The following is a 455010-nucleotide window of genomic DNA, read 5'->3' as shown; positions in this document are numbered from 1 at the left end:
AGGACGATCACGCCGCCGACGAAAGCGCGCACGATGCGCTGCTCAAGCTGCTGCTCGACGAAGTGCCGGTGAAGAGCGCGGCGAAGCTCGCCGCGGCGTTGACGGGCGCGTCACGCAACGCGCTATACGCGCGGGCGCTCGCGCTGAAGGACGAAGAGGAAGGGTAAGGACTCGCCGCAAAAGCGAAAGGGCCGCAGCGAGGCGGCCCTTTCCGTATGCATTCGGTCGACTTTCGGCCGACGCGACGCGTTCGTCGCGATTACTTCGCCGCGTTCGACGCGAGCGTCTCGTCGCGGGCGACACGCGCCTCCGCCGGCGACAGGCCCTGGATCTTCACCCGCGCGGTGCCCGCGTGGACGAGGCCGATCACCTTCGCCGCCGCATACGACAGATCGAGAATCCGGCCGCGCGAGAACGGGCCGCGATCGTTGATCTTCACGACGACCGACTTGCCGTTCGCCTGGTTCGTCACGCGCACGTACGACGCGAGCGGCAGCGTCCGGTGCGCGGCCGTGAGTTCGTTCATGTTGAAGCGTTCGCCGTTCGCGGTGCGGCGGCCGTGGAAGCCCTTGCCGTACCACGACGCCCGGCCGGTCTGGCGGAAGTCGGAGACGTCGGCGGCGTCGATCGGCTTCGCGTCCGCGAGCGATGGGCGCGACGCATCCTGCGAGCCCGCGGCGGGCATCGAGGCGAGCGCCGTGTCGAAGTTCAGCGGTGCGCCCGCCGTTTCCTTGTTGTTGTTGGCCGCGCCCGAAGCGGCCGTGCGCAGCGCGTCCTTCGACGCAGCGCCTTTCGCCTGTTCGGCGGTCGGTGCGTTCGGCGGCACCGCGCAGCCTGTCAGCGCGAAAAATACAGCTAGAGTCCCGAGGTGCCTCGGTAATCGAAATCTCATCGACGTGTCGCCTGCTTGTACGGGCCGCTTTTTACCGATGCGACCCGGACGGACATGCACGCCCCATTCGCGCTCGCGCGCGGGCGGCCTGCATCTGGCGCGGCTCACGTTCTGCCGCAACCGGTCCTGATTAGCTTTCACGTCTGGCGCAACCTGTCCCCGGCAGCCTGACCAGACCCCACATGCCGCCAATCGAACATGGCTTCCACGTTCGTGCGCGTCGTAGACTCAAACGCGCAGGAACGGCGGCATAGGCCTCATCCGGCGTCGCGGCAGCAGGGCCGCGGCGGACGCGTTGCGCCCGGCCGGACAAGACGTGAGCACCGACGAATCGGTACTGGATGCACCGCCGGACATCCGGCGGGCTATTGCATTGACGGTGTCGGAAGAACCGAAAAAAACGGACTCCGAACACCCGCTGACGACGTGGTCTCCCACGTACACTGGGTCGCATTATACATAAACGAAAACGGTCACCTCAAAAACGGCGGGCCCGGACGATTGATTCTCTCTATGACCGAAACAATCGATATTGAGTCGCCGCGCGCGGCGGGCAATCCGCCCGGCCAGTACAATCAGGGCTTTTAGCCGCCGCTCGCGCCATGAAAGTCACGCTCATTCCGGTCACGCCGTTCCAGCAGAACTGCTCGCTGCTCGTCTGCGAGAAGACGGGACGCGCCGCCATCGTCGATCCCGGCGGCGATCTCGATCTGATCGAACAGGAAATCGCGCGGCAGAATGTCGAGGTCGAGAAGGTGCTGCTCACGCACGGCCACGTCGACCATTGCGCCGGGGCGAAGCGGCTCGCCGCGCATTACGGCGTGTCGATCGAGGGGCCGCAGGAAGAAGAACGCTTCTGGATCGAGAAGCTGCCGATGCAGAGCGAACGCTTCGGCTTTCCGGCCGCCGAGACGTTCGAGCCCGACCGCTGGCTCGACGACGGCGACACCGTCACGTTCGGCGGCGAAACGCTCGAGGTCTATCACTGCCCGGGCCATACGCCCGGCCATGTCGTGTTCTTCAGCCGCGCGCACCGGCTCGCGATCGTCGGCGACGTGCTGTTCGCCGGCTCGATCGGCCGCACCGATTTCCCGCGCGGCAATCACGCGGACCTGATTCGCTCGATCCGCGAAAAGCTCTGGCCGCTCGGCGACGACGTGACGTTCGTCCCCGGCCACGGCCCCGTGTCGACGTTCGGCGACGAGCGCCGAACGAATCCGTTCGTTGCAGACGGGGTGGCAGGATGAACGTTGCGACGACCGTCACGAGCCGAGAAATCTACGTCAGCACCGATGTCGAGGCGGACGGCCCGATCCCGGGCCCGCATTCGATGTTGAGCTTCGCGTCCGCCGCGTTCACCGAGGACAAGCAACTGATCGCGACGTTCTCCGCCAATCTCGAGCTGCTGCCGGGCGCGGCGCCGCATCCGGTGCAGGACGCGTGGTGGAAGACGCAGCCGGAAGCGTGGGCCGCATGCCGGCGCGATCTGCAGGCGCCGGAGGCGGCGCTCGTCGCGTACGCTGAATGGGTCGAGGCGCTGCCCGGCAAGCCGGTGTTCGTCGCGATGCCGGCGGGCTTCGATTTCACGTTCATGTTCTGGTACATGATGCGTTTCGCCGGACGCTGCCCGTTCTCGTGGTCGGCGCTCGACATCAAGACGCTCGCGTTCGCGCTGACGGGTCTGCCGTACCGCAAGGCGATCAAGCCGCGCTTCCCGAAGCACTGGTTCGACGACCATCCGCACACGCATATCGCGCTCGACGACGCGATCGAACAGGGCGCGCTCTTTTGCAACATGCTCGCCGACCTGCGCGCGATGCAGGCCGCGAAGGCGTCCGCGCCGCTGCTGGAAGAAGCAGACGAATCAGCACAAAATGCCGCTGACGGCCCGAGAAATTAGCGAATATCGCTCGTTTTAACCGCTTCGGATTGCCTTTCCTTCCACCCGCCTCTACCATTGCCAAATGTTGTAGCCGCTTTGGAGGCGCAGGTGACCCTCGATACCTTTTCGCAAAAAATCCTTCGCCTGTTGCAGCTCGACGCGCGCCGCTCCGTGCAGGAGATCTCCGATCAGGTCGGCCTCTCCAGCACGCCGTGCTGGCGCCGCATCAAGGACATGGAGCAGTCCGGCGTGATCCAGCGCTACACCGCCCTCCTCGATCGGGAGAAGCTCGGGCTCCATATCTGCGCGCTCGCGCATGTCCATCTGACCCGCCACAACGAGGGCGGCGTCGAGCAGTTCGAGCGGGAGATCGCGACCTGCCCCGAAGTGACCGAGTGCTACAGCACGACGGGCGAAGCCGATTACATCCTCAAGATCGTCGCGCCCGACATCAAGGCTTACGACGTCTTCCTGCACGAGCGGATCTTCAAGATTCCCGCCGTGTCGCAAGTGCGCACGAGCGTCGTGCTGCGCGAGATCAAGTTCGACACGCAGTTGCCGCTCTGACGCGCTTGGAGCACCGCGGGCGCTCCGGTGCGTGGGCGCTTCGCGCATACGTCGCGGCAAGCGGCGCGTGTCCGCGCGCCGCGCATCGTCCAGTCAGAGCGGCCGGCCGACCGTCGCCGCATCGCTCGACGCCAGCGCGCGCGAAATGCCGAGGCGCCGTGCGCCGAACCGGCGCTTCAATGCTTCGATGTCCAAACGAGCGGCCGGATCGCCGTCGGCCGCGCGCTCGCCGCCTGCGTGCGCGTCCTGCGCGAGCGTGATGTCGATTTCGAGCCCCGTGCTCAGATAGTGCAGGTTGATCGCGCTTGCCCGCAGCCCGGCCTTTGCGAGCGTCGCCTCGATTTGTCCCTCGATCTGGTCGCGAGGCGGCAGGTCGAGCACCATGCGGCGCGCGACATCATGCTCCGGATCGACGTGGATCAGCGCGTCGAGCACGCGCCGGTCGGTGAGCACGCGCGCCCGCGCGGCCTCCGCGATGTAGTGCCCCTCCGAGACGGACATCATCGGATCGACGAGGATGTGCGCGTCGACGAGCGCCGAGTCGCCCATCTTGCGGGTGCGCAGATCGTGCACGTCGCGCACGCCGGGCGTCGACACGATGAGCGCGCGGATCTCGGCGGACGCGTTCTCGTCGAGCGCACGGTCCGACAGATCCTGCAGCGCGTCCCAGCCGAAGGTCCAGCCCATCCGCGCGACCATGAAGCCGACGATCGCCGCGGCGATCGGATCGAGGACGCGCACGCCGGCGAGGCTGCCGATGATGCCGAGCGCGACGACGAGCGACGACGCGGCATCCGAACGCGCGTGCCACGCGTTCGCGACGAGCATCGCCGAGCGCACGCGCTGCGCCTCGCGCAGCATGTAGCGGAACAGCCCCTCCTTCGACAGCAGCACGACGACGGCGACCGCGAGCGCACTCGCATGGACGGGCGGAATGTCTTCGAGATGCACGAGCCGATCGCCGGCGCGCCACAGCATCCCGACGCCGACTGCGATCAGGATCGCGCCGAGAAAGAATGAAGCGACCGTTTCATAACGGCTATGGCCGTAATTGTGATCGGCGTCCGGTTTTGCGCCGCTGTGTCGATTCGCGAGCAGCACCACAAAATCGGAAACCAAATCCGACAAAGAGTGGACGCCATCCGCAATCAAAGCTTGGGAATGCGCAATTAGACCGACAGCCACCTGCAACGTCGCCAGAATCACGTTGAGCACGATGCTGACGAACGTGCTCTTGCGAGCGACCGCCTGCTTTTCCGAGGCCAGGTCGTCGTTTGAAAATGTAGACATGAAATATCGAATGCGGCGAAAGATACCGCAATTCTATCAAGCGAGTCTTGAAAGCGATCGGGTCCGGGCCAAAAAAACAAGCAAAATCAATCGCTTATGTAAACGCAACGCATTTTCATTTACAACTAAACATGACATTTATGTGACAAATGCCGGCCGCGGGCGCCGGTTTCCAAAACACAAAAGGCCACGCTCCCCGTCAAGGGGCGTGACCTTTTGTGTTTGGCAGGCAGGTTGCGCTCAGATTGCGAATTGCTCGCGATTCTTGCCGGCGATCCAGCGAGGAGGCTTCCCACGGCCCGACCAGGTCGCGCCGGATTCCGGATCGCGGTATTTCGCCGCGACGCCGGCGCGGGGACGACCCGCCTTTCCGACTTTGCCACGACCGAGACCGAGTTCTGCGAGCGTGAAACCGTAATCGGCGATCTTTTGCTTGACGTCGCTCAATACCTCCGCGTATTCGCGCGACTTGGCTTCTTCGATCTGCTTCTCCAGCTTCTCTCGCTGAGCGAGAAGGTCCTTGTAAGAAGACATAAATTCCCTTTTATCTGACCAAATGGTGCCGATCTTGGGCCGGCTTGCCATCTTAACTAACGATGCCTCGGATAATCGGATCAAAGGTTAGCACAAAAAAGAATTCAGCGAATACCGTATCGCAGAAAATAGATGTTGTATTTTGTGATTTGATTGTTCAATTTGACCAGCGTCCGCTTCATTTGCAATTATCGCTAGTCTTACAAGTGGATTGGCTGAATTCAGTACATATTTTAAGCTCGCAAATTGCGCAATTGATCCAGGCGATCAAATTAGAAGTTTTCATGAAACGAAAGGTTCCACGGATTCAAAGCGCGGCCGTCGCCTTATCTCGTTTAATACGCCCGCAATGTGCGCAATCGCTCATAATCCGCCCCGCTGCTTTACGTAAACGAAACGGCCGACGCCTCCCGCAGTGCCGCGGACAGCGCATCGGCGTCCATTTTCGGCACATCGAACGGCGTGCGCCGCCTCGATCCATTCAAACGCCAGTCCGCGCCGTAGCGGTCGACGCCGAGCAATTCGAGCCCGGCGCGCCGCTCTCGCGACGCATCGTATTCGTCCCATAGCGCGCGCTCGTCGTCGTACCCGACAGGCGCGAGCGGATCCAGCTCGGTCGCGTCGAGCCAGCCCATCCGCCCGAATCCGCCGATATAGCGGAGCCGCTCGCACGCGAGTGCCCAGAACGTGAAATCGCCGAGCGCGAGATAGCGTTCGCCGTCCGGGTGATAGCGCAGGTAGCGCGCGGCGACGTGCTCATCGGTGCCGACCGGCTCGAAGCGGCCGACGAGCGTTGCGCGTTCCGCCTCGAGCACGTTGTCCGATGCGCCCGCCGCGTTGCCCAGGCCGTCGACGACGAGAAATCCGGCGCGCGGATCGGCCGCGAGATTGCGCGTGTGCTCGGCGAGCCCGCTCACGAGCACGACCGGCCGGTGCTGCGCGTCGACCGCGTACGGCACGACGGTCGGATACGGATAGCCTTCGGGCGCGCGCGATTGCGTCGCGAGCGTGCCGAGCGCATTGCGGTGTAGAAGATGAAGCGGCAAAACGGCGGAAATGTTCACGTGCGTAATCCTTGCATGCGGAGGCGAAACGCTCGGGCCGGACCGGCGTCCGTACGGGCCGGGCGCGCCGAACGCGTCGGCGCGCCCGGCGGATGCGATCGGCGAGCCAACGGCGGCGGCGCACGCCAAGCATGCACTCGCCGGCGCATCGCGCGCAACCCGGCAAGCGCAAGCAAGACGCGACGCGCTCCGCTAGAATCGGCGCTGTTTTGTTAAGCGCCGCGTAAGCTTCGCACGCCGTTCTCACCCGATCTCACCCCGTCCCCCGCCGAGCCTCCCGTGTCCGACCCGTCGCCCGATCTCGCTTCGCCCGCCTCCATCCATCGCCGGCTTCCGGCATCCGCCCGCCAGCGCGCACGGGCGGCGACGATGGCGCTCTTCTTCGTCGCGGGCATGATGTATGCGTCGTGGGGCGTGCACGTGCCGACCGTGCGCGACAAGTTTGCGCTGTCGCCCGCGCTGCTGTCGTTCGCACTCCTCGCGGTCGCGATCGGCTCGATCGTCGCGATGACGACCAACGCACGCTGGATCGCGCGCGTCGGCTCCCGAACCGCGTGTCTGACAGGCGGCCTCGCGATGTCCGCATGCGGCGCGCTGATCCTCGTCGTGCCGTCCTACCCGCTGCTGCTCGCGGTGCTCGCGTTGTTCGGCTTCTCGATCGCGACGCTCGACGTCGCGATGAACGCCGAGGCGAGCGCGGTCGAATCGGCGTTCGGCAAGCCGATCATGTCGATGCTGCACGGGATGTTCAGCGTCGGCGGGATGGCGGGTGCCGCCGCGGGCGGCGCGCTGCTGTCGGCCGGCATGGCGAGCGCCGTGCATCTCGCGCTCGCCGCGTTCGCGAGCGCGCTCGTGCTCGTCGTCGCCTGCCCGGCCGTGCTGCCGCACGTGCCGCACGCCGACGCCGGCGCGCACGGCGGCCCGCGCGCGAACCGCTGGCGCTCGTCCGCGCTGTGGGCGCTCGGCGCAATCGCGCTCATCGCGCTGATCGCCGAAGGCGCGATGTACGACTGGGCGACTGTTTACATGCGCGACGTCGTGTCCGCGTCGCCGGCGTTCGCGAGCGCGGCGTACGCGGCGTTCTCGGGCGGCATGGCCGCCGCGCGTTTCGCGGGCGATGCGGTCCGCGCACGCTTCGGCGCGCCGCAACTCGTCTGCGCGAGCGCGACGCTCGCGTGCGTCGGCATGATCGGCGCGCTCGCGCTGCCGTACCCGCTCGTCGCGCTGGCGGGCTTCACGCTGATGGGCCTCGGCCTCGCCAACATGATGCCCGTGCTGTTCGCCGCCGCCGCGCGGGTCGAAGGCATCCACGCGGCCGAAGGGCTCGCGCACGTCGCGGGGCTCGCGTACTTCGGGCTGCTGTTCGGGCCGGTCGTGATCGGCGCGGTCGCGCAGGCGGCCAATCTTTCAGTCGGGCTGTCGATCGTCGCGCTGTGCGCGGCGCTCGTCGCGATCGTCGCGCCAAAAACGCTGAGCCGGCTGAAGATCTGATCCGGCGCGGGCAAGCCCGTCCGCAGCGCCGAGGCATTCGCCCGACCGCCCGCTCTGCTCGTCCTCTCTCTTTCTCTCAAAAAAAACGAGGCGCGCATGCCGTTCGGCATGCGCGCCCCGCCCCCTCCGTCGGCCGCGCAGACGGTTACATCTTGACTTCGTCCAGGAACGTCTTCTTGCCGTTCTTGTAGTCGTACAGCGAAATCACGCCGTGCTGCAGGTCGCCCTTCGAATCGAAGGTCGTCGTGCCGATCACGCCCGTGTAGTTCGTCTTCGGCATCACCGCGACGATCTTCGCCGGATCGGTCGAGTTCGCGCGCTTCATCGCGTCGACGATGATGTACACCGCGTCATACGTGAACGGCGCGTAGATCTGGATCGGCTGGCCGAAGCGCTTCTCGTACTTCGCCTTGAACGCCGCGCCGCCCGGCATCTTCTCGAGCGACGCGCCCGCTTCCGAGCACACGACGTTGTCGGTCGCATCGCCCGCCAGGTCCGACAGCTTTTCCGTGCAAACGCCGTCGCCCGCGAGAATCTTCGCGCGCAGGCCGAGCTGCTTCGCCTGCTTCGCGAACGGGCCGCCCGTCGCGTCCATGCCGCCGTACATCACGGCGTCCGGATTCTCACCCTTGATCTTCGTCAGGATCGCGCGGAAGTCGACCGCCTTGTCGTTCGTCGCGTCATGCGACACCACCTTCAGGCCGAGCGCCTTCGCCTTTTTCTCGAATTCGTTCGCGAGGCCCTGGCCGTACGCGGTCGAATCGTCGACGACGGCGACGCTCTTGATGCCCTTCGAGCGCGCGTAGTTGGCGAGCGCCGGGCCTTGCTGCGCGTCGGTCGCGACGACGCGGTAGGTCGTCTTGAAGCCTTGCTGCGTGTAAGCCGGATTCGTCGCCGACGGCGAGATCTGCACGATGCCCGCATCGCTGTAGATCTTCGAGGCCGGAATCGACGTGCCCGAGTTCAGGTGGCCGACGACTGCGGCGACCTTGTCGTCGACGAGCTTCTGCGCGACCTGCGTCGCGGTGCGCGGGTCGGCCGCGTCGTCTTGTGCATCGAGCTGGAGCGTGATCTTCTGGCCGCCGATCGTGAGACCCTTCGCATTGATCTCTTCGACCGCGAGACGCGCGCCGTTTTCGTTGTCCTTGCCGAGGTGGGCGATCCCGCCCGTCAACGGTGCGACGTGGCCGATCTTGACGACCTGGTCGGCAGCAGCGTTCGTGGCGGCTGCAGCCAACAGCATAGCTGCCGCACTGATCGGCAGCAGCTTTTGCATCTTGATATTCATGGAAGTCTCCAGTTTCAATCCAAAAAAACGCCTTCACCGACGCCCCGCACCGATCCTCGTGTTCGACAAAAAATCACTGGACGATTCGCCGGCTGCATTGGTTCATGCACTTGCACCAATCAAGCGCGCGATGCACCGCATGCGGGGCGGCCTTCACGTGCTTGCGCGCAAGTGTAGGTGATCAAATTAATAAGTGGGACGTTTTTAGAGAACTGGGACGACTACCGATGCCGCGCTTGCGGAAAACCTGGTCCGATCGGCCGCAAACCCGCTAAACGTAAGGGTTTCCGCCAATTCAGATGAAGAAACGAAAGGCGCAATTAATGATTGGGAAAGCGATTTCAATCATGTTTTCAATCAATGTCTTTCGATTGAAATAATTCGGTGAACAAAGCGTGTCGGGCAACGCGGCCGGCGCGTGTTTTTGTCGCGCCGGCCGACTCGTCAGTCGACCGAAATAGTGTGGCGCGAAAGCGTCGCGCGCCACTCCGAATCGAGCGCGTCGATCAGTTGCGCGGTCGTTTGTGCTGCATCGCGGTGCTTGCCGAGCGGCGCGCCCTGGCCGGACCACAGCGACAGATACTCGGCGTCGCCCGCGCGCGCGGCTGCTTGCCGCAGCTCTTGCGTCAGCGCGTTTTGCACCGGGTACGGCGCGACCGAATCGAGTCGCTCGGTCAGTTGCGTCATCAACGCGTTGCGGATGCCGCGTGCATGCCGGCCCGTGATCGCGCGCGTGACGGCCGTCGACGTGTCGTCGCTCGTGAGCAGGCGCGCCTTCCAGCACGCGGGGATCGCGCTTTCCGCGCATGCGAGGAACGCGGTGCCGAGCTGCGCCGCCTGCGCGCCGAGCGCGAGCGCGGCGGCGATTCCGCGTCCGTCCATGATGCCGCCCGCCGCGAGCACCGGCAGGCCGGTCGCGTCGACGAGCTGCGGCACGAGCGCCATCGTGCCGACGAGCGCGTCTTCGGCCGAGCCGATGAACGTGCCGCGATGGCCGCCCGCTTCCGCACCCTGTGCGCAGATCGCGTCGGCGCCGGCCGACTGCCACGCGAGGCCTTCGGCGACGTGCGTCGCGGTGCCGATCACGTACGTGCCCGCCGCCTGCAGCCGCGCGACGTCTTCCTTGTCGAGCACGCCGAACGTGAAGCTCGCGACCGGCACGCGCGCGTCGACGAGCGCATCGAGCTGCGCGCGAAAATCGGGCGCGTAGCGCGCGGGCGGCGCGCCGGGCGGCAGTCCGAACTGCGCGCGCAGCGGGTCGATCGCGGCGAGCGCGCGACGCACGGTCGCGTCGTCCGGATGCGCGTCGGGCAGCACGAACAGATTCACGGCGAACGGACGGCTCGTCGCCGCGCGCACCGCGTCGATCTCGGCGGCGAGCCTGTCGGGCGCGAACGACGCGCCGCCCAGGCTGCCGAGCGCGCCGGCGTTGGACGCGGCCGCGACGAGCGCGGGCGTCGTCGCGCCGACCATCGGCGCCTGCACGAGCGGCAGACGCAAGTCGAAGCGGACGGCGAACGGAGTCGGGGCAATGCGGGAAGTCATGGCGAATCCTCGAATGAATGCAGGGATGCGGATGCGGTCACGCGGGAGACCGGCGGGATCGATGCAACGACTGTACCCGCGCGCGACGGCGCTGAAAAATGAATAATCCAGATCGATCCGATCGCGCGGCGAGAAGGCTCGCGCGAGCGCCCCGGGGCTCGCGCGAACGCCTCGGGCGCGGGCGTTGCGCGGGCATGGCGCGTCACTGCATCGACGGAGGTTTGATGGCACACTGGGCCCCGCTTTTACATTCACCGTCAGGACCGTCACCGGTCCTGCTTTGCCAGGAGATCAGCATGGCTTCGCAATGGATCGACATCCCCGCAGGCAACGACACGTTCGGCGGCTATCTCGCGCTGCCCAAGCGCGGCAAGGGCCCGGCCGTCGTCATCATTCAGGAGATCTTCGGCGTCAACAGCCATATCCGCTCGGTCGCCGACCAGTACGCGGCCGACGGCTACGTCGCGCTCGCGCCCGACGTGTTCTGGCGCACGCAGCCGCGCATCGAGCTCGGCTACGAGGGCGCGGACCGCGAGAAGGGCATCGAGCTGCTGCAGAAGACCGACGTCGCGCTGGCGGTCGCCGACATCGGCGCGGCCGCCGCGGCGCTGCGTGCGCGTCCCGAGGTCGAGGGCAAGCTCGCCGCGATCGGCTATTGCTTCGGCGGGCGCCTCGCGTATCTCGCCGCCGCGCAGCGGCACGTCGACGTCGCGGTCGCGTATTACGGCGGCGGCATCCAGAATCACGTCGACGTCGCGGCGAAGATCGCGCAGCCGATCCTCTTTCACTACGCGGGCCACGACCAGTCGATCCCGCTCGACGCGGTCGACAACGTGAAGGCCGCGTTCGCCGGCCGCGCAAACGCCGAGTTCCACCTGTACCCGGACGCGCAGCACGGCTTCAACTGCTCGGATCGCGCGACGTACGACCAGCGCGCGGCGGCGCTCGCGCACGGCCGCACGCTGACGTTCCTCGCCGAACACCTGTAAGCTGCGTGCAATCGCCGCGCCGGCGCGCCACGCGCGCGCGGGCGCGCCGCTTCACCCGCTCCGAATTCCGAATCGCCGCTCGTCACCACGGGAGATGACCGTGCAGTCCGACTATCTGTCTCACGACGCAATCGGTCTCGCGCAGCTCGTCGCACGGCGCGAAGCCAGCGCGCGCGAGTTGCTCGACGCCGCGATCGGCCGCGCGGAAGCGCTCAATCCGGCGCTCAACGCGATCGTGCTGAACGACTACGCGGCCGCGCGCGACCGCGCGACGAATGGCGCGCTCGACGGGCCGCTCGCCGGCGTGCCGTATCTCGTCAAGGATCTCGGCTCCGCGGTGGGCGGGCTGCCGCTGTCGCTCGGCAGCCGCCACTATCGCCACTACGTGCCGGCCGAAGATTCGCCGCTCGTCGCCCGGACGAAGGCGGCCGGGCTCAACATCTTCGGCAAGACCAACACGTCCGAACTTGGGCAGATGCCGTACACCGAGCCCGCGCTGTTCGGTGCGTGCCGCAACCCGTGGAATCTCGATCACACGCCGGGCGGCTCGAGCGGCGGCTCGGCGGCGGCCGTGGCCGCGGGCATCGTGCCGCTCGCGCACGCGTCCGACGGCGGCGGCTCGATCCGGATTCCCGCGTCGTGCTGCGGCCTGTTCGGCTTCAAGCCGTCGCGCGATCCGGCGCTCGCGCCGTGGCCCGTGCCGGGCGAGATCGTCGTCGAGCATGCGGTCTCGCGCAGCGTGCGCGACAGCGCGCTCCTCCTCGACATCACCACGGGACGGGCCGCGCCGGGCAGGCTCGATGCCGCCGGCGCGCCCGACACGTATCTCGGCGCGCTCGACGCGCCGCCGCCCGCGCTCAAGATCGGCTACGTAACGGACCCGATGCTCGCGCCGGCGCTGTCCGCCGACGTGCTCGACGCGCTCGACGGCGCCGCGTCGCTCGCCGCATCGCTCGGGCATAACGTCGAGCCGATGTCGCTCAATCTCGACTTCGCGCAGATCAACGAGGTGTTCCTGACGATCTGGGCGACGATCGCCGGCGAACTCGTGCTCGGCGCGGAAAAAATCACCGGACGCAAGCCCGCGCGCGCCGAATTCGAGCCCGCGACCTGGGCGATGGCGCAGGTCGGCCGCCGGCTCGCGCGCGAGCGGCTGCCGCACATGCTCGAGCTGCAGCGGCAGATCACCGCGCGCGTCGCGGGCCTCGTGTCGCGCTACGACGTGATCCTGTGCGCGACGCTCGCCGCGCCGCCGATCAAGATCGGCGAGATGCAGCCGACGCCGTTCGAGACGCGGCAGATGGAGATGCTCGGCGTGCTGCCGGTGAAGCCGCTGCTCAAGCGGATGCTCGCGGAGGCGTCGCAGAAGGCGTTCGCGTGGGCGGGCTGCACCGAACTCTTCAATCTGACCGGGCAGCCGGCGATGTCGGTGCCGCTGCATTGGACGCCGCGCGGGCTGCCGGTCGGCGTCCAGTTCGTCGCGCGCCACGGCGACGACGCCCGGCTCTTCAAGCTCGCGCGGCAGCTCGAGCTCGCGCGCCCGTGGTTCGACAAGCGGCCGCCGCTCGCGCGCGCGCAGGCATGAACGGCGTGCGGTCGCGCGGCGGCGCTTCGTTGCGCGTCGCGCCTGTCGATCGAACGCGGAAATTCGGGCAAAAAAAGAGGCGAAACCGGAAGGTTTCGCCTCGTCGTACTCGCTGACGCGCCGCCTGCGCGCCTGCCTCAGAGACCCAGCCGCTCGCAGACGATCTTCGTCGCCGCCGCGCCGTTCAGCGTGTAGAAGTGCAGGCCGGGCACGCCTGCGTCGATCAGCCGCCGGCAAAGACCCGTGACGACGTCCGCGCCGAACGCGCGGATCGAGTCCTTGTCGTCGCCGAAGCTCTCGAGCCGGCGCGCGACCCAGCGCGGCACTTCGGCGCCGCACATCTCGGAAAAGCGCATGAGCTGCGAGAAGTTCGTGATCGGCATGATGCCGGGCACGATCGGCACGTCGACGCCGAGCTTCGCCGCGTCCTCGACGAAGCGGAAGTACGCGTCCGCGTTGTAGAAGTACTGCGTGATCGCGGCGTTCGCGCCCGCCTTCACCTTGCGCGCGAAGTTCTCGAGATCGGCCTTCGGCGAGCGGGCCTGCGGGTGGTACTCCGGATACGCGGCGACTTCGATCCGGAACCAGTCGCCGTGCTCGGCGCGGATGAAGCTGACGAGCTCGGACGCATAGCGCAGCTCGCCCACCTCGCCCATGCCGGACGGCAAATCGCCGCGCAGCGCGACGATGTGGCGGATGCCGTGCGAGCGGTACTGGTCGAGAATCGCGCGCAGGCTGTCCTTCGACGAACCGATGCACGACAGGTGCGGCGCGGCTTCGAGCCCCGCTTTCTGCATGTCGAGCACGGTGTCGAGCGTGCCTTGCTGCGTCGAGCCGCCCGCGCCGAACGTGACGGACACGAATTTCGGCTTGAGCGGCGCGAGCTGCGCGCGCGTCGCGCGCAGCTTGTCGACGCCTTCCACCGTCTTCGGCGGAAAGAATTCAAAGGAAAGTTCGATCGGGTTCATGATTCAGGGATCACCCCGTCAGCCGATGTTGCGCTGACCGAAGATCAGGGCGGACAGCAGCCACGACACGATGCTGTACAGGATCGAACCGAAGAACGCGGACCAGAATCCCGACACTTCGAAGCCCTTCAGCAGCGACGACGCGAGCCAGAAGCACAGCGCGTTCACGACGAGGATGAAGAGGCCGAGCGTGACGATCGTCACGGGCAGCGTGAGCAGGATCAGGATCGGCCGGATCACCGCGTTGATGAGGCCCAGCACGACCGCCACGATGAGCGCCGTGCCGAAGCTCTTGATGTGGATCGACGGCACGAGGTACGTGATGATCAAGAGCGCGAGCGCGTTGATGATCCAGGTCAGGATGACGGTCATGTGAAGCTCCTTCTGCGGTTGACGATCCGGCCGAGCGCGGCCGCCCCGGAAGATGAGAACGCGCGGCGCGTCGGGCGGCGCACTTCGCCCGCCGACGCGCCGCGCGCGGCGGACGTCAGGCGGGCGGCCGCCCGGCGTCCGCGCGCCGGGTACGGATCAAGATATCAGTAACGATAGTGATCCGGCTTGAACGGGCCCGCCTTCGGCACGCCGATGTACGACGCCTGATCGTCGGACAGCTCGGAGAGCTGCGCGCCGATGCGCGCGAGGTGCAGGCGCGCGACCTTCTCGTCGAGATGCTTCGGCAGCACGTACACCTTGTTCTCGTACTGATCGCCGCGCACGAACAGCTCGATCTGCGCGAGCGTCTGGTTCGCGAACGAATTCGACATCACGAACGACGGGTGGCCGGTCGCGCAGCCGAGGTTCACGAGGCGGCCTTCTGCCAGCAGGATCACGCGCTTGCCGTCCGGGAAGATGATGTGGTCGACCTGCGGCTTGATGTTCTCCCACTGGTACTGGCGGGTCGACGCGACGTCGATTTCCGAGTCGAAGTGGCCGATGTTGCAGACGATCGCGTTGTGGCGCATCGCCTTCATGTGATCGTGGCCGATCACGTGGTAGTTGCCGGTCGCGGTCACGAAGATATCGGCCTTGTCGGCCGCGTATTCCATCGTCACGACGCGGTAGCCTTCCATCGCCGCCTGCAGCGCGCAGATCGGATCGATTTCGGTGATCCACACGGTCGCGCCGAGGCCGCGCAGCGATTGCGCGCAGCCCTTGCCCACGTCGCCGTAGCCCGCGACGACCGCGACCTTGCCCGCGATCATCACGTCGGTCGCGCGCTTGATGCCGTCGACGAGCGACTCGCGGCAGCCGTACAGGTTGTCGAACTTCGACTTCGTCACCGAATCGTTCACGTTGAACGCCGGGAACGGCAGGCGGCCGTCCTTTTCCATCTGATACAGGCGGTGCACGCCCGTCGTCGTCTCTTCGGTCACGCCCTTGATGTGCGACAGGCGCTTCGAGTACCAGTTGCCGTCGACTTCGAGGTGGCGCGCGATCGCCTTGAAGAGCGCGACTTCTTCCTCGTTGGTCGGCTTCGCGATCACCGAGCGGTCCTGCTCGGCCTTCGAGCCGAGGATGAGGAGCAGCGTCGCATCGCCGCCGTCGTCGAGGATCATGTTCGCGAACTCGCCGTTCGGCCATTCGAAGATGCGGTGCGTGAACTCCCAGTATTCGTCGAGCGACTCGCCCTTGAACGCGAACACCGGCGTGCCGGCTTCGACGATCGCGGCCGCCGCGTGATCCTGCGTCGAGAAGATGTTGCACGACGCCCAGCGGACATCGGCGCCGAGCGCCTTCAGCGTCTCGATCAGCACGCCCGTCTGGATCGTCATGTGCAGCGAACCGGCGATGCGCGCGCCCTTGAGCGGCTGCTGCGCCTTGTATTCGTCGCGGATCTGCACGAGGCCGGGCATCTCGGTCTCGGCGATGTTCAGCTCCTTGCGGCCCCAGCCGGCAAGCGCGATATCGGCGACGACGTAATCTTGCGAGGAATTGGAATCGATGACAGCGGCGTTCATCACGCCCTCCTTTCTAAAAAAGTTCTAGAAAATTGTGACGTGAGCGCCGTTCAAATAAGCGGCCGGCATCGGCGAGAACGATCGCCGCTACGCGACGATACTGCGCCGACACACCGCTTGGTTGACCATTTCCGAGCCTGGCGGGCGGGGCCCGTCGCAACGCTCCTCGGAAACGAGGTGGGATTGTAGCAAATCGAGACGAAATTTTCCTAGCGGGCGGGCCGGCCGCTCGCGCGCGGCATTTCGTCCGGCTTCGTCAGCGCGTTTTCCCGTTTCGCGCCCGATCGTCGCGCGAACGGCTCAGCTCTCCGTGCCGACCCACGCCTGCTCGCGCAGCTTCGCGCGCAGGCGCGCGACCGCCTGGCTGTGCAGCTGGCACACGCGCGACTCGCTCACCTCGAGCACCGCGCCGATCTCGCGCAGGTTCAGGCCGCGCTCGTAGTACAGCGACATCAGCAGCTTCTCGCGCTCGGGCAGGTGCTCGATCGCGTCGACGAGCGCGCTGCGCAGATGATCGTCGAGCAGCGCGGACAGCGGATCGGCATGGTCGGCGCGGTAGCGGTCGAGGAACGGCTCGTCGTCGGCCGAGCGGTCGAAATCCTCGTAATAGACGAGCTGGCTGCCGTGCAGATCCTGCAGCATCGACTGGTATTCGCCGAGCGGCATCTGCAGATGCGCGGCGACTTCCGTTTCGTTCGCCGAGCGGCCGAGCCGCTGCTCGACCTGGTGAACCGCGTGCTCGACCTCACGCGAGGTCTTGCGCAGGCTGCGCGGCAGCCAGTCGTTGCTGCGCAGCTCGTCGAGCATCGCGCCGCGGATCCGCTGCGTCGCGTAGGTCTCGAACTGCGCGCCCTGGTCTTCCTTGTAGCGGCTCGCCGCGTCGAGCAGGCCGATCATGCCGGCCTGGATCAGGTCGTCGAGGTCCACGCTCGCCGGCATCTTCGCGACGAGCTGCAGGCCGAGACGACGCACGAGCGGCGCGTATTGCGTCAGCACTTCGTCCTGGGAAATCTTGCCTTGAGCGTTATACATCATGCCCTCTCTTCGTCGTGGCGTTCAGGCGGCATGAGCCGCACCCCGTTCAAACGCCGAACTTCCCGTCCGGACCCGGCCGACGCCCGGACCCGGGCGCATCGGCCAATACAGCAGATCGGCGGCGATCTGCCGGTAATCGCGCGCCGCCGCCGCCGACGGAAACGCGTCCACCACCGTGTGCGCGAGCCCGCGCGCGCGTTCGATCAACTGATCGGCGGCGACGCACCCGGCGTCCGACAGCGACACCCGCAGATAGCGGCTCGCGACGCCGGCGAGGTTCTCGTATGCGGCCCTCGCGTCGGCGGCGCTCTGCACGTGATTCGTCAGCACGCGGAACTGCGCGAGCGCATGCGCGTAATGCAGCCGCTTCATGCACGCGTACGCCTCGGTGATCGCCGACGCCGACACGCGCGTGACGACGAGCACGTCGTGCGCGTCGCGCGCGAGCGCCGACAGCGCGCCGTTCGCGTCGAGCTGCGCGTCGATCAGCACGATGTCCGCCGCGCCGTCGCCGAGCGTCGCGAGCTGCGTCTCGCTGTAGCCGCCGCGCGCGAGCCGCGACGCCTCGCATATCGCGAATCCGAGCTCGTGCCGCACCGGCTCGCCGTCGCGCAGCCACGAGCCGCACAGCGTCGCCGAGATCGAGCGGACGTTCGCGCGCTCGTCGACGACGAGCACGTCCTTGCCGAGCGCGGTCAGCGCCGCGGCGAGATTGGCGACCGTCGACGTGCAGCCGACGCCCGACGGTCCGCCCGTCACCGCGACGACGCGCGACGCGCGTCCGGCGAGCAGGCGCCGCAATCCTTCAGCCTGGTCGGTAATGCGCTTATCCAAAGCGGACCTCGTGCAGTTCGTTGCCGGCGCGCGCGCTCAACGCGGACAGCATCGCCGGAAGATCGTCGTCGTGCGGCACGAACGGCGAATCCTCGCGCGGCGCGCAGAACGCGCTCTTCAGCAGGAATTTCTTCGTCGCGACGTACAGGTTCTCGGGCACCTTCTGGCCGGTCGACACGTAGTGCACCGGCAGCTTGTAGCGGATCACCGTGTCGAGCACGCCGCCCAGGTTGCTCGCCTCGTCGAGCTTCGTCAGGATGCAGCCGGCGAGATCCGGCAGAGCCGCTTCAGGCTGGCCGGCCGCGCTGCGGTACGCCTGCACGACTTCGTTCAGCGTGTCGCCGTGGCTCGTCGCGTTCAGCAGCAGCAGGCGCTGCACCGGCGTGTCCGCGCCGTACAGCATCGCGATCTGGTCGGACACCATGCGGTCGCGCTGGCTCATGCCGATCGTGTCGATCAGCACCATGTGCTTGTTGCGCAGCTCGGCGAGCGCGAGCTGCAGATCGCCGCCGTCCTTCACCGCGTGCACCGGCACGCCGAGGATCTTGCCGAAGATGCGCAGTTGCTCGTGGCCGCCGATCCGGTAGCTGTCCGTCGTCAAGAGCGCGACCTTGCTCGCGCCGAAGCGCATCACGCAGCGCGCCGCGAGCTTCGCGGTCGTCGTCGTCTTGCCGACGCCCGTCGGCCCCATCAGCGCGAACACGCCGCCGCGCTCCATCAGCGCGTCCTCGCTGTCGAGCACGGGCAGGTTCGCCGCGAGCACCGTGTGCGCCCAGTCGGCCGCCGCGTCGAGCGTGTCGTAGCCGACGCCTTCCGGCAGGTTGTCGACGACCATCCGCACGAGCTGCGCGGAAAAGCCCGCAGCGAACAGGTATTTCGTCAGCGCGCCGTGCACCGGATTGCGGCGCTGGCGCTCGTTCCACATCAGGCCCGCGAACTGCTCTTCCATCAGCTCGCGCAGCGAGCCGAGCTCCTGCATCACCGTGTCGTTGACGATGCGCTCGATGCGCGCCTTCACCGCGTCCGCGACGACGGTCGCCGCGTCCTCGGGCAGGCGCAGCGCCGCGGGCCTCGACGTCGTCGCATCGTCGGCCGGCAGCCGGCGCGCGGTGTTGCGCACGATGTCGCGCGCCCATTCGGGCGGCTCGTCGGCGGCCGCGCGCTCGCGCGGCGCGTGCTGCGCGGCCGTTGCCGCGCGCGGACGCGCGACGAGCTCCTCGTGCTGCTTCGTCAGCCGCTTCGCATGCTCGACGAGCCACGGCGCGGGTTCGGACGGCGCAGCGGCCGGCTGCGCGACGGCGGACGGCGCATCGTCGTCGGCCGCCGCATCGACGCTCGCGCCGAACACCGACGAGAACACGTCGGGGATGCCGCCCGCCGCGTACGGATTCGCGGCGGCGCGCGACGCCGACGCGCCCGCCGAAGGAACGATGACCGATGCGGCGGGCGACGCGAACGACGGCGCCGAAGACGGATGGTGCGCCGGCTGGCGGAGCGCTTGCGGCTGGGCCGCGCCGTGCGCGGCTTCGGCGGCCGCGCGCCGCGTCGAGATTTCGACGAGCTCGGCGGCGGGCAGCGCGACGATCTCGACACGGCCGTCGTCGAGCGTCCGGTTGGACAGCACCGCCGCGTCGGCGCCCATCGCTTCGCGCACGAGGCGCAGCGCGTCGCGGCTCGTCGGACCAATGAATTTGCGAATGTTCAAGCGGTACCCCCGATGACGTTAACGACCTTGATCGTGCGCGTGTCCGGCACTTCGGCGTAGGACAGCACTTTCAATTGCGGCAGGCTGCGCCGCAGGAAGCGCGCGAGCATCGCGCGCAGCGCGTGCTGGACGAGCAGCACGGGCGGCAGCCCCATGTTCTGTTGACGCAGCATCGCGTCTTGCGTGCCGATGAGCAGCGTGTGCGCGAGGCCCGGCTCGAGGCCCGGATTCGCGCCGGTGGCGAGCGCCTGCGACAGCACGCGCTCGAGATTCGCGTCGAGCCCCATCACCTGCATCTCGCCCGCGCCCGGATACCACTGCTGGGTGATCGCGCGGCCGAGCGCGAGACGCACGGCGGCCGTGAGCTCGTACGGATCGGTGATGCGGCCCGCCTGCTCGGACACGGCCTCGACGATCGTGCGCATGTCGCGGATCGGCACGCCTTCGTCGAGCAGGTTCTGCAGCACCTTCTGCAGCGTCGTGAGCGAGACCGTCTTCGGCACGAGGTCCTCGACGAGCGACGGCGCATCCTTGCCGGTCCGCTCGATGAGCGCCTGCACTTCCTGGCGGCCGAGCAGCTCGGCCGCGTGCTGGACGACGAGGTGGTTGAGGTGCGTCGCGACGACCGTGCTCGCGTCGACGACCGTATAGCCGTACACCTGCGCCTGCTCGCGCAGCGACATGTCGATCCAGACGGCGGGCAGCCCGAACGCCGGATCCTGCGTCGGCGCGCCGGGCAGCGCGGCCGTCACCTGGCCCGGATTGATCGCGAGCCACTGGCCCGGATACGCTTCGCCGACGCCGACCTCGACGCCCTTCAGCGCGATCCGGTAAGCGTTCGGACGCAGCTCGAGGTTGTCGCGGATATGGATGACGGGCGGCAGGAAGCCGATTTCCTGCGCGAACTTCTTGCGGATGCTCTTGATCCGCTTGAGCAGCTCGCCGTCGGTGTTCTTGTCGACGAGCGGAATCAGCCGATAGCCGACTTCGAGGCCGAGCGGATCGATGAGCGTGACATCTTCCCACGTCGCTTCGTGGCTGTCGGCCGGCAGCGCCGCCGGCGGCGCGATCTCGGCGACCATGCCCGCCGCTTTCTTCGCGGCTTCGCGCTTCGTCAGCGTGCGCGACAGCCAGATCGCGCCGGCGCCGAGCAGCAGGAACGCGAAGTGCGGCATGTTCGGGATGAGGCCCATCAGCACGATGATCGAGCCCGTGATCATCAGGACGCGCGGGTTCGTGAAGAGCTGCGTCGTGAGCTGCGTGCCGATGTCCTCGTCGGTCGCGACGCGCGACACGATCACGCCCGCCGCGGTCGAGATCACGAGCGACGGGATCTGCGCGACGAGGCCGTCGCCGATCGTGAGCAGCGTGTAGTTCTTGCCCGCCGCGGCGAAGCTCATGTCGTGCTGGAGCATCCCGACGATCAGGCCGCCGATCACGTTGATCGCCATGATGATGAGGCCCGCGATCGCGTCGCCGCGCACGAACTTCGACGCGCCGTCCATCGACCCGTAGAACTCCGCTTCCTGCGCGACCGCCTGGCGGCGCTTCTTCGCCTGCTCTTCGTTGATGAGGCCGGCGTTCAGGTCGGCGTCGATCGCCATCTGCTTGCCGGGCATCGCGTCGAGCGTGAAGCGCGCGGACACTTCGGCGATCCGGCCCGCGCCCTTCGTGATCACCATGAAGTTGATGATCATCAGGATCACGAACACGACGATGCCGACCGCGAAGTTGCCGCCGACGAGGAAGTGGCCGAACGCCTCGATCACCTGGCCGGCCGCGTCGGGGCCCGTGTGGCCTTCGAGCAGCACGACGCGCGTCGACGCGACGTTCAGCGACAGGCGCAAGAGCGTCGAGAACAGCAGCACGCTCGGGAACGCGGCGAAGTCGAGCGGCTTCATCGTGTACATGCTGACGAGCAGCACCATCACCGACAGCGCGATGTTGAACGTGAAGAACAGATCGAGCAGCAGCGGCGGCAGCGGCAGGATCATCATCCCGAGAATCATGCAGATGAGGATCGGGCCCGCGAGCGCGCGCAGGTTCGTGCCCGCCAGGAGCTGCGAGCGCTTGCCGAGGAAACCGGCCGGCATGTTCATGCGGCACCTCCGGCGGCGCGGCCGAGCGCGTCTTCGGCTTCTTCCTGCTCGTCTTCGGGCGCGACGTGCGCGCCCTTGTCGAGCTCGGCGGGCACCTCGAGATCGACGGGCGTCTCGGGCGCGATTCCGCCTTCGGCGCGGAAGCGCTTCAGCTGATACACCCACGCGAGCACTTCGGCGACGGCCGAATACAGCGTGCCCGGAATCTCGCGTTCGAGATCGACATTGTGATAGAGCGCGCGAGCGAGCGGCGGCGCTTCGAGGAGCGGCACGTGGTGCTCGGCCGCGAGCGCGCGGATCCGCCCGGCGACGAGGTTCACGCCCTTCGCGACGACCTTCGGCGCGCGCATCTCGCCGTCCGTGTACTTGAGCGCGACCGCGAAGTGCGTCGGGTTCGTGACGACGACGTCGGCCGTCGGCACGTTCGCCATCATCCGGCGGCGCGCCATCGCGCGCTGCTGCTGGCGGATCCGGCCCTTCACGTGCGGATCGCCTTCGTTCTCGCGGTGTTCGCGCTTCACTTCTTCCTTCGTCATGCGCAGCTTCTTGTTGTACTGCCAGAGTTGATACGGCACGTCGAGGCCCGCGACGACGAGCATTCCCGCGACCGTCATCCCGCAGCACACGGCGACGAGATGCAGCGCGTCGGCGAGCGCCGCGTGGAGCGGCTGCGTCGCGAGGCCGAGCAATTCGTCCTTGCTGCGCCAGATCGCGGCGCCGCCGATGCCGCCGACGACGAGCGTCTTCGCGATCGACATCCCGAGCTGGATCGGCCCCTGAATCGAGAAAATGCGGCCGAGGCCCGTGATCGGATTCAGGCGCTCGAACTTCAGCTCGAACGTCTTCGTCGACACGAGCCAGCCGCCGAGCGCCATCGGCGCGGCGAGCGCGGCGACGCCCGTCAGCGCGAGCAAGGGCGCGAGCGCATAGAGACCTTCCAGGCTCAGGCTGCCCGCGTGCGACAGCATCCGGTGGGTGTCGAACGCGGTGGCGCGGTCGAACGAGAACGCCGCGTGCAGCATCGTGCGCAGATGCTCGCTGATCGGGCCGGACAGGAGCCACGCGCCGTAGAAGCCCGCCGACAGCAGCGCGAACGAAGCCAGCTCGCGCGAGCGCGCGACCTGCCCCTCCTCGCGCGCCTTCTCGCGGCGCTTGGGAGTCGCGGCTTCTGTCCGTTCGAGATCGCTGTCCTCTGCCACGAGGGCCTCCGTGTGGGCGCGGCGGGATGCCGCTTTCCAGTGACACCGATTATTCCCGCGGCGGTCAACGGGCGATCGGTCGAGGAAAGCGGGGAAACGGGGGTATTTCTCGGAATCGGTCGCGGGGTCGAAGGGCGGGCGGTGAGCGGGTTTTGGGGGCGGGATCGACGGCGGGCGGCGGGCAGCCCTGGCAACCAACGTCCTCATGCTTGCCGCGCGCCGCCGGAACGCGCGCCCGCCGGAAAACGCCGACGCGGTGTCGAAGGGCACGTTTGCGGCGAGCCCGGCCGCGCGGCTCCTAAGCTCGGGCGCCGCGCGCCCGCACGCCGCTCATCGCAACGCGCGCGACGCGAGCGCGTCGGCCGCGAAGACGCCCGGCAGCATCGACGTCGTCACGCCGAAGCCCGGATATGTCGTCTGGCCGGCGAGATACAGCCCGTCGATCGGCGTCACGTGCGGAAACTGCTGATCCGGCCGCACGGCGGGCGACAGCCCGTAAAGCGCGCCTTCGTACAGGCCGAGCCGCTCCGCATGATCCTTCGGGCTCGTCACGCGCAGCGTCGCGATGTCGAGCCGGTGCCGGCGCGCGAGCGCATCGATCCAGGGCTGCGCGGCCGCCGTCTTCGCGGCGTCGGTCCACGCGTCGAGCGGCGTGCGCGCGTCGACGGCCGCGAACATCTCGACGATGCTGCCGCCCGGCGGCGCGAGCCCGGGCAGCGTGACCGTCGGCACCGTGTAGTTGAACCAGCGCACGCCGTCCGGCTGCGGCGACAGCATGGCCCGCTGGTCGCCCGCGCTCGGCAGATGGTTCACCGAATACGCGACGGGCTCGATCCGGTTGCGCAGCCCGAGCTGGATGCCGAGCGCGCGATGCGACAAAGGCGCGCGGGCGACGCGGCGCAGCATCGCGCGCGGCGCGTCGGCGGCCTCGACGAGACGCGCGAACGTCGCCATTCCACTCGCGGTCGACACGACTGCGTCCGCGTCGATCTGCTCGCCCGACGCGAGCGTGAGCCCGCGCACGCGGCCGCCCGCGACGCGAATCCGCGCGACCGCCGCTCCCGTGCGGACCTGTCCGCCGTGCGCGGCGAACGCGTCGGCGAGCGCGCGCGGAATCGCGCCCATCCCGCCTTCGGGCAAATACAGGCCGTCGTCGAGGAGCGCGATCAGCCCGACGATCTGCGCGACGGGCGTGCACTCGGCGGGCAGCCCCGTGTACAGCGTGACGGCGGCGAGCGCCGCGCGCGCGTCCGGATCGGAGAAATCGCGCGCGAGCTCGGCCGCGAGCGTGCCGCGCAGCTTCGGCAGATGACGCCAGGTCTTCGCGAGGAAATGCGGCAGCGACAGCGGTCGGATCAGCAGATCGTCGACGAAGATCCGCAGCAGCGGCCGCCACTTGTCGACGCAGCGCGCGATCTCCGCCTGCAGCACCGCGCTGCGCTCGGCGCCTTGCGCGCCGTCGACGAACGCCGCGCCGCGCGCGCCGAGCGTCACGCGCGTGCCGTCCGGCAGCCACGACGCCTGGGGCACCGCGATCGGCAGCAGCGGCACGCGCGCCGCGCGATCGAGCCCGAGCCGCGCGAACGCGTGATCGAGCAGGCGCGGCAGTGCGACGAACAGCGCGCCGTCGTTGAAGCGAAAGCCGTCGACGTCGGTCGTCGACGCGCATCCGCCCACCACATCGCGCGCCTCGTAAAGCCGCACGTCGCAGCCCCGGCGCGCGAGCTCGACGCCCGCCGCGAGGCCCGCCACGCCGCCGCCGACGATCGCGACGCGCGTCACACCGATTGGCTTCATGCCGTGTCTCCGCTGCGGAGAAGCCCGTATTGTCGTCGAAAGGCGGGGAAAGCGAACGATGGACGGCAGGGAAACGGCAGGCGGGCGCTTAGCCGGCTGCGGCCCGCTGCAGCGCCGCGAGGTCGATCTTCTTCATCTGCATCAGCGCCTGCATCGTGCGCGACGCCTTCGCCGGATCGGCGCCCGTCAGCAGCTCCGGCAGTTGCGCGGGCACGATCTGCCACGACAGCCCGAAGCGGTCCTTGAGCCAGCCGCACTGCTGCGCGCTCTCGTCGCCGCCTTCGGACAACCGGCGCCAGTAGTAGTCGATCTCGTCCTGCGTCGCGCAGTTGACGACGAACGACACGGCCGGATTGAACTGGAACGCGGGGCCGCCGTTCAGCGCGACGAAGTTCTGGCCGTCGAGCTCGAAGGCGACCGTCATCACGGTGCCCTCGCCCTGCCCGGACGCCTGCGCGCCCTCCCTGCCGTAGCGGGCGACGCGCGTGATCTTCGCGTCGTCGAACACCGATACGTAGAACGTCGCGGCCTCCTCGGCGTTGCCGTTGAACCACAGGAAGGGGGTGATGCGCTGCACACGTGCCGTCATGACGTCTCTCCTCGTGAGTCTTCCTCTGCGGAACAACCTGACGATGATAGGCGCTCGCGGCGCGTGCGGCCGCGCATCTTCCGTAGTTCTCCAAGCAAAAGGGCGCGATTTCTCGCGCCCTTTGTCGTCAGCGTGCGGCGCGCCGGAGCCGGAGCCCCCGGATGCCGGCGCGCGCCGCCCGTCGCGTCAGAACGCGATATACGGCGCCGGCCCGCCGCTGCCGCTCTGGTCCATCCCGAAGTACAGCGTCTTGCCGAAGAAGTGCGGCAAGCCGAAGTCGAGCACCCGCGTGTTGCCGAACGGGCCGCCCAGGTTCGGCACCGCGGACTTGTACGACGAGAACAGCGAGTTCGCGTTGGCGATCGAGATCGACGCCGACGCCTGCGCGCCGTTCAGGCCGACGACGGTGGCCGTCGTCGTCTGCGTGCTCGACGGGCAGTAGAACGACGAGTTGTTGCTGCAGACGGGCAGCGTGACGGCCGTGCTGCCGCCCGTGTCGAAGAAGTACGCGTTCGAGCCGGTGTCGAAGAACGCCGTGCTGATCGTGCGGCCGAGCAGCGTGCCCGTCAGGTCGCCCGCCGTCGTCGACGTGAGCTTGGTCGCGCCCGCCGGCAGCGCGTTGTTCGCCTGCGTATTGATGCCGAACGTCAGTGTGCCGGTCGCACTGCCGCCCGACGGCGGATTCATCGCGACGACCACGCCGTTGTTGTCGGCCGGAAAGCGCGGCACCGGATTCGCGACCTGCTGCGCGAGCGGCACCGTCGTGACCTGGCAGCTCGAGTTGCCGTTCGGGCACGCGTAGTAATTGCTGTAGAGCGTCGACGTCACGCAATTCGCGCCGCAGTCGTAGGGCGCGGGCCCGATCCCGAGGATGCCGTTCGCGCCTAGGTCGGCGGCCGTGTTCGACGGCGAATTGCCGTTCGAGCAAGACGTCGGCACGCCGGACGTGCCGAGATCGCCGATGATCTGGACCGGCAGCGAGCCCGCCTGCTCGCCGGCGATCTTCACGTCGGCGGTGCGCACGGTGCCCCACGTGTAGCTCGTCACGAACTTGCCGCACTCGACGAGCGCACCGCCGCTCACGCTCGACACGGGCAGGCTGCCGAGCACGTTCGACGCCGCGGTGTTGACGATCCGCAGCCCGTACGACGCGGTGTCGACGAGCACGTTGTCGATCGTCTGGCACGTCGACGTGCCGGGCGCGCAGATCGTCACGCTGACGGTCGGCATGTTGACGACGGTCGCGACGCCCGTGCTGACGGTGATCGCCGCCTGGTTCGACGCGAGCGGCGTGCCGGACGAGCCGCCGTCGCCTCCGCCGCCGCAGGCGGCGACGAGTGCGACCGTGGCCGCGGCGAGGCTCAGCGCGCCGAGCCAGCGAGTCAGAGTGTATTGGAAGCGCAAGATCTGTCCCCTCCCGTCGCGATCACTGGATGTCGTTGGTGGAGAAGCCGGCAGGCAGCGCCTGCGGCAGCCACGCCTGACCGGAGTACGAGCCCATGTGGCCGCCCGTGTGGACGACGAGCCCGCTCGTGTCGATCGCGGCCGGTGCGCGCGGCCCGCGTGCGGCGTGGGACGCCTTCACGCCCGCCTCGTATTGCGGGAAATAGCTGCCGAGCAGATCGGTGAGATCGGGCGCGACGGGGCCCTGCCACGACAACGCGAACACGGTGCCCGCCGTCGAGACGTACTCGCGCACCACGGTGCCCGAACCGAGCGTGGTTTCGCGCACGGTGTAGCCGACGGCGGCCGTCGATACGCCGCCCGCCGCATGGATGCTGCGCTGCATCGACCGTACCGTCGCGGCGGTGTCCGCTGCGGGCGGGGTCATCGGCGCGCCGCCGAGGCCCGCGTGGACGGGCGCGGCAAGCCACGCGCACATGAAGCCGGCCGCCGTCGCGGCGATCCGGCGAAATCGACTCGATCTCACTCCATTCCTCCTCGAATTCAGGCCCTGCACCTCGGGCGGCGTGACGTCTGCCGACTCGCACGCCGCTCATTATCGACAATCGAAAGCAAAAAGAAAGCTCTCGAGAGCCTGCAAATCAGGAGCGTAGTATGCCTGTCTCTTATGTCAAAAACCTATCGGCATTAATCTCGAAGATTTCTTAAATATTGCAAAACAATTTGACTCAAAAGCCGAGGCTCGCCAACAGATCGTCGACTTGCGCCTGATCCTGCACAACGTCCGCCTTTCCTTCCGGGTTGATTTGCGGCCCATTCAGCAGCGATTCCGGCGTGATCGCGCCGCCCGCCTGCTCGGCGGCGAGCGCGGCGGCCGTCGCGGCGAACTGCTCGCGCCGCTCGGGCGCGATGTTCTCGACCAGCACGGTCAGCAGCTGCTGCTCGATCAGGTAGACCATGTCCATGATCTTCTTGATCACCTGGCCCGTCAGATCCTGGAAGTCCTGCGCGAGCATGATCTCGAGCAGTTGCGCGTTGGTCGCGCCCGTCGCCTCCGGCAGCGCGCGCAGGAACGCGCGCGTGTCGTCCATCAGGCCGCGCACTTCCGCGCGCTCGATCGGCGACTCGTACCACTTCGCCCAGCGCGCGTCGAGCGCCGCGGCCTCTTCCTGCAGGCGCACCTGCACGGGCTTCGCGATCTCGATCGCGGTCAGCACGCGCTCGGCCGCCTGCTCGGTCATCGCGACGACATAGCGCAGCCGATCGCGTGCATCCGGCACGGCTTCCGCCGCCTTCTCGACGTGCTTGTCGAGCCCCAGCTCGCGCATCGAGTCGCGCAGCGTGCGCGTCAGCTGGCCGATGCGCGCGAGAATACGGTCGCTCGCCAGATCGGCGGCGTCGGCAAGGCGGTCGTCGGCGCTCGCGCCGGCAAGCGCCGCATTGATCGGCTCGTTCACGTCAGCTCCCCGCTTTCGCCATCTTTTCCAGAATCTTGTTGAGCTTCTCGTCGAGGGTCGCCGCCGTGAACGGCTTCACGACATAGCCGCTCGCGCCCGCCTGCGCGGCCGCGATGATGTTCTCCTTCTTCGACTCGGCCGTCACCATCAGCACGGGCAGATGCGTGAGCGACGCGTCCGCGCGGATCTCCTTCAGCATCGCGAGGCCGTCGAGGTTCGGCATGTTCCAGTCGGAGATCACGAAGTCGTAGCCGCCGCCGCGCAGCCGCGCAAGCCCGGCGAGCCCGTCCTCCGCCTCGTCGACGTTCGAATAGCCCAGCTCTTTCAACAAGTTGCGGACGATCCGACGCATCGTCGGAAAATCGTCCACCACCAGAATCTTCATGCTCTTGTCCATCGTCTGTTCCTTTCCTGATTCGTGTCCTGTAACGGTGGCGCCTAGGGTTACACGCGCTGCACGCGGTCGCCCATCGACGCAAGGCGCGCCATGATACGGCGACTCATGTCGGAAAGGGGCGCGACGTCGTCGACGCCGCCCATCGCGATCGCCTCGCGCGGCATCCCGAACACGACGCAGCTCGCCTCGTCCTGGGCGAACGTATACGCGCCCGCCTTTTTCATTTCAAGCAGCCCGGCCGCGCCGTCGCGGCCCATCCCGGTCAGGATCACGCCGAGCGCGTTCTTGCCCGCGTGCTGCGCGGCCGAGCGGAACAGCACGTCGACCGACGGGCGATGGCGGTTGACGGGCGGATCGTCCGACAGATGCGCGATGTAGTTCGCACCGCTTCGCGCGAGCAGCAGGTGCGCGTGGCCGGGCGCGATGTACGCGTGGCCCGGCAGCACGCGCTCGCCGTGCTCCGCCTCCTTCACCGAGATCCGGCACAGCCCGTTCAGGCGCTGCGCGAACGAGCGCGTGAAGCCGGGCGGCATGTGCTGCGCGATCAGGACGGCGGGCGCGTCGGGCGGCAGCGGCGTCAGCACCTCGCGGATCGCCTCGGTGCCGCCCGTCGACGCACCGACGATGATCAGCTTCTCGGTACTGACGAGCGGATTGTTGATGAGCGGCGCGGCGGCGCTAGCCTGACCGTGCGCCGCGGCGGCAGCGGCCGAATGCGGCTGCGGATTCTGCCGCACGCGCGCGCGCGACGCGGCGCGCACCTTGTCGGCCAGCTTTTCCGAATAGTCGAGCATCCCGTCGCGAATCCCGACGCGCGGCTTCGTGACGAAGTCGACCGCGCCGAGCTCGAGCGCGCGCAGCGTGATTTCCGAGCCGCGCTCGGTCAGCGACGACACCATCACGACCGGCATCGGCCGCAGGCGCATCAGCTTCTCGAGGAAGTCGAGGCCGTCCATCCGCGGCATTTCGACGTCGAGCGTCAGCACGTCCGGGTTGTGCTGCTTGATCAGCTCGCGCGCGACGAGCGGATCGGGCGCGGTCGCGCACACTTCCATGTCGGGCTGGCTGTTGATGATTTCGGTCATCAGGCTGCGGATCAGCGCCGAATCGTCGACGCACAGCACTTTGATTTTCTTCTGCACAGCGTTCAAGCCTCCTGCTTTCTTGTGACGGGCTGCGACGCGGCCCGCGTACCGAACAATTCGATGCGGGGCTTCGCATCCGCCTTGGGCGCGGGCGTCCCGAACAGCTCGACGCGCGGGCGCGGACGGGCGGCGCGCTCGCCGCTCGCCTCGCGCGCGAGCGCGGCTTCCCGCTCCGCGACGTCGGGCGCCTGCACGCGCAGCTTCTTCACCATTGCCTGCCCCGTGTACGGCATGAACGCGACCTTGCGCGGATGCACGCCCTGCAGATCCTCCGCGGTGATGCGGATGCGTTCGAGCGCGAGATAGCGGCGCACGAAATCGGCGTTGCGATCGCCGATGTTGATCGTCGTCATCCCGGCGAGCACGGCCGCGCCGCCGAACACCTTCGCTTCGAAGCGCTCGCGGCGGCCGCCCGCCTTGATGAGCTCGTTGATCAGCACTTCCATCGCGTACGCGCCGTAGCGCATCGATTCGGACGCGGCGGCGGACGGATCCGCGCCGTCGTCCGGCAGCATGAAGTGATTCATCCCGCCGATCCGCGCGATCGGATCGTGCAGGCACGCGGCGACGCACGAGCCGAGCACGGTGACGAGCACCATGTCCTCGCGCGTCGTGTAGAACTCGTTTGGCAGCAGCTTCACGCCGCGGCGGTGGAAGTGCGCGTCGAAATAATGATTGGTCGCGATCGGCAGCCCGCTCATCGGAGTTCCTCCTCGGCCGCGGCCGCGCCGACGCGCGAGCGCACGCGCGGCGCGGCGGAATGCCCGTCGCGCGTCAGCTCGTAGACCGTCTGCCCGCGCAGATGGAACGCCTGCGTCACGTACGTGAAGTTCTCCGAATGGCCGGCGAACAGCAGGCCGCCCGGCTTCATCAGCGGCTCGAAGCGCGCGAGCACCTGCGACTGCGTCGGCTTGTCGAAGTAGATCATCACGTTGCGGCAGAAGATCGCGTCGAACGGCTTCGTGAGGCCGTAGTCGGCGTCCGTCAGGTTGAGCTGCGCGAAGCGGATCATCGCGCGCAGCTCGGGGCGCACCTTCACGCGGCCCGCCTGCGCGCCCGTGCCTTTCAGGAAGAAGCGCTTGAGCCGCTCGGGCGACAGGTGCTTCACCTGCTCGAACGCGTAGACGCCCGCTTCCGCCTTCGCGAGCACCTGCGTGTCGAGGTCGGTCGCGAGCACGGTCGCCGAGCGCGCGGCCGAATCGCCGAGCGCCTCGACGAGCGTCATCGCGATCGAATACGGCTCTTCGCCCGTCGACGCCGCCGAGCACCACACCGACACCGGCTGCTCGCGGCGCTTGACGAATTCGGCGAGGATCGGGAAGTGATGCGACTCGCGGAAGAACGCGGTCAGGTTCGTCGTCAGCGAGTTCGTGAACGCTTCCCATTCGGCCGGGTCGTTCTCGCGCTCGAGCAGCTCGAGATAGTCGCAGAAACGGTTGAGCCCGCGCGCGCGCAGGCGCCGCGCAAGGCGGCTGTACGCCATGTCGCGCTTGTGCTCGGACAGCGAGATGCCCGCGCGCTGATGGATCAGCGCGCGGATCTTCGTGAAATCGGCGGACGTGAATTCGAAGTCCCGCGCAGCGTCGCCCGACCGTTCCTGCGGTTCGAGTGCGTCGAGACGAGAGGCGGCGCGGGCGGGCATCATCGCTTAAAAGGTTTCCCAGTCGTCGTCGGAGGACGCTGAGGCGACCGCGGGCTTCGACTCGCCCGACAGCACCGGGCGCTTGAGCGCGAAGGAGGACGCGGAAGCGGCGGCGGCTTGCGGCGCGGCGGCCGCGCCGGCCTTGCTTGGCGACGGACGCGCGGCTGCGCCCGGCTTCGCGAGCTTCGGCGCGTAGGCGGAAGACGCGGTGGAGGCGGCGGACTTCGGCGCGCCGGCGGGCGTCTTCGCGGGCTGCGACGCGGCGGCATGGGCAACGTGCGCGCCGTGTGCCTCGCGGGTGCCGTGTGCGGCAGCCGGCGCCGCGGCGGCCGAAGCCGAAGCCGACGACGATCCGGCCACGCTGGCAGCGGGCGCGCGCGACGTGGTCGCAGCGGCCGACGGCTTGCTCGGCGACGCCGCGTTCGCGTGCGCCTTCGCCCCCGGCGCGTCCGCCGCGGCCGGCGTCGCGGCGGACGCGATCCCGCCTTCGACGCGCCAGACCGACACGACCTGCTTCATCTGCCGCGTCTGCTCTTCGAGCGATGCGGCGGCGGCCGCCGCCTCTTCGACGAGCGCCGCGTTCTGCTGCGTGACGGCGTCCATCTGGCTGACCGCGCGATTCACCTGGACGATGCCAGTCGACTGCTCTTCGGACGCCGCGCTGATCTCGCCCATGATGTCGGTCACGCGGCGCACCGCCTGAACGATCTCGGCCATCGTCGTGCCCGCGCGCTCGACGAGCGCGGAGCCGCTTTGCACCTTGTGCGCGGAATCGCCGATCAACTGCTTGATTTCCTTCGCGGCCGTCGCGCTGCGCTGCGCGAGCGAGCGCACCTCGCCCGCGACGACCGCGAAGCCGCGGCCCTGCTCGCCCGCGCGCGCCGCCTCGACGGCCGCGTTCAGCGCGAGGATGTTGGTCTGGAATGCGATGCCTTCGATCGTGCCGATGATGTCGGCGACCTTCGTCGAACTCGCCGCGATGTCCTGCATCGTCCTGACGACCTGGCCGACGACCTCACCGCCCTGCGTCGCGATGTCGGACGCGTTGACCGCGAGCTGGCTCGCCTGCCGCGCGTTTTCCGCGTTCTGGCGCACCGTGCCCGTGAGCTGCTCCATGCTCGACGCGGTTTCCTGCAGCGACGCCGCCTGCGATTCGGTGCGCGCCGACAGGTCGGCGTTGCCGCTCGAGATCTCGCGCGCGCCGGCGTCGACCGCCACCGCGCCGCGATGCACGGCCTTCACCATGTCGGCGACGGCCGCCTGCATCCGGCCGATGCCCTGGAACAGCCGGCCGATCTCGTTCCTGCCCGCGACCTGCGACGCTTGCGTGAGGTCGCCCGCCGAGATCCGCTCGAACTGCGCGATCGCGATGTTGAGCGGCTGCACGATGAGCCCGCGCAGCGCGAAACGGATGCCGATCACCATCAGGAACGCCACGACGATGCCCGCCGCAATCAGCGCGATCATCAGCGAGATGCGCGTCTGCGTCGCGTCGAAGCGCGATTCCGCACGCTTCGAATACGCGGCGACCACCGCGGACGCCGCGCTGTCGTACGCGACGAACATCGGGCTGATCTTCGTATCGGCGATCGCATGATACGCGGCGAGGTCGCCCGCATGCGCGGCCGCGAATTCCGGTTCGACGCCTTCCTTCGTCAGCGTCGCGTAGCGCGCGGCGAGCTCGTCCGCGAGCGCCTGGTCGATGCCTTCCTTCGACGCCGCGAGATACGCCTGCCAGTTCTGCGTCGACTTCGCGTACAGCTCCTGCGCGCGCGACAGCACCTTCTGCGCCTCCTCGGCGTTGCCGGCCTCGGACAGCGTCTTGAAACGGTCGAGCGCGACGCGCGAGCGCAGCAGGTACGACGACGTGTCGTCGAGCGTGTGGATCGTCGGCAGGTCGCCGTGCGCGATCGCGTCGAGCGAGCGGCTCGCGTGATTCAGCGCGTACAGCCCGAGCCCGCCGACCAGCGCGGCGACGAGCACCAGCATTAGTCCGACGGCCGTCAGCGTCGTGCGGATCGACCAGTTGTGCAGCATCGTCAGCTCCCCCGTAGTTCCGTTGCGTGCGTCGCGTGCGACAGCGCGGCGCGCCCGTTCACGCGCCGAGCGTCTCGATCAGCGCCATCTCCTTGCTCGTCATCAGCTTCTCGATGTCCATCAGGATCAGCATCCGGCCGTCGACCGTGCCGAGGCCCGTCAGGTACTCGGTCGTCAGCACGCCGCCGAACTCCGGCGCCGGCATGATCTGCTCGGTCGACAGCGTGAGCACGTCGGACACGCCGTCGACGACCATCCCGACGACGCGGTGCGCGACGTTCAGGATGATCACGACCGTCTGATGGTCGTAGTCGACACGGCCGAGATGGAACTTGATCCGCATGTCGACGATCGGCACGATGATTCCGCGCAGGTTGATCACGCCCTTGATGAACTCGGGCGCGTTCGCGATCCGCGTGACGCTGTCGTAGCCGCGGATTTCCTGCACCTTGAGAATATCGATGCCGTATTCCTCGTCGCCGAGCGTGAAGACGAGAAACTCCTGGCCCGCCGCGTCGCCCTGCTCGGCATCGCGGCGGTTGGCCGCGTTCGCGGCGGCCGAATTGTTCGTTTGGACTTCGGACACATTAGCCCCCAGGTCGATGGATGACGTAAGTTAGGACACGGCGAGCGCGGCGCTCGCATGCGCACCGTGCGCGCCGTGCGTCGAGCGGGTCTCGCGATTGAGCGCCGCGACGTCGACGATCAGCGCGACGCTGCCGTCGCCGAGAATCGTCGCGGCGGAAATGCCGTACACCTTGCGGTAGTTCGTCTCGAGGTTCTTGACGACCACCTGCTGCTGGCCCACCAGCTCGTCGATCAGCATCGCGAAGCGGCGGCCTTCCGTCTGCATGATCGTGACGATGCCCTGCGTCGGATCGGTGCGCGCGTCGTCGACCGAGAACACCTCGTGCAGCGCGACGAGCGGCAGATATTCGCCGCGCACGCGCACGACGCGCTCGCCGTTGCCGATCGTGTAGATGTCTTCGGCCGACGGCTGCAGCGACTCCATCACGAAGTTGAGCGGCAGGATGAAGATCTCGCTGCCGACCTTCACCGACATCCCGTCGAGAATGGCGAGCGTGAGCGGCAGCACGATCCGCGTCGTCGTGCCACGGCCGGCCTGCGACGAGATCTCGACGTGCCCGCCCATCGACTGGATGTTGCGCTTGACGACGTCCATCCCGACGCCGCGGCCGGACACGTCGGTCACGACCTCGGCCGTCGAGAAGCCCGGCGCGAAGATGAGGTTCCACACCTCGTCGTCGCTGATGTTCTCGGAGATCTGCATCCCCTGCTTCGCCGCCTTCGCGAGGATCCTGTCGCGGTTCAGGCCCGCGCCGTCGTCGCTGACTTCGATCACGATGTTGCCGCCGTGATGCGCGGCCGACAGCACGAGCTGGCCGACCGCGTCCTTGCCCGCCGCGCGGCGCGCCTCGACGGTTTCGATCCCGTGGTCGAGGCTGTTGCGCACGAGGTGGGTGAGCGGATCGATGATCCGCTCGATGAGGCTCTTGTCGAGCTCGGTCGCCTGGCCGAACGTGACGAGCTCGACCTGCTTGCCGAGCTTGCCCGCGAGGTCGCGCACGAGCCGCGGGAAGCGGCTGAACACGTAATCCATCGGCATCATCCGGATCGACATCACGGCTTCCTGCAGGTCGCGCGCGTTGCGCTCGAGCTGCGCCATGCCGTTGTACAGGCGGTCGTGCAGCGCCGGATCGAACGCGCTCGTCGTCTCCGCGAGCATCGCCTGCGTGATCACGAGCTCGCCGACGAGATTGATCAGCTGATCGACCTTCTCGACGCCCACGCGGATCGAGCTGCCCTCCGCGCTCGCGGCGGCGGCCGGACGCGGCTTGCGATCGTCGTGATGCTGCGCGGCGGCTTGCGCCGCGCTTTGTGCGGCGGGTGCCACGGCCGCCGGCGCGGCGGCGGCCGCGCTCGGCGCGGCGGGTTGCGCGGCCGGCTTCGGTTCGGCGACGGGCGCCGCCGCCGCTCGGGCCGCGGCCGGTTCCGCCGCCGCTTCGGCGGGCTCGGGCTCGCGTTCGGCTTCGCTGGGCTGCGACGCCGCCTGCGTCGCGGCGGCCGCCTCGGACTGCGCTTCTCCGGCGCCCGGCGCGGTGCCGCGACCGATCGCGATCTGGCTTTCGTCGATCACGAAGCAGCACACGGCAATGATGTCGTCCGACGACACGTCGGTCTCGAGCCACAGCGTGAGCGCGTCGCCCGCCTTCGCGCGGCCGACGATCTGCCCGAGATTGCCGAGCTCCTCAGTCAGCAGTTCCTGGTCCTTGTCGCCGACGCCCGTCAGCGTGATCTGCAGATGCGGGCCGTCGCCGCCTGCGGCGTCAGGCGCGCCGGGCGCCGGATGCGCGGCCTCGACCGCCTGCTCGACGACGTGCTCGGGCACACCGAAGAGGCCGGCCGTCGGCGCGGCGGGCGCGGCCGGTTGAGCCGCAGCCGCCGGCGCGGCAGGCGCTGCCTGCGCGCCGCTCGCCGACGCCTTCAGCCGTTCGAGCTTCGTGCAGATCGCAGCGGCCGAGGCCGCGTCGGGCTCGGCGCTCGCACGGTAGTCGGCGAGCTGGTCGGACAGCACGTCCTTCGTCTCGAGGAACGCGTCGACCATCTCCTTCGTCAGCGTCAGTTCGTGGTTGCGCGCGCGGTCGAGCAGCGATTCGAGGATGTGCGTCGTCTCCGTGAGCGCCGTGAAGCCGAACGTCGCGGCGCCGCCCTTGATCGAATGCGCGGCGCGGAAGATCGCGGCCAGATCCTCGGGATCGGGCGAGGCGACGTCCAGGTTCAGCAGGAGCTGCTCCATCTGCGCGAGCAGCTCGTCGGCTTCGTCGAAGAACGTCTGATAGAACTGTGTGATATCGAGAGTCATGCCGGTTCACCGCATAAAAACGTCGTGTTCATCACGAAAGGCTCGACGACGCAAGCGCCGCGACGAGCTCGAGCAGCGCGTCCGGGTCGAGCGGCTTTTCGATCCAGCCGGTCGCGCCTGCGGCGCGCGCCGCGTCCTTGAACGCATCGCCGTTCTCGGTCGTGAGGACGAGAATCGGCGTCGCCTCGTAAGCGGGCTGCCCGCGCAGCGCCGCGATCACTTCGAGGCCGTTCTTCTTCGGCATGTAGTGATCGGTCAGCACCAGGTCGAACGTCGCGGCCAACGCGACGTCGAGCCCGGCCTCGCCGTCCGAGGCGACGGTCACGTCGTAGCCCGCTTCGCCGAGCGTCGCGTGCAGCAGCGTGCGCATCGTGGCGGAGTCGTCGATGGCGAGAATGGTTCGGATCATGTCGTGTCTCGAATGCGTGTCTCGAAAGCGTCAGGGTTTCTGCACGGCGGGGCCCGAGGCGCCCGGCAAAGCGGGCGCGGCGGCCGCACCGGGCGGCGTGATCTGCTGCGCGAGGTGTCCCGAGCCGGCCGCGTCGGACGACAGCGTCGTCGTCGTCGCGTCGTCGCGCATCAGCGCGAGCTCCGACTTGCGGTTCAGCACGATGATGCTGATCCGGCGGTTCTCCGGATCGAGCGGGTCCGCCTTGTTCAGGTTCTGCGTCGACGCGAGGCCGAGCACGCGCAGCACCTTCGCCTCGTCCATGCCACCCGCGATCAGCTCGCGGCGTGACGCGTTCGCCCGATCGGCGGACAACTCCCAGTTGCTGTAGCCCTTCTCGCCGCCCGCGTACGGCACGGCGTCGGTATGGCCCTGGACGACGATGCGGTTCGGCACGTCGTTGAGCGTCTTGCCGATCTCGCGCAGGATGTCGCGCATGTACGGCTCGACGGCGTCGCTCGACATCGCGAACATCGGACGCTTCTGCGTATCGACGATCTCGATGCGCAGCCCCATCAGTGTCGAATCGATGCGGATCTGCTGCCTGAACTGGCGCAGCGTCGGGTTCGCCTCGATCGCCGCCATCAGCTTCACCTGCAGGTCGTGCAGCCGCGCCTGCTCGCGGCGCTCGAGCGAGCCTTGCGCCTGCGCGAGCGCTTCGTCCTCGCTCTTCTTCACGATGCGGTCGGCGAGACTGGTGGAGCCGTCGGTGCGGCGCGTCGCGCCGGCTTCGATGCTCGAAATGTCGCGGCCGCCGCCCTTGACGATGCTCGAATCGTCGGCGCTGCGGTCACCGCTGCCGAAGATCGCGGCCTTGAGCGGCGTGTTGAAGTACTCGGCGATCCCCTTCAGCTGCACGGGCGTCACGGCGGAGAGCAGCCACATCAACAGGAAGAACGCCATCATCGCGGTCATGAAGTCCGCGTACGCGAGCTTCCATGCACCGCCGTGGTGCCCCTTCTTCTGCTGGTTCACCCGCTTGACGATGATCGCCTGATCCTTGCCTTTGCTCATGTCGGGGCCCTCGCGCTCACTTCGCCTTCACGCGGCGCACGTGCTCTTCGAGCTCGGTGAACGACGGACGCTCGGTCGAGAACAGCACCTTGCGGCCGAACTCGACCGCGATCGCGGGCGCGTAGCCGTTCAGGCTCGCGAGGATCGTCACCTTGATGCACTGGAACATCTTGGTCGACTCGGCGACGCGCTGCTCCGCGAGGCTCGACAGCGGGCCGATCAGGCCGTACGACAGCAGAATGCCGAGGAACGTGCCGACGAGCGCCTGCGCGATCATCGCGCCCAGCACCGCGGGCGGCTTGTCGGCGGACGCCATCGTGTGAACGACGCCCATCACGGCGGCGACGATCCCGAACGCCGGCATCGCGTCGCCGACGCGCATCAGCGCGTGCGCGGGACCTTCGCCTTCCGCATGGTGCGTCTCGATCTCCTCGTCCATCAGGCTTTCGATCTCGAACGCGTTCATGTTGCCGCCCACCATCAAGCGCAGGTAGTCGGTCAGGAATTCGACGATGTGCTTGTCGGCGAGGATCTTCGGATACTGGGTGAAGATCGGGCTCTTCTCGGGGTCGTCGATGTCCGCCTCGAGCGTGAGCGTGCCTTCCTTGCGCGCCTTCGCGAGCAACACGTACAGGAGCGCCATCAGCTCCATGTAGATGTCCTTGTTGTACTTCGAGCCCTTGAACAGCGAGGGCAGCACGCGCAGCGTCGCCTTGATCGTCTTGATGCCGTTGCCGAGGATGAACGCGCCGACGCCCGCGCCGACGATCATCAAGATCTCGACCGGCTGAACGAGCGCGCCCAGGTGCCCGCCCGCCAGCGCGTAGCCGCCGAACACGGACAACAACGTCACGAGAGTTCCCACGAAAATCAGCACTGCCTGTCCCTCACGAATGAGCGGCCGGGAGGCCGCCGTTAAGTGGTTTACGGCAGTCGGAACGAAAACTTTGAGAACCGCCCGGCGGAGGCCTGCCGGTGTAAACCAGCAAACGGGGAAAACGGCACGCCGCCCGAGGGACGGGCGGCGCGGTTCGACGGCCGGAGCGAACGCTCGTTCGCCTGCGGCTTACGTGGCTTGCGACTTACGCGGCGATGGCGGCCCGGTCGGCCAGCGCGGCGGCCTTGCGGGTCTTGCCCGCGCGCGACGGCGGCTGGCAAAGCCCGCACACGTAGCCGTGGTGCGGATCGTGCGCGTGCGCGACAAAGTGTCCGCCGCAGCGGGTGCACGGCGTCATCTGAAGCATGCCGGAATCGAAGAAGCGCACGAGCGTCCAGGCGCGCGTGAGGCTCAGCACCGCTTCGTCGTCCGACAGGCCGACGTGCTCGAGGTACAGCCGGTATGCCTTGACGATCGCCTGGATCGACTCGCAGCCGCCGTGCTCGCGCATGAAACGGTAGATGTTATAGAACAGCGAAGAATGAATGTTCGGCTGCCACGTCATGAACCAGTCGGTCGAGAACGGCAGCATCCCCTTCGGCGGCGACGCGCCCTTCAGCTCCTTGTAGAGCTTGATCAGGCGATCGCGCGACAGGTTCGTCTCGGCTTCGAGCAATTGCAGCCGCGCGCCCAGCTCGATCAGTTCGATCGCCAGGGTGATCTCCTTGACCTCGATCACTACGCTCTTGGACGCCATCGTCGCTCTCCGCCATTTCCGTTAATCAAACAATCAAGCTGCTAATTTCAGTCTATGAGCCAATGCGCCCGAACGGGAGGCGCGGCTTCCCTCAACGGAAGCTCTCGACCGGCTGACCGGCCATCAGGATCGCCGAGTGCGCGTGCGCGACGGCGGAGCTGCGGCCTTTGTCGGCGAGCGACGACAGGAGCGAGTGATCGTCGAAACGGAAACGGCAGAGCATCTGGTTCGAGGCGGCAAGCTTGACCGTCTGGGCAAGCGTCAGGTTCACGAGCACGTCGGCGAGTTCCTCCGAAATCCCCATGCGGAACATGCCCATGGCCTTGTCCTCGCGCAGCAGTCGTTGCGCGAGCAGCAGGTAAGACAGGTTGACTTCGTTGATCTCGGCGAGCATTTCGCTGGATGCGCTCATGATTCGATTCCCCCGTAAGAAATCTTTGGCCAATCGGTAATGCCAATGAAAACGTTTGCTCGATCTACCCAGTGAGGCCGGGCAATCGGCTTGTTTATATTCTTACGGGCATTTTGGCCAATCAGCGGGGACACCGCTATCAGTGAAGGGGAATGCGCTTTGCCGGAATTGTCTGTAAACCGTGTAGGAATTTTTCTGACATGGCGCGGGGTGGCCGGCGGAACGCCTGTCTGGCCGAAAGTCGCGCCAGTCAAGGCAGGGGAAACACCATCTTCAGGCGCGGCAGCGGCGAAGCGGCGCAATCCGCTCGAATGGGCGGGCGACTTTCGCATTCCATTTCTGCCACATGCTAGCCATTCGGCCAGGCGATTTCTAGGGTTTTTGCGTATTTCATCCTGTAACAAGGGTTAAGCGTTTGAAAAATCGCTCGATGCCGCGCGGACGATCCCGATAATGAATCGGAACGCCCGGTCCGGCGACATTCGCCGCGCACCGCCCTTGCTTGCCCCCGGGCAGGCGCCCGCCGCTCATCGGGAGCGTCGCTCGCGACATCTGTCGACGAGTTCCGCCCTCATCGCAACGGAGATCGCTCATGCGCATTGCCCAAATCGCCCCGCTCTACGAAGCCGTTCCGCCCAAACTCTACGGGGGCACCGAGCGGGTCGTGTCCTATCTGACCGAGGCGCTCGTCGAAATGGGGCACGACGTCACGCTGTTCGCAAGCGGCGATTCCGTCACGTCGGCGCGCCTCGAGGCCGCCTGGCCGCGCGCGCTGCGGCTCGATCCGTCGATCCGCGATTCGATGGCGCCCCATATGCGCCTTCTCGAGCAGGTCGCGCGCGTCGCACATACGTTCGACGTCCTGCATTTCCACCTCGACTACCTGCCGTTCCCGCTGCTGTCGCGCCTCGACGCGCCGTTCGTCACGACGCTGCACGGCCGCCTCGACCTGCCGGAGCTGCAGCCCGTGTTCGACGCGTTCCCGAACGCGCCCGTCGTGTCGATCTCGGACTCGCAGCGCACGCCGCTGCCGCAGGCCGGCTGGGCGGGGACCGTCTACCACGGGCTGCCCGCCACGCTGCTCGCGCCGCAAACCGGCCGCAAGCCCGAATATCTCGCGTTCCTCGGCCGCATCTGCCCCGAAAAGCGCGTCGACACGGCGATCCGGATCGCGGCGCAAAGCGGCCTGCCGCTCAAGATTGCGGCGAAGGTCGACAAGGTCGACGAGGATTATTTCAAGGCCGAAATCGAGCCGCTCCTCGATTCCGCGCATGTCGAGTTCATCGGCGAGATCAACGAGGCGCAGAAGCCGGCGTTCCTGTCGGGCGCAAAGGCGCTGCTGTTCCCGATCGACTGGCCGGAGCCGTTCGGCCTCGTGATGATCGAGGCGATGGCGTGCGGCACGCCCGTCGTCGCGTTCAACCGCGGCTCCGTGCCGGAAGTGATCGACGACGGCGTGACGGGCTTCATCGTCGAGGACGTGCAAGGCGCGGTGGGCGCGCTGCACCGGATCGACGAATTGTCACGCGATGCAATCCGCGCGCAATTCGAGCAACGTTTCAGCTCGCACGCAATGGCGCGGCGCTATATCGATATCTATGAAACGCTGCGCGAGGCAGCCAAGCAACCACAATGGCGACGCGCGGCGGCGGGTTAACCCTTTAGCCGGCGCCATTGTAAAAATGACGCGCCCATTACACTCCGCAGAGAAGAAAGCCGCATCGGTAAATGCGGCTTTCTTTTTGCCAAGCGCTCAATAATCAGCCGATCAAAAACCGCTCGCGGTTTTTGCCGACGATCCAATGCGGGGGTTTCCCGCGCCCGCTCCACGTGCTGCCGGATTTCGGATCGCGGTATTTGGGCGGCAACGGCCCCTTCTTCGGCGGACGACCGCGCCGCGCGCGTTCGGCGAATCCCAGATCCTGCGCCGTCAGGCCATACTCGGCGATCTTGCCTTGCAGCTCGGCGATCACGGCCGCGACTTCCTGATGACGCACCTCGTCCGCCTGAGCCTGCAGCTCGGCGATCTGCGCCTTGATCTTCGCGTATTGAGACATTTCGACTCCCTATATCATGATCCGCCTGGCATTTCTCAGCCTAGACACAAAGGATCTATTGCGCAATCGGAATTGCTACGAAATCCGCCAAATTCATTTCGTCTGATAAATTTTAAAACTCAATTGCAATACTCCTGCAATGCGGCCTTATTCTAATAAAAACAATGATCGGCCAATCTCAATTTGACAATCGTTGACCCTTCACAATCCGTCAGATTTCCTATAATCCAGACGGCATTCGTGGATGCGTCCCCGCTTTTGGCGGCGCGATCCGTTTTCGATTTACATGACCAGGAACCACTCCAATGAAATTACCTCAGCGTCTCGCAGCAGAAGTGTTCGGCACGTTCTGGCTCGTTCTGGGCGGCTGTGGCAGCGCCGTGCTGGCGGCCGCTTATCCGGGCCTCGGAATCGGCTTTGCCGGCGTCGCATTGGCCTTCGGCCTGACGGTCCTGACGATGGCGTTCGCAATCGGCCACGTCTCCGGATGTCACCTGAATCCGGCTGTGAGCGTCGGTCTGACTGTGGCGGGACGCTTCCCGGCCCGCGATCTCGTGCCGTACGTCGTCGCGCAGGTCGTCGGCGCCACGCTCGGCGCGTTCGTGCTGTATCTGATCGCCACCGGCAAGCCGGGCTTCGACGTCGTCGGCAGCGGCTTCGCGACGAACGGCTATGACGCGCGCTCGCCCGGCCATTACTCGCTCGCGGCCGCGTTCATCTGCGAAGTCGTCCTGACGGGCTTCTTCCTGTTCGTGATCCTCGGCTCGACCGACAAGCGCGCGCCGGCCGGCTTCGCGCCGATCGCGATCGGCCTGTGCCTTACGCTGATCCACCTGATCTCGATCCCGGTGACGAACACGTCGGTGAACCCGGCGCGCTCGACGGGGCCGGCGCTCTTCGTCGGCGGCGAGGCGATCGGCCAGCTGTGGCTGTTCTGGGTGGCGCCCATCATCGGCGCGGCGATCGCCGGCGTCGTGTACCCGCTCGTCGCGGGCCGCGACGAAAGCTGACGCCGGCGCGGCCGGATTCGCGCCGGCCGCCCGCACCTCGCGTCACGGAGCGACACGACAGAGGAATACGATCATCGCTCCTCGCCGCCCTGCGGCGACGGAGAAACCAGAACGGGCGCCGCGGCGCCCGTTTTTTTCATCGACGGCGGCTTGCCGTGCGCGTCAGTGCGTCGCGGGATCCCCGAGCGCGAACAGCGCGCGCAGATGGCGTGCGACGCCCGCCTCGAAATTGTTGCCGATTCGCGGCACCTTCGGCAGACGCGTGACGAGATCGGGATTCGCGTTGTTCATCATGAACGGATGCCCTGCCGTCTCGAGCAGATCGATGTCGTTCATGTTGTCGCCGAACGCGACGCAATGCGCGGAATCGACGCCGAGCCGCTCGAGCACGACGCGCAGCGCGCGCCCCTTCGACACGTTCGCCGTCATCACCTCGAGGCAATCGGGCAGCGAGTACGTGACGTACAGCGCGTTGCCGAACTGGCGCGCGAGGTTGTCCGAAACGACGGCCAGATCCTCCGGCTCGCCGATATAGAGCACCTTCGCGATGTCCGCGCCGTCGTGCGACAGCATATCGACGACGTCGTAGTGAAATCCGGAATCCTGATGGAATGCGAGCAGGTGCGGCGCGTCGCGGTCGATCAGCCAGCCGTCGTTCGTGAAGAGATTGACGATCACGCGGCCGTGCGTGCCGACGAGCTCGGGCCGCACCAATTTCCGCACCGTGTCGGCGGGCACGTCCTGCGCGTGAATCCGCGTATCGTCGGGCGCATGCACCCGCGCGCCGTTCGACGTGATCAGGTACGGCCGAATGCCGAGCACGTCGCGAATGCCCGCGACGTCCGCATAGTGGCGTCCCGTCGCGATCACGAAGCGCACCCCGTCGTCCGCGAGCCGCCGTACCGTGTCGATCGTGTACGGATCGAGCTGGTGGTCGCTGTTAAGCAGGGTTCCGTCGAGATCTGTGGCGATGACTTTGTACATGGCGGACGCCGGAGGAGGCGGGTGACGCAGAGGGAAGCGGACATTCTATCGTCGGATGGAAAACGCCGCTCGCGGATGTCCGCTCACGCTCGTCGCACTCATTGCCGCGCCGTGAGCCCGAGCGTTGCCGCTTCCCGTGCGGCAAGCCGCAGCGCGCCGTGCGCGGAATCGGCTTGCGGCGCGACGAGCCGCGCACGGTGGGGCTCCGGCACCGCGCTCGCGAGCGCGTCGGCGAGCCCGCCGCACAACGCGACGGGCAGCGCCGCCGCTGGATCGAGCGCATCGATCATCTTGCCGATCTCGACGCCCGCCTGCTCGATCCATCGCGCGGCGGCCGGGTGGTCGCGATGCGCGAGCACGATCGGCGCAAGGCGCGCGTACGCCGTCTGATTCGCTTCGCACGACCAAACGACGAGCGCGTCGCGGTCGGACACGCCGATATGCGCGACGAGCGCCTGCGCGAACGCGTCGAGCGGAGCGCGGCCGTCGAGCGCCTGCTGCGCATACGACAGCGCGCGCAGGCCGAGCCATGCGCCGCTCGCCTCGTCGCCGGACGGAAAGCCGTACCCGCCCGCGATCCGGCAGGCTCCCGTCTCGTCGAGCGCGGCGGCGATGCTGCCGGTGCCGAGCGCGACGACGACGCCCGGCGCGCCGCCGTGCGCGCCGACGACCGTCGTATATGCGTCGCTTTCGACGGCGAGCGCGGCAAGCGGCGCGCTCGCGCGAAATGCGCTCAGCCACTCGCGATGGTTCACGCCGGCCAGGCCGCAGCCGAGCACGCAGCGCCGCCAGTCGAACGCGACGCCGGCGCGCGCGCAAGCGTCCGTGCAGGCCGCCTCGATCGAGCGCCACGCGCCGTCGATGCCGAGCGCGAGCCCCGACGGCCCGCCGCCGCCTTGCGCGAGCTCGCGCCCCTGCGCGTCGGCGAGCACCGCGCGGGTGCCCGTGCCGCCGCCGTCGATGCCGATCAGAAAAATGTCATTGCCCATTGCCGCTTCAGTCCAGATGATTCGTCGAAGTGTCACTGATGCAAGAGCTTAACCGCAACGGCCGGCCGCGCCCATCGACCGAACGGCCAGGTTGCACGCGCTCGCCGATCCGTTATGCTGGCGCGACCAGATCGACGGAACATGCGAGAGATGCCGAGACAGGAACGCTGCAATTGGGTAAAGACCGAAGCGGACGCTCACTATCACGATACCGAATGGGGCGTGCCGTCGCACGACGACCGGCACTTGTTCGAAATGCTCGTGCTCGAGGGCGCGCAGGCGGGCTTGTCGTGGTCGACGATCTTGAACAAGCGCGCCGGCTATCGCGCGGCATTTGCCGACTTCGACGTCGACAAGGTCGCCCGTTTCACGCCGAAGCGGATCGACGAGCTGGTGCTCGATGCGCGCATCGTGCGCAACCGCGCGAAGATCGAGGCGGCCGTCGCGAACGCGCGCGCAGTCCAGCAGATTCGCGCGGAGCACGGCTCGCTCGCCGCGTTCCTGTGGTCGTTCGTCGACGGCGCTCCGCTGCAGAACGCATGGGCGTCGTATCGCGACGCGCCGGCGTCGACCGAGCGCTCGGACGCGCTCAGCAAGGCGCTCAAGCGCTACGGCTGCAAATTCGTCGGCTCGACGATCTGCTATGCGCTGATGCAGGCGACGGGCATGGTCAACGACCACGAGAAGAACTGTCCGTGCCATGCGCGCTGCGCGGCGCTCGGCAAGAAGGCGGGGAAAAGGAAATCGGCGGCATGACGCTCGGGCGTTCGGCCGCGCATGTCAGCGGCGATCGCATCCGAACTGCGGGGCGTCGGTTCGCGGGCCGGGCGCAACGCCGAAGCAGTGGATCGTCGAGCCGCCTTCGATTGCACTCGGCGAAGCGGGCGTGATTCCGAAGGCAGGGGCGTGGCGGGCGTCGATCGACAACTTGATAAGCCGGCGTTACTTGGAATTCCAGTACGCTCGGACTATGTGAAGCCAGGCGATTCGCGTACGGTGAGCGTCACCGAGAAGATCGATTTCCGATGCGGCGAGCACGCACCGCGCTCGGCTGAGCCGTGCGGCGCGCGTGTGCTCAGCCGCTTGCGCTCGCCGCCCGCCCTGCCCGGCCGCTTGCCCGCGCGACCCAAACAAAACGGCGGTGCGGCTTCTCGCGAAGCGGCACCGCCGTCGAGGCGAAGCGGATGAAGCTCAGTGGAGCTTCTTCGGCAGCATCTGGCTGCGCAGGCGCTTGTGCAGACGCTTCACCGCAGCAGCCTTCTTGCGCTTGCGCACGGCAGTCGGCTTTTCGTACGACTGGCGCTCACGCAGCTCGGCGATCAGGCCATTTTTTTCGATAGCGCGGCGGAAGCGGCGAATCGCCACTTCGAACGGCTCATTTTCTTTCAAAAGAATCGTCGTCATGTCGTTCCTAATTTGCTTGATACGGTCAAAAACGTAGCGGCCAAGCGCCACGCACCGGCCTTCCGGGCGTTTCCACGAACGGGCGAAACGAGCGGGTAACGGCCTCGGAGGCCGGAAAAGAGAGGCGGAATGCACCGCGAAACGCTCGGCAACCAACACCAGGCGCCGCGTTTGACTGCCAGCAGACATGCCCTACGCGTACACGTAAACGGCAAAGGCGTGACAGAAATCTCAATTCAGCCCGCCATCATAACAGGTAAACGTCGGTTGGACCAGTAGTTTACTGTTCTTTCGATCGAAAACCGGTGCAAGCGCCGTTGCGCGCGTCGCGAACGGCACCGGGCCGTGCACGCGATTGCTGCACCTGCAACGTTTGCTCACCGAACGATCTGAGCAAAAAAATCGGGCCGAATCTCGTCGCGTCCCTCAAGTTTTTTTGGCGTGCGCCGAAATCCAGCACAAGGCGGCCGGCAAAGAACGAGTGCTTCCGCCCCCGCCAATAGTGGCATTGATGGGCTTCTCGGCTCAATTAGGAGATTTTCATGCTCGGAATCAACAGCAACATCAACTCGTTGGTCGCTCAGCAGAACCTCAACGGCTCGCAAAGCGCCCTGTCGCAAGCGATCACCCGTCTGTCGTCGGGCAAGCGCATCAACAGCGCGGCCGACGACGCAGCAGGTCTCGCTATCGCGACCCGGATGCAAACGCAGATCAACGGCCTGAACCAGGGCGTGTCGAACGCGAACGACGGCGTGTCGATCCTGCAAACGGCGTCGAGCGGCCTGACCTCGCTGACGAACAGCCTGCAGCGTATCCGCCAGCTCGCGGTGCAAGCCTCGAACGGCCCGCTGAGCGCGAGCGACGCATCGGCGCTGCAACAGGAAGTCTCGCAGCAGATCGCTGAAGTGAACCGTATCGCTTCGCAGACGAACTACAACGGCAAGAACATCCTCGACGGCTCGGCTGGCACGCTGAGCTTCCAGGTCGGTGCGAACGTTGGCCAGACGGTCAGCGTCAACCTGACGCAAAGCATGTCGGCCGCGATGATCGGCGGCGGCATGGTCCAGTCCGGCCAGACGCTCGGCACGCTCAAGGTCGCCGTCGATGCGAGCGGCGCGGCGTGGGTGGCGGGGACGAGCACCGGTCAAGAAACGACGCAGATCAACGTCCTGTCGGACGGCAAGGGCGGCTTCACGTTCACCGACCAGAACAACCAGGCGTTGGCTGCGGCGGCCGTCACTGCGCTGTTCGGCGCAACGACCGCCGGCACGGGCACCGCGGCCGCGCCGGCATTCCAAACCCTGACGGTTAACGCTGCTGCAACCAGCTCGCTGAGCGCGTCGGATCAGGCGGCCGCGACGACGATGGAAGCGCAGATCAACGCGGTCAACAAGCCGCAGACGGTCTCGAACCTGGACGTCAGCACGCAGACGGGTGCCTACCAGGCGATGGTGTCGATCGACAACGCGCTCGCGACGGTGAACAACCTGCAGGCAACGCTCGGCGCGGCCCAGAACCGCTTCACCGCGATCGCGACGACGCAGCAAGCCGGCTCGAACAACCTGGCGCAAGCGCAATCGCAAATCCAGAGCGCGGACTTCGCTCAGGAAACCGCGAACCTGTCGCGCGCGCAAGTGCTGCAGCAAGCCGGCATCTCGGTGCTCGCGCAAGCGAACTCGCTGCCGCAGCAAGTGCTGAAGCTCCTGCAATAACGTGTACCGAACGACGGGCCGCGCCGTCTGGCGGCCCGCCTTTGTGCGGCGGCGCAACACCCTCGTGGCCGCCGCACGTTTTTGTTTTCTGACTCTACCGAATCTCGCGAATTTCGCGCGCCGTTTCCGGCGACGAAGGGAGCTACCCGATGTCCACGCCCGTCACCAGCACTACGACTACGACGCAGCAGCAAACCAATGCGGCGCTTCAGCAGGCGGCGCAGTCGATCATCAGCGGCTCGACGGGTAACTCGTCGATGGACGTCAACTCGCTCGTGACCGCGCTCGTCAACGCGAAAACGGCGGGCCAGACCGCCGCGCTGTCGACGTCGGTCGCCACCGACCAGACGACGCTTTCCGCGCTCGGCACGCTGAAGGCCGCGCTCACCGCGCTGCAAGCCGGGATTGGCTCGCTCAGCGACGGCACGTTGACCCAGAAATTCACCGCCACGGCGACGGGCAGCGGCCTCACGGCGACGACGGCCGCCGGTGCGGTGGCCGGCAGCTATTCGGTTACCGTCACGCAAATCGCCACATCGCAGACGCTGTCTTCCGGCGCATTCAATGCGACGCAGCAGCTCGGCACCGGCACGCTGACGCTGTCGGTCGGCGGCAAATCGACATCGATTTCGATCGACTCGACGAACAACACGCTGTCCGGCATCGCGGCCGCGATCAACTCCGCATCGAACAACCCCGGCGTGACAGCGACGATCGTCACGGGCACCGACGGCGCGCACCTCGTGCTGCGCTCGGCGACGACGGGCGCCGCGAACACGATCAACGTCGGCGTGAGCAACCTGTCCGGCGACAACGGGCTGTCGAGCCTCAACGTGACGTCGACGGCGAGCACGACGGGCGGCCAGTCGACGATCCAGTCCGGCGGCACGATCGCATGGACGCAAAGCACGTCCGCGCAGGACGCCGAGTTCACGGTGGGCGGCATCGCCGCGTCGAGCGCGAACAACGCGGTGACGGGCGCGATCGCCGGCGTCACGCTGAACCTGACGCAGGCCGCCGTCGGCACGACGCAAACCCTCAACGTCACGACCGACACGACCGCGCAGGCGACCGCGGTCACGAACGTCGTCAACCTGTACAACACGGTCGTCACGACGATGGCGTCGCTGTCGTCGCTATCGGGCGCGGGCACCAGTTCGCAAAGCGCCGGGCCGCTCCTCGGCGACTCGACGCTCAACATGATCCGCAACTCGCTCGCACGGGTCGTCGGCGCGGGCGTCACGACGGGCGGCTCGACCGTGTCGCTCGCGTCGATCGGCATCACGTTCGCCGACGGCTCGTCTTCGTCGCAGACAGACGGCACGCTGACCGTCGACACCACGAAGCTCAATGCGGCGCTGCAAAACAGTCCGTCGACCGTCGCCGCGCTGTTCAATTCGACGAACGGCGTCGGCGCGGAGTTGAACAACACGATCCAGGGCTACGTGCAGACGGGCGGCGTCTTCGATACCCGCTCGAACGCGCTGAACCAGGATCTGAAGAGCCTCGCGCAGCAGCAGACGCAGCTCGCGTCGTACGCGTCGCAGCTGACGTCGCAGTACAACGCCCAGTTCACCGCGCTCAACACGCTGATGGCGCAGATGAACACCAATTCGAACTACCTGACGCAACTGTTCGGCGGCGCCAACAGCTCGGGCACGCTGGCGACCAACAAGTAACGAATCGAGCACGATGGAGAAGCCGAAAATGGATCAGAGGTCGTTGGTCGAACACGTGCTGTCGATCACCCGCGAAATCGATCACGCGGTGCAGATGGCCGACTGGACCGAGGCCGCGCGCCTCACCGAAGAGCGCTCGCCGTACCTGATGTCGATCTCGGCCGAGCAGACGCCCGCGTCGCTCGCGCTCGTGCGCCAGATCCAGGCGATCGACGCCGCGCTCCTCGCGAACGCAAAGACGGCGCAGGCCGAGCTGCAGGTCGAATACCGCACCGCGATGGACCGGTTGAGCAAGGCCGGCGCCTATCAGGCGGCCGCGCAGTTCTGATCTGACGAATTCCCCCCACACAACAACAAATCACGCGTTTCGGCGCGTGCTCGTTCACCTCACGGCCCGCCGCAAGGCGGGTATTTTTTCGCCTGTTGCGCGCACACGCGATTGGTCAACTCGGCGGGCAATTCCCATCTCGGGATCGCGCCGGGCGGTTCGATCATGCCGTCAGGGCGCGCTCACTTCGCCGAGATCGTGTCCGTCATGCCAGAACCCTCGCTCGAGTCGCACCCTCCGGGCAGCAGATGCAGGCCGACATCGCGCTCGTGCTGCGCAGCGCGTGCAAATCGCACGACGGCCAATTCGAGCGACGAATCGGCCCTCGACGCACAGCCGATGCATGCTGATTTCCGCCACAACTTCACGGTGTTGAGTAGCGATCCGACGATCACTCATGGCGCACCTGGCTTCGCGCTGCATCAAAGTGGCCAGTTGGCGACACGCTCGAACGCATCGTCACGCTACTGCCCGACGGCGCTCACTGACACGTGCCGCTCGCCGGCATGAGGCACCGCCACGATCCGACTTTCGGAGGCCGAAGCACATTGCCGCGACGCGATCACGCGCAGGCACGAACGACGTGCAAGCTTGGCCCGTCTCCGGCCGCGTGCTCATCGCACGCGGCCGCGCGCCGCGCAGACCGCCCAGGCCAACTTCACCCACTCAAAATTCAATAGTGGCGAATTTCATCGACCAGCACCTCAATATTTCGCCGGTGAGACCGATGCATAAGTTTAGTTAGCGGTTTGGATCAACAAGGTTGCCTGCCCCGTATTATCGGCACAAGCGTTGTCATTGACATACGCGACAAATCCAGAAGTATTCCCAGGAACATCTACAACAGTCGGCTCGGTAATGGTGGTTCCCCATCTACTGGTTCCAAATCCGCCTTGCAGCATCACGGAATTGATCAGGCAGCCATTCGCCAACACGCCGCCTGAACAGCTCATATTGTTTGAAGCAATCGAAATGACATATCTTCCCGGTGCAAGCTGGAACGTCGCCGGAACGCCATCGGAGACAGTGCCGAAAGCACTGGAAAGACAATTGCGCTTCGCGTCGATCATAATGGAGGTCGACGCCTCACTAACGAAAGGAACGATTGCAGAAAGCACTCCAGCAATGATTTTTGTACGCATAAATTAAATCCCCTCGTGAAGTCTGGTGAATAATTAAAAATTATGGGCCGAGACCCACACGCGATATTGGCGGGAAAAAATGGCATTTACCCGCGCCATGCGCCCGGAGATGCCACGCAAACGTGGCGTTTCATTGGTCACCGGAAAATCGATTATATTGCAAGCATATCGTAATAACCCTGATTTCCTTGCCATTCTCGGCAACGAACACCTGTCGGACAGATTTATCCTCCGCAACGGCGGTTAGTCGTAGCACGCGACGTTCACGCTGAACGGTAGCGACAAAGCAATCTTCGGTTGGTTTGCGGCCACCGGTTGTCATGGCGCGACGTCGCATATCACGCGTTATCCTCGGCAAATCCAGCGCGCTGCGCGCTGTCGTGCGACTGGTCCGGTGCGCGGTAATCGCCCACATTCCACGTATCGACGATCGGCGCCTGCGCGAATGCGCTTGCGATGCGCCACATTGCCAACGTGACAACGACGGCGAATTGCAGCAATTTCCTCTTCGTCGTTTCGGGATGATGCGAATAAATGGAGCCGCCCATTGCGAATGCAGGACGGTTGCAAGCAATATCGACAGACGGAAAGAAAACTGGCGGGCGTCAACCCGTCCGGCCGAGTCGGGTTCGAACATTGCGCCGACACTACGCGCCCCGATTAGGCGTGCAGGGTTCGGGCAGCCATTTCCGAGGAGTCGGCAAGCAAGCCGCGGCAGGCGGTAATCGACGCCAGGCCAGCCAAAGACGTCTCATGTACCGGGGAAACCCGCCACGCCTTTCCCGGCGCATGGTCGCGTCAATCGATTGACAGCCGCCCGCCGCCGGGGATCACTGACGCCTTTCACCCGCGAAAACGCGAAAGGATGCCCCCATGTCCGTCGAAACCTGGCTCGCATTTTCCGGCGCGAGCATCGTGCTCCTGATGATCCCCGGCCCGACGATCCTGCTCGTGATCGGCGATTCGCTCGCGAATCGCAATCGTTCGTCGTGGAGCACCGTCGCGGGCGTCGCGGCCGGCGACACCACCGCGATGACGATCTCGCTCGCCGGCGCGGGCGCGCTGCTGGCGATGTCGGCGGCCGCGTTCACGGCGCTCAAGCTCGTCGGCGGCGGTTATCTGATCTATCTCGGCATCCGGTCGATCCTGCACGCGCGTCGCATCGGCGCGATGGAAGTGAACGTCGAGCGCCGCTCGGCGAAGCGCCGATTCCTGTCCGCGTGGGCCGTCACCGCGCTGAACCCGAAGAGCATCGTGTTTTTCGTCGCATTCGTTCCGCAGTTCATTTCGCCGCACGAGACGTTCGCGCAGCAGTGCGCGGTTTTGCTGCCGACCTTCGTCTGTCTCGCGACGGTCAACGCCGCCTGCTATGCGCGCATCGCGCGTTTCGCTGCCGCGCGCCTGACGGGCGCCGCAGCGCAGCGCCGCTTCGGCTATGGCGGCGGCGCCGCGCTGATCGGTGCGGGTGCGCTGACGCTCGGGATGTCGCAGAGCTGATCTCGCGCGCGCGCCGGCGGCCGCGCAGGCAATGCCGGCTGCGCGTTCGGGGCGAACACGTGAGCGCTCCCGGAACGCTGGCGCACGTTCGAAGCGGCGCACGAACGCCCCCGAAAGCGGTCCCCTCCGCGATGCCGGCCGCACCTTCGAAGCCGGCTCGCAAGCACGCCCGACAATCGGGCGTGCCGCCCGCTACGGCATCTCGGCCGAGCGTCAGCCGAGATCGAGCGCCGCGGTGAGATCCCCGGGCGGCTGCGCGCCGCGCGCCGCGAACGCACGTTCGCGCGCGGCGACGCCGTCGAGCGGCGCGAGCCCGTGCACGCGCGAGATGAAGCGCAGGATCGAGTTCGTGTCGTACAACGTATGATCGACGTAGCCCTTCTTCGCGAACGGCGAGATCACCATCGCCGGAATCCGCGAGCCCGGCCCCCACCGGTCGCCCTTCGGCGGCGACACCGGGTCCCACCAGCCGCCGTTCTCGTCGACCGTCAGGATCACGACCGTGTGCGGCCATTGCGGGCCGCGCATGATGTGGTCGATCACGTTGGCGATGTGACGGTCGCCCGACTCGACGTCCGCATAGCCTGCATGCATGTTCAGGTTGCCCTGTGGCTTGTAGAACGTGACGGTCGGCAGGCGGCCCGCGTCGATGTCGGCGATCAGATGGTTCGTCGACGCATCGTCGCCGAGGCCCGCGTCGCGCAAGTGCCGACGGCGCGCCTCCGTGCCCGGCGCGAAGTTCTTGAAGTAGTTGAACGGCTGGTGGTGATACTGGAAATCCGGCACCGAACCCGTGTCGCGATGCTCGAGCGCGAATTGCCACGCGCCGCCGTACCATGCCCAGTCGATACCCTTCTCCGACAGCCGGTCGCCGATCGTCGCGTAGTGCTGCGGCGGCAGCACGCGCGGATTCGACGGATCCGCGTACGCCTGATTGCCGTCGACGGGCGGCCGCACGCTGCTCGGCTGATACGGCGGCGCCATCGTGTTCACCGCGTAGCCGTCCGGCGTGAAAAGGCCGTCGTTCTCGAACTTCGGCGGGCCGTCGAGCGCCGACGCGGGCGAATCCGCCGCGAGCTTCAGGCGCGCGCCGGTCGGATCGTCGCCTTCGACGGCCGATACCAGATGCTTCGCCGGACTCTTCTGCACGTCCGGATAGAGCGGCGCCTGCGCGGAGATCAGGAAGATGTGGTTCAGCCACGAGCCGCCGAACGCGGCCATGAAGAAGTTGTCGCAGAGCGTGTATTGCCGTGCGAGATTCCAGAGCCGCAGCGTTTCGGCCGAATTGCGGTAATGGCCCATCACGAGTCCGCCCGAGTCGGCCCATGCGGCGAACTGGTCGTTGCGGCCCGCGTTGATCTGCATCTGGTTCTGATAGAAGCGATGCCACAGGTCGCGCGTGATGACACCGTTCGGCAGCGGCTTGCCTTGCGCGTCGGGAATCACGAACGGCGCGTTGGGCAGCCCCGTGATGTCGCGCTCGCCGATCATGTAGCGCTTGCCGCCCACTTCCTGCGCCTGCGGCACGAGGCCGCCCCAGATTCGCGGCAGCGTCGGCAGCGGCGTCTTGCCGTCGCGATCGAGCTGCACGTAGCGCTCGGGCGGCACCGCGCCGAGCGGCTGCTGCACGCCGGGAAAATCGCCGAACAGGTTCGCGAAGCTGCGATTCTCCGCATAGATCACGACGATGTTACGCACTTCCTTGCGCAACGCCGCATCGAGCCGCAGATCGTCGGCCGTGCGCGGCGCGCTCGGCGTGGTCGTCTCGCAGCCGGCGAGCGCGACGCTCGCGCCCAGCGCGGCGATGCCGCCCAATACGCGGCGGCGGTCGGGGTCTTCGGGAAGGTCGGTCGACGGGGAATTCTTGTCAGTCACTTCTGCTCCTCGATCTTCTGGTTGGTCGTACGGTCCGTCGCGCGCGTCGGCGCGCGGGACCGGCAGCGTCGCATCGCTGCTGCCGCAGTCGGACGTATTTCGTGCGCGCGCGGCCGTTCGACGCCGCAGCCGGCGCGATGCGCGCCGCCGATCCGATCCGCAACGCGCATTCGAACCGCCAGGACATCTGCAAAAAGGCCGAAACGATCTGGTCGCACATTGTCACAAAAACGTCACATTCGCGACTATAGCGCGCCGAACGCACTAAACCTTGCTTAATCGATGCATGAACGATGAAAAATGAAACATTCGTGCGCAAGTTCACCGCGCAGGGAGACCTTGTCGCGGGCGCGATCGTGACGCGAACGCGGCGACCGAATCCGGCATCGTGTCTGCGCGTCTGCGCGCCTGCCGCACGAGCGGCGTGGCCGAGCGCGTCGCAATCGGGGCGCAAGTGCCGCAATGCGCCGGCAACGTCCCTCAAAAAAAACGGCCCGGCCACCCCAGGCCGAGCCGTTTCCTCACCGATCGACGCCGACGCTCAATCAGTGCCGTACTTCGGCGAATGCGGGCCGTACAGCAATCCGTTCGGCTGGCCGGCCGCCAGCATCCGGTTGCTCGTGAGCCCCGCGACGTCGACCGCGTCGTCGCTCAGCGTGTGCGCGATCTGCTTGACGGCCGCCTGCGCGAGCGTGGCGATCAGGCCGAGACCGCTGACATCCATGCTGGAGCCGAGCTCCTTGCCGGTCGCGCGCCCGGTGCCCTGCCACAGCAGGTCGCCCGTGCGCAGGTCGACGAGCTTCGCGGACGCCGACACGACCGTCGTGCTGTCGAGCACCGTGTAGATCGAGCCGTACTGCGTGACCGTCGTGTACAGCGCCGCGTCCGCGCCGAAGATCTCGCGCAGCTTCGCGGGCGACACGCTCTGGATGTCGGCGGCGTTCGTCAGGCCGTTCTGCTTGAACGTCTCCTCCATCACGGCGACGGGCACGACGTAGTAGCCCGCTTCGGCGACGGGCAGCGTCATCCTCGACAGCAGGCCGTACGTCGCCTTCACGTCCGACGTGTCGTTCTGCGGCGGCAGCAGCAGGATCGCGCGCGGCTGGCTCTTCTTGAACGCGGTGTAGTCGACGTGCTTCGCCGGCGCGGCGCACGCGGCGAGCAGCACGAGCACGGACGCGGCCGACAGGAGTCTTGCGGAAATGAACTTGAACATGGCAGCCCTTATTGTTGTTGTGCTTGCGTTTGAGTTTGAGTTTGAGTTTGCGTCTGCGCCGGCGGTTTCGGTTGCGGCGCCGCGGATTTCTTCTTCAGCAGGAAATCCATGAACGGCGACGATTCGGGAAACGACGCCTTCTCGGCCTGGAATGCCTGCTCGGCCTGCTGTTCCTTGCCGACGCTCGCGTACAGCATCCCCAGATGCGCTTCGAATCCGGGCGGCGGACGGTTGCCCTTCGCGCGGATCTGCTGCAGCGCTTTCTCGAGCGCGTCGATCTGGTCTTCGGGGCTCTTTTGTCCCTTGAAGTATTCGTAGACTTGCGGCTGATAGCCGTCCCATTGATAGAGCGGCTTCGGCTGATTCGCCGCGCAGCCCGTGAGCAGCGCGCCCGCTGCCGCGATCGGCAGCCAGGCCCCCGTCTTGAAGGTCTTCTTCGTTGTTGTCATTGTCGAGTGAGTCGATGGATGAATGGTTCGGCGCGCGCCGCGCCGTGCGCTTACTTGCCGGACGCGAGCGCGCCCGCGTCGACCTGCTCGACGAGGTGATTGACCGCTTCCTGGATCGCGAGATCGAGCACCTTGCCGTTCAGCGTCGAGTCGTAGCCGGCGGTGCCGCCGAAGCCGATGATCTCGCGGTTCGACAGGCTGTATTCGCCCGCGCCCTGGCTTGACAGCACGACTTCCGACGTCGTCGTGTCGACGATGTTCAGGTTCACCTTCGCGTACGCGATCTGGCTCTTGCCGCGGCCGAGAATGCCGAACAGCTGCTGATCGCCGACTTCCTTGCGGCCGAACTCGGTCACATCGCCCGTCACGACGTAATTCGCGCCTTTCACCTTCTGCGTTTTCTTCATGAAGGCGGCTTCCTGCTTGATTTCGTCGAGATTCTCGCGATCGAGCACGTTGAAGCGGCGGCTCTGCTGCAGCTCCGTGACGAGAATCGTCTTCGCCTGGCCGCCCAGACGATCGATGCCGTCGGTGAAGATGCCGCGCATGTAGCTCGAACGGTTATCGAACTTGCCGACCGCGATCTCGATCGGCTTGCCGGCAAACGGCTTTTGCGCGCTGGCCGACGCGGGCACGGGCAGCGTGCGCGACGCTTCGGTCGCGCAGCCGCTCAGCGAGACGACGGCCGATGCCGCGAGCAACGCCAGAACTGTCTTCGAAGTTTTCAAACGATGGACCCTCCTTGGAGATCGCTAAAAATGCCGTGTCGGCGATCCGGGGCCGATCGGTCGGCCCGGCTCGCCGCACTCCGCGTGCGCGAACCGATGGGCGCGCGTGCGCGTCCCGGATGCGTCGCCTGCGGCGGCGTCCGTGAAGGCGCGCGCGACGAGCGCGCACGCCGGACGGCGTCGCGTTGCGCGAACGAGCCGCAACGCGACGCCGAATGTCAGATGCAGGATCGAATGGGAAGCGCGAATAGTCGGAATTCGCGCGCGGCAGCCGGCGTGCTCGGCCGCGCATCGGCACGCCCGCGCATGCGCGCAGCGCGACGCGGCGCACGGCCAAACGGTGTCGAGCCCGCGCGCAGGCCGGATACGATCGCGGCGCGACGCGCCATCGACGATCGGCCGCGCGCCGGACCGCGCATCGGCCGCGACGCGGCGCGCGCCGATGCGTTGCGGCGCACCGGTCCGTTCGCCGCGCACGCCGCCGGCTCGACCGTGTTCACCGCCCCCCGATGCCTGGATGAAGCCAGGCGCCAAATCTCGTTGTGTGCTGCCACTGAGCTCTCACGACATGCAATTGTTCTCATAGTACGCAACGATAACGGCAACCGTGCACGGACGACAACAAAAAAGTGCCGAATGTCGAGCGACCGCAACATTGCACGCATGGCGTGCCGCGCATCGACGCACCGGAATACCGGGGCATTTCTCGATTTCGATTGCCATACCGAGTTTGACATGCCGATGAAGCGTGCCAATTCGAATTCGATGGCTTCCAAGCCGACCGGCACGATGACGGCGCGCGCGATTGATTTCGCCACACGGCCGATATAAGGTGGCACGGCAATTCCGTCAGCTCGCATTCGACGGCAGCAATTGCGACGATCGCCGCCGATTCGATTATTTCCGCATACGCATCGATTCGACGCGTTCACCCGAATTCCTTCAACCCATTCACCGCCAGAGACTTTATCGATATGCCTTTCGTCACTATCGATGGCCAGCCGCTTCACTATCAGATCAGGGGCACGGGCGCGCCCGTGCTGCTCGGACACAGCTACCTGTGGGATTCGTCGATGTGGGAGCCGCAGCTCGAGGCGCTCTCGAAATCGTATCGAGTCATCGCGCCGGACCTGTGGGGACACGGCCAGTCCGGCGCCCTGCCCGCCGGCACAAGCAACCTCGACGATCTCGCGTCGCAAATGTGCGCGCTCCTCGATCACCTCGGCATCGAGACCTGCTCGATCGTCGGGCTGTCGGTGGGCGGCATGTGGGCGGTCCCGCTCGCGCATCGCGCGCCGCAGCGGATCGACCGGCTCGTGCTGATGGACACCTACGTCGGCGAGGAGCCGGACGCGACGCGCAACAAGTATTTCCAGATGCTCGCGGCCATCGACGCACAAGGCGCGATTCCCGAGCCGCTGCTCGACGCGATCGTGCCGATCTTCTTCCGCCCCGGCATCGATCTCGCGAGCGAGTTGCCAGCGGGCTTCCGGCGCGCGCTGCAGGCGTTCACGACGGACTCGTTGCGCGACTCGGTGATTCCGCTCGGCAAGATCACGTTCGGCCGCGGCGATGCGCGCTCGAAACTGAGCGCGCTGCCGGCGGACCGGACCCTCGTGATGTGCGGCGCGAACGATGTCGCGCGGCCGCCCGACGAGACCGACGAGATGGCGACGCGCATCGGCTGCGAGAAAGTGTTCGTGCCGAATGCCGGACATATCTCGAATCTCGAGAATCCGGAGTTCGTCACGCGGACGCTGCTCGATTGGCTCGGGCGCGACGGCCGTCGGGCGTGACGAGCCGGACGCCGCACGGGACGCGGCGTGCGACGAATTCGAAGTGCGGCGGCTCGGCGCTACGTCGTGGCGTCCTTGCCGACTTGCTTCGACGAAGCATCGCTTAACGAGTCCCCGTTCCCGTGCCGCGTCGCGCCGCGTGCGACGGCGCCGACGCGAAACCGGACGCGGTACAGGCCGGCAACCTGCCGCAGCCGGCGCTTGCCCGGCCGGCCGCACATGATGCACGCGCCGATGCCGAATGGCGCGACGACATCGATGCGAAGCGCCGCCGTGCCGAATCGAATCAGGCGACCCTGAACTGCCCGACCGCTTCGGCAAGCTCCACCGCCTGCGTCTGCAGCGCCGAAGCCGCGGCGGCCGACTGCTCGACGAGCGCCGCATTCTGCTGGACCATCTCGTCGAGCTGCGCGACCGCGCGGTTCACTTCCTGGATGCCGCGCGTCTGCTCGTCGGCGGCGTTCGAGATCTCGCGCATGATCGTCGTCACGTTCGAGACCGTGCCGACGATGTCGCTCATCGTCTGCCCCGCCTCCTGAACCAGCGTCGCTCCCGTCGACACGCTCGTGACGCTCGAAGCGATCAGCGCCTTGATCTCCTTCGCCGCCTGCGCGCTGCGCTGCGCGAGCGTGCGCACCTCGCCCGCGACGACCGCGAAGCCGCGCCCTTCCTCGCCCGCCCGCGCCGCCTCGACAGCCGCATTCAGCGCGAGGATGTTGGTCTGGAACGCGATGCCGTCGATCACGCCGATGATGTCGCTGATCTTGCCGGATGCACCTTCGATCTCGTGCATCGTCGACACGACGTCGGAGACGACCGTGCCGCCGCGCGACGCGACGGACGCCGCGTTCGTCGCGATGTCGTTGGCCTGGCGCGCGGCGCCCGCCGATTGCGTGACCGTCGACGTGATCTCCTCGATCGACGCGGCCGTCTCCTGAAGGCTCGCCGCGGCCGATTCGGTGCGGCGCGACAGATCGTGGTTGCCCGATGCGATTTCGCTCGCCGCATGGCGCACCGATTCGCTCGCATCGCGAATCACGCGCATCACGTCGTGCAGCTTGCCGACGAACGCATTGAACGAGCGCGCGATCTGCGCGACTTCGTCGCGGCCCGTGTCGGGCAGACGCTGCGTCAGGTCGCCCGTGCCGGAGCCGATCGACTCCATCGCGTCGCGAACGCGCGCGAGCCCCTTGAACGCGACGCCCGTGACGGCGCTCACGATCACCGCCGCGACGGCGACGAGCGCGACGAGCGTGCCGATCGACACGAGCAGCAGCGAATGCATGCCGGCCATCGCGTCGGACTTGTCGAGCGCGACGACGGTCAGCCAGTCGGTGCCCGGCACGGCGCGCGCGCGCATCAGCTTCGCGGCGCCCGCGACGTGCGCTTCGACCGGCGCGGCGTTGTCGTCGGCCGACGACGCGGCGAGCGCGTCGATGCTCAGATCGTCCGCGAGATCGGTGACGGGCTTGAGCGTGAGCTTCGGATCGGAATGCGCGACGATGTGGCCGCCGCGGTCGACGAGCATCCCGAAGCTCTCGGGCGTCGGATGGATCGCCTTCACGTTCGCGATCACGCTGTCCATCGCGACGTCGCCGGACACGACGCCCTTCAGTGCGCCGTCCCTCAGGATCGGCGCGGCGAACGCGACGACGAGCTTGCCCGTCCCGACATCGACGTAAGGCGGCGTGACGATGGGCTTGCCCGCCTGCACGGCCTGCTTGTACCACGGGCGGCCGGTCGGATCGTAGTCGGGCGGAATGCCGGTCGGGTCGGAGAACTTCGCGGTCTTGTCCGCGTAGCCGACGTAGACGTTGGTGAACCCGCCCGCGGCGGCGATCTGCTTGAGCGCCGGAATCGGATCGGGCGCGAGGGTTGCGTCTTCGACCGACACGATCATCTGCGTCTTCGACGCGACCCAGTCGGCGATGCCCGCCTCGTGGCCGGTCAGCACCGCGCTGAGGTTCTGGCTGATGGACTCGCGGTTGTAGCGATTGGCGACGAAGTAGTTGAGCGCCGTGTTGATGACGAGCGAGCCGATGACGATGGCAAGGCACGCGACGAGGATGCGGGACCGGATCGAGGAGAGCATGGAGGCGACGTGGGGTGTAGGGCGAACTTATTGGTTAACGGCTGCAGAAACGTTCGACTTAACCCGCAGAAGACGAGGAGCCAGGGTTTTTGCTCTAGGGTTTACACCGTGTGCGCTCGTGTTTTTGTCCGATGTACCGCCATTTCTCCAACGACTTTGAAAGGGCGCGAGTCGATCAGAAAGATTGGCGATGAAACGTGAATCGAGGGCTCGCAACTGAATGGCTGCTGTTCGAGCGGCGCGCCATCTCGATTCCGTTGCTCCCGGAGCAAAGGAGCGGCGAACGATGCAATGCTGGCAACGCAGTCGCCGGCTCGACGCCGAGGCGAAAACAGGCGCCCGCGAAGGCGGCTGCGCATGCAGCGGCACATGACCGCACGGCGCGCCCGCATGCGGCTCGAGCGCCGCATGGAGTCCCATGCGGCGCTCCCTCGTTTGCCGTTGTCACTGCTTCTGCTGCTCGTCCTCCGCATGCAAAAGCTGCTTCTTGAATTTGCCTACGGTAGCGTGATCATGGCCGTAACTCACCACGCGATAGACGGCGCGCGCAACGTTGCCGCCGCCCACGTTACAGATGATCGTGCCGTTCGCGCTCTTCAGACCCGGCGCATGCTGGCCGATCCAATCGTGATTCTCGATGGTCGTTTCGATACGGCAATCGTCGGGAATGTTTATCCCGATCTTCGACAAGAAGGCGCGCGGGTGGGACAGATATTCGAGATATTCGTCGGGCGTGCATTCCCAAAAATGGACATGGAATGGCTCGTCACGAATGATCTCGGAGCGCGCTGATAGGTCCACGATTTTTGTCGGCATCTTGGTCTCCTGATGCGGCGTCGATGCGCCGGCTTTCCATTAATGGACGAAACCGCAAACAACTCGAAAAGGCCGCCGCAGACGAATTCGCCCGCGGCGCTCTCGCGTCCCGTAAACGTCGTTCAACGGAACGTTTGCAACCGATCTACAGCGAGCACTGCAGATGCAATCACCACGCATGGCCATCGACGATCGCGCGGTCAGCCCACCGGCGGCGTCAGCGGAATCGACATCTCATGCCTGAACAGATTCCCCGGATCGACCGCCTGCTTCGTCGCGACGAGCGACGCCGCCTTGTCGCCGTAGTAAAGCTCGAGCCATCGGGGATCGATTCGCGCCGGGTCCTTCTCGAGATACTTCATGTCGATGTCCGGATAGTTGATGTAGCAGCCCTCGTAGCGGCCGCTGGCATCGCCGTAGGGCTTGCCGCCCTGATCCGCATGCACGGCGTTGAACAGATCGTGCAGCCATTCGACATGGAATGCGTCGTCGCCGGGATTCGTCCAGTAGGTCTGATACTGGGACTTCAATAACGAACGCCGCTGATAGACCGACGTCGGGTTCGTGCTTTCGTCGTTCGTGTTCACGCAGCCCCCGTACGAATCGATCTGCACCAGCGTTTGGTTCAGACGCGGATCGTCTCGGGTATTCAGATAGGTCCACAGCGCGTCGATCTCGGTGTCGCCGAAATTGCCGATCTGGTACGCCGACTTGTACTTGCCGCGCTGATTCGCGCCCGATTGGTTGATCATCTGCGTCAGATACAGCCAGTCCATCTTCAACGCGTTTTGAGTGGCGTGCGTCAGCCGCTGCCCGGCGAGCGGATGCCCGAGCGTCGGAAGATTCGGCGCGACGAATCGATCCCAGATGACCGGCATCTGGCCGGCCGCCGCATTCATCGTGTCGACGAAATCGATGAAGGGCGCATCCGCCGCACCGCCGACCGTCCCGTCTTTTCCCGTGTATTGGATCGCGAGCACGATCGGCCCGGACGAGCGGTGCTGCAGCTTCAGGAGCGTGAACAATCCGCCGTTCGCGAGCGCCGGATCGCGGGCGTCCCAATCGGCGTCGTTGCGGCTGAACCAATCCCAGTAAGCCTGGATGAAATGGCCGAAGCTCGCCTTCGTGAAATGCGACCAGGGATACGCGAGCGTCAGCCAGTAGGCGTCGCGCGGCGCATCGGGCAGCGCCTTGAAGTAGTAATTCAGGATGATGCCGAAGTTGCCGCCGCCGCCGCCGCGGCACGCGATGAAAAGCGCCCGGTCCGTCGCATCGGCGCTGCCGAGATGCGCATGCTTCGCCTCGAGCGCGGCGCCGCCCGGCGCGGGCGTCAGGATGTCGACGCCGGCCAGCCAGTCGACCGTCAGGCCGTGCATGCGCGACAGCAGACCATATCCGCCGCCGACGATATGACCGCCCGCCCCCACCGAATAGCACGAGCCGCCGGGGAGCGTCTTGCCCGACGTCTTGTACAGACCGACATAGCCGTCCCAGTTCTGGCTGCCCGCGGCCAGCCGAAACTGGTAGCGCGCCAAGCCGGCGCCATCGAACGCCGACGTCAACTGCCCGCGCGGATCGAAATCGAAACCCGACATCAGGCCGAGATCGACGATGGCGAGCGGCCGCCCATCGTCGCTCGGCAACCGGTTCGCGACGAAGCCCTCGTAGCAATGCCCACCGCTGCGCACGGTGATCCGGCAGCCCTTCGCGAGCGCATCGCGCGACGCCGCGATCACATCGTCGGCCGTGCGGCACACGTAGATCGCCGCGGCGCCTGCGTTGGCCGTCGGCGGCCAGCGCAGGTTGAACCCCTTCTGAAGGGTCGAATAGCGGGGATCGGCGCTGTCGACGAGCACATAGGCCATATGAATCTCCGGCGATCGTATCGGGTGCATCCATGTCGAGCGAACCACGGCCGTGCGGCTCGCGCCACGAGCGCACGATCGTCTCGGCGATCGAAGGACGAGACGGCCAACGGATGGGCTCGGATCCGATGGCCGCGATTCTCTTCGCACGGTCAACCGTAACCGGTCACGGAAATGGCGGACCGGCTCACGCGAAATTGAGGTCGATCACCTGATAGAACGCGTTGGCGGTATCGGCGACGTCCCACGCTGCGAGCAGCACGTGATAGCCGGTGCGATTCGGCAGATTGAGTTCGTGAATCGTGTCGCCCTTGGGGATCAGTTCCCGGTCTGCGTTCGGCCCCCAATACGGCTGATACGTGTTCAGGTAGATCTTGAGCGGCTCGGATTCGAACTGCGCGCGTGCGAGCCGCGCACCGGCATCCCATCCTGGTTTGGTGATCCAGTAGGTCCAGCGCCGCGTCTTGTGCGGCATCGAATACGACCACGTGATTTGCAGCGATTGGCCGGACCGCACCGCGTGCTTCTGCCAATGCGCAACGGAATCGGGCTCGTTGAGCTGCGCCCGGGCGTCCGCGGTGCGTCCGCCGCTCGCGATTTCGCCATCGCGCGGCGGTACGCCGTTGGCGACGTCGTCCGGCGCGTCCGGATCTTTCAATCCGCCTTGGGTTGCGGGAAAGAACTTGCCGCCCTCCAGCTCGTTGACCTGTCCGATATCGAGCTTGCCTGCTTCGTAGAGGAACACGGCGCGCGACTTGGGCGTGATGACGCGACCGTGCTTCGGTGAATTTGCGGCGGGATTTGTTTCGCCTTTCAAACCGGTAGTGCTCATGTCGCCTCCTTTGCTGCAAACATGCCGGACATCGGCAAAGCCAACGTTTGGAAGCTATTCGCGATACCAATGGAATTTATGCTAGGACCTTAATTCGAGATGTTCCAATTAATTTTCATAAATACCTTGCAGTTTGTATTTTTCATTAAGTCAATAGGGCGAGGCACCGTTCTCAAATCGATCAATAATAAAATTATTGGCACGTCAATTCGACATTCGAGATTCAGCACGCTCGAAGGACGTCGAGGAAATCAATCGATCGGGAAGCGGCGTGCCACCGGATGCGTGCTTCGCGGCGAGTGAGTGCTGACTGTGAGAAGCAACGTCAGTCAGGCCGGGAATTCGGGCGCATGTTCATCGTGTACGCGATGCAGAGGCACGACGGCACCGATCGAAGTGAAACAGAAATTCGAACGACTATGGGACGAGACAAATACGGCTGCCGTTCAATACTTGGGAAAACAGGAATCAGCCCCGTATATTGCATTTCTGAAACGAATGCGCGACGTGTGCGAAGAAGTCCGAAAGGCGCACAAACGCACATCGACGACCAATCCCCCAACTGACTGCAATTCCTATCGTCTCGGGCGCGCCGGCCGCCTCTTGGGTAACGTTGCCGCGCACCAGGAATGCGTGCGATCTCAATCACCCTCGCCTCCATAGCGATGACGAATCGCCAACCTGACCTATGATTTTCACGGGGGAGCGAGCGACGAACAGTGACAGGGCTGGATCCCGGGAGACGCGCGCGCCCATGCCAAGACTGTCGCCCGCACACTGGGAGCGCGATCATGCATCGGCTTGCTGTCGTATCCATCGTATTGCTTCTCGCACTCGCGGATGTGGCCGGCGCGGCCTGGCGCGCAGAGTCCGGTTTCGCTCACGACATCGGCAGCGACCACTTCGCTGCGGGCAGCAGCGTCGAGATCGAGCAGCCGGTTGCCGGCGATGCGATTGCCGCAGGCGAGGCGGTCACGCTTGCATCGAACGTAGCCGGCGACGTCGTTCTCGCAGGCCGCGATCTGCTGATCGACGGCAACGCTGGCGAGAACCTTTACGCTGCGGGCAGCGAGTTGGTCGTGAATGCCGCCGTCGGCCGGAACGCGCGCATTGCCGGCCGCAGGGTCGATATCAGCCGGCGCGCGCAGATCTCCGGCAACGCCAGCATCGCCGGAGGGCGAGTCAACGTGATCGGCGACATCAAGGGCTACCTCCAGGCAACAGGCGGCCGCATATATATCAACGGCGCGATCGGCGGCGACGTGGAAGCGAGTGGACGCGAAGTGACGCTCGGTCCGAATGCGCGCGTGACCGGCGCGCTGCGCTACCGCAGTCCAAATCCTATCGAACAAGATCCACGCGCCGTCGTCAGTGGAGGCATTGAGCGGCTGACAACGCACCGGCCTGCCGCGCCTGAACACACCGTGCTTCGGGTCGGGCGCTGGATCTGGACGATCGGCCTGATGGTCCTTGCCGCGCTGCTCGTTGCCATCATGCCCGGCTTTTGGCTGCGTGTGTCCGAAAGGGTCAGGCAGCGCTTCCTGCTGAGTCTGCTGCTGGCATTCGTCGTGACTGTTTGCGTTCCCGTTGCTGTGATTGTGCTGCTTGTCACCGGAATCGGGGCGCCGCTGGGCATATTGGCCGCCCTTGCTTACCCTGCGCTGCTGCTCATCGGCTACGTGAGCGCGGGTATCGCGCTCGGCGATGCGACCCTGCGCCGCGTCCAGCCGACCGACGCGGCATTCAAACGATGGCGCATCGCATTCGCGGCGCTGGCAACGCTAGCGCTTTCGCTCGTCGGATGGATTCCGTGGATTGGCGGCTTCATCGCCGTCGTCGCGTTGCTCGCCGGCGTAGGCGCACTCGTCTTTGAGGGATGGACCGTAGCTTCCGGCCGCAAGCCGGGCTAGGCTCGAACGCGCCGGCCAACTGTTCAGTCCGGTCAACGCCAACGCAACCGTCTGGCCATGGGCGGCGATGTAATCGAAAAAAGCGGCGTGCTCGTCACGTGCGAGGGCATGCCATTCGACGATCGAGCTTTCACTTCGGTTCGGGCGGGCCGCCTGTGCAAGGCGGCCCATTTCGTCGCTATTTCCTGCTGCATCCGAGCACGCGGAATATCTGGGCTCGGAACATCGAGCGATGCACGCTTCTGCTCCAGGCTCCAGCGATCGTAAGCAGCCGCTTCCGGCTCATCCGAAGCACTCGCTGGCACGATCTCTGCAGCGCATGTGGAGGAGCTCTGGCATGTGTAGTGCGGTGCGGTACGCCGTTGCAAGTGCTCAAGGAACTCGGCGGATGGGAAACGTTGGAGATGGTGCAGCGGTATGCGCACCTGTGGGCTGATCACCTCGCGCGGTAGGTGCAGCCGCATCTGCAAACGGCTCAGGTGATCGAGCTACCGACTGCAGTGTCAGCGGATGGCAGAAACGCCGCTGGTCGCCGCCGGCTGACTGTAATTTCACTGTAGTGGGGGAAAACGACCTAGGGAGGAAATCGCTGGAAGCCTTATCTGGGACGTGTCAGGAATTTCGTGTGCTGAGGCCGGTTAAAAATCTCAGCTGATGGCGGAGGTGAATCGCTCGCCGAACAGAATGGCGAACTGATTGACTGCTTGCCGCCAGGTGATAGGCGGCATCTTCCAATCCTTTTCGATGTTGCGCAAGGCCAGATACAGCAGTTTGCTGGCGGCTTCGTCGCTCGGGAAGTGGCCGCGGTTCTTGACGATCTTGCGCAACTGCATGTGCATGCTCCCGATAGCGTTTGTCGTATATACGATTCGACGCACCTCGGGCGGATAGGCGAAGAAGGGGATTACCTGTTCCCATTGGCGCTGCCACATGGCCGCGACGGTAGGGAATTTGCGCCCCCACTCGCTTTGCGCAAAGGCGTCGAGCGCCGCTGCCGCCGCCTCGGCCGTGGCGGCCTGATAGATCGGCTTGATCGCGGCAGCCAGCGGCTTGCGATCCTTCCAGCTCGCCAGATTCAGCGAATTGCGGATCAGATGCACGATGCAGGTCTGGATTTGGGCGGCCGGATAGACCGCCTCGATCGCTTCGGGGAAGCCGCGCAACCCATCGACCACCGCGATCAGGATGTCGTGCAAGCCGCGGTTCTTCAGCTCGTTGAAGACCTTCAGCCAGAACTTGGCGCCTTCGGTTTGCTCGATCCACAAACCCAGTACTTCCTTGCGGCCGTCGGCGCGGATGCCCAGCGCCAGATAGACCGCCTTGTTCTTGACCGTGCCTTCGTCGCGGATCTTCAGCCGCAGCGCGTCAAAGTACACGATCGGATACATGGCCTCGAGCGGCCGCTGCTGCCACTGTTCGACGTCGGCCAGCACCTCGTCGGTGACCGTCGAAATCAGGTCGGGCGAGACTTGCAACCCGTACAGTTCCAGCAGATGGCCCTGAATCTCGCGAACGCTCATGCCGCGCGCATACATGCTGATCACGTGGTCGTCGAAGCCTGGCAGCCGGCGTTGGTACTTGCCGACCAACTGCGGCTCGAACGTCGCCTGTCGATCGCGCGGAATATCCAGCTTCAGTTCGCCGTTGGGCGTCAGGACCGTCTTGGGGCTGGTGCCGTTGCGGTGGTTACCGGCCCTGCCTTGCTCGGTCTCGGCTTCCAGATGGTGGCTCAACTCGGCCGCGAGCATGCGCTCGGCCAGTTGCTTCTTGAGCTGGCCGGCCAGCCCCGATTCGCCCAGGATCGACTCGGCATCCTTGCCCTGAACCTGGGCAAGCAACTGATCGATCAGCTCATCGGGAAACAGCTTCGGTGCCTTCGGGTTCTTGCTCTTCTTGGTCACAGTTGCATCGGTCATAGGACGTTAGTTCCGTTATCGTCTCATGACCTCAGCACACTAAAAATCTGACAGGCTCCTTATCTGGCTTGGCGCGCCCGGCTGGGATCGAACCAGCAACCCCTGCCTTCGGAGAGCAGTACTCACGTGACCTAGCGTACTGGCTAAAGCGCGCCGTCTCATTCCTTCGACATCTCACCATCCCCCTTAAACGGGCCGCGTGACGCATCGCCCTCCGTCATAAAGTTGGCGAGCCTCGCAGAAATAGCAGCCACGTCGCGCAACTGGCATTCCCAAATTGTCAGCACCAACCATCCGAGGCTGTACAGCTCTGTTAGATGTTTCGAATCTCGTTGGCGGTTGCGCTCAATTTTGCGGCACCAGTAGTCGGCATTTGCCACCGGTATGCGGTTACCACGCGGGCAGTTATGGCCGTGCCAGAAGCAACCGTGTATGAAGATCGCTTTGCGACGGCCAATAAAAGCAATGTCGGGCTTACCCGGTAGGTCGGGGCGATGCAATCGATAACCAGGAAAGCCCAAGCTGCGAAGCAACCGACGCACCGCCAATTCTGGCTGAGTGTCACGGGAACGTACGGCCCGCATGATGCGGCTCCGTTGCTCCGGCGCTTCTTTCATTGCCGAAATTCTATCTTCAAACTCGGATCCGTTTCGACTTCTTCGATAATCTCGTTGTATCGAGTCACCACATCGCCGACCGCCACACGACGCCCTTCTGCAGCGAACTTGCCCAGCTCGTAGAGATTAAGAGCAACAAACTGTTCAACTTCGAATACGTCGATGCGCTCGCCCAAACCGGCATTCTCGGCCAATACCTCGGCAGCCGCCAGACCGCGAGCTGTCGTGACAATGATTGGTCGGTGGCCATCATTGATATTGTCACGACAACGGCCAATAACAGCTTCGCCCGGGGCAGTGGTTACATGAATAGCCACGTCCCCGATAAAGAAATCCCCAGCGCGCCCTGATTGCGCGTCGGATGTCGAAAAGCTGTTGTGCTCAAAGTTTCCAGTACCCATTGCGCAATCAAGCTTCGCACCAACCAAGTGCTGCAACACCGCGCCGGCATACTGCATTCCCGGCGTGTTGCGTTGCCGATCCTCGGCCTGAATGATCACATCTCGCACCAACGTCCGAAGACTGCGCGAAGCATCGAGCCGAATCTTGAATGGCTTAGCCGCGAAGAATTCATGAACGCGTGCAATCCAAAATAATTCAACTGCATCGAGATCCACGTCGCCCTCGGTTGCCTGAGCATTTAGGAAAGCGACGTATTCGCGCATGTTGCCAATGCTGCCACGGCTTGTACGACCTCCCTCAGCAGCCAAAACACGATCGATGCCATGGCGATTGAGCACCGCCTGCACTGGGCCCTTGCCCAATCCAAGCACTTGGCCACCGGCGTCAGTCAACAAGTTGTCTGGGTCGAGAGGCAACCCCATTTTCCTAGCATGTTGGGTGATAACCAAAGCTACGCAGAGCGGGCCTTTTCCTCCGAATTTCCGTCCCTTGCTGAAGGTACGTAAAGCTTCTTGCAGATCAGCCATTACGCGGCCTTCCTCTCAATCGCCAAGGTTGCAGACAACAAAGGTTCCAGAATGTGTTCCGCCAAAAACCGAACAACCGGTACAACTACACCATCACCGGCCAGATGATAGGCATCGTTGTAATTTGCAGGCAAAAGATAGGTATCAGGCAATCCCATTAGGCGGGCAGCTTCACGAGGCGACAAGAGGCGCGAACGAACGCTCTCGCCGTCGATCACCATGATAGTTTGGCGGCTAGAGCCGCCGGTAGGCGTACGCAGGCAACCGGCCACGTCATCAAAGCGGATTTCGGCCCTTTGCGTCTTTTGCCCCTTGGGACCATCCGCACGAGTGCGTCTATAAATTGTACCAACCATACGGCGTCTGGCCTTTTTGGCCACCTCAACTTTTGCTCGATTGAGTGGATTCATCAGCTCAAGCAGTCTTTCGGTTTCTCCGGCCGTATGCCAAGTAACTCCGTGCGGCTCATCCTCCACCAAGTCAGCGAAGATCGACGTGCGCACCGGCGGCGCCGGTACGTTCCACCATACCCACGAGCTTTGAGAGCGCTTCGACAATTTGCCGTACGCTTCAACCAGTGCGGGGGGATGCCACTCTCCATCCGGACCACCAGCAATCAAATTGCGAGGTACCGGAAAAGACTTGCGCACTCCAATGACGAACAGTCGCGGTCGAGATTGCGGCAAGAAATGAATCGCGTTCATCACAACGGCACCAAATCGATAACCACCGTTGGACAAAGCAGCACTAATAGCGGCGAAATCCTTGCCGTCGTGCGAGCTAAGGGCACCGCATACGTTTTCGAGCACGACCATGCGTGGCGCACGATCCTCTTCACCCAAGGCCTTCACGAGTTTCCAGAACGGCCTGAAAGTGCCGGAGCGATCACCCTTGAGGCCAGCACCGGCACCGGCTAGAGAAAGATCTTGGCAGGGAAAAGAAGCCCAGGCGAGATCAACATGACCCGGCAAATCCGCTGTACTCAGTGCCGCCACATCGTCCGAATTTAAATGATCGTCACCCCAGTTCGCAGCATAGCTGATCGCTTTCTTGGAATCGAAATCATTGGCAAATTGACACTCCCAGTCGGAACCTAGGCCGGCGCGCGCCATACCCCCGCCTGCAAAAAATTCATAGAAGCTATACATCGGTTCCCTCCGCATTCGCCGAGCGCAAGGCAGCGCTATGACGTGCCAATTTTTCAGTCACGGCTTCTGTAATCCATGTGTTGCGCGAAACGTTGCCGGCCCGGCGCGAGCACTCGACATCAATGGCCTCTAGCACCTCGGGGGCGAGGCGCAAATTGATACGCTCAAGCGCGATAGGGTCTCTGCGGGCGGCTTTCATAGGCGCCATTGTGGCGCCACTTTGGCACAAGACCAAGGAAATTGTTGTAAATGTGGCATCGGGCCGAGGTTACGCGACTGTGTACGCCCGCACATGCAGGAACCCGCCGCTGTTCAGAATGGCAATAGCTTATGGACGGCCGCTCATCCCTGGTCCTGCGACAGATGCGCACACCGTTCCGTGACCGTGATCGACGCCGTTTTCCGCCATCTGCAACAAGGCCGTACGGACTTCGACCAACCCGGACTCAAATGTGCCGAAAAGCGCCACCTGCGCGAGTGGCGACAAGTTAGCAAATGCGGAGACGACATCTTCAATCGCCAGCAGGCCCGCCAGCGCGCTCAGGCGCTCCACGCTGATCATTGCGACGTCGAGTGGACTGGAAAAGGACTTATGCATCAGCCCTCCCGCTCCTCGTGGCAATAGCTGCCAAAAGGCGCAGCGCGTCTCCGCACGTATCGAGGGCAGCTCGATCCGACGGCGCAACTGCGGCGGCACGTATAGCCGCGCGGATAATCTCAAGGGGGGATTGCGAAGGCTCAGGATGAGCGACAACTTCTTGCATGTTGCGGGCTCCTTGTGCGGGTATGGTGACCCGGGCCCCAACGCCAAATGGGGTGGCCGGGCACAAGACAAGGTTGGCGTACCGGAGCACAAGGAACCGGCGAGCCCGAGGGCTCCCCCGTCAAGGCCCGACCATAAGCGGCACATGACGTGCAGGCGAAAAAATACCGCCTTTCGGCGGTCGCCCGCCTTGTGCATTTCCAGACGCCAATCCGGGTGCCTGTTGTTTCAGGCACAGTGAAATGATAATCACGAACCCACAGTGGATCAAGCAAATGTGAGCCGTGCAGGCTCGCGCCAGCTATCGTGATGAGTGAGGGAGTCTCGGCGTATCGAGGACCGCCGCTTTCGCGGCCAACAGTTCGTCGCTGGAAACATCGAACCGCCGAAGCCACGCATTGCTGCTCGTCCTCGAGTTGAAAACCGGAGCGTCGCCGTTCACAGTTCCACGTTGAAGAATGGAGACGGTATCAGGGATAAGGCGGTGAAGCGCCGCATTCAGCACGACGTACGCGGGCGGCGGACCGATTGGCTTGTCGCCGCCTGAATTCACGCCCGCAGCAGGCAAAACTCCAGCTCGTATGAGCAAGCCCTCCGAGCAGGGCGTCAGCCGATACCAATCCATCGGCAACTCGGATTTCAGCGCGCTCACGCCGCCAACACGATCGACCATCGAAGCGCTGATCAGCGTCAGCCAGTCGACAGTCTTGATGTTGTCGATCAGGCTTCGGACCTCAGTTGCAAAAGGATCGCCCACGTCGAGGCCCGGACCGAGTCGATTCGACATGAAATACTCGCTGCTCTCGTTCTCTTCGCGCGCCGTAGGCGGCAAATTCACCGCGTAACCAGCATGTCCGTGAATCGCGTTGAGATGCCGGGCGAATTCTGCAAACAGCCTCGGCAGAAGATCGGGATCAGCCTTGGCGACAGGTACGGGCAATGAGAAAGACAGCACGTCGAGCCCTCTCGTCCCCAGCGCCGCTTGCCACTTCTCAAGACAGAACGCATCGAATCCGTACATGCCCGCTTCGCGCGTGCTATCTCCACTTGTGAACGCGAACGTGAACGGTTGATCTTCGCTTAGCCTCGCTCCCAGCGTCGCCAACGTAGAAGCCTTGGCGATCGATACCGCACGCTTTCCCTCCTGAAAAAACCAGAGCAAAGCGCCGCTTGTCACCTCGTTATACTGGTCGAAACACGCCGCAATTTCGCGACGAACTTCGCTTGAATATCCCCCCCTGAAATACAGCACTCCGCGCACCGCCAGCGCGGCGCCAACGCCTTTGTGTGGATAGCGCGGCTCGAATGCCGCAAAGGGCAACGTACCGGCGCGCTTGGGGTCAGCAACCCATGCTTGAATCTCGTCGTCGTTCATCATCAAGGCACAAATACAGGAGGAGGTACCGGAGGTGGCGGAGGGCTATTCAAATACGCGTCGAGGCCGGCCCCAAAGGAAGATTCACCTGATGTCGAGACCGCCGACCTTTCTGACGGTTGTTCCGTCTTGCCTCGGTCACAACCACACTCGTCAGGGCCAATCACCGACACCTTCGCGGAATCGCCGGCAATTTGCACATACGCGTCGCGCTGGGATCGTGTCAGCGTATCGCCGGGGAATTTTATCTCCACAACGGACTTCAGATTGTCTTGCGTGGGCGGCGACGACGGATCGTTGACGATGACGACGTCCGGGCGGCGTATGTTGCCTACTCCCGGCGTGTAGCCGCCCAGGCCGCCCGGCCAGTACTTTTGAATCCACCCCGGCAGGTAGTCGTGCGTCTTCGTGACGATCCCGGAATCCATGATCGGGGCAGGCGGATCGCGCGACATGTCGTAGTTCACTTCGGCCTTGTATGGGCTCCGGTGATCGCTGATCGCGTCCGCCGCTTTGAGCCGGCCGCTAACGCACTGCTGCTTCAACTGCTGACCGCTGGCGCCGATACTTGACATCGAATTGCATCGGCAAATGACCGCACAGAGCGCTTGCCGATCTTCGGAATCAAGCCCGTTGCGCCGCAGTCGCACGATGTTCGTCCTACCGTCGCCCGTACCGGTCGATCCGGTCCCCGTTCCCTTCGCGTAGTCCGTCATGCCGGCTTCGATCCGCTGTAGTCGAACGTCAGAGATGCCGATCCATTGCTTTCCATCCAATCGGTATAGCCGCTCTCGTCGGTTCGACCGGAAACGATCTGTCCACCGCTACCAGTTACCGTGTATGGATAATTTGGGATTGGCTGACCGGTTTCGTCGTCGACCGCTTGAAACCGTCCACGATGCAAGCCGCCTCGGATCGAGCCGACGGGCAACGGTATAGCACCACCACTAACAGCGGGCGTATCGGCACCTGAGGAGGCACCCGCTGTCGGCATAACAGTGGCAGTACCTTGGGACGCGATGAGAGTGGCGCCGCATGCCGTTTTGTCGCCATCCGTCGCCACCGGACGTTCCCCAAGCGCCATATTCCGCTGTTTCACGCGGACAATCGGGAAGATCCCACCACAACGCGGACACGACACCATGTCGCCAAGCAAGGCAATTGCTTTTCCATGGACGATGAATGTCGACGTACAGGCGAGCACCCGTCCTCCGTGCGTCGTCGTATCGCCCTCTCGGACAAACGCGAACCCCATCTGGGAACCCCAACGAGAAAATCTCGCAGGGAATGTAACACGGAGAAGAAAAATGAAACCATCCTGCCAATTTTGACAGGTTTCCAGGTATTTCTCGCGCCATCATGGAGTGCGACGAGATGTGTCACCTTCGGAGGGCAGAGCCTGGGCGGCTCGCTGCTGCTTCGAGTCAAAGAAGCTTGGACATTTGTTGCCCGCAACGCATTCGGACTCGTGGGAACCAGACTCAGGATCCTCACTTTTTGCCCGGCCAGATGCCAGTTATTTTCAGGCCGATCCATCCCACGAGCAATGCGATAAGCCACTCCCCAATCTTCTGTAGTACCGGGTTCTTGCCAAGCCGGTCATACTTCTCCGAGCGATCAAACCGCCCTTCGTGCGCAACCCACGCGCTGCCATCGACCAGTATTTCAAGCGAATCGGGTATCAACCTCAGTTCTTTCGCGAACAAGTACTGTTGTTTCGACGAGCAGAAAACGCCCCTCGGATCACTAAGACGCAACCAGACGTGCTTCGGCTCCGCGCCGCAGGCATAAGTGGTGTAATCCGTCCCCTCAAGCGGCTTCACGCCGATGTCACGCACCGCGAGCCCTAGCGACGCGTCATGCTCACCAAGATACAGAAGAGAGTGAGGCTGATTAGACGGAAACACAAACCGGATCGTCGCGCCTTCGGGTACATCGAACGATACGGGCAGTGCGCCCGGCAGAGGCAGTTGAACGCCATTGGCCCATTCGAGGCTCTTCGTGTCGGTAGTGGCCAACATATCAGCGCCCCCCGACACCACTGCAAGCTTAACCCGCAGTGTCAGACGCTGTGCCGTGAGGCTGAGCACCGCGTTCGAGCGCTCGTCGAGCAACGTGAAATGAATTTCAGGGTCCTGCCGAATGGAAGTGACTTCAACGTCGATCGTCGTGTGCCCCGTCAGATCCGGGCTAGTGGATCGCCAAGTGATCGGCAGTTCGTTGTCTGGCGGGTGCAACTCAAGCGCCTCCAACGACTGCTTACTCTCGGAATCGAGTCGTGCCTTGTCGAAATGCACATCGATACCCTCATGATTCACGCCATCGACGGTGATCAGCGCGCCAGGGGCGATCGGTGTCGCGACCACTTCCTCATCCTGACGGGACGTCCATGTCGTCATGTCCATCTTTTTTGCATAGGGCCGGCTAGTCGCGTACTCAACAGCCGCCACGACTAACAACACGAGACCGATGGCAGCAGCCGCGCTCGCGATTCTTTGCAGAAGTGTTCGCGGCCGCTTGCGCGACCGGCGCGTAGTGCCCGGCCGGGTAGTCATGGCCGCGTGATGGTCACAAAGTCACTGGAGATCGCGCCCGCCCAACTGGCATCGTCTTCCCGATTATCCCACGCGCGTACCTGCAACCGGTGAATGCCAAGCGAAAGTTGCTTGTTGTCGTCGAGACCGTTCCAATGTCCCTGGTGAGGGCCCTGCATGAGGTCCGGTACCGAGAGTGAACGGATCGGCGTTGCGTGTATGTGGCCGTCACCCGATGAGCGGTCGAATTTAAGAAACGTGACCGTCGCACGGTTGAAGAGTGACTTGGTGGCGAATGAATAGTCTATCTGATGGGTACGGCCGTTCGGTTGCGACGGCCTGACATGCAGCTCGGTCACGCTTATCGATCCGACCGCCCGCGGTCCCGCTCCGATACCGTAGACCTCGAGCGGAGACGGTCTGTCCGACGAACCAGAGGCTGCGTGGCTACGCGACGGACAGGATGGGGTCACAGACACCACGCGGTAGCGGGCCGGCCACGGACGCTCCGGTGGGCCGGGCGGGAAGTCCAGCCGCACCAGATGGCGCCCTTGGCGACCGTCTGAATCGATCACTACCGGGGAAGCCACCTGCTCTCCGATGGATACCAGAACATACGTGCAGGAGCCGGGCGCGGGAACGAAGTCGATCACAAGGGGCCACCCCCCCTTGACTAGCGCTTTGACTTCAAACTGATCTGTTGACCATGACTGAGGAAACTGTGGTCCATCCGCCAATAGCGCCTTCAGGTCACCCGGGGCGGTCTCTGGTGTATTACCGGCAATGGGTGTACGAGGTTCGTCGGCCGATCCCTGTGATGCTGGACGGCCGAACAGATGGAACAGGAAATCTAATGGAATCGTGACGCTCATGCCACCACCCTCGGCGGGTTGGCCCCCACGTTGAGGTGACGTAGATTCTCCCCTTCCCTCAGCGGGTGGGCTGCCACCTTGAGGTGACGGAAATTCGCCATTCTGAGCGCAGACAGACCCACCGGCCAAGAATGTGAATGCGCACAAGCCGCATGCCAGTGCGTGGTGAAGCCGGCTACATGGGACGCGATGACCTCTCGTGACAGGCTCCTCGTGGAGGGGCCGCGTGAGTCGGGAGAACGGTCCCATCACACCGAACGCGTTGGTCCCGGCAACCCCGATTTAACGTCCTATATCTCCGTGGCAACCTGCCATGCGCCCGAACAACTGATAGCGGGAAGCCAGCAAGACACTGACCAGTCTAGGGCATCGCACTGTCAAAAGCCAAAAATAGATGAATACATTTTGCCAATTGGCGTTAGCTCCAGCTCGCTCCTTCGGAGGGCAGTACCAGGCCACGTTGGTACGCACGCTCCTTCAAAAGACCCTGGCCCTCGCATTGCAACTCGTGAGCGGCACCTCTCTGCGCTCGCGAGCCAACGGATTGAAACTTGACCCGCTCACCGCCGGATAACGCCCCGCTTCCCTCGACGAACTTTCGCAGCCCTTCTAGCGCGGCCGTCCGTCGACATAGCATGACCGCCATGCCACGCACGACGCGCATTCGACCGTTCAGACTCCCGAACCACGAGTAGATCGCTCCGCAAAGCCCTGCCGCTATGCAAGTGCCATACAGAGCGTGGCAGCTATCAAGCAATCATTTCCGCAGCAGGAGCGCTAGCTGCCTCCCGCAAATAGGACGGAAGCCCTTCGACAAACGTCAATGCCTTTTTGTAAAGGTCGTATATCTCATTCATCGTTTTTTCCAATTGGAATGTGGCGTAATCTTGATGAACAAGTTTATTTCTTTCCCCGCCCACCTCCAGGAAAGCAGCTATCGACTCCTTTAGCTCATCGGACGCACCAATGCGAACTTTCATCGCATCCTTGAATCCAGGCCCGAATAATCCGAAAAATTGATTGGCATTCGATTGCTTCCAATCAAACCACGTATGGTACTGCCTTTCAACAGCCTTGTTTTTGACAAACTGCCCCACAAGCGGACACCCACCAGATTGCTCGTGAACAAAAGCAAGCACACAAACACATATTTGCTGCTCGAAGTAACTAGCCGAGCCGAGCAATAATGCTTTTCTAAAGTGGTCTGCAGCCGCGCTTATAAGGGAGATATCTCCTGCGGCATTCACCGTCTTCATGACCTCGGCAGCCTCAGCAAACATTCGATCTACAGCCGTTTGAGCCGTCATATCGATTCTCCTAAAGCACGCCGACGATAGCCTTTGCCCGCTCCAATCGCTTCTTGACGTTTTTCGCATCGGTCGTACTTTTTTGCAGTGCGCCGGCAAATTCGCCGTCCCCCTCAAGCTCTATAAGCTTCCCCGCATCAATATCCCGTTTGATATCCCTACGTTCGTGCAAGGCTTCTTCGCAAGCCCCAGCAAATACAGACTCGTACAGGGCAACGTTGAATCGTCCATTCTTCTTATTCATGAAGGCATCCCCGGGCAAGTTAGCACACGCCCTCAAGAATCCATCAAACAAATTCAGAAGATACTTATTATCATCAGCGCTCTTAAATTTTGCCTTTCTGGAGAATTGATTCAGAAATTTAACCATCGAAGGCGCATAATTCTCCCCATCGACCAAAAGAGCAAATCCTCTCAATAGGATTTCCACGTCTTTCATGTGCAGGTCCGGCACTTCATTCCCAAGCAATCTCCTCCATGCCGGAAGCTGATTTATCTTGTACAACATATCATAGAACGGAGAGTGATACATACTCATCCGGATTTCTTGTGCTTGCAAATTTACGCCACCAGTATTAAGGCGATTAAACACCTCATACATGGACGAATCATCATCCGACGGCGAGTTTTGCTTGATGATAATATTCCGAATCGTTCGCAAATCGAACTGCGTCTTATAGGCACCTAGGGTTGCGTAAGCGAGCCCCTTAAACTGATTAGGCCGACCAGGCAACACCTCCGGAAGCTTCAGACGAAAGTTTTCGAAATATTCGTCGTCGTGAATAACCTCATCCGGAATTGAACCCTTTTCATCAAAAATCGCCCGCAATGCGGTGCGCTTGTCCTTTTTGGGGAATCGCTGCTTTACAAAATAGTAAATTGACATCAGCCGCTGCTGCCCGTCGATCACCAAGAATTTATTTTTCTCAGCCTCATACAGAAACACTTGAGGAACAGGCAACCCAAGAATTAGCGACTCGATTAGCTTTGATGCTCGCCCAATATCCCAAACATAATTTCTCTGAAATCCAGGGATCTTAACAGCACCCGATTCCAAGAAATTATAAATGGTCAATACATTAAAATCGTTTGGCGCAGCAGTGATATCATACTCGCCAATTTGAACATCATTTCCCTCATCATTTTCCGCATAGTCATCAAACCATGCATTTGAATTATTCTCCATGAATCCCTCCTCGCAAATATCTGACAAGCCGCCTTTTTGCCGGCGACATCACCCCCTCGGGGCGCCCCATTTACTGCCAAGCTTCTCAATATATGCTGCCTTACATCGCGTCGCACGCTTGAACGCTTATCTCTCGCTTAGTTCATTGATAAATATCCTACAGCCTTTCGAACACGAGCACATCAATTAGACAAAGGAGATCACCAGCCTCTTTCCACACGCAGCAGCATACTTGCGCAGCGTCGAAAATGACGGCGAGTGCTTTTCGCTCGACAATGATGCTTCAAGTCGCGATACAGCCGATGCGGTCGTTCCCATTCGTGCAGCAACCTGCGCCTGAGTCAAACCAGCTTCATGCCTCGCAACCAGAATAGCGCGAAGCGCATTGTATTCATCCTCCAGCTGGTCATATTCCTTTCTAACACCACGCTTTGCCAGCAGGCGCTTTGTATCATCCGCCGTGTGGGGGACTGGAGTGAATCCCTCAGCGCGAGCGCGCTTCGTTGCTATCTTAGCCATTCCGTACCTCGCTCAAACGTGCCCGGGCGGTCCGCAGTTCATTCTGCGGCGTCTCTTGTGTCTTCTTCACAAACGAATGCAACACAACGACGTGCCGCCCTACATGCATGCAGTAGAACCTCGCCCAATGCCCTCTCTGCCTCTGGGGCGCAATTCAAACAATCCGCCCCCCATTGCCCTCGAATGCGGCATGCGTAGGTCCGCGCCAAACTCCTGTACCAGATCCAACAATCGCAGGTAATCAGCCAGAACCCCGGTCGGCAAGGCGAAGACGTCGCGCTTGACGCGCTCGTTGTAATAAACAACAGTCCAATTTTGTTTCATGTTAGCAATTTTGCTATGTTTCTGCAATTCTGCCCGCCGTCTCAAAGCGGCAGCAGCTTCTGCACTGCAGCGCGCCCCTGATCAGGCGACAAGTGGGCATAGCGCTCCGTGACCGTGATGGAAGAGTGCCCCAACAGGTCCTTGACGACGTATAGCGAAACGCCTTCCATGACGAGCCACGACGCAAAGGTGTGCCGTAGATCATGGATGCGGAAGTTCTCAATTCCGGCACGGGCGCATGCGGCGACGAATCCCTTTTGAAGGGTGCTAATCCGTCTCCCCGAACCCGACGCAAACACCCAGTCAGAGTCAGCGCAATTCCGCGACACCCAATCGCGCTGATCCCTCAGTGCTGATACAGCACCGCTGTTCAGCGGCACCAATCGACGCTTGCCGTTCTTCGTGTGCTCGCAATCGAGTCGAAGGTGCGAGTGCTCGAAATCAACACGTTGCCACTTGAGCGCGAGCAGCTCGTTCTTCCGACAACCCGTGCTCAACGCGAGTCGGACAAAATTCGATAGATGCGGCTGCCGTGCGGTTGCTCCAGCAGCGAGAATCAGCGACGACGCTTCGCTTCTAGATATCCAGCGGACACGCGACTCACCACCATCAAGGCCAAGGCTTTGCACCGGATTTGGCAATTCCGGACGGTCGTGCTCAGTCCGCACGAAATTGATGGCCGCTGACAATAGCTTGAGCTCACGCTTTACGGTTGACTCCCGGACACCATCAGCGAGCCGCGCAGACACATACCGTCGAACATCTCCCCGTTTCAACATTCGCAAGTCCCGGCCGCTGAAGTGCGGTTTGAGCCGTTGCAACGAATATTGATCCCGCTCCGGGCTACGGTGCCTCTTCTCCGACATGTAAATTCCGATTATTTCCTCAAAGACCATTCCAAACGCCTCTGCGCTATTGATCTAGTGAATATCGTAACCAGTCTTGCTCATTAATGCGATATTAAAATCCTCCTAGGCTCGACATTTTTAGAATTAATTTTCACGTGTCGATAACCAGAAAACCCCTAACTCTTGCCTCCAAAATGCCTGACACCGATCCAATGTCGCACCCGCTCGCAATGCCGCATGAAATGCAGTCTTCAACGCCTCTGCAGGATCATTCGCCGTGATGTGATCGATCGGCATGACTTCCGGGACGACCACGCCGCGGCTCGTCCAGTACCGCTTTTCGTTCAGCGCGTGCTCCGCGAAATCCTTGGTGATGTACTTCGCTAGGTAGGCCGCAAGCTTGTGCCGCAATCCCTTCTCCTTGAACGGGTTTCGGACGTTGATTTGGCCATTCCCGACGCCTACGATGCTTTGCCAGATCGAGCGCAGCACTCGATAGTTCTGACGGCCCTTGACCGCCACGTGGAGATGCCACGCGCCCCTCTTCTGGCGCTCGGGCGTCGCCACGTACTGGAACGTCGACAGCTTCGCGAGACGCCGACGCAGCGCATCGAAATCGCGCTTGAGGCGACCTTTGTCCTGCATGTTCTCGCGGTACGTCAACGTGATCATTCGGTCCGCTCCAATCGCTTTACAGCGGAGCCGCACCTGTTGCTTGGCGCGTTTCGCGGCGTCCATCAGGTTCGATTCGCTGTTCTCCGACTCGCCGCGCTTCGCTTTGGGCATCGCATTCAACGACAGCGCGCCCATGTACCGATCGAACCGCGTCGCCGTCACTTCGACCTGACCGTCGCCAAAATTCCGGCCACGGATTACCCACTCTCTACGGAACGGCGAGAAGTCGCCTATACTTGCGTCGTGCATTGCAACTTGTCCTTGTAATGCGCTGTTGCAGCAAGCCCTGACCGTTGCCGCGTTCAGGGCTTTTCTTTTTTCCGAACTGCCTTTCCGTCCTTGCTCCGCCTCGCTCGATGCCAGCGTCGGTGTCCCGTATCCGTTAAGTGTCCCTGATACAAGTTTAGGGGCCGCGCTGCGCGCGGCCCGCCCGGCGCGCTCTGCTGCGCTGGGCGAGCCGCCCGCAGCTAGCCCCCGCGCCCTCGCCTCCACTCCGCGCGCCGGTAACGCATGTATCGCGGCAAGCTTGCAAAGAGATGGTCGAGCCCGCCGCACTGCCTCCGCTCACCGTCCGCGCGAATACCCGCTACTCGGTCCGGCGGGCCGCGCTGAGCCGCGCGACAACGGCCCGGACTCCGCATTACCGCTGTCGCGCTACGTCGCACCGATCGCGGCCGGACACTCCTAACGCTGGACGCCGCCCGTCGTACCGCACTGACTTACAATCTCGCTCACTAAAACGACCGAGGGACCAAACAATGGGCATCTACGATCGCGACTGGTATCGCGAGGAATACAAAAAGAAAGAACACCTGTTGGAGCAGGGCTATACGCCACACCGCACAGCCGCCTCAGCCTCTCCGCCAGTCCCACCCCGCCCTAACACTCCCGCCCCCACACACATGCCTTCGTGGATCAAAATCGCGGTGATAGCGCTGGGGGCCGGGGTAGTCTCATACCTTGTCGTATCGGTAATCCTCGACCACATCTAAACAGCCGTCCCGATCAGATCCGCTGCACCTGCAGAACCAACAGAACCTCCGTGCGCTGCTTCGAGCTCGATCGACCATCAAGAAAGCTCGGCAGCCACGCATAGCCGCTGCGCGCCGTCGCATTGCGGTCCTGAATCAAGCCGCCCAATACGATGACCTCGCCATCCTTCATCCGCGTCACCGTCTGTAGCTGTCGCGTGTTCTTCGTCGGCGACGTATCGACGCCCGTCTTCGTCGCGACGAAATCGGAGATTTCCTCATGCACCTTGACCTCGATCACCTCGCGCATCACGATCGGCTCAACATCGAAGATCAAGCCCGCGTCCTGATAGGTGATCGACTGAACGGGTGTACCGTTCGACCCTTGGTAGCTCACGCTCGATTGCGTCGGCACCTGTTGCCCGACGTTCAGGCGCACGCGCTCGCCCGACACGATCCGCACGTGCGGCGAGCTGACGACCTTGAAACGCGAGTCGGCGTTCAGCGCGGATATCGCCGCGTCGACGCCCGGCCCCGTGAAGCGAACCGCACTCGTATCCGACGACGTGTCACCGCTCGACACGCGAAGCTGACCACTCAACATCCGAACCGCGATGCTCCACGCCGTGTTGGTCGAATCGGTATTCGCCACTTCGTACACCCAACCACGCACCACGACTTCGCTCGGCGCGGTGTCGAGCTCGGGCACGACCTTGCGCAGCAGCGCGACTTCATCGTGTGAGCCAACGATCACGAGATCATCGCCGCGCGCCTGCACGCCCATTTCGATCGGCATCGCGGGCGCATCGTTAGCCGGACTGGTGGACTCACCCGGCACCTGTACCGCGCCGGCCGGCTGCATCGGCATACTGACGGGGGCCGTCAACGGCATCGAGCGCGTCCCGATCATCGGCTCGATGAGCGCACGCAGGTAATCGACCCGACGATAGCGCGGCTTGTACACGAACACATCCTGATCGACCTTTTCGCGCGCCGCGCCGGGCTTCTTCGTCACGTAGTCAACGCCGTTCTTCGTCACGACCTGAAAGCCGAGCGACTCGAGGAAATCGCCCATGACCGTGCGCACGTCGCGATTCCGATCGTCCAGGCGGAACGACACGAGCCGCGCGTCGCTCAACACGTCCGGGCCGAGCACGTAGGGCGTGTGCATCGCCTCCTGATAGATCAGGTCGACAATCTGCGCCACCGTCACGAAACGCAGATCAAACGACGTGCCCGCGACGTGCTTCAACGGCGTCAGAGCAGGCATGGAAGCCGGCGCCGGCGCGGCGGCCGTCAAGCTCGCATCAACCGGCAGCGTCGGCAATGGCGGCACCGCGCCAACCGCCGCCATCGAATACACCACCGCCGCCCCGATCAGTACCCCGTATCGCTTCATTGCATACCCCCGCCTTGTTCTGTTTTTCCGGCTTGCGCGCCGGTCCAAGCACCAACGGTCCTACCGTCGATTTCGCCCGTCAGCAGCATCCCCGCGCCGCTGAACCCTTCCAACGACACAGGCCGCAATCTGCCGTCCGCCGCGACGAGCACCACGTAACCCGCCCCGTCCGTCACGTAGCGCCCCGCAATGCGCCAGTCCACCGACCTAGCCACACTCGGCGCACGCGTGACCTTGGCCTCTTGCGATGGCGCGGCGGCTGCTTCGGGCGTCGATTCCGACATGCCGGGCGTCACCCCGAAGCCATCACGCGCGCTGAAAAAGAACTTCACCGAGCAGTAGATCAACACGCCCAACGCGATCGGCACGACGAACAGCGCTTTGGGCACGACCGCCTGTTTCTTCGTGTGAACTTCGGCGCTCGTGTAGAGCTTGAACACCTCGCGCGGATAAGCCCATTGCCGCTTCACCGCGTCCTTCAGGCTGCTCGGGTTGTGGCAGTGGTCCCACTCGTAGAGCATCGCGCGCTTCAAGCCGAACAGGTTGCGCACGTGGATATGACGCCCGACCAGATCGCGAACCGTCTTGCTGATCCGCTGCGGATGCTGCGTGATGAGGATGAAGTCGACGCCCTTGTGACGATGCACGTGCAGCTGCTCAACATCGGGCGTCGGCTTTTGGCTGACCGTCGTCGGCGGGTAGATGCGTTGCGCCTCATCGATCACGATCAAGTCGTGCGCTTCGGCATTGATGTGCCACTGGCGCAACCACGCCTCATCTATCTCGACGTGCTCGATCGCCAAATCGCGAATGCCGTCGACCAGCACGCGGCGTCCCTTCGCGATCTTCGTCAGCAACCAGACCGCATGCAGCGTCTTGCCGCTCCCCGGAACCCCTGTAATCAACGTGATCATTTGCCGAATACCATTTTGGTTGTGGACGTGAGCATGTAGAACGACACACGCGCCGAGAGCCCGCCGAGCACGTACGCGATGCCGTCGCCCACACCACCGAGCGCGAGCACGTTCGCGATATCGGAACTCAACCCACCGACGCTCGCCGTCATCCACTGCACGACCTGAGCGAATGCCAGATCGATGCCCGTCACCGTCACGAAGCCGATGCCGAGCGCGACCAGTACGCGCGTGACGATCGGCCCGACCAACGACACCAACAAGCTCGCCCAGCTCATGCCATCAACCCCGTGACGAAGATCAGGCCGGCCGCAAGCTCGCACAGCAGCAACACCAACGGGCGAAGCTTCAAGGCAAACTCGCACAGCGGCTCATAGCTGAAGGAAAGCTCGCCGCCGAACACGACGACGCGCATCGGCTCCGGGCAAACGCCCTTGGTCAACCCGATCGAGAGGGGCGACAGCGAAATGTGCTTCGTGTCGCTTTTCACGGCCACGTCGGACGCGCTACCGAGGGGCGCACACGCGGACGCATCGGGATGCATCGCGCACAGATCGTCGCGCGACGGCCGACCAGTTCCCGGGTTGTTCCCCGGCGCGGGAGTCGGCACCGGGACAGGTTGCGGCAGCGGCTGCGGGATCGGTTGCGGCACGGGCTCCGGAACCGGACTCGGCACCGGTTCGGGGACCGGTACGGGCACAGGACCCGGCACGGGAACCGGCACAGGTTGCGGAACCGGACTCGGCGCAGGCTCGGGCACCGGATGCGGTACGGGCTGTGGCAGAGGAACCGGCACAGGCTGCGGCACCGGTTGAGGCACTGGACGCGGCACCGGCACGGGTTGCGGTTGAGGCTGCGGCTCGGGCACCGGGCGCGGCTGCGGATTCGGCCCCGGCACCGGAGCGGGTACGGGGCGCGGCTCCGGTTCCGCTTCGGATGCCGGACGCGGGGGGGCCGGCGCGGGCTTCGGCACGGGAATCGGGATCGGCCGCGGCGGCACGAACGGACTGATGAGAACATCCTTGCCTTTCGGCGCGGCAGATGAGAAGAGATCGGCGAAGGTCGGCACTTGCCCCGGGTTCTCTTTCGCCCATTCCGCGATGTCGTACTCCGTCACCCGCCGATATGGAAGGCCCTCATAGCCGGATTGCGACGACGCGCTCTTCCACGTCGCATTCACGAGATTGGTAATCGTTGAAGTCGGTAGCGGCGTTGCCGCGACCTTCGGCGGGATGCGCGGCCAGAGCTTCGACAGATCGTCGGCCACGATCGGCACAACGGCGGACTTGTAGCTGAAGAACGAATCCTTCCCGCGCTTCACGACTTGACGATACGTCGTCTTGCCGTCACTGCCCTTCACGGCTTCCGTTCGCGTCTCCACATAATGCAACGCGATCGGCTGACCGGGAATGTTGTTCTCTGGCGCGAAATACAGCGAACGCGAATTGACCGTCGTATCCTTGCCGCCGGTACAACCGAAACTCAGGCCGCAGTGCCCGAGAAAAAAGTACAAGTACCACTCAAACTGCTGCGCCTGTTCCAGCGTGCTAGGCAGGATATCGAACGGCCCCCGGCTTGCGTAGAAGTTCGCCGTTCCGGGGCCCGGCGAAAACGGATAGCCGATACAGAACGCGTTATTCGATGCGCACGAGCTGTTGCGATAGACCGGGATTCCCGCGCGCGCTGCCCACATCTCCGGCGCCAGCATCTTTTCATTGGTCGGATCGATCGCAATCGCGGGCGGCTGCATCGGCTGATAGTTGTCTCCAGCACTGGCGGGCAACGCGCCTGCATCAAGCGACACTTGTTCGCCGCTCCAAAGAAATGTCGCGTCGCCCAATTGGAGGGCCGAGCCCACGGCGAGAATGCCCATGCCCGCCAGAATCGTCAGCCACACCGGCGCACCCGCGAACGCGAGCGCAGCAGCGGCCCCGGTCCCGACGACATTCAACATGGTTGAAGCCTGCCCCATGCCTGCCAACGTCGCCGCGATGCGAGGATCGGAGGCAGCGATGCCGCGTGCGACTGCGAGACGCGTCAGGATCGCGGCTTGGGCGCGATTGATGACGAAGGATTCGATGGGCGCGAGCGCTGCCTGTGCATGCGCCTGCTGATTGCACACCATCGCGAACGCGGCGAGCAGCGCCAGCCAGACGCCTCGAATTCTCTTTCGCATGCTCATGCCATCAAGACGATTGCAGCGCCGTAGATCGTGGCGACCGTCACGGCAAACTCGACGCAGTACCAAAGCATGACTAGCTCTCCGAAGCAGATTCGAGAAAGCGACGCAACGCACGCAACCCGTACGCGATCGCCAACACAAGCAACATGGCCGCTCCTACTTTCAGGCCCGCAGCCGCCCCGCCGTGCATCGGCACCTCACCCGCCGCGCTGCCATTCACGAGCGTCAGGTGCGCCACCTGTTGCACGCCCGCCGAGCCATCCGACAACGTGCAAGGCGTCCGCCCGGCGCTTGTCGGCGAGCTGGCCGCGCTGCCGCACACGATGACGTCGATCCCTTGCGCCGCGTGCGCGCCGAATGCGATGCCAAGAAACGAAGCAACCACCGACCGTTTCATTGCTCTTCACCTAAGAAAAAGCCCCCGGCGTGCGCGCACATACCGGGGGCCCATGAGTTCACGCGATCAGCGACCGAGGAAGCTCTTCACCGCGCGGTAGCCGAACATCGCGGCCGAGATAGCGAGCACAGCGCCGCCGACGAGCGCGAGGTTCGGGCCGATACCGTTAATCGAACTGACGACGGGGGCGACGTCCATCGTCACCGGACCGTCCGCCGCGAATGCACCCATGCTTGCCGTAGCGAGCGCCGCAACTGCAACCAGCTTCTTCATTTGATTTTTCCTCTCAGGTTCAGGCCCGGTAGTAGAGAACCGTTCGTGCGGGCCAGCCTCGAACGATTCGGATTCCTTGATGGATTACGACGATGCAGCCGCAGCCTTGGCGGTCGGTCGACCAAACGGCACCAGCGACACAATGCGGGGTTCGAGCTTGCCTTCCATCGACTGTTGAAGCGCAAACTCCGCGAGATAGTCGCCGGTCGGGGAATCTTTCAGCGCGGCCGGCAAATTGATCGTGCCGACGAGGATTTGCTTACCCTCGCTACTCTCTTGCTCCAGCACGCATTGCGCCGTGTGAATTTCCCACGGCTGGCCGGTACGCTTCGAAATGCCCCCGCGCTGGATCACTTGCAGGATGGTCAACTTTTGCTTGCTCATGAAAACTCCTTGTTAGGACTGCTATTCGTAATGAGTAGAGCCGTTCCGGCTCCGGCTACATACGCGACGTACGCGCAAATTTAAAAAGGTGGACGCTATGTCAGCCGTCCACAAAGCGCCGCGCTATCCGAGGGTGAGAAGTGCGCGCGGCGCACGGGGAACTGCAAACTCTCCAAACCTACGAGTACGCGATTTACACGCGCTCGATTCAGCCACTACAGAAACCGACTCAGACCACTCGAAACTGCCTCGACCTCGACCGGGACCAACGTACAAAGGTCTGGTTTGCGGCCCACCCGTAACAACTTGACGCGTGCTTTTTCGCGCGCACCGTCGGCGCTGCGGGCACTCACATCGATGACGGCCACGCGGTTGTGGCCGCACTGCGTGTACGCATGGACTCGATATTTCGGCACTGCGCAACCTCCGTTTGTTCGCTGCTGAAAGGCGATTGCCATCGAGCTATGGTGACCGCCTTATCAACTATTCATAGCTTCGAAATGATGCACGCAACAATCGCCCGGATCGTCGTTGGCGACGCTGGACTAGATATCGAGGAAGGCCACAACGACATTGCGCAAGCCTGGAACTTCCTAGATTCACAAATCCCGCAGCACGAGAGCGATGTCGCAATAGCAATCGTCCGTGACGACGGCACAGTGTTTGGCGCCGTTTGGAATCTCGGTGACTTCCACTGCTTCGCAGGAACCAAGGACCACCTTCGCACACACCTCCGAAGCCTCCGCTTCTACAGCGGCTACTAATACAACTGGACTCCCTCAGCTAAGAGAGGCGCGCAAGTGGTGGAATCGTGCACTCGCATGACGCAAATGCTCCCGTCCACCAGATCGCGCCAGAAGGCTCGAGCCGCGCGATAGTTAATGCGGCCGGCGACTGCAATATGCAGATTCAATTGGCCGCTTTGCTGACGCCTGAGCCACGCCGCCGACGCGAGTCCCTGTCGCTCCAGCTCGCAGCGAAACGCAAAACAGTCGCACTCAGCGCGCGTCTTGTCCGTCACCCGTTGGCGATATGCCAGCGTCACCAATCGGTCGAATTTCAGGTCCGTCACTTCCTACCCCCCCCGCTCGTTAGTAGTTGATTGATAGAGCCCCGCGCTCAATAGGCAATCGATGTGGTAAAAAACCGCCCCATACGATTACAAGAACTACGGGCCAAATGAACTCCGAACAACTCGCTTACGACCTACTCAACAACATCACGCAAACTTGGGCCGCGCTATCGATCGAGGCTCGACTCCTGATCACCATCGCGCTTGTTGCCGTCTTCGTTGCTTCTCGATCCGTTCGCCGAAGGGCCGACCTACGCAAGCGAAAAGACCTCGATCCGATCAAACGGGCGATATACAACCCCAAGCAATTCCGCCGCCCTCGCTGACCCATAAATGGGGCCAGATTTTTCCTTTTCCCATAGCCTGCTAGACTGCGGACGTTACCCAAACGGTAAATTACCGTTTTGGAAATCATAATTACCAGATTGGAAAATTGCAAGGGGTTCGTATGAATATTTCTGGCCTCATCGAGCTCGCCAAGGAAGCCGCAGGTTCTTACGGTGAGCTCGCAGAGCGGATCGGCCGCCCGGCGAGCCGCGTAAGTGATTGGAAAGTGGGACGTCGCAAGCCCGATGCGGCCGACATCATGCTGCTCGCCGAAGCGGCAGGCCTGCCCGCATTCGAAACGCTGGCGGAAATCGAAATGGAACTCGACGCGGAGCGCGCGTCAGTATGGCAACGTGCCTTGGGGAATTTGCGTGCGGCGGGCGTAGCGGCGACTGTGGCGCTGGGCGCTACCGCCGTGATGAGCTTGACGTCGAAACCGGCTGATGCGGCTGAGAAAGCCCAAGAAAACAAAGACTTGGCGCGCCCGGCTGGGATCGAACCAGCAACCCCTGCCTTCGGAGGGCAGTACTCTATCCATTGAGCTACGGGCGCTTACGGATGCGATGCGGCCCTAGATAGCCGCAACGCGTAGCAAGACGACAAGGATACCTTGTTTCCGCTGGACCGTCCACCGCGGCTCCGCATCCATCCCACCGCCCTCCCGCATCGCCCTCCGCGCGCGTCGCCCGCCCCTCCGGCGTGCGGGTAAACACGCGCCGGGCGATCGCTCGCCGTCATGTAAACGTTCCGTCTATAATCGTCCGAGCTTCACCCTACAGCCGTTCATTGCCGTACCGCTCACAATTCCTAATCATGGAGACGAGGCAAGCATGAGCGAAGCACCCCACGGAGCCCCCATCAAAACCCCCGGGCAACTCATCGCAGTTGTCATCGCCTCATTCGCGATCCCGATCGCAGTCATCGTCCTGTTCGCCACCTACGCCAATCACGCGTTCCGCACGGGCGCCGGCACCGACGGCCTGTCCGACGAAGCCGTCGCGAAGCGCATTGCGCCCATCGCACAAGTCGACGTGAAAGACGCGAACGCGCCGCGGGTTTATAAGACGGGCGAGGAAGTCTACAAAGCCGTCTGCGTAACCTGCCACGGCACCGGCGCAGCCGGCGCGCCGAAGTTCGGCGACGCCGCCGCCTGGGCGCCGCGCATCGCCGCCGGCTACGACGAGGTGCTGCATATCGCGCTGACCGGCAAGGGCGCGATGCCCCCGCGCGGCGGCACGAACCCCGACGACTACAGCGACTACGAGGTCGCGCGCGCGGTCGTCTACATGGCCAATCAGGCCGGCGCGAAGTTCGCCGAGCCCGCGCAGCCCGCCGCGAATGCGGCGCCGGCCTCCGGGGCGGCCGCAGCGTCTGCGCCGGGCGCCTCCGATGCGACGGCCGCCAACGCGCAAGCCGCCGCCGCGATGGCCGCAATCGCCGCGTTGCCGAAACCGGGCGAGGCGCCCGCGGCCGGCGCGAGCGCGGAAAGCTCGGCGTCGGCCGGCAAGGCGCTGTACGAATCGACGTGCCAGGCATGCCACGCAACGGGCGTGCTGAACGCACCCAAGTTCGGCAACAAGGCCGACTGGGCGCCGCGCCTGAAGGACTCGATGGATACCGTCTACAACTTCGCGCTGCACGGCAAGGGCGCCATGCCGCCCAAAGGCGGCTCGAACGCGTCGGACGCCGACGTGAAGGCGGCCGTCGACTACATGGTCAACGCCGCGAAGTAAGCGCCGGCGCGCCAGGACGCGCGACAGACAACCCCGCGATCCGTGGTCTTCCGCGGCGCGGGGTTTTTCTCGATGGGGTCCGCCGGCGCGCACCGCAGGCCGCGCGCGCAAGAATCGACGCGGATCGTTCTTCCGGGCGGCTCGCCCCAACCGGGCTTGAGAAGTCGCGCCCCGACCTGCGCGGCCCGACCTGTTTCCGTCCGCAGTTCCCCGCCAGACGAGCCCTATGCAAGATCGCGCCAGAGCCGTGGCCGGCACGTGCAGGCCGCGCCGAGCTGCGTGATGCGATCGCCGAAGGCAACCGTCGCGAAGCGTCCGCGATGCCGCCAACCTCCGCGATATCGTTCGCGCATCGCGTCGCGGCTCGCAAGCCCCGCCATTGCGCGATTGCCTCCTCATCAACCAGACACCCCGCGTCGCGTCGCAGCGCGAACGCGGCGTTCCGCATAACCGCCCGAAACCCCCGCCGCGCGCACCGCTCACTTCTGCAGCAACGCCTTCAAGCTCGCAAGCCGGTCCTTCGGCGTCATCGGCGCTTCTTCGGGCGTCGGCGGCGGCGCTTCGTCGAGCCCCATCTCGGCGATGAAGCGCGACTGCTCGCAGACGATCGTCTCCCGCGCACGCTTGCGCTTCTTGCACCAGTTCAGGTGCAGGCTGCGCTGCGCGCGCGTGATCGCAACGTACATCAGCCGGCGTTCTTCTTCGATCCGCTCGTCGTCGATCGGGCCGTCGTCGCTGCCGCCGCTGTGCGGCATGATCCCTTCCTCGACGCCGACGAGGAACACGTGCGGATACTCGAGCCCCTTCGACGCGTGCACGGTCGACAGCCGCACCGCGTCCGGATCCTCTTCCTTGCCTTCGAGCATCGACATCAGCGCAACCGTCTGGATCAGGCCGAGCAGGTTCTTGCCGGTGTCGGCGAGGCCGTCCGCGTTGTGGAAGCCTTCCGCCTCGCCGTCGACTGCCTCCGCCGCCTCCGGCTTCGTCCCCTTGCGCTTCAGCCATTCGAGGAATTCGAGCACGTTCTGCCACTTCGTCTGCGCCTGCCGTTCGTCGTATGCGTCGTACAGGTACGCTTCGTAGTGGATCGCTTCCATCATGTCGTCGAGGACGACGGTCGCAGGCTCCTTGTCCGCGCGGTCGGTCAGGCGCTGGATGAAGTCGCAGAAGATCCGCAGCGGCTCGATCTGTCGCGCGGACAGCCGCGCCTCGATCCCGCCCATGTAGACCGCCTCGAACAGCGACACCTTCGCCTGCCCCGCGAACGCGCCGAGCGCCTCGAGCGTCGTGTTGCCGATTCCGCGGCGCGGCGTCGTGACCGCGCGGATGAACGCGGGATCGTCGTCGGCGTTCGCGATCAGGCGCAGGTACGCGCACAGGTCCTTGATCTCCGCCTTGTCGAAGAACGACTGGCCGCCCGACAGCACGTACGGAATCCGCTCGCGCCGCAGCACCTGCTCGAAGATCCGCGCCTGGAAGTTGCCGCGGTAGAGGATCGCGTAGTCGCGGAACTGCGTGCGCCGCTCGAACTTGTGCGCGGAGAGGCGAAACACGACCGATTCGGCCTCGTGCTCCTCGTCGTTGCACGGCGTGACGGTGATCGAATCGCCCATCCCGTGTTCGGACCACAGCTTCTTCTCGAACAGTTTCGGGTTGTTCGCGATCACGTTGTTCGCGGCGGTCAGGATCCGCACCGTCGACCGGTAGTTCTGCTCGAGCTTGATCACGTGCAGCTTCGGGAAGTCCTTGCCGAGCTGCGCGAGATTCTCGAGCGTCGCGCCGCGCCAGCCGTAGATCGCCTGGTCGTCGTCGCCGACCGCGGTGAACGCCGCGCGCGGGCCCGCGAGCAGCTTCAGCAGCTCGTACTGGCACGCATTGGTGTCCTGGTATTCGTCGATCAGCAGATAGCGCAGCTTGTTCTGCCAGCGGTCGCGGACCGGCTCATTGCGCGCGAACAGCTCGGCGGGCAAGCGAATCAGGTCGTCGAAATCGACCGCCTGATACGCATGCAGCGTCGCGACGTAATTGCGATAGACGAGCGCCGCCTGGTGCTCGTCCTCGTTGGCCGCGATCGTCATCGCCTCCTCGGGCATGATGAGGCCGTTCTTCCACAGCGAGATGATCGTCTGGATCTTGCGGATCAGGCCCTTGTCGGTCGTGCCGATCTGCTCCTGGATCATCCCGAAGCAGTCGTCCGAATCCATGATCGAGAACTGCGGTTTCAGGCCGACGTGCTCCGCCTCCTGACGCAGGATCTGCACACCGAGCGAGTGGAACGTGCAGACCGTCAACTGGTTGACGGGCACCTTGCGGCCTTCCTTGCCGGGCGTCGTGAGCGTCTTGCCCTCGAGGAGCTTGCCGACGCGCTCGCGCATTTCGGCGGCGGCCTTGTTCGTGAACGTGACGGCGGCGATGTGGCGCGGTTCGAAGCCCTTTGCTTCGATCAGGTGCGCGATCTTCTGCGTGATGACGCGGGTCTTGCCGCTGCCCGCGCCGGCGAGCACGAGGCAGGGACCGTCGAGATAGCGCACCGCTTCGCTTTGAGCGGGATTCAGGCCTGCGGACATGATGGCGGATGGTGTTGCGGTTGACGGCGGCGAAGCCGGAAGGCGCCGCGAGCGGAGCGCGCAGCCGACGCGCGGAGGCGGCGCCGGTCCCGGCAAATGGCTCGCGGGACGCGCATGTTAACACGGCGGCGGCCGGCGATTCTTTCGCGAATGTGAAACGACGGCTGCGATAGCCGTTCGGACGGTGTGCACCCGGCGTTCGCGCGACGGGGATGCCGGCCGATGACGGGCGTTGCGCGTCACTCGCTATCATGGGCGCACGCCACCGACCTCGACATGATCACGGAAACTGCATGGGATACCACTTCGCCACCGCCGCGCTCGGCCCGCTGCTGCTCGCGCAGGGCCGCCATGTCCGGCGCGTGACGCCGCGCCTCGCCGAAGCCGACGGCCCGCGCAGCGGCATCGACGGCGCCGGGCCGCCGTTGCGCCTCCTCGTGCTCGGCGATTCGGCCGCCGCGGGCGTCGGCGTCGCGACGCAGTCCGACGCGCTCGTCGGTCAGTTGGTGCGCGTCCTCGCGCCGTTCCATCGCGTCAAGTGGAAGCTGCTCGCGCGCACCGGCGCGACGACGCAGGATCTGCTCGACTGGCTCGCCGCCGAGCCGGCCGCGCGCTTCGACGCGGTCGTCACGTCGCTCGGCGTCAACGACGTGACGGACGGCGTGTCGCCCGGGCGCTGGCGCGACACGCAAGCGGCGCTCGTCGAGCTGCTGACGACGCGCTTCGGCGCGGCGCACGTGATCCTGTCGGCGGTCCCGCCGATGCACCATTTTCCGGCGCTGCCGCAGCCGCTCAGGTGGTATCTCGGGCTGCGCGCGCGGCGCCTCAACACGACACTGTCGCGCTGGGCCGCCGGGCAGCGCGCGTGCGAATTCCTGCGGGTCGAAATGCCGCTCACGCGCGATGCGATGGCATCGGACGGCTTTCATCCGGGCGCGCGGGCCTGCGCGCTGTGGGCCGAGCAGGCTGCCGCCGCGATCAGGCGGCGGTTCGGGAGCTGACGCGAACGCACGGCGACGGCCGATGGAGGCATTGCGGAGGACGCGCTTCTTGCTTCGACGCGCATTGGCAATCGCCGGTCGACGGAAGGCAAACGCGCGGCTTATCGATGTGCAGGCCGGCCGTTTCGCAGCGCGCCCGTCGCCGAACGGCGTCCGGAATCGGGTCATGTCGAAGCGGACGGGCGATGTTCCGTGCGACTTCGGCCCTCGCGAGCATCGACCGGGCATCGAAAGACCGTTGGACAGGCATCGAATCCCGTCGCTTCGGCAATCCGCCTTCCGCGCGGCGGCACCGCCGAAGCGTCGCACCCGCCGCGCCGGTCGCCCGGCTTACGCGCGCCCTGTCCGTTCGGCCAACGTCGCCGGCAAACCGTTCCGCCCCCATTCGTCATGCCACAATAGTCATCCGTCGCCGTGCGGCGTCCAAGCCGCAGCGCCCCCGTTCCGCAAGCAGACAGGATCGTTCATGTCGTCAACGCTCAAGATTGGTTTGATGGGTTTCGGTTTCGCAGGCGCGACGTTCCACGCGCCCGTCATCGCGCACAGTGGCCGCACGCAGGTCGCCGCGATCGCCACCGGCCACCCGGAACGCGCGAACGCCGCGTATCCGGACGCCGCCGTCGTGCCGGATCTCGACGCGCTCGTCGCGCTCGAGGACGTCGAGTGCGTCGTGATCGCGACGCCGAACGACACCCATTTCGAGCTGGCGAAGCGCGCGCTCGAAGCGGGCAAGCACGTGGTCGTCGACAAGCCGGTCACGCTGACGGCCGCCGACGCGCTCACGCTCGCCCGTCTCGCCGCCGCACACGGCCGCGTGTTCGCTCCGTTCCACAACCGTCGCTGGGATGGCGATTTCCTGACCGTGCGTCAGCTCGTCGAAAGCGGCGAGCTCGGCCGCATCACCTATTTCGAATCGCACTTCGACCGCTTCCGCCCGCACGTGCGAACGCGCTGGCGCGAGGAAGCGTCACGCGGCGGCGGGCTGCTGTTCGATCTCGGACCGCATCTGATCGACCAGGCGCTCGCGCTGTTCGGCACGCCGGATACGGTGAGCGCGACGGTCAAGACGCGCCGCGACGGCGGCGACGCGCCCGACTTCGTCCATCTGCAGCTCGGCTATCCGGACAAGGACGTCATCCTGCACGCGAGCGCGCTCGCGGCAATCGAACCCGCACGCTTCACCGTGCTCGGCACGCAAGCCGGCTATCAGAAGCACGGGCTCGACACGCAGGAAGATCAACTGAAGGCGGGCCTCACGCCCGACGACGTCGAGTTCGGCGGCGGCAACCCGCCCGGCGTGCTGCGCGGGCTCGACGGCGAGCTCGAGATCGAGCGTCCGGTGCCGACGCTCGACGGCCAGTACGCGGAGTTCTATCGCGCGCTCGCCGCGTCGATCCACGACGGCGCGCCGTTCCCAGTCGCGGCGCAGGACGCCGTCGACGTGATGACGATCATCGAGCTCGCCGCGCGCAGCGAACGCGAAGGCCGGCGACTGCCGTTCGTGCGCGAAGCGGCCTGACTGGCGCGCGACACGCCGCCGGCGCGATCGGGCGCCTGCGGCTTGCCTGATCTTCAAGCATCAACAAACCGTTACAAACAATTCGGGAACGAACGTCATCTTGACGAGGGTCTGAGCCGTTCGTCTAATTGCCTGTCCGGCATCGACAATCAGGAGAATGCAATGCAACGGTTGATCCGCGCGGCGGCATGCTGCGTCCTCGTCTCGTCGCTCGCGGCATGCGTGGTCACGCCGCCGCGCCCCGCGCCGGCCCCGGCGCCCCGCCCCAATCCGCAGGTGGTCGGCTACGAGCGGATGCAGCAGATCCAGGGCCGCATCGACAACCTGAACCGCCGCATCGACGCGCGCGTGAACGCCGGCTACTATCCGCCGCCGCAAGGCGCCGCGCTGCATCGCCGGCTCGACGTGATCCGCCAGGAATCGACCGACATGTCGGCCCAGCACGGCGGCGGCCTGTCCGCCGACGAACAGCGCGTGCTGAATCAGGAACTCGACACGGCCGCTCGCGCGATCGGCGAGTGAGCGTTCCCAGCGGCCCGTTGGCCGCTCGGCCGCTTGGCCGATAACGCTTCGAGACGCGGCTTCGGCGACTTTCGCCCGGGCCGCGCATTCCCGGGTCGGCACTTCACGGTCTCGACCCCGGCCCGCTCACCGCTCACCGCTCACCGCTCACCGCTCACCGCTCACCGCTCACCGCTCACCGCTCACCGCTCACCGCTCACCGCTCACCGCTCACCGCTCACCGCTCACCGCTCACCGCTCACCGCTCACCGCTCACCGCCCACCGCCCACCGCTCACCGCTCACCGGCGAACACCCCGCGCCGACGGCGTCCCGCATACCACCGCCGCTTGTCTTCAAGCGACAGCTATTTGCCCAAATTGACAACCCATCCGCGCTCGCGTACATTCGCCCGCACGCGTCGGGAGAGCGTGCGGCCGTCGTTCGTTGATCGAAAGGCAAGCCGCGCCGCCGAAGGGGCACACCCGCAAACTCTCAGGCAAAAGGACCGGCCGCGTCGAAGAATCCGTCTGACCACGACATGCGTCGGACGCCGTTTTTCGCACTCTGGAGAGCGGCAGTAGCTGCGTGCACGCAACGCGTCGCACGGGCAGGCTGCCCACCGAAGGGGCGCGCGCGAACCGGATCGAGTCCGTCGCGCAATCTCTCAGGTATCGAGGACAGAGGGGCATGCACGCATCGCAGGCGGCTTCACGCGCCGGCGGTTCGCCGAGTCTGCCGTTTTGTTTTCGCGCCCGGGCCGAAGCCCGGCCGCCTTGCCTGGGACCCCGATGACCGTTCTCAAAATCACCCCGCTTCACGCTGCGCATCGCGCCCTCAATGCCCGCATGGTCGACTTCGGCGGCTGGGACATGCCTGTCAACTACGGCTCGCAGATCGACGAGCATCAGGCCGTGCGCACCGACGCCGGGATGTTCGACGTGTCGCACATGTGCGTCGTCGATTTCACGGGCCCGCGCGTGCGCGCCTTCTTCGAGCACGCGCTCGCGAACAACGTCGCGAAGCTGCAGACGCCCGGCAAGGCGCTCTACTCGTGCCTGCTGAACCCGCAGGGCGGCGTCATCGACGATCTGATCGTCTACTACTTCACCGAGGATTTCTTCCGCGTCGTCGTCAACGCCGGCACCGCCGACAAGGACGTCGCGTGGTTCAACCAGCTCAACGAGCAAGGCGGCTTCGGCCTTTCGATCGCGCCGCGCCGCGACTTCGCGATCGTCGCCGCCCAGGGGCCGAACGCGCGTGCGAAGGTGTGGGACACGATCCCCGCCGCGCGCTCCGCGACGAGCGAGCTCAAGCCGTTCAACGCCGCGCAGGTCGCGGGCACGCCGTTCGGCGACCTCACCGTCGCGCGCACCGGCTACACCGGCGAGGACGGCTTCGAGATCATCGTCCCGGCGACGCGCGTCGAAGCGCTGTGGAACGCGCTCGCCGAGCACGGCGTGCGCCCGTGCGGACTCGGCGCGCGCGACACGCTGCGCCTCGAAGCCGGCATGAACCTGTACGGCCAGGACATGGACGAGACGGTGTCGCCGCTCGACGCCGGTCTCGCGTGGACGGTCGATCTCGCCGCGCCGCGCGCGTTCGTCGGCCGCGACGCGCTGGAGCGCGACGGCTCGCGCGCCGCGTTCGTCGGCCTGATCCTGCAGAAGGAAAACGGCAAGGCGGGCGGCGTGCTGCGCGCGCACCAGAAGGTCGTGACGCCGGCGGGCGAAGGCGAGATCACGAGCGGCACGTTCTCTCCGACGATGCAGGAATCGATCGCGTTCGCGCGCGTGCCGAAGGACGTCGCCGTCGGCGACACGGTGCACGTGCAGATCCGCGACAAGAATCTTCCCGCACGCGTGGTAAAACTGCCGTTCGTGCGCAACGGCAAGGTGCTCGCGGTCTGACGCGGAGCAACCGGCGCGCCCGCGCGCGAAACCAGACTCAATTTAAACGCTTGAACGCATTCAATCTCAGGAGCATCCGATGAGCAACGTCCCGGCCGATCTGAAATACACGGAAGAACACGAGTGGGTCCGCACCGAAGCGGACGGCACGCTGACGGTCGGCATCACCGACCACGCGCAGGAAACGCTCGGCGACATTGTCTTCCTCGAACTGCCCGAAGTCGGCAAGACCGTGAAGGCGGGCGACGCCATCGGCGTCGTCGAGTCGGTGAAGGCGGCGTCCGACATCTACACGCCGGTGTCGGGCGAAGTGGTCGAAGTGAACTCGGCGATCGTCGACACGCCCGACGAGGTCAACGGCGACGCGTACGCGAGCTGGCTCTTCAAGATCAAGCTCGAAGCGGGCGCGTCGACCGACAAGCTGATCGACGCAGCCGCCTACGAGAAGCTGGTCGGCTAACCCACCCACTCACGAACCGCGCGGCGCGCGCCGGCAGCACGGGCCGCCGCGCCGCGTGGGACCGGGGTAAGCGCTTAAAGCGCTAATTTTGGTCGACCGCAAAGCATGGGATCGGAGTAAGCGCTAAAGCGCTAACTTTGGTCGACCGCAAAGCATGGGACCAGAGTAAGCGCTAAAGCGCTAACTCTGGTCGACACAGGAATGCTATGAAGCTCGAACACCCGGATCATCTGATGAAGCGCACGCCCCTCTCGCTCGCGGCGCTCGAAACGCACGACGCGTTCGCCGAGCGCCACATCGGCCCCGACGACGCCAGCCAGCACGCAATGCTCGACACGCTCGGCTTCGCGTCGCGCGCCGCGCTGATCGACGCCGTGATTCCCGCGTCGATCCGCCGCGGCGACGCACTGCCGCTCGGCCCGTTCGCACAGCCGAAGAGCGAGGCGGAAGCGCTCGCCGCGCTACGCGAGCTCGCGGACAAGAACCAGGTGTTCCGCTCGTACATCGGCCAGGGCTACTACGACACGCACACGCCCGCCGTCATCCTGCGCAACGTGCTCGAAAACCCCGCGTGGTACACCGCGTACACGCCGTACCAGCCTGAAATCTCGCAGGGCCGCCTCGAGGCGCTCCTGAACTTCCAGCAAATGGTCGCGGACCTGACGGGCCTCGCCATCTCGAACGCGTCGCTGCTCGACGAGGCGACAGCCGCGGCCGAGGCGATGACGCTCCTGCAGCGCATCGGCAAACCGAAGTCGAACGTGTTCTACGTCGCCGACGACGTGCTGCCGCAAACGCTCGAAGTAATCAAGACACGCGCGAAGCCGGTCGGCATCGAAGTGAAGACGGGTCCCGCCGCCGACGCCGCGAGCGCGAACGCGTTCGGCGTGCTGCTCCAGTATCCGGGCGCGAACGGCGACGTGCGCGACTACCGCGCGCTCGCCGACGCGATCCACGCGGCGGGCGGCCACATCGTCGCCGCGGCCGACATCCTCGCGCTCACCGTGCTCGCGCCGCCCGGCGAATGGGGCGCGGACGTCGCGGTCGGCAACACGCAGCGCTTCGGCGTGCCGATGGGCTTCGGCGGCCCGCACGCAGCGTACATGGCGGTGCGCGACGAATTCAAGCGGCAGATGCCGGGCCGTCTCGTCGGCGTGACCGTCGACGCTCAGGGCAAGCCCGCGCTGCGCCTCGCGCTGCAGACCCGCGAACAGCACATCCGCCGCGAAAAGGCGACGTCGAACGTCTGCACCGCGCAGGCGCTCCTCGCGATCATGGCGAGCATGTACGCGGTCTATCACGGCCCGCACGGCCTGAAGACGATCGCGCTGCGCGTGAACCGCGTCGCGGCGCTCCTCGCGTCGGGCGTCGAGCAGCTCGGCTACGCGCTCGTCAACGACACGTTCTTCGACACGCTGACGATCGACACCGGCGCGCGCACCGCGCAAGTCCACGAACTCGCGAAAAGCAAGCGCATCAACCTGCGCCGCGTGAGCGACACGCAAGTCGGCGTGTCGGTCGACGAAACGACGACGCGCGCCGATCTCGCCGACCTGCTCGCGATCTTCGCGCAGGCGGCGGGCGCGACGGCGCCCGGCGTCGACACGCTCGACGCCGCGCTGCCCGGCGTGCCCGCGCTGCCGGCCGGCCTCGAACGCACGAGCGCGTACCTGACGCACCACGTGTTCAACCGCCACCATTCGGAAACGGAAATGCTGCGCTACCTGCGCAGCCTGTCGGACAAGGATCTCGCGCTCGACCGCTCGATGATCCCGCTCGGCTCGTGCACGATGAAGCTCAATGCGACGTCGGAGATGCTGCCCGTCACGTGGCCCGAGTTCGGCCAGATCCACCCGTTCGCGCCCGCCGACCAGACGGTCGGCTACCGCGAGATGATCGACCAGCTCGAGCAGATGCTCGTCGCGGCGACGGGCTACGCGGCCGTGTCGCTGCAGCCGAACGCCGGCTCGCAGGGCGAGTACGCGGGCCTCTTGACCATCCACGCATATCACGAATCGCGCGGCGAAAGCCACCGCGACATCTGCCTGATCCCGGCGTCCGCGCACGGCACGAACCCGGCGTCCGCGCACATGGCGGGCATGAAGGTCGTCGTCGTCGCGTGCGACGCGCAGGGCAACGTCGACATCGCCGATCTGAAGGCGAAGGCCGACGCGCATTCGAACGACCTCGCGGCGATCATGATCACCTACCCGTCGACGCACGGCGTGTTCGAGCAGAACGTCCGCGAGATCTGCGAGATCGTGCACGCGCACGGCGGCCAGGTGTACGTCGACGGCGCGAACATGAACGCGATGGTCGGCCTGACCGCGCCCGGCCAGTTCGGCGGCGACGTGTCGCACCTGAACCTGCACAAGACCTTCTGCATCCCGCACGGCGGCGGCGGCCCGGGCGTCGGCCCGGTCGCGGTCGGCGCGCACCTCGCGAAGTTCCTGCCGAACCAGCGCTCGACGGGCTATGCGCGCGGAGACGACGGCATCGGCGCGGTGTCGGCGGCGCCTTACGGCTCGGCGTCGATCCTGCCGATCTCCTGGATGTACATCGCGATGATGGGCGCGAGGAACCTGACCGCCGCGACGGAAACCGCGATCCTCAACGCGAACTACATCGCGAAGCGTCTCGCGCCGCACTACCCGGTGCTGTATTCGGGCCCGGGCGGGCTCGTCGCGCACGAATGCATTCTCGACCTGCGTCCGATCAAGGACGCGAGCGGCATCAGCGTCGACGACGTCGCGAAACGCCTGATGGACTACGGCTTCCACGCGCCGACGATGAGCTTCCCGGTGCCGGGCACGCTGATGGTCGAGCCGACCGAATCGGAATCGCAGGAGGAGCTCGACCGCTTCATCGCCGCGATGGTCGCGATCCGCGAGGAAATCCGCGCGGTCGAGGAAGGCCGCGCCGATCGCGAGGACAACCCGCTGCGCCACGCGCCGCACACGGCGGCCGTCGTCACCGCGAACGACTGGCCGCACGCGTACTCGCGCGAGCAGGCCGCGTTCCCGGTCGCATCGCTCGTCGCGAACAAGTACTGGCCGCCCGTCGGCCGCGCGGACAACGCATATGGCGACCGCAATCTGTTCTGCTCCTGCGTGCCGATCTCGGAATACGCATGACGCGCCGGCGCGGCCCGCGCGCCGCGCCGCCTTCCTTTCACCGGCGACGCGCCGTCCGCAATACGCCGTTGCGGACGGCGCGCGCGTTCGCATTCGCCCGCAAGTCCGGCTAACATCTCACACCGCGATCCAGCCATTAAAGGAGTTCTGCATGGTGCGTCAGACGTTTCCGGGCCGCGCGCAGGCGATGCGCCGGCGCTTGCGCGCGCTCGCGCCGGCGCTTCTCGCCGCCGCGTTGACGGCGGCCGGCCCCGCGCGGGCGGCGATGAATTTCTGTGCCGCGCCCGCGCTGCAGAGCAGCGAGACGACGCACGCCGAACCGGGCGTGCAGGCGCTCATCAAGAGCGTCGACGCGCATCTGAACGACGAGCCGAAGGCGTTGCCGCGCGTGCACACCGAAGGCACGCTGCCGCACGAAGGCATCTACGACCAGAGCGCCGAGGCGCTCAACGACATGGAACTGATGCGCAACGCGGCGCTCGCGTGGCGCGTGACGAATCAGAGCCGTTATCTGGCGCTCGTCGACCGCTTCCTGTCGGCGTGGGCGAACACTTACCGTCCGAGCTTCAATCCGATCGACGAGACGCGCTTCGAGAGCCTGATCCTCGCGTACGACATGACGGCGAGCGTGCTGCCCGTGAAGACGCGCAACGCGACGGCCGCGTTCATCGCGTCGCTCGGCAACGGCTACGTGCAGCAGATCGACGCGCAGAAGCGCCCGCTCAAGGGCACGTGGCGCAACAACTGGCAAAGCCACCGGATCAAGCTGATCGCGCTCGCCGCGTTCACGCTCGGCGATCGCAAGATGATGAACGCCGCGCAGCGGCTCTTCGTCGAGCATCTCGCCGACAACGTCGAGCCGGACGGCACGACGTACGATTTTCTCGAGCGCGACGCGCTGCACTACGCGGTCTACGATCTGCAGCCGCTCGTGACGGCGGCGCTCGCCGCGCGGCGCTTCAACCGCAACTGGCTGCGCGAGCGCGCGTCGAACGGCGCGACGCTCGCCGCCGCGCTCGACTGGCTCGTGCCGTATGCGCGCGGCGAGAAGACGCACGAGGAGTTCGTCCACTCGCCAGTGCCGTTCGACGCAAAGCGCCGCGAGGCGGGCCTGCCCGGCTATTCGGGCATGTGGGAGCCGAAGAACGCGACCGAGCTGTTCCACCTCGCCGCGCGCCTCGACGGCCGCTACGCGAGCGTCGCCCAACAACTCTCGCCGATGCCGCCCGCATGGCTGGCCGCGTGCCTGCCGCTGCCGGCGCGGTGATCCCCCAATACTTCTAGCAATTCAGGAAACGAAATGGCAGTCAGCGTGTTCGATCTTTTCAAAATCGGTATCGGCCCGTCGAGTTCGCATACGGTCGGTCCGATGCGGGCCGCGCTGATGTTCGCGCAGGGGCTCGAACGCGACGATTTGCTCGCCGCGACCGCGAGCGTGAAGGTCGAGCTGTACGGCTCGCTCGGCGCGACGGGCAAGGGCCACGGCACCGACCGCGGCGTGATGCTCGGCCTGATGGGCGACGCGCCCGACACCGTCGAGCCGTCGGCGATCGCCGCGCGGCTCGACGCGGTGCGCGACTCGAAGACGCTCGCGCTGCTCGGCATGCATCCGGTGCCGTTCGTGCCGAAGGAGCACATCGCGTTCTACCGGCAGGCGCTGCCCGAGCATCCGAACGCGATGAAGCTGCGCGCGACCGACGCGAACGGCGCGGTGCTGCGCGAGGCGACGTATCTGTCGGTGGGCGGCGGCTTCGTGGTCACCGCGGGCGCGCCGAACACGAAGGTGCTCGCCGCCGTCGAGCAGATGGCGCATCCGTTCCGCACGAGCGCCGAGCTGCTCGCGCTCACCGAATCGACCGGCAAGTCGGTCGCGCAGCTGATGTGGGAAAACGAGCGCGCGTGGCACACCGAGGAGGAAACGCGCGCGGGCCTCCTGAAGATCTGGGACGTGATGCAGTCGTGCGTCGCGCGGGGCTGCGGAATCGGCAACCCGGACGCCGACGGCAACCTGCCCGGCCCGTTCCAGGTCAAGCGCCGCGCGCCGCAGCTCTACCGGACGCTCACGGGCAACCCGGAGCAGGCGCTGCGCGATCCGCTGTCGATGATCGACTGGATCAACCTGTACGCGATCGCGGTCAATGAAGAGAACGCGGCGGGCGGACGTGTCGTCACCGCGCCGACCAACGGCGCGGCGGGCATCATCCCGGCCGTCCTCCATTACTACACGCGCTTCACGCCGGGGGCGAACGAGCAAGGCGTGATGGACTTCCTGATGACGGCGGCGGCGATCGGCATCCTGTACAAGCTCAACGCGTCGATCTCGGGCGCCGAAGTCGGCTGCCAGGGCGAAGTCGGCGTCGCATGCTCGATGGCGGCGGGCGCGCTCGCGGCGGTGCTGGGCGGCACGCCGCAGCAGGTCGAGAACGCAGCCGAGATCGGCATGGAGCACAATCTCGGCCTCACCTGCGATCCGGTCGGCGGGATGGTGCAGATCCCGTGCATCGAGCGCAACGCGATGGCGTCGGTGAAGGCCGTCAACGCCGCGCGGATGGCGCTGCGCGGCGACGGCACGCACTACGTGTCGCTCGATTCCGTCATCAAGACGATGCGCGAAACCGGCGCCGACATGAAAACGAAGTACAAGGAGACGTCGCGCGGCGGGCTGGCGGTGAATATCGTCGAGTGCTGAGGCGGGGGCGCGGCGCGGGAATGCGCCGTGCCGCTCGCTGCGTCGCCCGCCCCGCGCGGCGGCGCGTCGCGCGAACGCCGCCGCGGTGCAGCACGGCTTCGCGCCTTCCGTCGCCCCTTCATCCGGCGTAAGCTGTACGTCCCGCCACGAAGGGAGCCCGTCTTATATGTCGATTTCCCCGGACCTCGGGCAGCGCGCCACAACCGGCGCACGCCTGCTCGTCGACGCCCTGCTCGCGAATCACGTCGAGCGCGTGTTCTGTGTTCCCGGCGAGAGCTTTCTCGCCGTCCTCGATTCCCTCGCCGACGAAACCGAACGCATCCAGACCGTCGTCTGCCGCCACGAAGCCGCCGCCGCGAACATGGCGGAGGCGCTCGGCAAGCTGACCGGCCGGCCCGGAATCGCGCTCGTCACGCGCGGCCCCGGCGCGACGCACGCGTCGATCGGCGTGCACACCGCATTCCAGGATTCAACGCCGATGATCCTCTTCATCGGCCAGTGCGCGCGCGAGCATCTCGATCGCGAGGCGTTCCAGGAAATCGATTATCGGCGGATGTTCGGCCAGCTCGCGAAGTGGGTCGCGCAAATCGACGATCCGCGCCGCATCCCCGAATATCTGAGCCACGCGTTTCACGTCGCGATGTCGGGCCGGCCCGGCCCCGTCGTGCTCGCGCTTCCTGAGGACGTGCTGTCCGAGCCGTGCGCGCCGCAACCCGTCGCGCCCGCGGCGAAGCGCATCGCCGCCGCGCCGTCCGCCGCGCAGATGAGCGAGCTGCGCGAGCGGCTCGCGCGCGCCGAGCGGCCGCTCGTGATCGTGGGCGGCAGCGGCTGGACGCCGGAGGCGTGCGCGGATCTGCGCACGTTCGTCGAGCGCTGGCAGTTGCCGATCGCGTGCGCGTTCCGCTATCAGGACACGTTCGACAACGAGCATCCCCAATACGCGGGCGACGTCGGCCTCGGCGTGAATCCCGCGCTCGCGCGCCGCATCCAGGAAGCGGACCTGCTGTTCGCGCTCGGCCCGCGACTCGGCGAGGCGACGACGGGCGGCTATACGCTGATCGACATTCCGAAGCCGAAGCAAGTGCTCGTTCACGTGCATCAGGGCGCGGACGAGCTGGGGCGCGTCTATGCGGCGGATCTGCCGATCGCGTCCGGGATGCCCGAGATCGCCGCGCAGCTCGCCGCGCTCGAGCCGCCGGCATCGCCCGCGTGGGCGGGCAGCGCCGCCGACGCGCATCGCGCCTATCTCGACTGGCGCACGCCGCGGCCGATGCCGGGCGGCGTGCAGCTCGGCGACGTGATGCAGCAATTGCGCGAACGGCTGCCGCACGACGCAATCGTCACGAACGGCGCGGGCAATTACGCGGCGTGGCTGCATCGCCATTTCGCGTACCGGCATTTCCGTTCGCAGCTCGCGCCGACGAGCGGCGCGATGGGCTACGGCGTGCCGGCCGCGCTCGCCGCGAAGTCGCTGTATCCGCAGCGCACGGTCGTCGCGCTCGCGGGCGACGGCTGCTTCATGATGGCGGGCAACGAGCTCGCGACCGCGATCCAATACGGGCTCGCGATCATCGTACTCGTCGTGAACAACGGCCATTTCGGCACGATCCGCATGCATCAGGAGCGCAACTATCCTGGGCGCGTGCACGGCACGGGGCTGACGAACCCGGATTTCGCCGCGTACGCGCGTGCGTTCGGCGCGCACGGCGAGACAGTCGAGCGCACCGCCGATTTCCTGCCCGCGCTCGATCGCGCGCTCGCGAGCGAACTGCCCGCGCTGATCGAGATCCGCGTGCCGCAGGATGCCTGCACGCCCGCCGCGACGCTCGAGCAGGTGCGCGAGCAGGGCCTGCGTGCGCGTCGCGCCTGACGCGACGTCCTGCGCCGCACACCCGCGCCGATGATGACGCGCGCCGCAGCCACATTGTCGCCCGCCGACGCGCTCGCCTACCCCGGCACGCTGCTCGCGCCGGACGGGCGGCTCGTCGCGCCCTACGATCTCGAGCGCACGGCGGCCGACGCGCACGGCTACATCGGCGCGGCGGCCCGCCTCGGCCTGTTGCATGCGGCAAGCCGCTCGTTCACGCTCGATTACGCGACGTTGTCGACCGTTCACGTGATCAACGGGATGGGCGTCGCGCTCGGCGACTCGGTGATCGGCCTGACGGCGCTCGCGGCGATCGAGACGCTCCATCCGCACGTGCGCTTCGTGCTGTACCGGCCCGCGCATGCGCCCGCCTACGTCGATGCGCTGTACCGGCTCGCGGCCGGCGCGATCGCGCCGATCCGCACGCTGCCGTGGCCTGCCGCCGCGCTGCCGGCCGGCGACACGCGCATCGATCTCGGCAATCACCTGTACTGGCCCGCGTTCGCGACGCTGCCGATGATCGACTTCTTCCTCGCGGCGCTCGGCGTGCCGCCCGAATCGGTCGCCGCCGACGCGAAGCGCAATCATTGGCTCGCCCGGCTGACGCTGCCCGAGCCGCCGCGCGAATGGCGCGGACGGCGCTACGCGCTGTTCTGCCCGCAGGCGAGCACGCCGCTGCGCAGCATTCCGCCGGCACTGCGCGCGGCGCTCGTCGACCGGCTCGCGCAAACCTACCGGCTGCCCGTGCTCGGCTTCGAGCCGATCGATCATCCGGATTACGTCGACGTGAGCGGCCACTCCGGCGATACCGCGCAGTTCATCCGCTGGGTCAAGCACGCGAGCGTCGCGCTGTGCGCGGACACGTCGGCCGTGCACGTCGCGGCCGGGTTCGACGTGCCGACGCTCGCGTGCTTTTCCAGCATCGCGCCTGGTTTGCGGGTGCGCGACTATCCGTTCTGCACGGCGATCGCGCTCGACGTGCCGGAGACGCTGCACAATCGCCACAAAAGCGACGCGGCCGGCGATATCGCACTGGTCGAGGCTGCGTATCGGCGGATCGATTGGAATGCGACCGCATGGCCGCAGGCGCGGGAGTGAGCGCGGCGAAATCGTTGAGGACGTGGTGAGCCGTGAGCGGCGGTGAGCGGTGAGCGGTGAGCAACGAGCAGCGCGCGGACGCCGGTGCGCACGGTCGGGCGCGCTCGCGATGATAGTGCTCGCCGACTTTCCACAAGCGCCATGCGACCCGCTACAGCCGCGCTTCGTCGCGCAAGTTACGGCGGGCGATCCGCCGATATCTCACTCGCCCGATATCGGCAAGCAAGCCGCCGCATCATGCGACGCCGCGTCAAGCCGGACAAGCGCCGGCCGCCCCGCTCGCACCCGTCCCTTTTTCAGCAAGTGAGCGCGTCGCGCAACGTCTCGGACGGCCGCGCGCCGAACATCCGCCGATAGTCGGTCGCGAACTGGCTCAGATGCCAGAACCCCCACGCGGCCGCGACGTCCTGCACCGAATCCGCCGCGCGCCCGCGCAGGTCGCGCCGCACGCCGTTCAGCCGCAACGCACGCAGATAGGTCGCGGGCGCCATCCCGAGCACGTCCTGGAAGCAGTACTGCAGCGTGCGCCGGCTCACGTGCAACTGCTCGCACAGCTCGGGCACGCCGACGGGCCGCGAACGGTGCGCGAGCACGTAGTCGCGCGCGGCCGCGACGATCTTGCGCCGCCGCGACGCATGCTCGACGGTCGCGTCGGCGGCAGGCGACGCGCACAGGTCGAACAGCGCCGCGAGCACTTCCGCCTGCAAGTCATTGCGCGCGCAGTCGGACAGCGGCGCGCCCGCCGCGCTCATCGCGTCCGCGTCGTCGAGCCGCTGGGCGAGCAGCGCGCAAAGCCGCGTGAGCCGCGCCTCGCCGACGCGCACGACGGGCACGAGCGGCAGCCGCTCGTCGAGCCCGCAGCGCTCGACCTCCTCCGCGTAGCGGCGCAGCACCGCGCCGCGCACGACCAGCCCGTAGATCGAGAATTGCGCGGGCGTCAGCAGCTCGAATTCGACGTTGCCGGGCCGGAACGCGAGCGCATCGGCGGCGATCGGCCGCGCGTCGATGCGCGCCGCACCATCGCGCGCGACCGGAATGCCGAACCAGTACGCGTCCCCGCGCACCTCGCACGCCTGCCGCAGCGTGTGGCTCGTCGTCTCCCGAAACACCTTCATCGTGTCGAGCGGCAGCTCGGTCAGCGTGCCGACGAAGCGGCCCGCCGCGAGCTGGTCATAGGTCTGGCGCCAGCCGATCAGGTTGCGCGCCTGCTCGTCGGCGTCGTGCGCGACGCTGACGACGGCGCGCCCGGCCGTGCCGTCGCCGTCCGCGCTGCGTCCCGTGTCCTCCGCCGTCGTCTCGGCGCCGGTGTGCTCGTGATCCATCGCGCCCCCTTTTGCGTCGCTGAAGCTGAAACGATCCGTTCGATGACGCAATTCCCATGCCGAAGCGTAGCGTCGCCAAAATCGCCGGTCTCGTCTTCTCGCTGTACCGCGTTTGAACAATCCGCATGCGGCGGCTGTTCAACGACGGCGCAGTCGCGCGCGCCCGGCCGCGCCGCCCGCGCGCCGAGCCCCGCGCCGGAGCCCCGATGCACCGTCGCGCGGCCGGCTGGCACGGTTTTGGCGTAACGACAGGCGTCGCGCACGTCGCGCGACGCATCACCGATACCGACATGCGAGGAGCAACGATGAATCACGCGGACATGCAACATCTGAACATCGAATTTCCGTACCGCAAGCAATACGGGAATTTCATCGGCGGCGAATGGGTCGCCCCGGTCGGCGGCGAGTATTTCGACAACGTCTCGCCCGTGACCGGCCAGCCGTTCACCGCGATCCCTCGCTCGCGCGAAGCGGACGTCGAGCTCGCGCTCGACGCCGCGCACGCCGCGAAGGCCGGCTGGGCCGCGACGAGCGCGGGCGAGCGCGCGAACGCGCTGCTCAGGATCGCCGACCGGATGGAGGCGAACCTCACGCGCCTCGCGGTCGCCGAGACGATCGACAACGGCAAGCCGCTGCGCGAGACGACCGCGGCCGACGTGCCGCTCGCGATCGACCACTTCCGCTACTTCGCGGGCTGCATCCGCGCGCAGGAAGGCTCGATCGCCGACATCGGCGGCGACATGGTCGCCTATCACTTCCACGAGCCGCTCGGCGTCGTCGGCCAGATCATCCCGTGGAACTTCCCGCTGCTGATGGCCGCGTGGAAGCTCGCGCCCGCGATCGCGGCCGGCAACTGCGTCGTGCTGAAGCCGGCCGAGCAGACGCCCGCGTCGATCCTCGTGTTCGCCGAGCTGATCCAGGATCTGCTGCCGCCCGGCGTGCTGAACATCGTCAACGGCTTCGGGCTCGAGGCGGGCAAGCCGCTCGCGTCGAGCAAGCGGATCGCGAAGATCGCGTTCACGGGCGAGACGTCGACGGGCCGCCTCATCATGCAGTACGCCAGTGAAAACCTGATCCCCGTCACGCTCGAGCTCGGCGGCAAGAGCCCGAACATCTTCTTCGCCGACGTGATGGACCGCGACGACGGCTACTTCGACAAGGCGCTCGAAGGCTTCGCGATGTTCGCGCTCAACCAGGGCGAGGTCTGCACGTGCCCGTCGCGCGCGCTCGTCGAGGAGAGCATCTACGAGCGCTTCATGGAACGCGCGCTCAAGCGCGTCGAATCGATCAAGCAAGGCCACCCGCTCGACGCGCAGACGATGATCGGCGCGCAGGCGTCGTCCGAGCAGCTCGAAAAGATCCTGTCGTACATCGACATCGGCCGCAAGGAAGGCGCGCAGTGCCTGACGGGCGGCGAGCGCAACGTGCTCGGCGGCGAGCTGTCGGAAGGCTATTACGTGAAGCCGACCGTGTTCCGCGGCCACAACAAGATGCGCATCTTCCAGGAAGAGATCTTCGGGCCGGTGCTTGCGGTGACGACGTTCAAGTCCGAGGAGGAAGCGCTCGAGATCGCGAACGACACGCTGTACGGTCTGGGCGCGGGCGTCTGGACGCGCGACGGCAACCGCGCATACCGCGTCGGCCGCGGCATCCAGGCGGGCCGCGTGTGGACGAACTGCTATCACGCGTATCCGGCGCATGCGGCGTTCGGCGGCTACAAGCAGTCGGGGATCGGCCGCGAGACGCACAAGATGATGCTCGACCACTACCAGCAGACGAAGAACCTGCTCGTCAGCTACAGCGAAAAGCCGCTCGGGTTCTTCTGATCCCGCGCGCGGGCGGCGGCGCGCGCCGGTTGCGCGTCGCACGAACGGCTTGGCCCGGCCCGGCGGATTCGCGTCTCGATGCGGATCCGCCGGGCTCTTTTGCGACTGTGGCGCCGAATCGGCCGGTCAGGCAGTCGGGCGGCTCGCGCGTCGCCGCGTCACGTCGCGTCACGTCGCGTCGTCACGTCGTCGCGTCGTCGCGAGATCGCCCGTCGCGAGCCGCGCGGCGGCCTCGTGCACGGCGTTCGCCGCGGCGAACGGCGCGAACCGCATCTCGATCATCGTGCCGTGCCATCGGATCATCGGCAAGGACGGGTCGCTCACGGGCTACGGCGGCGGGATCGAGCGCAAGCGGTGGCTGCTCGAGCTCGAGCGACGGCATGCGAATGTGCCGATCGAGGCAGTCGAGGCGAGCGCGGCGGGTTGATGCGCATCGGCGTGCGTGCGCCGTTCGGGGCCGCGTGGGCACGAGCGCCGCGCATCGCGCACGGAGCACGTCGCGGATCGCTTGCCGCGCCGACACGCCGACACAGCCGCGCCGGCCGCCGCCTGCCACATGCCACGCCAAGCCGATTTCACCGCACCGCGGCCGAACTACTCCGCCGCGATCCGCTCCGGGTCCGCCGAAGACAACAACGCATCGCTGTCGTCCTTGAGCCCGACGCCAGTCAGCCCGAGCCGCCGCGCATGCGTCATCAGATAGTGCAGCTTGTGCGCGGCCGCGTCGTGCGGCAGCCCTTCGGGACGCACGTTCGAGATGCAGTTGCGCTGCGCGTCGTGGCAGCCGAGCTTCGGCGCGTACGTCAGATACACCCCGAGGCTGTCGGGCGAGCTCAAACCCGGCCGCTCGCCGATCAGCATCGCGACGAGGCGCGCGCCGAGCAGCTCGCCGATCTCGTCGCCGAGCGCGACGCGCGCCTGCCGCGCGACGACGACGGGCCCGATCCGCCAGCCGCCGAGCTTCGGCCGCACCGCGTTCAGGAGCGGCAGCGCCTGCTTCGCGGCCGCGAACGCCGACAGCCCGTCGGCGACGACGAACACGACGTCGGGCGCGGCGTCGAGCGCCGCGCCGTAGCCGGCGAGCAGCGCGCGGCCGTCGTCGGACAGCTTGCGGCCGAGGTCCGGCCGGCGCAGGTAATGCTGCCGATCCGGCGCGGCGCTCTCTACGCCGAGCGTCGGGAGTCCGGCCGCTTCGATCTCGCGCCGCAGCGCGTCGGCGTCGAGCGGCTGATGAACGGCATCGCGCGCCTGCGCGTGCGACAGGTTGAACGCAAGCAGCGGCGCGGTCGGCAGGCTGTTGCCCGCGCGTCCGAGCGCGATCCGCGCGTTCGTGAACGTCTTGAGCTGCCCCCACGGGTTCTTTTCGACCGCGTCGCTCATGCGGAAAGCCCCATCCAGTCGTTCGCGCCGGCGAGGAGCGGCACGCGCATCGACGCGGCGCGCAGCGCGCCGTGCGCATCGGCGATCTCCATCGTCTCCAGCCATTCCTCGAACTCGGGCGCGCGGCGCAGGCCGAGCACCTCGCGCACGTAGAGCTGATCGTGAAACGACGTGCTCTGGTAGTTGAGCATCACGTCGTCCGCGCCCGGAATGCCCATGATGAAGTTGATGCCCGCGGCGCCGAGCAGCGTCAGCAGGTTGTCCATGTCGTCCTGGTCGGCTTCCGCATGGTTCGTGTAGCAGATGTCGCAGCCCATCGGCACGCCGAGCAGCTTGCCGCAGAAGTGATCCTCGAGCCCCGCGCGAATGATCTGCTTGCCGTCGTACAGATATTCGGGACCGATGAAGCCGACCACCGTGTTGACGAGAAACGGCTCGAACGCGCGCGCGACCGCGTAGGCGCGCACCTCGCAGGTCTGCTGGTCCACGCCGTGATGCGCGTTCGCCGACAGCGCGCTGCCCTGGCCCGTCTCGAAGTACATCAGGTTGTTGCCGACCGTGCCGCGCTTGAGCGCCAGCGCCGCCTCGCGCGCTTCGGCGAGCAGCGCGAGCGAAATGCCGAAGCTCGCGTTCGCCTTCTCGGTGCCCGCGATCGACTGGAACACGAGATCGACGGGCGCGCCTTTCTCGATCGCCACGATCGTGTTGGTCACGTGCGTGAGCACGCACGACTGCGTCGGCACGCGGTAGCGCTCGCGAAACGCGTCGATCATCGCGAGCAGCTTCGTGATCGCGGCGAGGCTGTCGGTCGCCGGATTGATGCCGATCATCGCGTCGCCGCAGCCGTACATCAGGCCGTCGAGCATCGATGCGGCGATGCCTTTCACGTCGTCGGTCGGATGGTTCGGCTGCAGCCGCACCGACATCCGTCCCGGCAGCCCGACCGTGTTCCGGAAGCGCGTGACGACGCGGCGCTTTCTCGCGGCCGCGATCAGATCCTGGTTGCGCATCAGCTTCGACACCGCCGCGACCATCTCCGGCGTGAGTCCCGGCGCGATCCGCTCGAGCGCGGCCGAATCGGCGGCGCTCGACAGCAGCCAGTTGCGGAAATCGCCGACCGTCAGGTGCGAGATCTCGGCGAATGCGTCGCGCGAATGCGTGTCGACGACGAGGCGCGTGACCTCGTCGTCTTCGTAAGGGATCACCGCCTCGTTGAGGAATGCGGCGAGCGGCACGCTCGCGAGCGCCATCTTCGCCGCGACGCGCTCCTCCTCGGTCGCGGCCGCGACGCCCGCGAGCTGGTCGCCGGAACGCAAAGGGCTCGCCTTCGCGAGCAGCGTCTTCAGGTCCGCGAAGCGGTAGGTGCGCGAACCGATCGTCTCCGTATATCGCATCTGGACTCCTTGTCGTAACGGCCGCGCGCCGCCCTCCGGCGCGCGGCGCACGCCGTTCCTACTCCTCGAGCAGCGCGTCGGCGGGCGCGGCCGCGCGCTGCGAGCGCGTCGCGAGGAAGTAGCCATACCCGAGCGCGACGAACGCGACGAAGATCGACGCGACGAGCGCGTTGAAGTACACCATCGTGCCGAGGCACACGATCGCCGCGACGAGCGCGAACGCCGGGAAGAACGGATACAGCGGCGCGCGGAACGGGCGCTCCATCCGCGGCTGCACGCGGCGCAGCTTGAAGAGCGCGGCCATGCTGACGATGTACATCACGATAGCGCCGAATACGGACATCGTCACGATGTTCGCGGTGAGCGTCTGACCGCCGAACTGGATCAGCTCGTCGCTGTAGATCGCGACGATGCCGACCACGCCGCCCGCGAGGATCGCGCGATAAGGCGTCCTGAAGCGCGGATGCACCTTCGCGAGCCATTCGGGCAGATAGCCTTCGCGAGCGAGCGCGAAGATCTGGCGCGAATAGCCGAGGATGATCCCGTGGAACGACGCGACGAGGCCGAACAGGCCGAGCCACACGAGCATGTGCATCCAGCCGCTGTTCGCGCCGACGATGTACTTCATCGCCTGCGGCAGCGGGTCGTTGATGTTCGCGAGCTTGGTCCAGTCGCCCGCGCCGCCCGCGAACACCATCACGCCGATCGCGAGCGCGACGAGCGTCAGGATGCCGGCGACGTACGCGATCGGAATCGAGCGCTTAGGATTCTTCGCTTCCTCGGCCGCCATCGCGACGCCCTCGATCGCGAGGAAGAACCAGATCGCGAACGGAATCGCCGCGAACATCCCGTGGAACGAACCGACGCTGAAGTGATCGGCGCCGGACCAGCCGCCCTTCACGAAGTTGCTCCACGCGAAGCCCGGCGACACGACGCCCATGAACACGAGCAGCTCGAAGATCGCGAGCAGCGTGACGACGAGCTCGAACGTCGCGGCGATCTGCACGCCGACGATGTTGAGCGCCATGAACACGAGATACGCGCCCATCGCCGCGTGCTTCGGTTCGAGCCCCGGAAACTGCACGTGCAGGTACGCGCCGATCGCGAGCGCGATCGCGGGCGGCGCGAACACGAACTCGACGAGCGTCGCGACGCCCGCGAGATAGCCGCCCGCCGGGCCGAACGCGCGCCGCGCGTAAGCAAACGGGCCGCCCGCGTGCGGAATCGACGTCGTGAGCTCGGTGAAGCTGAAGATGAAGGTCGTGTACATCGCCGCGACGAACAGCGCGGTGATGACGAAGCCGAGCGTGCCCGCGCTCGCCCAGCCGTAGCTCCAGCCGAAGTATTCGCCGGAGATCACGAGGCCGACCGCGATGCCCCACAACTGCCACGTGCCGAGGGTTTGCTGCAGCACCGGCTGCGCTGCCTTGCCGCCCGCGCCGGGGCGGCCATTCGACTCTGTCTGCATGAATCTCTCCTCGAAGGCGGCGGAGCCCGGCGCCGAGATAGGCCCGCTCCGCCACTGAGAATCGATGCTAGTGAGTCATTAATCGACGTGTTATCGAAAATCGGCAAACGTCCGTGCTTTCATTTCTCGTACGGAAACATTTCCGGCGGCTGAAACAGGCACGTGCGAGGATCGATGCGCACGCGGGCGGAACGGCTTGCGGCGGCGCAACGAACGCCGCATGCGGCGCACGCGATCGGCGATATGCGTCGCATCGGACGCGCGCGTCTTCGCATCCCGGCATCCGCGCGCGCGGCTCGCCGAGCGTCCGCATCCGCCGCGCGACGCGACAGCGAACTTGTGTCGCCCGGCACACAGATCGTCACCGCGCCAGCCCCTACATTGTGTTCACGCAGTGAGCGTCCCGCGCTCAGCCTTCGGGCGACGCGCGGCCCACCCAAGATCGATCATTCCAATCATTCAGACCATGCGGGACTCCTATCTCAATACCGCTCGGGGCGCGGGCATCGTCCTCGTCGTGTACGGCCACGCGCTGCGCGGCCTGTTCGCCGCCGGCCTCGTGCCGGCCGGGTGGCCGAGCACCCTGCTCGCCGCGACCGACTACACGATCTACACGTTCCACATGCCGCTCTTCTTCCTGCTGTCGGGGCTGCACGTGCCGAAGTCGCTACAGCGCGCGGGCGACGGCTTCCTGCTCGCGAAGCTGCGCACGATCGCCTATCCGTACTTCGTCTGGTCGCTGCTGCAAGGCGCGGTGCAGCTCGCGCTGTCGTCGCGCGGGATGAATCACGCGTTCACGCCGAACGACCTGCTCGCGATCGGATGGCGGCCGTTCGGCCAGTTCTGGTTCCTGTACACGCTCTTCATCTGCATGCTGATCGCATGGGGATGGTCGATCGTCGCGCCCGGCATCCGCGCGCACGGCCGCGCGGCGCCGGGACGCGCGCACGCATCGCTCGCCGCGCTCGCGATCGGCGGGCTCGCGGTCGTCGCGCTCGCCGCCGGCTCGTCGACGCAATGGGGCATCGTGTCGATGACGCTCACGTACCTTCCGTTCTTCGTGCTCGGCATGCTGATCGGCGACAAGCTGCCCGCGCTCGTCGAACGCGCATCGAACGGACTCGCGCTCGCCGCCGTTGCCGTGACGTTCGCCGCGGCGGTTGCATTCGCGCATCGCTTCGGCGAACCGGACAGCGTCTCGGCCGTGCCCGCCGCGCTCGCGGGCTGCGCACTCGTGCTGCTCCTCGCGCATCGCGCGATGCGGCGCGGCGACGCCGCGCCCCGGCTCGCACCGCGTCCGACGTGGCTCGAGCACATCGGCTTCGCGTCGATGCCGATCTATCTCGCGCATATCCTCGCGACGGCCGCCACGCGCATCGCGCTCGTCAAACTCGGCGTCGTCGACGTCGGCGTGCAGCTCGCGCTCGGCACGCTCGCGGGCGTCGCCTGCCCGATGCTGCTCTATGGACTCGTGCTGCGTTCGGGAACGGCGCGGCTCGTCGGCTTCCCGCCGCTGCCGGCCGGTTATGCGGACGCGCGTGAGAAAGGCCGGATCGGCAGCGCGGACGCCGCTTGATCGTCGTCACGATCGTTAGAAACGCTAATCGATCCGCTCTCGCCGCGAATCCGGGACGAGACGCCGAAACGAACCGTCATCGCGTGCGCGCTCGATCTTCGGCATGACCGGCCACGCCGAGCAGCGCGTGAAACGCGACGCTGATCGAGGTCAGCACGCAGCCAAGCACGAACAGTGGACCGGCGACCGACGCGCCGTAACGATCGACGAGCTACGGCATCGCATCGATGAGTTGCGGCATCGGCGATCTGACGTATCCCGGCATGAAAGCGCTCGCGCTCGCGCGCGCGCCGGATCGCGCTGACGCCGCTGCCGCTGTCGGCAGAGCAAATCCCGGATCTCGGCCGGCTCGGCGCGCTCTGCGGAAAACGCCCGGTGCGCGCGGTCTACACGATGCCGACGCCGCACGATCCGCTCGGCTCCGTGATGTCCGCACCGAACCGCGCGCGTCTTGCCGAGCTCGCCGAGCGTCACGATCTGCTCGTCATCGAGGACGCCGCATGCGCTGCGTATCGCGCTCGGCTCGATTGCGCTCGAATCTCCCGAAAGCGCGTTGCGGAAGGTTCGAAGAGCGGCGATCGGGTGACGTTCGCGCGAGGTACGGCACGCGGGAACGGCGCCCGAAGCCGCTCCCGGCGCGTCTCCGCGGAAACCGCGCCGATGCACGGGCGATCGCCGCGCGACCGCCCGCGCATCATCCGCGCATCACTCCTGCTTGCCGCGCGGATTGAACCAGCGGTCGAGCAGCTTGCCCGCGGCTTCGCGGCCGCCAAGACCGAACGACAGCGCGACCGCGACCGCGATCGCGCCGAGCACGAGGCCGAACGCGAGCTGCACGATCTCGTTCGCAATGCCCATCGCGCGCAGTCCCATCGCGAACACGAGGCCGAGGATCGCGAACTGCGCGATGCGCGACAAGAGCCGGCTGTGCTCGTTGTCAGCCTGCTCGATCACGCGGCGCGCAAGGCCCGCGAGCCAGAAGCCGATCACGAGGATCACGCCGCCCATCAGCACGTGCCCGCCGAACTCGATGAACAGCGTGACGACGTCGCGCACCTGCGTGAAGCCGAGCCGGTTCGCGGCCTCGACCGTCGCGAACAGCATCGCGAAGAAGATCACGAGCCGGCCGGCGAGCACCGAAGGCTGCAGCATCCCGGTGAACACGCGCTCGACGCCCAGCACGGCGGGCAGGCCGTCGACGCCCGCGGCGACGAGCAGCTTCTGCACGAGCGCGCCGACGAAGCGCGCGACGTAGAACGTGACGAGCACGATCACGACGGCCGCGAAGATGTCGGGCACCGCGTTGAGGAACTGGCCGAGCAAGTCGGTCGCGGGCCGCGAGATCGCCTCGATCTTCAGCGCGTCGAGCGCGGAGATCAGCGTCGGCACGAACACGAAGATGAAGACGACCGTGCCGATGAGGCTCGAGATCTTCACGGGCGTCGGGCTCTCGACGCTTTGCGTGAGCCTGTCGGCGCCCGCCGCGACGAGCAGGTTCGTGACGAGCCCGCGCAGGATGCGCGCGACGAGCCAGCCGACGAAGCCGATCACGGCCGCGGCGAACACGTTCGGCACGATCGCGAGGATCTTGTCGATCATCCCCTGCACAGGCGACAGCAGCCCGTTCAGGTCGAACGCGGCGAGGATCGCCGGGATGAACATCAGGATCACGAGCCAGAACAGCACGTCGCCGAGGTACGAGCTCATCGGCCGCATTCCTGCCGTCTCCGACAGTTTGCTGTCGATCTTGCTCGCTTTCAGCGTCTTGTCGGCGAGGCTGCGCAGCAACGATGCGATCAGCCACGCGACGAGCGTGAGCGCCGCGCCGCCGAGCAGGTTCGGCAGATAGTTGATGATCTTCGTGACGAGCAGCGAGAACGGATTCGATACCGCGTAGAGGTTCAGCACGTTGAAGATGCCGACCGCGGTCACGAGCAGGATGAGCCAGAACAGGCCGCCCGCGATGATGCGCTCCACTTGCGCGCCCTGGCCAGTGCTTTCGGCGATCCGCGCATCGACCTTCAGCGCGCTCAGCAAGCGCCGCACGCCCGCCCGGACGATCACGGCGATCAGCCAGCCGACGACCAGGATGCCGAGCGCGCCCGCGATCTTGGGCAGATATACGCCGAGCGTGCTCTGCATCGACGTCAGGAAACTGGATGAATCCATATGTTCTCTCCCGAAAAGCGTGATGTTGCGTTGGACCTCGACGAACAACCTGCGGACTCCGAAGAAAACCTGACTCCGCAGCCGGCGACCTTACACGGGGAACGATGACGGCTTCAATCGTGCTTCACTGTACTCGAACTTTATTCTAAGGGATCGATCCTGCTAATAAAAATCGTGCTTCGAAATGGTGCGGCGACGCCAGGCGTGCGCGCGCGATGAAACGGTCGCGACAGTCCCGGCGCGAATCGCGCAATTCGTTGGCCTAATGAAGGCTTCGCGTGCACGAACGTTGCGTGTTGCGCGAAATGGTGCGGCAGGCGACGCGCATTCGTGTCGGCGAGCCGCAAGCATGAAACGGACCGGACGATTGATGGAAGAATGTGAACCGGCGTGCGCCGGCATGGGTTCACCTGTCGGGTAGCGCAAGCGCAAGACGCCGTTTGCTATGGCAGGCCCGGGATTTGCAGGGCGGGAAGACGGGTGCGGTTTGGGCACGCTGAACAATGACTGCCGCGGGCAAGTTCGGCCGTGTCGCGGCTGAGTCGGCGAATTCGCTTCGCCGCAGATGAGGCGGCGAGAAAACGGACGGGTTCGGACGCCCGCCGCGACGGCACTGCATCAAAACCACTGCATCAAACATATCGACGCTTGCTTGCGCGCCGAACGAACGAGTCGACTCGAATATATCGATTCGAATACGGCGCGTGAAATCTCGCGCACGCAATCGCGAGCTTGCTTGGCAGCGTTATCGGAATGCGTGCGCCCGCCCGCACTCCGCCGCCTCGCGTCACGCGCGCGCCTTCGAGACTGCCGTCCCGCATTGCGGGCAGAAGCGCGCGGATGCGTCGAGCCGCGCGCGACATCCGCCGCACGCGGCCGGCGCTTGCGATGCGCCGCACTGCGCGCAGAACTTCGCATCCGCTCCGTTGATCGCGCCGCACTTCGCGCATGCGGCGCTCTGCACGGGCCCGCCCGCTTCCCTTTGAGGCGGAACGCCGCCACGTTCTCGATCCCGGCCGTCGTCGCTCGGCGCATCCCGGCGGCCCCAACCGTGGCCGCCTTGGCCGCCGTGACTGTCGTAGCCGCCGCCGCGGCCATGCCCGCCGCCCGTCCCGCCGCCGTGATGGTCGCGACGGCCGCCGCTTCCATGATGCCCGCCGCCGACGATCCGCTTGAGCCAATCCATCATTGCCTCCGTTCACTGCCCGCGGCGCAGCAGCCGCAAGCCATTGCCGACGACGATCAAGCTCGCGCCCGCGTCGGCGAACACCGCCATCCACATCGTGCCCATCCCTGCGACCGTCAATCCGACGAACACCGCCTTCACGGCGAGCGCGAACGTGATGTTCTGCACGAGCACGCGATGCGTCGCGCGCGACAGCCGCACGAATGCCGGGATCTTCCGCAGGTCGTCGTCCATCAGCGCGACGTCGGCCGTCTCGATCGCCGTGTCGGTGCCCATCGCGCCCATCGCGAAGCCGATATCGGCGCGCGCGAGCGCGGGCGCGTCGTTGATCCCGTCGCCGACCATGCCGACCGCGCGGCCGCCTGTCGCGAGCTCGTCGACGGCGGCGAGCTTGTCCTGCGGCAACTGGTTGCCGCGCGCGTCGTCGATGCCGACCTGCTGCGCGATCGCCTGCGCGGTGTGCGGGTTGTCGCCCGTCAGCATCGCGGTCTTGATGCCGAGCGCGTGCAGCTCGGCGACCGCCGCGCGGCTCGTGTCCTTCACCGTGTCGGCGACCGCGAAGAGGCCGAGCACGCGCGTGCCGTCGATCAGCATGACGACCGTCTTGCCCTGCCGCTCGAGCTCGTCGAGGCGCGCTTCGAGCGCGGACGTGCAGCATTCGAGTTCTTCGACGAGGCGGTGGTTGCCGAGCCAGTACGGCGCGCCGTCGATCGCGCCGCGCACGCCGCGACCCGGAATCGCCTCGAAGTCGGCGACGTCGAGGAACGACGCATCCTTGCCGTTATCGTCGCCGACGCCGTGCGCGTCGCCTTCGGCCGCGCCGGCCGCCGCGACCGCCTGCGACACCGGATGGTCCGAGCGCGCGGCGAGGCTCGCGGCAAGCCGCCGCACACGGGCGACGTCGATGTCGGCCGCGCGCATCTCGAAGTCGGTCTGCACCGGCTTGCCGCGCGTGATCGTGCCCGTCTTGTCGAGCGCGAGCCACGCGAGCCGGCGGCCTTGCTCGAGGTACACGCCGCCCTTCACGAGGATGCCGCGCCGCGCGGCCGCCGCGAGACCGGACACGATCGTCACGGGCGTCGAGATCACGAGCGCGCACGGGCACGCGATCACGAGCAGCACGAGCGCGCGATAGATCCAGTCGCGCCATGCGCCGTCGAACGCGAGCGGAGGCGCGATCGCGACGACGAGCGCGATCGCGAACACGATTGGCGTGTAGATGCGCGCGAAGCTGTCGACGAAGCGCTGCGTCGGCGCCTTCGCGCCCTGCGCCTCCTCGACCGCGTGGATGATCCGCGCAAGCGTCGTGTTGCTCGCGACCGCCGTCACGCGATATTCGAACGAGCCGGCTTCGTTGATCGTGCCCGCGTACACCGGGTCGCCGTCGCCTTTCTCGACGGGCAGGCTCTCGCCCGTGATCGGCGCCTGGTTGACGGTCGAGCGGCCGGCGACGATCTCGCCGTCGAGACCGATCCGCTCGCCGGGCTTCACGCGCACGACCGCGCCGAGCGCGACCTGCGCGGCGTCGACCGTCTGCCACGAGCCGTCGGGCTGCCTGACCGTGGCGGTGTCGGGTGCGAGCCGCATCAGGCTCTGGATCGCGTTGCGCGCGCGATCGAGCGAGCGCGCCTCGATCAGCTCGGCGACGGTGAAGAGCACCATCACCATCGCGGCCTCGGGCCACTGGCCGATCGCCATCGCGCCCGTCACCGCGATGCTCATCAGCGCGTTGATGTTCAGGTTGCCGTTCGTGAGCGCGATCCAGCCCTTGCGGTACGTCCCGAGGCCGCAGGTCGCGACCGCGGCGAGCGCGAGCGCGGCGGCAAGCCATACGGGAAGCTGCAGCCACGTGACCGCCTCCGACGCGGCCGCCGCGACGCCCGCGATCGCGAGCGGCCACCACGGTCGCGGCGCTTCGGCCGGCATGGACGACGCGCCGCGGCCCGTCGCGCCGGTGTCCGCCTGCTCGGGCGTCATCCCGAGCGAGCGGATCGCGCCGACGATGCCCGCCTCCGCACCCGGCGCGTGCTCGACCGTCAGCATCCGCTGCATCAGGTTGAATTCGAGCGCCGCGACTTCGGCCATCCCGCCGAGCTTCTTGCGGATCAGCGTTTCTTCGGTCGGGCAGTCCATCTGCATGATCCGGAACGCGGAGCGCACGCGGCCGTCCGCGGCCTTCTGTGCGCCAGGCAGCGGCGCGAATGCAACGGGTGCGGGCGCGCAGCAAGCGGCGCCGGAGTGGGCGTGCGGATGATCGGCGGCGGCGTGCGAATCGTGGTCGTGGCCGTGGCCGTGGCCAATCGAACCGCGATCGTGGGACCGGGCTTCACGATCTGCACGCGCGTCGATAGCGTCGATATCGCCGCGCTGGCGGTCGTGCGAACAACAAGCGTCGGCGCGCGGCTGAGCGTGGCCATCGTCGCGACGCAGAACTTCACCGTTCGCTCGAGCGCCGGTATCCGCATTGCGCCGATCGTGCTGGTGATCGCGTTCGCAAGAACGAGCATTGCCATGCGCCTGGCCTTCGGCGTGATCGTGCCCGCAACCCTGGTGTCGAGCGCCGTCCTTTCGGTTCGGATCGGCCGCATCCGCCAGCTCGCGCTCGCGCGAACGCCCGTCCCGACCGTCCACGCGCGCCGCGGCGCCGTCAGGATCGCCGCGCTGCGCGCCGCGCCCGTGCGAATGCGAGCGCACGTCGACGCACGCCGGATCGCGCACATCGTCCGGACGCGCGGCGTCGCGATCGGATTCGGGCGTACGCGGCCGGTTTTCGGCCCGAGTGGCCTCGGTCATGGCAACCTCCTCTGTGACTGACGGTGTACAGTTAACACCTTGAAGTCACTACAAGGTCAACTCTTTTTGTAAGGAGATTCGAATGAAGATCGGCGAACTCGCGAAAGCGGCCCGGTGCACGCCCGAGACGATTCGTTTCTATGAAAAAGAGGGGCTGATGCCCGGCGCGGAACGGACCGACTCCAACTACCGCAATTACACCGACGCGCACGTCGAGCGGCTGCGTTTCATCCGCAATTGCCGCGCGCTCGACATGACGCACGACGAGATCCGCGCGCTGCTGCGCTTTACCGACGATCCGGCGGACCGCTGCGATTCCGTCAACGCGCTGCTCGACGCGCACATCGGCCACGTCAACACGCGCCTCGCCGAACTCGAGCATTTGCGCGCGCAGCTGATCGAATTGCGCGAGCAGTGCCAGGGCGAGCACGCGGTGGAGGACTGCGGGATCGTGCACGGGCTCGCGACGATGGAGACGCCGAACATGCCGGGCAAGCGCTCGCACGTCGGCTGACGCGCGGTGTCCGCCGATGTCCGAGCGGCGGGCCTTGCAGCGCTTGCGTTCATTTATGCCTAGTCATAACATTACTAGAAATTAATTAACTATTCATGCTATGGCTCGATATTCTCCGCTTGCACTCGTCGTGCTCGCCATGCTCACCGAAGCGCCGATGCATGCGTACCGAATCCAGCAGCTCGTGAAGCTGCGCGGCAAGGACGAGACCGTCAACGTCAGGCAGCGCAACAGCCTCTACCAGACGATCGAACGCCTGCAGCGCGACGCGCTGATCGCCGTGCGCGAGACCGAACGTGACGGCGCGTTTCCCGAGCGGACGGTCTACGAAATCACCGATACGGGCCGCGACACCGCACGCATGTGGCTGCGTGAGCAGCTCGCACGGCCGGCGCGCGAATTTCCGTCGTTTCCGGCTGCGCTGTCGGTGCTGCCGCTGCTGTCCGCCGATGACGCGCGCCGCCAGCTCGAAGCGCGTGCCGCCGCACTCGAGGCCGAGCTGGCCCGTCTCGACGAAACGCAAGACGCCGCGCTCGCGATGCGGATCCCGCGGCTCTTTCTGCTCGATGGCGAACTGATGCGGGTGACGCTCGAAGCCGAGCTCGACTGGGTGCGCAGCGTCGTCGAGCATCTGAAGGTCGGCGCGCTCACCTGGAGCGAGGCATGGCTGCGCGAGGTCGCCGCGCGATTCGCGCAGGCGGATTCGCCGGATTCGGAATGAACGGGCGGGGCGCCGTCGCGGGATTCGAGTGCGTCGCCTCTTTCCCTGGCGGATGGCGCCGTTTCACTGCCGGGGCGTCCGGCTTCCAGCAGCGATGCTACGCGGAATCGCGCCGTCCGCAACGACGTCCACGACACCACCCGAAACGACGACACCGCACCGCCTCCAGCCGAAAGCGCTCGCACGCCGCGCCTCCACCCGTCCAGCCGCGACTACAGCACCTTCCCGGGATTCAGGATCCCAAGCGGATCGAGCGCGTTTTTCATCGCCCGCATCACGCCGATCTCGGCAGCGCTCCGCGAGTACCCGAGATACGGCCGCTTGAGCACGCCGATCCCGTGCTCGGCCGAGATCGACCCGCCCATCGCCCGCACGATTTCGTAGACGACGCGCTCGACGCCGTCCGCGCCATGCGCGGGCAGATCGGCGAGCGACACGGCGACGTGCACGTTGCCGTCGCCGACATGCCCGAAGCACAGACACACCGCATGCGGCCAGCGCGCGCGCAGCGCGGCATCGCAGCGCTCGGCGAACGCGCCGAGTTCGGCGACGGGCAAGCTCACGTCGAAATTGAGCAGATGCGGCAGCGCGTCGATCGCGAGTCCTTCGCGCAGCGTCCACATGTCGCGCGTCTGCCGCTCGGATGCGGCGAGCGCCGCATCGGTCACGAGGCCCGCATCGAAGCGCGCGCCGAGACACCGCTCGAGCGCATCGCTCGCCGCGCATTCGATCAGGACGACGAAGTCGTCGCCCGCATCGAACGGCGGCGTGACGCCCGGCGTATGCGCGGCGACGTAGCGATAGAACGCCGGCCACATCGCCTCGAAGCTGACGACGCCCGGCAATGTCGCGCGCACGTCGCGCCAGAGCCGCACGAGCGCGTCGTAGTCGGGCACGCGGCAGAGCGCCGTCGGGCGCCGCGAGCGGCGGATGCAGCCGAAGCACCGCGCGCGTGATGACGCCGAGCGTGCCCTCGCTGCCGATGAAGAGCTGCTTCACGTCATAGCCGGCGTTGTTCTTCAGCATCCGGTTCAGCGACGTGACGACCGTCCCGTCCGCGAGCACCGCTTCGATGCCGAGCGTCTGCTCGCGCATCATCCCGAAGCGGATCGCGCGCGTGCCGCCCGCGTTGGCCGCGAGCATGCCGCCGATCTGGCACGAGCCGCGCGCGCCGAGATCGACGCCGAATGCGAAGCCGGCTGCTTCCGCCGCTTCCTGCACCGCTTGCAGCGTCGTGCCCGCGCGCACGGTCATCGTGCCGGCCGCCGCGTCGATTGCCTCGATCCCGGCGAAGCGCTCCATCGACAACACGACTTCACCGCCGAGCGCGACGCCGCCGAACGCGAGCCCAGTCAATCCGCCTTGCGGCACGACCGGTTGACGCAGCCGCGCGCAGAGCGCGAGCGCGCGCGACACGTCGTCGACGGAAATCGGCCGCACGAGCGCGCGCGGACGGGCGCCGGGCGGTTCGTTATACGCGGTGAAATAGCGCGGCTCGATCGCCGCCGAACACGTGACGAGCTCGTCGCCGAGCTCGGCGACGAGCACCGACTCGACCGCATGCGCGAGCGCGGCGGTCTCGGCGGCGGCGGCTCGCGCAGCAATTCCTGCTTCGCCCATCGCGTCGCCATCCGCGCCGGACGTCGCGCTGGCTCCCGACGCGCCCGATGCTCCGGCGATTCGAGATGCTTCGGATAACGGAATGGATCCGGCCGACTCGCTCACCGCGGCTCCATGGGCTGCGACATCCCCCTCGCCGCCTTCATCCGCAGCGGCCGCATCGCCCGCATCGTCCGCCGCGTCGCGCGTCGTCCGCTCGTTCATCGCACCACCCCTTCACTTCGTCGAAATGTCGATGTCGCCGAAATACTTCCGGCCTAGCGTCTTCACGGTGCCGTCCGCCTTCAGCTTGTCGATCGCGGCGTTCAGGCGCGTCTTCAGCGCATCGTCGCCCTTGCGCAGCCCGAACGCGATGCCGCTTCCCAGAATCTTGTCGTCGCGCACCGGCTGCCCGACGAATGCGAAGCCTTTCGCATCCGGCCGCGACAGGAATCCGCGCTGGCCCGCGGGCGCGAGCACGAGCGTGCCGTCGAGGCGGCCCGCCGTGAGGTCCGCGTACGCCTGGTTCTGGTCCTGATACGCGACGACCCGCACGCCCGCGCCCGCCCAATGCGCATTCGCATACGCTTCCTGGATCGAGCCCTGCAGCACGCCGATCCGCTTGCCCTTCAACGATTCCGGCGTCGGCAGGAGGCCGCTGTCCGCGCGCGCGATCAGTTGCGTCGGCACGCGGTAGATGACCGTCGTGAAGTCGATCGCCTGACGGCGCTGGTCCGTCGCATTCATCGCCGAGTTGATCGCGTCGAACTTGCGGCCCTGCAGCGCCGGAATCAGCCCGTCGAACGACGTCTCGATCCACTTGCACGAGAGCTTCGCCTCCTTGCAGACGGCGTTGCCGACGTCGATGTCGAAGCCTTGCAGCTCGCCCGTCGCCGCCTTCGATTCGAACGGCGGATATTGCGCTTCGAGACCGAAGCGCAGCGTTTGCGCAGCCTCGGCGCGCGCCGCGCCCGAGCCCGTGACGACGCCCAATGCGCATGCGAGCGCCAGGCAGATTTGCAGTCGTTTCATCGATGATTCTCCTTGAGGTCGGGGTCTTGTCCGGATCGGCGCGGCACGCGCGTCAGAGGCTGCACAGGCGGCGCGCGCCTTCGATCAGCGTCGCGTCGTCCTTCGAAAAGCTGAGGCGGATGCAGCCGGTGTTCGTGCCGTCCGCATAGAACGCGGACAGCGGAATCGTCGCGACGCGCGCGTCGCGGATCGCGCGCAGCACGAAATCGGCGTCGGATTCGTCGGAAAAATGCCGAAAGCGCGCGAGCATGAAGAACGAGCCTTCGCTCGGCAACAGCTCGAAACGCGAGCCGGCGAGCTCGCGCACGAGCAGATCGCGCTTGCGCTCGTAGAACGCGCCGAGCGCGAGATAGCTCGACGGCTCGGCGAGCGCTTCGGCGAACGCGTGCTGCATCGGCGTGTCTGCCGCGAACGTCATGAATTGATGGACCTTGCGCAGCTCGCGCGTGAGCTCGGCGGGCGCGAGGCAATAGCCGACGCGCCAGCCCGTCACGTGATACGACTTGCCGAACGACGACACGATCACGCTGCGCTCCGCGAGCGCGCGATGGCGCGCCATGCTGTGATGGCGCGCGCCGTCGAACACGACGTGCTCGTACACCTCGTCGGACAGCACCACGATGCCGGTGCCCGCGGTGAGCTGCGCGAGGCGCGCGATGTCGGCGCCGCCGAAGATCGTCGCGGTCGGGTTGTGCGGCGTGTTGACGATCAGCATCCGCGTGCGCGGCGTGATTTTGGCGGCCACTTCGTCCCAGCTCACGCGAAAGCCATCGGCCGACAGCTTGATCGCGACGGGCGTCGCGCCCTGCAGGCGGACGATCGGCGCGTAGCTGTCGAACGACGGCTCGAAGTAGATCACCTCGTCGCCAGGATGCACGAGCGCGCTGATCGTCGCGTAGAGCCCTTCGCTTGCGCTCGCGACGACCGTTATTTCGGATTCCGGATCGTAGCGCCCGCCGTACAGGCGCTCGGTCTTGACGGCGAGCGCCTCGCGCAGCGCGGCGACGCCCGCCATCGGCGCGTACTGGTTGTGTCCGTCGCGCATCGCGCGGGCGACGCGCTCGACGAGCGCCGGATCGGGCGCGAAGTTCGGCGCGCCCTGCGACAGATTCAGCGCCTGGTGTTCGACGGCGAGCTGGCCGATGACCGTGAAGATCGTCGTGCCGACGTCGGGCAGCTTCGAGCGGGGCGCGGCGGCGCTCTGCATGGGTCCTCCTTTCTCCTGGACTGGCGCGCCGGTCATCGCCGACGCGCGGGGCAACGACGCGGATTTGGCCTGAGCCAATTTCCCGCGGCAATCGAAAGTTCGTCATGGCAGGCATGAGGAAAACTCATGACTCGGGAGAACGGGCGACGTGAGACGGCGGAGGGCTATGTTGTCCGATGCGGGCTGGAGCGTTGGGAGAAGACTTCGGATGATCGATGCCGGTGATGCCGTGGTCGCTGTAATGCGCTCTATACAGCCGGCTGGTTCGGCGGTTCAGCGGTTCGCCGCCCGACGGGTCTGCCGATCACGCGTTCGACGCGTACGAAGCCCGCGGGAAGCTCATCGACGTCAATGAGAAAAGCGCTGCGACCGCATCGCAGCGCCCATCGACATCTCCGTCATCAGCGGCAAGACATCCGGCCCGGCTCAACCAGTAAGCGCGTCACCGCCGGCGCCGGCATCCGCCCCCGCCGCAAGATACGCGTCCACCGCCCGGTGCAGCTCGCCGCGCAACTGCGCGACGTCGATGCCCGCGCCCTGCGTCAGCAGCGATTGCGACACCCACCCGTAGCACAACGCATGCGCGACGCGCGCCGCCACGTCGAGCCGCGCGTTCGCCGGCGCATCGCTCGCCCCCGCGAACGCGTCGCGCCACAGCGCGACGTAGTCGTCGTAATGCCGGCGATACGCGTCGATCGGCGAAACCTTGCGCTCAAGCGTGAAGATCGCAGCCCACACGCGCGCGTCCTGCTCGACCACATCGACCTGCGCGTCGACGAGCGCAGCCGCGATCGCCCGGCAAGTCGCGCCGCGCCGCGCATCGACGACACCGCGCATCCGCGCCGCGAGCGCCTTCACGTAGTGGTGGATCGTGAGCGCCGCGAGGCTTTCCTTGTCGCCGAAATATTCGTAGAACGTGCCGATACTCACACCCGCAACCGCGGCGATCTCGCGGATCGTCGCCTTCGCGTAGCCGCGCTCGAGCCAAACCCGAACAAACCCCTGCTGCAGCGCCTCCGAGCTCGCGTGCGCGCGCCGCTGGCGCGGGCGGCGGCGCAAGGCCGGCTGCGGCTGCGCGATCGTCTTGTCGGGATGCGCGGAAACCTGAACATGTCGCGAAGTCATCTTTGCTAACCTGATCGAGCCGAACAACGACACGGAGACACCATCATGGCCTGGTCGACCCACGCGGTGAGCAACCAGTTCGACGAATTAATCGACTATAACCTCTTCGCGACCGACCCTGCGCTCGGCGAAGCGCTCGAACGCGCGGGCGCGTCGTGGGCCGCGCCGCGGCTCGACGCGTACGGCGCGCGGCTCGGCGCGCGCGACACCGCGCAGCGGGCCGAAGACGCGAACCGCCATGTCCCCGAGCTGAATGCGTTCGACCGCCGCGGCCGCCGGATCGACCGCGTCGATTTCCATCCGAGCTGGCATGCGCTCCTCGGTCTCTATCGCGGGCAGGGCCTGATCTCGCTCGCGTTCCGCGACGCGCGCGCGGGCCGCTGGGCGGCGAACGCGGCGGGCTTCTATCTGCACGGCCAGATCGAGGCGGGCACGCTGTGCCCGGCGACGATGACGCAAGCGGGCATTCCGGTCCTGCAGAAGGAGCCCGCGCTGTGGGCACAACTGAAAGACAAGCTCTACAGCGACGTCCACGATCCGCGCGACGTGCCGATCGACGCGAAGCAGTCGATCACGCTCGGCATGGGGATGACCGAAAAACAGGGCGGCTCGGACGTGCGCGCGAACACGACGGTCGCAGCGCCCGTCGGCGCGGGCGGCCGCGGCGGCGACTATCTGCTGCGCGGCCACAAGTGGTTCTTCTCCGCGCCGATGTGCGACGCGCACCTCGTCGTCGCGCGCACCGAGTCGGGCGGCCCGTCGTGCTTCTACGTGCCGCGCTGGCGACCGGACGGCACGAAGAACGCGGTGCTGATCCAGCGGCTGAAGAACAAGGTCGGCAACCGCAGCAACTCGAGCAGCGAGGTCGAGCTCGACGACGCATGGGGCGTGATGCTCGGCGAAGAAGGCCGCGGCATTCCGACGATCATCGAGATGGCGAACTACACGCGCCTGAACTGCGTGCTCGGCAGCGCGGCGATCCTGCGCCAGGGGCTCGTGCAGGCGATCGCGTATGCGCGACAGCGTCACGCGTTCGGCCGCGCGCTCGCCGAGCAGCCGCTGATGCGCGCGGTGCTCGCCGATCTCGCGCTCGAGAGCGAAGCGGCGCTCGCGCTCGCGATGCGGCTCGCGCAGGCGTTCGAGCGCCGCGAACCGGCGTGGACGCGCATCGTCACGCCGGCCGCGAAATTCTGGGTCTGCAAGCGAGCGGTCGAGGCGGCGGGCGAAGTGATGGAAGTGTTCGGCGGCAACGGCTACGTCGACGACGGCCCGATCGCGCGGCTCTTCCGCGAGGCGCCCGTCAATTCGATCTGGGAAGGCTCCGGCAACGTGATGTGCCTCGACGTGATGCGCGCGATCTCGCGCGAGCCGGACGCGGCGCACGCGCTCGTCGACGAACTGCACGCGCTCGGCGGCCGCGATGCGCGGATTCGTGCGGAGCTCGACGCGCTGCGCGCGCTGCTCGGCACGCCGCCCGATGCGCGCGAAGCGCTCGGCCGCGTGCTCGCGCAGCGCATCGCGCTCGTCGCGCAGGCGTGCCTGCTGCTCGACGCGGCGCCCGCCGCCGTCAGCGACGGCTTTATCACGACGCGCTTTGGCGAGCCGGTGTGGGGCCGCGTGACGGGCGCGCTCGATTCGCGCCGCGTCGACGTCGCCGCGCTGCTGCAACGCGCGTACGCCGCGTGACCGAGCGCGGCGCGCCTTTCCGCGCCACGTCCGCCGCAAGCAAGGAATCCGAAGCGATGAACCTGATTGCCGCCCTCGACCGCGCCGCGCGCGCAACGCCCGACAAGCCGTTCCTGCGCTACGACGGCGCGACGATCACGTATTCGCAGATGGATCGTCGCTCGCGGCGCGCGGCCGACGTGCTCGCCGCGCTCGGCGTCGCGCCGGGCGAGCGCGTCGCCGCGATGTGCTTCAACACGCCGGCGTTCTTCGACCTGCTGCTCGGCGCGTGGCGCATCGGCGCGGTCGTCGTGCCGATCAACCACAAGCTGCAGGCGCCGGAAGTCGACGCCATCCTCGGCCACAGCGCGAGCCGCGTCGTGCTGTTCGACGCCGCGCTCGCGCCCGTGCTCGCGAAGGTCGGCCACGGCGCGCATCGTCTCATGACCGAAGGCGATGCGGGCGGCGCCGCGTCGTTCGAGCGCCTCGTCGCCGACGCGAGCGGCATCGCGTCCGGCACGCCCGACGACGCGGCGCTCGCCGAGATCCTCTACACGTCGGGCACGACGGGACGCCCGAAGGGCTGCCTGCACAGCCACCGGACAGTCACGCTCGCCGCCTTGACGAGCGCGCTCGCGCTGTCGATGACCGAGCGCGAGCGCACGCTGATGGCGATGCCGATCTGGCACGCGTCGCCGCTCAACAACTGGTTCGGCGGGACGCTCTATGTGGGCGGCACCGTCGTGCTGATGCGCGACTATCATCCGCTGCACTTCCTGCAGACGGTCGAGGCCGAGCAGGCGACGCTGTATTTCGGCGCGCCGGTGTCGTACACGCTGCCGCTCGATACGATTGTCGACTTCGCGTCGTTCGATCTCACCAGCGTGCGCGCATGGCTGTACGGCGGCGGGCCGATCGGCGCGGACGTCGCGCGCCGGCTGATGCGCGCGTACCGCAGCGAGGCGTTCTATCAGGTGTACGGGATGACCGAGACGGGCCCGGCCGGCACCGTGCTCCATCCGTTCGAGCAGACCGTCAAGGCGGGCTCGATCGGCCGGCAGGGCACGCCGGGCGTCGACGTGCGGGTCGTGACCGCATCGGGCGACGACGCGCGGCCGGGCGAGATCGGCGAAATCCGGCTGCGCGCGGACAGCATGATGCTCGGCTATCTCGACGATCCCGACGCGACGCGCGCGGCGTTCGTGGACGGCGGCTGGTATCGGAGCGGCGATGTCGCGCGCATCGACGACGACGGCTATCTGTTCGTCGTCGACCGGATCAAGGACATGATCGTGACGGGCGGCGAGAACGTCTATTCGAAGGAGGTCGAGGACGTGCTGACCGCGCATCCGGCCGTCGCGGAAGCCGCGGTGATCGGCCGCGCGCATCCGGAATGGGGGGAGACCGTGGTCGCGCACGTCGTGCTGCACGCAGCGAGCGGTGCGGATGATGCGGTCGATGCCGACGCGCTGCGCGCGTTCTGCGCGAAGCGGCTCGCCGCGTACAAGATCCCGCGCGAATACGTGTTCGCCGAACGTCTGCCGCGCACGCCGACGGGCAAGCTGCAGAAGCATTTGCTGCGCGCGCGCGGCGCATGACGCGGCGGCGGCGCGACGCTTCGACGCCCGCCCGGCCACAAGAATCCGGCCGCAAAAAAACGAAGCCCCGAACCTGCCTGCGCAGATCCGGGGCTCGTCGATACCGGGACGCGAAACGGACGCCGCCACGCGACGTCCGCGCCACGCGCGACGCTTACTTGCCGCCGATGCTCTTGAGCGGCTTCCACTCGCCCTTCTCGACCTTGTAGATCGTGATGCCGCCGTTGCGCAGGTCGCCCTTCGTGTCGTACGCGATGTGCGTCGACGTGACGCCCGCCATGTCGGTCTTCGACAGCAGCGGCAGGTACTTCGCCGGATCGGTCGAGTTCGCCTTCTTCATCGCGTTGAACATCGCCATCGCGCCATCGTACGCGTACGGCGAGTACGTCTGCACGTCTTCGCCGAAGCGCTTCTTGTACTTGTCCGCATACGACTTGCCGCCGGGCATTTCGCCGAGCGGCAGGCCGGCGAGCGAAGCGATCGAGCCTTCGGCCGCGTCGCCCGCGATCTTCAGGAACGTCGGCGTGTGCACCATCTCGCCGCCCATCAGCGGCGCCGCGACGCCGAGCGACTTCATCTGCTTCGCCATCGGCGCAGCCTGCGAATCCGCGCCGCCGTAGTAGACGAGATCCGGCTTCGACGCCTTCAGCTTCGTCAGGATCGCCTTGAAGTCGACGGCCTTGTCGTTCGTGAATTCACGGTCGACGATCGTCGCGCCCGCCGCCTTCGCCGCCTTCTCGAACTGGTCGGCGAGACCCTGGCCGTACGCGGTGCGGTCGTCGACGATCGCGATCTTCTTCATGCCGAGATCCTTCACCGCGAACGTGCCCGCGACCGAGCCCTGCTGCGTGTCGGACGTCATCATCCGGAAGGTCGTCTTGTAGCCCTGCTGCGTGTACTCGGGCGCCGTCGCCATCGCGATCTGCGGGATGCCCGCGTTCGCGTAGATGCGCGATGCCGGGATCGTCGTGCCCGAGTTGAAGTGGCCGAGCATGCCCTTGATGCCGTCGTCGACGAGCTTCTGCGCGACCGTCGTGCCGGTGCGCGGGTCGGCCTGATCGTCCTGCGTGTCGAGCACGAACTTCACCGGCTTGCCGCCGATCGTGGGCTTCGTCGCATTGAAGTCCTCGATCGCGAGCACGATGCCGTTCTGCATATCCTTGCCGTAGTGAGCCTGCGCGCCCGTCATCGGCGCCGCGAAGCCGATCTTGACGTCATCCGCGTGCGCCGTCCCCGCGAGCGACATGACCGCGACGAACGTCGCGCCTGCCAGCTTTTTCATCGTGTGTTGCATATCTTCTCCTAGTACCAGGGTAAATGGAGCGACTTCGGGTTCGCCTTGCCGCTTCCGTTTCTTGAGGCGAAGGGCAAGGATTGCTCAGCCAATCGTCATCAAATTCGCATTGCCGCCCGCCGCCGCGGTATTCACGCTCACCGAGCGCTCCGTCAGGAGCCGCTCGAGCGCGTAGTCTTCGTCGTCGCCGTTCTCGAACGCGCCCGCCGCGACGCCCTGCACCGATACGATCGGCCCCGGACGCTGCGCGACTTCCTTCACGAGCGCGAGCAGCTCGTCGCTGTCGCCTTCGAACAGCACCGCATCGAACGCCGCGTCCGCCTGCTTGCGCACGCTCGCGTGCGACTTCAGCGATGCCGGCAGCGCCGCCGCGAGCGCCTCGCCCGCCGCGCCCGCGAAGAGCGCGCGGTTGCCGGTCGCGAGCACGGCCGCGAACTGCGCGCGCGCGCCGCTCGGCGTCGCCGCGATGCACAGCACCGTGCCGCGCGCGCCGAGTGTATACGTATTGCGTTCGCCTGTCGGCCCTGCGAGCACCGCCGTCGCGCCGGCCAGCACGTGCGACAGATAGCCGTCGCAGCGCGCGGCGAGCGCCGGCTCGCGCTGCTCGAGCAGCCAGTCGCGCAGCGCGGTCAGCGCGGCGGAGGGATTATCGCGCGACTCGTCGTCCTGCGGCGCATCGACGACGAGCGACGCCTCGAGCGACTTCGGCAGACCGGCCGGGCGCGTCGCGAGGAGGCGCTGCAGGTAGAGCGCGCCGCCCGCCTTCGGCCCCGTGCCCGACAGCCCTTCGCCGCCGAACGGCTGCACGCCGACCACCGCGCCGATCACGTTGCGGTTCACGTAGATGTTGCCGACGTGCGCGCGGCCGATCACGTGCGCGATCGTCTCGTCGATCCGCGTGTGGATGCCGAGCGTCAAGCCGTAGCCCGTCGAGCGGATCTGCTCGAGCAGCTTGTCGAGGGCGCTTCGGCGATAGCGGACGACGTGCAGCACCGGGCCGAACACTTCGCGCTTCAGCTCGTCGACGCTGTTGATCTCGACGATCGTCGGCGGCACGAACGTGCCCTGCGCGCAGGCTTGCGGCATGTCGAGCTGCGTAACCGCGTGCCCCTTGTCCTTCATCGCCGCGACGTGCGCGTCGATCGTGCGCTTCGCATCGGCGTCGATCACCGGGCCGACGTCGGCCGACAGCCGGTCCGGATTGCCGAGCGCGAGCTCGCGCATCGCGCCCTTCAGCATCGTCAGCGTGCGATCGGCGACGTCGTCCTGCAGGCACAGCACGCGCAGCGCGGAGCAGCGCTGGCCGGCCGAGTCGAACGACGATTGCAGCACGTCGGCGACGACCTGCTCGGCGAGCGCCGACGAATCGACGATCATCGCGTTCTGGCCGCCCGTTTCGGCGATCAGCGGAATCGGCTTGCCGTCCGGATCGAGGCGCGACGACAGCGTCTTGTTGATGAGGCGCGCGACCTCGGTCGAGCCGGTGAACATCACCGCGCGCGTGCGGGAATCGGCGACGAGCGCCGCGCCGACCGTCTCGCCGTTGCCGGGCAGGAGCTGCACCGCGCCCGCCGGCACGCCGGCGTCGCGCAGCAGGCGCACCGCCTGTGCGGCGATGAGCGGCGTCTGCTCGGCCGGCTTCGCGAGCACCGTGTTGCCGGCCGCGAGCGCGGCGGCCACCTGGCCCATGAAGATCGCGAGCGGGAAGTTCCACGGGCTGATGCAGACGACGGGACCGAGCGGACGGTGCGTGTCGTTCGAGAACTCGTCGCGGATCTGCGCCGAGTAGTAGCGCAGGAAGTCGACCGCTTCGCGGATTTCCGCGATCGCGTTCGGCAGCGACTTGCCCGCCTCGCGGACGATCAGGCCCATCAGCGTGTGCATCTGCGCTTCGAGCAGGTCGGCCGCGCGCGCGAGGCAGTCGGCGCGCGCGTCGACGGGCGTCGCCTGCCAGATCGGCGCGGCCGCGACCGCGTGCGCGAGCGCCGCGCTCACCTGCTCGGGCGTCGCCTCGCTGACCGTGCCGACGACGTCGCGCAGGTCGGCCGGATTGCGCACGTCGCGCGCGGGGGCGTTCACGAGCGCGTCGTCGGCGAGCATCGGCGCGGCGCGCCACGGATGATGCGCGCTCGCGAGCAGCGCCGACGACAGCGACGCGAGCCGATGCTCGTTCGACAGATCGAGGCCCATCGAATTGAGGCGCGCCGCGCCGTACAGCTCGCGCGGCAGCGGGATCTTCGCGTGCGGCGCGCCGAGCGGCACGACCTGCGCGGCTTCCTCGACCGGGTCGGCGACGAGCTCCTTCACCGACACCGACTTGTCGGCGATCCGGTTCACGAACGACGTGTTCGCGCCGTTCTCGAGCAGGCGGCGCACGAGGTACGCGAGCAGCGTCTCGTGCGTGCCGACGGGCGCGTACACGCGGCACGGGCGGTTCAGCTTGTCGCGGCCGGTGACTTCTTCATAGAGCGGCTCGCCCATTCCGTGCAGGCACTGGAATTCGTACTGGCCGGGATAGTAGTTCTGGCCGGCGAGGTGGTAGATCGCGGAGAGCGTATACGCGTTGTGCGTCGCGAACTGCGGATAGACGGCGTCCGGCGCGGCGAGCAGCTTCTTCGCGCACGCGAGGTACGACACGTCGGTGTAGATCTTGCGCGTATAGACCGGATAGCCTTCGAGGCCGTCCACTTGCGCGCGCTTGACCTCGGAATCCCAGTACGCGCCCTTCACGAGCCGCACCATCACGCGATGACGGCTGCGGCGCGCGAGGTCGATCAGATAGTCGATCACGAACGGGCAGCGCTTCTGATACGCCTGCACGACGAAGCCGATGCCGTTCCAGCCGGCGAGCTCCGAATCGAAGCACAGCGCCTCGAGCAGATCGAGCGACAGCTCGAGCCGGTCCGCTTCCTCGGCGTCGATGTTCAGACCGATGTCGTAGCGGCGCGCGAGCAGCGCGAGCGAGCGCACGCGCGGCAGCAGCTCGTTCATCGTGCGTTCCTGCTGCGAACGCGAGTAGCGCGCATGCAGCGCCGACAGCTTGATCGAGATGCCCGGGCCTTCGTAGATGCCGCGGCCGCCCGCCGCCTTGCCGATCGCGTGGATCGCCTGCTCGTACGACGCGTAGTAGCGCAGCGCGTCCTCTTCGGTCGTCGCCGCTTCGCCGAGCATGTCGTACGAGTAGCGGAAGCCGCGCGCTTCGAACTTGCGGCTGTTCGCGAGCGCTTCGGAAATCGTCTCGCCCGTCACGAACTGCTCGCCCATCAGGCGCATCGCCATGTCGACGCCCTTGCGGATCAGCGGCTCGCCGCCCTTGCCGATCAGGCGCGTCAACGCCGACGACAGGCCCGCTTCGCTGTTCGTCGTGACGAGCTTGCCCGTGATCATCAGGCCCCAGGTCGCCGCGTTGACGAAGAGCGACGGCGCATGGCCGACGTGCGAGCGCCAGTCGCCCTTGCTGATCTTGTCGCGGATCAGCGCGTCGCGGGTCGCGCGATCGGGAATGCGCAAGAGCGCTTCGGCGAGGCACATCAGCGCGACACCTTCCTGGCTCGACAGCGAGAATTCGTGGATCAGCCCTTCGACGCCGCCGCCCGAGCTCTTCTCGCGCAGCGCCTCGACGAGGCTCGCGGCCATCGACTGGACGTCCGACGCGAGGCTCGCGGGCAGCCGCGCCTCGCCGATCAGGAACGGCACGCATTCGGGCTCCGGGCGCCGGTACGCGGCCGTGATCGCCGCGCGCAGCACCGACTGCGGCTGCACGTTCTGCGCGAATTCGAGGAACGGGTGCGGCACGCCGTCTTCGTCGCCGTCGGCGTGGCCGTCGGACAGATCGGCGACGCCCGTGTGGCCGGACAGCTCCGGCGGCAGCTGACCATGCTCGATCCGCTCGAGATACGCGAAGATCGCCTGCTTGATCAGCCAGTGAGGAGTGCGCTCGAGCCGCGACGCCGCGTCCTTCAGACGCGAACGGAGCAGATCGTCGACTTTGACGCCCAGTGTGGTGCTTGCCATGATTTTCTTCTAGCGCCAGCCCAATGCCGGCCAAGGACTTTAAAAGATCGCAAAATCGTAAGACACCCAATAAAAAGGTGCAACCAGATCACACAACCGGTTGCACCCAGACAATTCTCTTTACTATCAATGCGTTATCGAAAAATACGAACCGCATGCACCAATTTGATCGATCGGTATTTTCCCTGATCCTGTCAATTTTGACGGCTCGATTTTCGGAACAATCTGACGTGATATTTAATTTGCGCCCGCCGCCCGCGGACGCGAAGGAGAAACTAGATGGACGGATGGGTAGTGATCGGCATCGTGCTCGCGGCCTGGATCGCGGGCGCGATCGTATTCGTACACCGCGCGTCGGCGGTGTTCTTCCAGGCGCTAGGCCGCGCGCACGACGCCGAGGCATGCGAGCGCGACGCGCCGCTCGCCGCGCTGCGCGAAGCGCACGAATGACGCGTCAGATGTCGAGCGGATCGACTTCGACGCTCCAGCGCAGCACGCCCTTCAGCTCGCGCAACAGCGGCTGCCACGCGCGCAGCGTGTGCTGAAGCACCGCGCGCGACGCGCTCTCGATCAGCAGTTGCGCCCGATGGACGTTCGCAACCTTGACGATCGTCATCGGCACGGCGTCGTAGACCGTCACGCGATCCGCGCCCGGCAGCGTCGAAAACGCGTCGGCCGCCTGCTGCAGGAACGCGAGCGCCGCGTCGAGCGTGCGCCCTTCGGCGCGTAGCAGCGCCTGATAGACGAACGGCGGCAGATGCGCGTCGCGCCGCTCGCCGAGCGTCGAACTCGCAAAACCGACGTAATCCTGCCGCGCGAGCGCGTGATACAGCGCGTGGCGCGGATAGCGGGTCTGAATCAGCACCTCGCCCGGCAGCCCCGCGCGCCCCGCGCGGCCGCTCACCTGCATCAGCTGCGCGAACAGCCGCTCGCTCGCGCGGAAATCATGCGAAAAGAGCGCGGTATCGGCGTTCAGCACGCCGACCAGCGTCACTCGCTGGAAGTCGTGCCCCTTCGCGATCATCTGCGTGCCGACGAGGATGTCGACCTCACCCGCGTGCACGTCCGAAAAGAGCGCCTGCGCGCTGCCCTTGCGGCGTGTGCTGTCGGCGTCGATGCGCAGGATCCGCGCGCCGGGCACCGCGTGCGCGAGCGTCTCCTCGACGCGCTGCGTGCCGCGGCCGAGCGGCGCGATGTCGACATTCCCGCATTCCGGGCACGACCGCGGAATGCGCGCCTCCCACCCGCAGTGATGGCAGCGCACCGCGTGCTCGGGCTTGTGCATCACGACATACGCGCTGCAGCGCGGACAGCCGGCGACCCAGCCGCATGCGTCGCACGCGAGCGCGGGCGCGTAGCCGCGCCGGTTCAGGAACACGAGGCTCTGCTCGCCGCGCTCGAGCCGCGCCTTCAGCGCGGCGACGAGCGGCCCCGACAGCCCGCCCATCGACGCGCGGCCGCGCCGCCGCTCCTCTTCGAGATCGACGAGCCGCACCGACGGCAGCACGGCGTCGGCGACCGCGCGCTTCGACAGCGTGAGCCGCTTGTAGCGGCCCTGCTCGGCCTGCCACCAGGTCTCGAGCGACGGGGTGGCCGAGCCGAGCACGACCGGAATCGCGAGCTGCTTCGCGCGCCAGACGGCGAGATCGCGCGCCGAATAGCGCAACCCTTCCTGCTGCTTGTAAGCCGGTTCATGCTCCTCGTCGACGACGATCATCGCGAGCGACGGCAGCGACGCGAGCGCCGCGAGCCGCGTGCCGAGCACGATCCGCGCGCGGCCGGTGTGCGCGGCGAGCCAGTGGCGCGCGCGCTCGCCTTCGGCGAGACCGCTATGCAGCGTGACGATCGCATCGGCGGGCAGCGTCGCCGCGAAGCGCGCGCGAAAAGCCGCCTCGAACTGCGGCGTCAGGTTGATTTCGGGCACGAGGACGAGCGCCTGGGCGTCAGGCCGCCGCTCGAGCAGCGCGGCGAGCGTCCGCAGATAGACCTCGGTCTTGCCGCTGCCCGTCACGCCGTGGAGCAGGAACGGCGCGAAGCCGTCCGCCGACGTGATCGCGTCGAGCGCTTCGGCCTGCTGGTCGGTCAGTTGCGGCGGCGTCGCAACCGCGCGCCGGTCGGCGGCGCGCGCCGGGTTATCCACAAGCTGCGCGTCGGCGTCCGTGATCGCGATTTCGTCGCACGCGGCCCAGCCCTGCGCCTGCCACTCGTCGAGCACCGCGACGGCCTTCGGATGCAGCGCGCGTACCTCCGCGAGCGACAGCACGGGCGCGTCGGCGAGCGCCTGCGCAAGCCGGCGCAGCGCTGCCCCGCGCGCGGGCAGCGCGTCCGGCAGCGCGGCGCGCCCGGCGTCGAGCAGCCGGTAGCGCAACTCGGGCGCGAGGAGGCGTCCCCAGCGCGGCACGTCGCGCAGCGCCTGCGGCAGCGCGGGCAGCGCGACTTCGCCGAGCCCGCGCTGATAGTAGTCGGCTGCGAACGCGACGAGGTCGAGCCAGTGCCGCGACAGCGGCGGCAGCTCCGCGCACACGGCGTCGACCGCCTTCAGCCGGTCGGCGGGCACGTCCGTGTGAGCGGTCACTTCGCATACGAGCCCGACCGCGCTGCGCCGGCCGAACGGCACCTGCACGAGCATCCCCGGCACGGCGGGGACGTCGGCGCGATAGCGGTAATCGAACAGCGTCGCCAGCGGATGGTCGAGCGCGACGCGCACGAACGCGTCAGTCATCGATGCGGCGCCGCCGAACGCCGGAATGCCCGACAGACCAGGCATCCGCGACGCCCGCGAAGTTAAAGTAAAACGTCACTTTCGGCGCTAAGTTTTGGATTCTCATTAAGAATCGCGGCGCGTTTGCCGATCCTGTGGATAACTTTGTTGAGAACTCGCCCTCGATGACCGCGAAAAGGCGCTGCCTACGGCCATCCACTGCTTTTTCCGGATCGGACGGCCCAGCCGCGAAGCCTTATCCCGCAAGGCTGCTATCCAATTCTCGACGCCATAGCGCAGCCTATTCGCCGATATAGCCCTCTACCGCGCTGCAACGTGGAAAATGTGCATAAGTCAAGTCTTGACAAGCATAAGAACGCCATCGGACGGGCGCTTGCGCCCTGTTTAGTCGTGATTGCGCAAAATCGTCGCCTCGCGACGCAGCATCGCGACGCTTGCGATCACGACTCCGCCCCGCTACGGATCGCGCGGCTATGGCGATGCACTTCGTCGACGAGTTCCGCGACGTGCTCGGGCGGCGTGAACTGCGAAATCCCGTGGCCGAGGTTGAATACGTGCCCCGGATGGTTGCCGTAGCTGTCGAGCACCGCGCGCGCTTCGGCGCGGATCGTCTCGGGCGGAGCGAAGAGGATCGTCGGATCGAGGTTGCCCTGCAGCGCGACGCGCCCCGCCACGCGCTCGCGCGCGCGGCCGAGGTTGACCGTCCAGTCGAGCCCGACCGCATCGACGCCCGTCGCCGCGATGTCCTCGAGCCAGAGCCCGCCGCCCTTCGTGAACGCGATCGCCGGCACGCGCGCGCCGTCGTGCTCGCGCTTCAGCTGCGAGACGACGCGCCGGATGTAGTCGAGCGAGAAGCGCTGGTACGCGCCGTCGGCGAGCGCGCCGCCCCACGTGTCGAAGATCATCACGGCCTGCGCGCCCGCTTCGATCTGCGCGTTCAGATAAGCGGCCACCGCCTGCGCGTTGACGTCGAGGATCCGGTGCATCAGATCGGGCCGCGCGTACGCCATCGACTTCACCGTGCGGAAATCGTCCGAGCCGCCGCCTTCGACCATGTAGCACGCGAGCGTCCACGGGCTGCCCGAGAAGCCGATCAGCGGCACGCGCTGGCGGCCCTGGCCGTCGGTGAGCGCGCGGCGGATCTCGCGCACCGCGTCGGTCACGTAGCCGAGCGTCGCGCCGATGTCCGGCACCGCGAGCTTCGCGACGTCGGCCTCGGTGCGCACCGGATGCGCGAACTTCGGCCCTTCGCCCGCCGCGAAATCGAGGCCGAGCCCCATCGCGTCTGGGATCGTCAGGATGTCGGAGAACAGGATCGCGGCGTCGAGCGGGTAGCGCTCGAGCGGCTGCAGCGTGACTTCGGTCGCGTAGTCGGGGTTCTTCGCGAGCCCGAGGAAGCTGCCCGCGCGCGCGCGCGTCGCGTTGTACTCGGGCAGGTAGCGGCCCGCCTGGCGCATCAGCCAGATCGGCGTGTAGTCGGTCGGCTCGCGCAAGAGCGCGCGCAGGAAGGTATCGTTGATGAGAGTCTGGGCCACGATGAATGCGACGAAGCGAAACGCAAAGGGGCATTCTACCGGACGCGGCGCCGCGCTTAGCGTTCGCGGCCATATGACGCTCGCCGCCGCTCCGTTATGATCCAGCGTTCGGACCGGCTACACGTATGTATCGAGGAGACACGATGAAGAAGACGTTGCTCGCGCTCGCCTGCTGGGCGGGCTTCGCCCATGCGCAGACCGTGCCGCAACCCGCCGCGCCCGCATCGCGGCTCGACGACGTGCTCGCGCGCGGCACGCTGCGCGTCTGCACGACGGGCGACTACAGGCCGTACACATATCGCCGTGAAGACGGCGCATTCGAAGGAATCGACATCGACATGGCGGCGTCGCTCGCGAAGTCGCTCGGCGTGAAGGCGGAGTTCGTGAAGACCACATGGCCGACGCTCACGAACGACTTCGTCGCGAAATGCGACGTCGCTGTGGGCGGCATCTCGACGACGCTCGAGCGGCAGAAGCGCGCGTTCTTCACGCAGCCGTACGTGACCGACGGCAAGACGCCGATCGCGCGCTGCGCGGACGTCGAGCGCTACCAGACGATCGCGCAGATCGACCAGCCGCAGACGCGCGTGATCGTGAATCCGGGCGGCACGAACGAGCGCTTTGCGAAGCAGCATTTCACGCACGCGCGGATCACCGTTTTTCCGGACAACGTCACGATCTTCAAGCAGATCCTCGCGGGCAACGCCGACGTGATGGTCACGGACGCGTCGGAGACGCTGTTGCAGCAAAAACTGAATCCGGGCCTGTGCTCGGTGCATCCGGACAAGCCGTTCCAGTTCGGCGAGAAGGCGTACATGGTGCCGCGCGGCGACGTCGTGTTCCAGCAGTACGTCGATCAGTGGCTGCACCTCGCGCGCGCGACGGGCGAGCTTCAGGCGATCTCGGACAAGTGGCTCAAGTGACGGCGGCGCGATGAGCGCGCTCGGCGGCGCTAACCGATCAGCCGCCGATGCTCGATCTTCACGCACCGATCGACGACGACGTCGAGGCCCGCCGCGCGCGCCTTCGCAGCGGCGGCGTCATGCACGACGCCGAGCTGCAGCCAGACCGAACGCGCGCGGATCTCGATCGCCGCATCGACGACAGGCGGCACGTCCGCCGACTTGCGGAACACGTCGACCATGCCGATCTCGGCGCCTTCGGCCGCGAGCGCCACGCGCGCGTCGTCAAGCGATGCATGAACGGTCTCGCCGAGCACCTTCGTGCCGGCGAGCAGCGGATTGACGGGTACGATCCGATAGCCGTTCCGCTGCATGTGTGCAGCGACTTCATGACTCGGTCGATGAGGTTTATCCGAAAGACCGACTACCGCGATCACCCGATCGCGTTTCAAAATCTTTCTCAGGGCTGCGTCAGTCGAAATCGCTGTCATCTCGATGCATGTTTGATTGGCCCCCGAAAGCTCGACCGCTTCAGCCTAGCACATCGTAAAAGGGGCCTGGCAGGCCTCGAAGAGTGCCATTTTTCGATGCGGTAAAAATGACTTCCCCACCCCTTTCAGAACAGTAAAAAATCCCGCAAAGCCTTATCCGGCGGGGGTTACAACCTGAAACACTTTGTTACCGCGACGGTGGGGTAATTCGCCCAAAATGCCTCTCACGGTTTCAACACGGATGCGGTCTCGTGTGCAGCGTGTGAGCGGACACAAGCACAAACGAACGAGCCCGTCGGTCTCGTACCGAATCCCTTCCCAGGGGCATCCTTGTTGGAGTCGTTGTCGGCCCACGCCGATGCGTTCCATCTTTGGTCTCCTCGCGCTAACCCCGTAGCGTGTGGTTTTTAGCGGGCTCATCAGCCCGCTTTTTTTCGTCCATCGAAAACGTGCACGGCGCTTCACGCCGTCTTCTGCACGCTCAATCCCAGTTCGTCGATCATCCGTTCGCGCATCACGAACTTCTGCACCTTGCCCGTCACCGTCATCGGCAGTTCGTCGACGAAGCGCACGTAGCGCGGCACCTTGTAGTGCGCGATCTGGCCGCGGCAGAACTCGCGCAGTTCGTCTTCCGTCATCGTCTCGCCCGCGCGCAGCACGATCCACGCGCACACTTCTTCGCCGTACTTCGAATCGGGGACGCCGAACACCTGCACGCTCTGAATCTTCGGATGCCGAAACAAGAACTCTTCGATCTCGCGCGGATAGACGTTCTCGCCGCCGCGGATCAGCATGTCCTTCAGGCGTCCGACGATGTTGCAGAAGCCTTCTTCGTCGAGCGTCGCGAGATCGCCCGTGCGCATCCAGCCGTCGACGACCGCTTCGCGCGTCCTCGCCTCGTCGTCCCAGTAGCCGAGCATCACCGAATAGCCGCGCGTGCACAGTTCGCCCGTCTCGCCGACAGGCACGATCGCGCCCGTCGCGTCGACGATCTTCGCTTCCAGATGCGGCTGGATGCGGCCGACCGTCGTCGTGCGCTTCTCGAGCGAATCGGTCGTCGAGCTCTGGAACGACACGGGGCTCGTCTCCGTCATTCCGTACGCGATCGTCACCTCGGACATGTGCATCTTCGAGACGACGCGCTTCATCGTCTCGATCGGGCACGGCGAGCCCGCCATGATGCCCGTGCGCAGCGTGGAGAGATCGAAGCGGTCGAAGTCGGGATGGTCGAGCTCGGCGATGAACATCGTCGGCACGCCCTGCAGCGCGGTGCAGCGCTCGTCGGAAACCGCCGCGAGCGTCGCGCCCGGCTCGAACGCCGCGCCGGGAAACACCATCTTCGCGCCGACCGACATGCACGCGAGCACCGACAGCACCATCCCGAAGCAGTGATAGAGCGGCACCGGAATGCACATCGCGTCGGCTTCGGTGAGCCGCATCACGCTCGCGATCGAGCGCGCGTTGTTGACGACGTTGCGATGCGTGAGCGTTGCGCCCTTCGGGCTGCCCGTCGTGCCGCTCGTGAACTGGATGTTGATCGGATCGCGGCAGTCGAGCGTCGCGCCGATCGCATCGAGCCGGGCGGGATCGAGCGCCGCGCGGCCGCGCGCAAGCATGTCGGCGAAGCTCAGCATGCCCGCCGGCGCGACGTCGCTCATCGTCACGACCGTGCGCAGGCTCGGCACGCGCGCCGCGTGCAGCTCGCCGCTCGCGTGCGTCGCGAGCTCGGGCGCGATCTCGACGATCATCTCGGTATAGGCGGACGTCTTGAAACGCTCCGCCGCGATCAGCAGCCTGCAGCCGACCTTGTTCAGTGCGTATTCGAGCTCGGCGAGCCGGTAGGCGGGATTGACGTTGACGAGCACCGCGCCGATGCGCGCGGTCGCGAATTGCGTGAGCAGCCATTCGGCGCGATTCGGCGACCAGATGCCGACCCGATCGCCCCGTTCAATGCCGAGCCCGATCAGCGCGGCCGCGAGCACGTCGACTTCGTGCGCGAACGCCCGCCACGTCCAGCGGATGCCCTGCTCGCGGAACACGACCGCGGGCCGCTCGGGAAAGCGCGCGACCGTGTCGAGCAGAAACTGCCCGATCGTCGCTTCGCTCAATGGGACCTCGGTCGAGCCGCGCACGTACGATAGCCCGTCCTGCGGCGCGATCAGCGCGCCGACACCTGAATCTGCTGCCATGGGAGTGTCTCCGCCAATAGAACGTTTTGGGAACGTTTAGTCGTTTTGGACGTATTTCTGTAAATTATTCTGCCATCCGCTTACGACACTCTGACATCAAGTGTTACCCGCAAAGCGCAGGACGCTCCCAAACGAAAAAGCAGCCCGAAGGCTGCCTTTTCGATGCAAAAGCGCGAATCGAACGCGCGCGACGATGCGCGCGAACGCTTCAGTGCTTGCCGCGGATCTTCGCGAGACGCTGGATCGCTTCGAGCTGCGCCATCGCGGTCGCGAGTTCCGACTGCGCCTTCGCGAGATCGAGGTCCGACTTCGCGTTCTGCAGCGTTTCCTCTGCGCGCTTCTTCGCCTCTTCGGCCTTCGCCGAATCGAGATCCTTGCCGCGAATCGCGGTGTCGGCGAGCACCGTCACGGCGCCCGGCTGCACTTCGAGAATGCCGCCCGCGACGAACACGAACTCCTCGTCGCCGCTTTCGGCCTCGATGCGCACCGCACCCGGCCGAATCCGCGTGATGAGCGGCGTGTGACCCGGCAGGATGCCCAGCTCACCCGCTTCGCCCGGCAGCGCGACGAACTTCGCCTGGCCCGAAAAGATCTGCTCTTCCGCGCTGACGACGTCTACTTTGATGGTTGCCATATCGACTCCTGTCGACGGGGGTCAGCGCTTTAGCGCTGACCCCCGTCCCATGCCGCGGTTGGCCAGAGTCAGCGCTTCAGTGCTTGCTCTGGCCCCGCGGCGGTCGACCGGAATGAGCGCTTCAGCGCTCACTCCGGTCCCATGCAAGGCACGGTTGAGCGTATTACGTGGGCGCCCGTCCGCGACACGCTGCCGAAACGGCAGTCATCGCGAACGCACGGGCGCCCGCTGCGTTACACCCGACCTTTACTGGATCTTCTTGGCCTTCTCGAAGGCTTCGTCGATCGTGCCGACCATGTAGAACGCCTGTTCCGGCAGGTGGTCGCACTCGCCGTCGACGATCATCTTGAAGCCGCGGATCGTTTCCTTGAGCGGCACGTACTTGCCCGGCGAGCCCGTGAACACTTCGGCGACGTGGAACGGCTGCGACAGGAAACGCTGGATCTTACGCGCACGGGCGACCGACAGCTTGTCTTCCGGCGACAGTTCGTCCATGCCCAGAATCGCGATGATGTCGCGCAGTTCCTTGTAGCGCTGCAGCGTCTGCTGAACGCGGCGCGTGATCGAGTAGTGCTCTTCGCCGATCACGTTCGGGTCGATCTGGCGCGACGTCGAGTCGAGCGGGTCCACCGCGGGGTAGATACCGAGCGAAGCGATGTCACGCGACAGCACGACCGTCGCGTCCAGGTGGCCGAAGGTCGTGGCGGGCGACGGGTCGGTCAAGTCGTCCGCAGGGACGTACACGGCCTGAACCGACGTGATCGAGCCCGTCTTCGTCGACGTGATGCGCTCCTGCAGCTTGCCCATTTCTTCAGCCAGCGTCGGCTGATAGCCCACCGCCGACGGCATACGGCCGAGCAGTGCGGACACTTCGGTGCCGGCCAGCGTGAAACGGTAGATGTTGTCGACGAAGAACAGCACGTCGAGGCCTTCGTCACGGAAGTGCTCGGCCATCGTGAGGCCCGTCAGCGCGACGCGCAGGCGGTTGCCCGGCGGCTCGTTCATCTGGCCGTACACCAGCGCGACCTTGTCGAGAACGTTCGAGTCCTTCATTTCATGATAGAAGTCGTTCCCTTCGCGGGTACGCTCGCCCACACCGGCGAACACGGAGTAACCGCCGTGCTCCTTCGCGATGTTGTTGATCAGTTCCATCATGTTCACGGTCTTGCCGACGCCTGCACCGCCGAACAGACCGACCTTGCCGCCCTTCGCGAACGGGCAGATCAGGTCGATGACCTTGATGCCCGTTTCGAGCAGTTCGGTCGACGGCGACAGTTCGTCGAACGCCGGCGCCTTCTGGTGGATCGAGCGCGTGTGCTCGCTTTCGATCGGGCCCGCCTCGTCGATCGGACGGCCGAGCACGTCCATGATGCGGCCGAGGGTCGGCTTGCCGACCGGCACCGAGATCGGCTTGTTCGTGTTCTTCACCACGAGGCCGCGGCGCAGGCCGTCGGATGCGCCCAGACAGATGGTGCGGACCACGCCGTCGCCCAGTTGCTGCTGGACTTCGAGCGTCAGTTCCGAGCCATCGAGAATGAGCGCGTCGTAAATCTTCGGCATGCTGTCGCGCGGGAATTCCACGTCGATAACGGCGCCGATGCACTGTACGATCTTGCCTTCTACCAAAGCAGTAGTACTCATCGCATTTCCTTTAGATACCTGATTCTTTACTCGCGCAAAGGCGCAGTTTCGAGCCGCCCGGACAGGGTCGCCCGGATAAGGGGCGCCCGAGCAAGGAGCGTCTCGGCTCGCGCGCCCGCTTAAACAGCGGCGGCGCCGCCGACGATCTCCGACAATTCCTTCGTGATCGCTGCCTGACGACTCTTGTTGTACGACAGTTGGAGCTCGCTGATCACCGTCTTCGCGTTATCCGAAGCGGCCTTCATCGCGACCATCCGCGCCGATTGCTCCGACGCCATGTTTTCCGCGACGGCCTGGTACACCAGCGCCTCGACGTAACGCACGAGCAGCTCGTCGACCACCGCCTGCGCATCCGGCTCGTAGATGTAATCCCACGACGTGGCGGGCATGCCGTCGTTGCTGTCGAAATGTTCGGTCGACAACGGCAGCAGCTGCTCGATCACCGCTTCCTGCTTCATCGTGTTGATGAAGCGCGTGTACGCGAGATAAACGGCCGACAGCTTACCTTCCGAATACAGATCGAGCTGCACCTTCACCGCGCCGATCAGCTTGTCGAGGTGCGGCGTGTCGCCGAGATGCACGACCTGCGAGATCACCTTCGCGCCGAAACGGTTCAGGAAGCCGAGGCCCTTGCTGCCGATCGCGGTGGCTTCGAGCTTCTGGCCCTTGTCGTCGAGCTCCTTGAACTTCTGAATCGACGCACGCAACACGTTCGTGTTCAGACCGCCGCACAGACCCTTGTCGGTCGTGACGAGGATGATGCCCGCGGTCTTCGCGCCGTCGTTCGCCACCATGAACGGGTGGCGGTACTCCGGGGTCGAGCGGCTCATGTGCGCGGCGATGGCGCGGACCTTGTCGGCATACGGGCGGGCAGCGCGCATGCGTTCCTGAGCGCGGCGCATCTTCGATGCCGCCACCATCTCCATCGCCTTCGTGATCTTGCGCGTGTTCTGCACGCTCTTGATCTTGCCGCGAATTTCCTTCATTCCAGCCATTGCTTGCTCCTTGACCGAAGCGGGGCGGGCGCTTTACGCGACCCGCACCACTTCAAGGTGTCCCTCGCGGATCAATAGGCACCCGACTTCTTGAAGTCCTTCAGAGCGGCGTGCAGCGCGCTCTCGTCGTCCTTCGACAAGTCTTTCGTGTCTTCGATACGCTTGATGAGGTCAGCGTGGCTCGTCTTCAGATATTCGCGCAGGCCTTTTTCGAACGGCAGGACGTCCTTGACCTCGAGGTCGTCGAGGTAGCCGTTGTTCGCCGCGAACAGCGACACGGCCAGCTCCCACACCTGCAGCGGCTGGTACTGCGGCTGCTTCAGCAGTTCCGTCACGCGACGGCCGCGCTCGAGCTGCTTGCGGGTCGCTTCATCGAGATCCGACGCGAACTGCGCGAACGCCGCCAGTTCACGGTACTGCGCGAGGTCGGTACGGATACCGCCGGAGAGCTTCTTCACGACCTTCGTCTGCGCGGCGCCGCCCACGCGCGACACCGACACGCCCGCGTTGATTGCCGGACGGATGCCCGCGTTGAACAGGTCGGTTTCCAGGAAGATCTGGCCGTCGGTGATCGAGATCACGTTCGTCGGAACGAACGCGGTCACGTCGCCCGCCTGCGTTTCGATGACGGGCAGCGCCGTCAGCGAGCCGCTCTTGCCCTTCACTTCGCCGTTCGTGAACTTCTCGACGTACTCTTCCGACACGCGAGCCGCACGCTCGAGCAGACGCGAGTGCAGATAGAACACGTCGCCCGGGTACGCTTCGCGGCCCGGCGGGCGGCGCAGCAGCAGCGAGATCTGGCGATACGCCCAAGCTTGCTTGGTCAAATCGTCATAGATGATGAGGGCGTCCTGGCCGCGATCGCGGAAGTATTCGCCCATCGTGCAGCCGGCGTACGGCGCGAGGTATTGCATCGCGGCCGATTCCGAAGCCGAAGCGGCGACGACGATCGTGTATTCGAGCGCGCCGGTTTCTTCGAGCTTGCGCACCACGTTCATGATCGACGAAGCCTTCTGGCCGATCGCGACGTAGATACAGATGAGATCCTTGCCCTTCTGGTTGATGATCGTGTCGATCGCCACCGCGGTCTTGCCGCACTGACGGTCGCCGATGATCAGCTCGCGCTGGCCGCGGCCGATCGGCACCATCGAGTCGATCGACTTGAGGCCCGTCTGCACCGGCTGCGACACCGACTTACGCCAGATCACGCCCGGGGCGATCTTTTCGATGGCGTCCGTCAGCTTCGCGTTGACCGGGCCCTTGCCGTCGATCGGATTGCCGAGCGCATCGACCACGCGGCCGACGAGTTCCGGACCGACCGGGACTTCGAGAATGCGGCCCGTCGTCTTGACGATGTCGCCTTCCGAGATGTGTTCGTATTCGCCGAGAATCACCGCGCCGACCGAGTCGCGCTCGAGGTTCAGCGCAAGACCGAACGTGTTGCCCGGGAATTCGAGCATTTCGCCCTGCATCACGTCGGACAAACCGTGGATGCGCACGATACCGTCGGTCACGGAGATCACGGTGCCCTGGTTGCGAACGTCCGCGCTCGCTTCAAGGCCCTGGATCCGGCTCTTGATCAGCTCGCTGATCTCAGAGGGATTGAGTTGCATTATTCGCTCCTGATATTCAATTCTGTTGCGTGCCGGCCGCGTAGGCGATCAGGCGGTCAGAGCCACCTGCATGCCGGCGAGCCGCGCGCGGACCGAGGTATCGAGCACTTCGTCGCCAACCGTCACGCGCACGCCGCCGATCAGCGACGCGTCGACTTCGATCGTCGGCTTCAGCTTGCGCTTGAACCTGCGCTCGAGGTTTTCGACGAGTTCGGCAAGCTGCGCGCCTTCCAGCGGGAACGCGCTGACGATCAGCGCATCCGCCGCGCCTTCGCGCGCATTCTTCAGCTCGTCGAACTGCGCGGAGATTTCCGGCAGCAGCGCGATACGGTGATTTTCGACCAGCATCCCCACGAAGTTCTTCGCTTCCGCGCTGGTCGCGAGCGGCGCCTTCACCGCGGCGAGCAGCAGCTCGCTGACTTGCGCGCGGCTCACCTTGGGGCTCGACGCGACGGACAGCACTTCGGGCAGGTGCGCAACCTGTGCCAGCTCTTGCACGAGCGTGGACCAGGCGGCGATGTCACCACCCTCGGCCACGCGGAACAGCGCTTCTGCGTAAGGGCGGGCGATGGTTGCAAGTTCGGCCATGATCAGAGCTCGGCTTTCAGTTGATTCAGCAGTTCGGCGTGGGCCGTATGATCGACTTCGCGCTTCAGGATCTGCTCGGCGCCCTTCACGGCCAGCGAGGCGACTTCGCCGCGCAGCGTTTCACGGGCCTTCACGATTTGCTGATCGGCATCCGCCTTCGCCTGAGCGATGATGCGGGCCGCTTCGGCCTGCGCGTTCGCCTTGATTTCCTCGGCGACCGCCTGCGCGCGCTTTTCGGCTTCGGCGATGCGCTGCTGGCCTTCGTTGCGGGCCTGCGCGAGTTCCTGGTCGACGCGCTTGTGCGCCGCTGCGAGTTCCGCCTGCCCCTTTTCCGCAGCCGAGAGGCCGTCGGCAATTTTCTTCGAGCGCTCGTCGAGGGCGTTGATCAACGGCGGCCACACGAACTTCATCGTGAACCACGCGAGGATCAGGAACACGACCATTTGCGCAAACAGGGTTGCGTTGAGATTCACGGTGTTTCCTTAATCTGCTATTCCGGAAAAATGAAACGACGAGGAGCGCACCGAAAAAAGCTTTCGAGTCGCGCTCACTTTCCGTTCCGCCCTGCGCCGGCAAGCCTGGCGCATTTGTATTTCCGAGGAACCCTTAGCCCGCGAGCTTCGACAGGAGCGGGTTCGCGAATGCAAACAGCATGGCCACACCCACGCCAATCAGGAACGCCGCATCGATCAGACCAGCCAGCAGGAACATCTTCGTTTGCAGCGGGTTGATCAGTTCCGGCTGACGTGCGCAAGCTTCGATGTACTTGCCGCCCATCAGGCCGATACCGATACAGGCGCCGATTGCACCCAGGCCGATGATGATACCGATACCGATAGCGGTCAGACCTTGGATGTTGGCGATGAAAGCTTGCATGATCACTCCTTTGAGAAAAGACTTGGAACTGGAATTTAAAAAACTAAAAACAAACTTGCTTGACTGTCCGGCACGCTTAGTGCGACTCGTGCGCCTGACCGAGATACACCAGCGTCAGCATCATGAAAATGAACGCTTGCAGCAGAACAATCAGGATGTGGAAGATCGCCCAGATACTGCCTGCGAGGACATGACCGATGAAGCCGAGCACCGTTGCGTCCGCGCCGAAGCCCCACATGCTGCCGAGGAGGGCGATCAGCAGGAACAGCAGCTCACCTGCGTACATGTTGCCGAACAGCCGCATGCCGAGCGACACGGTCTTCGCGACATATTCGACGATGTTCAACGCAAGGTTCGGAATCCACAGCAGCGGATGCGCACCGAACGGGGCCGACAGGAGCTCGTGCGCGAAACCGCCCGGGCCCTTGATCTTGAAGCTGTAGTAGATCATCAGCACGAACACGCCGAGCGCGATGCCGAGCGTGCCGTTCAGGTCGGCCGTCGGCACGATGCGATGATGCGAAATGACTTGCGACAGGCCCAGCCAGCCGATCACGCGGCCCGGCAGGTCGACGGGGAGGAAGTCGAGCGAGTTCATCAGCGCGACCCAGACGAACACGGTCAGCGCGAGCGGCGCGATAAAGGTGCGATTGCCGTGAACGACCGCCTTCGACTGGTCTTCGACCATTTCGACGATCATTTCGATCAGGCACTGGAAGCGCCCCGGCACGCCCGGCGTCGCCTTGCGCGCGGCCAGACGCAGGATGAGGATGGTGACGAGGCCGCAGACGATCGACCAGAACAGCGTGTCGAGATTCCAGACGTGGATGTCGAAGATCGACGTCTGATGCGCGGTGGAAAGGTTTTGCAAGTGGTGCGCAATGTACTCGGACGGATCCAGAGCACGCGTTCCTTCGCTAGCTGCCATAATCGTTGATGTCACCCAAATTGTCGAAAATCGGTATATCCGCTTCGCCGCAATAGTTCATTGCGGGAACGGGCCAACGCGTGAACGGTCGAATCCACGCGCGGCACTTAATGCCTTATCGCCAGGCGAGCGCAATCCAGTACGTCTTCAGCACCAGCAGATACGTGACGAGCAGCGGCACCCAATGCGCGTCGGGGTACCCCCACGCGACTGCAACGAACATTGCAATCGTCGCGCCCATCTTGAGTACTTCGCCGATCACCCAGCCCATCACGGTATCCGCGCCTTTTTGCCTCAGACGCGCCGCGAACAACGCACTCGGCACCCAGCCGATCGCTCCGCCCAGAAACGCCGATTGAGCAGCGGCGCCCGGCGACTTGGAAAACAGCCACCACGCCAGTGTTGCAACCAGGGACAAGACCATTTGCGCCATCACCACCCGATAAGGCGTGACGCGCGATGGCCGGCTCACGCCAGGACCGAACAGCGCTTCCGCCTCGGCCCGCGTGAGCGGAGCGACATCAACTTCCTGCTGTTCGGCATCCCAGTCGTCCACGGCGGATTCGCGCCGCCCGACGGCTCCCGAAACGGTGCATTGCGCTCGCCGACCTTCGTGCCTTTTATCCGGCGCTCGATCCGCCATCGCAGCTATTTCCGCTAAATCCCTGTTCGGCCCTAAAGCTTTCCGAAAGCTTTCAGGGGTGCCTAACTAACAAATCCGGGCGATTGTAAGCGATAGTTGCAGGTGATTCAAGGCTTTAGACGCGACAAAAATCCGTATGAAACGGCGCTTCATGATGCGAAAAGTTCGTGAATTTTTGGCATCCGACGGCAGCTGTAAGGTGAATTTTTTTGATCGCTTGCGCGCCGTGAAACACCCCCTCCCCCGCCCTGATCCGGTGCGTCCGGATGCTCAAAAATAATGCAGCATGAGCGCGCCGAGCACGGCGCTCGCGACGCCGAACGGAATGCTCACGAGATGGAACGGCAGCCACATCCCGCGCGCGCGCGACAGCCGGATCGCAATCAGGTTGGCAAGCGAACCGATCGCGACGCCGAAGCCGCCGACGCTCACGCCGAACGCGAGCGCGCGCCAGTCTCGCGTGAACTCCGACAGCAGGATCACAGCGGGCACGTTGCTGATGCCTTGCGACAGCAGCGCGCCCGCCGCATACGCGCGCAGCGGCGTGTCGAGGCCGATGCCGGCGATCGTCCGCTGGACCGCGGGCAGCGCCGCCGCGCTGCGCAGCACGATGAACATCAGCACGAAGATCAGCAGCAGCAGCCAGTCGATCTTCAACACCGCGTCGCGCCGCACGATCAGAAAGATCGCCGCGACCGCGAGCAAGCCGACGAGCGCGTGATGCGCATCCGCGAGCAGCACGAAGCCCGCGAACATCGCGACGGTCGCGAACGCATGCGCGCGATCGACCGGCCGCTCGGTGCGATCCCTCGACAAGTCGAGCGGACGGCCGTCGAACGCGCACGCGGTCACGGCGAGCAGCAGCGCCATCAGCACGAGCGCGAGCGGCCCGAGCGCGATCACGAAACGGCCGAACGAGACGCCGCTCAATTGCCACAGAAACAGGTTTTGCGGATTGCCGAGCGGCGTCGCGATCGCCCCCGCGTTCACCGCCAGCGCGATAAAGATCACGAGGCGCCTGAACGGCAGCGGCGTCAGCTCCCGCAGCGACAACACGAGCGGGATCACGACGAAGAGCGCGACGTCGTTCGTGAGCCACACCGACAACGCCGCGGCGAACACGACGAGCAACGCGGCAAGCGCACGCTCCGAATGCACGCGGTGGACGATCCGATGCGCGAGCCACATCAGGAAGCCCGACAGCTCGAGCGCCTTCGTCAGCATCAACAGGCCGGCGAGCGTCGCGACCGTCTGCCAGTCGACGAGCCGCGCAAGCGCGGTCGCGGATTGCGGATGCGCGAGCTGCAGCGCGATCAGCGCCGCGATAAGGATGGACAGGACCGGCTCGTGCCGGATGAACGCGATGATGCGCGCCTGCGCACGGCCGTCGACCGAATTCGACACGTCTGCGTTACGCAGCAACGTTGCCGCGCAATCGCGCGAGGATGCCTTCGAGCGCGTCGAGGTCGCCGAAATCGATCGTCAGCTGGCCGCGCCCGCGGCGACCGACCTTGATCTTCACGTTCGACGCGAGCAAATCCGACAACTCTTCTTCGAGGCGCCGCGTGTCGCGGCCGCCGTCGTCCTTCGCACGCGCCTTCACCGCCGGTTCGGCCTTCGTCGTGTGGGTGACCAGCTTTTCCGTCTCACGCACCGACATCCGCTTGTTGACGACCTGATGCGCGAGCGTGATCTGTGTCGCGGCATCCACCGCGAGCAGCGCGCGCGCGTGGCCCATGTCGAGATCGCCCGCGAGCAGCATCGTCTGCACCGGCATCGCGAGGTTCAGAAGACGCAGCAGGTTCGACACCGCGCTGCGCGAGCGGCCGACCGATTCCGCCGCCTGCTCGTGCGTGAAGCTGAATTCGTCGAGCAGACGCTGGATGCCGTGCGCCTCTTCGAGCGGATTCAGATCCTCGCGCTGGATGTTCTCGATCAGCGCCATCGCGGCGGCGGCCTGGTCGGACACGTCCTTCACGAGAACCGGCACCTCGTCGAGGCCCGCGAGGCGCGCAGCGCGGAAACGCCGCTCGCCCGCGATGATCTCGTATTTGTCAGACGAAATCGGGCGCACGAGGATCGGCTGCATCACGCCCTGCGCGCGAATGCTCGCGGCGAGCTCCTGCAGGCTGCCCTCGTCCATTCGGGTACGCGGCTGATACTTGCCGGCCTGCAGCTTGCCGAGCGCGAGCACGTTCGGCGCGCCGTCGATCTTCACCGCTTCGGTGATGTCGGCGCTGCCGCCGAGCAGCGCTTCCAGACCGCGTCCCAAACCCTTTTTCTTCGCTACCGCATTCATGTTCTGTTCCCTCGATTCTCGTCTGGAAGGCCGGTTCAAAGCGCGCGCACCCGCTCGATCATTTCCGCACCGAACTGAATGTAGGCTTGCGCGCCGCGCGAGCCGCGATCGAACACCACGCCGGGAAGTCCGTAGCTGGGCGCTTCGGCGAGCCGCACGTTGCGTGGAATCACTACGTCGAACACCTTGTCGCCGAAGTGCGCCTTCAGCTGATCGGAAACCTGCTGCTGCAGCGTGATCCGCGGATCGAACATCACGCGCAGCAAGCCGATCACCTTCAGGTCGCGATTCAGGTTCGCGTGCACTTGCTTGATCGTGTTGACGAGGTCGGACAGCCCTTCGAGCGCGAAATATTCGCACTGCATCGGGATCACGACGCCGTGCGCCGCGCACAGACCGTTCAGCGTCAGCAGCGACAGCGCGGGCGGACAATCGATCAGCACGAAGTCATAGTCGTCCGCAACCATCGCGAGCGCGGTCTTCAGCTGGCGCTCGCGGTTCTCCACGCTCACCAGCTCGATTTCCGCGCCGGCGAGCTCGCGGTTCGCCGGCAGCACGTCGTACTTCACCGCTTCGGGACGCACGCGCGCGTCGGCAACCGTGACACCGTCGACCAGCACTTCGTAGACCGTCGACTCGCATTCGGCCTTGTCGATGCCGCTGCCCATCGTGGCATTGCCCTGCGGGTCCAGATCGATCAGCAGCACGCGTTGCCCCTGCGCCGCGAGGCTCGCGGCGAGATTGACCGTCGTCGTCGTCTTGCCGACGCCGCCCTTCTGGTTCGCCACGCAGAAGATCTTTGCCATCGTTGGTGTGTTCCTTCTCTTCAAATGGTCCGGGCGCCTCGCGGCACGCCGGTTAAATTGCTTCGTCGAGCTCGACTTCGATCAGATGCCGCTCCGCGTCGAGCGACGGAACCGTCAGACGGACCGTTTGCTTGACGCGCGCGCCGGCAGGCAAGCGATCGATTTCATCATCGGGACGCACGCCCTTCATCGCCCAGATCGAACCGCCCGGCGCGACGAGGTGCCGGGCAAGTGTAACGAAGTCCGCCAGATCCGCGAATGCCCGCGACACGATCACATCGAATTTCCCCGGGACATCGGCGCCGAGACGCAGCGTTTCGACGCGCCCCGTCACGACCGACAGATTGCCGAGCTTCAGCTCGGCCTTCGCCTGGGTCTGGAATGCGGATTTCTTGTGGACGATGTCGTTCAGCGTCACCTGCCATTCAGACAGCGTGATCGCGAGCACGATGCCCGGCAGACCGCCGCCGGAACCGACGTCCAGCGCAGTCGCAGCCGCTCCGCGCGCGCCGAGATGCGGAACGATCGACAACGAATCGAGGATGTGTTGAACCAGCATCTGTCGCGGATCGCGGATCGCGGTGAGGTTGTAGACCGCGTTCCATTTCGCGAGCAGCGCGACGTAATCGAGCAGCGCGCCATGCTGTGCATCGCTCAACGCAACGCCCAGCGCTTCCGCACCTTCCGACAGCAATGCTCCCAGCGTTTCCCGGCTGGCAATCGGGGCTTGACGACGTTGCGCCGTCATTGCTGCGCCGCGGCGTTGTTGGCCCCCGCGTCGGCATTCGAGGCGCCGTCGGCGCCCTTCCTCCGGCCGAGCCCGCGCTTTTTCAGGTGGACCATCAGCAGCGAGATCGCAGCGGGCGTCACACCCGAGATCCGCGACGCCTGCCCGATCGTTTCCGGACGGAATTGATTCAGCTTCTGACTTACTTCGAACGACAAACCGCGCACTTCCGTGTAGTCGATGCCATCGGGCAATCGCGTATTTTCGTTTGCACCGTTCCGTTCGATCTCGCCGGCCTGGCGCTCGATATAGCCCTGATACTTGATGCCGATCTCGATCTGCTCCTTGATCTGCGCGAGCAGGATCTCGTCGTCGGCCAGTGGTTCGGTCGGGCCGCATTCGCCGTTGCGCAGCTCGCACACGCCTTCGTAGCTGACGCCGGGACGGCGCAGCAGCTCCGCAAGACTATATTCGTGATCGATCGGCTTGCCGAGCAACGCGGTCGCCTCTTCGGCAGGCAGCGTCTTCGGCGTCACCCATGTCGTGCGCAGCCGTTCGGTTTCACGTGAAACAGCGTCGCGCTTCCGGTTGAACGCGCCCCAGCGGACGTCGTCGACGACGCCCAGTTCGCGCCCGATTTCGGTCAGACGCATGTCCGCGTTGTCTTCGCGCAGGCTCAGTCGATATTCGGCGCGGCTCGTGAACATCCGATACGGCTCGGACACACCACGCGTGACCAGATCGTCGACGAGTACGCCGAGATATGCCTGGTCGCGCCGCGGACACCACGCTTCTTTCTCCTGTGCATAGCGGCCTGCGTTGATGCCAGCCAGCAGTCCTTGCGCCGCTGCCTCTTCGTAGCCGGTCGTGCCATTGATCTGGCCCGCAAAAAACAGGCCGTTGATCGCCTTGGTTTCCAGCGACGACTTCAGCGCGCGCGGATCGAAATAGTCATACTCGATCGCATAGCCGGGGCGCAGGATGTGCGCCTGCTCGAGGCCGCGCATCGAGTGCACAAGTTCGAGCTGCACGTCGAACGGCAAGCTGGTCGAAATGCCGTTCGGATAGAACTCGTTGGTCGTCAGTCCTTCCGGCTCGAGGAAGATCTGGTGTGAATCCTTCGATGCGAAGCGGTGAATCTTGTCTTCGATCGACGGGCAATAACGGGGCCCGACGCCCTCGATGACGCCTGTATACATCGGCGAGCGATCCAGGCCGCCGCGAATGATGTCGTGTGTGCGCTCGTTCGTGTGCGTGACCCAGCACGGCAACTGTTGCGGGTGCTGCTCGGCTCGCCCGATGAACGAGAACACCGGGATCGGATCGAGATCGCCCGGCTGTTCTTCGAGCTTCGAGAAGTCGATCGTCCGGCCGTCGATACGCGGCGGCGTACCGGTCTTCAGTCGCCCTTGCGGCAGCTTCAGCTCCTTCAGGCGCGACGATAGGGACACCGCAGCCGGATCGCCAGCACGGCCGCCCGTATAGTTGTTGAGCCCGACGTGAATCTTGCCGTCCAGGAACGTGCCAGCCGTCAGCACAACCGCACGCGCCCGGAATCGAACGCCGACCTGCGTGACCGCACCGACCACCCGATCCCCTTCGACCATCAGGTCGTCGACCGCCTGCTGGAACAGCCACAGATTCGGCTGATTCTCCAGACGATGGCGAATCGCCTGCTTGTACAGCACGCGATCGGCCTGCGCACGCGTCGCGCGGACGGCCGGCCCCTTCGACGAATTCAGGATTCGGAACTGGATACCGCCTTCATCTGTAGCGGCCGCCATCGCACCGCCGAGCGCGTCGACTTCCTTGACCAGATGGCCCTTGCCGATGCCGCCGATCGACGGGTTACAGCTCATCTGCCCGAGGGTCTCGATGTTGTGCGTCAGCAGAAGCGTCTTCGCGCCCATGCGAGCGGAAGCCAACGCGGCCTCGGTGCCGGCGTGACCGCCGCCGACGACGATGACGTCAAATTCAGTGGGATAAAGCATTGCGGACTTCGCGCAGGACGACGCACGAACCTATCAGAGAAATGTATGGGCCGAATTATAGCGGGTTAGCATTTGACCCGAATCTCGTTCGAACGGCCGACCAATAAAAAACGGCGTGTTTCACGTGAAACACGCCGTCGGCCAGAGCACGCGAAACGGCCGCTAAACCGCCTTCTTCGCGAGCCCGAGATAGGTTTCGATCACCAGAGGATTCCGTGCGAGTTCGCCCGCCGGGCCGTCGAGGGCGATCTCACCGGTCTCGAGCACATAACCGTAATCGGAAATCTGCAGCGCCGCGCGCGCGTTCTGCTCGATCAGCAGCGTCGCCACGCCGGTTCCACGCAACGCGCTGATGATATGGAAAATCTCCTTCACGATCAGCGGCGCAAGCCCAAGGCTCGGCTCGTCGAGCATCAGCAGGTCCGGCTTGCCCATCAGCGCGCGCCCGACAGCGAGCATCTGCCGCTCGCCGCCCGACAGCGTCCCCGCCGCCTGCCCGCGCCGCTCCTTCAGCCTCGGAAACAGCGTGAAAACCGGCTCGAGCTGGTCGAGAAAATTCGGGTCGCCAGCCCTCTTCCGCCGGTACGCACCCAGCACGAGGTTATCCTCGACCGACATCGTACTGAACAGCTCCCGCTTTTCCGGAACGAGACACATGCCGCGTGATACGCGTTGCTCGACCGGCAACACGCCCACGTCGTCGCCGCGATAGCGAATCGTACCGGCCGCGTGGCCGTTCGTCGGCAATGCCCCCATCACCGCGTTGAGCAGCGTCGATTTGCCTGCACCGTTCGGGCCAATCACTGTGACGATCTGCCCCGCCTCGACCTTCAGCGCCGCGCGATGCAGCGCCTCGACCTTGCCGTAACGCACCGACAAATCCCGCACCTCGAGAACCGGCGTCGTCGACTGATCCATCATTCCACCCCGCCGAGGTAAGCTTCCAGCACCGCAGGATCCTTCTGCACATCCTGAGGCAGCCCTTCGGCAATCCGTGTGCCGAACTCCATCACGACCAGCCGATCGGTCAGGTTCATCACGAAATCCATGTCGTGTTCGACGAGCAGCACGCTCATTCCCTCTGCCTTCAACTTCCGCAACAACTCGGCCAACTGCTGTTTCTCCTGATAACGCAGGCCCGCTGCGGGCTCGTCGAGCAGTAACAGCGTCGGATCACTGCACAGCGCGCGGGCGATCTCGAGAATCCGCTGCTGGCCGAGCGCGAGGCTGCCGGCCTCGTCATACATGTGCGCCTCAAGCCCGACGCGCCGGATCTGCTTCGCTGCTTCGACCATCAGCCGCGCCTCCTCATTCGCATTCAGTCTGACGATGCTGCGCCAGATGCCGGCCGTGCCGCGCAAGTGCGCACCGATCGCGACGTTCTCCAGCACCGTCATTCCAGGCAGCAGCTTCACGTGCTGGAATGTGCGGCCAATGCCCCGTTTCACGATTTCACGTGAAACAAGTTCGTCGATCCGCTCGCCGCGGAACGTAATCGCACCGCTCGTCGGCCGCAGCACGCCCGTCACGAGGTTGAACGTCGTCGACTTGCCAGCGCCGTTCGGGCCGATCAAGCCGATGATTTGCCCTGCCAGCACGTCGAAGCTTACGTCGTTCACAGCGACGAGCCCGCCGAACTGCTTGCGCACGTTATCGACGACGAGCAGCGCTTCGCCGGCCTGCGGCCGGGCGCGCTGCGGCAGCGGCTCCGCGTGCTGCGGCGCCCGTGCGGCCGGCTCGCGCGGAAAGAGCCGCGCAACGAAGGGCCAGACGCCCTGCCGCGCATACTGCAGCAGCAGCACCATCAGCACGCCGAACACGATGATCTCGAAGTTGCCTTCGGCGCCGAGCAGCTTCGGCAGCAGTGTCTGCAGGTTGTCCTGCAACACGGTCACGATCACGGCGCCGAGCACCGCGCCCCATACGTGCGCGACGCCGCCGACCACCGCCATGAACAGGAACTCGATTCCGTGATTCAGCCCGAACGGCGTCGGATTCACCGCGCGCTGCAGATGCGCGTACAGAAAGCCCGAGATCGACGCGAGCACCGCCGCATAAACGAAGATCGCAACGCGCATCCACCCGGTGTTCACGCCCATCGCCTCGGCCATCACGCCGCCGCCGCGCAGCGCGCGGATCGCGCGCCCGGGCCGGCTATTAAGCAGATTCTGAACAGAGACGATCGCGGCGAGCACGACAACCCAGATCACGTAATAGAGGCTGCGGCCCGTGTCGAGCGTTTGGCCGAACACGGTGAGCGCGGGGATGCCGTTGATCCCATCGTACTTGCCGAGCCAATCGAGATTGCCGAACAGGAAGAACAGCGCGAGCCCCCATGCGATCGTCCCGAGCGGCAGGAAATGACCCGACAGACGCATCGTGACGGCGCCCAGCACGAGCGCGACGAGCGCCGTCAGCGCGATGCCCGCGATCAGTCCGAGCCACGGTGACGCGCCGTACGCCGTCGTCAGATACGCGGTCGCGTACGCGCCGATGCCGACGAATGCCGCCTGCCCGAAGCTCGTCATCCCGCCGATCCCGGTCAGCATCACGAGCCCGATCGCGACGATCGCATAGAGCCCGATGTAGTTCAGCAGCGTGATCCAGTACTCTGGCACGCGCACCGCGCCAGGCAGCGCCGGCAGCGCGAACAGCACGACGAGAAACAGCCAGAACGCCTTGTTGCGCAAGATCGCCTTCATCGCGTCACGCCTCCTCGTCTTCCGTTTGCGGCGCCGCAAGGCTGCGCCACAGCAGCACCGGCACGATCAGCGTGAAAACGATCACTTCCTTGTACGCGCTCGCCCAGAACGACGAATACGATTCGAGCACGCCGACGAGCAGCGAGCCCGCTGCCGCAAGCGGATAGCTGACGAGCCCGCCGATGATCGCGCCGACGAAGCCCTTCAGGCCGATCAGAAAGCCCGAGTCGTAGTAGATCGTCGTCAGCGGCCCGACGAGCACGCCCGACAGCGCGCCGAGCCCCGCCGCAAGCGTGAACGCGAGCCGCCCGGCCTCGGTCGTGCCGATGCCGACGAGCCGCGCGCCGAGACGGTTCACCGACGTCGCGCGCAGCGCCTTGCCGGACAGCGTGCGCTCGAAATACAGATAGAGCGCGGCAATCAGCACGAGCGCGGTACCGACCACCCAGCCGCTCTGCATCGAAACCGACAGGCTACCGAGCCCGAACGATGCGTCGGAGAACGCGGTGGTGCGCGAGCCTTCCGCGCCGAACATCACGAGCCCGAGTCCGACCAATGCGAAATGCACGGCGACCGACACGATCAGCAGCAGCAGCGTCGTGCCTTCGGCGATCGGCTGATACACGAGCCGATAGATGAACGGCCCGAGCGGCACGACGATTGCGAGCGTGAGCGCGATCTGAGCGATCATCGGCAGCGGCTGCGCGGCGACGCTTCTCGTCACCGCGTAGATCGCGAGCGGCAGCAGCACGTAGCGGCTCGCGAGCGTCGTCAGCGTGCGGGCGACCTGGTGACGGCGCGCGCGATACCGGATCAGTCCGCCCACTTCGAGCATGAAGCACGCGATGCCCGCGACGAACAGCAGCCAGCAGGTCGCCGGAAACTTCTGCGCTTGCAGCGCGGCAAGCGTCAGCGCGCCGTAGGTGACGAATTCGCCCTGTGGGATGAAGATCACGCGCGTGACGGAGAAGACGAGCACGAGCGCGAGCGACAGCAGCGCGTAGATTGCGCCCGTCGTGATGCCGTCCTGCGCGAGAATCGCCGCGATAGAGAAATCCATGTGGTCTCTTCGGTAGAGAATGCGTCGACGGAAAAAACGGAAATCCGGCCTGCACGACGGGCGCTGTCGCGAAGCGGCGCGACTCGCCGCCGTGCCGGACGACTTTCATCATCCGGCAAACGGGCGGGACGCGCCGCTCACCGATACCGGAGCGACATGAAACCAACGCGGCAGAACGCGATACGCCAAGCGAAGCTCACGAGCCCCCTCGCCGCTGCGCGTGCCGCCCGGCGTCTCCGCAGCACGCGCGATGCGCCCCGCGTCACGCTACGCCACGCCACGCCGCTGAGGCAACCGCAACTCAATCAGCCTGCAGCTTCCACTTGTCGCCGACGATCTGCACGATCACGCGAGCGCGCGCATCAAAGCCGTTGTGATCGGCGGGCGTCGTGTTGATCACGCCGTGCGACACCGGCAGATCCTTGACGTTCTCGAGCGCCGCGCGCAACGCCGCGCGGAACGCCGGCGTCCCGGGCTGCGCCTTCTTCAGCGCGTCGGGAATCGCGCGCTGAAGCATCAAGCCTGCATCCCACACGTGGCCGCCGAATGTCGACACCGCGCCCGCGCCGTACGCCTTCTCATACGCGGCCTTGTACGCGAGCGCCGGCTGCTTCGCCGGGTTCGAATCGGGCAGTTGGTCGGCGACGAGCACGGGCCCCGCCGGCAGCAGTTCGCCGTCGCAATCCTTGCCGCATACGCGCAGGAAATCGTTGTTCGCGACGCCGTGGGTCTGATAGACCTTGCCCGTATAGCCACGCTCCTTCAGCGTCTTCGCGGGCAGCGCAGCCGGCGTGCCCGCGCCCGCGATCAGCACCGCGTCCGGACGCGCGCCCAGCGTCTTCAGCACCTGGCCCGTCACCGACGCGTCGGTGCGGTTGTAGCGCTCGTTCGCGACGATCTTCAGCCCGTTCGCCGCCGCAGCCGCGCTGAATACGCCGTACCAGCCGTCGCCGTACGCGTCGGCGAAGCCGATGAAGCCGACCGTCTTCACGCCGTGCTTCGCCATGTAGCCGGCGAGCGCGTCGGCCATCAAGCGGTCGTTTTGCGGTGTCTTGAACACCCATGCGCGCTTCGCGTCCATCGGCGCGATGATGTGCGCGCTCGCGGCGAGCGAAATCGTCGGCGTCTTGCCTTGCGCGACGACGTCGATCATTGCGAGCGCATTCGGCGTGATCGACGAGCCGACGATCGCATCGACATGATCCTCGTCGATCAGCTTGCGTGTGTTCTGCACCGCGCGGCTCGTGTCCGACGCGTCATCGAGCACGATGTACTCGATGCGCTTGCCGCCGATCTCCTTCGGCAGCAGCGCGACCGTGTTCTTCTCGGGAATGCCGAGCGACGCCGCGGCGCCCGTCGCCGACACCGTGACGCCGATCTTCACCTGCGCCGACGCGAGCGTGGCGGTACATAAGCAGCCGGCCGCGAGCACGGCCTCGATCCATCGATTCATTTTCATTGTGTGTCTCCAAACGCTGCGCGAAACGCGATCGAGCGCGCCGCTGCGACACGGCGCGCCGATCGAACCTGCACGCCGCCGCGGCCGGTTTCACGTTCCACCGTGAATCGGCGCGGGGCGCGTTCTGTTGCGCTCCCTTGCGCGCGCACATCGCACGCGCCCTTCTGCTGCCACTGCGCAATCATCCGATGAATCCTGCCCGCCGCGCGCGGTCACAAAAAAAGCGCGGCCGATCGCACGCGCCTTGCGCCGCCCCGTCTGCTGCGCAATGCGCCGCGCTCAGTTCCGCGCGAGCTTCCGCGGATCGTCGGCGATCTCGACCATCACGCGCGCGCGCGTTCGTCGAGACCGGCGTGGCCGGCGGCGCTCATGTCGAACACGGCGGGCGCGCCGGCGTCATCCTTCGCGTTCTCGAGCGCCGTGCGCAGCGCGCTTCGAAACGCCGGCGTGCCGGGCTGGCCGCCCTTCTGCGCGATCGGAATCGCGCGCGGCAAATGCAGCGCCGCGTCCCACACGTGTCCGACGTACGTCGACACCGTGACGGCGCCGTATGCGTTCTCGTGCGCGCGCCTGTACGCGAGCGCGGATGGCTTGACGGGATTCGAATCGGGAAGCCGATCGGCAACGAGGATCGGGCCGCCAGGCGGATACGCGCCTTCGCAGCCCTTGCCACACACACGCAGGAAATCATTGTTCGCGACGCCATGCGTCTGATGGATCGCGCCCGTGTCGCCGCGCGCCTTCGGCGTCTTCTGCGGCAGCGCGGCCGGCGTGCCCGCGCCCACGATCAGCGCCGCATCGGGCCGCTTCAACCGCGCCTTCGGCATTAGCGCCGTCACCGACGTGTCGGCGCACGCGAAACGCCCGGCCGCAGCCTTGCCGAATTCCTCGAGCCGGATCTCGCCGCATGCGTCGCCGAAACCGATGAACGCGACCATCTTCACGCCACGCTTCGCCCCGTGTCCGGCGATCGCGCTCGCCATCAGGATGTCGTTCCGCGACGTCTTGAAGACCCATGCGCGCTTCGCATCGAGCGGCTCGACGATCGACGCGGCCGCCGCCATCGAGGTCATCGGCGTCTGCGCAGCGACGCCGGTCATCGCGAGCGCGTTCGGCACGACAGTCGAGCCGATCAGCGCGTCGACCCTGTCCCCGCTCGTGAGCTTGCGGGCGTTCTTCACAGCCTGCGTCGAATCGGTCGCATCGCCGAGAACGACGTAGCTCGCCTTCCGCTCGCCGATTGCCTTCGGCAGCAGCGCGATCGTGTTCTTTTCGGGGATGCCGAGCGACGCGGCAGGGCCGACGGCGGAGACGGTGACGCCGATCTCGACGTCCGCGAACGCGGGGCCCGCGACGGCCGCCCATGCGACTGCCGCGCCGAATCCCCAGAATCGCCACGCCTCTATCATCGAGTTCGTCTCCGTGTCTTGCGCTCGGCCAATCCCGACCGACGAGTCGGGGAACGGCGAGTGTAGCGGACGCGTTGCGCGCGCGGCAACCGGGTTAGCCCGCAGCGGCGGCCGCCGACCGGTGCATGCGAACGGTCAGGGACGGCAGCGGGATCGGCGGCATTCGGCGAAGACGATGTTTCGGGCCACCGCGAACGCGCAAATAAAAAGCGCTGTTGGAATGAATCCAACAGCGCTTTGGGTCGGGCACTCAGTGCCTCGAATGTCTCCTCGTTCTCCACCTGCAAATTCGTTTCGCGGTGCATCAGAACTGACACGAAGGTTAATGCAAGCCAGCACGGTGCGACAACCTAGCATTTACCCCTATGGTGCATCGCCGCACGAAATTGGGGCACGTCGCAGGCAGGCTGGGCCGGCGTTTGCCGCGCAAATTAGATCGGATTCCCAACGATCGTTGCGCACCGCACGATCGCTCAGGACGCCCTCAGCGGCCGCACCCGCGCGATCACCTCGCCGACGATTCCGCGCCGGAACGCGAGCACGCACGCGATGAAGATGAGGCCCGTGACGATCGTCGCGGATTCGCCGAGCGAGCGGAACCAGTCGATGCCCGTCGCCGACGCGAGCCAGCCGCCGATGTCGCCGAGCCGATCCTCGAGCGCGACGATCAGCGCCGCGCCGACGAGCGGGCCGAACAGCGTGCCCATGCCGCCCACGAGCGTCATCAGCACGACGAGGCCCGACATCGTCCAGTACGCGTCGCTCAGCGTCTCGAAGCCGAGCACGACGACCTTCAGCGCACCCGCGAGGCCAGCCAGCCCGGCCGACAGGATGAACGCGAGCAGCTTGAAGCGGTCGGTATCGTAGCCGAGCGACGTCGCGCGGGGCTCGTTCTCCTTGATCGCGACGAGCACCTGCCCGAACGGCGAATGCACGATGCGCACGATGAAGAAGCATGCGCACGCGATCACGACGAGCACGACGTAATAGAGCGCGAGATCCGACGACAGATCGACGAGCCCGAACAGTCGGCCGCGCGGCACGCCCTGCAGGCCGTCCTCGCCGTGCGTGAACGGCGCCTGCAGATAGATGAAGTACACCATCTGCGCGAACGCGAGCGTGATCATCGCGAAATAGATGCCCTGCCGCCGGATCGCGAACAACCCGACGACGAGGCCGAGCAAGGTCGCCGCCGCAGTGCCCGCGAGCACGCCGAGCTCGGGCGTCGTGCCGAGCGACTGCATCGCGTAGCCCGTCACGTAACCCGCGGTCGCGAGGAACATCGCATGGCCGAACGACAGCAGACCCGTGAAACCGATCAGCAGATTGAACGCGGCCGCGAAGAGCGCGAAGCACAGCACCTTCATCACGAACAGCGGATACGCGCCGACGAACGGCGCAACGAGCAGACCGATCAGCAGCAGCCCGTAGAGCGCTTTTCTCTGCATCATCTTTCCTTGCCGAATAAACCCGCCGGACGGATCAGCAGCACGATCGCCATGATCACGAAGACGACCGTCGCCGACGCTTCCGGATAGAACACCCGCGTCAAACCCTCGATCACGCCGAGCATCAGGCCCGTCAGGATCGAGCCGAGAATCGAGCCCATCCCGCCGATCACGACGACCGCGAACACGGTGATGATCATCGGCTGCCCCATCAGCGGCGACACCTGGATCACCGGCGCGGCGAGCACGCCGGCGAATGCGGCGAGCGCGACGCCGAAGCCGTAGGTCAGCGTGACCATCATCGGCACGTTGACGCCGAACGCCTCGACGAGCTTCGGGTTCTCGGTGCCCGCGCGCAGGTACGCGCCGAGCCGCGTCTTCTCGATCACGAACCACGTCGCCAGGCACACCGCGAGCGACGCGACGACAACCCACGCGCGATAGTTCGGCAGGAACATGAAGCCGAGATTCGTCGCGCCGGACAGGAGCTCGGGCACGTCGTACGGCTGTCCGGACGAGCCGTAGACCGCGCGGAACACGCCTTCGACGACGAGCGTGAGCCCGAACGTCAGCAGCAGGCCGTACAGGTGATCGAGCTCGTAGAGCCAGCGCAGCATCGAGCGTTCGATCAGGATGCCGAACAGCCCGACGATGACGGGCGCGAGCACGAGCATCGCCCAGTACGGCAGGCCGAGATACGTGAGCCCCATCCATGCGAGCATCGCGCCCAGCATGAAGAGCGCGCCGTGCGCGAAGTTGATCACGTTGAGCAGCCCGAAGATCACCGCGAGCCCGAGGCTCAGGATCGCGTAGAACGAGCCGTTGACGAGTCCGAGCAACAACTGGCTCAGCATCGCCGACATCGGAATGCCGAAGATGTCCATCGAATCTGCCGTCAGTCAGTCTGTCAGGTTGAAATCGTTGCGCATGCAACAAAATGGGCGCAACGGCCGCGTTGGAGCCGCCGTTGCGCGTGCGTTCGCCGCACGCCGAAACGCGCGCGGCGAACGCGCCGCATCACTTCCACAACGCGCAGCGCGTCTCCTGCTTCGTCGTGAACGCCTGCTCGCCCGGGATGGTCGCGACGACCTTGTAGTAGTCCCACGGCTCCTTCGACTCGGACGGCTTCTTCACTTCCATCAGATACATGTCGTGAATCATGCTGCCGTCCGCGCGGATGTAGCCCTTCGCGTAGAAGTCGTCGATCTTCATCTTCTTGAGCTGCGCCATCACCTTGTCGGAATCGGTCGAGCCCACCGCCTGCACCGCCTTCAGGTACGTCGTCACCGACGAATAATCAGCCGCCTGCAAGCTCGACGGCATCTTCTTCATCTTCGCGAAGTAGCGCTGCGCCCACTGCCGCGCCGCCTGATCGCGATTCCAATACCAGCTGTCCGTCAGCACGAGACCCTGCGTCGTCTCGAGGCCGAGCGCGTGGACGTCGTTGATGAACATCAGCAGCGCGGCGAGCTTCATCGTCTTCGTGACGCCGAACTCCTTCGCCGCCTTGATCGCGTTCACCGTATCGCCGCCCGCATTCGCGAGGCCGAGAATCTGCGCCTTCGACGACTGCGCCTGCAGCAGGAACGACGAGAAATCCGACGCCGACAGCGGATGCCGCACTTCGCCGAGCACCTTGCCGCCGTTCGCCTTCACGACGTCCGCGGTGTTCTTCTCGAGCGCCTTGCCGAACGCGTAGTCGGCGGTCAGGAAGAACCACGTCTTGCCGCCCTGCTTCACCACCGCCGAGCCCGTGCCTTTCGCGAGCGCCATCGTGTCGTACGCGTAGTGGACCGTGTACGGCGTGCACTGCTCGTTCGTCAGCGTATCCGCGCCCGCGCCGATGTTGATGTAGACCTTCTTCTTCTCGGCCGCGACCTGGTTCATCGACAGCGCCGTCGCCGAGTTCGTGCCGCCGACGAGCAGATCGAGCCCGCCGCGGTCCATCCATTCGCGCGCCTTCGACGCGGCGATGTCCGCCTTGTTCTGGTGATCGGCGTACACGACTTCGATCGGCTTGCCGTTGACCTTGCCGCCGAAATCGGCCACCGCCATCTTGATCGCCTCGAGGCCGCCCGGCCCGTCGATGTCCGCATAGAGGCCGGACATGTCGGTGATGAAGCCGATCTTCACGGTATCCGCGGCCTGCGCGGCGCCCACCGACCACGCGGCGGCGACGGCGAGACATGCGTGCGCGAGGGTCTTCAATTTCATTGACGTCTCCTGGTGTAGTGCGTTGTGGTTGTCAGGTTATGTACACATCGGGGGACCGGCAAAGCGGCGCGCTAGACGCCGAGCAGATCGTGCAGCACGGGCATCTTCCCCTCGAGCTCGGTCGCGCCGAAATGCTCGACGATGCGGCCGTGCTCCATCACGTAGAAGCGATCCGCGAGCGGCGCCGCGAAACGGAAATTCTGCTCGACCATCACGATCGTGTAGCCGCGCGCCTTCAGCGTGACGATCATCTTCGCGAGCGTCTGCACGATCACGGGCGCGAGGCCTTCGGAGATCTCGTCGAGCAGCAGCAGGTTCGCGCCCGTGCGCAGGATCCGCGCGACGGCGAGCATCTGCTGCTCGCCGCCCGACAGCCGCGTGCCCTGGCTGCTGCGGCGCGACGCGAGGTTCGGGAACATCTCGTAGATGTCGTCGAGCGACATCGCACTCCGGCGGTCGCCGAGCACGGGCGGCAGCAGCAGGTTCTCCTCGCACGACAGGCTCGAGAAGATTCCGCGCTCCTCCGGGCAATAGCCGACGCCGTAATGCGCGATCTTGTGCGTCGGCAGATCGATGGTCTCGTGGCCGGCGATCTTGATCGAGCCGCTGCGCCGGCCCGTGAGCCCCATGATCGCGCGCAGCGTCGTCGTGCGGCCCGCGCCGTTGCGGCCGAGCAGCGTGACGACCTCGCCTCGGTGCACGGTCAGATCGACGCCGTGCAGGATGTGCGATTCGCCGTACCACGCTTCGAGCCCCGCGAGCGCGAGCGCGGGCGTACCGCTTTCGACATTGTTCAACTCGCGCTCTTCCCGTTCGCTGTGATTCATGCGTGCGCCCCCGCGAGCGCCGCGTCGGCGCTGCCCATGTACGCCTCGACGACGAGCGGATTCTTCGACACCTCCGCGTACGTGCCTTCCGCGAGCACTTCGCCGCGCTGCAGGACGGTGATCGTGTCGGAGATGCCCGCGATCACGTTCATGTTGTGCTCGACCATCAGGATCGTGCGGCCGCTCGCAACCTTCTTGATGAGCGCCGTCACGCGATCGACGTCCTCGTGGCCCATCCCCTGCGTCGGCTCGTCGAGCAGCATCAGCTCCGGCTCCATCGCGAGCGTCGTCGCGATCTCGAGCGCGCGCTTGCGGCCGTACGCGAGCTCGACCGTCGGCACGTGCGCGAAATCGGTGAGGCCGACCTGCGTGAGCAGATCCATCGCGCGATCGTCGAGACGCTTCAGCGACCGCTCGCTGCGCCAGAAATGGAAAGCGGTGCCGAGCGAGCGCTGCAGGCCGATGCGCACGTTCTGCAACGCCGTCAGATGCGGAAACACCGCGGAAATCTGGAACGAACGAATCACGCCGCGCCGCGCGATCTGCGCGGGGCGCTCGTCGGTGATGTCGATGCCGTTGTAGACGATCTGACCCGCGGTCGGCTTCAGGAATTTAGTCAGGAGATTGAAGCAGGTGGTCTTGCCGGCGCCGTTCGGCCCGATCAGCGCATGGATCGAGCCGCGCCGCACGCGCAGGTTCACGCCGTTCACCGCGGTGAAGCCCTTGAATTCCTTCGTGAGTCCGCGTGTTTCGAGAATCGTGTCGCCGAGAATCATGTTCCCTTCCTACGAAGTGAGGCGAAGCGCTGGGAGATCTCGCGCAAGCGGCCACGATGCACAGCGGATGTGAGGCTGCCCCCGAGCTTTATGTCATTGCGTCGAGGCTGGTCTCCTCACGCAAGTCGCAGATTCAGACTGCGTGTCATTGTCGCGCCGTTGGTGCAGTGCATTCATCGGGATTTGCACTTATAGGGCGCGACGGCCATAAGCATTTTTTACATGCTTTTTTGTCGCGGCGATCAATGCGTTCGCGCACCGCCGCGCCGCCTGCCGGCTTGCGCGAAACCGTTTCCGACCTCACGCAAACCCTGATGACATGCCTATTTTTTTCTACGCGCGGCGAAAAGATCTTCGAAGAAAAAACGCGTTCCGGTACGAATCGAAACAAACGCCGCGATCGAGTACCTGCGAGATGCTTCGTTGCGCTTTTGGGTTAACCCTCAGCCGTTTTTTTATTTCGATTCTTTGCCGATTCTTTCAACGGATCGTGTCACTTTTACGTCGGCAGCACGGCTTCGACGCGCGCAGCCGCGCCGCGCTCCGACGCGCCGCGACGATCCGCGCGAATCATGTCGCTCGCGCGCTCGGCGATCATCAGCGTCGGCGAGTTCGTATTGCCCGACGTGATCGTCGGCATCACCGACGCGTCGACGACCCGCAGCCCCGTCACGCCGCGCACGCGCAGGCGGCTGTCGACGACCGCGTCCGGATCGTCCGCGCGCCCCATCTTGCACGTGCCGACCGGATGGAAGATGGTCGTGCCGACGGCGCCCGCCGCGGCGATCAATTCTTCTTCGCTCAGATACTGGGCACCCGGCAGGATTTCTTCAGGCGCATAGCGCGCGAGCGCGGATGCGGCGGCGATCCGGCGCGTCAGGCGCAGCGCGTTTGCCGCGACGTGGCGATCGTAATCGGTCGACAGATAGTTCGGCGCGATCGACGGCGCGTGCATCGGGTCCGGCGACCCCGCGTGAATGCTGCCGCGCGACGTCGGCCGCAGATGGCAGACCGACGCTGTGAACGCGTTGAAGCGATGCAGCGGCTCGCCGAAACGCTCGAGCGACAGCGGCTGCACGTGATATTCGAGATCGGGCCGCGCGAGCGCCGGATCGTTCGGGTCCGATTTCGCGAACGCGCCGAGCTGCGACGGCGCCATCGACATCGGCCCGCGCTGCATCAGCGCATATTGCGCGCCGATCATCAGCTTGCCCCACCAGTGCGCGGACAACGTATTCAGCGTGCGCACGCCGCGCACCCGAAACGCCATCCGCAACTGCAAGTGATCCTGAAGGTTTTCGCCGACGCCGCGCAAATCCGCGACGACGCCGATGCCGAGCGCCTGCAGCCGGCCGCCGTCACCGATACCGGACAGCTCGAGCAACTGCGGCGAATTCACGGCGCCCGACGCGAGCAGCACTTCGCCGCGCGCACGCGCGACGCAGGGCGCGCCGCCGCCGCGATACTCGACGCCCGCGCAGCGCTTGCCGTCGAACACGAGCCGCTCGGCCTGCGCGCCGGTGATCACGGTGAGGTTCGGCCGCGTCAGCGCGGGACGCAGGAACGCCTTCGATGCGTTCCAGCGAATCCCGCGCTTCTGATTGACCTCGAAATAACCGACGCCCGTGTTGTCGCCCCGGTTGAAATCGCCGGTCGACGGAATGCCCGTCTGCTGCGCGGCCTGCGCGAACGCGTCCAGGATCTCCCAGCGCAGCCGCTGCTTCTCGACGCGCCACATGCCGCCCGCGCCGTGCGCGTCGCTCGCGCCCGCGTGATGATCCTCGCTGCGCTTGAAGATCGGCAGCACCGCATCCCACGACCAGCCGTCGTCGCCCGTCGCGCGCGCCCAATCGTCGTAATCGCCGCGCTGGCCGCGCATGTAGATCATGCCGTTGATCGACGACGAGCCGCCCAGCACGCGCCCGCGCGGATACGACAGCGCGCGGCCGTTCAGCCCGGCTTCGGGCTCGGTCTTGTAGAGCCAGTCGGTGCGCGGATTGCCGATGCAATACAGATAGCCGACCGGGATGTGGATCCAGTGATAGTCGTCCTTGCCGCCGGCTTCGAGCAGCAGCACGGTCACGCCGGGATCCTCGGTGAGCCGGTTCGCGAGCACGCAGCCGGCCGTGCCGGCCCCGACGATCACATAATCGAATTCGCCTTCGAGCGTACGTTCGGTAGCCACCGTCTCTGTCTCCTCGATTCTGGTGCGGCGGTCTTGCGTGGACCGCCGTCGTGCGCCGCGGCGCAGGCCGCGCATCGGGCGCAGAGCGTCGATGCGCGCCGTTAAAGCATAGACCGCGCGGCCCCTGTTCGGGAGCCGCGCCGCGTCGTCAAAACACCGGTTGCGATCGCGTCACTTCGCGACGGGCATCGTGAACTCCGCGCCCTTCGCGATGCTGTCCGGCCAGCGCTGCATCACGCTCTTGTAGCGCGTGTAGAAGCGCACGCCCTCCTCGCCGTATGCGTGGTGATCGCCGAACAGCGAGCGCTTCCAGCCGCCGAACGAATGCCACGCCATCGGCACCGGAATCGGCACGTTGATGCCGACCATCCCGACCTGAATCTGCCGCGCGAACGCGCGCGCGATGCCGCCGTCGGACGTGAAGCACGACACGCCGTTCGCGAACTCGTGCGCGTTGACGAGTTCGACCGCGCTCGCGAAGTCCGGCACCCGCACGACGGCCAGCACCGGTCCGAAGATCTCCTCGCGGTAGATCGACATGTCGGTCGCGACGTCGTCGAACAGCGTGCCGCCGAGGAAGAAACCATTCTCGCAGCCTTCGACGACATGATTGCGCCCGTCGACGACGAGCTTCGCACCCGCGGCGACGCCCGCATCGATGTACGCGGACACCTTCGCGCGATGCGCGGCCGTCACAAGCGGCCCCATTTCGACGTCGCCTTCCATCCCGTTGCCGATCTTCAGTGTCTTCGCACGCTCGGCGAGCCGCTCGACGAGCGCGTCCGCGACGCCGCCCACGGCGACCGCGACGGAAATCGCCATGCAGCGCTCGCCGGCCGACCCGTACGCGGCGCCGACCAGCGCGTCGACCGCCTGATCGAGGTTCGCATCCGGCATCACGACGAGATGGTTCTTCGCGCCGCCCAGCGCCTGCACGCGCTTGCCGCGCCGCGCGGCTTCCGTGTGAATGTACTCGGCGATCGGCGTCGAGCCGACGAACGACAGCGCGGCGACGTCCGGATGCGCGATCAGCGCGTCGACGGCCGTCTTGTCGCCGTGCACGACGTTGAACACGCCGTCGGGCAGCCCCGCTTCCTTCAGCAGCGCGGCGAGCCGGATCGACGCCGAAGGATCGCGCTCCGACGGCTTCAGCACGAACGTATTGCCGCACGCGATCGCGACCGGGAACATCCAGCACGGCACCATCATCGGGAAGTTGAACGGCGTGATCCCGGCGACGACGCCGAGCGGCTGGCGCAGGTTCCAGTTGTCGATGCCGCCGCCGATCTGGTCGGTGAAGTCGGTTTTCAGCAGGTTCGGAATCCCGCACGCGAACTCGACGACTTCGATCCCCCGCATCACTTCGCCCTTCGCGTCGGAGAACACCTTGCCGTGCTCGCGGGTGATCAGCTCGGCGAGCTCGTCGTGATGGCGATCGAGCAGCTCCTTGAACTTGAACATCACGCGGGCGCGCTTGAGCGCAGACGTCTCGCTCCACGCGGGGAACGCCTCGGCCGCGGCCGCGACGGCCGCGTCGACTTCCGCGGCCGTCGCGAGCGGCACGCGCGCCGTCACCTTGCCGAGCGCCGGGTCGAACACGTCGCCGTAGCGGTCGCTCACGCCGTCGACCGCGCGGCCGCCGATGAAATGGGTCAGTGCGCGCACGCGCGAATCGTTCGAGTGGGTGTCGGTCATGTCGTCCTCCGTGTTTGCCGTTGCCGCTTTCCGCCTTGCGTGCCGCATGCGAATCGCGCGCTTCGGGGATGAAGCGTACCCGCGAGCCCCGTTCGCGATCCAATGAGTTATGCTCAATTGCGTTATAAGCCGCGCTAATATTGCTCGATGGACCTGACTCTGCTCCGCGCGTTCGCCGCGGTCGCGCGCGAGGGCAACCTCACGCGCGCGGCGACGCAACTGCATCTGACGCAGCCCGCCGTCAGCCTGCAGATCAAGAATCTGCAGGACCTGCTCGGCGTCGCGCTGTTCGTGCGCACGTCGCGCGGGCTCGCGCTCACGCGCGACGGCCAGGCGCTGCTGCCGCATGCGGAGCGCGCGCTCGACGCGGCGGCCGACGTGAAGCGCGCGGCCGCCGCGCTGCGGCACGAAGTGCGCGGACGGCTGCGGATCGGCACGATCCTCGATCCGGAATTCCTGCGGCTCGGCGGCTTCCTGAAGCGGCTCGTCGAGACCTATCCGCAGATCGAGACGGCGCTCCGGCACGGAATGTCCGGCTGGGTGCTCGACCAGGTCCGCGCGCGCGAGCTCGACGTCGGCTACTACATCGGCCGGCCGGAAGAGGACGATCCGCGCGACGCCGAGCGCTTCCACACGGTGACGCTCACGCAGTTCCGCTATCGCGTGCTCGCGCCCGCCGGCTGGAAGGAGCGCGTGCAGCGCGCACGGACGTGGCGCGAGCTCGCCGCGCTGCCGTGGATCTGGACGCCCGCCGCGTCCGCGCACCAGCGGCTCTTGTCGCGCCGCTTCGCCGACGCCGGCGTGCAGCCCGTCAAGGTCGCCGAAGTCGATCAGGAGACGTCGATGCTCGATCTCGTCAAATCGGGCGTCGGCTTGACGCTCGCGCGCGACTCGGTCGCGCTGAGGGAAGCGCATGCGCACGCGCTCACGATCGTCGAGCACGTCGCGGTGCCCGCCGAGCTCACGTTCGTCACGCTCGCCGAGCGGCGCGACGAGCCGGCGATCGCCGCCGCGCTGCGCCTCATCGACGAGCAATGGGCGATATGAGCGCCGCTGATGACGATCGACGCGACGGCTTCGATATCACGGGTTGGCGAATGACTCGCTGACGCCGCGTGCGACGGCACGACGCTCGCGCATGCGTGCCGGCTTCGAACCGCATGGCTGCGGCTCAATGCCGCACCGGCGACGGCCGCCGCGCTGCCCCGCCACGTCCGGGCCATGCCGCGTCGGCGCCCGCCCATCCCGGCACCGCTCGCACAGCGCAGACGCCCGCGGCGCAACCGTATCCGCCGCGCGCGGCTCGCTGTCTTCCGCGTCGCGTCAAAGCGGCTCGCGCCCCGATAGAATGGAAGCTGCTGGATGGTTCGTCCGGACCCGCAAACGCTCTTCACAGGAGGCCCGCATGGCCCGCAACATCGAGATCAAAGCCCGCGCACGCGAATTCGAACAACTGCGCGAACGGGCCGCCGAGCTGGCGACCGAGGCGCCTCTCTTCTACCGGCAGCAGGATTTCTTCTACGACGTGCCGCGCGGCCGCCTGAAGCTGCGCCGCTTCGAAGACGGCACGCCCGCCGAGCTGATCTTCTACCAGCGCGACGACCAGGACGGCCCGAAGGCGTCGTACTACACGCGCAGCCCGGTGACGAACCCGGACGCGATGCACGCGCTCCTCGCGACCGCGCTGACGACCCGCGGCATCGTGACGAAGGAGCGGCACGTCTATCTCGCGGGCCGCACGCGAATCCATCTCGACCGCGTCGACGGCCTCGGCGACTTCGTCGAACTCGAAGTCGTGCTCGCGCCGGACGACGACGAGGAAGGCGGCCACGCGGAAGCGCAAGCGGTATTCGAGAAGCTCGGCGTGCCGAGCGACGATCTCGTCGCGGTCGCGTACGTCGATCTGCTCAACGCGCAGGCCGAACCTGCCGCGTGAGATTCGTCGGCGCCGCGTGCCGGCCGCCGCCGGTGCCCGCTCGCCGGCCTCCCGCCCCTCGCGTCACGCAGCGGGCGTGCCGGACGCCAGATGGCCGAGCGGCAGCGGCCCGTTGCGCTTGAACGTCGTGAGCACGATGTTCGAGCGCACGCTGTCGACGCCCGGCACCCGCATCAGCTTCTTCATCACGAACGACGACAGCGCGTTCAGATCCGGCGCAACGATCCGCAGCAGATAATCGGCATCGCCGACCACCGCATGGCATTCGAGCACCTCGGGCAGCACGTCGATCTGCTGCTGGAACTGCTCGATGATCGAATCGCCGTGATGCTTGAGCTTCAGGCTCGTGAACGCGGTGACGCCGAGCCCGAGCCGTTCGGGCCGCAGCACGACGCGGTAGCCGTCGATCACGCCCGCCGCCTCGAGCCGCTGCAGCCGCCGGCCGATCTGCGACGGCGACAACGGCACCTCTTCGCCCAGTTGCTGGTGCGTCGCGCGGCCGAAGCGCTGCAGCACGTCGAGCAGCGCCAAATCGAAGTGATCGAGTTCCACCATGAAGATTCTCCGCGTAATTCTGCGTTGTGATGCGAGATTATCGCATTTATAACCGAATACTCGACGACTTTGCGCCCAATCCGCGTACCGCCCGCTCTACACTTGCATGCATCCCAACCGATGCGAAGCAAGCGTTCACCATGTCCACCGTCGTCACCGCGAAACTGAAGGAACAGTTCGACGCGGGCCTCGAAACCCGTGCCGATTTCACCATCGATCAACCGCTCGCCCGCTACGGCGAAGTCGACCACGCGGTGTGGAAGCAGCTCTATACGCGCCAGGCGTCGCTGCTGCGCGGCCGCGCGTGCGACGCGTTCGTCGGCGGCCTCGCGCGCATCGACTTGTCGCCCGAGCGCGTGCCGTCGTTCGCCGACGTGAACCGTCGGCTCGAGCCCGCGACCGGCTGGCGGATCGTCGCCGTGCCGGGCCTCGTGCCGGACGCCGTGTTCTTCGAGCATCTCGCGAACCGGCGGTTTCCGGTCACCTGGTGGATGCGTCGACCGGACCAGCTCGACTACCTGCAGGAGCCGGACTGCTTCCACGATCTGTTCGGCCACGTGCCGCTCCTGATCGATCCCGTCTTCGCCGACTACATGCACGCGTACGGTCGCGCGGCGCTTGCCGTCGCCGACGATCCGCGCGCGCTCGCGCTGCTCGCGCGCCTCTATTGGTATACGGTCGAATTCGGCCTGATCCGCGACGCGCGCCCAGAAAACGGGCTGCGGATCTACGGCGCGGGCATCGTGTCGAGCAAGGGCGAGACGCTCTACAGCCTCGAGAGCCCGGCGCCGAACCGGATCGGCTTCGATCTCGAGCGCGTGATGCGGACCCGTTACCGGATCGACACGTTCCAGAAGACCTACTTCGTGATCGACGATTTCGCACAGCTCTTTGCGCTCGCGCACGTCGACGCACGCGCACTCGCCGCCCGGCTCGCCGACGCGCCCGAGCACGCGGCGGGCGCGGTGCTCGACGGCGATCGCGTGCTCACGCGCGGCACGGGCGAAGGCTGGGCGATCGATGAAGACGCTTGACGAACAAATATGAAAGAATGGCCGATACGGCACTTCGCCGCGCGAAGGCGCGCGGCCGCGCCGCTATCGGACGAGGTATGAAAATGATTCACAAGCTCACATCGGAAGAACGCAAGACGCAACTCGAAAGCCTGCCTCACTGGACGGCCGTGCCGGGCCGCGACGCCATCCAGCGCAGTTTTCGCTTCGCCGATTTCAACGAAGCGTTCGGTTTCATGACGCGCGTCGCGATCAAGGCCCAGGAAGCGAATCACCATCCCGAGTGGTTCAACGTCTACAACCGCGTCGACATCACGCTGTCGACGCACGACGCCGACGGTCTCACCGAGCGCGACATCAAGCTCGCGCATTTCATCGAGGAAGTGGGCAAGCACGCAAAGGCTGCGTAATTACCCTGATGGAGATTCGAAATCGGATCGTCAACGTATCGCTTTCGGTAAGCGTTTTCTATGCTGAATGAAGCGAAAGCCTTCAGCTTTCCAAGCCGTTGTTAAGTCGAACGTAAGAGTCCCATGCGTTGCGTGCTTTAGGGTCCAATCCTTCCAGTTGCAGCGCACTTTGGCGCTGTACAATCAGCAACGCATACGGTTTGGAAAGCGCGCTAGCCTCTTCGCAGAGTTCGAGTTCGTCGCCGCTCGACGGCGAGCGGGCCCGCCAGAAATTGATCGCGGCTTCGAGTTCGTGGATCGAAATATCGGACATGATCGAGATGTTCGTTGCTGGCCGTCCTGCTTGTCGCCGGGCATGCGACGTTTTCGTGGAAACGGCGTCGTGCTGTCCCGCGTGCCTGAACCGCCAACCCATTGTACTTGAGCGAATCTCATGCGACTCCTTCTGATCGAAGACGACCGCCCCATCGCACGCGGCATTCAAAGCAGCCTCGAACAGGCGGGCTTCACAGTCGACATGGTTCACGACGGCATCTTTGCCGAGCAGGCGCTCGCGCAAAACCGCCACGAACTCGTGATCCTCGACCTCGGCCTGCCCGGCATCGACGGCATGACGCTGCTGTCGCGCTTCCGCCAGACCAACCGCCACACGCCCGTCATCGTGCTGACCGCGCGCGACGAGCTGAACGATCGCGTGCAGGGCCTCAACTCCGGCGCCGACGACTACATGCTGAAGCCGTTCGAGCCCGCCGAACTCGAAGCGCGGATCCGCGCGGTGATGCGTCGCAGCGGCCCGCACAGCGACATGCCGCGTCCGGAAGTGTCGCTCGGCGGCGTGCGCCTGTCGGGTGTCGATCGCCGCATCTTCAACGACGACAAGCCGCTCGAGCTGTCGCCGCGCGAATTCGCGGTGCTCGAGATGCTGCTGCTTCGCCACGGCCGCGTCGTCAGCAAGGCGCAGTTGCAGGATCACCTGACGCACTTCGGCGGCGATCTCGGCGACACCGCGATCGAAGTCTACGTGCACCGGGTCCGCAAGAAGCTCGAGCAGTGCCGTGTCGAGATCGTCACGGTGCGCGGCTTCGGCTACCTGTTGCAGGAAATCCGCCAGACCGCGAGCGTCTGACGGTCCGAAGCGGCGCGCTGCGGCCGCGCGCGCCGCGCGCGCCGCGCGCCTACCCGCGCCGCTTCGCGAAGCGGCGCTTATCCTATTCGTTCGCGCGATGTCCCTTGATCCGGCTGTGACCAGCCTGCGCCGCACGCTGCTGCGGCGCCTCGCCGCGCCGCTGTCGATGCTCGCGCTGATGAGCGGCCTCATTGCGTACTGGCTTGCGTGGCAATACACGCAGCACGTCGTCGACCGATCGCTCGCCGATCTCGCGTCGGCCATCTCGAAGCAGATCCAGATCGCGGGCCCCGATGCGCCGTTCACGGTGCCGCCGCTTGCTCAGGCGATGTTCTCCGATCCCACCGAACAGCTGATCTACCGGATCAGCGACGGCGAGCACGAGCTCGCCGGCGATCCGAAGCTGCCGCTGCAAGGCGCGAGCGTGCGCCGGATGCACGTCGCGTACGTGTTCGAGGCCGAATACGACAACCAGGCGGTGCGGGTCGCGCAGGTGCGCGTCGAGCAGACGGAAAGCGGCAATCCGATGATCGTCGAGGTCGCGCAGCCGGTGCGCTACCGCTACCGGATCGCGGCGGAATTCCTCGTCGCGATCATGATGCCGCTCCTCTTGCTGCTGCTCGCCGGCTGGGGGATCGTGTGGCGCGTCGTCAATCAGCAGCTCGGCCCGCTCACGCATCTCGCCGATTCGCTGAACCGGCAGACCCACACGTCGCTCGAGCCCGTCGACGAAACCGAAGTGCCGCTCGAGATCCGGCCGCTCACGAGTGCGATGAACGCGCTGCTCGGTCGCCTGAAGACCGCGCTCGACGCGCAGCGCAAGTTCATCGCCGACGCCGCGCACCAGCTGCGCACGCCGCTCACCGCGATCAAGCTGCACGCGGAGCAGGCGGCCATCGCGCGCGATCCGCAGCAGGCGCTGACCGCCGTGCGCGAGCTGCGCTCGGCGGCTGACCGCGCGGTGCGGCTGTCGAATCAGTTGCTGTCGCTCGCGCGCGCGGAGCCGGGCGAGCAGGCCGCTCGCTTCGTCGACGTCGACCTCGCCGGCCTCGCGTTCGAAACCGGCGCCGAATGGGTGCCGCGTGCGCTCGCCTCGCACGTCGATCTCGGCTTCCAACGCGGCGACGGCCGCGCCGAAGACGAGCCGCTCGTCGTGCGCGGCAATCCGGTGCTGCTGCGCGAGGTGATCGCGAATCTGCTCGACAACGCGCTGAAGTACGTCCCGCTCGCGCGGCCGCAAGGCGCGCGGATCACGATGGACGTGTCGCAGATCGCGCTCGACAACGGCATGGCGGCGGCCGAGATCGTCGTCGAGGACAACGGTTCCGGCGTGCCGGCGGGGCAGCAGGCGGACCTCTTCAAGCGCTTCTTCCGCGGCGACGCGCAAAGCGGCAGCGGCGTCGAGACGGGCGCGGGCCTCGGCCTCGCGATCGTTCACGACATCATCGCGATGCACGGCGGCACCGTGTCGTACGCGGATGCGCCCGAGGGCGGCTCGCGCTTCGTCGTGCGGGTACCGCTCGCCGACAAGCCGTCCGCGCCGGCGCCCCATTCGTCCGAATCGCCGGCCGCTTCGGTCTGACACGGTGGCGGCTCGTGCGCGGGCTTGTGTCCGCACGAGCCGCGCACGAGCGACGTGCGCGGGCGGGCGATACGGCTTGCCCATTTACGCCGCGTCCGCGCAGCGATCCGAGATTCTCGAATGACGACCGCTCAACGCGGCCCGATCGATGCCGCGCCGACCGATGTTCGCGCGCGACGTTGCGCTATGCGTTCACGAACGCCTCATCGACGACACGGCGCAAATGACGCGCGCCGACCCTGCGAAGGATCGCAGCCGCAGCCGATTAGTTGGGATTGGAAAGCATCGGGGCGGCCTTTTTCGATTCGTCCGCCCGCTCGAACCGGCGAAACCGCGGCGTGCGCGCGATGGCATCGCGCATCGCCGCGGCGGCGTCACTTCTTCTTTTTCTTGTCCTTGCCGCCCTTCTTCGCCTTCTTCTTTTTCTTGCCTTCGTCGTCTTCCGACGTCGCAAGCAGCGTGCCCCGGCACGTCGCCGCGCCGCAGCGGCACGCGTATTCGCGCTTGAGCTTCTTCGTCAGGCGCGCATCGATTACGAGGCCGTAGTCGTAGAAGAGCTCTTCCTGCTCGCCGATGTCGCGCAGCGCGTGGATGAACACGCGTCCGTCCACCTCCTCGGCTTCGCAATTCGGCGCGCACGAGTGATTGATCCAGCGTGCGCTGTTGCCGTCGATCTTGCCGTCGATCACGCCGCCCTCTTCGAGCGCGAAATAGAACGTGTGATTCGGATCGTCCGGGTCGTGCGGATGGCGGCGCAGCGCCTCTTTCCACGAGATCCGCTCGCCCTTGTATTCGACTACGCGCTCTCCCGCTTTGATCGGTACCGCGGCGAATACGCCCTTGCCGTGAACGCCCGAACGGCGCACCACGATCCTGCGTGAACTCATCGAACGAATCCTTTGAAGACGACTTGAAACTGAAACGAACGCGCTGCGCATCGCATGTTGCGCGCACCGCTTCGTCGATCGCGGCGCAAGCGGCATTGCATGCCGTGTGCCGGCCGAGTGCGAATCACCCGAATCCTACACGTTAGGGATTGCTTCGTTCAACATCGAACGGCCGCTCGATGCACGAAATCGCACGAAACCACGCGACGTCGATCGAATCGGCGACCGGTTCGGCGCGAGCGCCGATCGCCCGCCGCTCATCCGCCACGCGTCGCATATGCGACGCACACGCGCCGCTCAACGCTGACCGAACGACACGTCGCCGAACAGCGCCTTGTGCTCGCGCGGCTGCGAGCGCCAATACTGCGGCGGCGCACTGACCGTCGCGCCGAGCTTCGCGGCCGCGTGCCACGGCCAGCGCGGATCGTAGAGCATCGCGCGCGCCATCGCGACGAAATCCGCATCGCCCGCTTCGATCAAGCGATTCGCGTGCTCGGGATCGGAGATGAGGCCGACGGCGACCGTCGGCATGTCGACCGCGCGCTTGACCGCCTGCGCGAACGGCACCTGATAGCCGGGCGACAGCGGAATTTTCTGCAGCGGCGACACGCCGCCAGACGACACGTCGATCCAGTCGCAGCCGCGCCGCTTCAGCTCGTGCGCGAACGCGATCGTACCGTCGAGCTCCCAGCCGCCCGGCACCCAGTCGGTCGCGGACACCCGCACGCCGACCGGACGATCGTCCGGAAACGCCGCGCGCACCGCGTCGAATACTTCGAGCGGAAAGCGCATCCGGTTCTCGAGCGAGCCACCGTACGCGTCGGTGCGGCGATTCGCCAGCGGCGACAGGAATTGATGCAGCAGATAGCCGTGCGCCGCGTGGACTTCGAGCGCGTCGATGCGGAGACGCGCCGCCCGCTTCGACGATTCGACGAACGCCTGACGGATGCGCTCGAGCCCGGCCGCGTCGAGCGCGAGCGGCGACGGTTCGTTTTCCCGATGAGGGACCGCGGACGGCGCGGACGGCTGCCAGCCGCCCTTGTCGACCGGGATCAGTTGCCCGCCGTTCCACGGCACGTCGCTCGACGCCTTGCGGCCCGCGTGCGAAAGCTGCATCGCGACGCGAATCGGCGAATGCTTGCGGATCGCGGCGAGCACGGGTTCGAGCGCGGCTTCGGTCGCGTCGTCCCACAAGCCGAGGTCCCCGGACGAAATGCGGCCGTCGGGCTCGACCGCCGTCGCCTCGATACAGAGAAGTCCCGCGCCCGACAGCGCGAGATGGCCGAGATGGATCAGGTGCCATGCGCGCGCCTCGCCGTTTTCGGCGGAGTACTGGCACATCGGCGAAATCACGATGCGATTGGGAAGCGTCACGCCGCGCAGCGTGAACGGAGAAAACAACGCACTCATGGCAGCCGCTCTCGCGAAGGAAGTCGAGCGACCGAGGTTAGCACGCGGCGCACAGGCTTGCCGCGAGCGCGACGACTCACGCAATGAAGCGCAAATGGAAACGGCGCCGGGCTCGGCGACGAGCCTGGAACCGTTTTCGTTTCGGACGAACGCGGCCGAAGCCGACCGGCGCCGCTACAGCCCGACCGAATCGAGCCACTCGCCGAACATCTTGCGCGCGGCGCATTCGAGCGTCGGACCGAGCTGCGCGGTCTGCTCGCGCAATCGTTTCGCGTCGATCCCGGGCGTCGCCGCGATCTCGCCCGCATGGCCGATCAGCCAGGGCTCGAAGCGGTCCGCGCGAATCTCCGGATGGCATTGGAGCGCGAGCACGTGCGTGCCCCACGAGAAGGCCTGGTTGCGGCACACCGGCGTCGACGCGAGATGGATCGCGCCCGCAGGCAAGTCGAACGTGTCGCCGTGCCAGTGCATCATCGACGTGATCGCACCGTCGACGTGCCGCAGCGGCGACGCGCGCCCCGCCTCCGTCAGCGTGAGCGGCATCCAGCCGAGCTCCTTCGCCGCCGGATACACGCGCGCGCCGAGCGCACGCGCGATCAGCTGCGAGCCGAGGCAAACGCCGAGCGTCGGCAAGCCGGCTTCGATCCGCTTGCCGACGAGCGCCGCGAGCAGCGCCGTCGTCGGATACAGCTCGTCGTCGTACGCGCCGATCGGCCCGCCGAGCACGACGAGCAGCGACGGCGCAAGCGCGTCGAGCGCCTCGACGCGAGAACCGCCGACGTCGACATAGCGCACGCGCCGCCCGCGTTCGCCGAGCACCTGCTCGAAACTCCCGAGGTCCTCGAAATGCACGTGGCGAATCGCAACGGCTTCAGCGTTCATCGGCGCCTCCGGCTCGTCCGAGCCCCCGCTCGACGCGCATTACGCCTGCGCGAAGAGTTTCCAGGTCTTCTTCTGCGTCAGGGCGTCCGCTTCCTCGTGCACCGCGCAGTCGAGACGCAGGTCGCTGTCCGCCATCGTCAGGTCGAGCAACGAACAACGGTAGGTCGGCTTGCGCACCGCCTTGCCCGGCTGGAAGTGCTTGCACGTCACGCACATCCGGTGCGGCGGAATGTCGCCCTTGACCTGCAGCTCGCGCAGCGTCTTCAGCAGCGCGCGATACAGCACGCCCTGCTCGTCGCTGCCGAGCGTGCCGACCGCCTTCGACAGGAAGTCCGGCCACTGCAGCGCCTTCTTCGCCGCCGTGCGGCCGCGCGCGCTCAAGCGCACCGCGAGCGCGCGACCGTCGTCGAGCGCGCGACGCTTCTCGACGAGCCCCTTGTGCTCGAGCGTGCTCACCGCATCGCTCGTCGTTGCCGCGGTCAATTGCGTTTCGCGCGCAATCTCGCCCAGCCGCATCGGCCCCTTGCGTTGAAGCAGCAGCACGAGGATTTCACCCTGCGTCGGCGTCAACCCCGCGCCTTCCGCCCAATCCCATGCCTGGCTCCGCATAGCCGTGCTCAACCGCAACAGGCTGTGGGTCACTCGCCCCGCAGCCTGATTCCCGTAAACACCTTCGCTCATAGTCTTTTCGCTGTTGCCGGCCGTCTTTTGAAGGCGGCCGTTTGTGGGGAGATCAGGTCTCGATCTCTGTCTCAAAAGGGCGCACCCGGACGAGCGCGTCCGACATGTTCGCCGCGAGGCACACGCCGCGAACCTGCACGCGGTTTCAGCACCCCCGTCGGCGCCGACCACCGCGAAGCCGACATTCTAAGCGAGAGCGGAAAATCGTACAGCTAAGTTATCCCACCAAACCTGTGGATAACGACTGAATAAACACAGGAACGAACTGTGTGTCGTTTCTTGACAACCTGCCGCACAGGCTCGCCGAAAAATTTTCCGTCCCGAGCCGTCCGCCGAAATTCCTACTCGATTCGCGTCGTTGTCAATGTCACAGGTCTTTGACTTTGCGGCGAAATATCAAGTTATCCACAGAATCGGCGGGGGCTTGTTAACTACTACTACGTTTACATACGTATACGTTGGGGTAAACCTAAACCCGTTCTCGTCGGATGCGACGATTTGAAAAACTATTTTTCATTCCCGCCAGCGCAGACACTGCTGGCGCACAGTTTCGTTCAGCGATTTTTCCTGCTTGAAGATCGTCCGGAGCCACGACGCGTCGTTGACGCGCGCCTTCGCGAGCGCGCCGATCTCGTCGAGCGCCGCGCGCGAGCCGAGTGCTGCCGCATGCGGCGCAATGCGGTCGAGCGTGTCGAGGATGTCCTCGGCGATCGTCCGGCGCTCGCCCGTCTGCGGATTCACGCAGGTGCCCTCGAGTCCGAAGCGGCATGCCTCGAAACGGTTGAACGTGTAGACGAGGTAGTCGTCCTCCGACAGCTTGAGCGGTCGATCGATCAGCAGGTAGCGCGCGAGCGTCTGGATGTAGCACGCGATCGCGGCCGCGCGATCGACCGACAGCGGCGTGTCCATCACGCGCACTTCGATCGTTCCGTAGCCGGGTTTCGGACGGATGTCCCAGTAGAAGTCCTTCATGCTGTTGACGACGCCCGTGTTCACCATCTTCGTGAAGTACTCCTCGAAGCCGTTCCAGGTGAGCACGAACGGCGCGCGGCCCGACAGCGGGAACGCGAACACGGAATTGAGGCGTGCCGAATGAAAGCCGGTGTCGACGTTCTGCACGTACGGCGACGACGCCGACAGCGCGATGAAATGCGGGATGAAGCGCGACATCGAGTGCAGCAGGAACAGCGCGCTGTCGGCGTCCGGACAACCGATGTGCACGTGCTGGCCGAACACCGTGAACTGCTTCGCGAGATAGCCGTACAGCTCGGAGATGTACTGGAAGCGCGGCGCATCGAAAATCTGCCGCTCGCTCCATTGCTGGAACGCGTGCGTGCCGCCGCCGCAGAGACCGACGTTCAGCTGGTCGGCCGCGCTGACGAGCGTGTCGCGGATCGCGTGCAGTTCGCCCAACGCCTGATCGTGCGTCCTGCATATGCCGGTCGACAGCTCGATCATGCTTTCGGTGATCTCCGGCGTGATGTTGCCGGGAAATTTTGCATCCTTGATGAGCCGCATCAAATCGGACGACGCTTTCGTCAGATCGTAGTTGTGAGTATTGACGATCTGGATTTCGAGCTCGATGCCGAACGTGAACGGTTCGGAGTTGACGAAGGTTTCGAGTGCCATGGCGTGGTTCCGGATAACGGGGCGGGAAGCGTCGGACGCGCGGATCAACTGGCGTCGCGCCGTTCGCCGACGGCCGACAGGCTACGATAGACGATGAGCGGCCCGATCAACTGCAGCACGACGATCGAGCACATGATGACCGCGCGCAGGCGCGGATCGAAATTCGGGTAAAGCTGGTAGGTGTCGTCGACGAGCAGATACGCGAGCGCCGACATCGGCACGAGCGAGAAGCCGAGCGCGACGCCCTGCTTCACGCCGAGGCCGCTCGGCTTCGCGAACGCGAGCACGCCGACGAGCTTCGCGACGAAGCGCGTCGCAATCAGCGCGCCCGCGATGAGTCCACCCGCGACGATGTCCTGCGAGGCGAACGACGTGAGCGTCAGCACGAACAGAATCACGGTGAGCAGCCACCCGGCGGTGCCGAAATGCTCGGGCCACAACTGCGGGCGCGCTTCGAGATTCTTCACGATGATGCCGGCGAGCAGGAGCGTGAGCATCGTCGACAACTTGAGCACCTGCGCGACCGCGATCGCGAGCACGACGAGGCCGAACAGCGCGACGAACGAATGCTCGTCGCGCATCGTCGAGGCGACATGCCTGAACAGATAATTGCATGCGCGAGCGAACAGATACGCGACGATGAACGAGCCGGCGAGCAGATAGATCGGCTGCAGGATCGTCGCGAACACGTTGCCGTACGCTTCCTGATGCAGCCAGCTCGTGACGAGCTTCGTCAGCACGACCGCGTAGACGCTGTTCAGCGCCGACAACGTGATGAGCCGCTGCGACACCTGCCCTTCCGCGCGCAATTCCGTCTTCAACTGGATCACCATCGCGGGCGACGTCGAGATCGCGATCGCCGCGAGCACGAGCGCGATCATTCCCGGCACCTTGAGCAGCAGCAGCACCGCGAGCACGAGCACGAACGTGAGCGTCGCCTCGGCGAGACTCGACGCGATGAGCCACGGATTGCGGCGGATCCAGCGCAAGTCGAGCCGGCTGCCGAGCTCGAACAGCAGCAGACCGAGCGCGACGTTCACGAGGAGCCGCGACGTGTCGTCGGTGCTCGCGTCGATCACGCCGAAGCCGAACGAGCCGGCGATAAGCCCGATCACCGCATAGCCGGTGATCCGCGGCAGGCGCCACGCGCGATAGCAGAGCTCGCCGCAGAGACCCGCGGCAAAGAGTGCGAAGCCGGCCCAAAAAATCGCATCCGGGACGAGGGGCCAGTTGGGTAGAAACGAGAACGCTGACTTCATCGTGGTGACTTCTCCTTTGGAAGGCAACCTCCGGCGACGCGGATCGAGCGAGTCGAGCGAATGATGCGCGCTGGATGAGTGGTTGCCCCGTCGTTCGTTGTTCTGTACGACCAGTAGGACATGGGGTAAGCCCGCGTCGCCGAAAAGGGTGCGACGGTCAGTCGGGCTTGCGGCCGATCTGGGGTCGGCCTGGCGTGTGTGAATGGACAGCGCGATCTCAAATCCTCAGATTCGAATTCGAGCCGACCGTTCCGTTGATGCAAGCGTGGCGCAGCGCCGTGACATGCGTGAAGGAGACCGATTGTGCCACAGCTATTCCGGACCGGACCGAATTTGGGCAACGGGTTGGCCGATCGCCAGGGCTAGCCCGTTTACTTCGAGGTAAACCTGTATACATACATAGTAGAAGTTAACAAAGCAGCCGATTTTCTGTGGATAACCGGCGTTTACGCCGATGGATCATGGACTTGCGCGCCGCATAACCGGATGTACAGCCTGTTTGCCCGCACAGGGTTTCGATGAGCAATTTTTTCGACTCTGTGCGGCTGTGCGAAGTTGCCCCGTTTACGTCCACATCGATTGCACAGTGATTGCGCTAGGAATTCGCGCGGTTATCCACAGGGCCGGGTGGATAACCGCGCGGCGACTCTGTGTGCGGCGTCTGCGTCGGGTTCGAGAACGGAGCGGCGACGCGCAAGAAAGGAGGGGCGCCGTTGCCCAGATAGTGAGTCGGCCGAGCGAGTCAGTCGACGCGCCCGTGCCGCAGTGCGCGGACGAGGAAGCGGGCCGGGTCGATCGCTTCGGCCAGTTCGCGTTCGAGCGGCCACGGCTCCCCTTCGATCTGCGCGGCGATCAGCTCCGCGCCGAGCGCCGCCCAGACGAGCCCGCGCGAACCGTAGCCGAATGCGCCGTACAGGCTCGCCGCGCGCGGCACGTCGCGCAGCCTGGCGCCCGTCAGCGCCGCCGCATCGCGAGCGGCCGCCGCCTCGTCGCCGAGTTCGCCGACGAGCGGCAACCGGTCGCTCGCGACGCAGCGAAAGCCGACGCGGCCCGTCAGCGTGCTCGCGTCGAGCGAGGCCGCAGAAAATTCAGGCAGCAGCCGTTCGAGCCGGACGAGGTTTTCGCGATGGCCCGCTTCGCGCAGTGTCGTGCCCGTATCGTCCGGCTCGTAAGTCGCGCCCGTCAGCGTGACGCCGCCGGCAAGCGGCACGACGTAGCCGTCGCCGATCACGGGCACCGGCACGTCCGGCGCGCTGCCCGGTGGCAGCAGCGTGAGCTGGCCGCGCACGCGCTGCGTCGGCGCATGCCGCAGGCCGGCGATGCGCGCGGCATCGGCCGCGTTCGCGACGACGACGACGCTCGCCTGCGCAAGCGTCGCGCCCGATGCGTCGAGCGCGCGCCAGCGGCCGTCGTCGCCGCGCTCGAGCCGCGCGACTTCGACGCCGACGATGCGCGTGAGCTTTTCGCCGGCCGCCGCGCATTGCGCGGCCGCGAGCGCGGCAGGGCTGATCGAGCCGCCTTGCGGGAACAGCCATCCGCCGTATGCGACGTCCGTTCGCAACAGCGCTCGTGCTTCGTCGCGCGACAGCGTCGACGCGAGCTCGGCCGGCACGCCGAGCGCCTCGATGCTCTCGCGCATCCGCTCGAACTCGTCGTCCGATGTCGCGAGCTGCACGAGACCTTGCGTGCTGCGCGCAAACGCGTGGCCTGCGCGCTCGAGCGCGCGCCAGCGGTTCAGCGCGTGAAGGAAGCCGGCGCGCGACAGACGGGCCGCGAGATTGTCGTCGCGCGCGATCATCGGGTGGAACACGCCGGCGGGATTGCCGGATGCTTCGCTCGCGATCTCCGCGCGTCGCTCGATCAGCGTCACGTGCCAGCCGCGCGTGGCGAGCCGCTCGACGACGGCGCAGCCGGCGAGCCCTGCGCCGATCACGAGCGCATCGCGCGTCCCGACGGCGCGCGCGCGCGGCGGCTCATGGCGCCGCACGCGCCAGCGCGGCGCGAATTCACCGACGAGCATCGCGCGCTTGCCGGCGAAGCCTTCGATTTTCCGATGCGTGAAACCCGCTTCGTCGAGCGCACGCTTGACGGTGCCCGCGCTCGTGTAGGTCGCGAACGTCGCATGCTCGTCGGCGAGCTTCGCGAGCGACTTGAAGATCGCAGGCGACCACATGTCCGCGTTTTTCGACGGCGCGAAGCCGTCGAGATAGAACGCGTTTGCGCGCAGCACGAGATTCGGCAGCACGTCGAGCGCATCGCCGAACACGAGCGTGAGCGTCACGCGGCCGTCGTCGAATTCGAGACGGTGGACGCCCGGCGTCATCGCGGGCCATGCGTTCGCGAGTTCGTCGACGAGCGGCTCAATAGTTGTATATGCAACGATATGCGCGGCAGCGCGACGCAGATCGTCGCGCGCGAACGGGTGCTTTTCGACCGACACGAAGTGAAGCCGCTCGCCGTGCGACGGATCGGCGCGCCATGCAGCCCATGTCGCGAGAAAGTTGCAGCCGATGCCGAAACCCGTCTCGACGATCGTGAAAGTTCGCTTGTGCCGCCAGCGCCGTGGCAGGCCGTTGCCGCGGATGAACACGTGGTCGGCCTGGGCCAGCGCGCCTGCTGCGCTATGGTAGATGTCGCCGTAGAGGGGCGAGACGACGGTGCCGTCTTCGCGGAAGACGAGCGTCGCCGGAACGATTCGATCGGGCATGCGAAACAAAAAAGAAGGCGGCGAAATTGCGACGAACCGCCGCGCGAGCCCCGTCCCGCCTGGCGTTGGCAAAATCCAACGGAACGGTGCGTCAGCCTCGGACGAGCCGCGGCGAAGCCGGAACGCGCGGCTCGGAAACCGCGCGCGAGGCATCTAACTCGACAAAATTCGCTCGAAAATCTTTGAAACCCTTGTCGTTATTGGGTTTGCGCTGCGCTATCATAGCAAGCGCCGTATCGCGGAGCTGCCAGGAGGCAAACCCGGCGGTGCGTTGCGCGGCGCAATACATTGCGCCGTGCCGTCGCCACACACTATAGACGGCACGGTTCGCGCACGTATAATCGGCGCGTTCGCGCTGTTCGTGTCAACCTAACCTGGAAAGGAACCTTAATGAACAAACAGGAACTGATCGACGCCGTCGCCGCCCAGACGGGCGCCAGCAAGGCTCAAACCGGCGAAACGCTGGACACGCTCCTCGAAGTGATCAAGAAGTCTGTGTCGAAAGGCGACTCAGTTCAACTGATCGGCTTCGGTAGCTTCGGTTCGGGCAAGCGCGCAGCGCGCACGGGCCGCAACCCCAAGACGGGCGAGACCATCAAGATCCCGGCAGCCAAGACGGTCAAGTTCACGGCTGGCAAGGCGTTCAAGGACGCAGTGAACAAGCGCTGAGACGAGCTGTTCGCGAACGAAAAACCCGCTGGTGCCAGCGGGTTTTTTCTTTTCGGCGCGGCTTTTTCGCCACGCCGCATGGTCTTTTTCAATCTTTGACGATCAGTGCCGATGGACGATCTCGGCGTCGTCGCCGTGGTCGTTGTCGTGGTCATGGCCGTGCTCATGATCATGATCGTCGACGTCCCATGCCGGGAACGGATCCGCGTAGCTCGCCCAAGCGTGCTTGCCTTGCACGTACTCGGCGTCGGTGAGCAGGCACGCATCGAACTTCGCGCGCCACGCGGGCGCATCGAGCCCGACGCCGATCAGCACGAGCTCCTGCCGTCGGTCGCCGATCGACGTATCGGCGAGGTCGCCGTGCCAGTCGGCGACGATCTCTTCGTACAGCTCGTCGCCCTCTTGCGGCCATTCGGCGCGGTCCTGCGCCGCCCACCAGTGCCCGGCCGGACCGTGCCGGCACACCCCGCCCGCCTGCGACAGCGAGCCGGCGATGTCGTCGCGCGTCGCGAGCCAGAAGAACCCCTTGCTGCGCAGCACGCCCTTCCACTCTTCGTGCAGCAGCGCCCAGAGCCGCGCCGGATGAAACGGCCGGCGCGCGCGATAGACGAAGTGGCCGATCCCGTATTCGTCGGCTTCGCTGTGCACGTGCACATCGCCGTGGTCGTGGTCGGCGTCTTCGTCGTGGCGATGCTCGAGCGACGCGAGCCAGCCCGGCGCATTCGCGGCCGCGTCGAAATCGAAGAGCCCGGTGTCGATCACGTCGGCGAGCGGCACGTCGCCGAAGCGGCTGACGATCTGCCGCGCGCGCGGATTCAGATTCGCGAGGATGCGCTGCAGACGCGCGAGCGCGTCGGCATCGACGAGATCCGCCTTGTTGATGACGAGCACGTCGCAGAATTCGATCTGCTCGATCAGCAACTCGACGAGCGTGCGGTCGTCTTCTTCGGTTGCGGCGAGACCGCGCTCGGCGAGCGCGTCGTCGCGGCCGTAGTCGCGCAGGAAATTGAACGCGTCGACGACCGTGACCATCGTGTCGAGGCGCGCGACGTCGGCGAGCGTCGAGCCGTCGTCGTCGACGAACGTGAAGGTCTCGGCGATCGGCATCGGCTCGGCGATGCCGGTCGATTCGATCAGGATCGCGTCGAAGCGGTTTTCGGCAGCGAGGCGGCGGATCTCGACGAGCAGGTCGTCGCGCAGCGTGCAGCAGATGCAGCCGTTCGACATTTCGACGAGACGCTCCTCGACGTGCGACAACTCGGCCGCGTCGCGCACGAGCGTCGCGTCGACGTTGACGGCGGCGAGGTCGTTGACGATCACGGCGACCTTCAGGCCGGCGCGATTCGCGAGGATGTGATTGAGCAGCGTGGTCTTGCCGGCGCCGAGGAAGCCGGACAGCACGGTGACGGGCAACGGCTGGTTCATTGCGGTGCGCACCAACGAAAAAAGCGGGAAGCGAGCCGCCGCGCCCCGGAAAACGGGGCGGCACCGGCGTGCGGCCGGCGCGGACGAGCGGCGGGAAAGCCGCATTGTGCATCAAATATAGACAGACGGCCGTGCGCGACGGCGAGCCGGCGGCGATTTCATGATGCGTGCGGCGTGAACGGGACGGACGGAAGCGCTTGCACGCGGCGCGAGCGTCGGGTTCGCGCAAGCGCGGTCCGGCGGCGCATTCCCGCTCTATCTATATAGGCTCAGCGGCCGGGTTTGCTTCGCGATCGGTTCGGCTAGCGTTGCGCGCTCTGCGCATCCTGTGCGTCCGGCGCGGGCATCAGCTTCCATCGAACGAGAATATCGGCGATCTGCTTCGCGTACTTGTCGCGCAGCGACGGCGTCTCCGAATGGTAGGCGCCCACCGCCTGCCACGTGTTGCCGTACTTGTCCATCTTGCGGCGCAGATGCCACGCGGCGATATAGACGCTCTTGCACGGCTCCATCAGCGTGTTTTTCGTGATCCCGTAGCGGGACAGCGTCGGCAGATGGATCGAGTTGATCTGCATGAGGCCGTAATCGGTCGAGCCGTTCGCGTTCTTGTTGAGCGCCTCCGGACGATTGTGCGATTCCTGCCACGCGATCGCGCGCAGGATCAGCGGATTCACCTTCTGGTATTTTGCGGCCTCGTCGTAACAGTCGGCGCGTGCGGGCGCGCTGGCGGACCAGGCGCCGGCGGCGAACATCGCGACAATGACGAACCGCATCCTCATATGGAAGGAAATGAACCGGTGAATTGTTTTACGCTTCGCAGAAGGCCGGGAAAACCCGCACGCGCTTTTCGCGCGAAGCCGCTCCGGCCGCCCGTATCATACCTGCAACCGAACGGTTCGCAATGCAGGGAGGCCGTTCGGTTGGTTCGGACTACGGCGTTTGCCAAGCACGTTTATACCGCATTATCGTGCTGGTTCTTCGCGAGACTTCGCATGGGATAACTTACATGCGGCATACGCATTCGTTTTTTTTTATGGCGTATGTGAGACAGTTCTCAGTTCAATGTGATATTTCGGACATGAAAAACTGCTAATGTCTGCTTTTTTGACATCGATCTTACGTAATACCATCGGACACGGCCGCCGTCGGCATCGATCCATTACTCCATGACAAGAACTCGCTTTGCTTTGCGGCGCGTCGCAACGGCGCTCGTCGTCGCCGGAATCGTCGTCGCGCAGGCCGCTCACGCTCAGGTCACGCTCAATTTCGTCAATGCGGACATCGATCAGGTCGCGAAGGCGATCGGCGCCGCGACGGGCAAGACGATCATCGTCGACCCGCGCGTCAAGGGTCAGCTGAACCTCGTATCGGAACGCCCCGTGCCGGAAGATCAGGCGCTGAAGACGCTGCAGTCCGCGCTCCGGATGCAGGGTTTCGCGCTCGTCCAGGATCACGGCGTGCTGAAGGTCGTGCCGGAAGCCGACGCGAAGCTGCAGGGCGTGCCGACCTACATCGGCAACACGCCGCAGGCGCGCGGCGATCAGGTCGTCACGCAAGTGTTCGAGCTGCGCAACGAATCGGCCAACAACTTGCTCCCGGTGCTGCGTCCGCTGATCTCGCCGAACAACACGATCACCGCGTATCCGGCCAACAACACGATCGTCGTCACCGACTACGCGGACAACGTGCGCCGGATCGCGCGGATCATCTCGGGCGTCGACAGCGCGGCGGGTGCGCAGGTCGCCGTCGTGCCGCTCAGGAACGCGAACGCGATCGACATCGCCGCGCAGCTGACGAAGCTGCTCGATCCGGGCGCGATCGGCAACACCGACGCGACGCTCAAGGTCACCGTGCAGGCCGATCCGCGGACCAACGCGCTGCTTCTGCGCGCGTCGAACGCGCAGCGCCTCGCCGCGGCGAAGAAACTCGCGCAGCAGCTCGACGCGCCGAGCGGTGTGCCGGGCAACATGCACGTCGTGCCGTTGCGCAACGCCGATGCGGTGAAGCTCGCGAAGACGCTGCGCGGAATGCTCGGCAAGGGTGGCGGCGAAAGCGGCTCGTCGGCGAGCTCGAACGATGCGAATGCGTTCAATCAAGGCGGCTCGCAGAGCGGCTCGAACTTCTCGACGGGCACGTCGGGCACCCCGCCGCTGCCGTCGGGGCTGTCGTCGAGCTCGTCGGGCGGCACCGGCGGCACGATGGGCGGCGGCGGTCTCGGCACGGGCGGCCTCCTCGGCGGCGACAAGGACAAGAGCGACGAGAATCAGCCGGGCGGCATGATCCAGGCCGATGCGGCGACGAACTCGCTCATCATCACCGCGTCGGATCCCGTGTACCGGAACCTGCGCGCGGTGATCGACCAGCTCGACGCGCGGCGCGCGCAGGTGTACATCGAGGCGTTGGTCGTCGAGCTGAACTCGACGACCAACGCGAACCTCGGGATTCAATGGCAGGTTGCGAACAACGCGCTCTACGCAGGGACGAACCTGACGACGGGCGGCGTGGGCGGCGGCAACAGCATCACCAATCTGACGGCCGGCGCGACGAACCCGCTTAACGTAGTAGGTGCGCTCACGCCGGGGCTCAATATCGGTTGGCTGCGCAACATGTTCGGCATCCAGGGGCTCGGCGGGTTGCTGCAGTATTTCTCCGGCGTGAGCGACGCAAACGTGCTGTCGACGCCGAACCTCGTCACGCTCGACAACGAGGAAGCGAAGATCGTCGTCGGCCAGAACGTGCCGATTCCGACCGGCTCGTATTCGAACTTGACGAGCGGTAACACGAACAATGCGTTCAACACGTATGACCGGCGAGACGTCGGCCTGACGCTGCATGTGAAGCCGCAAATCACCGACGGCGGGATCCTGAAGCTGCAGCTGTATACGGAGGATTCGTCGGTCGTGAACGGCACGCTCACCTCCCAGACCGGCCCGACGTTCAACAAACGCTCGATCCAGTCGACCGTGCTGGCCGACAACGGCGAGATCATCGTGCTTGGCGGCCTGATGCAGGACAACTACCAAGTCGCGAACAACAAGGTGCCGCTCCTCGGCGACATTCCGTGGATCGGCCAGCTGTTCCGCTCGGAAGGCAAGACGCGTACGAAAACCAACCTGATGGTGTTCCTGCGCCCGGTCATCATCGGCGATCGCGAGACCGCGCAGGCGGTGACGTCCAACCGCTACGACTACATCCAGGGCGTGACGGGCGCGTACAAGTCGGACAACAACATCATCCGGGACAAGGACGACCCCGTCGTCCCGCCGATGCCGATCGGCCCGAGCCAGGGCGGCTCGCCGGCGATGAACCTGTTCGACATCGACAAGATGCGGCGTCAGCAGCTCGCCCCGCCCGCGCCCGCCAGCGCGCCCGCGGCGGCAGGCGAGAACGGCGCCGCGTCGCCGGGAGCCCATCCGTGACGCAGGCGCTCGCGCAAGGCGCTCAGGATCAGCCGGCCGCCGCCGCGCCGTCGCCGCTCGCCGCGCGCCTGTTGCCGTACGGGTTCGCGAAGACCGGCCAGATCCTGATCGCGCACCAGCATGCCGACACGCTCGAAGTGTGGATCAGCGAGCGCACGAACGCGGCCGCGCTGGCCGAAGTCGCGCGCAACTTCGGCGCGATCTCGGTGCGGCGCGTGTCGGCCGACGAGCTCGCGCAGGCGATCAACCAGGCCTACGCGCGCCAGGACGGCAGCGCCGCGCAGATCGTCGGCGAGGTCGAGGGCGAAGTCGACCTGTCGCGGCTGATGCAGGACATCCCCGAGGTCGAGGATCTGCTCGAATCCGAAGACGACGCGCCGATCATCCGGATGATCAACGCGCTCCTCACGCAAGCGGCGCGCGAGCAGGCGTCCGATATTCACATCGAGCCGTTCGAGAACGCGTCGGTCGTGCGCTTTCGCGTCGACGGCACGCTGCGCGACGTCGTGCGTCCGAAGAAGGCGCTGCACGGCGCGCTGATTTCGCGGATCAAGATCATGGCGCAGCTCGACATCGCCGAGAAGCGCCTGCCGCAGGACGGCCGCATCACGCTGCGCGTCGGCGGCCGGCCCGTCGACGTGCGGGTGTCGACGCTGCCGACCGGGCACGGCGAGCGCGCGGTGCTGCGTCTGCTCGAAAAGGACGCGCAGCGCCTGAATCTCGAGGCGCTCGGAATGGGCCGCGCGACGCTCGTGCAATTCGACAAGCTGATCTCGCGCCCGCACGGCATCGTGCTCGTCACGGGCCCGACCGGCTCGGGCAAGACGACGACGCTGTACGCGTCGATGTCGCGCCTCGAGACCGCGACGACCAACATCATGACGGTCGAGGATCCGATCGAATACGACCTGTCCGGCATCGGCCAGACGCAGGTGAACGAGCGGATCGGGATGACGTTCGCGCGCGCGCTGCGCTCGATCCTGCGGCAGGATCCGGACATCATCATGATCGGCGAAATCCGCGATCTCGAGACCGCGCAGATCGCGGTGCAGGCGTCGCTGACGGGCCACCTGGTGCTCGCGACGCTGCACACGAACGATGCCGCGTCGGCCGTCACGCGTCTGACCGACATGGGCGTCGAGCCGTATCTGCTCGCATCGTCGCTGCTCGGCGTGCTCGCGCAGCGGCTCGTGCGTCAGCTCTGTCCGGTATGCAAGGAAGAGCGGCACGAGGACGGCCGCACCCTCTGGCATCCGGTCGGCTGCGACAGGTGCGGGCATTCGGGCTACACCGGCCGGCGCGGCGTCTACGAGCTGCTGATCGTCGACGATCCGATCCGCTCGCTGATCCATCGCAACGCGGCGGACGCCGAGATCCTCGCGACCGGCCGCGCGAACGGAATGCACACGCTGCGCGACGACGCCGAGCGCTGGCTCGCGGCGGGCGCGACGTCGCTCGAGGAAGTGCTGCGCGTGACGGGAGGCGCATAGCGTCATGCCGGCCTTCCGTTTCGAAGCGATCGACTCAGCGGGGCGCGCGCAAAAGGGCGTCATCGAGGCCGACAGCGCGCGCAATGCGCGCGGCCACCTGCGCACGCAAGGACTCACGCCGCTCGTCGTCGAACCGGCGGCGAGCCGCAAGCGCGGCGAACGCAGCCAGCGCCTCGCGCTCGGCCGCAAGCTGTCGCAGCGCGAGCAGGCGATCCTGACGCGCCAGCTCGCGAGCCTGCTGATCGCCGGGCTGCCGCTCGACGAGGCGCTCTCGGTGCTCACCGAGCAGGCGGAGCGCGACTACATCCGCGAGCTGATGGCGGCGATCCGCGCCGAGGTGCTGGGCGGACACTCGCTCGCGGTCGCGCTCGCCGAGCATCCGCGCGATTTCCCGGAAATCTATCGCGCGCTCGTCGCGGCGGGCGAGCACACCGGCAAGCTCGGGATCGTGCTGTCGCGGCTCGCCGACTACATCGAGGAGCGCAATGCGCTCAAGCAGAAGATCGTGCTCGCGTTCACGTATCCGGCTATCGTCACGGTGATCGCGCTCGGCATCGTCACGTTCCTGTTGAGCTACGTGGTGCCGCAGGTCGTCAACGTGTTCGCGAGCACGAAACAGCAACTGCCGCTGTTGACGATCGTGATGATGGCGCTGTCCGATTTCGTTCGGCACTGGTGGTGGGCGATCCTGATCGGGATCGCGGTCGTCGTCTATCTGGTGAAGGCGACGCTGTCGCGCGACGGCCCGCGCCTCGCGTTCGACCGGTGGCTCTTGACCGCCCCGCTCGCGGGCAAGCTGGTGCGCGGCTACAACACGGTGCGCTTCGCGAGCACGCTCGCCATCCTGACCGCGGCGGGCGTGCCGATCCTGCGCGCGCTGCAGGCGGCGGGCGAGACGCTGTCGAACCGCGCGATGCGCGGCAACATCGAGGACGCGATCGTGCGCGTGCGCGAAGGCTCGGCGCTGTCGCGCGCGCTCAACAACGTGAAGACGTTTCCGCCCGTGCTCGTGCACCTGATCCGTTCGGGCGAGGCGACGGGCGACGTGACGACGATGCTCGACCGCGCGTCGGAAGGCGAATCGCGCGAGCTCGAGCGGCGCACGATGTTCCTGACGAGCCTGCTTGAGCCGCTGCTGATTCTCGCGATGGGCGGCATCGTGCTCGTGATCGTGCTCGCGGTGATGCTGCCGATCATCGAGCTCAACAACATGGTGCAGTGACGGAAGATCGGCGCGGCCCGCGGCGGCGGGCCGGCCGAGACGAAGCGGCGCGGCGCTTCTAGCGGACGTAGATCGCGGGAGACGGCGTGTTGGCGGGCAGGAAGATCTCGGAGCGCGCGCCGTTGCGCTCGACGACGATCGAGCGGTCGCGCACTTCGGCGAGCTTCGCGCCCTGCGCGATCTCGCTGCCGAGCGACACCGCGTGCGGTGCGTCGCCGCCGATGCCGACGATGGCCGCCGCGCCGCGCTGCAGCGCGAGGATGCCGAACAGGTGGATGTCCTGCACCGGATTGCGGGTCAGTTGCCCGCCGAAGAGCGCGGCGGCGTCCTCCGTGCGCACCGGCGTGCGGGCGGCGGCGGCAGGTAGCGGAGCCTGATGCGCGGACAGCGTGACGAACCAATAGGTGGTCGTCGCGCAGAGCACCGCGAAGAGGGTGAGGGAAAGGAGCCGGATCGATAGCGCGTTCATGCGCGTTATTGTACGGAGGAATATGAAATTTGCGTTGAGTGGAAGCCCGAAGCGAGTCGCGCCTTACAATGCGGCTTCACGCAGCGGACGCCGAGCGGCTCGCGCCGCGCGCGTCACTCACTCACCGCTCATTTTTTTGAAGAAGAGGTAGTCACTCATGCAAACGTGGATCACTCGCCGTTCTCAGGCAGCACGCCGTCAACGCGGCTTCACGCTGATCGAGATCATGGTCGTGGTGGCGATTCTCGGCATTCTCGCGGCGCTCATCGTGCCGAAGATCATGAGCCGTCCGGATGAAGCGCGCCGGATCGCGGCGAAGCAGGACATCGGCACGATCATGCAGGCGCTCAAGCTGTACCGCCTCGACAACGGCCGCTATCCGACCCAGGATCAGGGCCTGACCGCGCTGATCCAGAAGCCGTCCACCGATCCGATCCCGAACAACTGGAAGGACGGCGGCTATCTCGAGCGCCTGCCGAACGATCCGTGGGGCAACCCGTACAAGTACCTGAACCCGGGCGTGCACGGCGAGATCGACGTGTTCAGCTACGGCGCCGACGGCAAGGAAGGCGGCGAGAACAACGATTCCGACATCGGCTCGTGGCAATGAGCCGCTGACGCCACCCTCACGCGAGACGCACGCACTCTTCGATGTACGCACTGCCCGGCATGTCTTCCGTTTTCGGCACGCGGCGTCACGCGGGGGCTTCCCGCGGTCGATCCGTGGAGGCTTTCTTCGGGACGTCCTTAGAGGATTCCTTCGGGCATTCCACGGGGACTTCCTTCGGGCGCCCCGCAGGGACTTCCTTCGGGCGCCGTGCGCGGGGCTTCACGCTGCTCGAAATGCTCGTCGTGCTCGTGATCGCGGGCATCCTCGTGTCGGTCGCATCGTTGACGCTCAGGCGCAACCCGCGCACCGATCTGCGCGAGGAAGCACAGCGCGTCGCGCTGCTGTTCGAGACGGCGGGCGACGAGGCGCAGGTGCGCGCGCGCCCGATCGCGTGGCGCGCCACCGATCACGGCTTTCGCTTCGACATCCGGACAGGCGACGGCTGGCGTCCGCTGCGCGACGACGTACTGCGCGCGCGCAACTGGGACGGCGGCGTGACGGGCGCCGCGATCGACTATCCCGGCTCCGACACGCACACCGACGCCGTCGTGTTCGGCACCGAGAGCATCGACGTGCCGGTGCGCGTCACGCTCTATTCCGCGGTCGGCAGCGCGACGATCGTCGGCACCGGCAACGGCCGCTACGAGGTGCGCTGACGATGCGCGCCCACGCTCTCACCCGCTCGCTCGCGCGTTCGCGCGGCTTCACGATGATCGAGGTGCTCGTCGCGCTCGCGATCATCGCGGTCGCGCTCGCGGCGTCGATCCGCGCGGTCGGCTCGATGGCGACGGGCGCATCCGATCTTCACACGCGTCTCCTGGCCGGCTGGAGCGCGGACAACGCGCTCGCGCAGCTGCGCCTCGCGCACGCGTGGCCCGACATCGGCACGCAGACGTTCGACTGCTCGCAGGGCAATGTCGCGCTCACCTGCACGCAGCGCGTGAGCTCGACGCCGAATCCGGTGTTCCGGCGCGTCGAGATCGCGGTGTCGATGAACGGCCGCGCCGGCGTGCTCGCGCAGATGGTCACGGTGGTCGCGAATGAAACCAGCCGTTCGCTCTGAGCGCCGCGCGCCCCGAAGGCAGTCCCCTTGGGGGACGCGGCGCGCATCCCAAGGGCGCGCGCCTCGGGGCGTCCGCGGCTTCACGCTGATCGAAATGATGATCGCGATCACGATCCTCGCGGTGATCGCGATCCTGTCGTGGCGCGGGCTCGACCAGATCATCCGCGGCCGCGAGAAGGTGTCGGCCGCGATGGAGGACGAGCGCGTGTTCGCGCAGATGTTCGACCAGATGCGCATCGATGCGCGCCGCGCCGCGACCGACGACGAAGCGGGCCAGCCCGCGGTGCGCGTCGCGGGCGACACGCTGCAGATCGTGCGCGAGCTCGACGCGCCGGGCGCGGCGCCGCGTCTGCAGGTCGTGCGCTACCGGATCTCGAACGGCAGCGTCGTGCGCTATGCGTCGCCGCCGATCGGCGACGTCAACGCGTTGCGCGACGCGGTGCGCGGCGGCGACACCGAAGGCTGGAGCTCGGTGCGGCTGATGCGCGGCGTCGGCATGATCAACGCGCGTCTGTACGTGCCGAAGGTCGGCTGGACGACCAGCATGCCCGACGCCGACAACGCGCTCGAGCAGAACAACAACGCGCTCAAGGTGCCGATGCTCGGCAATGCGCCGCCGCCGCGCGCGGTGACGGGGCTCGAGGTCAGCATCGGCGCGACGTCGCTGCGCGTGCCGATCACGCGCATCTTTCTGATCGGGGAGTGACATGCGCGCGTCCGCCCTCCTCGCTCGTTTCGCTTCGCTTCGCCGCTCGCGTGCGCCGTTCGCGGCGCATGCGTCGTTCATGCCGCGCGCGCCACGCTTGCCGAGCCGCGACGGCGCCCGCGCAGGCGAGTGCGCCGGCGTCCGCCGCGAGCGCGGCGTCGCGATCATCAACGCGCTTCTGGTCGTCGCGCTGTCGGCGATCCTCGTGTCCGGGATGTTGTGGCGCCAGCAGGTGCAGGTGCGCCGGATCGAGAATCAGCGGCTGCTCGCGCAGGCCCAATGGGTCGCGCGCGGCGCGCTCGACTGGACCCGGATGGTGTTGCGCTCCGAAGGCGACACGGCGCCCGGCATCACGTATCTCGGCGGGATCTGGGCCGTGCCGATCGCGAAGACGAAGCTGTCGGATTTTCTCGGCCGCATCGGCGTGACCGACGCGGCCGAAGGCACGGATACCTATCTGTCCGGCTCGATCGAGGACGCGCAGGCGAAGTTCAACCTGCGCAACCTCGTGTCGTCGCCCGCGCCCGGCGCGCTGCAATTGAACGCGGCGCAGGTGCAGACGTTCCAGCGGCTGCTCGCGACGCTCGGGCTCGACCAGCAGCTCGCGAAGATCGTCGCGCGCCACGTGCGCGCGGGGCTCAAGCAGTCCGCGACGCGCTTCCAGGCGGCTACGCTGCCGGGCGCCGCGAGCGGCGTGCCCGTTCCGCTGCCGGACGGCGGCACCGAGAGCGGCGGCAACTTCACCGACGAGCCGGGCCTCGCGGGCGGCGAAGGCCGCGGGCCCGCGCCGCTGATGATGACGAGCGTCGATTCGCTGCTCGACGTCGAGGGCTTCACGCCGGAGATGGTCGAGCGGCTGCGCCCGTTCGTCACCGTGCTGCCGACGGTGACGCCCGTCAACATGAACACCGCGCCCGCGGAAGTGATTGCGGCGCTGATACCGGGGATGTCGGTGTCGTCCGCGCAGGCGCTCGTGTCGCGGCGCGAGACCGTGTTTTTCCGCAACGTCGGCGACGTGACGCTCGCGCTGCGTGGCGCCGGCGCGCCGAACGTGAACCTCGATTCGAGCCAGGTCGACGTCACGTCCAGCTATTTCATCGTGCATGGCCGGATCGAGCACGATCGTGCAGTCGTGGATCGCACGTCGCTCGTGTATCGTGATCCGACCACGCACACGACGCGCATCGTGCGCGTTCGCGATCAGCTATAACAACGCCATTCGGGAGAGGAGCTCTTGAGCACGTTGATTGTCCTATTGCCGCCGCGCGAGCCGGCCGTGCCGTTGCAGGAATGGCAATGGCCCGAGCTGCCGTTCGCGCTCGTCGACAAGAGCGGCCACACGCAGCGCGCGGGCCGCGCGTCGCTGTCGCTGCTGCCGCAGGCGGCGACGACGGTGCTCGTCGTCGCCGCGCGCGACCTGCTGATGCTCGCGCAGACCGTGCCGCCCCTGAAGGGGCCGAAACTGAAGCAGGCGCTGCCGAACATCATCGAGGATCAGTTGATTCAGGATCCGCAGGGCTGTCACATCGCGGTCGACCCGGCGGCGCTCGACGGCGGACGCCGCGTGCTCGCCGTGATCGACCGCGGGTGGTTCAAGTTCATCGTCGACGCGTTCACCGCGGCGGGGCACCGCCATCTGCGCGCGGTGCCCGTCACGCGCTGCCTGCCGCTGCCGGCGCGGCGCGAAGCGGCCGAGGTTGGGGCCGAAGCCGACGTCGCGCACGAGCTGCAAGCGGCGCACGAAGCGGCCGCCGGCGGGCCGGGCGACGGCCACGCGGCCGCCAAAGGCGCGGCGGCGGACGCCGTGAAGCCGCCCGAATCGATCGTCGCGGTCGCGCTCGGTCTTGCCGCGACGGCGAGCGCGCCGTCGCTCGCCGAGGAATCGACGGCGCTACCGCCGGAGACGGCCGCCGCGCCGCGCGTCGAGCTCGCGCTCGCCCGCGGCGCGCTCGGCGAGGGCTTTGCCGCGCCGGTGTCGACCGCGGTGATGACGCTCGAAGCGCTCGCGAACGGCACGCCGCTCGAGCTTTACGAGCTCGGCGAGCCGGGCGCCGAGCCGCAGCTCGCGTCGGTGCGGCCGCTCGACGACAAGCGTCTGCTGCCGGGCGCCGCAATCTGGCCGTTCGATGCGCTCGTGCGCCGCGCGCTCGACTCGCGCTTCGACCTCTGCCAGTTCGAATTCGAGTTCGCGCCGTGGCGCTTCGACCGCGCGACGCTCACGCGCCTGCGCGTGCCGCTTGCGCTCGCGGCGGCGTCGCTCGCGGTCGCGGTGATCGGGATGAACGCGCACTGGTGGAAGCTCGCGCGCGAACGCGACGCGCTGTCCGCGCAGATCACCGAGACGCTGCTGTCGGCGTTCCCGAAGACGACGACGGTGCTCGATCCGGCCGCGCAGATGACGCGCCAGCTCGACCGGCTGCGGATCGCGGCGGGCGAGCTGTCGCCGAACGATTTCCTGTCGCTCGCGAGCGGCGTCGCGCGCTCGCTCGGGCCGCTGCCGCCGAACGGCATCGCATCGCTCGATTATCACGATCGCCGGCTCGACGTCGGCTTCAAGCCCGAGATCAAGGTCGATCCGGACTTCGCCCAGCGCCTCGCGCGCAACGGCCTGTCGGGCGAGATCGACAGCAGCACGGGCAAGTGGACCATTCGGAGCCGGTCATGAAAACGGAGTTGAACGAAACGCTGACCCAGTTCTGGGAAAGCCGCACCGAACGCGAGAAGCTGCTGCTCGGCTGGGGCGGAGCGGTGCTCGTGGTCGTGATCGCGTATTCGGTGCTGTGGTCGCCCGCGCAGGAAGGCCGCGCGCAGATCCAGCGCCAGTTGCCGACGATGCGCCACGAGCTCGCGGAGATGACCGCGCAGGCGAACGAGGCGCGCTCGCTCGCCACCGCCGCGCAAGGCGTCGCGCCGACGGGCATCGCGCTGAAGGATGCGCTCACCGCGTCGCTGTCTGATCACGGGCTCGCCGCGGCGGCGCCGCAGATCGTCGGCGGCGGCGTGCAGATCCAGTTGAAGAACGCGTCGTTCCCCGCGTGGACGCAGTGGCTCGACGACGTGCGCCGCCAGTTGAAGGCGCAGGTCGTCGAAGCGCACGTGACCGCGCTGAAGGAAGACGGCCAGGTCGACCTGACGGCGGTGCTGCAGCCGGCGTCCGTCAAGTGAGCGACGTCGATGCCCGATATGGCCGACAAGGCGGAGCGCGGATGCCGATGACCTGGCCGATGCGCATGCGGCGCCTCGTGCCGTGGGCCGTCGTCGGCGGCCTCGCGATTTTCGTCACGCTCGTCGCGCTGCTGCCCGCGTCGTGGGTCACGCCGCGGTTCGCCCGGGCAACGGGCGGCCACGTCAATCTCGTCGATCCGGACGGCTCGCTCTGGCACGGCTCGGCAACGCTCCTCCTCGCGCCCGGCGCGGACCGCAGCGCGTCGACGCTGCTGCCGGGGCGCGTCGAATGGCACACGCAGTTCTGGCCGCTCTTCACGGGGCGCGTGCGCATGCGGCTGCGGCAGACCGATGCGATGCCCGACGCGGTCACGCTCGACGCGACGCTGCGCGGCGCGGTGCTGTCGTCGGGCTCGATGGCGGTGCCGGCGTCGCTGCTCGCGGGCCTCGGCACGCCGTTCAACACGCTCGATTTGCAAGGCAACGTGCGGATCGACTGGACCGACTGGCGGCTCTTCGGCAACGACGCGTTCGGCCAGCTGTCCGTGACGATCACCGACATGAGCTCGCGCGTGTCGCGCGTGAAGCCGCTCGGATCGTACCGCGCGGTGATCGAGGCGCGCGGCGCGACTTCGGCGCTCGACCTGTCGACGTTGAAGGGACCGCTGATGATGTCGGGGCAAGGGAATTTCGGCGCGACGGGCGCGTCGTTTCGCGGCACCGCGAGCGCCGCGCCCGAGCAGCGCGACAATCTCGCGGGTCTCTTGAATCTGCTCGGCCACCCGATCGGCGACGGCACGGTGTCGTTGATCTACGGCGACGCGGCGCGCTAAGCGCGCGGTTTCGGTTTTGCGTTGAATCGCGCTTCGTCACGGGCGCGGGCGACGCGGCGAAGCGAGCGGGTTGAGTCGGTTGATTCCGAGCGGCGCTCCGGCAACGCTTCGACGCTGCGGCCGATGTCGGGCGGCGGCGACGCGAGATCGGTTCGGCGGCGTCGGTTGTTTCGCGGGCGCGCCGACGGCAGCCGGCGCACCGGAGGCGAAGCGGCCGAGATCGTGCCGGCGAGCGCCGCGTACCGTCGGCGGCCGCCGTTTCGTTTTACGGTTGCGCGGCGGTCGTCGTCGAACCGACGGCCGAGCCGCCGCCGGCTGCGGCTTGCGCAGCGGCCGCCGTTGGCGGTTGCGCCGCCGCCGGCGCCGGCACGCCCGCAGGCGCGGACGCCGGCACCGGCGCGGGCGCTTGCACGCCGCCCGTCTCGCGCGCGATCTGCGCGACGTCCCAGCCCCCGCCCAGCGCCTTCACGAGCCCGACCGACGACACCATCCGCTGCCCGGAGATCGTCGAAAGCTTCTGCCGCGCGCTGAACGCGGTGGTCTGCGCGGTCAGCACGTTCAGATAGCCGACGGTGCCCGCCTTGTACTGATTGAGCGTGATGTCGAGCGCGTGCTGCGCGGATTCGACCGCCTGCCGCTGCACGCCGATTTCCTGCTCCAGAATCCGCTGCGACGCGAGATTGTCCTCGACGTCCTGGAACGCGGACAGCACGGCGGCCCGGTACGTGGCGACGTCCTGATCGTAGGTCGCGCGCGCGGCCTCCGTCTGCGCGGCGCGCAGGCCCGCGTCGAACAGCGTCGCGGCGAGCTGCGGGCCGACCGACCAGAAGCGCGCCGGCAGCGTGAAGAGCTGCGACCACACCGAGCTCTGGAAGCCGCCCGACGCCGATAGCGTGAGCGTCGGAAAGAACGCGGCGATCGCGACGCCGATCTGCTCGTTCGCGGCGGCCGCGCGCCGTTCGGCGGCGGCGACGTCGGGGCGCCGCTCGAGGATCGCCGACGGCACGTCGATCGGCATCGCGGGCGGCTCGGCCGTGAGCGGCATCGGCGACAGCGAGAACGTCGACGCGGGCTCGCCGACGAGCGTCGCGATCGCGTGCTCGTACTGCGCGCGCGCGATTCCGTTGTCGATCGCGGATGCCTGCGCCGATTGGAGCTGCGTCTGCGCCTGGATCACGTCCGAGCGCGCGGCGACGCCCTGCGCGTACTGATTCTGCGTCAACTGCAGCGATTTCTGATACGACGCGACGGTGTCGTCGAGGAGCTTTTGCGTCGCGTCGGCGGCGCGCAGCTGGAAATAGGTCTGTGCGAGCGTCGCTTGCGCGGACAGCCGCGCGTTCGCGAGATCGGCGGCGGCGGCCGCTTCGCTTGCCTTCTGGGCGCCGACCGTGCGGCTCACCTTGCCCCACAGGTCCGGCTCCCACGACGCGTCGAGGCCGACGCTATACGTATTGCCGATCGTGCGCGTCGTGCTGCGCGACGCCGAGCTGCTCGACGACAGCGCGCTCGACGCGCGCGATTCGCTCGCCGTCAGCCCGAGTGTCGGAAAGTACGACGCGCGCGCCTCGGCGACGAGCGCGCGCGCCTGCCGGTATGCGGCCGCGTACTGCGCGACGGTCTGGTTCGACGTGTTGAGCTTGTCGATCAGCGCATTCAGTTGCGGATCGTCGTAGATCGTCCACCACGGTCCGCGGTCCGCGCGGTCGGCCGGCTGCGCGATCTTCCAGCCGGGCGGCGCTTCCTTGTATGCGGCGGGGATCGCCGCGTCGGGACGGTGATAGTCGGGCCCGACCGCGCAGCCGGCGAGCAGCGCGGCGGCCGCAATGGCGACGGCGGCGCTCAGCGCGCGGCGCGCGCGCGGGTGTGGGACTTGCGACATGTTCTGGATTCCTGTCGAGGCGGCCGCCCGTGGGCCGGGCGAGCGGACGATGCGGCCGAAACGCCGAAGGCGTGGCCGAAATGGTAACTGACGGATGCGGGAATGCGCAGACGTTAGGGTAAAGCGCGGACGGGGCCGGATGTGTTACCGGCGCGGTGCGCCGGTTTACCGTGTGTTACGCGGCGGGGGCTCACGAGCAGCGGACGGGATCGCACTGCGGGGCGGCGAGGCATAGCTGTCGCGCCGAAGGCTCCTGAGCCGACGTGGGCCGGCCGCCGCCGTTGCGCGCGGCGCGGTGCCGCCGCTGATCGAACCATGCGAACCCGAGCGCCGCGAGCGAGCCGCCCGGCACGATCAGCAGCACCGCGTACAGCGCGATCTTCCAGCCGCGATGCGGACCGGAAAGCGTGTGGCGGGCGGTGTCGGACAGGTTGCGGCGCAGTGCGCCGGCGGCATGTTTCAGGAACGGCATGGGGGGAAATCCTCGGGACGCACGCCGAGCGAATGCGGCTGCGTGGGTAAAGCGGTCAGGCTCAGAACATCGTCTCTGGCGGCGCATGAAGCGCATAACTCATTGACTGAAATAATATTGACTATGCAATAAATATTCAAGATACTGGCGGCGTTTTTCCTGGAATGCACTGTTGCGGTTCGCACAATCGACCGGACAGCTTGACGATGAGCGGCCTTTACGACCCGGAGCACATCGAGCTCGAATCGAGCCTCGGCTATTACCTGACGAAGGCGCGGCAGGCGCTCGTCGAGCGGCTGGATCGCGCGCTCGGCCCGCTCGACCTGACCGCGCAGCAGATCGGCGTGATCCTGCTGCTCGCGCGCGGCTTTGCGCGCACGCCGTTCGAGCTGTCGCGCAAGATGTCGTACGACAGCGGCTCGATGACGCGGATGCTCGACCGGCTCGAAAAGAAGGGCTTCGTCGTGCGCGCGCGCAGCGAATCGGACCGCCGCGTGATCGAGCTCGCGCTGACCGAGCGCGGCGCGCATGCCGCGCAGGCGCTGCCGGGCCTGATCGCGACCGAGCTGAACGCGCAGCTCGAAGGCTTTTCGCCCGACGAGCTCGCGCTCCTGACGGACCTGCTGCGGCGCTTCATCGCGAACGCGCCGGGCGCGGCCGATGCCGCGTGCGCGGCGGCGTTGCGGCCGGACGACGAATGACCGGGAATGACATTGGGTAGCCATTGGATCGCGGCTCGCACGCCGCACATTTATCTGTCTGGGCAGAAGCTGACAGGTCACTTACTGCCGGTCGATGCCGCTGTACAAAAGGATGTCGGGGCAACTGTCGCCCCTTAGGAGAGACGCATGGCTGCGACGGCCCCCGCTTCCGCTTCCCCTTCCGCCGAACCGGCGCCGCTGTCGGGCGGCGTGCTTGCGCTGCTGACGGTCGGGCTCGCGCTCGGCACGTTCATGGAGGTGCTCGACACGTCGATCGCGAACGTCGCCGTGCCGACGATCTCCGGCAGCCTCGGCGTCGCGACGAGCGAAGGCACCTGGGTGATCTCGTCGTACTCGGTCGCGTCCGCGATCGCGGTGCCGCTGACCGGCTGGCTCGCGCGGCGGGTCGGCGAGGTCCGGCTCTTCACGCTGTCGGTGCTCGCGTTCACGATCGCGTCCGCGCTCTGCGGCCTCGCGGAGAACTTCGAATCGCTGATCGCGTTCCGGCTGCTGCAGGGCCTCGTGTCCGGCCCGATGGTGCCGCTGTCGCAGACGATCCTGATGCGCAGCTATCCGCCCGCGAAGCGCGGGCTCGCGCTCGGCCTATGGGCGATGACGGTGATCGTCGCGCCGATCTTCGGCCCGGTGATGGGCGGCTGGATCACCGACAACTACACGTGGCCGTGGATCTTCTACATCAACCTGCCGATCGGGATCTTCTCCGCCGCGTGCGCGTTCTTCCTGCTGCGCGGCCGCGAGACGAAGACGACCAAGCAGCGGATCGACGCGATCGGGCTCGCGCTGCTCGTGATCGGCGTGTCGTGCCTGCAGATGATGCTCGACCTCGGCAAGGACCGCGACTGGTTCAATTCCACGTTCATCACCGCACTCGCGCTGATCGCCGTCGTGTCGCTCGCGTTCATGCTCGTCTGGGAGTCGACCGAGAAGGAGCCGGTCGTCGATCTGTCGCTCTTCAAGGACCGCAATTTCGCGCTCGGCGCGATGATCATCTCGTTCGGCTTCATGGCGTTCTTCGGCTCGGTCGTGATCTTCCCGCTGTGGCTGCAGACCGTGATGGGCTACACGGCCGGCCTGGCCGGCCTCGCGACCGCGCCCGTCGGCTTCCTCGCGCTCGTGCTGTCGCCGCTCATCGGCCGCAACATGCAACGGCTCGACCTGCGGATGGTCGCGAGCTTCGCGTTCGTCGTGTTCGCCGTCGTGTCGATCTGGAATTCGACGTTCACGCTCGATGTGCCGTTCAACCACGTGATCCTGCCGCGGCTCGTGCAGGGGATCGGCGTCGCGTGCTTCTTCGTGCCGATGACGACGATCACGCTGTCGAGCATCCCCGACGAGCGGCTCGCGAGCGCGTCGGGGCTGTCGAATTTCCTGCGGACGCTGTCGGGCGCGATCGGCACCGCGGTCAGCTCGACGTTCTGGGAGAACGATGCGATCTATCACCACGCGCGCCTCGCGGAATCGGTGAACATCTATGCGCAGAGCACGGTCGACTACCAGGGCGCGCTCGCGCGGCTCGGCATCGCCGGCCAGGTATCGACCGCGCAGATCAACCAGATCGTCACGCAGCAGGGCTTCATGATGGCGACCAACGACTTCTTCTATATTTCGGCGCTCGCGTTCGTCGCGCTCGCGGCGCTCGTGTGGGTGACGAAGCCGAAGAAAGGCGTCGGGCCCGCGATGGGGCACTGAGCGGGCGGCCGCGCACGCCGCGCGGCGGACAGTTGCGGGCGGCGGGCGAGCGCGGTCGGAGCCGGACGCAGGGTATCGGCGGCGCGGCGTCCGCCCGCCGCTTCAGCGCGCGCGCAGGCTGCCGAACGCGAGATCGTCGCCCGGATCGACGGGGCCCGTCTCGCGCGCGACGTCGAGCCACGCGCGCGCCGCGTGCGACAGGTAGCCCTTCTTCAGCCAGCCGATCGCGACCGCCCACGTGATCTCCGGCTCGACGATCGGCCGGCACGTGAACTGCGTGGTGTCGAGCCGACGGCAATAAGGCTCGGGCAGCAGCGCGATGCCGACGCCCGCATGCACGAGCGCCGCCATGAAATCCCAGTGGCCGCTGCGGCTCACGATCTGCGGCGTGAAGCCGACCTTCCGGCATGCGTCGAGCACCGCGTCGTGCAGCGCGAGGCTTTCCGCGTAGAACACGAACGGCTCGTCGGAAAGGTCGGCGAGCGGCACGGTTTCGTCGTCGTCCCAGCGGGAGCCGTGGTGCGCGACGAGCCAAAGCGGCGCGCGCACCATCGGCAGCACGTCGAACACGGCCGGATCGACCGGCTCGAGCACGCCGCCCAGCTCCAGCTCGCCCGCGACGAGCGCCTCTTCGATCATCCGCGCACCCTGCTCGAACAGCTTCAGCTCGATCTTCGGATAGCGTTGCTTGAACGCGGCGATCGCCGGCGTGAACAGCGAGCCGCCGAGCGGCGGGATGCCGATCGTCAGCTCGCCGCGCCCGAGCGTGCCGAGATCGTTCAGCTCGGCCTGCAACTGCGCCTGCGCGGCGAGCACATCCTGGCCGCGCTGGTACACGATCCGGCCGGCATCCGTCAGCACCATCTGGCGACCGTCGCGCAGCAGGAGCGGCGAGCCGATTTCGTCCTCGAGCGACTTCACCATCTTGCTGATCGTCGGCTGCGTGACGTGCATCTGCTCGGCCGCGACGGTGAAGCTCTGCTGCCTGACCACCTCGACGAAATAACGCAACGCGCGCAGCTCCATCGGCGCCTCCTTCAGTGAGCGAGTCGGTGAAGATTCCTAAACGGAATGATTTTTATAGAACCAAGTCATTTTATTTATGATCGCGTGAATCCTATACTGCCTCCATTCGGTAAAGCAAGGCATTTCGGGACCATTCATGACCAAACTCTCGGCTACGGCTACGGCGGCGACCTATCCGGCAGCGCCGCGCGCGCGCGCCGGCCGCGCGGCCCGCATCGCGCTGCAGACCGCCGCGCTCGGCGCGCTGTGGGCGGCGATCGACTGGACGGTGCGGGCGCTCGGCGTGCCCGTGCCGTCCGGCGTGGTCGGCCTCGCGGTGCTGCTCGCGCTGCTGCTGTCGGGCCGCGTCGCGCCCGGCTGGGTGAAGGACGGCGCGAACTGGCTGCTGTCCGACATGCTGCTCTTCTTCATCCCGGCGACCGTCGCGGCGGTCCAGTACGGCGGGCTCTTCAAGGAGGACGGGTGGCGGCTCGCGCTCGTCGTCGTCGCCGGGACGACCTTCGTGATGCTCGCCGTCGCCGTCGCGGTCGACGTGGCGGCAGGCTTCGAGCGGCGCCTCGCGGTGATGCGCGTGCGCGCCGGCCGCCGCCGCGCGAGAGCCTGACACGGACGCCGCGCCCGTCTTTCTTCCATTTGTTTATGGCACCGGTTCCACCGAGAGCATCATGACGACGCCCGATCCTTCGCTCCTTTCCGCGCCCGCGAGCGCCGCGATTTCCGCCGGCTGCTTCGCGCTGACGATCGCGCTCTATTTCGCGTCGAAGCGTCTCTACGCGTACCGCAAGACGCTGTTCTTCTCGCCGCTCGTGCTCGTGCCGGCCGTCCTCGTCGCGTTCGTCGCGCTGACGGGCATCCCGTACGCGGTCTACTTCCGCGACACGCGCTGGCTGATGTGGCTGCTCGGCCCGGCGACGATCGCGTTCGCCGTGCCGATCTACGAATACCGCGCGCTGATGAAGCGTCACTGGTTCTCGCTGATGGTCGGCGTCGTGGTCGGGATCACGGTCGCGATCTGCGGGTCGCTGCTGCTGTCGAAGCTGCTGCACCTGTCGCCCGAACTGCAGCGCAGCCTCGTCACGCGCTCGGTGTCGACGCCGTTCGCGCTCGCCGTGTCCGACAAGATCCATGCGCCGCGCGACCTCACCGCGCTCTTCGTGATCGCGACCGGAATCTGCGGGATGCTCGTCGGCGAGTTCGTGCTCGCGCTCGTGCCGCTGCGCTCGCGGCTCGCGCGCGGCGCCCTCTTCGGCGCGGCCGCGCACGCGGTCGGCACGGCGAAGGCGCGCGAGATCGGCAGCGAGGAAGGCGTCGTGTCGAGCCTCACGATGATGATCGCGGGCGTCGCGATGGTGCTGATCGCGCCGCTGCTGACGCTGCTGCCGATCTGACTTGCCGGTCCGCGGTCCGGCCGGGCGCGCCCGCGACGCGCGCCGGGTCGTCCCGTCGTTCTGCCGTCGGTTTTCACGATGCGCGCCCGACGGGCGTCGAGCCACCCGATTCGTCCGGCCGCGCCGGCGGCCCGCCTCCAGTGCCGCTCCGCCCGCCGCTTCCGCGCTTCCAGCCCCGATGATGACACGCCCGCTCGCGGCTTCCGCCCGCCTCCGCCGTCCGCATCGCCCTGTCCCGCCCGCGCCCGTTCGACCCGATCGTGTCCCGTCCCGCCCGCCCGAGCGACGAACAAACGGCTGAGATAGCCGCAAATCCCCCTTCTATTCCGCCCATCGCGCCTGGCTCGGATGCCGAACAATGCAGGCTACCTAGAGTCTTCTCGCATGCACGCCATGGCTACCACGACCGCAAACCCGACCGTCGACAAACCGGCCCCGTCCGGCAAGCTCAAGCGCCTCGTCCTGATCCTGCTGATCGGGCTCGTCGCCGCCGCCGCCGCCGCGGGCGGCACGTATTTCGTGCTGGCGAAGGAAGGCGTGCGCGGCGCGGCGCCGAGCGCGCCCGCGCCGCTCGCGGTGCCCGTCTTCTTCGCGCTCGAGCCGCTCACCGTGAACCTGCAGTCGGACGACGGCATCCAGCACTACCTGCGCGTCGGTCTGTCGCTGAAGCTCACCGATGCGAAGGCGCAGGAATACCTGACCCAGCACATGCCGGAGCTGCGCAGCCGGATCCTGCTCGCGCTGTCGAACAAGCACCCCGAGCAGCTCGCGACGCTCGAAGGCAAGCGCGCGCTCGCCGACGAGCTGAAGACGCTGATCGAGCAGCCGACCCAGCCCGGCAATCGGAGCGCGCGCATCGACGACGTGCTGTTTACCGAGTTCGTCGTTCAATAACGCCGCCGGCAAAGGAACGAACGCGCATGGGCCACGAAGAATTCATGTCCCAGGAGGAGGTCGATGCACTCCTCAAGGGCGTCACGGGCGAAGACGACTCGGCCGACGAACCGGCCGAAGCGTCCGGCGTTCGCCCGTACAACATCGCGACGCAGGAGCGGATCGTCCGCGGCCGGATGCCCGGCCTCGAGATCATCAACGATCGTTTCGCGCGTCTGTTGCGGATCGGCATCTTCAACTTCATGCGGCGCACGGCGGAAATCTCCGTGAGCCAGGTGAAGGTGCAGAAGTACAGCGAGTTCACCCGCAACCTGCCGATCCCGACCAATCTGAACCTCGTGCACGTGAAGCCGCTGCGCGGCACGTCGCTGTTCGTGTTCGATCCGAACCTCGTGTTCTTCGTCGTCGACAACCTGTTCGGCGGCGACGGACGCTTCCACACGCGCGTCGAGGGCCGCGACTTCACGGCGACCGAGCAGCGGATCATCGGCAAGCTGCTCAACCTCGTGTTCGAGCACTACTCGGTCGCGTGGAAGAGCGTGCGGCCGCTGCAGTTCGAGTTCGTGCGCTCGGAGATGCACACGCAGTTCGCGAACGTCGCGACGCCGAACGAGATCGTGATCGTCACGCAGTTCTCGATCGAGTTCGGCCCGACGGGCGGCACGCTGCACATCTGCATGCCGTACTCGATGATCGAGCCGATCCGCGACGTGCTCAGCTCGCCGATCCAGGGCGAGGCGCTCGAGGTGGATCGCCGCTGGGTGCGCGTGCTGTCGCAGCAGGTGCAGTCGGCCGAGGTGGAATTGGTCGCGGATCTTGCCGAGATCCCGACGACGTTCGAGAAGATTCTCAACCTGCGCGCCGGCGACGTGCTGCCGCTCGACATCGCGGAGACGCTCACCGCGAAGGTCGACGGCGTGCCGGTGATGGAGTGCGGATACGGCATTTTCAATGGTCAGTACGCGTTGCGCGTGCAGAAGATGGTCAGCGCAAGCGACACGATGAAGGAAGGTGGATATGACTGAGTTGAATTCGACCCCCGAGACCGACGGCGTCGACGAACAGGCGTTCGCGGACGCCGCGATGAGCGCCGCCGCGGCCGGCAAGGCGTCCGCCGACGCGCCGCAGGAAGACGCCGGCATGGACGACTGGGCGGCCGCGCTCGCGGAGCAGAACCAGTTGCCGATCGAGCCGGGCGCGACAGGCGCAGGCGTGTTCCGGCCGCTGTCGAAGGCCGCGGCGGCGTCGACGCACAACGACATCGACCTGATTCTCGACATCCCGGTCAAGATGACGGTCGAGCTCGGCCGCACGAAGATCGCGATCCGCAACCTGCTGCAGCTCGCGCAGGGCTCGGTCGTCGAGCTCGACGGGCTCGCCGGCGAGCCGATGGACGTGCTCGTCAACGGCTGCCTGATCGCGCAGGGCGAAGTGGTCGTCGTCAACGACAAGTTCGGCATCCGGCTCACCGACATCATCACGCCGTCCGAACGCATCCGGAAGCTGAACCGATGAAACCGCGCGTCGCGCCGCTCGTTTCGACGCGCCGGCCGGCCGTGCGCGTCGCGCGCCCGCTCGCCGGGCTCGCCGCGTTCGCGAGCGGCGCGGCGGCGCTGCCCGCATCGGCCGCCGACATGAACGCGGTGAATCACGCGGCGTCGATCGCGTCGGGCGTCGTCGTCGGTTCGGCCGCGCCGTCGCTCGGCGTCGGCGCGGTGCTGCAGACGCTCGTCGGGCTCGCGATCGTGATCGGCCTCGTGTTCGGCTGCGCCTGGCTCGCGCGGCGCTTCGGCTTCCAGCCGTCTCGTCGCGGCGGCGCGCTGAAGGTCGTCGCGAGCGTCGCGGTCGGCGGCAAGGAAAGCGCGACCGTCGTCGAGATCGGCGATACGTGGCTCGTGCTCGGCGTCGCGCCCGGCAACGTGCGCCTGCTGCACACGCTGCCCGCCGGCTCGGCGGGGGTGATCGGCGCGCCCGGCGGCGTGTCCGCGGGCGGCGGGATGCCCGGCGCGCCGGACGGCACGCCGCGCTCCGGCGCGTTCGGCCAGTACCCCACGGGCACGTCCTTCGGGGCGCGCTTTCGCGACGCGATGCTCGGCGAAGCCGCGAAGCGCCTCAAGCGCGACGGCGGCAAGGATCGCTGAGATGTCGCGCCTTCGTTTCGTCGCGCCGCGCGCGCATTCCGCCGCGCGCGCCCACTCCGACCGTCGTTCGATGAAGACCATCCTGTTGCGCGGCGCCGTGCGCTGGCTGCCCGCGCTCGCCATCGGCCTCGCGCCGGCGCTCGCCTGCGCGCAGGCGGCCGGTTTGCCGGCATTGAACTCGGCGCCCGGCCCGAACGGCGGCACGACCTACTCGCTGAGCGTGCAGACGATGCTGCTGCTCACGATGCTGTCGTTCCTGCCGGCGATGCTGCTGATGATGACGAGCTTCACGCGGATCATCATCGTGCTGTCGCTGCTGCGGCAGGCGCTCGGCACCGCGTCGACGCCGCCGAACCAGGTGCTCGTCGGCCTCGCGCTGTTCCTCACGCTGTTCGTGATGTCGCCCGTGCTCGACAAGGCTTACGCCGACGCGTACAAGCCGTTTTCCGAAGGCACGCTGCAGATGGACCAGGCGGTCCAGCGCGGCACCGCGCCGTTCAAGGGGTTCATGCTGAAGCAGACGCGCGAGACCGATCTCGCGCTGTTCGCGAAGATCTCGAAGGCGGCGCCGATGCAGGGGCCGGAGGACGTGCCGCTGTCGCTCCTCGTGCCCGCGTTCGTCACGAGCGAGCTGAAGACGGGCTTCCAGATCGGCTTCACGATCTTCATCCCGTTCCTCATCATCGACATGGTCGTCGCGAGCGTGCTGATGTCGATGGGGATGATGATGGTGTCGCCCGCGACGGTGTCGCTGCCGTTCAAGCTGATGCTGTTCGTGCTCGTCGACGGCTGGCAGCTCCTGATCGGCTCGCTCGCGCAGAGCTTCACCTAGGAGAGGCGAGATGACCCCCGAAAACGTGATGACGCTCGCGCATCAGGCGATGTACATCGGCCTGTTGCTCGCCGCGCCCCTTCTGCTCGTCGCGCTCGCGGTCGGCCTCGTCGTGAGCCTGTTCCAGGCGGCGACGCAGATCAACGAGGCGACGCTGTCGTTCATCCCGAAGCTGCTCGCGGTTGCCGCGACGATGGTGATCGCCGGTCCGTGGATGCTGTCGACGATGACCGACTACCTGCGCGAGATCCTGCTGCGCGTCGCGACGCTCGGCGCGGGCTGATGCCGCCGAGCGCGGCGCTCTCGTCCGCTTTTTCCGCCCCGCCCCGCTTCCGCCATCGACCGATGTTCTCCGTCACCTACGCGCAACTGAACGGCTGGCTCACCGCGTTTCTGTGGCCGTTCGTGCGGATGCTCGCGCTCGTCGCGACCGCGCCGGTGACGGGCCACCGCGCGACGCCCGTGCGCGTGAAGATCGGGCTCGCGGGCTTCATGGCGCTCGTCGTCGCGCCGACGCTCGGACCGATGCCCGTCGTCACCGTGTTCTCCGCGCAGGGCGTGTGGATCATCGTCAATCAGTTCCTGATCGGCGCGGCGCTCGGCTTCACGATGCAGATCGTGTTCGCCGCGATCGAGGCGGCGGGCGACATCATCGGCCTGTCGATGGGGCTCGGCTTCGCGACCTTCTTCGATCCGCACGCGAGCGGCGCGACGCCCGTGATGGGCCGCTTCCTGAACGCGATCGCGATCCTCGCGTTTCTCGCGTTCGACGGGCATCTGCAGGTGTTCGCCGCGCTCGTCGATTCGTTCAGGCTCGTGCCGATCTCGGCCGGCCTGCTGCGCGCGCCCGGCTGGCAGACGATCGTTGCGTTCGGCGCGGCGATTTTCGAGATGGGGCTTCTGCTCGCGCTGCCCGTCGTCGCCGCGCTGTTGATCGCGAACCTCGCGCTCGGGATCCTGAACCGCGCCGCGCCGCAGATCGGGATCTTCCAGGTCGGCTTTCCGGTGACGATGCTGGTCGGCCTGCTGCTTGTCCAGTTGATGGCGCCGAACCTGGTTCCGTTCGTCGGGCGGCTCTTCGATACCGGCGTCGATCTCGTCGGGCGCGTCGCGGCCGGGTTGCATTGAGCGGTGCACGCGCGGCGGCGCTGGAGCGCGGCGCGCCGGTGAACACGCCGATACGAACGAAGCCTGCGGCGATGCGCCGTGCGGCCGGGCTGTCCAGCGGCGGTTGCCGGCCATCGGCCGCAGGCACCCGCTTTGCCTCCATCCCGGCCTTCCTCCCTGCCTTCGCCGACGGCACAGGCAACGGCGACGACGGCGTTCTGGCGCGCGCCCTCCGAAACTTCCGAACCTAGCCGCGCGGCGGCAGCGGCGCCTTCTTCGTCTTGCGCGCGCCGGACGCGGCCCTCAGGATACGGCGGAACTTCGGGCATTCCATGTGGCTCGGCGCGCTGCACGCGGCCGCGTGCCGCAAGCCGTCGCGCATCGAGATCAGCTTGCGGATCGTCCCGTCGAGCTCGTCCGCCTTCGCCGCGAGCATTTTCCGGTCGATGCTCGGCCGCCCTTGCGCGTCGAACATCGCTGCGATCTCGTCGAGCGAGAAGCCGGCGGCGCGCCCGAGCGCGATCAGCGCGAGCCGTTCGAGCACGCGGGCGTCGAACACCCGGCGCAGCCCTCGCCTGCCGGTCGATGCGATCAGCCCCTTTTCCTCGTAGAACCGCAGCGTCGACGCGGGCACGCCGGACTGTTGCGCGACCTCGGCGATATCCAGGTTTGCCACGCTCTTGACCTCAAGTCGACTTGAATTGGCACAGTGTAGCTCCGGCCTCTCGAAGGCAAGCACTGGAGAACGACGATGAACGTCACGCATCGGACCGACAACGGACAGGCGGCCCACTGGAACGGCCGCGCGGGTGCCGCGTGGGTCGACGCGCAGCAGGTGCTCGACCGGATGTTCGAGCCGTTCGCCGAGCTGCTCGTCGAGGCGGTGCGAGCCGGCGACGGGCGGCATGTGCTCGACGTCGGCTGCGGCGCAGGGGCGACGACGCTCGCCGTCGCGCGGCTCCTCGGCGAGCGGGGCCGCTGCGTCGGCGTCGACGTGTCGGAGCCGCTGATCGCCGCCGCGCGCGGCCGCGCCGAGCGCGAAGGCGCGCCGGCGCGCTTCGTTCGCGCGGACGCGCAGACCCATGCGTTCGCGCCGGCGAGCTTCGATACGATCATTTCGCGTTTCGGCGTGATGTTCTTCGAGAACGCCGTCGACGCATTCGCGAACCTGCTGCACGCCGCGACGCCCGGGGCTGCGCTCGCGTTCGTCGCATGGCGCAGCGCCGCGGAGAATCCATTCATGACGACGGCGGAACGCGCCGCCGCGCCGCTGCTGCCGAACCTGCCCGCCCGGCAGCCGGACGCGCCCGGCCAGTTCTTCTTCGGCGACGGGCGGCGGGTCCAGTCGATCCTCGCCGAAAGCGGCTGGTGCGGAATCGACGTGCGGCCGATCGACGTCGAGTGCACGCTGCCCGCACGGGAGCTGGCCGGCCATTTCAGCCGGCTCGGTCCGGTCGGCCAGATTCTTCCGGACCTCGACGAGCCGGCGCGCGCACGGGTCGTCGACGCGGTCCGCGCCGCTTTCGATCCATACGTGCGCGGCGCCGACGTGCGCTTCACGGCCGCGTGCTGGCTGGCCGGCGCCCGGGCGCCGGCAAAGTGATCCCAGCGCAAGGAGGCGGCCGGTGTCTGGCGCGCTCGCTTATCCGGTCTGCGCGCTGCTGATCGGCACGGGCGCGACGGCGGCAATGGACGTCTGGGCGCTCGTGCGCAAACGGTGCTTCGGCGTTCCGTCGCTCGACTACGGGCTCGTCGGCCGCTGGCTCGGCCATCTGGCGCGCGGACGCTTGCGCCACGCGCCGATCGCCGCGTCGCCGCGCGTGCCGGGCGAGCGCGCGATCGGCTGGCTCGCGCATTACCTGATCGGCGTCGCGTTCGCGGCGCTGCTGCTCGCGCTCTGGGGGCTCGGCTGGGCGTATCGTCCGACGCCCGGGCCCGCGCTTATCGTCGGCATCGGCAGCGTCGCGGCGCCGTTTCTCGTGATGCAGCCGGCGATGGGCGCCGGCATCGCGGCGAGCCGCACGCCGCGCCCGGCGGCCGCGCGCTTCCATAGCGTCGTCACGCACGCGATCTTCGGCATCGGCCTGTACGGCGCGGGCTGGGCGGCGAACCGGCTCGGCGCGCTTGCGATGCTGGGCTTGGGTTAGCGCGACCAGACAGCCCCCGCCCCGCCGGTCCCGGCCTTGCTGGAAAACCCCTAAAAGAAAGCCGCGCCCGCGAAAGGTTGCGGAAGGCTTCGTCTCCCTATACTCGTCTCGACGATGCAGCAAGCGTCGCCTCATACAGACAACATTGGAGACTCCCGATGCGCACCACTCTTCGCGCGCTCAGCTTGGCCGCGGTCGCGGCAGGCCTGTCCTTCGGCTTCGCTTCGCAGTCGGCCTTCGCCGACGACGGCGGCAAGATCACGATCATGGTGGGCGGCATCACGAAGCTCATCTACCTGCCCGCGCGCCTCACGCAGGAGCTCGGCTACTTCAAGGCCGAAGGGCTCGACGTCGACCTGCAGTCGCAGCCGGCCGGCGTCGACGCCGAGAACGAACTGCTCGCGGGCGCGGTGCAGGGCGTCGTCGGCTTCTATGATCACACGATCGACCTGCAGAGCAAGGGCAAGGACGTGAAGGCGATCGCGGTGCTCTGCCAGGTGCCGGGCGAGGTCGAGATGGTGTCGACGAAGGCGGCCGGATCGATCAAGTCGATGGCCGACGTGAAGGGCAAGACGCTCGGCGTGACGGGCCTCGGCTCGTCGACGAGCTTCCTCACGCAGTACCTCGCGCAGCAGCACGGGGTCGCGGCGAACCAGTACACGATGCTGCCCGTCGGCGCGGACGCGAGCTTCATCGCCGCGGTGAAGCAGGGCCGCATCGACGCGGGGATGACGACCGAGCCGACCGTGTCGGTGCTCGAGAAGAGCGGCGACGCGAAGGCGCTCGTCGACATGCGCACGCTCGACGGCACGCGCGCCGCGCTCGGCGGCACGTATCCGGCGGCGAGCCTGTACGTGCAGTCCGCATGGGCCGACACGCACAAGGCGGAGGCGACGAAGCTCGCGCATGCGTTCGCGCGCACGATGCAGTTCATCCACACGCACAGCGCGGAAGAAATCGCCGCGAAGATGCCCGCCGACTACCAGAAGGACAAGGCGCTCTACGCGAGCGCGCTGAAGGCGTCGCTGCCGATGTACACGCCCGACGGCAAGATGCCCGCCGACGGTCCGGCGACCGTGCTGAAGGTGCTGTCCGCGTTCAATCCTTCGGTGAAGGGCAAGCACATCGATCTGTCGAAGACTTATACGAACGAGTTCGTGAACGCGAAGTAAGCGATCCGAACGACAAGCAGCCAGTTTTGAACCAGGCTCACGAGGGCCGCCGGCGCCGCACGGAGGCGCCGGTTTCGATGCAGGACTTCAAGCGATGAATCAACATGTTTCGGCCAATGCACCCGCGATCGAGTTTCGCAACGTGTCGTGCCGCTTCATCTCGCCGGACGGCCGTGCAACCGTCGCGCTGCACGACTTCACGATGTCGGTCGCGCGCGGCGAATTCGTCGCGATCGTCGGCCCGACGGGCTGCGGCAAATCGACGACGCTCAACATGATCACGGGGCTCCTCAAGCCCGCGTCGGGCGAGGTCCGCGTGATGGGCAAGCCCGTCGACGGCATCGATCCCCGGATCGGCTTCGTGTTTCAGGCCGACGCGGTGTTCCCGTGGCGCACGGTGATCGACAACGTCGCGGCCGGCCCGATGTTTCGCGGCCGCTCGAAGGAATCCGCGTACGCGCAGGCGGAGGAATGGATCCGCCGCGTCGGGCTCGACAAATTCACGAAGCACTACCCGCACCAGTTGTCGGGCGGCATGAGAAAGCGCGTCGCGCTCGCGCAGACGTTCATCAACCAGCCGGAAATCCTGCTGATGGACGAGCCGTTCTCGGCGCTCGACATGCAGACGCGCACGCTGATGCAGGACGAGCTGCTGCAGCTCTGGTCGGCGAACAAGGGCTCGGTGGTGTTCGTCACGCACGATCTCGAAGAGGCGATCGCGCTCGCGGACCGTGTATTCGTGCTGACGTCGCGCCCGGCGACGCTCAAGCGCGTGTACGAGATCGACCTGCCGCGCCCGCGCGTCACGTCGGAAGTGCGCTACGAGCAGCGCTTCATCGAAATCTCGAAGGACATTTGGCACGATCTGCGCGAAGAAGTGCAGATCGGATAAACAGGAAAGGACTGGAGCATGACTGACATGACGCTTCCGACGCCGCTCGGCACCACCCCCACCACATCGCTCGAGGACGAAGAGCGCGCCGCGCAGCGCCGGCTGCGGCGGCGCCGGCACCTGATCGTCGGGCTGCGCATCGCGGTGCTCGTCGTCACGCTGGGCGGCTGGGAAATCGCCGCGCGGCTCAAGTGGATCGACCCGTTCTTCTTCTCGATGCCGTCGCTGATCGTCGCGCAGATCCAGGACTGGTTCGTCAACGGCACGTCGCAGGGCCCGCTGCTGCTGCAGGTCTGGGTGACGCTCGAGGAGACGATCGCCGGCTTCCTGATCGGCTCGGTCGCGGGCGTCTTCTGCGGAATCGTGCTCGGCCGCAACAAGCTGCTCGCCGACGTGTTCGGTCTTTACATCCAGATCGCGAACTCGATTCCGCGCGTCGTGCTCGGCTCGATATTCGTGATCGCGCTCGGCCTCGGGATGGCGTCGAAGATCGCGCTCGCGGTCGTGATGGTGTTCTTCGTCGTGTTCGGCAACGCGTTCCAGGGCGTGCGCGAAGCGGACCGCTATCTGATCGCGAACGCGCAGATCCTCGGCGCGTCGCGCCGGCAGATCACGACGTCCGTCGTGATTCCGTCCGCGCTCAGCTGGATTCTCGCGAGCCTGCACGTGAGCTTCGGCTTCGCGCTCGTCGGCGCGGTCGTCGGGGAATTTCTGGGTTCCAAGCAAGGCATCGGCCTGCTAATCTCGACCGCTCAGGGCGCGTTCAACGCGAGCGGCGTGTTTGCCGCGATGATCGTGCTCGCCGTCGTGGCGCTCGCTGCCGACTTCCTGCTGACGCGGCTCGAGAAGCGGCTCCTGAAGTGGCGGCCCGCCGCGTTCTGAAGACGATGCATCAGCGAAACGGCGCATCTTCGGTGCGCCGTTTCGTTTTTGGGCTGGAATGTGGGAGATAACGGCATGTCGCACAGCCTGCGCGGCCGACTGCTTTGGTGGCTGCTGCTGCCGCTTGCCGTATTCGTCGTGATTGCGGGGGCGATGTCGTACGACACCGCGCGCAAGACGGCCGACCTCGTGCAGGACGGCGCGCTCGTCGCGTCGGCGCGCGCGATCGCGGAGGACGTCGACTGGGAAAGCGGCGCGCTCGTCGCGAACGTGCCGCCCGCGGCGCTCGAATTGTTCGAATCGCCCGCGCAGGACCAGGTGTACTACAAGGTTCGTACGGGCGGCGGCCGGCTGCTCGCCGGCAGCCCCGATCTCGACGGCCCGCCCGCCGCGACCCGGCCCGGCGCGCAGCCGGTGCTGTTCGATACGACGCTCAACGGGCTCGCGATCCGCGCGGTCGCATACACGCGCGAGCTGTATAACGCGGGCGACACGGAGACGGTGACGGTCGTCGTCGGCAAGACGCAGACGTCGCGGCAGATGATGATCGCGGCGATCTGGCATCCGCAGCTCTGGCGGCTCGCGCTGATGCTCGCGCTCGCGATGGCGCTCGTCTATCTCGGCCTCACGTTCGAGCTGCGGCCGCTGATGAAGCTGAAGGACGACGTCGCGGACCGCGGGCCGATGGAGCTCGAGCCGATCCGCACCGAGCGGCTGCATTTCGAGCTGCGGCCGATCGTCGACGCGATCAATCAATGCGTCGCGCGGCTCAACCTGCATGCGGCGACGCAGCGCCGCTTCATCGCCGACGCCGCGCACCAGCTGCGCACGCCGATCGCGGTGATCGACACGCAGATCCAGTGCGCGCGGCAGCGCGAGAACGACGATGCGGCGCTCGCCGGACTGCTCGCGTCGATGCAGCGCAGCAGCCGCAAGATGGCGGAGGTCACCGACAAGCTGCTCTTGCTCGCGCACGCGGAAGCGGCGTCGTCCGCGCGCCTGAACGCGCGCGTCGAAATCGCGGCCGTCGTGTCCGGCGTGCTCGAAGAGGCGATCGTGCTGGCCGAGCGCCGCCGCATCGATCTCGGCGCGGAGCTCGACGACGACCTGCAGGTCGCGGGCAGCGAAAGCCTTTTGTCGGCGCTCCTGATGAATCTCGTCGACAACGCGGTGCGCTATACGCACGAAGGCGGCCGCGTGACGGTGAGCGCGCGGCGCGACGGCGATGAAGTCGCGCTCGAAGTCGTCGACGACGGCCCCGGCATTCCGGCCGAAGCGCGGCCGCACGTGTTCAAGCGCTTCTACCGGGTCGCGAAGGACGAGGAAGGTACGGGCCTCGGACTCGCGATCGTCGAAGAGATCGCGCAGTCGCACGGCGGCACGGTCGCGCTCGCGACGGGCCCCGGCAACCGCGGCGTCAAGATGACCGTGCGCCTGCCCGCCTATCGCAATTGAGAGAGTCTCGATGAAACTGCTGCTCGTGGAAGACAATGCGGAACTCGCGCACTGGATCGTCGATCTGCTGCGCGGCGAAGGCTTCGGCGTCGATTCGGCGCCGGACGGCGAGAGCGCGGACACGGTGCTGAAGGCGCAGCGCTACGACGCGCTGCTGCTCGACATGCGGCTGCCCGGCATGAGCGGCAAGGAGCTGCTCGCGCGGCTGCGCCGCCGCGGCGACAATGTGCCCGTGCTGATGCTGACTGCGCACGGCTCGGTCGACGACAAGGTCGATTGCTTCAGCGCGGGCGCCGACGATTACGTCGTGAAGCCGTTCGAGTCGCGCGAGCTCGTCGCGCGGATCCGTGCGCTGATCAGACGGCAATGCGGCGTTGGCGCGACGCAGCTCGCGTGCGGCGATCTCGTCTACCTGTTCGCGACGCGCGAGTTTCAATGCAGCGGCGTGCCGCTCGTGCTGCGCCGCCGCGAGCACGCGATCCTCGAGACGCTGATGCTGCAGCAGGGCAAGACAGTGTCGAAGGCGCGCCTCATGGACAGCGTGTACGGCCTCGACGACGAGCCGAGCGCCGATGCGATCGACATCTACATCCACCGGCTGCGCAAGCACTTGTCCGGCTCGGCCGCGCAGATCATCACGCTGCGCGGGCTCGGCTACATTCTTCGAACGAAGGACGCGGCCGAATAGGCCGCCGCTCGATTCGCCGCACGCCGTACGCTCGCGGCGCGCGCACCGGCTGTCCGCGCACAATTAGTTCGTCCTGCTTCGCGAATCGTCCGACGTTTGCCAGTGCCGCGTCGCGCGACGGCGCTCGTGCGCCTGACGCATCGGAACGACGAGCACCACCCCGTGTTTATCCCGAGATATCCGACTCTCGCGCGAAAGCGGCGCGAAGGATTGCGCCGACTACGATGACGTGGCCGTTCGATGCGCATCGCATCGCGTAGGCGCGGCCAACGCTGCGTAGTACGAAAGAATGGCGGTCAACACGATATCGGAGGGGACGATCTTGAAACGACAATACCTGGCACTTTCCATCGCGACGGCCGCCTGTGCGGCGCCGCAAGCGCACGCGCAGTCGAGCGTCCAGCTCTATGGGCTCATCGACTTGAGCGTGCCCACCTATCAGTCGCACGCGAACGCGAAGGGCGATCACGTGATCGGCATGGGGCTCGGCGGCGAGCCTTGGTTCAGCGGCAGCCGCTGGGGCTTGAAGGGTGCGGAGGACATCGGCGGCGGCACGAAGGTGATCTTCCGGCTCGAAAGCGAATACCGGATGGGCGACGGCCAGATGGAGGACCCGGGCCAGATCTTCGATCGCGATGCGTGGGTCGGCATCGAAAACGACACGATCGGCAAGTTTACCGCGGGCTTCCAGAACACGATCGCGCGCGACTCGTCGGCGATCTACGGCGACCCGTACGGTTCGGCGAAGCTGACGACGGAGGAAGGCGGCTGGACGAACGCGAACAACTTCAAGCAGATGATCTTCTACGCGGCGAGCGCAACGGGCACGCGCTACAACAACGGCCTCGCGTGGAAGAAGCTGTTCAGCAACGGCATCTTCGCGAGCGCGGGCTACGCGTTCAGCAATTCGACGAGCTTCGCGCAGGACTCGACCTATCAGGTCGCGCTCGGCTACAACGGCGGCCCATTCAACGTGTCGGGCTTCTTCAACCACGTGAACCACGCGGGCTACACGAACAAGTCGTTCTCGGTCGGCGGCAACTACACGTTCGACATCTTCCGCATGAACGCCGGCTACTTCCGCTACCTCGGCAATCAGGGCGCGCTCGGCCAGCGTCAGGACAACGCATGGACGGTGTCGTTCAAGGTCGCGCCGAAGGGCCCGCTCGACTACGAGCTCGGCTATCAGCAGATGCGCGTGCACAACGCCGCGTACAACAGCGACGGCGACATTCCGAACGCGAACCTCGGCAACTTCAGCCTGACGTCCGGCGTCGGCAACGGCTTCAAGGAGACGCTGTACGGATCGGTGTTCTATCACCTGTCGAAGCGCACCGAGCTTTATCTCGCCGGCGACTACATGCGGCTGCACGGCGGCTACACGGTTGCGTCGACGCACGGCGCAACCAATCAGCTCGAGCTGACGACCGGCATCCGCACGCGATTCTGATTCACCGCGTGGTACGGCCGGCCGCGACGCGGCCGTGTCGCGCGCCTGCGCTTCTCCCGTTCCGTTCGCTCGATCTCCAGCGAGACAATGCGGTATTCGACAGCCCGGCTCAACGCCGGGCTTTTTGTTTTCGATCCGCGGCACCCGCACCGGCAAAACCGCGCAAAGACGGCCGCCTTCCGAACCTGTGGTAAACATCTGCGTCGCCGAACGCGGCTCGATCCCCGGCGCCGATGCCGCGCCCCCCGCCCGGCGGCGCGCGCCGCTGCCCCGGCCGCAAGGCCTTGACCTGCGGCGAACGGATCGCTAGCGTTTCGCCTTTGCCGCGCCGCGCGGGCCCGGGAATCGGGCGCGCGCCGGCGCGAAGACATGCAATTGATGGGAAGGAAGATGCAAAAACTCGATGCGGCGAGCCCGGAAGCGCAATCCGCGGATCTCGTGTCCGCGAACGTCGAGCGCCTGAAGGCGCTCTTTCCGGACGTGGTGACCGAAGGACCGGACGGCGCGTCGGTGAACCTCGACGCGCTCGCGGCGCTCGTCGGCGCGCCGACCGTCGCCGACGCCGACGAGAAATACGGCCTCAACTGGCACGGCAAGCGCCGCGCGCGCCGGCTCGCGCTCACGCCGTCGACGGGCACGCTGCGCCCGTACCCGCGCGAAAGCGTCGACTGGGCGTCGACCCGCAACCTGATGATCGAGGGCGAGAACCTCGAGGTGCTGAAGCTGCTGCAGAAGAGCTACGCGGGGCGCGCGAAGCTCGTCTACATCGATCCGCCGTACAACACCGGCAAGGATTTCGTCTATCCGGACAATTTCACCGACAGCCTGCGCCACTATCTCGAGCTGACCGGCCAGACGACGGGCGGCAAGAAGGTCAGCAGCAACACCGACGCGAGCGGCCGCTTCCACACGGACTGGCTCAACATGATCTATCCGCGCCTGAAGCTCGCGCGCGACCTGCTCGCCGACGACGGGGTGATCGCCGTGCACATCGACGAGCACGAACAGCACGCGCTCGTGCTCGTGATGCGCGAGATCTTCGGCGAAGACAACGAGCTCGGCGTCGCGGTGTGGGACAAGCGCAATCCGAAGGGCGACGCGCGCGGGATCGCGTACCAGCACGAATCGATCGTGCTGTTCGCGCGCGACGCGGAGCTGCTGTTCGAGCGCGCGCCGCTCAAGCGCCCGAAGCGCAACGCGCAGCGGATGCTCGACGCGGCGCGCGGCGCGATCGCGGGTGCGTCGACGATCGCGGAGGCGAACGTCGCGTACCGGAGCTGGGTGAAGTCGCAGACGACGCTGTCGGGCGGCGAGGCGATGTACGACCGGATCTCGGCCGACGGCCGCGTCTACAGGCTCGTGTCGATGGCGTGGCCGAACAAGAAGAAGGCGCCCGACGACTACTTCGTGCCGCTCGTGCATCCGGTGACGGGCCGGCCGTGTCCCGTGCCCGAGCGCGGCTGGCGCAATCCGCCCGCGACGATGCAGGCGCTGCTCGACAAGGGGCTCGTCGAATTCGGCGCGGACGAGACGACGCAGCCGCAGCGGATCTACTTCCTCGACGAGAACATGTACGAGAACGTGCCGTCCGTCTTGCCGTTCGGCGGCTCGGACGACGCGCTCCTGAAATCGCTCGAGATTCCGTTCGATCAGCCGAAGCCCGTCGAATTCGCCGCGTCGATCATCGGCTGGTGCACGGACGGCAACGACCTGATCGTCGACTTCTTCGGCGGCTCGGGCACGACCGCGCACGCGGTGATGGCGCTCAACGCGGCCGACGGCGGCAACCGCCGCTACGCGCTCGTGCAGCTGCCCGAGCCGCTCGACGCCGACAGCAAGGACCAGAAGGCCGCCGCCGATTTCTGCGCGGCGCGGCGCAGGCCGCTCAATCTCGCCGAGCTGACGAAGGAGCGGCTGCGGCGCTCGGCGGCGAGGATCGCGGCCGAGCATCCGGGCGTGCGCGCCGATCTCGGCTTTCGCGTGTTCAAGCTCGATTCGACGAACGTCTCCGAGTGGGATCCGCGCGGCGACGACATCCAGCAGTCGCTGCTCGCGGCCGTCGAGCACATCAAGCCGAGCCGTTCCGACGAAGATCTGCTGTACGAACTGATGCTGAAGCTCGGCCTCGACCTGTGCGCGCCGATCGAAGCGCGGACGATCGCCGGCAAGGCGGTCTACGTGATCGACGGCGCGATCGTCGCGTGCTTCGACGCGCACATCGATCGCGCGGCGACCGACGCGCTGGGCGCTGGCATCGTCGAGCTGCTCGCCGCGTCGGCCGCGCACGCGCGCGACGTGACCTGCGTGTTCCGCGACAGCGGCTTCACCGACGACGTCGCAAAGGTGAACCTGTCGGCGATCCTCGAGCAGCACGGCGTGAAGCGCATCCGGAGCCTCTGATGCGCGCACGCCAGCCACACGCAGACAAGGAAGGTTGAGCATGCAGTTGCATTTCGAGTCGGATCTCGACTATCAGCTCGAAGCGATCGAGGCGGTATGCGATCTGTTTCGCGGCCAGGAGGCGTGCCGCGCCGAATTCAGCGTGACCGCGCAGGCCGCCCGGCGGCGCGCGACGCCGCAGATGTCGCTCGGGATGGCCGAGTCGGGGCTCGGCGTCGGCAATCGCCTGACGCTCGACGCCCACGCGTTCGCCGAGAACCTCGCGCGCGTGCAGGTGCGCAACGGCCTGCCGCCGTGCGGTGCGCCGAGCTCGAACGATTTCACCGTCGAGATGGAGACGGGCACGGGCAAGACGTATGTTTACCTGCGCACGATCTTCGAGCTGCATCGCCGCTTCGATTTCACGAAGTTCGTGATCGTCGTGCCGTCGGTCGCGATCAAGGAAGGCGTGTACAAGACGCTGCAGATCACCGAGCAGCACTTCAAGCGCCTGTACGCGGGCGTGCCGTTCGACTACTTCGTCTACGATTCGGCGAGGCTCGGCGAGGTGCGCAGCTTCGCGTCGAAATCGACCGTGCAGATCATGATCGTCACGGTCGCGGCGATCAACAAGAAGGACGTCAACAATCTCTATAAGGATAGCGAAAAGACGGGCGGCGAGAAGCCGATCGATCTGATTCGCGCGACGCATCCGATCGTGATCGTCGATGAGCCGCAGAGCGTCGACGGCGGGCTCGAAGGGCGCGGCAAGGAGGCGCTCGACGCGATGCGGCCGCTGTGCACGCTGCGCTACTCGGCGACCCACGCCGACAAATACCAGATGCTGTACCGGCTCGATGCGATCGACGCGTACGAGCGCAAGCTCGTCAAGCAGATCGAGATCGCGTCGGCGACCGTCGAGGACGCGCACAACAAGCCGTTCATGCGCGTGATGTCGATCGGCAGCCGGCGCGGCGCGATCACGGCGCGCGTCGAGCTCGATGTCGCGACGCCCGCCGGCGACGTCGAGCGGCAGACGCTCGCCGTCGCGGACGGCGACGATCTCGAGCGGGTCACGAAGCGCGCGGTCTATGCGAACTTCCGGATCGGCGAGATTCACGCGGCGCGCGGCGCCGAGTACCTCGAGCTGCGCTATCCGGGCGGCGACGCGTTCCTGTCGGTCGGCGACACGTACGGCGACGTCGATGTGCTCGCGATCCAGCGCGAGATGATCCGCCGCACGATCCGCGAGCATCTCGACAAGGAGCTGCGCTTGAAGCCGCTCGGCGTGAAGGTGCTGTCGCTTTTCTTCGTCGACGCGGTCGACAAGTATCGCAAGTACGACCGGCACGGCCACCCGTTCAAGGGCGACTACGCATTGCTGTTCGAGGAGGAATACCGTCGCGCGGCGAAGCTGCCCGCGTATCGCGCGCTGTTCGACGGCGTCGATCCCGAGGGCGCGGCCGAAGCCGTGCACGACGGCTACTTCTCGATCGACAAGAAAGGCGGCTGGACCGACACGAGCGACAAGAGCGCGGGCAGCCGCGAGAATGCGGAGCGCGCGTACGGCCTCATCATGAAGGACAAGGAGCGGCTGCTGTCGTTCGACACGCCGCTCAAGTTCATCTTCTCGCACTCGGCGCTGAAGGAAGGCTGGGACAACCCGAACGTGTTCCAGATCTGCACGCTGCGCGACATCCATAGCGAACGCGAGCGTCGCCAGACGATCGGCCGCGGGCTGCGTCTCGCCGTCGATCAGCGCGGCGAGCGCGTGCGCGGCTTCGATGTCAACACGCTGACGGTGATCGCCGGCGAGAGCTACGAGCAGTTCGCCGAAAACCTGCAGAAGGAAATCGAAGCCGATACGGGGATCCGCTTCGGCGTCGTCGAAACGCATCAGTTCGCGGCGCTGCCCGTGCCGGCCGCGGACGGCACCGTGCAGCCGCTCGGCGTCGAGCTGTCGACGGCGCTTTGGACGTACCTGAAGGACGCCGGCTATCTCGACGCGCGCGGCCGCGTGCAGGACACGCTGCGCGCGGCGCTCAAGCTGCGCGCGCTGCCGCTGCCCGCCGAATTCGACGCGCAGCGCGCGCTGATCGTCGACATGCTGCGCAAGCTCGCGGGCCGGCTCGACGTGCGCAACGCGGACGAGCGCCGGCACATCGCGCTGCGCCGCGACGCGCAAGGCAAGGCGGTGTATCTCGGCGACGCGTTCCGCGCGCTGTGGAACCGCATCAAATATCGGACCACGTATCGCGTGAACTTCGACAACGCACGCCTGATCGAGCGCTGCGTCGCCGCGCTGAAGGCGGCGCCCGATGTCGCGCACGCGCGGCTGCAGTGGCGCAAGGCCGATATCGCGATCGACGCGGCGGGCGTCGAGGCGACCGAGACCGCGGACGCCGGCACGATCGCGATCGACGAAGGCGAAGTCGATCTGCCGGATCTGCTGACCGAGCTGCAGGACCGCACGCAGCTCACGCGGCGCACGATCGCGATGGTGCTGATCGAAAGCGGCCGGCTCGACGAATTTCCGCGCAATCCGCAGCGCTTCATCGCGCTCGTCGCCGCGACGCTCGAGCGCTGCAAGCGCGATGCGCTCGTCGACGGCATCGAGTACACGCTGCTCGGCGAGCAGCACGTCCATGCGTTGTCGCTGTTCGAGGACGAGCCGCTCACCGGCTATCTGTCGAGCATGCGGCGCGACGCGACGAAATCGATCCACGAGGACGTGCCGTGCGATACGACGGCCGAGCGCGCATTCGCCGACGCGCTCGAGCAAGACGACGCGGTCAAGCTGTATGCGAAGCTGCCCGGCTGGTTCAGGATCCCGACGCCGCTCGGCAACTACAGCCCGGATTGGGCGGTGGTGATCGCCGAAAACGGCGGGCCGCGGCTCTATTTCGTCGTCGAGACGAAGAGCGGCCCCGCCGACGGCGATCTGCACGCCTACGAGCGGCGCAAGATCCAGTGCGGCGCCGCGCATTTCCGCGCGCTGGAAGCGGCCGTCGACGACCCGGCGCGCTACGTGCGCGCGCGCACCGTCGACGATCTGCCGACGGCCGCCGCAAACGCGCACGACGCGGCCTGAGCTTCGCCGCCGCGTTTCTTCGCTGCGCCGCCACATCGCCGTTCGTTTCCGGCGTGCGGCGCGCAGCGGTTTCCCGCTGCATCCGCGCACGCCATCCCTTTCCCTGCTGCGTTTGGCCGCGCGAGCCGGATTTCCCCAAGCGCGCGCTGCATCGCGCCAGGCCGCGCATTTCATTTCGCCGTCCGTAACGTCGGACGATGTCCGTGTGCATCGTCGAGCTAGTGTTTGTGCGCCGTCGGGAAAGATGCGCGCCGCACGCTGCTCCACACTCCGTGCCGGAGATCGACGACGACGCCTCGAGCGTCGCCGCGCATAACGACAACCCCAACGGAGACGACGATGAAGAAGTTTGCGGTAGCGGCGGCCGGCCTGGCCGTCGCGGCGGGCGCGCATGCGTCCGGCGGCGGCGTGACGCTGTTCGGCCTGATCGATGCTGGCGTGTCCTACGTGTCGAACGAAGGCGGCAAGCACAATCTGTATTTCGACGACGGCATCGCGGTGCCGAACCTGTGGGGGCTCAAGGGGACGGAGGATCTCGGCGGCGGTGCGAAGGCGATCTTCGAGCTGACGTCGCAATATGCGCTCGGCAACGGCGCCGCGCTGCCGACGCCGGGCTCGATGTTCTCGCGCACGGCGCTCGTCGGCTTGTGGAGCGAGCGGCTCGGCAGTGTGACGTTCGGCCAGCAATACGACTTCATGACCGATTCGCTGACGTTCGGCTCGTTCGACGGCGCGTTCCGCTACGGCGGCCTGTACAACTTCCGCCAGGGGCCGTTCTCGAAGCTCGGGATTCCCGACAATCCGACCGGCTCGTTCGATTTCGACCGGATGGCGGGCTCGAGCCGCGTGCCGAACTCGGTCAAGTACACGAGTGCGAACCTGAACGGTCTCGTGTTCGGCCTGATGTACGGCTTCGGCAATCAGGCGGGCGGCGGACTGTCGGCGAACAGCACGCTGAGCGCGGGCCTCAAGTACGAGACCGGCAACCTCGCGCTCGGCGCCGCGTACGTCGAGGTCAAGTATCCGCAGATGAACAACGGTCACGACGGCTTGCGCAACTTTGGGCTTGGCGCGCGCTACGCGCTGTCGGCGTTCGACCTGAACCTGCTGTACACGAACACGAAGAACACGCTGACGGGCGCGGCGATCGACGTGATCCAGGCGGGCGCGCGCTACGTCGGCGCGCCATGGACGATCGGCGCGAACTACGAATACATGAAGGGCAACGCGCAGCTCGACCGCAACTATGCGCACCAGGTCACGGCGGCCGTCCAGTACGCGCTGTCGAAGCGCACGTCCGCGTATGTCGAGACGGTGTACCAGTACGCGGGCGGCAGTGCCGGCGCGCACGCGTGGATCAACGGCGTGATGGGGCCCGATGCGCAATCGAGCTCGCGCTCGCAGTTCCTCGCGCGCATCGGGATGCTGACCCGCTTCTGAGCCCGGCGGCCGCGGCGCGATGCCGGCCGGCGAAACGCCGGACGCGCCGCGCGGACGGGCCGCCGGCCGCACGCGCGGCGCGATCGCGTGCGCATTCCTCAGACGGTCGCGCGTCCATCGACGCCTGCGCCGCGCTCGAGCCTTATGTGCGCCAGCGCACATAAGGCCGTCGCCATCGCCTCACAATCGACGCTTTTACAGTCGAATTCACGTTCCGGAGTAAACCGGATTCAGTTCGCCCCAAATATTTAATATGCTAAGTATATCCGGGTAACCGGATGCCCAGCCTGGGTCCGGCTAGACGTGTACTCGCAAGGAGCGCATGGTGAACGGCAGATTCTTCACGACGGCGGGTGAAACGCCCGCGTTCCGCGGCCGCGCTTGGGGCCGCGTCGTCACGCAGTATTTCGGCGGACTCGATGCGTGCTGCGACGACGGCGATGCGTTCGACGCGCAGCTCGGCCAGTACGAGATCGGCCCGATGCGGGTGTTCACGATCGCCGCGCCCGCGCACCGGATCGTGCGCCCGGTCGCGGCGCTGCACGATCACGGCTCCGACTACTTCAAGCTGATCCTGCAATTGAGCGGCGAGAGCGAGATCGAGCAGCGCGGCAAGGTGTTCCGGCTGCGCACGGGCGACTGGAGCCTGTACGATCCGCGCGTGCCGTACAGCATCGCGAACCTGACGCACGTCGAGCAGCTCGCGATCCAGATCCCGCGCAAGCAGCTCGGCGGCTTCGCGGTGCCCGACCTGCACACGTCCGACGCGCGCGAGTTCGAACTCAAGGGGTTGTTCTCGCTGCTGTCGTCGTTTCTCATGTCGTTATCCGAACAATTGCCGTCGCTGCCCGGCACGACGGGCACCGCGCTGTCGGAGACGATCCTCGGCCTCATCGTGTCGACGCTGACCGCGCAGCACGACGTGCAAGGTACGCACATGACACTGCCCGCCGTGCTGCGAATGCGCGTCAAGCAGTACATCCAGGGCCATCTCGCCGACGCCGACCTGTCGATCGACCGCATCGCGCGCGAGCTGCGCTGCTCGAAGCGCTACCTGCACCGGATCTTCGAAGAGGAAGGCGTGACGATCGACCGCTACATCTGGTCGAACCGGCTCGAGCGCTGCAAGGAGGCGCTCGACAATGCGCGCGCGGCGAAGCCTGCCATTTCCGAGATCGCGTTCAGTTGGGGATTCAGCAGCAGCGCGCATTTCTGCCGCAGCTTCAAGCAGCGCTACGGAATGACGCCGCGCGAGTTCGTGCGGCAACGCGCGTCGTCCTGAATCCGGGGCCGCGCCCGCGTTTCGGCATCGGGCGGCGCCCGGCGCTGCGGCGTCGCGCCGGGCGCCGCTTCGTTCGGAAACATCAAGCCGCGTTCGTGCCGCTTCCCTTCGACGCAAGATAGCTGCCGTGCAGAATCTCCGGGCGCTCGCGCAGCGTCCGCGCGCTGCCGGCGAACGCGACGCGTCCGCGTTCGAGCACGTATGCGTCGGTCGCGAGCGCGAGCGCGATCGTCGTGAACTGCTCGATCAGCAGCACCGCGACGCCCTGCTTCGCGATCTGCGCGACGGTCTGCGCGAGGCGCTTCGTCACGGTCGGCGCGAGGCCGAGCGACAGCTCGTCGATCAGCAGCGTGTGCGGCTCGCCGATCAGCGCTTGCGACACGCACACCATCTGCTTCTGTCCGCCCGACAGGTCGTTGCTGCGCGCATCGAGCTTCGGCTTCAGCTCCGGGAAGATCGCGAGCACGCGCTCGATCGCATCGTTCAGGCGCCGCGTCGGCAGGAACGCGCCCGCGGCGCGCAGGTTGTCGCGCACCGACAGATCGCCGAGCACGCGGTGCCCTTCCGGCACGACCGCGATGCCGCGACGACGCACCGCTTCGGGCCGCAGCGCGCGAAGCGGCGCGCCGTCGAGCAGCACGTCGCCCGACGTGGCGGGCAGCACGCCGGCGATGCTCATCACGAGCGTCGACTTGCCGGCGCCGTTCGCGCCGACGAGCGCCGTCACCCGGCCCGGCGCGACCGCGAGCGACACGCCGTGCAGCACGGGCTTGTTCGCGCGATGGACGACGAGGTCTTTCACTTCAAGCTGCATGATCGCCGGACTCCTTGCCGAATGGGATGCGGCGCGCGCCGCGTCGAGAGCGGGCGGCTGCGCGCGCCTGCGTGACGCGAATATCGAATGATGGAAATGGGCGCAGCAGAGCGATTGCGGAGTGGATGGCTCGCCGGAATCGGCCGACTGCGCGACGCGGCGCGGCGCGCTTCGTCGCTTCGCGCGATCGCGTGTCGCTCGGCGTCGCGGGATCGAAATGCGCGCCGCAAGCCGATAACGCCGTGCTCGCAATCGCGCAAGACGACGCAAGCGGCATCGGCCGGCCGCTTTGCCGCTCTGCATCAAGTCGCATGCCCGTCGACCTCCTTGCCGAGATACGCGCTGCGCACGAGCGGGTCGTCGAGCACCGCGCGCGTCGGCCCGAGCGCGAGCCGCTTGCCGAAGTCGAGCACGAGCGTCTGCTCGCACACGGCGTCGATCAGATCGACGTCGTGATCGATCAGCAGCACCTGCGCGCCCGTGAGCTCGGGAATGCGAACGATCACGTCGCGCAGCCGAGCCGCTTCCGCTTCGTTCAGGCCCGCGCCCGGCTCGTCGAGCAGCAGCAGACGCGGCTCGCCGACGAGCGCCTTGCCGAGCTCGAGCATCCGCCGCTGATAGAGGTTGAGCGCCGCGCCCGGCACGTGCGCGACGTCGTCGAGACCGACGAGCTCGAGCGCACGCACGGTGTCGTTGCGCGCGGCGAGCGCCGGTATCACGTGCTCGGCGAGCGCGAGCACGTTGTCGTGGACGCTCAGGTCTTCGACGATCTGTTCGGTCTGGAACGTACGCCGCACGCCTGCGCGCACGCGCTCGGTGACGGACAGCCCGAGCAGCGCGCGGCCGTCGAGCGCGACGCTGCCCGCGCGCGGCCGCAGAAAGCCGCTCAGCACGTTGAGCAGCGTCGTCTTGCCCGCGCCGTTCGGGCCGATCAGCCCGCACACGGGCGCGCCGAGCGTCGCGTCGAGCGCGTCGAGCACGCGCGTGCCGCCGAACTGGACGGTCAGGTTCGAGATTTCGATCATCGCGTGCCTCCGTCGCGCGCGCCGAACGCACGCGCGATGCGCGACGCGAGGCCGGCAAGCTGTCCGGCGATGCCGGCGGGCGTCGTGATCAGCGCGTGCAGGAGCGCGGCGCCGAAGAAGATCATCGCGAGATAGCCGTTCACGCCGAAGTCGGTCAGGAGCGCGGGCACCGCGCGCAGCAGCAGCCCGGTGATCAGTGCGCCGAACCAGTGATAGACGCCGCCGACGACCGACAGCGCGAACAGCAGCACCGATTCCGACGCGGCGAACGCGCGCCCGTCGAGCTGGCCGACGGTGCCCGCGAGCAGGCCGCCGGACAGCCCGGCGAGCAGTCCCGCGAGCCCGAACGCCCAGGTCTGATAGAGGACGACGTTCACGCCGGCCGCGAGCGCCGTCGTTTCGCCGCGCCGGATCAGCGCCCACGAGCGGCCCGCTTTCGAGCGGCGATGCAGCTCGATCAGCGCGAACGCGAGCGCGGCCCATGCGGCGACGTAGCGGAAATACGCGGCGTCGCTCTGGCCGACGAGCGGCCTCGCCATCATCTGGCGCGCGCCGGACGACAGATGGCCGGTGAAGCCGCCGCCGCCGTCCGGAAAGCCGATCGCGGACACGACGACCTGAAACCCGCCCGCCATCATCAGCGTGACGAGCGCGAGATAGAGGCCGCGCAGGCGCAGCGCGGGCAGCCCGGCGATCATCCCGATCGCGCTGCCGCCGACCGCGCCCGCGATCATGCACAGCTCGAACGGCACGCCGAGATGCGCGAGCCGCAGCGCGATCCAGCCGCCGACGCCGAGCAGCGCATGCTGCGACAGGCACACGAGCCCGAGCTGCCGGTACAGCAGCGCGACGCCCGCGGCGGCGATGCTGATCGTCAGCGCGGACGTCAGCGTCTTGATCCAATAGGCGTCGGCGATGGCGGGCACGACGAGCGCGATCGCGGCGAGCGTGCCGAGCGTCGCGACGAGCGGCAGGCGCGCGCCGAACGGACGAACCCGCGCGGCCGCATCGCGCGACGGCGCAGCAAAGGCGAGTGGCGTTTTCATGATTCGTTCGCGGCGTGGCCGATCGATTTGGAGCCGATGAAGAGCATCGCGACGAGCGCGATCAGGAACGGCGTCGCGCTGCGGTACTGCGCGAAGCCGGGCACGGTGATCGCGAGCGCCTCGGCGAGGCCGATCGCGATGCCGGCCGCAACCGTCGCGGGCAGCGACGCGAGGCGGCCGACGATCGCCGCGGCGAACGCCGGGATCACGAGGAACGTGAGCACCGCCGCCTGCAGGCGCACGAGGTTCGCGAGCAACAGGCCCGTGATGCCCGCGAACACGCCGGAGATCACCCACGCGGCGACGTCGACGCGCAGCACGCGAATGCCGAGCAGCCCGCTCAAGTGCCGGTTGTTCGACAGCGCGCGCATCTGGAGTCCCAGCCGCGTGCGTGCGAGCACGACGCCGATCGCGGCCATCATCGCGAACGCGAGCGCGAGGCCGACGATTCGCGTGTACGTGAAACGAACGTCGCCGAAGTCGAGCGCCTCGCTGTCGGTCGGCAGCACGAGGCGGCGCGGCGTGTCGCCCCAATACCACTCGCAGAAGCCGAGCAGGATCAGCGCGAAGCCGAGCGTCGCGACGCTGCGCACGACGCGATCGCGCGCGGCGAGACGCGGCGCGAGCACGAGGCCGTAGACGAGCGACGCCACGGTCGACGCGGCGATCGCCGCGGCCCAGGCGAGCGTCTGCGGATAGTCGGCGTCGAGGCACGCGGCCGCGACGTACGCGCCCAGCGCGCCCGTCGCGCCGAACGCGAAGTTCAGCACGCCCGATGCGCGATACAACACGACGAGGCCGACGCCCGACAGCGCGTAGACCGCGCCGACGCCGAGCCCGGAGATCAGATACGGAACGAAGTCGATCGCGTTCATGGCGTCAGTGCATCTTCTTTTCCGCCGCGCGGATGTCGGCGAGTTGCGGATCGTCGACCGCCTGGCACGCCGACACCGTTTTCCAGCCCGCGCCCGTCGATTGCGCCATCCGGCCCGCGTTGTTCGCGTTGTGCCGGTCGCCCGCGCCGACGTAGAACGGCCCGCACAGAATGTCGCTGCGGAAGTCCTTCACCTGGCGCAGCGCGGCCGTCACGTGCGCGCGATCGAGCTGGTTCGCGGGGAGCTTCAGCAGCGTGTCGGCCACGAGCCGCGCGGCGAGGTAGCCCGCCTGCGAGAACGTGTCGCGCGGGTCCTGCTTGTCGCCGTACTTGTTCATCACCGCGAGCCAGTTCTGGTTGTCGGGCGTCGGCGCGTCGAGCGGCTGGAATTCGAGATTCACGTCGAAGCCGCCTTTCCAGTACGGCCCGATCGCCTTCGGCACGCCGAGATCGTAGCCGGACGCCGCCGACACGAAATGAATCCGCCGGCCGAGGTTCTGCTGCTCGGCGGCCGACAGGATCGGCACCATCAGCCCCTTCGGCAGCCCGAGCAGGATCGCCTGCGGATTCTTCGACGCGGCCTGCAGCACGACCGACGTCGGATCGGCGGAATCGGGATCCATCACGATCGTGTCGACGGTCACGCCGTTCTGCTTGCCCCACAGCGCCGGCCCTTCGCACGACCACGCGCCGAGGCTCGGGATGTTCGGCGCGATGCAGACCATCCGCGTCGCCTTGTACTGCTGCTTCGCGTATAGCGCCGCTTCCGTCATCGACAGCCGCGGCCCCATGTTGAGGGGCACGTAGTTGCGTGCGAAATAGCATTCGCGCGGCACGCCGACGCCCGCGATCGCGATCACGTTTTCCTGTTCGTAGAACTTCGCGTTTGCCCCGCATTCGACGAAGCTCGCGTTGCCCGCGAGCGCGAGCACCTTGCGGTCGCGCACGAGCTTCGACGCGACCTGCGACGCCGTTTCCGGATTCCACTGGTCGTCTTCGACGAGGTACTGGACCGGCCGGCCGTTGATTCCGCCGTTCGCGTTCACGCATTTGAAATACGCGGCGGCCGCGCGCACCGACGAGCTGAAGTCGTCGGGGCCGGTCTTGCCGACGATCGCGCCGATCGGAATCGGCGCGCCGGTCGCGGGCTTGCCGTTCGAGAGCCCGCAGCTCTGCGCGAACGCGGCATGCTGCGCGAAGAGTCCCGCGGCGCCGATGCATGCGCCGGCGAGCGTGCGCTTCATGTTGGGGGAAAGCGGCTTCATCGTGTCTCCTGGTGTTGTCGTGGGGCGCGGCTCCGCGTACGGGCCGCGCCCTCGGGTACTGCGTTGGTGCTTCGGTGCTGCTCGGGTGTTGCTTCGGAACTGCGCCGGTGCTGCGCCGGTGCTGCGTGCCCGCCGTGCGCCGCGCGTCAGTGCGCGATGCAGACGGACTTGAGCTCGGTGAACTGCTCGAGCGCCGCGCGGCCGAGCTCGCGGCCGTAGCCCGATTGCTTGAAGCCGCCGAACGGCAGATTGTTGTCGAGCATGTTGTGCGTGTTGACCCAGACGATGCCCGCCTTCAGGCGCGGCACGACGCGATGCACGAGCGACAGGTTCTGCGACCACACGCTCGCCGCGAGCCCGAAGTCACTGTCGTTCGCGAGCCGCACCGCATCGTCGACGGTGTCGAACGGCGTGACCGTGACGACCGGGCCGAACACTTCTTCGCGCACGATCCGCATCGACGGCGTCGTATCGACGAACACCGTCGGCTTCACGAAATAGCCGCCGTCGAACGCGCGTGCGCCGCCCGTGACGAGCGTCGCGCCTTCCGTCTTCGCGGCGCCGATGTGACCGAGCACGCGCTCGAAGTGGCGCTTCGACACGAGCGGGCCGATCTGCGTGCGCGGATCGAAACCCGAGCCGATCTTCATCGATTCGGCGGCGGCCGCGATGCCGGCGACGACGCGTTCGAAGTGGCGCTTCTGCACGTACACGCGCGAGCCAGCGGTGCAGACCTGCCCCTGATTGAAGAAGATGCCTTGCGCGGCGCCGCGCGCGGCGACGTCGGGATCGGCGTCGTCGAAGATGATCAGCGGCGACTTGCCGCCGAGCTCGAGCGTGAAGCGCGCCATCCGATCGACGGCCGCGTGGCCGATCGCCTTGCCGACGCCGACCGAGCCCGTGAAGGTGATCTTGTCGACGCCCGGATGCGCGACGAGCGCGGCGCCCGCCTCGCCGCCGGTGCCCGTCACGATGTTCAGCACGCCGTCGGGCAGGCCCGCTTGCTGCGCGAGCTCGCCGAGACGCAACGCAGTGAGCGGCGTTTCCTCCGACGGCTTCAGCACGACCGTGCAGCCGCACGCGAGCGCGGTCGCGACCTTCCACAACGCGATCGCGAGCGGAAAATTCCACGGCACGATCGCGCCGACGACGCCCACCGCCTCGCGGCGCGTGTACGCGAAATACTCGGTGTCGGCGGGCACGGCGATCGACGTGTCGAGCGTCGAGCCTTCGATCTTCGTCGCCCAGCCGGCCATGTAGCGGACGTATTCGGCGCCGCCCAGCACGTCGATCGCGCGCGCGATGCCGACGAGCTTGCCGGTCTCGAGCGTCTCGAGCGCGGCGAGCTCGTCGGCGTGGCGCTCGATCAGTTCGGCGAGCTGATAAAGCAGCTTCTCGCGGTTCGCGGGGCGCATCCGCGGCCAGTCGCCCGAATCGAACGCGCGGCGGGCGGCGGCGACCGCCGCGTCGACGTCGCGCGCGTCGCTCGCGGCGACTTCGGCGATCGTCATCTCGGTCGCGGGATCGACGACGGGCAGATAGCGGCCCGAGCGCGGCTCGGCCGCGCGTCCGTCGATCCAGTTGCCAAACGCGCGGCGGGCGAGAAAGCCGGATTGGCGTTGATGCTGTGTCGAGAGATCGGCCAGGTTCATGAAGGTCTCGTGCGAAACGGAACGGTTGGATGAAGGGGCGAGCGCGCGCTCACGGCTGCATCGCCTGTGCGACGAGCAGCGTGTCGGTGAACTGCTCGAAGCGCACGATCTTGCCCGCTTCGACGCGCCACACGTGCGCGACGCGGCACTCGAACGACTTGCCGGTCCGCTTGCAGGTGCCCGAGTAGCGGCCGAGGCCGATCACGGTGTCGCCCGCGTCGTGCAGCGTGTCGAGCTCGAACGTGTAGCCGTCCCACTCTTCGCCGAGGCGCTGGAACACGTTGCGGACGATCTCGTCCGCGCTGCGGTAGGTGCCCGCGCACGGGAAGCCGGCCATCTCGGTCCATTCGATCGTCGGCGCGATGTCGGCCATCATCGCGGCGGGGTCGCGCCGGTCGGATGCCGCGTAGTGATCGGCGACGATTTGATAAGGGGTACGCATCGTGTATTCCTCAGACGGGTTGCGCATCGTCCGGATAGACGGTCTGCGACAGTTTGCGGATGAACGAGCCGGCGGGACGGTTCGCGATCGCTCCGTCGCCCGTTTCGCCGAGGAACTTGCCCGTCGAGCGGCCGGCCGCGAAGTTGAAGACGAACACCGACGCGACCGGAATCAGGAATTCGCGGAACGTAAACACGTAGAGATCGTCGGCGAACTTGTAGGTCGTCGCGAGATCGACGTCGCCGTGGCCGCGCTGCTCGCCGACGAGGCATTGCCAGCAGTAGCGCGTCGAGCTCAGGTATGTGTGCTCGTACGTATGGTTCGGGCTGTAGACGTTCAGCGTGCGCGCGCCGATCAGGTCGCGCGTCTCTGCTGGCGCGGCGCCCGATGCGCTCGCGTCGGCTTCGTCGCCCGCGAGCGTGCCGACCAGAAAATCCTGCGCGACGCGCGGCGCGGCGCCCGCCTCCTCGCGGCTGCGGATGCGCGACAGGATGCCGAGCACGCGCCGCGTCGCGATGTCGAACACGAGCGTCAGCGCTTCGGCCGGCCGGCTCTTGAACGTGATATCGACGAAGAACGTATCGGGCGCGACTTCGATCGCTTCGTACCAGTCGGTGTCGCTCGCGTCGCCGCGGCGCCATGCGAGCGCATGACCGTCGACGAAATTCGCCGCGAGCGCGCCGTCCGGCAGCTCGAACGTCAACGTGCGACCGACGAGCGCCTGCGTCGCGGGCAGCCGGTTCGTATCGATGCCGGCCGCGAAGTCTTCGTAGTTTTTCCAGTCCTGCGGTTTGTCGTTCATCGGAGAGTCCTCGGAAAGACGTGTTTTTGGAGCGGCCTCGCGCTCAGCGCGCGAATTCGATCGTCGGCAGATCGACGGCCGATGCGCCGCCGTCGACCAACAGCGACGTGCCCGTGATCATCGACGCATACGGCGAGGCCAGATACAGCACCGTGTCGGCGACTTCGTCGGGCTCCGCCGGGCGGCCGAGCGGCACGTCGCGCGTGACGAGCTGGTAAGCGTCCTCGCGCGTCGCGAGCCCGTGCGCGTCGCGCAGCGCATCCATCTGCTCGTCGGCCATCGCGGTGCGCACCCAGCCGGGACACACGGCGTTCACGCGCACGCCGGCGCGGCCGTAGTCGCGCGCGAGCGAGCGCGTGAGGCCGATCAGCGCGTGCTTCGTCGTCACGTAGCCGATGACGTTCGGGCCTGCGAAATGTCCGGCGAGCGACGACAGGATCACGATGTTGCCGCGCCGCTCGATCAGCTCGGGCAGCAGCTCGCGCGCGCAGACGAACGCGGTGTCGAGATTCACGCGCGTCGATTGCGCCCACGACGCGTCGTCAGTGTCGAGCGCGCTGCCGACGCCGTGGCCGCCCGCGTTCGCGACGAGCACGTCGACGCGTCCGAACGCGGCGCGTGCTTCGGCGATCGCGCGCTGCACGTCGTGCGCGTCGGCCGCGTCGCCCGCGACGGCGATCGCGGCGCCGCCGAGCGGTTTCGCCACCGCTTCGAGCGGCTCGCGGCGGCGGCCGAGCAGCACGACCTTGCCGCCCGCTTCGGCGAACTTGCGCGCGACGGCCGCGCCGATGCCGGTGCCGCCGCCCGTGATCAACGCAACCTTGTCGTTGAACGTATGCATTGCTGAGGTCTCCTTGAATTGAGCTTGAAGACGTGATGACGTGAAGACGCGACGATGTGAACGCGCGGCGCTCAGTGCGCGTCGCCTGCATGAAGCAGCGCGGCTTGCTGCCTGCCCGCTTCGGCGCGCGCATTCGGCGCGCCGGCCGGCGACAGCATGAATTCCGCGCAGCGCTCGGCGATCATGATCGTCGGCGCGTTCGTGTTGCCGGACACGAGCGACGGCATCACCGACGCATCGCAGATCCGCAGTCCGCTGACGCCGCGCACGCGCAGCCGCGAATCGACGACCGAAGCAGGATCGCCGCCCATCCGGCACGTGCCCGACGGGTGATAGACGGTCTTCGCATGCGAGCGCACGTACGCGTCGAGGTCGACGCGGCCGCCGTCGGTCAGCAGCATCTCGCCCGAGATCACCTTCGACATCGACGGCATCCGCATGATCTCGCGTGCGAGCGAGAGGCCGCGCACGAGCGTCGCGAAATCGTCCGGATGACTGAGGAAATTGCCGTCGAACAGGATCGGCGCGTGCGGATCGGCGCTGCGCAATCGCACCGTGCCGCGCGACTTCGGCCGCAGGAAGCACGGATTGATCGAGATTCCGTGTCCGGCGAGCGGCTCGCGACCGACGTCGCCGACGAGCACGGGCAGCACGTGGAACTGCACGTCGGGACGACCGCCGTTCGCGGTGTCGACGAAGCCGCCGCTTTCGACGACGTTCGACGTGAGGAGCCCCGTATGGAACAGCATGTACTGGAGCCCGTGGCGCAGCGCGTTGAGCCCGCGATCCTGGCCGGCGAGGCTGATCGGCTCGCGCGCGCGGCCGTACAGCGACACTTCGAGATGATCCTGGAAGTTGAGCCCGACGTCGGGCGCGTCGTGCACGACCGGGATGCCATGCCGCAGCAGTTGATCCGCCGGGCCGACGCCCGACAGCATCAGCAGCTTCGGGCTCGCGAGCGCGCCCGCGGTGAGCACGATCTCGGCGCGGGCGCGAACGAGCCGTTCTTCGCCGCCGCGCGTCTGGTAGCGCACGCCGACCGCGGCGCCGTTCTCGAACACGATGCGCGTGACGAACGCGTCGGTCTCGATCGTCAGCAGCGGATTGCGCTTGACCGCGGCGAGATACGTCGCGGCGGTGCTGCCGCGGCGGCCTTCGAACGTCGTCGTCTGATAGAAGCCGACGCCCGCCTGCGACGCGCCGTTGAAGTCGTCGTTGTACGGCAGCCCGAATTCCTGCGCGCCCTTGACGAACGCCTGGCTCAGCGGATGGCGAAAGCGCGTGTCGCTCACGTGAAGCGGCCCGTCGACGCCGTGCAGCGGCCCCGCGAGCCGCTGGTTGTGCTCGGCGCGCCGAAAGAACGGCAGCACGTCGTCCCAGCCCCAGCCGTCGCAGCCGGCGTCGCGCCAGCCGTCGTAATCGGCGGACGTGCCGCGGATGTAGACCATCGCGTTCACCGAGCTGCCGCCGCCGAGCGTGCGGCCCTGCGGCACGTACATCCGGCGGCCGGCCGCGTGCGTTTGCGGCTCCGTCTCGTAGACCCAGGTCCGCTTCGTGCCGATCACGCGCACGAAGGTCGCGGGCGTGCGGACGAAGAACGAATTGTCGGGAGGGCCGGCTTCGAACAGCAGCACGCGATGCCCGGCGCCGACGAGCCGGTTTGTGACGACGCAGCCGGCCGAGCCGGCGCCGATCACGATGTAGTCGAATTCCGTCGAGCCGCTGTGGTTTTCCACGGACATGTGTCGCTTCCCGTTGGGTCGAATGGATGGACAGGCTGCCACTATGCGGGAAATCGACCGGCGTGCGCGGGCTGTGCGCTGTGGATCAATTCAAACTGCGTTCTGAGGGGGCGGTGAGGGCAATGCGCGACATGGGCGGCGTTTCGGGCGCGACGCGCTCGCGTCCCTGCCGTGCGCGATCCGTCCCTCATCGTCGCGCTGCCGGGTCAGCTCACTGTGCATAAAACGGTACCTTGCATTAGATGATACTGGCTGCTATAGTCCGCCCATGTTCTGCGGCGGTCCGTACGACGGGCCTCCGCAGAACATAACATGGTACCTTGCAACGCACATTACGCCGGCAGAACGGAATGAAGACCCAGTTGAAGAAAGGCACGCTCGACATGTGCGTGCTCGCCGTGCTGGCGCGGCGGGACAGCTACGCGTACGAACTCGTGTCGACGCTCGCTGAAACGATGGAGATCAGCGAAGGCACGATCTACCCGTTGATGCGGCGCCTGCAGGCCGAGGCGTGGGTCACGACCTACCTCGTCGAATCGACGTCGGGGCCGCCGCGCAAGTACTACTCGATCACCGACGACGGGCGCGCGAGCCTGCGGCAGATGGAGGACGAGTGGCGAGGTTTCGTCGATGAAGTCAACGGCGTGCTGGCGCTGCACGGCACGCCAGCGGATGGAGAGGAACGGCAATGAAGCAGGACGCATTCATCCAGCGGTTGCGGCAGGAGCTCGACAGCCTGCCGAAGCGCGAAGTCGACGAGATCGTCGCCGACTACCGTGAATACATCGGCGACGCGCTCGCCGCCGGGCGCGCGGAGGAAGACGTGATCGCCGCGCTCGGCGAGCCGGCGAAGCTCGCGCGCGAGCTGAAGGCGCAGGCGAACTTCCGGCAATGGGAGGAGCGGCGCTCGTTCGGCAATCTGATGCGCGTCGTCGGCTCGATCGCGGGGCTCGGGCTGCTGCACGTGATCCTGCTCGTGCCGTTCCTGCTGTACATGCTCGTGCTGACGACGGGCTATGTGATCTTCGGCGCGCTGACCGTCGCGGGGCTCGTCACGCTCGTCGCGCTCGGCAGCCATTACGTGTTCGGCACGCCGGCCCCCGGCGCGCTGCCGTTCGGCATCGGCACGGGACAAGTCGATGTCGGCGGCGCGGCGGCCGGCAAGGGCGCGCAGGACGGCAAGCAGGCGCACAGCGGCAAGATCGCGCAAGACGCGAAGAGCGCGAGCGCCGCGTCCGCCGATGCGCTGAACGATGCGAAGGAACTGCGCGTCGAAGGCGAGCGCTACGTGCTCGATCTGCACGAAGGCAGCCGCGTGTCGATCGTCACGCGCAAGGGCGTGATCGACGCGCGCAAGCAGGACGGCAAGCTGTCGATCGACGCGACGGGCGACGGCGCGCGCGAGCTGCTCGCGACGGGCAAGAACGACACGCTCAGCATCGCGCGCGCCGACGTGATCGCACTCGATCTGAAGAGCGCAAGCGGCGATCAGATGACGGTCGCGAACGCGGGCGCGTCGGCGCCGGGCCTGAACGTTCCCGGCATCGCGGGCGGCAACGTGCAGATGACGCCGGACGGGCACGGAGGCGTGCATCTGTCGGTGACGAACGGCGAGAACTCGGTATCGATCGTCGGCGGGCGGATCACCGTCGACAACGGCAAGCAGCACGTCAGCGTCGCGGCGCCGACGGGGCTCGCGCTCGGCGGCATCGCGTTCGGTTACGGGCTCGCGATGCTGCCGATCGGAATCCTCGGGCTGCTCTTGTGCATCTGGCTGACCCGGATCACGTGGCGCGCGCTCGTGCGGTACGTGCGGCGACGGATCGATGCGGTGTCGGCGAAGCTCGAGCGGGAACGGGTGGGTTGAGGTTCGGCGATTCGGGCGATGGAAAAGACAAGGGCGTTCGGGTTTGTTTCGAACGCCCTTTTTGTCTGGTGAAGGAATCGTTGCCGGAGAGCTTCGGGCGGCTGTGAAAAAGTGCCGCTCGCCGGCATGCTCGCCGGCTGTGCGGTGACGAGCGTTCGGGCGTTCGAGGATTCCGGAGCGATCGGTGTCTCGCATAGACTCTCAGCGGCGGCGCCTCTTTTTTAGTGCTGCGGGACATGCGGACCTCTGTCTGTGTTTTGTATTTTTGTTTGTATACATCTGTAGTAATAGTCAATAAAGGCTGTGGCTTTCTGTGGATAAGCGCTAAGATGCCTTTCGCATCAGTACATTGTCGATCGGGCAACTTGCTGGACAGGCAATGAATTGCCGAGGGCAGTGAAGAACAACTTTTGCGGCGCACAGCTTGCGGGGTGATTTATCCCCAAATTGTCCACTGGTTATGGGCGGGTGTCCGTGCGGCACAAATAAATCAGCCGCCGAACCTTTTGAGCGGGTCGACGGCTGATTTCGAGGCGTCGCGATGCGCGCCCATCGCGCGGCAGTTCGATCGTCACGTATTCCGTCGGATGGTCCGGCGATGGGCAGGCGGGCACTTGGGCTGCGATGCGCCGGACACCATGATCCGCGCATCCATCAGAACTGCGCGGTAAGCTGGAATCCGACCGTCACGCGCGCCGTCGGAAAGCCCGAAGGCTTATAGACGGGCGTCCCTGCGAACAGGTCGTATGCGTACGCGCCGAACCGCGTCCCGACGCTCCCCTTCACGCCGATCACGGCGCCCGCCAGCTGCGTGCCCACCAGTGCGACGGGCTGCGGTCCCCACTCGCCGGAAATCGCCGCGCCGCCCTCTTCGAACGCCGGATTGTTTGCTTCGAGCTGGTCCGCGCCGACTGGCCGGGGCCGAAGTTGGGATTGCCGTTGATCATCCCGGCCTGCTGGGTCTGGACGATCGTCGGCGAGTTGTTCAGGATCGCGCCGTTCTTCTGGACATCGAACTGATTGTACGTATTGACCGATTCTGCGCGGACACGCGCAGCGGCATCGCGCCGAACAGCATGGCGGCGGCGAACGCTGCCGCGCGCGAGGCGAACAGCGTGACGTCTGCGTGTGCGGGCGCGCGGCCGGACGCCGCGGATTCTCCTCGATGCGATTTGCCGGTGGCGGATGCCGTTTCCTGAACGGCGACGACCATTCCCCGAAGCTTGGAGTAGACCAGACGATAGATTTTGTTATTCATCGTGACGCGTCGATTTTTTCTGACGCGTGAACGATATGTCGATCTTTAGTGTATGACTATCAACAATTGCAATACGTTGATTCCGGGCGACATATTGAACGACGGCGAAACAGTTGATAGAGGCGATAGTGGCGGCATTGCGCGCCGCGGAATTGCCGCATTATTTGGACTGAAAATGACTATCCCAGTAAGTATGACGGGCTTGGTCGTCGTCTAATCGGTAAATCAGGGGATTTTAAATTCAGATAACGGGATTTTTATGCCGCCAAAATGCGTGCGAATCGAAGCAAAGCGCAGGAGCGAAGTCCTCGCGGCGAACGCGCATCCCGAGCGGCGGCGCGCGGCCCGATGCCGATGACCGAAGCCGCGCTCAAGCCGCCGCCGTCTTCCCGCCGACGGTCTTCAGCACCTGCCAGTACGACGGCGGCTGCGCGACGCAGCCGCGCTCGCGCAGCATCCGGTGCATCCGCGGCAGGCGAAAGTACGGCACCGACGCCATCAGGTGATGCTCGACGTGGTAGTTCACGTGAATCGGCGCGACCGTCGCGCGCGCGAGCCAGCCGGCGTGCGTCGTGCGCGTGTTGCGCAGCGGGTCGTCGCTCGCTTCGAGGCACGCGTGCTCGGCCATCGAGCGGATGCGGATGAAAAGCGGAAACGGCGTCACGTACGACAGCGCCCATACGCCGTACAGCCAAGGATGGCCGCTCGCCCACAGCGCGCCGAACAGCGCGCCGTTCGTGATCAGCATGCCGGCCGCGGTGCGGAAGAATGCGAGCGGATAGTCCCACCCGCGCCGGCCCGTCTGCGGCAGGCGCTCGATGTCGTTCGTCACCGACCACTTGAGCACGCCCGCGTCCATCAGCACGCGGCCGATCACGAACTTGACGCCCGTCACGCCGGAGATGTCGCGCAGGCACTTGCGGACGAGCGACGCGCGCGTCGTCGGCAGGCCCGCGACGAGCGACAGATCGGGATCGAGGCTCGACGACGTCGTCGCGTGGTGCATCAGGTGGTACGGGCGGTACTTGTGCAGCTCGTTCCATACCGGGCGCGCGCACAGCCAGTCGACGAGCACGTCGTTCGCCCAGCGCGTGCGGAACAGCGTGCCGTGCGCGGCGTCGTGCTGGAGGATGCCGAGACAGAGCTGGCGTCCGGCGAGGATCGTCATGCCGGCCACGAGCGCGAGCGCGAAGGCCCACGGCGGGAAATGCGCGCGCGCATACGCAAGGCCCGCGAACGCGAGCGCGATCACCGCCCATGTCGAGCCGACCGCCCACGCGCCGCGCCAGTTCGAGCGCGCGGTCAGCACGCGGATCTCGTCGCGAGTGAAGAGGTCGCGGATGCGGATTCTTGCTGTCATGTCGATGTCTCCTCCGGCGTGTCCCGCTAGTGGTTCCGCTAATGCAATCGGCTGACGGCGGCGGCGCTCGGCGCGGCTGCCGCGGCCGGGCGCTCGCTGTCGAACAGCGCGCGCCAGATCCGGTGGCCCACGCCGACGTAGCGCCGCGCGCATTCGATGAACGCGGCGCGCGCGGCCGCATCGACGAACGGCTCCGGCAGCAGCGGATCGAACACGACCTGCCGGATCGCCTTGCCGCCGAGCAGGAACGCCTCGCGCGCGGCGACGTCGAGATCGAGTTCCGGTGCGCGCGCGAGCCAGTCCTCGAGTTGCGCGCCGAGCGTGCGGTACGTGTCCGACAGCGCTTCGCCGTCCCACAGCGCGCGGATGCGCGCTTCCTGCGCGGCGTCGAAGCCGCCCGCGACGAACACGGCCGCCGACGGCTCGACGCCGAGCTTCGTCAGCCGCCGGCGCACGGTATCGACGTTGCCTTCGACATTGTCCGGGCGCACGTACAGGCTCTTGTCCCATTCGCGGAAGCCGAGCATCTCGAGCGCGCGCTCGCGGCGCGCGAGGGCGGTGCGGTTGACGCGGCCGAGCGAGATGCACGACACCATCAGATACGCGCCGCTCCAGCGGCGCAGCCGCGTCTCCACGGTGCGCCACGCGGTCAGCTCCTCGGACAGCTCGACGGCCGACGGCCCGAGCCGGTAGCTGCCGCGCTCGGCGCCTTCGACGAGCGACTCGGCCGCGAGCCGCGCGAGCGCGACGCGCACGCTGTTTTCGGTGAGGCCGAACAGCCGGCACGCGATGATCGCCTCGCGCACCTGCAGGGGCTCGCCATCCTTGGCGACCAGCAAATCGAGGATCAGATGTTTCGCGGTGGGTTGCGTCATGGGGGGTGTTTCGCGGCCGGAAAACGAAAGGTGATTACATAGAATCTATTTATATTTCTTTTTTTGTAATATTTCAACCCGATCGAGCGGCGGATGGCGGGTGATGAAGGCGATCGGGCTGATGGCCGCGAGCGTTCCAGGAACTCGGGAGGAAACGGCGTCAGCCTTATGGGGCGGGGCAGAGCGCCCATGATGCGGTGTGGGACGGGCATCGTGACGAAGGGTTCGCGCGCCGCGCGGCTGCTGCGAACGGTGAGGTGACCGGAGGACGACGGTGAGAGCGGCGTCGCCCGCCATCCGCCACCCGTCACTCACCATCCGCCGCCTGCCCGCCGCCCGCCGCCCGCCGCCCGCAGCCCAACGCCGCCCGCCCGCCGTCCGCCCGCCGTCCGCCGGCGTCAAACGAAATCCGCTCCGCCCCCCGAACCCGTCCTCCCACCGCTCGCGGTATCTCCATCCGCCGCGTCCCGCCGGACATCCGGCCTCGCATCCGGCCAATGCCGATTCCGATACTGAATCGGGCTGCATCCTTGTCCCGCGAGAAACGCATGGCTCAACGCGCTCGCGCTCGCGAAGCCGCATTCGTCGGCGATGTGATCGAGCGTCATCCGGCTCGTGCGCAGCAGGAACGCGGCGAGCTCGACGCGCAGCACGGCGACGTAGCGCCGCAGCGTCAGCCCCGTGGCGGCGGCGAAGCGGCGCGACAGCGTGCGCTCGCTCATCGCCGCGCGCGCGGCGAGCTCGGCGAGCGTCGGCGGCTGCGCAAGCGCGCGCTCGACGATGTCCTGGATCGCGAGCACCGGCCCGTCGCCGTGCCGCTTGTATTGCGCGGCCCACACGGCCATGTGCTCGTACGACGGCAGAGCCTGCGTGAGCGCGACCTTGAGCAGCCGCTGCGACACGCCCGCGCCGAAGCAGTAGTCGATCACGTATGCGCACGCGTCGACGGCCGGATTGATCCCGCTCACCGTGATGAGCCGCCCGTCGACGACGAGCGGCTTCGACGGCGTGTAGCGCACCGCCGGAAAATGCCGCGCGAACAGCGTGCGCTCGCTCGGCAGCCCGGTCGCGCCGCGGCCGTCGAGAAGCCCGGCCTTCGCGAGAAGCGGCGCCGCGTTGAGCCCGACGACCAGCGCGCCGGCCGCGTAGCGCCGGCGCAGCCAGTCGATGAAGACGCGCTCGATCGCGTCGATCTGCTCGTCGGGCATGAACTGCGCGGGGACGATCACGACTTCGTGCGCATCGGCGTCGCGAAGCGCGGCCGTCGCCGGCACGTCGATTGCGCCGATCGTCTGCACCGGCCGGCCGTCGTGCGACAGGATCGCGATGTCGAACAGCCGGCTGTTCACGACGTCGAGGCTGCGCGCCTTCATCGTGCCGGCGAGCAGCAGCATTTCCTGCGTGAGGAACACGTAGCCGCCGAGGAGCCGCGGCGGCAGAAGGATCGCGACGCCCGGCCGGCCGGCGCCGCGTGGCTGCTTTTTCATATCAAGAAAATGGCGTTTCGGATCAACGCAGATTGTCCCGGACTTGCTCAAATACCGCAAACAGCAGGTCGCCGACGCCGGCCGCCATGCGATCACTCACTGGAGACGCCATGATTCCCCGCACCATCTTCGACGAAGAGCACGAGCAGTTCCGCGAGTCTGTCCGCCGTTTCATCGAATCCGAAGTGATGCCGCACCACGAGCGCTGGGAAGACCAGGGCTACGTGGATCGCGACGTGTGGCGCAAGGCCGGCGAGGCCGGCTACCACTGCGCGAGCATGCCCGAGGCGTACGGCGGCGCGGGCGCGGACATCCGCTACAGCGTCGTGCTGTTCGAGGAGATCGCGCGCGCGGGCGCGTCGGGGCTCGGCTTCGGGCTGCATTCGGAGATCGTCGCGCCGTACATCCTCCATTACGGCAGCGACGCGCTCAAGGAACACTACCTGCCGAAGCTCGCGAGCGCCGAGATGATCGGCGCGATCGCGATGACCGAGCCGGGCGCGGGCTCCGACCTGCAAGGCGTGCGGACCGCCGCCGTGCGCGACGGCGACCACTACGTGCTCAACGGCTCGAAGATCTTCATCACGAACGGCTGGCATGCGGATGTCGTGATCGTCGTCGCGCGCACGACGCCCGAAGGCGGCTCGAAGGGCACGAGCCTGTTCGTCGTCGATACGGAGATGGCGGGCTTCAGCAAGGGCAAGCGGCTGAAGAAGGTCGGCATGAAGGCGCAGGACACGTCCGAGCTGTTCTTCGACGGCGTGCGCGTGCCCGCCGGGAACCTGCTCGGCGAAGAGAACCGCGGCTTCGTCTACCTGATGCAGGAGCTGCCGTGGGAGCGGCTGCAGATCGCGATCAGCGCGATCGCGTCGGCCGAGGCGGCGCTTTCGTGGACGCTCGACTACACGCGCGACCGCCGCGCGTTCGGCAAGGCGGTGATCGATTTCCAGACGAGCCGGCACGCGCTCGCCGAGCTGAAGAGCGAGATCCAGGTCGGCCGCGTGTTCGTCGACAAGTGCATCGAGCTGCAGCTCGCGGGCAAGCTCGACGCGGCGACCGCGTCGATGGCGAAGTACTGGACGACCGAGCTGCAGTTCAAGGTGATCGACCGCTGCGTGCAGCTGCACGGCGGCTACGGCTACATGTGGGAGTACCCGATCGCGCGCGCGTGGGCCGATTCCCGCGTGCAGCAGATCTACGGCGGCACGAACGAAATCATGAAGGAGCTGATCGCGCGCACGCTGTGACGGCGCGGCCGTGACGCGTCGGCTCGCGGCCCGGCGCAGCCGCGCGTCATGGTGCGATCGGCGATCGGCGCGTCGTCATGCCGCTCGACGTGAGCGTGTCGGGCGGGCGGTCGACGCCGGTTCGGCGCTGCGCTGCGACGGGCGGCCGTTCAGCCGGCCTTTCGCGCGGCGCGCGAACCGGCCCCGATCAGTCCATGGTTGGTTTGCCGACGGGGCTGCCGATGGGTTCGCCGACGGGGCCGCTGGTCGGCCGCCCGGCTGAACGTCCCGACGGAAAAGCGCCGGCGAGCAACACCCGGCGAGCAACACCCGACAAGAACGCCCCGGCCGGCAGTGCGATCCGGCCGACTCGACCGCCGTCCCAGCCGGCTGTCCCCATCGACCCAAGGAACGATCCATGGAAGCCTACATCTTCGACGCCGTGCGCACGCCGCGCGGCAAAGGCAAGAAGGACGGCAGCCTGCACGGCGTCACGCCGCTGCGGCTTGCCGAAACCGCGCTGCGCGCGATCCGCGACCGCAACGGCCTCGACACGCGTCTCGTCGACGACGTCGTGCTCGGCTGCGTCGAGCCCGTCGGCGAGCAGGGCGCGTGCATCGGCCGCGTCGCGGTGCTCGCGGCCGGCTACGCGGAGACGGCCGCGGGCGTGCAGATCAACCGCTTCTGCGCATCGGGCCTCGAAGCGTGCAACATGGCCGCCGCGCAGGTGATGTCCGGCCAGTCGGACATGGCGATCGGCGGCGGCGTCGAAAGCATGTCGCGCGTGCCGATGGGCTCGAGCGGCGGCGCCTGGCCGGTCGATCCGGCGATCGCGATTCCGAGCTACTTCGTGCCGCAGGGCGTGTCGGCCGACACGATCGCGACGAAGTGGGGCTACAGCCGCACCGACGTCGACGCGTACGCGGTCGAGAGCCACCGGCGCGCGCACGCGGCGACGCAGGACGGCCGCTTCGCGCGCTCGATCGTGCCGGTGCGCGACGCGAACGGCCTCACGATCCTCGATCGCGACGAGACGATCCGCCCGCAGACGACGCTCGATACGCTCGCGACGCTCAAGCCGTCGTTCGCCGAGCTGGGCGAGCTGTACGGCTTCGACGCGGTGATCCGCCAGCGCTATCCGGAGCTCGAGCGGATCGAGCACGTGCATCACGCGGGCAACAGCTCGGGGATCGTCGACGGCGCGGCGGCCGTGCTGATCGGCACGCTGGAAGCGGGCAAGCGCGCGGGCCTCACGCCGCGCGCGCGGATCCGCTCGTTCGCGAGCATCGGCTCGGAGCCGTCGATCATGCTGACGGGACCGAGCTACGCGGCCGAGAAGGCGTTGAAGCGCGCCGGCATGCGCGCGGCCGACATCGATCTCTACGAGCTGAACGAGGCGTTCGCGTCGGTCGTGCTGCGCTTCATCGACGTGATGTCGATTTCGCACGACCGGATCAACGTGAACGGCGGCGCGATCGCGATGGGCCATCCGCTCGGCGCGACGGGCGCGATGATTCTCGGCACGCTGCTCGACGAGCTCGAGCGGCGCGGCGCGGGCACGGGCCTCGCGACGCTGTGCGTCGGCGCCGGCATGGGCACGGCGACCATCATCGAACGGATTTGACGGGGGACCACCATGATCGATTACACGCTCGATGACGACGGCATCGCGACCCTCACCTGGAACCTGCCGGAGCGCAGCCAGAACGTGCTGAACGGCGCAAGCTGCGAGGCGTTCTTCGCGGCGGCGGCGCGCGCGCTTCAGGATGCGGCGGTGAAGGGGATTCTCGTCACGTCGGCGAAGCCCGACTTCATCGCGGGCGGCGATCTCGAATGGCTGCAGGCGAGCCGCGACGCCGCGACGCTCTTCGACCGCACGTGCGAATTGCATCGCGCGCTGCGCGCGCTCGAAACGGGCGGCAAGCCGGTCGCGATCGCGATGCCGGGCTCGGCGCTCGGCGGCGGATTGGAGATCGCGCTCGCGGGCCATTATCGCGTCGCGGCCGACAACCCGAAGGCGCGCTTCGGGCTGCCCGAAGTGACGCTCGGCCTGTTGCCGGGCGGCGGCGGCACGCAGCGCCTGCCGCGCCTGATCGGCATTCAGGCGTCGCTGCCGCTCTTGCTCGAAGGCAAGCGGCTGAAGGCGGCCGACGCGCTGAAGGCGGGCATCGTGCACGCGGTCGTGCCGGCGGGCGAAGAGATCGCCGCCGCGCGCGCGTGGCTGCTCGACGCGAGCCGCCGCACCGCGACGCAGCCGTGGGATGCGAAGGGCTTCAAGATTCCGGGCGGCGCGGTGACGCACCCGGCCGTCCAGCAGGTGTTCATGGCGGCGAACGCGCTCGCGCGGCAGAAGACGTACGGCAACTATCCAGCCGTCGCGAGCATCCTGTCGTGCGTGTACGAAGGTCTGCTGACGGACCTCGACACGGGCCTGAAGACGGAAGCGCGCTACTTCGTGAAGGCGGTGCTGTCGCCGGAAGCGAAGGCGATGATCCGCACGCTGTTCTTCGGGATGAACGAGGCGAACAAGCTCGCCGCGCGGCCGGCCGGCGTGCCGACGCAGCGCTACCGGAAGATCGGCGTGCTCGGCGCGGGGATGATGGGCGCGGGCATCGCGTACGTGAGCGCGAAGGCGGGGCTCGACGTCGTGCTGATCGACACGAGCGACGAAGCGGCCGCGCGCGGCAAGGACTATTCGCGCAAGCTCGTCGACAAGCAGGTTCAGCGCGGCCGGCTCACGCAGGAGAAGGCCGACGCGCTCGTCGCGAAGATCACGCCGACGACCGACTTCGCGCGCCTCGACGGCGCGGAGCTCGTGATCGAAGCGGTGTTCGAGGATCGCGCGATCAAGGCCGACGTCACGCGCAAGAGCGAAGCGGTGCTCGCGCCGGACGCGCTCTTCGCGTCGAACACGTCGACGCTGCCGATCACGGGGTTGGCGCAGGCGAGCGCACGGCCGGCGAACTTCATCGGCCTGCATTTCTTCTCGCCCGTCGACAAGATGCCGCTCGTCGAAGTGATCGTCGGCCGCGACACGAGCGACGAGACGCTCGCGCGCGCGCTCGACTACGTGAAGACGGTCGGCATGACGCCGATCGTCGTCAACGACTCGCGCGGCTTCTACACGAGCCGCGTGTTCTCGACGTACGTGCTCGAGGGGCTTGCGATGCTCGCCGAGGGCGTCGCGCCCGCGCTGATCGAGAACGCCGGGCTGCTCGCCGGGATGCCGGTCGGGCCGCTCGCGTTGACCGACGAGGTGTCGAGCGAGCTGATCCACAAGATCACGAAGCAGACGCGCGCCGATCTCGGCGACGCGTACGTCGCGCGGCCCGGCGAGGACGTGGCCGCGCGGATGGTCGAGCTCGGGCGGCTCGGCCGGAAAGCGGGGCAAGGCTATTACGACTATCCTGCGAATGGCGGCAGGAAGGCGCTGTGGCCGGGGCTCACGGACGAGTTCCCGGTCGCGGCCGAGCAGCCGGACGTGAAGACGCTGATCGACCGGCTGGTGACGGTGCAGGCGGTCGAGACCGTGCGCTGCCTCGCGGAGCGCGTGCTGACGACGGCCCGCGACGCGGACGTCGGCGCGATTCTCGGCTGGGGCTTCCCGGCGTTTCGCGGCGGGCCGATCTCGCACATTCACGGCGTCGGGATGGACGCGTTCGTCGCGACGTGCGATCGTCTCGCGGCGCAGCACGGCGCGCGCTTCGCCGTGCCGGCGCTGCTGCGCGAGATGGCCGCCGAGCGGCGAACCTTCTACTGAGCCGGGCGTTTGGGGGCGCGTGGCGCGCCGGGCGTCACGCCGCGCGCGGAATCGCGTCGCGTGCGGCGTACTGCGTGACGGGTGAGGTTGCGTCGCATCGTGTCGTGTCGCGTCGTGTCGCACGCGTCGCGTTGCCGAACCGCGGCCGGCGCGGCGTCGCATCGCGATGCGACGCCGTATCGCGCCGAAAATATCGAACCTCACGGGAGCGGGCATGGGCCCTTTGCACGGAATCCGAATCGTCGAAATCGCTGGACTGGGCCCGGCGCCGTTCTGCGGAATGCTGCTCGCCGACATGGGCGCCGACGTGATCCTCGTCGAGCGAACGGCCGGCCGCGACGGCGATCCGCTCGATCTCGGCCGTCGCGCGATCTTCAATCGCGGCAAGCGCTCGCTCGCGCTCGATCTCAAGCAGCCGGCGGCGGTCGATGCGGTGCTGCGGCTCGTCGAGACCGCCGACGCGCTGATCGAAGGCATGCGCCCCGGCGTGATGGAGCGGCTCGGCCTCGGGCCCGACGCATGCGTCGGGCGCAATCCGAAGCTCGTGTACGGACGGATGACGGGCTGGGGCCAGGACGGGCCGCTCGCCGATGCGGCGGGACACGACATCAACTACATCGGCCTGTCCGGCGCGCTGTGGTACGCGGGGCAGCCGGGCGACGCGCCGCTGGCGCCGCCGACGCTCGTCGGCGATCTCGGCGGCGGCGCGCTGTATCTCGCGATGGGCGTGCTCGCGGGCATCCTGGATGCGCGCTCGCGCGGGAGGGGGCAGGTCGTCGACGCGGCGATCGTCGACGGCAGCGCGAATCTGATGAACCTGCTGCTGTCGATCCATGCGGCGGGTTTCCAGCCGATGGAGCGCGGCAAGGGCTTGCTCGACGGTCCGCACTGGTACGGCAGCTATCGCTGCGCGTGCGGCGGCTATGTCAGCGTCGGCGCGCTCGAGCCGCAGTTCTACGCGCTGCTTCTGGACAAGCTCGATCTGGCCGGCGACGACGAGTTCCGGAATCAATACGACGCGAGCCGCTGGCCGCGGCTGCGCGAGCGGCTCGCGGCGGTGTTCGCGAGCCGGCCGCGCGCGCATTGGATCGCGCTGATGGAAGGCACCGACGTGTGCTTCGCGCCGGTGCTGAGTCCGGTCGAAGCGAAGTCGCATCCGCACCTCGCGGCGCGCGGCGTCTACGCGGAGCGCGACGGCGTGCTGCAGGCGGCGCCTGCGCCGCGGTTTTCCGGTTCGCCGAATGCGCAGCCCGGCGCGGTGCCGCGGCGCGGCGGGGATAGCGCCGCGATTCTGCGCGAAGCGGGATTCGGGCAAGACGAGATCGCGGCGCTCGTCGCGAAGGCGTAGACGGGCGCGTATCGTATCGCCGGATCGGCGAATCATCGGACCAAGTTGGCGCTTGCGCTGCTCGTCGCCGTGCGGCGGCGTGTCGATGAACGGGGGGATGGCGCGCCGCGCGTCGGCGGCAGCGCGCGGTTGGCCCGGACGCCGCGGCGTGCTCGGGGCGACGGTTGCGTAACGGTCGCGAGACCGTCGGAAAGGAAACCTGCGACGCAGCGAGCGCCGTGCGCCGCAGTCCGATGTGGGGGACGCGCGCCGGCATGTTCTTTCGCACGGCGCGCGATCGATCGTCGCTGTCCCGTGCGGTTTCGCCGGCATCGAGTCGCGTCAGCCGGCAACCGACGCTATCGTCCGGATTCGCTCGTCAGCCGTCGCATGGCCGCCGCGACGAGACGATCGCAATCGCCGCCGCCGAATTCGAACACGTCGCGCTCGGCGAGATCGACTTCGCGGGCGAGCGCTTCGCGCAGCAGGCGCTTCGCGCGGAAATGACGGCTGCGCACCGTCGCCTCGGGAATGCCGAGGCAGCTCGCGGTTTCGTCGACGCTCAGCTCTTCGACCGAACGCAGCACGAACACGATCCGAAACGCGTACGGCAGCCGCTCGAGCTTCTGTTCGAGCATGCCGCGCAGCTCGGCGCGCGCCGCGGCCTGATACGACGGATCGGGATCGTGCGTGCTCATCGCGTCGATTTCGGATTCGGCATTCATATCGACTATCGGGGCGACGCGTTGGCGGCGCGCCTGCCGGCGCAGACGCACGAAGCATTCGTTGAGCACGAGCCGCGAGAGCCACGTGAGGAGCGTGGCGTCGCCGCGAAACTGGCCGATCGAGCGGTACGCCGACAAATAAGCTTCCTGCAGCGCATCTTCCGCATCCGCGTTGGAGCGCAGCGTCGCGCGCGCGACGCGAAAGAGGCACCGGTTGTAGCGGCGCATCAGAAGCTCGAATGCGGACCGTTCGCCTGCGGCGATGCGGCGAGCGAGCGATCGTTCGTCGTCCGCATCGTTTGGCGCGAACGCCATGGCGGATTTCGTCATCGTGAACGCCTCGTGTTATCGAGCCGCGTCGCCGGACGCCGCCTCACCGGACGATCAGCGTGGCCCGCATCGTCGGATGAAGCTGGCACTGATACGGATAATCGCCGCGCTTGCTGGCGACGTAGCGCCATCGCGCGCCCGGCGCGATGCTGCCCGAATCGAACGCGTCCGACGTCGCGCTCGCGGTATGCGGAACGAGATCCCGGTTCACCCATTCGACGCGGTCTCCGCGATGCACGGTCAACGTCTGCGGAATGAAGCGCATGCCCTCGATGACGACGACGTGCGTGCCGGCCGCTGCGGCGACGCTTGCCGTCGCCGCGAAACCCGCGCCCGCCAGCAGCGCGCATGCGAGCACGAATCCGCTCGTGGGCGCGCTGCGGCGCGGATGTGCCGATCCGGCACGCAGACACTCAGCCACCGCTCTTTCCCAGCGACGCCTGCAAGTGCTTCGCATGATCCAGATGCGCGACGAACACCGGCCGCGCCTTGACGAGCAGCGCCTTCAGCTCGTCGTTCTTCGCGTTCGGGATCAGCGTCTTGTCGAGCGCGTCCAGTACCGTTTCATGGTAGGCCACTTCGTGGGCGATGTACGCGCTGTCGAACGCCGCGCCGTGCAGCTTCTTCAGATTCGCGAGGTTCTCGTCGCCGCCTTGCTTGAGGCTGCGGCTCGTCGCGTTGTCTTCCGGCGCGACGTTCAGTTTGTGCAGCAGATCGGCGGCGGCCTGATTGACGCTGCCGTGATCGGCGACCATGCGTTGCGCGAACGCCTTCACGTCTTTCGACATGGATCGCGATTCGGCGAGCTTGCCGGCATCGATGTCGACCTGATTGGCCGTCGCGACGATCGCGGCGATCTGCGGATCGGTCGGCCCCGCGCCCTGCGCCCAGACGGCGCCGCTCGCGAGCGCCAGCGCGGCGAGCCATCGTCTCGTGATGATCTTCATACGAGTTCTCCCAAATGACGGACAGGCGGCGCGCAGAAACAAAACCGGATGCGACGATTGCTTCCGCGCGCCGTGAGGACATGGATGTCACGTGCTTTCGTCACGTTCCGGCGCGGGAAACGCGATCGTTGCGCCCCGCCGGGCGATGCCCACGGCGGGAGATTGCGCACGCGTCGTTTCGTTCGTTTGGCGCGCTAGTGCCGCAGCATTCCGCCGGATCGGCTCATGCCGCCGCCGTGCGATATCCCATGATGAAAGCCGCCGCCCATCGGCGGACCGATGTGGCTTGGCGTCATCGGATGAAAATGATGGAACCGGTGGAAGTGGTGGAAGCGGTCGACGAAGACGAATGACGTGCCGCCGACGACGAAGAACGGCGTGCTCCAGTACCACGGATCGGGATACGGGTACGCGGCGACGGGATACCACATCACGCTGCCGTCCTCGTTCTGGACGAGCTGCCATGTTCCGTCGCTTTGCAGGCACGCGCGTCCGACGACCTGCTGCATCGTGCCGTCGATTTCCGCTTGCCCGGTGATCGCTCGGCAGTCGGACGTGTCGAACGGCGCGGTCGAGCCGTCATAGGTTTGCGCGCATGCGGATACGGATAAACCTGCGCAAATCAGCGCGGCTCCGCAACGGATCAGCTTGTTCATGATAGGGCTCTGAATGGACACCCCGGAATGCCGACGCGCGGCGTGTCGGCCGGCGTCGTCCTGCCTGTCGTTATCGATGTTTGCGAGCGCATTTCGCGAAGCGTCGCTCCGCGCAAAGGGACGCTCGACAGGTAAACGAATCGGCGCGCCGGTCTATTCCACGATGCGGACAAGCGCGTTGGGTGAGCTCGGCCACGTGCCGGCGGACGAGCCGGATCGCGTCGATTCCGCGGTCTCGAGGCCGACGTGCCGCGCCGTCGGCCTCACGCGATGCGCGCCGTCATGATCGACCGACGCGCGGTGCGAATGGCACAGCGATGCAAGAAGTTTGTCCAATTGTCGCGGCAGTTGATCGTTTTCGGCATCTGCCCGACAATCCGGTTCGCTTGGCTGGTCGTAATAATTCGAATTCCATTCCACTCCGAGGAAACCATGCCTTATGTGTCGACCCACTACCTGAACAACCCGAACGCACCCGTCGGCAAATGGACGTGCGCGCCGACGTCCAACCTCGGGCCATTCGATACCGCGCCGTCGGGTCGCAACACGTCGGGCCGCGACCTGTGCGGCCAGTGCGTGTCGTACGTGAAGCGCGTATGCCCGGCGCTGCCCATGACCGTGCAATGGCGCAAGGGAGCGCAAGTCAAGGGCGGCACGTCGATCGTGCCGGGGACCGTGATCGCGACGTTCAACGCCGCGGGCAACTACGAGGGCCACGCGGCGATTTACGTGAGCCAGTCGGCGGCGGGCATCCTGGTCTACGACCAGTTCGTGACGCCGCCCAGCCCGCAACCGGTCAAGCAACGGCTGCTGCGCTGGGGCGCGCACGGCCGGTCGAACAATGGGGACAATTTCCATGTCGTGGAGTAAAGCGGCCGGCGTGTTGCTGGCGATGTCGTTCTACGGCTGCGCGAGCGCATCCGGCACGACGGCGGAAGTGTGCCCGGTGCGGGCGGAAAGCCCGCTGCGCTACGTCGACGTGTTCGACGGCGCGCCGAGCGAGATGGCGACGCTGGTTCCCGACGAGGGCGGCGAGCGCACAGGCAACTGGCAACTCGGGTACGTGTACGACGCCGGCCGTTACGTGACGGTCCGCTGCAAATACGCGGACGGCCGGACGACGGACGTCAAGCTCGCCGACCGGGTGAATCGCTGCGATTACCGGATCGACGGGCGGAAGACGTTGAAGCTGATGTGCAAATGATCGTCGCGTGATGCGCGGCGGCGGGCGGCGCGCTCGAGGCTTTTTTGCGTTCGATGCGCGCCGCGCCGATGAAGCTGCTTCGCAAGCGGCCTTCATGGCGCGCGCGATTCCCTCCTTTCCGTCCGACGCGCCGATTGGATTCGCCCGCCGGCCGACAACGCGGTGACGAACACGCGCGCCGCATTCGTGTTCGGGCTCGAACGGAACCCCGCTCGTTCGCCGCGCACCGTTCGTCAGATCTGCTCGTCGAGCGCATGCGTGACGGCCGCTTCGCCGACGCTGTCCGCCTGTCCCACCACCGCATAGTTGAAGCCGCGCACCGATCCGTAGCGCGCGAGCAGCTCGCCGTCGGCGCGCTTGCCGGCCGCGAGCAGACGATTTGCCGACTCGGGCGGCCGCACGTAGAAGCTCAGCGTGCGCCCGGCCGCATCCTCGTACAGCACCATCGCCGCGGTGCCGCGCTCGGTCGCGAACAGCCGGCCGCCGACGGGCGCAAAGCCCGCGCCGCTCAGATCCGGCAGCCGGACCGATGCGCCGACCTCGCGCGCGAGCCACGCCTGCAGCTCGCCCGGCTGCTTCTGCACGACGTCGACGCGCGCGCTGCGATCGACGACCATCAGCTTGTACGCCGCCACGGCGTCGCTCATCGGCGCGGCGGGGGAACTGTTCAAGCCGTGCGCCAGCCAGCCGCCCGTCGGGCGATCCGCTGCTAGCCGCGCGCTCGGCCGCGTATGCGGATTCGTATCTGCGCCGCACGAGTGAGGAAGCCGGGATTCCCGGCGCTGCGCGTCCGCTTTCGGAGAAACGATGATGAAGACTGCGTTCAGCCCGCTTGCGCGGCTGCTGCATTGGGTGATGGCGGCGATGATCGTTTCAATGTTTTTTATCGGCGCGGGGATGGTCGCGTCGGTGTCGGAGCGGCATGCGGTGTTGATCGCGATTCATAAGCCGCTCGGGATGGCGGTGCTGTTGATGGGCGATGCTGTCCGCGGGCGGGTATCCGGTGACGTTGGGCGGCGGCGTGCAATTGCCGTCGATCGCGCCCGCCGATCCGGTTTGGTTCGCTTGGCTGCGGCATGCGCATCGGTGGTTGGCTTATCTGTTCTTCGTGACGTTTTTGGTGCACTTCGCCGCCGCGCTTTATCACGGGTTGATTCGGCGGGATGGGGTGTTGAGGGCGATGGTGGGGAGGTGAATGCGGTGGTTGCCGTTCCGGGCTTCGCGGGCGGTCTTCAGTCTTGAAAATCGCCGATGGGCCTTTGTTTTCGCACACGCAGCTTGAGTGACCACGAAATCCGAGAACCAGATCTAGCTGAACCGAATAAGCAAAAAGGCTCCATTCGGAGCCTTTTTGCTTTATTTGTGTCAGTGATTCTTCAAGCACCCGCTGCAAACTTCGCTTTCTCGGTTACTCGACGACAACAACCTCAAACATCAATATTCCCCGCCCGCAACGCATTATTCTCGATAAACGCCCTACGCGGCTCGACCTCATCCCCCATGAGCGTGGTAAAGATCCCGTCCGCCGCAATCGCATCCTCGATCTGCACGCGCAGCAACCGCCGCACCGCCGGATCCATCGTCGTCTCCCACAGCTGCTCGGGATTCATTTCGCCGAGACCCTTATACCGTTGCTTCGACATATTCCGCTCGGCATCGGTCATCAGCCACTTCATCGCGTTCTTGAAGTCGGACACGTTCGAGCTGCGCTCCCCACGCTTGATCATCGCGCCTGCGCCGATCAGCCCCTTGAACGTATGCGCGGTATTCACGAGCTGCTGATAATCGGCCGTGAGCTGGAACTCCTCGTCGAGGACCGACACGCGCACGTTGCCGTGATGCGTGCGCTCGATGCGCAGCGACCGCACCTCGCGCACCGGATCGTAGGTCGGCACGACGCGCACTTCCGTCTTCGTCGCGTCATCGCTGAGCGCCGCGGCCAGGGCCTTCGCCGACGCCTCCGTCGACGCCTCGTTCGACAGGTCGATCGCCACGCCGTCCATGATCGCTTCGAGCGCGGCCGGATCGTACAGGCGGCTCAGCCGCTTGACGACGCCCTGCGCGAGCAGATACGAGCGCGCGAGCTCGCCGAGCGCGTCGCCCGAGATCGGCGTGCCGTTCTCGGTCGGCACGAGCTCCGAACCCTGCAGCGCGAGGCGCAGCATGTGCGCGTCCAGCTCGGTGTCGTCCTTCAGATAGCGCTCGTCGCGGCCCGCCTTCACCTTGTAGAGCGGCGGCTGCGCGATGTACACGTAGCCGCGCTCGATCATCTCCGGCATCTGCCGGTAGAAGAACGTGAGCAGGAGCGTGCGGATGTGCGCGCCGTCGACGTCCGCGTCGGTCATGATGATGATCCGGTGGTAGCGGAGCTTGTCGAGGTTGTAGTCGTCCTTGCCGATCCCGCAGCCGAGCGCGGTCACGAGCGTGACGATCTGCTCCGACGACAGCAGCTTGTCGTAGCGCGCCTTCTCGACGTTCAGCACCTTGCCGCGCAGCGGCAGGATCGCCTGGAACTTGCGGTCGCGGCCCTGCTTCGCCGAGCCGCCCGCCGAGTCGCCCTCGACGATGTAGATTTCCGACTTCGCCGGATCCTTCTCCTGGCAGTCCGCGAGCTTGCCTGGCAGGCCGACGCCGTCGAGCACGCCCTTGCGGCGCGTCATCTCGCGCGCCTTGCGCGCGGCGTCGCGCGCGCGCGCCGCTTCGACGATCTTGCCGCAGATGATCTTCGCGTCGCCCGGCGTTTCGAGCAGGAACTCCTCGAGCGCCTTCGCGACCACTTCTTCGACCGGCGCGCGCACTTCCGACGACACCAGCTTGTCCTTCGTCTGCGAGCTGAACTTCGGCTCGGGCACCTTCACCGACAGCACGCACGACAGGCCTTCGCGCATGTCGTCGCCGGAGGTTTCGATCTTCGCCTTCTTCGCGATCTCGTTGTCGATGATGTACTTGTTGATCACGCGCGTCATCGCCGCGCGCAGGCCCGTCAAGTGCGTGCCGCCGTCGCGCTGCGGAATGTTGTTCGTGAAGCACAGCACGTTTTCGTTGTAGCTGTCGTTCCACTGCATCGCCACTTCGACGCCGACGCCGTCCTTCTCGCCGTTGATGTGGAAGATCGTCGGGTGCAGCACGGTCTTCGTCTTGTTGATGTACTCGACGAAGCCCTTCACGCCGCCGACGAACGCGAAATCGTCTTCCTTGCCCGAGCGCAGGTCGGTGAGGCGGATGCGCACGCCGTTGTTCAGGAACGACAGCTCGCGGATGCGCTTCGCGAGGATGTCGTAGTGGTATTCGACGGTGCCGAAGATCGTCGGATCGGCCATGAAGTGCACTTCGGTGCCGCGGTTCTCGGTGTCGCCGACCACCTGCATCGGCGACACGTCGATGCCGTCGCGCGTTTCGATTGCGCGGTTCTGCGCGATGCCGCGATGGAACTCCATGAAGTGCTTCTTGCCGTCGCGGCGCACGGTGAGGCGCAGCCAGCTCGACAGCGCATTCACGCACGACACGCCGACGCCGTGCAGGCCGCCCGACACCTTGTAGCTGTTCTGGTCGAACTTGCCGCCCGCGTGCAGCTCGGTCATCACGATTTCGGCGGCGCTGCGCTTCGGCTCGTGCTTGTCGTTGAGCTTGACGTCGGTCGGGATGCCGCGGCCGTTGTCGGTCACGGAGATCGAGTTGTCCGCGTGAATGGTCACGTGGATGTCGTTGCAGTAGCCGGCGAGCGCTTCGTCGATCGAGTTGTCGAGCACCTCGAACACGAGGTGATGCAGACCGGTGCCGTCCGACGTGTCGCCGATGTACATCCCGGGACGCTTGCGCACCGCTTCCAGGCCCTCGAGGATCTGGATCGACGACGCGCCGTAGCTGTTTTCGGGCTGCGAATTGTGCTGTTCAGTCATGGGTTTCTTCCGGTTCTGCTGGGCTGCTCAGTTGGCGGCGGGGTGCTTCTGCCGAGAAAACCCGGGCCGCCTCGGGTTTTCTCGCCCCTTCCGGGGCCCGGCGTCGCGCGCCGGCGCTCGAGCGTCCGAATCGCCATAAAAACGCCAAAGGGGCGTGGCGCCCCTTGGTGTGTCCGGCGAGTCGGGCGCGTCAGATGCGCATCGGCATCACCACGTACTTGAATTCGTCGTTCTCGGGCACGGTGATGAGGGCGCTCGAGCTGGCGTCGCCGAGGCTCACCTGAACGGTGTCGACCTTCAGGTTCGCGAGCACGTCGAGCAGATACGTGACGTTGAAGCCGATGTCGACGGTGTCGCCCTGGTAGGCGATTTCCAGTTCTTCCTGCGCCTCTTCCTGGTCGGCGTTGGTCGACATGATCTTCAGCTGGCCGGGCGCGATGATGCAGCGCACGCCCTTGAACTTGTCGGACGTGAGGATCGCTGCGCGCTGCAGCGAGCGCTGCAGCTCTTCGCGGCCGATTTCGAACGAGTTCTTGTGCGCCTTCGGGATGACGCGCTGGAAGTCGGGGAACTTGCCCTCGACGAGCTTCGACACCAGCTCGACCTGACCGAACGTGAACTTTGCCTGGGTCTGCGCGATGTCGATCTTGACCGTGTCGTCGATGTCCTCGAGCAGGCGCTGCAGCTCGAGAATCGTCTTGCGCGGGACGATCACTTCCTGGCGCGGGAACGCGCCCTCGATCTTCATCGACGAGAACGCGAGGCGGTGGCCGTCGGTCGCGACGGCCATCAGGCTGTCGCCGTCGACGACGAGCAGCATCCCGTTCAGGTAGTAGCGGATGTCCTGCTGCGCCATCGCGAAGTACACCATGCCGAGCAGCTGGCGGAACGCTTTCTGCGGGACGGAGAGGCTCGCGCCGAAATCCTTCGCCTGCGCGACGGTCGGGAACTCGTCGGCCGCGAGCGTTTGCAGCGCGAAGCGGCTCTTGCCGGATTGGACCGTCAGGCGCTTGTCGGCGAGCGTCAGCGTGACCTGGCCGTCCGGCATTGCGCGCAGGATGTCGAGCAGCTTGCGGGCCGCGACGGTCGTCGCGACCTGGTCGCCGCCGACGCCGAAGTCGGCGCGCGTCGTGATCTGGAGCTCGAGGTCGGTCGACAGGAACGACACGTCCGGGCCGTTCTTCGTGATCAACAGATTGGCGAGGATCGGCAACGTGTGGCGGCGTTCGACGATACCGCTCACGGTTTGCAGCGGCCTAAGGAGGGTGTCTCGTTCGGTCTTGACCAGTTGCATAGAGTTCCTTCGTTCAAATAACGGCCTGCAAGCCTCGCAGCGCCACGCCGGGGGGCCGTCGGCCCGCCGCCGGCGAGGCGGTCAAACCAGTATTGTGCCTCAAAACCGAACCGCCCCTTTTAAATTGGGGCGCTTCCGCCATTCTCAAGCGCTCGCTTGCATCAGCCCTTGAGCGTCTGCTCGAGCACGTGCAGCTCGTGGTTGAGCTGCGCGTCCTTGCCCCGCTCGTCGGCGATCTTGCGCACCGCATGCAGCACGGTCGTGTGGTCGCGGCCGCCGAACAGCTCGCCGATTTCGGGCAGGCTCTTCTGCGTGAGCTCCTTCGCGAGGTACATCGCGATCTGCCGCGGCCGCGCGATGTTCGCGGGGCGCTTCTTCGAGTACATGTCGGCGACCTTGATGTTGTAGAAGTCGGCGACCGTCTTCTGGATGTTCTCGACCGAGATCTGCCGGTTCTGCACGGTGAGCAGATCCTTCAGCGCCTCCTTCGTCAGCTCGATCGTGATCTCGCGGCCGTGGAACTTCGAGTACGCGAGGATCTTGCGCAGCGCGCCCTCGAGCTCGCGCACGTTCGAGCGCAGATGCTTCGCGACGAAGAACGCGACGTCTTCCGACAGGCTCACGCCTTCCGACTGCGCCTTGCGCATCAGGATCGCGACGCGCATCTCGAGCTCGGGCGGCTCGATCGCGACGGTCAAGCCTGAATCGAAGCGCGAGATCAGGCGATCGTCGATGCCGGAGATCTCCTTCGGATACGTGTCGCTCGTGATGATCACCTGCGCCTTGTTCGCGACGAGGGCCTCGAATGCGTAGAAGAACTCTTCCTGCGTGCGCGACTTGCCCGAGAAGAACTGGATGTCGTCGATGAGGAGCAGGTCGAGCGAATGATAGTAGCGCTTGAAGTCGTCGAACGCCTTGCGCTGGTACGCCTTCACGACGTCCGACACGTACTGCTCCGCGTGGATGTAGCGGATGCGCGCGCCCGCCTTGTCGAGCAGGAGCTGGTTGCCGATCGCGTGGATCAGGTGGGTCTTGCCGAGGCCGACGCCGCCGTACAGGAACAGCGGGTTGTACGAGATGCCCGGGTTGTCGGCGACCTGGATCGCCGCCGCGCGCGCGAGCTGGTTCGCCTTGCCGGTCACGAAGTTGTCGAAGGTGAGCACGGGATTGAGCTTCGAGCGCTCGTACATCGAATCGGTTTCGCCGTTCGCGTTCGCCGCGCCCGGGCGCCACGTGCGGCGGCCGGCCGCCGCTTCGTGCGCGGTGAGGCTCGGCAAGTCGAGGTCGGCGGCGTCGTCGGCGTTCAGCGCGGCGGCGTTCGCCTGCGCGGCCTGCGCCGCGGCGACTGCCGCATTGATGGCGGGGGCGGCCGTGGCGCGGGCGTCGGCGGCGCCCGCCGTCGCGGTGGCGGGCGCGGCGGATGCGGGGCCCGCGGACGGCAGCGGCGCGCGTGGCGCGAGCGGCGCCGCGCCTGCGGCGGCGCGCTGGCCTGCCTTCGGATCGAGCACGAATTGCACTTCGATCGGCGCGTTCCAGAAATCGCGGGCCAGATCGGAGATCCGGCCCGAGAACTGGCTCTTGACCCAGTCGAGCTTGAAGCGGTTCGGGGCGGCGATCGACAGCGTGTTCGCAGCGGCATCGAAAGCGACCGGGGCCAAGGGTTTGATCCACGTCACGTACTGCTGGGGCGTTAATTCACGCTCCAATAGCGCGGAACAGTGTTGCCAGAAATCGTTCATCGAAGAGCTGTCGTTGTTTCGGTTGCACGTACGGCACGCGGCCGCCCTTGTCGCGGATGCGCAACAAGGCCCGGTGCGGCCGTGCGGACGTGCCTCGGACGCTTGCGCGACAAGGGTTTGAGCGCGAGCGCGGGCCGAGGCGGCGTGCGGGATTCTTGGAGATAAGGCGAGATTCTACCGCCAAACGCGGTGCGCGCGGGAGTTATCCACAGGGCCGAATCGTCGGTGGGGAGCGATCGCCACAGGGCGCGGAGCCGGGGATCGGCACCGCCGATGCGGCCCCGGCATGCCTCTAACGTATTGACCGCCAAGAGAAAAACGGTTTAAATAGCGGGTTCCGCGAAAACCAATCCTGTTATTTTCGGCGATTGCGTTCGCCCGGTTGCCTCGAAAGAGAGGGCACGCGGTCCCTGATTCCCGATATTCTCGAACAAGTGAGAGCGACATGAAACGTACCTACCAACCTTCCGTGACGCGCCGCAAGCGCACCCATGGCTTCCGCGTGCGCATGAAGACGGCCGGCGGCCGCAAGGTCATCAACGCCCGCCGCGCGAAGGGCCGCAAGCGTCTCGCCATCTAAGGGCGGGCCGCGCGCCATGTCCGCCGTCCGCAGCGATGCGGGCGAGGCAGCCGCTGTCCCGGGTTCGATTCCGTTGCAAGCGTCCGCCGCCTTCCCCAAAGCTGCGCGACTTCTGAAAACGGATGAATTTTCATCCGTTTTTCGTTTGCGCCCGTGGCGGCGCACCGCGCACTTCGTGGTCTACGGCAAGCCGACGGGGCGTGATGCGCGTCTTGGGCTCGTCATCGGCAAGAAGTACGCTCCGCGTGCGGTGACGCGGAATCTGGTCAAGCGGCTCGCCCGCGAAGCGTTTCGCACGCGTCGCGCCGAGTTCGCCGGCTGGGACATCCTGCTGCGCCTGCATGCGCGCTTCGACAAGAAGGCGATGCCGAGCGCGGCATCCGCGCCGCTCGCGGCGCTGTGCGCGGGCGAGATTCGCGAGCTGCTCGACCGGGCAGCCCGGGAGATCGCCCGTCGCAACGGGGCGAAGCCCGCGTCCGAGTGACGCGCCGACGCCCGTCGCAGACGGCGGCCAGCCGTCTGCCCGATTGGCTCGAACGCGGCGCACCGGCGCCGCCACTGCTATGCAAACGGTTTTGATCGCGTTGCTGCGCTTCTACAAGGTTGCCGTGAGCCCGCTGCTCGGCAGCCGTTGCCGTTTTTATCCCTCCTGTTCGGATTACGCGCGCGAGGCAATCCAGTATCATGGCGCCGCGCGCGGCACTTACCTTGCCGCCAGGCGCCTGTGCCGATGCCATCCGTTCTCCGCGGGCGGCATCGACCTCGTCCCGCCGCCCAACTCCGACGCACGCAACGCTTCTCACAAAGCTGAGGCGTCGTCCCATCGACTCTGAGACAACGCATGGATATCAAACGCACCGTCCTATGGGTGATCTTCTTCATGTCAGCGGTCATGCTGTTCGACAACTGGCAGCGGTCCCACGGACGCCCGTCGATGTTCTTCCCGAACGTCACGCAGACGAACACCGCGTCGAACGCGGCTAACGGCGCGTCGGGCGCAAGCGCGGCGGCGGCGAACGCGCTGCCGGCGGCCGCGACGGGCGCAGCCCCCGCGACGACCGCGCCCGCGGCGCAGGCGCAGCTCGTGCGCTTCTCGACCGACGTCTACGACGGCGAGATCGACACGCGCGGCGGCACGCTCGCGAAGCTGACGCTGAAGAAAGAGGGCGACGGCAAGCAGCCCGACCTGTTCGTCACGCTGTTCGACCACGCCGCGAACCACACGTACCTCGCGCGCACGGGCCTCCTCGGCGGCGACTTCCCGAACCACAACGACGTCTATGCGCAGGTCGCGGGTCCGACGTCGCTGTCGGGCGACCAGAACACGCTGAAGCTGTCGTTCGAATCGCCTGTGAAGGGCGGCGTGAAGGTCGTGAAGACGTACACGTTCACGCGCGGCAGCTACGTGATCGGCGTCGACACGAAGATCGACAACGTCGGCACGGCGCCCGTGACGCCGACCGTCTACATGGAGCTCGTGCGCGACAACACGCCCGTCGAGACGCCGCTCTTCTCGCACACGTTCCTCGGGCCGGCGGTCTACACCGACCAGAAGCACTTCCAGAAGATCAACTTCAGCGACGTCGACAAGAACAAGGCCGATTACGTCACGTCCGCCGACAACGGCTGGATCGCGATGGTTCAGCACTACTTCGCGTCCGCGTGGATTCCGCAGCAAGGCGCGAAGCGCGACATCTACGTCGAGAAGATCGATCCGACGCTTTACCGCGTCGGCGTCAAGCAGCCGGTCGCGGCGATCGCGCCGGGCCAGTCGGCCGACGTGTCCGCGCGCCTCTTCGCCGGTCCGGAAGAAGAGCGGATGCTCGAAGGCATTGCGCCGGGCCTCGAGCTCGTGAAGGACTACGGCTGGGTGACGATCATCGCGAAGCCGCTGTTCTGGCTGCTCGAGAAGATCCACGGCTTCGTCGGCAACTGGGGCTGGGCGATCGTCCTGCTCACGCTGCTGATCAAGGCGGTGTTCTTCCCGCTGTCGGCGGCGAGCTACAAGTCGATGGCGCGGATGAAGGAAATCACGCCGCGGATGCAGGCGCTGCGCGAGCGCTTCAAGAGCGATCCGCAGAAGATGAACGCGGCGCTGATGGAGCTCTACAAGACCGAGAAGGTGAATCCGTTCGGCGGCTGCCTGCCGGTGGTGATCCAGATCCCGGTGTTCATCTCGCTGTACTGGGTGCTGCTCGCATCGGTGGAAATGCGCGGCGCGCCGTGGGTTCTGTGGATTCACGACCTGTCGCAGCGCGATCCGTACTTCATCCTGCCGGTGCTGATGGCTGTCTCGATGTTCGTGCAGACGAAGCTCAATCCGACCCCGCCGGATCCGGTCCAGGCGAAGATGATGATGTTCATGCCGATCGCGTTCTCGGTGATGTTCTTCTTCTTCCCTGCCGGCCTCGTGCTGTACTACGTGGTGAACAACGTGCTGTCGATCGCGCAGCAGTACTACATCACGCGTACGCTCGGCGGCGCCGCGGCGAAGAAAAAGACGAGCTGACGCTCGGCTGTCTGAAAACGGGGCGACGCAGTTCGCCCCTTTTTTTCGAGCCGCGCCGAGCGGTCGTATTGTCGTGCATCGCTTCGACCGAGGATGCGAAAAAGCCGCCTGGTTGGTCAGGCGGCTTTTTCATTGAGGCCGGCGGCGCGCGATCAGCGCTTCGAGGTATCGCCGTAGAACTGTTCGATCAGTTCCTGCACCAGATAGCGGTGATGCGGCGACAGCGCCTCGATCTTCGACGCGAGCTCGATCGTCTCCTGCGTCGGCGGATATTTTTCGTCGCGCGGCAGCGGCTGCGGCGTCGTGCGCGCCGCGCTCGGCGGCGGACCGTAGTGCAGCCAATGCAGGTCGACCCGCAGCCACTCGGCAAGCGTGCGAAGCTTGTCAGGTGTCGGGATCGTGCGGCCCGTCAGCCATTTGTGCGCAGTTTGCGGAGAAACCGGATGCTCGCCGTGATGACGCAAATTGAAATGCAAAGCGAGTTCCGTCGCGCCGGTCACTTTTTCTGGGCTGCGCAACAAGGCGAATTTGAGACGTTCGGTGAACGCCGCTTTTTCTTCGAGTGTCGGCATGGCCAGATTGTGCAGTTCGACTGCTGCCAGGAAGACAACCAGTCGGGTTATGTTTAGCCCAACTGAGTGATCGTTTAACTGGTGGATGCCAGAGGTTGCGACCGGATGCGAGTGCGCTCATGCTTGCTGATTGGCGGTCGAGGTCGATTCGTCGATGCCTTGCCGGATATTTGTCGTACGAATTGATTAGCGCAACTAAGATAAACGGAAAATTGCGGAAAATGGCGGGTTGGAACGTGGTCTGCGCAATACTATTGCGCAGCCGGGCTACAATTCGGCATTCAAAGATATCTCCGGTTTTTTGGATTTCCATTTCATTTATTTCAGATTTATCGCCATGCTTGCCACTGATTCCGATCCGATCGTCGCCATTGCCACCGCGTCCGGCCGGGGTGGAATCGGCGTCGTGCGCATTTCGCTCGGACGCGCCGCGGAAGCGGCGGCGCTCGCGCTGAGCGACGCGCTGTGCGGCACGCGGCTTGCGCCGCGCCATGCGAGCTACGTGCCGTTTCTCGACGGCGCCGGCGAGCCGCTCGATCGCGGCATCGCGCTCTATTTCCCGGCGCCGCACTCGTACACCGGCGAGCACGTGCTCGAGCTGCAAGGCCATGGCGGCCCGATCGTGCTGCAACTCGTGCTGCAGCGCTGCCTCGACGCCGGGCGCGCGTACGGCTTGCGGCTCGCCGAGCCGGGCGAATTCACGCGCCGCGCGTTCTTGAACGACAAGCTCGACCTCGCGCAGGCCGAGGCCGTCGCCGATCTGATCGAGGCGAGCACCGAGGCCGCCGCTCGCTCGGCCGGCCGGTCGCTCGACGGCGCGTTCTCGCGCGACATCCACGCGCTCGTCGACGACGTGATCGCGCTGCGGATGCTCGTTGAGGCGACGCTCGACTTTCCGGAAGAGGAGATCGACTTTCTGGAGGCGGCGGATGCGCGCGGCAAGCTCGCGCACATCCGCGAGCGGCTCGCGCACGTGCTCGGCGACGCGCGGCAGGGGGCGCTGCTGCGCGAGGGGCTGTCGGTGGTGCTCGCGGGGCAGCCGAACGTCGGCAAGTCGTCGCTATTGAACGCGCTTGCGGGCGCGGAGCTCGCGATCGTGACGCCGATCGCCGGCACGACGCGCGACAAGGTCGCGCAGACGATCCAGGTCGAGGGCATTCCGCTGCACATCATCGACACGGCGGGGCTGCGCGAGACGGAGGACGAGGTCGAGAAGATCGGCATCGCGCGCACGTGGGGCGAAATCGAGCGGGCGGACGTCGTGCTGCATCTGCTCGATGCGCGCAGCAGGCTCGGCGCCGACGACCAGGCGATTGCCGCGCGTTTTCCGGCCGGGGTGCCGGTCGTGCGCGTGCTGAACAAGACGGATCTGACGGACGTGCCGGCGTCGGTGGCGCGTGGGGGCGGCGGAGAGGGCGGCGCGGAGGTGTGCGAAGTGCGGCTGTCGGCGAAGCGCGGCGACGGGATCGATCTGCTGCGCGGCGAGCTGCTGCGGATCGCCGGGTGGCAGGCGGGCGCGGAAAGCGTGTACCTCGCGCGCGAGCGGCATCTGATCGCGCTGCGCGCGGCGCAGGCGCATCTTGCGCGGGCGGCCGAGCATGCGGATCAGAATGCGCAGGCGCTGGATCTCTTCGCCGAGGAACTGCGGCTCGCGCAGGAGCAGCTCAATTCGATTACCGGGGAATTTACTTCTGATGATTTGTTGGGAGTGATCTTTAGTCGGTTTTGTATTGGGAAGTAGCCGGTCGACCGACGATTGCGCGGCAACACCGACGCAGGATCGGATCGCCGGCAGCCTTGTCCGGAGTCGATTCCGGCTGCGGCATATAGAGCGGCAGATTGGGCCCAGCGGTCCCGCATGTCCGTTCTTGGGCTGACCTGACGCAGGCGATGCCGATTCTCTCACTGCGCGCTCACGTCACCCGTCTGAGCGATCTTGGTCAAGACCTCTTTTTGGTGGGCGTACCACGAAACAAGACAGCGCTTGTCACGGCAATTCTTCTGACGGTAATTCCATTGCTTGCGCGTGCGATCGGCGAATGCGGCTTTGTCGGAAACCGCTTCTTTTGCTTGCTGATAGATGATCGCGAGCTCGCGATCGGACGCCGCGAGTTCAGGGTCATGGCAGATCAGATATTCAGGAATTGATCTGGCCTTCGAGCAATCGAAACTTGTTTGCTGTGGAATTGATTCCGTCGTCGAGTCTTGTGGTGTCGACTGAATCGAGGTCGTTGCCGGGTTATTGATGGATGGAACGGCAACTGGCCGAGGCATTGGTGCAGTCTGGCCATACGGTCTTAATTGGTCCGATAAGGCGTCTTCCAGCATTGCGCCTATCAGCGAATTCGGCGCGACACGAATCGTCTCGGTCTTTAGCACCATCGTGCCGGACATGATCTGCACTTTCGCAAAATTGCACGGTGCTTGGCATGTCACGCGCGTCGCATCATTTTCGTTGTCCGGATCAAGCATCAGCAATACGTACGTTCCATCCCGAAGACTGACATAACGCATCATGACGAGGGGCTTCGCTGCTTTTCCGCTTCGCACGTCATCCTCACTTAAGGCCGGCTCGTAGCCATATGTACCGTCTTGTTCCATCGCGTATTGATGAGAGGGCGGAGGAGGTTCGGGCGCGGCAACGGGCGCAGGGGGGCGGTGGGGAGGCGTTGTTGGAACTGCTCGCAGACGCTGGCTGCTGCGGGCTCGCCGAGGCAATGGACGCTTCCTGTTTGCTGTGAAGCTATTGCAAGCGCCAAGCGTCGCCACCAATAGGCACGGCAGCACCAAGATCCTTATCGTTCACACCCGTCGCATGTGCTAGTTCTCGTACTGCCGACAGCGCAATTGCTTTTTGATTCTAGTGCTGCGCATAGCATCGAGGGTGAGGAAAATGTGCATTGGAGGCGCGGTCAACCGAAATGAAACTCACTCAATAGTTAACAATCTTTCACATTCGTCGCCGGCCGATTCGACTTCTTCAAACACCGCCAAACCATCATGGAGTTTCCCCTAACTCCCGCCTTCTCCTCATACTGTCAAGCCTCTCCCGGCCGTTTTGAAACACAAGATGCAGAAGTTACGGCTGGTTGCAAAAGGATAAAAGACGGACACTGATTCGCTGCGTATCCTTCGCTCACCGAGACCATAGTTGGGGGGTGTCATGAAAACAATTTGGAAGATTCTCGGCCTGGCGGCCGCCGCGTCGATCTCGCTTGCCGGCTGCGGCGGCGGTGACGGCGGCGGCACGCAAACCGGCACGCTGCACGTCGCGATGACCGATGCGCCGTCGTGCGGCTTTGATCATATCTTTGTGACTGTCTCGAAGGTGCGCGTCAACATGAGTGCGCAAGCGGGCGACAACGACGCCGGCTGGACCGACGTCGCACTCGCGACGCCGCAGAAGGTCGACCTGCTGTCGCTGACCAACGGTGTGCTCGCCGATCTTGGCCAGAACGCGCTGCCGGCCGGCCAGTATCAGCAAGTGCGTCTCGTGCTTGCGCAGAACCAGGGCAACACGCTCGCGAACTCGGTCGTGCCGACGGGCGGCACCGAGCAACCGCTCGCAACGCCGAGCGCGACGCAAAGCGGCTACAAGATCATCACGCCGTTCACGGTTCAGCCGAACACGCTCGTCGATCTCGTTCTCGACTTCAACGCGTGCAAGTCGATCGTCCAGCGCGGCAACGGCACGTACGCGCTCAAGCCCGTCGTGACCGCGACGCCGACCGTCGTCAGCGGCGCGATCGACGGCTACGTCGCGCCGAACGAAGCCGGTGCGACGGTCTACGCCGAGCAGAACGGCCACGTGATCAAGGGCACCCTCGCCGACAGCAGCGGCCACTTCGTGCTGACGCCGCTCGTGCAGAGCTCGACGAACGGCAACTACGACGTCGTGATCGCGCAGAACAACGTGTCGACCGGGATCGTCCGTTCGGTGCCCGTCGTCGTGAACACGACGACGTCGGTGTCGACGTCGTCCGCGCCGATCGCGCTGCCTGCATCGACGATGAACGTCGTGAGCGGCACGGCCACGGCGAGCGCGGATGCGATCCTGCGTGCACTGCAGATGGTGAACTCGCTGCCTTATGAGATCGCGTCGGCGAACGCGAATCTCGATACCGGCGCCTACGCGCTGACGCTGCCGACCGCGGCGCCGGTCGTCGGCACGTACTCGGGTTCGCTGCCGGTCGTGATGGGCGCGGTGCCGACCGTCGCAGGCCAGTACACGATCGAAGCCGACGCGGCGAACGGCGCGACGCAGCAGCAGCCTGTGAACATCAGCACGGGCTCGGTCTCGAACGTCAATTTCGGGTTCTGATCGTCGGTAAAACGAACGGAAGGGGTGCGGCCCCTTCCGTTTCCACCATCAACGGGGAAATAACATGAAGAAAATCATCATCGCTTTGGCGGTTTCCGCAGGTGTCCTGAGCGGCTGCGCGGTCTACGTGCCGGATCAGCCGGGCGTCATCATGGCGCCGCAGGGCGGCCCGGGCAACGGCTTCTGCCCGCCCGGACAAGCGAAGAAAGGAAACTGCTGAGTCGCGCGATTTCGCAGACCAAGGGCGCCTTCGGGCGCCTTTTTTTGTATCGGACCGCGGCGCCCCGAACGATCTGCAGTGGTCCGAATCGGTTCGCCGTGCAACCGGTTCGGTTCGCGCACGGCGTGCGACGCCGCACAAGCAAACGCCGAACCTGGCTTGTCACCGGATTCGGCGTATCGAATGAAATCATGCGTGCGCGGCATCCGGAACTGCGCGCCGTGCGTTCTCCGTCGCCGCCGTGCCGATGCGCGGCGGATGTCTGCTCGGATGCGGCAAATCCACGCGGCCGCGGCGCGGACGGCTCGACGTCGTCAATGCCCTCGCCGCAGGATGCGCCACGGATGGCGCCAGTCGATATGCGGCGCGTGCTCGTCGCGCGGATGCTGCAGGCGGTGCTCCTGCCAGAGTTCGTCGGAGTACAACACCGCGACGATGAGAAGCGGCAGTACGAGAAAAACGCCCAGTATCACTTGCTCGATCACGATAGCCTCCCTCCCGGGGCGGGAACCCTCGATTCATTTTAGGCTCTGTACCAGGGCCCGCAGTCATTTTCCGTCGATGCATCCTTCGACGCACTCCGCGCTTGCCCGGGTGTCCATGCCGCCCGCACGCAGTTCTCCGAATGACTCAAGGACAACCACCACCATGCAAATTCAGAACGAACAACATACGCTCGCGCTGAGACCGCTCGAGCGTCAGGATCTCCGTTTCGTCCACGAACTGAACAACGACGCGAAGATCATGCGTTACTGGTTCGAAGAGCCGTACGAAACGTTTACGGAGCTGTCGCAGCTATACGATCAGCACGTGCACGACCAGCGCGAGCGCCGCTTCGTCGCGGCCGATCCGGACGGCGAACTCGTCGGTCTCGTCGAACTGATCGAGCTCGATTACATCCATCGTCGCGGCGAGTTCCAGATCATCATCGCGCCGAACCGGCAGGGACGCGGGTACGCGACGCGCGCGACCCGGCTCGCCGTCGAATACGCGTTCAAGGTGCTGAACCTGCGCAAGCTGTATTTGATCGTCGACAAATCGAATGCCGCGGCGATTCGGGTTTACGAGAAATGCGGTTTTCAGCACGAGGCCGAATTGATCGAAGAGTTTTTCGGCAACGGCCAATATCACAACGCATTGAGAATGTGCATTTTCCAGCGCGATTATTTCGTCGCCCAGCCGAATGCGGAATTGCACGGCCGCGAATAACGCCGGCCGTCGTGTACGCCTTAGCGCCAAGCCGCTCAGGGCATGGCGCGTATGACGACGGAACGAATGCCGGGTGCGAAAGCGCCTGGCATTTTTCTTGTATTCCGCAGATCAGAAAAATTGCGATGCGGCGGCGCGATATTTTTCGACGACTTTATGTGCGATGCACCAAATCGCGAATCGTCTTCTTTTGAATTATCCAACTCGTTCATCGTGGAAAACCGCGCGCGACTGAAAGGCATGTAGGGCAAGACTTTTGGGCATCCGAATAATCCGGAAAACGCATTCGTGTCGCAACCGGGCGCGGCGGCGTGCTCCACAAACGAAGCTGCGCGGCGGGTGCGGCAATTCGTCGCTATTGCGGTCGCACAACGAATGTGCTTGAGATCGCCTTCTCATCTTCTAGCATGAGAAGACGCGGGTCGACGCAAGCCTTTAAATACATAGCTAACCCGAGCTCATGACCCGAGCGAATGGGAGACACGACATGATGAAGCGAACCGGTCTTTTTCTGATGTTGACGAGCGGCATCGTTGCATTTTCAGTGGCGCAGGCGAGCGGCGACGCGCCGCTCAAGCCGCAGCAGGAAATCCAGCTTACCAAGAATGCCTGGGGATGCCTGTCGAAAGACAATCTGGATTCCGTACTGAATCATGAGCGCGACGGCCAGTCGCAGGCAAAGCAGCAGTATTTCGACGACTACCGCTGCCTGTCGGTGCCGGAGGGCCAGCGTTTCCGGATCGTCAGCGTCGACAACGGCGACGTGCAGTTCGTGAGCGCGGAGAACAGCGACCAGCAAGGTCTCTGGGCCGACTCGCGCTTCGTCAAGCAGTAACGCGGCCGCATTCGCTTCCGGCGCCGCACTCGGGCATGGCCCGCGTGCGGCGAGATCTCACGGCCCGGCGCGCGTCGGGCCGTGCTGCGTTTGCCGCCGCCGCCTTCGGTGCCGTCCGCGCATCGTCGCGCGGCCATCGCGCATTCGGTATCATCACGCCCCGACCCGAATCAACGGCCCGCATGGGCCCCGATGCTGAATGGCGCTCAAATCGACGATCTACAAGGCGGAGCTGCAAATCGCCGACATGGACCGGCACTACTATGCCGATCACTCGCTCACCGTCGCTCGCCATCCGTCCGAGACGGACGAGCGGATGATGGTGCGCATCGCCGCGTTCGCGCTGTTCGCGCACGAGCGGCTCGAGTTCTGCAAGGGGCTGTCGGACACCGACGAGCCCGATCTCTGGCAAAAGGACCTGACGGGCGCGATCGAGATCTGGATCGACATCGGCCAGCCCGACGAGCGACGCATCGCGAAAGCGAGCGGCCGCGCCAACCAGGTGAACGTGATCGCGTACGGCGGCCGCACGTCGGACATCTGGTGGCAGGGCGTGCGCGGCAAGGTCGAGCGGCTGCGCAATGTGCAGGTGACGTCGCTGGCCGACGGCGTCGCGGCCGCGCTGGGCGGCATCGCCGAGCGCACGATGCGTCTGCAGTGCACGATTCAGGACGGCGCGGCGTGGCTGTCGAGCGCGACGCACGATCCGGTCGCGATCGAGTGGACGGTGTTGAAGGCGCGAGAAGGCGCCTGAGCGGATGGAGAAGCGGTGAGCTGCGCGCGGGGCGGATTGTCGCGCATCAGCCGGAGCGAAGCCACGCTGTTCGGCTCTGGCACCGGTTCCTGATCCCGGCTTGCCGGGATGCGCCCCCGCGCTCAGGACGCGACAGCCTCCGGCGGCCCCTTGAGCTCGACCATGTTCCCTTCCGGATCGAACAGGTAGATCGACGGCCCGTAGCCGTCCGCGCCGTAGCGCCGCGCTTCGTCGCCCGGCCGTGCGCCGTGTGCGGCGAGATGCGCATGCAGCGCGGCCGCGTCGAACGGTTCGACGCGCAGGCACAGGTGGTCCATGTTCCGGCCCTTTCCCGGCGCCCCGCTGTCCGGCCGGTCGATCGACGCGCCGACCGCGAGCAGGTCGATCAGCGAGCGTCCGGCGCGCAGCTGGACGAGCCCCAAATCCCGCTGCTCCTTTTCGACGTGGCAGCCGAGCACGTCGCAATAGAAACGCGTTATCGCCGCCAGATCGGCGACACGCAGCACCACGTGATCGATCTCGTGGATGTGGAATTTCATCGGAGACGTCTCCTTCGGGGGAAGTCTTACCGAGTGTAGACGGTCCGTGCGACACGCGGACGGACGGTGCAAAATCGATGGACGAAAAAAAGCCCGTTCGCGTTCGAACGGGCTTAATCCATATCAGGAGGAGACATGGAGGAGACAGTTCCAACTATACACATCCGGATGGTGCGACGCAATATTCTTTGTGTAAAAAAACGTCAGGACGGCAATCTGTCGCATCCGCACCGCAACAAAATAGGGCCGACGCGGTGCTTGTGCGCGGTTGCGGCAATGGATCGGACGATTGTGTGACATCCGTGTGTCGGCGGTTCGAATGAGAGCGCAAGAATCAGCGCGTAGGCGGCCGAGTCGACGTCTACAGTGACAGGCATCCGTTCCGCCTTTGCGAGGTCATGATGAAGAAGCCAGCCTATTCGACCGACGACGCGCGCTGGGCCGCGCTCGTCGCGCGCGACGCCGATGCCGACGGCGCGTTCTGCTACGCGGTCAGCACGACGGGCGTGTTCTGCCGGCCGTCGTGCGCGTCGCGGCTGCCGAGGCGCGAAAACGTGTCGTTCTTCGCCGACACGGGCGCCGCGCGCTCGGCCGGTTATCGCCCGTGCAAGCGCTGCCAGCCCGAAGGGCTGCCGCGCGAGCTCGAAATCGTCAATCGCGCGTGCGCGGTGCTCGACGCACATCGTCAGGACCGCTTCACGCTCGCGCAGCTGAGCGACGCCGTCCACGTGAGCCCGTTCCACCTGCAGCGCCTCTTCAAGCGCGTCGTCGGCGTGTCGCCGCGCCAATACCAGGCCGCGCAGCGCGGCGCCGCGTTGCGCGACGCGCTGCAAAGCGGCGTCGCCGTCACGCGCGCGGCCGTCGACGCAGGCTTCAACTCGCCGTCGCGGCTCTACGAGTCGGTGCCGCGCGAGCTCGGCATGTCGCCGTCCGCGTTCCGCCGCAAAGGCGCCGGGCTGACGATCGAGTACGCGACCGCCGACACGCGGCTCGGCGTCGTGCTCGTCGCGGCGACGAGCAAGGGCATCTGCAAGATTGCGTTCGGCGACGCCGCAGCGGCGCTCGTCGACGAACTGAAGGCGGCGTTCGCGAACGCGGAGCTCGTCGAGTCGCCCGCGCGGATCGCGCCGTTCGTCGAGCAGGTCGACGCGTATCTGAACGGCACGCGCCGACGCTTCGAGCTGCCACTCGACCTTGCCGCGACCGAGTTCCAGCAACGCGTATGGAACGCATTGCGTCGGATTCCTTACGGCGAGACGCGCAGCTACACGCAGATCGCCGAGGCGCTCGGCGCGCCGCGCGCAGTTCGGGCGGTCGCGAGTGCGTGTGCGTCGAACCCGGTCGCGCTCGCGATTCCGTGTCACCGCGTCGTGCAAAAAGGCGGCTCGCTCGCCGGCTATCGATGGGGATTGCCGCGCAAGGCGGCGCTCCTCGACGCCGAAGCGCAACGCGCGGCGGGCGAGCCCGTCGCGCTCGCCGTGGACGACGCAGCTTGAGCGCCGCGTTCGAGTCGGCCGCCGCGCGGCCCGGCAGCGTCGTGCTCGAGCTGCCGTTCAAAACGCCATACGATTGGCCGCGCGTGCTGCGTTTCTTCGCGGGGCGCGCGATTCCGGGCGTCGAGGCGGTCGAGGGCGGCGCGTATCTGCGCACGATCGACCATCGCGGCGCGGCGGGCGCGTTGACGGTGCGCAAGCATCCGCGCAAGCGCTGCCTCGTCGCGCTCGTCGAGGGCGATGCGGCGCGGCGTCTGGACGACGCCTTCGCCGCGCGGCTCGCGACGATGCTCGATCTGAATGCCGATCCCGCGACGATCGGTGCGCATTTCGCGCGCGACGCCTGGCTCGCGCCGCTCGTCGACGCCGCGCCGGGCCTGCGCGTGCCGGGCGCGTGGTCGACCTTCGAGCTGATCGTGCGCGCGATCGTCGGCCAGCAGGTGAGCGTGAAAGCGGCGACGACGATCGTCGGGCGGCTCGTCGAGCGCGCGGGCGAGCAGCTCGCCGACCATCATCTGCAGCGCGCGACCGGCTGGCGTTTTCCCGAACCCGCCGCGCTCGCCGCATGCGACTTGTCGCGCATCGGGATGCCGGGCAAGCGCGTCGCCGCGCTGCAGGGCGTCGCGCGCGCGGTCGCTGCGGGCGACGTGCCGCTCGACGCGTACGCGACGGACCCGGCCGGCGTGCGCGCCGCACTGCTTGCGCTGCCGGGGATCGGCCCGTGGACCGTCGAATACGTCGCGATGCGTGCGTGGCGCGACGCCGATGCGTGGCCGGCGACCGATCTCGTGCTGATGCAGGCGATCGCCGCGCGCGATCCTGCGCTCGACCGTCCGGCGAGCCAGCGCCGCCGGACCGACGCGTGGCGTCCGTGGCGTGCGTACGCGGCGATGCATCTGTGGAACGAGATCGCCGACCGCGCCGGCGCGGCGCGAGGCGGGTAGGCGGCAGGTCGCGCACGGCCGGCGCGAATCGTCAGGCAGCGCCGGAGGGCAGGTCAAGCGAGCCTTTCGGCGAGATGTTAAAGTGCCCGCTACTGTCAAATCCCGCCAGGTGGTCCGCGCGCGTCGCGGGTTGCCGAGCCCGCACTTGCATCGATGCCGAACAACATGACTTCCCGCCAGACAGACTTGCTGCAGCAACGCCTTGCCGTGTTGAGCACGAGCCCGACGCGCGAGCAGCTGCCTGACGGCCTGCGCGGCATCGAGAAGGAAAGCCTGCGCGTGACGCGCGACGGCATGATCGCGTTCACGCCGCATCCGCGCGCGCTCGGGTCGGCGCTCACGCATCCGTCGCTCACGACCGACTACTCGGAAGCGCTGGTCGAGCTGATCACGCCCGCGGAGCGCGACGCCGCGACGACGCTCGAGCGGCTCGACGAGCTGCATCGCTACGTCTATGCGTCGATCGGCGACGAGATGCTGTGGACGGATTCGATGCCGGGCCTCTTGCCTGCCGACGACGAAATTCCGATCGCGGACTACGGCACGTCGAACATCGGACGCCTGAAGACCGTCTACCGGCGCGGCCTCGCGTATCGCTACGGCCGCACGATGCAGTGCATCGCGGGTATCCACTACAACTATTCGCTGAGCGAAGAAGTCTGGCGGCGGCTGCACGCGGAGGAAGGCTCGACCGCGAACATGGTCGACTACCAGTCCGAGCGCTATCTCGCGCAGATCCGCAATTTCCGCCGCACGAGCTGGCTGCTGATGTATCTGTTCGGTGCGTCGCCCGCGCTCGATCTTGGTTTCCTGCGCGGCCGCCCGCACAAGCTCGACGCGTTCGACGCCGCGACGCTGTATCGTCCGCACGCGACGAGCCTGCGGATGAGCGACCTCGGCTACTCGAACACGACTGCGCAGTCGGCGCTCGAGGCCGACTACAACACGCTGCAGGGCTATCTCGACGCGCTGTCGAAGGCGGTCAGCGAGCCGTATCCGCCGTACGAGGCGATCGGCACGCACCGCGACGGCGAGTGGATTCAGATCAACACGAACGTGCTGCAGATCGAGAACGAGTTCTACTCGACGATCCGGCCGAAACGCATCACGTACTCGGGTGAGCGGCCGCTGCACGCGCTCGCGTCACGCGGCGTCCAGTACATCGAGGTGCGCTGCCTCGACATCGATCCGTTCGAGCCGACGGGCATCGCGCTCGACACCGCGCGCTTCATCGATGCGTATCTGCTCGTCTGCGCGCTCGACGAGAGCGCGCCGCTCACGTGCGACGCGTATCGCGAGTCGAACGCGAACTTCGGCCGCGTGACGATGGAAGGGCGCAAGCCCGGGCTCGAGCTGACGCGCGACGGCGCGGCCGTGCCGATGCGCGCGTGGGCCGACGAGATCTTCGCGCAGATCGAAGCGGCGGGCCGCGTGCTCGACGAAATTCGCGGCGGCGACGCGCACGTGCGCGCGATCGCCGCGCAGCGCGCCAAGCTCGACGATCCGGAGCGCACGCCGTCCGCGCGCGTGCTGCGCGCGATGCGCGCGAACGGGCAGTCGTTCATCGAATTTGCGCGCGCGCAAAGCGAAGCGCATGCGGCTTACTTTCGCAGCCGTCCGCTCGACGAGACCGCGACGCGCGACGCGCAGGCGCTCGCCGAGCGCTCGCTCGTGGAGCAGACGGAGCTCGAAGGGAAGAACGCCGGGTCGTTCGACGCGTTCGTCGCCGCGTATCGCGCGTATACGTTGAATCGGTTCAGCGTCTGACCAAAGGCACGGCAAGCGGTGGTTACGGCTGCACGTCGAGGAAGTCGTGCGCGTTGCACGCCTCGGCGGTCACGCGCAGCGTCTGCAGCGCGCGCTTCTCGATACGGCGGATCTGCTCGCGCGACACGCCCGATTGCGCGGCGATCTGCTCGTAGCTCCACGGCTCGTCGCCGCCGATGCCGAAGCGCCGGCGCAGGATGTCGGCTTCCTGCGCGGACATCGTCTTCAGCAGCGACGCGACGACGTCGCGCATCTGCGCACCGGCCAGCGCGTCGAACAGGCTCGGCGTCGACGCATCCTCGACGAGGTCGCCGAATTCGGCCTGATCGTCGTCGCCGAGCGGCGTGTTCAGCGAACGCGGCTCGCGCGGCAGCTCCAGCACCGCGCGCAGACGCTCGGTCGACAGCTCGGTCGCTTCCGAGAGCTCCGCGAGCGACGCCCGCATGCCGCTGCGCTGCTTGATCCGGTCGGCGATCTTGCGCACGCGGCGCGCCTGGTCGCCGACGTGAACCGGCAGGCGGATCGTGCGCGCGCGGTCGGCGACCGCGCGCGAAATCGCCTGACGAATCCACCACGTCGCATACGTCGAGAACTTGAAGCCGCGCCGATATTCGAATTTCTGGATCGCGCGCAGCAGGCCGAGATTGCCTTCCTGCAGCAGATCGGCGAGATCGAGACCGCGCGACGCGTACTTGCGCGCGATCGACAGCACGAGCCGCAGGTTCGCTTCGGCCATCTTGCCGGTCGCGGCCGAGATGCGCGCCTCGCCTTCGGCAAACGCGTGCGCGGCGGCGCGCAGCGCGCTTGCGCTTCCCTTCGGCGGCGACGCCGGCGCGCGATGCATCGCGCGCCGCACCGCGTCGATCTCGATCGACGGCCAGCCGTAGGCGTCGAGGGCGGCGTATGCCTGCTTGCGCGCGCGGGCGAACGCGCGCACGCCCTCGTCGCCGCGGGCGCGTGCGCGCTGCAGCGCAGCGCGCGCACGTGCGAGCGCCGGGTCGTCCGGCAGCGACGCCAGATCGAGAAGATCGAGCGCATCGGCGAGCGCCTGCAGCACTTGCTGACGGCCGGCTTCGATTTCCGATGCGAGCGCGATTTCCTGCGCGTGATTCAGCAGCGGCACCGCGTGCATCCGGCGCACGAAGAGGGCGAGCGGATCCGTCGAGATCGTGGTGTCGACGGCGGCGTCGCCGCTTCGTTCGGACGAAGGCGAATCGACGTCGTCGTGCCAATCGGCGTCGACGTGCGCGGACCGCGCCGGCTTGTCGTCGAACGACGCGGGGCCGCCGCTTTCATCGGTTGCGTGATGGTCGAGGTGGTTGAGATCGCCGAGGTCGTGCTCGAGCGCGTCGGACGACGCGCCGTCGAACTCGTCGCGCACGTCGGCGTATGCCGCGTCGTCGTGGGCGCCGGCAAGTTCGAGCAATCGGTCGATGCCCTGTTCGTAGCGCACTTCGCGCCCTGAGACTTTCATGGCAAACGCGGATCGGGCCGCGGTACGTCGTGACGGAGCGTGTCCGTCGAGCCGGGCCCGTCGGCTTGCCGCGGACGCCCGTCCGCGCCGATGGGCCTTACAGGCGTGCATATGATGGCGGACCGCGCAATTTCAATGGCGAGCCGCGTTCGGCCACCCGCAAGACGCATGCCGGCGCGATCGAAACAGGTTCGGAAGCCTGATCAATTGCACGTCGGGCTGCGCCGTCGAGGAACGGACGGCGACGCTATTCGTACGATTCTCGGCGTATGCGCGCGGCGCCCGGTGCCGCGCTCTCGACGCTTGCCGCCGCACGCTCGCGCAAGCGGCCGTCGTCATCGTCGGCGCCGGGCTCGACGGGGATGTCGCCGGCCTCGGCGTCGGCGTCATCGCGTTCGTCGGCGAAGTCCGATTCGGCCTCGTGCGGCTCGGCGGTGTATGAACCCGCGATGCCGAAGCCGGGCGCGGCTTCGCGCAGCGTCGACGCGTACGCTTTCCAGCCGGTGTCGTTGCCCGCGAACAGGTGCTTGCGAACGGGCAGCGCGAGCGCGCCGTAGTCGAGCGGATCTTCGAGCAGCAGTTGCGGCCATAGGCAGAACGAGCGCAGCGCGCGGGCTTCGAACTCGCGCACGGTCATGTCCTGCACGACGTACTCGACGAGCGGCACGTCGGCGAGCATGCCGTTCGTCGCGAGCAGCGCTTCGATCGACAGGTTGTCGGGCTTCTGCTGTTCGAGCCGGCTCAGGATTTGCAGCACGCTGCCGAGATGCAGCAGTAGCGCGCGCCGTGCGTAAGCTTCTTCCATGACGATGTCTCCGGACGGATGGGCCCGCCGCACGCGCTGCGCGCGCCGGACGGGCCGCTCGCGATCGAGCGGCGGCGAGCGGGTGTGGCGCGGCGGGCCGTACGGGGTCCGAAACGCCGCTGCGTCGACACGCTCGTCGCGTCGCTCGCGGCATGCGATGCATACAAGCGTATCCAATCTGCACGCGGCTTGCAGATGCGGATTGACGCACGTCAACGGGCGAGTACGGGCGCGGGTTGCGGAGCGTCGAACGTGGCCGTGCGCGAGACGACCGCACGGATGCGGCGCTTGCCGTGCGTCGCGCGCCGATCGATGCCGCAGCGCCCTGTCGGCCCGCCCGCCGGACTGTCGCGATTCGGGCGCGTTGAGCCGCTCGAGTTTACGTTCCGGTCGGCCGATAACGCGGCGTCAAGAACGGCAAGGGGACACATCCACCTTGGCCAAGCCGACCGTTTTTCTCTTCGCCGTCGCCGCGGCGCTCGCGCTCGATGCGTGCGCGCCTTCGATACCGGTGCGCGATGCGCGGTTCACGCCGGTTTCCCGGCGGCCTCGGCTGTGCGGGTTCGAGCGGCATCGCCTGCCACGATCAAGCTGTCGACCGGCTTCGAGCGGACGATCGCAGAAGGCGCGACATGGCGCCGCGTCGGCGCGACGCCGCAGGGCGACGCGTATCGGCCGCTCGGCGCCGCGTTCGCGATCGAGGGAAGTCAGGTGCACGAGGCCTATCTGGTGGTTCGCGAGGGTGCGCTGGTCGAATTCTCCCGGCCGGGCGAATCCCGCTTCTCGCCATTGACGCCTTCTCGACCCGTCACAATCGAGAACACGCATGACTGATCTGCTTCGCAAGCTCGTCACCGGCGCGCTCGTCGCGTGCTTCGCATCCGGCTGCGCGACGGGCCCGCAATACAAGGATATTGCCGCGTCGCTGCCGGCGCTCAAGCAAAGCGGCGGACGCGTCTGCTTCTATCGCTCGAACTCGGTGCTCGGCGCCGGCGTGCAGCCTGCCATCAAGCCGAACGGAGACGAGGTCGGCGAGTCGCGGCCGGGCGGACTCTTCTTCGTCGATGGGCCCGCGGGTCGGTATGTCGTGTCGACGTCGACCGAAACGGAGAAGACGCTGTCGCTCAAGCTCGATTCGGGCGAGACGAAGTATGCGAAGACGAGCGTCGGCTTGGGGCTGCTCATCGGACGGATCATGCCGACGCTCGAATCCGAAGCGGACGCACAGAAGAGCCTCGAAGGGCTGCACTACACCGGCAAGTAAGCCAACGCGATGCGCTGATCGACGATCGGCGCATCGCGCTCAGACCGCCTTCGCGATTACCAACCCAGTTCGTCCGCCTGCTTCTCATACGTGCGCAGCTTGTCCAGCTGCTTGCTCGTCAGCACCGCCTCCATCTTCTTGCGCGCATCGAGCGACGAGTCGATCATCTTCTGTCGCAGCGAGCCGATCGCCTTCGACGTTTCGCCGATCGCCGCGTTGTCGCGCTTCGGCGCTTCGTACAGGTCGCGCAGCTTCGCCTGCTGGTCCATCATGTCGCCCATCAGCGCCCAGTGCGTCTTGCGCGTCTCGTCCTGGATGCGGTTGATCTTCGCGCGCTGCTCGCTCGTCAGATCGAGGCCGCTCGGCCAGCCGCCGAAGCCCATCATCATGCCCGGGCCGAAGCCGTGCATCATGCCGGGCCCCATTCCGGCGCCACCCATCATCCCGCGGCCGTAGCCGCCGCCCATCATGCCCGGGCCCATTCCGTCGCCCCAACGGCCGCAGGGCGCCTGCGTGTCCGATGCCGGTGCGGCCGACGCCGCCGGCATGCCGATCGACCAGAGTGCGGCCGTCAGCGCAACGACCACCAATCCCTTCGAGTATTGTTCGACCTTCATTGCGCTCTCCATGGCTTCGCATCGGTGAGCGCGCCGCGGGACCGGGCGCGCTTTGCTCATCGACTGTAGGGGGCGCGGGAAAAAGACCGTTGACCCTCGTCAACGGAGCACGAGATCGGTGCAAATCGTTTCGCCCAGCACGCGCGCGATGCGCGCCTCGCTGTCGGCGAGTTTCGCCTCGACTCGCTCGATGAGCCGGCGGAGCTTCGTCGAGCCGCGCCGGCTCGACGGATAGGCGGCGCAGATCCGGTCCTCGCCGAATGACGCGCTCTCGAAGCGCCATGCGGTGAGAAGCGGCACGAGCCGTCCCGCTTCGAGCGCATCGACGACGCTCCACTGCGGACACGGCAGCACGCCCGCGCCGTCGAGCGTCGCGGCGAGCGCGAGCGCGTAGTTGTCGGTGGCGAGCAGCCCTCTCGGTTCGATGCGCTCGCGCGTGCCGTCGCGATCGAACGTCCAGGTGTTGGCGAGCGTCGGGTGGCGGTAGATCACGCAATCGTGCTGCGCGAGATCGGCGGGCGCGACGGGCCGACCGCGTCGCGCAAGATAGTCAGGACTCGCGCACAACAGGCTGCGGTTCGATCCGATCGGCTTGACGATTTGGCTCGGTAGATCGTAGTTGCCCATTCTGAGCGCGAGGTCGAAGCCTTCGCCGACGATGTCGACGTAATGATCGGACAGCGACAGCTCGATCCGCACGCGCGGAAACGCCTGCGCAAACGGCGTGCAGAGCGGTGCGAGAATCGCGTATCCGAACGAGTGCGCGGCCGTGATGCGCAGCAGGCCGCGCGGCTCGTCGTCGTGCTCGGATAACTGCCGCGCGCCGTCCGCGAGCCGGCGCAGCACGTCGGTTGCGGTCGCGAGATAGAGCCGCCCGCCTTCCGTCAACACGAGCCGGCGTGTCGTACGCTCGAGCAGTTGTACGCCGAGTGTCGCTTCGAGTCCGGCGATCGCTTTCGTCACGGCCGACGGCGTTTTCGCGAGCTTGCGCGCTGCTTGGCTGAGGCTGCCTTCTTCGACCGCGCAGACGAAGGTCTCGAGCGCGGACAACAGATCGATTCGCCGCATTCTTTCCTCAAAGGCACAAGCGATGTGCGTAATAAGATCACGAATCGATTTTTTTCTCTACTTACGATCACAAGTGGAACGTTCGGCGGCGCGGCCGGCGAGCGGCCGCAATCCCGATCGGCGTCGTCAAAGGAGAGATCGATGAAGCGCATCGCGTGGATCGTCGTCGTGCTCGCATCGCTCGCGTGTCCCGCCGCGCACGCGGCGGACGGCAACGTGCTCAACATCTACAACTGGGCCGAGTATTTCGCGCCCGACACGATCGCCGGCTTCGAGAAGGCGACGGGCATCAAGGTGCGGCTCGACGTCTACGACAGCAACGAGGCACCGCAAACGAAGCTGACGACGGGCAACAGCGGCTACGATCTCGTGTTCCCGTCGAACGACTCTCTCGCGCGGCAGATTCAGGCGGGCCTTTATCAAAAGCTCGACAAATCGAAGCTGCCGAATCTGAAGAATCTCGATCCCGCGATCGTCGCGCGCGCGGCCGAAGCCGATCCAGGCAACCAGTACAGCGTGCCGTACATGCAAGGCACGTTCGGGCTCGGGCTGAACGTCGCGAAGGTGAAGCGGGCGCTCGGCGGCCCGCTGCCCGCGAACACGCTCGATCTGATCTTCAACCCCGCGTATGCGACGAAGCTCGAGGGCTGCGGGATCGCCTTCAACGATGCGGGCAGCGAAGTGTTTCCGCTCGCGCTGCGCTACATCGGCCGCGATCCGAATACGACCGATCCGCGCGACTACGAGGCGGCGCTCGAGATGATGAAGAAGATCCGGCCGACGATCCGCCAGTTCATCGCGACGCCCGTGATGAACGATCTCGCGACGGGCGACGTGTGCGCCGTCACCGGCTATTCGGGCGCGGTGCTCGTCGCGGCGCTGCGCGCAGCGGACGCGAAGAACGGCCAGCAGATCGTCTACAGCCTGCCCGCGGGCGGCGCGCCTTTCTGGTTCGACAGCATGGCGATTCCGAAGGGCGCCGCGCACGCGGACAATGCGCTGCGTTTCATCGATTACATCCTGCGGCCCGACGTCATCGCGAAGATCAGCAACAAGGTGATGTATCCGAATCCGAACCGCGCGGCGACGCCGCTCGTCGACAAGCGGCTCACGTCGAATCCGGCGATCTATCCGGATGCGGCGACGATGCGTACGCTATGGATAAAGCGGCCGATGCCCCCGCAGGCGATGCGCATGCAGACGCGCTACTGGACCCAGTTCAAGACCGGCCATTGATCGGCTTCATTTTGACGAGGAGACCGAAGTGATTTCCACCGGACTGCTGTTCGATCCCGCATTTCTCACGCATCGGCAAGGCGATCTCGTATACATCGTCCCGGACGGCGCGTTGAATTTCGGCGAGCATTTCGACAGTCCGCTGCGGCTCGCGTACACGAAGCAGCTGCTCGATGCGGTCGGCATGACCGAGCGCCTGACGCGTATCGCGTTCGCGAGCGCGACCGACGAGCAATTGCTGCGCGTGCATCGGCCCGAGTATCTGAGGCAGCTCGCCGAAGCCTGCGCGGTGGCGGGCGAGCAAGTGGTGCCGCTCGGCGAGGACGCGGCGGGCAGCGCGTCGACCGAGCGCGTCGCGCGGCTCGCGGCGGGGGCCGCGTGTGCGGCCGTCGATACGGTCATGACGGGACCGCTGCGGCAGGCATACGCGCTGATCCGGCCGTCGGGCCATCATGCGGGCGCCGATTTCGCGATGGGATACTGCTACTACAACAACGTCGCGATCGCTGCCCGGCATGCGCAGGCCGCGCACGGGATCGAACGCGTCGCGATCGTCGACTGGGACGTGCATCACGGCAACGGCACGCAGCAGGTGTTCTACGACGATCCGTCGGTACTGTTCGTCTCGTTGCACGAGGCGGAGAACTTTCCGGTCGACGGCGGCGAAGCGCGCGAGACGGGGGGCGGCGCGGGCGCCGGCTACAACGTGAACGTGCCGTTGCCGTCCGGTACGGGCGATGCCGGATACCAGCACGCATTCGACGAACTGGTACTGCCGCTCATCGACGCATTCGCGCCGCAGTTGATTCTCGTGTCGGCGGGGCAGGACGCGAACGCATTCGATCCGCTCGGCAGAATGCGCGTCCAGCGCGACGGGTTCCGGCAAATGGCGCGGGCGCTCAGGCAAGCGGCGGGCGGCGTGTGCGACGGACGCATCGCGATGCTGCAGGAAGGCGGCTACAGCCTGCCGTATCTGCCGATCGCGACACTCGGCGTGCTCGAAGGGCTCGTCGGCTGGGACGCGCCGTTCGACGATCCGCACCTGTTCGTCCAGCATCCGCTCGGCGATGGCGAACGCGAGGCGGTGATGGCCGCTCGCGCCGCGCAGGCGCCATACTGGCCGGCGCTTCGTCAAGCGCAAGGAGGTTGAGATGAGAACGGTGAGCGTGGCCGCAACGCAGATGGCATGCGACTGGAACGTCGAGGCGAACCTGTCGCGCGCCGAACACATGGTGTGCGACGCGGCTGCGCGCGGTGCGCAAATCGTGCTGCTGCAGGAGTTATTCGAGACGCCATATTTCTGCATCGACCAGAATCCTGCCCACTTCGCGCTCGCGAAGCCGTACGACGGTCATCCGTGGTTTTCGCGCTTTGCGGCGCTCGCACGTCGGGATCTGCTGGGGCCAATGGTTTCCGGAATGCGCTCGTGCGATGGCGCTGGCGGGAGCGGAGATGCTGTTCTATCCGACGGCGATCGGCAGCGAGCCGCACGATTCGTCGATCGATTCGCGCGCGCATTGGCAGAACACGCAGCGCGGACACGCGGCTGCGAACCTGATGCCGCTCGTCGCGAGCAACCGGATCGGCGTCGAGCGCGGCGAATCGGGCGAGATAACGTTTTACGGCAGCTCGTTCATCGCGGGCGCGGACGACGAGAAGATCGTCGAATGCGATCGCGACGGCCAGGTGATCGTGACCGCTGAATTCGTTCTCGATGCGCTCGCGTATCGACGGCGAAGCTGGGGCGTGTTTCGGGGTCGGCGGCCGACGTGTTAACGGGGATTGAGTGGAGAGACGGTGGATCGTGTGCGATGACGCAGTGCGCGCGCGATAACTGGCGCGTTGCCGAAGGCGATATGAAAAAAAGCACCGCGATCGCTCGCCGGTGCTTGATTTCCAACTGCAGAATTCTTTGGTGGGGCGTGAGTGACTCGAACACTCGACCTACGGATTAAGAGTCCGCTGCTCTACCAACTGAGCTAACGCCCCCCCCAACAGAAAAAAGATTATGCATGGCCTTTCGGATCTTGTCTAGCCCTTTTTGCATTTTTCTTGGAATATTCCCGCCAGGCCTGCGCTGCCATTCCGAACTCGCACGATCCGTCGCTTCTTGCGCGCTCCCGGTATGATGTCGCCCAAACCCTGTCGCGCGGCGGGCGCGCGGCTCTTTCTGGGCGTACGACGATGGACGAAAACACTGTCCGTGATTTGCTGGATCGGCTCCTTGCTCCGTGGGTCCGTTCCCTTTCCCTGACTCCCGTATCGGTTTCGGAGGAGGGCGTCACCCTCCGGTTGCCGTTCTCCGGCGAGCTTCGCCATTCGGGCGGCGTGATCTGCGGCCAGGTGTTCATGGCGGCCGCCGACACCGCGATGGTCGTCGCGATCTCCGCGGCGCTCGGCGAATTCCGGCCGATGACGACCGTCGCGCTCAATACTCACTTCATGCGCCCGGTCCGCAAGGGCGACGTGCTCGTCACCGCCCGCGTGCTGAGGATGGGCCGCAATCTCGTGTTCGGCGAAATCGAGCTGTTCGACGAGGACGGCAAGATGGCCGTTCACGCGACGTCGACCTACGCGCTCGTTTCCTGAGCGTCGGCGGCAGGCAGCGGCGAGGAGCGCATCCGATGTTCGATCAGGTCGTATTCGCGGGCGGCGGCAACCGGTGCTGGTGGCAGGCGGGATTCTGGGACGTCGTGCAGCCCGCGCTCGACGTGCGGCCGCGCGTGATCGCCGGCATCTCGGCGGGCGCGGCGACCGCATGCATGCTCTACACGCGCGATTCGCGCTGGGTGATGCGCTATTACGAAGAGACGCTCAAGCACAACCGGAAAAACGTCTACTGGGGCAATCTGCTGCGCGCCGGGCCGGTCTTCCCGCATTACCGGATCTACCGGCAGGCGCTCCTCGATATCTACGGCGAGCCGTTCGCGCAGCTCTCCGGCGCGCCCGAGATCCGTATCGGCGTGTCGCACGTGCCGCGCTGGCTCGGCGCGCGCAGCGCGGTCGCGGCGGGGCTCGTCGCGTACAACATCGAGAAATACGTGCGCAAGACGCTGCATCCGACGCTCGGACGCTCGCTCGGCTTTCGTCCGGAGTTCGTCCGCGCGCAGGATTGCGTGCATGTCGACGAGCTTGCCGACCTCGTCCTCCAATCGTCGTGCACGCCGCCGTTTACACCCGTCCTGCGCCGCAACGGCCGGCCGGTGCTCGACGGCGGGATGGTCGACAACGTGCCGGTCGGCGCGCTCGACGCGTCGCCGGGGCTCGTGCTCGTGATGGTGACGCGGCGCTATCCGCGCCCGCAGACGTTCGTCGTCGACCACGGCGGCCAGCGGCGGCTCTATGTGCAGCCGTCGAGCAAGGTGCCGATCTCGAGCTGGGACTATACGAGCCCGCACCAGATGCAGCATGCGTACGATCTCGGTCGGCGCGATGGTGAGCGCTTCCTCACTACTGCATCGGATCTCGTCGGCGAATTCGGCGCGATGCGCTGAAGCCGGAAGGTTCGGCGATTTGCCGTATCTCGGCCGTCAGATCATCGGAGCGCGGCAGTCGGCGCGCGCGAAGGCCGCGCGTCGCGCACCGGGCCTCCACGTGCCGGCGCTCAGCGGCGAATCCGTCCCTGATTGAGCGCTTCCGGATTCGCGACGCTCGACAGGTCGCCCGCGTCGAACGCGAGGATGTTCTTGAACGCGGCGCCGAAGTAGAGCTCATAGCTCTCGCGCTCGACGTAGCCGATATGCGGCGTGCAGATCACGTTTTCCATCCGCAGCAGGCTGTAGCCCTGCAGGATCGGCTCGCTCTCGTAGACATCGATCGCGACCATCCCCGGCCGGTTGCGCGCGAGCGCGGAGACGAGCGCGCTCTCGTCGAGCAGCTCCGCGCGGCTCGTATTGACGAAGAGCGACGTCGGCTTCATCCGCAGCAGGTCGTCGAGCTTGACGATGCCGCGCGTGTCGTCGTGCAGGCGCAGGTGCAGCGACAGCACGTCGGCCTGCTCGAAGAACGCTTCGCGGCTTTCGGCGGTCGCGAAGCCGTCGGCGCGCGCCGCTTCAAGCGAATGCTCGCGGCCCCAGACCATCACGTTCATCCCGAACGCCTTGCCGTAGCCGGCGACGAGCCGCCCGATCTTGCCGTAGCCCCAGATCCCGAGCGTCTGCCCGCGCAGCACCTGGCCGAGCCCGAAGTTCGGCGGCATCGCCGACGTCTTGAGGCCGGACTGCTGCCACGCGCCCTGCTTCAGGTTCGCGACGTACTGCGGGATGCGGCGCTGCGCGGCCATGATGAGCGCCCAGGTCAGTTCGGCGGGCGCGATCGGCGAGCCCGTGCCCTCGAGCACGGCGATGCCGCGTTCCGTGCACGCGTCGAGGTCGATGTGGGTCGACACGCGGCCCGTCTGGCTGATCATGCGCAGATGCGGGAGCTTGCCGAGCAGTTGCGAGGTGATGTGGGTGCGCTCGCGAATCAGCACGAGCGCTTCGACTTCCGCCAGGCGGCTCGCGAGCTGCCCTAGGCCGCGCACCGTATTGTTGAAGATCTTCACTTCATGGTCGGCGAGCATCTCGAAGCAGTTGAGCTTGCGGACGGCGTCCTGGTAGTCGTCGAGGATGGCAATTTTCATGGCGTGTTTCGGGATTCGCGCGGGATGAGCGATGTGAGGTGGTGGCCGTCGCGCGTCGTCGCGCGCCGGTCCGGCCCGGTTTGGGGGCCGTAATGATGCTATGACGGCACGGCAACAGGTGTATCTCTTTTTAACAGCTTGTTACGCGACGCGGCAAGCATCCATGCACGGGCAGAAATCGCGCTGTTTTGACCCCGCTTGATGTTGGCCGGGCGGCGATTTTGCCGTTTCTCAATTGGGCAATTTGTCGAGGTAGATTGCCCAATTATTTCTTTCTTAAGAACAATTGGTCTATCCGGCTAGGTAAGCTGAGCAAGTTCGGAGGTTTTTGTCGAGATTTCGCGGGAAGTTGAGCAACTCTGCATCTTTTTCGCTGTCGTAGGAAAATTACTCATTTGCTTCATATTTTTGAAGCGGTAACAGCGGTAGGAGTGGAGTATGGATCATTTGCAGTCGATGCGAGTGTTCGTCAAGGTCGCGGATCTCGGCAGTTTCGCCCGGGCAGCGAGTGCGATGGACATCTCGAACGCGGTCGCGACGCGGCACGTCGCCGACCTCGAAGGCCGGCTTGGCACCCGCCTTCTGAATCGCACCACCCGTAGTCTCTCGCTGACCGAATCCGGCCAAGTCTATCTGGAGCGGGCCCGCCAGATCCTCGACGAGCTCGAAGACGTCGAGCAGATGGTCGTCGCGCGCAACCACGAGCCGGTGGGCACGTTGCGGATCGTCGCGCCCGTCGTGTTCGGCCTGCACAACCTCGCGCCGGTGCTGCAGACGTATACGCAGCGCTTTCCGAAGGTCATTCCAGATCTGACCCTCGTCGATCGGCAGGTCGATCTCGTCGAGGAAGGATTCGACGTCGGCATCGTGATCACCCGGCAGATGCGCAGCGCGAGCATCGTCACGCGCCGGCTGACGACGGGCTGCATGGTGGTCTGCGCAACGCCGAGCTATCTGGAAAAGCACGGCATGCCGATGCATCCCGAGCACCTCGTCGAGCATCCGTGCCTGAGCCTGCCGTCCGAATACTGGGGCGACGAGCGCGTGTTCACCGGCCCGGACGGCGAGGTGCGCGTGCGGCCGTCGAATATCGTCGTCGCGAACAATACCGAAATGCTGCGCCAGTTCGCGATGCTCGGCATGGGCGTCGCGATCCTGCCGAGCTATCTGATCGGCAGCGACATCGCGCGCGGCAAGCTGGTGCGCCTGCTGAGCGAGTACCGGCTGCCGCAGGTCGAGATCAACATCGCGTATCCGAGCCGCCGTCATCTGCCGGCGAAGGTGCGCACGTTCATCGATCATCTCGTCGAGCATTTCAGCCAATCGCCCGATACGATGCTCGGCGAGCAATGGGCGACGCAGGGCACTCCGGGTCAGCCCGTCGATGCCTTGCCGGCCGACGCGCTCGCCGAGCGTCCGAGCGCCGATCCGGCGCTGTCGCCGCGTCTGCCGCGCGCGCCGCGCACCCGCACCGTCGTGCCGTCGCCGCTGTAACGCGCGGCATCGCGCGCTCCTTGTCCGGCACGTACGCCACCGCGCGCCGGATCCTCCTCCGCTAAAAGCAAAAGCGCGGGCTCTCGATGAGCCCGCGCTTTTGTTTGGATCGAAGCACTGCAGCGTTCGCGCCGGCCGGCAGCGCGACATGTCGCACGGCGCCGCGCCGGCCAACTGCGTATGCGGCCGGCCGGCTCGACGCGGATCACGAACCCGTCTTGCGGGCCGGCGTCTTGCGCGCGGCCGTCTTTCGAGCGGGCGCCGCCTTCTTCTCGGTCTTTGCCGTGCCGTCGGCCGCCGCGCCGTCGGCCGTGGCCGTCGACTTGGATGCGGTCTTCTTCGCCGCCGCGGGTCTCGGCTCTTTCTTCTCGAACTCGAAGCCGATCTTGCCGTCAGCCTGCTTGACTAGATACGCCTTGAAGTTGCGTCCGGTGCGCGACGACTTGAAGTTCGGCAGCAGATCGGTGCGGCCGTTCTCGAGGAGCTTCGCCATCTGCTCGCGGGTGATCTCCTGCTGGAGGATCACCTTGCCGGAGCGGAAGTCGCAGGTCTTTGGGTTCGCGACCGAATGCTCGCAGACGTAGCTCATCCCATGCTCGAACACGCGGCCCTTGCACTTCGGGCACGCGCCGACCGGCTCCTGCGCGGAGAAATCCGGCGCTTCGCCTTCTTCGCCGCCCTGCTCCTGGCCGAAGTCGAACTCGAGCTTGTAGTTCTTCGTCTCGTCGTCCAACGTGAGTTTGAGGATCGCGGAGAACGGCCGCCCCATCTTGCTGCGGAAGCCCGACAGCGGTCCGATCTCCTTCTTCTGCAGCAGTTCCTCGACTTCGGCGATCTCGAACTGCCGGCTGCCCGGAATCTTCGAAATCGAGAAGTCGCACTTCGTGCAGGCAAAGCGCCGGTAGTTCTCCTTCACCTGGCCGCCGCAATTCGGGCACGGCGTCTCGAGCGTCGCGTAGTCGCCCGGAATCGTGTCGGAGTCATACTCCTTTGCGCGCTTGACGATCGTCTGCGTCATCCGCGCGATTTCCTGCATGAACGCGTCACGCTGCAGGTTGCCGCGCTCCATCTGCGCAAGCTTGTGCTCCCACTCGCCCGTCAGCTCGGGCGCCGTCAGCTCCTTCACGCCGAGGCCGCGCAGCAGGGTCATCAACTGGAACGCCTTCGCGGTCGGAATCAGCTCGCGGCCCTCGCGCACGAGGTACTTCTCGCCGAGCAGGCCTTCGATGATCGCCGCGCGCGTCGCCGGCGTGCCGAGGCCCTTCGCGGCCATCGCTTCGCGCAGCTCGTCGTCCTCGACGAGCTTGCCCGCGCCTTCCATCGCCGAGAGCAGCGTCGCTTCCGAGTAGCGCGCGGGCGGCTTCGTCGTGAGGCCGTGCGCGGCGATCTTGTCGGTCTTGACCTTCTCCGCCTTCTGCACCGGCACGAGATTGGCGTCGGCGCCCTCGGCGTCGCGGCCGTACACCTGCAGCCAGCCCGGCTCGACGAGCACCTTGCCTTCCGTCTTGAAATGATGGCCGACCACTTCGGTGATCCGGGTCGTCACCTTGTACTCGGCGGCCGGGAAGAACACCGCGAGGAAGCGCTTGACGACGAGGTCGTAGAGCTTCTGCTCCGGCTCGGACAGCGACTTCGGCGCCTGCAGCGTCGGGATGATCGCGAAGTGGTCGCTGATCTTCGAGTTGTCGAAGATCCGCTTGTTCGGCTTCACCCAGTTCTTGTCGAGCACCTGCTTCGCGTGCGGCAGGTAGTTGTTGCTCTCCTTCAGCATCTCGAGCGTCGACTTCACCGTGTCGAGGTAGTCTTCCGGCAGCGCGCGCGCGTCGGTACGCGGATAGGTGAGCACCTTGTGCTTTTCGTACAGCGCCTGTGCGAGACCGAGCGTGTTCTTTGCCGAGAAGCCGAAGCGGCCGTTCGCCTCGCGTTGCAGGCTCGTCAGATCGAAGAGGAGCGGCGAGAGCTGCGTCGACGGCTTCGATTCTTCGGTGACGGTGCCGATCTGCTCGCGGCACGCGGCGACGATCGTCTCCGCAGCGGGCAGGCTCCAGAGGCGCGAGTCGCGCTTCTCGGGATCGAATTCGTCCTTCTTGAACTTGGGATCGAACCAGCGGCCTTCGTAGAAGCCGCCTGCGCAGACGAATTCCGCACGCACTTCCCAGTAATCGCGCGGTACGAAGCGGCGGATCTTCTCCTCGCGCTCGACGACGATCGACAGCGTGGGCGTCTGGACGCGGCCGACCGTCGTGAGGAAGAAGCCGCCGCCCTTGCTGTTGAACGCGGTCATTGCGCGCGTGCCGTTGATGCCGACGAGCCAGTCGGCTTCCGAGCGGCAGCGGGCGGCATCGGCGAGCGGCTGCATGTCCGAGTCGGTGCGCAGGTGCGCGAAGCCGTCGCGAATCGCGGCGGGCGTCATCGACTGCAGCCACAGGCGCTGGACGGGCTGCTTCGCCTTCGCGTGCTGAGCGATCAGGCGGAAGATCAGCTCGCCTTCGCGCCCCGCGTCGCATGCGTTGATCAGGCGATCGACGTCCTTGCGCTTCATCAGCTTCGTCAGCACCTTGAGGCGCGACTCGCTCTTCGCGATCGGATTCAGATCGAAATGAGGCGGGATGACGGGCAGGTGCGCAAAGCTCCATTTGCCGCGCTTGACCTCGTATTCCTCGGGCGCAGCGATTTCGAGCAGGTGGCCAACCGCCGACGACAGGACGTATTCGTCGTTTTCGTAGTATTCGTCATGCTTGGTAAAGCCGCCCAAAGCGCGCGCGATGTCGTTCGCGACAGAAGGCTTTTCCGCAATGATGAGTGCTTTCGACATGACAGTGTGTATTGGTAGACCGGGCGAGCCCGAGTGCGGGCCCTTTTACGACGGCTTTATAGCACACGGCGCCGAAACGACGGCCGGCGTGAGCAAAAAGCGGGTCATCATAAGTGGGGGCAAGGGCGGCGGCAAGCCCGTCGCGCGCCCTCTCGCGTAAACGAGCGATAAAGCTGCATTCCGCGGCCGATATTTCGGGGACGGATGGTTTTAGTCGAACAAATTGCGCAATTTCGGTGCATGCGGCGCGCCCGGCAGCGCGGTCAGGTCGGACAGCATTCGTTCGACGATTGCCGCGTGCGGCAGCACGGTGCCGAAGAAACGGACCGCGTTCGCGTCCTCGATCAAGAGCGTCGGGAAATTTTCGACGTCGAGGTCGTCGAGCCGATCGGCGTGCGTTTCGATGTCGATCCACGCGAAACAGGCATCGGGGTGCGCGTCGGCGAGCCGGTCGAACGCAATGCGGTATTCGCGGCAGGTGCCGCACCACTCGGCGCACAGGCAAGCGACGAGCAGCGTATCGGGATTCCGGAGGCGCTCGACGATCCGATCTTCGTCGGTGTCGAGGTTCAGCGCGGGCATTGGCGGTTTTCCTTGCATCGTACTTGCATCGTAAGGTGGCGGCGGCACGGGCAAAGGCCCAAGCGGACGCCTATTCGCCGGAATGTAGCACGGCGCCCGTCCCGTGCGCTTGAGCGGGCCCCTGCGCGCCGTCGATGCGGGTGTAGCGGCCGCCCGGCAATGCCGTGATGCGCCCGGCCAGTTCCAGCTGCAGCAGCAGCCGATGCAGCGCGTCGCTCGCGAGCGACGTGCGCTGTGCGAGCAGCTCGAGCGGCACCGGGCCATGGCCGATCGCGTCGAGCAGCCGGCGTGCGTCGGCGTCCAGGCCGGCGTCCGTCGAGGCGTCGGCGGGCGCGTTGCGGCTCGCGGCCGCCGGCCGGGCGCGATCGAGGCCGAATTCGTCGAGCACGTCGGCCGCAGTCTCGACGAGCTTCGCGCCGTCGCGAATCAGCGCATGGCAGCCTTGCGACAGCGGCGCGTGGATCGAGCCGGGAATCGCGAACACGTCGCGTCCCATGTCGTTCGCGAGCCGCGCGGTGATGAGCGAGCCGGAGCGCGGCGCAGCCTCGACGATCAGCACGCCGCCGGACAGCGCGGCGATCAGCCGGTTGCGCTGCGGGAAATGGGCGGCGCGCGCCGGCGTGCGGAGCGGCCATTCGGAGACGAGCGCGCCGCGCTCGGCGATCTCATGTGCGAGCGCGTGGTGGCAAGCCGGGTAGACGAGGTCCGCGCCGGTGCCGATCACGGCGACGGTGCTGCTCGCACCGTCGAGCCCGCCGCGGTGCGCGGCGCCGTCGATGCCGCGCGCGAGGCCGGACACGATCGCAAGGCCCGAATCCGACAGTTCGCGTGCGAAGCGCGTCGCGTCGGCGAGCCCCTGCGGGGTTGCGCCGCGGCTGCCGACGATCGCGACGGCCTGCGCATGAAGCAGCGCGACGCGCCCTTTTATATACAGCAGCGGCGGTGGATCATAGAGTTCGGCGAGCGCGCCCGGATACGCGGAATCGTGCCGGGTTACGAGCGCGTTGCCGGGTGCGTCGAGCCACGCGAGCGTTTCGTCGACGCGCCGCTCGAAATCGTCGGCGGACGGCGCGAGCACTGCGCGGGCGGCCGCGTCGCCGATCAGCGCCGCCAGTTCCGTATGCGACGCCCCGAAAAGCGCCTCGAGCGACGCGAACGCATTGAGGAGCGCGGCCCAGGCGCTGGCCGGCACGCCGGACGCGCCCGCAAGCCGCAGCCAGCCGGCGAGTTCGGCGCGCGTCAGCGACAGCGGCGACATGACGAAGCCCTCGAGAAGCGCGGCCTGCGAGCCGCGTGGTGCCGTGATAAAATTTTCATCATCCGAAATAGAACGAATGCCACGCGTGCAGGCCCGCGGCGATTGGCCGGTCATTGCGGCGCGCGGCGCATTCCGCGCGTCGTCGATACCATCTTGAGGCTGGCGCGCGCGTCGCGGCAGTCGGCCAAACGGCCGATGCGGGCGAGTCGTTCGTCTCTCAACACTGAACATCATGGCTTTGCTGAACATCCTTCATTACCCCGACAAACGGCTGCACAAGGTGGCCAAGCCGGTCGACAAGGTCGACGACCGCATCCGCAGGCTCGTCGCCGACATGGCCGAGACGATGTACGCCGCGCCCGGCATCGGTCTCGCGGCGACGCAGGTCGACGTGCACGAGCGCGTGATCGTGATCGACGTGTCCGAGGACAAGAACGAGTTGCGCGTCTTCATCAATCCGGAGATCGTCTGGACGGGCGACGGCAAGCAGGTCTACGAGGAAGGCTGCCTGTCGGTGCCCGGCGTCTACGACGAAGTCGAGCGTCCGGACCGCGTGCGCGTGCGCGCGCTCAACGAGCAAGGCGAGTCGTTCGAGATCGATTGTGAAGGGCTTCTCGCGGTGTGCGTCCAGCACGAGATGGATCACCTGATGGGCCGCGTGTTCGTCCAGTATCTGTCGTCGCTCAAGCAGAGCCGGATCAAGACGAAGATGAAGAAACTCGAACGCGCGATGTGACGCGCGCAGCCGCTTCCCGGTTCATTCGCACATGACACATTCACTGCGGGTCATTTTTGCCGGCACGCCGGAATTCGCCGCGGCGGCGCTCGCCGCGATCCATGAAGCCGGCTTTCCGGTGCCGCTCGTGCTGACGCAGCCCGATCGCCCGGCGGGGCGCGGGATGAAGTTGCAGGCGAGCGCCGTGAAGCGCTACGCGCTCGAGCACGGCATCGCGGTTGCGCAGCCGCCGTCGCTGCGCCGCACGGGCAAGTATCCGGCCGAGGCTGCCGCCGCGCTCGATCTGCTGCACGCGACGCCGCACGACGTGATGGTCGTCGCCGCATACGGCCTTTTGCTGCCGCAGGAAGTGCTCGACCTGCCGCGCCACGGCTGCATCAACATCCACGCATCGCTGCTGCCGCGCTGGCGCGGCGCCGCGCCGATCCACCGCGCGATCGAGGCGGGCGACGCGCAAACCGGCGTCACGCTGATGCAGATGGACGCCGGCCTCGACACGGGCGCGATGCTGCACGACGCGCGCGTCGCGATCGCACCCGACGACACGACGGCGACGCTGCACGACAAGCTCGCGGCGGCGGGCGCGCGCCTCATCGTCGACACGCTCGCCGAGCTCGAGCGCGAAGGTTCGCTCGTCGCGACGCCGCAGCCGGCCGACGGCGTCACCTATGCCGAGAAGATCGGCAAGCACGAGGCGGCGCTCGACTGGCACAAGCCGGCCGCCGTGCTCGCGCGGCAGGTGCGCGCGTTCGATCCGTTCCCGGGCGGCGCGGGGACGCTCGACGGCACGACGCTCAAGCTGTGGGCGGCGGAAGCGGTGGCGGCGCCCGGCGACGGCGCGCCCGGCACGATCGTCGATGCCGGCCCGGACGGCGTCGTGATCGCGTGCGGCGAAGGCGCGCTGCGCGTCACCCAGCTGCAGAAGCCGGGTGGCAAGCGGCTGCCTGCGCGCGAGTTTCTCGCGGGCGCGCCGCTTGCGGCCGGCCAGCGCTTCGCGCTACCCGACGCCGCATGATTTCGTCGCTTGCCTGCAGTTCATCGGAATCGCGCGCGCCGCGCAATCGGCCGAACGGCCAGGTCGCGCGGCGCAGGGCGCGCGCGTAGAATTCTCTGACGTCAGTATCGAGGGATCGGCATGTTCGGCATCACCCATCTTGGCTTGTTTGTCGCGGCGGTTTTCCTGTTGAACATCACGCCGGGGCCCGACACCGCGTATATCGTCGGCCGCAGCGTCGCACAAGGGCGCGGCGCGGGCCTCATGTCTGCGCTCGGCATCTCGGCCGGCTGCTGCGTGCACGTGTTCGCATGCGCGTTCGGCCTGACGGCGGTGCTCGCGGCGTCTGCCACTGCGTTCACGGTCATCAAGATCGTCGGCGCGGCCTATCTCGTCTACCTGGGCGTGCGTCTCGTCTTCGCGAAGCAGGAGCCTGCGGCCGAGCAGACCGCACGGCGCGGTGCGGACAAGTCGCTGCGCCAGCTTTTCATGCAAGGGTTCCTGACCAACGTGCTGAACCCGAAGGTGGTGCTCTTCTTCGTGTCGTTCTTCCCGCAGTTCGTGTCGGCGGACAGCAGCCACAAAGTGCTCGCGTTCCTGACGCTGGGCGTGGTGTTCCTCGCGATGAGCACCATGTGGTCGTGCGTCGTCGCTTGGGTCGCGGGCACCGTCACGCAGCGCTTCGCCGGCAAGCCTGGTGTGAAGAAATGGCTCGACCGCGGCGTCGGCAGCGCGTTCGTCGGGCTCGGCGTGAAGCTTGCGACATCGACGCGCTAAGGATTGAATTTTCTCGAAACGCTCTTATCTAACAAATCGCTTACAATTGTGCGCCGCCGTCGATGAGCGTGCGGCGCGGCCCCCGCAGACGGATAAGGAGTGGGAAACATGTTCAATTGGGTCAAAACGGCGATCCTGATGGCCGCGATCACGGCCCTGTTCGTCGTGATCGGCGGCATGATCGGCGGATCGCGCGGGATGACGATCGCGCTGCTGATCGCGCTCGGTATGAATTTCTTCTCGTATTGGTTCTCGGACAAGATGGTTCTGCGCATGTACAACGCGCAGGAAGTCGACGAGACCACGGCGCCGCAGTTCTATCGGATGGTGCGCGAGCTCGCGACGCGCGCGAACCTGCCGATGCCGCGCGTCTATCTGATCGACGAGGACCAGCCGAATGCGTTCGCGACCGGACGCAATCCGGAGCACGCGGCCGTCGCCGCGACGACGGGTATCCTGCGTGTGCTGTCCGAGCGCGAGATGCGCGGCGTGATGGCCCATGAGCTCGCGCACGTGAAGCATCGCGACATCCTGATCTCGACGATTTCCGCGACGATGGCGGGCGCGATCTCGGCGCTCGCGAACTTCGCGATGTTCTTCGGCGGGCGCGACGAGAATGGCCGTCCGGCCAACCCGATCGCGGGCATCGCAGTCGCGCTGCTCGCGCCGATCGCGGGCGCGCTGATCCAGATGGCGATCTCGCGTGCACGCGAGTTCGAGGCGGACCGCGGCGGTGCGCAGATTTCAGGCGATCCGCAAGCGCTCGCGTCGGCGCTCGACAAGATTCACCGCTACGCGTCGGGCATTCCGTTCCAGACGGCGGAGCAGCATCCGGCCACCGCGCAGATGATGATCATGAACCCGCTGTCGGGCGGCGGGCTGCAGAACCTGTTCTCGACGCACCCGGCCACCGAGGAACGGATCGCAAGGCTGATGGAAATGGCGCGCACCGGCCGCTTCGACTGACGAATCTTGTCGCAACGACGACGTGCTCGTAAGGGGGCGTCGCGACGGTAGCTGCTTCCGACGCGTTTCGGCGCGCCGGGCGAACCTCCGAACCCCGTACGCTTCACGCTGCGGGGTTCGCCGTTTGCGGCGGAGCGGCGGCGTTTTGGTTTGCAGATTCCGCGAGGAGCCGCTAGCGGGCTACCGCGAATCGCGTCGTCATCGCTTCGAATACTCCGAGCACGTCGAGCACATCGAGCACCGCCGTTGCCGGTACATCGAGATTCCGAAGTGCAAAGCGAAGAAACAGGTTGCCGCATGGCGCCCGCACCGTAAAAACTAAGCTCGCTACCGCTACCGCTACCGCTACCGCTACCGCTACCGCTACCGCCTTTCGCCGCCCGCCGCCCGCCGCCCGCCGCCCGCCGACGACCGAAAGAACGGCACAGCCTGATTCGTTCATCCCGAAAGGGCCCGCGCCCGCCCGCCGCCGACTCTCGAACCCGACCCGCCACGCATCGCCCGCCGCCCGACGCGCAATTCCACCGACCCAGCCCCGCCACCCGAACAGGAGAGCCGATCGCCCGGCGCGCTACAATATCCCGCTCACCGGCCGCGGGCCGGCCACCGGCACACCCCTACCACCGCCCGGCGCCACCGCGTGCCGCAGGCATTGCTGATCCGATGACCCAGACTCGCTCTTCCCGTTCACGCGCATCCGGCGCGCCCGCTCGCGCCACGCGCCTGTCGACGTTGCACCTCGTTCCCGATTCGCTCGGCTTCGCGCTCGACGCCGCCGCGCAAGCGGTCGATGCGGTCAACCGCGGCGCGGCGCTGCCCGCCGCGCTTGCAGCCGTCCAGGCGGCGCTGCCCGCGGGCACGCAACCGGGGCCGCGCGGCGCGATCCAGGATATTGCATATCGCGCGGTGCGCCGCCGCGGCACGGCCGACTGGCTGATCGCGCAATTCGTCGCCAAAGCGCCGCACGCGCACGTGCATGCGCTGCTCGTCTGCGCGTTCGCGCTTCTCGTCGACGACGACGAGCACGCCGCGTATGCGCCCTTCACCGTCGTCGACCAGGCGGTGACCGCTGTCGGCGCGCGCCGCGAGTGCTCGTTCGCGAAGGGGCTCGTCAACGCGGTGCTGCGTCGTTTCCTGCGCGAACGGGCCGCGTGGCTCGAGCGGCTGCAGTCCGATCGCCGTGCACGGTGGAACTACGAGACGTGGTGGATCGACGCGGTCGAGCGCGCGTGGCCCGACGCGTGGCAGCGCATGCTCGCCGCGGGCGACGCGCCCGGCCCGCTGACGCTGCGCGTGAACGCGCGCCGCATGGCGGCCGACGCATATCTCGACGTGCTGCGCGCCGAGCAGATCGACGCCGAAAAAATCGGCCGCCACGCGATACGGCTTGCGTCGCCGCTGCCGGTCGAGCGCATTCCGGGCTTCGTGGACGGCATCGTGTCGGTGCAGGATGCGGGCGCGCAGCTCGCGGCCGAATGGCTCGGCGCGCGCGACGGCATGCGCGTGCTCGACGCGTGCGCGGCGCCCGGCGGCAAGACGGGCCACATCCTCGAGCTTGCGGACGCCGAAGTCGTCGCGCTCGAAAGCGATCCGGCGCGCGCGCCGCGCATCGGCGAAAACCTCGCGAGGCTGTCGCTTGCGGCCGACGTGCGCATCGGCGACGCGGGCGATCCTGCGCAATGGCACGACGGACGCCCGTTCGACCGAATCCTCGCGGACGTGCCGTGCTCGGCGTCGGGCATCGTGCGTCGCCATCCGGACATCCGCTGGCTGCGTCGCGCGGCCGACATTCCCGCGCTCGTCGACGAGCAGCGCCGCATTCTCGCCGCGCTCTGGCCGCTCGTGAAACCAGGCGGCGAGCTGCTGTACGCGACCTGTTCGATCTTTCCGGAAGAGGGCGAGCTGCAGGCGCGCTGGTTTGGAGACGCCTATCAAGATGCGGTACGATTGGACGCGCCCGGGCAGTTGCTGCCGCAGGGCGCGTCAGGCGGGGCGCCGGCCGTCGGGGGATCGAGCGAGCCCGGCCGGCATGTCGATCACGACGGATTTTTCTACGCGCGCTTTCAGAAACGGTGACGATCAAACGCTTCTTTCCACTCCGGCTCGCGGCCGTGCTTTGGGTCGCGCTGACGCTGTGTCTCGCTGCCGTTCCTTTCGCACACGCCGATCCGGTCGCCGTGCAGCGCGCGTCGCTGCAGTCGGACGGCAGCGGCTGGAGCCTCGACGCGCGTTTCGATTTCGAGCTCAACAGCAGCCTGGAGGACGCGGTCAACAAAGGCGTGCCGCTTTATTTCACGACCGATTTCGAACTGAGCCGCGCGCGCTGGTATTGGTTCGACGAGCAGCCGGTGTCGGTGTCGCAGACGATCCGCCTGTCGTTCCAGCCGCTCACGCGCGAATACCGCGTGTCGACGGGCGGCTTGCAGCTCGGCTTTCCGTCGCTGAAGGAGGCGCTCGCGGTGGTCAAGCACGTGACGTCCTGGCACGTGATCGACAAGAGCCAGGTGCGCTCGGGCGAAACGTATACCGCGTCGGTGCGGATGCAGCTCGACACCGCGCTGATGCCGAAGCCGTTCCAGGTCGACGCGGTGAACAACCGCGACTGGAGTCTCGTTTCCGACTGGAAGCGCTTCACTTTCACGGTGGCCGAACGTGCTAAATAAAATGCGCGTCCGCCGCGCGACGAGCGGAAAGAGCCTCCTCATACGCGTGATCGTGTCGACCGTCGCGATCACGGCGCTTCTGCTGCTCGTGCTGCTCGCGGCCGCGAGCGCGAACACCGAGTTCTTCGATCGCTACTACTCGTGGCTCTACTCGGCGAACATCATCGTCGCGCTCGTGTTCCTGCTCGTCGTGCTCGGACTCGTCGGGATGATCGTCGCGCGCCTGCGCAAGGGCAAGTTCGGCACGCGGCTGCTCGCGAAGCTTGCGGTGTTCTTCACGCTCGTCGGCGTCGTGCCGGGCGGAATCATCTATATCGTGTCGTATCAGTTCGTGTCGCGCAGCATCGAGTCCTGGTTCGACGTGAACGTCGAGACGGCGCTCACCGCGGGCCTCAACCTCGGCCGCGGGATGCTCGACACGTCGCTCGCGGACTTGCAGACGAAGGCGCGCCTGATGTCCGAGCAGCTCGCGAGCGCCGACAGCAACACGAACGGCACGACGCTCACGCTGCTGCGCCTGCGCGACCAGTTCGGCGTGCAGGACGCGACGATCGTGGAGCCGGGCCGCGGCAACGGCGCGTCGCCCGACGTGCACATCGTCGCGCAGGCGTCGGGCAACTTCGCCGCGCTGATTCCGGACGACATGCCGACGCCGCTGATGCTGAGCCAGGCGCGCGAGCACGGCGGCTATGCGGCGATCGAGGGCGAAGTCGACGGCGATCCGCGTGCGCACGGATCGAAGGGCGCGCTGCGTCTGCGCGTCGTGCAGCGCATTCCCGATGCGACGACGACGCTGCTGCAGCCCGACGAGCGCTTCCTGCAGCTCACGCAGCCGGTGTCGCCGACGCTCGCGCGCAACGCCGACGCGGTGCAGCGCGCGTATCGCGAATATCAGGAGAAGTCGCTCGGCCGCAGCGGGCTGCGCAAGATGTACATCGGCACGCTGACGCTCGCCCTCTTCCTCGCGACGTTCATCGCGATGATGATCGCGCTCGCGCTCGGCAACCAGCTCGCGCGGCCGCTGTTCCTGCTCGCGCAGGGCACGAAGGAGGTCGCGGAAGGCGACTACACGCCGAAGCGCGAGATCAAGACGCGCGACGAGCTCGGCTTCCTCACGCAGTCGTTCAACGCGATGACGCGCCAGCTTTCGGAGGCGCGCCTCGCGGTCGAGAAGAACCGCGTCGCGCTCGAGCATTCGAAAACCTATCTCGAGAGCATTCTCGCGAACCTGACGGCGGGCGTGTTCGTGCTCGACCGCCAGTTCCGCCTGACGACCGCGAACCGCGGCGCCGAGCGGATCTTCCGGCAGCCGTTCAATTCGCTGATCGGCACGACGCTCGATCAGATCGGCGTCGTCGCGGAATTCGGCGCGATGGTGAGAAAGGCGTTCGCCGATCGCGAGGCGGCGGGCCGGGGCGGCGGCGAGGATCGCGGCCACTGGCAGCAGCAGTTCGCGGTCGAGGTGCCGGGCGAGGCCGATCCGCTGACGCTGCTCGTGCGCGGCACGCGGCTCGTGTCGACGGCGGCCGCGCCGGGCCAGCCCGACGATCCGCAGACGTCCGGCTACGTCGTCGTGTTCGACGACATCTCCGACGTGATCTCGGCGCAGCGCTCGGTCGCGTGGGGCGAAGTCGCGCGGCGGCTCGCGCACGAGATCAAGAATCCGCTCACGCCGATCCAGTTGTCGGCCGAGCGTCTGCAGATGAAGCTGTCCGACAAGCTCGCGCCGCCCGACGCCGAAGTGCTGAAGCGCGGCGCGACGACGATCGTCAATCAGGTGGCCGCGATGAAGCGGATGGTCGACGATTTCCGCGAATACGCGCGCACGCCGACCGCGGTGCTCGTCAACTTGCAGCTGAACGATCTGGTGAGCGAAGTATCGACGCTCTACGGCGTCGGCGAAGGCAAGAGCACGATCGTCGTCGAGCAGGCGCCGCTTCCGGTGATCCGCGGCGATGCGACGCAACTGCGTCAGGTGATCCACAATTTGCTGCAGAACGCGCAGGATTCGGTCGCCGACGTCGAGCATCCCCGTGTGTTGCTCGAAACCAAGACAGTAGAATATGGCGATCCCGACGCAGACGGCAAAACGCGCGTCGCGGTTCGGCTGACCGTCTCGGACAACGGTCCGGGTTTTCCGGCGCGCATCCTGACGCGCGCGTTCGAGCCTTACGTGACGACGAAGGCGAAGGGCACGGGGCTCGGCCTCGCGACGGTGAAGAAGATCGTCGACGAGCATGGCGCGCGGATCGATCTGCGCAATCGCATGCACGGCGACGTCGTGGAAGGCGCGCAGGTCTCGATCCTGTTCCTGCAACTCGCGGACGACGCGGCGGGCGCCGGGGGCGGAGCGAACGGCGGCACGGCACCCGCCAAGACAAGAGCAACTGTGCAGACAAAGGCAGCGTAAATGGCAACCATCCTGGTGGTAGATGATGAAATGGGCATCCGGGAATTGCTCTCGGAGATCCTCAGCGACGAAGGGCACGTCGTCGACGTCGCGGAGAACGCGCAAGCCGCGCGCGACTACCGGCTGCAACATGCGCCCGATCTCGTGCTGCTCGACATCTGGATGCCCGACACCGACGGCGTCACGTTGCTGAAGGAGTGGGCAAGCCAAGGACAACTGACGATGCCCGTCATCATGATGTCGGGGCACGCGACGATCGACACGGCCGTCGAGGCGACGAAGATCGGCGCGCTCGATTTCCTCGAGAAGCCGATCACGCTTCAGAAGCTGCTGAAGTCGGTCGAGCACGGCCTCGCGCGCGGCGCGGCGCCGCTGCCGGCGAACCCGGCGGCGAAGCAGGCGGCGGGGCCGTCGTCGGTCGCGTCGGCGGCCGCGTTGCCGACGTTCGGCGACGATTCGGACGCGGCGCTCGCGGGCCACACGACGGCTGCGATTCCGTTCGACATTCCGCTGCGCGAGGCGCGCGACGCGTTCGAGCGCGCGTACTTCGAGTATCACCTCGCGCGCGAGAACGGCAGCATGACACGCGTCGCGGAGAAGACGGGCCTCGAGCGCACGCACTTGTATCGGAAGCTGAAGCAGCTCGGCGTCGAGCTCGGCAAGAAGCCCGCCGAAGGCGCGGCATAAATTTTTACGCAAAGGGCTTGATCGCTGCCTGACGCATTGCTATAATCTTTTTTCTTCGTGGCCCGGTAGCTCAGTTGGTAGAGCAGCGGATTGAAAATCCGCGTGTCGGTGGTTCGATTCCGCCCCAGGCCACCAGCAGTATCCCACCCCAAGAATCGCCAGATTCTTGGGGTTTTTCGTTTGTGGAGCGGCATTTCCGGTCCTCGGCCGGTTTTGGGGCGGCGTGATAAAATCTCCGTCGACTCAAAGACTTAGAGGACTTGAGGATGCGTCCGGGGGCGCCGCAAGTCTTTTTTTGTTTCGGCGCTCGAGGACGGCACGAGCCCGTGCGCCGCTGCAGCGCGGCGCGATGAGCGACATAAGCGCCGCGCCGTTTCCGGGCGGGCGCGGCTGCCTATACTGGGTGGGCCGGCGCCGCCGGCGCGTGCCGGATCGCCGGCGCGCTCGCTCATCATTCACGGAGTATCAGGTGATTCGGACAGACGCTAAGGACGGCGCGCTCGTGTTGTTTTCAGGCGGGCAGGATTCGGCCACGTGTGTTGCCTGGGCGCTCGAGCGCTATCAGACCGTCGAGACGCTCGGCTTCGACTACGGCCAGCGCCATCGCGTCGAGCTCGAATGTCGCGACGGCGTGCGCGATGCGCTGAAGCAGCGTTTTCCGCAGTGGGAGAACAAGCTCGGCGACGATCACATGATCGATCTGTCGGTGCTCGGCGCGATCAGCGACACCGCGATGACGCGCGCGATCGAGATCGAGACGGCGTCGAACGGCTTGCCGAACACGTTCGTGCCGGGCCGCAACCTGCTGTTCATGACGATCGGCGCGGCGATCGCGTATCGGCGCGGGTTGCGCGTGCTCGTCGGCGGCATGTGCGAGACCGATTTCTCCGGCTATCCGGATTGCCGCGACGATACGATGAAGGCGCTGCAGGTCACGCTCAATCTCGGCATGGACACGCGCTTCGTGCTGGAAACGCCGCTGATGTGGCTCGACAAGGCCGACACGTGGCGGCTTGCCGAGCAGCTCGGCGGCAAGCCGCTCGTCGAGCTGATTCGCGTCGAGACGCACACGTGCTACGTCGGCGAGCGCTCGGAGCTGCACGATTGGGGCTTCGGCTGCGGCGAATGTCCGGCCTGCAAGCTGCGCAAGCGCGGCTACGAAGCGTATCAGCGCGGCGAAAGCGTGACGGAGGCGCCCGTCTGACACGCGACTCAGGGCGGCGCTCGCGTATGCCGCGAGCGGCAACAGAATTCATCGAGTAACGGAAGGCGAGCGGCGCAAGCCGGAACGAAGCAGCATGACGTACACGGTCAAGGAAATTTTCTATACGTTGCAGGGCGAGGGCGCGAACGCCGGGCGTCCGGCCGTGTTCTGCCGGTTCGCCGGCTGCAACCTGTGGTCGGGGCGCGAAGAGGATCGCGACGGCGCGGTGTGCCGCTTCTGCGACACCGACTTCGTCGGCGCCGACGGCGAGAACGGCGGCAAGTTCAAGGATGCCGAGTCGCTCGCGGCGCAGATCGCGTCGCTGTGGCCGGAAGGCGAAGCGCATCGCTTCGTCGTCTGCACGGGCGGCGAGCCGATGCTGCAGCTCGATCAGGCGCTCGTCGATGCGCTGCATGCGGCCGGCTTTACGATCGCGATCGAGACGAACGGGTCGCTGCCCGTGCTCGAATCGATCGACTGGGTCTGCGTGAGCCCGAAGGCCGATGCGCCGCTCGTCGTCACGAAGGGCAACGAACTGAAGGTGGTGGTGCCGCAGGACAACCAGCGCCTTGCCGATTATGCGAAGCTCGACTTCGAGCATTTCCTCGTGCAGCCGATGGACGGCCCGTCGCGTGACTTCAACACCAAGCTCGCGATCGATTGGTGCAAGCGCCATCCGAAGTGGCGGCTGTCGATGCAGACGCACAAGTACCTGAACATTCCTTGAGCCTTACGCTTCATTCATCGTGCTGATTACCCGAAAACTCGAATTCGACGCGGGCCACCGCATCCCCGATCACCGCAGCCAGTGCCGGAATCTGCACGGGCATCGCTATGTGCTCGAAATCACGCTGCGCGGCGATCTCGTCGATACCGAGGGCGCGCCCGACCGCGGGATGGTGATGGATTTCGCCGACGTGAAGGCGCTCGCGATGGAGCATCTCGTCAGCAAGTGGGATCACGCGTTCCTCGTCTATGCGCGCGACGAGGTCGTGCGCTCGTTCCTCGAGAAGATGGTCGACCACAAGACGGTCGTTCTCGACCGGATTCCGACCGTCGAGAATCTCGCGGCGATCGCGTTCGACATCCTCGCGAACGTCTACGACGCACATTACGGCGTCAATCTGCGCCTCGAGCGCGTGCGTCTCTACGAGACGCCGAACTGCTGGGCCGACGTCGAGCGCGGCCCGCGCGCCTGACGCGCGGCGGTACGCGGCGCGCGGCACGGGCGGCCTGCGTGCGTCGCGGTATGCGCTTCGGCGTGCGCGAGGCGGTCGCGCACCGGCGCTTTTTCTTCTCTCTCCTTGGTTCGATGCACTTGTCCGGTTTGCTCGGGGCGCTCGATTTCGTGTGGACGCGCAGTGGCGGTCCGATTCGGGCGAATTCGTTGAACCTGGCGGATCAGCGGATCGTCGCATTTGCCGATTTGCCGATTTGCCGATTTGCCGATTTGCCGATTTGCCGATTTGCCGATTTGCCGATTTGCCGATTTGCCGATTTGCCGATTTGCCGATTTGCCGATTTGCCGATTTGCCGATTTGCCGATTTGCCGATTTGCCGATTTGCCGATTTGCCGAGCACGGAGCTGCTGAGCCGCTGACTCATTGATCCTCGTACTGCTGTCGTTCTGGGCAATTGTCTGATCGACCAGCGGATCGTTCGATCTGTCGATGCGTTGGTCCGACAATTCGTCGAATCCCCCGAATCCCCGAATCGCACCAACCGGCTCGCGCCCCGCGATGCGCGGCTTCACCCCGCATCGGTATTTTCCGAGTCCGCGCGCCGGCTGCGATCACGGTATGATCGAATCGGCCGCCGCGACGAACGAGCCGCGCGCGTCCTTGCGGCTCGGCGCCCGCCCGGCAGCCGCCCGCCGCTCCTTCCGAATCGCAGTCCGCTCGTGCGCCGCACGACAGGAGGCCGCCGATGAGCACGCTCACCAATTCCCTGAAGGCGCGTCTGCGCGACGGCGACGAGCCGTTGTTCGGCCTGTGGCTCACGCTCGCGAGCGCGGCGGCGACCGAGGCGCTCGCGCATGCCGGCTTCGACTGGCTGTGCATCGACATGGAGCACGCGCCGAACGATAGCCACGACGTCGCCGCGCAGCTGCGCGCGCTCGCGGCCGCGCATTTGCCGAGCGAGCCCGTCGTGCGGGTGCCGGCGCGCGAGCCGTGGCTCGTCAAGCGGGCGCTCGACGCGGGCGCGCGCACGCTGATGTTCCCGAACGTCGAGACGGCCGACGACGCCGCGCACGCGGTGCGGCTCACCCGCTTTCAGTCGGCCGACGCGCCGGATGGGCTGCGCGGCGTCGCGGGCATCGTTCGCGCGGCCGCGTACGGGATGCGGCGCGACTATGTGCAGACCGCGAACGCGCAGATCGCGACGATCGTGCAGATCGAATCGGCGCGTGGAATCGACGAGGCCGAGCGGATCGCGGCGACGCCGGGCGTCGATTGCATGTTCGTCGGTCCGGCCGATCTATCGGCGAGCCTCGGGCATCTCGGCGATACCAGGCATCCGGACGTCGCGGCCGCGCTCGAGCACGTGCTCGCGGCAGGGCGGCGCGCCGGCGTGCCGGTCGGCATCTTCGCCGCCGACGCGGCCGGTGCGCGCCAGTATCTCGAAGCCGGGTTTCGCGTGATCGCGTTGTCGGCGGACGTCGTGTGGCTGCTGCGCGCGACGCGGCAGGCGCTGCAGGAGGTGCGGGGATGAACGGGAAGAGCCGCCGCGCGCTGTCGTCCGCGCGCGCGCGGCGCGCGCTGCGCGACGCGGCGATCGGCGCGCTGCTCGCGACGGCGCTCGGCGCGACGGCGGGCGGCGCGCTCGCGCAGGCGTCGGGCGCGCAGAAGCAGCCGAATCCGGAACGCGAGACCGAGTCGGCGATCGCCGACTACAACGCGGGCAATCTGCGCGCCGCGCTCGTGCAGTTTCACGACGCGGCGACGCGCGGCAACCGTCTCGCCGCGTTCGATTACGCGATGATGCTGATCACGGGCGAAGGCGTGACGGCGAACGTGCCGGAAGGGCTGCGCTGGCTGAAGCGCGCGGCCGACGCGGGCATGTCGCAGGCGCAATACGTGTATGGCCGGATGCTCGACGACGGCGAGTTCGTCGCGCGCGATCCGGCGGCGGCGCACGGCTGGTTCCTGAAGGCCGCGCGGCAAGGGCACGTGCAGGCCGAGCTCGCGCTTGCGAACCAGTTTCTCGACGGACGCGGCACGCCGCGCGACAACCGGCAGGCGTTCGCCTGGTACAAGCGCGCGGCCGACGCGGGCGAGCCGGTTTCGCAATACGTGACTGCGTCGTTCTACGAGCACGGCGGCGACGGCGTCGCTCGCAACCTCAACATCGCCCGCGCGTACTACGCGGCGGCCGCCGCGCAAGGCGACGATACGGCGGCGCTCAAGTACCGGGAACTGACGGCCGAACTGAAGGCGGGGGGACCGGGCGGGGCGTCGGCGCCGAAGGCGCCTGGTTCGTCGAACTGATCGAAGCGGCGAACTGTCGGACCGGCGAACCGGACGAATTGGCGAACCGCGAACCGCGAACCGCGAACCGCGAACCGCGAACCGCGAACCGCGAACCGCGAACCGGGCCCGCGCAAGGCTTGTCCGCCAGACACGACGCGCGACAACCGCGACCGACGCGTAGAACACATCGCGAGTCCGCACGTTCACCGCACCCGACACGCCGACACGCCGGCCCGAAATCGGCGATAAAAAAAGCGGCGCATCGCGCGCCGCTTCGATCAGCTCTTCATCAGCCGTTTCTGCCGCCCGACGCTCATGATGAGCCCGATGGCGATGCCGAGCGTCGTGAGCGCGGTGCCGCCGTAGCTCATGAACGGCAGCGGCACGCCGACGACGGGCAGCACGCCGCTCACCATCCCGATGTTGACGAACGCGTAGACGAAGAACGCGAGCGTCAGCGACCCCGCGAGCAGCCGCCCGAACAGCGTCGCGCCCTGCGCGGCGATGTAGAGCCCGCGCGCGATCAGCGCCATGTAGAGCGTGAGCAGCACGAGCCCGCCGACGAGCCCGAATTCCTCGGAGAACACCGCGAAGATGAAGTCGGTGTGCTTCTCCGGAATGAATTCGAGGTGGGCCTGCGTGCCCTTCAGATAACCTTTGCCGAGCGGGCCGCCGGAGCCGATCGCGATCACCGCCTGAATCGTGTGGAAGCCCTTGCCGAGCGGATCGGACGTCGGGTCGAGCAGCGTGCAGACGCGGTGCTTCTGGTAGTCGTGCATCAGCGGCCAGACGACTTCGGGCTGGCAGATGCGATCCTCGAACACGGCGATCGAGCCGACCGCGAGCACGCCGGCGACGAGCACCGGCACGATCAGCTTGTACGACAGCCCCGCGAGATAGATCACGAAGAGGCCCGCCGCGAACACGAGGACGGCGGTGCCGAGGTCCGGCTGCTTCGCGATCAGGCCGACGGGCACCATCAGGATGCCGAACGCAACGACGAAGTCGTACCAGCGCAGGCTGCTTTCGCGCCGCTGGTAGTACCACGCGAGCATCAGCGGCGTCGCGATCTTGAGGATCTCGGACGGCTGGATCACGACGCCGACGTTCAGCCAGCGCTTCGCCCCTTTCTTCGTCATCCCGAACAGCGCGACCGCGACGAGGAGCGCGACGCCGAACGAATAGAGCGGCACGGCGAAGCGCATCAGCGTCTGCGGCGAAATGTTCGCGATCACCCACATCAGCGCGAACGTCAGCATGATGTTGCGCAACTGGTCCTCGACGCGGCCGGGCATGTCGATGCTCGCGCTGTAGAGCGTGACGATGCCGACGCACAGCAGCAGGAACACGATGAGCGCGAGCGGTCGGTCGAAGCCCGCGAACATCTGCTTGATCTTGTCGAGCGAGGCGCGCTTGTCGAATTGCATGCCTGTCTCCGTTATTCGTCGATGCCGCCCCGCGCCGGCTTCTCGGCGGGGAGGGCGCGGTTGTCGTCCCGTGGGGACTTCCGTTGGTCGTCCCACAGGGACTTCCGTTGGTCGTCCCAAAGGGACTTCCGTTGGTCGTCCCAAAGGGACTTCCGTTGGTCGTCGCGCGGTGCGGCGGCGGTGATCGCCGCGTCGCTCGCCGGCGCGCGGCGCGGTTTGCGCGGCGGCGGGCGGCGGGCCGCAGGCGGCGCGCTCGCGGCGCTGCCGACCGTCGCGGGGGCGCTTGAAGCGCCGCCCGTTGCGCCCGGCGCGGCGCCGGCCGCATGGGTGGCAGCGCCGGTGGCTGCTGCGCCGGCGCCAGCATTTTCGTCGCTGGCCGCCGCCCCGCTTGCGCCCGACGCCGCCTCCGCCCCGCTCGCCGCCGCGGGCGGCGTCGGCTGAGGCAGCGCCTTGAACCCGGCCGCCACGCCGACGGGCTTCGTCGCGTCGCCGATCACGGGTGCGTTGACCGGCTCGGTCGCCGACGCGGCCGCCGCGACGGCTGCCGCTTCCGTCGCCGGATTCTTGCGGTCGAGCAGATAGAAATCGAGCACGCGCCGCGCGATCGGGCCCGCGGACCGCGCGCCCCAGCCGCCGTTCTCGACGATCAGCGCGATCGCGATCTGCGGATGGTCGGCGGGTGCGTATGCGATGAAGAGCGCGTGGTCGCGCAGATGCTCGGCGAGCAGGTGGCCGCGGTAGTTGCCGCCCTGCAGCGAGAACACCTGCGCGGTGCCGGTCTTGCCCGCCGCGAGGTACGGCGCGCCGCGGAACACCTTGAACGCGGTGCCGGACGGATTCTCGACGACGTTCTCCATCCCGCGCTTCACGACGTCGAGGTCGCTCTGCTTGAGCGGGATCGCGCCGCTTTCCTTCGGCACGGTCAGGTGCCGCTCGCGCGAAATCGGGTTCTCGACCTCTTTCACGAGGTGCGGCTTCATGACGACGCCGTCGTTCGCGAGCGTCGCGGTCGCGTGCGCGAGCTGCAGGATCGTGAACGAGTTGTAGCCCTGGCCGATTCCGAGGCTGATCGTCTCGCCGTCGAACCACTTCTGCTGCGCGGCCTTCTTGAATGTCTTCTTCTTCCATTCGGGCGACGGCAGCACGCCGCGCGCCTCGCCCTGGACGTCGATGCCCGTCAACTGGCCGAAGCCGAACGGCTTCATGAAGTTCGCGATCGCGGTCACGCCGAGGTCGCGAGCGAGCATGTAGAAATACGTGTCGTTCGACACCATGATCGCCTTGTTCATGTCGACCCAGCCCTGCCCTGAGCGCACGTCGTTGCGGAACGTGTGGCCGCCGAACGTGAAGTAGCCGGGATCCTGGAAGCCCCAGCCGGGCGAGCGCTTGCCGAGCGCCAGGCCCGCGAGCGCCATGAACGGCTTATACGTCGAGCCGGGCGGATAGGTGCCGTGCAGCGGGCGGTTCAGGAGCGGCTTGTCGGGCGAGTTGTTGAGCTCGTCCCAGGTTTGCTGGTCGATGCCGTCGACGAACGAATTCGGGTCGAAGCTCGGCGACGACACGAACGCGAGCACGTCGCCCGTCTTCGGCTCGATCGCGACGAGCGCGCCGCGCTTGCCGGCGAACGCCTGCTCGGCGACCTGCTGCAGCCCGATGTCGAGCGACAGCACGAGGTTGCTGCCGGGCGTCGCCTGCGTGCGCGACAGCGTGCGCACGGGCCGCCCGCCCGCCGTCACCTCGACTTCCTCGAAGCCCGTGATCCCGTGCAGCTCCGTTTCGTAGCTCTGCTCGACGCCGACCTTGCCGATATAGTCGGTGCCCTTGTAGTTGTTCGCGTCGCGGCGCGGATCGTAGGTTTCCGGATCGCTGTCGTTCTCGTCGCTCATCGCGTCGATGCGGTCCTGGTCGCGCTTCGAGATCCGGCCGATGTAGCCGATCACGTGCGCGGCCGTCGGGCCGAGCGGATATTGGCGGAACAGGCGCGCGCGCACGTCGACGCCCGGGAAGCGCCAGCGCTGCGCGGTGAAGCGCGCGACTTCGTCGTCGGTCAGGCGCGTGCGGATCGGCAGGCTCTCGAAGTTCTTCGAGTCCTCCTGCAGCTTCTTGAAGCGGCGGCGGTCGCGCGCGTCGATCTGCACGACTTCGGACAGCGCGTTGATCGTGTTTTCGAGCGAGTCAGTCAGCTTCGACGGCGTGATCTCGAGCGTGTACGCGGAGTAGTTCTTCGCGAGCACGACGCCGTTGCGGTCGGTGATGATCCCGCGGTTCGGGACGATCGGCGCGACCGAGATCCGGTTCTCCTCGGCCTGCAGCGCGTACTTGCCGTGCTGCCAGACCTGCAGGTAGAAGAACCGCGTGGCGAGCAGGCCGAAGCAGACGAACACGAACACGCCCGCCGCCGCGACGCGCAGGCGGAACTTCGAGAGCTGCTGTTGAGTGTCCTTGAATTCGGTCATGCGATTACGGATGAAGGGGCGCGCTTTCCGCCGCCGCGTGTCGCCGGCTCGGCCGGCCGGCGCCGGATGCGAGCGGGCGGGCGAGCGGTCGGAGGGCGTTCAACGCGAAAAATCCTGGCGGCGCGGCGCGTCAGATCGGCCGCGTGTCGTCCGGGTCGACCGGACGGCGCTGCGGCATCAGCAGCAGATGGCTCGCGATCGGCCACAGCGCCGCCTCGACGAAACCGTCGACGAGATAGCTCCAGCCCGGAAACGCGGCGCCCATCAGCAGCCGGATCACGAACGGCACGAGCTGCGCGAGCACGAGAAGCGGCGCGACGTAGAAGATCTGCACGCCGAGCGGCAGCCACAGCACGCGCCGGTGGATCGTGATCGCGCCGTACGCGAGCAGCGTGTACGCGAGCGCGTGCTCGCCGAGGAGGCCCGCGTCATGGACGTCCATCAGGATGCCGAGCATGAACGCGACGCCCATCCCGACCTTGCGCGGCTGATGGATGTTCCAGAACAGCACGACGAGCGCGACGAAATCGGGCACGCCGGGAATTCGTCCCCACGGCATCAGGTTCAGCAGGAACGCGGCCGCGAGGCTGAAGACGATGAAGTACGGATTGACCGGCTGCAGGATGTACTGAGGGCGGCTCATCGCTGCGCTCCTTGCGACGGCGCGGCCGCGGGTTTGAGCGGGGCGGCGGGCTGCGCCGCGCCGGCCGGGCGGTTCTGGGCGGGCGCGGGCGGTTGCGCGGCGGGCTTCGCGCCCTTGTCGGCGCCCTTGTCCGCCGCCTTCGCGTTCTTGTCCGCGCCCTTCACCGCCTTCTTGCCCTTCGCCGGCTTCGCGTCGCTCGCGGCGTCGTCGGTCGCGGGCCGCGGCGGGACATCGTTGCGGTAGTGCAGCACGAGCATCTCGCGCGCGCCGCGCACCGCTGCGACCGGCGCGCAGACGACGTGCGCGAACGCGGTGTCGGCGAGCTTGTCGACGCGTACGACCTTCGCGACCGGCAGCCCCGGCGGATAGACGCCGTCGAGGCCGCTCGTCACGAGCTCGTCGCCGACGAGCAGGTCGGCGCTCGTCGGCACGAAGCGCAGATCGAGCGCGTCGCCCTTCGGCGTGCCGTAGATCACGCTGCGCAGCCCGGTGCGCAGCACCTGGACCGGAATCGCGAGATCGCGATCGGTGACGAGCGTGACTTCCGACTGCAGCGGGAACACGCGCGTGACCTGGCCGATCACGCCGTCCTCGTTGACGACGGGCGCGCCGTCCTGGATGCCCGCCTGCGAGCCGTGGCCGATGATGATCTTCTGCGAGAACGGGTCGCCGGTGTCGTACTGGATCTCGACGGGCGTCGCCTGCGCGGCGATCTGCTGGCGCAGATCGAGCACCGCGCGCAGGTGCGCGTTGTCGGCGGCGAGCTGGCCCGCCTGGTTCGCCTGCAGCGACAGCGTCAGGTTGCGGTCGCGCAATTGCTGGTTTTCGTGGCGCAGCGACGCGCTCGACGTCGCGAGCTCGGTCGCGCCCATGAACAGGTCGCGCGGCACGAGCGCCGCGCGCTGCAGCGGATAGAGCACGGTGCCGAGGACGCCGCGGACGATTTCGAGCGTGTTGAAGCGCGCGTCCGAGACGAGGAGCGCGATCGCCAGGACGACGAAGAAGATCAGCCGCGCGAGCGCGGACGGACCTTGTTTGAAGAGGGGCGGCGGACTGTATTCCATGGTCGGCGCCGGGCGCGTGATCGATTTAGATGTTGCTCAGACGCGCGAACGGCGCGGCGGTTCGTTCTAAACGAGCGAGCCGGCCACGCCGCGCGAGCGACATACGGATGCCTAGACGATCACTCGTACGAGAAGATGCTGCCGAGCTTGTCCATCCGTTCGAGCGCCATCCCGGAGCCGCGCACGACGCAGGTGAGCGGGTCCTCGGCGACGAGCACGGGCAGGCCGGTTTCCTCGGCGAGCAGGCGATCGAGGTCGCGCAACAGCGCGCCGCCGCCCGTCAGCATCATCCCGCGCTCGGCGATGTCGGCGCCGAGTTCGGGCGGCGTCTGCTCGAGCGCGATCTTCACCGACGACACGATCTGGTTCAGCGGATCGGTGAGCGCTTCGAGGATTTCGTTGCTGGAGATCGTGAAGCTGCGCGGAATGCCTTCCGACAGGTTGCGGCCCTTGACTTCCATTTCCTTGACTTCCGAGCCCGGGAACGCGGAGCCGATTTCCTTCTTGATCGCCTCGGCCGTCTGTTCGCCGATCAGCATCCCGTAGTTGCGGCGGATGTAGTTGACGATCGCCTCGTCGAACTTGTCGCCGCCGACGCGCACCGAGCCCTTGTAAACGATGCCGCCGAGCGAGATCACGCCGACTTCCGTCGTGCCGCCGCCGATGTCGACGACCATCGAGCCCGTCGCTTCCGACACCGGCAGGCCCGCGCCGATCGCGGCCGCCATCGGCTCCTCGATCAGGTAGACCTGCGACGCGCCCGCGCCGTGGGCCGCTTCCTTGATCGCGCGGCGCTCGACCTGGGTCGAGCCGCACGGCACGCAGATGATGATGCGCGGCGACGGCGAGAACATCCGCGATTCATGCGCAGTCTTGATGAACTGCTTGATCATCTGCTCGGTGACCGTGAAGTCGGCGATCACGCCGTCTTTCATCGGACGGATCGCCTCGATGTTGCCGGGCACCTTGCCGAGCATCTGCTTCGCTTCCTTGCCGACTGCTTGAATCGTTTTCTTGCCGTTCGGGCCGCCTTCCTGGCGGATCGACACGACGGACGGCTCGTCGAGCACGATGCCCTTGCCGCGCATGTAGATCAGGGTGTTTGCGGTGCCGAGATCGATCGCGAGATCGTTGGAGAAATAGCTGCGCAAAAAACCGAACATTCAGAATCCTGTTTCGCTCTGGGGCCGGCCCCGTGCGGACATGGCGCGAAGGGCGGCAGCGGAAAAAATAACAGCCTCGGATCGGGCGGGAGCGGCCGCTCGGAAGCGCGAAGCTGCGAGTGAAATCTTCCGGGACCGGCGCGAAGCCCGCGCGGCTTCGTCAAAGCGGCGGCGGCGCGGCAAAGGCAGTCCGGGTCTGGGTCGAACGCGTAATGATACCTTATAATTTCGCAGTATTTGAACCGAAACGGGCTGTATTTTCGCCGCTTCGCCCCCGATTTTTGAGGGATCGATCGAGCCCTCCAACCCCCTGACGCAACGCAAGTTTCACGCTGCGCCAAGCCCTTGTTTTTCCGGTGACCGCATGGCTTTGACCCTGACCGATGTGAAACGCATCGCGCACCTGGCGCGGCTCGAAATGGCCGACGCCGACGCCGAGCATACGCTTACCCAGCTCAACGAATTCTTCGGCCTCGTCGAGCAGATGCAGGCCGTCGATACGACGGGCATCGCGCCGCTCGCGCACCCGATCGAGCAGATTCAGGCAGTCGCGCAGCGGCTGCGCGACGACGCCGTCACGGAACACGTGAGCCGCGACGAGAATCAGCGCCCGGCCCCGTCCGTCCAGGACGGCCTGTACCTCGTGCCGAAGGTGATCGAGTAAGCGTTCGATTCGGGCCGCGGCCGCGGCTGCGGTCGCAGCCGCCGGCCTCGCCGGCCCGTTTCGTCGCTTGTTCGCCCGGGCGCGCGCCGTTGCCGCGCGCGCCGAAGAATCCAGGAAACCCACGCAATGCACGCAAAAAGCCTGACCGAACTGCGCGCCGCGCTCGATGCCAAGGAATGCTCGGCCGTCGAGCTTGCGCAGCACTATTTGAAACGGATCGACACCGCGCGCGATCTGAACGCGTTCGTCCACGTCGACGCGGATCTCACGCTCGCGCAGGCGAAGGCCGCCGACGCCGCGCTCGCACAGGGCGTCGCCGGCCCGCTCGCCGGCCTGCCGGTCGCGCACAAGGACGTGTTCGTCACGCGCGGCTGGCGCTCGACCGCCGGCTCGAAGATGCTCGCGAACTACACGAGCCCGTTCGACGCGACCGTCGTCGCGCGCCTCGCGAAGGCGGGCATGGTCACGCTCGGCAAGACCAACATGGACGAGTTCGCGATGGGCTCGTCGAACGAGAACTCCGCGTTCGGCCCGGTGAAGAACCCGTGGGACACGAGCGCGGTGCCGGGCGGCAGCTCGGGCGGCAGCGCGGCCGCGGTCGCCGCGCGCCTCGCGCCCGCCGCGACGGGCACCGACACCGGCGGCTCGATCCGCCAGCCGGCGTCATTCGCCGGCGTGACGGGCATCAAGCCGACCTACGGCCGCGTGTCGCGCTACGGGATGATCGCGTTCGCGTCGTCGCTCGACCAGGGCGGCCCGATGGCGCAGTGCGCCGCTGACTGCGCGCTCCTGCTGAACGCGATGGCGGGCTTCGACGAGCGCGACTCGACGAGCCTCGAGCGCGCCGACGAAGACTACACGCGCCACCTCGGCAAGACGTGGTCGGCCGGCGCCGACGCGGGCAAGCCGCTCGCCGGCCTGCGCATCGGCCTGCCGAACGAATACTTCGGCGCGGGCCTTGCCGACGACGTGCGCGCCGCGATCGACGCCGCGCTCAAGCAGTACGAAGCGCTCGGCGCGACGCTCGTGCCGGTGTCGCTGCCGAAGACCGAGCTGTCGATTCCCGTCTATTACGTGATCGCGCCGGCGGAGGCGTCGTCGAATCTGTCGCGTTTCGACGGCGTGCGCTACGGCCATCGCGCGGCCGAGTACCGCGATCTGCTCGACATGTACAAGAAGTCGCGCGCCGAAGGCTTCGGTCCGGAAGTGAAGCGCCGGATCCTCGTCGGCACGTACGTGCTGTCGCACGGCTATTACGATGCGTATTACCTGCAGGCGCAGAAGATCCGCCGGATCATCGCGCAGGATTTCCAGGAGGCGTTCAAGCAGTGCGACGTGATCATGGGGCCGGCGTCGCCGAGCGTCGCATGGGACATCGGCGCGAAGGGCGACGATCCCGTCCAGATGTACCTCGCGGACATCTACACGCTGTCGGTGAGCCTGGCCGGCCTGCCCGGCATGAGCGTGCCGTGCGGCTTCGGCGCGGGCGCGAACGCGAAGCGCCCGGTCGGTCTGCAGATCATCGGCAACTATTTCGACGAAGCCCGGATGCTGCAGGTCGCCGACGCGTTCCAGCGCGCGACCGACTGGCACGAACAGAAACCGGCAGGAGTGCAAGCATGACCCAATGGGAAGTGGTGATCGGCCTCGAGACGCACGCGCAGTTGTCGACCGTCTCGAAGATTTTCTCGGGCGCGTCGACGCAGTTCGGCGCGGAACCGAACACGCAGGCCTGTCCGGTCGATTTGGCGCTGCCGGGCGTGCTGCCGGTGCTGAACCGCGGCGCGGTCGAGCGGGCGATCCGCTTCGGCCTCGCGATCGGCGCGACGGTGGCGCCGCGCAGCATCTTCGCGCGCAAGAATTATTTCTACCCGGATCTGCCGAAGGGCTATCAGATCAGCCAGTACGAGATCCCGGTCGTGCAGGGCGGCCGGATCACGATCCAGGTGCCCGCCAACGAGAAGGCCGGCAAGGAAGCGTATTCGAAGACGGTCAACCTGACGCGCGCGCACCTCGAAGAGGACGCCGGCAAGTCGCTGCACGAGGACTTCGCGGGGATGACGGGCATCGACCTGAACCGCGCGGGCACGCCGCTGCTCGAAATCGTCACGGAGCCGGAAATGCGCAGCGCGGCCGAGGCGGTCGCGTACGCGAAGGCGCTGCACGGCCTCGTCGTGTGGCTCGGCATCTGCGACGGCAACATGCAGGAAGGCTCGTTCCGCTGCGACGCGAACGTGTCGGTGCGTCCGGTCGGCCAGGAGAAGTTCGGCACGCGCGCCGAGATCAAGAACCTGAACTCGTTCCGCTTCCTCGAGGAAGCAATCAACTACGAGGTGCGTCGCCAGATCGAGCTGATCGAGGACGGCGGCGAAGTCGTGCAGGAAACGCGTCTGTACGATCCGGACAAGCGCGAGACGCGCTCGATGCGCAGCAAGGAAGACGCGCACGACTACCGCTACTTCCCCGATCCGGACCTGATGCCGCTCGTGATCGGCGCGGACTGGGTCGAGCGCGTGAAGGGCGAGATGCCCGAGCTGCCGGCCGCGATGCAGCAGCGCTTCGTCGAGCAGTACGGCGTGTCCGCGTACGACGCCGGCGTGCTGACGTCGAGCAAGGCGATGGCCGCGTACTTCGAGGCCGTCGTCGCGAAGGCCGGCGCGGCAGGCGCCGACGGCGCGAACGCGAAGATCGCCGCGAACTGGCTGATGGGCGACGTGTCGTCGCAGCTCAACCGCGACGGCATCGACATCGACGCGTGCCCGGTGTCCGCCGCGCAGCTCGCGCTCGTGCTGCGGCGGATCGCCGACGGCACGATCTCGAACAAGATCGCGAAGGAAATCTTCGTGACGATCTGGGACGAGAAGGCGGCCGACGAAGGCGCGGCCGACCGCATCATCGAAGCGAAGGGCCTGAAGCAGATCTCCGACACGGGCGCGCTCGAAGCGATCATCGACGAGGTGCTCGCCGCGAACGCGAAGTCGGTCGAGGAGTTCCGCGCGGGCAAGGAAAAGGCGTTCAACGCGCTCGTCGGCCAGGCGATGAAGGCGACGAAGGGCAAGGCGAATCCGCAGCAGGTCAACGAGCTCTTGAAGAAGAAGCTCGGCTGAGCGGACGCCGCCGGATTGAAGCCGTACCGATGCGAGCGGGCCGCCGCCGAACCGGCGTTCGGGGCGGCCCGCTCGCATTTCGCGAGGCGCAAGGGCCGCGCTTCGTGCAACACGAAAGGAGGTGTCGATGGCCAAGCAACCGTCGCTCGACGACTACCGCGTGCCGTATCACACGCGCGAAAAAGAAGCCGCCGCGTTCGCGCTCGATGCGTTCGAGCCGGCCGCGAAGCCGTTCTCCAGCGGAGCGAAGGAAACCGACCGCGAGCGGCTGTCCGCTGTCGCGTTGCAGCTCGACACGCTGCAGGAGCGTCTGCACACGCAGTCGCACAAGCGGATGCTGCTCGTGCTGCAAGGGATGGACACGAGCGGCAAGGACGGCACCGTGCGCGCGGTGTTCCACGAAGTCGACCCGCTCGGGCTGCGCACCGCGTCGTTCAAGGCGCCGACGCCCGCCGAGCTCGCGCACGACTTCCTCTGGCGCGTGCATGCGCAGGCGCCCGCCGCGGGCGAGCTGACGATCTTCAATCGCAGCCATTATGAGGATGTGCTCGTGCCCCGCGTCATGGGTACGATCGACAAGGCCGAGTGCGAGCGGCGCTACAAGCAGATTCGCCAGTTCGAGGAGATGCTCGCCGAATCCGGCACGCGGGTCGTCAAGTGCTTCCTGCACATCTCGAAGGACGAGCAGCGCGCGCGTCTGCAGGCGCGCATCGACGATCCGAACAAGCACTGGAAGTTCGACATATCGGATCTCGAAGCGCGCAAGCACTGGGACGCATATCAGGCCGCGTACCGCGACGCGCTCGCCGCGACGTCCGCCGAGCATGCGCCGTGGTACGTGATTCCGGCCGATTCGAAGACGCATCGCAACGTGATGATCGCCGAGCTGCTGCTGCGCGAGCTGACCGCGATGAAGCTCGAATATCCGCCCGCGAAGCCCGAACTCGTGGGCATCAAGATCCAATAAACCGCAACGAATTCACTGGACGGGACTCACCATGCTGCGTGTCATCACCGCGAATCTGAACGGCATCCGCTCGGCCGCGAAGAAGGGCTTTTTCGACTGGCTCGGCGAGCAGAACGCCGACTGCGTCTGCGTGCAGGAAATCAAGGTGTCGGCGGACGATCTGCCCGCCGAGTTCGTCGAGCCGCACGGCTTCAGGAGCTACTTCCACCATGCCGAGAAGAAGGGCTACAGCGGCGCGGGCCTCTACCTGCGCCGCGAGCCCGACGACGTGATCATCGGCTACGGCAGCAGCGAATTCGATTCGGAAGGCCGCTATGTCGAGGCGCGCTTCGGCAAGCTGTCGGTCGTGTCGGTGTACGTGCCGTCCGGATCGAGCGGCGACGAGCGCCAGCAGGCGAAGTACCGCTTCATGGACGAATTCATGCCGCATCTCGCCGAACTGAAGGCGAAGCGCGAGGTGATCCTGTGCGGCGACGTGAACATCGTCCACAAGGAAATCGACATCAAGAACTGGAAGAGCAACCAGAAGAACTCCGGCTGTCTGCCCGAAGAGCGCGCTTGGCTCACGAAGCTGTTCGACGATGTGGGCTACGTCGACGTGTTCCGCACGCTCGATGCGCGTCCCGAGCAGTACACGTGGTGGAGCAATCGCGGCCAGGCGTATGCGAAGAACGTCGGGTGGCGGATCGATTACCAGATCGCGACGCCGGGCATTGCCGGCACGGCAAAGCGCACGTCGATCTTCCGCGACATCAAGTTCAGCGACCACGCGCCGCTCACGGTCGATTACGACTACAAGTAACGCGGCGCGTCGCGGCGAATGCGCGGCGGCTCCGCATGGCCGGCCGTGCGGCCGCCGCGATTCGCGACGACGAAAAAAACGGGTCGCGTTTGCGGCCCGTTTCCGTTGCGCGGCTTGCTTGCGTCGCGGCGCCGCGCGAGCGGCGCGCGCATACATGGCGTGCGACCTGCGTGCGAAACGCGTGCCGACCCGCACGCCGCGTGCGCACCGAGCGCACCGAGCGCACCGTCACCCGCTATGCCGAGCGCTTCGGCGTGATCGACCCGATGTCGATCACGAAGCGGTACTTGACGTCGCTTTTCAGCATCCGCTCGTACGCCACGTTGATCTGCGACATCGGAATCACTTCGATATCCGACGTGATGCCGTGCCGCGCGCAGAAATCGAGCATCTCCTGCGTCTCGGCGATCCCGCCGATCAGCGAGCCCGCGAGGCGGCGGCGCTTGTAGATCAGGTTGAACACCTTCGGCGACGGATGATCGTGCTCCGGCGCGCCGACGAGCGTCATCGTGCCGTCGCGCTTCAGCAGGTTGATGAACGGATTCAGATCGTGCTGCGCGGCGACCGTGTTCAGGATGAAATCGAAGCTGTTCAGATGCGCTTGCATCTGCGCTTCGTCCTTCGAGATCACGACTTCGTGCGCGCCGAGCCGCTTGCCGTCGTCGATCTTCGCCGGCGACGTCGTGAACAGCACGACGTGCGCGCCCATCGCGCGCGCGAGCTTCACGCCCATGTGGCCCAAGCCGCCGAGGCCGACGATGCCGACCTTCTTGCCGGGCCCCGCGTCCCACTGGCGCAGCGGCGAATACGTCGTGACGCCCGCGCAGAGGAGCGGCGCCGCGCCCGCGGGATCGAGCGTGCCGGGCACGCGCAGCACGAACGCCTCGTCGACGACGATTTGCGTCGAGTAGCCGCCGAACGTGACGTCGCCCGTCGTGCGATCGCGGCCGTTGTAGGTGCCGACGAAACCGTTCTCGCAATACTGCTCGAGCCCTTCCGCGCAGCTCGGGCACGTGCGGCACGAATCGACGAGACAGCCGACGCCGACCAGCTCGCCCGCCTTGAAGCGCGTGACTTGCGAACCGACGGCCGTCACGCGGCCGACGATCTCATGCCCGGGCACGACCGGGTAAACCGTGTTCTTCCATTCGTTGCGGGCCTGGTGGAGATCGGAGTGGCAGACGCCGCAGTAGAGGATCTCGATCTGCACATCGAGATCGCGCAGCGCGCGGCGCTGGAATTCGAACGGCGCGAGCGGTGTCGTGGCGCTTGCCGCCGCGTAAGCGTAAGTCGTGCTCATGAAGGCTCCTGACTCGAAAAAGACGTGCGCCGTGCGCGGCTCGCGGAATGCGGCGGCGCAGCGGCACGGGAGCACATCGTAAGCACGCGGGCAGACGCGCGGAATACCTGAAGATCTTGAAGCTTTGCCTATTTCTCTTGAATTTCGAGCCGGGCGCGGCAAAAGATCTTTTCCGATGCTAGATTGCAAGCCTGATTCTCTTGCAGTCCGAAGGAAAGGAAGTCCGATGAGCTTCGATCCCCTTTTCCCCGACGGCGGCGCGCATCTGCAGCGCCGCATCATCGCGCTGTTCGACCGGCTCGCGCCGAACGAGGGCTACACGTATGCGGCGCTCGAAGGCGTGCGCTTCATCCGCGCGAACCGGCCGGTGCCGCGGATGCCGGTGCTGTACGAGCCGAGCATCGTCGTCGTGTGCCAGGGGCGCAAGCGCGGCTACCTCGGCGAACGGACCTTCGTCTACGACGCGCAGCAGTATCTCGTGCTGTCGGTGCCGCTGCCGTTCGAATGCGAGACCTTCGCGACGCCGGAAGAGCCGTTTCTCGCCATTTCGATCCGTGTCGATCTCGCGGTGATCGCCGAGCTCGCGATCCTGCTGGACGAGACGCACGGCGCGTCGGTCAGCGAGCCGCGCGGCATCTATTCGACGCCGCTCGACGCACCGCTCGCCGACGCGGTGCTGCGCCTCCTCGAAGCGCTCGCGTCGCCCGCCGACACGCGCGTGCTCGGGCCGGCGATCATGCGCGAGATCGGCTATCGCGTGCTGACGGGCGCGCAAGGCGATGCGATCCGCGCGGCGCTCGCGCAGCAGCATCACTTCGGGCGCGTCGCGAAGGCGCTGCGGCGAATCCACGCGGACTTGAGCGGCGAGCTCGACGTCGAGATGCTCGCGAGCGAAGCGGGGATGAGCCTCGCCGTGTTCCATGCGCAGTTCAAGAGCGTGACGGCGACGTCGCCGATGCAGTACGTGAAGGCGACGCGGCTCCATCACGCGCGGCTGATGATGGTGCAGGACGGGCTGAGCGCGGGCGCGGCGGCGGCGCGCGTCGGCTACGCGAGCGCGTCGCAGTTCAGCCGCGAGTTCAAGCGCCTGTTCGGGCGCAGCCCGAGCGACGAAGTGCGCTGGGTGCAGGCGGGCGGCCGGCAGCCGGTCGAGCTCGATACGGCGGAGTGACGGGCGAAGCGAACGCGTGAGCGAATGGGGTGGCCCGCGTGCTCCGGGCGGGCCGACTACGCACGCGGCAAGCGCAAATCGCCGAGCGAACCGCGGACCCGATGCAACGGGGCGCGGCGTGGTCGAGCCGGGGAAGCGCTCTGGCAAAGCACGGCGCCGAAGCTCGCCGTCGAAACGCCGGCGTTCAGCGATTCGCCGCGGCGGTGCCGCGCTGCTTCGCGCCGGCCGCGGCGCCCGCCCCGGCGACGTTCGCACGCGCATCGGCGTTCTTGTCGAGCGCCTTCTTGTAGAGCGGCATCAGGTCGGCGAGGCGCTTGCGCAGATCGTTGCGGCGTCGCGTGTCGTATGGATGCGCGTAGATGAAGCCGTTGTCCTTGTCGGCGCGGGTCGCGACCGCGAGCTTGTCCCACAGCGTGATCGCCGCGCGCGGATCGAAGCCCGCGCGCGAGGCGATGTCGCCGCCGATCACGTCGGCTTCGGTTTCGTCGGTCGGATCGTAGCGGACCGACGCGAAGCGCTCGACGACGCCGAGCGGCGCGGGCAGCGGCTCCGACAGCCCGAAGAGCGGCGGCAGCGGCGTCGCGCCCGTGCCGAGCGATGCGGCCTGCTGCTCGCCGAGGCTCGAGCGCGCATGCTCGCGCAGCGCGTGCGCGATCTCGTGCGCGAACAGCACGCCGAGTTCGTCGTCGGTGAGCCGCAGCCGGTCGAGAAGCCCGCTGTCGACGAGCACCTTGCCGCCCGGCAGGCAGAACGCGCGAATCGAGCGCGAGCGCAGCACCTCGATTTCCCAGTTCCAGCCCTTCACGCGGTCGCTCCACTTGACCGCATACGGCGCGAGCCGCGTGACGATCGTGCGCAGCCGCTTCACGCGCGGGTTGTTCGGCGGCAGCAGGCGATCGCGCTGCGCGGCGTCCTGCACGGTCTGCCGGTATTCGTTGTCGGTCAGCTGCTCGAGGAGCGGCGACGGAATCAGGCTGCGGAACACGATCGCGTTGCCGTAGCGCACCTGCTGGTCGCCGAGCCCGTACGACTGCGCATTGCCGGCCGCGGGCGCCGCGGCCGGAGCCGCGGGGGCCGCGGCGGACGGTGCGCTTGGCGTCGGCGGCGCGGAGGGGGGCGTACCGTTTTCGGCGACGAGCATCGGCTCGGCCATGCACAGCTCGAGCCCGCCCGCCGGACCCGCGACGCCGAGCGCGACGCCGCCCGCGAACGTGAGCGCGGCGCGGGCGGCGCGCAGCTTAGCCCGCACGGGCGGCCTCGTTGCCAGTCGTGCTGCCGTTCCACGGCGCGATCTTCAGCAGCATCAACATGCCGGGAATGCCGAGCGCCGCGCAGACGAGGAAGTAGTCGAACCAGCCGATCTGCGACACGATGAAGCCGCTCGACGCCGACGCGAGCGTGCGCGGCACCGACGCGAGGCTCGTGAAGAGCGCGAACTGCGTCGCGGTGTAGCGCGGGTCGGTCGTGCTCGCGATGTACGCGGTGAACGCGGCGAGCGTGAGGCCCGTCGAGAACGTCTCGAAGCCGTAGATGGCGGCCATCAGCACGGCATCGGGGCCCGCCTTCGCGAGCCACGCGAAGCCGAGCGTCGACACGATCTGCAGGACGCCGAAGATCCACAGCCCGCGCGCGATCCCGATCTTCACGAGCCACACGCCGCCGATGATGCCGCCCGCGAGGCTCGCCCAGAACGCGGTCGTCTTCGCGATCACGCCGATCTGCGTCTTGTTGAAGCCGAGGTCGAGGAAGAACGACGTCGACAGCGTCGTCGCCATCGTGTCGCCGAGCTTGTAGAGGAAGATGAAGCCGAGCACGAGCAGCGCGCCGCGCCAGCCGTCGCGGCCGATGAACTCGCGAAACGGCAAGACCACCGCTTCCGTCAGGCTCCTCGGCGGCACGCCGTGCACTTCCGGCTCGCGCACGACGAGCGTCATCACGATGCCGGGCAGCATGAACGCGGCGGTGAGCGCGAACACGACGTCCCACGGCAGATGGTCGGACAGGATCAGCGACAGCGAGCCGGGAATCAGCGCCGCGATCTTGTAGGCGTTCACGTGCACCGCGTTGCCGAGGCCCTGCTCCGTGTCGCGCAACAGTTCGCGGCGGTACGCGTCGATCACGATGTCGGCGCTCGCGCCGAAGAACGCGACGAGCGTCGTCAATGCGGCGACCGTCCAGATCGATTCGCGCGGCGACACGAAGCCGAGCGCCGCGATCGCGCACGCGACCAGCAACTGCGTGACGAGCATCCAGCCGCGCCGCCGCCCGGGCCGCCAGCCCGGCAGGCGCGGGATGAAGCGATCCATCAGCGGCGCCCACAGGAACTTCCATGTGTAGGGGAACTGAATCAGCGCGAAGAGGCCGATTTCCTTCAGGTTCACGCCTTCCGAGCGCAGCCAGGCTTGCACGAGGTAGACGAGCGTGAAGAGCGGCAGTCCCGACGTAAAGCCGAGAAAGACGCAAATCAGCATGTGTGTGTTCAGATAGGCGCGCCAGCCCGGGTGGTCCTCGTGGGCGTTGAGGGCGGGCGCGTCGTGTGGCGGTTTGGTCATCGAACGATACTAGGGTTGTCTCCGCTTGACGCGGTAGACCGCAAGACTACCACGCCAGTTCACTCCCCATCGAATCGGCTGTCCTTCGTGCAGCACCGCGCGATCGAGGATCTCGACGCCGACTTCCGGCGCGAGCGCCTCGAAATCCTCGATGGTCAGCACCCGCACGTTCGGCGTGTTGTGCCACTGATAAGGCAGCGATTTCGACACCGGCATGCGCCCGCGCAGCACCGACAGCCGGTGCGCCCAGTAGCCGAAGTTCGGGAACGACACGATGCATTCGCGGCTGACGCGCGCCGTCTCGCGCAGGATCGCGGCCGTCTGGTGAATCGTCTGCAGCGTCTGCGACAGGATCGCGAAATCGAAGCTGTGATCTTCGAAAAGGCGCAGACCGTCCTCGAGGTTCTGCTGGATCACGTTGATGCCGTTCTTCACGCTCGCGAGCACGCCGGCGTCGTTGATCTCCACGCCGTAGCCGGACACTTCGAGCTCTTCGGTCAACAGCGACAGCAGCGACCCGTCGCCGCAGCCGAGATCGAGCACCGTCGAGCGCGGCTCGACCCAGCGCGCGATCGCGCGAAAGTCCGCGCGCGCGGACAGCATGTTCAGCGCTTGTTGATTCATGCGCCCACCTCCTCGGCAATCCGTTCGTAATAGGCGCGCACCAGGTTGTGATAGCGCGCGTCGTCGAGCAGGAACGCGTCGTGCCCGTGCGGCGCATCGATCTCCCCGTACGACACCGAGCGCCGGTTGTCGAGCAGCGCCTTCACGATCTCGCGCGAGCGCACGGGCGCGAAGCGCCAGTCGGTCGCGAAGCTCACGACGAGGTACTTCGCCGTCGTATGCGCGAGCGCCGCCGTCAGGTTGCCGTCGAACGCCTTCGCCGGATCGAAGTAGTCGAGCGCGCGCGTGATGAGCAGGTAGGTGTTCGCGTCGAAGTAGTCGGCGAACTTGTCGCCCTGGTAGCGCAGGTACGACTCGACTTCGAATTCGACGTCGAAGTTGAAGTTGTACGCGTCGAGCGCGCCGTCCGCGCGGCGCAGCGCACGGCCGAATTTCTCGGCCATGTCGTCGTCGGACAAGTACGTGATGTGGCCGATCATCCGCGCGACGCGCAGGCCCCGCCGCGGCTTCACGCCGTGCGCGTAATAGTCGCCGCCGTGGAAATCTGGGTCCGACAGGATCGCCGAGCGCGCGACCTCGTTGAACGCGATGTTCTGCGCGGACAGCTTCGGCGTCGACGCGATGTCGATGCAGTGCGCGACCCGCTCCGGATACAGCAGGCTCCACGCGAGCGCCTGCATTCCGCCGAGGCTGCCGCCCATCACCGCGGCGAAGCGCTCGATGCCGAACGCGTCGGCGACGCGCGCCTGCGCGTGCACCCAGTCCTCGACCGTCACGACCGGAAAGCGCGCGCCGTATGGCGTGCCCGTCGCGGGATCGATGCTCATCGGCCCGGTCGAGCCGAAACACGAGCCGAGATTGTTCACGCCGATCACGAAGAAGCGGTTCGTGTCGAGCGGCTTGCCCGGCCCGACCATGTTGTCCCACCAGCCGGTGCTGCGCGGATCATCAGCATGGACGCCCGCGACGTGGTGCGACGCGTTGAGCGCATGGCAGACGAGCACCGCGTTCGAACGCGCGGCGTTGAGCTCGCCGTAGGTCTCGACGACGAGCTGATAGCTGCCGAGCACGCTGCCGCTTTGCAGGCGCAGCGGTTCGGCGAAATGCATGGTTTGTGGAGCGACGATTCCGATCGATTCCATTCGTTCCGCCTTATGACTGGGCGGCTAAATGGGGTTGTCGGGCGTGCGCGGGAAGCGGGGAGCCGGCTGACGACCTCTTTAGCCGCATTTGTAGTGAACCGCCGGGACGCAGCCCGGCCGGTTCGCGCGCCCGCAATCGAGTCAGCAAATCGGCGCGCTTTCCGAGCATCGCCGCAAGGCGGCGACGACAGCCGGGCAAGTATAACGGAAAAACTCCGGCATCGCGGCGATGCGCGGACGTAGGTTACGCGGTCGGGGCGGGTGTGATCGAGGCGCGGGCGGCGGGCGTCGATCGGGCTGCTGCGAGCCGGCGCCAGGGATGAGGCGCCGTCGCGGCGATGCACTGAAACATGTGCGGCCGGCGATCCGGCGCATGACGGAAAAACGTCGGCGTCGCGGCGATGCGCGGGTGCGGCTCATGGTCGGGGCGCGGGAGGGGGGACGTCGATCGAGCCGCAAGGAGCGGGCGGCGGAGATGGGGCGCCATTGCGGCGGCGCGTTGAAACATGTGCGGCCGGCGATCCGGCGTTGCATGCGGCGTGGCGACGGATGAGGCGGATCAGGCGCGGGAACGGGGCGGCGCGTCGCGGAGCAAGATCACGATGCGGGGAGCCGAGGAGTCGGGAACCGGAGGGGGCGTGTTAATCGGGGATTGCGAGCCAAGAGCCAAGAGCCAAGAGCCAAGAGCCAAGAGCCAAGAGCCAAGAGCCAAGCGCCAAGCGCCAAGCGCCAAGCGCCGCGCAGTCCACGCGGCCCACGCAGTACACGCAGTCCACGCGGCCCACGCGGCCCACGCGGCCCACGCGCCGACGCCCTTCGGGGCGCCGCGCCCCGTCACTGCAGGATCAGCCGCAACTGCGCGTCGGCGTGCTCGCCGGGCGCTTTCGTGAAGCCGCTCTTCGCGTAGCGGTGCCAGCGTCCGAGCACGTAGCTGACGACGAGGCTCGCGCGCAGTGCCGGATCGTAGTCGTCTGGCAGCGGCACGGGAGGCGGCGCGCCGGCGCCGTCGGCGCCCGCGTTGGCCTCGAGGAGCGCGACGCGCAGGCATTGCTTGATCGACGCCTCGATCCGCTCGAGCATCTGGTTGACGCGCTCGGCGAGGCGCTCGTGCTCGCCGACGAGCGCCTCGCCCGTCAGCACGCGCGTCATGCCGGGATTCTTCGCGGAGAAATTGAGCAGCATCAGCGCGATCGAGCGCGCCTGCAGCACGCCGTTCGGCTCGTTCGCGGCGATCTGGTTGACGAGCCCGAAGAACGTCCCCTCGATGAATTCGATGAGACCTTCGAACATCTGCGCCTTGCTCGCGAAATGCCGGTAGAGCGCGGCCTCCGAGACGTCGAGGCGTGCGGCGAGCGCCGCGGTCGTGATCTTCTCGCTTTTCGGCGATTCGAGCATCGACGCGAGCGTCTGCAGGATGTGCACGCGGCGCTCGCCCGGCTTCGGGCGAGTGCGGGCGCGGGAGGCGGCGTTGCGTTCGTCGTCCGCCGCTGCGGTTACTGCCGGATCCTGCGGGTGAGTCGGCTGCATTTTCGTCGCCCCGATCGAGTGCCCAATCGCAGCGATTTTAGCGAACCAATGCGACGATCGACATAGTGCGGCCGTCCGTAGCTTGGCAGATGACCGGGCAGGTGCCCCGTGATCCAGACGGTGCGGATGCCGAGCCGCTTGTAGCGCTTCAGGTGGCCGCGCGTGTCCTCGACGAGGATCGCGTCCGAAAGGCGCGCGTGCGCGGCCCGCATCGCCCGGCGCAGCATCGTCGCGTCGGGCTTCGCTCGCCACGCGCGGCGGTCGCGCATGTGCTCGATCGCGATCACGCGCTCGAACAGGCGCTCGATCTTCAACTCGCGCAGCACGGCGCGCGCGTACGTTTCGGGCGCGTTCGTCAGCACGATCTTGCGGCCGGGCAGCGCGGCGACGAGCCGCGCGAGCCCGCGCTCGGCGCGCACCATCGACGGCAGGTCGGCGAACGTGTGGACGACCTTCAGGAAATCGAGCGGATCGATCGGATGATGGCGTTCGAGGCCGAGGAGCGCCGCGCCGTAGCGACGCGTGTAGTGGGTGCGCAGGTGATCGGCTTGCGCGCGCTCGACTTTCAGCGTATCGACGATGTACTGCGTCATCGCCTGATTGATCGCCGGGAAGATCGCGTGCGACGCGTGGTGCAGCGTGTTGTCGAGGTCGAAGAGCCAGACGGGGCCGCCCGCGTGCGGGCGGGGGCGCCGCGCGCGCCGGCGTTCGGGCGTCTGCTTGCTCGCCGGCGGCAAGGCCGCGCGAGGCGGCGGACGGCGTGTGCTCAATGCGAGCGGATCATCGTGCCGAACGGCTGCTCGGTCAGGATCTCGAGCAGCACCGAGTGCTCGATCCGGCCGTCGACGATGTGCACCGACTTCACGCCGCTCTTCGCCGCGTCGAGCGCCGACGAGATCTTCGGCAACATGCCGCCCGAGATCGTGCCGTCTTCGAACAGCGCATCGATTTCGCGCGCGGACAAATCGGTCAGCAGATTGCCTTCCTTGTCCATCACGCCGGGGATGTTCGTCATCATCACGAGCTTCTCGGCGTTCAGCACGGTCGCGAGCTTGCCGGCGACGAGGTCCGCGTTGATGTTGTACGAGAGGCCGTCTTCGCCGAAGCCGATCGGCGAGATCACCGGGATGAACGCGTCGTCCTGCAGCGCCCTCACGACGGCCGGGTTGATCGCCTCGACCTCGCCGACCTGGCCGATGTCGACGTACTGGCCCGGGTTGTCGCGATCCGGCATCATCAGCTTGCGCGCGTGGATGAGGCCGCCGTCCTTGCCCGTCAGGCCGACTGCGTGGCCGCCGAAGTGGTTGATCAGCGTGACGATGTCCTGCTGCACCTCGCCGCCCAGCACCCATTCGACGACTTCCATCGTCTCTTCGTCGGTGACGCGCATCCCCTGGATGAACGTGCCCTGCTTGCCGATCTTCTTGAGCGCCTGGTCGATCTGCGGGCCGCCGCCGTGCACGATCACCGGATTGATGCCGACGAGCTTCAGCAGGATCACGTCGCGCGCGAAGCCTTGCTTGAGCCGTTCCTCCGTCATCGCGTTGCCGCCGTATTTGATGACCACGGTCTTGCCGTGGTAGCGGCGAATGTAAGGCAGCGCCTCCGCGAGAACTTCGGCTTTCAGTACGGGAGAGATCTGCGAGAGGTCGATCGGCTCGGACATGGCGGCGGCTCTGGTGCGAAACGTTGAAACAGGCCGAATTGTACAGGAGTGGCGCAGCGCAGCATCGGGTTTTTGGCCGTTCGGCCGATGCCGAAAGCGCGTGCGGCAACCCTGGGCCGCCGGCCAAAAAGTGGGGTTTTCCTGCGCAATCCGCATGCAATTTCCGCGCGCGGCGCTTATGCTTGGGACGTGGCAGCCCGGCTGCCGCCGCGAGGCGGTTGCCGAGCGGCCGCGTCGAGGCGGCGCGGTCGGCTGTCCCGGCCGGCGCCGACGCTTGCCCTTTCACCCTTTATTGCCCATTCCGGCTCGACCCGGCCTATCCGCGATGACCGTGCCCGCCGCTTCGTCCGGCCTGATCAGCAAGCGCTGCCCGCGCTGCAGCAGCGCATTCGACTGCGGCGCCCGCACGCGTCCGTTCACCTGCTGGTGCGCGGCGATGCCGAGCCTGCCGCCGGGCGCGCAGCCCGCGACGGGCGCGCGCTGCCTGTGTCCGGAGTGTCTCGCCGACGAGATCGCCCGGCGCATCGCCGCAAGCGAAGGGGGCGACCGCCCGGCGCGCGAAGACTAAGAAGGTAAACTGCGCGGATGCAACGAATCACCACCACCGGACGCGTCAACCTGAGCCATCTGTTCTGGTTGCGCAATCTCGCGATCATCGGGCAACTCGTTACGATCGCCGTCGTACAGACCTATTTCGGCGTCCATCTGCCGTTGCCGGCGATGCTGATGGTGATCGCGCTCGAAATCGTCTTCAACGCGCTCACATGGGTGCGCGTGCTGCGCGCGCGGCCCGAGACCAACTTCGAGCTGCTCGGCCAGCTGTGGGTCGACCTGGGCGCGCTGTCGGCGCTTCTCTTCCTGTCCGGCGGCACGACGAACCCGTTCGTGTCGCTTTATCTGCCGTCGCTCGCGATCGCGGCCGCGGTGCTGCCGTGGCACCTGATGATCTGGCTCGCGGCGTTCGCGGTCGCCTGCTATCTCGCGCTCGGCTTCGATTCGGTGCCGCTCAACCTGGATAATCCGGCGAATCTGTTCGATTATTTCCGTGCGGGCATGTGGGTGAACTTCATGGTGAGCGTCGGGCTCATCGCGTGGTTCGTCGCGCGGATGTCGAGCGCGCTGCGCCAGCGCGACGCGGCGCTCGGCGAGGCGCAGCAGGCTCTCCTGCGCGACGAGCGCGCGGTCGCGCTCGGCGTGCAGGCGGCCACGGTCGCGCACGAAATGGGCACGCCGCTGTCGACGATCGCGATGCTGACCGAGGAATTGCGCGACGCCGCCCGCACTGACGCGGGGCTCGCGCGCTACGATGCCGACCTGAAGGTGCTCGAGGAGCAGATGTCGCAGTGCACGTCGGCGCTCGCGCGCCTCAGAAGCCGCGCGTCGGAGCGGCCGAGCCGGCAGCCGGCCGCCGAATGGCTCGACACGTTCGTCGAGCATTGGCGGCTGCGCCATCCGCACGTGCTGTTCGAGCGGCGGGGGCCGCAGCCCGTGGGCGTCGCGCTCGACGATACGGTCGCGGTCGGCCAGATTCTGACCATCTTGCTCGACAATGCCGCGCGCGCGAGCCGCGATCGCGTTACGCTGATGGCAACGATCGCGCACGACGGCGCGCGCGACGAGATCGAGTTCGAAGTATGCGACAACGGGCCGGGCATCCCGGCCGCGTTGCGCGACACGCTCGGCGCGGCGCCGGTCGACAGCACGCAGGGCGGCCACGGGGTTGGCCTGTATCTGGCGTTCAGCGCGGCGGCGCGCTTGGGCGGCTCGATCGAGCTCGCCGACGCGCAGCCGCGGGGCACGCGGGCGATCCTGCGGCTGCCGGTTGCGCGCCAGGTCGCGGCCGAGATGGCGAACGGAAACGGATAGACAAGACGGAGTGATGCAAATGAGCGACAAGAATTTCCTCGTGATCGACGACAACGAAGTGTTTGCCGGCACGCTGGCGCGCGGGCTCGAGCGCCGCGGCTACGTGGTGCGGCAGGCGCACAACAAGGACGAGGCGCTCAGGCTCGCGGGCGCCGAGAAATTCCAGTTCATCACCGTCGATCTGCATCTCGGCGACGACTCGGGCCTGAGCCTCATCGCGCCGCTGTGCGATCTGCAGCCCGATGCGCGGATCCTCGTGCTGACGGGCTACGCGAGCATCGCGACCGCGGTGCAGGCGGTGAAGGACGGCGCGGACAACTACCTCGCGAAGCCGGCGAACGTCGAGTCGATCCTCGCCGCGCTGCAGACGAACGCGAGCGAAGTGCAGGCCGAGGAGGCACTCGAGAATCCGGTCGTGCTGTCGGTCGACCGGCTCGAATGGGAGCACATCCAGCGCGTGCTCGCGGAGAACAACAACAACATCTCGGCGACCGCGCGCGCGCTCAACATGCACCGCCGCACGCTGCAGCGCAAGCTCGCGAAGAAGCCGGTGCGGCAGTAAGCGGGCGGCGCGCGGCGCTCGCGGCGTGCTCCGTCGGTGTGTGGCGGCGGCCGGCGGTCATCCGGCGATCGCAGCAACCGCCGCGCAATCGATGCCGCGCATGGCGCGCAGCTTCGTGCGCGACGCGCCGAAACGAAAAAAAACGGGCGGCCCGCAAGGGACTGCCCGTTCTTTTCATACGGCAGCGGCGAAGTCGCTTCGCGTTACAGCACGTAGCGCGACAGATCCTCGTCCCTCGACACCTCGCCGAGCGCACGGTCGACGTACGCCGCGTCGATCGTCACTCTCTGGCCGGCGTGGTTGCCCGCCGCGAACGACACTTCCTCGAGCAGCTTCTCGATCACCGTGTAGAGACGCCGCGCGCCGATGTTCTCGGTCTTCTCGTTGACCGAGTACGCGATCTCGGCGAGCCGGCGGATGCCGTCGTCGGCGAACTCGAGCTGCACGTCCTCGGTCGCGAGGAGCGCCTGATACTGCTTGACGAGGCTCGCGTCGGTCGCGACGAGGATCGCCTCGAAATCCTCCACCGACAGCGAATCGAGCTCGACGCGGATCGGAAAGCGCCCTTGCAGCTCGGGAATCAGGTCGCTCGGCTTCGCGAGATGGAACGCGCCGCTCGCGATGAACAGGATGTGATCGGTCTTCACCATCCCGTACTTCGTGTTGATCGTCGTGCCTTCGACGAGCGGCAGCAGATCGCGCTGGACGCCCTGCCGCGACACCTCGCCGCCGCCGCCTTCGTGGTTGCGCGACGTGATCTTGTCGATCTCGTCGAGGAACACGATGCCGTTCTGCTCGACGTTCTGCACGGCCTTCGTCTTCACTTCCTCTTCGTTCAGCATCTTCGCCGCTTCCTCGTCGGTGAGCAGCTTCAGCGCTTCCTTGATCTTCACCTTGCGGCGCGTCTTCTTGCCGCCGCCCAGGTTCGAGAACATCGAGCGGATCTGCTCGGTCATCTCTTCCATCCCCGGCGGCGCCATGATGTCCATGCCGACCGTCGGCTGCTCGATGTCAAGCTCGACGTCCTTGTCGTCGAGCTGGCCTTCGCGCAGGCGCTTGCGGAACGTCTGGCGGGTCGCGTTGTTGTCGTCGTTCGCGTGCTCGGAGCCCGCGCCGAAGCCGACCGCGCGCGGCTGCGGCAGCAGGATGTCGAGGATGCGGTCTTCGGCCTGGTCGGTCGCCTTGCTGCGCACCTTGCGCATTTCCGCTTCGCGGGTCTGCTTGACCGAGATCTCGATCAGGTCGCGCACGATGCTGTCGACGTCGCGGCCGACGTAGCCGACTTCGGTGAACTTGGTCGCCTCGATCTTGATGAACGGCGCATCGGCGAGCTTCGCGAGGCGGCGCGCGATTTCGGTCTTGCCGACGCCCGTCGGCCCGATCATCAGGATGTTCTTCGGCGTGATTTCCGTGCGCAGCGGATCGGCGACCTGCTGGCGGCGCCAGCGGTTGCGCAGCGCGACCGCGACGGCCCGCTTCGCCTTGTCCTGGCCGATGATGTGCTTGTCGAGTTCCGAGACGATCTCGGCAGGGGTCATGGTGCTCATTGCTTCGTCCTTACTCGATGGTCTCGATGATCCGGTTGTGATTCGTGTAGATGCACATGTCGCCCGCGATCTCGAGCGCCTTCTCGACGATGTCGCGCGGGGACAGATCGGTGTTTTCCGCGAGCGCGCGCGCGGCGGCTTGTGCGTACGCGCCGCCCGAGCCGATCGCGCAGATCCCGCCTTCCGGGTCGAGCACGTCGCCGTTGCCGGTGATGACGAGCGTCGTGCTCGCATCGGCCGTGATCAGCATCGCTTCGAGACGGCGCAGCATCCGGTCCGTGCGCCAGTCCTTCGCGAGCTCGACGGCGGCGCGCGTCAGGTTGCCCTGGTGCTTTTCGAGCTTCGCCTCGAAGAGGTCGAGGAGCGAGAACGCGTCGGCCGTGCCGCCCGCGAAGCCGACGAGCACCTGGTTGTTGTAGATGCGGCGCACTTTGCGCGCACCGCCCTTCATCACGATATTGCCGAGCGTGACCTGGCCGTCGCCGCCGAGCGCGACCTTGTCGCCGCGCCGCACGGAGACGATCGTCGTGCCATGAAATTGCTCCATCTGTATTCCTCGAGAAAGACGGGGGATGCGGGGGCCCGCGGGGCGCCGCCGCGTGATGCGGCGCGCGGAAGCCGAGGCCTGGCGGCCGGCTCGACGCGCATTGTCTTCATTTTAGGGCGGGCGCCGCGATATCAAGAGCGGCGTGCGGCGGGCGTCGCCGCAAGGGGAAAGGACGCGGCGGCGGGAAAAGCAAAAGCGCGCGGGAGGCCGCGCGCTTTGTGCAAAGCGTGTCGGGCGCGGAAGGCGGGCCGCGCCGGGAAGGTCAGTCGCCGAACAGCTTCTGACGCAGCTCGCGGCGCTCCTGCGCCTCGAGCGACAGCGTGGCCGTCGGACGTGCGAGCAGACGCGGGATGCCGATCGGCTCGCCCGTCTCTTCGCACCAGCCGTATTCGCCCGAATCGATGCGGGCGAGCGACTGCTGGACCTTCTTGAGAAGCTTCCGCTCGCGGTCGCGCGTGCGCAGTTCGAGCGCGTGCTCTTCCTCGATCGTCGCGCGATCGGCGGGGTCCGGCACGATCACCGTTTCGCGCAGATTCTCGGTCGTCTGGCCCGCATTGCGGAGAATTTCCGCCTGCAATTGTTCGAGCCGATTTTTGAAGAAGGCGAGCTGATCCTCATTCATGTAATCCTTGTCGCTCATCTTCAGGATTTCGGCTTCGGTCAAGAGTTTCTTCGTCATCTGCTTGCTTCTTCAATGTGCGGCGAATCCATGGATATTGCCCGCACTTTGGGATTACCCGCAACAGCCCTTGCAATTGTTTGCTATTCGCTGCGGCGGGGCCGAAAGCCTCCGGATACCGGACCCATCTCGTTCAGTACTCCCTTGGGCGGACCGGATTGCGCGTGACCGGCGGGCGGCCATCCCCGGCGCTCTACCGCGCCGCCCAGGCTCCACGCAAGGATCGGGCCTGCCGTCGCCCTTCTCCAGCGGGCAGGTATTGTAACTGAATCGCAAGCCCTCGCCGTATCGGGTCGATCCCCTGCCGATCAAGCGGTATCCTGAAAATATAACCCGCAAATCAGGAAAAAGCGATGACGTCCGCATGTCGGTCCGCAGCCGGCGCGGCGGCCCTCCCGGCATGCGCGCGGCGGCGGCCGGCGGCTTGCTCGTGGCCGACGCGCGGACGTTCCGCTTGCGGCTGTGGTGACGCGCGGGCTTTGCGGCTGGCTCGGTCGTTCTGCGTTGCTGCGATTCGCCGGTCAAATGTCCGGCGGTCGTGCGGTCGTGCGGTCCGGCGGCTTGCTGCGCGCGGTCCGGCGGCTGTGCGCCATCGAGATCGGCATCGAGCGGCAAAGCCGCCGACACCGCGCCGGCTTCGCGCGCCAGGCCCGTCCGAATCGTACCGCGCCGGCCGCGTCGAGCGAGCCGGTGCGCGGATTCCGCGCCGCGCGCGCCTGCCGCCCGCTTACGCGAGGCAGGCGTCGAGGCCGTCGGTGATGAGGTCGCGCGGCAGGTCGACGCCGATGAACACCATCTTGTTGGTCTTCTTCTCGGCCGGCAGCCACTTCGCCGCGAGGTCGCTGCCCATCATCTGGTGCACGCCCTGGAACACGACCTTGCGGTCGACGCCCTTCATGTACAGCACGCCCTTGTAGCGCAGCATCCGCTCGCCGTAGATCTGCAGGATCCCGCCGAGGAAGTCCTCGAGCTTGTTCGGATCGAACGGGCGGTCGTTGCGGTAGACGAACGACTTGATCTTGTCGTCGTGATGCGCGTGGTGGTGATTATGATGGCCGTGCTCGTGATCATGCTCGCAATGGCCGTGATCATGGTCGCAATGCGCGTGATCGTGATCGTGGTGATGCGCGTGCTCGTGCTCGTCTTCGGCGAGGAAGTCCGGATCGATCTCGAGCTTCGCGTTCAGGTTGAAGCCGCGCAGGTCGAAGATCTCCTTGATGTCCGCGTCGCCGAAGTTCACGACCTTGATCGCCGCCTTCGGATTCATGTGCAGCAGGCGGTGCTTGAGATCCGAGACCGTCTCGTCGTCGACGAGGTCCGCCTTCGTGACGAACAGCCGATCGGCGAAGCCGACCTGGCGCTGCACGACCTCGTGCTCGTCGAGCTGCGCGTCGGCGTGCTTCGCGTCGACGAGCGTGATGACCGCGTCGAGCAGGAATTCGTCGGCGATCTCGCTATCGATGAAGAACGTCTGTGCGACGGGGCCCGGATTCGCGAGGCCCGTCGTCTCGATCACGACGCGGTCGAAATCGAACGTGCCGTCGCGCTTCTTCGCGGCGAGGTCGGCGAGCGCGCGCGCGAGATCGCCGCGGATCGTGCAGCAGATGCAGCCATTGCTCATCTGGATGATCTGCTCGTTCGATTCCTGGACGAGGATCTCGTTGTCGATGTTCTCCTCGCCGAATTCATTTTCGATCACGGCGATCTTCATGCCGTGCTGTTCGTTCAGGATGCGCTTGAGCAGCGTCGTCTTGCCGCTGCCGAGGAAGCCGGTGAGGATGGTGACGGGAATGGCCATGTCGTCGATCGCCTGTGGTTCGTGAAACGGGGTCAAAACTGCTGAAAAAACAGCGCGCCCGGCGAGACTTCCGGGCGCTCAATCATTCATTGAAACATATCTGTCAAGCCCCCGCTGCCGGCCGGACGGCCAGGGCGGCGGGGGCTCGCACTGCGCCGCCCGTTCAAATCGGGGCGATCACGCGATTTGCAACAGCAGCCCTTTCAGATATTCGCCTTCGGGGAACGCGGTCAGCAGCGGGTGGTCGACGCCCGCGCCGAGGCGCTTCAGGATCCGCGCGTCGACCTTCGCGTCGGCCGCCGCGCCCGCGACGATCTTCTGGAACAGGTCCATGTCGATCGCGCCGGAGCACGAGTACGTGAACAACAGGCCGCCCGGGCGCAGCAGCTTGAAACCGCTCAGGTTGATGTCCTTGTATGCGCGCGCGGCACGGTCGACGCTGTCGCGGGTCGGCGCGAATTTCGGCGGATCGAGCACGATGAGGTCGAAGCGCTCGCCTTCTTCGACGAGACGGCGCAGCGTCTTGAACGCGTCGGCGTCGAGCCACTCGGCGCGCGCCGCGTCGAAGCCGTTCGTCACGACGTTTTGCTGCGCGAGCGCGAGCGCGTCGCCCGACGAATCGATCGACACCACCCGCTTCGCGCCGCCTTTCAGCGCCGCGAGCGAGAAGCCGCCCGTGTAGCAGAAGCAGTTCAGCACGTCGCGATCGCGCGCGTACTGCGCGACGAGCGCGCGGTTGTCGCGCTGGTCGACGTAGAAGCCCGTCTTGTGGCCGTTTCGGACGTCGACGTGATACAGCACGCCGTTCTCGTTTGTGATCAGCGTGTCGGGCGGCGCGTCGCCGGCGAGCACGCCCGTCGTCTGTTCGAGGCCTTCCTTCTCGCGGATCGACACGTCCGAGCGCTCGTAGACGTTCGGGCAGCCGGTCGCGGCGACGAGCGCCGCGACGATTGCATCCTTCCACTGCTCGACGCCCGCCGCCATGAACTGGCAGACGAGCTGGCCGCGGCCTGCGCCGGCGGCGCCGTCGTTCGACGCGGCTCGTGCCGCCGCGCCGTCTTCGGCCGCGTGCGCCGCGGTGCCTCCCGCGGGGACTTGCGCCGCGATGTAGTAATCGACGATGAGCCCCGGCAGCCCGTCCGCCTCGCCGAACACGAGCCGCACCGCGCCCGTGCCCGAGATCATCGCGCTGCGATGCGCGATCGCGCGCTGCACGCGCCGCTTGAAGAACGCGTGATCGATCGGCTCGGCCTCGTCGAAGCTCCACGCGCGCAGCCGGATCTGCGAATGCGGGCTGTACGCCGCGCGCGCGAGGAAGCGCCCGTCGTGCGCGCGCACGATGACGGTCGCGCCGGGCGCGGGCTTGCCGTCGACGCGGTCGATCGCGTTCGCGTAGATCCACGGATGGCGGCGCAGCAGGGATTTGTCTTTCGACGGCTTGAGCGTAACGGTATGCATGTCGGGATCGAAAAAGCCGCGTCGGACGCGGCGGGATGTGATTCGGTGAGCGTGGGCGACGCGCGTCAGTCGCGTTTTTTGGCGCGCGGATGCGCGCTGTCGTAAATCTTCGCGAGATGCTGGAAGTCGAGCGACGTATAGACCTGCGTCGCCGAGATGCTCGCGTGGCCGAGCAGTTCCTGCACCGCGCGCAGGTCGCCGCTCGACTGCAGCACGTGCGTCGCGAACGAGTGGCGCAGCACGTGCGGATGGACGTTCGCCGGGATGCCCGCCGCGAGCGCCGCGCGCTTCACGCGCCCGCGCACGACGCCGGGCGACATCCGGTTGCCGCGCACCGACAGGAAGAGCGGATGCGGATCGTGCCTCACGAACTCGCCGCGCACCGCGAGCCATGCGTTGAGCGCGTCGATCGCCTTGCGGCCGACGGGCACCTTGCGCTCCTTGTCGCCCTTGCCGCGCACGGTGACTTCCGCTTCGGCGAGGTCGAGCCAGCCTTCGGAGCGATATTCGCCGATTTTCACGTACGCGACGTCGAGGCCGATCAGCTCGGCGAGCCGCAGCCCGGACGAATAGAACAGCTCGAGGATCGCATGGTCGCGCAGGCTTTCGGCGGTGCCGGACGCCGGCGCGTCCATCAGCGCGGCCGCGTCGTCGACGGACAGCGCCTTCGGCAGCATCTTCGCGCGCTTCGGCGCGCGGATCGTCGCTACCGGATTCGCGTTCATTTCGACGTGCTGCGCGAACCAGCGGTAGAACGCGCGCCATGCGGACAGCCGGTGCGAGATCGAACGCGCCGACAGGCCGCCCGCATGCGCGCGCGCGACCGCGCCGCGCACGTCGACGGCCGTCAGGCTTTCGAGCGGCCGGCCGTTCGCGAGCTTCTTCAGCTCGTCGAGCTCGTGCGCGTACGCGCGCAGCGTGTGGTCCGACAGTTTCCTGACGTGCCGCAGATTCGACAGGTAATCGGCGATCAGGTCGGCGGTCATGGCGCGGTCGGGCGGGCGGGTGGCGAGGCGCTATGCGCGGCCGTCAGTGCGGCAGCAGACGCGTGAGCGCCGCGCTCGCGAGCGCGCCGATCTGCGTGAGAAAATCGGTGCCCATCCCGTCGTGGAAGCGCCGCGGGTCCGGCGAGCCCAGCACGAGCAGGCCGAACGCGCCCGCGCCGTCGCCCGCTGCGGGCGCGCGCAGCGCGATCAGCGCGACCGACTCGGCGGCACCGCTCGCGGCGGGCGCTTCGCCGCCGTCGACGGCCGGCACGGGCGCGACGGGCGCGAGCCACTGCGCGGCCTCGAAGCCGGTATTCGCGCCGCAATAAGGGGTCGCAAGGCTGTTCGTGAAGAGGCGCACTTCCTCGCCGACGTTGCGCGCGAAATCGGCCTGCGCGTAGGTATCGGCGACATCCCAGAGCCTGAGCGCCGTCTGCGGCACGTCGAACACGTCGGCGAGGCCGCCCGCGATCGAGCGCGGCAGCGCGTACGGATCGCGCTCGGCGATCACGCGCGCGGTCCAGTGGTTGAACTTCGCGGCGAGCCCGTCGTTCTCGTGGCCGTAGCGCAGCAGCTCGGCGAGCCGGCGTTCGAGATGCTTGTTCTTGTCCCGCAGCATCTCCATCTGCCGCTCCTGCAGCGACACTGCGGCCTTGCCGTGCGGGTTCGCGAGCTTGATCGTCGCGAGCAGCTCCGCGTGCGTGGCGAAGAATTCGGGGTTGGCGAGCAGGTAGTCGGCGACTTCGCGATCGTTCATGGCGCTTCGTTCAACAGATGAAAAGTCAGGCAAAAGGTTGGACGGACAGGTCGATCACGCCTTCGAAAACGGTCGTCGCCGGGCCGGCCATCAGCAGCGGCGCGTTTTCGTCGCGCGCGCCGTCCCACGAAATCGTCAGCGTGCCGCCATGCGTATGGACCGTGACGGGCGAATCGAGTTGCCCGCGCCGGATGCCCGCCGCGACCGCCGCGCACGCGCCCGTGCCGCACGCGAGCGTCTCGCCCGCGCCGCGCTCGTAGACGCGCAGCTTCACCTCGCGGCGCGACACGCGTTGCATGAAGCCCGCGTTCACGCGCTGGGCAAAGCGCGGATGGCGCTCGATCGCGGGGCCGTCGACGAGCACCGGGAACGCCTCGGCGTCGTCGACGATCTGCACCGCGTGCGGATTGCCCATCGACACGACCGAGATCCAGCGCGTCGCGCCGTTCACGTCGAGCGGCCACAGCGTGTCGGCGCCTTCGCGGCGGCCTTCGAGGCCGCTCGCGTCGAACGGCACGCGCGCCGGCTCGAACACGGGCGCGCCCATGTCGACGACGACCTCGCCGTTGTCCTGCATCGTCAGCATGATCACGCCGTGCTTCACTTCGACGCGCACGCTCGCCTTGTCGGTGAGCCCGTTGTCGCGGACGAACTTGACGAAGCAGCGCGCGCCGTTGCCGCAGTGCTCGACCTCGCCGCCGTCGCAGTTGAAGATCCGGTACTTGAAATCGGCGCCTTCGACGGTCGGCTTTTCGACGAGCAAGAGCTGATCGGCGCCGATCCCGAAGTGGCGGTCGGCGAGCGCGCGCACCTGCGCGTCGGTGAGCGCGGGCAGCGCGCGGGTATAGCCGTCGAGCACGACGAAGTCGTTGCCCGCGCCGTGCATCTTGGTGAACGAGAGTTTCATGGGCGCTATTGTATGCCGCGGCGGCGAGGTCAATAGAAGCTCGGCTCGCCGGGCGGGCGCGTCTTGAAGCGCTTGTGCACCCAGTAGTACTGCTCGGGCATCAGCGGAATCTGCTCTTCGAGGAATGCGTTCATCCGGCGCGCGTCGAGATCGTCGTCGCCCGTCGGATAATTTTCCCAAGGTTTGAACACTTTCAGCCGATAACCCTTGTAATCGGGCAGCACTTCGCCGATGAACGGCACGACCTGCGCATGGCCCGTCTTCGCGAACCGGCCGACCGCGGTCAGCGTGCACGCGGGCACGCCGAAGAACGGCACGAACGTCGAGTTGCGCTGGCCGTAGTCCATGTCGGCGCCGAGCATCACCGGCTTGCGGTCGCGCAGCCAGCGCAGCACGGTGCGCGCGCTGTCGGCGCGGCTCGCCAGCTCCGCGCCGAAGCGGCTGCGGCCGGCCTTGGCCGCGGCCTCGATCTCCGGGTTCTTCATCGGCGTGTAGAGTGAGCCGCACGCGCGGCCGAGCGCGAGATTGATCGCCATCGAGCCGGCTTCGATGCCGACGAAATGGAAACCGAGCAGCAGCGTCGGCGGCATGTCGGGGTCGCTGAGATCGATCTCGCTGTCGATCGTGAACAGCTTGCGGTAGGTCTCTTCCGACGCGAACCATTGATAGCTGCGCTCGACGTAGCTGCGGATCGCGTGCCGGAAGTGCTGGCCGGCCACTTCCTCGCGGCGCGCGTCGCTCCAATCCGGGAAGCAAAGTTTCAAATTGATGTGTACGATGCGCTTTCGCCGGCTGGGGATCTGGTAGAGCAGCCAGCCAAGGCCGTCGCCGAAGCGCGCGGTCAAGCCGTAGGGCAGGACCGCGAGGAATTTGAGGAGCGCGACGGCGAGCTGCGTGCCGAGACGGCCTAGCATGCGAATCCTCCGTCGATCCGGACGGCCGGCGCGATGAGAACAGGGTTGAAGGACAGCGGAAGGAGCAACACGATCGACGCTCTGTGACAATTCGAGAAAGCCGCTATAATACGGGCTTCGCCGAGTTAACTGACAACTTGCGGGGCGAAGCCGGGGGCGCGAAAGCACCCACGGCGCAGGAAATCCGCTAAAGCGTCGCCACTTCGGGCCTCTGGAAGCTGGCTACGTGAACTTCAACCGTAACCACAACAGGAGCCTGAGAACGTGGCAAACGATTATCTCTTTACGTCCGAATCCGTTTCCGAAGGCCATCCGGACAAGGTCGCAGACCAGATCTCCGACGCGATCCTCGACGCAATCCTCGCGCAAGACAAGTATTCCCGTGTCGCAGCCGAAACGCTGTGCAACACCGGCCTCGTCGTGCTGGCCGGTGAAATCACGACGGCGGCGAACATCGACTACATCCAGATCGCCCGCGACACGATCAAGCGCATCGGCTACGACAACACCGATTACGGCATCGACTACCGCGGCTGCGCGGTGCTCGTCGCGTACGACAAGCAATCGCCGGACATCGCACAAGGCGTCGACCGCGCGCACGACAACAACCTCGATCAAGGCGCAGGCGACCAGGGCCTGATGTTCGGCTACGCATGCGACGAAACGCCCGAGCTGATGCCGCTGCCGATTCACCTGTCGCACCGCCTCGTCGAGCGCCAGGCGAACCTGCGCCGCGATGGCCGTCTGCCCTGGCTGCGTCCGGACGCGAAGTCGCAGGTGACGGTCCGCTACGTCGACGGCAAGCCGCATTCGATCGACACCGTCGTGCTGTCGACGCAGCACGCGCCGGACATCGAACTGCCCGCGCTGCGCGAAGCGGTGATCGAAGAGATCATCAAGCCGACGCTGCCCGCCGACCTGATCAAGGGCGACATCAAGTTCCTCGTGAACCCGACCGGCCGCTTCGTGATCGGCGGTCCGCAGGGCGACTGCGGGCTGACCGGCCGCAAGATCATCGTCGACACGTACGGCGGCGCGGCCCCGCACGGCGGCGGTGCGTTCTCGGGCAAGGATCCGTCGAAGGTCGATCGCTCGGCCGCTTACGCGGGCCGCTACGTCGCGAAGAACATCGTCGCCGCGGGCCTCGCGTCGCGCGCGCTGATCCAGGTGTCGTACGCGATCGGCGTCGCCGAGCCGACCTCGGTGATGGTCAACACGTTCGGCACGGGCCGCGTGTCCGACGAGACGATCACGAAGCTCGTTCGCGAGCATTTCGACCTGCGTCCGAAGGGCATCATCCAGATGCTCGACCTGCTGCGTCCGATCTACGAGAAGACCGCCGCCTACGGCCACTTCGGCCGCGAAGAGCCGGAATTCTCGTGGGAAGCCGCCGACAAGGCGCTCGTGCTCGCCGAAGCGGCTGGCGTCGAGCCGGCCGTGCAAGTCGCCTGACGCACGGTTCGCCGTAGCAAACAAAAACCCCGGTCTCGACCGGGGTTTTTTCATTTCGGCTTCGCTCGCGTCCTGCTTCGGCCTTGCCTGCGTTCGTCGCGGCATGCGGCTTGCGGGACGCGGCGAATTGCCGCGTGCTTCGCGCGTTCAGCGTGCGGCGAACACGAACCAGCCGGTGCTCGCTGCGAGACGGCGCGGCCGGTTGATCCGGCGCGGCGCGACGCTCGCGCGATGCAGCGACGGCGCGCGCAGCCGCAGCGCCGGCTTTTGCAGCAGCGAGCGCAGCGCGGTGCGGCGTGCCGCCGCATGCGCACTCATCAGCGACAGGAACGCCTGCAGCCACGCGCGCAGGCCGTCGAACCGCGGCTGGTGCTGGCGAGCGCGCTCGGCGAGCACGCTCGCTCGGGTGCTGTGGTGGCGCAACGCGCGCACGATCCGGTGCGGCGCCGACGGCGCGCACTTCGGGGTGCGGTGAAGACGGGAAGTCAGTCGGAAAGGCATGACGAAAATAATTCGCTCGTAGATTGCGCCCATTTCGGGGCGCGAATGTAAAAACGGCCGTTGTGCGGCACGGGTCGAACCCATCGTACCGAAAGCATCGGTGCGCCGCTGCCCGCGAAAACTAGCAGGTGCGTCGAGACTACAGGCGATTCGTGACGCCAGAAAGTCGCGCTAACCCTTGTGCGCAGGCGCGTGGCGCGCGGGCCTGCCGAACTTAGTGGCGTGCGCGACGCCGACAGTTCCTTTGCGTTACATCAAATTCGCCGCTGCGATCGCGCGCCGTTTTCCGCTTGGCGGCATCGTGGCCGAGCATGTCGCGCACGTCCGCTTTACAATCGATCGTTGATAAAAATTATGTCGAACATCCCATGTCTTCCTTGCACCCGGAGTTGATTCACACGCAGGTCCAGACGCTGCGTGAGCGCGGCTTCGTCGTCGCTCCGGGGCTCGTCGCGCCCGAACGGTGCGCGCAACTGAAGGCGATCGCCGAGCGGCAACTGCACGAAGCGGCGCAGCCGCTCGAATTCGAAGCCGATCTGCGCTATCCGGGCGCGCCCGAATCGCGGCACGCGCCGGGCGGCCATACGGTGCGGCGCCTGCTCGACGCGTACGCGCGCGACGAAGCGTTCGCCGAGCGCGCGACGGCGCCCGAGATCGCCGCGTGGATGCGCGCGTATTTCGGCGAGACGCCGGTGCTGTCGCGCGCGCATCACAACTGCATGATGACGAAGCATCCGGCATACGGCAGCCTGACCGGCTGGCATCGCGACGTGCGCTACTGGTCGTTCGAGCGTCCGGACCTCGTATCCGTGTGGCTCGCGCTCGGGCCGGAGACGAACGAGAACGGCGCGCTGTGGCTCGTGCCGGGTTCGCATGGCGCGGAATTCGGGCCGGAGAGTTTCGACGAAGCGAAGTTCTTCCGCAGCGACGTGCCGGCGAACCGGCAGTTGATCGATCAGGCGGTGTGTCCGGAGCTCGCCGCGGGCGACGTCGTGTTCTTCCACTGCAACACGCTGCATTCGGCGGGTCAGAACCGCACCGATCAGGTGAAGTTCTCGCTCGTGTTCACGTACCACGGCGACAGCAACCGGCCGGTTCCGGGATCCCGTTCGGCGTCGAAGCCGGAAGTGCGCTTCTAGTTCGCCGTTCGCGGCGGCGGGGAGCGGCGAGATTCGCGATGCGCCGCGTGTCGCGCGTTCGTCTCATGCGGGATCGGATGCGCTCGGCGTTGCACCGCGCGCAAGCAACTGATGATCGGACAATGACCGGGCGGCCGCATGCGGCCGCCCGTTTTTTCGTGTCGGGAGCAGTGCCGAAAGCGCGAGCGCGTCAGCGCTTGCCGCTCGGCATCGACAGGCCGATCAGCCCGACGAGCGTCGCGACGACGCCGCCCGCGATCAGCATGATCGTCTTCGTCGAAGGCGAGCCGGTGAAGAAGCGTGCGACGCCGTCGTTGATCGAATGGAACGACTGGCCGCCGAAATACAGCAGCAGAACGCCGCCGACGATGAGCGCAACGGAAATCGCTCGAGTCATGAAAATCCTCGCTGAAACGGATGATGAAGACGCCGCAGTGTAGGGGAGCGCCGCCGTCGCGTCCATCGCGGCAGCGCGTTGCTGCACGATTCGCGATCGTTGGCTAACATGGCCCGCTGAGGTTGGTCCGGACGGATCGCGTCCGGCCTCGTTCAACGTCCTGACGGGAATTCAGATGGCCTACGAAGCAGCTTCCGAGCGCTATGCGGACATGCAGTATCGCGTATGCGGCAAATCCGGGCTCAAACTGCCGGCGCTTTCGCTCGGCTTGTGGCACAACTTCGGCGACACGACGCCGATCTCGACGCAGCGCGAGATCCTGCGCACCGCATTCGATCTCGGCATCACCCATTTCGATCTCGCGAACAACTACGGGCCGCCGTACGGCAGCGCCGAAACGAACTTCGGCCGGCTGCTGCGCGAGGACTTCAAGCCGTATCGCGACGAGCTCCTGATTTCGACGAAGGCCGGCTGGGACATGTGGCCCGGTCCGTACGGCAGCGGCGGCGGCTCGCGCAAGTACGTGCTCGCGAGCCTCGATCAGAGCCTGCAGCGGATGGGGCTCGATTACGTCGACATCTTCTATTCGCACCGCTTCGACGCGCACACGCCGCTCGAGGAAACCGCGAGCGCGCTCGCCACGGCCGTGCAGCAGGGCAAGGCGCTCTACATCGGGATCTCGTCGTATTCGGCGGCGAAGACGCGCGAGATCGCGAAGCTGCTCGCCGAATACAAGGTGCCGCTCCTGATTCACCAGCCCGCGTACAACTTGCTCAATCGCTGGATCGAGCGCGAGCTGCTCGATGCGCTCGACGAGACGGGTTCCGGCTGCATCGCGTTCACGCCGCTCGCGCAAGGGCTATTGACGTCCAAGTACCTGAACGGCGTGCCGGCCGATGCGCGGATCAACAAGCCGGGCGGCGGATCGTTGAAGGACGATCACCTGAGCGCGCAGAACCTCGATCACGTGCGCAAGCTGAACGAGATCGCGCAGCGGCGCGGCCAGAGTCTCGCGCAGATGGCGCTCGCGTGGGTGCTGCGCGATCCGCGCGTGACGTCCGCGCTGATCGGCGCGAGCCGCGCGGAGCAGGTGCGCGAGAACGTCGCGGCGCTCCGGCAACTCGCGTTCAGCGACGACGAGATCGCCGAAATCGATCGCTACGCGACGGAAGGCGGGATCAACTTGTGGGAAAAGCCGTCCACCGATCAGGCGATCTGATCGGTAGTCATCCTGACGACGTGCCTGCCGCCCGCTTTCGGCGTGCCGAAGGCGGCGCAGGCGGATGTGCGTGGCGCGGCGTCGCGGCTAGATCAGCGCGGGGAGCCCTTCGACCAGCAGCACGGCGACGGCCATGCCGAGCATCGCGCCGAGCACGCGCAGCACGTTGTGACGGAATTCGGTCGCGCACGGGATCGCGCCGAGGAACAGCGCACCGGCGAGCGCCATCGGGATCAGCAGGATGAAGTCGCCGATCGTGAAATAAGTCGACATGCGTGTCTCCTTCTTATCTGGCCCGGTCGCGTGCGGGGCAGCCGGTTGCTTCGAGTATAGGTAACGGCCGGCGTTTTTTGGCTATCCGAAGCTTCGTGGCGCGACGAAAGTTCGCAGATTGCCGGGTTTATTGCGAACAATCAGACGGAACGCTTTCATTCTGTCTTTCTAATTGCTTTCCCGTGTTGCGGCGCAGTGAACAAGGCGCCCGCATGTTGCAGTGCGGGCGCCTCGTCTTCGGGCAGTTGTCATTCGCGCGCGGTGCGTCGGAACACGAGCGCGAGCCCCGCGAGAATCGCGATCATGCCGGCGATCTCGAGCGGCGCGAGACGATTGCCGAGCCACACAGCATCCATCAGCGCGGTGACGACCGGGACGAGATAGAAAAGGCTCGTCACGTCGACGAGGTCGCCCTGCTGCATCAGCCGATAGAACAGCAACTGCGCGAATACCGAGATCACGATGCCGAGCCACGCGAGCGGCAGCACGAACGACCAGCTCGCTTCGAACGAGATCGGCTCGAACGGCGCGACCAGCACGCACAGCCCGAGGCCGAGTGCGTTCTGCAGCGGCAGCACGTCGATCGGCGCCGCGCGCACGCGTTTTTGCAGCAGCGCGCCCCTCGTGATCGCGAGCAATGCGCCGAGCGCGCACGCGGCGCCCGACACCGGCGCGTCGCCGCCCGCGATGCTGCGGTAGACGACGAGGCTCAAGCCGATCAGCGCGAGCGCGAGTCCCGCGAGCCGCGCGCCCGATGCGCGGCGTTCGAGCACGACGAGCGTGAGGATCGGCTGCACGCCGAGGATCGTCGCGAGGATGCCGGGCGCGAGCCCGCGCTCGAGCGCGAGCAGATACAGGATCGAGTAGCCGCCCGTGAGCAGCAGCCCGGTCGCGACCGTCGTGCGGCGCGCGCCGGGCGGCGGCAGCCAGCGGCGTCGCGCGAGCGACAGCACGAGCAGCACGAGCGATGCGAGCGCGAAGCGCGCGATCAGGAAAGCGAATGCGGACGCATGCCGCAGGCCGAGTTCGGCGAAGATCGCTCCGCTGCTCCACAGCAGCACGAAGAGCGATGTCGCACCATGCGCGGCGAGCGCGGGTCTGACTGAAGCCATTTGAAATCCACCTGTCGATCGGATCGGAACGCTCCGATCGCACGCGCACGCGAACGCGCCGCGCACGGGCGTGCGGAACGATTCGGTCAGCGGCGAACGGAGAGCGAGAGAAGTTGCGCGGCGGTCAGCCGAGCAGCGCCGCCGGAGGAGGCGGCGCGCCGACGGGCGGCAAAGCGGCAGGCGGACGATGCGCGCACGCGCGCGGCAGCCGTGCGATTGACGGCTTCGATACGGCGCGGGCGGGCAACGAGGGTTTCATCGCGACGAGTGCGAATGGGAATGCAGGAGCGTCAAAGGTAACGCATCGATGCGTCGCCTGGCAATCGCTTCGACGGCGTCATGCCGTCAAGCGGCGCCGACGCGTTCGCGCGCGCGCAGCCACGCCGCCGCGACGACGCCCAGCACGAGCAATGCGCCGACGAGCGTCGCGACGCCCGGCCAGCCGAGCGTGCTCCAGAAGCGTCCGCCGAACGAGCCGACGACGCTCGAGCCGATGTAATACGCGAGCAGATAGAGCGCCGCGGCCTGGCCCTTGCCGTGCTGCGCGAGCCGGCCGACCCAGCCGCTCGCGACCGCGTGACCCGCGAAGAAGCCGAACGTCACGCATGCGATGCCCGCCGCGATCGCCGCGACGGGATGGAGCAGCGTCAGCGCGACGCCCGCGAGCATCACGACGAGGCTCGCGATCAGCACGCGCCCGCGGCCGAGCGTATCGGCGAGCCGCCCCGACAGCGGCGACGCGATGACGCCCGCCAGATAGACGACGAAGATCGCGCTGATCGTCGCCTGGCCCATCGAATACGGCGGCGCGAGCAGCCGATAGCCGATGTAGTTGTAGAGCGTGACGAAGCTGCCCATCAGCACGAACGCCATCAGGAACAGCACGGGCAGTTCGCGCCGTTTGCCGAGATGATGGGCGAGCGACGCGCGATGGTGCGCGAGGTTGAGGCCGCGGCGCGGCGTGAAATGCCGCGACGGCGGCAACAGCATGCGAAACGCGAGCATCGATGCGAGACCGAGCACGCCGATCACGCCGACCGCGATGCGCCACGAGAACAGATCGGTGAGAATGCCGGTGATCACGCGCCCCGCCATCCCGCCGATCGCGGTGCCGCCGACGTAGAGGCCCATCGCGAGTCCGAGCCCGTCCGGATGCACTTCTTCCGCGAGATACGCCATCGCGACCGCGGGCACGCCGCCGAGCGCGAGTCCCGTCAGCGCGCGCAGGATCAGCAACTGATGCCAATGCGGCGCGAACGCGGCGGCGAGCGTGAGGAGCGACGATGCGGTGAGCGATGCCGTCATCAGCTTGTGACGGCTCAGCGCTTCGGAGACGAAGCCCGCGACGAAGACCGCGGCGGCGAGCGCGGCGGTCGAGAACGACAGCGCGAGACTGCTCTGCGCGGGGCTCACGCCGAACGTGTTCGAGAACTCGGGCAAGAGCGGCTGCACGTAGTAGAGCAGCGAAAACGTCGCGTAGCCGGCGAACAGCAGCGCGACGCTCGCGTGCCAGTAACTGCGCGAGCCGCGTTCGAGATACCGCGCCGGCGAAGCGGACGGCGCGCGCTCGACGGCCGATGCCTCGGCCTGACGCGCGCGGGCGGCGGGCCGCGGCGCGCCGGATGATACAGTCACGCTGATTCTCCATGTGAAGCAAACCTCAACGATACGCCGGTTGCCTGTCCGGCGTCGTTTCGTCAGACGAGGCGTTGGCTTTTGGCCGCACTTCAGAATGAATCGCCGAATGGCGGCCGCGCGCGTCAGGGTATGATGGAGCGACGCGCTGCCTTGATAGCGGCGGCGTCGCGGCGGCGAAATCGAAGCATCCCGCGAATTGGCGGTACCTTTGTCGTCAGCTCGCGTTTTCGCGATTCCATGAACGGTGAACAATGGGATACGCGCAACCGTCGCCGCATGGATGCGCAATTCGGGTATTTCCGGCCGGGCAGCACGCGGCCGGCTTTGAAAGCGGGGAAACATCATGCATGTCGGTTCGATTGTCTGCACCACCCACATCGCCGTGCCGAAAGGCGCGCGCGGCATCGTCCAGCGCATTCTCGGGGACATGGCGATGGTGACCTGGTACGCGGGCGTGCCGGGCGAATCCAAGGAGCTCAATACCGAGCCGTTCTTTCTCGAGGATCTGATCGACACCGGCGAATCCGTGCTCCCCGCGGGCGCCGCGCTGCACTGACCGCTCGTCTTTCGGCTCCGCGCGCGGCACAATGCGGGGCATGAACGACGCCACTTCCGAATCCACCGCAGCCGGCGACGACGCCGGCCTGCCTTTTGCAGGCCTCACGCCGGAGCGCGTGCTCGACGCGCTCGACAGCGTGCTGATCCCCGCCGGTTCTCGCACCGACGGGCGCCTGCTCGCGCTCAACAGCTACGAAAACCGCGTCTATCAGGCGGGCATCGAAGACGGGCCGCCGATCGTCGCGAAGTTCTATCGTCCGCATCGCTGGCCGGACGACGCGATCCTCGAAGAGCATGCGTTCGTCGCCGAACTGGTGGCGCGCGAGATTCCGGCCGTGCCGGCGCTCGCGTTCGACGGCCGCACGCTGCACGCGTTCGAAGGCTTCCGCTTCGCGATCTTCGAGCGGCGGGGCGGTCGCGCGCCCGAGCTCGATCGTCGCGACACGCTCGAATGGCTCGGCCGTTTCATCGGTCGCATTCACGCGGTCGGCGCGACGAAGCCGTATGTCGCGCGGCCCACGCTCGATATCCATACGTTCGGCTACGAGCCGCGCGATTTCCTGCTGTCGCACGACTTCGTGCCGGACGATGTTCGGCCTGCTTACGAAGCGGCGGTGACGCTCGCACTGGAAGGCGTCGCGCAAGCGTACGAGCGCGCGGGCGACGTGCGGATGCTGCGCGCGCACGGCGACTGCCATCCGAGCAACGTGCTGTGGACCGACGCGGGCCCGCACTTCGTCGACTTCGACGACAGCCGGATGGCGCCCGCCGTGCAGGACTTGTGGCTGCTGCTGCCCGGCGACCGGCCGGACGCGACGTGCGCGCTCGCCGATCTGCTCTCCGGCTACGAGGACTTTTGCGAATTCGATCCGCGCGAGCTGCATCTGATCGAGGCGCTGCGCACGCTGCGGCTCATTCATTACGCGGCGTGGCTCGCGCGCCGCTGGGACGATCCCGCGTTTCCGGCCGCGTTTCCGTGGTTCAACACGCATCGCTATTGGGAAGCGCGCGTGCTCGAATTGCGCGAGCAGATCGGCGCGATGCAGGAAGGGCCGTTGTGGCCCGTGTGATCCCGTGTGACGTTCGCCGTGCCGGTCGGGCGCGGCTTGCGCTCGATCGACATCTTGGATGCGTGCGCGGCAGTCTGCGCGGCGGTCTTCGCGATCCCATGACGTCGGCTTCCCTGACGATCGATTGATCGCATCGCATCGCATCGCCTCGCCTCGCATCGCATCGCCTCGCATCGCATCGCCTCGCATCGCATCGCATCGCCTCGCACGCGACGACGCTCGCCCGGCGCGAGCGCCGTCGCTTCCCTTGCGGGCGTCGGCGGCGTTGACGCCCCGCTTCAACGGCCTCCGGTGAGCGACTTGCGCAGCACGTCCTTCAGCGCGGCGAACACCGGATTGTCGTTGTCCTTCCGATACGCGAGCATCAGCTCGACGGGCTTCGCCGGCGTCGTGCGCACCGGCCGATAGACGACCCCTTCGAAGTGCAGCATCGACGCCGCCGCCGGAATCAGCGCGGCGCCGATGCCCGCGCGCACCAGCGCCAGCATCGAATGGATCTGGCTCACGTATTCGACGATGTCGGGCAGCACCTCGGCGCGCTCGAACAACCCGCTCACCAGTTGGTGAAAATAGCGCGCCTCGTACGGCGAATACATCAGCAGCGGCCGGCCTTCGCAATCGCGCAGCGTCGGGCGCTTCGGCCATGCGTCGGCGGCGGCCTCCGGCAACGCGAGCACGAGCGCCTCCTGCACGCACGGCACCGATGCGAGCTCGCCGTGCTCGACAGGCGGGCGCAGCAGGCCGACGTCGATCAGCCGCGCGTCGAGCGCTTCCAGCTGCGCGCCGCTCACCATCTCCTTCAGCGTCAGCCGCACGTCGGGCGACGCGGCGCGCACCGCGCTCACGAGCGACGGCAGCAGGCCGTAGCCGACCGACGCGGTGAAGCCGATCGCGAGCGTGCCGGCCGCGCCCGTCGCGACGCGGCGCGCGCTCGCCGCCGCTTCTTCGGCGAGCCGCAGAATGCGGGCCGCGTCGGGCAGGAAGCTGCGCCCGGCCGCCGTCAGCTTCACCGAGCGGCTCGTGCGCCCGAGCAGCTCGGTGCCGATCTGGTGCTCGAGCAGGCGCACTTGCCTGGAGAGCGGCGGCTGCGTCATGTGCAGGCGCTCGGCCGCGCGTCCGAAGTGCAATTCCTCGGCGACCGCGACGAAGCAGCGAAGCTGGCTCAGTTCGAACATTGATTCAAAATAGGTATTGATTGAGTCATTCGTTATCTTGGACTTGAATCGTTCACGGTGCAAGAATCCGTTCACCATTTGTCACGCCGCACCGGCACGAACGCTCATGTCACGCTATCCGCCCACCGAATTCGCCCGCCAGATCGGCTCTGGCCTGCTGTCTTTTCCGGTCACGCACTTCAAGCCCGATCTGTCGTTCGACGAGGCCGCCTATCGCGCGAACCTCGGCTGGCTGTTCAGCCACGACGCCGCGGGCCTCTTCGCCGCGGGCGGCACGGGCGAGTTCTTCTCGCTGACGCCCGCCGAAGTCGACCGCGTCGTGCGCGCGGCGATCGCCGAGACCGGCAGCCGGCTGCCCGTGATCGCGCCGGCGGGCTACGGCACCGCGATGGCGATCGAATACTGCAAGGCCGCCGAAGCGGCCGGCGCCGACGGCATCCTGCTGTTTCCGCCGTACCTGACCGAAGCGTCGGCCGACGGCGTCGCCGCGCACGTCGAGCAGGTCTGCAAGGCGACGCGTCTCGGCGTGATCGTCTACAACCGCGCGAATCAGGTGCTCGACGAAAACGCGCTCGCGCGCCTGGCCGAGCGCTGTCCGAATCTCGTCGGCTTCAAGGACGGCGTCGGCGACATCGAGCTGATGACGCGCATCTACACGCGCCTCGGCGATCGCTTCACGTACGTCGGCGGCCTGCCGACCGCCGAGACGTTCGCGCTGCCGTACCTGACGCTCGGCGTGACGACGTACTCGTCGGCGATCTTCAACTTCGTGCCGCGCTTCGCGCTCGATTTCTACGCGGCCGTGCGCGCGCAGGATCACGCGAGGGTGTACGCGATGCTCGATCAGTTCGTTCTGCCGTACATCGCGCTGCGCAATCGCAAGCGCGGCTATGCGGTGTCGATCGTGAAGGCAGGCATGAAGGTGATCGGCCGCAGCGCGGGCCCCGTGCGCGCGCCGCTCACCGATCTGACGGGCGAGGAGATCGCCGAGCTGTCCGCGCTCGTTGCGCGCGTCGCCGACGTCGCCGAGGCGGAAGCATGTCTCTGAGCGGCGAGCTGATGCTGGGCGGCGAACGCGTCGCGCCCGGCGAGCGCACCGTGCGCGCGATCGATCCGGCGACCGGCGCGACGCTCGGGCCCGCGTTCGCGCTTGCGAGCCGCGCGGACGTCGCGCGTGCGTGCGAGCTGGCCGACGCCGCGTTCGACGCGTATCGCGATGCCGCGCCCGATGCGCGCGCCGCATTGCTCGACGCGATCGCGGCCGAGATCGAAGCGATCGGCGATGCGTTGATCGAACGCGCGATCGCCGAAACCGCGCTACCGCGCGCGCGACTCGAAGGCGAGCGTGCGCGCACCTGCAATCAGCTGCGCTTGTTCGCATCGGTCGTGCGCGCGGGCGACGCGGTCGGCGCGCGCATCGATCCGGCGCTGCCCGAGCGCAAGCCGCTGCCGCGCGCCGATCTGCGGATGCGGCGCATCGCGCTCGGACCCGTCGCGGTGTTCGGCGCGAGCAACTTCCCACTCGCGTTTTCGGTGGCGGGCGGCGATACCGCTTCCGCGCTCGCGGCGGGGTGTCCCGTCGTCGTGAAGGCGCACCCCGCACATCCGGGCACGTCCGAGCTCGTCGGCCGCGCGGTCGCGGCGGCGCTCGCGCGATGCGGGCTGCCGGCGGGCGTGTTCTCGCTCGTGCAAGCGGACAACGATGCCGCGGGCGCGCTCGTCGCCGATCCGCGCATTCAGGCGGTCGGCTTCACCGGCTCGCGCGCGGGCGGCCAGGCGCTGCTGCGCATCGTGCAATCGCGTGCGCGGCCGATTCCGATGTACGGCGAGCTGAGCGCGATCAATCCGGTATTCCTGCTGCCCGACGCGCTCGAGACGCGCGGCGGCGCGCTCGGCCGGCAATTCGTCGCGTCGCTGACGCTCGGCGCCGGGCAGTTCTGCACGAACCCGGGCTTGCTGCTCGCGATCGACGGGCCGGGCGTCGACGCGTTCGCGAACGCCGCAGCCGACGCGCTCGAAACGAGCGCCGCGCAGCCGATGCTGACGCCCGGCATCCACGCGGCATACGTGCGCGGCGTCGAGCGTCTGTCGAGCGCGGCCGATGTGCGTTGCATTGCGCGCGGCGACGCGAGCGACCTGCCGAATCGCGGACGCGCCGGTTTCTTCGAAACGGGTGCGCAGCACTTCATCGCGCAGAGCGCGCTGCACGACGAGATCTTCGGCGCGACGGCGCTGCTGGTGCGCTGCCGCGACGCGGCCGAGCTGCGCGCGGTCGCCGAAGCGCTCGACGGCCAACTGACCGCGACGCTGCATCTCGACGCCGGCGACGCGCCGCTCGCGCGCGCGCTGCTGCCGGTGCTCGAACGCAAGGCGGGCCGCATCGTCGCGAACGGCTGGCCGACGGGCGTCGAAGTGTGTGACGCGATGGTGCACGGCGGTCCGTGGCCGGCGACGACGGATGCGCGCGCGACGTCGGTCGGCACCGCGGCGATCGAGCGCTTCCTGCGGCCGGTCTGCTATCAGGACCTGCCCGCCGAGCTGCTGCCGCCGGCGCTGCGAGACGACAATCCGCTGCGGCTGCGCCGCCTCATCGACGGAAACTGGGTCTGACCGCGATATCCGGACAAGCCGGGCCGCACCGGGTCCGGCACTGAAACGACCGGCGCATAATGGACGCCGGCGGAAGGAGGAGACAATGGACATCAAAGCCCCCGCCGTGGGTGCGCGCAGCGTGCCGCGCGTCGAGCGCGTGAGCCGCGTGCGCTTCATGATTCTCGCGATGCTGTTCGTCGTGACGACGATCAACTACGCGGACCGCGCGACCATCTCGATCGCCGGCGCGGCGATGCAAAAGGATCTCGGCATCGATGCGGTGTCGCTCGGCTACATCTTCTCCGCATTCGGTTGGGCATACGTGATCGCGCAGATCCCGGGCGGCTGGCTGCTCGATCGTTTCGGATCCCGACGCGTTTATGCGGCGAGCATCCTGATGTGGTCGATCTTCACGCTCGCGCAAGGCGCGATCGGCTTCTTCTCCGGCATGGCCGCGATCGCGATCGTGTTCGCGCTGCGCTTTCTCGTCGGCATCGCGGAAGCGCCTTCGTTTCCGGCCAACAGCCGGATCGTCGCCGCGTGGTTTCCGGCGAACGAGCGCGGCACCGCATCGGCGATCTTCAATTCCGCGCAGTACGCGGCGACCGTGATCTTCGCGCCGCTGATGGCGTGGCTCGTGAACACGTTCGGCTGGCACTACGTGTTCGTCGTGATGGGCGTGATCGGCGTCGCGGCGGCATTCGCGTGGCGGCTTTTCGTACGCGATCCGAAGGATCATCCGCGCATCACGCGCGCGGAAATCGAGTACATCGAGAACGGCGGCGGCCTCGTCAACATGGACCGCGCGGGCGTCTCGAAAGCCGAAGGCCCCGATCTCGGCTACATCAAGCAGTTGCTGAAGAACCGGATGATGATGGGCGTCTACGTCGCGCAGTACTGCATCAACGCGCTCACGTACTTCTTCATCACCTGGTTCCCGGTGTATCTCGTGCAGGCGCGCGGGATGTCGATCCTGAAGGCGGGCTTCGTCGCGTCGGTGCCGGCCGTCTGCGGCTTCCTCGGCGGCATTCTCGGCGGGCTCATCTCCGATGCGCTGCTGCGTCGCGGCGCGTCGCTGTCGGTCGCGCGCAAGGTGCCGATCGTGCTCGGCATGCTGCTGTCGATCAGCATGGTGGTCTGCAACTACGTCGACACGCAGGCGATCGTCGTCGCGGTCATGGCGCTGTCGTTCTTCGGCAAGGGCATGGGCGCGCTCGGCTGGGCGGTCAATTCGGACACCGCACCGAAGCAGATCGCCGGCCTGTCCGGCGCGCTGATGAACACGTTCGGCAATCTGTCGAGCATCACGACGCCGATCGCGATCGGCTACATCGTCAACCGGACCGGCTCGTTCAACGGCGCGCTGGTCTACGTGGGGCTTCATGCGCTTGTCGCGTGCGTCTGCTACCTGTTCGTGGTGGGCGAGATCAGGCGCGTCGAACTGAAGCCGGCATCGTAAGCGGAACCATCGAGCATGACGTCGAATACGATCGAAGCCGTCACGCATGCGCGCACGCACACGCCGCGCGTCACGCGGATGCAGGTGATTCCAGTCGCGGGGCGCGACAGCATGCTGCTGAACCTGTGCGGCGCGCACGCGCCGTTCTTCACCAGAAACATCGTGATCCTGAACGACGACGCCGGTCATGTCGGCGTCGGCGAGGTGCCGGGCGGCGAAGGAATCCGCCGCGCGCTCGAGCGCGCGGCGCCGCTCGTCGTCGGCCAGCCGGTCGGGCGCACGAACGGCGTGCTCGCCGATATCCGTCGCTCGCTCGCGGGCGACGGTCCGGCCGCGCGCCAGTCGACCGTCCATCAGGTGAGCTCGGCGTCGGAGGCCGCGGTGCTGCGGCAGCCGCACGAGATCAATCTGCGGATGGACAACGTCGTGACCGCGGTGGAAGCCGCGCTTCTCGATCTGCTCGGCCAGTTCATCGGCGTGTCCGTCGCCGATTTGCTCGGCGCAGGCCGGCAGCGCGATGCGGTGCCGATGCTCGCGTATCTGTTCTACATCGGCGAGCGCCGCAAGACCGACCTGCCGTATCCGGAGGGCATCGACGGCGCCGACGACTGGCTGCGCGTGCGCCGCGAAGCCGCGACGACGCCCGCGCAGATCGCGCGCCTTGCCGAAGCCGCCGCCGATCGCTACGGCTTCGCCGACTTCAAGCTGAAGGGCGGCGTGATGGAAGGCGAGGACGAGATGCAGGCGGTCGCGGCGATCAAGGCGCGCTTTCCGCGCTCGCGCGTGACGCTCGATCCGAACGGCGCATGGTCGCTCGGCGAAGCGATCGCGTTGTGCAAGGGCCGGCGCGATCTGCCCGCGTATGCGGAAGATCCGTGCGGGCCGGAGGACGGCTATTCGGGCCGCGAGATCATGGCCGAATTCAAGCGCGCGACCGACATGCCGACGGCGACCAACATGATCGCGACCGATTGGCGGCAGCTCGGTCATGCGGCGTTGCTGCAGGCGGTCGACATTCCGCTCGCCGATCCGCATTTCTGGACGATGCAGGGCTCGGTGCGCGTCGCGCAGTTGTGCGACGAATGGGGGCTCACGTGGGGTTCGCATTCGAACAATCATTTCGACATTTCGCTCGCGATGTTCACGCACGTCGCGGCGGCGGCGCCCGGCGACATCACCGCGATCGACACCCACTGGATCTGGCAGGAGGCCGACGAGCGCCTGACGCGCGAGCCGCTGCGGATCGCGCGCGGGCGTGTCGCCGTGCCGGATCGGCCGGGACTCGGCGTCGAGCTCGACATGGATCGCGTGATGCAGGCCCACGCGCTGTACGAGACCCTCGGACCCGGCGCGCGCGACGACGCACGGGCGATGCAATACCTCGTTCCGGGCTGGACCTACGACCCGAAACGGCCGAGCCTGAGCGCCGCCGCCGCGCGCGCGGCCGGGCGCGGCGCATGAACGCTTCGATGGAGACACACGTGATTCAAACCGAATTGAGCCGTACGACGACGCCCGTCGTGTCCGACCTGCGCGTCGTGCCCGTGGCCGGACGCGACAGCATGCTGCTGAACCTGAGCGGCGCGCACGGTCCGTTCTTCACGCGCAACGTCGTGCTGATCCGCGACAGCGCGGGCAATACGGGCGTCGGCGAAGTGCCCGGCGGCGAGGCGATTCGCCGCACGCTCGACGATGCGCGCGCGCTCGTCGTCGGCCAGCCGATCGGCCGCTGGCAGGCCGTGCTGAACGCGGTGCGCGGACGCTTCGCCGATCGCGACGCGGGCGGCCGCGGCTTGCAGACGTTCGACCTGCGCGTCGCGATTCACGCGGTGACGGCGCTCGAAGCCGCGCTGCTCGATCTGCTCGGCCAGCATCTCGACGCGCCGGTCGCCGCGCTGCTCGGCGAAGGCCAGCAGCGCAGCCGCGTGCCGATGCTCGGCTACCTGTTCTACATCGGCGATCGCAACCGTACCGATCTCGATTACCGCAGTGAGACGGGCGCCGACGACGCATGGTTTCGTCTGCGCAACGAAGCGGCGCTCACGCCCGATGCGGTGGTGCGTCTCGCCGAAGCCGCGCACGCGCGCTACGGATTTCAGGACTTCAAACTGAAGGGCGGCGTGCTGTCGGGCGACGACGAAATCGCGGCGGTGACGGCGCTTGCGAAGCGCTTTCCGAACGCGCGCATCACGCTGGACCCGAACGGCGCGTGGTCGCTGCGGGAGGCGATCCGCCTCTGCCGCGGCAAGGACGATGTGCTCGCGTACGCGGAAGATCCGTGCGGCGCGGAGAACGGCTACTCGGGCCGCGAGATCATGGCCGAGTTTCGCCGCGCGACCGGCCTTCCCACGGCGACCAACATGATCGCGACCGACTGGCGTCAGCTCGGTCACGCGATCCGGCTCGGCTCGGTCGACATTCCGCTCGCCGATCCGCATTTCTGGACGATGCGAGGCTCGGTGCGCGTCGCGCAGTTGTGCGACGAATGGGGGCTCACGTGGGGCTCGCATTCGAACAGTCACTTCGACATTTCGCTCGCGATGTTCACGCACGTCGCGGCGGCGGCGCCCGGCGACATCACCGCGATCGACACGCACTGGATCTGGCAGGACGGCCAGCGCCTGACGCGCGAGCCGTTGCGCATCGAGGACGGTCACGTCGCCGTGCCGCAGCGCGGCGGGCTCGGCGTCGAGATCGACGAAGCGGCGCTCGAGGCCGCGCACCAGCTTTACCTGGAACACGGCCTGGGCAGCCGCGACGACGCGGTCGCGATGCAATACCTGGTGCCGAACTGGACGTTCGACAACAAGCGGCCTTGTCTCGTGCGTTGAGCGACGTCGACCATTCACGGAGCATTCGATGCTGGAATCCACATTGACCGGCGACACGCGCGCGCGATCGGACAACGCGCTGACGATCCGCGTGCACGACAGCGACAACGTCGCGATCGTCGTCAACGCGCGCGGCCTGCCCGCCGGCGCGACGCTCGCCGACGGCACCGTGCTCGTCGAAGGCGTGCCGCAGGGGCACAAGGTCGCGCTCGCCGATCTCGCCGAAGGCGACGCGGTGATCCGCTACGGCGAAGTGATCGGCTGCGCGGCGAAGCCGCTGCCGCGCGGCAGTTGGGTCAACGAGCACGCGGTGCGGCTGCCGTCGGCGCCCGCGCTCGCCGAGCTGCCGCTCGCGACGCGTCACGATCCGAAGCCGCCGAAGCTCGACGGCTACACGTTCGACGGCTATCGCAACGCGGACGGCACCGTCGGCACGAAGAACGTGCTCGGCATCATGACGAGCGTGCAGTGCGTCGCGGGCGTCACCGATTACGTGGTCGCGCGGATCAAGCGCGAGCTGCTGCCGCGCTATCCGAACGTCGACGATGTCGTCGCGCTGAACCACACGTACGGCTGCGGCGTCGCGATCAACGCGCCGGCCGCGATCGTGCCGATCCGCACGTTGCAGAATCTCGCGCTCAATCCGAACTTCGGCGGCGAGGTGATGGTGATCGGCCTCGGCTGCGAGAAGCTCGTGCCCGAGCGCCTCGTGCCGGAATCGCTCGCGCCCGGCGGGCGCATTCCGATCGAGGTCGCGGGCACGGCCGATTCGCCCGTGCTTCGTCTGCAGGACGAAGCGTTCGACGGCTTCGGCGGGATGGTCGACGCGATCATGGAGATGGCCGGCCGGCGTCTCGCGCAGTTGAACCGGCGCCGCCGCGAGCCGTGCCCGGCGTCCGATCTCGTCGTCGGCGTGCAGTGCGGCGGCAGCGACGCGTTCTCGGGCGTCACCGCGAATCCTGCCGTCGGCTTCGCGGCCGATCTGATCGTGCGCGCGGGCGGCACGGTGATGTTCTCCGAAGTGACCGAAGTGCGCGACGCGATTCACCTGCTGACGCCGCGCGCGATCGACGAGGACGTCGGCCGCGCGCTGCTGCGCGAGATGGCGTGGTACGACGATTACCTGAAGCGCGGCGAGACCGACCGCAGCGCGAACCCGTCGCCCGGCAACAAGACGGGCGGGCTCTCGAACGTCGTGGAAAAGGCATTGGGCTCGATCGTCAAATCGGGCACGAGCCCGATCGTCGACGTGCTCGGGCCCGGCGAGAAGATGCGGCGCAAGGGGCTGATCTTCGCGGCGACGCCCGCGAGCGATTTCGTCTGCGGCACGCTGCAGCTCGCGTCGGGCATCAACCTGCAGGTGTTCACGACGGGGCGCGGCACGCCGTATGGCCTCGCGATGGCGCCCGTCATCAAGGTGTCGACGCGCAAGGCGCTCTCCGAGCGCTGGCACGACCTGATCGATCTCGACGCGGGCCGCATCGCGACCGGCGAGGCGAGCATCGCCGACGTCGGCTGGGAGCTGTTCCGTCTGATTCTCGATGTCGCGAGCGGCCGCCGCCAGGTGTGCGCCGACGCGCTCGGCCTGCACAACGCGCTCGTTCTGTTCAATCCCGCGCCGGTGACCTGATCATGACCGACATCCTTCATTCGAACGACGACGCTTCGGCGGCAGGCGGCGATCCGCTCGACGGCGTCGCCGCGCACTGCGGCCGCATCCTGCTGACCGGTGCGGCCGGCAATCTCGGCCGCGTGCTGCGCGATCGGCTGCATCGCTACGCGGATGTCGTGCGCGTATCCGATATCGCGCCGCTCGACGGCGCGCGGCCCGGCGAGGAATGCGTGCGCTGCGATCTCGCCGACGCGGCGGCCGTCGACGCGCTTGTGCGCGGCGTCGACGTGATCGTGCATTTCGGCGGCGTGTCGGTCGAGCATCCGTTCGATACGGTGCTGCCCGCGAACATCGCGGGCACGTATCACGTGTACGAAGCGGCGCGCCGGCACCGCGTGCGCCGCGTCGTATTCGCGAGCTCGAATCACGTGACGGGTTTCTACGCGCAGGGCGAGCGCATCGATACGGCCGCGCCGCCGCGACCCGACGGCTACTACGGGTTGAGCAAGGCGTTCGGCGAGCAGCTCGCGCAGTTCTATCACGATCGCTACGGCATCCAAAGCGTGTGCATTCGCATCGGTTCGTCGTTTCCGGAGCCGAAGGATCGCCGCATGCTCGTCACGTGGCTCGGCTACGACGATCTCGAGCAGCTCGTGCGGCGCGCGATGTTCGTGCCGCGCGTCGGCTGCACGATCGTCTACGGGATGTCGGCGAATCGCGATGCATGGTGGGACAACGCGCGCGCCGCGCATCTCGGCTACCGGCCGACGCAGTCGAGCGAGCCGTGGCGCGAGCAGATCGAGCGCACGCAGGCGCCGCTGCCCGACGACGATCCGGCGCGCCGCCATCAAGGCGGCGCGTTCGTGACGGCCGGCCCGTTCGGAGACTGACGCCATGCGCGCGTCGACATCGGTCGAGCGGATCGGCGACATGCGCTGCGGCGTCGGCGAAAGCCCCGTGTGGCACGCGGGCGAGGCAGCGCTCTACTGGACCGACATCACGGGCCGCGCGCTGTGGCGTTGGGAATCCGAAACGAATCGCGCGCACGCGTGGGTGTTGCCCGAGATGGCGGGCTCGATCGCAATGATCGCCGACGGCGGGATCGCGCTTGCGATGCAGACGGGCGTCTATCGCGTGCCGCGTCCCGCGCCGGGCGCGCCGCTGCCCGAGCCCGTGCTGCTCGCGGGCGTCGCGCACGCGGCAGACGGCATGCGCTTCAACGACGGCCGCTGCGATCGGCAGGGACGTTTCTGGGCGGGCACGATGGCGTGTGACACGTCGCTTGCGCGCGCATCGGGCCGGCTCTATCGGCTCGATTCGAACGCGCGCGCGCTCGCCGCCGAGTGCGATGCGCTGATCGTGCCGAACGGGCTCGCGTTCAGCCCGGACGGCCGCACGATGTATCTGTCGGACTCGCATCCGACGCGCCGGATCGTCTGGGCGTTCGACTACGACGTCGATGCGGGACGCCCGCACGGGCGGCGCGTGTTCGTCGACATGAACGCGCACGCGGGCCGGCCCGACGGCGCGGCCGTCGACGAGGACGGCTGCTACTGGATCTGCGGCATCGATTCCGGATACGTGCATCGCTTCACGCCGGACGGCAGGCTCGATCGCAGCATCGCGGTGCCGGTCGCGAAGCCGTCGATGTGCGCGTTCGGCGGCGCGCGGTACGACACGCTGTTCGTCACGTCGATACGCACGGACGACGATCCGCTGTCGGGCGCGACGTTCGCGCTGGACCCCCGCGCATGCGGCTTGCCGGAGTCGGCGATGCGGCTCTGAGCGCGCCGCGCCGCATCGCATCGCGCTCGCACGCGAAGCATTCGCACCATTCGAAGGCACGCGACGACGGGCAACGACATACAACGACATGCGACAAAGGACGGAGACACCATGAACGTAAAGCGGATCGGCAACGTGCGCTGGTGGATGATCGGGCTCGTGACGCTGGGCCTCATCGTCAACTATCTCGCGCGCAACGCGCTCGCGACGGCGGCGCCCGAAGTCAACAAGCTGTTGAATATCTCGACGCAGCAATACGGCTTCATCGTCGCATCGTTCCAGGCGGCGTACATGGTGATGCAGCCGATCGCAGGCTATGCGCTCGACCTGCTCGGCACGAGGCTCGGCTTCGCGCTGTTCGCGCTGGCGTGGTCGCTCGTCTGCATGCTGCACGGCACGGCCGGCAACTGGATCGCGCTCGCCGCGTTCCGCGCGATGCTCGGCATCACCGAAGCCGCCGGCTTTCCGTCGGCGCTCAAGGCGACCTCCGAATGGTTCCCCGCGCACGAGCGCTCGATCGCGACCGGCTGGTTCAACATCGGCTCGTCGGTCGGCGCGCTCATCGCGCCGCCCCTCGTCGTCTGGTGCATGCTGCACGGCAGCTGGCGCATCGCGTTCGTCGTCGTCGGTGCGCTCGGGTTCGTGTGGAGCGCACTGTGGTTCGCGTTCTATCGGTCGCCCGCGCAGCAGCCGCGCCTCACCGCCGCCGAGCGCGACTACATCGTCGCCGGACAGGAAGCGCCGCGCGCGGGCGCGGCGAAGCCGTCGTGGGGCGCGATCGTGAAGAGCCGGCGCTTCTGGGGGCTCGCGATTCCGCGCTTCCTGTCCGAGCCCGCGTGGCAGACGTTCAACTTCTGGATTCCTCTGTATATGGCGACCGTGCGCCACATGAATCTGAAGGAGATCGCGATGTTCGCGTGGCTGCCGTTCCTCGCGGCCGACCTCGGCTGTCTGTTCGGCGGCTATCTCGCGCCGTGGTATCGGAAGCGCTTCGGCACGACGCTCATCGCATCGCGCAAGATGGTGATGGCAACGGGCGCGCTGTGCATGATCGGGCCGGCGTGCATCGGGCTCGCGACGAGCCCGTACACCGCGATCGCGCTCTTCTGCGTCGGCGGTTTCGCGCATCAGACGCTGTCGGGCGCGCTCTACACGCTCGCGTCGGACGTGTTCGGCCGGCACGAGGTCGCGACCGCGACGGGGCTCGCGGGCATGTCCGGCTATCTCGGCGCGACGCTCTTCTCGCTCGCGGTCGGCGCGCTCGTCGCGGTCGTCGGCTACGATCCGCTGTTCGTCGCGCTCGCCGCGTTCGACATCGTCGGCGCGGTCGTCGTCTGGACGTTGTTGCCCGATGCGCAGCCGCGCGCGCCTTCGAACGCCGCGCCGGAACATTCGCCGGCCGCATCGGGCGCGGGCGGTTGAACGACGCGCCGCGATTCGCAACCCGCAAGAGAAAAGGGCCGCACGCTGCGGCCCTTCGTTCGTCCGGCGTCAGCGGCGACGCATCAGAACTTCAGCATCATCTTGAGAATCGCCGCGAAGCGCTTGCCGTACGGCGGCGCGATCATGCTGCGCGTGTTGAGACGCGGCTGCGTGAGCACGGGCTTCATCTTCGAGAACGTGACGAAGCCGTCGTAGCCGTGGTACGCGCCCATGCCGCTCGCGCCGACGCCGCCGAACGGCAGCGTGCCGCACGCGATGTGCATCAGCGTGTCGTTGACCGTCACGCCGCCCGAGATCGTGTCGCGCATCACGCGCTCGACGGTCGCGCGGTCTTCGTCGAACAGATACAGCGCGAGCGGCCGCGGGCGCGCGTTCACGTAGGTGATCGCATCGTCGAGCGTGTCGTACGGGACGATCGGCAAGAGCGGCCCGAAGATCTCTTCCTGCATCAGCTGCGACGCGTCGGGCGCCTGCGTGACGAGGACGGGCGGCAGCCGGCGCAGCACGGGATCGGGCGCCGCGTCGGTGAGCGGATGGAGCTGCGCGCCCGCTTCCTGCGCTTCGCTCGCGAGCCGCTGCAGCCGCGTGAAGTGACGCTCGGAGACGATCGACGTGTAGTCCGGATTCGTCGACAGATTCGGATAGAGCTTCGCCATCCGCTCGCGCGCACGCGCGACGAACGCCGCTTCCCGGCCGCGCGGCACGAGCACGTAGTCGGGCGCGATGCAGGTCTGGCCCGCGTTCAGCGTCTTGCCGGTGATGATCGCGTCGACCGCCGCGTCGAAGCGTGCGCGCGGCCCGACGATCACGGGCGACTTGCCGCCGAGCTCGAGCGTGACGGGCGTCAGGTGTTCGGCGGCCGCGCGCATCACGTGGCGGCCGACGTTCGTCGAGCCGGTGAAGAGCAGATGATCGAACGGCAGCCCGCTGAACGCAGCGCCGATTTCTGCATCGCCGTTGACGACCGCGACGTGATCGCGCGCGAAGGTCTTCGCGATCAGTTCCTCGAACAGCTGCGACGTGCGCGGCGTCAGTTCGGACATCTTGATGATCGCGCGGTTGCCCGCGGCGAGCGCGCAGATGAGCGGCCCCGCGGCGAGCAGCACCGGGTAGTTCCACGGCACGACGATGCCGACGACGCCGAGCGGCTGCGGCATCACCTTCGCGCGCGCCGGGCGCATCCACTTGTTCATCGTCCGGCTCTTCGGCTTGATCCAGCGCTTGCCGTGCTTGAGCGCTTCGTCGATTTCCTCTTTCGCGAGCCAGACCTCGGACATCAGCACTTCTTCCTTCGCGCGATGGCCGAAGTCCGCGCTGATGGCGGCCGCGAGCGCGTCGCGGTTGTCCAGCAGCATCTTGCGCAGTGCGCGCAGGTGGTCGGCGCGCGTCGCCCACGACGGATACGGCGCGCGCAGATACGCGGCGCGCTGGTCGCGCAGCAGCGCGTCGAGGGTGGCTAAACCGGGCAGATCGTTCTTCATGGCGTCTCCAGTGCGATACGGGTGTGGCCGGCATTCAGGCCGGGAACGCCCGCTCGATGAGCGCGGCGTGATCGAAGGTGGCCGGCAGCGTTCCATAAACGCGTCCGGTTTCGCTGCTGGCGTCGCCGAAGCGCGTGGCGACGAACGCCTCGGCGACGGCGGGCGGCCCGTCGCGTAGCAGCAGCGAGGCCTGCGCGACGAGTGCGATGCGTTGCGCGATCCGGCGCGCGCATGCTTCGCGTTGCTCGGGTTCGAGGGACAGCAGGCGCGTCAATTCCGCGAGCGCGTCGGCGAGCGGCGCGCTGTGCTTCGCCGCATCCCGCCATTCGGCGAAGAGCGCGGCGGCCGCGTCGGGCTCGCGCTCGATCGCGCGCAGCACGTCGAGGCACATGACGTTGCCCGACCCTTCCCAGATCGAGTTGACGGGCGCTTCGCGATAGAAGCGCGCCATCGGCGCGGTTTCGACGTAGCCGTTGCCGCCCCATACTTCCATCGCTTCGCCGGTGAATTCGAGCGTGCGCTTGCAGACCCAGAACTTCGCGGCCGGCGTGACGATGCGGCGCCAGCCGCGCGCCTGCGGCGAGCGCGCCGCGGCATCCTCCTCGAACGCATGCGCGAGCCGCATGAAGAGCGCGGTCGCCGCTTCCGATTCGAGCGCCAGATCGGCGAGCACGTTGCGCATCAGCGGCTGATCGGCGAGCAGGCGGCCGAACGCGCTGCGATGCCGCGCATGATGGATCGCCTGCACGAGCGCCGCGCGCATCAGCGCCGCGCTGCCGATCACGCAATCGAGTCGCGTGTAGTTCGCCATCTCGATGATCGTCGGCACGCCGCGTCCTTCGTCGCCGATCATCACGCCGTACGCATTCAGGAATTCGACTTCGCTGCTCGCGTTCGAGCGGTTGCCGAGCTTGTCCTTCAGGCGCTGCACCTGCACCGCGTTCTTGCTGCCGTCCGGCGAAAAGCGCGGCACGTAGAAGCACGAGATGCCCGCGTGCCCGGCCGTGCGCGCGAGCACGAGATGCGCGTCGCACTGCGGCGCGGAGAAGAACCATTTGTGACCGACGAGCCGATACGCTTCGCCGCGACCGCCCGCGCCGAGCGGATACGCTTGCGTCTCGTTGCTGCGCACGTCGGAGCCGCCTTGCTTCTCGGTCATCCCCATGCCGACCATCATCGAGCGCTTTTCCGGCAGCGGCGCGTCGCGCGCGTCGTGCTCGCGCGAATAGAGCTTGCCGCGCAGCGTCTCAAAAAGGGCCGGTTCGCGCTGCAGCACCGGAATGCTCGCGAACGTCATCGTGAGCGGACAGAGCGACCCGGATTCGAGTTGCGCATGCAGGAAATACCCGGCGCAGCGCGCGACCATCGCGCCCGGCCGCGGGGCCGAAAACGGCAGCGCGTGCAGCCCTTCGCCGCGCAGCAGCGCGAGCAGCCGATGCCAGCTCGGATGGAATTCGAGTGCGTCGATGCGCTCGCCGCGCGGGCTGTGCGTCGACAGCTCGGGCGCATGCCGGTTGGCGAGATCGGCGAGCGCGAGCGCGTCGAGCGTCGTCAGCGCGGCGCCGTCGCGCGCGAGCGCCGTTTGATGCCAGCTCGCGTCGTACCGTTCGACGGCATCGACGAGCGCGGCATCTGTTTCAAACGCGTTATAGTCGTGAAGCGGCGGCGCCTGGTTCGTCACCCGGTGCGTCGCCGTCAGAAAGTCTTGCTGCATGCCTTTGTCTCCCATTTCGCGGGGCCCGGCTTCTGTTGGCCGCGTCCTCCGCGCGAGGCGAATCCGATCATCTTAAATTTAGTTCACGCCGCCGTTTAGAGGAATCGCTCTTGAGTCGGGATGTCCCGGCTCGTCTTGTGTTCCTAAAATGCGCGAACATGGCGAGCCAAGCCGGCTGTCTCGATCGCGATTCCAGCCGCCGTTGATACAAACAGGGAGACGTGACATGCAGTACGACTACATTATCGTCGGGGCCGGTTCCGGCGGCTCGAGCCTCGCGGGGCGCCTGGCCGACGCGTGCCCGGACGCGACGATCGCGCTGATCGAAGCGGGCGGTCACAACGAACGCAATCTGCTCGTCAACATGCCGGTGGGGATCGCGGCGCTCGTGCCGTTCAAGCTCGGCACGAACTACGGCTACGAAACGGTGCCGCAGCCGGGCCTCGGCGGACGCCGCGGCTATCAGCCTCGCGGCCGCGGGCTCGGCGGCTCGAGCGCGATCAACGCGATGATCTACACGCGCGGCCATCCGCACGATTACGACGAATGGGCGCAGCTCGGCTGCGCCGGCTGGGGATGGCGCGACGTGCTGCCGTACTTCCGCCGCGCGGAAGGCAACGAGCGCGGCGCGAACGAATGGCACGGCGCGGACGGTCCGCTCACGGTGTCCGATCTGCGCTTCCGTAATCCGTTCTCCGAACGATTCATCGCGGCCGCGCACGAAGCGGGCTATCCGCTCAACGACGACTTCAACGGCGAGAATCAGGAAGGCGTCGGCTTCTATCAGGTCACGCACCGCGACGGCGCGCGCTGCAGCGTCGCGCGCGCCTACGTGTACGGCCGCACGCGGCCGAACCTGCACGTGATCGTCGATGCGACGGTGCTGCGCGTCGTGTTCGACGGCAGGCGCGCGACGGGCGTCGAGCTCGCGCGCGGCGGACGCGTCGAGAAGCTCGGCGCGCGCGCGGAGGTGATCCTGTCGGCGGGCGCGTTCAATACGCCGCAACTGCTGATGTGCTCGGGCGTCGGCCCGGCCGCGCAGCTGCGCCGGCACGGCGTCGCGCTCGTGCACGATGCGCCCGACGTCGGCGAGAACCTGATCGATCACATCGACTTCATCATCAACAAGCGCGTGAATTCGTCCGAGCTCGTCGGCATCTGCTTGCGCGGCCTCGCGAAGATGACGCCCGCGCTGTTCAGCTATCTGGCGAAGCGCGAAGGGATGATGACGAGCAACGTCGCCGAGGCGGGCGGCTTCATCAAGAGCGAGCCCGGCCTCGATCGTCCCGATCTGCAACTGCACTTCTGCACGGCGCTCGTCGACGACCACAATCGCAACATGCACTGGGGCTTCGGCTATTCGCTGCACGTGTGCGCGCTGCGGCCGAAGAGCCGCGGCAACGTCGCGCTCGCGAGCAGCGACGCGCGCGTCGCACCGCTCATCGATCCGCGCTTCTTCAGCGACGAGCGCGATCTCGACCTGCTGATCCGCGGCGCGAAGGCGATGCGCAAGATCCTGTCCGCCGCGCCGCTCGCGTCGCAAGGCGGGCGCGAGCTGTACACCGATCCGAACGACACCGACGCGCAGCTGCGCGCCGCGATCGTCGAGCACGCGGACACGATCTATCACCCGGTCGGCACGTGCCGGATGGGCACCGACGCGCGCGCGGTCGTCGATCCGCAATTGCGCGTGAACGGGGTCGAGGGATTGCGGATCGTCGATGCGTCGGTGATGCCGACGCTGATCGGCGGCAACACGAATGCGCCGACCGTGATGATCGGCGAGCGCGCGGCGGAGTTCATCGTGGCCGCGCGCAAAGGGCAGGCCGCGCCCGCTCGCGAGCGGGTCGCGGCGACGCACGGCGGCTGACGCACGGCGGCTGACGCACGGCGGCTGATGCGCGCGGCCGTCAGGCGAACGTGTCGACCATCCCGACGCTGCGTCGCGTCGCGCCGCTGGAGGTTGTCGCCGAGACGTCGTCGAGCGCGGCGTCGGCCGTCGTCGCGCCGAACGCGCGTCGCGTCGCGGATCCGTCCGACGATTGTCGTTGCGGGGTCTGCTGCTGTTGCGCGGACGCGAAGCCGCCGTCGCTGACGCTCGCGCTGCCGAGCCCGAGTCCGCCGGCTTCCATCGCTTCGCGCAGCTTCGGCAGCGCGGCTTCGACCGCGTCGCGCACCTGCGCGTGCTGCGATACGAAGAGCGCGTGCGCATGGTTGTCCGCGACGCGCAGCACGACTTGCAGCGGCCCGAGATCGGGCGGATTCAGCGTGAGCTCCGCGCTCTGCTGATGCGCGTTCGACAGGAACACGACCTTTTGGCTCAGCGCGTCGGCCCAGTCCGGCGTGCCGACGGGCGGTGCGAGCGTCGGCGCGGCCGAAGCCGCCGCGGCGTTCGTGGCGAGCGCGGCCGGCGCCGCCTGTTGCAGCGCAGCCGGCGCGCTCGACGCGGCGAGCGTCGCGCGCGCGGAATCGGCGGCGTCCTGCAGTGCGGCGAGCGCGCCCGTCGCGTCCGGCTGAGCCGCATTCGCGGCGGCGTTCGCGATGGCGGCCGCGGGGTTCGCGCCCGATGCATCGGTGAGTGCGGTTTGCACGCCCGGAGCCTTCGCGCCGGCGAGCATCCTGTCGAATGCGGAGCCGTTCGCGGCGAGCGGCGCGTTGCCCTGGCTCGCCGGCGGTGCGGCGGGCGTCGTCGTCGCGCTCGTCTTGCCGGCGCTCGTGAGCTTGCTCAACGCGGCATTCAGCGCATCGCCGATCGGCTGCTGCGTGCCGGCGCGATCGGACGCAACGGCGCTGTCCTGAGCGGCGGCGCCCGCCGCGATCGTGGTCGACGGATGGGCGGCGTCGCCGCCCGTGCCCGCTTGCGCGGCGGCCGCATCGGCGGCCGTCTGCACCGCCTGCGCCGTCTGCGCGTCGGGCCGCGCCTGCAACTGCGCTTGCAGCGATGCGGCTGCGGCGAGCGCCGCCGCGTCGGCGGACGCCGATTGCGTCGCGGTTTCGTCGTCGTCCTCGTCATCCGGTTTGCCGGCGTCCTTCGCGTTGCCCGCGCTCGCCGTCGTCTGCGCGCTCGCGCCGGAGGCGGACGAATTCGCCGCGGCGTTCGTCGCATTGCCGGCGTTCTGCGCGTTCGTGTTCGCATTCGCAAGGGTCTGGCGCTGCGTCTGCACGCTCTGCCTGAGCGTTTGCGCGAACGGCGCGGCCGGCGACGCATCGCCTGACGACGCGCTCGACGCGCTCGACGCGCCTGACGCGTTCGCCGCGGAGCCGGCCGACGACTTGACCATCGTGCTCGCTGCGCCGAGCAGCATACCGATCAGGGGAAGAGGAGGCATGTCGGATCTCGTGTTCGGGTTCGATGGGCGCGGCGCTTACTTCGCCGCTTCCGCGCGCATGCGCAGCACTTTCGCCGCGTGCTCGTCGGCGTCGCGCTGCTCGCGCTTCGCGACGCGCTTCGCTTCCTGCTGCGCGCCGCGCGCCTGCAGGATCTCGTACGAGCCGAGCGTGCGCTTCTTCGCCTGCCACTCGGGGCGCGCCGCGTCGATGCGCGTCTCCGCGGCGGCGAGCACGCGCCGCTGCTGGTCGATCGCCGCGTCGAGCGTGTCGAGGAACGCCTGGAAGTTGCGCCAGTTGCCGGCGGGCATCCCCGATTGCGCGGATTCGGCGAAGCGCACGCGATATTCGTCGCGATAGCGCAAGAGCGCGTCGAGCTGCGTTTGCGCGTCGGTGCGCTCGCGCTGCGCGTGGCCGAGCTGCTTCGTCGCGGTGTCGAGGTCGTTCTGCGCGCGGTCGAGCAGGAGCTGCAGAGGAAAGGATTGGGCCATGGCGATCAGCCTTCTTCGATATCGAACAGCGCATCGAGCGCGGCGAGGCTCGGCGCGTACGGCGCGCATTCGCGAAAGCCTTGCTGCAGGAACGATTCGATGCGCGGGTAAAGCGCGATCGCGCGGTCGAGCTGCGCGTCGCGGCCGGGCGCGTACGCGCCGACCGCGATCAGATCGCGGTTGCGCTGGTAGCGCGACAGCATCTGCTTGAACTGGCGCACGCGGTCGAGGTGCGCGTCGTCGATCAGCGCGGTCATCGCGCGGCTGATCGACGCTTCGATGTCGATCGCCGGATAGTGGCCGGCTTCCGCGAGCGAGCGCGACAGCACGATGTGGCCGTCGAGGATCGCGCGCGCGGAATCGGCGATCGGGTCCTGCTGGTCGTCGCCTTCGGTGAGCACCGTGTAGAACGCGGTGATCGAGCCGCCGCCTTGCGGCCCGTTGCCGGTGCGCTCGACGAGCGCCGGCAGCTTCGCGAACACCGACGGCGGATAGCCCTTCGTCGCGGGCGGCTCGCCGATCGCGAGCGCGATCTCGCGCTGCGCCATCGCATAGCGCGTGAGCGAATCCATCAGGAGCAGCACGTGCTTGCCCTGGTCGCGGAAGTATTCGGCGAGCGACGTCGCGTACGCCGCGCCCTGCATCCGCAACAGCGGCGACACGTCGGCCGGCGCGGCGACGACGACCGAGCGCGCGAGCCCGTCCTCGCCGAGGATCTGCTCGATGAATTCCTTCACTTCGCGGCCCCGCTCGCCGATCAGGCCGATCACGATCACCTCGGCGCTCGTGTAGCGCGCCATCGTGCCGAGCAGCACCGACTTGCCGACGCCCGAGCCCGCGAAGAGTCCCATCCGCTGGCCGCGGCCGACGGTGAGGAGCGTGTTGATCGCGCGCACGCCGACGTCGAGCACGTGATGGATCGGCTCGCGTTCGAGCGGGTTGATCGACGGCGCGGCGAGCGGCGCGTCGACCTTCGACGCGAGCGGCCCGAGATTGTCGAGCGGGCGGCCCGACGCGTCGACGACGCGCCCGAGCATTTCCCAGCCGACGGGCAGCCGCTTCGCGCCCGCGAGCGGATCGGCGACGGGCGCGCTTTCGAGCGGCCACACGCGCGCGCCGGGCAGCACGCCCGCGACCGCGGTGGTCGGCATCAGGAACAGGCGGTCGCCCGCGAAGCCGACGACTTCGGCTTCCGCATACGGCAGCGCGCTGCCCGCAGGCAGCTCGATCGTGCATTCGGCGCCGACCGACAGGCGCAGCCCGATCGCTTCGAGCACGAGGCCCGCCGCGCGCGTGAGGCGTCCGCACGGACGCAGCGGCAGCGCGCGCGCGTTGCGCTCGCGCATGCCGTCGAGATGGGTGCGCCAGTGCGAGAGATGCGGATTCGCGAGCGCCGCGCGCGACGTCGCGGGGCTGGTCGCGAGCGGGCGGTGGTGATGAGGGTGCGCACCGGCGCCGATGTCGTGCGACGCCGCATCGACGTGCTCGGGGCCGCGCGACGCGAGCGCGAGCTCGCGTTCGAGCGCGTCGAGTTCGCCGCGGCCGAGCGCGCCGGATGCGTCGCTCACCATGCGCTCACCTTGCCGACCGCGGCCGCGACCCGCTCCCAGCGGGTGCTGAGCGTCGCGTCGATTTCGCCTGTCGATGCTTGCGCGCGGCAGCCGCCGCGCTCGATCGTCGCGTCGGTGCGCACGCTCCAGCCGAGCGTGTCGAGCTCGTCCTTCAGATACGCCTCGACGACGGGCAGATCCGCCGGATTCACGATCAGATGCGGCGCGCCGGCGAGCGCGGGCTCCGCGGCGAGCACCTCGCGCGCGGCCGCGATCAGCGCGGCCGGGTCGTACTGCACGTGCTGGCGCACGACCTGCTGGGCGATCTCGAGCGCGAGCGTCGCGATGTCTTCGGCGAGATCGCGCTCGATGCCCGTGAGCGCGTCGCGAAACGATGCGGCGAGCGCGGCGAGCTGCGCGCTTTGCGTGCGCGCCTCGGCCTGGCCGTCGTCGAAGCCTTTCGCGCGCCCTTGTTCATAGCCTGCCTGATAGCCGAGCGCCTGGCCCTCGACGTGGCCGGCGGCGAGCCCTTCCGCGTGCGCGGCGTCGCGCACCCGCTGCAGTTCGGCGGCGAGCGCGGCGGCCGCCGCGCCGCCGTCGTCGGGCGGCGGGGGCGGCGGCGGATCGAACGAAGCCATTTCCCACCGCTGGTACGCGGTGACGGGCTTGCCCGACGCGCTCGTGCGATCAGACATACGCGTCTTCCGCCTTGCCGCCGATCACGATCTGGCCGCTCTCGGCGAGGTTGCGCACGACCTGCAGGATCTTGCGCTGCTGCGTCTCGACTTCGGACACGCGCACCGGGCCGCGCGCGTCGAGATCCTCGGCGAGCAGCTCGGCCGCGCGCTGCGACATGTTCGACAGAAACTTCTGCCGCAGCGCGGGCGGCGCGCCCTTGAGCGCGACGATCAGCGCTTCCGACTCCACCTCCTTGAGCAAGAGCTGGATCGCGCGGTCCTCGAGCTCGAGCAGGTTCTCGAACACGAACATCTGGTCGATGATCTTCTGCGCGAGGTCCGGATCGTATTGCTTGACGTTCTCGAGCACCGCTTCTTCGTGCACGCTCGTCATGAAGTTCAGGATCTCGGCCGCGGTGCGGATGCCGCCCATCGGCGCGCGCTTCAGGTTGTCGCTGCCGGACAGCAGGCCCGTGAGCACGTCGTCGAGCTCGCGCAGCGCGGTCGGCTGGATGCCGTCGAGCGTCGCGATCCGCAGCAGCACGTCGTTGCGCAGCCGCTCGGTGAAGCACGACGCGATCTCGGACGCCTGGTCGCGGTCGAGGTGCACGAGGATCGTCGCGATGATCTGCGGATGCTCGTTCTTGATCAGCTCGGCGACGGCCGCCGAATCCATCCACTTGAGGCCTTCGATGCCGCTCGTGTCGCTGCCTTGCAGGATGCGGTCGATGAGGACGCCCGCCTTGTCTTCGCCGAGCGCCTTCGTCAGCACCGAGCGGATGTACTCGCTCGAATCGAGCGACAGCGCGGTGTGCTTTTCCGCTTCCACCACGAAGTCGTTCAGCACGCCCTCGACCTCTTCGCGCGTGACGTTCTTCAGCGCGGCCATCGCGGCGCCGATCTTCTGCACCTCGCGCGGCGCGAGGAATTTGAATACCTGCGCGGCCTCTTCCTCGCCGATCGACATCAGCAGGAGCGCGCTCTTGTTCAAGCCTTCAGCGTTCATCGGACACCCAGTTCTTGACGACGGTTGCGACGATCTTCGGATCCTGGCGCGCGATCGTGCGCGCGTAGTCGAGATTGCGTTCGTAGCGGTTCTTCTCGCTTTCGAAGGCGAGGAGGGCCGGGTGCTCGTCGTCCTCGTCGGCGAGCTGCTTCTTGTCGGGGCTCGGCAGGCCGTCGAGCGCGATCGCGTCGTTCGGGCCGTCGAGCGCCGGGACCGCGGCCGCCGCGGGCTCCGCCGGCGGCGGGAACGCGCGGCGCAGCGCCGGGCGCACGAACATGAAGTAGAGCGCGGCGGCCGCGGCGGCGACGCCCAGCCACTTCGCGATGTCCTTGCCGAGCTCGATCATGTCGGGCTGGCGCCACCACGGCAGGTCGGCGAACGGATCGGCGGCCGTCGAGAACGCGCTGTTGACGACGTTGACCGAATCGCCGCGCTTCTCGTCGTAGCCCATCGCGTCCTTCACGAGCTGCTGGATCTGCGCGAGCTTCTCCGCGGTGAGCGGCTGCATCGTCACGCGGCCCTTCGCGTCGGCGGCCGGCTGATAGTTGACGACGACCGCGACCGACAGCCGCTTGATCGTGCCCATCGACTGTTCGACGTGACGCACGGTCTTGTCGAGCTCGTAGTTCGTCGTCGAATCCTTGCGGTCGCTGACGGGCGTCGCCGCCGGGCCGGCCGGCTGGCCGTTGCTCGCGACGATCGGCGCGGACGCCGGCTGCGGCGGCGTGTTCGACAGCGCGCCCGGCACGCCCGACGCGCCGCTTTGCGCGAGCTCGGTCGCGGTGCTCGTCTGCTGGCTGCGGATCGCGGTCTGCTGCGGCGCGCCGTTCGGGCCGTAGCTCTCCGAGGTCTGCTCGATCTTCGAGAAATCGACGTCGGCGCTCACCTGCGAGCGCGCGTTGCCGGCGCCGAAGATCGGCGCGAGGATCGCGTCGATGCGCTTTTGCGTGTTGCGCTCGATCTGCTGCACGTACTTGAGCTGGCTCGCGTCGAGGCCGGACGCCGACGCGGTTTGCGTGAGCAGGTTGCCGTCCTGGTCGACGATCGTCACGTTCTTCGCGGGCATGTCGGGCACGCTCGACGACACCATCCGCGTGACGGCGAGCACCTGGCCTTCGTCGAGCACGCGGCCCGGATACAGATCGACGAGCACGGACGCCGACGGCGCCTCGCGGTCGCGCACGAACACCGACGGCTTCGGGATCGCGAGATGCACGCGCGCCGAGCGCACCGTGTTGATCGATTCGATCGTGCGCTGCAGCTCGCCTTCGAGCGCGCGCTGATAGTTGACCTGCTCGGCGAACTGGCTGATCCCGAATTTCTGGTTGTCCATCAGCTCGAAGCCGACCGAGCCGCCCTTCGGCAGCCCCATCGACGCGAGCTTGAGGCGCGTTTCGTGGACCTGGTTCGCGGGCACGAGGACCGCGCCGCCCGCGTCGGCGAACTTGTAGGGAACGTTTGCCTGCTGGAGCGCGGCGATGATCGCGCCGCCGTCGCGGTCCGACAGATTGCTGTAGAGCACGCGGTAGTCGGGCGCGCGGCTCCAGAGCACGAGCGCGACGATCGCGGCGATCGCGAGCGCCGCGCCGATCAGGAACGGCAGGCGCGGGTTCGTCTTCATCCGGGCGAGGCCGGGGATGCGCTCGGCGAAGCCGCCCAGGCCGAAATCCGCGCCGCCCGCCGCCGCGCCCGGCAGCGCGCCCGCCGCGGCCGCGGCTTGCGGCGACGCACCCGTCAGGCTCGAACGGGCGTCGGGATTGATCAGCGAGTTGGCCTGCGAGTCCATGCGTCGAGTATCTCCACTGCGGGCTGAGTGCCGGCTCGGCAGAGCAGGCGGACATTGACACGGTGCGATTATCCGCAACGCGGTCAAGCGCGATCGGGCGAATAGAGCGGGGTTTCGCCCGTACTTCTCCGGCTTTCGCCGTGGCGCGGCTGCTATGCTTTTTCGCAATCCGGCCCTCGCGACGCTCGCGGGAAGCCGGAGTTCCCCCCGCCGGGCCCGCGCGGCCCGGCTTCTTCTGCGGAGATCACATGGTTGCCCCCGTCAACGGAATCGCTTCGGCGCTGCAACAAATGCAGGCGATGGCCGCTCAGGCCGCGGGCGGAGCGGCGAGTCCGACGGCGGCGCTCGCCGGTTCCGGCGCGGCGACGGCCGGCTCGTTCGCGAGCGCGATGAAGGCGTCGCTCGACAAGATCAGCGGCGACCAGCAAAAGGCGCTCGGCGAGGCCCGGGCGTTCGAGCTCGGCGCGCAGAACGTGTCGCTGAACGACGTGATGGTCGACATGCAGAAAGCCAACATCGGCTTTCAGTTCGGACTCCAGGTGCGCAACAAGTTAGTGAGCGCCTACAACGAGATCATGCAGATGTCCGTCTGACGGACCTTGCTCCGCGTCATTTTTCTAAAGCTTTCGGGCTTCCTTACCGATAACGTCGGTACAAGGCCGCGCCGTGCCGTGCACGGAGCGGTGGTATCGGATCGAATGCACCAAAGAGGAGGAGCGCCATGTTTACCCCAGGCCACGCTGGAGCCAGCGCCTATGCGCGCGTCGGCGTCGAAACAGGGGTGATGGGCGCGTCTCCCCACCGGCTCATCGCAATGCTCTACCAAGGCGCGCGCCAGGCGATCGCGCACGCGCGGCTGCATCTGCAGCAAGGCAACGTCGCCGCGCGCGGCGAGGCGATCGGCAAGGCGATCCGCATCGTCGAGAGCGGCCTGCAGCAGTCGCTGAACCTCGACGCCGGCGGCGATGTCGCGTCCCGCCTCGACGCGCTCTACGCGTACATCTGCCGGCGTCTGCTGCAGGCGAACGTCGACGCGAGCGAAGCGATGCTGATCGAGGTCGACGGCCTTCTCGCGACGCTCGAGGACGCATGGACGGGCATCGGGCCCGAAGTCGCCAGGATGACCGCACAAGCAGGAACGGAACAGTCGCGATGAACCGGAAGGACGCATACTTTGCCCGCTACGAAGCGATCGCCGACGTGTCCGGACGGATGCTCGTCGCGGCCCGCGATGCGTCGTGGCATGCGCTGAGCGGGCTGCAGGACGAGTATCTGCGGCTCGTCGATGGGCTGAGGGAGGCCGAGCAGGGCGTCCTGCTCGACGACGCCGAGCGCACCCGCAAGTTCGAGCTGATCCGCCGCATCCTCGCCGATGACGCCGCGATCCGCGATCTCGCGAGTCCCGAGGTCGCGCGGCTGTCCGCGTTCATCCACGCGGGCCGCTCGACGCTGAAGGACTTGTACCGGGCGCGCGGCTGAAGGCGGGCGGGGCGCGCCGCCGCCTTCGCGCCGGCTTGCGCGGACGAACGGCGCGCGTTCGTTTCCGCGGATTGCCCGATTTTCATCCGGCGCGCGTCAGGATTCACGATGACCGGTATCGACACCGCTGCCGCCGCCATCCTGGCGAGCCGCATCGACAGCCTTCTCGACGCGATCCAGCCCTCGGCGGGCGGCGCGGCGGCGCCGCAGGTCGGCACGTCCGGCGCGCCGCCCGCCACCGCGCCGCCGCAGGGCGCGACAGGCGCACCGCCGCCCGCGTCCGCGCAGGCCGCGCTGTCCGAGGTCGGGCTCACGCTCGACGCGATTTCCCGCTACGGCGGCGGCGCGACGCCCGCCGTGATCGGCGCCGCGCCGCTGCTGCCCGCGCCGCCCGCTTCCGCCGCGCAGGCGGCGGCGCTGCTCGAGCCGTTGTTCCTGCCGCTCGATACCGGCGCCGGCAATGCCGCGCCGTCCGCTGCCGCGCAGACCGCCGCGCAGGCGCCACCTGCCGGGTCGCCCGCCGCCGCGCTGAGCGCCGCGCTCGCGCAGGCTGTCGGGGACAGCGGCCTCTTCTACGAATCCCATCTCGCTCAATGGCTCGCCGGCCAGCGCACGACGGCCGAGCTCGCACGCGAGCCGCAGGCGCGACTGGCGAGGGGCGGCCAGCCGGGCGCGCAGACCGCCCAGGCGGGCGATGCGCTCGACGACGCGCTTGCCGATCTGCTCGCCGCACGCCTGCCGCTGCCGCAAGGCGGCCGTGACGCGCCCGCGCAGGCGGCCGCGCGCGGTCCGGGGCAGGCCGCGGGCGATGCGGGCGAAGGCGCGGCGGCGGGCCGCGCACCGCCGAACGCGGCGGCGCTCGCGCGCTCCGTCGACGCGTACACGGCGCTCGCCGACGCGGACGGCAAGCCTGCCGCCGCGCCATCCGCGCAGACGGCCGGCGCGCGAGCCGGCCTGCCGCCTTCGGACGCCGACACGCCGGCATCGGTCGCGGCATCGCTGCATGCGGCGACGCTGCCGATCGTGCGTCAGCAGCTCGATCTGCTCGCGACCGATCAGTTTCGCTGGATCGGCGAGGCGTGGCCGGGCGCGCGGCTCGACTGGACGATCGAGCCGGACGAGCGGCACGGCCGCGAACGGCCCGCGCCCGACGCCGATTTTCCGGACGCGGGCGGCTGGCGCACGCGCCTCACGCTCGCGCTGCCGTCGCTCGGCACGATCGACGCGGAGCTCGTGCTGAACGGCGAGCAGCTCGCCGCGCGGCTGCGCGCGACCGAGGCGGGCGCGGCGCGGCTCGCACCGCACGGCGACGCGCTGCGCGCCCGCCTGCAGGCGCTCGGCCTGCAAGTGAGCGACCTGTCGATTCGCGCGATCGACGGCGTGCCGGACGGCTTCGGCACGACGGTTGCGCGGGCGGCGGCGGCGTCCGCGTACGCGCGTGCGGCCGCGGGCGGTGAAGCGGGGCAGATGGGTGCGGCGGGCTTGGCGGGGGCGGCCGGGACGGCAAGCGCCGAGCGTCGGGTGCCGCCTTCGTCGACCGAGGCCGACGACGACTGGGAGCTCACGCGATGAGCGGGCCGAAGCGCAAGAGCGCCGCGGTGCTCGCCTACGACGCGAAGGGCGGCGATGCCGCGCCGCGCGTCGTCGCGAAGGGCTACGGGCTCGTCGCCGAGCGGATCATCGAGCGGGCGCGCGACGCCGGGCTGTACGTGCATACCGCGCCCGAGATGGTGTCGCTGCTGATGCAGGTCGATCTCGACGCGCGGATTCCGCCGCAGCTGTACCAGGCGGTCGCGGAGTTGCTCGCATGGCTGTATGCGCTCGAGAGCGGCGCGGGCGTGGGCGATGGCGGCGGCGCGCAGCCGGTCTTTCCGCCGCTGCCGAAACGCTGAATGCGAGACGTCGCGGCGTCCCGCGGTGCGCCGCGGCTCGGTGCGACGAGGAATTGCGCGACGACGGAACGGCGCGACGGCCATGCCCGCCCCGACCGTCCAACCGTCCAACCGTCCAACCGTCCGCCCACAGCATTGAGTCCGCCGGCATTTTATGTAATGATATCCATTCTCATTTAATTAAAGCGGGCGGCACGCGACTCGGTTGCGCGCCGCCCGATGTTTTGTGCGAATGGAAGCCGAAGCGTGAACGCGCCCGAATCGATCGAAAAACACACCGGCGTCGTGGTGCCGTATCCGGGCGTGCCGAGGAAGCTCGGCGACGCCGAGCTGGCCGAACGCCGCCGCCGCTCACGGCGCGCGACGTTCATCAAGTGGCTGCGCAAGGTGCACGGCTGGGTCGGCTTGTGGGGCGCGGTGCTCGGCCTCCTGTTCGGCGTGACGGGCGTGCTGCTCAATCACCGCGCGCCGCCGCTCAAGATCTCGTCCGGCGAGCCGCAGGTCAGCCAGTTGCAGCTCGCGCTGCCGTCGCCCGCGCCCGCGACGCCCGTCGCGATGGCCGCTTGGGTCGGGCGCGAGCTCGCGTTCGACGGCCGGCTCGGCCGCATTCGGAAGGAGCCGGCGCAGCCCGTCGCATGGGGCGAGCGCCGCGTCACGCAGCCCGAGCACTGGCAGTTCGGCATCTTCGGCCCGCACGGCAACGTGCAGGTCGAGTACTGGATGGGGAACGGCTACGCGTCGGTGAAGCGCACCGACAACGCATTCCTCACGACGCTCAACAACTTGCACCGCGGCGTCGGAATGAATCTGTTCTGGGTGCTGCTGATGGATACGATCGCGGGTTCGATGGTTCTGCTGTCGCTGACGGGCGTGCTGCTCTGGACCGAGCTCAACAAGCGGCGCACGGTCGGTGTCGTGCTCGTCGTCGGCTCGGTCGCCGCGGCGCTCGCGGCGGGCTTGTCCTGACGGCCGATCGCGATGCGAGTTCCGGGGCGTCGCGTCGCGGCGTGCGGTGCGCTTCGTCGTCGATATCGAATCGGCGCGCATCGCACGGCACATCGAGTTCCGCGCGGGCCGTGCCTTCTTTCGCTGTCGAGTTGACTGCCGGATGAGCGGCCTTCCATCCGCGGCGCCGGAGCGTCGGCCGGAATATGCCGTTTCCCGCCTGTCTGCTTCTACGCACGCAAGCCGAGCCGACGAAAAAAAAGCCTGCCTGAGCGGGCAATTCCTCGATGCGGATGAGCGCTGACCGAATGGCCGGACAGTCGCGTGATCAAGCGGGCGACCGATCCATGATCGACCGGCGACCGGCGAACAACATACGGCGGCGAACAACGAGCCGAAAGACGAAGAGCGACGAAGCCGGCCAGTGATCGATGTGCGCCGTCGCCGCGCTAAATCCCACAGGCGGCATCGCTGCTAGCAGCCATCTCCCGCGCCGCTTTCGCCCCTTCGACCTGCAGGAGCGTCGGCAGCGACACACCGTTCTTCGCCGCCGTCACTTCGGCGAGAATCGACACCGCGATCTCCGGCGGCGTGCGGCTGCCGATGTAGATGCCCGCCGGGCCATGCAGCCGCGCGAGCTCCGCCGCGCTCAGATCGAACTCGCGCAGCCGCTCGCGCCGCGCCTGGCTGTTGCGCCGCGAGCCGAGCGCGCCGACGTAGAATGCCGGCGTCTTCAGCGCCTCCATCAGCGCGAGATCGTCGAGCTTCGGATCGTGCGTCAACGCGATCACCGCCGAGCGGCGGTCGAGCCGCATGTCGAGCACGGCGTCGTCGGGCATCGTCCGCACGAGCCGCGTGCCCGGCACGTCCCACGCGTCCGTGTACGCTTCGCGCGGATCGCAGACCGTCACCTGATAGTCGAGCCCGACCGCGATCTGGCACAGATAGCGCGACAGTTGCCCCGCTCCGATCACGAGCATCCGGTATCGCGGCCCGTGAATCGTCACGAGGCGCGCGCCGTCGAAGTAGAGCCCATCGGTCGCGATCGCGGGCGCGAGCGCCGCTTCGCCCGTCGCGAGATCGAGCGTGCGCGTCACGAGCCGGCCGCGCTCGACCGCGTCGCACAGCGCCGCGATGCCGCTTGTCGGCGCGAGCGGCTCGAGCACGAGCTCGATCGTGCCGCCGCAAGGCAGGCCGAAGCGATGCGCCTCTTCGGCCGTCACGCCGTACTTGACCGCCTCGGGCCGCGCCCAGCTCGCGACGCCCGACGCCTGCACGCGCGCGATCAGATCGTCCTCGATGCAGCCGCCCGACACCGAGCCGACGACGAGCCCGTCGTCGCGCACCGCGAGCATCGCGCCCTCCGGGCGCGGCGACGACCCCCAGGTCCGCACGACCGTCACGAGCAACGCGCGGCGGCCTTCGCCAAGCCAGCGCGCGCCCGTTCTCAGCACGTCGAGATCCATGCTTTCCATGATTGATCCGGTCCTTGCGACGTCCCGGCCGGCGGAAATGCCGGCCGCTCGATGGCGCGATTATGGCGCGTCCGATGAAAGCGTGCATGAGCGGTCGCGCGCGCAAAAAAAAACGCTCCCGGAAGTCGGGAGCGCTTGTCGCGCGCGTCGGCGAGCCGCCCGGGGCAGGCTCGCCGCGCGCGATACGCGGGAAACGCGTCAGTGCTGCTCGGCGCCGTGCGCGAGCTTCGAATGACGGCGCGAGTACGCGAAGTACACGAAGAGGCCGATCACGAGCCACGTCCCGAACGCAATCCACGTGACGGGCTGCAGGTTCAGCATCAGGAACAGGCACGCGGCGACCGCGAGGATCGGCACCACCGGCACGCCCGGGCAGCGGAACGCGCGCGGCAGATCCGGGTGCGTGCGGCGCAGCACGAGCACCGCGATCGACACCATCGAGAACGCGGCGAGCGTGCCGATGTTGATCAGCTCGGCGAGCACGTTGAGCGGGATCAGCGCGGCGATCAGGCCGAAGAACAGGCCGACGAGCCAGGTCGTCAGGAACGGCGTCGCGAAGCGCGGATGCACGCGCGACAGCGCGGCGGGCAGCAGGCCGTCGCGCGACATCGCGAAGATGATCCGGGTCTGGCCGTAGCTCATCACGAGAATCACGGTCAGCATGCCGACGACGGCGCCGAGGTCGATGAAGCCCGCGACCCACTTCTCGCCCGCGACTTGCAGCGCGTACGAGATCGGATGCGAGACGTTCGCGTACTGCGCCCACGGCACGATGCCCGTCGCGATGGCCGCGACCGCGACGTACAGGAACGCGCACACGCCGAGCGACGCGATGATGCCGATCGGCAGATCGCGCTTCGGATTCTTCACTTCCTCGGCCGCCGACGACACCGCGTCGAAGCCGATGAACGCGAAGAACATCACGGCCGCCGCGCCGAACACGCCGTTCCAGCCGTGCGGCATGAACGGCTTCCAGTTCGCGGGCGTCACGTGGAAGACGCCGACCGCGATCACGAGCAGCACGACCGCGACCTTGATGAACACCATGATGTTGTTCACGCGCGTCGACTCGCGGATGCCGATCGACAGCAGCGTCGTGATGATGATCATCACGAGGAACGCGGGCAGGTTGAAGTAGGTGACGACGCCCGGCAGCGCGCCCGGCGCGGCGGTGAGCGCCGCGGGCAGCGACACGCCGAAGCCCTGCAGCAGCGACTGCAGGTAGCCGGACCAGCCGACCGACACCGCGGACGCCGCGAGCCCGTATTCGAGCATCAGGTCCCAGCCGATGATCCACGCGACGAGCTCGCCGAGGGTCGCGTACGAATACGTGTAGATCGAGCCGGCGACGGGGATCGTCGATGCGAATTCGGCGTACGACAGCGCGGCGAGGCCGCATGCGATCGCCGCGACCACGAACGCCAGCATCAGCGCGGGGCCGGCCTGCACGGCGCCCGTGCCGGTCAGCACGAAGATGCCGGTGCCGATGATCGCGCCGATGCCGAGAAAGGTGAGGTCGACCGCGCCGAGCGCCTTCTTGAGGCCGGCCGCGTGCGCGCCGGCGATCATGCGGTCGACGTTTTTCTTGCGGAAAAGAGACATTGCGAAGGATTACCGGAAACGCGAGACGCGCCGGAAAGTGGAAAATCCGCCATTTTAGCGGATGTGGCGCGCTTGCCCGTGCCGGACGATGCGCAATCGCGCCGTGAGCCGCAAAAAATCGTCCAATGAAAACAACCGCTTGCGCGCGGCGCGGCGCTGCGCCGCGGGACGCGTCGGCCGTACGGGGAACGCGCGTCGCGCTACGCGCCGATTGCCGGGTTCATGTCGACGAGCCGGTTGCTCATCACGTAGAACGTGAGCTCCGCGTTGTTCGACAACTTCATCTTCTCGAGGAGCCGCGTGCGGTAGACGCTGACCGTCTTCACCGACAACGACAGCGCGTGCGCGATGTCGGTGAGCCGCTTGCCCGACGCGATCATGCAAAGCGTCTGGTACTCGCGGTCGGACAGCTTCTCGTGCGGCAGCGGCTCGTTCTCGAACGACACGTATTCGGCGAGCGCCTCGGCCATCGCCGGGCTCACGTACTTGCGGCCGGCGGCGACCTGGCTGATCGCCGACACCATCTGCGCGGCGTTGACGGTCTTCGACAGATAGCCGGCCGCGCCCGCCTTCAGCGCGCGCACCGCGAATTGATCCTCGCGGTACATCGAGAACATCAGCACCGGCGTGCCCGGCAGCTTGCGCTTCAGGCGCTTGAGCACCTCGATCCCGTTCATGTCGGGCAGCGAGATGTCGAGCAGGATCACGTCGAACGCGCTCCTGTCGGTGATCGCGAGCGCCTCGCTGCCGCACTCGGCCTCCATCACCTCGCGCGCGATGCCGCGGTCGATCAGCAGTTGACGGATGCCTTGGCGCACGATCGCATGGTCGTCGACGAGCAGGATCTGCAGACTCATCGCGCCTCCTTGCGCATCCTGCGCGCGGCGGCCGGCGTATGCGCGGGGGTGACGAGCGCGGCCCACGCGAAGCGCGCGCAAAGCGCCGTGCCCGTGCCGCTCGAACGCGGCGAAACGAGCTCGAGCGTGCCGCCGAGCGCTTCGCAGCGCGCGCGCATGCTGCCGAGCCCGTAGCCGTGGCGGCGCGTGGCCGGAATGCCCACGCCGTCGTCGGCGATGACGAGGGTCAGATGCGTGTCGTCGACGTCGATCCGCACGTCGGCGGCCGACGCGTGCGCATGCTTGGCAACATTTGCGAGCGCTTCCTGCGCGACGCGGAATACGGCGAGCGTGCCGTCGGCGGAAAGCTGCGTGACGCGCGCGTCGGCTGCGCAGACGAAGCTCGTGCGCAGGCCGGTGCGTGCGCCGTGCGCGCCGATCCATGCGGCGAGCGCGCCGACGAGCCCCGCTTCGAGCGCGGGCGTGCCGAGGCCGTCGATCAGGCGGCGGTTTGCTGCCGTCGCGGCGTCGAGCGCCTGCTGCGCGAGCGCGAGCGCGCGCCGGCATCCGTCGGGCACGTCGTCCGGCAGCCAGGTTTCGATGTTCGCAAGCGCGAAGCGTGCGGCGGTGAGGTCGGCGCCGAGGCCGTCGTGCAGCTCGCCCGCGAGATGGCGGCGCGCGGATTCGTCGGCGGCGACGAGTTCGGCGGACAGTTGCACGACGCGCGCGCCGAGCCGTTCGGCGGCAGGCGGGTGCATGGTAGGGCGGGAAACGAAAGGAATGCCTGCATCGGTCGCAAGGTCGCGCGACGACGAAGCTAGGGCGCCTGCACTCGACAGCGCAATAGACGGCGTATCCATGACTCTCCCTTTCTGTTCAGAAAGCTATTCAGACACCCACTGGAACGACTGCCGACCGCCGCGACCGGCACGGCCTGCCGGGGCGGAGTCAGCAATATGCTGCGGAAACACTATTTACATCTTGTAACATTTGGTCTGGCACTGTAACAGTGTGTGGGACCGTTTTCACGCGCCGCGCATGATATCGCAGAATTATATGCAAAGTCATACTGGACGGACGTTTTAAGGCGCTCGCCGCGACTCGGGATGTTCCCGACGTAGGACAAACACCGACAGACAACTTCAGCAACACAACGCGAACTTGTAACTATTTTGAGATACAAATATGACGTTTTGTAACCATGTTGCCAAGATCCGACACAAAAAAACCGGAGCGCCAGGCTCCGGTTTTTGATGTGGATTAAGAAACGGGGTCAGTCGACGAACGCGCGCTCGATCACATAGTGGCCGGGGGCGCTGTTCTTGCCTTCGACGAGGCCCGCCTTCTTCAGCAGTTCGACCGTGTCCTTCAGCATCGCGGTGCTGCCGCACAGCATCACGCGGTCGTGCTCGGGCGAGAACGGCGGGACGTCCAGATCCGTGAACAGCTTGCCGGACGAGATCAGGTCGGTGATCCGGCCTTCGTTCTCGAATTCCTCGCGCGTGACGGTCGGGTAGTAGACGAGCTTCTCGCGGATCACGTCGCCGAGGTACTCGTGGCCCGGCAGGTCGTGCTTGATGAAATCCATGTACGCGAGCTCGCCCTTCAGGCGGCACGTGTGCGTGAGGATCACCTTGTCGAAGCGCTCGTAGATGTCCGGATCGCGGATGATCGACATGAACGGCGCGAGGCCCGTGCCCGTCGACAGCAGCCACAGCGTCTTGCCGGGCAGCAGGTTGTCGGCGACGAGCGTGCCCGTCGGCTTCTTGCCGATCAGGACCGCATCGCCGACCTTCAGGTGTTGCAGCCGCGACGTCAGCGGGCCGTTCTGCACCTTGATGCTGAAGAACTCGAGGTGCTCTTCGTAGTTCGGGCTCACGATGCTGTATGCGCGCGTGAGCGGCTTGCCGTCGACTTCCAGGCCGACCATCGTGAATTCGCCGTTGTTGAAGCGCAGGGCCTGGTCGCGGGTGCAAGTGAAGCTGAACAGCGTGTCGGTCCAGTGGTGGACGGACAGGACGGTAGCGGTGTCGAATTTGCTCATGGATTCGGAAACGATGCGGAAACCGAGGGACGGCCCGATCCGCGGACCGGCCGATGGCGCACGTCATTCGCACGCCTACCCGATAAAACAGACGAGTGGGAAACGCCATATTTTACCGTGCCTTGGACGCGCGCGTGCTTGACCCCGGCAAACGCGAGGAAATCGCCGACAAACTTGGGTGCGCGTTGCGTCGATTCCGGCGGGCTTTTCGGGGCCGTTGCGCCCGGTGCGGCGTGCGTGCGCGCGTCAGTCGAGCCGCAGCCGCGCGACGTACGGCAGATGATCGGACAGCCACGCGGTTTCGTCGCCGGGCGCGCGCCATTCGATCGGCGTCATCCCGCGCACGAACATCTTGTCGAGCGCGAGCGCGGGCGAGAACGCGGGAAACGTGCGGCCCGACGCGCCGAGCAGCGTCGCGACTTCGGACAGGCCGATCTCGCCGAAGAGCGGGATCGAGTCGTTGCGCCAGTCGTTGAAGTCGCCCGCGAGGACGAGCGGCCCCGTGCTCGCGTGGCGCTCGATCCAGTGCGCGATCCAGCTCATCTGCCGCAGCCGCGCGGCGCGCGTGAGCGCGAGGTGCGCGCACAGCAGCGTGACGGGCGCGCCGCCCGCGAGCGTCGCGCGCGCGACGAGGAGGCCGCGACGCTCGAAGCGGTGCGCGGAAATGTCCCAGCGGCCGCCGAGATCGAGCGGATGCGGCGACAGGATCGCGTTGCCGTGCCGCCACGACGGCTTGAACACGTTCGGCCCGAGTGCGATCTGCCAGTCGAGCGCGCGCGCGATCTCGGTCGCCTGGCAGTGCCAGACGTCGTCGACGGGCTCCGCCATCGGCCTGCCGAAGCCGGACGCGAGCATCGGGCGCGGCATGCGCCGCGCCATCGCTTCCTGCAGGAAATAGACGTCCGCGTGCGTCGATTCGACCCAGCTGCGCATCGCGTCCCACGCGGTGAAGCCGAGCGGCGAGCGGCCCTTGTGCAGATTCCAGCTGACCGCCGTGATCTCGTTCTCGGCAGGCTGCGGCTCGGCGAGCGGCAGGGTCTCGGGCACGTGCATGGTCGGTCAGTCCTCGACGACGTGCGCGCGCACGCGGTAGACGAGTTGCGGGCCGCGGTCGGCCAAGGTCCAGTCGGTCCACTGCGCGGCGCGTGCGTTCAGGCCCGGATGGCTTGCGACGATTCGCCGCGGCGGGGACGCGCACGGCGCGCCGCCGGACGGCGCCGCGCCGTCGTCGGCGAGCGTTTCCTGCGCGTCGATCGCGAGCGCGACCGCGTCGCCTTCGACGTACAGCGGTGCGACCGTGATCGTGCGCGACAGTTCGGACGCGGGCGCGGCGGCCGCCGACGCGTTCGTCGCGGCGGCGCCGCAACCGGACGCGGGCGCGACGGGAAAGCTGTGCGTGTCCGAGCGGGCCTGGCCGACGGTGGTCTTCTGCTCGAACGTGTCGATCGTCTGGCCGTCGCGTACCACCTCGATCTCCCAATCGATCACGGGCTGCGGACCGCTCTGCGCGTGCGCGGAGAGCGCGGCGCCGACCAGCGCGCCCGCGACGCCGGCTTCGAGTACGAATTTTCCGGCGCGGGCGAACCGGGAGGCGGGACAGGCGGACATCTTACGCGTAAACGAATTCATCGAACTTCCGACCGCGCGGGTAATTGCTCGGTTCATCTTTCGCGCGCGGCGCCGTTATCGGGGACATCGACGAGGTGAGCGCGGCGCGCGGATTTTTCAAGCATCGGGCGGCGCGGCAAACGGGCGCGCCGCGGCGGCGGCGCGGCAGCCGGCGCGAGCGGCGAACGCATCGGCATGGCTCGTCGACGAGCGGCGCGATGCGCAACGGCTGCGGACCGCGCCACGGAATGGCGGCGGCGCGATGCGCGCACGCACGACGTGAATTCACGATCATACGCGCGGCGCGTGTCGCGTGCAGCATCGCGAGGATGTTAGCAGCAGACCCCGGCGGCTGCTCGCTTGCGCGGGATGTCGCGCTGGCTACACTGAAATCGTAGGGGTCTGAAGGACGGACGGCGGCAGCAAGGCGAGGTGTGCGATGACGACGGCGATGGTGAAGCAGGAACTGGCGGTGGCGTCGTTCAGTACGGTCTACGATCTGGATCGAATCGAGACGGCGCTGAACGATCTGAACGAAGGCGCAAGCGACGCGCTGCGCGCGACTTACGAAAAGATGCTGAAGACGGGCAACCTGCGCTTTTGCGTGAAGCCGACGCGGATGCCCGCGTTCGATTCGCTCGCGCAGGAATTGCCCAACTTCGCCGAGCCGCTCGACGACGTGCGCAAGCAAGTGGCGCTTTGCCTCGAAACCGACGACCGCCTCGAATTGATGCCGATCCTGCTGCTCGGCGAGCCGGGCATCGGCAAGACGCATTTCGCGAAGGCGCTCGCGAAGATGCTCGGGACCGCTTATCACTACGTGCCGATGAGCTCGCTGACGGCGGGCTGGGTGCTGTCGGGCGCGTCGTCGCAGTGGAAGAACGCGAAGCCGGGCAAGGTGTTCGACGCGCTCGTCAACGGCTGCTACTCGAATCCCGTGATCGCGATCGACGAGATCGACAAGGCGGGCAGCGATGCGCAATACGATCCGCTCGGCGCGCTGTACGCGCTGCTCGAGCACGACACCGCGTGCGCGTTCATCGACGAATTCGCCGAGGTGCCGATCGACGCGGGCAACGTGATCTGGATCGCGACCGCGAACGATGCAAGCGCGATTCCCGAGCCGATCATGAACCGGATGAACGTGTACGAGATCGAGCCGCCCGACGCGCCGGGCGCGCGCCGCATCGCGCAGACGATCTACGGCGAGATCCGCGACGCGCACGCGTGGGGGCGGCGTTTCCCCGACGCGCTCGGCGACGACGCGCTCGACGTGCTCGCCGCGATGCCGCCCCGCACGATGCGCCGCGTGCTGCTGCACGCATTCGGCGCGGCGCGGCTCGACGGGCGAGACGCGATCGCGCCGCGCGACATCCGCACCGACGAAAGCACCGGGCGCCGCCGGCCGATCGGCTTTTGACGGCCGGCAGGCGCACACGCGTCGCGCGACGTACAATCGTAGGTCCTGCTTTCGAAGCGTGAGCGACGCGAATGACGATGGAGCGGATTGACTGTGTGGTGATCGGCGCCGGCGTAGTGGGCCTTGCGATCGCGCGCGAGCTGGCCGCGCGCGGACGCGAGACGCTGATCCTGGAAGCGGCCGAGGCGATCGGCACGGGCTCGAGCTCGCGCAACAGCGAGGTGATCCACGCGGGGCTCTACTATCCGCGCGGATCGCTGAAGGCGTCGCTGTGCGTGCACGGGCGCGACCTGCTGTACGACTTCTGCGAGACGCACAACGTGCCGCATCGGCGCTGCGGCAAGCTCGTCGTCGCGACGTCGCCCGCGCAGGCGAAGCAGCTGAAGGCGATCGCCGCGCGCGCGGAGGAAAACGGCGTGCTCGATCTGCTGTCGCTGTCGCGCGACGAAGTGCAGGCGCTCGAGCCCGAGCTCGAGTGCATCGAGGCGCTGTTCTCGCCGAGCACGGGCATCGTCGACAGCCATCAGCTGATGCTCGCGCTCCTTGGCGACGCCGAGCGCGACGGCGCCGCGTGCGCGCTGCGCTCGCCTGTCGAATCGATCGACGCGGGGGGCGGCTGCTTCGTCGTGCGCGCCGGCGGCGATACGCCGACCGAGATCGAAGCCGCGTGCGTGATCAACAGCGCGGGGCTCGGCGCGCAGGCGCTCGCGAAGCGCATCCGCGGGCTCGATTCGCGCTGGGTGCCGCCGCTTTATCTCGCGCGCGGCAATTACTTCAGCCTGTCCGGGCGCGTGCCGTTCGCGCATCTCGTCTATCCGGTGCCGGATCGGGCCGGGCTCGGCGTGCATCTGACGCTCGATCTCGCCGGACAGGCGCGTTTCGGGCCCGACGTCGAATGGATCGACACGCTGCGCTACGACGTCGATCCGCGCCGCGCCGCCGCGTTCTACACGTCGATCCGCGCGTATTGGCCAGGATTGCCCGCCGACGCGCTGCAGCCGGCCTACGCGGGCATTCGCCCGAAGGTCGCGGGGCCCGGCGAGCCCACCGCCGATTTCGTGATCCAGGGCGTGGCGCAGCACGGCGTGCGCGGGCTCGTGAACCTGTTCGGCATCGAATCGCCCGGGCTCACCGCGGCGCTCGCGATCGCGCAGCGCGTCGGCGAAATGGCGGCGCGCACATGACCTCCGCAGGCGGCGTGCCGATTTCTTGTTTTCGATTTGCTTATCTTCGGAATTACCCGCGTCACATTTGGGCGCATGAGCGGTATGCTTGTGCGCTGCTGCCGCTAGAGCAGCGACAACCCACAATGTTGGAGCGAATTCCCATGAAAACGTCCCGCCGGAGTTTCCTGATCACGAGCGTCGGCGCCGTGTCGGCGCTCGCGCTCACGCGCGAAGCGTTCTCGGCCGATCTGCCGATGCTGTCCGAAACCGATCCGACCGCCGTCGCGCTCGGCTACAAGGCCGACGCCACCAAGGTCGACAAGGCGAAGTTCCCGAAGTACGCGGCAGGCGAAGCCTGTTCGGGCTGCATGCTGTATCAGGGCAAGAAGGGCTCGGCGTCGGGCCCGTGCGGCGCATTCCCCGGCAAGCAGGTGTCGGCGAAGGGCTGGTGCAGCGCGTTCACGAAAATGGCGTGACGCGTCTCGCGGCGTCTCGCGGCGCCGCGTCGCATCGCACCGAAGCGGAAAACGCCCGCCGTCCGACGACGGCGGGCGTTTTTTTATTGCTTGAAATCGATTCCGCCGCTTTCTACACTCGCTCCACGACCGTTGGCGCGGCGTCAGCCTGTTACGGCGACGCCGGCGCACGACGCACGACAACGGCACGACGAAAGCACGACGACAGCGAGGGGCGAGGATGGCATCGATAGCGGCTTCGACGAAAACGGCTGGACATGCGCTGAACCGGCGCTCGGTGGTGGCGGCCGTGATCGGCAACGCGCTCGAGTGGTACGACTTCATCGTGTTCAGTTTCATGACGGTCGTGATCGCCGAGTTGTTCTTTCCGACCAGCAGCGAATATTCGTCGCTGCTCCTGACGACCGCGACGTTCGGCGTCGCCTTCTTCATGCGGCCGATCGGCGGCATCGTGCTCGGCCTCTACGCGGATCGCGCGGGGCGCAAGGCGGCGCTGTCGCTCGTGATCCTGCTGATGACGCTCGGCATCTTCCTGATCGCGGTCGCGCCGCCCTATGCGGCGATCGGCGTCGGCGGGCCGCTGCTGATCGTGCTCGGACGTCTGCTGCAAGGCTTCTCCGCGGGCGGCGAGTTCGGCAGCGCGACCGCGCTCCTCATCGAAGCGGCGCCGTTCTCGCGGCGCGGGTTCTACGGGAGCTGGCAGATGGCGAGCCAGGCGGCGGCGCTTCTCATCGGCTCGCTCGTCGGCGCGGCGGTGACGCGCGGCCTGTCGACCGAGGCGCTGCATGCGTGGGGCTGGCGCGTGCCGTTCCTGCTCGGGCTCGTGATCGGGCCGGTCGGGTTCTATCTGCGCCGCCATCTCGCCGATTCCGAGGCGTTCCTGCACGCGCGCGATCACGCGCGGCGCGTGACGCTCGCCGAAGTGTTCGCGCAGCACGGGCGCGCGGTGACGTGCGGGCTCGGCTCGGTGATCGCGCTGACCGTCACCGTCTACGTGCTCATCAGCTATCTGCCGACGTTCGCCGTCAAGCAGCTGAAGCTGCCTTACGCGCAGTCGTTCTACGCGGTGATCATCGGCAATCTGCTGCTGACGGTGCTGTCGCCGCTCGCGGGCGCGTGGTCCGATCGGATCGGGCGCAAGGGATTGTCGCTGTGGGCGCTCGGGCTCACGCTCGTGCTGATCTATCCGCTCTTCATATGGCTCGACGCGTCGCCGAGCATCGCGCGGCTGATTCTCGTGCAGGCGATCCTGTCGGTGGCGCTCGCCGGCTACTACGGGCCGTTCGGCGCGATGATCGCCGAGCTCTTTCCGGCGAACGCGCGCTCGACGGGCCTGTCGCTCGCGTACAACGTCGCGGTGATGGCGTTCGGCGGCTTCGGCCCGTTCATCGTCACGTGGCTCATCAAGACGACGGGCTCGCCGCTTGCGCCGACCTATTACGTGATGGCCGGGCTCGCGCTGTCGTTCGTCGCGGTCGCGTTCGTGCCGGCGAGAAGCAACGATCTCGATTGACGACGGCCGGTCGCGGACCGGTCGCGCGGCCGACGCGCTGGACGCCGGCGCGAACGCGCGCCAATGGAGATCGCGCAATCCGTGCCCGTCACGTATCGAACCCGATCCATCGCCGAAGACCGTTACGAAAAAACGAAGATATAAGGGATAACGCTGATCGCGGCGAATCGCGCCGAATCGGCTCGACGGCGCACGCGCTGTGCGCGGCCGGGCAACGCATTTCACGATGGCGTGCGCATGACGAATGGATTTTTCTCCAGCTTGTTCCTCTTACGAAAGCTCAAGTAATATCCGCCTACGCCGGCCTAGGCCGGCCTTGAACCGGAGACCTGGAGGAAACATGGAACATAATCGTCTGTTGCGCGCACTGCGTGTTACCGCCATCGCGGGCGTTGCAGCGGCATCTTTCGGCGTCGCGGGCTCTGCATTCGCACAGATCCCGAACAAAACGCTCGTCTACTGCTCAGAAGGCAGCCCGGCGGGCTTCGATTCCGCGCAATTCACGACGGGCGTCGATTTCACCGCGTCGACATTCCCGATCTACAACCGCCTCGTCGAGTTCGAGCGCGGCGGCACGAAGGTCGAGCCCGGCCTCGCCGAGACATGGGACATCTCGCCCGACGGCAAGGTCTACACGTTCCATCTGCGCCACGGCGTCAAATTCCATACGACCGATTTCTTCAAGCCGACGCGCGAATTCGACGCGGACGACGTCGTGTTCACGTTCGAGCGGATGCTCGATGCGAACCAGCCGTTCCGCAAGGCGTATCCGGTGTCGTTCCCGTACTTCACCGACATGGGCCTCGACAAGCTGATCGTCAAGATCGAAAAGCTCGATCCGTATACGGTTCGTTTCACGCTGAAGGAGCCGAACGCGCCGTTCATCCAGAACCTCGCGATGGAGTATGCGTCGGTGCTGTCCGCCGAATACGCGGACCAGTTGATGAAGGCGGGCAAGGCGGCCGACATCAACCAGAAGCCGATCGGCACGGGCCCGTTCATCTTCCGCAGCTACACGAAGGACGCGACGATCCGATTCGACGGCAATCCTGATTATTGGAAGAAGGGCGCGGTGAAGATCTCGAAGCTGATCTTCTCGATCACGCCCGACCCGGGCGTGCGCGTGCAGAAGATCAAGCGCAACGAGTGCCAGGTGATGAGCTATCCGCGGCCCGCCGACATCGCGACGCTGAAGGCCGATTCGAACGTCGACATGCCGTCGCTGCCGGGCTTCAACCTCGGCTACCTCGCGTACAACGTGCAGCACAAGCCGGTCGACAAGCTCGAGGTGCGCCGGGCGCTCGACATGGCGATCAACAAGAAGGCGATTCTCGAATCCGTCTATCAGGGCGCGGGCCAGGCGGCGAGCGCGCCGATGCCGCCGACCCAATGGTCGTACGACAAGAACCTGAAGGCCGCGGCCTACGATCCGGCGAAGGCGAAGGCGCTGCTCGCGAAGGCGGGCTATCCGAACGGCTTCCCCATCACGCTGTGGGCGATGCCCGTGCAGCGCCCGTACAACCCGAACGCGAAGCTGATGGCCGAGATGATCCAGGCCGACTGGGCGAAGATCGGCGTGCAGGCGAAGATCGTCACGTATGAGTGGGGCGAGTACATCAAGCGCGCGCATTCGGGCGAGCACGACACGATGCTGATCGGCTGGAACGGCGACAACGGCGATCCCGACAACTGGCTCGGCACGCTGCTCGGCTGCGAGGCGGTCAAGGGCAACAACTTCTCCGAGTGGTGCCACAAACCGTTCGACGAGCTCGTTCAGAAGGGCCGCGTGACGACGTCGCTGGATGCCCGCACGAAGATATACATGCAGGCGCAGCAAATCTTCGCGCAGCAGCTGCCGTTTTCGCCGATCGCGAACTCGACCGTCTATCAGCCGGTGCGCAAGAACGTCGTCGACATGCGGATCGAGCCGCTCGGCTATGCGCGCTTCGACGGCGTCAGCGTGAAATAAGCGGCGTCGGTGCGCCGTTAGGCCGACTGCACGATAATCACCCGGCGACGGGGGGCCACGAGCTCCTCGTCGCCGGTCGCACATTTCCCACAAGAAAATATCGAGAAGCGTCATGTTCCGATTCGTCTTGCGCCGCGTGGGCATGGTGATCCCGACCTTCATCGGCATCACGGTGCTCGCGTTCGCGCTGATTCACCTGATACCGGGCGACCCCATCGAAGTGATGATGGGCGAGCGCGGCGTCGATCCCGCGATGCACGCGGAAGCGATGCATCGCCTGGGGCTCGACGAGCCGCTGCCCCTTCAGTACCTGCACTACGTCGGCCGTGCGCTGCACGGCGACCTGGGCATGTCGATCATCACCAACACGAGCGTGATGAGCGAGTTCCTCGCACGCTTTCCGGCGACGGTCGAGCTGTCGATCTGCGCGCTCCTGTTCGCGCTCGCCGTCGGGCTGCCGGCCGGCGTGTTCGCCGCGCTCAAGCGCGGCACGGTCGTCGATCACGGCGTGATGGGCACGGCGCTCACCGGCTATTCGATGCCGATCTTCTGGTGGGGGCTCATCCTCATCATGGTGTTCTCCGCGTATCTCGGCTGGACGCCCGTGTCGGGCCGCCTCGCGGTCGAATACGAGATTCCTCATACGACGGGCTTCATGCTGATCGACACGCTGCTCTCCGGCGAAGAAGGCGCGTTCGCGTCGGCGGTGAGCCATCTGATCCTGCCCGCGATCGTGCTCGGCACGATTCCGCTCGCGGTGATCGCGCGGATGACGCGCTCGTCGATGCTCGAAGTGCTGCGCGAAGACTACATCCGCACCGCGCGCGCGAAGGGGCTGTCGCCCGCGCGCGTCGTCGTCGTGCATGCGCTGCGCAACGCGTTGATCCCGGTCGTCACGGTGATCGGCCTTCAAGTGGGCACGCTGCTCGCGGGCGCCGTGCTCACCGAGACGCTGTTTTCGTGGCCGGGCGTCGGCAAGTGGCTGATCGACGCGATCGGCCGCCGCGACTATCCGGTCGTGCAAGGCGGCATCCTGCTGATCGCGACGCTCGTGATCGTCGTGAACCTGGTCGTCGATCTGCTGTACGGCGTGCTGAATCCGCGCATTCGCCATACGAGGTAATCGAACATGCATCCCCACACTCGCATTCATCCGCTGCTTGAGCGGTCAACTGCGGCGGCGGCATTCGGCCGCGCACGCGCGGTCACGCGGGAGGCGCAATGAGCGACATGCAAAACGCGATGCCGTCGCAAGCGGCGCCCGTCAGCGGCCGCGCGCTCGCGCTGCGCGAATTCTGGGCGAACTTCTCCCGCAATCGCGGCGCGGTCGGCGCGGGCGTCGTCGTGCTCGTGCTGGTCGTCGTCGCGCTGCTGGCGCCGGTTCTCGCGCCGCACAGCCCGATCGAGCAGTACCGTGATCACGTGAAGATTCCACCCGCGTGGCTCGCCGGCGGCAATTGGCAATTCGTGCTCGGCACCGACGAAGCGGGCCGCGACATCCTCTCGCGCCTGATGTACGGCGCGCGGATGTCGTTCTGGATCGGCTTCGTGTCGGTCGTGCTCGCGCTGATTCCGGGCGTCGTGCTCGGCCTCGTCGCCGCGTTCTTCCAGAAATGGGCCGACACGCCCGTGATGCGCGTGATGGACGTGCTGCTCGCGCTGCCGTCGCTGCTGCTCGCGGTCGCGGTCGTCGCGATCATCGGTCCCGGCTTGACCAACACGATGTTCGCGATCGCGATCGTCGCGCTGCCCGCGTACGTGCGTCTCACGCGCGCGTCGGCGCTCGGCGAGCTGCAGAAGGAGTACGTGACCGCGTCGCGCGTCGCGGGCGCGGGCACGCTGCGCCTGATGTTCTCGCAGGTGCTGCCGAACTGCACGGCGCCGTTGATCGTGCAGGCGACGCTCGGCTTCTCGTCTGCGATCCTCGACGCGGCCGCGCTCGGCTTCCTCGGCCTCGGCGTGCAGCCGCCGACGGCCGAGTGGGGCGCGATGCTCGCATCGGCGCGCGATTACATCGACAATGCGTGGTGGATCGTGACGATGCCCGGCCTGTCGATTCTGATCTCGGTGCTCGCGATCAACCTGCTCGGCGACGGGCTGCGCGACGCGCTTGATCCCAAACTCAAACGGATGGCCTGACATGAGCGACTTATTGACCATCCGCAATCTCGCGGTGAACTTCAACGGGCTGCCCGCGGTCGACAGGATCAACCTGTCCGTCGCGCGCGGCGAAGTGGTCGGCGTGGTGGGCGAATCCGGCTCGGGCAAGAGCGTGACGATGATGGCGTTGATGGGCTTGATCGACGCGCCCGGCATCGTCACCGCCGACGAAGTCACGTTCGACGGCGTCGATCTCCTGAAGGCGAGCCCGAAGGCGCGCCGCAGGATCATCGGCAAGGACATCGCGATGGTGTTCCAGGACGCGCTGACGAGCCTGAACCCGAGCTACACGGTCGGCTATCAGATCAAGGAGGTGCTGAAGCTGCACGAGGGCCTGCGCGGCGACGCGCTGAAGAAGCGCGCGCTCGAACTGCTCGACCAGGTCGGGATTCCCGATGCGAAGAACCGCATCGACACCTTTCCGCACCAGATGTCGGGCGGCATGAACCAGCGCGTGATGATCGCGATGGCGGTCGCGTGCAATCCGAAGCTCCTGATCGCCGACGAGCCGACGACCGCGCTCGACGTGACGATCCAGGCGCAGATCATGGATCTCCTCGTCGCGCTGCAGAAGGAGCGCGGGATGGCGCTCGTGCTGATCTCGCACGATCTCGCGGTCGTCTCGGAAGTCGCGCAGCGCGTCGCGGTGATGTACGCGGGCGAGATCATCGAGACGAACCGCGTGCCGGACATCTTCGCGTCGCCGCATCATCCGTACACCGAAGCGTTGCTCGCCGCGATCCCCGAGCACAATGCGGGGGCGAAGCGGCTCGCCGCCCTTCCCGGGATGGTGCCGGGCCGCGACGACCGGCCGAGCGGGTGCCTGTTCGCGCCGCGCTGCAAGTACGTCGTCGACGGCTGCACGAAGGCGCGCCCCGCGCTCGACGAGCTCGTGCCGGGCACCGGCATGCGCGCGCGCTGCATCAAGCCGCTCAACCTGCAAGCGACGCACACGGAAGGAGGCGCGCGATGAACGCAGTCTACGAAACGCGCGAGTCCGCCGCGCACGACGACATCGTGCTCGTCGCCGACAAGCTCGCGAAGCACTACACGGTCAGAAGAGGGATGTTCGGGCACGGCACCGTGAAGGCGCTGAACGGCGTGTCGTTCGAGTTGAAGCGGGGCAAGACGCTCGCCGTCGTCGGCGAGTCCGGCTGCGGCAAATCGACGCTCGCGCGCCAGTTGACGATGATCGAGCCGCCGACGTCCGGGCACCTGTCGATCGACGGCCGCGACGTCGCGGGCGCGGACCGCGAGACGATCGCCGCGCTGCGCCGCCGCGTGCAGATGGTGTTCCAGAATCCGTTCGCGTCGCTGAATCCGCGCAAGACGGTCGAGCAGACGCTCGCCGAGCCGCTCGCCATCAACACGCATCTGACGGCCGCCGAGCGCGCGCAGCGGATCGCGCAGATCATGCGCACGGTCGGCCTGCGGCCCGAGCACGCGAAGCGCTATCCGCACATGTTCTCGGGCGGGCAGCGCCAGCGCGTCGCGATCGCGCGCGCGATGATCCTCGATCCGCAGATCGTCGTCGCCGACGAGCCGGTGTCCGCGCTCGACGTGTCGATCCAGGCGCAGATCCTCAATCTCTTCATGGATCTGCAGGAGCAGTTCAGGACGAGCTACGTGTTCATCTCGCACAACCTCGCGGTCGTCGAGCACATCGCCGACGACGTGATGGTGATGTACTTCGGCAGCGTCGCGGAGCTCGGCGACAAGAAGACGATCTACGCGCGGCCGCGCCATCCGTACACGCGCGCGCTGATGTCGGCGACGCCCGCGATCTTCGAGGCGGATCGCAAGATCCAGATCAAGCTGCAGGGCGAGCTGCCGTCGCCGCTCAATCCGCCGTCCGGCTGCGCGTTCCATCAGCGCTGCCCTTACGCGGTCGAGCGGTGCCGCGCCGAGGAGCCGAAGCTGCGCGACGTCGACGGCCGGCTCGTCGCCTGCCATCGCGCCGAGGAGGTGGGGGAGGCGAATGCCTGAGGCAATGGCGGCGCGCGAAGCCGCGCGCCGCTTGCGTAACGGCGGCCGGCGCGCGGCGACGCACGCCGGCAGGCATCCACGGCGCTGGCGCGCGCGTGCGCTCGCGGGCGCCGTGCTCGCCGGCGCGTGCGCGACGGGCGGCATCGCGTGGCCGTCCGTCGGCGCGCTGGCGGCGGGCAGCGCCGCGACCGCGCCGCTGCCGCAGTCGCCGATCCCGTCGCCGAGCATGTCGCTGCCGGGCTTCCATGCGCCGCCGCCGTCGACGTCGAACGGCACCGTCGCGAGCGGCGCGGTGCGCACGCAGCCCGCGCGGATGCCGTTCTACGTCGCGACCAAAGGCAAGGTCACGATCTACGTGCTCGGCACGCTGCACGTCGGCGATCCCGCCGACTATCCGCCAAGCCAGCCGTTCCGCCGTCCGATCCTCGCGGCGCTCGCCGCATCGCCGACGCTCGCGCTCGAGCTGTCGCCGGACGATCTGCTCGAATCGCAGGACGACGTGTCGAAGTACGGCGTGTGCAACTACGCATGCCTGCCGCGCCTGCTGCCGTCGCCTCTTTGGCAGAAGCTCGCGAACCGGCTGCGCGGCAATCCGGCCGCGCTCGCCGGCATCCGCAACATGCGGCCGTGGCTCGCGTCGCTCGTCGTCGAGACGTACGATTCGCTGTCGGCCGGCCTGCAAACCGAATACGGCACCGAGGCGCAGCTGCAGAACGTGTTCCTGCGCAAAAAGGGCGGGAAGGTCGTCGGGCTCGAGACGCTCGCCGAGCAGATGCGCGCATTCACGGGGCTCACGCTCGCGCAGCAGCGCGAGATGCTCGCGCAGGACATGGTGCAGACGCCCGCGCAGAACGCGGCCGACGTGCGCGCGCTGCACCGCCTCTGGCGCATCGGCGACGCGGACGCGGTCGCCGCATGGGCGACCGCGAAGACGGAGCGGCTCGCGCGCGCGAAGCCGATCGCCGATTCGATCGACAACAAGATCGTCTACGAGCGCAACCGCCGCTTCGTCGCGCGGATGACGGCGATCGCCGCGCCGAACCGGCCGCTCTTCGTCGCGATCGGCGCGCTGCACCTGGGCGGCCCGAAGGGCGTGCTCGAACTGCTGCGGCAGCAGGGCTACCGCGTCGACGCCGGGTGATCGGGAACCCGAACGAATAGGGATTAACCCAGGTTTTGACCAAGGTTGACGGGTGAAATGCGTTCCGGCGATTGACACTCCGTTGGGCTAAATCTATTCTCCTTTCACCAAGTAGGAAAAAGAAAATGCGCTACGGGGAACGATAAAAACAGCGCGGGGGTAGCGTTGCTGGCACGCGTTCAGCGTGTCGGCAGCGGTTGTCTGCATGCACGACGGGGCCAACCACCACAACAAACCAACATGCAGGCACATACGCCTATTCAATCGACGTTCCGCCGTCCGGCCGGGGGAAGCAGAGGTCAATGCGGGCGGCGGCGGACGCATTTTTTACTTTGAGCGTCGAGCTTTCTTTTGCGACGCGCGCGGCGGCCGCCGGGCCGCTGCACGACGGATGCAGCCGGTGGCCGGCTGCGTGCCGAATCGATCGGCAGATCGAAGAAAAAGCGCCCTCGGGCGCTTTTTTCGTGGCCGCGCGGGAATGCGCCGCGCCCGTTCATCGAAACATCAGGACGTTCAGCAGGACGATGTTCGTCGCGAGCAGCGCGAGCGCGGTCGGGATCTGCGTCTTGATCACGCCGTTCTTGTCGGGCAGCTCCAGCAGCGCGGCGGGCACCATGTTGAAGTTCGCGGCCATCGGCGTCATCAGCGTGCCGCAGTAGCCGGAGAACATCCCGATCGCGACCATCACGGCCGGATCGCCGTGGAACACGTTGACGAGGATCGGCACGCCGACGCCGCCCGTCATCACCGGAAACGCGGCGAAGCCGTTGCCCATCACCATCGTGAAGAGCGCCATCCCGATGCAGTAAACGGCGACCGCGACGAACCGGTAGTCGAGGTTCACGTACGCCGTCGTCAGGTGCGCGACCGCCTTGCCGACGCCCGCGTCCGAGAACACGAGCCCGAGCATGCCGAGCATCTGCGGCAGCACGGCCGCCCACGACAGCGCGTCGACGAGGCGCCGCGCCTCCTGCAGCGACTGGCCGACCGAGTCGCGCGTGATCCGGCACGCGAAGCCGAGCGCGATCACGCAGCCGATGCCGAAGCCGATCAGCGTGACGTTCTTCGGATCGACGAGCGGCGCGCCGCCGACGTGCAGATGGCTCGCGGCGAGCGTGACCGCGACCGTCACGAACGGGATCGTGAGCGCGGGCACGAAGAGGCGGTTGCCGATGCGTGCGGCGCTCGCGCGGCGGGCTTCGTCGGACGGCAGCTTCGGCTTCGCCGCCGTCACGCCGCCGAACCCCGCGATCAGCGCCATCACGATCACGAGCGCGCCGACGAGCTCGACGGGCAGCTTTTCGCCGACGATGAAGACGAGCGCGTAGAGCAGCCAGAAGCCGCCAGCGGTGAAGCGGCGCGGATGCGCGCGGTCCGTGACGATCGTCGCGCCGACCGCGAGCAGCACGAGGCCGACGAGCCAGAACAGATAGTTGATCGTGAGCGTCATGCGCGGCCTCCCTGGTCGGCGGCGGCGGCATTCGCGGCGCGCGGAGCGGTCAGCGCTCGCAACTCGCGTTCGAGCCTGCGATCGAGGAGCCACAGCCGGAAGCCGTGGATCAGGAACGCGGACAGGGCGGTCGGAATGCCCCAGAGCGCGACGTGCATCGGTTCGACGACGATGCCCGCCTCCTTCAGGAACGTCACCATCAGCACGATCGCGCCGAATGCGACGAAGATGTCCTCGCCGAAGAAGAGGCCGACGTTGTCGGTCGCGGCCGCATACGCGCGCAGCCGGTGGCGGATCGCGTCGGGCAGCGGACCGAAGCGGTTCTCGGCCGCGCCTTCGGCCATCGGCGCGATCAGCGGCCGCACCATCTGCGGATGGCCGCCCAGGCCCGTCAGGCCGACGGCCGCCGTCAGCTCGCGCACGAGCAGGTAGATGATGAGGAGGCGTCCCGCCGTCGCGGCCTTGATGTTTGCGATCCATGCCTGCGCGCGCTCGCGCAGCCCGTGCCGTTCGAGGAGGCCGATCACGGCGAGCGGCAGCAGGATGATGAGCGGGATGTTGCGGGTCTTGAGGAAGCCCGTGCCGATCGCGGCGAGGATCCGCTCGGGCGGGAAGTGCGCGCTCGCGGCCGTCGCGATCGCCGCGGTCGCGACGATCAGCATCGGATTGAAGCGCAGCGCGAAGCCGGCGATGATCACGGCGACGCCAATCAGCGGCCATAGACTTACGGTGCCTTGCATGAACATTCTCCTGACATGGGTTGACGCGCGCCGTCTTCGGGCGGCGCGCGGCGGCTTGCGATCGGCGCGCGGCCGTCGCGCCGATGGGCCTTCGCGGCTCTGACGGCCGCTCGGGACTGCGGGGCGGGCGCGCCGCTGGTTGCGCGCGCCCGCCCGATCCAGGCGGCGGCGAAGGCTGTCGCGCGCGAGCGTGGGCGCGCGCCGGCCTTCGCCGCGTCGGCGAATCGTTCGTGCGGCGGGCGTGGCCCGCCGCATGCAAGGCGTAATGTGTGCCCGGCGCGTGGCGCGCGCCGGGCGGTTCTCATGCTTCGTGGCCGTCCATCGCGCGCCGCGCGGGCCGGCCGGGCGGTCGCACGCGCAAGCCGGGCGCGCGGCGCGCGTTGGCGCTGCCGCCGCCCGGACGACCCGGCATGTCGCGCGTGGCGCAATGCGCACGCGCGCGCGGCGTCGGCAAGCCGCTCGCGCCAGGCCGGGTCGCTGCGTCTACGAGCGCCGCCGGCTGCGCGTCCGGTCCTTACGCGCGTTCCCTCGCGTGCACCGCGCCGGGCGCTTGCACGTCGATGCCGGCGGCTTCGAGCGCCGCGCGGATCCGTTTGGCGAACGCGAGCGCGTGCGGCCCGTCGCCGTGCAGGCAGACCGTCTGTGCGTTGAGGGGCACCCATTCGCCCGTGACCGCGCGCACGCGCTGGCCGCGGACCATTTCGAGCGTGCGCGCGAGCATCTCGTCCTCGTCGTCGACGAGCGCGCCCGGCTGGCTGCGCGGCACGAGCGAGCCGTCCGCGCGATAGCCGCGGTCGGCGAACACTTCCTCGACGGCGGCGAGCCCCGCGTGACGCGCGGCGTCGACGAAGCCGCTCTTCGCGAGACCGAACACCGTGAGCGACGGATCGAAATCGTGGATCGCGGAGACGACCGCGTCGGCGATCTCGGGATCGCGCGCGGCCTGGTTGTACAGTGCGCCGTGCGGCTTCACGTGCACGATGCGCCCGCCTTCCGCCAGTGCGATCGCAGACAGCGCGCCCAGTTGATACAGCACGCCCGCGTAGATCTCGCCTGCAGGCAGGTCCATTTCCTTGCGGCCGAAGTTTTCCGGATCGTGAAAGCTCGGATGCGCGCCGATCGACACGCCCTTCTTCACCGCCCAGCGCACGCAGTCGCGCATCGCCTGGGCGCCGCCCGCGTGCCAGCCGCACGCGATGTTCGCCGACGTGACGAGGTCGAGAAGCGCCTCGTCCGAGCCGCACCCTTCGCCGAGGTCGGCGTTCAAATCGATTTCCATGATGTTTCTGCCCAAACGTTCGCGACCGGCCGCGCAACTGCACCCGGCCCTTCAATCATGCCGCCACTCCGCGCGCGGCGAGCGCACGCTGCAGCGCCTCCTCGCGCATCTCGATCGCGATGTCGATCTGCCGCAGGTACGCGCGCTCGGCGGCGAGCGCGTCGCGCGCGGCCGCCGCGGTCACGCGGATGAAGCGGATCGGCAGGTTCAGGCGCGCCTGCGCAAGCTTCCAGAGGTCCGCGCGGATCACCGCGCCGATCCGCGGATAGCCGCCCGTCGTCTGCGCGTCGTTCATCAGCACGATCGGCTGGCCGTTGCCCGGCACCTGGATCGTGCCCGGCAGCACCGCGTGCGACAGCATGTCGCCCGGTTCGGCGCGCTCGAGCTTCGCGCCCGAAAGCCGGTAGCCCATCCGGTTGCTGTTCGGCGTGACGACCCATTCCTCGTCCCAGAGCGTCTGCTGCGACGCCGGCGTGAAGCTCGCGTACTGCGGACCGGGCAGTACGCGCACGGGCATCGCCCAGGCGGCGTGCGTGTGCTTGTGGCGGCGCGGCTGCTCGTCGACGCGCGCGAACGCGCACCACGCGGGCGCCTTCACGCCGAACTCGGGCGCGTCGGGTCCGACGCACGCGGGCGCGCCGGCAGGCGGCGTGCCGACGGGCAGACGGTCGCCGTCGCGCAGCACGCGGCCGCCGAGGCCGCCGAAGCGCGACGCGAGATCGGTGCTGCGCGAGCCGAGCATCGGCAGCACGTCGATGCCGCCCGCGATGCACAGATAGCCGCGCATCCCGCGTTTCGCGACGGGCAGCGTGAGCGTCTGGCCGGCCGCGACGGGCATGCTCCACCACGAGTAGATCGGCGCGCCGTCGAGCGTCGCGCCGAACTCGGTGCCGGTGATCGCGATGCGCGTCGCGCGCGGGAAGCGGAACGACGCGGGGCCGAGCGTGATTTCGATCGCGGCGGCGTCGGGCCGGTTGCCGACGAGGCGATTGCCGACTTCGAGCGCGAGCGAGTCGAGCGCGCCGCTCTGCGCGACGCCGAGATGGCGATAGCCGCGGCGTCCGAGATCCTGGATCGTCGAAAGAGGGCCGGCGCGCAGCACTTCGATGCCGCCCGTGGCTTGGCGTGAAGTCATCCGGTATGCACCCCTGCGACGGTGAAGCGCACGCGGTCGCCCGGCTGCAGGAGCGTCGGCGGCGTGCGCGCGGGATCGAAGAGGGCGAGCGGCGTGCGGCCGATCAACTGCCAGCCGCCCGGCGCGGCGGCCGGATAGATGCCCGTCTGCTCGCCGCCGATGCCGACCGAGCCGGCCGGCACTTCCAGCCGCGGCGCGGCGCGGCGCGGCGTGTGCAGCGAGCCGTCGAGGCCGCCCATGTACGTGAAGCCCGGCTGGAAGCCGAGGAAGAACACGATGTAGGTGCCGCTCGAATGGCGCCGCACGACTTCGTCGCGCGTGAGCCCCGTGTGCTTCGCGACCGCGTCGAGATCGGGACCGAACGCGCCGCCGTACTCGACGGGGATCTCGACCTCGCGGGCGCTTTCGGCGACGTCGTCGGCGTCGCGCCACGCGGTCTTCATCAGCGGCGCGAGCGCGTCGGCCGTCGTTTCGAGCGGGTCGAACACGATTGTCAGATTATTCATCCCGGGCACGATGTCGACGACGTGCGGCCAGCCCGCCGCCGCGCTCGCGACCGCCCACACGCGGCGCTGGCATTCGAGCGTCGCGGGAGGAGGCGCCTCGCAGACGAGGGCGGTATCGCCAAGCGGGTAGATGCGTGGAGTGGTCATCGATGGCAGGCAAGCGACGTTAGGCCGGATGGAGAATACATTATCAATAAAATGTCGATAACTTATCGTCAAAAATATCTGGCGGACGCCGCGCAAACGATCTTGGCGTACACTTTCGCGCACCCTCGACTCACGTCCGCCGATTCGCCATGCAGCGTCATCCGACCAAGATCGTATCGTCCGAACATCTCGTTTCCGAGACAAGCGCGGAGCTGTCCGAGCTCGAATATGCGCTCATCATGGCGGGAAATGCGTTCAATCGGTGGATGGTCAGGTGCATGGCGGCCGCAGGGGCGAAGGACATGACGGCGGTCGAAGTGTCGCTGCTGCACCACGTGAGCCATCGGGACCGCAAGAAGAAGCTCGCCGACATTTGCTTCGTGCTCAACATCGAGGACACGCACGTCGCGACGTATGCACTCAAGAAGCTGGTAGCTAGAGGGTACGTAAAAAGCGAAAAGACAGGCAAGGAAGTGTTCTTTGACGCGACCGACGCGGGCCGCGCGCTCTGCCTCAAGTATCGCGACGTGCGCGAGCGCTGTCTGATCGAGACCCTGAAGGACAGCGGGCTCACGAACGAGCAGATCGGCGACGCCGCGCAGTTGCTGCGCCACGCGTCGGGGCTGTACGACACCGCGGCGCGCGCGGCGGCGTCGCTGTAGGCGGAACGGGCCCACGGGGGCGCGGGCTCGCCGGGCTTCGCGGTCCGAGGGCGATTGCGCGGCGCGTTGGTGCGTTGGTGCGTTCTTTCGCCCGCGATCGTTTGACGGAGGCCCACCGCGCGCCGCGCGCCGCGCGCCGCCCGCCGCCCGCCGCCCGCCGCCCGCCGCCCGCCGCCCGCCGTCGTCGCGCCGAGTCGCGCCGAGTCGCGAGCGGCTTCGGGAGCGCCGCTCGCGCGTCAGCCGTCCGACCGGTGGGTCTGCGTCTCGGTGACGATCCAGTCGAGCGGCAGATCGTGCGCTTCGCGCGGCAGCGCGTGCACGCCGCACGCGTCGTACGCGACGCCGACCGTCGCGGGCCGCGCGGCGCCGGGCCACGCGGCGAGCGTGCGGTCGTAGTAGCCGCCGCCGTAGCCGAGCCGGAAGCAGCCGTGATCGAAGCCGACGCACGGGATCAGCAGCAGGTCCGGCACGAGCCGCGCGCCCGCCGCGGGCTCCTGAATCCGGTGGCGGCCTTCGCGCATCGGCGCGTCCGGCGTCCATGCATGGAAATCGAGCGGCGTGCGCGGCTGGCCGATCACGGGCAGCGCCGCCTGCCGGCTTGCGTCTTCCGCGAGCCACGACGCGATCGTGTCGCGCGCGTCGAATTCGCCCGGCAGCGGCCAGTAGAAGCCGACCGTGCGCGGCGCGCAGTCCGCGAGGATCGCGAGCACGCGCCGCGCGAGCGCGTCGTGCGCGAGCGGCGAGCGATTCGCGTCGAGGCGGCGCTGCGCAAGCGTTTCGCGCAGCGTTTGCTTCGGATTCGGCGCCGGGGCGCGTGCTATGCTTTCGCTCACTAGAGTGCTCCGTTCACAACGATGTCAACCAGCCTTTTCCGAGTATATCGCGCGGTTGCGGCGTCCCTCGTCGCGGCCGTGCTGGCCGCGGGGACGGCAGCCTGCGCCGCGCAGACCGCCGACGACATGTCGTCGAACGACGACCAGGTCTTCGTCCAGCTGCGCGAAGCCGCGCGCAGGAACGATCCGGTGCGCGCCGCGCAACTCGCGTCGACGATCCCGAATTATCCTGCGCCGTCGTATCTCGAATACTTCCAGATCAAGCCGCAGCTGTTCGATTCGTCGGGCCACGCGCGGCTCGACGCGCCCGACGCGCCGGTGCTGTCGTTCCTGTCGCGCTACGACGGCCAGGCGATCGCCGACCGGATGCGCAACGACTACCTGCTCGTGCTCGGCGCGCGCCACGACTGGCGCAGCTTCGACGAGCAGTACAAGCGCTTCGTGCTCGACGACGACACGCAGGTCAAATGCTATTCGCTCGAATCGCGCGCGGCGCGCGGCGAGAACGTCGCGGACATGGCGCGCGAGCTGCTCGTCGAGCCGAAGGTGTACGGCGACGCGTGCGTCGATCTCATCACTGCGCTCGCGACGAACAAGCAGTTCTCGAGCGACGACGTGTGGGCGCAGGTGCGCCTCGCGTACGAGCAGAACTACACGACGCTCGGCGGCAAGATCGCCGACGCGCTCGGCCCGCGCCCGGTCGGCTTCGACCAGGCGACGAGCGCGCCGCCGCTCTTCCTCGCGCGCGGCGTCGGCGCCGACGCGACGTCGCGGCAGCTCGCGCTCCTCGCGATCACGCGGATGGCGCGCAACGATCCGGAGACGGCGGTGGGGCAGCTCACGTCGCTCGCATCGACGCTGTCGGCGACCGAGCAGGCGATCGGCTGGGGCGAGATCGGCTATCAGGCGGCGATCAAGCGCCTGCCGCAGGCGGCGTCGTGGTACCGGCGGTCGATGGACGCGCCGCTCACGAATCCCGCGTACGAATGGCGCGTGCGCGCGGCGCTCCTCGTGGGCGACTGGCCGATGGTGCGCCGCTCGATCGAGCAGATGCCCGCGCCGCTGCGCGACGACACGACGTGGATCTACTGGCGCGCCCGCGCGCTGAAGGCGAGCGGCGACACGCTGCAGGCGAACCAGGAATTCGAGCGGATCGCCGGGCAGTTCAACTTCTACGGGCAGCTCGCGGGCGAGGAGCTCGGCCAGAAGACGGTGATTCCGCCGCGCACGAAGGTGACGGACGCCGAGATCGACGCGATGAGCAAGGTGCCGGGCTTCGCGCTCGCGCAGCGTTTCTACGCGCTCAATCTGCGGCTCGAAGGCAATCGCGAATGGAACTGGCCGCTGCGCGGCATGACCGACCGGCAACTGCTCGCCGCGGCCGAGTACGGCAAGCGCGTCGACCTGCTCGACCGCACGGTCAACAGCGCCGACCGCACGACGGCCGAGCACGATTTCTCGCTGCGCTATCCGTCGCCGTACCGCGACATCGTCGAACGCTACGCGCGGACCAACGGGCTCGACATCGAATGGGCGTACGGGCTGATCCGCCAGGAGTCGCGCTTCATCACGAACGCGCGCTCGTCGGTGGGCGCGGGCGGCCTGATGCAACTGATGCCGGCGACCGCGCAGCTCGTCGCGAAGAAGCTCGGCCTCGGCACGGTCACGCGCGCGCAGATGCACGACATCGACACGAACGTGCAGCTCGGCACCTGGTATCTGTCCGACATCTATCAGAAGTTCGACGATTCGGCGGTGCTCGCGACGGCGGGCTACAACGCCGGGCCGGGCCGGCCGGCCCAGTGGCGGCAGGCGCTCGCGCGGCCCGTCGAGGGCGCGATCTTCGCGGAGACGATCCCGTTCAACGAGACGCGCGAATACGTGAAGAACGTGCTGTCGAACGAGACGTACTACGCGGCGCTCTTCGAGAAGAAGCCGCAGTCGCTGAAGGCTCGCCTGGGCTTCATCGCGCCGTAACGCGCATCGCGAACGTCCCGGAACGCAACGCACGCATTCCGGGCGTATTCGGGGTTTCGTGTGGGTTTCGCCGCCGCGCGTCGCGCGGCGGCGCGCTTTGGTGAGGCACGATCATGCAGGGCCAGACCATCGCCGTGCTCGGCGGCACGGGCTTCATCGGCAGCAGGCTCGTCAACGCGCTCGTCGGCGCGGGCGCGCACGTGCGGATCGCGGCGCGGCACCGCGAGCATGCGCGGCATCTCGCGATGCTGCCCGTCGAGATCGTCGAGCTTGCCGCATTCGACGTGCGCGAGCTCGCCCGCTTCGTCGCGGGCGCGCATGCGGCCGTCAATCTCGTCGGCGTGCTGCACGGCGGGCGCGGCACGCCGTACGGCGAAGGCTTCGAGCGGCTGCACGTCGCGCTCCCCGCGGCGCTCGCCGCCGCATGCATCGAAGCGCACGTGCCGCGTGTGCTCCACGTGAGCGCACTCGGCGCCGATCCGCACGCGCCCAGCATGTACCTGCGCTCGAAAGGCGACGGCGAGGCCGCGCTGCACGCGCAGGCCGCGGCGGGCGTGCTCGACGTCACGGTGTTCCGGCCGTCGATCGTGTTCGGTCCGGGCGACGCATTCCTCAACACGTTCGCGCGGCTCCAGCGGATCTTTCCGGTGGTGCCGCTCGCGATGCCCGATGCGCTGATGCAGCCGATCTACGTCGGCGACGTCGCGCAGGCGATCGCGAACGCGTGCGCGCGCGACGCGACGCGCGGCAAGACCTACGAGCTCGGCGGGCCGCGCACGTACCGGCTCGAGGAGCTCGTGCGCTACGCGGGCAGGCTCGTCGGCCGCAGCGCGCGGATCGTCCGGCTGCCCGACGCGCTCGCGCGGCTGCAGGCCTGCGTGTTCGAGATGCTGCCGGGCGAGCCGCTGATCACGCGCGACAATCTCGCGTCGCTGTCGGTGCCGAGCGTGATGACGGGGCCGATCGCACCCGAGCTCGGGATCACGCCCGCGAGCCTCGAAAGCATCGCGCCGACCTACATCGGCGATGCCGCGATGCGCTCGCGCTTTTCCGACTGGCGCGCGCGCCGGTAACCGCGCGGAACGTCCGCGGCCGCCGCGGGCCGACCGAACCGTCGACAACTACAGGATGAACCCATGAAACTCGTGATCGGAGACAAGAACTACTCGTCGTGGTCGATGCGCCCGTGGGTGCTGCTGAAGCACTTCGCGATCCCGTTCGACGAAGTGATGATCGGGCTGCGCCTCGACGACACGACGGCGCGCATCCGCGCGCATTCGCCGTCCGGCAAGGTGCCGTGCCTCGTCGACGACGACGGCGGCGCGGTCTGGGATTCGCTCGCGATCCTCGAGACGCTCGCCGAGCGCTTCCCGCAGCACGCGCTGTGGCCGCGCGATCCGGCCGCGCGGGCGACCGCGCGCAGCGTGTCGGCGGAGATGCATGCGGGCTTCGCCGCGCTGCGCGGCGAGATGCCGCTCAACGTGCGCGAGTCGCATCCGGGGCGGGGCGCGACGCCCGCCGCGCTCGCCGACGTCGCGCGCATCGACGAGCTGTGGCGCACGTGTCTCGCCGCGTCGGGCGGCCCGTTCCTGTTCGGCGAGTTTTCGATCGCCGACGCGATGTACGCGCCCGTCGTGCTGCGCTTTCGGACGTATGAGCCGCCGCTGTCGCCCGAAGCGGGCGCTTACGCCGCGCGCATCGCCGAACTGCCCGCCGTACGCGAATGGATCGACGGCGCGCGCCTCGAAACCCGCGTGATCGACGTGTACGGGCCGGCTCGATGAATGTCTACGCAGTGGGCGGCGCGATCCGCGACGAATTGCTCGGCCTGCCGGTGCGCGACCGCGACTACGTCGTCGTCGGCGCGACGCCCGAGCAGATGGCCGCGCAGGGCTTCAAGCCGGTCGGCAAGGATTTTCCGGTGTTCCTGCACCCGGACACGCACGAGGAGTACGCGCTCGCGCGCACCGAGCGCAAGACCGCGGCCGGCTATCACGGCTTCCAGTTCTACTACGCGCCCGACGTGACGCTCGAGCAGGATCTCGCGCGGCGCGACCTGACGGTCAACGCGATGGCGCGCGAAGTGAGCCCGGACGGCGCGCTCGTCGGGCCGGTCGTCGATCCGTTCGACGGGCAGGCGGATTTGCGGGCGAAGGTGTTCCGGCACGTCGGCGACGCGTTCGCCGAGGACCCGGTGCGGATTCTGCGCGTCGCGCGCTTCGCCGCGCGCTTCGCCGATTTCGCGGTCGCGCCGGAGACGGCCGTGCTGATGCGCAAGATGGTCGACGCGGGCGAGGTCGACGCGCTCGTGCCCGAGCGCGTATGGCAGGAGGTCGCGCGCGGGCTGATGGAGGGCAGGCCGTCGCGGATGTTCGCGGTGCTGCGCGAGTGCGGCGCGCTCGTGCGGATCCTGCCCGAGATCGATGCGCTGTTCGGCGTGCCGCAGCGCGCCGACTATCACCCGGAAGTCGATACTGGCGTGCACGTGATGATGGTGATCGATCACGCGGCGAAGCAGGGCTACTCGCTGCCCGTGCGCTTCGCGGCGCTCACGCACGATCTCGGCAAGGCGACGACGCCCGCCGACGTGCTGCCGCGCCACATCGGCCACGAGGGGCGCAGCGTCGAGCTGCTGAAGCCGTTGTGCGAGCGGCTGCGGGTGCCGAACGAGTGCCGCGATCTGGCGCTTGTCGTCGCGCGCGAGCACGGCAACCTGCATCGCGTGATGGAGATGGGCGCGGCCGCGCTCGTGCGCCTGTTCGAGCGCGCCGACGCGCTGCGCAAGCCGGCGCGCTTCGCCGAGGTGCTGCAGGCGAGCGAGGCCGATGCGCGCGGGCGCCTCGGCCTCGAGGCGACGCCTTATCCGCAGGCCGAGCGGCTGCGGCAGGCGCTCGTCGCCGCGCGCGCGGTCGACGCGGGGGCGATCGCGCAAGGGTTCGCGGGCGAGTCGGCGAAGATCAGGGATGCGGTGCACCAGGCGCGCGTGAGCGCAGTGGCGGAGGCGATTGGGGAAAGAAAATGAGCCGGTCGAATGGCATTGGCGGCGAGTCTGGCGGCGAGTCTGGCGGCGAGTCTGCCGATTTGGATCCAGTGCCGACCACACGGGAGCCTGGCTCGCCTTGCGTGTGGAAGGCAAAGACGCAAGGCATCGAAGTGTCGCCGGACTTCTTCGTATTTCGACCGACGCTGCGGGCGATCAACGTGCGTTTTCGGACACGATAGCCAGGTCCGGCTTGTTCAATTGATGATCGGCAATTCGCCGGAGCGCGCCGGCTGGAAGGCTGCAAGTCGGTCACGGCCGGGTTCAGGGACGGGCGTCGGCTGGCCATGCGGCTCCGGGCGCGGGAGGCCGCCGACACCGGTCCGTGGGGCGGGGAATATCGGTCGATCGCTGCGCTTCGCCGGCGGCTCCGGGAGCCGGTGATCCCGGCCGCCGCCTTCGCGCGGGACATCCTCAAGATCATTTACGGCCTGAAGGAAGGCGCTCGGCGGGGACGGCCAGCGTCGTCGAATCGCCGCGTTTGCAACCACGCGCGCACGTCAGGACGCGCGATCGCTTTGCGTTCGACAACGCAAGGCCGCGCTCGAGCCGATCCGGCACGCACTGCGCCACGTCATTGCTCGATGGATCGGTGCCCGGCACGATGGGGCCCGCGTGATGAACCAGTTCGCGCTGCGTTACTCCGGACGATTTGATTCCGGCATCCAAGCGTCAACCTGCCTCGCGCACGGAATCCCGGATATCCCTTCCCCTCTCGTGAACGACTTCTTTTCCGCATTCGGGTTCGTGGTGAATGGTTGTGTCATTCGCCGGGTTTCAGATCCGGACAATCGATGAAACCTCCGACCTTCAATTTTCCATTCCAGATTTCCCTATATCGCTTCTTTTCGAATTTGGCTTGATAAATCGGTCTTATCGCCGCTTTCACGATGTTATTGGATCGCGATCCTTTGATTTCTAAAACGAATACTACTATCGATTATTTCAACGTCTAAAATTCAAACTGGCCAGCCAAACCCGATTATCCAACGGGTAATGCTTAACCAGAACAACTATGACTGCCGACACGCTGAGGGGCGTAATTCCTGAATTTGTCGACGCCGAGACCGAACAGATCTTTCGCCGATGCCGCGTGTCGGAAACCGTGTATCAGGCGCGCGCTGCATTATGGGTGGCGGTCATTGCCGCGCTGTCTTTTGCGCTCAACGACATCACGCAGGCCGCACTTGAGCTCGGGTCAGTCATTCAGTTCGGCCTGCGCTTTGCGGCGGTCCTGTGGTCGGCATGGCTGCTGTTGCGGTTGCGTCGGCCGGTAGAGGCCACCACGCTCCAATGCTTGCTGTTGGCTTGGGCAATCGTAATCGACGTGCTGGCGATTGCCGAGGGTGTCGCGAGCCCGTCGAATTTGCTGGTCATGCAGACCGTGCTGTTCGGGATCGTGACTGTCCTGCCGCTGCGCTTCGTGCCGAGCGCCATCAATGGCGCAAGCTTTGCAGTCGGGCTCATCGCGATCCTGCGGTGGCGGTGCGCGGCGACATCGCCGCTGCTCTATCCGCTGTCGATTGCGATGGGTTTCGCGCTTGCCGTTGGCTTGCAACAGGTTTGGCGTGCGGAGCGGATGCGCCGGCAGGAATTCGCGCGTGTGCGCAGCGAGATCCGCCAACGCGAGAAACTGCGGCGTGCCAAGGAGGTGGCCGAAGCAGCCGACCAGGCCAAGACAAGGTTGTTGGCCGTAGTCAGTCATGAGGTACGCATACCGATGAATGGCGTGCTCGGCGTGCTGCAACTGCTGGAAGGTTCGCGACTGGATGCGATACAGCGCCGCCAGGTCGCGATTGCGCGAGATTGCGCCGAACATCTGACCGGCTTGCTCGACAGCATTATCGATTACGTGCGCCTCGGTGCCGTGGTTGATGAGCCGGTTCCGGCCGACTTCGATCCTCGGCAGCTGATTCAAAGCGTCGTCGAGTTGATGCGCACGCGTGCGCTGGCCCGGCAGACGACCATCGACGTTCTCGTCAATCGTGACGTGCCGGAAGCGTTGCACGCCGATGCCGGACGGTTGCGCCAGGTGCTGGTGAATCTGTTGAGCAATGCGGTCAAGTTTACCGAGCGAGGTCGCGTCGGCGTTTCGTTGACCATGCGGGGCAGCGCGGCGGACGAGTTGCAGCTGGAGATCACCGTCGAGGACACCGGGATAGGTATCCCGGAAAACATGCTGGCGCGGATCTTTGACGAATTTACTCAAGCCGACGAATCGATCGGACGACGCTTCGGCGGGGCAGGCTTGGGCTTGGCCGTGTGCCGGCGTGTCGTCGGCATGCTGGGCGGCACGATCACTGCGGCGAGCGAGCAGGGCATCGGTAGTCGGTTCCAGGTCGTGGTGCCGGTGGCCGCGGCGATTGTCGCGGCGCCGCGGGACATACCGGCGTCACCGCCGTCGCGACGCTTGAAGCTCCTCGTCGTCGACGACGACCCGATCAATCAGATCGTGATTTGCGGCCTCCTCGCTCAGGCGGGCCACGATGCCACGCCCGTGAGCAGCGGAGAGGCTGCGGTTGCGGAAACCGCTCGCGAGCATTTCGACGGCGTATTCGTGGACCTTCATATGCCGCGCGTGGACGGTATCGAGACTGCACGTCGCATACGCGCACAGAATGCGCGCGCTCAGGAGCGGGGGGAGATGCCGATTGTCGTGCTGACGGCGGATCTCCTTCGGGCGCAAAGCTCCGGCGTGACGGATGTCTTCACGTCGGTTCTGGCGAAGCCGATCCGGCGAGACGCGTTGCGCCGGGTACTCGAGACCGTGGGCGGCGCGGCTGTCGCGCGGGCCCGGCCTTCAGGCGAGATCGGGTCGACGGACGCAGCAGTGGATCTCGTTTGTCTGAGCGAGCATGCCGACGCGCTTGGCGTTGACGCGGTCGGCTGGCTCGTGCATCAGTTCCGGCATGCCGGGCGACGTTTGCTGAACGACCTCGGCGAAGCCGTCGCGGAGCAAAACGCAGATCGAATCAAAGCGCTTTCACACCGGCTGACGAGCTCGGCTGTGGCACTGGGGCTGGTGAGACTCGGGCGGTTCGCCGAGCGAGTGAAACAGGCGGCCGATCGGAGCGACGCATCGGAGCTTCCCGTTCTCCTCATCGCGCTCGACGTCGAATTCGAACACGCCTTCGAAGCATTGCGCAAAATCGCGCGCGACGCGCGGGGGGCGCGACGCAGTCGTCAACTGCCCCGATTCACGACGGCATCGAGCCGGTAGCCGATTCCGGCTACCGTGCCGATCGGGCAGCGCATTCCGCCGGCGTCGTCGGACATCTTGCGGCGCAGTCGCGCGATCAAGGTGTCCACGGTACGCGAGTCCGTCGCGCGCTCGCGCTTGCTGACCACTTCGAGCAGATACTCGCGCGTGAGCGTCGTGCCGCGAACCATCACGAGCGCGGCCAGCAGATCGAACTCGCGCGGGGTCAGGGGCAGCACGGCGCCGCCCGACAGCGCCAGCTCACGGCGCCGAAGGTCGATCAGCCAGCGGTCGAAAGTCAGCACCGTATCGACCGGAGCGATCTCGCGATACAGCCGCTGCCGGCGCAACAGGGCGCGCACGCGGGCGAGCAGCTCGCGCAGCCGGATCGGCTTGGTGATGTAGTCGTCGCCGGCGGTTTCCAGGCCGAGGACGCGATCGAGGTCGCCGTCGCGTTGCGTCACGAAGATGATGCCGGCGGTACTGTGCTCGCGCAGCTCGCGGGCAAGAGAGATGCCGTCGCCGTCGGGAAGGTTGATGTCCAGCAGCAGCACGTCGGCCGACGCGGCGCGCAGCGCCTGGCGCGCTTGCGCGACGTTGCCGCTGGTGAGGAGATCAAAGCCGGCGCCGCTCAGGTAGCGGGCCAGCATCGTGCGGGTAATGGGGTCGTCTTCGACGACGAGAATACGTCCCGGCGAAGCTTCCATGGTTTCTCCTTCGGGATAACCAATTCAGGCAATCGATTCGCGGATTGAAAAATTCAGCCCCGATTCCACCGTTGACGTCAGCCGACAAATTGCAGTCGCCATGTTACGCGGAGCGCAATCGAATGCGTGAAGTTCGCCGGCCGTCGTGCGGCCGTTTGCCGCGACGGCTCTATCGTTCCGTGACGCCGTGTCGTATGTGATGTGAACAACGATTGACAACGGCTCGCTTGTCTCATTCGATTCCACGCAGGCCCTGCATACTTCATGCACCTGCGATGGTTTGCGGTTGCGGCGCGCCGTCGTTGCGAAATGCCAATTCATGCGGGGGAGACGCCTGATGTGGACTGTTCCCGGATCCGACATCAAAAATGCAAGGCTGCCCGCCGATGTCGGGCAATCGATGAAACCCGGCATCCGCATCTCGATGCCGGAATGATCGAGTCGTCAACGTCCGAACGAGGCCAACGACGTGGAATCGCTGTTGCGAAGCGTCTATCGACCATATCGAACGCTTTCGGATCTGCTCGAATCGCTGGTGCGCGCATTCGTCCGGCAACTGGGCCTGGGGAGCGCGTCCTTGCGGCTGCGCGGCGTGGGCGTCCTTCAGTTGAATCGCAGCGGCGAACAGTTCGATCTCGCATGGCTCGAGGAAGCGAACGTCGACGCACATACTGCACCGGCCGCGCATTCGGCTCGATTCCCAGTGACATATGCGGGCGAGCAACTCGGCACGCTGCGGCTGAATGGACGGGGCGCCGCCGATCGATCGGACGCCTTCGCCGAGCGGGGAGCCGCCTTTGCATATCGCTGCGCGTTGCTGTGCAAGCGCTATGACGTGCAACGGTGGGCTCAGCAACGTCTGAGCCGCAGCTTGTTGCTCGTGGGCGTGTCCGAGCCGTTGCACCATGTCGAGGTTTTCGTCGAAAAGGCGTCGTACAGCACGTTGCCCGTGTTGCTCACCGGCGAGTTCGGCACCGAGAAAGCCCTGTTGGCGGCGGCGCTGCATTGTTGCGGGCCTCGGCGGGACGGGCCGTTCGTCGAAGTCAACTGCGCCGATCCCGCCGGCGAGCCGGCGCAATGGTTCAAACAGGCGGCGGGCGGCACCTTGTTCTTCAACGGCATCGACGAGCTTGCTCCCCGGCTTCAGAACCAGCTGCGGCAGCATCTGCACTCGCGGCTCGGGCAATGGCTGGTGGTGCCGGACGAGTGCGAGGTGCGCGTGGTCGCGTCGACGACGTCCGACTTGCGAAGATGCGTGGAAGAGGGGCGATTCTCGCAAGCCCTGCTGGCCGAACTGGATTTCCTGTCGGTGACGGTGCCGTCGCTTCGCCTGCGCCCGGACGACATCGCGCCGCTGATCGTCGCGGCGCTCGAACATCATGGCTATGTCGCGGAGCGCAAGTGCAGCGACGCGCTGCTCGAGATATGCCGGCTCTATGCGTGGCCGGAAAATCTGTATGAGCTGGAGCGCGTGATCGCGCGTCTCGCGGTCATGACGGGCGATGCCGCGATTGGCCGCGCGGATGTCGCGCTTCACGTGCCGTGGGTGATTTCGCAACCGCGCAGCGAGCGTGTCGGCGCGACGCGCGTCGCCGATCGAGACGACGAGACGTCACGGCGCACGATGGCGCCGGATGTCGCCACGTTGCGATCGTCGGCGATGCCGGCCCACTGGGCACGGTGTGCGATGACGCGCAACGGCGCGGAGCTGGCGCGATTGCATAAGGCGCTGCGCAGGGCGCTGCTTTATCTTGGTGAACATTACGCCAATCCGATTTCAATGGAGCAGTTGGCGCAGCACGCCCACGTGAGTCCGTCGCATTTGAGCTATCTGTTCCGTCACACGTTGAATGTCGCGTTCAAGCCGCTGCTCCAGCAAATTCGCATCGAGAAGGCGAAGGAAATGCTGATGCGCGACGACTGTCCGCGCGTGACCGAAGTCGCGCTGAGCGTTGGCTTCGGCGACTTGAGTCATTTCGAAAAAAGCTTCAGGCGCATCGTGGGGTTGAGTCCGCGCGAATTCAGGAGTTCGGTTGCGTGACGGGCCGCTGTCATCGCGATATGGACGGGGCGGACGGGTCTTTCAGGTTCGACGCGCTCAGGTCGATCTGTATCGTTCCCGGCATCAGCTCACAGTTTTGCAGGTGTTGCCACGCCATGGCGCTTGCATAGCCGCAACCGGCGGGCGTGACGGCGGGGAATGCGTCAAGGGCGCCTAAATACGGTTGCCGGTTCGTCGTCGGCACGTTCCATGCCCAGATGCGCAATTCGGGCGATGGGCTCAGACCGGCCATCAGCGTTGCCATCGAGGCGGCCAGATTGTGCGAGCAATAGATGCCGGGTTGATATCCGCTCTTCATGATCCCGATGGCCCACTCGCCGAGATAGGCCTGGGCATTGTTGTCGAGAGGGCTGCCGTCTTCCCAGTCGATGTATAGGTAGCAGTCGCGCGGGAAGCCTTCGGAACCTGCCAGTTGAGCGGCTTGTGAGCCGTCGGTGGCGCCTTGGGCTTTGGTCAGATTTTTCGATCCTGATTGCAGGCCTACATAAATGGGCAGCAGCCCCCAGCCTTGATCGATCAACGCCTGGCGGTTGCTCATCCAACTTTTGTCGGGATGGTTCGGCGTGGGAGCCAGATAGTAGCCGCACCAACTGAGGTTGCTGTTGGACTTCAGCCAGTCCAGTTGCAGTTGGCCGGGGAAGATTTTGGTGTCGAAGCCAGCATAGAACGACATGGTGTTGCTCCTTTTCGATGGCTCGCGGCGGCGAACCGTTCCGTAGACAGTTAGGATGCGGAAGGTGCGGACGGGTTTTCCAGCGTCGATGAGCTCAAGTCCACCTGCATCGTCCACAGCATCAACACGGCGTTGGTCTGGTATTGCCAGGCCGTCGCGGTCGAATAGTCGGAGCCGGCGGGGTCTTTGGCCGGAAAGTCGCTGACGGCGCCTGAATACAGATGTGGCTCGTCGGTCGGCGCCTTCGTCGCCCAGATGCGCGGCTTCGCCGCAGCTTTGTCCATCAGCGACGCGATGGACGAGGCCAAGGCAGTCGAGCAGTGGGCGCCCGGCATATAGCCATTCTTCTGCACGGTGTCGGCCCACGCGCTGAGATAGGTCTGGGCGTTACCGGGAAGGCTGCTGCTTTTCCAGTCGATGAACACGTAGGCGTTCCGTGGAAATCCTTCTTTACGCATCAGGTCGGCCGCTTGCTCGCCGTCCGTTTTACCTTGCTGTTCGGGATTCGAATTAGTCGGATCAGTCTGTTGGCTCTTATAGACGGGCAGCAGGCCCCAGCCTTGTTTGATCAGGTCTATGCGACGGCCTTTCCACTGGTCGGCGAGAGGGTAGCCGCACCAACTTAGGTTGGTGGCCTTCTTCAACCAGGCGAGCTGGTCTAGACCAGGGAACTCGTCGATGTCGAATCCTGCGTAGAAGGTCATGCCATTGCTCCTTTTTTGACGGCGCGCGGCCTCGCCAGGCGCTCGATCACACCACGGGAAGCAGCGTTTTCAGCGCCTCGTATTGCCGTGAGATTACGTTGCGGATCAGGTAGTCTTCGATCAGTGCCGCGGCGATCTTGCGTTGCGCGGCAATTTCCGGCAACGACGCAAAGTTCACGTAGGGGTTGACCGCGTCGCGCCGGAACGGCGCTTCGCCGGGAGTTGCGGTGGTAATGGACAGATAGGTGGTCGCCTTCCCCTCGTCGAACGCCACCATCGTCAGTTCGTGGGTGATGCCGGTAGCGCGCGGCACGCCGTAGGCCCGGTAGCGAACCGAATGCTCGGCCTCGGCGCTCTTGGGCCCGTCGAAATGCAGGCCGAACCGAGCCAGGAACAACGTGCCGAGCGCATCCACTTGCATCGGGGTTCGCACGCGAATCACGGCCGCCCTGAACACGCCCGACAGCCCGATTTGCCTCGGCGTCAGGTATTCGTTCTCCTCCAGGAAGCGGATCAGCACCAGATCGTCGCTATACGCCGCTTCGAGCGCGCCCTCGACGACGTCGGGCACGCCCTTGGCAACTTCATCGACGATTTCCCTTAGCTCGTTTCGCCCTCTGTCGAAGTCTTTCAGCCACGAGAGGCTAACGAGGCCATTCTCAGTGAAGCTGTGGTCTTGTTCCGCCGTTCTTTGGGCAATGCAGTCCATCAGGCTGCGCGCTAGCTTGAACGCGGCGTCCTTGTCTCTCAGAATGGCGTCTTTCAGATCGCCGCCGTATTTTTCGATGCACTGGGTGACGTTTTCCTTGTGCACAGGAGGGTTTGCGCCGATGTTCGCCACTCCGGCCATCTTGCTGAGTATGTGTCCGATTTGTTCTTGGTTGCCTATTTGTTCTTGGCCGCCTAGCATCCAGATTTGCTTGAAGCGCTTGAAGCGCCTTTCGAGCTTATCCGGATGACGCGAGCTGCCGTCCGCGATCTCGCACAGCATCGTGGCGATTTCGCGCAGGTGGTACATGATGTCCGGCAACGGCAGGAACACGAGGGTGCCGTCCTCATTGGGGCGATCCACTGCGACCGCCTGGTCGGTGACGGTGACCTGCCCCTGAGCCAGTTCCTCCCAGACTGCCACCGCCTCGATCGTGTCGCGCCGCGGCAGCGTGACGTCGATCAGCTCCATCAGAACCGGCTTGCGAATATCCCCCACGTTCCATTGATCCTGCGACTGGGGATTCAGTGTTGCGTGCCAAGTGTAGCCGAGCCGGTGCAGGATGAACGGCCGGATCGCGTCATTGAGCAGGATGCCTGGGATGCGTTCCGGGTGGTCGATGTCTGGCGCAGACACCCGGCGCCGGTCGTTGGTCCAGAGCCCCAGTCGCTGCTGGTCGAACACCTGCCGAAGCGACTGCGGGTCGTCATACTCGAGCGCATAGGCTGAGTAGTTCACTCCATTGAGATCGGCTCGCCGCGTCGTCCAGCGCGCGACCGTTCCGTCGGCAAAGTCTCCGGCCGCCAACGCGATATCTACGCCGGCCTGGATCATCGTGTCCGTCACCAATTCCTCCAGCAGGCCATAGATGATGGCTTGCAGCGGCACCGGCGCCCACGGATCGACAATGATCTGCGTATCCCAGTCCGACGTGCCGCCGCCGTTTTGCATCGCAGCTTCTCCGTGAGGGTCGAGTACGCATTCGAATGCATTGCCGCCCTTCATGTAGAACTTCACCAGTTCCCGACCCGGGGCAACGTGGTACTTCTCCTGTAGCGACCGGTTCAGTTCGGCGATGCGGGCATCGATCTCCTGCAGCGCCTCCAGGACCTGGCTGCGGATGGCTGGCGTCGCGATGCCGGCGGGCGTCGCCACATCGTTGATCTGCTTGGTCAGCCAGGCGCTCATCGCACGCCGTGCCGATCGCTGTTCGGGCGTTTCTTCCATACATGCTCCTGGACTAAGTTCCAATGACAGCGCTCGAACGATCTTGCCGCATCACGACGAATTCATCATCGGCAGTCCAAAAGACATCGGCTTCGTTCTGCGGCGGTTCGATCGCTACCTGGCGTGACGCGAAGCCGCCCGCCGCGAGCGGCCCTCTTTTGAAGCCGAGGATGTTCTTGCGCTACTCCGCCCGAGATGTTGAGGCCCCCGCCGCCGCAGCGGCCATCGCTTGCTCCGCCTGTCGCTGCGCCTCTTCGGCCGCACGGGGCCCGGCTTCTCCGGCTTGCCGCAAAGCCTGAGCCACGGCGGCTTCGCCGGCGGCCGCGCCGCTCAGCGCGGCCGCGAGCGCCTGCTCCGCCAGCGTCATCGCTTCGCGCGCGGCATGATCGCCATCGGCTGCGCCTGCGTGCGCCGTGCTGTTCAACGCGGCCCGCATCGCCTCGTCGCTGGCCGCGACCGCGTGATCGACGGCCTTTTGCGCCTGCATCTCGGCGATCTGCGAAATGGACTCGGGAAGATTCGGTGTCGACTCGTCGTTTTGGGGATTCATCGCTCGCCTCGCTTTTTCGACGCCGGAACCGCAACGGTGGAAACGACATCCGTCTTTCCGCCGGTGTGCAATGCGCGCAGCGATTCCAGCAGCGCCAGTTTGGCTTCCACGACCATCTGCTGAGCCTTCGCGCGCGCTTCCTTGCGCATGTCGGCGACGGCGGCGTGCGGGTTCGTGAATTCAGCCGGTACGTCGGCCGGCGTGATGGACGGCGCGACGCCGGAAGGGGCACGCACGCTCAGCCGCTCGGCCGCCGCTTGCGAGTCTTCCGGCCGTTCGGATGCGTTCGAAATCGGTATCTTGGGAATGCTCACGATACGTTCTCCTGTTCTGCGATTGCGGTTTCCGTCACGGCGGGCGCGAGCGCTGCCGGCGCGGTTGGTCTCGCGCCGAAGTCGTTCAGCGAAATCACGCCGTTGCCGCTCAACTGCAATTCAGCACGCAATTGAGCGGACTCGATGGGGAACAGACAGGTCGCGCCATCCTGGCCCATCGTGCCGCGGTCGGGCTGGTGGGCGGCCAGAAACGACTGTGCCGCGTGCATGAAGAGCTCGACGATGCGCTTGGCCGCTTCGCCGGTCTCGCCCTTGTAGGCGGTGTGCTGAACGATCTGCTGGGCGCCTTGCGACAGCCTCGCAAAGCCCACCATTCGGCCTTGAGCGAGCCAGTTGCGCACGGTCTGCGCGACGTCGGACGGACCCGCCAGGCCCTGCACCTGCGGACAGTCCAGTGCGCCGAAAAGAATCGGCAGCAGCGCTTCCGAGGCGTCCGTAGCCGCGGCTTCGCGCCGCTCGGGCGTGGCGGCGCTGCTGTTCAGTTGTTGCGCGTAGTCGAGATAGAAGCGGTAGAAGTCGCAGAATTCGAGCACGGTGCGCGCCTGCTTCAACGCGAACGATGCGGCCTCCTGCTGCAGCGGCTGTTGCCGTGCGCCCTGCGGCAGGTGCATCAGGTTCGTGACCGCCAGGCTGTCGTCGAAGCCGAGAGCCTGGAACAGTGGCGCCGACTTGACGCCCAACTGCGCGAGGAAGCTGACGCCCGCGGTCAGCTCGTCGCGGGTGACGAGACCGTGTTCCGAGAGGACCTTCGCCACTTGCGCGGCCACGACGGAAGAGCCGTCGCCGCTCTCGGCGCGCGCGAGGGTGTTCAAGTCGGCTAGGCTCAGCGTCATGAGCTTGACCGGGCTGATCGTCAGCCCGAGCTGCGGCAGCAGCGTGTAGCGCGACGCGTGCAGCCCTCGCTGGACCGTGGCGATCAGCTCCGTCTCGTCCGCGAAGTCGTAGCGCGCCGACGGCGCGGTGGCGGCCCAGACCAGCCACTCTATGCCGCCGTCGACGAACGCGAGCGCGAGCCGTCCGATGTCGGACAGCGCGTTGGGCAGCGGTATCAGCTTGCCGGCAACGGATACGGTCATGGCGATGCTCCTTGATCGGACTGCGGGGGCTTACGGGTTCGCTTCAGCCGGCCGGGAATCCCTTGAGCACGGTCGCGGCGGCCGAGCCGATCTTCGCGTAGTCGTCGGTTGCGGACTTCATCATCTCCTGCGCCTGGGTGAGCGCCGTCGCGTATTGCGGCTTGCCGGTGGCGAGGAGCTGCGCCATCGCCACGCCGGCCGCCGTCGTCGCGATCGTGGTGATGTTGCGCAACGCGTCGGTCGCGTCCTGCACCGCGAGCGCGGTCGATTGGGCGACCGACTGATAGGCCTTGCCCGCGCCGCTCGTCAACACCACCTGCGGACTCATCGTCGCGAGCTGGCTCTGGTTGATCACGTCGATGACTTGAGAGTTGACCTTCGAGGGATCCATGACATTTCCTTCGGTGGAGTGAGTGTGTCAGCAGGCAGCGCGAAATCCTTCAATTCTTGCCGCTCGGTCCGCCGTGGTTCGGCGTGTCGCTGCCCGGCTTCGACAGCGCGACCGTGACCGATTGCGCGAACTGGTCCAGCGCATACTCGGCGTCGCCCGCGTCCTTCACGGCCGTGTCGGCCGAGGCCTTCAGCTCGTCGAGGGCGGCCTTGGCTTCGCCGAAGGCCGTCTCGCTTTCCTTGACGGCGGCTTCCACGACGGAGGCCGGCGACATTGATTCGTCGGGCCCCGGCAGCGGATGCACTTCGGGCGGCGGTGGCGGCGCGGGCGGCGGAGGTGGAGGCGGCGCCGGGAACGGCACGGCGAGGATCTTCGCGCACGCAGCCGTCAGCGCGGCCGAATTGATCATGCCGGCGCTTTGCTGGCGATTCACCGCGTTGTGCATGGCCATGCCGAGCGTTTCCAGCAGGACGGCGTCGAGCATGCCGAACGCTTGTGACGGCGATTGGCCGGTGGTCAGCGTGACGACGTTGCTGACGGCGTCGACGATTTGACTGTTGACGGTGCTGTCATCGGTGCTCATGGCGATTAGCTTCCCTGTTGGCTTCCCTTTGCGATGATCAATGCGAGAACCTGGGTCGTGGCCGCGCCGGCGATGACCTGGCCTCGCTGCTGATTGGCGACGGCATTGCTCATCGCGATGCCGATGCTGTCGGCCATCGCGAGATAGGTCATGGCCATCGCGGCGGCGGCCGTTTGATCTACGGCGAGCTGTGGCATCGCGCGGGCCGGTGCTGCCGGGTACCCGATAGCCGATGCGCGCGACGCCCGCGTGCCCCAGTGCGTCGGCCGCGGGCGTCAGGCGCGGTTACCTCAGCCCGAGAATCTCCGCGGTGGCAGCGCCCGTGGTGCCCGTTTCCACCGTCAGCAGCGTGGACACGGCCTGCGTGGTGGATGCCTGCATCGTCACGTACGATTGCTGCTGATTGTTGGTGGCGTTGTGTGCGGCGTTCGACAGCGCCTGGCTCGTTGCCACATACAGGTTGCCCATCGCGACGGATGGCGCGTCGCCCAGCACCTTCGTGTTGACTTGCGCAACCGAGTCGGTGATCTGGCTGTTGACTGAAGTGGGAAATGCCATGATTCATGCTCCTTCATATATGGATGACAGGTGGAGGTCGGTGATCAACGCATGGGCTCTCAGCCGAGGATCTTCTTCGTCGCCATTGCCGTACTGCCGGTATCCAACGAGTACAGCAGCGCGACACCCATCGTGGTCGCAGCCTGTGCCGTGACGTACATCTGTTGTTGCGCCAGCGTCGCGTTGTGCGCTGCGTTGGCCAACGCCTGCGCCGTGGCCTGATACAGGTTGCCCATCGCAATGGACGGAGACACCCCCAGCACCTGGGTGTTCGCCTGCGTCACCGAATCGGTGATCTGGTTGTTGACGGCAGTGGGAAAGGCCATGTGCTCAACTCCTTGGGGTCAACTGTTTCCGGCAATCCTCAGGTGCCGAGGATCTTCGTGGTGGCTACCCCGGTCGTGGCCGTGTCGAGCGAATACAGCGTTGCGACGCCCATCGTGGTGGCGGCTTGCGCGGTGACGTAGCTCTGCTGTTGCGCATAGGTCGCGTTGTGCGCCGCGTTGGCCAAGGCTTGCGCCGTGGCCTGGTACAGGTTGCCCATCGCGATGGCCGGCGCGTCGCCCAATACCTTGGTATTGGCCTGCGTGACGGAATCGGTGATCTGGTCATTGACGCTGGTCGGAAAAGCCATGTCGGGCTCCTCAATGGTTTATGGGCTTCGGTTATCAGCTGCCGAGGCCGCGGACGCCGGTGCTCAGGATGTCCTTGGTCGCCACGCCGGTGGCGGCGGTGTCGAGCGAGTACAGCGTCGCGACGCCCATCGTGGTGGCGGCCTGGGTCGTGACGTAGCTTTGCTGCTGGGCGTTGGTGGCGTTGTGGGCGGTGTTGGCAAGCGCTTGCGCCGTGGCCTGATAGAGGTTGCCCATCGCGATCGCCGGCGCGTCGCCCAATACCTTGGTATTGGCCTGCGTGACGGAATCGGTGATCTGGTCATTGACGCTGGTCGGGAATGCCATGGTGGCTCCTGGATAAATGTGAGGCTGCCTTGCGGCGGGATGTTCTTCCGGTACGTACCCTGCGCTGCGTGGTAGGGCCGTGAAAACATCGTAGGAAAGCCATCGCGAGCGCGATTGGCGCAGCCGATGGAAAACACGGCGCCGAATCGCGACAACCGTTGTAATCAGCCAAAACCGACCGCCCATGCGGATCAGCGATTTCGCTGCATTGGTTTCCAGTGCCTTTTGCGGAATGAAACGCGGCATGCGGAAAAAACGCCGATTTGCGGTGGAATTTCCGATTGGATCCGGAGGGACAAAGAGCGCGACGCCGGACCGGTAAGCCGTCTTGAGTGTTTTCCTCGATTGCCGCCGAGAAGGACGCGCATACCGGCAAGGCAATGCGGCTTTGGCGAAAAGAAAGCGAGACAACGCGGCGATAAGCCGGACTTACGACTTGCGACGGGAAGAGGCGGTTTGCTGGCCAGGTTCGACGTGAACGCAGGGCCTGACCGAATGCTTGCTTGCGGGGCGCAAACGGACGACGAAGGAGCCGCTATGCCGCACAAACGCAAGGGGGAAGCGAGGGGGACCCGGAATGCGGACCCGGACCCGGAACGATCGGGCCAATGGCGCACGGGACGCGGGACCGGGCAGCTCATCCATGAGCAGCTTGCCGTGCTCGAGAAGGCGATCTTTGAGCGTCTTGGGCGGTGAGCCGATCCGCCACCTGGATGACGAGAAGGGCGAAACGAAGTCAGCGGGCGGCGCAAGCCGCCGGAACGGCGGCCGCCGCGAGTGGATCACGGTCGATTGCGACACGGCGCGCTTCCGAGCTCACGTCGATCATGAAACGCGCTCGGTGCATCCGGACAAGAGACCCTAGCGCGCGGCGGCCGCGACGCGGCCGTCCGGCCCGTAAAAGCCGTTGCGCTGCGGCGCGGCGCGCAGCACGGACAGCGTGCGTTCGTTGTAGTCCATCCGGATGCGGATCAGCATCCCGTTGATCGCGTTCGCGTGGCGCGCGCGTTCGGCCGATTGCTGCAGCAACTGCCAGCCGTTCGCGAGACGCACGTCGTTTTCGGCCGCGCGATCCATCCCCGTCTTGCCGGCCGGCAGGCCGAGCGACGCGAGCAGCGTGTCGCGCCGGCGTTCGAGGTGCGCGAGCTTCTCGATCAGCTCGGATTTCCTGTCGACGATGCCCGGCAGCGCCTCGAGCGGCGACGCCGTCGTCAGCGCCTTTTCCTCGTAGGCAAGCAGGGACGCGAACGCTTCGACCGTCGCGTGCTCGTCGTTGACCGTGGCCAGCAGTTCGTCTCTCATCTCGTTTGGCTCGACATGGCGGCGCGCGGACCGTCCGCGCGCCATGTTTCGCGTTCCTTCGCCCGGCCGCGAAGCCGGTTCAGCCGTTGCCCGATTGCGGCGGCTGCTTCAGCAGCTCGCGGGCGGTCTGCAGGATGCCGTCGGCGATCTTGCCCGTGTCGATCGACAGCGTGCCGTTCTTGATCGCGTCCCGAATCGCCTCGACCTGGGCGGTATCGATGTCGGCGCTGCCCGATGCGGCCAGGTTGCGCAGCGTCGACGACAGGCCGGACAGGCTCACGTTCGCGTCTCCGCCCGTCGGCGCGCCCGCGGCGCCGGCTGGCGCCTGGGCCGCGGCCGGCTGGCCGGCTTGCGTGCGAGCCGCGCCCGCACTGGCGTTCGACAGCGTGCGGGCGTTCGAAGTAGTGGTGGAATCGACTTTCACGATGGTGTTTCCTGTACGGGTTTGACCACGATAACGGCAAGGCCGGCCCGAACTTTAGCACCCGTTTTTCGGTAAATCCCTGAATCAACGAAAGTTTGCAATCTTAGAGGGGGATTTCGACCGTCGCGGCGTCCTTGACGATCGCCGTGACGATCTGGCCCGCCGCCATCCGCACCCGTACCTGCTGGCCGGGCGCCGCGTTGTTGAGCACGCTGCCCTCGGCCGAAATCGTGAATCCCTGCCCCGACGCGACGACCCGCACCGTCTGGCCGATCGACACCGACGCCGCGCTCTTCAGGAGATCCCGGCGCAGCGGCAGCCCGGCCGCGACCCGCGTGAGCGCGGTCGCGCCGACCGCCTCGGTCGGATCGGTGATCACGGCGAGCGGCAGCATCGTCAGGTCGCCGTCGCGCGCGACGAGGTCGGCGGCCGAGAGCGCCTCGCCGGGCGAGATCTGGCGCGCGGCGACGTAGTAGGTCGCCTGCACGGCGAGCTTCGCCTGCAGATAGATCGTCCACGGACGCTCGCCCGCGCAGCGCACGCCGACCGTCGTGCGGCCCCACAGGCGCGCGCCCGACGGCAGGAACGGCTCGAGCGTCGTGCACGCGGCGAGGCCGCGCGGGAACGCGGCCGCGACGGTGACGGTGGTCTTGCCGGGCAGGCCCGCCGCCTGCTGCTGCAGGAACGCGAGCGCCGCGCGGCGGATCGTTTCGCCGTCCTGCTGGCCGGCCGGGACCGGGGCGGCGGCGGTCGCGTTGGCGGAGGCGGCCGATGCGGCGACCGTCTGCGCGCCAGGTGCGTTCGCTGCGGGCGCGGCCGTGCGAATCGGCGCGGGACGGGCCGGCAGCGCGCGCGGCGCGGGCTCCGAGCGGAACGAGACGGGGATCACGCCGCCTTGCGCGGCGGCGGCTTGGGCGCGCTGGGCCTGCCACGGCTGGGCGGCCGACCGTGCGTTCGCGGGCCGGCCAGCGGGCGCGGCCGCGCCCTGCGCGACGACCGTCACGATCTGCTGCGCGTTGACCGGCGCGCGCGATGCGGCGCCCGCGCGGAATGCGGGATTGACGCCGGCAGCGGCGCTTGCGGGCGGATTGCTCCGGTTCGCTGCGCCGGGCGCGGTCGCGCCGGCCGGATTGCTCCATCGGGCGCTCGCCGACGCGGCGCTTGCGGGAAGGTTCGATCCGGCCGTCGTCGATGTGGGATTCGCTTCGCCGGTCCATCCGCTTCGCGGGGCGGCCGCATTCGCTGTCCGGTTCCATCCGGTTGCGGGCGACGCCGCAATCCGGCCGTTCGATGCGGCCGGACCCGGTTCGATCACGATCTGGCCGTTGCTCTGCTCGGCTGCCGTAGAGGCGTTGGCGGAATCGTTCGATCCGGCCTCCGACGGCGCGCCCGCTCGGCCGTTCCACGCGGCGGCCGCCTGCGCGGCGGCCTGAGCGTTCCAGCCGACCGCGCTTGCCGCATTGCCCGATCCGTTCCATCCTGCGGCGGCCGGCGCGCCCGCCCCCGCTGCATTGGCGCCGTGCGGGCTCGCCGCATTCGCCGCGTTCGCGTTCGCGAGCGCCATCTCCGCCGATTCGCCGCGGCCCGGAATCACGATCATCCCGCCGTCGCCCGCCTGCTGCGCGAGCGCGGCGCACATCCAGCCCGCCAGCGCGAGCGCCACGGCAAAGCGCGTGCGCGTCGCGCGGCTTGCGTCTGTCGTCATCGCGCCCTCCTCGAAACCGTTTGGTACGGAGTTGCATTCTAGGGATGGGCGTTCGCCGGCAAACCGCGAATAGAGGGGCCCTTTGCCGGTTATTCGCCCGATTGCCCGTTGCGTCGTCCGCCTACCATGCGTCCCATGGGAAAAAGCCTCTTTGGCCGTCCGTGGTCAGCCGCCCGCGGTTCGCGGTCGACCGCAGGCGGCGAAAGAGCGGCGCATCTTCAGACGGAGACTCGCAGATGCTGGACAAACTCGATGCCGAATTCGCATTCGGCCGCCAGGCGCTCGACGTGCGCACGTATCGGCAGGAACTGCTGTCGTCGAACATCGCGAACGCCGACACGCCCGGCTACCGCGCGCGCGACGTCGATTTCTCGTCGACGCTCGCCCGTGCGCTGAAGCAGGACGGCGCGCGCTCCGCCGGCAACGCGGCGCAGCTTCCGCTCGCGCAGCCGGCCGGCGTGACGAGCGGGATGTCGATGGCGACGACGTCGGGCTCGCACATGGCGGGCAACGTGAAGCTGATCCCGACGGGCGGCCCGAGCGACGACTACGGCCGCGCGCAGTACCGGATCCCGCAGCAGCCGGCGCTCGACGGCAACACCGTCGATCTCGACACCGAGCGCGTGCAGTTCGCCGACAACGCGGTGCACTACCAGGCCGGGATGACGGTGATGACGCAGCAGATCAAGACGATGATCGCCGCGATCACGTCGAATTCGAGTTCGTGACGCGCCGCTTCGGCGCGTTTCCCGCGTGCTGCGCGCGTCACGGGAAACGTTTGGATGAGCGCGCAACGCGATAAGGAGTACGCATGCCTTCGTTGATGAACATTTTCGACGTCGCGGGTTCCGCGATGTCGGCCCAGTCGCAGCGTCTGAACGTGACGGCATCGAACCTCGCGAACGCCGACAGCGTGACGGGTCCCGACGGCAAGCCCTACAAGGCGAAGCAGGTGGTGTTCGCGACCGCGCCGATGGGCCGCGCGCGCACCGCGTCGGGCCAGGGCGTCGGCGGCGTGCAGGTGACCAAGGTGATCGACGATCCGTCGCCGATGAAGACGGCCTACGACCCGTCGAACCCGGCCGCCGACCAGAACGGCTACGTGACGATGCCGAACGTCGATCCGGTGCAGGAGATGGTCAACATGATTTCCGCGTCGCGCTCGTATCAGGCGAACGTCGAGACGTTGAACACCGCGAAGCAGCTGATGCTGAAGACGCTGACGATCGGCAACTGACGCACCCTTTTCCATCGACCGAAACACGCATAGCAGAGGAAGGCGAACCGGTATGACATCCTCCTTCACGACCATCGGCGGCAGCGGCACGACCGTGAACACGCTGCCGTTCGACACGATGAGCGCGAACAGCTCGTCGTCGAGCACGACGGGCACGAGCACGACCGGCACGAGCACGACGAACGGCGCGACCGGCACCGGCAGCTCGAACGCGAACATCAACGTCGCGAGCTCGCTGTCGACCACGTCGGCGAGCGACCTGCAGACGACGTTCCTCAAGCTGCTCGTCACGCAGTTGCAGAACCAGGATCCGACGAGTCCCGTCGACAGCGCGCAGATGACGTCGCAGCTCGCGCAGATCAACACGGTGAGCGGCATCGCGCAGTTGAACACGTCGCTCACGTCGCTGTCGTCGCAGCTCACGGCCGGCCAGCAGACGCAGGCGGCGATGCTGATCGGCTCGAACGTGCTCGCGCCGGGCAACACCGTGCCCGTCAAGAGCGGCGCGGCGTCGCCGTTCGGCGTGCAGCTGACGAGCGCCGTGTCGAACCTGACGATCACCGTGAAGAACGCGTCGGGCGTCGTCGTCAACACGATCAACGCGGGCGCGCAGTCGGCGGGCACCGTGCCGTTCAACTGGACGCCGACCGACACGGCCGGCAACAAGCTGCCCGACGGCACCTACACGATCAGCGCGAGCTACACCGACACGTCCGGCAAGCAGTACGCGCCGACGACGCTGTCGTCCGCGCAGGTGCTGAGCGTCGTCAAGCAGGCCGACGGCACGCCGGGGCTCGTGCTGTCGAACGGATCGACGGTCGGCTTCAGCCAGGTCGCATCGATCTTCCCGAATACCACGATGAGCGCGTCGAACGGCAGCGCCTCGTCTTCCACCAACTGATCCAGCTTCTTCGCCACGGAGACCGAGATGGGCTATCAACAAGGTTTGAGCGGTTTGGCAGGCGCGTCGAGCGACCTCGACGTGATCGGCAACAACATCGCGAACGCGAACACGGTCGGCTTCAAGGGAAGCACCGCGCAGTTTGCCGACATGTACGCGAATTCGGTCGCGTCGGCCGTCAACAATCCGATCGGCATCGGCACGATGCTCGCGTCGGTGCAGCAGCAGTTCAGCCAGGGCACGATCACGTCGAGCACCTCGTCGCTGAACGTCGCGATCAACGGCAACGGCTTCTTCCAGATGTCGAACAACGGCGTCGTCACGTATTCGCGCGACGGCACGTTCCAGCGCGACAAGAACGGCTACATCGTCAACTCGCAGGGCCTGAACCTGATGGGCTACGCGGCCGACGCGAACGGCGTGATCAACAGCGCGGCGACCGTGCCGCTGCAGGCGCCGACGACCAACATCGCGCCGACCGCGACGAGCAAGATTACCGGCCAGTTCAACCTGAACTCGCAGGACGCGGTGCCCGCGACGACGCCGTTCAACTATTCGGATCCGACGAGCTACAACTACACGACGTCGGTGCAGGCGTTCGATTCGCTCGGCGGCTCGCAGAACGTCAACCTGTACTTCGTGAAGAGCTCGACGACGGGTCAGTGGGAAGCGTACGCGGGCCCGTCGGGCCAGACGCCGACCGATCTCGGCTCGGTCAAGTTCAACACGGCGGGCACGATCACGAGCACGTCGACGCCGGCCGGCGCGCCGACGACGAACGTCGGCCAGTTCTCGTTCTCGATTCCGACGACGACGGGCGCGGCGAACCCGCAGAACCTGACGCTCGACCTGACGGGCACGACGCAGTACGGCGGCAAGAACGGCATCAACAACCTCACGCAGAACGGCTTCGCGAGCGGCGTGCTGACGACGTTCTCGATCGGCGCGGACGGCAAGCTCACGGGCAACTACTCGAACGGCCAGACGTCGACGCTCGGCCAGATCGTGCTCGCGAACTTCAACAATCCGAACGGCCTCGTGAGCGTCGGCAACAACCAGTACGTCGAGACGGCCGCGTCGGGCGTGCCGCAGATCTCCGCGCCCGGCAGCACGAACCACGGCACGCTGCAGGGCAGCGCGCTCGAAAACTCGAACGTCGACCTGACGAGCCAGCTCGTGAAGCTGATCACCGCGCAGCGCAACTACCAGGCGAACGCGCAGACGATCAAGACGCAGCAGACCGTCGACCAGACGCTCATCAACCTGTAAGCGGCCTTCGCGGATAACAGCCAGCCATGGACCGACTGATCTATACGGCGATGACGGGCGCGACGCAGTCGCTCGAGCAGCAGTCCGTCGTCGCGAACAATCTCGCGAACACGTCGACGACGGGGTTCCGCGCGCAGCTCGCGACGTTCCGCGCGGTGCCGATGAACTTCGACGACGGCAGCGGCAACGTCGATCCGTCGACGACGCGCACCTACACGCTGTCGTCGACGCCCGTCGCGGACTTCACGCCGGGCCCGATCGAGCGGACCGGCAACCCGCTCGACGTCGCGGTCCAGGGGCCGGGCTGGCTGTCCGTGATGCTGCCGGACGGCACCGAGGCGTACACGCGCGCGGGCAACCTGCACGTCGACCAGAACGGGCAGCTCGTGACCGCGAACAACCTGCCCGTCGTCGGCAACGGCGGCCCGCTCGCGGTGCCGCCGAACGCGCAGCTGACGATCGGCCAGGACGGCACCGTGTCGGCGCTGATGCCGGGCGATCCGCCGACCGCCGTCGCGATGATCGATCAACTGAAGCTCGTGAATCCCGATCCCGCTGCGATGAAGCGCGGCGACGACGGCCTGTTCCGCACCGCGGACGGTAATCCCGCCGATGCCGATCCGGCCGTGCGGGTCGTGCCGAATTCGCTCGAAGGCAGCAACGTCAATCCGGTGGCGGCGATGGTGTCGATGATCGACAACGCGCGCGCGTTCGAATTGCAGACGAAGCTGATCCAGTCCGCCGACCAGAACGAGCAGGCGGCGAACCAGCTGCTCAATTTCAGCTAAGCGCGGCAAGCGCCAGACAAGGAGTCAACACGTGAACCGTTCCCTCTACATCGCCGCGACCGGCATGAATGCGCAGCAGTCGCAGATGGACGTGATCTCGAACAACCTCGCGAACGTGAGCACCAATGGCTTCAAGGGCTCGCGCGCGGTGTTCGAGGATCTGCTGTACCAGACCGTGCGCCAGCCGGGCGCGAATTCGACGCAGCAGACCGAGCTGCCGTCGGGCCTGCAGCTCGGCACGGGCGTCCAGCAGGTCGCGACCGAGCGCCTCTACACGCAGGGCGCGCTGCAGCAGACCGGCAACTCGAAGGACGTCGCGATCAACGGCCAGGGCTTCTTCCAGGTGCTGATGCCGGACGGCACGAACGCCTACACGCGCGACGGCTCGTTCCAGACCAATGCGCAGGGCCAGCTCGTCACGTCGAGCGGCTATCAGGTGATTCCGGCGATCACGATCCCGCAGAACGCAACGTCGCTCACGATCGGCAGCGACGGCGTCGTGTCGGTCACGCAGCCGGGCTCGAACAACGCGGTGCAGATCGGCGCGCTCCAGGTCGCGACGTTCATCAACCCCGCCGGCCTCGACGCGAAGGGCGAGAACCTGTTCGCGGAGACGACGTCGTCGGGCCAGCCGAACGTGTCGCAGCCCGGCCTGAACGGCGCGGGCACGCTCAAGCAGGGCTACGTCGAGGCGTCGAACGTGAACGTCGTCCAGGAGCTCGTCAACATGATCCAGACGCAGCGCGCGTACGAAATCAACAGCAAGGCCGTGACGACGTCCGACCAGATGCTGCAGACCGTCACGCAGATGTCGCGCTAACCGGCCCCAGGTCAGACGCCATGAAGCAGGTTCGTTTCTCCCCGCAACCGGCGCGCCGCGCGCGCATCGCGGCGGCGCTCGCCGCGGCCGCGCTCGCGCTGGCCGGCTGCGCGCAGCTGCCGCGCGAGCCGATCACGCAGCAGCCGATGTCGGTGATGCCGCCGATGCCGCCCGCGATGCAGGCGCCCGGCTCGATCTACAACCCGGGCTATGCGGGCCGGCCGCTCTTCGAGGATCAGCGGCCGCGCAACATCGGCGACATCCTGACGATCGTGATCGCGGAGAACATCAACGCGACGAAGTCGTCGGGCGCGAACACGAACCGGCAGGGCAACACGAGCTTCGACGTGCCGACGGCGGGCTTTCTCGGCGGCCTCTTCAACAAGGCGAACCTGTCCGCGCAGGGCGCGAACAAGTTCGCGGCCACGGGCGGCGCGAGCGCGGCGAACACGTTCAACGGCACGATCACCGTGACGGTGACGAACGTGCTGCCGAACGGCAACCTCGTCGTGAGCGGCGAGAAGCAGATGCTGATCAACCAGGGCAACGAATTCGTGCGCTTCTCGGGCATCGTCAATCCGAACACGATCTCGGGCCAGAACTCGGTCTATTCGACGCAGGTCGCGGACGCGAGGATCGAATACTCGGCGAAGGGCTACATCAACGAAGCCGAGACGATGGGCTGGCTGCAGCGCTTCTTCCTCAATATCGCGCCGTGGTGAAGACGATGCGTACCTTGCTCGCGCGCGTCGTGCGCGTTCTCCGTTCGAATTGCCGCGCGGCCGCGTGCTGCGCGCTCGCGGCCGCCTGCGCGTTCGTGCTCGCGCCCGTCGCCGCGCACGCGGAGCGCCTGAAGGAGCTCGCGCAGATCCAGGGCGTGCGCGACAACCCGCTGATCGGCTACGGCCTCGTCGTCGGCCTCGACGGCACCGGCGACCAGACGATGCAGACGCCGTTCACCACGCAGACGCTCGCGAACATGCTCGCGAACCTCGGCATCTCGATCAACAACGGCTCGGCGAACGGCGGCTCGTCGGCGATGACGAACATGCAGCTGAAGAACGTCGCCGCGGTGATGGTGACGGCGACGCTGCCGCCGTTCGCGCGGCCGGGCGAGGCGATCGACGTGACGGTGTCGTCGCTCGGCAACGCGAAGAGCCTGCGCGGCGGCACGCTGCTCCTCACGCCGTTGAAGGGCGCGGACGGCCAGGTCTACGCGCTCGCGCAGGGCAACATGGCGGTGGGCGGCGCGGGCGCGAGCGCGAACGGCAGCCGCGTGCAGGTGAACCAGCTCGCGGCCGGGCGGATCGCCGGCGGCGCGATCGTCGAGCGTTCGGTGCCGAACGCGATCGCGCAGATGAACGGCGTGCTGCAGCTGCAATTGAACGACATGGATTACGGCACCGCGCAGCGGATCGTGTCCGCGGTGAATTCGAGCTTCGGCGCGGGCACCGCGACGGCGCTCGACGGCCGCACGATCCAGCTCACGGCGCCCGCCGACTCGGCGCAGCAGGTCGCGTTCATGGCGCGGCTGCAGAATCTGGAAGTGAGCCCCGACAAGGCGGCGGCGAAGGTGATCCTGAACGCGCGCACGGGCTCGATCGTGATGAACCAGATGGTGACGCTGCAGAACTGCGCGGTCGCGCACGGCAATCTGTCGGTCGTCGTCAACACGCAGCCCGTCGTGTCGCAGCCGGGGCCGTTCTCGAACGGGCAGACGGTGGTCGCGCAGCAGTCGCAGATTCAGTTGAAGCAGGACAACGGCGCGCTGCGCATGGTGACGGCGGGCGCGAACCTCGCCGAAGTGGTGAAGGCGCTCAACTCGCTCGGCGCGACGCCCGCGGATCTGATGTCGATCCTGCAGGCGATGAAGGCGGCAGGCGCGCTACGCGCGGATCTGGAGATCATCTAAGTGACGACTTTCACGAAAGCGAACGATCTGTCGCAGCGCTTCGCGCTCGACGTTCAAGGGTTCGACGCGCTGCGCTCGCAAGCCGCGGCGGCGACGCCGCGCGAAGGCGTGAAGATGGTCGCGGGCCAGTTCGACGCGATGTTCACGCAGATGATGCTGAAGAGCATGCGCGACGCGACGCCGTCGAACAGCCCCTTCGATTCGAGCTCGTCGAAGATGTACACGTCGATGCTCGACCAGCAGCTCGCGCAGCAGATGTCGGCGAAGGGCATCGGCGTCGCCGACGCGCTGGCGAAGCAGTTGATGCGCAACGCGAACGTGGCGCCCGATGCGCAGGGCGAGGGCGGCATCGCGGCGATGAACGCGCTCGCGAAGGCGTATGCGAACTCGAACGCGTCGGCCGGCAACGGCGCGCTGGCGGGCACGCGCGGCTATTCGGCGGCGAGCGCGCTGACGCCGCCGCTCAAGGGCAACGGCGGCTCCGCGAACGCGGACGCATTCGTCGAGAAGATGGCGGGCGCCGCGCAGGCGGCGAGCGCGGCGACGGGCATTCCGGCGCGCTTCATCGTCGGCCAGGCGGCGCTCGAATCCGGCTGGGGCAAGCGCGAGATCCGCGGCGCGAACGGCGAATCGAGCTACAACGTGTTCGGCATCAAGGCGTCGAAGGGCTGGACCGGGCGCACGGTGTCGGCCGTCACGACCGAATACGCGAACGGCAAGCCGCACCGCGTCGTCGCGCAGTTCCGCGCATACGACTCGTACGAGCACGCGATGACCGACTATGCGAACCTGCTGAAGAACAACCCGCGCTACGCGGGCGTGCTGAATGCGGGCCACAGCGCGGAAGGCTTCGCGCACGGGATGCAGAAGGCCGGCTACGCGACCGATCCGCACTATGCGAAGAAGCTGATTTCGATCATGCAGCAGATCGGCTGACCCGAACCGAGCAACCGTTCGGTACATTTCGGACCGCGCCAGGCCTGGCCTCGCGCGGTTTTAACGTTTGCTAAAAAAATAAACTCCGGTTTCGATCTAAACTTTGCGCTGCTGTTGCCGCTAAACGTGAGAGACCAACGATCGGGCGGATCGCGCCCCGGTCATAACGCGCCCCCAAACCCGCCGGGCGCACCGAGATAAATACCGGCAAGCCATGAATACCGAACAGTCGACGAGTCAGGCCGCGAGCGCCGCCGCGCATTCCGGCCATGATTACGGCCGCCGCAATCCGCTCGAGATCGGCGTGCAGCTGCGCAACCTCGTCAATCGTGGAGATTTCCTGACCGTCCAGTACCAGGGCGGCCAGCTCGTCACCCGCATCCTCGACGTCGACGTCGGCGCGCGAACCTTCGTGTTCGACTGGGGCGCGCTCGCCGACCAGAACGCCGGCATCCTCGCCGCGCCGCACTGCGTGTTCCACGCGTCGCCGGACGGCGTGCGCGTCGAATTCTCGACCGCGACCCCGCGCGAGACCCGCTACGAAAACCTTCCCGCATTCGAAGCCGATTTCCCCGACGTGCTGTACTGCGTGCAGCGCCGCGAATATTTCCGCGTCGACGCGCCGATCCTCGATCCGTACGTATGCCGCGGCAGGCTGCCGGACGGCGAGAGCTTCCGGTTCGAAGTGCACAACCTGTCGCTGGGCGGCCTCGGGCTGCGCACGCTCGACGAGCGCGTGTCCGCGCTCGAGCTGGGCACGACGCTGCCCGACGTCGAGCTGAACCTGAACGGCCACGGGATGCTGTCGCTCGACCTGCAGCTCGTGTCGCACCGCTCGACCGACGCGCCGAACGGCTCGCGCCGCTACCAGCTCGGCTTTCGGTTCGTGTCGCTGCCGGGCAACGCCGAGAACACGCTGCAGCGCCTCATCACGCAGCTGGAGATGAAGCGCCGGCAGCTCGCGCGGGCCTGATCCGCGGCGGGCGAGGCCGCCCGCGACGCCTGCGGCCGCGCTTGCGCGCCGGCCGCGGGACGCCGCACGCATTTTTGCGCGTGCGGTCCCTCAATTTTTCTCACGCGCGGCCGTTATACCGGGAGTCCACGCAACCCGGCGGCCGCGGCGCGGCCGGCTCATAGGATCGCGCATGTCCAATACCCTCATGAACCTCGGGATCAGCGGCCTGAACGCCGCGCTCTGGGGGATCACCACGACCGGCCAGAACATCAGCAACTCGGCGACGCCCGGCTATTCCGTCGAGCGTCCCGTCTACGCGGAAGCGAGCGGCCAGTACACGAGCAGCGGCTATCTGCCGCAAGGCGTGACGACCGTCACCGTCGAGCGCCAGTACAACCAGTATCTGTCGAACCAGCTCAACGCCGCGCAGACGCAGGGCAGCTCGCTGTCGACCTACTATTCGCTCGTCGCGCAACTGAACAACTACGTCGGCAGCCCGACGGCCGGCATCTCGACCGCGATCACGAACTACTTCACCGGCCTGCAGACGGTCGCGAACAACGCGGCGGATCCGTCCGCGCGGCAGACCGCGATCAGCAACGCGCAGACGCTCGCGAGCCAGCTCGTGGCCGCGGGCCAGCAGTACTCGCAACTGCGTCAGACCGTGAACTCGCAGCTCACCGACACCGTCACGCAGATCAACAGCTACACCGCGCAGATCGCGCAGCTCAACGAGCAGATCGCGTCGGCGAGCTCGCAGGGCCAGCCGCCGAACCAGCTGCTCGACCAGCGCGATCTCGCGGTGTCGAACCTGTCGCAGCTCGCGGGCGTGCAGGTCGTGCCGGGCAACGGCAGCTACAGCGTGTTCCTGTCGGGCGGCCAGCCGCTCGTCGTCGGGAACGCGAGCTATCAGCTCGCCGCCGTCGCGTCGCCGTCCGATCCGAGCGAGCTCACGATCGTGTCGAAGGGCATGGCGGGCGCGAACCCGCCGGGCGACACCCAGTACCTGCCCGACGTGTCGCTGACGGGCGGCACGCTGGGCGGCCTGATCGCGTTCCGCCGCCAGACGCTCGATCCCGCGCAGGCGCAGCTCGGCGCGCTCGCGGTCAGCTTCGCGTCGCAGGTCAACGCGCAGAACGCGCTCGGCATCGATCTGTCGGGCAATCCGGGCGGCAACCTGTTCACGGTCGGCAGCCCGACCGTCTACTCGAACCAGGGCAACACCGGCGGCGCGACGCTGTCCGTGTCGATCGCGGACGGCACGCAGCCGCCGTCGAGCGACTACTCGCTGTCGTTCGACGGCTCGAAATACACGCTGACCGACCGCGCGACGGGCAGCGTCGTCGGCACGGCTACGCCGGCGTCCACGCCGCCGACGATGACGATCGGCGGCTTGAAGCTGTCGCTCACGAGCACACCCGCCGCGGGCGATTCGTTCACCGTGCTGCCGACGCGCGGCGCGCTCGACGGCTTCGCGCTCGCGACCGCGAACGGCTCGGCGATCGCGGCCGCGTCGCCCGTGCTCGCGGCGAGCGCGCCGACGAACAGCGGCACGGGCGCGATCACGCAGGGCGCGGTGAGCGCGGGCTATCAACTGCCGTCCGGCACGACGACGCTCACGTACAACGCGTCGTCGAAGACGCTGTCGGGCTTCCCCGCCGGCACGACGGTGACGGTCGCGGGCCCGCCGCAGACGTCGATCGACATCACGAGCGCGACGACGCCCGTGCCGTACGACCCGTCGAAGGGCGCGTCGATGACGATTTCGAGCACGACGCAGCCGCCGTCGTCGCCGACCGTGATGAACGACGTGAGCGTGTCGCTGTCGGGCACGCCCGCGGACGGCGACCAGTTCACGATCGGCGCGAACAAGGGCACGAACGACGGCCGCAACGCGCTCGCGCTGTCGCAGCTCGTCAACTCGAAGACGATGAACAACGGCACGACGACGCTGACGGGCGCGTACGCGGGCTACGTGAACGCGATCGGCAACGCGGCGAGCCAGTTGAAGGCGTCGAGCACCGCGCAGACGGCGCTCGTCGGCCAGATCACGGCGCAGCAGCAGTCGGTGTCGGGCGTGAACCAGAACGAGGAAGCGGCGAACCTGATGCAGTACCAGCAGCTCTATCAGGCGAATGCGAAGGTGATCCAGACGGCGGATTCGCTGTTCAAGACCGTGCTCGGTCTCTTCAACTGAACGAGGTAGACGGCGATGCGCATTTCCAGCTCTCAGCTCTACAGCCTGAACGTCAACATGATGAACGACCAGCAGGCGCAGATCGCTCAGCTCTACCAGCAGGTGTCGAGCGGCGTCAGCCTGACGACGCCCGCCGACAATCCGCTCGCGGCCGCGCAGGCGGTCCAGTTGTCGGCGACGTCGGCGACGCTCGCGCAGTACACGTCGAACCAGTCGGTCGTGCAGACCGCGCTGCAGACCGAGAGCACGACGCTCACGAGCGTCAACGACGTGCTCAACGCCGCGTATCAGGCGCTCATGCATGCGGGCGACGGCGGGCTGTCGGACAGCGACCGCGCGGCGCTCGCGGCGCAGATCCAGGGCTCGCGCGACCACCTGCTCACGCTTGCGAACACGGCGGACGGCGCCGGCAACTACCTGTTCTCGGGCTTTCAGCCGACGACGCAGCCGTTCTCGAACAAGCCGGGCGGCGGCGTCACGTACGCCGGCGATTACGGCGCGCGGACGGTGCAGATCGCCGACACGCGCACGATCTCGCAGGGCGACAACGGCGCGAGCGTGTTCACGTCGGTGCCGTTCCTCGGCAGCCTGCCGGTGCCGGCCGCGGGCGCGAGCAACACGGGCACGGGCACGATCGGCGCGGTCAGCATCACGAATCCGTCCGATCCGACCAATACGCACCAGTTCACGATCGCGTTCGGCGGCACGGCGGCCGCGCCGACCTACACGGTGACCGACAACACGGTCGCGCCGCCGACGACGACCGCCGCGCAGCCGTACTCGGCAGGCGTGGGGATCAATCTCGGCGGCCAGACGGTCGCGGTGTCGGGCTCGCCGGCGGCGGGCGACACGTTCACGGTGACGCCCGCGCCGCAGGCGGGCACCGACGTGTTCGCGACGCTCGACACGGTAATCGCCGCGCTGAAGTCGCCCGTCGGCAACAGTCAGACCGCGTCGACCGCGCTGACGAACACGATGGCCACCGCGTCGACGAAGCTGATGAACACGATGACGAACGTGCTGACCGTGCAGGCGTCGGTCGGCGGCCGCCTGCAGGAAGTGAAGGCGATGCAGTCGGTGACGACGACGAATTCGCTTCAGACGACGAACAGCCTGTCGAACCTGACCGACACGAACCTGCCGGCCGCGATCAGCCAGTTCCTGCAACTGCAGAATTCGCTGAGCGCCGCGCAGAAGGCGTTCGTGCAGATGCAGAATCTGTCGCTGTTCCAGTATCTGAATCCGTAAGCGTCGCGGCTTGCGCTCGGCGTCCGCGCCGTCGGCGAGCCGGTTGGTTAGGCGATCGGCTTGTCGGTAGTGCGGTTTGCGGTGGGGGCGCGCATTGCGATGAAGCGGGCGGCTCGTGCCGCACGTTTTGTTTTTCGGCGCGGTCGTTTCGTCGTCGGCCTCGGCTGCGTGGCCGCTAGGCAGGACGCGTCGGGACAGCGATCTTCCGCCATGGCTTGCCGCCATGGCGGCATCGGGCGTATCGATCGTATCGATCGCATCGATCGCGACTCGGGCTGACTTTGCCGGTGCGTCCGGCTTTGACGCACGGCGGCGCGGGCCGCGCGCCCGGCGCCCCCGTCTTTTTGGCCTCCGTGCCGCCTCCGCCCCGTCGGTTCGCCGACGCGGACCGCCTTCGCCGTCTCCGCGCGCGTTTCCTTTCCCGTTCCTTGCGTTTCCTGTCCGCGCGCATGCCGCGCGGCGGGCGTTTTTGCGCGCCGCTTGTCAGCGCGATTCCCGCTTCGTACACTCGCGCCTGATTTTGCCTCGACGCGCCGTCGCGCGCGCCTCAATCCAGACAACAAGGAGAATCCCGCGATGGCCGATTCCTATTTCCCGCGGTGGCGCGCGCAGCCGCGCGACGACGCGGCCCGCGTCGTCGCGCCCGACGAGCGCCTGCCGTGGCCGCAAACGTTCGCGATGGGCGTGCAGCACGTCGTCGCGATGTTCGGCTCGACCGTGCTCGCGCCGCTCCTGATGGGCTTCGATCCGAACCTCTGCATCCTGATGTCCGGGATCGGCACGCTGCTCTTCTTCGTGCTCGTCGGCGGCCGCGTGCCGAGCTATCTCGGCTCGAGCTTCGCGTTCATCGGCCTCGTGATCGCGGTGACGGGCTACGGCGGCGGCGGCGCGAACCCGAACATGCCTGTCGCGCTCGGCGGGATCGTCGCGTGCGGCGTCGTCTATGCGCTGATCGGCGTCGTCGTGTCGGCGATCGGCACCCGCTGGATCGAGGCGCTGATGCCGCCCGTCGTCACGGGCGCGATCGTCGCGGTGATCGGGCTCAACCTCGCGCCGATCGCGGTGAAGAGCGTCTCCGCGTCGACGTTCGATTCGACGCTCGCGCTCGTGACCGTGCTCTGCGTCGGCGGCGTCGCGGTGTTCGCGCGCGGGATGCTGCAGCGGCTGCTGATTCTCGTCGGCGTGCTGATCGCGTATGCGATCTACGCGGTGCTGACGAACGGCCTGGGCCTCGGCAAGCCGATCGATTTCGCGAGCGTCGCGAACGCCGCCTGGTTCGGCGTGCCGGCGTTCCATCGGCCGGCGTTCGATCCTCACGCGATGCTGCTGATCGCGCCCGTCGCGGTGATCCTCGTCGCCGAGAATCTCGGCCACATCAAGGCGGTGAGCGCGATGACGGGCCGCAACCTCGATCGCTACGTCGGCCGCGCGTTCGTCGGCGACGGGCTCGCGACGATCGTGTCGGGCAGCATGGGCGGCACGGGGGTGACGACGTATGCGGAGAATATCGGCGTGATGGCGGTCACGCGGATCTACTCGACGCTCGTGTTCGTCGCCGCCGCGCTGATCGCGATCGTGCTCGGCTTCTCACCGAAGTTCGGCGCGGTGATCCAGACGATTCCGGGGCCGGTGCTGGGCGGCGTGTCGATCGTCGTGTTCGGCCTCATTGCGGTGACGGGCGCGCGGATCTGGGTCGTGAACCGTGTCGACTTCTCGGACAACCGGAATCTGATCGTCGCGGCCGTCACGCTCGTGCTCGGCGCGGGCGACTTCTCGCTGAAGTTCGGCGGCTTCGCGCTCGGCGGGATCGGCACCGCGACGTTCGGCGCGATCATTCTCTATGCGCTGTTGCGCAAGGAGAAGGAGCCGGGGCCGATGGTGTGAGTGACGGCGGCGGCTCGGGGGCGGGGAACTGCGGGCGTCGGTCGAGGTGGGGCGGGCGAAGCGCGGAGATCGGGGTGAGGTGGTCGAAGCGCGGTGGTCGAATCGCAGCGGGTCGAAGTGCGGCGGTCGAATCGCGGCGGTCGAATCGCGGCGGTCGAATCGCGGCGGTCGAAGCGCGGCGGTCGAAGCGCGGCGGTCGAAGCGCGGCGGTCGAAGCGCGGCGGTCGAAGCGCGGCGGTCGAAGCGCGGCGGTCGAAGCGCGGCGGTCGAAGCGCGGCGGTCGAAGCGCGGCGGGTGGTGCGATCGCACGGCGTTCGTCGCGCGATCGATCCGGCGCTCGATCGGCGCCGCACCCAGCATCCGGCCGATCTTCCCGACCCGACGCCCGCCCGGATATTCAGCCGGCGTGAGCCTGCGCTTCGAGCCACGCGCAGAACCGGCCGACGAGCGCCTCGCCCGCCGTCTCGCGCGGCGCGATCCACCAGTAGCTGCGCGTCGCGATTCGCGGGCTCGGCAGCGGCGTCACGAGCCGGCCGCTCGCGAGCTCGTCGGCGATGAGCGGCAGCGGCCCAAGCGCGACGCCGAGGCCGTCCACCGCCGCCTGCAGCGCGAGATAGAAGTGGTCGAACGACTGCTTCTTGCGACCCTTCATCGGCGTGCCCGCCGCGGCGAACCACTCGCGCCACGCGTCGGGGCGCGTATCCGAATGCAGCAGCACGTGGCGCGCGAGATCGTCCGCGCTTGCGATCGGCGTGCGCTTCAGGAGCGCCGGACTGCACACGGGAATCATGCTTTCGTCGAGGAACCGGCCGCTCGCGCAGTTCGGCCAGCGGCCGGGGCCGCGCCGGATCGCGACGTCGAAGCCGTCGAGCGAGCCGAGCGGCGCATTCGACGTCGACAGTTTCAGCTCGACGTTCGGCACCTCGCGCTGGAACCGCGACAGGCGCGGCAGCAGCCATTTCATCGCGAACGTCGGCAGCGCGTTGATGCGCAGCACGCGCGCGGCGCCCGTCTCGCGCAGCTGCTCGGTCGCGCGCGCGATGCTGTCGAACGCCGCCTCGACGGTCGCGAGATAGCGGCGGCCTTCGTCGGTGAGCTTCACCCGCTTGCCGCGCCGGTGGAACACCGGCTTGCCGAGCCACGCCTCGAACGCGGCGATCTGCCGGCTGATGGCACCGTGGGTCACATGCAGCTCCTCGCCCGCGGCGCTGAAGCTCTCGTGTCTTGCGGCGGCCTCGAAGGCCTTCAGTGCTGGAAACGGTGGGAGATCGCGTGCCATGCTTGTGATTCTAGATCACAAAGCCGCGCCGATAAAATCGTTTGGAGTCCGCGGCGAACGGGCGTAATCTCGGCTCGTGAAAATCGCGAGGACTCCCATGCAATCCTCTTCCGAACCCGCTGGCGGCGGACATGCTGTCGACGTGCGCGTCGTCGATCTGTTCGTCGGCTTCCTCGGCCTCGGGTTGATGTCGTTCGGCGGCGCACTGCCGTTCGCGCGCCGCGCGCTCGTCGAGGAGCGCCGCTGGCTGACCGCCGACGAGTTCACCGATCTGCTCGGCCTCTGCCAGTTCTTGCCGGGCGGCAATGTGATCAACCTGTCGGTCGCGGTCGGCATGCGGTTTCGCGGCGTGCCGGGCGCGATCGCGGGCCTGCTCGGCCTCGTCGCCGGACCGACGCTCGTCGTCATCGGGCTCGGCGTGCTGTATGCGAAGACGCAGCAGAATCCGAGTGTCCATCATCTGTTCGGCGGCCTCGCGGCGGCCGCGGCGGGCCTCCTCGTCGCGATGGCGGTGAAGGTCGCAAAGCCGCTGCGCCACGCGCGCATGGCCGCGTGCGTCGCGGCGCTGGCGTTCGTCGCGATCGCGGTGCTGCGCACGCCGCTGTTGCCGACGATGCTCGTGCTGACGCCGGTGAGCATCTGGCTCGCATCGCGCGCGCCGCGCGGCGCGAACGCGAGCGCGCAGGGAGTGCGGCGATGAGCGACACGCTTGCCGCGCTCGCGGTGATCTTCGGCCAGCTCTCGCTGCTCGCGTTCGGCGGCGGCAACACGATCCTGCCCGAGATGCAGCGTCAGGTCGTCGACGTCCATCACTGGATGAGCGCGCAGGCGTTCACCGCGCTCTTCGCGCTCGCGCAGGCGGCGCCGGGGCCGAACATGATGATCGTGCCGCTCGTCGGCTGGCACGTCGCGAGCTGGCCGGGCCTGCTCGTGTCGTCGCTGGCGAAGTTCGGGCCGTCGTCGATCGTGACGATGCTCGCGCTGCACGCGTGGGAGCGCTTCAAGGACAAGCCGTGGCGGCGTTACGTGCAGCAGGGGATGATGCCCGTCACCGCGGGCCTCGTCGTCGCGAGCGCGGTGCTGATCTCCGAGGCGTCGAACCGGTCGGCGCTGCAATGGGGCATCACGGCGGCGGTCGCGGTGCTCGCGTACCGCACCCGCGTGCATCCGCTGTGGCTGCTCGCGGGCGGCGCGCTCGCCGGACTCGTCGGCGGTCTCTTCGCGTAGGCGGGCCGCGGCGGCGCGCGGCGCGCATTGCGCGGCAAGGCGGGCGCGAATGCTTGCGCGTCGGCGCCGGGTTCGCGCGAGCGCCGCCGTCGAGCCCGGCGCCGCCCGGCGCGCCGGGTATGTCGCCGGTTGCCGGGCGGACGTCAGTCGGCCGCGTGCGCGTTGTTCTTCACGAGACCGAGCAGCTTGCCGCGTTCGGTGTTCAGATCGGTGCCCGTCGACGACCAGTCGAGCACGTAGCCGTGGTTGAGCGAATCGCGCACGATCGACGAGTAATCGGACTTCGCAAGCTTGCCGTCGCGCATCGCGCGGTTCACTTCGTCCTGGAGATCCGGCGTGAAGCCGGGATAGGCGGCGACGAGCGCCGCGTACTGGCGCGCATCGATTTCGTCCGATTCGCGGTTGAACGCCCACACGACGACGAGCACGATCGCGACGAACGGCACGGCGGTGTAGCGCAGGAAGAACTTGGCGGCTGTCATGGCAAGGCGGATGCAGTGAATCGTGAGGCGGATCGCCGGGTGCGGGCGGCGCGTACAGGCAGGCGAGTATACTTTCACGCATTCGTTCAACTGCAAACAAGGCTGCAACACCATGTCGACTCTTCCCGCCTGCCCGCAATGCGCAATGGAAAACACGTATCCGGACGGCGAACATTATATTTGCGCGGACTGCGGTCACGAATGGCCGATCGCGGGCGAGGCGAACGCCGCCGATGACGACGCGTCCGCCGTCGTGAAGGACGCGAACGGCAACGTGCTCGCCGACGGCGATGCGGTGGTGCTGATCAAGGACCT

General features: G+C 67.0%; 420 protein-coding genes, 3 tRNA genes, 13 pseudogenes and 3 riboswitches (2 of these 439 cut by a window edge). Of the genes and pseudogenes, 195 read left to right on the top strand and 241 right to left on the bottom strand.

Annotation, left to right across the window (positions count from 1 at the left end):
- Positions 1–167: the 3' portion of a 16S rRNA (cytidine(1402)-2'-O)-methyltransferase gene (gene rsmI / locus BG90_RS08635; RefSeq protein ID WP_010107031.1), read on the top strand. It extends 721 nt beyond the left edge of the window; only the last 167 of its 888 coding nucleotides appear in the window; its start codon lies beyond the left edge, outside the window; its stop codon occupies positions 165–167.
- Between the two features lie 92 nt (positions 168–259).
- On the opposite strand, the gene BG90_RS08630 is transcribed toward rsmI, so the two are convergent.
- A complete protein-coding gene (locus BG90_RS08630; RefSeq protein ID WP_010107032.1) occupies positions 260–892 on the bottom strand; it encodes a septal ring lytic transglycosylase RlpA family protein in 633 nt (210 codons plus the stop codon).
- A gap of 602 nt (positions 893–1494) precedes the next feature.
- Between BG90_RS08630 and BG90_RS08625 the strand changes: the two genes are divergently transcribed.
- The 3 genes from BG90_RS08625 (at position 1495) to BG90_RS08615 (ending at position 3341) form a co-directional block, all read left to right on the top strand.
- Entirely contained in the window at positions 1495–2139 is a 645-nt protein-coding gene (locus BG90_RS08625; protein WP_010107034.1) for an MBL fold metallo-hydrolase, read from the top strand.
- On the top strand, positions 2136–2792 hold the full coding sequence (locus BG90_RS08620) for a 3'-5' exonuclease family protein (RefSeq protein ID WP_010107035.1): 657 nt from the start codon (positions 2136–2138) through the stop codon (positions 2790–2792). Before BG90_RS08625 ends, BG90_RS08620 begins: the two co-directional genes overlap by 4 nt.
- Positions 2793–2882: 90 nt before the next feature.
- Positions 2883–3341, top strand: coding sequence for an Lrp/AsnC family transcriptional regulator (locus BG90_RS08615; RefSeq protein WP_010107036.1), 459 nt, complete (start codon positions 2883–2885; stop codon positions 3339–3341).
- Positions 3342–3434: 93 nt separating this feature from the next.
- Here BG90_RS08615 and BG90_RS08610 read toward each other — a convergent pair whose 3' ends face one another.
- From BG90_RS08610 to BG90_RS08600, 3 genes are all read right to left on the bottom strand, one after another.
- The gene (locus tag BG90_RS08610) at positions 3435–4631 is read right to left on the bottom strand and encodes a cation diffusion facilitator family transporter (RefSeq protein ID WP_010107037.1); all 1197 of its coding nucleotides are present in this window, start codon (positions 4629–4631) and stop codon (positions 3435–3437) included.
- A gap of 240 nt (positions 4632–4871) precedes the next feature.
- On the bottom strand, positions 4872–5165 hold the full coding sequence (locus BG90_RS08605) for an H-NS histone family protein (RefSeq protein ID WP_010107038.1): 294 nt from the start codon (positions 5163–5165) through the stop codon (positions 4872–4874).
- Between the two features lie 383 nt (positions 5166–5548).
- Entirely contained in the window at positions 5549–6229 is a 681-nt protein-coding gene (locus BG90_RS08600; protein WP_010117374.1) for a HugZ family pyridoxamine 5'-phosphate oxidase, read from the bottom strand.
- 279 nt (positions 6230–6508) lie between these two features.
- Between BG90_RS08600 and BG90_RS08590 the strand changes: the two genes are divergently transcribed.
- Positions 6509–7720, top strand: a complete 1212-nt coding sequence (locus BG90_RS08590) for an MFS transporter (RefSeq protein WP_025990039.1) — start codon at positions 6509–6511, stop codon at positions 7718–7720.
- Between the two features lie 145 nt (positions 7721–7865).
- On the opposite strand, the gene BG90_RS08585 is transcribed toward BG90_RS08590, so the two are convergent.
- Positions 7866–9008 (bottom strand): branched-chain amino acid ABC transporter substrate-binding protein, encoded by a 1143-nt coding sequence (locus BG90_RS08585; RefSeq protein WP_010117379.1) that lies wholly within the window; start codon positions 9006–9008, stop codon positions 7866–7868.
- A gap of 444 nt (positions 9009–9452) precedes the next feature.
- Positions 9453–10553, bottom strand: coding sequence for an NAD(P)H-dependent flavin oxidoreductase (locus BG90_RS08580; RefSeq protein WP_010117381.1), 1101 nt, complete (start codon positions 10551–10553; stop codon positions 9453–9455).
- A 296-nt stretch (positions 10554–10849) separates the two neighbouring features.
- Between BG90_RS08580 and BG90_RS08575 the strand changes: the two genes are divergently transcribed.
- Complete coding sequence (locus BG90_RS08575; RefSeq protein WP_010107046.1) at positions 10850–11542, top strand: dienelactone hydrolase family protein; 693 nt, start codon at positions 10850–10852, stop codon at positions 11540–11542.
- A gap of 94 nt (positions 11543–11636) precedes the next feature.
- Positions 11637–13127, top strand: coding sequence for an amidase (locus BG90_RS08570; RefSeq protein WP_010117384.1), 1491 nt, complete (start codon positions 11637–11639; stop codon positions 13125–13127).
- A gap of 137 nt (positions 13128–13264) precedes the next feature.
- Here the strand turns inward: BG90_RS08570 and metF are convergent, their stop codons facing one another.
- From metF to flhD, 25 genes are all read right to left on the bottom strand, one after another.
- Positions 13265–14095: a methylenetetrahydrofolate reductase [NAD(P)H] gene (gene metF, locus BG90_RS08565; RefSeq protein WP_010107048.1), complete on the bottom strand. Its 831-nt coding sequence runs from the start codon at positions 14093–14095 to the stop codon at positions 13265–13267.
- Between the two features lie 18 nt (positions 14096–14113).
- Positions 14114–14467 (bottom strand): phage holin family protein, encoded by a 354-nt coding sequence (locus BG90_RS08560; RefSeq protein WP_010107049.1) that lies wholly within the window; start codon positions 14465–14467, stop codon positions 14114–14116.
- A 164-nt stretch (positions 14468–14631) separates the two neighbouring features.
- On the bottom strand, positions 14632–16053 hold the full coding sequence (gene ahcY, locus BG90_RS08555; RefSeq protein WP_010117389.1) for an adenosylhomocysteinase: 1422 nt from the start codon (positions 16051–16053) through the stop codon (positions 14632–14634).
- A 34-nt stretch (positions 16054–16087) separates the two neighbouring features.
- A riboswitch (S-adenosyl-L-homocysteine riboswitch) is annotated at positions 16088–16227 on the bottom strand.
- Positions 16228–16353: 126 nt separating this feature from the next.
- On the bottom strand, positions 16354–17088 hold the full coding sequence (locus BG90_RS08550) for an RNA polymerase sigma factor FliA (RefSeq protein WP_010117390.1): 735 nt from the start codon (positions 17086–17088) through the stop codon (positions 16354–16356).
- Between the two features lie 21 nt (positions 17089–17109).
- Entirely contained in the window at positions 17110–17922 is an 813-nt protein-coding gene (locus tag BG90_RS08545) for a nucleotide-binding protein (protein ID WP_010107054.1), read from the bottom strand.
- Positions 17915–19627 (bottom strand): flagellar biosynthesis GTPase FlhF, encoded by a 1713-nt coding sequence (flhF, locus tag BG90_RS08540; protein ID WP_045568112.1) that lies wholly within the window; start codon positions 19625–19627, stop codon positions 17915–17917. The genes BG90_RS08545 and flhF overlap by 8 nt, the downstream gene beginning before the upstream one ends.
- Entirely contained in the window at positions 19624–21726 is a 2103-nt protein-coding gene (flhA, locus tag BG90_RS08535) for a flagellar biosynthesis protein FlhA (protein WP_010107058.1), read from the bottom strand. Before flhA ends, flhF begins: the two co-directional genes overlap by 4 nt.
- Positions 21723–22925 carry a flagellar biosynthesis protein FlhB gene (gene flhB, locus BG90_RS08530; RefSeq protein WP_010117393.1) on the bottom strand — a complete coding sequence of 401 codons (1203 nt, stop codon included), beginning with the start codon at positions 22923–22925 and terminating at the stop codon, positions 21723–21725. The genes flhA and flhB overlap by 4 nt, the downstream gene beginning before the upstream one ends.
- Positions 22926–23255: 330 nt before the next feature.
- Positions 23256–24722 carry a phytoene desaturase family protein gene (locus tag BG90_RS08525; RefSeq protein WP_038802025.1) on the bottom strand — a complete coding sequence of 489 codons (1467 nt, stop codon included), beginning with the start codon at positions 24720–24722 and terminating at the stop codon, positions 23256–23258.
- A gap of 88 nt (positions 24723–24810) precedes the next feature.
- A complete protein-coding gene (locus BG90_RS08520) occupies positions 24811–25311 on the bottom strand; it encodes a VOC family protein (RefSeq protein ID WP_010107063.1) in 501 nt (166 codons plus the stop codon).
- Between the two features lie 186 nt (positions 25312–25497).
- Positions 25498–26715: a DUF3443 domain-containing protein gene (locus BG90_RS08515; protein WP_010117397.1), complete on the bottom strand. Its 1218-nt coding sequence runs from the start codon at positions 26713–26715 to the stop codon at positions 25498–25500.
- A gap of 22 nt (positions 26716–26737) precedes the next feature.
- Entirely contained in the window at positions 26738–27241 is a 504-nt protein-coding gene (locus tag BG90_RS08510; RefSeq protein ID WP_010117399.1) for a DUF2844 domain-containing protein, read from the bottom strand.
- Positions 27242–27443: 202 nt separating this feature from the next.
- The gene (gene cheZ, locus BG90_RS08505) at positions 27444–28172 is read right to left on the bottom strand and encodes a protein phosphatase CheZ (RefSeq protein ID WP_010107066.1); all 729 of its coding nucleotides are present in this window, start codon (positions 28170–28172) and stop codon (positions 27444–27446) included.
- A 1-nt stretch (position 28173) separates the two neighbouring features.
- Positions 28174–28569 (bottom strand): chemotaxis response regulator CheY, encoded by a 396-nt coding sequence (cheY, locus tag BG90_RS08500; protein ID WP_004185006.1) that lies wholly within the window; start codon positions 28567–28569, stop codon positions 28174–28176.
- Positions 28570–28616: 47 nt separating this feature from the next.
- Positions 28617–29711: a protein-glutamate methylesterase/protein-glutamine glutaminase gene (locus BG90_RS08495; RefSeq protein ID WP_010107071.1), complete on the bottom strand. Its 1095-nt coding sequence runs from the start codon at positions 29709–29711 to the stop codon at positions 28617–28619.
- Between the two features lie 5 nt (positions 29712–29716).
- Positions 29717–30415, bottom strand: coding sequence for a chemoreceptor glutamine deamidase CheD (gene cheD / locus BG90_RS08490; RefSeq protein ID WP_010107072.1), 699 nt, complete (start codon positions 30413–30415; stop codon positions 29717–29719).
- The gene (locus BG90_RS08485) at positions 30412–31359 is read right to left on the bottom strand and encodes a CheR family methyltransferase (RefSeq protein WP_010107073.1); all 948 of its coding nucleotides are present in this window, start codon (positions 31357–31359) and stop codon (positions 30412–30414) included. The genes cheD and BG90_RS08485 overlap by 4 nt, the downstream gene beginning before the upstream one ends.
- Before the next feature lie 3 nt (positions 31360–31362).
- Positions 31363–33393, bottom strand: coding sequence for a methyl-accepting chemotaxis protein (locus BG90_RS08480; RefSeq protein WP_045568111.1), 2031 nt, complete (start codon positions 33391–33393; stop codon positions 31363–31365).
- A gap of 58 nt (positions 33394–33451) precedes the next feature.
- Positions 33452–33979 (bottom strand): chemotaxis protein CheW, encoded by a 528-nt coding sequence (cheW, locus tag BG90_RS08475; protein ID WP_010107078.1) that lies wholly within the window; start codon positions 33977–33979, stop codon positions 33452–33454.
- A 30-nt stretch (positions 33980–34009) separates the two neighbouring features.
- Complete coding sequence (gene cheA / locus BG90_RS08470; protein ID WP_045568110.1) at positions 34010–36277, bottom strand: chemotaxis protein CheA; 2268 nt, start codon at positions 36275–36277, stop codon at positions 34010–34012.
- Between the two features lie 31 nt (positions 36278–36308).
- Positions 36309–36686 carry a response regulator gene (locus tag BG90_RS08465; RefSeq protein WP_010107082.1) on the bottom strand — a complete coding sequence of 126 codons (378 nt, stop codon included), beginning with the start codon at positions 36684–36686 and terminating at the stop codon, positions 36309–36311.
- A gap of 30 nt (positions 36687–36716) precedes the next feature.
- Complete coding sequence (motB, locus tag BG90_RS08460) at positions 36717–37739, bottom strand: flagellar motor protein MotB (RefSeq protein WP_010117416.1); 1023 nt, start codon at positions 37737–37739, stop codon at positions 36717–36719.
- Between the two features lie 16 nt (positions 37740–37755).
- Positions 37756–38616, bottom strand: coding sequence for a flagellar motor stator protein MotA (gene motA / locus BG90_RS08455; protein ID WP_010107084.1), 861 nt, complete (start codon positions 38614–38616; stop codon positions 37756–37758).
- A gap of 205 nt (positions 38617–38821) precedes the next feature.
- The gene (gene flhC, locus BG90_RS08450; protein ID WP_025990041.1) at positions 38822–39373 is read right to left on the bottom strand and encodes a flagellar transcriptional regulator FlhC; all 552 of its coding nucleotides are present in this window, start codon (positions 39371–39373) and stop codon (positions 38822–38824) included.
- A gap of 91 nt (positions 39374–39464) precedes the next feature.
- Positions 39465–39785: a flagellar transcriptional regulator FlhD gene (flhD, locus tag BG90_RS08445; protein WP_010107086.1), complete on the bottom strand. Its 321-nt coding sequence runs from the start codon at positions 39783–39785 to the stop codon at positions 39465–39467.
- Between the two features lie 592 nt (positions 39786–40377).
- Between flhD and BG90_RS08440 the strand changes: the two genes are divergently transcribed.
- The gene (locus BG90_RS08440; protein WP_010107087.1) at positions 40378–41442 is read left to right on the top strand and encodes a glycosyltransferase family 4 protein; all 1065 of its coding nucleotides are present in this window, start codon (positions 40378–40380) and stop codon (positions 41440–41442) included.
- Between the two features lie 103 nt (positions 41443–41545).
- Here the strand turns inward: BG90_RS08440 and BG90_RS08435 are convergent, their stop codons facing one another.
- The gene (locus BG90_RS08435; protein WP_010107088.1) at positions 41546–41842 is read right to left on the bottom strand and encodes an H-NS histone family protein; all 297 of its coding nucleotides are present in this window, start codon (positions 41840–41842) and stop codon (positions 41546–41548) included.
- 305 nt (positions 41843–42147) lie between these two features.
- On the opposite strand from BG90_RS08435, the gene aqpZ reads away from it, so the two are divergent.
- Complete coding sequence (aqpZ, locus tag BG90_RS08430) at positions 42148–42852, top strand: aquaporin Z (RefSeq protein ID WP_010107090.1); 705 nt, start codon at positions 42148–42150, stop codon at positions 42850–42852.
- A gap of 162 nt (positions 42853–43014) precedes the next feature.
- On the opposite strand, the gene BG90_RS08425 is transcribed toward aqpZ, so the two are convergent.
- On the bottom strand, positions 43015–43836 hold the full coding sequence (locus BG90_RS08425; RefSeq protein ID WP_010107091.1) for a Cof-type HAD-IIB family hydrolase: 822 nt from the start codon (positions 43834–43836) through the stop codon (positions 43015–43017).
- A gap of 98 nt (positions 43837–43934) precedes the next feature.
- Positions 43935–44825: a glucosamine kinase nucleotide-binding domain-containing protein gene (locus BG90_RS08420; RefSeq protein WP_010117417.1), complete on the bottom strand. Its 891-nt coding sequence runs from the start codon at positions 44823–44825 to the stop codon at positions 43935–43937.
- A gap of 150 nt (positions 44826–44975) precedes the next feature.
- Between BG90_RS08420 and BG90_RS08415 the strand changes: the two genes are divergently transcribed.
- Positions 44976–45581: a DNA-3-methyladenine glycosylase I gene (locus BG90_RS08415; protein WP_010117418.1), complete on the top strand. Its 606-nt coding sequence runs from the start codon at positions 44976–44978 to the stop codon at positions 45579–45581.
- A 435-nt stretch (positions 45582–46016) separates the two neighbouring features.
- Here BG90_RS08415 and rpsU read toward each other — a convergent pair whose 3' ends face one another.
- Complete coding sequence (gene rpsU, locus BG90_RS08410) at positions 46017–46229, bottom strand: 30S ribosomal protein S21 (protein ID WP_006401410.1); 213 nt, start codon at positions 46227–46229, stop codon at positions 46017–46019.
- Positions 46230–46771: 542 nt separating this feature from the next.
- On the opposite strand from rpsU, the gene BG90_RS08405 reads away from it, so the two are divergent.
- The 3 genes from BG90_RS08405 (at position 46772) to BG90_RS08395 (ending at position 49948) form a co-directional block, all read left to right on the top strand.
- Complete coding sequence (locus BG90_RS08405; protein WP_010107094.1) at positions 46772–47941, top strand: flagellin; 1170 nt, start codon at positions 46772–46774, stop codon at positions 47939–47941.
- A 149-nt stretch (positions 47942–48090) separates the two neighbouring features.
- Positions 48091–49620, top strand: a complete 1530-nt coding sequence (fliD, locus tag BG90_RS08400; protein WP_010117420.1) for a flagellar filament capping protein FliD — start codon at positions 48091–48093, stop codon at positions 49618–49620.
- A gap of 13 nt (positions 49621–49633) precedes the next feature.
- Positions 49634–49948, top strand: coding sequence for a flagellar protein FliT (locus tag BG90_RS08395; RefSeq protein ID WP_010107096.1), 315 nt, complete (start codon positions 49634–49636; stop codon positions 49946–49948).
- A gap of 737 nt (positions 49949–50685) precedes the next feature.
- On the opposite strand, the gene BG90_RS31015 is transcribed toward BG90_RS08395, so the two are convergent.
- Positions 50686–51090, bottom strand: a complete 405-nt coding sequence (locus tag BG90_RS31015; protein ID WP_010117423.1) for a hypothetical protein — start codon at positions 51088–51090, stop codon at positions 50686–50688.
- 79 nt (positions 51091–51169) lie between these two features.
- Here BG90_RS31015 and BG90_RS36100 point away from each other — a divergent pair, with 79 nt between their 5' ends.
- Complete coding sequence (locus BG90_RS36100; RefSeq protein WP_157135635.1) at positions 51170–51337, top strand: hypothetical protein; 168 nt, start codon at positions 51170–51172, stop codon at positions 51335–51337.
- A 91-nt stretch (positions 51338–51428) separates the two neighbouring features.
- On the opposite strand, the gene BG90_RS08385 is transcribed toward BG90_RS36100, so the two are convergent.
- On the bottom strand, positions 51429–51638 hold the full coding sequence (locus BG90_RS08385) for a hypothetical protein (RefSeq protein WP_010117425.1): 210 nt from the start codon (positions 51636–51638) through the stop codon (positions 51429–51431).
- Positions 51639–51963: 325 nt separating this feature from the next.
- Here BG90_RS08385 and BG90_RS08380 point away from each other — a divergent pair, with 325 nt between their 5' ends.
- A complete protein-coding gene (locus BG90_RS08380) occupies positions 51964–52587 on the top strand; it encodes a LysE family translocator (RefSeq protein WP_010117427.1) in 624 nt (207 codons plus the stop codon).
- A 213-nt stretch (positions 52588–52800) separates the two neighbouring features.
- Here BG90_RS08380 and BG90_RS08375 read toward each other — a convergent pair whose 3' ends face one another.
- The 4 genes from BG90_RS08375 to BG90_RS08360 form a co-directional block, all read right to left on the bottom strand.
- On the bottom strand, positions 52801–54462 hold the full coding sequence (locus tag BG90_RS08375; protein ID WP_010117429.1) for an acid phosphatase: 1662 nt from the start codon (positions 54460–54462) through the stop codon (positions 52801–52803).
- A 541-nt stretch (positions 54463–55003) separates the two neighbouring features.
- Positions 55004–55678, bottom strand: coding sequence for a DUF799 domain-containing protein (locus BG90_RS08370; protein ID WP_010107105.1), 675 nt, complete (start codon positions 55676–55678; stop codon positions 55004–55006).
- A gap of 8 nt (positions 55679–55686) precedes the next feature.
- Positions 55687–56127, bottom strand: a complete 441-nt coding sequence (locus BG90_RS08365; protein ID WP_010117433.1) for a DUF4810 domain-containing protein — start codon at positions 56125–56127, stop codon at positions 55687–55689.
- 50 nt (positions 56128–56177) lie between these two features.
- Positions 56178–56855, bottom strand: coding sequence for a CsgG/HfaB family protein (locus BG90_RS08360; protein ID WP_025990042.1), 678 nt, complete (start codon positions 56853–56855; stop codon positions 56178–56180).
- Positions 56856–56939: 84 nt separating this feature from the next.
- Here BG90_RS08360 and BG90_RS37270 point away from each other — a divergent pair, with 84 nt between their 5' ends.
- Both BG90_RS37270 and BG90_RS08345 read left to right on the top strand, forming a co-directional pair.
- On the top strand, positions 56940–57686 hold the full coding sequence (locus BG90_RS37270; protein ID WP_232239062.1) for a hypothetical protein: 747 nt from the start codon (positions 56940–56942) through the stop codon (positions 57684–57686).
- A gap of 143 nt (positions 57687–57829) precedes the next feature.
- On the top strand, positions 57830–58651 hold the full coding sequence (locus BG90_RS08345; RefSeq protein ID WP_010107112.1) for an alpha/beta fold hydrolase: 822 nt from the start codon (positions 57830–57832) through the stop codon (positions 58649–58651).
- A gap of 286 nt (positions 58652–58937) precedes the next feature.
- On the opposite strand, the gene BG90_RS08340 is transcribed toward BG90_RS08345, so the two are convergent.
- The 4 genes from BG90_RS08340 to BG90_RS08325 all read right to left on the bottom strand — a co-directional run bounded on the left by BG90_RS08340 (position 58938) and on the right by BG90_RS08325 (position 64256).
- Positions 58938–60743 (bottom strand): methyl-accepting chemotaxis protein, encoded by a 1806-nt coding sequence (locus BG90_RS08340; protein ID WP_010121136.1) that lies wholly within the window; start codon positions 60741–60743, stop codon positions 58938–58940.
- A 444-nt stretch (positions 60744–61187) separates the two neighbouring features.
- A complete protein-coding gene (locus BG90_RS08335; RefSeq protein ID WP_010107115.1) occupies positions 61188–61559 on the bottom strand; it encodes a hypothetical protein in 372 nt (123 codons plus the stop codon).
- Positions 61560–61759: 200 nt separating this feature from the next.
- A complete protein-coding gene (locus tag BG90_RS08330) occupies positions 61760–63424 on the bottom strand; it encodes an FAD-binding oxidoreductase (RefSeq protein WP_010121140.1) in 1665 nt (554 codons plus the stop codon).
- 187 nt (positions 63425–63611) lie between these two features.
- The gene (locus BG90_RS08325; RefSeq protein WP_025990434.1) at positions 63612–64256 is read right to left on the bottom strand and encodes a lytic polysaccharide monooxygenase auxiliary activity family 9 protein; all 645 of its coding nucleotides are present in this window, start codon (positions 64254–64256) and stop codon (positions 63612–63614) included.
- A 791-nt stretch (positions 64257–65047) separates the two neighbouring features.
- Here BG90_RS08325 and BG90_RS08320 point away from each other — a divergent pair.
- Together BG90_RS08320 and BG90_RS38045 are read left to right on the top strand one after the other, a co-directional pair.
- Positions 65048–66166 carry a DUF8173 domain-containing protein gene (locus tag BG90_RS08320; protein WP_232239061.1) on the top strand — a complete coding sequence of 373 codons (1119 nt, stop codon included), beginning with the start codon at positions 65048–65050 and terminating at the stop codon, positions 66164–66166.
- 284 nt (positions 66167–66450) lie between these two features.
- Positions 66451–66726: pseudogene (locus BG90_RS38045) on the top strand (hypothetical protein); the annotation flags it as partial.
- Between the two features lie 87 nt (positions 66727–66813).
- Here the strand turns inward: BG90_RS38045 and BG90_RS08315 are convergent.
- The 23 genes and pseudogenes from BG90_RS08315 to BG90_RS08215 all read right to left on the bottom strand — a co-directional run bounded on the left by BG90_RS08315 (position 66814) and on the right by BG90_RS08215 (position 87699).
- Positions 66814–68082 (bottom strand): IS256 family transposase, encoded by a 1269-nt coding sequence (locus tag BG90_RS08315; RefSeq protein WP_045568109.1) that lies wholly within the window; start codon positions 68080–68082, stop codon positions 66814–66816.
- 158 nt (positions 68083–68240) lie between these two features.
- The gene (locus BG90_RS08305; RefSeq protein WP_010117439.1) at positions 68241–68699 is read right to left on the bottom strand and encodes a very short patch repair endonuclease; all 459 of its coding nucleotides are present in this window, start codon (positions 68697–68699) and stop codon (positions 68241–68243) included.
- Entirely contained in the window at positions 68696–69628 is a 933-nt protein-coding gene (locus tag BG90_RS32265) for a DUF4928 family protein (protein WP_010117442.1), read from the bottom strand. Before BG90_RS32265 ends, BG90_RS08305 begins: the two co-directional genes overlap by 4 nt.
- The gene (locus BG90_RS32260; protein ID WP_010117446.1) at positions 69628–70776 is read right to left on the bottom strand and encodes a DNA cytosine methyltransferase; all 1149 of its coding nucleotides are present in this window, start codon (positions 70774–70776) and stop codon (positions 69628–69630) included. The genes BG90_RS32265 and BG90_RS32260 overlap by 1 nt, the downstream gene beginning before the upstream one ends.
- A 328-nt stretch (positions 70777–71104) precedes the next feature.
- Positions 71105–71374 carry a hypothetical protein gene (locus BG90_RS08285; protein ID WP_010117450.1) on the bottom strand — a complete coding sequence of 90 codons (270 nt, stop codon included), beginning with the start codon at positions 71372–71374 and terminating at the stop codon, positions 71105–71107.
- A 466-nt stretch (positions 71375–71840) separates the two neighbouring features.
- Entirely contained in the window at positions 71841–72917 is a 1077-nt protein-coding gene (locus BG90_RS08280) for a type VI immunity family protein (RefSeq protein WP_010117452.1), read from the bottom strand.
- Positions 72917–73630: a VRR-NUC domain-containing protein gene (locus tag BG90_RS36960; RefSeq protein WP_198140420.1), complete on the bottom strand. Its 714-nt coding sequence runs from the start codon at positions 73628–73630 to the stop codon at positions 72917–72919. Before BG90_RS36960 ends, BG90_RS08280 begins: the two co-directional genes overlap by 1 nt.
- Positions 73627–74169 (bottom strand): PAAR domain-containing protein, encoded by a 543-nt coding sequence (locus BG90_RS32250; protein ID WP_010117455.1) that lies wholly within the window; start codon positions 74167–74169, stop codon positions 73627–73629. Before BG90_RS32250 ends, BG90_RS36960 begins: the two co-directional genes overlap by 4 nt.
- A 235-nt stretch (positions 74170–74404) precedes the next feature.
- On the bottom strand, positions 74405–75319 hold the full coding sequence (locus BG90_RS08270) for a hypothetical protein (RefSeq protein ID WP_010117456.1): 915 nt from the start codon (positions 75317–75319) through the stop codon (positions 74405–74407).
- Positions 75320–75465: 146 nt separating this feature from the next.
- Positions 75466–76320 (bottom strand): hypothetical protein, encoded by an 855-nt coding sequence (locus BG90_RS34865; RefSeq protein ID WP_124072245.1) that lies wholly within the window; start codon positions 76318–76320, stop codon positions 75466–75468.
- Between the two features lie 749 nt (positions 76321–77069).
- Positions 77070–77627 carry a HEPN domain-containing protein gene (locus BG90_RS08265; protein WP_025990045.1) on the bottom strand — a complete coding sequence of 186 codons (558 nt, stop codon included), beginning with the start codon at positions 77625–77627 and terminating at the stop codon, positions 77070–77072.
- A 10-nt stretch (positions 77628–77637) separates the two neighbouring features.
- Positions 77638–78813: a DUF262 domain-containing protein gene (locus BG90_RS08260; RefSeq protein ID WP_038802027.1), complete on the bottom strand. Its 1176-nt coding sequence runs from the start codon at positions 78811–78813 to the stop codon at positions 77638–77640.
- 186 nt (positions 78814–78999) lie between these two features.
- Positions 79000–79332 carry a helix-turn-helix domain-containing protein gene (locus BG90_RS32245; RefSeq protein ID WP_010117461.1) on the bottom strand — a complete coding sequence of 111 codons (333 nt, stop codon included), beginning with the start codon at positions 79330–79332 and terminating at the stop codon, positions 79000–79002.
- Positions 79325–79656 (bottom strand): annotated as a pseudogene (locus BG90_RS32240) (type II toxin-antitoxin system RelE/ParE family toxin). The gene BG90_RS32245 and the pseudogene BG90_RS32240 overlap by 8 nt, the downstream one beginning before the upstream one ends.
- A 41-nt stretch (positions 79657–79697) precedes the next feature.
- Entirely contained in the window at positions 79698–80552 is an 855-nt protein-coding gene (locus BG90_RS08255; RefSeq protein ID WP_081469865.1) for a tyrosine-type recombinase/integrase, read from the bottom strand.
- A 96-nt stretch (positions 80553–80648) separates the two neighbouring features.
- The gene (locus BG90_RS08250) at positions 80649–81428 is read right to left on the bottom strand and encodes a rolling circle replication-associated protein (RefSeq protein WP_010117465.1); all 780 of its coding nucleotides are present in this window, start codon (positions 81426–81428) and stop codon (positions 80649–80651) included.
- Positions 81429–82184: 756 nt separating this feature from the next.
- Positions 82185–83549 (bottom strand): type II secretion system protein GspD, encoded by a 1365-nt coding sequence (locus BG90_RS08245; RefSeq protein WP_025990047.1) that lies wholly within the window; start codon positions 83547–83549, stop codon positions 82185–82187.
- On the bottom strand, positions 83546–84463 hold the full coding sequence (locus tag BG90_RS08240; protein WP_010117467.1) for a zonular occludens toxin domain-containing protein: 918 nt from the start codon (positions 84461–84463) through the stop codon (positions 83546–83548). The genes BG90_RS08245 and BG90_RS08240 overlap by 4 nt, the downstream gene beginning before the upstream one ends.
- Positions 84460–84741 carry a DUF2523 domain-containing protein gene (locus BG90_RS08235; protein WP_010107129.1) on the bottom strand — a complete coding sequence of 94 codons (282 nt, stop codon included), beginning with the start codon at positions 84739–84741 and terminating at the stop codon, positions 84460–84462. Before BG90_RS08235 ends, BG90_RS08240 begins: the two co-directional genes overlap by 4 nt.
- On the bottom strand, positions 84738–86645 hold the full coding sequence (locus BG90_RS34860; protein WP_010117468.1) for a virulence factor TspB C-terminal domain-related protein: 1908 nt from the start codon (positions 86643–86645) through the stop codon (positions 84738–84740). The genes BG90_RS08235 and BG90_RS34860 overlap by 4 nt, the downstream gene beginning before the upstream one ends.
- Positions 86646–86718: 73 nt before the next feature.
- The gene (locus tag BG90_RS08225) at positions 86719–87042 is read right to left on the bottom strand and encodes a hypothetical protein (RefSeq protein ID WP_010117469.1); all 324 of its coding nucleotides are present in this window, start codon (positions 87040–87042) and stop codon (positions 86719–86721) included.
- 66 nt (positions 87043–87108) lie between these two features.
- Positions 87109–87315, bottom strand: a complete 207-nt coding sequence (locus tag BG90_RS08220; RefSeq protein ID WP_010117471.1) for a major capsid protein — start codon at positions 87313–87315, stop codon at positions 87109–87111.
- Between the two features lie 84 nt (positions 87316–87399).
- Complete coding sequence (locus BG90_RS08215) at positions 87400–87699, bottom strand: hypothetical protein (protein ID WP_010107135.1); 300 nt, start codon at positions 87697–87699, stop codon at positions 87400–87402.
- Between the two features lie 395 nt (positions 87700–88094).
- Here BG90_RS08215 and BG90_RS08210 point away from each other — a divergent pair, with 395 nt between their 5' ends.
- A complete protein-coding gene (locus BG90_RS08210) occupies positions 88095–88463 on the top strand; it encodes a hypothetical protein (RefSeq protein WP_232355043.1) in 369 nt (122 codons plus the stop codon).
- A 415-nt stretch (positions 88464–88878) separates the two neighbouring features.
- On the top strand, positions 88879–89097 hold the full coding sequence (locus BG90_RS32220; RefSeq protein WP_010107138.1) for a hypothetical protein: 219 nt from the start codon (positions 88879–88881) through the stop codon (positions 89095–89097).
- Positions 89098–89574: 477 nt separating this feature from the next.
- Here BG90_RS32220 and BG90_RS08200 read toward each other — a convergent pair.
- Positions 89575–89650, bottom strand: a tRNA-Arg gene (locus BG90_RS08200).
- 278 nt (positions 89651–89928) lie between these two features.
- Between BG90_RS08200 and BG90_RS08195 the strand changes: the two genes are divergently transcribed.
- Complete coding sequence (locus BG90_RS08195) at positions 89929–90831, top strand: c-type cytochrome (RefSeq protein WP_010117477.1); 903 nt, start codon at positions 89929–89931, stop codon at positions 90829–90831.
- 479 nt (positions 90832–91310) lie between these two features.
- Here the strand turns inward: BG90_RS08195 and BG90_RS08190 are convergent, their stop codons facing one another.
- Positions 91311–93398: a UvrD-helicase domain-containing protein gene (locus tag BG90_RS08190; RefSeq protein WP_025990048.1), complete on the bottom strand. Its 2088-nt coding sequence runs from the start codon at positions 93396–93398 to the stop codon at positions 91311–91313.
- Positions 93399–93691: 293 nt separating this feature from the next.
- On the opposite strand from BG90_RS08190, the gene BG90_RS08185 reads away from it, so the two are divergent.
- The 10 genes from BG90_RS08185 (at position 93692) to BG90_RS08135 (ending at position 107576) form a co-directional block, all read left to right on the top strand.
- Entirely contained in the window at positions 93692–94399 is a 708-nt protein-coding gene (locus BG90_RS08185; protein WP_010117483.1) for an SGNH/GDSL hydrolase family protein, read from the top strand.
- A gap of 466 nt (positions 94400–94865) precedes the next feature.
- Positions 94866–95918 carry an oxidoreductase gene (locus BG90_RS08180; protein WP_010107149.1) on the top strand — a complete coding sequence of 351 codons (1053 nt, stop codon included), beginning with the start codon at positions 94866–94868 and terminating at the stop codon, positions 95916–95918.
- A gap of 162 nt (positions 95919–96080) precedes the next feature.
- Positions 96081–96440, top strand: a complete 360-nt coding sequence (locus tag BG90_RS08175; protein ID WP_010117485.1) for a hypothetical protein — start codon at positions 96081–96083, stop codon at positions 96438–96440.
- Between the two features lie 390 nt (positions 96441–96830).
- Positions 96831–96940: riboswitch (glycine riboswitch) on the top strand.
- 35 nt (positions 96941–96975) lie between these two features.
- Positions 96976–97112: riboswitch (glycine riboswitch) on the top strand.
- Between the two features lie 97 nt (positions 97113–97209).
- A complete protein-coding gene (gcvT, locus tag BG90_RS08170; protein WP_010117487.1) occupies positions 97210–98328 on the top strand; it encodes a glycine cleavage system aminomethyltransferase GcvT in 1119 nt (372 codons plus the stop codon).
- 79 nt (positions 98329–98407) lie between these two features.
- On the top strand, positions 98408–98788 hold the full coding sequence (gcvH, locus tag BG90_RS08165; protein ID WP_010107155.1) for a glycine cleavage system protein GcvH: 381 nt from the start codon (positions 98408–98410) through the stop codon (positions 98786–98788).
- A gap of 206 nt (positions 98789–98994) precedes the next feature.
- Positions 98995–101922, top strand: a complete 2928-nt coding sequence (gcvP, locus tag BG90_RS08160) for an aminomethyl-transferring glycine dehydrogenase (RefSeq protein WP_010117488.1) — start codon at positions 98995–98997, stop codon at positions 101920–101922.
- 151 nt (positions 101923–102073) lie between these two features.
- Positions 102074–103189, top strand: coding sequence for an alginate lyase family protein (locus tag BG90_RS08150; RefSeq protein ID WP_010117489.1), 1116 nt, complete (start codon positions 102074–102076; stop codon positions 103187–103189).
- A gap of 33 nt (positions 103190–103222) precedes the next feature.
- On the top strand, positions 103223–104611 hold the full coding sequence (locus tag BG90_RS08145) for an L-serine ammonia-lyase (RefSeq protein ID WP_010117490.1): 1389 nt from the start codon (positions 103223–103225) through the stop codon (positions 104609–104611).
- Between the two features lie 166 nt (positions 104612–104777).
- Complete coding sequence (locus BG90_RS08140) at positions 104778–106481, top strand: thiamine pyrophosphate-binding protein (RefSeq protein WP_010117491.1); 1704 nt, start codon at positions 104778–104780, stop codon at positions 106479–106481.
- Positions 106482–106511: 30 nt separating this feature from the next.
- Entirely contained in the window at positions 106512–107576 is a 1065-nt protein-coding gene (locus BG90_RS08135) for a glycosyltransferase family 9 protein (RefSeq protein ID WP_025990049.1), read from the top strand.
- A 296-nt stretch (positions 107577–107872) separates the two neighbouring features.
- Here BG90_RS08135 and BG90_RS08130 read toward each other — a convergent pair whose 3' ends face one another.
- Complete coding sequence (locus BG90_RS08130) at positions 107873–108898, bottom strand: helix-turn-helix domain-containing protein (RefSeq protein ID WP_010117493.1); 1026 nt, start codon at positions 108896–108898, stop codon at positions 107873–107875.
- 305 nt (positions 108899–109203) lie between these two features.
- Here BG90_RS08130 and adh point away from each other — a divergent pair, with 305 nt between their 5' ends.
- Positions 109204–110724, top strand: a complete 1521-nt coding sequence (gene adh, locus BG90_RS08125; RefSeq protein WP_010107166.1) for an aldehyde dehydrogenase — start codon at positions 109204–109206, stop codon at positions 110722–110724.
- 168 nt (positions 110725–110892) lie between these two features.
- Here the strand turns inward: adh and BG90_RS37260 are convergent, their stop codons facing one another.
- Positions 110893–111006: a hypothetical protein gene (locus BG90_RS37260; protein WP_010117494.1), complete on the bottom strand. Its 114-nt coding sequence runs from the start codon at positions 111004–111006 to the stop codon at positions 110893–110895.
- Here BG90_RS37260 and BG90_RS37255 point away from each other — a divergent pair.
- A pseudogene (locus BG90_RS37255) lies at positions 110978–111151 on the top strand (methylated-DNA--[protein]-cysteine S-methyltransferase); the annotation flags it as partial. The gene BG90_RS37260 and the pseudogene BG90_RS37255 sit on opposite strands and share 29 nt — an antisense overlap.
- Before the next feature lie 167 nt (positions 111152–111318).
- Here BG90_RS37255 and eutC read toward each other — a convergent pair.
- From eutC to eat, 3 genes are read right to left on the bottom strand one after another with little or no spacing between them, the layout of a single operon-like run.
- The gene (eutC, locus tag BG90_RS08115) at positions 111319–112104 is read right to left on the bottom strand and encodes an ethanolamine ammonia-lyase subunit EutC (RefSeq protein WP_010107170.1); all 786 of its coding nucleotides are present in this window, start codon (positions 112102–112104) and stop codon (positions 111319–111321) included.
- Positions 112101–113498 (bottom strand): ethanolamine ammonia-lyase subunit EutB, encoded by a 1398-nt coding sequence (locus BG90_RS08110; RefSeq protein ID WP_010117497.1) that lies wholly within the window; start codon positions 113496–113498, stop codon positions 112101–112103. Before BG90_RS08110 ends, eutC begins: the two co-directional genes overlap by 4 nt.
- Before the next feature lie 58 nt (positions 113499–113556).
- Positions 113557–114966 (bottom strand): ethanolamine permease, encoded by a 1410-nt coding sequence (eat, locus tag BG90_RS08105; protein WP_010107172.1) that lies wholly within the window; start codon positions 114964–114966, stop codon positions 113557–113559.
- A gap of 466 nt (positions 114967–115432) precedes the next feature.
- Between eat and BG90_RS08100 the strand changes: the two genes are divergently transcribed.
- Together BG90_RS08100 and BG90_RS37250 are read left to right on the top strand one after the other, a co-directional pair.
- Positions 115433–116542: an acyltransferase family protein gene (locus tag BG90_RS08100; RefSeq protein ID WP_045568108.1), complete on the top strand. Its 1110-nt coding sequence runs from the start codon at positions 115433–115435 to the stop codon at positions 116540–116542.
- Positions 116543–116790: 248 nt separating this feature from the next.
- Positions 116791–117049, top strand: a pseudogene (locus tag BG90_RS37250) (PLP-dependent aminotransferase family protein); the annotation flags it as partial.
- Positions 117050–117247: 198 nt separating this feature from the next.
- On the opposite strand, the gene BG90_RS08095 reads toward BG90_RS37250, so the two are convergent.
- The 3 genes from BG90_RS08095 to BG90_RS08085 all read right to left on the bottom strand — a co-directional run bounded on the left by BG90_RS08095 (position 117248) and on the right by BG90_RS08085 (position 122690).
- The gene (locus BG90_RS08095) at positions 117248–118711 is read right to left on the bottom strand and encodes a mechanosensitive ion channel (protein WP_010107177.1); all 1464 of its coding nucleotides are present in this window, start codon (positions 118709–118711) and stop codon (positions 117248–117250) included.
- Positions 118712–119498: 787 nt separating this feature from the next.
- A complete protein-coding gene (locus BG90_RS08090; RefSeq protein WP_010107178.1) occupies positions 119499–119897 on the bottom strand; it encodes a zinc ribbon domain-containing protein in 399 nt (132 codons plus the stop codon).
- A 12-nt stretch (positions 119898–119909) separates the two neighbouring features.
- Complete coding sequence (locus BG90_RS08085; protein WP_441299848.1) at positions 119910–122690, bottom strand: heavy metal translocating P-type ATPase; 2781 nt, start codon at positions 122688–122690, stop codon at positions 119910–119912.
- 82 nt (positions 122691–122772) lie between these two features.
- Between BG90_RS08085 and cadR the strand changes: the two genes are divergently transcribed.
- Complete coding sequence (gene cadR / locus BG90_RS08080; RefSeq protein WP_010117505.1) at positions 122773–123204, top strand: Cd(II)/Pb(II)-responsive transcriptional regulator; 432 nt, start codon at positions 122773–122775, stop codon at positions 123202–123204.
- Positions 123205–123304: 100 nt separating this feature from the next.
- The gene (locus BG90_RS08075; RefSeq protein ID WP_025990051.1) at positions 123305–123925 is read left to right on the top strand and encodes a PadR family transcriptional regulator; all 621 of its coding nucleotides are present in this window, start codon (positions 123305–123307) and stop codon (positions 123923–123925) included.
- Between the two features lie 212 nt (positions 123926–124137).
- On the opposite strand, the pseudogene BG90_RS08070 reads toward BG90_RS08075, so the two are convergent.
- The 4 genes and pseudogenes from BG90_RS08070 to BG90_RS08055 all read right to left on the bottom strand — a co-directional run bounded on the left by BG90_RS08070 (position 124138) and on the right by BG90_RS08055 (position 128888).
- Positions 124138–125545, bottom strand: a pseudogene (locus tag BG90_RS08070) (FAD-binding oxidoreductase).
- Between the two features lie 216 nt (positions 125546–125761).
- Positions 125762–126556 (bottom strand): ABC transporter substrate-binding protein, encoded by a 795-nt coding sequence (locus BG90_RS08065; RefSeq protein ID WP_010117511.1) that lies wholly within the window; start codon positions 126554–126556, stop codon positions 125762–125764.
- Positions 126557–126608: 52 nt separating this feature from the next.
- Positions 126609–127763 (bottom strand): pyridoxal phosphate-dependent aminotransferase, encoded by a 1155-nt coding sequence (locus BG90_RS08060; RefSeq protein ID WP_010117513.1) that lies wholly within the window; start codon positions 127761–127763, stop codon positions 126609–126611.
- A 426-nt stretch (positions 127764–128189) separates the two neighbouring features.
- Positions 128190–128888: a TetR/AcrR family transcriptional regulator gene (locus BG90_RS08055; RefSeq protein WP_010117515.1), complete on the bottom strand. Its 699-nt coding sequence runs from the start codon at positions 128886–128888 to the stop codon at positions 128190–128192.
- A 45-nt stretch (positions 128889–128933) separates the two neighbouring features.
- Here BG90_RS08055 and BG90_RS08050 point away from each other — a divergent pair, with 45 nt between their 5' ends.
- Positions 128934–130574, top strand: a complete 1641-nt coding sequence (locus BG90_RS08050) for an acyl-CoA dehydrogenase family protein (protein ID WP_010117518.1) — start codon at positions 128934–128936, stop codon at positions 130572–130574.
- A 56-nt stretch (positions 130575–130630) separates the two neighbouring features.
- On the top strand, positions 130631–132151 hold the full coding sequence (locus BG90_RS08045; RefSeq protein WP_010117519.1) for a class I adenylate-forming enzyme family protein: 1521 nt from the start codon (positions 130631–130633) through the stop codon (positions 132149–132151).
- Between the two features lie 154 nt (positions 132152–132305).
- Here BG90_RS08045 and BG90_RS08040 read toward each other — a convergent pair whose 3' ends face one another.
- Both BG90_RS08040 and putA read right to left on the bottom strand, forming a co-directional pair.
- The gene (locus tag BG90_RS08040; RefSeq protein WP_010107200.1) at positions 132306–133445 is read right to left on the bottom strand and encodes a branched-chain amino acid ABC transporter substrate-binding protein; all 1140 of its coding nucleotides are present in this window, start codon (positions 133443–133445) and stop codon (positions 132306–132308) included.
- Between the two features lie 84 nt (positions 133446–133529).
- Positions 133530–137459 (bottom strand): trifunctional transcriptional regulator/proline dehydrogenase/L-glutamate gamma-semialdehyde dehydrogenase, encoded by a 3930-nt coding sequence (putA, locus tag BG90_RS08035; RefSeq protein ID WP_010117521.1) that lies wholly within the window; start codon positions 137457–137459, stop codon positions 133530–133532.
- Between the two features lie 279 nt (positions 137460–137738).
- Between putA and BG90_RS36660 the strand changes: the two genes are divergently transcribed.
- Positions 137739–137909: a hypothetical protein gene (locus BG90_RS36660; RefSeq protein ID WP_038801142.1), complete on the top strand. Its 171-nt coding sequence runs from the start codon at positions 137739–137741 to the stop codon at positions 137907–137909.
- Between the two features lie 4 nt (positions 137910–137913).
- On the opposite strand, the gene BG90_RS08030 is transcribed toward BG90_RS36660, so the two are convergent.
- Positions 137914–140181, bottom strand: a complete 2268-nt coding sequence (locus tag BG90_RS08030; protein WP_038802928.1) for a primosomal protein N' — start codon at positions 140179–140181, stop codon at positions 137914–137916.
- A 440-nt stretch (positions 140182–140621) separates the two neighbouring features.
- Positions 140622–141716, bottom strand: coding sequence for a uroporphyrinogen decarboxylase (gene hemE, locus BG90_RS08025; RefSeq protein ID WP_010117527.1), 1095 nt, complete (start codon positions 141714–141716; stop codon positions 140622–140624).
- Positions 141717–141859: 143 nt separating this feature from the next.
- On the opposite strand from hemE, the gene BG90_RS08020 reads away from it, so the two are divergent.
- Complete coding sequence (locus BG90_RS08020) at positions 141860–142639, top strand: transporter substrate-binding domain-containing protein (protein WP_010107211.1); 780 nt, start codon at positions 141860–141862, stop codon at positions 142637–142639.
- Positions 142640–142668: 29 nt separating this feature from the next.
- Here the strand turns inward: BG90_RS08020 and BG90_RS08015 are convergent, their stop codons facing one another.
- The 30 genes and pseudogenes from BG90_RS08015 to BG90_RS07880 form a co-directional block, all read right to left on the bottom strand.
- On the bottom strand, positions 142669–143109 hold the full coding sequence (locus BG90_RS08015; RefSeq protein ID WP_038802029.1) for a CoA-binding protein: 441 nt from the start codon (positions 143107–143109) through the stop codon (positions 142669–142671).
- Positions 143110–143333: 224 nt separating this feature from the next.
- Positions 143334–143529 (bottom strand): annotated as a pseudogene (locus BG90_RS37800) (hypothetical protein).
- A 41-nt stretch (positions 143530–143570) separates the two neighbouring features.
- On the bottom strand, positions 143571–145298 hold the full coding sequence (locus BG90_RS08010; RefSeq protein ID WP_010107214.1) for an AMP-binding protein: 1728 nt from the start codon (positions 145296–145298) through the stop codon (positions 143571–143573).
- A gap of 208 nt (positions 145299–145506) precedes the next feature.
- Entirely contained in the window at positions 145507–145932 is a 426-nt protein-coding gene (locus tag BG90_RS08005; RefSeq protein ID WP_010107215.1) for a F0F1 ATP synthase subunit epsilon, read from the bottom strand.
- A gap of 246 nt (positions 145933–146178) precedes the next feature.
- Entirely contained in the window at positions 146179–147573 is a 1395-nt protein-coding gene (gene atpD, locus BG90_RS08000; protein WP_025990052.1) for a F0F1 ATP synthase subunit beta, read from the bottom strand.
- Positions 147574–147692: 119 nt separating this feature from the next.
- Positions 147693–148568: a F0F1 ATP synthase subunit gamma gene (atpG, locus tag BG90_RS07995; protein WP_010107218.1), complete on the bottom strand. Its 876-nt coding sequence runs from the start codon at positions 148566–148568 to the stop codon at positions 147693–147695.
- Between the two features lie 71 nt (positions 148569–148639).
- A complete protein-coding gene (gene atpA / locus BG90_RS07990; RefSeq protein ID WP_010107219.1) occupies positions 148640–150181 on the bottom strand; it encodes a F0F1 ATP synthase subunit alpha in 1542 nt (513 codons plus the stop codon).
- Between the two features lie 48 nt (positions 150182–150229).
- Positions 150230–150769: a F0F1 ATP synthase subunit delta gene (locus tag BG90_RS07985; RefSeq protein ID WP_010117534.1), complete on the bottom strand. Its 540-nt coding sequence runs from the start codon at positions 150767–150769 to the stop codon at positions 150230–150232.
- 2 nt (positions 150770–150771) lie between these two features.
- Positions 150772–151242, bottom strand: a complete 471-nt coding sequence (locus BG90_RS07980) for a F0F1 ATP synthase subunit B (protein ID WP_025990053.1) — start codon at positions 151240–151242, stop codon at positions 150772–150774.
- A 133-nt stretch (positions 151243–151375) separates the two neighbouring features.
- Complete coding sequence (gene atpE, locus BG90_RS07975) at positions 151376–151645, bottom strand: F0F1 ATP synthase subunit C (protein ID WP_025990054.1); 270 nt, start codon at positions 151643–151645, stop codon at positions 151376–151378.
- A 76-nt stretch (positions 151646–151721) separates the two neighbouring features.
- Entirely contained in the window at positions 151722–152573 is an 852-nt protein-coding gene (gene atpB, locus BG90_RS07970) for a F0F1 ATP synthase subunit A (protein ID WP_010107224.1), read from the bottom strand.
- 115 nt (positions 152574–152688) lie between these two features.
- Complete coding sequence (locus BG90_RS07965) at positions 152689–153216, bottom strand: ATP synthase subunit I (RefSeq protein ID WP_025990055.1); 528 nt, start codon at positions 153214–153216, stop codon at positions 152689–152691.
- 270 nt (positions 153217–153486) lie between these two features.
- On the bottom strand, positions 153487–154620 hold the full coding sequence (locus tag BG90_RS07960) for an SLC13 family permease (protein ID WP_025990056.1): 1134 nt from the start codon (positions 154618–154620) through the stop codon (positions 153487–153489).
- Between the two features lie 7 nt (positions 154621–154627).
- Positions 154628–155515 carry a ParB/RepB/Spo0J family partition protein gene (locus BG90_RS07955; RefSeq protein WP_010117536.1) on the bottom strand — a complete coding sequence of 296 codons (888 nt, stop codon included), beginning with the start codon at positions 155513–155515 and terminating at the stop codon, positions 154628–154630.
- A 35-nt stretch (positions 155516–155550) separates the two neighbouring features.
- Positions 155551–156321: a ParA family protein gene (locus tag BG90_RS07950; RefSeq protein ID WP_010107229.1), complete on the bottom strand. Its 771-nt coding sequence runs from the start codon at positions 156319–156321 to the stop codon at positions 155551–155553.
- Between the two features lie 52 nt (positions 156322–156373).
- Positions 156374–157069 carry a 16S rRNA (guanine(527)-N(7))-methyltransferase RsmG gene (gene rsmG, locus BG90_RS07945; protein WP_050814384.1) on the bottom strand — a complete coding sequence of 232 codons (696 nt, stop codon included), beginning with the start codon at positions 157067–157069 and terminating at the stop codon, positions 156374–156376.
- Positions 157066–159039, bottom strand: a complete 1974-nt coding sequence (gene mnmG / locus BG90_RS07940) for a tRNA uridine-5-carboxymethylaminomethyl(34) synthesis enzyme MnmG (RefSeq protein ID WP_025990057.1) — start codon at positions 159037–159039, stop codon at positions 157066–157068. Before mnmG ends, rsmG begins: the two co-directional genes overlap by 4 nt.
- A gap of 162 nt (positions 159040–159201) precedes the next feature.
- On the bottom strand, positions 159202–159957 hold the full coding sequence (locus tag BG90_RS07935; RefSeq protein ID WP_010107232.1) for an ABC transporter ATP-binding protein: 756 nt from the start codon (positions 159955–159957) through the stop codon (positions 159202–159204).
- Positions 159957–161741 carry a branched-chain amino acid ABC transporter ATP-binding protein/permease gene (locus BG90_RS07930; protein WP_010117540.1) on the bottom strand — a complete coding sequence of 595 codons (1785 nt, stop codon included), beginning with the start codon at positions 161739–161741 and terminating at the stop codon, positions 159957–159959. Before BG90_RS07930 ends, BG90_RS07935 begins: the two co-directional genes overlap by 1 nt.
- 4 nt (positions 161742–161745) lie before the next feature.
- The gene (locus BG90_RS07925) at positions 161746–162801 is read right to left on the bottom strand and encodes a branched-chain amino acid ABC transporter permease (RefSeq protein ID WP_010107235.1); all 1056 of its coding nucleotides are present in this window, start codon (positions 162799–162801) and stop codon (positions 161746–161748) included.
- Positions 162802–163102: 301 nt separating this feature from the next.
- Positions 163103–164260 carry an ABC transporter substrate-binding protein gene (locus BG90_RS07920; RefSeq protein ID WP_010107236.1) on the bottom strand — a complete coding sequence of 386 codons (1158 nt, stop codon included), beginning with the start codon at positions 164258–164260 and terminating at the stop codon, positions 163103–163105.
- Complete coding sequence (locus tag BG90_RS34855) at positions 164257–164445, bottom strand: hypothetical protein (RefSeq protein ID WP_124072244.1); 189 nt, start codon at positions 164443–164445, stop codon at positions 164257–164259. Before BG90_RS34855 ends, BG90_RS07920 begins: the two co-directional genes overlap by 4 nt.
- Positions 164446–164539: 94 nt before the next feature.
- A pseudogene (locus tag BG90_RS07915) lies at positions 164540–165669 on the bottom strand (ABC transporter substrate-binding protein).
- A 473-nt stretch (positions 165670–166142) separates the two neighbouring features.
- Positions 166143–167117, bottom strand: coding sequence for a branched-chain amino acid ABC transporter permease (locus tag BG90_RS07910; RefSeq protein ID WP_010117543.1), 975 nt, complete (start codon positions 167115–167117; stop codon positions 166143–166145).
- A complete protein-coding gene (locus tag BG90_RS07905; protein ID WP_010107240.1) occupies positions 167117–168001 on the bottom strand; it encodes a branched-chain amino acid ABC transporter permease in 885 nt (294 codons plus the stop codon). Before BG90_RS07905 ends, BG90_RS07910 begins: the two co-directional genes overlap by 1 nt.
- 133 nt (positions 168002–168134) lie before the next feature.
- Positions 168135–169331 carry a beta-hydroxybutyrate-binding protein gene (locus BG90_RS07900; protein ID WP_010107241.1) on the bottom strand — a complete coding sequence of 399 codons (1197 nt, stop codon included), beginning with the start codon at positions 169329–169331 and terminating at the stop codon, positions 168135–168137.
- Between the two features lie 71 nt (positions 169332–169402).
- Positions 169403–170158, bottom strand: coding sequence for an ABC transporter ATP-binding protein (locus BG90_RS07895; RefSeq protein ID WP_010107242.1), 756 nt, complete (start codon positions 170156–170158; stop codon positions 169403–169405).
- On the bottom strand, positions 170155–170934 hold the full coding sequence (locus tag BG90_RS07890; RefSeq protein WP_010107243.1) for an ABC transporter ATP-binding protein: 780 nt from the start codon (positions 170932–170934) through the stop codon (positions 170155–170157). The genes BG90_RS07895 and BG90_RS07890 overlap by 4 nt, the downstream gene beginning before the upstream one ends.
- Positions 170935–171433: 499 nt before the next feature.
- Complete coding sequence (locus BG90_RS07885; protein WP_010117544.1) at positions 171434–173119, bottom strand: GMC family oxidoreductase; 1686 nt, start codon at positions 173117–173119, stop codon at positions 171434–171436.
- Positions 173120–173290: 171 nt separating this feature from the next.
- Positions 173291–174814, bottom strand: a complete 1524-nt coding sequence (locus BG90_RS07880; RefSeq protein WP_010107246.1) for a CoA-acylating methylmalonate-semialdehyde dehydrogenase — start codon at positions 174812–174814, stop codon at positions 173291–173293.
- A gap of 147 nt (positions 174815–174961) precedes the next feature.
- Here BG90_RS07880 and BG90_RS07875 point away from each other — a divergent pair, with 147 nt between their 5' ends.
- The gene (locus tag BG90_RS07875; protein ID WP_010107248.1) at positions 174962–175861 is read left to right on the top strand and encodes a LysR family transcriptional regulator; all 900 of its coding nucleotides are present in this window, start codon (positions 174962–174964) and stop codon (positions 175859–175861) included.
- Positions 175862–176219: 358 nt separating this feature from the next.
- Positions 176220–176750: a class IV adenylate cyclase gene (locus BG90_RS07870; RefSeq protein WP_010107249.1), complete on the top strand. Its 531-nt coding sequence runs from the start codon at positions 176220–176222 to the stop codon at positions 176748–176750.
- Positions 176751–176813: 63 nt separating this feature from the next.
- Here the strand turns inward: BG90_RS07870 and BG90_RS07865 are convergent, their stop codons facing one another.
- Positions 176814–177305: an Lrp/AsnC family transcriptional regulator gene (locus tag BG90_RS07865; RefSeq protein ID WP_010107250.1), complete on the bottom strand. Its 492-nt coding sequence runs from the start codon at positions 177303–177305 to the stop codon at positions 176814–176816.
- Between the two features lie 140 nt (positions 177306–177445).
- Between BG90_RS07865 and phhA the strand changes: the two genes are divergently transcribed.
- Positions 177446–178339 carry a phenylalanine 4-monooxygenase gene (gene phhA / locus BG90_RS07860; protein ID WP_010117546.1) on the top strand — a complete coding sequence of 298 codons (894 nt, stop codon included), beginning with the start codon at positions 177446–177448 and terminating at the stop codon, positions 178337–178339.
- Between the two features lie 83 nt (positions 178340–178422).
- Complete coding sequence (locus BG90_RS07855) at positions 178423–178728, top strand: 4a-hydroxytetrahydrobiopterin dehydratase (protein WP_010107252.1); 306 nt, start codon at positions 178423–178425, stop codon at positions 178726–178728.
- Between the two features lie 82 nt (positions 178729–178810).
- Here BG90_RS07855 and BG90_RS31005 read toward each other — a convergent pair whose 3' ends face one another.
- Positions 178811–179041, bottom strand: a complete 231-nt coding sequence (locus BG90_RS31005; RefSeq protein WP_010107253.1) for a DUF3717 domain-containing protein — start codon at positions 179039–179041, stop codon at positions 178811–178813.
- A gap of 120 nt (positions 179042–179161) precedes the next feature.
- Here BG90_RS31005 and BG90_RS07850 point away from each other — a divergent pair, with 120 nt between their 5' ends.
- Positions 179162–179854, top strand: a complete 693-nt coding sequence (locus BG90_RS07850) for a response regulator transcription factor (RefSeq protein ID WP_004195796.1) — start codon at positions 179162–179164, stop codon at positions 179852–179854.
- Positions 179855–179969: 115 nt separating this feature from the next.
- Positions 179970–181436 carry a sensor histidine kinase gene (locus tag BG90_RS07845; protein WP_010117548.1) on the top strand — a complete coding sequence of 489 codons (1467 nt, stop codon included), beginning with the start codon at positions 179970–179972 and terminating at the stop codon, positions 181434–181436.
- A 374-nt stretch (positions 181437–181810) separates the two neighbouring features.
- Here the strand turns inward: BG90_RS07845 and BG90_RS07840 are convergent, their stop codons facing one another.
- From BG90_RS07840 to BG90_RS07825, 4 genes are all read right to left on the bottom strand, one after another.
- Positions 181811–182323, bottom strand: coding sequence for an SET domain-containing protein (locus tag BG90_RS07840; protein ID WP_025990058.1), 513 nt, complete (start codon positions 182321–182323; stop codon positions 181811–181813).
- Between the two features lie 297 nt (positions 182324–182620).
- A complete protein-coding gene (locus BG90_RS07835; protein ID WP_010117552.1) occupies positions 182621–183733 on the bottom strand; it encodes an NADH:flavin oxidoreductase/NADH oxidase in 1113 nt (370 codons plus the stop codon).
- Positions 183734–183907: 174 nt separating this feature from the next.
- Positions 183908–184615 carry a glutamine amidotransferase gene (locus BG90_RS07830; RefSeq protein ID WP_010117555.1) on the bottom strand — a complete coding sequence of 236 codons (708 nt, stop codon included), beginning with the start codon at positions 184613–184615 and terminating at the stop codon, positions 183908–183910.
- 39 nt (positions 184616–184654) lie between these two features.
- The gene (locus BG90_RS07825; protein WP_010117556.1) at positions 184655–185296 is read right to left on the bottom strand and encodes a MarR family winged helix-turn-helix transcriptional regulator; all 642 of its coding nucleotides are present in this window, start codon (positions 185294–185296) and stop codon (positions 184655–184657) included.
- Between BG90_RS07825 and BG90_RS32150 the strand changes: the two genes are divergently transcribed.
- A complete protein-coding gene (locus BG90_RS32150) occupies positions 185249–185512 on the top strand; it encodes a hypothetical protein (RefSeq protein WP_010117557.1) in 264 nt (87 codons plus the stop codon). The genes BG90_RS07825 and BG90_RS32150 overlap by 48 nt on opposite strands.
- A 297-nt stretch (positions 185513–185809) precedes the next feature.
- Here the strand turns inward: BG90_RS32150 and BG90_RS07820 are convergent, their stop codons facing one another.
- From BG90_RS07820 to mnmC, 3 genes are all read right to left on the bottom strand, one after another.
- Positions 185810–186925: a YbdK family carboxylate-amine ligase gene (locus BG90_RS07820; RefSeq protein ID WP_010117558.1), complete on the bottom strand. Its 1116-nt coding sequence runs from the start codon at positions 186923–186925 to the stop codon at positions 185810–185812.
- A 44-nt stretch (positions 186926–186969) separates the two neighbouring features.
- The gene (locus BG90_RS07815; RefSeq protein ID WP_010117559.1) at positions 186970–188184 is read right to left on the bottom strand and encodes a cation:proton antiporter; all 1215 of its coding nucleotides are present in this window, start codon (positions 188182–188184) and stop codon (positions 186970–186972) included.
- 742 nt (positions 188185–188926) lie between these two features.
- The gene (mnmC, locus tag BG90_RS07810; RefSeq protein WP_025990059.1) at positions 188927–190891 is read right to left on the bottom strand and encodes a bifunctional tRNA (5-methylaminomethyl-2-thiouridine)(34)-methyltransferase MnmC2/FAD-dependent 5-carboxymethylaminomethyl-2-thiouridine(34) oxidoreductase MnmC1; all 1965 of its coding nucleotides are present in this window, start codon (positions 190889–190891) and stop codon (positions 188927–188929) included.
- 390 nt (positions 190892–191281) lie between these two features.
- Here mnmC and BG90_RS07805 point away from each other — a divergent pair, with 390 nt between their 5' ends.
- The gene (locus BG90_RS07805; RefSeq protein ID WP_010100512.1) at positions 191282–191560 is read left to right on the top strand and encodes an HU family DNA-binding protein; all 279 of its coding nucleotides are present in this window, start codon (positions 191282–191284) and stop codon (positions 191558–191560) included.
- A 102-nt stretch (positions 191561–191662) separates the two neighbouring features.
- On the opposite strand, the gene BG90_RS07800 is transcribed toward BG90_RS07805, so the two are convergent.
- Both BG90_RS07800 and BG90_RS07795 read right to left on the bottom strand, forming a co-directional pair.
- Positions 191663–192985, bottom strand: a complete 1323-nt coding sequence (locus BG90_RS07800; protein ID WP_010117562.1) for a GTP-binding protein — start codon at positions 192983–192985, stop codon at positions 191663–191665.
- 302 nt (positions 192986–193287) lie between these two features.
- A complete protein-coding gene (locus tag BG90_RS07795; protein WP_010100514.1) occupies positions 193288–193764 on the bottom strand; it encodes a lytic transglycosylase domain-containing protein in 477 nt (158 codons plus the stop codon).
- Between the two features lie 387 nt (positions 193765–194151).
- Here BG90_RS07795 and gspD point away from each other — a divergent pair, with 387 nt between their 5' ends.
- The 3 genes from gspD to gspF are packed head-to-tail and all read left to right on the top strand — an operon-like array spanning position 194152 to position 199116.
- Entirely contained in the window at positions 194152–196404 is a 2253-nt protein-coding gene (gspD, locus tag BG90_RS07790; protein WP_025990060.1) for a type II secretion system secretin GspD, read from the top strand.
- Entirely contained in the window at positions 196401–197894 is a 1494-nt protein-coding gene (gspE, locus tag BG90_RS07785; RefSeq protein ID WP_010117566.1) for a type II secretion system ATPase GspE, read from the top strand. Before gspD ends, gspE begins: the two co-directional genes overlap by 4 nt.
- Before the next feature lie 4 nt (positions 197895–197898).
- Positions 197899–199116 carry a type II secretion system inner membrane protein GspF gene (gspF, locus tag BG90_RS07780; protein WP_010100517.1) on the top strand — a complete coding sequence of 406 codons (1218 nt, stop codon included), beginning with the start codon at positions 197899–197901 and terminating at the stop codon, positions 199114–199116.
- 58 nt (positions 199117–199174) lie between these two features.
- Here the strand turns inward: gspF and BG90_RS07775 are convergent, their stop codons facing one another.
- On the bottom strand, positions 199175–199585 hold the full coding sequence (locus BG90_RS07775; RefSeq protein WP_010100519.1) for a general secretion pathway protein GspC: 411 nt from the start codon (positions 199583–199585) through the stop codon (positions 199175–199177).
- A 157-nt stretch (positions 199586–199742) separates the two neighbouring features.
- Between BG90_RS07775 and gspG the strand changes: the two genes are divergently transcribed.
- The 8 genes from gspG to BG90_RS07735 all read left to right on the top strand — a co-directional run bounded on the left by gspG (position 199743) and on the right by BG90_RS07735 (position 205962).
- Positions 199743–200195, top strand: a complete 453-nt coding sequence (gene gspG, locus BG90_RS07770; protein WP_010100521.1) for a type II secretion system major pseudopilin GspG — start codon at positions 199743–199745, stop codon at positions 200193–200195.
- A gap of 41 nt (positions 200196–200236) precedes the next feature.
- Positions 200237–200851: a GspH/FimT family pseudopilin gene (locus BG90_RS07765; protein ID WP_025990061.1), complete on the top strand. Its 615-nt coding sequence runs from the start codon at positions 200237–200239 to the stop codon at positions 200849–200851.
- On the top strand, positions 200848–201258 hold the full coding sequence (gspI, locus tag BG90_RS07760; RefSeq protein ID WP_025990062.1) for a type II secretion system minor pseudopilin GspI: 411 nt from the start codon (positions 200848–200850) through the stop codon (positions 201256–201258). Before BG90_RS07765 ends, gspI begins: the two co-directional genes overlap by 4 nt.
- Positions 201236–201964 (top strand): PulJ/GspJ family protein, encoded by a 729-nt coding sequence (locus BG90_RS07755; RefSeq protein ID WP_010100528.1) that lies wholly within the window; start codon positions 201236–201238, stop codon positions 201962–201964. Before gspI ends, BG90_RS07755 begins: the two co-directional genes overlap by 23 nt.
- A 79-nt stretch (positions 201965–202043) precedes the next feature.
- On the top strand, positions 202044–203174 hold the full coding sequence (gene gspK, locus BG90_RS07750) for a type II secretion system minor pseudopilin GspK (protein WP_081463865.1): 1131 nt from the start codon (positions 202044–202046) through the stop codon (positions 203172–203174).
- A gap of 24 nt (positions 203175–203198) precedes the next feature.
- On the top strand, positions 203199–204629 hold the full coding sequence (gspL, locus tag BG90_RS07745; protein ID WP_025990063.1) for a type II secretion system protein GspL: 1431 nt from the start codon (positions 203199–203201) through the stop codon (positions 204627–204629).
- Complete coding sequence (gspM, locus tag BG90_RS07740) at positions 204626–205129, top strand: type II secretion system protein GspM (protein ID WP_025990064.1); 504 nt, start codon at positions 204626–204628, stop codon at positions 205127–205129. Before gspL ends, gspM begins: the two co-directional genes overlap by 4 nt.
- A gap of 41 nt (positions 205130–205170) precedes the next feature.
- Positions 205171–205962, top strand: coding sequence for a type II secretion system protein N (locus BG90_RS07735; protein ID WP_010100543.1), 792 nt, complete (start codon positions 205171–205173; stop codon positions 205960–205962).
- A 265-nt stretch (positions 205963–206227) separates the two neighbouring features.
- Here the strand turns inward: BG90_RS07735 and BG90_RS07730 are convergent, their stop codons facing one another.
- Together BG90_RS07730 and BG90_RS07725 are read right to left on the bottom strand one after the other, a co-directional pair.
- A complete protein-coding gene (locus tag BG90_RS07730; RefSeq protein WP_045568107.1) occupies positions 206228–207841 on the bottom strand; it encodes an efflux transporter outer membrane subunit in 1614 nt (537 codons plus the stop codon).
- Between the two features lie 190 nt (positions 207842–208031).
- Positions 208032–208313, bottom strand: a complete 282-nt coding sequence (locus tag BG90_RS07725) for a hypothetical protein (RefSeq protein WP_010100552.1) — start codon at positions 208311–208313, stop codon at positions 208032–208034.
- Positions 208314–208513: 200 nt separating this feature from the next.
- Between BG90_RS07725 and BG90_RS07720 the strand changes: the two genes are divergently transcribed.
- Entirely contained in the window at positions 208514–209014 is a 501-nt protein-coding gene (locus BG90_RS07720; RefSeq protein WP_010113057.1) for a MarR family winged helix-turn-helix transcriptional regulator, read from the top strand.
- A 147-nt stretch (positions 209015–209161) separates the two neighbouring features.
- Positions 209162–210724 carry a DHA2 family efflux MFS transporter permease subunit gene (locus BG90_RS07715; RefSeq protein ID WP_010100554.1) on the top strand — a complete coding sequence of 521 codons (1563 nt, stop codon included), beginning with the start codon at positions 209162–209164 and terminating at the stop codon, positions 210722–210724.
- Between the two features lie 102 nt (positions 210725–210826).
- Here BG90_RS07715 and BG90_RS07710 read toward each other — a convergent pair whose 3' ends face one another.
- A complete protein-coding gene (locus BG90_RS07710; RefSeq protein ID WP_010113060.1) occupies positions 210827–211750 on the bottom strand; it encodes a LysR family transcriptional regulator in 924 nt (307 codons plus the stop codon).
- 136 nt (positions 211751–211886) lie between these two features.
- On the opposite strand from BG90_RS07710, the gene BG90_RS07705 reads away from it, so the two are divergent.
- From BG90_RS07705 to fliR, 9 genes are all read left to right on the top strand, one after another.
- The gene (locus tag BG90_RS07705) at positions 211887–212354 is read left to right on the top strand and encodes a CidA/LrgA family protein (protein WP_010113061.1); all 468 of its coding nucleotides are present in this window, start codon (positions 211887–211889) and stop codon (positions 212352–212354) included.
- Between the two features lie 61 nt (positions 212355–212415).
- Positions 212416–213138: an LrgB family protein gene (locus BG90_RS07700; protein WP_010100561.1), complete on the top strand. Its 723-nt coding sequence runs from the start codon at positions 212416–212418 to the stop codon at positions 213136–213138.
- Positions 213139–213531: 393 nt separating this feature from the next.
- Positions 213532–214032: a flagellar basal body-associated protein FliL gene (fliL, locus tag BG90_RS07695; protein ID WP_010100563.1), complete on the top strand. Its 501-nt coding sequence runs from the start codon at positions 213532–213534 to the stop codon at positions 214030–214032.
- A 26-nt stretch (positions 214033–214058) separates the two neighbouring features.
- A complete protein-coding gene (fliM, locus tag BG90_RS07690; protein WP_010100565.1) occupies positions 214059–215057 on the top strand; it encodes a flagellar motor switch protein FliM in 999 nt (332 codons plus the stop codon).
- Positions 215050–215547, top strand: coding sequence for a flagellar motor switch protein FliN (gene fliN / locus BG90_RS07685; protein ID WP_025989572.1), 498 nt, complete (start codon positions 215050–215052; stop codon positions 215545–215547). Before fliM ends, fliN begins: the two co-directional genes overlap by 8 nt.
- Positions 215544–216173, top strand: coding sequence for a flagellar biosynthetic protein FliO (gene fliO, locus BG90_RS07680; protein WP_045568106.1), 630 nt, complete (start codon positions 215544–215546; stop codon positions 216171–216173). The genes fliN and fliO overlap by 4 nt, the downstream gene beginning before the upstream one ends.
- A gap of 70 nt (positions 216174–216243) precedes the next feature.
- Complete coding sequence (fliP, locus tag BG90_RS07675; protein WP_010100577.1) at positions 216244–217005, top strand: flagellar type III secretion system pore protein FliP; 762 nt, start codon at positions 216244–216246, stop codon at positions 217003–217005.
- Positions 217006–217015: 10 nt separating this feature from the next.
- Positions 217016–217288, top strand: a complete 273-nt coding sequence (gene fliQ / locus BG90_RS07670) for a flagellar biosynthesis protein FliQ (RefSeq protein WP_010100578.1) — start codon at positions 217016–217018, stop codon at positions 217286–217288.
- Positions 217289–217350: 62 nt separating this feature from the next.
- A complete protein-coding gene (gene fliR / locus BG90_RS07665) occupies positions 217351–218133 on the top strand; it encodes a flagellar biosynthetic protein FliR (protein WP_010100579.1) in 783 nt (260 codons plus the stop codon).
- Positions 218134–218359: 226 nt separating this feature from the next.
- Here fliR and BG90_RS07660 read toward each other — a convergent pair whose 3' ends face one another.
- Complete coding sequence (locus tag BG90_RS07660) at positions 218360–218788, bottom strand: helix-turn-helix domain-containing protein (RefSeq protein WP_010113077.1); 429 nt, start codon at positions 218786–218788, stop codon at positions 218360–218362.
- A gap of 75 nt (positions 218789–218863) precedes the next feature.
- Here BG90_RS07660 and BG90_RS07655 point away from each other — a divergent pair, with 75 nt between their 5' ends.
- The 12 genes from BG90_RS07655 to BG90_RS07600 all read left to right on the top strand — a co-directional run bounded on the left by BG90_RS07655 (position 218864) and on the right by BG90_RS07600 (position 234990).
- Complete coding sequence (locus BG90_RS07655; RefSeq protein WP_010113079.1) at positions 218864–219715, top strand: class I SAM-dependent methyltransferase; 852 nt, start codon at positions 218864–218866, stop codon at positions 219713–219715.
- A 22-nt stretch (positions 219716–219737) separates the two neighbouring features.
- Positions 219738–220259, top strand: coding sequence for a DUF2938 domain-containing protein (locus BG90_RS07650; protein ID WP_010113081.1), 522 nt, complete (start codon positions 219738–219740; stop codon positions 220257–220259).
- A gap of 158 nt (positions 220260–220417) precedes the next feature.
- The gene (locus tag BG90_RS07645; protein ID WP_010100585.1) at positions 220418–221431 is read left to right on the top strand and encodes an ABC transporter substrate-binding protein; all 1014 of its coding nucleotides are present in this window, start codon (positions 220418–220420) and stop codon (positions 221429–221431) included.
- Between the two features lie 94 nt (positions 221432–221525).
- On the top strand, positions 221526–222323 hold the full coding sequence (locus BG90_RS07640; protein ID WP_010100587.1) for an ABC transporter ATP-binding protein: 798 nt from the start codon (positions 221526–221528) through the stop codon (positions 222321–222323).
- Positions 222324–222350: 27 nt separating this feature from the next.
- Complete coding sequence (locus tag BG90_RS07635; protein WP_010100589.1) at positions 222351–223205, top strand: ABC transporter permease; 855 nt, start codon at positions 222351–222353, stop codon at positions 223203–223205.
- A 75-nt stretch (positions 223206–223280) separates the two neighbouring features.
- The gene (locus tag BG90_RS07630) at positions 223281–224660 is read left to right on the top strand and encodes a sensor histidine kinase (protein ID WP_010100591.1); all 1380 of its coding nucleotides are present in this window, start codon (positions 223281–223283) and stop codon (positions 224658–224660) included.
- 10 nt (positions 224661–224670) lie between these two features.
- Positions 224671–225348, top strand: coding sequence for a response regulator (locus BG90_RS07625; protein WP_010113085.1), 678 nt, complete (start codon positions 224671–224673; stop codon positions 225346–225348).
- Between the two features lie 322 nt (positions 225349–225670).
- Complete coding sequence (locus BG90_RS07620; RefSeq protein WP_081469676.1) at positions 225671–226798, top strand: porin; 1128 nt, start codon at positions 225671–225673, stop codon at positions 226796–226798.
- A 369-nt stretch (positions 226799–227167) separates the two neighbouring features.
- On the top strand, positions 227168–229198 hold the full coding sequence (locus BG90_RS07615; RefSeq protein WP_025989574.1) for a site-specific DNA-methyltransferase: 2031 nt from the start codon (positions 227168–227170) through the stop codon (positions 229196–229198).
- A 40-nt stretch (positions 229199–229238) separates the two neighbouring features.
- Positions 229239–232268: a type III restriction-modification system endonuclease gene (locus tag BG90_RS07610; RefSeq protein ID WP_010113090.1), complete on the top strand. Its 3030-nt coding sequence runs from the start codon at positions 229239–229241 to the stop codon at positions 232266–232268.
- 339 nt (positions 232269–232607) lie between these two features.
- A complete protein-coding gene (locus tag BG90_RS07605) occupies positions 232608–233708 on the top strand; it encodes a porin (RefSeq protein WP_010113092.1) in 1101 nt (366 codons plus the stop codon).
- Positions 233709–234030: 322 nt separating this feature from the next.
- Positions 234031–234990 carry an AraC-like ligand-binding domain-containing protein gene (locus BG90_RS07600; protein WP_010112992.1) on the top strand — a complete coding sequence of 320 codons (960 nt, stop codon included), beginning with the start codon at positions 234031–234033 and terminating at the stop codon, positions 234988–234990.
- A gap of 82 nt (positions 234991–235072) precedes the next feature.
- On the opposite strand, the gene BG90_RS07595 is transcribed toward BG90_RS07600, so the two are convergent.
- From BG90_RS07595 to BG90_RS07550, 10 genes are all read right to left on the bottom strand, one after another.
- Positions 235073–235804 carry an ABC transporter ATP-binding protein gene (locus BG90_RS07595; RefSeq protein WP_010113105.1) on the bottom strand — a complete coding sequence of 244 codons (732 nt, stop codon included), beginning with the start codon at positions 235802–235804 and terminating at the stop codon, positions 235073–235075.
- Positions 235805–236106: 302 nt separating this feature from the next.
- On the bottom strand, positions 236107–236829 hold the full coding sequence (locus BG90_RS07590; protein ID WP_025989575.1) for an ABC transporter ATP-binding protein: 723 nt from the start codon (positions 236827–236829) through the stop codon (positions 236107–236109).
- The gene (locus tag BG90_RS07585) at positions 236826–237875 is read right to left on the bottom strand and encodes a branched-chain amino acid ABC transporter permease (RefSeq protein ID WP_010113109.1); all 1050 of its coding nucleotides are present in this window, start codon (positions 237873–237875) and stop codon (positions 236826–236828) included. The genes BG90_RS07590 and BG90_RS07585 overlap by 4 nt, the downstream gene beginning before the upstream one ends.
- Positions 237872–238750, bottom strand: coding sequence for a branched-chain amino acid ABC transporter permease (locus tag BG90_RS07580; protein ID WP_010113110.1), 879 nt, complete (start codon positions 238748–238750; stop codon positions 237872–237874). Before BG90_RS07580 ends, BG90_RS07585 begins: the two co-directional genes overlap by 4 nt.
- A gap of 4 nt (positions 238751–238754) precedes the next feature.
- Complete coding sequence (locus tag BG90_RS07575; protein WP_010113111.1) at positions 238755–240014, bottom strand: ABC transporter substrate-binding protein; 1260 nt, start codon at positions 240012–240014, stop codon at positions 238755–238757.
- A 146-nt stretch (positions 240015–240160) separates the two neighbouring features.
- The gene (locus BG90_RS07570; RefSeq protein WP_010113113.1) at positions 240161–241666 is read right to left on the bottom strand and encodes an aldehyde dehydrogenase family protein; all 1506 of its coding nucleotides are present in this window, start codon (positions 241664–241666) and stop codon (positions 240161–240163) included.
- Positions 241667–241715: 49 nt separating this feature from the next.
- On the bottom strand, positions 241716–242108 hold the full coding sequence (locus BG90_RS07565) for a nuclear transport factor 2 family protein (RefSeq protein WP_010113116.1): 393 nt from the start codon (positions 242106–242108) through the stop codon (positions 241716–241718).
- Positions 242109–242118: 10 nt separating this feature from the next.
- A complete protein-coding gene (locus BG90_RS07560) occupies positions 242119–242910 on the bottom strand; it encodes a molybdenum cofactor biosynthesis F family protein (RefSeq protein ID WP_010113118.1) in 792 nt (263 codons plus the stop codon).
- 43 nt (positions 242911–242953) lie between these two features.
- Positions 242954–243751: an SDR family NAD(P)-dependent oxidoreductase gene (locus BG90_RS07555; protein ID WP_010113011.1), complete on the bottom strand. Its 798-nt coding sequence runs from the start codon at positions 243749–243751 to the stop codon at positions 242954–242956.
- A gap of 71 nt (positions 243752–243822) precedes the next feature.
- On the bottom strand, positions 243823–245493 hold the full coding sequence (locus BG90_RS07550) for a GMC family oxidoreductase (protein ID WP_010113120.1): 1671 nt from the start codon (positions 245491–245493) through the stop codon (positions 243823–243825).
- Between the two features lie 350 nt (positions 245494–245843).
- Here BG90_RS07550 and BG90_RS07545 point away from each other — a divergent pair, with 350 nt between their 5' ends.
- Both BG90_RS07545 and BG90_RS07540 read left to right on the top strand, forming a co-directional pair.
- The gene (locus BG90_RS07545) at positions 245844–246185 is read left to right on the top strand and encodes a PadR family transcriptional regulator (protein WP_010113122.1); all 342 of its coding nucleotides are present in this window, start codon (positions 245844–245846) and stop codon (positions 246183–246185) included.
- On the top strand, positions 246182–247360 hold the full coding sequence (locus BG90_RS07540; RefSeq protein WP_010113124.1) for a DUF1700 domain-containing protein: 1179 nt from the start codon (positions 246182–246184) through the stop codon (positions 247358–247360). The genes BG90_RS07545 and BG90_RS07540 overlap by 4 nt, the downstream gene beginning before the upstream one ends.
- A gap of 654 nt (positions 247361–248014) precedes the next feature.
- Here the strand turns inward: BG90_RS07540 and BG90_RS32125 are convergent.
- Positions 248015–248203: pseudogene (locus tag BG90_RS32125) on the bottom strand (ShlB/FhaC/HecB family hemolysin secretion/activation protein); the annotation flags it as partial.
- Between the two features lie 142 nt (positions 248204–248345).
- Positions 248346–248618, bottom strand: a complete 273-nt coding sequence (locus BG90_RS32120; RefSeq protein ID WP_081469677.1) for an ESPR domain-containing protein — start codon at positions 248616–248618, stop codon at positions 248346–248348.
- A 52-nt stretch (positions 248619–248670) separates the two neighbouring features.
- On the opposite strand from BG90_RS32120, the gene BG90_RS36095 reads away from it, so the two are divergent.
- Positions 248671–248835: a hypothetical protein gene (locus BG90_RS36095; RefSeq protein ID WP_157135598.1), complete on the top strand. Its 165-nt coding sequence runs from the start codon at positions 248671–248673 to the stop codon at positions 248833–248835.
- A gap of 153 nt (positions 248836–248988) precedes the next feature.
- Here the strand turns inward: BG90_RS36095 and BG90_RS07535 are convergent, their stop codons facing one another.
- From BG90_RS07535 to BG90_RS07525, 3 genes are all read right to left on the bottom strand, one after another.
- Positions 248989–249978: a fatty acid desaturase family protein gene (locus tag BG90_RS07535; RefSeq protein WP_010113127.1), complete on the bottom strand. Its 990-nt coding sequence runs from the start codon at positions 249976–249978 to the stop codon at positions 248989–248991.
- Positions 249979–250016: 38 nt separating this feature from the next.
- Positions 250017–250853 carry a PaaX family transcriptional regulator C-terminal domain-containing protein gene (locus tag BG90_RS07530; protein WP_010113129.1) on the bottom strand — a complete coding sequence of 279 codons (837 nt, stop codon included), beginning with the start codon at positions 250851–250853 and terminating at the stop codon, positions 250017–250019.
- A gap of 398 nt (positions 250854–251251) precedes the next feature.
- Positions 251252–252340 (bottom strand): GlxA family transcriptional regulator, encoded by a 1089-nt coding sequence (locus BG90_RS07525; RefSeq protein ID WP_010113138.1) that lies wholly within the window; start codon positions 252338–252340, stop codon positions 251252–251254.
- Between the two features lie 110 nt (positions 252341–252450).
- Between BG90_RS07525 and BG90_RS07520 the strand changes: the two genes are divergently transcribed.
- The 4 genes from BG90_RS07520 to BG90_RS07505 all read left to right on the top strand — a co-directional run bounded on the left by BG90_RS07520 (position 252451) and on the right by BG90_RS07505 (position 258674).
- Positions 252451–253587 (top strand): acyl-CoA dehydrogenase family protein, encoded by a 1137-nt coding sequence (locus tag BG90_RS07520; RefSeq protein ID WP_010113031.1) that lies wholly within the window; start codon positions 252451–252453, stop codon positions 253585–253587.
- A gap of 397 nt (positions 253588–253984) precedes the next feature.
- The gene (locus tag BG90_RS07515) at positions 253985–255190 is read left to right on the top strand and encodes an acetyl-CoA C-acetyltransferase (RefSeq protein ID WP_010113033.1); all 1206 of its coding nucleotides are present in this window, start codon (positions 253985–253987) and stop codon (positions 255188–255190) included.
- A 12-nt stretch (positions 255191–255202) separates the two neighbouring features.
- Positions 255203–257326 (top strand): 3-hydroxyacyl-CoA dehydrogenase NAD-binding domain-containing protein, encoded by a 2124-nt coding sequence (locus BG90_RS07510; protein ID WP_010113141.1) that lies wholly within the window; start codon positions 255203–255205, stop codon positions 257324–257326.
- Between the two features lie 214 nt (positions 257327–257540).
- Complete coding sequence (locus BG90_RS07505; RefSeq protein WP_010113143.1) at positions 257541–258674, top strand: CaiB/BaiF CoA transferase family protein; 1134 nt, start codon at positions 257541–257543, stop codon at positions 258672–258674.
- A 338-nt stretch (positions 258675–259012) separates the two neighbouring features.
- On the opposite strand, the gene BG90_RS07500 is transcribed toward BG90_RS07505, so the two are convergent.
- The 4 genes from BG90_RS07500 to BG90_RS07485 form a co-directional block, all read right to left on the bottom strand.
- On the bottom strand, positions 259013–259708 hold the full coding sequence (locus tag BG90_RS07500) for an RNA polymerase sigma factor (RefSeq protein WP_045568104.1): 696 nt from the start codon (positions 259706–259708) through the stop codon (positions 259013–259015).
- A gap of 43 nt (positions 259709–259751) precedes the next feature.
- Positions 259752–260066 carry a cupredoxin domain-containing protein gene (locus tag BG90_RS07495; protein ID WP_010113148.1) on the bottom strand — a complete coding sequence of 105 codons (315 nt, stop codon included), beginning with the start codon at positions 260064–260066 and terminating at the stop codon, positions 259752–259754.
- 55 nt (positions 260067–260121) lie between these two features.
- Positions 260122–260655, bottom strand: a complete 534-nt coding sequence (locus tag BG90_RS07490) for a DUF4142 domain-containing protein (RefSeq protein ID WP_010113047.1) — start codon at positions 260653–260655, stop codon at positions 260122–260124.
- 194 nt (positions 260656–260849) lie between these two features.
- Positions 260850–261311 (bottom strand): hypothetical protein, encoded by a 462-nt coding sequence (locus BG90_RS07485; protein WP_010113049.1) that lies wholly within the window; start codon positions 261309–261311, stop codon positions 260850–260852.
- Positions 261312–261743: 432 nt separating this feature from the next.
- On the opposite strand from BG90_RS07485, the gene BG90_RS07475 reads away from it, so the two are divergent.
- Both BG90_RS07475 and BG90_RS07470 read left to right on the top strand, forming a co-directional pair.
- Positions 261744–262181 (top strand): BPSL0067 family protein, encoded by a 438-nt coding sequence (locus BG90_RS07475; protein ID WP_010113151.1) that lies wholly within the window; start codon positions 261744–261746, stop codon positions 262179–262181.
- Positions 262168–262515 (top strand): STY0301 family protein, encoded by a 348-nt coding sequence (locus tag BG90_RS07470; RefSeq protein WP_010113153.1) that lies wholly within the window; start codon positions 262168–262170, stop codon positions 262513–262515. Before BG90_RS07475 ends, BG90_RS07470 begins: the two co-directional genes overlap by 14 nt.
- 233 nt (positions 262516–262748) lie before the next feature.
- Here BG90_RS07470 and BG90_RS07465 read toward each other — a convergent pair.
- Positions 262749–263207, bottom strand: a pseudogene (locus BG90_RS07465) (anti-sigma factor); the annotation flags it as partial.
- On the opposite strand from BG90_RS07465, the pseudogene BG90_RS34845 reads away from it, so the two are divergent.
- Positions 263204–263326 (top strand): annotated as a pseudogene (locus tag BG90_RS34845) (catalase); the annotation flags it as partial. The pseudogenes BG90_RS07465 and BG90_RS34845 overlap by 4 nt on opposite strands.
- Positions 263323–263710 (top strand): annotated as a pseudogene (locus BG90_RS07460) (cytochrome b). The pseudogenes BG90_RS34845 and BG90_RS07460, both read left to right, overlap by 4 nt.
- 232 nt (positions 263711–263942) lie before the next feature.
- Here the strand turns inward: BG90_RS07460 and gyrB are convergent.
- From gyrB to dnaA, 3 genes are all read right to left on the bottom strand, one after another.
- On the bottom strand, positions 263943–266414 hold the full coding sequence (gyrB, locus tag BG90_RS07455; protein ID WP_010100646.1) for a DNA topoisomerase (ATP-hydrolyzing) subunit B: 2472 nt from the start codon (positions 266412–266414) through the stop codon (positions 263943–263945).
- Positions 266415–266604: 190 nt separating this feature from the next.
- Positions 266605–267708: a DNA polymerase III subunit beta gene (gene dnaN, locus BG90_RS07450; protein ID WP_010100649.1), complete on the bottom strand. Its 1104-nt coding sequence runs from the start codon at positions 267706–267708 to the stop codon at positions 266605–266607.
- A 161-nt stretch (positions 267709–267869) separates the two neighbouring features.
- The gene (gene dnaA / locus BG90_RS07445; RefSeq protein WP_038802807.1) at positions 267870–269447 is read right to left on the bottom strand and encodes a chromosomal replication initiator protein DnaA; all 1578 of its coding nucleotides are present in this window, start codon (positions 269445–269447) and stop codon (positions 267870–267872) included.
- A 445-nt stretch (positions 269448–269892) separates the two neighbouring features.
- On the opposite strand from dnaA, the gene rpmH reads away from it, so the two are divergent.
- The 4 genes from rpmH (at position 269893) to yidC (ending at position 272536) form a co-directional block, all read left to right on the top strand.
- Positions 269893–270027, top strand: a complete 135-nt coding sequence (gene rpmH / locus BG90_RS07440; RefSeq protein ID WP_004198824.1) for a 50S ribosomal protein L34 — start codon at positions 269893–269895, stop codon at positions 270025–270027.
- Positions 270028–270043: 16 nt separating this feature from the next.
- On the top strand, positions 270044–270511 hold the full coding sequence (gene rnpA / locus BG90_RS07435) for a ribonuclease P protein component (RefSeq protein WP_038800130.1): 468 nt from the start codon (positions 270044–270046) through the stop codon (positions 270509–270511).
- A gap of 79 nt (positions 270512–270590) precedes the next feature.
- Positions 270591–270860, top strand: a complete 270-nt coding sequence (gene yidD / locus BG90_RS31000; protein ID WP_010100663.1) for a membrane protein insertion efficiency factor YidD — start codon at positions 270591–270593, stop codon at positions 270858–270860.
- A gap of 8 nt (positions 270861–270868) precedes the next feature.
- Positions 270869–272536: a membrane protein insertase YidC gene (gene yidC / locus BG90_RS07430; protein WP_045568103.1), complete on the top strand. Its 1668-nt coding sequence runs from the start codon at positions 270869–270871 to the stop codon at positions 272534–272536.
- Between the two features lie 152 nt (positions 272537–272688).
- Here the strand turns inward: yidC and BG90_RS07425 are convergent, their stop codons facing one another.
- Complete coding sequence (locus BG90_RS07425) at positions 272689–273054, bottom strand: helix-turn-helix domain-containing protein (protein ID WP_232239053.1); 366 nt, start codon at positions 273052–273054, stop codon at positions 272689–272691.
- Here BG90_RS07425 and BG90_RS37245 point away from each other — a divergent pair.
- Together BG90_RS37245 and mnmE are read left to right on the top strand one after the other, a co-directional pair.
- Complete coding sequence (locus BG90_RS37245) at positions 273007–273165, top strand: hypothetical protein (RefSeq protein ID WP_232239052.1); 159 nt, start codon at positions 273007–273009, stop codon at positions 273163–273165. The two genes, BG90_RS07425 and BG90_RS37245, sit on opposite strands and share 48 nt — an antisense overlap.
- Before the next feature lie 280 nt (positions 273166–273445).
- Complete coding sequence (mnmE, locus tag BG90_RS07420; RefSeq protein ID WP_010113175.1) at positions 273446–274849, top strand: tRNA uridine-5-carboxymethylaminomethyl(34) synthesis GTPase MnmE; 1404 nt, start codon at positions 273446–273448, stop codon at positions 274847–274849.
- A 161-nt stretch (positions 274850–275010) separates the two neighbouring features.
- Here the strand turns inward: mnmE and BG90_RS30995 are convergent, their stop codons facing one another.
- On the bottom strand, positions 275011–275709 hold the full coding sequence (locus BG90_RS30995) for a lysozyme inhibitor LprI family protein (RefSeq protein ID WP_038801898.1): 699 nt from the start codon (positions 275707–275709) through the stop codon (positions 275011–275013).
- A 562-nt stretch (positions 275710–276271) separates the two neighbouring features.
- Here BG90_RS30995 and BG90_RS07415 point away from each other — a divergent pair.
- Together BG90_RS07415 and BG90_RS07410 are read left to right on the top strand one after the other, a co-directional pair.
- Complete coding sequence (locus BG90_RS07415; protein ID WP_010113180.1) at positions 276272–277429, top strand: DUF4382 domain-containing protein; 1158 nt, start codon at positions 276272–276274, stop codon at positions 277427–277429.
- Between the two features lie 64 nt (positions 277430–277493).
- Positions 277494–277649, top strand: coding sequence for a lipoprotein (locus BG90_RS07410; RefSeq protein WP_009902052.1), 156 nt, complete (start codon positions 277494–277496; stop codon positions 277647–277649).
- 314 nt (positions 277650–277963) lie between these two features.
- Here the strand turns inward: BG90_RS07410 and BG90_RS36655 are convergent, their stop codons facing one another.
- Positions 277964–278134, bottom strand: a complete 171-nt coding sequence (locus BG90_RS36655) for a hypothetical protein (RefSeq protein WP_010113186.1) — start codon at positions 278132–278134, stop codon at positions 277964–277966.
- Positions 278135–278297: 163 nt separating this feature from the next.
- On the opposite strand from BG90_RS36655, the gene speG reads away from it, so the two are divergent.
- The 3 genes from speG (at position 278298) to BG90_RS07390 (ending at position 280447) form a co-directional block, all read left to right on the top strand.
- The gene (speG, locus tag BG90_RS07400) at positions 278298–278858 is read left to right on the top strand and encodes a spermidine N1-acetyltransferase (RefSeq protein WP_010100688.1); all 561 of its coding nucleotides are present in this window, start codon (positions 278298–278300) and stop codon (positions 278856–278858) included.
- 487 nt (positions 278859–279345) lie between these two features.
- Entirely contained in the window at positions 279346–279693 is a 348-nt protein-coding gene (sap1, locus tag BG90_RS07395; protein WP_010100693.1) for a surface attachment protein Sap1, read from the top strand.
- 199 nt (positions 279694–279892) lie between these two features.
- Positions 279893–280447, top strand: coding sequence for a YaeQ family protein (locus tag BG90_RS07390; RefSeq protein ID WP_025989578.1), 555 nt, complete (start codon positions 279893–279895; stop codon positions 280445–280447).
- Positions 280448–280569: 122 nt separating this feature from the next.
- Here the strand turns inward: BG90_RS07390 and BG90_RS07385 are convergent, their stop codons facing one another.
- A complete protein-coding gene (locus BG90_RS07385; protein ID WP_025989579.1) occupies positions 280570–280986 on the bottom strand; it encodes a VOC family protein in 417 nt (138 codons plus the stop codon).
- A gap of 401 nt (positions 280987–281387) precedes the next feature.
- Between BG90_RS07385 and ada the strand changes: the two genes are divergently transcribed.
- From ada to gshA, 3 genes are all read left to right on the top strand, one after another.
- Positions 281388–282482 carry a bifunctional DNA-binding transcriptional regulator/O6-methylguanine-DNA methyltransferase Ada gene (gene ada, locus BG90_RS07380; RefSeq protein WP_010113191.1) on the top strand — a complete coding sequence of 365 codons (1095 nt, stop codon included), beginning with the start codon at positions 281388–281390 and terminating at the stop codon, positions 282480–282482.
- Positions 282479–283423: a DNA-3-methyladenine glycosylase family protein gene (locus BG90_RS07375; protein WP_010100697.1), complete on the top strand. Its 945-nt coding sequence runs from the start codon at positions 282479–282481 to the stop codon at positions 283421–283423. Before ada ends, BG90_RS07375 begins: the two co-directional genes overlap by 4 nt.
- A 153-nt stretch (positions 283424–283576) precedes the next feature.
- Positions 283577–285190: a glutamate--cysteine ligase gene (gene gshA / locus BG90_RS07370; RefSeq protein ID WP_010100698.1), complete on the top strand. Its 1614-nt coding sequence runs from the start codon at positions 283577–283579 to the stop codon at positions 285188–285190.
- 22 nt (positions 285191–285212) lie between these two features.
- Here gshA and BG90_RS07365 read toward each other — a convergent pair whose 3' ends face one another.
- Positions 285213–286664, bottom strand: a complete 1452-nt coding sequence (locus BG90_RS07365) for an RNA polymerase sigma factor RpoD/SigA (RefSeq protein WP_010113192.1) — start codon at positions 286662–286664, stop codon at positions 285213–285215.
- A 247-nt stretch (positions 286665–286911) separates the two neighbouring features.
- The gene (locus BG90_RS07360; protein ID WP_010100700.1) at positions 286912–287469 is read right to left on the bottom strand and encodes a hypothetical protein; all 558 of its coding nucleotides are present in this window, start codon (positions 287467–287469) and stop codon (positions 286912–286914) included.
- Between the two features lie 18 nt (positions 287470–287487).
- On the opposite strand from BG90_RS07360, the gene BG90_RS34835 reads away from it, so the two are divergent.
- Both BG90_RS34835 and BG90_RS07350 read left to right on the top strand, forming a co-directional pair.
- On the top strand, positions 287488–288303 hold the full coding sequence (locus BG90_RS34835) for a hypothetical protein (protein WP_124072318.1): 816 nt from the start codon (positions 287488–287490) through the stop codon (positions 288301–288303).
- On the top strand, positions 288296–288733 hold the full coding sequence (locus tag BG90_RS07350; RefSeq protein ID WP_010100704.1) for a DUF2846 domain-containing protein: 438 nt from the start codon (positions 288296–288298) through the stop codon (positions 288731–288733). Before BG90_RS34835 ends, BG90_RS07350 begins: the two co-directional genes overlap by 8 nt.
- Positions 288734–288789: 56 nt before the next feature.
- On the opposite strand, the gene BG90_RS07345 is transcribed toward BG90_RS07350, so the two are convergent.
- Together BG90_RS07345 and BG90_RS07340 are read right to left on the bottom strand one after the other, a co-directional pair.
- Positions 288790–289350, bottom strand: a complete 561-nt coding sequence (locus tag BG90_RS07345) for a Spy/CpxP family protein refolding chaperone (RefSeq protein WP_010113196.1) — start codon at positions 289348–289350, stop codon at positions 288790–288792.
- A 99-nt stretch (positions 289351–289449) separates the two neighbouring features.
- Positions 289450–290418, bottom strand: coding sequence for a LysR family transcriptional regulator (locus tag BG90_RS07340; protein WP_010100708.1), 969 nt, complete (start codon positions 290416–290418; stop codon positions 289450–289452).
- 141 nt (positions 290419–290559) lie between these two features.
- Here BG90_RS07340 and BG90_RS07335 point away from each other — a divergent pair, with 141 nt between their 5' ends.
- The 3 genes and pseudogenes from BG90_RS07335 (at position 290560) to BG90_RS34830 (ending at position 293430) form a co-directional block, all read left to right on the top strand.
- On the top strand, positions 290560–291654 hold the full coding sequence (locus BG90_RS07335) for a polyamine ABC transporter substrate-binding protein (RefSeq protein ID WP_010113197.1): 1095 nt from the start codon (positions 290560–290562) through the stop codon (positions 291652–291654).
- Between the two features lie 28 nt (positions 291655–291682).
- A complete protein-coding gene (locus tag BG90_RS07330; RefSeq protein WP_010113198.1) occupies positions 291683–292804 on the top strand; it encodes a class II histone deacetylase in 1122 nt (373 codons plus the stop codon).
- Between the two features lies 1 nt (position 292805).
- A pseudogene (locus BG90_RS34830) lies at positions 292806–293430 on the top strand (nitrilase-related carbon-nitrogen hydrolase).
- 137 nt (positions 293431–293567) lie between these two features.
- Here the strand turns inward: BG90_RS34830 and BG90_RS07320 are convergent.
- Positions 293568–293643: transfer RNA gene (locus tag BG90_RS07320), tRNA-Lys, on the bottom strand.
- Positions 293644–293838: 195 nt separating this feature from the next.
- Between BG90_RS07320 and BG90_RS07315 the strand changes: the two genes are divergently transcribed.
- Together BG90_RS07315 and BG90_RS07310 are read left to right on the top strand one after the other, a co-directional pair.
- Positions 293839–294243, top strand: a complete 405-nt coding sequence (locus BG90_RS07315; RefSeq protein WP_010100714.1) for a PaaI family thioesterase — start codon at positions 293839–293841, stop codon at positions 294241–294243.
- A gap of 35 nt (positions 294244–294278) precedes the next feature.
- Positions 294279–295148 carry a patatin-like phospholipase family protein gene (locus BG90_RS07310; protein ID WP_010113200.1) on the top strand — a complete coding sequence of 290 codons (870 nt, stop codon included), beginning with the start codon at positions 294279–294281 and terminating at the stop codon, positions 295146–295148.
- A 110-nt stretch (positions 295149–295258) separates the two neighbouring features.
- Here BG90_RS07310 and BG90_RS07305 read toward each other — a convergent pair whose 3' ends face one another.
- The gene (locus BG90_RS07305; protein WP_010113201.1) at positions 295259–296275 is read right to left on the bottom strand and encodes a D-2-hydroxyacid dehydrogenase family protein; all 1017 of its coding nucleotides are present in this window, start codon (positions 296273–296275) and stop codon (positions 295259–295261) included.
- A gap of 438 nt (positions 296276–296713) precedes the next feature.
- Here BG90_RS07305 and BG90_RS07300 point away from each other — a divergent pair, with 438 nt between their 5' ends.
- A complete protein-coding gene (locus BG90_RS07300; RefSeq protein ID WP_010113202.1) occupies positions 296714–297769 on the top strand; it encodes a LysR family transcriptional regulator in 1056 nt (351 codons plus the stop codon).
- A gap of 205 nt (positions 297770–297974) precedes the next feature.
- Here the strand turns inward: BG90_RS07300 and BG90_RS07295 are convergent, their stop codons facing one another.
- The 3 genes from BG90_RS07295 to dprA all read right to left on the bottom strand — a co-directional run bounded on the left by BG90_RS07295 (position 297975) and on the right by dprA (position 302424).
- Positions 297975–300584, bottom strand: a complete 2610-nt coding sequence (locus BG90_RS07295; RefSeq protein ID WP_010113203.1) for a DNA topoisomerase III — start codon at positions 300582–300584, stop codon at positions 297975–297977.
- 210 nt (positions 300585–300794) lie between these two features.
- Entirely contained in the window at positions 300795–301166 is a 372-nt protein-coding gene (locus tag BG90_RS07290) for a thioredoxin family protein (protein ID WP_010100723.1), read from the bottom strand.
- A gap of 70 nt (positions 301167–301236) precedes the next feature.
- Complete coding sequence (gene dprA, locus BG90_RS07285) at positions 301237–302424, bottom strand: DNA-processing protein DprA (RefSeq protein ID WP_010113206.1); 1188 nt, start codon at positions 302422–302424, stop codon at positions 301237–301239.
- Between the two features lie 232 nt (positions 302425–302656).
- On the opposite strand from dprA, the gene def reads away from it, so the two are divergent.
- The 12 genes from def (at position 302657) to queD (ending at position 314060) form a co-directional block, all read left to right on the top strand.
- Complete coding sequence (gene def / locus BG90_RS07280; RefSeq protein WP_010100727.1) at positions 302657–303160, top strand: peptide deformylase; 504 nt, start codon at positions 302657–302659, stop codon at positions 303158–303160.
- Positions 303161–303191: 31 nt separating this feature from the next.
- The gene (gene fmt, locus BG90_RS07275; RefSeq protein ID WP_010113210.1) at positions 303192–304175 is read left to right on the top strand and encodes a methionyl-tRNA formyltransferase; all 984 of its coding nucleotides are present in this window, start codon (positions 303192–303194) and stop codon (positions 304173–304175) included.
- 120 nt (positions 304176–304295) lie between these two features.
- On the top strand, positions 304296–304931 hold the full coding sequence (locus tag BG90_RS07270; RefSeq protein ID WP_010113212.1) for a LysE family translocator: 636 nt from the start codon (positions 304296–304298) through the stop codon (positions 304929–304931).
- A gap of 108 nt (positions 304932–305039) precedes the next feature.
- A complete protein-coding gene (htpX, locus tag BG90_RS07265) occupies positions 305040–305897 on the top strand; it encodes a zinc metalloprotease HtpX (RefSeq protein ID WP_010113215.1) in 858 nt (285 codons plus the stop codon).
- A 663-nt stretch (positions 305898–306560) separates the two neighbouring features.
- Positions 306561–307973 (top strand): 16S rRNA (cytosine(967)-C(5))-methyltransferase RsmB, encoded by a 1413-nt coding sequence (gene rsmB / locus BG90_RS07260; protein ID WP_010113218.1) that lies wholly within the window; start codon positions 306561–306563, stop codon positions 307971–307973.
- On the top strand, positions 307970–308560 hold the full coding sequence (locus tag BG90_RS07255) for a DUF4390 domain-containing protein (protein ID WP_010100735.1): 591 nt from the start codon (positions 307970–307972) through the stop codon (positions 308558–308560). Before rsmB ends, BG90_RS07255 begins: the two co-directional genes overlap by 4 nt.
- A gap of 1 nt (position 308561) precedes the next feature.
- Entirely contained in the window at positions 308562–310970 is a 2409-nt protein-coding gene (gene esaS / locus BG90_RS07250) for a sensor histidine kinase EsaS (RefSeq protein WP_010100736.1), read from the top strand.
- On the top strand, positions 310971–311657 hold the full coding sequence (esaR, locus tag BG90_RS07245) for a response regulator transcription factor EsaR (RefSeq protein WP_010113220.1): 687 nt from the start codon (positions 310971–310973) through the stop codon (positions 311655–311657).
- Between the two features lie 59 nt (positions 311658–311716).
- Positions 311717–311792: transfer RNA gene (locus BG90_RS07240), tRNA-Phe, on the top strand.
- Between the two features lie 334 nt (positions 311793–312126).
- Positions 312127–312861: a 7-cyano-7-deazaguanine synthase QueC gene (queC, locus tag BG90_RS07235; protein ID WP_010100817.1), complete on the top strand. Its 735-nt coding sequence runs from the start codon at positions 312127–312129 to the stop codon at positions 312859–312861.
- Positions 312862–312955: 94 nt separating this feature from the next.
- The gene (gene queE / locus BG90_RS07230; RefSeq protein WP_010113223.1) at positions 312956–313588 is read left to right on the top strand and encodes a 7-carboxy-7-deazaguanine synthase; all 633 of its coding nucleotides are present in this window, start codon (positions 312956–312958) and stop codon (positions 313586–313588) included.
- Between the two features lie 19 nt (positions 313589–313607).
- Positions 313608–314060 carry a 6-carboxytetrahydropterin synthase QueD gene (gene queD, locus BG90_RS07225; protein WP_010113225.1) on the top strand — a complete coding sequence of 151 codons (453 nt, stop codon included), beginning with the start codon at positions 313608–313610 and terminating at the stop codon, positions 314058–314060.
- Here queD and BG90_RS36090 read toward each other — a convergent pair.
- A complete protein-coding gene (locus tag BG90_RS36090) occupies positions 314009–314614 on the bottom strand; it encodes a hypothetical protein (RefSeq protein ID WP_158335888.1) in 606 nt (201 codons plus the stop codon). The genes queD and BG90_RS36090 overlap by 52 nt on opposite strands.
- A gap of 173 nt (positions 314615–314787) precedes the next feature.
- Here BG90_RS36090 and BG90_RS07215 point away from each other — a divergent pair, with 173 nt between their 5' ends.
- Positions 314788–315573 (top strand): HpcH/HpaI aldolase family protein, encoded by a 786-nt coding sequence (locus tag BG90_RS07215; RefSeq protein WP_010100822.1) that lies wholly within the window; start codon positions 314788–314790, stop codon positions 315571–315573.
- Positions 315570–316349 carry a tetratricopeptide repeat protein gene (locus BG90_RS07210; protein ID WP_045568101.1) on the top strand — a complete coding sequence of 260 codons (780 nt, stop codon included), beginning with the start codon at positions 315570–315572 and terminating at the stop codon, positions 316347–316349. Before BG90_RS07215 ends, BG90_RS07210 begins: the two co-directional genes overlap by 4 nt.
- 260 nt (positions 316350–316609) lie before the next feature.
- Here the strand turns inward: BG90_RS07210 and rodA are convergent, their stop codons facing one another.
- From rodA to BG90_RS07185, 5 genes are all read right to left on the bottom strand, one after another.
- The gene (rodA, locus tag BG90_RS07205; RefSeq protein ID WP_010100830.1) at positions 316610–317758 is read right to left on the bottom strand and encodes a rod shape-determining protein RodA; all 1149 of its coding nucleotides are present in this window, start codon (positions 317756–317758) and stop codon (positions 316610–316612) included.
- Between the two features lie 11 nt (positions 317759–317769).
- Entirely contained in the window at positions 317770–320214 is a 2445-nt protein-coding gene (gene mrdA / locus BG90_RS07200; RefSeq protein ID WP_045568100.1) for a penicillin-binding protein 2, read from the bottom strand.
- Between the two features lie 130 nt (positions 320215–320344).
- The gene (gene mreD / locus BG90_RS07195) at positions 320345–320857 is read right to left on the bottom strand and encodes a rod shape-determining protein MreD (protein ID WP_010100842.1); all 513 of its coding nucleotides are present in this window, start codon (positions 320855–320857) and stop codon (positions 320345–320347) included.
- Positions 320854–321921: a rod shape-determining protein MreC gene (mreC, locus tag BG90_RS07190; protein WP_010121175.1), complete on the bottom strand. Its 1068-nt coding sequence runs from the start codon at positions 321919–321921 to the stop codon at positions 320854–320856. The genes mreD and mreC overlap by 4 nt, the downstream gene beginning before the upstream one ends.
- Before the next feature lie 119 nt (positions 321922–322040).
- A complete protein-coding gene (locus tag BG90_RS07185; RefSeq protein WP_004189550.1) occupies positions 322041–323084 on the bottom strand; it encodes a rod shape-determining protein in 1044 nt (347 codons plus the stop codon).
- A gap of 364 nt (positions 323085–323448) precedes the next feature.
- On the opposite strand from BG90_RS07185, the gene gatC reads away from it, so the two are divergent.
- The 5 genes from gatC (at position 323449) to BG90_RS07160 (ending at position 328624) form a co-directional block, all read left to right on the top strand.
- Complete coding sequence (gene gatC, locus BG90_RS07180; protein ID WP_010100848.1) at positions 323449–323748, top strand: Asp-tRNA(Asn)/Glu-tRNA(Gln) amidotransferase subunit GatC; 300 nt, start codon at positions 323449–323451, stop codon at positions 323746–323748.
- 126 nt (positions 323749–323874) lie between these two features.
- Complete coding sequence (gene gatA, locus BG90_RS07175) at positions 323875–325371, top strand: Asp-tRNA(Asn)/Glu-tRNA(Gln) amidotransferase subunit GatA (RefSeq protein WP_045568099.1); 1497 nt, start codon at positions 323875–323877, stop codon at positions 325369–325371.
- On the top strand, positions 325368–326855 hold the full coding sequence (gene gatB, locus BG90_RS07170; protein ID WP_010100855.1) for an Asp-tRNA(Asn)/Glu-tRNA(Gln) amidotransferase subunit GatB: 1488 nt from the start codon (positions 325368–325370) through the stop codon (positions 326853–326855). The genes gatA and gatB overlap by 4 nt, the downstream gene beginning before the upstream one ends.
- 127 nt (positions 326856–326982) lie before the next feature.
- Positions 326983–327822 carry a PPK2 family polyphosphate kinase gene (locus BG90_RS07165; RefSeq protein ID WP_010100856.1) on the top strand — a complete coding sequence of 280 codons (840 nt, stop codon included), beginning with the start codon at positions 326983–326985 and terminating at the stop codon, positions 327820–327822.
- A gap of 31 nt (positions 327823–327853) precedes the next feature.
- Positions 327854–328624, top strand: a complete 771-nt coding sequence (locus tag BG90_RS07160) for an exodeoxyribonuclease III (protein WP_010100857.1) — start codon at positions 327854–327856, stop codon at positions 328622–328624.
- Between the two features lie 235 nt (positions 328625–328859).
- Here the strand turns inward: BG90_RS07160 and BG90_RS07155 are convergent, their stop codons facing one another.
- Entirely contained in the window at positions 328860–329924 is a 1065-nt protein-coding gene (locus BG90_RS07155; RefSeq protein ID WP_010113241.1) for an NAD(P)-dependent alcohol dehydrogenase, read from the bottom strand.
- A 226-nt stretch (positions 329925–330150) separates the two neighbouring features.
- Between BG90_RS07155 and BG90_RS07150 the strand changes: the two genes are divergently transcribed.
- A complete protein-coding gene (locus BG90_RS07150) occupies positions 330151–331095 on the top strand; it encodes an AraC family transcriptional regulator (RefSeq protein ID WP_010113243.1) in 945 nt (314 codons plus the stop codon).
- Between the two features lie 184 nt (positions 331096–331279).
- Here BG90_RS07150 and BG90_RS07145 read toward each other — a convergent pair whose 3' ends face one another.
- The 7 genes from BG90_RS07145 to argB all read right to left on the bottom strand — a co-directional run bounded on the left by BG90_RS07145 (position 331280) and on the right by argB (position 338606).
- Positions 331280–332344, bottom strand: coding sequence for a M48 family metallopeptidase (locus tag BG90_RS07145; protein ID WP_010100864.1), 1065 nt, complete (start codon positions 332342–332344; stop codon positions 331280–331282).
- Positions 332334–333647 (bottom strand): AmpG family muropeptide MFS transporter, encoded by a 1314-nt coding sequence (locus tag BG90_RS07140; protein ID WP_010113248.1) that lies wholly within the window; start codon positions 333645–333647, stop codon positions 332334–332336. Before BG90_RS07140 ends, BG90_RS07145 begins: the two co-directional genes overlap by 11 nt.
- Positions 333648–333656: 9 nt before the next feature.
- The gene (gene metW, locus BG90_RS07135) at positions 333657–334271 is read right to left on the bottom strand and encodes a methionine biosynthesis protein MetW (RefSeq protein WP_010113250.1); all 615 of its coding nucleotides are present in this window, start codon (positions 334269–334271) and stop codon (positions 333657–333659) included.
- On the bottom strand, positions 334268–335413 hold the full coding sequence (gene metX, locus BG90_RS07130) for a homoserine O-succinyltransferase MetX (RefSeq protein WP_010100868.1): 1146 nt from the start codon (positions 335411–335413) through the stop codon (positions 334268–334270). Before metX ends, metW begins: the two co-directional genes overlap by 4 nt.
- Before the next feature lie 834 nt (positions 335414–336247).
- Positions 336248–336940, bottom strand: a complete 693-nt coding sequence (gene slmA, locus BG90_RS07125) for a nucleoid occlusion factor SlmA (RefSeq protein WP_010113253.1) — start codon at positions 336938–336940, stop codon at positions 336248–336250.
- The gene (locus BG90_RS07120; RefSeq protein ID WP_025989580.1) at positions 336907–337710 is read right to left on the bottom strand and encodes a pyrimidine 5'-nucleotidase; all 804 of its coding nucleotides are present in this window, start codon (positions 337708–337710) and stop codon (positions 336907–336909) included. The genes slmA and BG90_RS07120 overlap by 34 nt, the downstream gene beginning before the upstream one ends.
- On the bottom strand, positions 337707–338606 hold the full coding sequence (gene argB, locus BG90_RS07115) for an acetylglutamate kinase (RefSeq protein ID WP_010100875.1): 900 nt from the start codon (positions 338604–338606) through the stop codon (positions 337707–337709). Before argB ends, BG90_RS07120 begins: the two co-directional genes overlap by 4 nt.
- A 325-nt stretch (positions 338607–338931) precedes the next feature.
- On the opposite strand from argB, the gene BG90_RS36395 reads away from it, so the two are divergent.
- From BG90_RS36395 to BG90_RS07100, 3 genes are read left to right on the top strand one after another with little or no spacing between them, the layout of a single operon-like run.
- Complete coding sequence (locus BG90_RS36395) at positions 338932–339174, top strand: cysteine-rich CWC family protein (RefSeq protein ID WP_010100877.1); 243 nt, start codon at positions 338932–338934, stop codon at positions 339172–339174.
- 17 nt (positions 339175–339191) lie between these two features.
- Entirely contained in the window at positions 339192–340472 is a 1281-nt protein-coding gene (locus BG90_RS07105; RefSeq protein WP_010100879.1) for an ATP-binding protein, read from the top strand.
- 19 nt (positions 340473–340491) lie between these two features.
- Complete coding sequence (locus tag BG90_RS07100; protein ID WP_010113259.1) at positions 340492–341034, top strand: response regulator transcription factor; 543 nt, start codon at positions 340492–340494, stop codon at positions 341032–341034.
- Positions 341035–341237: 203 nt separating this feature from the next.
- Here the strand turns inward: BG90_RS07100 and hslU are convergent, their stop codons facing one another.
- The 9 genes from hslU to BG90_RS07055 all read right to left on the bottom strand — a co-directional run bounded on the left by hslU (position 341238) and on the right by BG90_RS07055 (position 350627).
- The gene (gene hslU / locus BG90_RS07095) at positions 341238–342581 is read right to left on the bottom strand and encodes an ATP-dependent protease ATPase subunit HslU (protein WP_025989581.1); all 1344 of its coding nucleotides are present in this window, start codon (positions 342579–342581) and stop codon (positions 341238–341240) included.
- A 10-nt stretch (positions 342582–342591) separates the two neighbouring features.
- Positions 342592–343128, bottom strand: coding sequence for an ATP-dependent protease subunit HslV (gene hslV / locus BG90_RS07090; protein WP_010100882.1), 537 nt, complete (start codon positions 343126–343128; stop codon positions 342592–342594).
- Between the two features lie 262 nt (positions 343129–343390).
- Entirely contained in the window at positions 343391–343807 is a 417-nt protein-coding gene (gene dksA, locus BG90_RS07085) for an RNA polymerase-binding protein DksA (RefSeq protein ID WP_010100883.1), read from the bottom strand.
- Positions 343808–344534: 727 nt separating this feature from the next.
- On the bottom strand, positions 344535–345605 hold the full coding sequence (locus BG90_RS07080) for a CobW family GTP-binding protein (RefSeq protein ID WP_025989583.1): 1071 nt from the start codon (positions 345603–345605) through the stop codon (positions 344535–344537).
- Positions 345606–345782: 177 nt separating this feature from the next.
- The gene (locus BG90_RS07075) at positions 345783–347063 is read right to left on the bottom strand and encodes a class I SAM-dependent rRNA methyltransferase (RefSeq protein ID WP_010113265.1); all 1281 of its coding nucleotides are present in this window, start codon (positions 347061–347063) and stop codon (positions 345783–345785) included.
- Positions 347064–347128: 65 nt separating this feature from the next.
- Complete coding sequence (gene xerC, locus BG90_RS07070) at positions 347129–348049, bottom strand: tyrosine recombinase XerC (RefSeq protein WP_010113267.1); 921 nt, start codon at positions 348047–348049, stop codon at positions 347129–347131.
- Positions 348050–348092: 43 nt separating this feature from the next.
- A complete protein-coding gene (locus BG90_RS07065; protein WP_010100894.1) occupies positions 348093–348806 on the bottom strand; it encodes a DUF484 family protein in 714 nt (237 codons plus the stop codon).
- A gap of 25 nt (positions 348807–348831) precedes the next feature.
- Complete coding sequence (dapF, locus tag BG90_RS07060) at positions 348832–349713, bottom strand: diaminopimelate epimerase (protein WP_010113270.1); 882 nt, start codon at positions 349711–349713, stop codon at positions 348832–348834.
- A gap of 29 nt (positions 349714–349742) precedes the next feature.
- Positions 349743–350627, bottom strand: a complete 885-nt coding sequence (locus BG90_RS07055; protein ID WP_010100898.1) for a lipid A biosynthesis lauroyl acyltransferase — start codon at positions 350625–350627, stop codon at positions 349743–349745.
- A gap of 264 nt (positions 350628–350891) precedes the next feature.
- On the opposite strand from BG90_RS07055, the gene metK reads away from it, so the two are divergent.
- Positions 350892–352079: a methionine adenosyltransferase gene (gene metK, locus BG90_RS07050; protein WP_010100900.1), complete on the top strand. Its 1188-nt coding sequence runs from the start codon at positions 350892–350894 to the stop codon at positions 352077–352079.
- 147 nt (positions 352080–352226) lie between these two features.
- Here metK and BG90_RS07045 read toward each other — a convergent pair whose 3' ends face one another.
- Positions 352227–352580 carry a hypothetical protein gene (locus BG90_RS07045; protein ID WP_025989584.1) on the bottom strand — a complete coding sequence of 118 codons (354 nt, stop codon included), beginning with the start codon at positions 352578–352580 and terminating at the stop codon, positions 352227–352229.
- Positions 352581–352948: 368 nt separating this feature from the next.
- Here BG90_RS07045 and BG90_RS07040 point away from each other — a divergent pair, with 368 nt between their 5' ends.
- Positions 352949–353719, top strand: a complete 771-nt coding sequence (locus BG90_RS07040) for a phytanoyl-CoA dioxygenase family protein (protein ID WP_038801900.1) — start codon at positions 352949–352951, stop codon at positions 353717–353719.
- Positions 353720–353909: 190 nt separating this feature from the next.
- Here BG90_RS07040 and BG90_RS07035 read toward each other — a convergent pair whose 3' ends face one another.
- Positions 353910–354116 carry a DUF3185 family protein gene (locus tag BG90_RS07035; protein ID WP_025989585.1) on the bottom strand — a complete coding sequence of 69 codons (207 nt, stop codon included), beginning with the start codon at positions 354114–354116 and terminating at the stop codon, positions 353910–353912.
- A 175-nt stretch (positions 354117–354291) separates the two neighbouring features.
- Here BG90_RS07035 and mgrA point away from each other — a divergent pair, with 175 nt between their 5' ends.
- A complete protein-coding gene (mgrA, locus tag BG90_RS07030; RefSeq protein WP_010113278.1) occupies positions 354292–355335 on the top strand; it encodes an L-glyceraldehyde 3-phosphate reductase in 1044 nt (347 codons plus the stop codon).
- 87 nt (positions 355336–355422) lie between these two features.
- On the opposite strand, the gene BG90_RS07025 is transcribed toward mgrA, so the two are convergent.
- From BG90_RS07025 to BG90_RS07015, 4 genes and pseudogenes are all read right to left on the bottom strand, one after another.
- A complete protein-coding gene (locus BG90_RS07025; RefSeq protein WP_010100910.1) occupies positions 355423–355608 on the bottom strand; it encodes a hypothetical protein in 186 nt (61 codons plus the stop codon).
- Positions 355609–355856: 248 nt separating this feature from the next.
- Positions 355857–356720, bottom strand: a complete 864-nt coding sequence (locus BG90_RS07020) for a DMT family transporter (RefSeq protein WP_010113280.1) — start codon at positions 356718–356720, stop codon at positions 355857–355859.
- A 124-nt stretch (positions 356721–356844) separates the two neighbouring features.
- Positions 356845–357036 (bottom strand): annotated as a pseudogene (locus BG90_RS37795) (hypothetical protein); the annotation flags it as partial.
- A 29-nt stretch (positions 357037–357065) separates the two neighbouring features.
- Positions 357066–358355, bottom strand: a complete 1290-nt coding sequence (locus BG90_RS07015; protein WP_010100916.1) for an MFS transporter — start codon at positions 358353–358355, stop codon at positions 357066–357068.
- A 346-nt stretch (positions 358356–358701) separates the two neighbouring features.
- Between BG90_RS07015 and BG90_RS07010 the strand changes: the two genes are divergently transcribed.
- Together BG90_RS07010 and BG90_RS07005 are read left to right on the top strand one after the other, a co-directional pair.
- The gene (locus tag BG90_RS07010; RefSeq protein WP_004198969.1) at positions 358702–358914 is read left to right on the top strand and encodes a hypothetical protein; all 213 of its coding nucleotides are present in this window, start codon (positions 358702–358704) and stop codon (positions 358912–358914) included.
- 40 nt (positions 358915–358954) lie between these two features.
- Positions 358955–359986 (top strand): serine/threonine protein kinase, encoded by a 1032-nt coding sequence (locus tag BG90_RS07005; protein WP_010113284.1) that lies wholly within the window; start codon positions 358955–358957, stop codon positions 359984–359986.
- A 278-nt stretch (positions 359987–360264) separates the two neighbouring features.
- Here BG90_RS07005 and BG90_RS07000 read toward each other — a convergent pair whose 3' ends face one another.
- The gene (locus BG90_RS07000; protein WP_010100920.1) at positions 360265–361161 is read right to left on the bottom strand and encodes a LysR family transcriptional regulator; all 897 of its coding nucleotides are present in this window, start codon (positions 361159–361161) and stop codon (positions 360265–360267) included.
- A 106-nt stretch (positions 361162–361267) separates the two neighbouring features.
- Here BG90_RS07000 and kdgD point away from each other — a divergent pair, with 106 nt between their 5' ends.
- The 9 genes from kdgD (at position 361268) to BG90_RS06955 (ending at position 372862) form a co-directional block, all read left to right on the top strand.
- Positions 361268–362209: a 5-dehydro-4-deoxyglucarate dehydratase gene (gene kdgD, locus BG90_RS06995; RefSeq protein ID WP_010113289.1), complete on the top strand. Its 942-nt coding sequence runs from the start codon at positions 361268–361270 to the stop codon at positions 362207–362209.
- Positions 362200–363771, top strand: coding sequence for an aldehyde dehydrogenase (NADP(+)) (locus BG90_RS06990; protein WP_010113291.1), 1572 nt, complete (start codon positions 362200–362202; stop codon positions 363769–363771). The genes kdgD and BG90_RS06990 overlap by 10 nt, the downstream gene beginning before the upstream one ends.
- A gap of 85 nt (positions 363772–363856) precedes the next feature.
- Positions 363857–365212, top strand: coding sequence for an MFS transporter (locus BG90_RS06985; RefSeq protein WP_010100926.1), 1356 nt, complete (start codon positions 363857–363859; stop codon positions 365210–365212).
- Between the two features lie 15 nt (positions 365213–365227).
- Positions 365228–366673, top strand: coding sequence for an enolase C-terminal domain-like protein (locus tag BG90_RS06980; RefSeq protein ID WP_010113295.1), 1446 nt, complete (start codon positions 365228–365230; stop codon positions 366671–366673).
- Between the two features lie 8 nt (positions 366674–366681).
- Positions 366682–368043, top strand: coding sequence for a glucarate dehydratase (gudD, locus tag BG90_RS06975; RefSeq protein ID WP_045568098.1), 1362 nt, complete (start codon positions 366682–366684; stop codon positions 368041–368043).
- Positions 368044–368071: 28 nt separating this feature from the next.
- The gene (gene garD, locus BG90_RS06970; RefSeq protein ID WP_025989587.1) at positions 368072–369673 is read left to right on the top strand and encodes a galactarate dehydratase; all 1602 of its coding nucleotides are present in this window, start codon (positions 368072–368074) and stop codon (positions 369671–369673) included.
- 2 nt (positions 369674–369675) lie between these two features.
- The gene (locus BG90_RS06965; protein WP_010113301.1) at positions 369676–370545 is read left to right on the top strand and encodes an NAD-dependent epimerase/dehydratase family protein; all 870 of its coding nucleotides are present in this window, start codon (positions 369676–369678) and stop codon (positions 370543–370545) included.
- A 4-nt stretch (positions 370546–370549) separates the two neighbouring features.
- On the top strand, positions 370550–371440 hold the full coding sequence (locus BG90_RS06960) for an SMP-30/gluconolactonase/LRE family protein (protein WP_010113303.1): 891 nt from the start codon (positions 370550–370552) through the stop codon (positions 371438–371440).
- A gap of 111 nt (positions 371441–371551) precedes the next feature.
- Entirely contained in the window at positions 371552–372862 is a 1311-nt protein-coding gene (locus BG90_RS06955; protein ID WP_010113305.1) for an MFS transporter, read from the top strand.
- 83 nt (positions 372863–372945) lie between these two features.
- Here BG90_RS06955 and BG90_RS06950 read toward each other — a convergent pair whose 3' ends face one another.
- Together BG90_RS06950 and BG90_RS06945 are read right to left on the bottom strand one after the other, a co-directional pair.
- Positions 372946–374364 (bottom strand): coniferyl aldehyde dehydrogenase, encoded by a 1419-nt coding sequence (locus BG90_RS06950; RefSeq protein ID WP_010113310.1) that lies wholly within the window; start codon positions 374362–374364, stop codon positions 372946–372948.
- Between the two features lie 34 nt (positions 374365–374398).
- Positions 374399–376078, bottom strand: a complete 1680-nt coding sequence (locus tag BG90_RS06945; protein WP_010113312.1) for an isovaleryl-CoA dehydrogenase — start codon at positions 376076–376078, stop codon at positions 374399–374401.
- 226 nt (positions 376079–376304) lie between these two features.
- On the opposite strand from BG90_RS06945, the gene BG90_RS06940 reads away from it, so the two are divergent.
- Positions 376305–377948 carry a GMC family oxidoreductase gene (locus BG90_RS06940; protein ID WP_010113314.1) on the top strand — a complete coding sequence of 548 codons (1644 nt, stop codon included), beginning with the start codon at positions 376305–376307 and terminating at the stop codon, positions 377946–377948.
- A 40-nt stretch (positions 377949–377988) separates the two neighbouring features.
- Here BG90_RS06940 and BG90_RS06935 read toward each other — a convergent pair whose 3' ends face one another.
- Genes BG90_RS06935 through fliF form a run of 6 tightly spaced genes read right to left on the bottom strand, consistent with a single transcriptional unit; the run spans position 377989 to position 384915 of the window.
- Positions 377989–379407: a flagellar hook-length control protein FliK gene (locus BG90_RS06935; RefSeq protein WP_045568097.1), complete on the bottom strand. Its 1419-nt coding sequence runs from the start codon at positions 379405–379407 to the stop codon at positions 377989–377991.
- Between the two features lie 36 nt (positions 379408–379443).
- Positions 379444–379896 carry a flagellar export protein FliJ gene (gene fliJ / locus BG90_RS06930; RefSeq protein WP_010100948.1) on the bottom strand — a complete coding sequence of 151 codons (453 nt, stop codon included), beginning with the start codon at positions 379894–379896 and terminating at the stop codon, positions 379444–379446.
- A gap of 5 nt (positions 379897–379901) precedes the next feature.
- Positions 379902–381467 (bottom strand): flagellar protein export ATPase FliI, encoded by a 1566-nt coding sequence (gene fliI / locus BG90_RS06925; protein ID WP_010100949.1) that lies wholly within the window; start codon positions 381465–381467, stop codon positions 379902–379904.
- On the bottom strand, positions 381461–382141 hold the full coding sequence (gene fliH, locus BG90_RS06920; protein WP_038802823.1) for a flagellar assembly protein FliH: 681 nt from the start codon (positions 382139–382141) through the stop codon (positions 381461–381463). The genes fliI and fliH overlap by 7 nt, the downstream gene beginning before the upstream one ends.
- Positions 382134–383129 carry a flagellar motor switch protein FliG gene (gene fliG, locus BG90_RS06915; RefSeq protein ID WP_010100957.1) on the bottom strand — a complete coding sequence of 332 codons (996 nt, stop codon included), beginning with the start codon at positions 383127–383129 and terminating at the stop codon, positions 382134–382136. The genes fliH and fliG overlap by 8 nt, the downstream gene beginning before the upstream one ends.
- Entirely contained in the window at positions 383119–384915 is a 1797-nt protein-coding gene (gene fliF / locus BG90_RS06910; RefSeq protein WP_045568096.1) for a flagellar basal-body MS-ring/collar protein FliF, read from the bottom strand. The genes fliG and fliF overlap by 11 nt, the downstream gene beginning before the upstream one ends.
- A gap of 248 nt (positions 384916–385163) precedes the next feature.
- Here fliF and fliE point away from each other — a divergent pair, with 248 nt between their 5' ends.
- The 7 genes from fliE (at position 385164) to BG90_RS34805 (ending at position 389535) form a co-directional block, all read left to right on the top strand.
- The gene (gene fliE / locus BG90_RS06905) at positions 385164–385508 is read left to right on the top strand and encodes a flagellar hook-basal body complex protein FliE (protein WP_025989589.1); all 345 of its coding nucleotides are present in this window, start codon (positions 385164–385166) and stop codon (positions 385506–385508) included.
- A 128-nt stretch (positions 385509–385636) separates the two neighbouring features.
- Entirely contained in the window at positions 385637–386071 is a 435-nt protein-coding gene (gene fliS, locus BG90_RS06900; protein ID WP_010100971.1) for a flagellar export chaperone FliS, read from the top strand.
- Positions 386068–386394 (top strand): flagellar protein FliT, encoded by a 327-nt coding sequence (locus tag BG90_RS06895; RefSeq protein ID WP_010100972.1) that lies wholly within the window; start codon positions 386068–386070, stop codon positions 386392–386394. The genes fliS and BG90_RS06895 overlap by 4 nt, the downstream gene beginning before the upstream one ends.
- A gap of 108 nt (positions 386395–386502) precedes the next feature.
- A complete protein-coding gene (gene fliK, locus BG90_RS06890) occupies positions 386503–387966 on the top strand; it encodes a flagellar hook-length control protein FliK (protein ID WP_045568095.1) in 1464 nt (487 codons plus the stop codon).
- Entirely contained in the window at positions 387963–388286 is a 324-nt protein-coding gene (locus BG90_RS06885) for an EscU/YscU/HrcU family type III secretion system export apparatus switch protein (RefSeq protein ID WP_010113349.1), read from the top strand. The genes fliK and BG90_RS06885 overlap by 4 nt, the downstream gene beginning before the upstream one ends.
- 246 nt (positions 388287–388532) lie before the next feature.
- A complete protein-coding gene (locus tag BG90_RS06880; protein WP_010100979.1) occupies positions 388533–389252 on the top strand; it encodes a PepSY-associated TM helix domain-containing protein in 720 nt (239 codons plus the stop codon).
- A gap of 46 nt (positions 389253–389298) precedes the next feature.
- Positions 389299–389535, top strand: a complete 237-nt coding sequence (locus tag BG90_RS34805) for a hypothetical protein (protein WP_124072317.1) — start codon at positions 389299–389301, stop codon at positions 389533–389535.
- Between the two features lie 145 nt (positions 389536–389680).
- On the opposite strand, the gene BG90_RS06875 is transcribed toward BG90_RS34805, so the two are convergent.
- From BG90_RS06875 to BG90_RS36085, 8 genes are all read right to left on the bottom strand, one after another.
- Positions 389681–390706 carry an XdhC family protein gene (locus tag BG90_RS06875; RefSeq protein WP_010113351.1) on the bottom strand — a complete coding sequence of 342 codons (1026 nt, stop codon included), beginning with the start codon at positions 390704–390706 and terminating at the stop codon, positions 389681–389683.
- Positions 390707–390904: 198 nt separating this feature from the next.
- Positions 390905–392308, bottom strand: a complete 1404-nt coding sequence (locus BG90_RS06870) for a branched-chain amino acid transporter BcaP (RefSeq protein ID WP_010100983.1) — start codon at positions 392306–392308, stop codon at positions 390905–390907.
- Between the two features lie 200 nt (positions 392309–392508).
- Positions 392509–393165, bottom strand: coding sequence for a response regulator transcription factor RqpR (gene rqpR / locus BG90_RS06865; RefSeq protein WP_010113353.1), 657 nt, complete (start codon positions 393163–393165; stop codon positions 392509–392511).
- The gene (locus BG90_RS06860) at positions 393162–394004 is read right to left on the bottom strand and encodes a sensor histidine kinase (protein WP_025989590.1); all 843 of its coding nucleotides are present in this window, start codon (positions 394002–394004) and stop codon (positions 393162–393164) included. The genes rqpR and BG90_RS06860 overlap by 4 nt, the downstream gene beginning before the upstream one ends.
- A gap of 413 nt (positions 394005–394417) precedes the next feature.
- Complete coding sequence (locus tag BG90_RS06855; RefSeq protein ID WP_010100992.1) at positions 394418–395188, bottom strand: ferredoxin--NADP reductase; 771 nt, start codon at positions 395186–395188, stop codon at positions 394418–394420.
- Positions 395189–395434: 246 nt separating this feature from the next.
- Positions 395435–396241 carry an endonuclease/exonuclease/phosphatase family protein gene (locus tag BG90_RS06850; protein WP_010100994.1) on the bottom strand — a complete coding sequence of 269 codons (807 nt, stop codon included), beginning with the start codon at positions 396239–396241 and terminating at the stop codon, positions 395435–395437.
- A 6-nt stretch (positions 396242–396247) separates the two neighbouring features.
- Complete coding sequence (locus BG90_RS06845; protein ID WP_025989591.1) at positions 396248–396817, bottom strand: hypothetical protein; 570 nt, start codon at positions 396815–396817, stop codon at positions 396248–396250.
- Between the two features lie 32 nt (positions 396818–396849).
- A complete protein-coding gene (locus tag BG90_RS36085) occupies positions 396850–396987 on the bottom strand; it encodes a hypothetical protein (RefSeq protein WP_157135601.1) in 138 nt (45 codons plus the stop codon).
- A gap of 248 nt (positions 396988–397235) precedes the next feature.
- Between BG90_RS36085 and BG90_RS06835 the strand changes: the two genes are divergently transcribed.
- The 10 genes from BG90_RS06835 to BG90_RS06790 all read left to right on the top strand — a co-directional run bounded on the left by BG90_RS06835 (position 397236) and on the right by BG90_RS06790 (position 408627).
- Positions 397236–398216 carry an AAA family ATPase gene (locus BG90_RS06835; RefSeq protein WP_010100998.1) on the top strand — a complete coding sequence of 327 codons (981 nt, stop codon included), beginning with the start codon at positions 397236–397238 and terminating at the stop codon, positions 398214–398216.
- A 71-nt stretch (positions 398217–398287) separates the two neighbouring features.
- Entirely contained in the window at positions 398288–399400 is a 1113-nt protein-coding gene (locus BG90_RS06830) for an NAD(P)/FAD-dependent oxidoreductase (RefSeq protein WP_025989592.1), read from the top strand.
- Between the two features lie 143 nt (positions 399401–399543).
- Complete coding sequence (locus tag BG90_RS06825) at positions 399544–399858, top strand: high-potential iron-sulfur protein (protein WP_010101002.1); 315 nt, start codon at positions 399544–399546, stop codon at positions 399856–399858.
- Positions 399859–400078: 220 nt separating this feature from the next.
- Complete coding sequence (locus tag BG90_RS06820; protein ID WP_010113364.1) at positions 400079–401371, top strand: MFS transporter; 1293 nt, start codon at positions 400079–400081, stop codon at positions 401369–401371.
- A gap of 340 nt (positions 401372–401711) precedes the next feature.
- Positions 401712–403340, top strand: coding sequence for an ABC transporter substrate-binding protein (locus BG90_RS06815; protein WP_010113366.1), 1629 nt, complete (start codon positions 401712–401714; stop codon positions 403338–403340).
- A gap of 112 nt (positions 403341–403452) precedes the next feature.
- Complete coding sequence (locus tag BG90_RS06810; RefSeq protein ID WP_010101005.1) at positions 403453–404463, top strand: ABC transporter permease subunit; 1011 nt, start codon at positions 403453–403455, stop codon at positions 404461–404463.
- 98 nt (positions 404464–404561) lie between these two features.
- Entirely contained in the window at positions 404562–405479 is a 918-nt protein-coding gene (locus BG90_RS06805; RefSeq protein ID WP_010101006.1) for an ABC transporter permease subunit, read from the top strand.
- Position 405480: 1 nt separating this feature from the next.
- Entirely contained in the window at positions 405481–406473 is a 993-nt protein-coding gene (locus BG90_RS06800) for an ABC transporter ATP-binding protein (protein ID WP_010101007.1), read from the top strand.
- A complete protein-coding gene (locus BG90_RS06795) occupies positions 406470–407486 on the top strand; it encodes a peptide ABC transporter ATP-binding protein (protein WP_010101008.1) in 1017 nt (338 codons plus the stop codon). Before BG90_RS06800 ends, BG90_RS06795 begins: the two co-directional genes overlap by 4 nt.
- Positions 407479–408627 carry a TraB/GumN family protein gene (locus BG90_RS06790; RefSeq protein WP_038802827.1) on the top strand — a complete coding sequence of 383 codons (1149 nt, stop codon included), beginning with the start codon at positions 407479–407481 and terminating at the stop codon, positions 408625–408627. Before BG90_RS06795 ends, BG90_RS06790 begins: the two co-directional genes overlap by 8 nt.
- Before the next feature lie 493 nt (positions 408628–409120).
- Here the strand turns inward: BG90_RS06790 and BG90_RS06785 are convergent, their stop codons facing one another.
- The 5 genes from BG90_RS06785 to pxpB form a co-directional block, all read right to left on the bottom strand.
- Complete coding sequence (locus BG90_RS06785; RefSeq protein ID WP_025989593.1) at positions 409121–410077, bottom strand: DUF979 domain-containing protein; 957 nt, start codon at positions 410075–410077, stop codon at positions 409121–409123.
- Entirely contained in the window at positions 410074–410817 is a 744-nt protein-coding gene (locus BG90_RS06780; protein ID WP_025989594.1) for a DUF969 domain-containing protein, read from the bottom strand. The genes BG90_RS06785 and BG90_RS06780 overlap by 4 nt, the downstream gene beginning before the upstream one ends.
- 514 nt (positions 410818–411331) lie before the next feature.
- On the bottom strand, positions 411332–412096 hold the full coding sequence (gene pxpA / locus BG90_RS06770) for a 5-oxoprolinase subunit PxpA (RefSeq protein ID WP_010101023.1): 765 nt from the start codon (positions 412094–412096) through the stop codon (positions 411332–411334).
- Positions 412097–412151: 55 nt separating this feature from the next.
- A complete protein-coding gene (locus BG90_RS06765) occupies positions 412152–413231 on the bottom strand; it encodes a 5-oxoprolinase subunit C family protein (protein ID WP_010113403.1) in 1080 nt (359 codons plus the stop codon).
- Positions 413228–413884 (bottom strand): 5-oxoprolinase subunit PxpB, encoded by a 657-nt coding sequence (gene pxpB, locus BG90_RS06760; protein WP_010113405.1) that lies wholly within the window; start codon positions 413882–413884, stop codon positions 413228–413230. The genes BG90_RS06765 and pxpB overlap by 4 nt, the downstream gene beginning before the upstream one ends.
- Before the next feature lie 149 nt (positions 413885–414033).
- Here pxpB and BG90_RS06755 point away from each other — a divergent pair, with 149 nt between their 5' ends.
- The gene (locus BG90_RS06755; RefSeq protein WP_010113407.1) at positions 414034–414546 is read left to right on the top strand and encodes a winged helix DNA-binding protein; all 513 of its coding nucleotides are present in this window, start codon (positions 414034–414036) and stop codon (positions 414544–414546) included.
- A 236-nt stretch (positions 414547–414782) separates the two neighbouring features.
- On the opposite strand, the gene BG90_RS06750 is transcribed toward BG90_RS06755, so the two are convergent.
- Positions 414783–415379, bottom strand: a complete 597-nt coding sequence (locus tag BG90_RS06750; RefSeq protein WP_025989595.1) for a 5-formyltetrahydrofolate cyclo-ligase — start codon at positions 415377–415379, stop codon at positions 414783–414785.
- A 21-nt stretch (positions 415380–415400) separates the two neighbouring features.
- On the opposite strand from BG90_RS06750, the gene BG90_RS06745 reads away from it, so the two are divergent.
- From BG90_RS06745 to BG90_RS06730, 4 genes are all read left to right on the top strand, one after another.
- Positions 415401–417356: a lytic transglycosylase domain-containing protein gene (locus BG90_RS06745; RefSeq protein WP_025989596.1), complete on the top strand. Its 1956-nt coding sequence runs from the start codon at positions 415401–415403 to the stop codon at positions 417354–417356.
- Positions 417357–417469: 113 nt separating this feature from the next.
- A complete protein-coding gene (locus BG90_RS06740; protein WP_010113420.1) occupies positions 417470–418429 on the top strand; it encodes a complex I NDUFA9 subunit family protein in 960 nt (319 codons plus the stop codon).
- A 63-nt stretch (positions 418430–418492) separates the two neighbouring features.
- Entirely contained in the window at positions 418493–419140 is a 648-nt protein-coding gene (locus BG90_RS06735; RefSeq protein WP_010101032.1) for a glutathione S-transferase family protein, read from the top strand.
- Entirely contained in the window at positions 419137–420378 is a 1242-nt protein-coding gene (locus BG90_RS06730; protein ID WP_010113422.1) for a multifunctional CCA addition/repair protein, read from the top strand. The genes BG90_RS06735 and BG90_RS06730 overlap by 4 nt, the downstream gene beginning before the upstream one ends.
- 438 nt (positions 420379–420816) lie before the next feature.
- Here the strand turns inward: BG90_RS06730 and BG90_RS34790 are convergent, their stop codons facing one another.
- Entirely contained in the window at positions 420817–421065 is a 249-nt protein-coding gene (locus tag BG90_RS34790; RefSeq protein ID WP_124072315.1) for a hypothetical protein, read from the bottom strand.
- 346 nt (positions 421066–421411) lie between these two features.
- On the opposite strand from BG90_RS34790, the gene BG90_RS06725 reads away from it, so the two are divergent.
- On the top strand, positions 421412–423616 hold the full coding sequence (locus BG90_RS06725; RefSeq protein WP_010113425.1) for an ATP-binding protein: 2205 nt from the start codon (positions 421412–421414) through the stop codon (positions 423614–423616).
- Here BG90_RS06725 and BG90_RS06720 read toward each other — a convergent pair.
- Both BG90_RS06720 and BG90_RS34785 read right to left on the bottom strand, forming a co-directional pair.
- Complete coding sequence (locus tag BG90_RS06720; protein ID WP_025989597.1) at positions 423580–424302, bottom strand: response regulator transcription factor; 723 nt, start codon at positions 424300–424302, stop codon at positions 423580–423582. The genes BG90_RS06725 and BG90_RS06720 overlap by 37 nt on opposite strands.
- A gap of 24 nt (positions 424303–424326) precedes the next feature.
- Positions 424327–424716, bottom strand: a complete 390-nt coding sequence (locus tag BG90_RS34785) for a PH domain-containing protein (RefSeq protein ID WP_144411688.1) — start codon at positions 424714–424716, stop codon at positions 424327–424329.
- A gap of 55 nt (positions 424717–424771) precedes the next feature.
- On the opposite strand from BG90_RS34785, the gene BG90_RS06715 reads away from it, so the two are divergent.
- On the top strand, positions 424772–426343 hold the full coding sequence (locus tag BG90_RS06715; RefSeq protein WP_010113429.1) for a helix-turn-helix domain-containing protein: 1572 nt from the start codon (positions 424772–424774) through the stop codon (positions 426341–426343).
- 10 nt (positions 426344–426353) lie between these two features.
- On the opposite strand, the gene BG90_RS06710 is transcribed toward BG90_RS06715, so the two are convergent.
- The 16 genes from BG90_RS06710 to flgA all read right to left on the bottom strand — a co-directional run bounded on the left by BG90_RS06710 (position 426354) and on the right by flgA (position 437560).
- Positions 426354–427037, bottom strand: coding sequence for a glycoside hydrolase domain-containing protein (locus BG90_RS06710; RefSeq protein WP_010113431.1), 684 nt, complete (start codon positions 427035–427037; stop codon positions 426354–426356).
- Positions 427038–427087: 50 nt separating this feature from the next.
- A complete protein-coding gene (locus BG90_RS06705; protein WP_010113433.1) occupies positions 427088–427741 on the bottom strand; it encodes a glycoside hydrolase domain-containing protein in 654 nt (217 codons plus the stop codon).
- Positions 427742–427787: 46 nt separating this feature from the next.
- Positions 427788–429638 (bottom strand): hypothetical protein, encoded by a 1851-nt coding sequence (locus BG90_RS06700; RefSeq protein ID WP_010113435.1) that lies wholly within the window; start codon positions 429636–429638, stop codon positions 427788–427790.
- 220 nt (positions 429639–429858) lie between these two features.
- Positions 429859–430227, bottom strand: coding sequence for a hypothetical protein (locus tag BG90_RS06695; RefSeq protein ID WP_010113439.1), 369 nt, complete (start codon positions 430225–430227; stop codon positions 429859–429861).
- On the bottom strand, positions 430224–430541 hold the full coding sequence (locus tag BG90_RS06690; RefSeq protein WP_010101048.1) for a hypothetical protein: 318 nt from the start codon (positions 430539–430541) through the stop codon (positions 430224–430226). Before BG90_RS06690 ends, BG90_RS06695 begins: the two co-directional genes overlap by 4 nt.
- Positions 430538–431638 (bottom strand): hypothetical protein, encoded by a 1101-nt coding sequence (locus BG90_RS06685; protein ID WP_010113441.1) that lies wholly within the window; start codon positions 431636–431638, stop codon positions 430538–430540. The genes BG90_RS06690 and BG90_RS06685 overlap by 4 nt, the downstream gene beginning before the upstream one ends.
- A 43-nt stretch (positions 431639–431681) precedes the next feature.
- Positions 431682–432029 (bottom strand): hypothetical protein, encoded by a 348-nt coding sequence (locus BG90_RS06680; RefSeq protein ID WP_010113442.1) that lies wholly within the window; start codon positions 432027–432029, stop codon positions 431682–431684.
- A 49-nt stretch (positions 432030–432078) separates the two neighbouring features.
- Positions 432079–432612: a RebB family R body protein gene (locus BG90_RS06675; protein WP_010113443.1), complete on the bottom strand. Its 534-nt coding sequence runs from the start codon at positions 432610–432612 to the stop codon at positions 432079–432081.
- 5 nt (positions 432613–432617) lie between these two features.
- Entirely contained in the window at positions 432618–432809 is a 192-nt protein-coding gene (locus BG90_RS06670) for a RebB family R body protein (RefSeq protein ID WP_010101052.1), read from the bottom strand.
- A gap of 88 nt (positions 432810–432897) precedes the next feature.
- Positions 432898–433170, bottom strand: coding sequence for a RebB family R body protein (locus BG90_RS06665; RefSeq protein ID WP_010113444.1), 273 nt, complete (start codon positions 433168–433170; stop codon positions 432898–432900).
- A gap of 59 nt (positions 433171–433229) precedes the next feature.
- The gene (locus tag BG90_RS06660) at positions 433230–433496 is read right to left on the bottom strand and encodes a RebB family R body protein (RefSeq protein WP_006024228.1); all 267 of its coding nucleotides are present in this window, start codon (positions 433494–433496) and stop codon (positions 433230–433232) included.
- A gap of 38 nt (positions 433497–433534) precedes the next feature.
- Positions 433535–433804, bottom strand: a complete 270-nt coding sequence (locus BG90_RS06655; RefSeq protein WP_010113445.1) for a RebB family R body protein — start codon at positions 433802–433804, stop codon at positions 433535–433537.
- 34 nt (positions 433805–433838) lie between these two features.
- The gene (locus tag BG90_RS06650) at positions 433839–434129 is read right to left on the bottom strand and encodes a RebB family R body protein (RefSeq protein WP_010101057.1); all 291 of its coding nucleotides are present in this window, start codon (positions 434127–434129) and stop codon (positions 433839–433841) included.
- Between the two features lie 861 nt (positions 434130–434990).
- Positions 434991–435431 carry a flagella synthesis protein FlgN gene (locus tag BG90_RS06635; RefSeq protein WP_010101060.1) on the bottom strand — a complete coding sequence of 147 codons (441 nt, stop codon included), beginning with the start codon at positions 435429–435431 and terminating at the stop codon, positions 434991–434993.
- 79 nt (positions 435432–435510) lie between these two features.
- Complete coding sequence (gene flgM, locus BG90_RS06630; RefSeq protein WP_038802828.1) at positions 435511–435855, bottom strand: flagellar biosynthesis anti-sigma factor FlgM; 345 nt, start codon at positions 435853–435855, stop codon at positions 435511–435513.
- A gap of 103 nt (positions 435856–435958) precedes the next feature.
- Entirely contained in the window at positions 435959–437560 is a 1602-nt protein-coding gene (gene flgA, locus BG90_RS36650) for a flagellar basal body P-ring formation chaperone FlgA (RefSeq protein ID WP_045568094.1), read from the bottom strand.
- A gap of 236 nt (positions 437561–437796) precedes the next feature.
- On the opposite strand from flgA, the gene flgB reads away from it, so the two are divergent.
- The 13 genes from flgB (at position 437797) to BG90_RS06560 (ending at position 451707) form a co-directional block, all read left to right on the top strand.
- Positions 437797–438288: a flagellar basal body rod protein FlgB gene (gene flgB, locus BG90_RS06620; RefSeq protein WP_010112961.1), complete on the top strand. Its 492-nt coding sequence runs from the start codon at positions 437797–437799 to the stop codon at positions 438286–438288.
- 83 nt (positions 438289–438371) lie between these two features.
- The gene (flgC, locus tag BG90_RS06615; RefSeq protein ID WP_010112963.1) at positions 438372–438797 is read left to right on the top strand and encodes a flagellar basal body rod protein FlgC; all 426 of its coding nucleotides are present in this window, start codon (positions 438372–438374) and stop codon (positions 438795–438797) included.
- 52 nt (positions 438798–438849) lie between these two features.
- On the top strand, positions 438850–439698 hold the full coding sequence (gene flgD, locus BG90_RS06610; RefSeq protein WP_010121223.1) for a flagellar hook assembly protein FlgD: 849 nt from the start codon (positions 438850–438852) through the stop codon (positions 439696–439698).
- A gap of 27 nt (positions 439699–439725) precedes the next feature.
- The gene (gene flgE, locus BG90_RS06605; RefSeq protein ID WP_010112967.1) at positions 439726–440967 is read left to right on the top strand and encodes a flagellar hook protein FlgE; all 1242 of its coding nucleotides are present in this window, start codon (positions 439726–439728) and stop codon (positions 440965–440967) included.
- 26 nt (positions 440968–440993) lie between these two features.
- Positions 440994–441755 carry a flagellar basal-body rod protein FlgF gene (flgF, locus tag BG90_RS06600; RefSeq protein WP_010112969.1) on the top strand — a complete coding sequence of 254 codons (762 nt, stop codon included), beginning with the start codon at positions 440994–440996 and terminating at the stop codon, positions 441753–441755.
- A gap of 31 nt (positions 441756–441786) precedes the next feature.
- Positions 441787–442575, top strand: coding sequence for a flagellar basal-body rod protein FlgG (flgG, locus tag BG90_RS06595; RefSeq protein ID WP_010112971.1), 789 nt, complete (start codon positions 441787–441789; stop codon positions 442573–442575).
- A gap of 20 nt (positions 442576–442595) precedes the next feature.
- Positions 442596–443297 carry a flagellar basal body L-ring protein FlgH gene (gene flgH / locus BG90_RS06590; protein ID WP_038802830.1) on the top strand — a complete coding sequence of 234 codons (702 nt, stop codon included), beginning with the start codon at positions 442596–442598 and terminating at the stop codon, positions 443295–443297.
- A complete protein-coding gene (locus BG90_RS06585; RefSeq protein ID WP_010113452.1) occupies positions 443291–444487 on the top strand; it encodes a flagellar basal body P-ring protein FlgI in 1197 nt (398 codons plus the stop codon). Before flgH ends, BG90_RS06585 begins: the two co-directional genes overlap by 7 nt.
- Positions 444488–445423 (top strand): flagellar assembly peptidoglycan hydrolase FlgJ, encoded by a 936-nt coding sequence (flgJ, locus tag BG90_RS06580; RefSeq protein ID WP_010113453.1) that lies wholly within the window; start codon positions 444488–444490, stop codon positions 445421–445423.
- 214 nt (positions 445424–445637) lie between these two features.
- Positions 445638–446396, top strand: a complete 759-nt coding sequence (locus BG90_RS06575) for a flagellar brake protein (RefSeq protein ID WP_010101076.1) — start codon at positions 445638–445640, stop codon at positions 446394–446396.
- Positions 446397–446568: 172 nt separating this feature from the next.
- Positions 446569–448575 carry a flagellar hook-associated protein FlgK gene (flgK, locus tag BG90_RS06570; RefSeq protein ID WP_010113454.1) on the top strand — a complete coding sequence of 669 codons (2007 nt, stop codon included), beginning with the start codon at positions 446569–446571 and terminating at the stop codon, positions 448573–448575.
- Between the two features lie 15 nt (positions 448576–448590).
- Positions 448591–449823: a flagellar hook-associated protein FlgL gene (flgL, locus tag BG90_RS06565; RefSeq protein ID WP_010101085.1), complete on the top strand. Its 1233-nt coding sequence runs from the start codon at positions 448591–448593 to the stop codon at positions 449821–449823.
- A 576-nt stretch (positions 449824–450399) separates the two neighbouring features.
- Positions 450400–451707, top strand: a complete 1308-nt coding sequence (locus BG90_RS06560) for a solute carrier family 23 protein (protein WP_010101088.1) — start codon at positions 450400–450402, stop codon at positions 451705–451707.
- A 397-nt stretch (positions 451708–452104) separates the two neighbouring features.
- On the opposite strand, the gene BG90_RS06555 is transcribed toward BG90_RS06560, so the two are convergent.
- On the bottom strand, positions 452105–452986 hold the full coding sequence (locus BG90_RS06555) for a transcriptional regulator GcvA (RefSeq protein ID WP_010113456.1): 882 nt from the start codon (positions 452984–452986) through the stop codon (positions 452105–452107).
- A gap of 97 nt (positions 452987–453083) precedes the next feature.
- On the opposite strand from BG90_RS06555, the gene BG90_RS06550 reads away from it, so the two are divergent.
- Together BG90_RS06550 and BG90_RS06545 are read left to right on the top strand one after the other, a co-directional pair.
- Positions 453084–453686: a chromate transporter gene (locus BG90_RS06550; protein WP_025989599.1), complete on the top strand. Its 603-nt coding sequence runs from the start codon at positions 453084–453086 to the stop codon at positions 453684–453686.
- Complete coding sequence (locus tag BG90_RS06545; RefSeq protein ID WP_010113459.1) at positions 453683–454213, top strand: chromate transporter; 531 nt, start codon at positions 453683–453685, stop codon at positions 454211–454213. Before BG90_RS06550 ends, BG90_RS06545 begins: the two co-directional genes overlap by 4 nt.
- 143 nt (positions 454214–454356) lie before the next feature.
- On the opposite strand, the gene BG90_RS06540 is transcribed toward BG90_RS06545, so the two are convergent.
- Positions 454357–454695, bottom strand: a complete 339-nt coding sequence (locus BG90_RS06540) for a hypothetical protein (protein ID WP_010101092.1) — start codon at positions 454693–454695, stop codon at positions 454357–454359.
- Positions 454696–454807: 112 nt separating this feature from the next.
- Here BG90_RS06540 and BG90_RS06535 point away from each other — a divergent pair, with 112 nt between their 5' ends.
- Positions 454808–455010, top strand: partial view of a zinc ribbon domain-containing protein YjdM gene (locus BG90_RS06535; RefSeq protein WP_010101093.1) — the 5' portion only. Its footprint extends 142 nt past the window's final position; the window shows 203 of its 345 coding nt (coding positions 1–203); its start codon is at positions 454808–454810; its stop codon lies beyond the right edge, outside the window.

The organism is Burkholderia oklahomensis C6786 (assembly GCF_000959365.1).
Lineage (GTDB): Bacteria > Pseudomonadota > Gammaproteobacteria > Burkholderiales > Burkholderiaceae > Burkholderia > Burkholderia oklahomensis.
The sequence above is the reverse complement of the archived record's forward strand: the minus strand, read 5'-3'. Positions and strand labels throughout refer to the sequence as shown.

Coding starts and splice junctions, on each gene's coding strand:
- dnaN (WP_010100649.1), bottom strand. CDS start 267,708: ATGCAACTGGTCAAGACCGAACGAGACACCCTCCTTAGGCCGCTGCAA.
- flhC (WP_025990041.1), bottom strand. CDS start 39,373: ATGGCGTCCAAGAGCGTAGTGATCGAGGTCAAGGAGATCACCCTGGCG.
- BG90_RS07305 (WP_010113201.1), bottom strand. CDS start 296,275: ATGAAAATTGCCATCCTCGACGACTACCAGGACGCCGTCCGCAAGCTC.
- BG90_RS06725 (WP_010113425.1), top strand. CDS start 421,412: ATGACTGCCGACACGCTGAGGGGCGTAATTCCTGAATTTGTCGACGCC.
- atpG (WP_010107218.1), bottom strand. CDS start 148,568: ATGGCTGGAATGAAGGAAATTCGCGGCAAGATCAAGAGCGTGCAGAAC.
- BG90_RS07385 (WP_025989579.1), bottom strand. CDS start 280,986: ATGAAATTCCACATCCACGAGATCGATCACGTGGTGCTGCGTGTCGCC.
- metF (WP_010107048.1), bottom strand. CDS start 14,095: ATGAACCCGATCGAACTTTCCTTTGAATTCTTTCCGCCGAAGACGGTG.
- BG90_RS06850 (WP_010100994.1), bottom strand. CDS start 396,241: ATGCACGTGCCCGAGACCCTGCCGCTCGCCGAGCCGCAGCCTGCCGAG.
- BG90_RS08055 (WP_010117515.1), bottom strand. CDS start 128,888: ATGACTTCGCGACATGTTCAGGTTTCCGCGCATCCCGACAAGACGATC.
- mgrA (WP_010113278.1), top strand. CDS start 354,292: ATGGCCTACGAAGCAGCTTCCGAGCGCTATGCGGACATGCAGTATCGC.
- BG90_RS34855 (WP_124072244.1), bottom strand. CDS start 164,445: ATGATTGCGCAGTGGCAGCAGAAGGGCGCGTGCGATGTGCGCGCGCAA.
- fliN (WP_025989572.1), top strand. CDS start 215,050: ATGACTGAGTTGAATTCGACCCCCGAGACCGACGGCGTCGACGAACAG.
- BG90_RS08210 (WP_232355043.1), top strand. CDS start 88,095: ATGGACTCGATATTTCGGCACTGCGCAACCTCCGTTTGTTCGCTGCTG.
- BG90_RS08270 (WP_010117456.1), bottom strand. CDS start 75,319: ATGGACATGACGACATGGACGTCCCGTCAGGATGAGGAAGTGGTCGCG.
- BG90_RS08215 (WP_010107135.1), bottom strand. CDS start 87,699: ATGAGCAAGCAAAAGTTGACCATCCTGCAAGTGATCCAGCGCGGGGGC.
- garD (WP_025989587.1), top strand. CDS start 368,072: ATGCTGGAATCCACATTGACCGGCGACACGCGCGCGCGATCGGACAAC.
- BG90_RS37260 (WP_010117494.1), bottom strand. CDS start 111,006: ATGATCGAGATGCGGTTCGCGCCGTTCGCCGCGGCGAACGCCGTGCAC.
- gspF (WP_010100517.1), top strand. CDS start 197,899: ATGCCGGCCTTCCGTTTCGAAGCGATCGACTCAGCGGGGCGCGCGCAA.
- BG90_RS08260 (WP_038802027.1), bottom strand. CDS start 78,813: ATGGAGAATAATTCAAATGCATGGTTTGATGACTATGCGGAAAATGAT.
- BG90_RS07515 (WP_010113033.1), top strand. CDS start 253,985: ATGGAAGCCTACATCTTCGACGCCGTGCGCACGCCGCGCGGCAAAGGC.
- fliS (WP_010100971.1), top strand. CDS start 385,637: ATGTTTACCCCAGGCCACGCTGGAGCCAGCGCCTATGCGCGCGTCGGC.
- BG90_RS07840 (WP_025990058.1), bottom strand. CDS start 182,323: ATGAGTTCACGCAGGATCGTGGTGCGCCGTTCGGGCGTTCACGGCAAG.
- BG90_RS07490 (WP_010113047.1), bottom strand. CDS start 260,655: ATGAAGATCATCACGAGACGATGGCTCGCCGCGCTGGCGCTCGCGAGC.
- BG90_RS07140 (WP_010113248.1), bottom strand. CDS start 333,647: ATGACCAAACCGCCACACGACGCGCCCGCCCTCAACGCCCACGAGGAC.
- BG90_RS08185 (WP_010117483.1), top strand. CDS start 93,692: ATGGGATACCACTTCGCCACCGCCGCGCTCGGCCCGCTGCTGCTCGCG.
- BG90_RS07640 (WP_010100587.1), top strand. CDS start 221,526: ATGAATCAACATGTTTCGGCCAATGCACCCGCGATCGAGTTTCGCAAC.
- BG90_RS08130 (WP_010117493.1), bottom strand. CDS start 108,898: ATGGATCACGAGCACACCGGCGCCGAGACGACGGCGGAGGACACGGGA.
- cadR (WP_010117505.1), top strand. CDS start 122,773: ATGAAGATCGGCGAACTCGCGAAAGCGGCCCGGTGCACGCCCGAGACG.
- fliQ (WP_010100578.1), top strand. CDS start 217,016: ATGACCCCCGAAAACGTGATGACGCTCGCGCATCAGGCGATGTACATC.
- BG90_RS08520 (WP_010107063.1), bottom strand. CDS start 25,311: ATGACGGCACGTGTGCAGCGCATCACCCCCTTCCTGTGGTTCAACGGC.
- BG90_RS08150 (WP_010117489.1), top strand. CDS start 102,074: ATGGTGCGTCAGACGTTTCCGGGCCGCGCGCAGGCGATGCGCCGGCGC.
- BG90_RS07345 (WP_010113196.1), bottom strand. CDS start 289,350: ATGAAGGTCGAACAATACTCGAAGGGATTGGTGGTCGTTGCGCTGACG.
- BG90_RS06945 (WP_010113312.1), bottom strand. CDS start 376,078: ATGCAGCAAGACTTTCTGACGGCGACGCACCGGGTGACGAACCAGGCG.
- BG90_RS07020 (WP_010113280.1), bottom strand. CDS start 356,720: ATGGCTTCAGTCAGACCCGCGCTCGCCGCGCATGGTGCGACATCGCTC.
- flgD (WP_010121223.1), top strand. CDS start 438,850: ATGACATCCTCCTTCACGACCATCGGCGGCAGCGGCACGACCGTGAAC.
- BG90_RS07600 (WP_010112992.1), top strand. CDS start 234,031: ATGGTGAACGGCAGATTCTTCACGACGGCGGGTGAAACGCCCGCGTTC.
- BG90_RS06555 (WP_010113456.1), bottom strand. CDS start 452,986: ATGGCACGCGATCTCCCACCGTTTCCAGCACTGAAGGCCTTCGAGGCC.
- BG90_RS08385 (WP_010117425.1), bottom strand. CDS start 51,638: ATGGGCGGCTCCATTTATTCGCATCATCCCGAAACGACGAAGAGGAAA.
- BG90_RS08190 (WP_025990048.1), bottom strand. CDS start 93,398: ATGTCCGCAGGCCTGAATCCCGCTCAAAGCGAAGCGGTGCGCTATCTC.
- BG90_RS06710 (WP_010113431.1), bottom strand. CDS start 427,037: ATGTCGTTCTATGCTGGCTTCGACACCAAAATCTTCCCCGGCCAACTG.
- BG90_RS06670 (WP_010101052.1), bottom strand. CDS start 432,809: ATGCCACAGCTCGCCGTAGATCAAACGGCCGCCGCCGCGATGGCCATG.
- BG90_RS06845 (WP_025989591.1), bottom strand. CDS start 396,817: ATGAATTCGTTTACGCGTAAGATGTCCGCCTGTCCCGCCTCCCGGTTC.
- BG90_RS06860 (WP_025989590.1), bottom strand. CDS start 394,004: ATGGATACGCCGTCTATTGCGCTGTCGAGTGCAGGCGCCCTAGCTTCG.
- BG90_RS07360 (WP_010100700.1), bottom strand. CDS start 287,469: ATGGAAGAAGCTTACGCACGGCGCGCGCTACTGCTGCATCTCGGCAGC.
- BG90_RS08570 (WP_010117384.1), top strand. CDS start 11,637: ATGACCGTGCAGTCCGACTATCTGTCTCACGACGCAATCGGTCTCGCG.
- BG90_RS08335 (WP_010107115.1), bottom strand. CDS start 61,559: ATGCCGACAAAAATCGTGGACCTATCAGCGCGCTCCGAGATCATTCGT.
- dapF (WP_010113270.1), bottom strand. CDS start 349,713: ATGAAACTCTCGTTCACCAAGATGCACGGCGCGGGCAACGACTTCGTC.
- flgC (WP_010112963.1), top strand. CDS start 438,372: ATGCCTTCGTTGATGAACATTTTCGACGTCGCGGGTTCCGCGATGTCG.
- metX (WP_010100868.1), bottom strand. CDS start 335,413: ATGGAATCGATCGGAATCGTCGCTCCACAAACCATGCATTTCGCCGAA.
- BG90_RS06745 (WP_025989596.1), top strand. CDS start 415,401: ATGTCAACCAGCCTTTTCCGAGTATATCGCGCGGTTGCGGCGTCCCTC.
- BG90_RS07100 (WP_010113259.1), top strand. CDS start 340,492: ATGAGCGACAAGAATTTCCTCGTGATCGACGACAACGAAGTGTTTGCC.
- BG90_RS07965 (WP_025990055.1), bottom strand. CDS start 153,216: ATGGCGGATCGAGCGCCGGATAAAAGGCACGAAGGTCGGCGAGCGCAA.
- BG90_RS07645 (WP_010100585.1), top strand. CDS start 220,418: ATGCGCACCACTCTTCGCGCGCTCAGCTTGGCCGCGGTCGCGGCAGGC.
- BG90_RS08060 (WP_010117513.1), bottom strand. CDS start 127,763: ATGCAGAGCGCCGCCGCGCCCCGCTCGAAGCTGCCCGACGTCGGCACG.
- BG90_RS07415 (WP_010113180.1), top strand. CDS start 276,272: ATGAAAACAATTTGGAAGATTCTCGGCCTGGCGGCCGCCGCGTCGATC.
- fliE (WP_025989589.1), top strand. CDS start 385,164: ATGGTTGCCCCCGTCAACGGAATCGCTTCGGCGCTGCAACAAATGCAG.
- BG90_RS06795 (WP_010101008.1), top strand. CDS start 406,470: ATGAACGCAGTCTACGAAACGCGCGAGTCCGCCGCGCACGACGACATC.
- BG90_RS32260 (WP_010117446.1), bottom strand. CDS start 70,776: ATGTATAGCTTCTATGAATTTTTTGCAGGCGGGGGTATGGCGCGCGCC.
- BG90_RS06680 (WP_010113442.1), bottom strand. CDS start 432,029: ATGGATCCCTCGAAGGTCAACTCTCAAGTCATCGACGTGATCAACCAG.
- BG90_RS07815 (WP_010117559.1), bottom strand. CDS start 188,184: ATGAAGTCAGCGTTCTCGTTTCTACCCAACTGGCCCCTCGTCCCGGAT.
- BG90_RS07920 (WP_010107236.1), bottom strand. CDS start 164,260: ATGAAAATGAATCGATGGATCGAGGCCGTGCTCGCGGCCGGCTGCTTA.
- BG90_RS07055 (WP_010100898.1), bottom strand. CDS start 350,627: ATGCTAGGCCGTCTCGGCACGCAGCTCGCCGTCGCGCTCCTCAAATTC.
- yidC (WP_045568103.1), top strand. CDS start 270,869: ATGGATATCAAACGCACCGTCCTATGGGTGATCTTCTTCATGTCAGCG.
- BG90_RS06825 (WP_010101002.1), top strand. CDS start 399,544: ATGAAAACGTCCCGCCGGAGTTTCCTGATCACGAGCGTCGGCGCCGTG.
- BG90_RS06755 (WP_010113407.1), top strand. CDS start 414,034: ATGCAGCGTCATCCGACCAAGATCGTATCGTCCGAACATCTCGTTTCC.
- BG90_RS07865 (WP_010107250.1), bottom strand. CDS start 177,305: ATGGTGGAACTCGATCACTTCGATTTGGCGCTGCTCGACGTGCTGCAG.
- BG90_RS07550 (WP_010113120.1), bottom strand. CDS start 245,493: ATGTCCGTGGAAAACCACAGCGGCTCGACGGAATTCGACTACATCGTG.
- BG90_RS07705 (WP_010113061.1), top strand. CDS start 211,887: ATGACCAAACTCTCGGCTACGGCTACGGCGGCGACCTATCCGGCAGCG.
- esaR (WP_010113220.1), top strand. CDS start 310,971: ATGGCAACCATCCTGGTGGTAGATGATGAAATGGGCATCCGGGAATTG.
- BG90_RS07905 (WP_010107240.1), bottom strand. CDS start 168,001: ATGGACATCTTCGGCATTCCGATGTCGGCGATGCTGAGCCAGTTGTTG.
- BG90_RS32220 (WP_010107138.1), top strand. CDS start 88,879: ATGAACTCCGAACAACTCGCTTACGACCTACTCAACAACATCACGCAA.
- flgA (WP_045568094.1), bottom strand. CDS start 437,560: ATGACGACAGACGCAAGCCGCGCGACGCGCACGCGCTTTGCCGTGGCG.
- BG90_RS07735 (WP_010100543.1), top strand. CDS start 205,171: ATGCCGATGACCTGGCCGATGCGCATGCGGCGCCTCGTGCCGTGGGCC.
- BG90_RS07035 (WP_025989585.1), bottom strand. CDS start 354,116: ATGACTCGAGCGATTTCCGTTGCGCTCATCGTCGGCGGCGTTCTGCTG.
- fliF (WP_045568096.1), bottom strand. CDS start 384,915: ATGGACTCGCAGGCCAACTCGCTGATCAATCCCGACGCCCGTTCGAGC.
- BG90_RS08235 (WP_010107129.1), bottom strand. CDS start 84,741: ATGAGCTGGGCGAGCTTGTTGGTGTCGTTGGTCGGGCCGATCGTCACG.
- flgL (WP_010101085.1), top strand. CDS start 448,591: ATGCGCATTTCCAGCTCTCAGCTCTACAGCCTGAACGTCAACATGATG.
- BG90_RS07775 (WP_010100519.1), bottom strand. CDS start 199,585: ATGAACGCGCTATCGATCCGGCTCCTTTCCCTCACCCTCTTCGCGGTG.
- BG90_RS06780 (WP_025989594.1), bottom strand. CDS start 410,817: ATGCAAGGCACCGTAAGTCTATGGCCGCTGATTGGCGTCGCCGTGATC.
- BG90_RS06735 (WP_010101032.1), top strand. CDS start 418,493: ATGAAACTCGTGATCGGAGACAAGAACTACTCGTCGTGGTCGATGCGC.
- BG90_RS07755 (WP_010100528.1), top strand. CDS start 201,236: ATGAAACCAGCCGTTCGCTCTGAGCGCCGCGCGCCCCGAAGGCAGTCC.
- BG90_RS06805 (WP_010101006.1), top strand. CDS start 404,562: ATGAGCGACATGCAAAACGCGATGCCGTCGCAAGCGGCGCCCGTCAGC.
- BG90_RS08580 (WP_010117381.1), bottom strand. CDS start 10,553: ATGACTTCCCGCATTGCCCCGACTCCGTTCGCCGTCCGCTTCGACTTG.
- BG90_RS06730 (WP_010113422.1), top strand. CDS start 419,137: ATGAATGTCTACGCAGTGGGCGGCGCGATCCGCGACGAATTGCTCGGC.
- BG90_RS06990 (WP_010113291.1), top strand. CDS start 362,200: ATGTCTCTGAGCGGCGAGCTGATGCTGGGCGGCGAACGCGTCGCGCCC.
- putA (WP_010117521.1), bottom strand. CDS start 137,459: ATGGCAAGCACCACACTGGGCGTCAAAGTCGACGATCTGCTCCGTTCG.
- BG90_RS08220 (WP_010117471.1), bottom strand. CDS start 87,315: ATGAAGAAGCTGGTTGCAGTTGCGGCGCTCGCTACGGCAAGCATGGGT.
- BG90_RS06965 (WP_010113301.1), top strand. CDS start 369,676: ATGACCGACATCCTTCATTCGAACGACGACGCTTCGGCGGCAGGCGGC.
- BG90_RS07585 (WP_010113109.1), bottom strand. CDS start 237,875: ATGAAAACGCCACTCGCCTTTGCTGCGCCGTCGCGCGATGCGGCCGCG.
- BG90_RS36395 (WP_010100877.1), top strand. CDS start 338,932: ATGACCGTGCCCGCCGCTTCGTCCGGCCTGATCAGCAAGCGCTGCCCG.
- flhD (WP_010107086.1), bottom strand. CDS start 39,785: ATGAGCGCATCCAGCGAAATGCTCGCCGAGATCAACGAAGTCAACCTG.
- BG90_RS07725 (WP_010100552.1), bottom strand. CDS start 208,313: ATGCCGTTCCTGAAACATGCCGCCGGCGCACTGCGCCGCAACCTGTCC.
- BG90_RS08075 (WP_025990051.1), top strand. CDS start 123,305: ATGGCTCGATATTCTCCGCTTGCACTCGTCGTGCTCGCCATGCTCACC.
- BG90_RS36660 (WP_038801142.1), top strand. CDS start 137,739: ATGGACGGATGGGTAGTGATCGGCATCGTGCTCGCGGCCTGGATCGCG.
- BG90_RS06685 (WP_010113441.1), bottom strand. CDS start 431,638: ATGACCGTATCCGTTGCCGGCAAGCTGATACCGCTGCCCAACGCGCTG.
- eat (WP_010107172.1), bottom strand. CDS start 114,966: ATGCAGACAGAGTCGAATGGCCGCCCCGGCGCGGGCGGCAAGGCAGCG.
- yidD (WP_010100663.1), top strand. CDS start 270,591: ATGCAAACGGTTTTGATCGCGTTGCTGCGCTTCTACAAGGTTGCCGTG.
- mnmG (WP_025990057.1), bottom strand. CDS start 159,039: ATGCTTTATCCCACTGAATTTGACGTCATCGTCGTCGGCGGCGGTCAC.
- BG90_RS07215 (WP_010100822.1), top strand. CDS start 314,788: ATGAGCACGCTCACCAATTCCCTGAAGGCGCGTCTGCGCGACGGCGAC.
- BG90_RS06660 (WP_006024228.1), bottom strand. CDS start 433,496: ATGGCCTTTCCCACTGCCGTCAACAACCAGATCACCGATTCGGTGACG.
- flgE (WP_010112967.1), top strand. CDS start 439,726: ATGGGCTATCAACAAGGTTTGAGCGGTTTGGCAGGCGCGTCGAGCGAC.
- BG90_RS07710 (WP_010113060.1), bottom strand. CDS start 211,750: ATGGAGCTGCGCGCGTTGCGTTATTTCGTCGAGGTGGTCAGGCAGCAG.
- BG90_RS07655 (WP_010113079.1), top strand. CDS start 218,864: ATGAACGTCACGCATCGGACCGACAACGGACAGGCGGCCCACTGGAAC.
- BG90_RS07700 (WP_010100561.1), top strand. CDS start 212,416: ATGACGACGCCCGATCCTTCGCTCCTTTCCGCGCCCGCGAGCGCCGCG.
- BG90_RS07470 (WP_010113153.1), top strand. CDS start 262,168: ATGTCGTGGAGTAAAGCGGCCGGCGTGTTGCTGGCGATGTCGTTCTAC.
- gatB (WP_010100855.1), top strand. CDS start 325,368: ATGACCCAATGGGAAGTGGTGATCGGCCTCGAGACGCACGCGCAGTTG.
- BG90_RS08440 (WP_010107087.1), top strand. CDS start 40,378: ATGCGCATTGCCCAAATCGCCCCGCTCTACGAAGCCGTTCCGCCCAAA.
- BG90_RS08140 (WP_010117491.1), top strand. CDS start 104,778: ATGTCGATTTCCCCGGACCTCGGGCAGCGCGCCACAACCGGCGCACGC.
- BG90_RS07610 (WP_010113090.1), top strand. CDS start 229,239: ATGCAGTTGCATTTCGAGTCGGATCTCGACTATCAGCTCGAAGCGATC.
- adh (WP_010107166.1), top strand. CDS start 109,204: ATGAATCACGCGGACATGCAACATCTGAACATCGAATTTCCGTACCGC.
- metW (WP_010113250.1), bottom strand. CDS start 334,271: ATGAATCAACAAGCGCTGAACATGCTGTCCGCGCGCGCGGACTTTCGC.
- BG90_RS08525 (WP_038802025.1), bottom strand. CDS start 24,722: ATGAAGCCAATCGGTGTGACGCGCGTCGCGATCGTCGGCGGCGGCGTG.
- BG90_RS06540 (WP_010101092.1), bottom strand. CDS start 454,695: ATGACAGCCGCCAAGTTCTTCCTGCGCTACACCGCCGTGCCGTTCGTC.
- cheA (WP_045568110.1), bottom strand. CDS start 36,277: ATGACTCTCGATATCACACAGTTCTATCAGACGTTCTTCGACGAAGCC.
- BG90_RS08485 (WP_010107073.1), bottom strand. CDS start 31,359: ATGATGCCCGCCCGCGCCGCCTCTCGTCTCGACGCACTCGAACCGCAG.
- mnmE (WP_010113175.1), top strand. CDS start 273,446: ATGCTTGCCACTGATTCCGATCCGATCGTCGCCATTGCCACCGCGTCC.
- BG90_RS07475 (WP_010113151.1), top strand. CDS start 261,744: ATGCCTTATGTGTCGACCCACTACCTGAACAACCCGAACGCACCCGTC.
- BG90_RS06790 (WP_038802827.1), top strand. CDS start 407,479: ATGCCTGAGGCAATGGCGGCGCGCGAAGCCGCGCGCCGCTTGCGTAAC.
- BG90_RS08285 (WP_010117450.1), bottom strand. CDS start 71,374: ATGCATAAGTCCTTTTCCAGTCCACTCGACGTCGCAATGATCAGCGTG.
- BG90_RS06650 (WP_010101057.1), bottom strand. CDS start 434,129: ATGGCATTCCCGACCAGCGTCAATGACCAGATCACCGATTCCGTCACG.
- rpsU (WP_006401410.1), bottom strand. CDS start 46,229: ATGACGACGATTCTTTTGAAAGAAAATGAGCCGTTCGAAGTGGCGATT.
- gcvH (WP_010107155.1), top strand. CDS start 98,408: ATGAGCAACGTCCCGGCCGATCTGAAATACACGGAAGAACACGAGTGG.
- BG90_RS07535 (WP_010113127.1), bottom strand. CDS start 249,978: ATGACAGCAAGAATCCGCATCCGCGACCTCTTCACTCGCGACGAGATC.
- BG90_RS07895 (WP_010107242.1), bottom strand. CDS start 170,158: ATGAATCACAGCGAACGGGAAGAGCGCGAGTTGAACAATGTCGAAAGC.
- BG90_RS08245 (WP_025990047.1), bottom strand. CDS start 83,549: ATGAAGCGATACGGGGTACTGATCGGGGCGGCGGTGGTGTATTCGATG.
- BG90_RS36100 (WP_157135635.1), top strand. CDS start 51,170: ATGGCATTTACCCGCGCCATGCGCCCGGAGATGCCACGCAAACGTGGC.
- BG90_RS08325 (WP_025990434.1), bottom strand. CDS start 64,256: ATGAGCACTACCGGTTTGAAAGGCGAAACAAATCCCGCCGCAAATTCA.
- BG90_RS07365 (WP_010113192.1), bottom strand. CDS start 286,664: ATGAAAGTCTCAGGGCGCGAAGTGCGCTACGAACAGGGCATCGACCGA.
- BG90_RS34860 (WP_010117468.1), bottom strand. CDS start 86,645: ATGAGCATGCGAAAGAGAATTCGAGGCGTCTGGCTGGCGCTGCTCGCC.
- BG90_RS07310 (WP_010113200.1), top strand. CDS start 294,279: ATGTTCGATCAGGTCGTATTCGCGGGCGGCGGCAACCGGTGCTGGTGG.
- BG90_RS31005 (WP_010107253.1), bottom strand. CDS start 179,041: ATGTCCGATATTTCGATCCACGAACTCGAAGCCGCGATCAATTTCTGG.
- BG90_RS08225 (WP_010117469.1), bottom strand. CDS start 87,042: ATGAAACGGTCGGTGGTTGCTTCGTTTCTTGGCATCGCATTCGGCGCG.
- gatA (WP_045568099.1), top strand. CDS start 323,875: ATGCACGCAAAAAGCCTGACCGAACTGCGCGCCGCGCTCGATGCCAAG.
- rodA (WP_010100830.1), bottom strand. CDS start 317,758: ATGCAATTCGACAAGCGCGCCTCGCTCGACAAGATCAAGCAGATGTTC.
- BG90_RS08045 (WP_010117519.1), top strand. CDS start 130,631: ATGAACCTGATTGCCGCCCTCGACCGCGCCGCGCGCGCAACGCCCGAC.
- flgK (WP_010113454.1), top strand. CDS start 446,569: ATGTCCAATACCCTCATGAACCTCGGGATCAGCGGCCTGAACGCCGCG.
- BG90_RS07545 (WP_010113122.1), top strand. CDS start 245,844: ATGAAGACCCAGTTGAAGAAAGGCACGCTCGACATGTGCGTGCTCGCC.
- BG90_RS07010 (WP_004198969.1), top strand. CDS start 358,702: ATGCATGTCGGTTCGATTGTCTGCACCACCCACATCGCCGTGCCGAAA.
- BG90_RS07900 (WP_010107241.1), bottom strand. CDS start 169,331: ATGAAATTGAAGACCCTCGCGCACGCATGTCTCGCCGTCGCCGCCGCG.
- mrdA (WP_045568100.1), bottom strand. CDS start 320,214: ATGACCGAATTCAAGGACACTCAACAGCAGCTCTCGAAGTTCCGCCTG.
- BG90_RS07890 (WP_010107243.1), bottom strand. CDS start 170,934: ATGATTCTCGGCGACACGATTCTCGAAACACGCGGACTCACGAAGGAA.
- BG90_RS08050 (WP_010117518.1), top strand. CDS start 128,934: ATGGCCTGGTCGACCCACGCGGTGAGCAACCAGTTCGACGAATTAATC.
- BG90_RS06960 (WP_010113303.1), top strand. CDS start 370,550: ATGCGCGCGTCGACATCGGTCGAGCGGATCGGCGACATGCGCTGCGGC.
- BG90_RS08095 (WP_010107177.1), bottom strand. CDS start 118,711: ATGGATTCATCCAGTTTCCTGACGTCGATGCAGAGCACGCTCGGCGTA.
- BG90_RS07950 (WP_010107229.1), bottom strand. CDS start 156,321: ATGGCAAAGATCTTCTGCGTGGCGAACCAGAAGGGCGGCGTCGGCAAG.
- BG90_RS07105 (WP_010100879.1), top strand. CDS start 339,192: ATGCAACGAATCACCACCACCGGACGCGTCAACCTGAGCCATCTGTTC.
- BG90_RS07505 (WP_010113143.1), top strand. CDS start 257,541: ATGGGCCCTTTGCACGGAATCCGAATCGTCGAAATCGCTGGACTGGGC.
- BG90_RS07805 (WP_010100512.1), top strand. CDS start 191,282: ATGAACAAACAGGAACTGATCGACGCCGTCGCCGCCCAGACGGGCGCC.
- BG90_RS08005 (WP_010107215.1), bottom strand. CDS start 145,932: ATGGCAACCATCAAAGTAGACGTCGTCAGCGCGGAAGAGCAGATCTTT.
- BG90_RS07595 (WP_010113105.1), bottom strand. CDS start 235,804: ATGCAGCTTGAAGTGAAAGACCTCGTCGTCCATCGCGCGAACAAGCCC.
- BG90_RS08340 (WP_010121136.1), bottom strand. CDS start 60,743: ATGCTCTCCTCGATCCGGTCCCGCATCCTCGTCGCGTGCCTTGCCATC.
- BG90_RS07590 (WP_025989575.1), bottom strand. CDS start 236,829: ATGATCGAAATCTCGAACCTGACCGTCCAGTTCGGCGGCACGCGCGTG.
- BG90_RS08405 (WP_010107094.1), top strand. CDS start 46,772: ATGCTCGGAATCAACAGCAACATCAACTCGTTGGTCGCTCAGCAGAAC.
- BG90_RS08630 (WP_010107032.1), bottom strand. CDS start 892: ATGAGATTTCGATTACCGAGGCACCTCGGGACTCTAGCTGTATTTTTC.
- BG90_RS08620 (WP_010107035.1), top strand. CDS start 2,136: ATGAACGTTGCGACGACCGTCACGAGCCGAGAAATCTACGTCAGCACC.
- BG90_RS07210 (WP_045568101.1), top strand. CDS start 315,570: ATGAACGGGAAGAGCCGCCGCGCGCTGTCGTCCGCGCGCGCGCGGCGC.
- BG90_RS08345 (WP_010107112.1), top strand. CDS start 57,830: ATGCCTTTCGTCACTATCGATGGCCAGCCGCTTCACTATCAGATCAGG.
- BG90_RS07565 (WP_010113116.1), bottom strand. CDS start 242,108: ATGCGTACCCCTTATCAAATCGTCGCCGATCACTACGCGGCATCCGAC.
- BG90_RS07880 (WP_010107246.1), bottom strand. CDS start 174,814: ATGACCGACACCCACTCGAACGATTCGCGCGTGCGCGCACTGACCCAT.
- BG90_RS08425 (WP_010107091.1), bottom strand. CDS start 43,836: ATGTACAAAGTCATCGCCACAGATCTCGACGGAACCCTGCTTAACAGC.
- BG90_RS07350 (WP_010100704.1), top strand. CDS start 288,296: ATGACTGATCTGCTTCGCAAGCTCGTCACCGGCGCGCTCGTCGCGTGC.
- BG90_RS32265 (WP_010117442.1), bottom strand. CDS start 69,628: ATGGCTGATCTGCAAGAAGCTTTACGTACCTTCAGCAAGGGACGGAAA.
- BG90_RS08280 (WP_010117452.1), bottom strand. CDS start 72,917: ATGATGAACGACGACGAGATTCAAGCATGGGTTGCTGACCCCAAGCGC.
- BG90_RS36960 (WP_198140420.1), bottom strand. CDS start 73,630: ATGACGGACTACGCGAAGGGAACGGGGACCGGATCGACCGGTACGGGC.
- gcvT (WP_010117487.1), top strand. CDS start 97,210: ATGACCGTTCTCAAAATCACCCCGCTTCACGCTGCGCATCGCGCCCTC.
- gspG (WP_010100521.1), top strand. CDS start 199,743: ATGCAAACGTGGATCACTCGCCGTTCTCAGGCAGCACGCCGTCAACGC.
- BG90_RS06855 (WP_010100992.1), bottom strand. CDS start 395,188: ATGAGCAAATTCGACACCGCTACCGTCCTGTCCGTCCACCACTGGACC.
- BG90_RS07820 (WP_010117558.1), bottom strand. CDS start 186,925: ATGGCACTCGAAACCTTCGTCAACTCCGAACCGTTCACGTTCGGCATC.
- BG90_RS06895 (WP_010100972.1), top strand. CDS start 386,068: ATGAACCGGAAGGACGCATACTTTGCCCGCTACGAAGCGATCGCCGAC.
- rsmB (WP_010113218.1), top strand. CDS start 306,561: ATGACCCAGACTCGCTCTTCCCGTTCACGCGCATCCGGCGCGCCCGCT.
- fliL (WP_010100563.1), top strand. CDS start 213,532: ATGGCTACCACGACCGCAAACCCGACCGTCGACAAACCGGCCCCGTCC.
- BG90_RS06875 (WP_010113351.1), bottom strand. CDS start 390,706: ATGGAAAGCATGGATCTCGACGTGCTGAGAACGGGCGCGCGCTGGCTT.
- fliK (WP_045568095.1), top strand. CDS start 386,503: ATGACCGGTATCGACACCGCTGCCGCCGCCATCCTGGCGAGCCGCATC.
- BG90_RS06675 (WP_010113443.1), bottom strand. CDS start 432,612: ATGAGCACCGATGACAGCACCGTCAACAGTCAAATCGTCGACGCCGTC.
- BG90_RS08195 (WP_010117477.1), top strand. CDS start 89,929: ATGAGCGAAGCACCCCACGGAGCCCCCATCAAAACCCCCGGGCAACTC.
- fliD (WP_010117420.1), top strand. CDS start 48,091: ATGTCCACGCCCGTCACCAGCACTACGACTACGACGCAGCAGCAAACC.
- BG90_RS06835 (WP_010100998.1), top strand. CDS start 397,236: ATGACGACGGCGATGGTGAAGCAGGAACTGGCGGTGGCGTCGTTCAGT.
- BG90_RS06720 (WP_025989597.1), bottom strand. CDS start 424,302: ATGGAAGCTTCGCCGGGACGTATTCTCGTCGTCGAAGACGACCCCATT.
- BG90_RS08320 (WP_232239061.1), top strand. CDS start 65,048: ATGCATCGGCTTGCTGTCGTATCCATCGTATTGCTTCTCGCACTCGCG.
- atpD (WP_025990052.1), bottom strand. CDS start 147,573: ATGAGTACTACTGCTTTGGTAGAAGGCAAGATCGTACAGTGCATCGGC.
- BG90_RS07835 (WP_010117552.1), bottom strand. CDS start 183,733: ATGAGTGCGTTGTTTTCTCCGTTCACGCTGCGCGGCGTGACGCTTCCC.
- BG90_RS07730 (WP_045568107.1), bottom strand. CDS start 207,841: ATGTCGCAAGTCCCACACCCGCGCGCGCGCCGCGCGCTGAGCGCCGCC.
- BG90_RS08370 (WP_010107105.1), bottom strand. CDS start 55,678: ATGTTCAAGTTCATTTCCGCAAGACTCCTGTCGGCCGCGTCCGTGCTC.
- flhA (WP_010107058.1), bottom strand. CDS start 21,726: ATGAACATGCCGGCCGGTTTCCTCGGCAAGCGCTCGCAGCTCCTGGCG.
- ada (WP_010113191.1), top strand. CDS start 281,388: ATGAAGAAGCCAGCCTATTCGACCGACGACGCGCGCTGGGCCGCGCTC.
- BG90_RS08135 (WP_025990049.1), top strand. CDS start 106,512: ATGATGACGCGCGCCGCAGCCACATTGTCGCCCGCCGACGCGCTCGCC.
- BG90_RS06560 (WP_010101088.1), top strand. CDS start 450,400: ATGGCCGATTCCTATTTCCCGCGGTGGCGCGCGCAGCCGCGCGACGAC.
- BG90_RS07025 (WP_010100910.1), bottom strand. CDS start 355,608: ATGTCGACTTATTTCACGATCGGCGACTTCATCCTGCTGATCCCGATG.
- BG90_RS06815 (WP_010113366.1), top strand. CDS start 401,712: ATGGAACATAATCGTCTGTTGCGCGCACTGCGTGTTACCGCCATCGCG.
- BG90_RS08575 (WP_010107046.1), top strand. CDS start 10,850: ATGGCTTCGCAATGGATCGACATCCCCGCAGGCAACGACACGTTCGGC.
- BG90_RS07500 (WP_045568104.1), bottom strand. CDS start 259,708: ATGACGAAATCCGCCATGGCGTTCGCGCCAAACGATGCGGACGACGAA.
- BG90_RS07875 (WP_010107248.1), top strand. CDS start 174,962: ATGGACCTGACTCTGCTCCGCGCGTTCGCCGCGGTCGCGCGCGAGGGC.
- BG90_RS07410 (WP_009902052.1), top strand. CDS start 277,494: ATGAAGAAAATCATCATCGCTTTGGCGGTTTCCGCAGGTGTCCTGAGC.
- hslV (WP_010100882.1), bottom strand. CDS start 343,128: ATGGAGCAATTTCATGGCACGACGATCGTCTCCGTGCGGCGCGGCGAC.
- BG90_RS06740 (WP_010113420.1), top strand. CDS start 417,470: ATGCAGGGCCAGACCATCGCCGTGCTCGGCGGCACGGGCTTCATCGGC.
- htpX (WP_010113215.1), top strand. CDS start 305,040: ATGTTCAATTGGGTCAAAACGGCGATCCTGATGGCCGCGATCACGGCC.
- BG90_RS06785 (WP_025989593.1), bottom strand. CDS start 410,077: ATGACGCTCACGATCAACTATCTGTTCTGGCTCGTCGGCCTCGTGCTG.
- BG90_RS07160 (WP_010100857.1), top strand. CDS start 327,854: ATGCTGCGTGTCATCACCGCGAATCTGAACGGCATCCGCTCGGCCGCG.
- BG90_RS06870 (WP_010100983.1), bottom strand. CDS start 392,308: ATGTCTCTTTTCCGCAAGAAAAACGTCGACCGCATGATCGCCGGCGCG.
- BG90_RS07910 (WP_010117543.1), bottom strand. CDS start 167,117: ATGCAGAGAAAAGCGCTCTACGGGCTGCTGCTGATCGGTCTGCTCGTT.
- BG90_RS07985 (WP_010117534.1), bottom strand. CDS start 150,769: ATGGCCGAACTTGCAACCATCGCCCGCCCTTACGCAGAAGCGCTGTTC.
- BG90_RS07300 (WP_010113202.1), top strand. CDS start 296,714: ATGGATCATTTGCAGTCGATGCGAGTGTTCGTCAAGGTCGCGGATCTC.
- BG90_RS07825 (WP_010117556.1), bottom strand. CDS start 185,296: ATGAGCGAAGGTGTTTACGGGAATCAGGCTGCGGGGCGAGTGACCCAC.
- fliJ (WP_010100948.1), bottom strand. CDS start 379,896: ATGGCCCAATCCTTTCCTCTGCAGCTCCTGCTCGACCGCGCGCAGAAC.
- BG90_RS07570 (WP_010113113.1), bottom strand. CDS start 241,666: ATGAACCTGGCCGATCTCTCGACACAGCATCAACGCCAATCCGGCTTT.
- fmt (WP_010113210.1), top strand. CDS start 303,192: ATGACACATTCACTGCGGGTCATTTTTGCCGGCACGCCGGAATTCGCC.
- BG90_RS07185 (WP_004189550.1), bottom strand. CDS start 323,084: ATGTTCGGTTTTTTGCGCAGCTATTTCTCCAACGATCTCGCGATCGAT.
- mreD (WP_010100842.1), bottom strand. CDS start 320,857: ATGAGCCGCCCTCAGTACATCCTGCAGCCGGTCAATCCGTACTTCATC.
- cheY (WP_004185006.1), bottom strand. CDS start 28,569: ATGGACAAGAGCATGAAGATTCTGGTGGTGGACGATTTTCCGACGATG.
- flgB (WP_010112961.1), top strand. CDS start 437,797: ATGCTGGACAAACTCGATGCCGAATTCGCATTCGGCCGCCAGGCGCTC.
- speG (WP_010100688.1), top strand. CDS start 278,298: ATGCAAATTCAGAACGAACAACATACGCTCGCGCTGAGACCGCTCGAG.
- fliR (WP_010100579.1), top strand. CDS start 217,351: ATGTTCTCCGTCACCTACGCGCAACTGAACGGCTGGCTCACCGCGTTT.
- BG90_RS07615 (WP_025989574.1), top strand. CDS start 227,168: ATGCAATTGATGGGAAGGAAGATGCAAAAACTCGATGCGGCGAGCCCG.
- BG90_RS08085 (WP_441299848.1), bottom strand. CDS start 122,690: ATGACCGAGGCCACTCGGGCCGAAAACCGGCCGCGTACGCCCGAATCC.
- BG90_RS08420 (WP_010117417.1), bottom strand. CDS start 44,825: ATGGGCAATGACATTTTTCTGATCGGCATCGACGGCGGCGGCACGGGC.
- BG90_RS06940 (WP_010113314.1), top strand. CDS start 376,305: ATGCAGTACGACTACATTATCGTCGGGGCCGGTTCCGGCGGCTCGAGC.
- BG90_RS06705 (WP_010113433.1), bottom strand. CDS start 427,741: ATGACCTTCTACGCAGGATTCGACATCGACGAGTTCCCTGGTCTAGAC.
- fliH (WP_038802823.1), bottom strand. CDS start 382,141: ATGTCTGATCGCACGAGCGCGTCGGGCAAGCCCGTCACCGCGTACCAG.
- flgH (WP_038802830.1), top strand. CDS start 442,596: ATGAAGCAGGTTCGTTTCTCCCCGCAACCGGCGCGCCGCGCGCGCATC.
- BG90_RS06985 (WP_010100926.1), top strand. CDS start 363,857: ATGGACATCAAAGCCCCCGCCGTGGGTGCGCGCAGCGTGCCGCGCGTC.
- BG90_RS06635 (WP_010101060.1), bottom strand. CDS start 435,431: ATGAGAGACGAACTGCTGGCCACGGTCAACGACGAGCACGCGACGGTC.
- BG90_RS07075 (WP_010113265.1), bottom strand. CDS start 347,063: ATGCATACCGTTACGCTCAAGCCGTCGAAAGACAAATCCCTGCTGCGC.
- BG90_RS07555 (WP_010113011.1), bottom strand. CDS start 243,751: ATGCATACGTTCAACGACAAGGTTGCGTTGATCACGGGCGGCGGCACC.
- phhA (WP_010117546.1), top strand. CDS start 177,446: ATGTCCACCGTCGTCACCGCGAAACTGAAGGAACAGTTCGACGCGGGC.
- atpA (WP_010107219.1), bottom strand. CDS start 150,181: ATGCAACTCAATCCCTCTGAGATCAGCGAGCTGATCAAGAGCCGGATC.
- BG90_RS07065 (WP_010100894.1), bottom strand. CDS start 348,806: ATGAACGATCGCGAAGTCGCCGACTACCTGCTCGCCAACCCCGAATTC.
- BG90_RS07270 (WP_010113212.1), top strand. CDS start 304,296: ATGTTCGGCATCACCCATCTTGGCTTGTTTGTCGCGGCGGTTTTCCTG.
- BG90_RS37245 (WP_232239052.1), top strand. CDS start 273,007: ATGCAAAGCGAGTTCCGTCGCGCCGGTCACTTTTTCTGGGCTGCGCAA.
- BG90_RS34865 (WP_124072245.1), bottom strand. CDS start 76,320: ATGAGCGTCACGATTCCATTAGATTTCCTGTTCCATCTGTTCGGCCGT.
- BG90_RS07080 (WP_025989583.1), bottom strand. CDS start 345,605: ATGGCCATTCCCGTCACCATCCTCACCGGCTTCCTCGGCAGCGGCAAG.
- rnpA (WP_038800130.1), top strand. CDS start 270,044: ATGTCCGCCGTCCGCAGCGATGCGGGCGAGGCAGCCGCTGTCCCGGGT.
- BG90_RS07955 (WP_010117536.1), bottom strand. CDS start 155,515: ATGAATGCGGTAGCGAAGAAAAAGGGTTTGGGACGCGGTCTGGAAGCG.
- flgF (WP_010112969.1), top strand. CDS start 440,994: ATGGACCGACTGATCTATACGGCGATGACGGGCGCGACGCAGTCGCTC.
- BG90_RS08305 (WP_010117439.1), bottom strand. CDS start 68,699: ATGAAAGAAGCGCCGGAGCAACGGAGCCGCATCATGCGGGCCGTACGT.
- BG90_RS07935 (WP_010107232.1), bottom strand. CDS start 159,957: ATGGATCAGTCGACGACGCCGGTTCTCGAGGTGCGGGATTTGTCGGTG.
- hslU (WP_025989581.1), bottom strand. CDS start 342,581: ATGAGCACCATGACCCCTGCCGAGATCGTCTCGGAACTCGACAAGCAC.
- BG90_RS08010 (WP_010107214.1), bottom strand. CDS start 145,298: ATGGCAGCAGATTCAGGTGTCGGCGCGCTGATCGCGCCGCAGGACGGG.
- pxpB (WP_010113405.1), bottom strand. CDS start 413,884: ATGACCACTCCACGCATCTACCCGCTTGGCGATACCGCCCTCGTCTGC.
- fliO (WP_045568106.1), top strand. CDS start 215,544: ATGAAACCGCGCGTCGCGCCGCTCGTTTCGACGCGCCGGCCGGCCGTG.
- motB (WP_010117416.1), bottom strand. CDS start 37,739: ATGAGCAAAGGCAAGGATCAGGCGATCATCGTCAAGCGGGTGAACCAG.
- BG90_RS30995 (WP_038801898.1), bottom strand. CDS start 275,709: ATGGAACAAGACGGTACATATGGCTACGAGCCGGCCTTAAGTGAGGAT.
- pxpA (WP_010101023.1), bottom strand. CDS start 412,096: ATGGAAATCGATTTGAACGCCGACCTCGGCGAAGGGTGCGGCTCGGAC.
- BG90_RS07510 (WP_010113141.1), top strand. CDS start 255,203: ATGATCGATTACACGCTCGATGACGACGGCATCGCGACCCTCACCTGG.
- BG90_RS07315 (WP_010100714.1), top strand. CDS start 293,839: ATGGACGAAAACACTGTCCGTGATTTGCTGGATCGGCTCCTTGCTCCG.
- BG90_RS07155 (WP_010113241.1), bottom strand. CDS start 329,924: ATGAGCACGACTTACGCTTACGCGGCGGCAAGCGCCACGACACCGCTC.
- gyrB (WP_010100646.1), bottom strand. CDS start 266,414: ATGACTGAACAGCACAATTCGCAGCCCGAAAACAGCTACGGCGCGTCG.
- BG90_RS36095 (WP_157135598.1), top strand. CDS start 248,671: ATGACTATCAACAATTGCAATACGTTGATTCCGGGCGACATATTGAAC.
- BG90_RS07165 (WP_010100856.1), top strand. CDS start 326,983: ATGGCCAAGCAACCGTCGCTCGACGACTACCGCGTGCCGTATCACACG.
- def (WP_010100727.1), top strand. CDS start 302,657: ATGGCTTTGCTGAACATCCTTCATTACCCCGACAAACGGCTGCACAAG.
- BG90_RS06950 (WP_010113310.1), bottom strand. CDS start 374,364: ATGAAGAACGATCTGCCCGGTTTAGCCACCCTCGACGCGCTGCTGCGC.
- BG90_RS08015 (WP_038802029.1), bottom strand. CDS start 143,109: ATGACAGCGATTTCGACTGACGCAGCCCTGAGAAAGATTTTGAAACGC.
- BG90_RS34785 (WP_144411688.1), bottom strand. CDS start 424,716: ATGCCGGGTTTCATCGATTGCCCGACATCGGCGGGCAGCCTTGCATTT.
- BG90_RS08365 (WP_010117433.1), bottom strand. CDS start 56,127: ATGACAACAACGAAGAAGACCTTCAAGACGGGGGCCTGGCTGCCGATC.
- BG90_RS08315 (WP_045568109.1), bottom strand. CDS start 68,082: ATGACCGATGCAACTGTGACCAAGAAGAGCAAGAACCCGAAGGCACCG.
- BG90_RS06655 (WP_010113445.1), bottom strand. CDS start 433,804: ATGGCTTTTCCGACCAGCGTCAATGACCAGATCACCGATTCCGTCACG.
- BG90_RS06700 (WP_010113435.1), bottom strand. CDS start 429,638: ATGAGCGCCTGGCTGACCAAGCAGATCAACGATGTGGCGACGCCCGCC.
- BG90_RS07540 (WP_010113124.1), top strand. CDS start 246,182: ATGAAGCAGGACGCATTCATCCAGCGGTTGCGGCAGGAGCTCGACAGC.
- BG90_RS07045 (WP_025989584.1), bottom strand. CDS start 352,580: ATGCCTTTCCGACTGACTTCCCGTCTTCACCGCACCCCGAAGTGCGCG.
- BG90_RS07625 (WP_010113085.1), top strand. CDS start 224,671: ATGAAACTGCTGCTCGTGGAAGACAATGCGGAACTCGCGCACTGGATC.
- BG90_RS08110 (WP_010117497.1), bottom strand. CDS start 113,498: ATGCGATATACGGAGACGATCGGTTCGCGCACCTACCGCTTCGCGGAC.
- gshA (WP_010100698.1), top strand. CDS start 283,577: ATGCCGAACAACATGACTTCCCGCCAGACAGACTTGCTGCAGCAACGC.
- BG90_RS06980 (WP_010113295.1), top strand. CDS start 365,228: ATGACGTCGAATACGATCGAAGCCGTCACGCATGCGCGCACGCACACG.
- queE (WP_010113223.1), top strand. CDS start 312,956: ATGACGTACACGGTCAAGGAAATTTTCTATACGTTGCAGGGCGAGGGC.
- BG90_RS08605 (WP_010107038.1), bottom strand. CDS start 5,165: ATGTCTTCTTACAAGGACCTTCTCGCTCAGCGAGAGAAGCTGGAGAAG.
- BG90_RS08020 (WP_010107211.1), top strand. CDS start 141,860: ATGAAGAAGACGTTGCTCGCGCTCGCCTGCTGGGCGGGCTTCGCCCAT.
- rqpR (WP_010113353.1), bottom strand. CDS start 393,165: ATGAGTCTGCAGATCCTGCTCGTCGACGACCATGCGATCGTGCGCCAA.
- BG90_RS08550 (WP_010117390.1), bottom strand. CDS start 17,088: ATGATGTATAACGCTCAAGGCAAGATTTCCCAGGACGAAGTGCTGACG.
- BG90_RS08435 (WP_010107088.1), bottom strand. CDS start 41,842: ATGTCTCAATACGCGAAGATCAAGGCGCAGATCGCCGAGCTGCAGGCT.
- BG90_RS07040 (WP_038801900.1), top strand. CDS start 352,949: ATGTCTTCCTTGCACCCGGAGTTGATTCACACGCAGGTCCAGACGCTG.
- BG90_RS08265 (WP_025990045.1), bottom strand. CDS start 77,627: ATGACGGCTCAAACGGCTGTAGATCGAATGTTTGCTGAGGCTGCCGAG.
- BG90_RS08040 (WP_010107200.1), bottom strand. CDS start 133,445: ATGCAACACACGATGAAAAAGCTGGCAGGCGCGACGTTCGTCGCGGTC.
- BG90_RS07295 (WP_010113203.1), bottom strand. CDS start 300,584: ATGTCGAAAGCACTCATCATTGCGGAAAAGCCTTCTGTCGCGAACGAC.
- kdgD (WP_010113289.1), top strand. CDS start 361,268: ATGTCACGCTATCCGCCCACCGAATTCGCCCGCCAGATCGGCTCTGGC.
- BG90_RS06545 (WP_010113459.1), top strand. CDS start 453,683: ATGAGCGACACGCTTGCCGCGCTCGCGGTGATCTTCGGCCAGCTCTCG.
- BG90_RS07765 (WP_025990061.1), top strand. CDS start 200,237: ATGTACGCACTGCCCGGCATGTCTTCCGTTTTCGGCACGCGGCGTCAC.
- dksA (WP_010100883.1), bottom strand. CDS start 343,807: ATGACGAAGAAACTCTTGACCGAAGCCGAAATCCTGAAGATGAGCGAC.
- BG90_RS08395 (WP_010107096.1), top strand. CDS start 49,634: ATGGAGAAGCCGAAAATGGATCAGAGGTCGTTGGTCGAACACGTGCTG.
- ahcY (WP_010117389.1), bottom strand. CDS start 16,053: ATGAACGCCGCTGTCATCGATTCCAATTCCTCGCAAGATTACGTCGTC.
- BG90_RS07560 (WP_010113118.1), bottom strand. CDS start 242,910: ATGAACGACAAACCGCAGGACTGGAAAAACTACGAAGACTTCGCGGCC.
- mreC (WP_010121175.1), bottom strand. CDS start 321,921: ATGGAATACAGTCCGCCGCCCCTCTTCAAACAAGGTCCGTCCGCGCTC.
- BG90_RS06810 (WP_010101005.1), top strand. CDS start 403,453: ATGTTCCGATTCGTCTTGCGCCGCGTGGGCATGGTGATCCCGACCTTC.
- mnmC (WP_025990059.1), bottom strand. CDS start 190,891: ATGCCCGATCGAATCGTTCCGGCGACGCTCGTCTTCCGCGAAGACGGC.
- BG90_RS06665 (WP_010113444.1), bottom strand. CDS start 433,170: ATGGCATTTCCCACTTCAGTCAACAGCCAGATCACCGACTCGGTTGCG.
- BG90_RS08250 (WP_010117465.1), bottom strand. CDS start 81,428: ATGCACGACGCAAGTATAGGCGACTTCTCGCCGTTCCGTAGAGAGTGG.
- BG90_RS06830 (WP_025989592.1), top strand. CDS start 398,288: ATGACGATGGAGCGGATTGACTGTGTGGTGATCGGCGCCGGCGTAGTG.
- BG90_RS07795 (WP_010100514.1), bottom strand. CDS start 193,764: ATGAGGATGCGGTTCGTCATTGTCGCGATGTTCGCCGCCGGCGCCTGG.
- xerC (WP_010113267.1), bottom strand. CDS start 348,049: ATGACCGCCGACCTGATCGCCGATTACCTGTCGAATCTGCGGCACGTC.
- sap1 (WP_010100693.1), top strand. CDS start 279,346: ATGATGAAGCGAACCGGTCTTTTTCTGATGTTGACGAGCGGCATCGTT.
- argB (WP_010100875.1), bottom strand. CDS start 338,606: ATGTCCGAGCCGATCGACCTCTCGCAGATCTCTCCCGTACTGAAAGCC.
- BG90_RS06935 (WP_045568097.1), bottom strand. CDS start 379,407: ATGCCTCCTCTTCCCCTGATCGGTATGCTGCTCGGCGCAGCGAGCACG.
- BG90_RS32250 (WP_010117455.1), bottom strand. CDS start 74,169: ATGGGGTTCGCGTTTGTCCGAGAGGGCGATACGACGACGCACGGAGGA.
- BG90_RS06955 (WP_010113305.1), top strand. CDS start 371,552: ATGAACGTAAAGCGGATCGGCAACGTGCGCTGGTGGATGATCGGGCTC.
- BG90_RS07575 (WP_010113111.1), bottom strand. CDS start 240,014: ATGAAGCCGCTTTCCCCCAACATGAAGCGCACGCTCGCCGGCGCATGC.
- fliG (WP_010100957.1), bottom strand. CDS start 383,129: ATGAACGCTGAAGGCTTGAACAAGAGCGCGCTCCTGCTGATGTCGATC.
- BG90_RS07830 (WP_010117555.1), bottom strand. CDS start 184,615: ATGAACGCTGAAGCCGTTGCGATTCGCCACGTGCATTTCGAGGACCTC.
- BG90_RS07635 (WP_010100589.1), top strand. CDS start 222,351: ATGACGCTTCCGACGCCGCTCGGCACCACCCCCACCACATCGCTCGAG.
- BG90_RS08065 (WP_010117511.1), bottom strand. CDS start 126,556: ATGAAACGACTGCAAATCTGCCTGGCGCTCGCATGCGCATTGGGCGTC.
- BG90_RS08585 (WP_010117379.1), bottom strand. CDS start 9,008: ATGAATATCAAGATGCAAAAGCTGCTGCCGATCAGTGCGGCAGCTATG.
- BG90_RS31015 (WP_010117423.1), bottom strand. CDS start 51,090: ATGCGTACAAAAATCATTGCTGGAGTGCTTTCTGCAATCGTTCCTTTC.
- rsmG (WP_050814384.1), bottom strand. CDS start 157,069: ATGACGGCGCAACGTCGTCAAGCCCCGATTGCCAGCCGGGAAACGCTG.
- BG90_RS07855 (WP_010107252.1), top strand. CDS start 178,423: ATGATTCACAAGCTCACATCGGAAGAACGCAAGACGCAACTCGAAAGC.
- BG90_RS07005 (WP_010113284.1), top strand. CDS start 358,955: ATGAACGACGCCACTTCCGAATCCACCGCAGCCGGCGACGACGCCGGC.
- BG90_RS36085 (WP_157135601.1), bottom strand. CDS start 396,987: ATGCGTTCGCCGCTCGCGCCGGCTGCCGCGCCGCCGCCGCGGCGCGCC.
- BG90_RS08415 (WP_010117418.1), top strand. CDS start 44,976: ATGCCGAGACAGGAACGCTGCAATTGGGTAAAGACCGAAGCGGACGCT.
- BG90_RS08380 (WP_010117427.1), top strand. CDS start 51,964: ATGTCCGTCGAAACCTGGCTCGCATTTTCCGGCGCGAGCATCGTGCTC.
- BG90_RS06800 (WP_010101007.1), top strand. CDS start 405,481: ATGAGCGACTTATTGACCATCCGCAATCTCGCGGTGAACTTCAACGGG.
- BG90_RS34835 (WP_124072318.1), top strand. CDS start 287,488: ATGGGCCCGCCGCACGCGCTGCGCGCGCCGGACGGGCCGCTCGCGATC.
- BG90_RS07150 (WP_010113243.1), top strand. CDS start 330,151: ATGAGCTTCGATCCCCTTTTCCCCGACGGCGGCGCGCATCTGCAGCGC.
- BG90_RS07390 (WP_025989578.1), top strand. CDS start 279,893: ATGGCGCTCAAATCGACGATCTACAAGGCGGAGCTGCAAATCGCCGAC.
- BG90_RS08330 (WP_010121140.1), bottom strand. CDS start 63,424: ATGGCCTATGTGCTCGTCGACAGCGCCGATCCCCGCTATTCGACCCTT.
- eutC (WP_010107170.1), bottom strand. CDS start 112,104: ATGAGCGACGCGGTCGAAAAGAACCCGTGGGGGCAGCTCAAGACGTTC.
- esaS (WP_010100736.1), top strand. CDS start 308,562: ATGCGCGTCCGCCGCGCGACGAGCGGAAAGAGCCTCCTCATACGCGTG.
- fliI (WP_010100949.1), bottom strand. CDS start 381,467: ATGGTGAGCGACGCATCCGGCGCGCTCGGCCGCGGCGAACTCGACGCG.
- BG90_RS07525 (WP_010113138.1), bottom strand. CDS start 252,340: ATGAAAAAGCAGCCACGCGGCGCCGGCCGGCCGGGCGTCGCGATCCTT.
- cheD (WP_010107072.1), bottom strand. CDS start 30,415: ATGAGCGGGCTGCCGATCGCGACCAATCATTATTTCGACGCGCACTTC.
- BG90_RS06550 (WP_025989599.1), top strand. CDS start 453,084: ATGCAATCCTCTTCCGAACCCGCTGGCGGCGGACATGCTGTCGACGTG.
- BG90_RS08030 (WP_038802928.1), bottom strand. CDS start 140,181: ATGACTGACGCGTTCGTGCGCGTCGCGCTCGACCATCCGCTGGCGACG.
- BG90_RS06575 (WP_010101076.1), top strand. CDS start 445,638: ATGAATACCGAACAGTCGACGAGTCAGGCCGCGAGCGCCGCCGCGCAT.
- BG90_RS08240 (WP_010117467.1), bottom strand. CDS start 84,463: ATGATCACGTTGATTACAGGGGTTCCGGGGAGCGGCAAGACGCTGCAT.
- BG90_RS07340 (WP_010100708.1), bottom strand. CDS start 290,418: ATGCGGCGAATCGATCTGTTGTCCGCGCTCGAGACCTTCGTCTGCGCG.
- fliM (WP_010100565.1), top strand. CDS start 214,059: ATGGGCCACGAAGAATTCATGTCCCAGGAGGAGGTCGATGCACTCCTC.
- BG90_RS08255 (WP_081469865.1), bottom strand. CDS start 80,552: ATGGTCTTTGAGGAAATAATCGGAATTTACATGTCGGAGAAGAGGCAC.
- BG90_RS08465 (WP_010107082.1), bottom strand. CDS start 36,686: ATGATCCGAACCATTCTCGCCATCGACGACTCCGCCACGATGCGCACG.
- BG90_RS07930 (WP_010117540.1), bottom strand. CDS start 161,741: ATGAAGGCGATCTTGCGCAACAAGGCGTTCTGGCTGTTTCTCGTCGTG.
- BG90_RS32120 (WP_081469677.1), bottom strand. CDS start 248,618: ATGAATAACAAAATCTATCGTCTGGTCTACTCCAAGCTTCGGGGAATG.
- BG90_RS08100 (WP_045568108.1), top strand. CDS start 115,433: ATGCGGGACTCCTATCTCAATACCGCTCGGGGCGCGGGCATCGTCCTC.
- BG90_RS07290 (WP_010100723.1), bottom strand. CDS start 301,166: ATGCCCGCGCTGAACCTCGACACCGACGAAGATCGGATCGTCGAGCGC.
- BG90_RS06820 (WP_010113364.1), top strand. CDS start 400,079: ATGGCATCGATAGCGGCTTCGACGAAAACGGCTGGACATGCGCTGAAC.
- BG90_RS32245 (WP_010117461.1), bottom strand. CDS start 79,332: ATGGCTAAGATAGCAACGAAGCGCGCTCGCGCTGAGGGATTCACTCCA.
- fliP (WP_010100577.1), top strand. CDS start 216,244: ATGAAGACCATCCTGTTGCGCGGCGCCGTGCGCTGGCTGCCCGCGCTC.
- BG90_RS07530 (WP_010113129.1), bottom strand. CDS start 250,853: ATGACGCAACCCACCGCGAAACATCTGATCCTCGATTTGCTGGTCGCC.
- BG90_RS07520 (WP_010113031.1), top strand. CDS start 252,451: ATGATTCCCCGCACCATCTTCGACGAAGAGCACGAGCAGTTCCGCGAG.
- BG90_RS08480 (WP_045568111.1), bottom strand. CDS start 33,393: ATGCTGCACAACTGGTCGATCCGCACGACGCTGACGGCCGTCGGACTA.
- gudD (WP_045568098.1), top strand. CDS start 366,682: ATGGAGACACACGTGATTCAAACCGAATTGAGCCGTACGACGACGCCC.
- BG90_RS08625 (WP_010107034.1), top strand. CDS start 1,495: ATGAAAGTCACGCTCATTCCGGTCACGCCGTTCCAGCAGAACTGCTCG.
- dprA (WP_010113206.1), bottom strand. CDS start 302,424: ATGTCGCCGCTGTCGCTGACGCGCGCCGAACTCGCCGGCTGGCTGCGG.
- BG90_RS07000 (WP_010100920.1), bottom strand. CDS start 361,161: ATGTTCGAACTGAGCCAGCTTCGCTGCTTCGTCGCGGTCGCCGAGGAA.
- rpmH (WP_004198824.1), top strand. CDS start 269,893: ATGAAACGTACCTACCAACCTTCCGTGACGCGCCGCAAGCGCACCCAT.
- BG90_RS07870 (WP_010107249.1), top strand. CDS start 176,220: ATGGCCCGCAACATCGAGATCAAAGCCCGCGCACGCGAATTCGAACAA.
- atpB (WP_010107224.1), bottom strand. CDS start 152,573: ATGGCAGCTAGCGAAGGAACGCGTGCTCTGGATCCGTCCGAGTACATT.
- gspK (WP_081463865.1), top strand. CDS start 202,044: ATGCCGCGCGCGCCACGCTTGCCGAGCCGCGACGGCGCCCGCGCAGGC.
- BG90_RS06885 (WP_010113349.1), top strand. CDS start 387,963: ATGAGCGGGCCGAAGCGCAAGAGCGCCGCGGTGCTCGCCTACGACGCG.
- gcvP (WP_010117488.1), top strand. CDS start 98,995: ATGAAGCTCGAACACCCGGATCATCTGATGAAGCGCACGCCCCTCTCG.
- BG90_RS08090 (WP_010107178.1), bottom strand. CDS start 119,897: ATGGATTGGCTCAAGCGGATCGTCGGCGGCGGGCATCATGGAAGCGGC.
- BG90_RS07925 (WP_010107235.1), bottom strand. CDS start 162,801: ATGGATTTCTCTATCGCGGCGATTCTCGCGCAGGACGGCATCACGACG.
- BG90_RS08560 (WP_010107049.1), bottom strand. CDS start 14,467: ATGACCGTCATCCTGACCTGGATCATCAACGCGCTCGCGCTCTTGATC.
- BG90_RS08180 (WP_010107149.1), top strand. CDS start 94,866: ATGTCGTCAACGCTCAAGATTGGTTTGATGGGTTTCGGTTTCGCAGGC.
- BG90_RS07485 (WP_010113049.1), bottom strand. CDS start 261,311: ATGAACAAGCTGATCCGTTGCGGAGCCGCGCTGATTTGCGCAGGTTTA.
- gatC (WP_010100848.1), top strand. CDS start 323,449: ATGGCTTTGACCCTGACCGATGTGAAACGCATCGCGCACCTGGCGCGG.
- BG90_RS07630 (WP_010100591.1), top strand. CDS start 223,281: ATGTCGCACAGCCTGCGCGGCCGACTGCTTTGGTGGCTGCTGCTGCCG.
- BG90_RS07850 (WP_004195796.1), top strand. CDS start 179,162: ATGCGACTCCTTCTGATCGAAGACGACCGCCCCATCGCACGCGGCATT.
- BG90_RS07605 (WP_010113092.1), top strand. CDS start 232,608: ATGAAGAAGTTTGCGGTAGCGGCGGCCGGCCTGGCCGTCGCGGCGGGC.
- BG90_RS07335 (WP_010113197.1), top strand. CDS start 290,560: ATGAAGCGCATCGCGTGGATCGTCGTCGTGCTCGCATCGCTCGCGTGT.
- BG90_RS08145 (WP_010117490.1), top strand. CDS start 103,223: ATGGCAGTCAGCGTGTTCGATCTTTTCAAAATCGGTATCGGCCCGTCG.
- BG90_RS07715 (WP_010100554.1), top strand. CDS start 209,162: ATGGCTGCGACGGCCCCCGCTTCCGCTTCCCCTTCCGCCGAACCGGCG.
- BG90_RS06765 (WP_010113403.1), bottom strand. CDS start 413,231: ATGACTTCACGCCAAGCCACGGGCGGCATCGAAGTGCTGCGCGCCGGC.
- BG90_RS08175 (WP_010117485.1), top strand. CDS start 96,081: ATGCAACGGTTGATCCGCGCGGCGGCATGCTGCGTCCTCGTCTCGTCG.
- slmA (WP_010113253.1), bottom strand. CDS start 336,940: ATGCAGCCGACTCACCCGCAGGATCCGGCAGTAACCGCAGCGGCGGAC.
- BG90_RS08610 (WP_010107037.1), bottom strand. CDS start 4,631: ATGTCTACATTTTCAAACGACGACCTGGCCTCGGAAAAGCAGGCGGTC.
- gspM (WP_025990064.1), top strand. CDS start 204,626: ATGAAAACGGAGTTGAACGAAACGCTGACCCAGTTCTGGGAAAGCCGC.
- BG90_RS07800 (WP_010117562.1), bottom strand. CDS start 192,985: ATGAACCAGCCGTTGCCCGTCACCGTGCTGTCCGGCTTCCTCGGCGCC.
- atpE (WP_025990054.1), bottom strand. CDS start 151,645: ATGCAAGCTTTCATCGCCAACATCCAAGGTCTGACCGCTATCGGTATC.
- BG90_RS07580 (WP_010113110.1), bottom strand. CDS start 238,750: ATGAACGCGATCGACTTCGTTCCGTATCTGATCTCCGGGCTCGGCGTC.
- gspD (WP_025990060.1), top strand. CDS start 194,152: ATGACAAGAACTCGCTTTGCTTTGCGGCGCGTCGCAACGGCGCTCGTC.
- BG90_RS06695 (WP_010113439.1), bottom strand. CDS start 430,227: ATGAATCCCCAAAACGACGAGTCGACACCGAATCTTCCCGAGTCCATT.
- aqpZ (WP_010107090.1), top strand. CDS start 42,148: ATGAAATTACCTCAGCGTCTCGCAGCAGAAGTGTTCGGCACGTTCTGG.
- dnaA (WP_038802807.1), bottom strand. CDS start 269,447: ATGAACGATTTCTGGCAACACTGTTCCGCGCTATTGGAGCGTGAATTA.